The organism is Psychrobacter urativorans (assembly GCF_001298525.1).
Lineage (GTDB): Bacteria > Pseudomonadota > Gammaproteobacteria > Pseudomonadales > Moraxellaceae > Psychrobacter > Psychrobacter urativorans_A.
The window spans coordinates 288,357-749,729 of record NZ_CP012678.1 but is presented as its reverse complement, the minus strand read 5'-3'; the positions used below and the strand labels follow the sequence as shown (position 1 = coordinate 749,729).

Sequence of the window (461,373 nt, the reverse complement as noted above, 5' to 3'; positions counted from 1 at the left end):
GAGTTTTTAAAGCTATCAGAAGACACAGGTATTAATAGAGAAATATATCTGACCATGCTCAAAAACTATGAGCAGTTAAAAATTGTCAAAGCAGGGCAAATTGGTTATGCACGTATCATTGATTCGCCTATCAGTACCTATAGAGCTATTGCACCGAATAAAAAGCTAATTATACTGTTAGCTACTATACTAGGGACATTCCTAGGAGCAACTTTGGTTTTGCTTAAAAACTTGCTTAAAAGTACGGTCAAAGACTCTGAACGCTTGGAAACAAAAACTGGTGTACCAGTTATTGCAACGATTCCAAGCTCACCATTACTATCAAGGTTATCAAAGAATAAAAAAGCACCAAATCGCTTATTAGCTTATGTTGATAGTAACAGCTTAAGCTACGAAGCCATAAAAAGCCTAAGAACACATCTGATGTTCGGTATGCCAAAAGAAGGTAAAGCAGGCCAACGTGCTAAAGTAATACTAATTTCAGGTGAGAGTCCAGGCGTTGGTAAGTCGTTTATATCGGCAAATCTTGCTGAGGTATTTGGTCAGCTTAACACTAAGGTTTTAGTTATAGATGCAGATATGCGTTTGGGTGAGCTACATAAGATATTTAATATGGATCAAGATAATGGTCTAGCAGATTACTTATCTCAGAAAAATGATGAACTCCAAGTAGATGATAATCTAGCTGATTTTATCCATTCTACATCTATGGATCATATTGATTTTATGCCTCGAGGCAAACATCCGCATAACCCTGTATCGTTACTTGCTGGCGATAGCTTTAGAGGTTTGATGACACAATTAAACGCTTATTACGATTATATTGTCATTGATTCGCCGCCGATATTAGCAGCGTCCGATGCTATAATATTGTCACAATATGCGGATAAAGTACTGATGGTGACTCGATACGAAAAATCGATAGAGGGTCAGCTAGTTTATGCGATAAAACAGCTTAATAAAGCTAACGTACGAGTAGATGGTATTATCCTCAATGATGTGAAACAAGGTCTGATGAGCAAATACAGCTATAATTACAGTTATGCATATGGTAGTAACAAATAGATATTACACAAACAGTTGAGCGCTATGTTTATGAGTTCAGAGCTTAATCATACTTATAAGACATCCGTTAGTAATGCTAGCGATACTAATAATTGGCTATACCGTAGTGCTCAGTATTTATTAGCACTACCACGTAGTGTCAAACAGACTATTTTGATTACTGCTGATTTTTTTATGGCAGGCGTGTGTCTGTATTTTGCATTAGCACTTAGGTTTGGTTATATAGACAATCATATTAGTCCTGTTGCTTTAGGTCTTTATGCAGTCATGCCTATTATCGGATTGTATCTAATAGGTTTCTATAAAAACGTCGCTAGAGTATTTTTTGACACGGTAATGCGAAGTGTGTTGCAGTTGTTTGCTGTACTGATTATTATTTATGAGGCTATTCTTTATTTAGACTGGATGCCTATCATACCGCGTTCTATTCCTATTTTTTATCTGTTCTTATTCTTTATTTGGTTATGGAATAGTCGCCTAACGATTAAAGAGCTATTAACACGCTGGCAAGGTAAACGAACACCGCGTAGTAAAGACATTAGTGATTATGATAATGTGGTTATTTATGGTGCTGGTCTTGCGGGTAGAGAATTATTTGATGGGCTTAGAGATTCCCATAAGTATAATGTAGTTGCTTTTGTTGATGATAATCCGCAGCTAACAGGTGCTTATATCTTGGGGAAAAGGATTTACGCTGCTAGTGATCTTGTTGATATGGTGGATACGCTAGATATTGCCCAAGTATTTTTAGCTGTGCCTTCTATAAGCCGCACGCATAAAAGGTATATTATCGATAAACTGGCAAATATTTCTATCAAAATTAAAGAATTACCTAGTCTGCAAGAGATTGCTGATGAAAAAGTCACTGTCAGCAATATGCGTAATATAGATATATTAGATGTTTTAGATAGGCAGACAGTTGAGCCTGATGAAAAATTATTACAAAAAAACATCACCAATAAATATGTGCTAGTTACTGGTGCAGGTGGCTCTATCGGTAGTGAGTTATGTCGGCAGATTATCAAAAATAAACCAAAATGCCTAGTGCTCTATGAGTTGTCTGAATATGCTTTATATAGTATTCATCAAGAGCTTGTTGGCAAGCAAGCTAATAATCCTCAGTATCAAGATATTGATATAGTTGCTATTATTGGTAATGTCACTAATGAGGATAATCTCGTTAGAATATTTAAGACTTATCATATACAGACCGTATATCATGCGGCTGCATACAAGCATGTACCTCTTGTCGAACATAATCCTTTTGAGGGTGCTATTAACAATACTAAAGGTACTTATCACTGTGCTCGTGCTGCTATTCAAGCAAAAGTGGCTACATTTGTACTTATTTCGACTGATAAGGCAGTGCGCCCAACCAACGTGATGGGCGCAACTAAGCGTTTAGCAGAGCTGGTATGTCAAGGACTAAGCCAAACTAGTAGTCAAACTTGCATTAGTATGGTGCGGTTTGGAAATGTTCTCGGTTCATCTGGCTCTGTGGTTCCAGTATTTACTAAACAAATCGAGCAAGGGCGCCCTATAACAGTCACACATCCAGATGTTACACGCTATTTTATGACTATTCCAGAGGCAGCAAATCTAGTGATTCAGGCTGGAGCTATGGCATCTGGTGGTGAAGTATTTGTTCTGAATATGGGTGAACCAGTCAAAATTGTTGATTTGGCCCGTCGCATGATTCACTTAAGTGGCTGCGAGACTAAAGACGAGAATCATCCTGATGGTGATATAGAAATTGTCTTTACTGGCCTTCGGGCTGGTGAAAAACTCTATGAAGAGTTAATTATTGGTGAAGATAATGTTGAGGATACCACTCATCCACTAATAATGCAGGCGATGGAGCATGGTTTCCCATTAAGCGATATAGAGCAGACACTATCTGAGTTGACTGATAAAGCTCGCCAGCATGATGTTATATGGCTAAAACAGCAGTTTAAACATTTCGTTGCTGGTTATAAAGAAGGGTCTACGCCTACATAGCGATATGATTTTACTGCTCATACACATCATCAATCATTACTGGTAACATTATTCAAAGGGTTTTTATGATAGATATCGATAATATTAAAATAGCTGTGATAGGCCTAGGCTATGTAGGACTGCCGTTGGCAGTTGAATTTGGAAAGCAACATTCAGTGATCGGTTTTGATATTAATACTAACCGCATTAATGAATTAAAATTAGGTATAGATCATACTTTAGAAGTGGATAATGAAGAACTTTCTCAAGCACTGCACTTGAGCTATAGTTCAGATATTCAGGCGCTGAAAGACTGTAACTTTTTTATCGTAACAGTGCCGACACCTATCGATGAATATAAGCAACCAGACCTGACTCCTCTAGTAAAAGCTTCCGCTGCTATCGGTAGTCTGCTTAAAAAAGATGATATTGTAGTCTACGAGTCTACAGTATATCCAGGTGCGACTGAAGAAGTCTGTATTCCGGTACTGGAAAATTTTTCTGGATTAGTTTTTAATCAAGATTTTTATGCAGGATATAGTCCTGAGCGTATCAATCCAGGAGATAAGGAACATCGTGTTACTAATATTTTAAAGGTAACTGCAGGCTCTACTCCTGAAATCGCCGACTTTGTTGATAAGGTATACAACCTAATCATTACTGCAGGTACACACAAAGCACCTTCTATTAAGGTAGCAGAAGCGGCAAAAGTTATAGAAAATACACAAAGAGATGTCAATATCGCTCTAATCAACGAGTTGGCTGTTATCTTTAATAAAATGAATATAGATACCGAAGCTGTTTTAAAAGCGGCTGGAACGAAGTGGAACTTCTTACCATTTCGACCAGGTCTAGTAGGTGGGCACTGTATCGGTGTTGATCCGTATTACCTGACTCACAAAGCACAAGCTATTGGTTATAATCCAGAAATTATTCTTGCTGGCAGACGTCTTAATGATGGTATGGGTGCATACGTAACTACCCAACTTATTAAAACAATGATAAAAAAACGTATTCAAGTTGAAGGGGCGAGGGTATTAATACTGGGACTTAGCTTTAAAGAAAATTGTCCTGATGTGCGCAATACCAAAATTATCGATATTGCGCATGAGCTACAAGAGTATAATATTGAGGTCGATATTTATGATCCTTGGGTAAATAAAGCTGAAGCACAGCGTGAATATAATGTCACTCCTATTAGCGAGCCATTAACTAATCAATATGACAGTATTATCTTAGCAGTCGCGCATCAAGAATTTAGCAAAATGGGAGTAGATAATATTAGAGCTCTAGGTAAAGATAATCATGTCCTCTACGATCTAAAGTATCTCTTTGCAAGAAATGATACTGATATTCGCCTTTAATAGCCTTTTTAGAGAATAAGAAAAATGACTATAATGTCGCTCCAAACACAAAATACCTATGAGAGAATAAGGCTAACGCTGGAAAATGAACCAAAAACATGGCTAATTACTGGTGTAGCTGGTTTTATAGGTTCTAACTTACTCGAAACTTTATTATTACTTAATCAAAAAGTAGTTGGTTTAGATAATTTTGCTACTGGCTTTCAGCATAATTTAGATGAAGTGCGAAGTCTGGTGACTCCTAAACAATGGTCAGGTTTTAGCTTTATTAAAGGCGATATTCGCAATCTCGAAGACTGCAAGGCAGCTTGTCAAGAGGTGGATTATGTGCTGCATCAAGCTGCATTAGGATCGGTACCACGTTCTATTGCAGATCCTATTAACACTAATGAAACGAATATCAGTGGCTATTTAAATATGTTAGTTGCAGCCCGTGATGCTAAAGTTTCAAGTTTTACCTATGCAGCGAGTAGTTCAACTTACGGTGATCATCCGGCACTACCTAAAGTCGAAGATACCATAGGTAATCCGCTATCGCCATATGCAGTAACTAAGTACGTCAATGAGTTATATGCCAATGTATTTGCTCGCACTTACGGCTTTAATAGTATTGGTTTACGCTACTTTAATATTTTTGGTAAACGACAGACGCCTGATGGTGCTTATGCTGCAGTTATCCCTAAGTGGACTGCAGCAATGATTAATGGCGATGATGTATTTATCAATGGTGATGGTGAAACTAGCCGTGATTTTAATTTTATTGATAATGCAGTACAGGCTAACATTTTGGCTGCAACAGCAAAAGATGATGCTAAAAATCAGGTATACAACGTAGCAGTGGGTGGTCGCACGACGCTGAATCAGTTATATGAGGATATTCAGTTATCACTGCAGAAAAATGGTATTAAACATCATAAAGCACCAATATATCGTGATTTTAGAGTAGGAGATGTTCGTCATTCACAAGCAGACGTGACAAAGGCGAAAACCTTACTTGGCTATAATCCTGAATTTGTAATTAAAGAAGGTATTGCAATAGCAATGCCTTGGTATATAAATTTTTTAAAGTAAAATGACTGGTGCTTATGACTGAAAATATTACAATTAGGTAATTGAGTAACTGATAAATAGATATACAAAAAACATGGTTCTTTTCTTTGGTTAATATCTCTATCACTATATTCCTAATAACAAATGCTGATTGTAACCTGAATTGGTTCTTCAGCTACTATTGATTTAAGTGTAGAAATTTTGTCGGTAGAGTTAAAAAAATATAATCAAAGTTAATACGATAGTTTTTCTATTTAATACCTAACTCCCAACTTAGAATACATAATAATGATTTCAAAAATTAAATCCACTTTAGGTGGTTCTGGAAATCGCGCTCAATTACTCCGAGGAGGAATAGGTGCTTTAGTTTTAAAAATTTTAAATATTGGCTTATCGTTAGGTACGTCCATTGTTCTAACTAGAGCTTTAGGGGCGGAGTCATTTGGTATATATGTCTATGTATTTGCTCTTGTAGCACTATTTTCGGTTCCCGCTCAATTTGGAATGACAACACTTATTGTCCGTGAAACTGTCAGAGCTGAGACGGAAGGTAATTGGAGTTTATTAAGAGGTATTTGGCGATGGGCTAATATTACGGCTAGTATTATTAGCGTCGCTTTAATCATATGTTGTATTATATACTTCACTTTTTTTGCAGGTAGTAATCATAAAGTATCAGATGATAATGCTTTTATATATGCCATAGCAGCGATTCCATTTTTAGCGTTAAGTGGTTTAAGAAGTGCCTCTCTACAAGGGTTGCGAAAAATAGTTCAAAGTCAAATTCCAGAAGGGATTATTCGTCCATTAATATTAATTGCATTAATTTTATTTTATTGGTTCTTCATTTCTAATGATATGACCAGTGAAACTGCTGTCATGCTAAGTGTTTTATCAATCATAATATCTTTTATATTTGGAGCATGGCTGTTACATCGCGAAACTCCGATTGAAGTATTAAAAAAGCCAAAGCCACAATATAAAACAAAGCTATGGTTGAAGAGTGTTATTCCATTTACTTTACTTGAGGGTGTAGGCGTAATAAACACTCAGACTGATATAGTTATGCTAGGTATATTTGGGTCTGCAACAGATGTGGGTTTGTATCGGATTGCTTCGCAAGGTGCATCGATAACTACAGTTGGTCTTACAGTTGTAGCAATGGCTGCAATGCCCTACTTTGCTCGCTTTTATGCTCAGAGCGATATATTAAAGCTTAGCAAAGTCGCAGTGATGACTGCTAGAGCGAGTATGCTTTTAGCTATCCCTTTTTCGCTATTATTTATGTTTTATGGTGATAGTATTTTAACTATAGCGTTCGGTAATGAATTTGCTAATGGTTATTCGGTTTTAATGGTCCTTACTATTATACAGCTACTTAATGCAATGTTTGGGACATCGGGTCGGATTTTGAATATGACGGGTCATGAGCAGGATACACTTAAAGGAATGTTGGTTGCCACGTTTTGTAATATAGTATTAAATTTTATTTTTATTCCGTCTTATGGTGCTGTAGGCGCAGCTTGGGCAACTGGTATCTCTATCCTTATAAGAAATATAATGTTATGGGTTATGGTCTATCATCGACTTGGTATAGACACATCAGTATTTGGAGTCTTTCATAACGAAAATAAAATGAATAATCTTCAAAAAATTAATGCGTAATAATATCAATGAAGGAGAAATTAAGATGAATGTAGAAGATTACTATAAAGGTTTGGTTAACTACACTTATTCTGAATCGAAAAAATATTTCACACATGATTTAGATGATGATTATCAGCTATTTATTATTTGGCAAAATGGTCGCTCATGTGAAGATGAGATAATACAAGCTATTAAACTAAATTTTAATATTGTATCAAGTATAAGTATGCAATGGTCTAAAAAAAATGCTGTTCAAAATTTCAATCGATTTTATAAAGCTATTGATAATCCCCAGATTAGCGATAAAGCAGAGACAATGGGCGAAGGGGAGTTTTTATGTTTAGTTGTCAAAGATAATGCTCCTGAATATCATTATCGAAAAACCGTTTCTGGAGCTATAGAATTAGTTAATAGCAAAACAGTAAAGATAAAACGTGAAGTCAGAGAAATCTGTGGCGGATATTATGTTCATTCTACTGCATCTCCAGAAGAATTTTACGAGCAGGCAATTTTATTGTTTGGAGAGGAGTTGTTAAAAGAGATATTAGACTGTCGACATGACGTTTTAGTCTTCCATCAAGATTTGAAGGGTGCGGATGGTTGGAGCGGATTCCCAGAGTTATTTACTACTTTAAAATACGCTTCCAAATATCTTGTTTTAAGGAATTTTGAATTTTTGCCGTTTGATTTCTTTAATAATGATAAAGATGTTGATGTTTTGTGTGAAAATGTGATGGATTTTATATCTGCCTCTAATTCAAAGGTGTTATCTTTGACGAATGGGGGTGCCAAATTAATTGTTAAAATAGAAAATAAAGAAGTTCCATTTGATATAAGATTTATTGGAGATGATTATTATCACTCGAGCTGGGAAAGAGATATGCTTGAGCAACGTATTAAAACTATTAACAATGTATATAAGCCAAGGTTAGATGACTATTTTTTCTCTTTGCTTTACCACGCAGTATTACAGAAACCAGAAATAAAGCCTATTTATGTGCAGCGCTTTGCAAGTATATCAAACGAGTTACAGCTTGATTTTTTTGATGTCAGTAAATTGAACGACAAGCGTTATATTGCTTCTATTATTGAAGGTTTTTTTGTTTTTAAGAATTACTTATATACTAATCCTAAAGACCCAGAGGTCTATGTCAATTATTCAGCTCTGAAGTACCTACCAAAAGAACTTGGAGGTAAAAAATCTAAAAAATTAAAAAGTTTAATACGGTTGGCAGTTCCACGAGTATTTATTGATATTATTCCTAGTAATATAAAAATTAAAGCTCATAGATTAATTAGTTAGCAAACATTTTCTCTGTCTTGTAAGTATTTAAAATTTTTAATTGAGTAATAATATGAAGAAAGTTATTTTTAAAATTAAAAGAGAAATACTTTTGGCAACAAATAAGTTTGGTTTTGATCTTATTAGATTATCAGAGAACTATATTAATGAAGAATGGCATTCGCCAATAGAGCTGTTATACAAAACTAACAAGCCAATGGTGTTGGTAAAGGTGCCGATAGCAGATATTCGCTTTATGGCTGCTCACGGATTTAAGGCTGGTAAAGAGAGTAATGCACCCTTTATTACCACAATTAGAAAGTATGCTAATGATGGGATTAAAGACTACAGTGAGTCAACTTTATCTCACTTTTACTCCAGTTTTCAGCCTAAATCAGTTTCAGAATACTTATTTTTAGAAAAAACAGAAAATAATATACTTAATAGTTTGCCTGCATCTGGTATGGCTTATCCTTGGTCTAATCTGGAACCTCTAGATAGAATTAGACAAAGAACTCTAGAGATTGAAATTGATAATATAGAGCATAAATCGAAAATAAGAATAGATGGAGGAGACTCTTTTTATGGTCCAGTTAGCTTAGAAAAAGGAGAGCTAGAATATAATAGGTTAATCAATGTCTATAATTCTATTAAAGACAATGGCTTTAATGTGGATATAAAAGGTAAGAATAATATTGCAGCAATAGTTTTAGAAAGTAATGGTACCTATAGTTATTTTATAAATTATGGTCAACATAGAGTTGCGGCATTATCTAATTTAGATCATGAACATATTATTCTACAAATCCAGAAAGGTCTAATTGTACGACGTTCTGAAGTTACATTTTGGCCTGGAGTGATAAAAGGGTATTTTACTAAATCAGAAGCATTGAAAGTTTTTGACAGAATATTCACGGGTAGAGAGTAATATATGAATATGCAGCGGGACTTAAATAAAAACAAGACAATAACTAATTATTTATTTTAATCTATGATCCATTGAGTAGGTTTTCATAAATAATTGCTGTCTATTTTTGATAACGAAATGACTATAAATTAATTTACTGTTTTTTATCGGCTCAGAATCATATTAAGCTGGAAACAAGTAATAAAACGTAAGACAAACAGAAATAAAATATTGATTAAGAAAATTGATGATTTTTTGCTTAAAATATATTGAAAAGCATCCTAATCATTAAAAATAAAATTTCTTTATTATTTATATGCTTATTTTTAATTTATAAAAATTTGTAAACTTAGCCTTGAATATTTTCGTAATGTTTAAAATAATTGAACAAGACGTTCTAATTTCATTAATCATATTATACCTAGTATTTAAATTCTGGAACTTTTATATGAATATTATGCATATAATATCTGCACCCGCATCAGGTGGTGCTGAAGTTTATGTTAAAGACATGGCAAAAATTTTGGCTGCAGAAGGTCATAATGTACATATAGTATTTCTAAGTACAGCAGCTGACGCTGGTAGAGATGTGAAGTATGCAGAAAAATTTATAAGTGACTTGAAGTCGTCTGGTATCATGACCTACATAATCGGTAATGAGACTAGAAAAAAACCTTGGCTAGGTGTAGCAAGACTAAGAAAATATATTATAAAAAACAATATAGACATTTGCCATAGCCATCTTGCTTATGGCATAGTGTTTTCCGCTTTATCAAGAGTTCCTGTAGTCTATACACATCATACTATTAAACCTCGTTGGGATAAGTTAACTTATACTATTTTTAATAGTCTAGTAGATGAATATGTAGGTATATCAAAAAACTGTGCGGAAGCTTTAAGTTTATACACTGGTCGAAAAGTTAATACGATACTAAATGCAGTTTCTGAGGAAAAGTTTGTAGGATATGTTCGAACGAGAAAGTTAGAGGATACTGTTAAAATAGCTATGGTTGGACAGTTAACTATTCCGAAAGATTATATAACGATGTTGCAGGCCTTAACGTTATTAGATATAGATGTTCAGGAAAAAATAAAAGTATTAATTGCTGGTGAAGGTGATGCTAAGTATAAAGGTGAGTTATTAGATTATATTAAGGAAAATAATCTAAATCATATAGTTGATTTCGTTGGATTGAAAACAAATATTCCAAAATTTCTTTATGAAGCTGATATGTTTCTTCTCAGCTCCTCATCGGAAGGTCTGCCCATTGCACTTCTTGAAGCATCTATATCTGGATTACCTTGTATAGTTACTGATGTTGGTGGTTGCGCCGAAATAATTGAGAGTAGTAAAAATGGCGTTACTGTGCCTCACCATAATCCCCAAGAGATTGCAAATGAAATTGCTAAATTTGTTTTAGATAATACTCTGATAGAGAGGTTTTCAACTAATGCTATTAACAACGCCCACAAATATTCAATAAACAAAGCCGCACAGTTACATATCGAATTATATAATTCGATTCTTAAATAGACAGTTAGATACACTTCAAGAGTGTAGAAGATAATGTATTTCATAATACTATATTTGATTTTTAAGATGTTAGTATTTAGTATATAGTTTCGTATACTTCAAAAATAACCATAAGTTTTAAACTAAATATAGTTTTATATTAATGAGGTAGATATTACAATGCTATTAAAAGAAATATTTATACATTATAGTCCGAACTTTTTGACGAATTGTGCTATCACGGTTTTCAATTCGTATCAATATAAAATCCGGCATGCTGGAGATTATCAGAAATATAAAGATTATTATACTAAGTTTTCAATTGCTTCTAAACATGATGTAGAGGTTGAGCAAAAAGAACGTTTAGCCAATTTTTTAAATTTTAGTGTGAATAAATCTAATTGGTATAGTCATTATAGAAAATACGAGTCTCTAAATGATTTTGGTATACTTAATAAAGAAGATATTATTAATAACATGAAGGATATAGCTACATTAAGCGAAAAAAATGCGATCGTGAGTCTAACAGGTGGTACTACGGGTGCATCAATGAAAGTTTTGTATACTAAAGAAAATATGCAAGAGCGTCATGCATTTTTAGATAGTTTCAGAGCTCAGTATGGGTATACGCTTGGTAAGAAATGTGTATGGTTCAGTGGTAAAAATATAGTTAGTGAAAAAAATATTAAGAAGGGGATTTGTTATAGAGATGACTATGTTAATAAGATTCGTTTTTTTTCTACATTTCATATAACTGACAGTAATTTTCATATTTACTGGCTCGCTTTTCGTAATTTTGCTCCAGCATATATTGTTGGTTTCCCATCTAGTGTATATGAGTTATGCTCTATGGCTGCAGTTCGTGGATTAAAGCTGGAGAATACAGTTGAAGCTTTTTTCCCTACTGCTGAAACATTACTACCCATTCATCGTGAAGTTATTAGTTCTGTTTTAGGCTGTAAAATTGCTGACCAGTATGCTTCGTCAGAAGGTGCGCCCTTTATTCTTGAATGTGAGCAAGGAGGAATGCATATTCATCCATTAACAGGTATATTTGAAGTGGTTGATGAAGATATGAAACCAGCACAAGAAGGCGAAATTCTTGTGACTTCATTTACTACAAAAGGTACTCCTCTCATACGTTATAGGATTGGTGATCGTATAAAGCTTGCGCCAGAAGACAAACAGTGTGTTTGTGGGTCTCATTTTCCATTAGTTGAAAGAATTGAAGGTAGAGCGACCGATTATATTCTTTCCCCAACACATGGAAAAGTTAACTTAGGTAACATCAGTAACAGCACTAAGAATGTTGCAGGAGTTATCCAGTTCCAAGCAATTCAACACAAGTCTGATTGCGTAGAAGTGCTAGTTGTTGCAAGTAACGACTTCACCGATAAAGAACAGAAAAATTTTAAATTAGCACTAGCAGAACGTTTTGGCCCAGAGTTAAAGATTAATTTAAAAATTGTAGATGAAATACCGAAAGAGAAAAGCGGCAAGTTTAGACTTGTCAAAAATATGATAGGTAAATAATAATGTATGATTCTTATCAAAACATGCTAACTTTTATTATATTAATATTTACTTATTTTTTAGTTTTTAGTTTTTGCTGTAGACAAAAAAGAGATATAAAAGTAATAACTTTGCTTTTTTTATGGCATAGTTTTTTTTCCTTTGTGTATTATAGTTTTACTCTAAGTAATCCGGCAGATGCTATAGGTTATTATAGACGGTCATTTTACTCAGATTTTGTTTTTTATCCTGGTACACCTTTTATTGTTAATATATCTTCTATGTTTACAAAAACAATAGAGGCATCCTATTTAAATGTAACATTAATTTTTAATATATTTGGACTTTTAGGATTGGCAATTTTTTACTTAACTATTAAAGGTTATTTAAAGGAAATGAGTAGATATTGGGTAATGATTTTCTTTATTCCGTCTATGAGTTTTTGGAGTGCGGGTTTGGGAAAAGATGCCATTTCATTTTTCTCTACATGTTTATTCTTGTATGCTATAGCTATTAAAAAAAGAAACTTTTTATTAATTTCTATTTCCTTTTTCTTTATGTTTATGGTACGACCTCATATCGCATTTATGATGCTGATATCTTATATAGTATATTTTATTATTAAAGCAAAAATAAATTTAGTGTTTAAGCTCCTAACTTTACCTGTTATTGCTATAGGATTAGTTGTATCACTAAGCTTTGTACAGCAATATGTTGGTTTGGAAGATGCTTCTTTAGGTGATGTTGGTGATTATGTTGACGGGCGTCAAAATGTAAATCAGGGCGGGGGTTCTTCTGTAGATATAGCATCAATGAGCTATCCTATGCAGATGTTTACTTATGTATTCCGTCCCCTACCTTTTGAAGCTCACAGTGCAGTAGCCTTATTTTCTAGTATAGAAAATACAATAATTCTGTTCTTATTTATTTATATCGTTTATAAATCCAAATTTAATTTTAGATCTTTTATATACAACGAGAATTTATGGCTATTTACATATGTATTTCTAACCTGTACGATACTTGCGCTAACTACGGCAAACTTAGGTATCGCAACACGTCAGAAGTGGATGTTTATGCCTGTTTTAATCTATCTATTAATTTATGCATTCTACAAATATAAGATAAATAATACTAGGATATATAAATGAAATTTCTACTTATTGCTAGTTATCCAACCTCTATCTTAAAGTTTCGTGGTGCATTAATTGAAGCATTGCAACAGGCTGGCTTTCAAATTCATATCGCTGCTCCTGATTTAAAAAAAAATCCTGTAGAGCTTAAAGCTTTAGAGGATTTAGGTTGTTTTTTGCATGATATTCCTATGCAGCGTACAGGAACTAATCCTATAAAAGATGGCAAAACTTTAATTACGTTATACCGTTTAATGGAAAGGATTAAGCCACACTATGTGATGGGCTATACTATTAAGCCAGTAATTTATGGTTCATTAGCAGCTAAGCTTGCTCGTGTACCCCACCGGTTTGCCTTGATTACAGGGCTGGGATACGCTTTTCAAGGGGTTGATGCAGAAGATTATAAAAAGTCTAATCTACAGATATTAATGCATCAGCTTTATTCAATAGCTTTATCATCAGTCGAAAAAGTGTTTTTTCAGAATCCAGATGATGAAGCGCTGTTTAGAAATATAGGTATTCTAAAGTCTGTTATTCCAAGCAAAGTAGTTAATGGTTCTGGTGTAGATGTATCCGAATATATAGTAGTACCATTTCCTGAAATAGACAATATACTAAGTACTCGATTTTTATTAATAGCACGCTTACTAGGTGACAAAGGCATTCGCGAGTATGCTCAGTCGGCTAAAATTATTAAAGCAAAATATCCGCAAGTTCAATTTGACTTAGTTGGTTGGATTGATGACAATCCTAACACCATACAGCAACATGAGCTGGACGATTGGATTAACGAAGGGCTATTTAGCTTTTGGGGTAAACTTAGTGATGTAAAGCCTGCTATTGCAGCTTGCTCTGTATATGTTTTGCCATCATATCGCGAAGGTACACCGCGTACAGTATTAGAAGCGATGGCAATGGGTCGGCCTATCATCACTACTGACGCGCCGGGATGCCGTGAAACTGTTATTGATGGCTATAATGGTTATCTTGTGCCTGTTAAGGCCATAGATGAGCTTGCCTTAGCAATGGAAAAGTTCATACTTAATCCGGAGCTAACTATTAGTATGGGCAAAGCATCTCGTGCATTAGTAGAAAAAAAATTCGATGTGAATACAGTTAATCAGACCATGTTAAAATCAATGGGAATTTCATGATAAAACGACTCTTTGATATTACCGCTGCAACGACGGCTCTTGTGGTTTTATCGCCGGTATATATATTTACGGCTTATAAAGTCAAAAAAAATCTTGGCTCTCCGGTATTGTTTCGGCAGACGCGTCCTGGTCAGAAAGGCTTACCATTTGAGATGATTAAGTTTCGCTCTATGAAAGATGCTATCGATATGGATGGTAATCCTTTGCCTGATAGTGAGCGTCTTACAGCATTTGGTCAGACCTTACGTAACACTAGCCTTGATGAGCTGCCTGAACTATGGAATGTGATAAAAGGCGATATGAGCCTTGTAGGGCCGCGTCCCTTGTTGATGGAATATCTGCCATTATACAATGATGAGCAAAATCGTCGCCATCTGCTTCGTCCTGGTATTACGGGTTATGCTCAAATAAATGGACGTAACTCTATCAGTTGGGAAGAAAAATTTAAGCTTGATACTTGGTATGTGGATAATCAGTCAATTTGGTTAGATATCAAGATATTGTTCAAAACAGTGCAGAAAGTTCTTATTAAAGATGGTATCAGCGCTGATGGCGAAGCGACTATGAGTAAATTTAGAGGGTCACAGAGTATCGAAAATAGTAGTAAATTAGAGAATATTTATGAATGAAGTGTTTGCAATTTATGGTGCTTCAGGCTGTGGTCGTAGTTTAATGCCAGTAGCACGAGAGCAGTTAGCAATTCTAAATAATAAGAGCCGAGTTGTATTTATTGATGATGCATTACAGGATAACACGCTTGTAAACGGCTGTGTGGCTATGAATTATGAGGCTTTTAAAGCGCTAAACTATGCTTATAAATCAGTTTTAATAGCCATTGCTAATAGTACCATTCGCGAACAGATTGCTAATAAGTTAGAGAAAGATAGTATTTCGTTATGGCAAGTTCAAGCTACTTCTACGTTTATTATGGATGAGGTCACCATCTCTAAAGGCGCAGCACTGAGTCCGTTTGTCACTATTGGTGCAAATGTGACTATTGGTAGATGTTTTCAGGCTAACTTGTATAGCTACGTGGAGCATGATTGTGTCATTGGTGATTATGTTACCTTTGCACCAAGAGTCAGTTGCAATGGCAATATTCATATTCATGACCATGCGTATATTGGTGCAGGGGCGGTTATTAAGCAAGGTACACCTGATAAACCCTTAATTATTGGCAAGGGTGCAATTGTTGGAATGGGTGCGATTGTCACTAGAGATGTGCCCGCTGGAGCAGTAGTGGTAGGTAATCCGGCACGTTTACTAATTAAATCATGAGTGACGCTACTCGTTTCATTTCTAATAAATCCAAGTTTTTCAATGCTGTATTTTTTTCTCTTTTAAATTAATAAGCATTAGCAATAACTATTGAGGCATCTATGTTAAATACCAAGTTTTCTCCATGGCCAAGTTTTACACAAGAAGAGGCGGATGCCGTCAGCCAAGTATTATTATCTAATAAAGTAAATTATTGGACTGGGCAAGAATGCCGACAATTTGAGAAAGAGTTTGCTGAGTGGGCGGATAGTAAATATGCTATAGCGCTAGGTAATGGTACGTTAGCACTCGATGTGGCGCTACAAGCACTTGATATTGGCGTTGGTGACGAGGTTATTGTGACACCACGTACCTTTATTGCTAGTATTTCTTGTGTGGTCAATGCTGGTGCTACGCCTATCTTTGCAGATATTGATGAAGCGACTGGTAATATTACTGTTGACACGATTAAAGCAGTATTAACTGACAAGACGAAAGCGATTATCTGTGTGCATTTAGCCGGTTGGCCGTGTGATATGGATGCGATGATGACGCTGGCAGATGAGCATGATTTATACGTGATTGAAGACTGTGCCCAAGCACATGGTGCTAAGTATAAAGGACGTAGTGTTGGCAGTATCGGACATGTCGGTGCTTGGAGCTTTTGCCAAGATAAGATAATGACTACTGGTGGTGAGGGCGGTATGGTCACCACCAATGATGAACAATTATGGCGTAAAATGTGGGCATTTAAAGATCACGGCAAAAGCTACGCTGCGGTTTATGAAAAACAACATCCACCGGGTTATCGCTGGTTACATGAGAGTTTTGGAACTAATTGGCGAATGCTGGAGATGCAAGGTGTTATCGGTCGGATACAGCTAAAGCGAATGAGTGATTGGAACGCACAGCGAACTGCTAACGCATATGCAATCTTAGATGCTTGTACGCAATGGGCGAATAAAGGCTATTTATCTGTACCACAACTAGAAAAATCGGCACAATTTTCCGATTGTCAGCATGCTTATTACAAACTATATGTCTATGTGAAGCCGGAAAATCTGCCTGCGGATTGGTCACGTGATCGTATTATTGATGAAATTAACCAACTAGATGTCCCTTGTTTTTCTGGTTCTGCTTCTGAAGTATATCTAGAAAAAGCTTTTGATAATACTGGTCTGCGCCCAGAACCTAGATTACCGATAGCAAAGCAGCTTGGAGAGACCAGTTTGATGTTCTTGGTCCATCCAACGCTTACTGAAACAGAAATCAAGGAAACGATCAAAGCGATAGATATAGTATTTACTAAGATAGATAGTTGCATTAAAGGTTAGATTATATTCAGTCCTCATTACTATTTGGTACTAAAACACAATAGATCTGTTAATAGTCCAATACGATGTCATCACCCTACATATTTATAGAAGTCGCCAATTATGTATAAAAAATTGAGTGTTTTATTAGGTTTTGGTATTTTGTCACTGGCTGCGTCAGCCCAGAATCTATATATGAATGATATGAAACTTAAGTCAGACCTCGATTGGCTGAATACACAAGGTGTCACTCAGATTAGCACCAGCACGTGGCCACTGACTGCTAATGAAATTAGTCGAGCGCTAGCGTCTGCTAAGGCATCTAGTGCAGCCCAACAGAAAGTATTACAGTCTGTGCAAAATTTACTTAATCAAAGTTCTGACTCTCTTGTCAAAGCTACTACCGCAGTTTATGTTCAGACCGATCGAAAACAACTCCCGCAAACCTTTGCTGATAATCAGCTGGCTGGACAGCAAGCTAGTATCGCATTTGGACTGAGCGAAGCAGATTGGGAGTTTAATTTACAAGCTAATTTAAAAAATGATGACCTCATTGAAGATGGTAGCAATGTTACTTTTGAAGGCTCATACATTGCAGCCACTACTGCTAATCAGTGGTTAGTAGCTGGACAGATACCAGCATGGTGGGGACCTGGGCATGACGGCAGTCTCATTCGAGGCGATGCCAGCCGTCCTGTGCTAGGTGTCACTATGCAACGTGATGAGCAAACAGCGCCTACATCGAAGTACCTCTCATGGGTAGGACCATGGCAATATCAATTGTTTGGTGGTCAGCTAGATGATTATACTGCGGTGCCAAAAGCTAAGCTATTTGGGGCGCGTTTTACCGCAAGTCCATTGCCATGGTTAGAGTTAGGCGCGTCGCGTACTTTTATGTGGGGCGGTGAGGGCAGACCACAGAGCTTTAGTTCGTTCTTTGATGCATTAACTGGTATCAGAGATAATGGCGATACTGGTAAAGAAGATCCTGCTAATCAGCTTGGTGGCTTTGATGCACGCATGAACCTTACCTCTTTAATCAATGTACCCGCTGGAGTCTATGCGCAATATGTGGGTGAAGACGAAGCCGGCGGTTTGCCATCTAAAAATATGTATTTGCTTGGTGCGGATTATGCTTCTAACATCTACGATAAGCCTTATCAGCTATATGCTGAATATGTAGATACACGTACTAGTGGTAAGGTAAGAGGGGTGTCTTATAATCATTCTACTTATAAAGATGGTTACTATCAACAAGGCTATCCTCTGGGTTATTCTTTGGGTGGTGATGCCGAAAGTGTAGCAGTTGGTAGCAAGTTATGGCTGAATAACAACAACTTTGTTAGCACTAAATTGCAGTATGCCAAAGTTAATCAATCAGACCGAAAAACGAACCAAGCTTTTCCTAATACCGATACTCTAAAAGCTATTGATGTCGCGTGGGAACATCAGCTGAAACCACAAGCGCTTATTACTACTAGACTTTGGGCAGTAGATTCTAAAATTGAGTCAACGGATATAGGCGCGGGGATAGGTATTAATCTTAAAACTTACTAGGGCGTGTTAAACATTGAGCATAAATTGATAGCAAAAAATAGCAAATGAATAATCTTTAAGTTCTCACACCAAAAGACATCATTTGCTATGTCTCACACTATACTCAAAGATGAACACTGGACAAGACTAGAGTGTGTCATCAATTAGCAGAGATATTTCAAAATACGCTATACTTAGATCTTATTTAGGAATTTGAGCTCAACGACTATGACAAGACGACATGCCCTACGTGATGACGAATGGGAGAGAATTAAAGATATCCTGCCAGGTCAAACACGTGACGTTGGTGTTACTGCAAAGGATAACCGCTTGTTCGTAGAAGCTGTCCTGTACCGCTATAAGACAGGCATACCTTGGCGTAACCTACCAGAACACTATTCATACTCGAACAGATGCCTTAGGCAACCCTACTGGCTTTTATCTAACAGGTGGCGCAGCTTATGACCTGTGTGGCTCAGATGAATTGCTCAATGTCAGTATTTTAGTCAAACTTGGCTTGCTGATAAGGCTTACGATGCTGATACCCGCGTCATTGAATCGATTAAAGCAGTGCAAGGCAACGCAGTTATACCGTCCAAGTGTCATCGACTACAGCCAAGAGACTCCGATAAAGAACTTTATAAAGCACAGCATCTAATAGAGAACTTCTTTGCCAAGATTAAGCAGTATCGTGCGATTGCCACTCGTTATGATAAGTTAGTCAGTCATTTCCTTAGTGCGATTCATCTGGTTTCTTCTGTTGTTTGGCCTAATTGATGACGCGCCCTAATACTTATATTACTAGGACTTAATATTTATGACAAAGAGAATCTAAGACGAATGGTTGAAGGTGTCCTTTACCGTATGCGGGTCGGCTGTCCTTGGCGTGATCTGCCGTCTTACTTGGGCAAGCCTAATACCGTCTACAAGGCTTCCCAGCGCTGGTTTCGTAGCAATAAGCTGATTGCCTTGTTCACTTTATTAATCAAAGACTCAGACCTTGAGTGGATATTTGTTGATGGTACCCATATTAAAGTCCATCAACATAGCAGTGGCGGTAATGAGCGCTTGCAAGGTATCAGTAAAAGTGTGGCAGGTCTGTCTGCTACTAAGATTTATCTCGCCGCCCATGCTCACGGTAATCCACTCGCTTTTATCTTATCGGATGGCACGGCACCACTCATGATGCGCGTGTGGCACCAGACTTAATAGATCAGATAGATTTAAGTACAACAGAGCTTGTATGTGCTGACAAAGGTTATGATGCTGAGACGTTTAGAGAAAATATTAAGCAAGCAGGGACGCGTGACAATATCCCTAGGAAACGAAACACCAAGTCCTCTAACCACTATATGGACTGGCATTTGTATAAGGTACGCCACTTAGTAGAGAATGCTTTTGCTAAGCTCAAAAACTATAAGGCGGTTGCAACACGATTTGATAAGCTTAAACAAAGTTATGAAAATACAGTGGCTTTAGCTTGCGCTTATCTTTGGTTGAAACTTTAAATGTTCAACAGAACCTAATTGGTCTAAATATTATTTCCGGATTTATACTAGATAAAGGCTGTGCGATGCTATGGTTAATAACAGGTTTATTCAAATATAAATAATTATTTTTATGTGAAATTTTGGCAAAAATTGCTATGAAATTACCAAAATTTTTACTAGACCTCTTGCAAAAGTGCCAGTTCATTGACTTCCACTGATGGAGTTACAAGGGTTAGTGATGACTTATGTAAGAGGTCTACACTGTACGATTTTAATCATTAATTTATTTAATTCATTGTTGATATGTATGTCTTAAAAATAAGATTAAGTATCAGTTTTCTTTATATTTTTATGAATTCTGAAACTCCATTAGTTTAGATTATAGTTCCAATTTATAATGCTGAGATTTATTTATATGACTGTTTGTCTAGTATAGCTTCTCAGATTTATAAAAATATTGAAGCCATTTTGATTAATGATGGATCTGACGATAATAGTTATAATATTGCTAAATTATTTTGTGAAAAAGATAATAGGTTTCAATTGATTACTCATGCTAATGCTAGAGTAGCAGCGGCACGGGATAAAGGTTTAAAATTAGCTCATGGTGAATATGTAATACATATTGACGCTGATGATTTAATAGCGGAAAAGGCTATGGAATATTTGTATCAGTCGATGGTCGATAATAATTCAGATATTGCTGTCGGTGCATATACGAAACAGAGTGATAAAGGAGATGAGTTTATAAAGCACTACGCAGATGATAAGTATACTTTTACTCGTAACATCCTTACTGGTCAATATCATTCTAGTTTATGCAATAAGCTTACTAAAATGGATCATTGTAAAAACATTATCTTTGATGAAGGTATAAATTATATGGAACATAAGCTGTTTTTAGCAAAAATACTAAGAAAAGACAATATAAGAATTTTCATTAATTAATTAAAATGTATACTTTTAATTAATTAATGAAAATTCTTATACAAATAAAATAAGTGATAAGTCTGTTTTATCATCAATAAAAGTAACTGACGAAGTTTGTGTTATTTTTCAAGATATATATAATGATAAATTTATAGACCACATTAAAAATAATAATAAAATAACGGTATTATTAAATTCTAAAATTTCTCAAAGAAGTAGATATCCTGAGTTGATAAGATATCTTTTAAATGGTAAGTATATTCCTTTAAAGCATAAGCTAGTTATTGCCTTTGATTTATTACATATGAGCTACGCTATTAAGCTATATAAATTTTTGAGTTTAAAATTCACTAAAAAAACTAATTAATATTTTAATAATAAGGAAAATGGTTTGAGACTTTTAATTCTAGGCGGTAATTTTAATAACACAGGCGGCACAGAGCGGGTAGGGTCTATGCTTGCTAATAGTCTATCTGAAGCAGGATATGAGATAATGCTAGCTAGTATCTCATATGGTGACAAGCCTTTTTTTCCTATAAATGAAAATATTAAAATAATTTCATTATTTAATTCTCCAGGTCGTACCTTATATCGGACCCCTAATATTATTTATAAGATAAGAAGTCTATTAAAAGAAGAGCGTATTGACACGCTAATCGTAGTAGAAACAATGTCTGTTTTATTTACTTTACCTGCCACTCTAGGCTTACCAGTAAAGCATATATGCTGGGAGCATTTTAACTTCAATAATGATTTAGGAAATTCTGGTAGACGTATAGCTCGACAATTGGCAGCACGTTACTGCGATTCAGTCGTCACTTTGACTGAAAGAGATAAAGAGTGTTGGTTACAAGGGACAAATCATAAATCACAAATAATAGCGATAAACAATCCTTCTCCTTTTCCAGTTCAAGAATATGTAAAACAAGAAAACACAAAAATAGTTCTAGCTGTTGGTCGACTAACACCTATTAAAGGGTTCGATTTACTACTTCAGTCTTGGCTAGAAGTAAATAAGGCTATGCCAGATTGGACGTTAAAAATAGTTGGGGAAGGTGAGGATAGATCTAAGTTAACAAATTTTCTAATAGAAAATAATTTAACCGATAGTGTGGAATTGGTTGGCAATACCGATAACGTAGAAGAATATTATAAACAAGCTGAAATATTTTGTTTAAGCTCTCGTTTTGAGGGTTTTGGTATGGTATTAGTTGAGGCTTTAGCCTTTGGTTTACCTATTGTTAGCTTTGATTGTGAAGCAGGTCCAGCAGAAATTTTGGAAAATACTGGCTCTATTTTAGTCGCTCAGAATGATATTAAGCATCTTGCTTCCTCGTTAATTAAATTGATGAAAGATGATGAACAGCGCAAGAGTATTAGTTTGAGAAGTAAAGAGAAAGCCAAAATATATCAGCCTGAGAACATAATAAGTCAGTGGATAGATTTACTTGAAAGTTTTTGATAATGTAAGATGCTACCTCTATCTGATATTGGGATAAGCCGTGATAAATATGATTCTGACTCAATCTTATTAGCAATTCAAACTGATTTTATAGACTCATTAAAATTAACATATGTGTGCTTCGTAATATCTAATGTAATAGAAACTCTTCATTTATACTTTAATTGTATTATTGTTTTTATGTCATGACTTATTATAGTGTTTCTGACCTGAATTTTGTTTCGGCATATATATTTTTAGGATAGAGTTTTTCTATTTAAAGATTAGTGAGACTAGTAATTAAAGAAGAACATATACTGTCATATTTAGAAAGCTAGTTGTAGAAAGAATTCTGTTCAATATTGTTGTCGAAATTAGGGATAAGTATACATAGTCCTACTTAATTCAAAATGTTGACGACTTAGGTGTCGTTAAAAGTAAAGCGTTATTTTTTTAGTATAATCTATGGCTAGTAGCTGCGACTACTATCTGTATTTAAAGATCTTTGGTTTTAGGGAGAGATTATGCTGGCTAATAAAATCAGTCTAGTACTCCTGTTGTGCTGTCGCAGCACGTCGACTCAAATTAACTGGGATTTTATTACTATCAGACTTTGAGCAATAGACATATATAAAATCGACCGACTTATGAGTGGTAATATGTCTAGATGTTGATACTTATCGAATTTAGTTTTTTAGTACTTATGAAAAAGGATTTGCTGAATTTTTAGCAAATCCTTTTTTTGTCTAAATTTAGGTACAAGAATTTGTTACATAGTAGTGGGATTGTAGTGTAAAGCATTCATAATAATTTTAAAGATAATTGGATAGCTTATGGCACAAAAGGTTCATTTTATAAAATGACTTTGATGTCGAGTTACAAGTTTTTAAACCTAATGAACATAGCTATGATATTTTGTAATAACTTAAATTAATATAAAGAATACAAAAATAAATTTTCTTTTTTAGGAATGAATTGATGGATAAAATTTGAGCACAAAATATAAAAGAGAAATGATATAACTGAGGAACTATAAAATATAGAAAAACATTAGTCTGGTAATATAATGCTATTAGCAGTTATAGGAATAAATAACATAAATTATATTAATATATTTTTTTCCGAAAAATCTTTTATTTAAAACGTTTATCGGTAGCAGAAAACTGAAAATCCTATACCTGAGCCCATTTTTCTCGATAGGGTTTAAATCAGGACTATAAGGTGGTAAGAATAATAGCCGATGTCCGTGTCGATTGAGCAGCCTATTCACACGTTTATGAAAGCTTGCGTTATCCATCATAATCACGCACTTACGTTTAAGGCTTTGAATTAAGGTATATTTACACCAGTGATAGAAGATATCTCCATTAATGTTTGTCTTGATACAATCCAGTGCAAACAGCGTCTTTTCATATAAAGCACCAATAACGTTAGTTCGTTTTTTACCTTGCTAGTTATAGTTGTCGATACAGGGTTTACCTATCGGTGCATAGCCATAAGGACGAACGGTTTCAGCCTCAAAGCCGTTTTCATCCATTTATACAACAGCAAAGCCTTGAGCGATCAAGGTGTTGAGTTTACTTAGATAGTCAGCTCTCTTTAGAGGGCAAGCTTTTGGATGTTCTAAGGTCTTTTTTTGCTAATACCTAAGCGCTTTAAGGCGTGATAAATGCCTGCTTTGCTACAGTTTAATCGACGAGATCGCTCATACTGGTAATCGTCAGGATGCCTTTTGACATCATTAAGCAGGATGTCATCGCTTATCTTATAAGGCTTAGTTTCCCTTGTTGTTTTGCTATTGACACGTCGCTTCCAGTTTTGTATGGTTGGTTGGACTAAGACCATAGAAATCAACCGCTTGAGCAAAGGTCATACCTTCGTCTAAGCTTTTGAGGACCTGTTTGCGAAAATCTAGTGAATAAGTCATTAGTATTTATAATAATAGGTTAGTTGGTTTGTTTTATAACTTTTTTAAAAGAGATTGACTATATACTACTAGAACTTAATATCTATGACAAAAGAAATCTTAGAAATACGGTTGAAGGCGTGCTGTATCGGATGCGCGATGGTTGCCCTTGGCACGACTTACCAGAGTATGTTGGTAAGTCCAATATCGTCTATAAAGCTTACCAGCGCTGGTTTTGCAGTAATAAGCTGGTAACGCTGTTTGCCTTGTTAATCAAAGATGCCGACTGTGAATGGGTATTTATTAATGGCGCTCATATTAAAGCGCATCATCACAGTAGTGGTGGCAATGAAGTTGCCCAAGCAATAGCAATTAGTAAGAGTGTTGCAGGTCATGCTATTAAAATCCATCTAACGGTTGATGATCATGGTAATCCTATTACTTTTATCTCGTCAGATGGCACTACTCATGATGTAAAGGTGACACCCAATTTAATAAATAAAATAGATTTAAGCAATACAGACATTCTATGTGCTGATAAAGGCTATGATTTTGAGGCGTTACGAGCGCATGTCAAACAAGCAGGTTGCCTCAATAACATCCCTCGTAAACAAAATACGAAGTCCACGAATAACCATATGGACTGGCAGTTATACAAGGTAAGTCACTTAGTAGAAAATGCTTTCGCTAAGTTAAAAAACTATAGGGCTGTTGCAACCAGATTTGATAAGCTTAGGCAGAGTTATGAAAATACGGTGGCTTTAGCGTGTGCTTATTTCTGGCTGCAGTTATGAATGTTCAACACGCCCTAATTTTAAAAGGGTTTAAACTTGAGTTCGCATAGATAAGTTTGGTCATTATCTTTAGACTGAGTAATTAAAAATTCCTGAGTCTATATCTACGTGATTAACAGCAGAAGTCACTGTTTATTATTCAAGAAATACTGTGTGTTACAGAATAATAAACTTAATATGTAATCTTAATTGCTGTTAGATCTGGCATCGATGGCAATTGATCTAGGTGCGTAAGTCCAAACGCATCCAAAAACTGCGCCGTGGTATGTAAAAGTGCTGGACGCCCTAACGTTTCTTTATAGCCTTTTTCTACAATCCAACCTTTATCAAATAATTGTCGCAAAATATTGCTTGATAGGGTTACCCCACGGATATATTCAATATCACTACGGGTCACTGGCTGTTTATAAGCAATCACACTTAGTGTTTCTAATAGTGCTTGGTTTAATCGCTCTTGACGCTGCGGAAAAATGCGCTGAATAAAAGGACTGTAATGATCTGCGATTTGTAGTCGATAGCCACTTGCCGTTTCACACAGGCTCAGCACACCATCTGCTAGACGTTGCTTAAGTGCCGCCAAAGCACGTGCCAACTCTTGATTGGATAAGGACAGTTGCTTTCTTAGCATGCTTGCTGTTAGTGGTGATTCAGATGCATGCAGTAGTACTTCGATGTGTTTACTTATCTCTTCAATAGATAGTCGGGATTGTTCAGTATTACCTAAGTTTGCCATTACAGTTTGCTCTTATATAATTACGATGCTTTTATCCTAAATAGACTACAGCTCTAACACGGATTAGGCTAACCATTCTAAGGTCAACTGTTCAAGCGCATCATGCGGTGTATCAGTATTGACCACAGCTATTAATTGCCGCTTAAGCAACTCAAGCACTGCAACAAAACTAACCACCACGCCAACTTTCCCTTGTGATTTATCAAGGAGCTGATAAAACGAACGTGCCCCTCTATCACTTAGCTGACGACTGATACTGGCAAGACGCTCTGACAAAGGCACAATATCTATCTTAATCGTATGCATATGATAATCTGTCTGCAACTGCATATTTACTAAGCTATTAATCAACAATTCTATTGAATAACTAGGAAGCTCTGCAGCCATCACATCCATACTGGGCAAACTTACCATCGCTAAAAATACATCGCGCTCGAGCCGCATCAAATTATCCAAGCGCAGGCTTGCTTCTTTAATTTGGGCGTAGGCTTCTAGGCGTTCAATCAGCTCTGCCTTTGGATCACGTTCATCAGCTGGCGTTTGCGGCTTTGGTAATAGCAGTTCAGTCTTAATCGAAATTAAGGTTGAAGCCATCAGCAGATAGTCACCTGCCAATTCAAAATGTTCTGCGTCTAACTCACCAATATAAGACAAATATTGCTCAGTGATGGGCAGTATTTGCATTTGGGTCAGATCGACATTATTTTTTTTAACCAAATAGAGTAAGAAATCTAAGGGTCCGGCAAACTGCTCAAGCCAGATAGCAAACGCTTGCGGCGGTACATATAAATCTTCAGGTAGCCGCTGCACTGGCGTTTGATAAATTCGTAGAGGCATCTCATTAGCATGCGCATCAGCAACTATAGATCCGATAATTGCCTCATTTCTCATGGTTAGTATCTGTTTTATTTGCCATGCTTAATCGGTTACTTAAGTTTAGCAAGTGGGCGGATGCCAATCGCACGACGTGCTTTATCTAATTGTTTACGACTATGACGACGCGCTTTTTCTGCACCCATTTGTAAAATTTCCTCTAGCTCTTTTGGATTCGCCATCAGCTCTTCATAGCGTGCACGGAATGGGGCAATTTCATTATTGATTTTTTCAAATAGGGCTTGCTTGGCATCACCCCAACCGATACCTGCGGCAAACTGTGCACGCATATCCGCAATTTCTTCAGGTGTTGCAAAAGCTTTATAAATTTCAAAAATCGCTGAATCATCGGGATCTTTCGGCTCAGCAGGCAGTTGCGAATTGGTGACGATTTTCATAATTGCTTTATGCATTTGCTTTTCAGCACTGAGTTGCGGATTCACCTCACCAAACAATGGAATAGTATTACCATAGCTCTTACTCATTTTTCGCCCATCAAGACCCGTCAACAATGGCGTATCATCATCGACCACTGCATTTGGCATCATAAATAGTGGTTTATATTTATGATTAAAAGTACCTGCAATATCACGTGCCATTTCAATATGTTGAATTTGGTCACGACCAACCGGGACATGCGTGGCGTTAAACATTAGGATATCCGCTGCCATTAACACGGGATAGCCAAATAGCCCCATGGTGACACCTTGATCGGCATCAACGTCATTTTCTACATTGATATCAACTGACGCTTTATAAGCATGAGCCCGATTCATCAGACCTTTAGCGCATGAACAGTTCAAAATCCAAGCCAGCTCTGGGATTTCTGGTACATCCGACTGACGGTAAAAGGTTACGCGCTCAGGATCAAGACCGCACGCAATCCAAGTGGCTGCAATCGCTTTAGTGGATTCATGAATGAGTGCAGGATCATGACATTTGATAATGCCATGATAATCCGCTAAAAAAAAGAACGCTTCATGGTTACTGTTTTGAATGGACTCAATAGCGGGGCGAATGGCACCGACATAGTTGCCTAAGTGTGGAATGCCTGAAGTGGTAATGCCAGTAAGAATGCGCTTTACTGCCGTTTTAGAAGAATTTTCCAAAGAGGTTTCAATGTTATTATTGCTCATTAAAGTTCCGTTATTATCTTTATTGAATTATCGTAAGAGTATAAAAGCCAATATTTTCTCAGTTGCTATTGAGCTTTTTAGCCAATATAAATTTCTTATCACGCTAAAAAAGCTATAAAAAACCATTATGACTGTTAGCAGTCTAGTGGTTTTTATTATTTTCATAATCAAATAGAAAAACTATTAATCACACTGGTTTATTTGAAAAGAGTATAGCAAATTTTGGGAACAGCTTATATCAATTATAGATATCAGTACGACCATCAGGACCATTTTTAAAGCGGCGATGAAACCACATCCATTGCGTAGGATCAATGCGTATCAACCCTTCTAACAGCTCATTAACGCGCGTGGCATCTGCGACTTCATCATGACTGGGGTAATTATCCAATGCTGGCGTAATGGTCAGATGGTAGTGGGGACGCTTACTTTTTGGGAGACTATCTGGCGTTTGCCGATAAGTATGTAGCGCCATAACTACTGGCGGACGATCTTTATCACCCAATTTCGCCAGTCGTCTTGATGCCGTAATCGTTGCTGCTGGCACACCAAAAAATGGTGCCATGACGCCTTGTTTTAGACCGTAGTCTTGATCGGGTGAGTACCAAATCACGTGACCGGCTTTAATAGCGCTCAGTAAGCTACGCATATCGCGGCTAGAGATTTGCTTGCCAAAGATATGCGTACGTCCATTATAAATAAACCAATCTAATAGCGCATTATTTTGCGTTCGATACATACAATCTAACGGAAAAAACTGGGCGCAAAACATCCCGCCTAAATCAAGCATCGTGTAGTGTGCACCTAGCAAAATCACAGGACGGTTTTCATTTTGAGCATGAATAAGATGCTGTAATCCAGAAATAGACACGGTACGGGTAAAGACGTTAGGACGGAACCACGCACATAAGGTTTCAAATACCCCAATACCCTGATTAACGAAAACTTGCTTTGCCATGAGCTCTCGCTCAGCTTCTGGCTTTTCTGGGAATGCCAATTTCAAGTTAATCAACGTATCACGGCGGCGCGAGCCTACCACTTTATAAATTAAAATACCAAGCTTGCGACCGAGCCAAAACTGCCAACGTAATGGCAGATATATCATGGGTAACACCAGCGCTAGTAATAGCCAAATACCCCAATATTTAGGCAGCAGAAATTGCCATGCAAATGGTTTTTTATCGGCTTGTGCTGTCTGTTTATGGGTTTCTGTAATCGTTGGTGTGCCGACAGGAATGGCAGGTGATTTGACAGGTTTGCCATGCGGTGCAGCATTTGGTGGCGGCATGCTGGTTTGAGAAGATGGTTTACTCGGATCAAACTGTTCAGGCGCTTTCATGAGGTCCTTATGCGCTATAAATGCTAATAGTGAAAAGTTATTATCATGATGGGGCAGTATTCGCCTATTTGCAAGTTGGTTTTGCCAAAACAGATTTGTTTATAAGACAGGAGTCGTTTAACCATGAAACCAATATCCATAAAAAAACCTTATAAGCGATAATTCGCTTATAAGGTTTCGCAAATCTACTGTTATATCTGATTTTGCAACTGAAATTATAAAATATAACCCATAGCCACAAACAGATAAACAGTAGCTTTGATTAACGTTTCGAGAACTGAGGACGTTTACGTGCTTTACGTAGACCCAATTTCTTACGTTCAACTTGACGTGAGTCACGAGTAACAAAACCAGCTGCTTTTAGAGCAGGTTTGTTGGTGTCATCAAGCTCAATTAGAGCACGTGTGATACCGTGGCGAATAGCGCCAGCTTGACCACTAATACCACCACCTTTTACAGTGATGTAAAGGTCATAAGCGGTAGGTGAGTCAAGTAACTCTAAAGGCTGACGAACAACCATACGTGAGGTTTCACGGCTGAAGTATTCATCAAGTGGCTTGCCGTTAACGACGATGCTACCAGTACCTTTCGCTAAAAAGACACGAGCGGTAGAAGTCTTACGACGACCAGTTCCGTAATTGCGTTCCATAAGTGTATCCTTAGATGTCTAGTTCTTTAGGTTGCTGAGCTTCATGTGGATGATCGGTACCCGCATAAAGTTTTAGCTTCTTGATCATCGCGTAGCCAAGAGGACCTTTTGGAAGCATACCCTTAACCGCTTTATGTAGAACATCTTCAGGCTTATGTGCAATCAGCTTTGTGAAGTTGGTTTCTTTAATACCGCCTGGGTAGCCACTGTGACGATAGTATTTTTTATCTTGTGCTTTTTTACCCGTTACCGCGATTTTTTCAGCATTGATGACGACAATGAAGTCACCAGTGTCAACGTGCGGGGTATAGTTGGTCTTATGCTTGCCACGTAAGCGACTAGCAATTTGAGTGGCTAAGCGACCAAGGGTTTTGCCGTCAGCATCGACGACGAACCAGTCATGGGTCACTTCAGCTGGTTTTGCACTAAGTGTTTTCATGATAAAACCTTAAATTTAAAATTCGTTGAGAGTTTGTCTGGGAACGGGGCTCTCAAAAAACAGACTGCACATTATAAGCAGTAGCGCCTACGCTTGCAAGCTGCATCGGGGTTTATTTTCGCCTACTGACTACTAAATAATAACGTTTAGCCTGTTTTTTAGCGATTTTTTCTTTTTCTATCTTTTTCTAGACGAGATGTGTTTAGCATTATTAAAACGCGAACGCTTCAATTATGACGATGTCAGCTTATAAAGTCCAGCAATGACTTGTCCTACTTTGGTTTGTTTGACGCATTCAAATCCAGTGTAACCTTGAGCGATAAAAATAGAGTCAAGAGATAACGCCAATGCATCTAATTGGGTGCTTAAATTTTTATCGGCTTCTAAGTAAATCAGCGTGTCTGTATTGATGAGTGATTGAGTAATCAAGGCAGTTAAAATCGGTTGCCATAAATCTGCAGCATAAGGCGGGTCAATAAAGACGATATTAAAAGGCGCATTCACACTAAAAGGCGCTTTAATCGCATGGTGTTGGCTTAAAACCTGCTCAGCGGCACCATGAATAATGCGGTAATTATCACTATCAATACGTAGTTGCTCAGCACTTTGAGAAAGCATTCGGCTTTGGGCAAGATTAAATTCTATAAAAGTACAGTGCGTAGCTCCACGAGATAAGGCTTCAAATCCGAGTACGCCGCTACCTGCACAACTATCAAGAACGTGGGCGCCATGTATATCAGCAAGCAGCCAATTAAATAAGGTCTCGCGTAGCCTATCTGGGGTTGGACGTAAACCATCGGCATCAATAAAACTTACGGTGCGACGTTTATATTGTCCACCAATAATACGTATCTGACTCACTGCATTACTTTTACCTTTATTCGTTGTTTTAGATGGTGAGTGATTTGAACGATAAGGTGCTTTTAATTTTTTCATAGGATAGCGATATCTTTATGCTGTCGGATTCGGGATGGCTGATGTTGCTTCTTTTTTTGCTTTAAGCGCGTCTTCTATATCGCGTTTAGCATCATGTTCGGCTTTATCTTGTGCTTTTTGACGTTTAATAGCTTTAAGCTCATCGTCACTTGGTGGCAGAATGGGAGCGGTTTTACGTTGCATGATCCAGTAATCAAATAACGCGCGACCGATAGGCGCGGCAACAACGCTACCACCACCACCATTTTCAACTAAGACTGATAGGGCAATTTGAGGGTTGTCGACAGGCGCAAAGCCGTTAAACCAAGCGTGATCCCAGTGGCGTTTATCAAGTGCGGCTTTATTATAGCTTTTACCTTGACCAATAGATTTGACCTGCGCCGTACCTGTCTTACCCGCCATACGATAATCTGAGGTATAGATACGTCGTCCTGTACCTTGTTTGATGACATTTTCCATCGTCTCTTGCATCTTTTCCCAGTCAGAGTCTTGTCCATTATAATCAATTTTACTGCCTGGTTTTTTGATGATATCAATCTCTGCCGCGCCTCTACTGTTCTTTAATAAATGCGGAGTAATATTATAGCCTTTATTAGCAGTTATAGCGGTAGCTTTGGCAATCTGTAATGGCGTGGCTAAAAAATAGCCTTGACCAATACTGACGGAAATGGTTTCACCCGGCAGCCAGTCTTTATCATAGGTGTCTTTCTTCCATTGTGGTGAGGGCATAACACCGGCTTTTTCATTAGGCAGGTCAATACCAGTTGCCGAACCAAAACCAAAGCGCACCATCCAATCATGTAATCGCTGAATACCCATTTCATGAGCCAGTTTATAATAATAAGTATCAACCGACATGACGATAGATTTTGTAAGATTAACTGTGCCATGCCCGCCTTTTTTCCAGTCGCGAAAACGATGCGAGTTACCCGGTAGGCTAAAATAGCCCGGGTCAAAAATAGTACTATTCCACGTACGCAGACCATAATGTAGACCACCCATCCCTTCAAAGGGCTTAATGGTCGAGCCGGGCGGATACATACCTTGTAGGGCACGGTTATATAACGGCTGGTCAAGATCGTCACGTAGCTCGCCATAGTCTTTAAACGAGATACCAGAGATAAAAGGATTGGGGTCATAGCTTGGATTACTGACAAACGCCAGTACGTCACCAGTTTGAGGATCAATCGCTACAATCGCGCCACGACGCCCCGCAAGCTGCTGCTGCGCGACCATTTGTAAACCGTAGTCCAAACTTAAAGTAATATCATTACCCGCAATGGGTGCTTTGGTATCTAATTGGCGTAAAATATTACCATGAGCATCAGTTTCTACGGCTTTATGCCCCGGTTGTCCCAGTAAAATATCTTCATAAAAATCCTCAATACCGATTTTACCAATCAGATCCGTGCCGCCATAGCGTTCTTTATCAATCTCTTTACTTTCTTTATCATTGATACGCCCGACATAGCCGATAACGTGCGCGAACAATTCATCATAAGGGTAGGTGCGGGTCAGCTTACTTTCAATAGTAACACCGCGAAAAAACGGCTGACGTTCACTAAACTGTGCCAACTGCGCATCCGTAATATTAATTTTAATGGTGACCGGATCATTTTTTTTACTTTGCTTTAATCTTGCCAAGATATTAACGATGTCTTCATCAGTTAAGTCAAAAATAGGTGCAAGCAACGTTAAGGTGCGCTCTGGATTGTCCACTTCATCCGGATTAAGCATGGCGGTAAATACGGGCTGATTGTCCGCGAGTAATATGCCATTACGATCATAGATATATCCCCGACTTGGCGGTACAGAGATCCGTTTGATGCGGTTATTGTCTGCTTGTGTTTTATATTTATCATGGGCGATGACTTGTAAGTAACCATAACGCAATAACAGAACACTCAGACCGGCAATAATCAGTAGCCCGAAAATAATAATTCGGTGCATAAAAATACGATCGGCATCTGGGGCTAGCGGTTTATTCATGTAAAATTAGTACCAAGGCGCGTGCTGGGTTTAAAGCAACCATTTAAAGTAACAAAAGATAAAAAATTCATTAAATAACGGGCAACTACGAACGATGATGTTAGTTAATATCGTCCAAAATTTCTTATCACGTTACAATATTAAAGGGATATATTATACAGGTTAGAGTGTTGATTTTTGTGGTTATTCTTTACGTTTGTCAAAGTGAAGTTGCTTCAATACAGAAATACAGCGTTTTATAGCGACTATTTATTCTGGTATTTAGGATGAAATAGACTTTATGAGGTAAACGTTTTTCAACTAAAAGTTCAATCTTCAGTGGGCTATAGTAGCTATTAAGAAAAGTAACGATTGAAAAGTGCAGTGGTGGATATCATTTAAATACTATTAAATATTGTCTTTAAGCATGACATTTAAAATCGCTATTTTCCGTTATTTATAACAAAGGGTAATATGTGCTAATAAATAGCAAGTATGCTAAAATTAGATGTTTTTATTTATCGCATTTATCATCATTGACAGTACGGTTTTATTAAAACCCACTATTAACCAGTAGCTATGTATGATAGCTGCTAGTCAGCAATAATCTTCATAACAGTAATGACAGCAGAACGACGATAATCGTTAAGTCAGGGGCAGAAAGAGGCATGGTCGTAACTTCAATATGGCAAACGCTCGTTGAGCATCCAGAGTTTTTGGCCATGCTGACTATTCCGCCAGTGACCGCATTTGTTACGTGGGTGCATGTGTGGATGGCATTAAAAATGCTTTTCTATCCTATTAAGTTTCGGGGTATTCGCATCTCCGGCTTTCCATTTTTTGGGCTACCCGGTCTTGGTTGGCAAGGTATTGTCCCTCGTAAAGCGGGTAAAATCTCAGGCGTCATTGTCGATCAAACACTGTCAAAGCTGGGTTCGCTTGATGAGTTTTTTCAAGCGATGGAACCGGAGCAGATGGCAGTATTCATCACGGATGCGGTTGATGAGAATCTTGACGCGCTGATTGATGAAATTATGCTGGAACGTTCAGAGACGTTATGGGGCAATATCCCGTACGCGCTCAAGCGGCGCATCTATACGCAAGCGCACGAAGCGTTACCAGAGATTATGCAGTCGCTGGTGACTGATTTGACTTACCATGTTGAAGATTTGGTAGATATGCGCCAAATGATTGTGAATAAGATGGAAAGCGATCGGCGCTTGATGGTCAATATGTTCTTAAAAGTAGGGCAAAAAGAGATTAATTTTATCTGGCATATTAGTGCTTTGATTGGTCTGGTTTTTGGCGTTATCCAGATGTTTATTTTTTTGATTGTTCCTCAGCATTGGACCGTACCATTTTTTGCCGCTATTTGGGGTTTTTTGACCAATTGGATAGCCATTTGGATGGTGTTTAATCCGGTTGAGCCGCGTTTTATCCGCTATATTCAGTTTTTCACCCGTGTGTCTGGTTTCCCTTTTATAAAATTACAATTGCCACATATCACTCGATTTCGCTGGCAAGGTGGCTTTATGAAGCGTCAGGAAGAAGTGTCTGAGGTTTTTGCTGAGATAGTGGTGACGGATTTGGTGACTCTTGAGAACATCATGAATGAGATGATGTATGGCGAAAAAGCAGCACAAACGCGTGAATTGATGAAGACACATTTGTATCAACTGTTAGAGTCACCTGTCGTTAAGACCACCTTACGTATGAGTCTGGGTCGCCGTGAGTTTGGGCAGCTAAAAAATACGATTATTGATAAATCAATCACAGCAACGATGGTGCCATTACGTGATCCTGAGCTGAATGAAAGCCGTGCTAGTAAGATATTTGGGCTGTTTCGGGATCGTATTCGCGCCTTATCGCCTGATGAGTTTCAAAACCTATTACGTCCTGCGTTTCGTGAAGACGAGATGACATTGATTGTGCTGGGTGGTTTAACAGGGTTTTTAGCAGGTTGGTTGCACCTGATATTGGTGTTTTTTCCAGCCATGCAGTAAGGGATGACACCAATTTTTTTAGATAAAACTGATATGCAAAGTACATACAGCTTAGATACATCACTGCAATAAAATGTCGGTAATGTACGTCAATGTAAAATATAGTATCACTTATTAATAACCACTATTAATAACAACAATAGCCACACAAAAGTAACCACACAAATACTGGGCGCAAATAAGCTGCCCTCTCCGTAACTGTCACCGTATTAAGGTAAACAAGGTTAGACCGTATGTTAATCACAGAATTGGGTTATTTTGCCTTGCTCGCCGCCTTTGTGTTGGCGATTTTGCAAGTTGTATTACCGACCTTTGGTGTTATGCGTGACCAAGTCGCATTGCAGCGTTTAGCCCCAAGTTTGGCGTGGGCGCAGTTTGTAGCAATGATTACGTCATTTGCTGCGCTGATGGCAGGCTTTTATTATAATGACTTTAGTTTAGTTTATGTCACCCAGCATTCTAATACCTTGTTGCCTTGGTATTATAAGTTATCAGCAACGTGGGGCGGACATGAAGGGTCGCTGTTGCTATGGATGACCATCATGGCGACGTGGTGTGCGCTGGTATCGTACTTCAGTCGTGGTCTGCCGCTGTCTATGCGTGCGCGGGTATTGATTATTCTAGCGGGTGTGCAGTTAATGATGCTGGCGATGTTAATTTTTACCTCGTCGCCTTTTGATCGTACGTTACCCAATTTAGCGGTTGATGGTGCTGATTTAAACCCTGTTTTGCAGGATTTTGGTCTTATTATTCACCCACCGATGCTGTATATGGGCTACGTGGGTATGGTCGTACCGTTTGCTTTTTGTATGGCAGCATTGTGGGCAGGGCGCTTAGATGCGGCTTGGACACGCTGGTCACGTCCTTGGACGCTTGCCGCTTGGGGATTCTTGACTATTGGTATCGCGCTCGGTTCATGGTGGGCATATTATGAGCTTGGTTGGGGTGGTTGGTGGTTCTGGGATCCGGTAGAAAATGCATCCTTGCTGCCTTGGCTTGCCGGTACTGCGTTATTACATTCTTTAGCGGTTACAGAAAAGCGCGGTGTGTTTAAAGCGTGGACCATTATGCTAGCGATTTTTGCCTTTGCTTTAAGCTTGCTTGGAACATTCTTGGTACGTTCTGGGGTAATTACGTCGGTGCATTCGTTCGCCGCTGACCCAACGCGTGGTTTAGTCATTCTAGTCATTTTAGGCATTATTGTTGGTGGCGGCTTATTGATGTTTGCCTTACGCGGTTGGCGTTTGACGGTTGAAAGTCAGTATCAACTGATTTCACGTGAGTCATTTTTGGTGATTAATAACGCCATTATTTTGATTGCGACGTTAGTGGTGCTACTCGGTACGCTTTATCCTATTATTGCCGACGCTTTCAGCTTAGGTCAGGTATCCGTAGGTCCTCCTTACTTTAATGCGCTATTTGTTCCTTTAACGTGGTTATTATTAATAGCCATGGGTATGGGTTCTAATATTCGCTGGAAGCAAGACAAGCGCCCATTATTAGGCGTAGGCATGGTTATTGCGGTCAGTAGCCTTGTGTTAGCAGGCATTATTACCTACTTTGTGCATCCGTCTTCAATGCTGAATATTGGCGTGACTTTAGCCGTTAGTTTTTGGGTATTGTTATGGATGATTGTCGATTTTAAAGACAAAACTAAAAATGCACCTAATGTCTTTAGTGGCTTGCGTCAATTACGTTTGAGCTATTGGGGTCAGCAGACCGCGCATATTGGCGTGATAATAGCTGTTATCGGTGTGGCATTTACCAGTAGTTTAAGTATCGAGCGCGATGTGGCGCTTGGGATTGGCGATACGGTTAATGTCCAAGGTTATGATTTCGAAGTTAAAGATTTCCATGAAGTCAAAGGCAGTAACTTTGATGGTATGCAAGCGCAAGTAGCAGTGATGAAGGATGGTCAAGCTGTGACCACTCTATATCCTGAAAAGCGTACTTATATTGTGAGTGGAATGCCAATCACTGAGGCAGCGATTGACGCCAGTCTCATGCGTGATGTGTATGTGGCACTCGGTGAGCCAATCTCTGAAAGTAGTAATCAGTGGGCAGTGCGTATCTATGTTAAGCCATTGATTCGCTGGATTTGGCTTGGTGCTATCATCATGGCGTTGGGTAGCGTATTAAGCATGTTTGATAAGCGTTATCGCATCAAACATACCAAAGCCCCGCATCAGGTGACGAGTAATAATGATTTATTAGCCACACTGATAGGGGAGCCGTGATATGACATCACCTGCTAACTCCCCAAAGCGTAGTAACAAGACTACGAATAAAAAACAGCTCAAAGTCTGGTTTTTGATTCCGCTTATCGTCTTTGCTGGACTGATGATTATGCTATATATGCGTCTTGGTAAACCGGTAGAAGTGGTGACCAATACGGCACTTGAGCGTCCAGTTCCTACTTTTGAGCTGCCTTTGTTGTCAGATACGACTCGTACCATGACCAATGATAATTTACCCAAGCAGCCTTTTTTAATCAATATTTGGGGTTCTTGGTGCCCGACTTGCATTATTGAACATCCTTTTTTAATGAAACTTAAAGAACGTGGTGTGAATATCGTTGGGGTGAATTATAAAGATGAGATTGGCAGTGCCTTCAGTTATTTAAACCAGCGTGGCGACCCATATTCGATGTCGATTCAAGATTTACCAGGTCAGTTTGCGCTAGACTTAGGTTTAACGGGAGCGCCTGAAACTTTCGTCGTTGGTGGTGATGGTATTATTCGTCAGCACATTATCGGTGAGGTGAATGAAGACAATTGGCAAAGTCGTATAGCGCCATGTCTGATGGTGCTTAATGATGCCAATAAAGAAACTGGCAGTCCAGATTCGAAGCAGATTGCGGAGGCGTGTCAATGAAAGCGACACAGATAAAAAAGAATATTGTGTTAAGGCTGGCGGGTTTAATGCTGGCGTGTCTGTTTAGTTTCACAGCCTATGCTGCCATTGATGTTTATGATTTTGATTCACCGCAACAAGAAGCGCAGTATCGTGCGCTGATTGAAGAGCTGCGTTGCCCAAAATGCCAAAACCAAAATCTTGCCGCCTCTGATGCACCCATTGCTCAAGATTTAAAGCAAAAAGTCTATGATTTGGTAAAAGACAGACGTAGTGATGCTGAAATACGCGACTATATGCAAGAGCGCTATGGGGATTTCATTAGTTATAAGCCACCTGTGCGCCCATCGACATGGATACTTTGGTTCTTTCCACCTTTGTTATTAATAGTGTTGATTGCGGGCTGGTTTTGGCAGAGTAAGCGTCGTCAAGTCGTTGCTCGTGGTCAAAGTGGCATCACGGTAGATACGGCTGCCGAACCCTTAACTCCTGCGGAACAAGCTGAACTTGATCGTCTGTTATCGAGTGTCGATAACGCTAATCATGACATCACAAGTACAGAGGACAAAAAATGACCATTTTCTCTACTGCTGGCTTATTTATTGCCCTCAGCTTACTATTCGCTTCTATACTTGCTGTCATCGTGATTATACCGTGGCTGCGAGCACCACGTGCGCAGGCAAATCCGGTAGACAATCAATTACTAGATATTAACGTCGCTGTATTTCGTGAGCGCCTAGCAGAGCTTAAAACCGATAGAGATAATGGTACGATTGACGATAGCCATTATCAAAACCAAAAGCTTGAGCTTGAGCGTCAGTTATTAGACGCACAGCGCCAAGTAGCGCCAATGGTAGTACCTAGCAATAAGAGCCGTATCATTGTGGCAGTGTGGGTACCTGTATTAGCAGCTATGGCTTATTTATTGATAGGCAATCGCGCACCAGTGTTTGAATTGTGGCAAGCTGAAGATAAAGTTGGGCAAGTTGCTGATGACTTACTGACTGGCAAAATCGACCAGCCACCCGCATGGGCGATTGAAGACAGTCGTCAGCTGATTACCGCCATGCAGACCAATGTCCATCGTCATGCTGATGACCCGAACCGCTGGATGCGCTTGTCAGAGCTGTTTTTATCACTTGAAGCTAACGATTCGGCATTAGAGGCGTTATCGCGCGCCTATCGTTTATCCCCTGATAATGAAGAAATTGCGACCACTTATGCGCAAATCAGCTTTTTTGCCAATAAGGGACAATTAGATGCCAATAGTCGTCGTGTATTACAAGACGTATTAGCCAAGAACCCGCAGCATGAAGGGGCGCAAATGCTGATGGCAATGGGTGAAGCGCGCGGCAGTAATTTTGATCAAGCTCAAGGTTGGATTCAACGTTTGCGTGATAGTATTTCTGCCAAACCTGGTGATCATGCGAAAGCGTTGGCAAGCTTAGATGAGCTCAGCGCCAATATCAGTAAGCAGAAACAACAAGCTTCTGAAGGTATTGAAGTAACCGTCTCTATCAGCGCCAATTTATTACCTTTAGTAAAAGGTGATGACGTATTATTTGTCGCCATTCGTGATGTTAAAGGCGGTCCACCATTTGCCGCCAAGCGTTTACCTATTAGCGTGATTAAGCAAGGTAAAGCCAATATTAGCCTAAGTGATTTAGATGCGATGATGCCTGAACGTACTATTGCTTCTGCACGCAACGATAAAACACAACTTGCTGTCGTGGCGCGTATTAGCCATAGCGGTAATGCCGTAGCCGAATCAGGAGATTTATCTGGTAATCCGGTGGTCATTAGCGCAGAACAAAATCAAGTGGATGTTGAAATTAATCAACAAGTACCTTAATCAGTCAGTCTTATTATAATCGATAAATATCAGCGTTAGAGCGCAAACCACAGCGCTGATGTTTGATTATGAACCGCTAATCGCCTTAACTTGCCACATCAAGACTAAAAATACTTGAGATTTTTAAAGCCACAAGGTAAGGTAAGTGCAGCAATCAGCCCATTTCTATGTTTTATTTGTTCCAATATTTCATTTATTAAGGAGAGTCGTACAATGATGCGTATTATTTTGCTAGGTCCACCAGGTGCCGGAAAAGGTACTCAAGCCCAGTTTATTTCACAAGAATATGATATTCCGCAAATCTCAACCGGTGATATGCTGCGTGCTGCGATAAAAGAAGGCACTGAGCTTGGCATGCAAGCCCAAGGTATCATGAATGCTGGCGGTCTGGTTTCTGATGATTTAATCATCAACCTAGTAAAAGAACGTATCGCCAAACCTGATTGCGTTAATGGCTGCATTTTTGATGGTTTTCCACGTACCATTCCGCAAGCACAAGCGCTTGCAGACGCTGATGTAACGATTAATCATGTGGTTGAAATCAGTGTGCCTGATGATGAAATCGTCAAGCGTTTATCAGGTCGTCGCCAACATGCAGGCTCAGGTCGTGTCTATCATATCGATCATAACCCACCTAAAGTGGAAGGTATCGACGATGTCACAGGTGAAGCCTTAATCCAACGTGAAGATGACCAAGAAGCCACCATTCGCGAGCGCCTAGCCACTTATCATCAGCAAACTGAAGCCTTAGTGGGTTTTTATCAAGATAAAGCCACTGAGGGCGAGAATGCGCCTGCTTATAACAAATTTGATGGTACGCAAGGTATCGACGATGTGAAGCAACAAGTATTAACCGCGTTAAAAGGTTAATATTTGCTAAAAGTTGAGCATAAAAAAGCCGCTTTCTATTGATAGGAAGCGGCTTTTTACATCACTATTTTCTACTTAATCATTAAATAATTAATAATTAAGCATTACCTTCAGCGTCTATTTGTGCTTGCTGTTGGCTTTGCGCATACGCTTGGTCAAAGTTAACAGGTGCTAACAATAACTGCGGGAAGCTGCCACGAGTGACGATATCGCTAATCACCTCACGGGCATAAGGGAACAACACGTTAGGGCAATATGCGCCTAAGATTTGACCGATTTGGTCTTCTGGGATATCTTTTAATAAGAAGATACCTGCTTGATGTACTTCTGCGATAAATGCCGCTTCTCCAGCATTTTTAGCGTTGACGCTCACGGTCAAAACCACTTGGAAATGGTCATCATCTAGTTTGTCAGCATTGCTTGATAAGTTGATATCTAGCTCAGGGTTCCACTCTTTGGTGAATACTTCTGCACCCGGAACTTCAAGTGACATATCTTTAACATAAATGCGTTCTAGTGCTAATTGTGGTTGTGCTTGTTCGTCAGCCATGATAAATCCTCAAAGTTTAAAAAATATGATTATAATCTTAATCTAAACGCAGTGGTAATAGATTCTTACCAAACGCTACATCTATAAACACCAGCAGCAAGTTAAAGTCTTAGCCTGCCAACAGTTCGTCAAGCTTACCTTGTTGGTTTAGCTGATTGAGCTCATCAAAGCCACCGACAAAGGTATCACCCACGAAGATTTGCGGTACGGTACGATAATTATTGGTTTTTTGCATTAACGCACGACGGTCATCGCTACTCATATCATGCATACCAATTTCTTCATACGCAACCCCTTTAGATTTTAAGAGCTGTTTGGCGTTTGAGCAGTAAGGGCAAATAGGGGTGGTGTAAACTTTCACAGAGACGGTCATGATAAATCCTTAATTGATAAATTTGTAAAGCAATTGTTATGTTATAAAAAGAATGTGATAGGAATAGTTTTATAAAAAATAATCTTATAAAAAACAGTATTATAAAAGTTGCTCATATTGACGGCAATCAAGTTAAGCGCAAGCCTATATTTAATTATGCTCATTATAAAGTGGGGCTAGGCAGGATAAATTCAAGTTAGCGCTGTTAAAGCTTGCAAAAAGTAACACAAGCAGCTTACATAGCCGCATAAAAAAAGACACTACATTATCGAGTGTCTTTTTTAGGCTATATAAGTTGCTTAATATAAGTAATATATTGCTTTATCACATACAGTTTTACTTCAGCAAGGTTGGTTTTGCTTTGCCTTTATTTTTAGCTTGAACGTCTTTGATACCAACCAACGGCATACCGCCTGCTTGCCAGCCACCAATGCCACCATCTAGGCGATAGACGTTATCTTTACCGATCATCTGTACCGCTGCACCTGCTTGTATACCCATATCACAAATGATAATCACAGGGGCTTCAATAGCACGAATTTCTGCTAAGCGGTCTTTAAGGTCCGTAAAAGGAATGTTGCGACTGCCTTGGATATAGCCAGTGGTGAACTTCTTTTTAGCGCGAATATCGATAAGCTGCGCGTTTTGAGAGTTGACCATCATGCCAAGCGTATTGGGTGATATTTTCTTACCACTACGTTTATTTTCAATGGCAAAAAACATGACCGCAAGTACAGCTAAAATGCCAAATAAAAACGGGTGGTGACCCACAAATTCAAGCGCACGATCCAAAACATACCTCCAAAAAATAAGTGTTCTATTAAACTGCGGATACAGCTTAAGTCATTGAACAAGGCGCTATTATACCGATTTGCTCATTCATAGTAAACGCAGGATAACGCCACTACTTTTTAACTGATGACCAGTGAGAGATTCTTAATACTTCCCATTGGTTTAATAAGGTTTGGTATCAGCTTCTTCACGTAGGGTAACAAGGTTTTCAACGCGGCGTTGCAGCACTTGTCCGTCAGCCACTGCTCGCCATAGCGCGCAGCCTTTACTGTTATGAGTATGGCGACAATCGCGGAACTGACAGTCACCCGATAAGGGCGCAAGTTCAATAAAGCCCGAGATAATATCGTCAGGCGTCAAGTGCCAAATGCCGTATTCACGGATACCGGGCGTATCAACGATACCGCCTTGAGTTAAATCATCCGGATTAAACGGTAATAAGCGACTGGTCGTGGTGGTATGTTGCCCAAGTTTTGAATTATCAGAGATAATATTGACGCTTTGCGCGGATTCGGGCAGTAAGGCATTGATTAAGCTGCTTTTTCCGACGCCAGATTGTCCGGCAAAAATTACCAATTTATTATCAATAAACTGTTTTAAATCACCCAGTCCCTGTTGGTCATTACTGCCAGCGATATTTTCAGGGCAATCAACAGACGTTAACACGCTTTCATAGCCCAGCGCGGCATATTGCGCCAACAGCTCATTGGTATCGACACCGTTTTCTTCGGCTAATAAATCCGCTTTATTTAGTACCAGTAGCGGCTTGACACCGGCATGATGGCAAACGACTAAATAGCGGTCAATCAACGTAGGCGCGGCGGCGGGCAATGGTGCAAATACAATGGCGAGAATATCGACATTAGCGGCAACCGGTTTGAGCTTATGATAACGATCCGGACGCGAAACCATTGAGGTGCGCGGTTTTACCGACTCAATGCGCCCAAATCCGGTATTGGAGTCTGCGTTCCAACGTACTTGGTCGCCTGCGGCTAACATCGGCAAGTTAGTGCGAACATGACAGCGCCAAATATCGCCAAGCGCTAACTCCTGCCAAAACGGCTCTGGATCATCGGGTGCAATCTCAGGCTGTTCAGGAATAAAATCGGGCAGGCTGGTCACTTGGACTTCTAATTGCTTACCATAATGCGCCATGACCACGCCATCCATCAAGCTATCATCAATGCTGGTTTGACTCTCCAGCTGTTGTTTATCGATGCGACGAATCTGCTGTTTGGTCAGTTTGCGTTGCCGAATTAATGCCATGGGTAAAACCTATTATAAAAATATTGCTCAGTGTAGCGTGAAAATTTGCTAACATACAGCCTAAAGTAAACGTGACAGACGGTGATTTTGTAACGTTTTGGGCATACATGCCTTTAAGACGTGACGACTGTTCAGGTACATAGCACGCTACTTTTTAGACTATTGATTATATTGAAGCACAATTTATGTCATGTGGCTTTAACAATGATTAACTAACCGATTGATTATAGGACACTTTATGAGTACCAGCGACCATCCCAATAAAATCAAAATTAAAAACCAAGGTAAAAAAGGGCTGGTATGGATTGACTTAGAAATGACCGGACTTGATACGTTAAATGATGAGATTATCGAAATTGCAACCGTCGTGACCGACGAAGATTTGAACGTGCTTGCCGAAGGTCCTGTTTTTGCGATTAAAGTATCGGATCAAAAATTAAACGGCATGGACGACTGGAATACCAAGCAACATGGTCAATCAGGGCTGATTGATCGTGTGCGCCGTAGTACAGTAACCTTGGCAGAGGCTGAAGCTGAGACTATTAAGTTTCTCGATAAATGGGTCGACAGTGGCAAATCGCCAATGTGCGGTAACTCTATCTGCCAAGATCGCCGTTTTATGGCGCGACAAATGCCAGAATTAGAAAAATTCTTCCATTATCGTAATCTCGATGTTTCCTCTATAAAAGAGCTGTGCTTTCGCTGGCGTCCGGATATCCTTAAAAACTTTGAAAAGAATGGCAGTCATTTAGCATTAGACGATATCCGCGACTCTATTCGTGAGCTAAAACACTATCGTCAACACTTCTTTAATTTGCTACCTTAAGTAGTTATTGCTAATTAGGGTAAGAAAAAAGGGTCTGTTAACTATTTAACAGACCCTTTTTTTTAAACTATTTTACTGATGTAAGATTATACTATGTCCAAAAAAATCATCTTTGTAAAAAATTAAATTCAAACAAATCAAACTCGGCATTGTCGTCATTATTGCTATTGCTACTACCATTACTATTATTTGAATTGATATCTACTGTAACGACGCCAATAACTGCACTAACTTTAGGCTGGCGCGTGTCTGAATCAAGCAGTCGCCAATCACCAAGCACGTAGCGGGTCTTGCCGTCAGAGCTGTAATGAATCTCAGGACGATGGGTATGTCCATGTAGCAGCGCATCAAAACTATAGATGGCTCGATTAACCGCAGTGTCATTGATATCCATGATATAAGCGGCTTTTTTGGTGTTATTTTGCTGGCTTTTTTGACGCATGTTATCTGCGATTTCTAAGCGTTTTTCTAATGATTTATTGAGCAAATACCACTGAGTTAAACGATGGCGCATTATTTTACGAAAAAACTGATATTTTTTATCATCGGTACATAGGGCGTCGCCATGTTCAAGTCGATATTTTTCTTGACCAACCTGTAGAGTATACGGCTCAAAAATCAACTTGCCGCCAAACAAGTCACAAAAATCCTGTGCCAACAAAAAATCGCGATTGCCATGCATTACTAAAATATCGCAGCCAGTAGACTGAAGTTGTTGTAATTTGGCGATAATAGGGCTTAACCAATGCGTTTGGCGCGCGTTTGCGCTCAATGTGAGATAAGCATCATCACCTAGCCACACTTCAAACCAGTCGCCTAAAATAAATAAGCATTTGAGCGCAGGCAGAGCAAGGCAATCATCAAGCAATGCCAAAAAAGCCTGCACTAAGGCAGGCTCTTCAGGGGATAAATGCAAGTCACTTATCAATATTTGCCGTACGTCATGAGGACGGGTGGTAATAAGATGATTAAATGTCTGCATTTATCATAATCCTAATAATTTTTAAAATTATCTTTTAAAAAGTCAGCGTCTTAAAAAAACGTCAATTACTGAGTGTCAATTATTTAGTAATGATGGTCGCTGAGTTAATAACAACTGGCTCTTTTGGTACATCAGCGTGCATGCCGAAACGACCAGTAGGTACGCCTTTCATTTTTTCAATCACGTCCATACCGCTTGTGACTTTACCAAACACAGTGTAACCCCAACCTTGCATATTTTTGCCAGAATGGTTTAGGAAGTCATTGTCTTTTACGTTAACAAAAAACTGGCTGGTCGCTGAATGCGGATCTTGGGTACGCGCCATAGCGATAGTGCCCGCGTCATTTTTTAGACCGTTATCTGCTTCGTTTTCAACTGGCTTATTTGTGCCTTTTTCTTTCATCTCAGCGTCCATACCGCCGCCTTGAATCATAAAACCGTCGATGATGCGATGAAAAATAGTACCGTCATAATGACCAGATTTTACGTAGTTTAAAAAGTTTTCTACGGTTTTTGGGGCTTTTTCTTCGTTAAGTTCGATAACGATTGCACCCATATTGGTGTCAAGTTGTACTACTGGCATATCAACCATATTATATTCCTTTTTGATAACCATACCTAAAATGGTACGGTGGTGTGTGAATGTTGTCGCTAGTCTAACGGCTTTTTTGTCGCCTGTCATGTATCAGGCTGTTAATGCGTTTGTGAAACCTGATAGAATAACGCAACTTTAACTTTTACCAGTATATTTTTTCATAATTTTATTAACTTTTAAATTTTTCTATTAAACGTGATATCACGCCCTATAACCTGATAACTTGCGTTAGGAGCAATGCCCCATGAGTGAGCACTCAAACAACATTGAACAAAAAGTGGAACAAAAAAACGACTTTATTCGTAATATCATTCGTGATGATGTGAAGGCGCAAAAATATAAGCAAATCGTCACCCGTTTTCCACCTGAGCCGAATGGCTATTTGCATTTGGGACACGTGAAGTCGATTTGTCTAAATTTTGGTATCGCTCAAGAGTTTGACGGTATTTGTAACTTGCGTTATGACGACACCAATCCAACGGCAGAAAAGCAAGATTATATCGATAATATCAAAAAAGATGTGCGTTGGTTGGGCTTTGAGTGGGCAGGCGAGGCGTTATATGCCTCAAGTTACTTTGACCAGCTTTATGCGTGGGCAGTACAGCTCATTGAACAAGGTGATGCTTACGTGGATTTGCAAACGCTTGAGCAAATTAGGGACAATCGTGGCTCGTTTACCGAAGTGGGTAAACCTTCACCGCAGCGTGATGCCAGTGTCGCGGATAATTTGAAACTGTTCGATGATATGAAAAATGGCAAATTTGCCGATGGTAAAGCGGTATTGCGCGCCAAGATTGATATGGGCGATGCCAATATGAATATGCGTGACCCGATTATTTATCGCGTCATGCATCAAGCGCATCATCAAACGGGTGATAAATGGTGCATCTATCCGATGTATGATTTTGCCCATCCCTTATCGGATGCGCACGAAGGCATTACGCATTCTATCTGTACGTTAGAATTTGAAGACCATCGTCCGTTTTATGATTGGATTGTGAATAAAATTGGCTTTGAGCAACCGCCGCATCAGTATGAATTTTCGCGCCTAAACGTTGACCATACCTTGACCAGTAAGCGTAAACTTAAGCAATTGGTTGATGAAAATATCGTCAGCGGTTGGGATGACCCACGTATGCCAACGATTGCTGGCATGCGTCGTCGTGGTTATACGCCTGAAGGGTTGCGTGACTTCTGTGACCGCGTGGGCGTGACCAAAGCTGATGGCGTCATTGATATGCGTCTTCTAGAGTTTAGTATCCGTCAATCACTTGATGACACCACCGCGCGCGGTATGGCAGTGTTAAAGCCGTTGAAAGTGACTATTACCAACTTTGACGAGGCGGTAAAAGACTGGGAGTCTTTAAAAGCAGAAGGCGTTAATGCACGCTGGGATGAAGAACTACAAACCTTGTGGCTCACACAGCCAAATCATCCGAATGTCGATATGGGTGAGCGTGAAATTCCGTTTACTAAAGATTTGTATATTGACCAAGGCGACTACGAAATTGAGCCGCCAGCTGGTTATAAGCGTTTATCGCCAGAGAAAAATGAGATTCGCTTGCGTAATACTTATGTCTTAGCCGTCACTGAGCATGTGCTCGATGACGCTGGCAAGGTGATTGAGCTAAAAGCCACCATTGATCCAACCACTTTAGGTCAAAATCCTGAAGGTCGCAAGGTGAAAGGCGTGATTCACTGGGTATCGGCAAGCCAAGGTATTCCAGCGACTGTACGTTTATATGAGCAGTTATTCAGCGTTGAAGACCCAAGCAGTGTGAGCGACGTTCATGAAGCGCTTAATCCAAATTCACTGACGGAACTTGCGGCTGTCGTTGAGCCATCATTAGTCAATGCACCTGCTGGCACGCGTTTTCAGTTCGAGCGTGAAGGTTACTTTATCTCTGATGAGCAACAACACAGCACAAAGCAGCCAGTATTTAATCAAATTGTGAGTCTACGTGACAGCTATAAACCTGCATAATTGATGACATCGGCTTAACTCGCCAAACTTAACACTCGTCAAAATTGGCAATAGTAGTTTGCAAAAAAGCCCATTTCTAGTACGCTAGGTATGGGTTTTTTTATAAGAAATAATAAATTTTTGGCAGTAGTCATCACTAAGAATAGTAAAGGTTGAGGATATTTCAATGGCAAAATTTTTAAACAGCAGTGGCACGACTTATCATTTAGAAGAATTGATTAAAAATGCATCGGATAGGCTGATTATTATTAGCCCTTATCTTAAGCTAAACGACCGTATCAAAGAGCTATTAGAAGATAGAAATCGTCTGAAAATTGATATTCGCATTGTCTATGGCAAAAACGATTTGCAACCCGAAGAAATCAATTGGCTTAAAAACCTCACCTTTATTCGCACCAGTTTTTGCAAAAATTTGCATGCAAAATGCTATCTAAATGAAAATGAATGCATTATTACCAGTCTAAATCTTTATGAGTTTAGCCAAGTTAATAATAATGAGATGGGCGTACTTATTAATCGTAATGACGATGCAAAACTATACGCTGACACTTATGATGAAGCGCAGCGTATTATTCGTATCAGTGATGAAGTACGGATGTCACTAGAAAAAATAACCACAGCAGATAATGCCAATAATGCTGCTCATAAAACGGAAAATGCGGTCGCACCTTCTGAATCTAAAGTAGTAGCAGGAGATAAGCCAAATTACTCAAAATTAACCACGTCCAAATTAGCACAAGAACTTGGTGTTAAAACCCAAGAATTAAAAGATAAATTGGTCGCAGCAGGCTATCTTGAAGAAAAAGAGGGAGAGCTGGTACTAACCGATGCGGGCAGTGCCGCAGGTGGCGTGAGTAAACGCGGTAAATTTGGTGATTTTTGCTTGTGGGATTCAGGAATGGTGGTTTAATCGTTGGGTTAAGTAACAGAATGATATAAATGGATAGTAAATCATCATTAGGATAATAAGCATGTTAAATCTAATTAGCGGTCAAAAAGCCAAGTTTACCGATATTGGTATTGCGCAGCAGTTCACCTTGATTGTAGAGTTAACGACCAATAATACGGTTGTCGATGTGGCATGCTTCGGATTAAACGAACAGCAAAAACTGGTAAGTGATGATTACATGACCTTTTATAATCAGCCAAACACGCCCTGTGGCTCCGTCAGCTGGCAGATAGACAATCAGCAACAGCGCTTTGATATTGATCTCAGTAGATTACCGAATACCGTAGATTATTTAGTATTGACCGCGACGATTGACGGTCAGTCAACCATGCGAGAACTTGGCGCTAGTCAGGTCATGTTGGAGCAAGCAGGGCAGACATTAGCAACGTATCCATTTGATGGCAGTGCGTTTGAGAATGAGCGCGCTATTATGTTGCTACAAGTCTATCGTAAAAACGATATTTGGCGTATTAATGCCATTGGACAAGGTTTTAACGGAGGCTTAAGTGCTTTAGTCACGCATTTTGGTGGTGAAGTGGCTGACGATGAGAGCGTAGACCAACCTGTAGCAGATAACACTATCAGTCCAGCACAGAATAAAATTGTCAATACTGCAAATAACTCACCAAAATCTCAGCTTCTTAATCTCAAAAAAGTAACCTTAGACAAACCGGGTAGTGAACATCGAATTAATCTTACTAAAGGTGGCAATGACCATTTATTAGTAGAAGCCATCTGGATAGATAATGGCGATACCAGTGCCAATAATGATGATTTGGATTTGCGTGTTGGCATACTAGCGCAGCATGGTAAAGACATGAGCTATATTAATGCGCCAGAGCAGATTGGCAGTCTGACAACCATGCCTTATATTCAGCATCAGGGCGATATAAAAGTGGCGAGTATCAATGAGCCGGGCAAAGAGACGGTATTGGTCAATCCTGATATTGCGAAGCATTATGGCGGCAAAGTCGCACTGGTATTTTCAGTCTATTCTGCGGTATCAAATGGCGCGGTTTCCATTGCCTCATTGCAGCCTAAGATGCGCATGCAATATCAAGATCAGATTATAGAATGTGTTTTTAATATTAATGCCTCGCCCAAAGCCAAAAGTAACTTGGTGTATACCTACGTTATCGGCATCGCGATTATTGATGAGCACGGCATTACTTTGCAGCATTCAGGAGAGACTAGTAAACGTATGAGCGAGGCAACCCCAAGACTGATGTGGAAAGCGGACAAAGTTGAGCTAAAAATTGATGGTGCAGCGATGTTTAAGCCTAAATGATAGCCAGCAAAAATGGCTGTTAGGGACTTATTGTACGATTCATAAGTTGTCTGCTTAACTCAAAATCGAATAACAGCATTACAATCCGTCACAAGACATTCATAACCAGTTTGTTAAGATGAAATGGCTTTTTAATAATGTGGTACTGAAAACGTTCAAGGTACGAATAGCGTTTCAGACTAAAGCATCAACTATAATAATACCGTGCGCTGACTCAATCTTTGATACTGGCGCTTAAATTTTGCAAAATAAGGACGAAAGAATGGCACATTTACGTTTAGGCGATAGCGCACCGAATTTTGATGCAAGCACTACCGATGGCGATATCAATTTTTATGATTGGGCAGGCGATAACTGGGTGGTTTTTTTCTCACATCCAGCCGACTTTACTCCAGTATGTACCACTGAGCTTGGTCGCGCAGCTGCACTGAATGGCGAGTTCCAAAAGCGCAATGTGAAGCCAATTTGTATCTCAGTAGATAGCTTAGACGATCACCATGCGTGGGCAAAAGATATCGGTGAGACGCAAGGGACTGATTTGAATTTCCCAATCATCGCTGACCCTAATAAAGAGGTGGCGAATCTTTATGACATGTTGCATCCGAATGCCAGTACCACGGCGACCGTTAGAAGTGTCTATATCATTGATCCTAAAAAGAAAGTTCGCTTAATTCTCACGTACCCTGCTAGCTGTGGTCGTAACTTTGATGAAATCATCCGCGTGATTGATGCCCTACAATTATCAGATGAGTATAATATTGCGACCCCTGTTGATTGGAAAGATGGCGATGACGTTATTATTCCAACCAGTGTAAAAACTGAAGATATCGCTGCTAAATATCCTAAAGGTCATACCGAAATTAAACCGTATTTACGTACTACGCCTGCCCCAAATAAATAATTAATCTATAAAATCTAGTCGTATATTTAAAATGCAAAAGCCTCATAACGTAAAGTTTTGGGGCTTTTGTATTTTTATAACAGGTTTTTGACAAGTGTTGACAAGCTTTTGCTATGATGACAAAAGTAGCTCATTATCCTATGCTTAAAATATAGGCTTAAAATATAAAAATTAGGTATTGATCACTACTATTAATTCGATATTTAATGGGTCTTACAATAAAAACTAACGGCGCATTGTCGCTACTTGATATTTCTTACAAGGATTTTGCCATGAAAAAATTATACTTATCCCGTACCGCGCCAAACCCTCGCAAAGCACTCATTCTACTTGCATCAAAAGGTATCGACATCGATGATATGGATGACCTTGATGTGGTAGATATTGATATCCCCAGTAATGAGCATATGACGGACGCTTTTACCAAGCTCAATCCTATGCAGACTGTGCCGGTAATGCAGCTCGATGATGGTACTGTACTTAATGATTCACAGGCTATCTGCGAATATCTTGATCGCGTTTATGGTGAGCGTTCAGTGATGGGTAATGATGTCGTGCAGCGTGCGCAAGTATGCGCCATGCGCCGTATTGCTGAGTTTGAAGTACTGTATAACTTTATGTTGGCATTTCAACACAGCCATCCATCAAAAGCGCAGCGTGTTGATCAAGTACCAGAGTTCGCGGCTAAATCGATTGAGCGTGCTATTAAAGCATTGCCTTATTTTGAAGCAGCCTTAGAAGGTCATCAATATTTAGTTGGCGACCATCTAAGTTTTGCTGATATCGTACTGTATTTAGGACTTGATTTTGGCAAAGTATTAAAAGTAAACCCTGCTGATCATGGCGAGAATATTGCACGTTTTTATAAGCATATGAATGAGCGTTTTAGTATTCAAACCATGGCGAAAGCTAAGTCAACAGCTGATGATGCGTAATCATTTTAAAGTATAAATGACGCTTAATCTCGTTATAGCTATATAGCTATGAAATGGACTTCCAATTTGGCAGTCCATTTTTTGTTAATGGAGATAATATGAATACAAACAAAATTTTAGACCATTAAATCAAACATTTTGTTACAAAAGCGAGTGATATCAAGGTTATAGTGAGTAAATAATTCTGAGTTGCTTGTTCTGAACCGCTAAGTTTGACATAAGCATGCTAGAAGCAGATGTGCAGGCAATCAGGATATGATTTATTTGTAATGCTATAGGTATAATAATCATGAAATCATCTTTGCAAATTACTTTATTGCCAACGTTACTGGTAGTAAGCTTAGCACTATCGGCATGTCAAAAGGCTTCGTCACCTAACGATATTGAGGCACAGAATGATGGAGATAATAATAGTATCGCTGATTCAATGAGCGCAGCAACGGCGGCAGTGGCTATAAGCCCTGAACAGCAAATAATTGATAGTCTGTCAAAATATCGCTGGACACTAGATACGGCATATAATAGTAACAAGCAGCCGTTGACCTCTTTGATGACGATTAAAGACCAAGTCACTTTAAGTTTTAATGACTATCAAGGGCAGAATACCATCAACTATAGTGTCGGTTGTAATACCATGAGCGCCGCTTATCAATTACAGGGCGATACCTTTACCACCGAAAACAGTATGAGTACGAAGATGTCGTGTGCCGATCTTAATAGCACAGAAAACCGTCTGAATGAGCTGATGGAAGGCGACAGTGTGCTCAGTTTAGCAGATGGTGACACACCACTACTGACACAGGTAACAAGCGATGCGGTGACCTTAGTTTGGACGGGCAGAATGACGTCACAAGCCAAGTATCATAGTAAAGGTGAGACGTTATTTTGGTCAATCAGTGCGCAAACTAAGCATTGCATAGGCGATAGTAGCCAACAGTGCCTGCAAATCAAACCAGTGACGTATGATGAGCAGGGCGTAAAGGTTAGTGAAGGTAAAGAGGTGGAATTCGCGGGTACTATTGAGGGTTATCAACATGATAAAAATCATGATGAAGTACTGCGTTTACAGCGTTATAGGCTAGAGGGTAATGAGAACTTAGCAAAGGTATCCGATGCCAAGTATGCCTATGTTCTTGATACGGTTATTGAAAGTACGGTTATTGAAAGTACAGTAGTGGAATAGTTAAGTGAGATTAATAATAAGAAAATAACCAATCATTTAGAATAAAAAAACACGCCTACCTAGTGCGTGTTTTTTTTATTAAAACTCTAAGCCATGAAGTTTTTTTAAGTAGTTTATTAACGGCGATTGTTTAAGTCTTCTTCTGTTAAACGCCAACGTCCTTTTTTCTTCGTCGCACCGCGTCCACTCATGCCGCTATTTAGTAAAAGTTTGCTCATAGAATGGCTAGAATGTGCATGGCAAATGGCGCAGGCAAGCCCATCAGCGGCATCTTGCTGCGGTACGACATCAAGCTTCAGGATACGGCAGACCATCTCTTGTACTTGCTCTTTGGCGGCAGCACCATAACCACAAACCGCCTGTTTAATCTGACGCGCGGTATATTCTGAGACTTCTAAATCTAACGCCACCATCGCAGCTATTGCCGCCCCACGCGCTTGCCCAAGCTTTAATGCAGAATCCGGATTCTCTGCCATAAATACTTGCTCAATCGCGGTATAAATAGGCTCGTCGCTATATTTCAGATGATGCTGGGTGATTCGCGTTAAGCCGTTAAAAATGCGCTTAAGGCGTTCTGGCATTTCTTTGGTATCCGTACGAATCGTACCGGCGTCGATATAGGTCAGCTTATCGCCTGTTTGTTGAATAATGCCATAACCAGTCATGCGTGAGCCGGGATCAATCCCGATAATAATTGCCATAGGGTTCCATATCACTTAAAAAACGCTTACAAGTTTGATAGTATAGCAAGCCATCCCCATATACATCATAAGTTAACCATTTTAATTTATGCAAAGCTTTTACTTTATTATTTTACAGGACGACACTTTATGGGTCAGATAGTCGGTATTGCCATCGTTTGGTTTATTATTGAAATGCTACTGTGGTATTTAATGGCACAGTTTATCAGTGGCTGGCTAGTCTTTGGTTGGTTTATTATTGCTGCGGTGATTGGCATTTCGCTTATTCGTAAAGGCATGGTGGCGCTAAATCCGATGGCACAGCAAATGAAAGCGGGCGGTATGATGAACCCTGCCATGCGCCCACAAGAATCTACCATGCTAAAAAGTGTCGCTATGGCGGTCGCGGGTCTATTATTATTGATTCCTGGTGTTATCAGTGATTTGCTCGCATTGTTGGTGGTATTGCCGCCTGTCCAAAAGAGACTAAAAGACATGGCGAATAAATATGTCATGAATAATCAGCAAAAAATGATGGAAATGATGGCGAAGCAGATGGGTGGTCAAATGGGAGGTGGACAGAATCCCTTTGGTGGTATGGGAGGAATGGGCGGACAAAATCCATTCGGTGGCGCAGGTGGTATGGGTGGACAAAACCCGTTTGGTCAGCAGCAACAAAATCCATTTGGCGATGTGTTCAAGCAGCATACCACTGTTGATGGCACCGCTAAAGATATTCCAATAGATGTTAAGAAAATCACTAAACCGGCTAATGATGAGTAAGTTATTCTCTTAGAATGTCACGACTGCTGTGAATATATATCAGTAGTCGTTCTCTTATTCCATGAACAATTGTTCGATGGGGTTTAGCAGTCAAATCAGCATAAAAAAAGGTCCTTTTGACTATTTACCAAAAGGACCTTTTAATCTTTATTCATTTGAATTTTTATTGATATAAATAAGTTTTCATCGTGCTTGCTCGTATCATTCTTATTGCGCTTTTAGTTACTAATAAATAGCTCAATAACAAATGACAATCACTAAAAGTAACAACCGGAGTGCCGCCGTAAGATGGTGACCCATGAACCGTGAAGTTCAGGGCGGATGCGTCATTACCTCTGTAGGTTTCCTGAAACACCGCAAGCGGTGCAGGCATACACAATGAGGCAATAGGTAGCGCATCCAGGTATAACATTATCGGCTCAGGGAATAAACATCTACTAGCCAACACTCCAGAATAAAACCATATTAACCAATGAAAAAGCTGATTGCAAGTCTGTTTTACAGATTGCTACGTCGTATTAATAATTGAGCTATTTTTTATACTGTTGAAAATTTTATTTAAAATTTACGTTAAGGCAATCTGCTTAAACAGCCCTAAATAATGTCGGGTTTTCGGCTATTTTGAGATTTGTGTTAGTATAGAGCGCTTGATAAGTATCAATCCTAATTCATTTTAATAATGCACGATAGGCGTTCATTCACTTGAGGAGCGGTAATCTATGACCAGTACGCAGCAACAATCAGAGTCTATTGACGATAATCAGATCCAAGCAAATAATAAGCAGAATAAAAAAATCCCGCATGTACTAATGATATTAGACGGTTTTGGGCATCGCGAAGATGTGAAGGATAATGCCATTGCTGCTGCCAATATGCCCAATCTGGATAAAATTTATCAGCAGTATCCGCACGGACTCATATCTGCTTCAGGAGAAGATGTGGGCTTGCCGGATGGTCAGTTTGGTAATTCAGAAGTTGGACATATGAATTTAGGCGCTGGACGTGTGCTTTACCAAGACTCAACGCGTATCTCAAATGAGCTAGCAAACCGTGATTTTTATAAAAATGAGGCGTTAGTTGGGGCGGTACAGGCGGCGAATGAGCTGGGCGGTAATGTACATATCATGGGTTTATTGTCGGATGGTGGTGTGCATTCACATCAAGATCATATCGAAGGGATGTGTCATTCGGCTTTGGTGCATGGGGCGAAGAATGTCTTTGTACATTGCTTTTTAGATGGTCGTGATACACCGCCAAAATCTGCGGATAAATATATCAATCGCCTGCGTGATTATATTGAAAAACTGAATGCGCATTATGAAGGTCGCGTACGGATAGCCAGTATCATCGGGCGCTACTATGCGCTGGATCGTGACAATCGTTGGGATCGGGTACAAAAAGCCTATGAGCTACTGACTGAAGGTAAAGCAGACCGCCTAGCCACTCGTGCTGATGGGGCGATACAGGCAGCTTATAAAGCGCGCGAGACGGATGAATTTATCAATCCAACCGTGGTGATTGGGCGTGATGAAGTGCCGTTTACCGTTGATGACAATGATGCGCTTATTTTCATGAACTTCCGCTCTGACCGTGCGCGTGAGTTGGCGCAGGCATTTGTGCTGCCAGACCATGAGTTTTCAGGTTTTGCCCGTCATAAGCGTCCTAAGCTTGCTGCTTTTGTGATGTTAACGAAGTATTCAGATATTTTGGCGGACAGTCCTAAAACCAGTATTGCGTATTATCCAACCTCATTGAGCAATACCTTAGGCGAATATTTACAAGATAAAGGCAAAACCCAGCTACGTATCGCTGAAACTGAAAAGTACGCGCATGTCACATTTTTCTTTAGTGGTGGACGTGAGGCAGAATACGAAGGTGAAACCCGTATTTTAGTGCCGTCTCCAAATGTAGCCACTTACGATTTACAACCGGAGATGAGTGCGCCTGAAGTGACGGATAAATTGGTTGCTGCCATTGAGTCAGGTGAATATGACGTCCTAATTGTGAACTATGCCAATGGTGACATGGTCGGGCATACCGGCGTGTTCGATGCGACTGTCAAAGCTGTGGAAGCGCTTGATGTCTGCGTAGGTCGCGTTGAGGCAGCAGTACGTGCTGCTGGTGGCGATATCCTGATTACCGCTGATCATGGCAACTGTGAGCAGATGCAGGACTATGAGAGTGGGCAAGTGCATACTCAGCATACGACTGAGCATGTACCATTGATTTATATTGGTGACCAAAAAGTACGGGTTCGCAGCGGCGGTAAGCTGAGTGACGTTGCGCCGACGATTTTAGCCTTGATGGATATTGAGCCACCTACTGAGATGACCGGTGAGAGTTTACTCATTCCAGCATTGTCGTAAATATATGTCGTAAAGACAAATCGTAAAGACAAGTCGTCAATCACTGTCATAAGTGCATCGTTTAGATAAGCAGACGAATGATTAATAAAGGGAAGAATACCTGTGATTCTTCCCTTTTGTATGCGTTATATTTTTACTGATTTCGTCCATAATACCATTTGAATATTCACCATACACTTACTGCTATGCTGTTTTTATTAGCATATAATTGGCTTGTCACTCTCTACCTATAATAATAACACGCTATATTTTCCTTATTTTATACGAGTCTTTTTATGCGTTTATCTACTCACACTTTATCTCAACCATTAAAATTATCGACGTCTATCAAATTAGCGTTACGTAAACCTGTCTTAAAAATAAGTATGTTTGGGCTGTTAGGCATACTAAGCCTGTGCTCTCAGTCTGCAGTTGCCGCTAGTAGTACGACTAATAGTAAGACCAACACTACTACCAATCATAAGACCAATAGTAAGACCAATAATAAGACCAATTCAAAAACGCCCAAGACCACCGTTATCAATAAGCAGACGGTGAATCAAAATAAATCAACGCCAAAAAAACCAGCCAATAATACGACCGTTAATACTAAAACCGTCAAAGAAAATATAAAAAAGGCGCCTACCACAGATTTGAAACTGATTAATCTAAAAAGAGATGAAGTTAGTGCTGAGGATGGCGCTGATGACCTATCAGATATCCCTGCCGTAGTCGATGAAACCGACGATTGGATGAATGATATGAGCAGTACCAGTGCGACCAATACCACGATAAAAAAGGCGCGCCCCAATGCCGTATTGTCACCAGACACTAAGCTACCAAATACTAATTCACCGAATGCTAATTCTCAGGTTGATGTCTCAGGCGTTATCAACACTGACATTCCCGCTGAAGTGGCGCAAGTATCGTTAAATGCGATTTCACCTGAAACTTTAAAGACGTTTGTCGCGGTCGTAGATTTAATACGGCGTGAATATGTTGAACCCGTCAATGACGAAGAGTTGTTTAATAACGCCATGAGTGGAATGCTAACCAAGCTTGATAGTCATGCGGAATTTTTAGATGCTGAGGCGTATGAAAATCTACGCGCCTTTACCCAAGGTGATGTGGGTGATATCGGTATCAAAGCCGCCTATGATGCGTCGCTTGGTTATTGGGTCATTACAGACGTGAGCAATAAATCCTCAGCAGATAAAAAAGGAATTGCGGTTGGTGATTATTTGCATCAAATCGATGGATTTAAGCTCGATGAAGAGAAGCAAAGCAATGATATTCAGCAGTTGTTAACAGGCATTGCCGGTACGCAAGTCGATGTTATCACCTCTAAAGCGGGTCGTCGTAAACACACCACGACTTTGCAACGTAATAATATGCACGCTCAGACCATTGAGACACGACTGGTCGATGGTATGGCTATTATTAAACTACCAGCATTTCAAAATAACAGTCGGGAAGAAATATTAAAAAGCTTGACCAGTTTAAATGCACCCGTCTCAGGTATCTTACTTGATTTACGTGACAATCCCGGTGGTGTATTGACATCGGCGGTGCAAGTTGCCAGCTTATTTATGGATAATACCAAGGTAGTACAAGTTAAAAGCCGTCAAAGTGAGTTAACGACTTTATCAACTCTAGGTACAGCAGTACTTAAACCGTTACCGGTTGTAATTTTACAAAACCGTTATTCGGCTTCAGCAGCTGAAGTGCTAGCCAGTAGCTTACAGACACAAAAAAGAGCCACTATCGTCGGTGAGGTCAGCTATGGCAAAGGCTCAGTACAGTCCGTCATACCGCTCAATAACGAGCAGGCTGTCAAGTTAACGGTCGCCTATTATCTGACAGCCACGGGCAAGAACATAGAAAAAATTGGCGTGCAGCCAGATGTCACGTTATCGGGTAATGAAAGCAGTTGGGAGCGCCAAGCATTAGAGATATTACGTAAGCAAGTCACCTCTTTGGGTATCCGCTTTGTGCAAAAAGATACTATTAATTAATAGCAAATAGCAAATAATGACTTAAAAAGTAACAAGCGTCTTATAAGAGTGATGTCTAGACATCACTCTTATAATTATCTATCAGGTTTTAAAATTATTAATTAATCACTATGTTGGTCTTCATCTATTTCTAGCTTTTTCATACGATAGCGTAGTGAACGAAAGGTAGTTCCTAATAATTCAGCCGCTTGGGTTTTGTTTCCGTTGGTCTGTTTTAATGCCGCGATAATCAGTCGTTCTTCTTGTTCTTGTAAGTAGGCTTCTAAACCTTTTGATGGTAATCCAGTAATAGATGCTAGCGTTGACGAAGGTTTATTAACATCCTCTCCAAGCTTACTGGACGGTTCATTACTTATCGTCTCATTCTGAGCACTACGTTTCCTAACATTGGTAGGCATTGATGCTTGAATAGCTGAAGGATAGAGCTGGTTAGTGGTACGATAGGGATGAAGATTAATAGCATTAAGCCCATTTTTTGTAGATGCCGTTGACGGCATGTTATGAGCTTGGTCAGGTTTTATGGCAGGCAAGTCTGTCGTATTTGCAGTAGCAATATGATTACTGGCAGCATGACTCATGACATTATCCGTATTTCGCGTTTCATGATTTAGAGCTTTTTGATTCAGAGGTTCATGATTTAGAGCTTCATTATTATCACTAAGCTCAGGCAGTCCTAAATGATTAACGTCAATCATTATGCTTTCAGATAACGTAATCGCCCGCTCAAGGATATTACGCAGCTCCCGAACATTACCGGAAAAATCATGCTGCTGTAGGCGCTTATAGGCACTATCGGTTAATTGTGAGGGCGCATCTAGTTGCCACTCCTCAGCAATCAATGCTAAAAAGTGCTGAGCCAATGCTGGGATATCCTCATAGCGAGCGTTAAGAGCAGGTAATTTAAGCTCAATCACGTTGATGCGATAATATAAATCTTGACGAAAAGTACCCAGTTGCACCAGTTGATTCAAATCTTTATGGGTAGCAGAAAGAATACGAATATCAACGGGAACTTCTCGCGTATCGCCAATGGGACGAACGTTTTTTTCTTGAATGGCGCGTAAAAGTTTTACCTGCATGGCTAGTGGTAAATCTGCCACTTCATCCAAAAATAGAGTACCACCACTGGCTTGTTGAAACAGCCCTTGCTTGTCTGCCACCGCGCCCGTAAAGCTGCCTTTTTTGTGACCAAAAAATTCGGACTCCATCAGCTCTGAGGGTATAGCGCCGCAGTTGACCGGCACAAAACTACCATCACGGCGTGGGCTTAAATCATGAATGAGCCTAGCAACCACTTCTTTACCCGTACCCGATGCACCTGATAAAAATACCGGTGCTTGCGAGCGTGCTAATTTTAAAATGGTATTTTTGAGCGTATGCATCACAGCAGAGTTACCGATAAGGCGACTGTCTAATAGCTGCTGCTCAGGCGTGCGAGCGTTTGGCGATTTGGTATCTTTATCTTGACGAATAACTTTTAGAGCATTTTCAACCAATTGGCGTAAACGCGGTAATTCAAGTGGCTTATTCACAAAGTCAAATGCACCCAGCTTAAGAGCTTCTATCGCCAAGTCCATACTACCATGAGCGGTAATAACCGCAACAGGCGTGCTTGAGCTGCTGCTGATTTGTTTCACCAAGTCTAATCCTGAGCCATCAGGAAGGTTTAAATCAGTTAAGCAAAAGTCATATTCATTTACTTGCCAATAAGATTGGGCTTGCAATAGGGTATAAGCGACATCACTTTTGATACCCATTTTTGTCAATGTGATTTGCATCAAACGACATAAATCCACCTCATCATCGACGACCAGCGCAGTTGCTGTCATATATCACCTCATATCTATTCAATTGGTACAAGTTGTAAAAATGCTATTTAGCTTTCGCTGTTTTAATATTGTTTTTTATATGACGTTTTCACGCGCATGGTTTAGGCGTAGTGATAAATTTATGAGCAGTTACGGAACTTTTGTTGCTGGTTTTTGCTGGCAAGTATAATAATAAACACACTTTGTCTTGGCATCTGATGGACAAGAGATCGCAGGAATAATGAGGCGAAAACATGTCTTTTTATGGGTAGGGACATAGAGTAAGCGAGCATGATTGGCTTCACTAAATGCTTGTGATAAATATAATCCAAGTCCTGTTCCCGCTTTATCAGTGGTAAAAAATGGATTGAATAACTGGTCTAAGTCAGATGTAGCAACGCCTTTACCATCATCTAAAATATCGATTATAACATCGTTCTCAGTACAATAAATATTAACCTCAACATACGGAGAAGCTCGCACATGGCTACTATAGCGCAAGCCGTTATTAATGAGATTGATTAAAATTTGTTCTAATTGATGCGTATCAAACTGTACGATAGGCTGAGAATAGATATGTAATAAAACATCATGCGCCAGAAAATAATTATCCAAAAATTGCCGCATCCACGTTGCCAATACTACCGGCTGCTGATTGGGCAATTGTTGCCGTGATAAATTTAACACGTCTTCAATAATGCGATTCACACGTTTGGTTTGGGCAAATATCATTTTATATAGTTCATGATTACCTGCCATATCGCTACTGCTTAATGGACTGTTACGCGTCTCATGAATCGAGGCGCCGTTATCATTATTCTCAATGATATCCTCCATTAACAGTTGACTCGCCTGTGAAATAGCAGCCAACGGATTACGAATTTCGTGCGCGATACTGGCAGTTAGCTGCCCTAAAGATGCCAGTTTTAACTGTTGCGCACTGGCTTGCTCACGGCGTAAATCTTCCAATAATACCAATTGACTGGCATCTTTTAAGGGAATGATTTGAATACGTAACTTGTCTCTTACCGAGGCATTTTCCATGATAGGTAATTCATAAATAAAGCTGCGTGAGCGTCCCGCACTGACAGCAAGACATCTATCCAGTAAAGATTCGTGCCTATCTTTCATTTGCTGTTGAAAGGCAGCTAGCGAGCCATTTATCTGGTGGCTAGCGGATGTTGGTTGTCGTTTAAAAATAGAAGTCAGCCAGTTAGTATTATGTTTATAATCTTGATTTTGAACTGGTTTGTGCGGTGTCTTTAGCTGGTCTGAGATTTCTAATAACTTATAAGTTGCCGCATTGGCTAAGACGATATGTCCCTGATCAATGACCATCACGCCATTTAACATTTGGCTAATGACTTCTTGATTGATATTGTTGAGTCTTTCAACTTCTTGCTCATGTTGTTCTGCCATTTTTTCGACATGTACCAAGCGTTGAGAGACGAACCAGCTTAAAAAACCCACCGCTAGAAAGCTGACAGATGTGAGTAGAGCATCGACTAAATCAGTCACGCTCATACTATTGGTAATCGCATAAAAAAACTGCTGATAGATGACAAAAATAACGGCGAGTAAAGTGATGATTAACGCTTGCGAACCATGCAAAAGCATAAAACTCGCCGCTACTACTACCATATAAAGCATGGTTATTTGCAAGTCTGCAGCGCCATTAGTATACAGCAGCAAACTTAATATGATGACGTCAAGGGTGAGTCCGAAAGCCAGTTGTCGCTGTGGATATTTTGTCACCACATAGAATAGCCCAAACAAGACGATGCTCAATAATACATAAAAGCCAAGAACCGTTTGCGGTAATAAACTCGGCAGCAATAAACTGCCTGCAGACTTAGCGGTCACATAACTCATGACTATAAAAAAAATACTGATAACCAGTCGATAGCTACTATAAATTAATCCAAGACGGCGTAATTGGGAGGACGGCAGCGTATTGCCTCGATAAAAAAAGTCAGTCATAGTCGTGATGGCAGCAGGGTGGGTTTTCATAGAATGACCAAATTATCTTAGCACTAAATTTTAGCGCTGAATTTTATGGCTGAATCAAGCCATGACGAATGGCCATATGTGTCAATTTTACATCACTATCAACACCCACTTTTTCATAAATACGATAGCGATAAGTATTGATAGTTTTGACACTGACGAATAACTGGTCAGCAATTTGCTGTGGGCTTTGGCAATTAACGACCATCATCGCCACTTGCTTTTCGCGATCACTCAGTAAGTCAAAGGGGGAAGCTGCATTATCTGATAATAAAACCTCTGCCAACTGTTCCGCAACGTCATGACTGAAATAGCGACCTCCTTGATAGAGTTTTTTAATGGCGCGAATCATCTCGTCTAGTGGCGTGCCTTTAGTGATATAGCCATTAACGCCTGCTTTAAGTAACATGGAGGGATAAGGCTGAGCAACCATACTACTGACCGCTAAAATTTTAATGCCCATATCTAACTGTACTAAACGTTTGGTTGCCTCAAGTCCGCCAATATTTGGCATATTAACATCCAGTAATACCACATCAGGGCTGAGCTGTTTAGCCAATTTAATGGCCATATCACCGCTGTCCGCTTCGCCTACCACTTCAATATCAGTGCTATCAGACAACATACGACTGATGCCCATTCGCACTAAGTCGTGATCATCTACTACCAATACTCGAATCATAGTTATACTCTTATAGATTGCTTAATCTTGGTAAAATCAGATTGATTTCACCTTATAATACTGTGTTATTTTATAAAATATCAGAAAAAAATTAACGTCATAATATTACTGATTTATATCAGTAATTAAGTTTGTATTAAATTGCACATTTCGAGATGATGGTCATCATATATTGTTATTATGTTAACAAATATTACTCGAACCCAAAGCAAGTGTAGCAAATATTGACCATATACAAGAAAAGTATATGTTATCAGTTTAGTAGATTAAATTTGAATGCAAACCATGATACACTAAAAGTACAAAGACCCTATACGAGTGCCTACAAACGCATCCATAATCGCTACGTAAGTTACCAACGTCAACTATCTTGCTTTGACGTGTTAGTAGCAATAGCCGGAGGAAGAATGAAACATATACCATTAACCAAACAGCAATTAATTGCTGCCATGATTTCGTTGAGTTTAGGCAGTGCTGCCCAAGCGGCATTAACGATTAATGGTACTGAATCCAGTGCACGCGTGAGCTGGGGCGGCGCTGACAGCTTATCTGAAGCCCGTAATATCATGTCTAAGTCCACTGGTACGGCTATCAAAAAAGTTGATAACGGCTACGGTACGACTAAACTTACGAATGCTCCCAGTGTAAGTAGCAGCAATAACAATAGTTATAATACGACCTATAGCGGCAGCTTTGGTAGTAGTAGCATGATTCCTATCAGTGCAAATTCGCGCAGTGTCGCAGTCATTGATGCCGAAACAGGCGAATCTATCTATGAGAAAAATGCAGATACCGCAAGACCAATGGCTAGTATTACGAAAGTAATGACCGCTATGGTGGTGCTTGATGCCAATCTAGATATGCGTGAAGAAATTACCTTTGATGCAGAGGATTTTATTGGTCCTAAACGCGCCAGTACGCGTTTAAAAGCAGGCGATCGAATGAATCGCGCTGAGATATTGCTCATGGCACTGATGAAATCAGAGAATCCAGCGGCGAAAACATTAGCCCGTAACTATCCAGGTGGTTATAGTGCCTTTATGCGCGCAATGAATAATAAAGCCAAGTCTTTAGGCATGAGTACTGCATTTTTTGGTGACCCAACTGGTCTTGATTCACGCAATGTAGCGTCATCTAATGATTTAGTTAAAATGGTACGTGCTGCGGGCAATTATGATGTGATTCGTCGTTTTTCTACCACCAAAAGTTATGACTTTTTAGTCGCTAACTATTCAAGTGGCAATCGCAGATATCAAGCCAGTAATACTAGTAGCTTAGTGCGTTCAGGTGATTATCCGATTGGCATCTCAAAAACAGGTTTTATTAACGAGGCAGGAAACTGTGTAGTTATGGAAACCAGAGTTAATAATAGACCCGCCATTATTGTCATCTTAGGGGCAGATAGCTCAGCAACACGTTGGGGTGATGCTAAGAATATTTTAAGTAGTCTTTCTAGCCGCCGTACGGTTTAAGTTTAAAATTGATATTTAAAGTTTTTATCTAATATAGAAATGAATAGAGCTGTTATTGAATATAACGGCTCTTTTTTTAATTATATTATCTCTAACTATCTTATCTCTAATTATATTGCGTCCAAGGATTCGTATGTCCCAGTATTTAGCACCTAAACTCTATTTACTGACCAATGATGATGGGTTTGAGCTCTTGTATTCTAAGTTAAAAATAGCTTTAGGTACAGGCATGATTGGCTTGTTACAAATTCGCCGTAAAAAGATATTGGCGCAAGAAGATGGGCAAGCAAAGCTATATGAGGAAGCGGTGAAAATCGTGGCGTTAGCAAAGCAATATAATGTGGCGGTGGTCATTAATGATGATATTAAGCTTGCTGCTAGGCTAGGCGTAGGCGTTCATCTTGGGCAGCAGGATGGCAATATTGCTGAGGCTAAGCAGCAGCTGTTACCCAATCAAATCATTGGTCGTACTTGTCATGGTGAGGTTGAGCTGGTCAAAGACGCCAAAAATGATGGTGCAGATTATGCAGCGATGGGTGCAGTATTTACATCGACTACAAAACCCAATGCGGCTACTATCACCCGTCAGCAGCTTATCGAAGGCTGCCAGCAAGAGATTGATATTTGTGTGATTGGCGGGTTAACTGCGGAGAATATCAATCAGTTGTCAGGTTTGCCACTGACGTATATCGCCGTTGTTGGTGATATTATGGATTTACCCGGGGATAAGATTGCCATGCGTTGCCAACAATGGCAGCAGGCGCTAACCTTATGGAATACGCCTGCTTAAAACTTAGTAATCTAAATTTGAGTTTTTTGATGCTAAATTCATTTAGCATGTTCCATACATAAGGTGGCATAAGGCAGAGCTTCCAAACGCTGTTCTGCGATTTCTTTACCGCAGATTTCACACTCGCTATACGTACCATTTTCGATACGGCTTAGCGCATTTCTGACATAAACCAAGCTTTGCTTCGCTTCTACTAGCAAATTTTTGCGCATGTCATTTTGACTATAGGAAATGGCTTGGTCGTCCCAATGCTCATTTAGGTCATCTTGTGGATGTTGGATATGGTCTTCAATTTTATCAATACGCGTCTCATATTCTTCTTTTAAGGCGAGTAAATTTGTTTTGGCAGTATCCAAATTAATGCTCATTATATTCTCCAAATAGAGTGTTGTTATTGTTTACTCATCTATCATAAGAGCTGTGACCATACTGTACCACCACAAAATGTTACTGAGCTTGTAGCCTAGTTCAAGCGCTTGCTGATTGTCGGCTAAATTTTATCAGATTGACTGTTTAGAAAAGTGAAGCTTATGCTACACTCACGTCCTAAAATAGCCGAACCATTTTATTTAAATAACAAAGATACCGTTAATAAATAGCATCTTTACTATCTAGTAGTGTCCTTAAATTGACCTATTTATAAATTATAGTGCCCAGAAATCATCGTATTTAGAAGTCGTATTGTCCATCAATAATAGATTAATATCAAAATTAGGAGTAGGTAATGAATTTTTTGCGTATGAGTGAGCTGGATTTAGCTAAAAAAGTAGTATTGATTCGTGAAGACCTAAATGTACCGATTACAGATGGTCAGATTACCAGTGATGCGCGCTTGCAGGCAAGTTTGCCAACGATAAAGCTGGCGTTAGAAAAGGGTGCAGCAGTCATCGTTTGCTCGCATTTGGGGCGTCCGACAGAAGGTAAGCCTGAAGAAATCTATTCGCTAGCGCCTGTTGCTGAGTACTTAACGGATAAGTTAGGGGCGCAAATTAAGCTGCCTGTGACCCTGAATCGTGATTATCTGACCGATGGCGTGACCATTCAAGCCGGTGAAGTCGTGCTGCTAGAAAATGTACGTTTTAATGAAGGTGAAAAGAAAAACAACAGCACGTTAGCAAAAGCTTATGCTGACTTATGTGATGTATTTGTGATGGATGCATTTGGTACAGCGCACCGTGCACAGGCATCAACTGAAGGCGTTACTCAAGCTATGCGTGCCGCGGATAAAACCGTTTGTGCCGGACCGTTATTGTCCGCTGAATTGGATGCGTTGACGCAGGCATTAGACACGCCCGCCCAGCCAATGTTAGCCATTGTTGGTGGCTCAAAAGTATCTACCAAGCTCGAAGTTTTACATAGCTTGGCAGAATTATGCACCCAAATCATCGTTGGTGGTGGGATTGCCAATACTTTCTTAGCCGCGCAAGGTCATAATGTTGGCGCTTCGCTATATGAAGCTGACTTGCTGGAGACGGCACGCGATATCATGACAAAAACCGATATTTTACTGCCTGAATATGTAGTGGTTGCGGATAAAAATGAAATTGATTTTTCTGACTTTATTGGCTCATTACAAAATGCTAAAGCAACAATCAAAGCAGTAAATGCGATTGCTGCCGATGATATGATATTAGACATCGCGCCACAAAGTGCCGAAAAATTAGCCGAAGCCATTATGAATGCCAAGACTATTTTATGGAATGGCCCAGTGGGCGTGTTTGAAGTAGATGCTTTTGGTGCGGGTACTGAAATTTTAGCCAAAGCCGTAAAAGACAGCGCAGGCTTCTCCATTGCGGGCGGCGGTGATACGCTCGCAGCCATTGACAAATATCAAGTAGCGGATGGTGTCAGCTATATGTCAACCGGTGGCGGGGCTTTCTTAGAATTTGTCGAAGGCAAAGTATTGCCAGCAGTAGCTGCCTTACAAATACAAGCACAGTAACACTATACGTACAATATTTGGCGAGTGACTGAGGTAGTCTATTCCAACATTGTCAGATCTAAAGTTTTTTATATTTAATAATTTAGATAAACATAAGTTAATTAAATGATAAACGAAGCGATCTGATAATTAACGACTATTATTAAGCCGTTATTATTTGTTAATATACTAAAAATTGTTATTGCATGTCCTATTTGCTGCCTATAAAATGGCGCTACCATGTATTTTGACATGCATTATTTACTAGAGGTTTATTATGTTAAAACGTCATTTGTTACTTGCTAGCGTTCTTGCTGGTACTTTTGCAGTCACTGCATGTAGCCAAAAAACTGAAGAACAAGCGGATGCGGGTAACGTTGAAGCAGCAGCAGAATCTGCAGGCGATGATATCGTTGCTAATACTGAACAAGCAACTTCTGAAGCTGAAATGGCTGCAAAAAATGCTGGCACAGATATCGCTGATGGTGCTAAAACGGCGGGCGCTGTTGCTGCTGGTGCAGTTGTAAACACTGGCGAAGCTATCGCTGATGGTACTAACAAAGCTGTTGAAGGTACTGCTGATGCCGTGGCTAAAGGCGCAGATAAAGTTGCCTCAGGTGCATCTGATGTTGCGGCTAATGCGGCGGCTAAGCCAGCTACTGATCTACAAGCTGATCCAGCTGTAAAAGAAGCCGTTGCTGAAGATCAAAAATACTAATCTCTACTGTACTCGTCTCTACATTACTCGTAACTAAAGTATTGAGCTTTGATAATAGTTTTTTATATTATTAAAGACATAGAGCACCAAAAGTAAAAAAGCCTTGGTATTGACCGAGGCTTTTTTTATATTTATTCGACTGTGGTTGTATGATTTATCTGAGTAAATCACAAGAAAATGTACGAGATAGATAAATACTGACGTAACCACTGCGAGAGGTCAGTAAACTTTGCTATAATCTGCAGCTGATGATGATTATTGGCATAGTGTGCGTAATAAAAATGATGGTACGATGGTTATTATTGTTCCATTTGGTTTGTTAACGGCATAATTTTTTAACACACAGCACTATCTATTAACGTTATTCAATATTCTATCCCTGTTTAAAACTCAATTAGAGAGCGTCTTATGGCCTTAATCTCCTTACGTCAACTGTTAGATCACGCCGCTGAGCACAGCTACGGTGTGCCTGCATATAATGTCAATAATTTAGAGCAGATGCGCGCGATTATGATTGCCGCTGACGCTTGTAATTCGCCTGTGATTGTACAAGCCAGTGCGGGCGCGCGTGGCTATGCAGGAGCGGCATTTTTACGACATTTAATTATTGCCGCCATCGAAGAGTGGCCACATATTCCTGTCGTCATGCATCAAGATCATGGTACGTCTCCTGCGGTTTGTCAGCGTTCAATTCAGCTTGGTTTCTCATCAGTAATGATGGACGGCTCGCTTGGTGAAGATGGTAAAACACCGATGGATTATGACTATAACGCCAGCGTAACGCGTGAAGTGGTTAAATTGTCACACGCTTGCGGTGTTTCTGTCGAAGGTGAAATTGGTTGTTTAGGCAGTTTAGAGACCGGCATGGCGGGTGAAGAAGACGGACATGGCGCTGAAGGCGTATTGGATCATGCGCAATTATTGACCAGTGCTGACGAAGCAGAACAGTTCGTAAAAGACACGAATGTTGATGCATTAGCAATCGCGATTGGCACCAGTCATGGCGCTTATAAATTCACCCGTCCACCGACTGGCGATATCTTATCAATTGAACGTGTTAAAGAGATTCATGCGCGTATTCCGAACACCCATTTGGTCATGCATGGCTCATCTTCTGTACCGCAAGAATGGCTAAAAATTATTAATGAAAATGGCGGTAACATCGGTGAGACTTATGGTGTACCAGTTGAGCAAATCGTTGAAGCGATTAAGCATGGCGTGCGTAAAGTAAATATCGATACTGATTTGCGCTTGGCATCAACGGGCGCTATCCGCAAATTCCTTGCAGAAAACCCGAGTGAATTTGATCCACGTAAATACTTCAAAGCCTCAATGGTTGCTATGTCAGCTATTTGTGTGAATCGTTTTGAAGCCTTCGGTTCTGCGGGTCAAGCGGATAAGATTCGTCCGATTAGCCTTGAAGGTATGGTTGATTTTTATCAGTAAAATGATGAAAATAAGCCGTATTATTTAAGAGCAGCTCAAATTATTCCACGATTTATAACAGATAATTGCTGTTCATAGGGGAAGGTTATGATAGGACTGATTACTGGGCAGGTGCAGTATTTAATGGCGCCAACGGCCTGTATCATGACCACCTCTGGCGTGGGCTATGATATTGAGCTGCCATTACCGTCATTTTGTCAGTTACAACTAAATCAACAAGCGAGCATTTGGACTCATTTCCACGTGCGTGAAGATGCGCAGCTGCTTTTTGGGTTTATCGACCGTAAAGAACGTGATGTGTTTCGGCAACTGATTAAAATTAATGGGGTTGGTGCTAAAATGGCACTGGCGATGCTGTCTGCTATGTCAGCGGCTGAGCTAAAAATGCATGTTGAGCAAGATTCAGAAACCGCACTCATGCGTATTCCGGGCATTGGTAAAAAAACAGCGCAACGCTTATTAATTGAGCTGAAAGATAAGCTCAAAAATATAGAAGTGGATAGCAGCCATTTAGAGTTTAATCCTCAGTCTGTGACGGTTTCTCACGAAGGTAGTATTATCGCTGAAGTGGAAGGCGCGCTGATTAGCTTAGGTTATAAAGAAAAAGAAGCCCAACAAGCAATTAAGGCAGCTAAAAGTAAGGGCGATATCTTTGAAGATACGCAAGGCTTATTAAAAGCGACTTTACAGCAGTTGTCAGGCTTTTAAGTGCGCTTAGTTTTGACTTAGATTGTTTGATGTTAAAAGGCTTATTATATATTTAAACAAGCGACACTAGTTGTCGCTTGTTTTTATTCTATTCGTTAATTTATGATGCTTTCGCATGATTTATCCGTTACGCTTGGTTATGCTAAGTGTTCTTTCTATATTATTTTTCCCTTTATACAATGATAAAACTTATGAGCCAAGATCGTTTGATTAATCCGCTAGAAGGGCTGGGTGATGCTCCTGATGCTAATATTCGCCCTGCGTTACTGGCTGAATATATCGGACAGCCCGTGGTACGTGAGCAAATGGAAGTCTTTATTGGGGCGGCACGCGCACGTGATGAGGCGCTTGACCATACTCTTATTTTTGGACCACCGGGTCTAGGTAAGACCACGCTTGCCAATATTATCGCTCGTGAAATGGGCGGCAATTTGCGCTCAACCTCAGGACCCGTGCTTGAGCGCGCAGGCGATTTGGCAGCCATGCTGACCAATCTTGAAGCGGGCGATGTGCTATTCATTGATGAGATTCATCGTCTCAGTCCAGTTATTGAAGAGATTCTGTATCCGGCTATGGAAGATTTCCAGCTCGATATTATGATTGGTGAAGGTCCTGCGGCACGCTCAATTAAGCTAGATTTACCACCGTTTACCTTAGTTGCGGCAACTACGCGTGCGGGATTATTGACCTCGCCATTGCGGGATCGCTTCGGTATTGTGCAGCGTTTAGAGTTTTATAATATTGCAGATTTGACCACGATTGTCAGTCGTGCGGCAAGGTTAATGCGCGTGCCGATGAGCGAAGATGGCGCGGTTGAGATTGCCCGCCGTGCACGTGGTACACCGCGGATTGCCAACCGTTTATTGCGCCGTGTACGTGACTATGCGGAGGTCAGAGGCGACGGTAGTATCAACGGTGATATTGCTGCGAGTGCCCTCGATATGTTAGCAGTCGATCGACGCGGATTGGATCATTTAGACCGACGCTATATTGAAATTTTGCATGAGCGTTTTGATGGTGGTCCTGCGGGCGTTGAAGCGGTAGCGGCGGCAATGGCTGAAGATCGCGGGACGTTAGAGGATGTGATTGAACCGTATTTAATTCAACAAGGTTATGTACTGCGCACCGCACGTGGACGCATGCTGACGCAAATGGCGATTGATCAAATGTAATGCTTTATTTTCTCAATAAAAAATGCCCATACTTTAAATGATTAAAGTATGGGCATTTTTTTATCTAAGTGAGATACACTTTTTAATATTAACCTAAAATACGCCAAATCACTGCCAGTATAGCTAAAACGTAAAAGATAGGTGATAACCAACCAACCACTTGAGTAGCAATAGCAATAAATAGTCCAAAACCTGCTAACGCTATCCAGTCACGACGACGGTCATTGAGCATATCCGCGCGGATTTGTTGAATTTCACGCAGCTGACTGTCTTGACGTGCACCTTGTGCCGCTAAGCTTTGCAAGCCTTGGTCAAGCAATTTAGGAATATCCATACTTGATAACAAAAGTTCTGGAAGACGCTGCCGTAGCTGTTGTAAGTTGCGCATTGGGTCGAGCTGTTCTTTTACCCAGCTACTTAAAATAGGTTTGGCAAGTGACCAAATATCAAGGTCAGGGTAGAGGTCGCGACCTAAGCCTTCAACGTGTACCAAGGTTTTAAGGAGTAGCATGAGCTGCGGCGGAATGGTCATGTGATGACGACGGGCGATATCAAGTATTTGCATCAATACGCCCGCAAAATCGATGTCATTAATCGATTTTTGCAACATGGGGGCTACAGTACGACTCATATCACGCATCAAGGCATGCTTATCGGTATGGGGTGGTATCCAACCTGCACGGCTAACGATATCTACTAATGCCGTGAAGTTGTTATTCATAACGGCAAGCAGCATCCGTGCCACGATTAGCTGATCATTTTTGGATAAGGTACCCATGATGGCGCAATCAAGCCCAATATATCGCGGCTCGTGCCCCAAATCTACTGGTGGCATATTAGCCGTCAGCGTCTTGATAGGTGGCGTCTCAACGAACACATTACCCGGATGCATATCCGCATGAAAAAAGTTATCACGAAAGACTTGGGTAAAAAAGATGGTTAAGCCTTTTTCTGCGAGGGCGGCACGGTCATAACCAAGCTGATCAAAGAGCTGCGTTTGTGAAATAGGGACCCCTTGAATACGCTCCATGACCATCACATTCTTAGCAGCGTCATAGACTTCTGGCACATACATCAGCGCTGAGCCTAAGAAATTATTGCGCATCTTAGTCGTGTTTTCAGCTTCAAGGGTTAAATCTAACTCATTAAGCATCACTTGCCGATAGTCTTCGACAATATCAATAATATGTACGGCACGCGCTGCTTCTACACGCGCTGATAGCCAATTGGCAAGCTCGCGTAGCAGCTCAAAGTCCGCAATAATGGTGGTGCGAATGTCAGGGCGCACGACTTTGATCACCACTTCGCGACCATCATAGAGTGCGGCGGTATGTACCTGCGCAATGGAAGCAGCCGCTAACGGCTTAGTATCAAAACGCGCGAATAAAGTATCAACAGACTGCCCTAAACCATATTTTTTATCTTCAATTTGAGCAATGGCTATATCTGGCGCGAAAGGTTTGACTTGGTCTTGTAGTTGAATTAACTGGTTAATAATCTCAGGCGGCACTAAATCACGACGGGTGGAAAGCAATTGTCCAAGCTTTAAAAATAGCGTGCCCATATCTTCGAGCGCGTATTTAATGCCATTAGGCTGATGCTTTTTGCCCCAAGCGGCAGGGTGTAGACGAATTAAACGTGCCAGAGGTTGTAGCTGCGGCGTATCTTCGATAGAAAAATGAGTGTCAATACGATAGCTTGCTGCAATGCGCCAAAGTTCAAGGAGACGGGCGCGATGAGATAGTAGCATGGGCGATAGATACTCTAAATAAACAGTGACGCTAAATAAAAGGTCTCGTTGAAAAATACGAATAGCTATTCGTTATCAGTCAAGCATACCTATTTAGGATGGATAGCACCTAATTGTGCTGCTTCAATAGGATTTGGCACGATGACCAAAGCTACGTTTAAGTTGTGAGATAACTAGCTGTAATTGACTTGCTAAAGGTTTGCCAATGAGTGGCTCAAGCTGTCCTGCAATATCAGGGTCAAAGCCAGCTACCAACTGCTGAAGCTGCATCTGTACTTTGTCATCACCAGTCATTGGCAAATCACCGTCAGCACCGCGCATTAAATGCAGTAATTGCGCAATATTTTCAACGTTAAGAGTACAGTCAGGACGACTATAACTCATACACGCCATATCTACATTGGCTTGTTGGCGCTCATCATTGCTGCTATCCACGGCAATTCTATCAATAGCATGGTTATCAACGACATGAGCGCGCGATTCAAACCCCTCATCGGTGGTGACAGGTTCAAAACGCAGGTGCTCATGATTGAATAAAACATCAACTTGTATCTTAGGCGTTGCGATATTAAGACGTAATACTTTCCCAGCAAGCGATGCAAGCCCTGCTTGGGTAATCTCATCACTGCCAATAGCGATATTAATCAGCTTTTCGGCAGCTGCCAACAGCAATACAGTCAACATAATACTCTCACGTGTTTTATAAAGTCGGCGTTTATTAGGCTAGGCTTTAAAGCCGCGATGCACTGCCACGATACCGAACGTTAAATTATTATAATCGCACTTCTCAAAGCCTGCTTGCTCCATCATCTGCTTTAATGACTGCTGATCTGGATGCATCCGAATTGACTCGGCTAGATAGCGATAGCTTTCAGAATCGTTCGCCACAATCTTGCCCATCAGTGGCAGTGCGGTAAATGAGTATAAATCGTACGCTTTAGATAACGGCTCAAAGATAGGTTTTGAGAACTCTAAAATCAATAAACGACCGCCTGGCTTAAGGACGCGATACATGGCACGTAGTGCGGCGTCTTTATCGGTTACGTTACGTAGACCGAAACTAATCGTCAATAAGTCAAAACTATTATCTTCAAATGGCGCAAGCGTTTCCGCATTCGCTAATACAAAGTCAACGTTATTACAACCGGCATTAATCAAACGCTCACGACCCACTTCTAGCATTGCCGCATTGATATCGGATAATACTACGTGACCATTCTTACCCACTTCACGGCTAAATACTTTTGCCAAGTCACCTGTGCCGCCTGCGATATCAAGCACATGCTGACCTGCACGCACACCAGATAAGCTGATGGCATAACGTTTCCATAAACGATGGATACCAAATGACATTAAGTCATTCATAATGTCATATTTTTTGGCAACAGACGTAAAGACATCGGCAACGCGCGCTTGTTTTTCAGCTTTATTCACAGTTTCATAGCCGAAATGAGTTTCTTCTGCGCCATCAGTATCTGACGTATGCGGATTATTAATATCATCACGCTGATTAAAAGTAGCTTGTTTTGGCGCTTGCGTATTAGAGTGGGCTGGCGTGTTGCTATTTAGCATCGTTGTTTGTTGTCCTTGCGGTGTACCCGTTGGTAAGTCTTGTACTTGGGTAAAGTCACTGGCTTGGTTGTGTTCTATGGTAGCACGATTTTCGATGACTTGATTCAGCGCATGGCTATTACGTGCTTGTGCTTTGGCGCTGATATCTTGACTATGAGCAATACTGTCTTTGACCAGTTTATCTTGAATATGGCTGTGTCCAGTTTGCTGATTAGCAGAATTCGCGCTATCACTATCTAAGTGGTCACTATCTAAATGAACGTTTGAGTTATCAGTCATAAGAGTATCCGGTTATTTGTTGTTATGTTTATCAATGGAACGCCATGAAGCTATGATACAGCAAATGCAGAAACGTTGCCTTTATTGGCAGGCGCATGAATTTGGTCAATAATCAGCAGCTCACGCTTGCAGAAGGGTTCAATAAAACCACCAACGCTATCAAGTGGTTTCATTGCTTTGAAGCCGGCATCGATAAAGTCATACATTGGCTGAAAGTTATGGCTATAGGCAGTGTTTTTAGCCAGTGCAAATACCTTTTTTAACATAAACGAGTTGAGATACTTATCTGTACGATAACAAACATCTTTAAGATTATTGATTTGCGTACGGCGTTCGCCTGCTTCATCAACCGCTTGATAAGCAGCAAGCATATTTTCTTCATTAACTGGCAACTCTTGCGCCAATAACCATTCCGCCAAGTGCATATCTAATTCAATCGCTAAAATTGCTGCCTGAATCGCTAAACTACCCGTCTCAAGTACCGTCTCTTTTGCTAAGCGCTCAAGCTTTTTAGCTTTAGGTAAAATACGTTCTAATTGTTTGGCTAATAGTTTAAATTCGCCACCACCATACAATTGGGTAAGAAAATAATCTGCCATCGGTCTGTTTTTTGGCTGCTCAAATAATTCGTTATGTGTACGCTGAATACGCGCCCGTTGCCATGCTTGAACTTCGACAAGCTTAGATTCAAGAGCAGCGTCTTGGTGGTAAGGCAGCGCCCAATAACGGGTTAAATGGTTTTGTAGCTCAGATAATGCAGACATGGCAGACAATCCTCTATAAATAAAAATAATTGGTAAAAAAATAGTGTTAAGTCTAAAAGCTTTCAGGGCATTGCTTATAAAAAAATAGGTATAAACCGCACCGTTATAAATTGAAGGCTTATAAAACGGCTTATTATAAAAGCGTTAATAAGCGTTAGTATAAAGCATTCTCCTATTATAGTCCGTCACCTTAAAATAAAGTAAGACAGAATACAAATGCCAAATGGTTACACAGCAATGCGATTTACAGTTTCTACGAGTGCTATTATTCATAGATGACCGATATGTATTTATAAATGACTGATATGCAATCATCACCATTAATCATATGATAATGAGAATAAAAATGCCAAAAAATAAATCAAAGCATCAGCAAGAAAATCACTTGTCTGAAAATCCGCAACTTCCACAAGCTGTGAGTGCCCAATTTAGTGAAGACGTAATCAATCAGCTTCTCATCCCTAATCCGTTAAGTCAGTTTTCGATGGATAAAGACGCGCTTAGATTGGCATTAGTTACTGCCCAATTTGCCCTACGCGCCACGCGTCAGCAAACACCGCCAACGACCAATAAACCGACGGGGCTGCTAGTATTGGTTAATGGAATGGAGCAGGCAGGTAAGGGCACGGCGGTCACACAACTGCGGGAATGGGTCGATCCGCGCTTATTAAAAGTTGAGGCGACGATTGGTTATCCCTCATTAAACCATCAACCGATTTGGCAGGCGCATATCAAAGCCATGCCGCGTCACGGTGATGTGATGGTTTATTTTGGTAACTGGTATGCCGACTTGCTATATAACATCATGCGCATGGTGAGCACTGATTTCCCAAGTGATGAAAAGTCTACTAAGAATAAGAAAAGTAATAAAAAATCCGCTAAAAATAAAACTGCTAAAAATAAGCAGCCAGATTTAAAGCAAGCGCTTCCTATTGCAAAGTGGCAAGATTATTTACAGCAGCAACTCATTGAACTACAGGCTTTTGAGCGTGACCTTGCGGTTAACCACACCAAATTACTAAAGTGTTGGTTTCATGTCGATGCTGAAACACTACAAGCGCGGTTAAATGATGAGGAAGTGGATCCCAAGTTTTTATACCAAATGGATTGGAGTAATGCTGAGGTCTTAGCACAATTTAACGAGGTTGCAGCCATGCTGTTGAGCCAACAAGGCGACTGGGTCATCATTGATGGCGGAGATAAATCACAGGCAGCGACCCGTTTTTGTCATGAAGTGCTACAAGCAATGCAAGGTGCACTAGCCAGTAGTCATGTGTCTGTTGACGATAACCTTAGCAGTAATGATAGCAATACTAGTCAGATTGATAAAAACGGTAATGATAAATCTACTAAAGCGGCTGATAACATAAATTTGGCTAATGAAAATTCAGCCAATACAAATTTGCGTCAAGATTTATTGATATTTACGCCAGTCGAAATACCCAAATTACTGACAGATATTGGTAATCCTGACATTGATAAAGCTGTTTATCATGAGCAGATTGCTGCAAAACAAGCCAAGCTTGCTGAGCTTTTACGCGCGCGTGGCGGTCGTCATGTAGTATTTGCCTTTGAAGGTATGGATGCAGCGGGCAAGGGCGGGGCGATTAAAAGGCTAGTTGCACCTCTTGATCCGCGCGAATATCAAATTTATAATATTGGCGCACCGATGCTCTATGAATTACAGCATCCGTATTTGTGGCGGTTTTGGACGCGACTTCCTAATGAGCAAACTGACCGTATTAGTCGTATCGCCATCTTCGATCGCACCTGGTATGGCAGGGTTTTGGTTGAGCGTATTGAGAGTTTGGCAACTGCTGATGAATGGCAACGCGCCTATGCCGAGATTAATCGCTTTGAGGGAGATTTAGTGGCAGCCGACACCATTGTGCTGAAATACTGGCTGGCCATTGATAAAAAAGAGCAGTTAGCCCGCTTTGAAAGTCGTGATGACACCCCGCACAAGCAATTTAAACTCACCGATGAAGATTGGCGTAACCGCGAGAAGTGGGAAGACTATGTACAAGCAGCGGCAGATATGCTGGCACGTACTGATACCGTTGCTGCGCCGTGGTGTGTAGTGGCGACCAATGACAAGCGCTATGCGCGTTTGCAGGTACTTGAACACGCCATTACGCAGCTTGAAAACAGTTTATAACCTCTTTTAATATCGTTGTCCTAAAAAATTTATCATCTTCAACATGCATTATGTATGTATTTTGAATATAATAGGCACGCGATAACAGACGCAAATCAATAGTATCGCCATTTACGTGCCTATTTATCATTTTATTTTCGTCTGTCATCACTGCCTGCACATACAGTGGAATAGTTAAGTTATAAAACGATAAGCAACAAAAGTGACGTCATATAAAGTCGCTTTAATTGCTAATTGTTTGGCTGTCTACTGTTATGTCACCTGCCGTATCGCTTTCATTTTACGTTTTTTAATACACGTTTATTATAATTAGTTTCACTCTAATGGCAGCTGATTATTCAAAGTAATCTGCGCCTACCGTTTTATATTAGTTTTAAATTAAGAGGAGATGGCATTGTCTAATGTATGTACTCTATAACTTACGTCAGACCTCATTTTTATAAACTAAGTCTACGTCACTTATAGAGTTGTGCTGTTTGTTTATTGATACAGCGCACACATACAAGCAATGCTATCAATTGCATTATCTTCACCCAGTTTACGCAAGGCATACCAATCTATGGGTATTAGCAACCAGTCTATAAAGCCGGCTAGCACCGGCACTATGAAAGTTAATATATTTTTCGCCCTTCTTCTAGTCGGGATGACCAGCTACTTTTTGTGGTGGGGTTTCGATTACACCTTGCACCAGCAGACGCCGCTATTTATTGTTGCCACGGCTTTTGGTGTCTTTATGGCATTTAATATTGGCGGTAATGACGTTGCCAATTCATTTGGTACCTCAGTTGGGGCAGGGACGTTAACGATTCCGCAGGCGCTCGGTATCGCTGCGATATTTGAGGTGTCAGGAGCAGTGCTGGCAGGCGGTGAGGTGACCAATACCATTCGTAGCGGCATTGTCGATTTAGATGGTTTATCAGTCACACCCAATCAGTTCATTTATGTCATGCTATCAGCGCTCATCGCTGCTGCATTTTGGCTACTGTTTGCCACCAAAAAAGGTCTACCCGTTTCGACCACGCACGCTATTATCGGCGGTATAGTGGGCAGCTCCATTGTATTGGGTGTCACTTTAGGTGGTACTGAAATGGCGTTATCTGCCGTAAATTGGGGTCAGATTGGCACGATCGCTATTTCTTGGGTAATATCACCGCTACTAGGCGGCGTGCTTTCTTATATTTTATATGGTCAGATTAAGAAAAATATCATTGAGTACAATGATAGAACAGAGGCGCATCTTGTCACTCTAAAAGACAATAAAAAAGTGCTAAAGCAAACGCACAAACAATATTTAGACAGCTTGACAGAGTCAGAACAGTTGGCTTATACCTCAGCGATGTTACGTGATCAAGAAATCTATAGAGATGATGATTGCGTTGTCGAAGATTTAGAAACAGATTATTACAAAGAACTTTATGAGCTTGAAAACGAGCGTAGCAACCTTGATACCCTAAAAGCACTGAAAAAATGGGTACCTATTATCGCTGCTGCAGGCGCGGCAGTCATGACGGCGATGGTGGTGTTTAAAGGTCTAAAAAACGTCAATGGTGATATGACTAATCTAAATGGCTTATTGATCATGGGCATGATCGCAGCACTAGTGTGGCTTGCTACCTTTATCTATACCAAAAGTATACGCGGTAAGCATAAAGAAGACTTGACCAAAGCCACCTTTATCATGTTTAGCTGGATGCAGGTCTTTACGGCGTCTGCTTTTGCCTTTAGTCATGGCTCAAACGATATTGCCAACGCTGTTGGTCCTTTTGCTGCGATTATGGACGTTATCCGTACTAATACCATCGCTACAGAAGCAGCAGTACCACCTGCTGTCATGCTAACCTTTGGTGTCGCACTGATTGTAGGTTTATGGTTTATTGGTAAAGAAGTGATTCAGACGGTTGGTACAAATTTGGCAAAAATGCATCCGGCTTCTGGCTTTTCAGCCGAGCTTGCTGCTGCTGCTGTCGTTATGGGCGCATCAACGATGGGTCTACCTGTATCAAGTACGCATACCTTAGTTGGTGCGGTTTTGGGCATTGGTATCGTCAATAGAGACACCAATTGGGCGCTGATGAAGCCTATTGGATTGGCGTGGATTATTACCCTTCCTGCCGCAGCTTTAATGTCGGCAATCAGTTATATGATATTAACCAGCATCTTTTAGTTTTTAAGCCATAGAGTCGGTAAATAAGGCTTTATGTCTTCCTTTAAATGTAAAAAAACGCTTATCGGCATCAAGCCCATAAGCGTTTTTTTACATTTAAAATCAGACAGTACGAACTTATCTTATGAATGATCCGTTCGTACTGTCTATCACAGCTTAGTTTGTACCATATTGCAGACGTTTTTTAGCAAAGAAGCGATCCAAGCGATCCATCGCATCTTCTAAATCTTGCATATTAGGCAAGAACACGAGACGGAAATGGTCAGGCGCATCCCAGTTAAAGCCAGTACCTTGTACCATCAACACGTTTTCTTCAAGCAATAAGTCCATCATAAAATCCATGTCGTTTTTAACAGGATATACGGCAGGATCTATTTTAGGGAAGCAATAGAAAGCACCCTGTGGCATGGTGCATGAAATACCCGGAATGGCATTAAGGCGTGAAATGGCAAGCTCACGTTGTTTGTGTAAGCGACCTTTTTCTGAGGTCAGCTCTTTCATGCTTTGATAGCCGCCCATTGCGGTTTGAATGGCATATTGTCCTGGCACGTTTGAGCACAGACGCATTGACGCAAGCATAGTCAGACCTTCAATAAAGTCAGATGCATGCTGTTTTTTACCTGATAACATCATCCAGCCCGCACGGAAACCTGCAATACGGTGTGATTTTGATAGACCATTATAAGATAGCACCAATACATCATCAGTCAGGGTACACATTGGTGTATGTACGGTATTGTCATAAAGAACGCGATCGTATATTTCATCAGCCATAATAATCAAATCATGCTGTATAGCCACTTCGATGATTTGCTTTAAGATGTCATCTGAATATAAGGCACCAGTAGGGTTGTTGGGGTTAATAACCACAATACCTTTAGTCTTGCTGGTGATTTTCGATTTAATATCTTCGATATCAGGTTGCCAATTATCGTCTTCATTACAACGATAATGTACCGCAGTACCACCAGCGAGGTTAGTCGCCGCTGTCCACAATGGATAATCTGGCATTGGAATCAACACCTCATCACCATCATTCAGCAATGCTTGCATAGTCATGACGATTAATTCAGATACGCCATTACCCAAATACACATCGCCCACATTAACAGCAGAATGTAAGCCCTTTGATTGGTAATAATGCAAAACCGCTTTGCGGGCCGCAAAGATACCTTGTGAATCCGAGTAACCAATCGCTTCAGGCAAATTCAGTGCCACATCACGTAGGATTTCATGTGGCGCATGTAGACCAAAAGGAGCTGGATTACCAATGTTTAACTTTAAAATACGTTGACCTTCCGCTTCCATCTTATTGGCTGTTTGCAATAATGGACCACGAATGTCATAGCAAACGTTTTGTAACTTATCAGATTTTTTTAATAAGGTCATAGAACTGCCATCCATAGTTGTGCTATCGGGTGAGGGTTGTTTGTTTGGGTGAGCCATAGCTTCTAAATGCTCGTTTTGAGTCATCAAGGGTGAATCAGGGGTATCTTGCGTACTGCTAGCAGTATCTAAGGTAGCTTCTTGCTCGCTCGTATGATTTGCGTTGGTAGTCATAAATCCCTTCTTATTATTGTCCATTGTGGTTTGGTTGTTGTCCGCTTGGTTACTGTCTGCTTGATTATTATGCGCTTTGTTATCTTGATTCTTATTAATGGTAGCATTGTCATCATTAATAGCAACGTTCAGATCGCCTCTTAATAAATAGCCCTCGCTACAGCCTAAGATACGCGCCAGTACCGGAAGCTTTGAGGAAACAATTCCATTAGTACCACGCTCCCAATTAGAAATAGCGCCGCGACTGACTTTTGTGCCAGCTTGGGTCATTGCCTGTGCTAATTGTTCAGCGGTCATGCCTTTGTCACGGCGCAACCTTGCTAAACGCTCAGCTTGAGCCTGTTTATCCTTGTCACTATTCATAATCGTTCAAGCCTTTTATATAAATTTCACAAAATTTACTTTGGTAATCTTTAATGCGTATCCATTAAAACCATTATTTTTTAATATTTTTATATGCCTAAGTTATTCTAATAATATTAGGTCGTATTCGTTGTGAATCATAAAGCAAGATTATCTTGCTTTATCCAACTGTTAATGCAAGATTTTATGGTATTAATATACTAAGAGCAAGCCATTTTTTGTAATAATTGCAAGCATAACTTGCAATTATCTCTCTGCTGGTACTGCTAGATTACTGATTATGCGAGCTAAGCATAACGCATTTGCGAAGCTGATTTTCTATTAGCATCTATTTTATAAAAAATCTTAATAATGTATTAAGTGATTGAATAAACTGTAAATAATAGCGTGACTATTTAGTAAAGATTAAGTAAAAATGATACAGAGCCATTGCGTGAACAGTAGGAAATATTATATCTTGGCAGACAGTATTGCTATTCATAGGATACACCTGAACCCTAAATAAGGAATAACCATGCAAGACCATCAACTGACTCAAGAAGAGATTGCACAGTTAACAGAAGCAGATTGGAAACAACGCCTCAGCGCTGACGAATATCATGTCATGCGCGAAAAAGGCACTGAGCGTCCCTTTACTGGCGTTTATAACGACACTAACGATAAAGGTATCTATCGCTGTAAAGGCTGCGGTGCTAAATTATTCGACTCTGAAAGCAAATTTGAAGCCAGTTGTGGCTGGCCAAGTTTCGACCAAGGCATCGATAATAAGGCTATTACAGAGCACGTGGACAACTCACTAGGCATGACCCGCACAGAAGTTACTTGTAGTAACTGTAATGCACATTTAGGGCACGTATTCCCTGACGGTCCACGTGAGACCACTGGTATGCGCTATTGCATCAATTCAGTCTCTATCGATTTAGATAAAGAAGATAAGTAGCTCATTAGAAAATTGTGCCGATTGCTAGTAGGATAAGTGTGTCAATTAAACACACTTATCCTACTAACTGGCTATTCTTACTAATGAACCATCAGTTGAAGTCGTTTAAATAAATTGTTTTTAAATCAATCATAAAAATAATCGATTAAAATAAGGACATATTATGAGCACTATTTATGAGTTTAGCGCCGAGCATATGGATGGTACACCGCAAGAATTTGCGGACTATAAAGGGAAAGTGTTACTTATCGTCAATACCGCCAGTAAATGTGGCTTTACCCCGCAGTTTGAAGGTTTAGAGGCATTGTATCAACAATATAAAGCTCAAGGATTGATGGTTATCGGCTTTCCTTGTAATCAATTTGGTAACCAAGACCCTGGTAGTAATTATGAGATAGGCGCATTTTGTCAAAAGAATTACGGCGTAACTTTTCCAATGATGGCAAAGATAGATGTCAACGGCAGCAATGCCCATCCAATCTTTGACTGGCTAAAAGAGCAGAAGGGTGGGGTGTTAACCGATGGTATCAAATGGAACTTTACTAAGTTCTTAGTGGGTAGTGATGGGCAAGTCATTGATCGCTATGCACCTACCATCAAGCCTGAAGCTATAAAAGCAGATATTGAACAAGCATTAGCCAATCGTCAGTAATCACTTAGCAAAATTATTTAGCGTATATAAAAATATAAAGACAGTAAAAACAATAACTTGTCAGAATTAAGCGTAAATAGTCATAAAATAAGCTACAAAAAGGTAAATAATATTTGACACGCCACTATAAATCTATATAATGAGCACCCACAGCAACGGGCTTTAATGAGTTCCAACGCTGTTAGATTTATCATTAAGATATTTCAAATGTTAACTAAAGAATGACTCCTCTAGTTAATAAAGCAATTCAGGGTGATTAGCTCAGTTGGTAGAGCGTCTGCCTTACACGCAGAATGTCGGCGGTTCGAGCCCGTCATCACCCACCACTCTTTTAGCGAAGTGGGCTCCTTAATAAGAGCAAGACGCTAAAAACGACCTAAGCAGCGGTAGTTCAGTTGGTTAGAATACCGGCCTGTCACGCCGGGGGTCGCGGGTTCGAGTCCCGTCCGCTGCGCCATATTTAAAACTTAGTTAACTTTTTAAGTTTAAGCAAAGTTTCAACCTCAAGTATTCGTTTACTTGAGGTTTTTTTGTGTTCGTTTATTTAAACGGCTTGTGTGTCAGGCGGGTTATTGTTCACGCCAGTGCAACCACAAGCGCGTATCTAGCTCAAACTGATGGTAATTAGGCTCAATATGGCAGCATAATTGATAAAAAGCTTTGTTATGCTCTTTTTCTCTAAAGTGGGCGAGTTCATGCACGACTATCATGCGCAAAAACTCCGGTGGCGCTTCTTTGAATAAGCTCGCTACCGTGATGCTATTATGTGCTCTGAGCTTATTACCTTGCACCCGAGATTGGTAAATATGCACGCCCAGCGCATCTTTAAGTACCTTAAGTTTACTATTATAACTGACTTGAGATAGTGAGCTGTTTTTGCGCATATACTGATTTTTTATCTCGTTTACATAGTCATATAGCGCCTTATCGCTTTGTATTTGATGCTTGCTGGGATAGTTTTTTTCAATATAGTCTCCTAAACGACCACTGCTAATCAGTGTGGCTGCTTGGGATTGAATATGTTCGGGGTAATGAGCAATATACTTTAAGGTAGTCACCGATTTTATCCTTTACGCTACGCTTTAGTGCGTGATTAGTATCATCAACGAATGCTTGCAGCACTGCAAAATATTAGGACAACCATATAAGAAGACATACATGGTTTGGATGTGCTTTAAATTGTATTTTTAATGCTGCTCTGTTGATTGTATCACTATTTTAAGTAGCGATATAATTATCAGCGTCTGCCATTCTATAGCGAAGAGATAGGGTGTTTAGCGGTGAAATACAGACTGTCATTGAGGGGTGAAAACCGTCACTTGCTTACCGTTATTGCTACAATTTGCGCTATTTTTATTACTGGCAGTTGTCATCCTATCATTTTCAACCATGAAACTATTTTCGCTAGAAAAAACATGGTCAACGGTTAGTGTTTTTTCGTTAGTAGCAATAATAGCAGCAGATTCTGGTTGAAAAATTTCTGCTGCCATTGGTAGGATGGCAAACGAAGAGGTAACGGGTACTATTGCGAGTGCAAGTGTTGTTAAGCTCAGTAGTACTTGGGGTTTTATACGAGCAAAATGATTCATCGTTAGATTATTCCTTTGTACATATATCGTTGCTCACCATATGGGTGATGAGCTAGAACCTAAACTGAATACTTAAACTCAGTTAAAAAGCGCTATTAAACCTATATTAATGAGAGGTTTAATAGCGCTATCAAATCTACCTTGCATGATTAACGACGATTGTTTTGATTGTATATATTATTTTGATTATGCTTGTTCTGGTTGTATTTGCCTTGATTATGACCATTTTGATGACCACGTTGCGCTCTATTTTGAGCTCTCATTTTTTCTAACTGATTGCGCTGTGATACGGTCAGCACTTTTGAAATTGCGGCATAGTTATTTTTATAGCCATTTTTACCATTGTTATGATTCGATTTTTGAATGGCTTGAATTTGGCTTTTTTGTCTACTGGTTAAGTTCAATTTAGATAATGAACCGCTATTTACATTCATTCCGTGGTGCGTAGGGTTATACGGTGCTGCGTTGGCTTGACCAACCATGGCTACACAGGTAGAGATTGCTAATACTGAGCCTACGGCTATTTTCTTTAACATAGTAATTTTCATCGTTATTTCCTTTGTAGTTTATATTTGATATTCGATATTCGATATTAGTTTTGGAGAAACTTTGTTTGAAACTCAGTCGTTTGAGAATACATTGCTCAAATAGGCTGGTAATATTTTGTTCTATCGACAAAGGAAATGATAAACGATTCTGGTGTTGCGTAGATTTATGAAACTTAAAGAAAAGTAACGACTGTGGCTGAATGGCGTGTACTTATTACCTGTCTGCTAGTGCCTTGTTAAATGCAGGTAATGGCGAGATTATGATTTAGTTTTGTTGTGATAAATGAGGTGGCGCTGCTAGTGAAAACTGGTGGTCAAAGCTTGTAATATAACTGCGCAACAGTCATAAAAAAGTGAATTAAACACTGGGTAAAATAGGTATCCAAAACACCAAAGCCAATAGCGTGACCAGTAAGACGGGCGGTGTAATGAGTAGTCCAACTTTCATATATTGACCCCAGCTGATTCGATAGTCCTTTTCTGCCAGTACGTGTAACCATAACAAGGTTGCTAGGCTACCAATGGGGGTGAATTTGGGTCCTAAGTCGTTACCAATAACATTGGCATAAATCATCAGCTCTCGCGTTGCTGCGGGAACTTGGGCGCTGTCAATTGCCAACGCACCCACTAACGTTGATGGCATATTGTTCATGACCGAAGCCACAACCGCGGATAAAAACCCCGTGCCTAATGTGGCAACAATATTACCTTGTTGACCGAGCCAATTGAGTATCTGCGCCCCATATTGAGTAAGTCCCGCATTGCCTAAACCATAAACGACTAAATACATACCGATTGAAAATAAGACGATTTGCCAAGGTGCTTTACGGAGAATGTTGCGCACAGAAATCGTTGCGCCGCAACCACTTCGCCAAAACCGCGAGGCAATTGCCATTAATATAATGGCGGCGGCACCAGTGACCAAGGATATTGGTAACCCCAAAGATTCAGTAGCAAAATAAGCCACCAGTAATAACGTTAGAAGCGGAAAAGCAGTGCGAAAAACTAAAGGGTCGATAATAGCAGACTGTGGTGAAATGAGATGGGCGGTTGAATAAGTCGTTGGAATGTGGCGCGCATATACGACCCATAACACCACTAGCGTTGCTAACACAGAAACGATATTGACCGGAACCATGACAAGAGCATAACGACCAAAACCAATATCAAAATAATTAGCACTGACTATATTAACCAGATTAGAAGTAACTAACGGTAAACTTGCCGTATCGGCAATAAAGCCAGTGGCAATAATAAAAGCCAATGCTGATTTGGGTGAAAAATCAAGTCGTAGTAGGATAGCGATAACAATCGGTGTCAACAGTAACGCTGCGCCATCGTTAGCAAAAAATGCGGATATCAATGCGCCTAACATCACAATCATCGGAAACAAAAGTCGTCCTTGACCATTGCCCAATCGCGCCACATGTAAGGCTGCCCAACCAAAAAATCCTGCCTCATCTAAAATGAGTGAGATGATAATCAGCGCAACAAAGGTAAAAGTCGCGTCCCACACAATTTCCCATATGATAGCGATATCGGCTAAATGCACCACACCAAAAGCCAGTGCCACTAATGCACCGCCCAAGGCACTCCATCCAATGCCTAATTCTTTAGGTTGCCAAATTACTAAGATTAAGGTCACGATAAAAATCGCTAGTGCTAACATGAAGTCGCCTTAATAAACCAACGATGTGAAAGGTAATTTACGTTATAGCGATTTTTGATTGACACGCTGTGAGACTTGTTCTGCGCTTTCCACTCGTTCGGAATAGCGATCCGTCAGATAGGCGGCACGTCCGCGCGTGAGCCATGTGAATTTCACCAATTCCTCGCAGACATCGACGACACGCTGATATAAAGGTGAGTTCAGCATACGATTGTTATCATCGAATTCTAAAAAAGCTTTCGGGATAGAGGATTGATTGGGTATGGTAATCATGCGCATCCAACGACCCAAAATACGCAATTGATTGACGGTATTAAAGCTCTGACTGCCGCCACTGACTTGCATGACGGCTAAGGTTTTGCCTTGTGTCGGACGCACGCCACCAAGCGATAGTGGTATCCAATCAATTTGTGCTTTCATAATGCTGGTCATACTGCCATGGCGTTCGGGACTGACCCAAAGCATGCCTTCTGACCACTGCGCAAGCTCACGTAGCTCTTGAACTTTTTGATGATTCACATCGGCATCATCGGGCAGCGGTAGCCCTGATGGGTTAAAGGTGCGCACCTCGCAACCATACCAGCGCAACAGGCGACTGGCTTCTTCTGCGACCATCTTAGAAAACGAGCGTTCACGAAGTGAGCCGTATAATACGAGTATTTTGGGTGGGTGCTGCGGGTCACTTGTCCCAATTAATGAGGCAATATCGATAGGCTGTAGTTCATTCACATCAATGTTAGGCAAGTCAGTAAGGCTAATAGGATTACTTATCGAATCAAGCGTCAGGTTAGCGTTAGGATTTTTGATAACGTTGCCATCTTCTTTTGTATAATTACTCACTGGATTATCTAATAATTCAAACACCCGTTCTGAAGGACGACACAACGCTGCCCCTTTATCTGTGACCACAATAGGACGATTTATTAAAATAGGGTGCGCTATCATGGCGTCAATAAGTTGCTTATCGGATAATTTTGCATCATCTATCCCCAAAGCAACCGTTTCTTTTTGCCGTAATAATTCACGCGGCGAGATATTCATTAAAGCGAGTAGCTCAATTAAGTAGTTATAAGTCGGCGGGGTTTTAAGATATTCGATTATATTTGGGTGCTCACCTGAAGCTTGCATGATCGCTAAAGTATTACGAGACGTACCACAGTTAGAGTTATGAAAAATTATCGGTGTCATAGTGTTCTTATATTTTTGTGTATTGTTGAATGGATACGTATTAATTTTTAACCTAATTACTTGGTTGTACAGCCGTTTATGTTATCTACAAGTAAGTTATCTAAAAGGGCGCTACATAATTCAGGATGACCGGCACAGCAGTCTTGTAATAGAAATTGAATGACGGCTTCCATATGTGATAATGACGCGCGATAGATAATCTGACGACTTTGCCGTTGCGAAACTACCCATCCAGCACGCGCCAGCACAGATAAATGTGCTGACATGGTGTTGTGAGGTACGGCTAGCTGGCGAGCAATTTCACCGGCAGGTAATCCGTCGGGCTCATGATTGACCAGCAATCTAAAAGCTTTTAATCGAGTGTCTTGAGAGAGTGCCGCAAAGCTGGCTGTTGCATTAGTTATTTCCATATGTCCGATAATATAGACATGTGGAAATAAATCAAGAGAATAATAGGGGAGGTCACTATTACTCTCTTGTAATGAAAGTAAGCGAACGGTCTAGGTAATTACATTGCAGCAAGCTGCTTTAAAATGCTGCTGTAATTTTCGACGCCTTGAGCACCACTGATTAAATGCTGACCATTAAAGATAACTGCCGGTACACTTTGGATACCTTGTGAGCGTGACTGTTGTTCGGACTCGCGCACTACTTTAGCAAAACGCTGATCGTCAAGAATGGCTAACGCTTCGGCATGATTCAAGCCTATTTCTGCAGCGACGTCCGCTAAGACAGTTTTGTTTGAGAGGTCACGATTATTGGTGAAGTGAGCGCTGAATAGAGCTTGTTTTAAATCGTTTGCGCGTCCATATTGATGCGCCCAATGGAGCAGCTGATGCACGTTGAAGGTATTATGTACCCGCGTGTCAGCATTAAAGTTGAACTCAAATCCGGCATCTGCACCGGCTGCCGTTATTCTATCGCGGCTTTCCTGCACTTCTTCTGCACTGCGTCCGTATTTTTGGGCTGAATGTTCACGCAGATTTTGTCCATCCAGTGACATATCAGGATTTAGCTCAAACGGATGCCAGTGAATTTCATACGCGGTATTGGTCTGTTTTAAGGCTTCGACAAGCTGACGATAGCCGATGACGCACCAAGGACATACAATATCCGATACGATATCTATTTGTAATGGCTTATCTGAATGTTGCATAGTCGTTCTCGTTAATAGGGGTTGGTAGGTGTTAATAATATATGGTTGACGATAAGTGAGATTACAACCTACAAAATTTAGTGTGTTACGATTGGGTTAGAGGCTTATATTACATTTTTCTTTACAGCCAGTTTTTCTAGCAGTATTTATAAAGGAGCTTATTGATGAAACGCACCAAACAATTACAACCCTTATCCCGCCAACACCATCTTGGTCTTAATCTCTCTCACCATGCGAAAGAATGCGGTGATAATCCTGAAGAAATAACCAAACATTGGCAAATATTAACGTCTTATCTGGCGGATATGCACGAGCATTTCCGAATTGAAGATAACTTAATCGTTAATGCGTTATTGCCTTATCAGTCAGCCAATCCTGAGGTTGCATCTGTACTGGCTACTCTTGAGAAACAGCATAGACTGCTGTATGAACTGACAACAAATAGCGACGATAAAATCACGGTTATTCAAGTCAGAAAACTGGCGACTTCGTTATACGATCATATTCGCTTTGAGGAACGTGAGTTGTATCCGATAGTGGGAAAATATCTCACAGAAGAGGAGCTTGATGCCATTTATAAGGCGAGCCCAGATGATATTAAACACATAGACGAGCAGCGATAATTAGCACTACTACTATAAAAAAAGATAAAAAAAAAGAGTATTCCTTAAAAATGCTTATTAAGGAATACTCTTTTTTTATTTTAAGCGCTTACGTTTTAATAATAGCGTTAGCCTATTTGTAGGCTCATTTTAGGACCAAAGGGTTCGTAATGAACGCTATCAACGCCATGCTCTAACGACGTTAAACCATCAATGATACATTCCATAAACGGCATTGAACCACACACATAAATATCCGCAGGCTTCGGTAAGGTGTCTAACCATGCGTTATCTAAGATTTGTCCTTCCTCAAAATAGAAGATATGTTTTTGAACATTCTCCGCTGACTCTAAAAGCGTATTAACCGTCTCATTAAAGGCATGATGGTCTTTATTTTGACACGCATATACCCAAATAATCGGTCGTTTAGGATTGGCGGTCACTTGCGCTTCTAACATTGACAGAACTGGTGTCACACCGACACCTGCACTGATAAACACTAATGGAATTTCATTTTGAGTGATAAGTGCAGCATCTAAAGCAAAGTCACCTGCTGGTGCAGACAATAGCACCGTATTACCGACTTGTAGCTCATCGTGTAGATAGTTGGAAACCAAGCCATTATGTTCGTTACGATTGTCGCGTCTAACGGCGAATTGGATACCCGTATCGGTATTGGCTGAATATAAAGAGTAGTGACGTAGGGCTAAATGGTCGCTATTTTTAGGATCCGTTTTTACCGTGATGTATTGACCGGCAGTTAAGTTGAGTTTACTCAAATCAATATTTTGCGTGTTGTCTACGCCATCATTGACAGGTACGACAGTAAACGCAGCAATATCAGTGGCGGCGACTATTTTTTCAACGACTTTAAATGGCGCAAAGCCTTCCCACATTTCTGCTTCATACATACCGTGTTCGATTTGAATAAAAACACTGGCAATCTCATCATAAGCTTCTGCCCACGCGTTGATAATCTCGTCCGTCGCGGCATCACCAAGGACTTGTTTAATAGCGCCAAGTAAGTGCTTACCGACAATGGGGTAATGCTCTGGCAAAATTTGTAGGGCGCGATGCTTGTGACTTATTTGTGTCACTTGTGGCAGTAAGGTCGCTAAGTTTTCCAAATGCTTGGCGGCGGCTAAAACGGTCGATGCTAATGCGGTCTGCTGACGACCTAATTTTTGATTGGTTTCATTAAAAATATCTAGCAGCTCAGGATGTTCAACGAACATATTTTGATAGAATACTTTGGTGATAGCGGTGCCATGTTCTTCGAGTACAGGAACCGTTGCTTTGACAATATTAATGGTTTGAGTGGAAGCCATGAGATGGTCCTTTTGAGTGTTGCATGATAAATGTTTCAGCATAAATAAATAGTGCTGTGTTCAGCATTAAGCTTTGCCTAAGCCTGCTTTTGCCCAACATCCCGATAGCGCCATTATCTTAAAATTCCAGATTTTAAAGCTCCAGCTAAACCCATAAAAAAACCTCAAGGCTATAAGTATAGGCGCTTGAGGTTTTCTATTGGCTGATGACCTTAATAAGGCGAGAAGTAAAGGTCAGGATATCAATAACTGGTTAGCGCATATCTCTATCTAATTATACTCTTTTTCTTAACAATGTTAAAACCCTGAATAATAAGTCACGCGATTATCACGTAAAAAGCCAGCCAATCCTAATCCGTAGCGCTGAGCAACACGCACCGCCGTACTGGTAGGCGCGGACATACCAACCAGCCACGGTATTTGGATACGAATAGATTTTTGTACCAGCTCAATCGACAATCGTGAAGTCATGACCACGCACTCAATATCCGCTTTATGCCGCAGCTTCCAACCAATCAGCTTATCAAGGGCATTATGCCGACCGACATCTTCAAACAGCTGCAATTGCTCGTGATGCAGCGTGGCGGCAGCGTGAACTGCGCCTGTTAATTGGTGCGTATATTGTGCTGCGTCAATTTTTGCGCGTATATTTAACAAATAATCGAGCGTTGGCATATAGGTTGTAATTTGAGAGTTATCTTGCTGATTGTGTTGTGGCTTATTTTTCGCATAGCTGCTTAAATCGGGCAACGCTTGCGTCAGTCCAGTAATACCGCACATACCACAACCTGTACGCCCTGAAAGTTGGCGTTTTTGGTCTTGGATACGTTGATGACAGCGCTGATTTAACTCCAGTTCCACCACATAAATATCGTAATCTTGCAGCTGTTCAACGAGCTTTGATGCGTTAATATCATCGTTTGAATGGTCGCTAAACTTATAAAAATTGGCGTTATCCGTCAGTTGCGTCACTTCCCAATCAAGCAGCTCATGACTATGCTGAATTAAACCTTCACTAAATAAAAAACCAATAGCTAAATATTCTAACTGGCTTGGACTCGCCATTAGTACCGCATAATGGATACCATTAATAACGATTGCCACTGCCGCTTCTACTACCAAATTATCTTGAGCATTATGAATATCAAGCTGGAGCGTATCATCATTAACATCATTATTAATAACCTTGCTACTGATATTATTAATACCATGGCGCTTATTCTTAATTCCAGAATAAGAGTGTTGCTGCGTTGCATGCTCGCGCGCCAGTGGCGTTTCTGGCACGTCTGTTACGCCCATATCTAGTAATTCAGTATCTAACAATAAAGACTTATAATTAGACGTCATAAGTGCTCATTCTTAATATCACGCATAATTTATTAATAGCTGTCATCCTTTAATCCTATCCATTCTCAATACTTTTTAAGCTAAATCAGTTAATTTATCAGTTACCTTAACTCTTTTTAAAACCACCGTGACTGACTTATAAGAGGGAATATGGGAGTCGGGAGCATGAGTGTCTAAATCGAGCAAATCATTACATTCAGGATAGTAGGTCGCGACGGCATTGGCGGCAATATCCATTTCAGTTAGGATAAGTGGTCCTAGCGTTCGTGCCTGATTATGACTGTCTTGGCGTGACACCATGACGGTATCGCCTTTTTGCCAGCCTAAGCGCTTCATCTCGTCAGGGTGCATAAATAATACATCGCGGCGATTGGTTTGGCGATAGCGATCTTGATAACCAAAAATCATGGTATTAAATTGGTCATGACTGCGAACACTGGTGAGTTGCCACACTGCTTGTTCATGAGATTGGGCATTATTAAGTTGATTGGTAATAATTTGCGTATTTAATGAACGTTTAAGATTTGCTGTATCATTTGCCATTTGATCAGCAACATAAGTAATGGAGTATTTCGGTACTTCAAATTGTGCCTTACCACTGTCTGTATGCCACTCGCGATGGCGTGCCGGATGATATAAATTAAAGCCGCGCTCAGCGGTACGGATACGCTGATTGAAATCTTCAAAACCATCAATGGCTTGCGCAATATAGTCACGCGTGACATCAAAATCTTCACTCATGGCTTGCCAAGGAATTGTGGACTCAGCGCCAAATAGTTGGGTAGCAATATCGGCGACAATTTGTGCTTCAGACTTTAGCGTTTTACTGATAGGTTTTAGATGACCTTGAGTCGCTACAATTCGGCACATAGAATCTTCAATGGTGGCAAACTGTTCGCCATGAGCGGTGATTAAGCGTTCGGTACGACCGATGCAAGGTAAAATCAGATTGTGCTTAGCCGGATAGAGCATGGTTTCATTGAGTTTGGTTGCCACAAAAACATTCAGCTGATTTTGGGTTAATGCCTGTTGAATGGTACTGGTATCAGGCGCGGCAACGGAGAAATTACCGCCCATGCTCATAAAGACTTTAATATTACCCGCTATCATTGCTTTTGCACCAGCAACGACATCAAGACCATTCTCTTGCGGCATAGGATGATTAAACACGTGCTCTATACTGTCAAGTAAGCTCTGTTTAGGGCGCTCATGAATGCCCATTGTCCGATCGCCTTGCACATTGGAGTGCCCGCGAACCGGTGACGCGCCCGCACCGTCAATACCAATCATGCCCATTAATAACAATAAATTGGTAATCATGGCGACATTATCATCGCCTTGTACGTGCTGGGTTATGCCCATACCCCACGTGCAAATCGTTGCTGGACTGTCAGCAATAAGACCCGCAAGATTAATAATATCTGGCTGCGCAATACCACAACCACGCTCAATATCTGCCCATGATTGTTGCTGAATCCATTGCTTTAACGTCTCAAAACCTGAAGTATGGGTTTGGATAAAGTCGTTATTCATTTTATCATTTGCAATCAGCCATTTTGCGATACCGGTTAGCAGCGCCGCATCACCGCCGATTTGGATCTGAATCACATCATCTACCATGATGTCACTTTGTCCTGCCACCATATGGGTTGGTTTTTGCGGATTTCTAAATTTACGTAAGCCTTGTTCGCGCATGGGATTAACAGAGATAATTCGGCAGCCTTGCTTGTGCGCATGAGCTAGCATCTCTAGCATGCGTGGATGATTGGTGGCTGGATTTTGCCCAAACATAATAATCAGCTTAGCTTGCTCAAAGTCTTCTAACACTACCGTGGCTTTGCCAATACCCAACTGCTTACCTAACATCACCGACGTTGGCTCATGACACATATTGGAGCAGTCAGGCAAATTATTCGTCCCAAAGCAACGGACAAACAGCTGATACATAAAAGCTGGCTCGTTAGTGACGCGACCTGAAGTATAAAATAACGCCTCATCTGGTGAATCCAGTTGTTGTAATTGCTGAGCGATTCGTGCGTAAGCGTCCTGCCAAGAGATAGGTACATAATGGTCTTGAGCTGCATCATAATATAGCGGCTCTGATAAGCGACCAATATGCTCAAGCTCATAACCCGACCACCTTTGCAGCTCGGTCACTGTATGCTTGGCAAAAAATGCCGCATCAGCACGTGTTGACATCGCTTCACTGGCAATCACTTTGATACCGGTTTCACAAACATCCAGTGTTTTATAGCTTTTATGATCAGGCCATGCGCAGCCCGGACAGTCAAAGCCGCCTTTGGGTTGGTTGCTGCCTAACACACTGATACTACCGCGCAAAAACGCCTTGTAATCCATCAGTTTACGAGCAGAAGCAATCAGCGCAGGCCAACCGGCTGCAGGATGCGTATAAACAGGAATCTTGCGCATGACAAATCCTTGATAAAGGCTAATGATTTAATAATAGTAAATGATATGCGTAGAATAGCCAGTAGAGAATTGCAGTGTTATGGTGAATATAAAAGGTTATTTGTCAAGAAATAGACCATAAAAAACCTCAAGCCAATGTTTAATTTAGCTTGAGGTTTTTTAAAATTGAATATTACTTATAAAGCAGAGCTTAAAATAGAAATAATTAACTTAAAATCAAACTGTCATCTTCGACCTTTTCACCGCGCGTTTGCTCAAACATATCAAGTAAATCATGCACGGTCATACCTTGACGTTTATCACCAGAGACATCGAGCACTACTTGCCCTTGATGTAGCATGACGGTTCTGCTGCCATGTGCTAAGGCTTGCTGCATAGAGTGAGTGACCATCATCGTGGTCAGCTTATTATCCGTGACGATTTTATCTGTCAATTCTAAGACAAACGCTGCTGTTTTAGGGTCAAGTGCTGCCGTATGCTCGTCCAATAATAGAATTTTGGACGGTTGTAGTGATGCCATTAGTAGGCTTACTGCTTGACGTTGACCGCCTGATAATAATCCCATACGATCCGTTAAGCGATTCTCTAATCCCAACTTAAGAACAGATAACTTGTCGCGAAATAAGTCACGGTTCTTTTGGTTGAGTGCAAAGCTTAAGCCGCGTTTACCGCCACGTTTATAGGCGAGCGCCATATTTTCTTCAATGGTCAGCGCCTCACAGGTTCCCGCCATCGGGTCTTGAAACACACGAGCCACCCAATGTGCGCGTTGATGCGCGGTTTTTTTGGTAACATCAATGCCGTTTAGTAAAATCGAGCCGCTATCGACGCGCGTCGTACCACTGACTGCATTTAAAAAAGTCGATTTACCTGCGCCATTAGTACCGATAACCGTGACAAATTCGCCATCTGCAATATTCAGATTGATACCGCGCAGTGCTGGATTTTCAATTGGTGTGCCAGGATTAAAGGTCAACCGTAAATCTGTGGCTTGCATCATAATCGTTATTCCTTATGTTTGCTCTATGCTAAATGATAAAGGCTAATCAGCGTTTATCAGTTGACATTACGCCCGAACTTTACGGGTTAAAAATTTAGATTTTGCCTTTGGCAATACCAACGCGAGCACGACCAGCAACGCTGTAATCAAGTTTAAATCCTGTGGACCAAAACCAATACTACGCAGCGCATCACTCGACAATGCTACTTGAATAAATAGCTTGTAAAGGATGGCACCAATAATTACGGCTAAGGTAATCAGCCAAATCCGTTTAGCTGGAATGATGGTTTCACCAATAATCACCGCTGCCAAACCAATAACGATCGTACCGATACCAATAGAGATATCCGCGCCGCCTTGCGTTTGCACAAATAGCGCACCAGCTAAAGCAATCAGACCGTTAGAGATTGCCATACCAATGATGGTCATCCATGACGTATTGATGCCTTGCGCTTGCGCCATTCGCAGATTGGAGCCAGTTGCGCGCATAGACAGACCGGTTTCAGTATTATAAAACCAGTCCAATAACAGCTTGGCAATGATCACCACCGCGCCAATAATCACACAGCGCATCCAATAACCATTGCTATCCGTGACTAATGAGCTAAAAACGGTCGACTCGCCCAATAATGGTAAATTTGGCGCGCCCATAATGCGTAGGTTAACCGAATATAACGCCACCATCACCAAAATACTGGCAAGCAGTTGTAAAATACCGAGCTTAACGTGCAGCCATGCGGTCACGATACCGGCAACTGAACCTGCAAGCATGCCAAAGGCACAAGCAAGCCACGGATTGACACCGGCAACAATAGAAATACCCGCGACAGCGCCCCCTAAAGGAAAGCTCCCATCAGCGGTTAAGTCAGGAAAATCAAGCGTTCGAAATGAAATAAGAACGCCAAGTGCTACGAGGCCGTAAATAAGACCACTTTCAAGCGCACCAAAAAAAGCAATTAGAGACATAAGAAATCAGTAAGTCATAACCAAGCGTTTGGCAGCTTTATCAGAGAAATTATCCCGTGATAACAGACTGCAAACGGCTGAGCGGTGAATTTAACAGATTAAGCAATCTGCAGTTAGGGTGAACCAAAACAGCTTACCATGAGGAATAAACATAAACTCCCTTGATTTAAAGCTTGGGTAATACTAAACCTGAACTATTAAAGCGCTAGAAAAAGGTACTAAGCGCTTTAAAAATAAGCCCAGCTAATTGAGAAATCGCTGGGTATTGTCATTAAAAAAACAGTATTAAAAAAAGCAGTAGCGCCCTAAAGACAAGACGAATAACTGATGTAATAAACAGTTATTCGTCGGTCTTGTACTAGCGGCTAATAAGTAGGCGCTATTCTACCACTTCTTTTGCTTTATCGATAATCGCTTGTGGCAAAGTGATGCCTTCAGCCAACGCATTTTTTGGACTGACGAATAAATCAAGCTTTTGCGGAGTATATACTGGAATTGCGCCTGCTTTTTCGCCATTTAAAATACGTACGACGATTTTACCGGTTTCGCGACCAAGGGCGTAGTAGTCAACGCCAAGGGCAGCAACAGCACCGCGCGCTACTGAGCTGGTATCAGAAGCAATTAGCGGAATTTTACTCTCTTTTGCCACTTGAAATAAGGATTCATACGCAGACACCACATTATTATCGGTTGAAGTGTAAATCATATCGACTTTACCTTCTAAGCTACGCGCCGCCATGGCAATATCAGTACTACGCTGGGCAGGAGCTTCATGTACCTTGATACCTAGTGGGGTCAATTTCTCTTTTAGATTTTTTAGGATAATGGTTGAATTGACTTCACCAGGGCTATATACGTAGCCAACATTTTTTAGATTTGGAATGATTTGACGCATTAACTCAATTTGTGGCTCATAAGGAAGGGCATCAGAACCACCTGTAACGTTGGTGCCTGAACCATCAAGTTTGGATACCAATTTGGCTTCAACTGGGTCAGTCACTGCTGAAAATACCAATGGAATCGTGCTGGTCGCTGCTGCAACTGATTGCGCAGAAGGCGTACCAATAGCAACGATAACGTCTGAATTGTCCGCAACAAATTGCTTGGCAATCTGCCCAGAAGTTGCAGTATTACCTTGCGCACTTTGAAAATTGACTTTTAAATTGTCGCCTTCTTTAAAACCTGCTTCAGCCAACTCATCAATCACCCCTTTACGTACAGCATCTAGGGCTGGATGCTCAACGATAGCAGTAATGGCAACAGTTTTTACCGCTGTTGCATCTGTAACATTGGCATTATCCGTTGCCGCCCCGTCATTAGCAGGTTGGCTACAGCCCGTTAAAATAGCGGTACAAACACCGCCCCACAATAAGGCTTTGGCAAAACGATTTTGATACAACATGGTGTAACTCCTAAAAATAATAATGTGTCCATACGACAAATAAGCTATAAATTGGATACGATATGAATAAGGGTGTTTTACAAGTGTCTACTGACAAGCGCTGCTTTATAAGTGATTAAGCAGTTACTTAGTAGTAGCTTGGGCTTTAGTATCAACATTCACCCCATTTTTGAGCATATCAGCAGATAAAGTTGCACCCTGCGCCTTAGCATGTTTTGGGCTAATATATAAAGTCAGCTCGTTCATCACCTCAGGCTTAACGGTATTTACTGCTTCGCCATTTAAAATGCGATACACCATTTTTCCCGTCACGCGCCCAAAGTCATAATCATTGACCCCAAGCGCAGCGGTTGCCCCGCGCTGTACGCTAAATTCATCAGATGCCACGATTGGTAAGCGTATCTCATTTGCCGCTTGAGTCATTGCCTCAAACGCCGATGCCACATTATTGTCAAATGAGGTGTAAATAATGTCCGCGCGTCCCTGCAAGCTGCGCGTTGCCATGCCGATATCGGTTGGACGGTTGGCTGGAATGTCTAACAAGGCTAAGTTGCGGGCGGGTAATGCTTTTTTAAGCTCATCACGTAGCGATACGGAATTTGCCTCACCCGGACTGTATACATAGCCAATCGTTTTAAGATTAGGTTTAATCTTTTGTAATAAATCCAGCTGCGGTTCTAATGGCAACTGACTTGATAAACCAGTTAAATTATCTTGAAACGGCTTGCCATCGGCGGTGAGTAATTTTGCGCCTACTGGGTCTGATACTGCCGTATACACAATAGGAATACTGCGCGTAGCGGATACAATAGACTGTGCAGATGGGGTAGATATCGCTACAATCGCATCAGGATTATCACCGACGAATTGCTTAGCAATCTGACCTGCCGTTGCCGTATTACCTTGCGCACTTTGGAAATTGACGGTTAGATTTTTACCTTCAACATAACCATAGTCCGCCAGCTCATCGAGAATACCGCGGCGCATATCATCTAAAGAGGGATGCTCGACAATTTGGGTAATTGCCAAGGTTTTGGCAGGTTTTTCAGCTGTCGTGTCACTCTCAGTCGTCGCGGCATTATCAGTCGAGGGTTTCGAGCAGCCAAGTAGCCCAAGGGCACTAATAGCAGCTGCGCACAGGCTGAGGCGTAGGGTTGCGGCAATAGTCATTATTAGTTTAACTCGTCGATTAGAAGGTGCAAGCTAGACCCGTCAAGATAAGCTGAGCGGACTAACATAAAAGGGGTTAGGCATATTCTTAAGATGACTATATTATGACAGTAATAACACTTATCGCAATCAAAAATTCAGCCACACTCGTTTTGATAATAGTACTTTTGGTAGCTTATAAAAAAAGATGCCATAAAGACATCTTTTTTGTATTTATTACTTGTAGGTATTAAAGCGGATATTTTACTCACATTATGCCAGTGTATCACCAATAACCGCAGCGTCCGGTAGGGTAATCACGACAAGTGTGGTTTTTGGATCGCCTGCGGACAATATCATCCCTTCTGAGATACCAAACTTCATCTTACGCGGGGCAAGATTGGTCACGCAAATAACCTTTTTATCAAGCAATTGCTCTGGCTCATAAAACTTACGAATCCCGCTAAAGACATTACGTGTTTGTGCTTCACCCACATCTAAGGTGAACTGTAGCAGTTTATCCGCGCCTTCAACGTGATTGCACGCCAAGACATGAGCAACCTTCATCTCAACTTTGGCAAAGTCATCAATGCCTATATAGTCGGTTTGCTCAGTATTATCTACACTTGCCTTGGTAGCTTTATCAGTGGCGGCAGGTTTAGCAGCGTCAACAGCGGCGTCTGAGGTAACGCCTAATGAGGCTTTAGAATCCTCAACCATCGCGGCAACGTCTTTTTCCTCAATACGCTGCATTAACGGTTTAAATTTATTAATTTGATGACCAAGTAGCCACTCATTGCGGCTAGCAAAACTTAAATCATCAATATTTAAAAACTCTTTGGCATTGGCGGTCAGCTCAGGTAATACAGGCGCCAGATATACCATCAATTGACGGAAGATATTGATTGCCACCGAGCAGACATCTTGTACTTCTTGCTCTGCGCCTTCAACCTTGGCAAGCGCCCACGGTTTTTTCTCATCGATATATTCATTGGCTTTATCCGCGCATTGCATAATCAGACGCATAGCACGCGAGAATTCTCGGTTTTCATAAGCCGCGGCAATTTCATCGCCCGTTTTGGTAATATCGGCTAATAAATTTGGTTCAGCGCAGATATCTGTCAGCATACCGTCATATTTTTTGACCAAAAACCCAGCGCTGCGACTGGCGATATTGACGACTTTACCGACTAAGTCAGAGTTGACTTTTTGCATAAAGTCTTCTAAATCAAGGTTGATATCTTCGACTTTATCAGACAGTTTACTGGCGAAATAATAGCGCAGATATTCAGGATGTAAATGCTCAGCGTAAGTATCGGCTTTAATAAAGGTGCCACGTGACTTACTCATTTTTTCGCCATTGACCATCAAGAAGCCATGAGCAAAGACACCGGTTGGGGTGCGGAACTCACTACCAGCAAGCATGGCTGGCCAAAATAATGCATGGAAGTAAACAATGTCTTTACCAATGAAGTGATAAACCTCAGTTTTGTGCTCGTTTTCTTGCATCCAGTAATGGTCAAAATCAAGCGCTTCATCGCTACCAGCACGTTTTTCACACAAGTTTTTAAAGCTTGCCATATAGCCGACAGGCGCATCTAACCAGACATAAAAGTATTTTTCTGGCTCATCACTTGGCGTATCCGGAATTTGAAAACCAAAGTAGGGCGCATCGCGTGAGATATCCCAACTGGTCAAACCAGCATCAAACCATTCTTGTAGTTTATTAGCGACCGATACTTGCAGACGATTGTCACTACGCGTCCAATCTTTTAAGAATTGCTCAAACTCTGGCAAGTCAAAGAAATAATGCTTAGAGGTTTTAAGCACAGGCGTCGCGTTAGATAAGGTAGATTGCGGATTTTTTAATTCAGTTGCGTCATAGGTTGTACCGCATACTTCACAGTTGTCGCCATATTGATCGGGCGCGGCGCACTCAGGGCATGTACCTTTGACAAAACGGTCTGCTAAAAACAGCTGCTTTTCAGGGTCAAATAACTGCTCAACATCACGCGTAGAGATATGCCCTGCATCTCTTAAACGACGATAAATCAGCTCAGAACATTCCTTATTTTCGGCAGAATGAGTGGAGTGATAATTATCAAAGTTAATTAGGAATTTAGCAAAATCTGCTTCATGTGCCGCTTGCACATTAGCAATTTGTTGTTCTGGCGTGATGCCATTGTCTTCGGCTTTGAGCATGATGGCAGTGCCATGCGCATCATCCGCGCAGACATAAGTAACCTTATGACCTTGTGCCTTCATCGCCCGCACCCAAATATCGGTTTGGATATACTCTACAAGATGCCCCAAATGAATGTCGCCATTGGCGTAGGGCAGGGCACTGGTTACTAAAATCTCACGCACTTTCATCACCTATATCAAAGTATGAACCGATTAATTATCAAGCGTCTCAATCCGCTATGCCATCTATGTATGGCTAGCTATTGGTAGACGCGCTGTTGTTATCTGTATAGCGTTATGCTATAAAAGTTAAAAATTGTGCCTATAATACCGTAATTCTGCCAAATATGTGACGTTGGTTAGTAATTAACTCTATACTGAGTATACTTATACATCATATTTATTAATAAATACCGTCAACAAATAACCATAACTTTTTATTGTATGGTCTATAACTTTGTTCATTGAATAATAAGCAAAAATTAACCTGCAATCGTTTGATAAATGGTTTATATTAAGTGAACGCCAAATCCAACGGATGGATGTCAGCCTGCGCTATACATTATTTTTAGTCCTCCTGTTAAATCAGAGGCTAATCATAACGTCTATTAAGTTATTGCTAGTCTAAGACGATTCAATCTCAGTCAATTGTAACTGTCTTGATTGTAACCGTTTTATCGATACCAACGCCTGACCCCTCGCACCTATTACAATCGCACGATTTATTTATCATCTATTGATGACCTATAAGAAACATTATATCTAAAAAATTATACTCAAAATACACTCTAAGCACATTCAAATATTTATCACATATTCTAAAGAATAGCGGCACTTAACCGCCTGCTTTTTATTCAAAGCCGCGCAATAAGAAGGATGTCTTTTGCGTGTTAACCCTTGGTATAGCGTCAAAACCCAACAATGATGGCACAAGTCAACTGCCTGCCATAACCTTTGCGTATGACTACTATCACCACACTTACCCATAATAAGGACAATATATGGCGACCCAAATACAACAAGATTTAACAGGCAAGGTAGCCTTAATTACTGGCGCAGCAGCAGGTATCGGACGTGATATCGCAGAAACGTATGCTAAAGCTGGCGCCGCTATTGGTGTTGCAGATATCAATGTTGCAGGCGCGCAAGAAACCGTTGATATCATCACCAAAGCAGGCGGTAAAGCCATTGTGATTGATATGGATGTTCGTTTAGAAGATGCCGTTAATAATGGCGTTAAACAGCTTGTCGATACATTTGGTGGCATTGATATTTTGGTCTCTAACGCTGGTATTCAGCTCATTGACCCGATTACTAAAATGACCTTTGAGAACTGGAAAAATCTATTAGCAACGCATTTAGATGGTGGCTTTTTGACCACTAAAGCGGCTGTAGAATATATGTATAAAGACAATAAGGGCGGCACAATTATTTATATCGGCTCCATCCATGCTCATGATGCGTCACTATTTAAAGCTCCATATATTACAGCAAAGCATGGTTTACTTGGCTTATGTCGTGCAGTGGCTAAAGAAGGTGCGCCATATAACGTACGCTCGCATATGATTTCTCCAGGCTTTGTGAAAACAGCCATGGTTAATGACCAAATTCCGCTACAAGCGAAAGAAAAAGGCATTAGTGAAGAAGCGGTCGTCAATGATATCTTGCTTGCTAATACGCTAAATAAAGAGTTTACGACCATTGAAGATGTGTCACAAACCGCATTATTTTTAGCAGCATTCCCAACCAACGTCTTTACCGGTCAGTCTATTAACGCCAGCCATGGTTGGTGCATGAGATAGTTGCCATTTTTAAAATAAGTGGTTTTAAGTGCCATTTTTTATAAAACAACCATCATAAAAAATAAAAATAAGTGTGAAATCACCACAAGGTCGGTATTACTGGCGTTGTGGTTTTTTTATAGGTTTAATTCGGCTACACTGTATCGATGGCTAGACAGAAAGATTCTATTCCATCTGTTTAATCATAAATATCATCATCGTCGTTTATGGCAGCTACCATTAATGAGCATATTATTAATACCATAATAATAAAAATTTTTAAATCAACCGTTTAACGTTATAAAAAGAGAAAGTTAAACTTCAATCCATTCTAATTTGAGCCAATGATATTGGCTCTTTTTTTATGGTTCGCGGCACGGTTTTAGTATAGTACGGAGTAAAAAAGAATGAGTAATAAAGCCCTCGCGTTGAGGTTAAGCAACGCCATAGAGCAGCAGCAGTTTGATGAAGCATTCATTCAGGTTAAAACCCTACGCCCTATTGATATTGCTGACGTGTTAGCGTTAATTAAGCCTGCGCTTGCTTGGCAGTTGCTAGAGCGTTTGCCTAATCGTTCAACGGTTTTTTCTTATGTAAACACCGATATTCAGGTGGCATTAGCACAGGAGTTTCCAAGGGATAGTATGGCAAGATTAGTGGGCGAGATGCCTGCTGATGAACGCGCTGACTTATATAAATGTTTAAACCAAGACCAACGTGATACTTTACTGCCAGCACTTGCTCAAGCAAAGCGTGAAGATATTCGTAGGCTGGCAGCTTATGAAGAAGGTACGGCTGGCGCGTTGATGACATCAGACTATGCGACTTTAGGTATCCAAATGGATGTCACTGAAGCTTTGGCGGCTTTAAGACTGGAAGCGCCTGATGCGGAAACCATTTATCATGCCTATGTGATTGATGAACAGCGCAAGTTGCTTGGGGTTGTATCGCTAAGGACATTAATTTTAGCAGCGCCAGAGCAATTAATTCGCGATATTATGGTCAGCGCTATAGTCTCATCTAATGTGAATGAAGACCAAGAAGACGTGGCTAAAATGGTGGCGCGTTATGATTTGATTGCATTACCAGTTATTGATGATGGTGGCGCATTAGTGGGTATTGTCACTCACGATGATGCGATGGATGTCGCTAGTGATGAAGCCACCGATGACTTCCACAAGTCGGGCGGGGTGTCCACTATGGTGGGTAGACTTAAAGACGTCAGTATTGGGGTTTTATATCGTAAGCGCGTGTTCTGGCTGGTTTTTTTGGTATTCGGTAATCTGTTTTCTGGGTTGGGTATTGCGCACTTTGAAGATGTCATTGCTGCTAATTTAGTATTGGTATTTTTCTTACCACTCTTAGTGGATAGTGGTGGTAATGCCGGTTCACAGTCCGCTACCTTGATGGTGCGCGCTTTAGCAACGGGTGATGTGGTGATGCGTGACTGGTTTTCACTACTGAGCCGAGAAGCGATGGTGGCGCTGTTATTGGGTGGCACGATGGCAGTCGCCATCTCCATTATTGGTTATATTCGTGGTGATGAAGTGGTGTCTTTGGTGTTGGCACTCAGTATGATGTGCGTGGTGATGATTGGTTGTGTGATTGGCATGAGCCTGCCGTTTGTGCTTAATAAAATGGGTTTTGATCCTGCAACTGCTAGTGCGCCTTTAATAACGTCAGTATGTGATGCCTCAGGCGTGGTTATTTATCTGTTTATTGCTTCCAAGTTTTTAGTGGTATAAATGCATTATTAGAAAATGAGACCTACTGGCGTTGTGGTTTTTTTATAGGTTTAATTCGGCTACACTGGTATGATTACTTATGTGATTAATAGTATCGTTTATTGATTAATAATATCCGTTCTCCTCATTTGACCTATTTATAGTCATAGCCAATATACTCATATCGACAGCGAAGGTAACTATGTTTAACTTCATCAAAAAAATATCATCCTCAAAATCTGAAACCCCGCAACAGCAAGCCGCGCTTGATAGCGCCATTGATAAAGTGCTATCGAGCTATCAAGTGGATAAGATGAGCATTGCCACCATGGTAACTGGGCTTAAGCGTGATGGCGATGAGCTGACGCTTGATTTGCGTTTACCGGTCGGCTGCGACCCTGAAATTATCCAGCAAGAGCTTGGGTCACTGCTACATATGCATGGTATCAAAGCCATTCACATGAATGTACGACTGCCAGCACCGGCTAAAGGCGCAGAATCAACCTTGCCTAAACAGATGCCAAAAACCACCGATGCAATGAGTCATAAGCCAACAGTAGCCACAAAGCCGAAAACAGAAGCAGAACCACCGATTACTAAAGCGGCTCCTACACAAGCATCATTGTCTCCACATCCGCATATTCGCCATATTATTGTGGTGGCATCGGGTAAAGGTGGCGTTGGCAAATCAACCACGACCGTTAATATTGCCTTGGCGTTACAAAAGCTTGGTAACCGGGTTGGTGTACTTGATGCGGATATTTATGGACCCAGTATGCCCGCAATGCTAGGTGTTGCTAATGTGAAACCCGAGCTAGAAAACGAGCAATTCGTTCCCATCGATGCGCATGGTTTAGCAATGCTGTCTATTGGCAGCTTACTTGAGGGCGATAGTGTTCCTGTTGCATGGCGCGGACCAAAAGCCACGGGTGCGTTGATGCAGTTGTATAACCAAACCAACTGGCCGCAGCTTGACTATTTAGTCATTGATATGCCACCAGGTACCGGTGATATTCAGTTGACACTGGCGCAGCGTATTCCGGTGACTGGTGCTGTTATTGTTACCACGCCGCAGCATATTGCTTTACTCGATGCCCAAAAAGGTATCGAGATGTTTAATAAAACCCATATTCCAGTTTTGGGTGTGGTAGAAAATATGGCGCTACACACTTGTAGTAACTGTCAGCATACCGAAGCCATTTTTGGTGAAGGTGGTGGTGAACGTATTGCTGAGCAGTACCGTGTGCCATTATTAGGACAGCTGCCGCTCGCCAGCGGTATTCGCGCTCAGGTAGATAAAGGTGAGCCAAGTGTGTTGGTTAATGATGAATTTGCGCCGTACTATATAAGCATTGCCAAAAACATCGAAGTCAATATTGAGAAATTCGCTAAGCCTGTCGATGATAAGCGGATTTTTTAAGCCATAAAAAATCATCCTTGTGATTTGTTCGCTTTAAACCGTCGCGACGCTATAAATTTTAGCGACAATTCCGTATAATCATCGCTATTTACCCTTTGCTAAGGAAGAACAATGTCTATCAAATCTGACCGCTGGATACGTCAGCAAGCCGAAGAACATGGCATGATTGAGCCATTTGAAGCCGGTCAAGTACGCTTTAATGATAAAGGTGAGCGTCTGGTCAGCTATGGTACGTCAAGCTATGGTTACGATGTGCGCTGCGCCCCTGAGTTCAAAGTCTTTACCAATGTCCATTCCGTGGTGGTTGACCCTAAAAACTTCGATGAAAGAAGTTTTATTGATATCGTTGGTGATGAATGTATTATCCCGCCGAATTCCTTCGCTCTAGCACGCACGGTTGAGTATTTCCGCATTCCACGTGATGTATTGACTATCTGTTTAGGTAAATCAACATATGCGCGCTGCGGTATTATCGTCAACGTCACCCCGCTTGAGCCTGAGTGGGAAGGGCATGTGACCTTGGAATTTAGTAATACCACTAACTTACCAGCACGTATTTACGCCGGTGAAGGCGTGGCACAAATGCTGTTTTTCCAAAGTGATGCTGACGATGTCTGTGAGACCAGCTACAAAGATCGTGGCGGTAAGTACCAAGGTCAAACCGGTGTGACCCTGCCAAAAACTTAATAACAACTAAGTTTTAAATGCAAAAAAGCTGAGTGTATCAAATACACTCAGCTTTTTTTATGCTTATAGCAGTGCTTATTATTTTAGAACTTTTAGCCCAGCTTTATTGTCACGCTTAGGCTTAGGAGCATCTGGCGTATTATTTTCTATAGATGATATAGTCGAATCCTTTTCAGGCTGATAATTATCGTACTCATCAGGATCAAAGAACATTCCTTGCTGATTCTCTTTGGCATAAATACCCAGCACTGCAATAAGTGGTACCCAAATTTCTTGCGATACACCACCAAAACGCGCACTAAAATGAATATAGTCGTTTTCCATACTCATATTACCCGTAGCACGGCTGGCAATATTAAGCACAATACGTCCGTCTTGTACGTGTTCAGTTGGTATTTGCACATTTTTAGCAGTGGCATCGACCATTAGATAAGGCGTGAGCGCGTTATCCTCTATCCATTGATAAAGCGCGCGCACCATATATGGGCGGGTCGGTGAGATAGAAGTGAGGGTATCGCTCATGGTCTGGTTTCCTATATTGATGTGATGGCATGTTTGTTGAATTATTTATCGCTTAGATTATGGATATCAATAACAAATTAAAATAATGATAAAGGATACTAATGATAAATAGGAGCCTAATTTTATTTTTCATGACCTAACTAAAGTCTGAGAAAATAGAATCTGAGAATCTTAATTAACGAATACTGGCTTGAAAGCTTTTACGTTCAAATATTCGAGTTTGGTAGTCGAGCAGTGGACGGCTGATAGCAGGTGGTAAGACAATACCCATCTCATCTAAGCGCCATAATAGCGGTGCGAGCAGCACATCACACCAGCCAAAATCATCCGCCATAAAATACGATTTATGCGCAAATAGAGGCGATAAGGTAACCAAAGAATCAGCCAGCTGTTTCCTAGCAACTGCTGCCTGCGCCTTATTAAAACTGTCTGGATGCATCAATAATCGTTTACCAAGTACCAACCAGTCGTGCTGAATTCGCCATGCTAATTGCCGAAACTGTGCACGCTCTTGTGGCGTATCAGGCAGCAGTTTACTAGTGTGATAGCGTTCTTCAAGGTATTCAAAGATAACATTAATTTCATACAGTGCAATTTCACGTTGTTGTAAAACGGGTAAAGTATGATAGGGGTTGAGCTCGGTTAAATCTTCAGGACGCTCTGAATGCAAGCGTGACAAATAATAAGCCAGCTTCTTTTCTTCAAGTAATAGGCGCACTACATGACTATCGTAGCCGTCATCAGCGTATAAAATCAGCTGACTACTTGGAATGTCATTCGCATCAATCATGAAAGCCTATTATTATTAGTTAAGGGTGTTATCGTAAACAAAGCACGACCGTTTATCAAGATACTAAGCGTAAAGTCCGTCTAGTATCGACTGAATATGAGCAAATAAAAAGCACTACCGAAGTAGTGCTCAATATAACATCTAAATTATTAGTCTTTTATTATCAATTTACTTAACGTCTTTCCAAAACTCTTTGTTAAGTAAATAAACAGGTATGAGTAATACTAATAAGAATAAAATCACAAAGAAACCGATCACTTGGCGATCATGACGAACAGGCTCTGCCATCCACGCCATATAGTTGACCAAATCACCTACTTTGCCTTCAAATTCTTCTTTACTCACGTTTTCTTGCAGATTGTGCAGCACATGAGGCATCGCTGCATTGGCAAGCACTAAGTTATTAGCCCCCCAAGGACGGCTTGGATCCTCATAAAACGATAATAAATAGGTATATACCCAATCATCACCGCGCAATCTGGTTTCAAGCGATAAGTCTGGAGGCGCTGCGCCAAACCATGCCGCTTGAATTTCAGGGTCAATTTCAGCATTGATTTGATCACCGATTTGATCGGTGGTGACCATCAAGTACTTTTCGACCAACTCAGGTGGTATTTCTAAGTCTTTAGCAATGCGTGAATGACGAACGTACTTTGCTGAATGACAACCCGCGCAGTAGTTCATAAACATCTTCGCACCGTTCTGTAGCGAACCCTTATTGGTAAAATCAATAGGCGCTGTGCTACAAGCTAAATGCTCTACAACACCGTCAGCGTTGGTGAACGTCCCGCAACCGCCTTCCGCCATAGCGGTACCAGCAGTCAAAGTTAATGCCGCGCCTAAGCCTAAACCAGTTAGGTATTTTGTTAGCGTGTTCATTAGTGACCTCCAGTAACGCGTTCAGGTGGCTGTTTACACTTCTCAATAGCCGTATAAATCGGCATCAATAAGAAAAACAAGAAATACAGGACGGTAAATATACGCGCCGCTATAGTTGCTGCTGGCGTCGTTGGCGTCGCGCCTAAGTAACCCAAGGCGACAAAGCTAATAGCAAATACAGTCAAAGCAATTTTCGATAATATACCTTTGTAGCGCATAGAGCGTACAGGCGATCTATCCAGCCATGGTATTAAGAACAATACCGCAATTGCAGCACCCATCGCGATCACACCACCAAGCTTATCAGGAACTGCTCGCAGAATGGCGTAGAACGGTGTGTAGTACCACACTGGTGCAATATGAGCAGGCGTTTTCAGTGAGTTTGCTGCTTCAAAGTTTGGTGGCTCAAGGAAGAAGCCGCCGCCTTCAGGGAAGAAAAATATCACTGCAAAGAAGCAAATAAAGAACACCACGATACCAACCATGTCATGCACAGTGTAGTAAGGATGGAACTCGATACCATCTAATGGCACACCGTTTTTATCTTTCAGCTTTTTAATGTCAATACCATCAGGATTGTTTGAACCCACATGATGCAATGCCACTAAATGCATAAAGACTAAGCCGACAAGTACTAAAGGAATCGCCACAACGTGTAGAGCAAAGAAGCGGTTTAGCGTGATACCTGAGATGATATAATCACCACGAACCCATTCAGCAAGACCATCACCAATCACTGGCAAAGCCGCAGGCAAGTTCAAGATAACCTGAGCGCCCCAGAATGACATGTTGCCCCACGGTAATAGATAACCGAAGAAACCTTCTGCCATTAGTGCCAAGTAGATACCCATACCGATAAGCCAAATCAGCTCACGCGGTTTTTGGTACGAACCGTAGAGCAAGGCTCTGAACATATGCAAATATACCACTACGAAGAACGCTGATGCGCCTGTCGAGTGCATATAGCGGATGAGCCAGCCACCTTTGACGTCACGCATGATGTATTCAACAGACGCAAATGCCCCTTCGGCACTTGGGTTGTACATCATTGTCAGCCAAATTCCGGTTACTAATTGGTTAACCAATACCACCATTGATAACACGCCAAAGAAGTACCAAAAGTTAAAGTTCTTTGGTGCATAGTATTTGGACATGTGATATTCATAGGTTTCAGTCGCCGGAAAACGCGCGTCCACCCAATGCATCAATTTTTTACCCATACTCATATTAAGCCTCCCCAACCGTCAAGATAGTACCATCCATACTATAGTCTGGAATGGGTAAGTTAAGCGGTGCAGGAACGCCACTAAAAACGCGACCTGCTAAGTCATACTTAGACCCGTGGCATGGGCAGAAAAAGCCACCATACCAGTTATTACCACCTAAATCGGCGGCGCCAACATCAGGACGATAATTTGGTGCACAGCCTAAATGCGTACACACGCCTTCAACCACTAAAATACTTGGTTCTAAAGAGCGAGTAGGATTGGTACAGTATTCAGGTTGCAGCGATTCGGCAGAATCAGGATCAGACAGCAGTGGTTTCACTGACTCTAAACTCTTCAGCATATCTTCTGTGCGTTTTACCACATAGATAGGTTTACCGCGATATTTGACGACAATCATTTGTCCATCTTCAATAGAACCGATATCTTGCGTAACTGCCGCACCAGCAGCTTCTGCTTTGGCACTTGGATACCAAGAGCGCACAAAAGGTGTCGCCACAGCGGCCACTCCAACTGCTCCAATCGCGGCAGTTGAGGCAATCAGAACTCTACGACGTTGTACATTAACGCCTTCGGCATGGCTCATTAATACTTCCTCCAGGTGAATGAAATGGGATTATCCCACACTGGGTTTGTGGCTTAGAAATTTACAATATCAATTACCAGCCACGTTAGCTGTGCCTAATTTTGCTAATTGTTGCTATTCTAAGCTATTTTGGTCATAAAATAAATTATAGTGTTAAAAATAAAACAATCCTGACAAGGCATTTTATGCCATTGAATAGGCAAAAATACCCGCAGTCGCCTTCTGATGTAGGTTTCACAGCAAGGTCTATACTATCAAGAATAGTGTAACAATTACCTTAGAATTGATAAGGTATTAAACAATAGGGAATGATACTTGAAATGAAGACAATGTTCACTAACTTTCAGTACATTTCCCCTACACAAGCAAGCAAAAGCCACTAATTACCATTATGAATTACACAATGATGATTGTGGCTATGTCTTTATTCTATAAATAAAAATTATTTTAAGTTAGAACGGTTAAACAAGAGATTCTAATTGAGGCAGTTAGCCTTCAAGCGTATCCCAACGTTCAAGCTTATGCATCATCTCGTCTTCTATAGTCAATAGACGCTCGCTTGCTACCGTTGCCGCATCAAAGTCTTTAATGAACCATGAACCATCAGCGAGCTTCTCTTGTAGCTCAGCTTGCTCAGCTTCTAAAGCCGCAATCTCTTTTGGTAAATTATCAAGTTCGCGCTGGTCATTGAAGTTCAGCTTTTTGGATGCGGTTGATACTTTTTGGGCAGTAGAGGCAGGTTTGCTGGTTTTATTATTAGCCGCGCCATTATTAGATTTAACCGCGTTAGCCGCTTCCGCACGGTTTTTTTGTACTAAATACTCTTGGTAGCCGCCAACATATTCGCTAACAGTGCCTTTACCTTCTTCATCAGTATCAAATACCCAAGTCGAGGTAACGACGTTATCCATAAATGAGCGGTCATGGCTAATCAATAGAATCGTACCGCCAAAGCTTGCAACCGACTCTTCTAGTAGCTCAAGGGTTGCCATATCCAAGTCATTGGTTGGCTCATCGAGCACTAAAATATTGGCAGGTTTTAACAACTGTTTTGCCAACAATACGCGGTTACGCTCGCCACCTGATAGGGCTTTGACTGGCGTACGTGCACGCTCTGGGGCAAATAAGAAGTCTTGCAAATAGCTCATAATGTGCGTCTTACGACCACCAACTTCAACAAAGTCTGAACCTTCTGAGACGTTTTGTGCCACACTAGCTTCAAGATCTAACTGGTCGCGTAACTGGTCAAAAAATGCAATTTTTAAATTAGTGCCGAGCTCAACGCTGCCAGTTTTGATTACGTCATCGTCAGACATATCAAGTAGCGCTTTAATGAGCGTTGTTTTACCCGCACCATTAGGACCAACGATACCAATTTTGTCGCCACGCATGATGGTGGTGCTAAAATTATCGACCAATACATGGTCGTCATACTGTAGGTGTAGGTTTTTAACTTTACAAACCAGTTTGCCGCTTTTCTCGCCTTGACCCATAGTAATATTGACATTACCGACTTGTTCACGGCGGTCGCTACGCTCTTCACGCAAGGCTTTTAATTCACGAACACGACCTTCATTACGGGTACGACGCGCTTTAATACCTTGGCGAATCCAAACTTCTTCTTGTGCTAACTTTTTATCAAAGTTGGCATTGTTCTTTTCTTCAGCCAATAACTGTAGCTCTTTTAACTCTTGATAGCGGGCATAGCCACCTTCACCTTGCGTCACGTCATAGCTGGTCAATTGACCACGGTCAAGCTCAATGATACGAGTCGATAATTTATTAACGAATGCTCTATCATGGGTGACAAACAATAAAGTCAGACCTTGCCAATCTAATAAGAAGCGCTCAAGCCACTCAATGCTATCAACGTCCAAATGGTTGGTTGGTTCGTCAAGCAGTAGTACATCAGGTTTGGTAACCAAAGAGCGCGCTAATAAAACACGACGTTTACGACCACCTGATAATGATGATAAATCGTCTTCTGGATCTAGACCCATCGTCGTGATAAGGCGGGTCGCTTCGCGTTCTAAATCCCAACCATGTACCGCATCGATATCATGCTGCAAGTCTGCCATACGCTCGCAGGCGTCCATATCACCATTCGCGCATAAGTCAGTTTGCGCATTATAGTTAATCAACAGCTCGGCAGTGCGTTTGCTGCCACCCATAACGATATCTAAAATTCTACCGCTAGTCTCGGGCACATCCTGCTCAAGCATCGCCACGCGTACGCTATTATTAATGATAACTTCGCCGCTATCAGGCAGTAAAGTGCCATTAATCAGTTTAAATAAAGTAGATTTGCCTTCGCCATTACGACCAATCAAACACACGCGCTCGCCAGCTTCAATGCTGAAATCAATGCCATCAAGAACAGGAGCCACGCCGAAAGCGAGATGAATATCTTTTAAATGTATCAGTGCCATAGGTTATCTTAAGCTTATATATAGAGGTAAAAGTGGTGATAAGATTATTATCATATAAATGGTGTCGCTAGATTGTTAGCAGTATAACATGCTGCTACCTGACTTTAGCGTGAGCACAAATTTTTTATCACTATGATTTTATTGAAAGGATATTCATAATGTCTGGGTAGGGCACTAGTGACAATGACCTTCATTTAAAGAAGTCACCTCAACGCCTGAATGATAAGACTAATGATACTGGAATATAAATGAAAGAATTGCAAGATAGCAGCGTACCTCAAAAAGAGAGCTTATTGGTTCAAGATGAGCTACAAGCGCAAATGATTGAGCTACAAATGAATATGGCTCATTTAGAGCTCACCGTTGAGCGCCTTGATACGGTCATCACTCAACAAGATAAGCATATTCGCAATCTCCAGCGACAGCTACAGCTGGTTTATAAACAAGTAGAAAGCCAAAGTACAGACGATGGCATTGCGCCTTTTGATGTGATAGCAGATAGACCACCACATTATTAGTTCAATATTAACAACTCAATACTAAATATACTTCTTAACTGTCAGGCTGTTTCAAGTTGCAATAACTATAAATTCCTTACCGTTACGAAAAGTTTATAAAAAATGTCATTTAGATATTAATAATAAAAAGTGATCCATAGAGGGTCACTTTTTTTATCTAAAGAACATTCATATTTTTTTCCAAGACTTTTATAGAAACAGTTTGTAAATACTATTTGTACTGAACAGTCATATTCAAGAAATATAGCACTTTCATTGTTGTTTTATTGTGAGATAGTCATTACTATCTAGATTAGGACGCCGTTTAGCTGGTTTATATGAATAATTTTGTAGCCACCTATTAATGGTATAGCGGTACATAATAAGGATGTTTGGAGAAACATAATGCGCCCAACTTTTCAATTAAAACCTCTCGTACTAGCCGCTGCTGCGTTGTCTGTCGTCAGTGTGACTCATGCTGCAGGGCTTGATCGTTCAGGTCAAGATATCACTGCATTTTTGCAAGATGGCGTATATGCTGAGGCAGTCTATACCTATATTGATGCTGACGTTAGTGGGTATGATAGCGCTAACAATGTGCCTACTAGCAATGGCTATGTTAAAGGCAACAAAATCGGAGATATCGCTGAATCTTATGATTTTTTCCGTTATGGTGTAAAAGCTGATATCGACGATACCTTTAGTGTGGGTATCTTGTATGATGAGCCTTTTGGTGCAGCAGCTGACTATAGTGGTAATAACAATTTTGTCGCCAATGGAAATATTGACAACTCTATCAGTGGTATCACTAATGGCGCATTCAATAGCCAATTAGCGATTGGTAGTGAGATTAATAGATTAAAAGGTGTTGCAGGTGATGCCACTAAAACGCCACAAGAAAGAGCTACTGCCGGCGCTCAAGCAACAGCGCTTGGTACTAATTTAGCAATTGCAAGAGCAGAAGCAACCAAAAAAGGCGAAGGTACCAACGTTGAAGTGCGTACTGAAAATATCACCGCTATTCTTGGTGCAAAACTTGGACAGAATAAAAACTTCCAAGTCTATGGTGGTCCAGTCGCTCAGCGCGTACAAGCAGATGTGAAGCTACGTGGTTTGGCTTATGGTCCTGCGACTGGTTATACCGCGCATATTAGTCCTGACCAAGACTATGGCTGGCTCGCTGGCGTCTCTTATAGTAAGCCAGAAATTGCTTTAAAAGCGGCATTGACCTATCGCTCTGAGATTGAACACAATGCGAAAATTTCTGAAAACTATCCGATAGTGGGTATTGGCGCTGTTGGACGTCTTCCATCAGGGGCTTCCCAAGAACAAATAGCTGCCGCCGCCGCTACTGCAAATAGAAGTAGTATGTTTGAGTTATCTACCCCAAAATCTGTCAACTTTGATTTTCAAACAGGTATTAATCCTACTACACTGGCAACCGCAAAAGTACGTTGGGTACCATGGAGTGATTTTGAGATCGTACCGCCACTATATAATGAGGTTAGCAAAGGCTCGTATGGTCCAGATGGTTTAGCACTGGTTGGCTATAGTGATGACCAGTGGCAGGTAGAGCTTGGTATGGCGAAGCGTCTATCACCAGCACTGGCATTAAGTGGCACGGTCGGTTGGGATAGCGGTGCAGGTGACCCAGTAACGTCCTTAGGTCCAATTGAGGGTTATTACAGCGTTGGTCTTGGCGCAAAGTATAATGTCACTGAAAACTGGGCAGTATCAGCCGGTGGTAAATACCTATGGTTCGGTGATGCTAAAGGTCAATTACCAACTAAGAAAATCGTTGGTGACTTCCAAGACAACGATGGTTATATACTTGGTGTGAAGCTTTCTTACCAATCCAAACAGAACTTTAACTAGAATGTAATAGTGATAACCTAATATAAAAAAGCGATCCGTAATGGGTCGCTTTTTTATATTAGGATTTGAATCTTTAAATATTGAATATTTAAGTCTTTATATTTAAGATAATAACAGCCAAAAAAAGCCCCGCTACTATAAAAGTAACGAGGCTTTTTGATGATTTACGTAAGCTTAACTGTAGTTATTTACCTAAATGCGATTCCATTTCTGCAAACTTCGCTGTTACAGAAGCTTCTGGTCCGCCAGTCATCATACTTACCGCAAAGATGGCAATAGTACTTAGGACAAAGCCAGGGACAATCGCGTATAACCAGTCATTAAGTGGCATACCATTGTGCTCAAAGCCGCCATATACCCATAAGATTACGGTCAACGCACCCACCACCATACCAGCCACCGCGCCGTTACGGTTCATACGACGCCACGTCAAGCTAAATACCACTAACGGTGCAAACGCAGCACCAAAACCTGCCCAAGCATGTGATACCAGACTTAATACTGAACTCTCTGGGTTAGATGCTAGCATAATCGATACCACAGCAACCAATACGACCGAAATACGACCAACCATTACTTGGCGAGATTCTGATGCTTCTCTATCAAAAAATAGCTTATAGACATCTTTGGTCAAGGAGCTTGATACCACCAAGAGTTGTGATGAAATTGTACTCATAATAGCTGCTAAAATGGCTGCTAATAAGAAGCCTGAAACTAATGGCGTGAATAAAAACTGCGTAAAGACTAAAAAGATAGTTTCTGGATCTTCTAGCGTCATTGCAGTTTTTTGTACATAAGCGCGACCCGCAAAACCAGTGGCTAAAGCGCCTATTAAACTGACAATCATCCAACTCATACCGATATTACGCGCGGTTGGAATGTCTTTGACCGACCGAATCGCCATAAAACGTACGATAATATGTGGCTGACCAAAGTAGCCTAAGCCCCATGCTAGCAACGAAATAATACCAATAATGGTCATGCCACTGGTAATATTTAATAAATTTGGGTCAATATTTCTCACCGCTTCAGTGGTTGCTGATACACCGCCAAGGTCGGTAAATGCCACCACAGGTACAATGACCATCGCAAATAACATGATGACACCTTGTACAAAATCGGTCATCGATACCGCTAAGAAGCCGCCAAATAGGGTATAGGCAACCACGACTCCGGCGGTAACCCACAGACCAGTGCTGTAAGATAAATTGAGTGAGCTTTCAAAAAGTTTACCACCACCGACTAAGCTGGCTGCGGTATAAACTGTAAAGAATAAAATAATCACTAAGGCTGAGATAACGCGTAGCATATGCGATTTATCTTCAAAGCGGTTGGCAAAATAATCGGGAAGAGTAATCGCATTATCCGCAATTTCGGTATAAACCCGCAATCTTGGTGCGACAATTATGTAATTTAAAAAAGCGCCAGTCGTTAAACCAAGCGCAATCCAGATACTTACCACGCCGTCCGCGTACATGTAGCCCGGTAAACCAAGTAATAACCAACCAGACATATCCGACGCCCCAGCAGATAATGCTGTGACGGCAGGACCTAGGTTACGACCACCGAGCATATAACCTTCTGAATCATTGGCTTGCTTGAAATAAGCATAAATCCCAATCCCAATCATGACTAAAAAATACGCGCCAAGGGATATCAGTACGCCACTAGAAACTCCGTTCATATTAACTGTCCTTAACCAAACTTGTTGGTGGTAATAATATTTAATGGTAAGACCGTAAGCTTAAAAGAGGCTATCTAAATACAATATCTAAAGACAAAAAAAGCCATTAAGTAGGACATAATGGCTTCTTGTTGACAGTAAGTATTTGCTTTTAGGTTTTTACCTATAATGCTATTAATCAGTCTTTTTCAGTCGGTATCTTCAAAGCTATTCACAGCCTTTTTACCATCATACCTTACTCGAAACATTCAAAAAGTAACCTTCCGTGTGCTTGAAGTAACTAAAAGTAACTTATTATGCACTATATGTTATGACAGCAAATCAGTACACATTATAAAGCATGGCAAGTTTAATTGCGAATGGCTGCTATATGCTCTTACAGCTAACGCCTTATCTACTAAAGCCCCATAAATAAAGCGCTAACTTTTATTTACAATACCACCTCGTGGTTTAAGTCAATGGGCGTAAGGAGATTCAGCAACGCTGTCACACTATTAGAAGGCGTTAGCTTTGGGTTAATAACCACACCCAGATAGCGTTGCAGCTCGATATTATCTGCCATATCGATACGTTCTAAATCTTGACTAATCATGGTTTGCGGTAACACTGACCAGCCCAAACCGACAGATACCAACATACGAATAGACTCTAGTGGATTGGTGCTCATGGTGGCATAAGGTTTTAGATTATGTTTGGCAAATTCCGCTAAGGTAATTTGACTGGTAAAGGTATTAGCAGACGGCAAAATAGCAGGATAACGCGCCAATTGTTCTAATGTCACATTGGTCTTTTGTGCCAATGGTGACAAAGTACCCGTCATAAAATAGAGCGGATCTGACCATAAGGTATGATAAGTCAAACGCTTGTCATAAACGGGTGGCAGCGTCAAAAAGGCTAACGATAAATCACCATCTAGTACCGCTTTATGCGCCTCTTCTGAATCCACAAAATGTACTTCTAGCTGTACCGCAGGATAACTTTGAATAAAATGCTTTAATACCGGTGCTAAATGATGCAGCCCAATATGATGACTGGTACCAATCACCAGTTTGCCGGATATCGTTTTCTTAGAATGTTGCAAGTTAATTTTAAAATTTTCGTAATCATCTAGCCAGCGTTTTGCGTGCGGCAGCATTTCATTTGCTGCTTGAGTGGGAACAATACCACGCCCTACCGTATCAAATAAGGTGATTTTGAATTCATCTTCCAAATTTTTAATACGCTTACTCACCGCAGGCTGAGTAATAAAGAGCTTCTCTGCCGCTCCTGAGATACTGCCTATTTGCATAACGGTCACAAACGTTGTCAAATTAGTGGTATTCAATCCGGTGTCCTTAGCTATCAATTGAGCTATAAATAAAAGTTGGCTGACCTATTAATAAAGTCTTAGAAATAAAAGTTTGTGAATAGATAAAAATCATCAATTATTATTATAGGATTAGCCTGCTATAATCACAAGATAAAGAAGACTGTTTTTGACATTTTTATTGTGACCACTTTGTGATACTTTAATGTCCATTCAGAAAATGTCACATAATCTTCTGTCAGCCTACACAAGTTAAGATGATGCAAGTAACGGTAAGGCGCCACCGCTTAAAATTTTTGCTTATAAATAGATGAGCAAATAGAACTTTTAAGCCACTAGCAACCAATAAAGGATAGCAATATGAACGGTCAAACTTTATACGACAAACTTTGGAATGCTCACGAAGTCACCAAACGCGATGATGGTTCAAGCCTGATTTATATTGACCGTCATTTATTACATGAGGTGACTAGCCCGCAAGCGTTTGAAGGTCTAGAGCTGGCTAATAGAGCACCGTGGCGCCTGTCTGCTAATATTGCGAGTCCCGATCACAACGTACCCACCGTCACTAAAGAGCGGTTAGAGGGCGTGGCTGGTATTAAGGATAAAGTATCGCGTTTACAGGTGGTCACGTTAGATGACAACTGTGCGAAGTTTAATATTGCTGAATTTACCATTAATGATGCGCGTCAAGGTATTTTGCACGTTGTTGGTCCTGAACAGGGTTTGGTATTACCGGGTATGACGGTGGTGTGTGGCGATTCACATACGGCAACGCATGGTGCGCTTGGTTGCTTAGCTCATGGTATCGGTACGTCTGAAGTTGAGCACGTGCTTGCTACCCAGTGCTTGATTGCTAAAAAAATGAAAAATATGCAAATCCGTGTCAACGGTAAGCTTGGCACTGGTGTGACCTCAAAAGACGTTGTACTGGCTATCATTGCACAAATTGGCACGGCAGGTGGCACGGGTTATGCGATTGAGTTTGCAGGACAAGTGTTTGAAGACATGACCATGGAAGGGCGCATGACCGTCTGTAATATGGCGATTGAAGCGGGCGCACGCGTAGGCATGGTAGCGGTTGATGACACCACGATTGATTATGTAAAAGGTCGCCCATATGCCCCAACTGCTGAGCAATGGCAGCAAGCAGAAACATATTGGCGTACGTTGTATTCAGATGCTGATGCCGTATTTGACAGCATTATTGAAATTGACGGTAGTCAAATTGCCCCACAAGTGTCTTGGGGTACCTCTCCTGAGATGGTGGTAGATATCACTCAGTCTGTACCAACGCCTGACCAAGCCGCAGATGAGTCGCAGCAAGAAGGTTGGTTGCGCGCTTATACTTATATGGGTTTAGAAGCAGGGCAGAAAATTACTGATATTCAACTTGATCGCATCTTTATCGGTTCTTGTACCAACTCGCGTATCGAAGATTTACGTGATGCGGCAGCCGTGATTAAAGGTCGTAAAGTTGCCGATAATATTAAAGAAGCCATTGTGGTTGCAGGCTCAGGACAAGTAAAATTGCAAGCAGAAGCGGAAGGTTTGGATGTCTTATTTACTGATGCAGGCTTTGAATGGCGTGAGCCGGGTTGCTCAATGTGTTTGGCGATGAATGCGGATAAGCTTGAACCGCAGGAACACTGCGCCTCAACGTCTAACCGTAACTTTGAAGGTCGTCAGGGTAATGGCGGACGCACGCATTTGGTAAGTCCTGCGATGGCAGCCGCTGCCGCGTTGGCTGGACACTTTGTCGATGTGCGTACGTTTTAATCGTCGTACGCACGACATGATGTGCATAAATAACCCATTAACTGATTAACTAATTATTAACTGCATATCATGGTCTTCAATCGCTATTTATCTCTCAATAAGAAACATAATTTATAGGAAGTATTTATGCAAGCCTATCATGTCCAAACCGGCATCGTCTGCCCACTTGATCGCTCAAACATTGACACGGATCAAATCATCGCTAAACAGTTTTTAAAATCCATTAAACGTACGGGCTTTGGGGTCAATTTGTTTGATGATTGGCGTTATCTTGATGAAGGCTACCCTGGTCAAGACAACAGCACCCGCGTGATTAATCCAGACTTTATTTTAAATCAGCCTCGTTATCAAGGTGCGAATATTTTACTGGCACGCAAAAACTTTGGTTGTGGTTCTAGTCGTGAGCATGCGCCATGGGCTTTGTCAGAGTATGGCTTTCGTACCGTTATTGCGCCAAGCTTTGCTGATATCTTTTATAACAACTGTTTTAAAAATGGTATGTTGCCGATTGTGTTGGATGAAACCATCGTCGATAAGCTGATGCAGGCAACTTTTGCTACTGAAGGTTATGAGCTAACCGCTGATCTTGAACGCCAAGTCGTCATTACCCCAACGGGTGAAGAATATCCATTTGAAGTAGACACCTTTCGCAAGCATTGCTTATTAAATGGTCTCGATGATATCGGTTTAACCTTGCAGCATGGCGATGCTATAAAGGCTTATGAAGCACAGATGCTACAAAAGACACCTTGGATATTTAATGAGGTGCATGCTTAATTGTTATTGTAAAAACTACTACTGTAAGCATAGTTATTGTCAGCGCAGTGATGGGTATCGCGACCCATCTAGCCATTACGATAGTTATCAACATAAGTGTGAATAAAAGGCGACAGTCAGGCTTCTAGCGTTGAGTTATGACGACGAACTGGCTAAAATGAGTGGCAATATATAAGCAACATAAGCCACAATTAAGTTTATATGCTTTCTCACCTTTATAAGAATAGTAGCCGTCATTATGAATCAAAAACGTTATGCTATATTCACAAGCACCGTTGCCGCTGTCGGCTTATGCTCATTATTAGCGTTGTCTGGCTGTCAATCACTGAACGGCTATCAGCAGATAGAAAAAGTGGAAAGTGCTGACACGTGGGCAGGCAAAATAAATCCTGTAGCAGGTGAGGTGAATATCGCTTGCATAGGCACTTATCATTGCGAAATTACGCAAATTGATCAGACGCTCGTGATTGCTCCCGACTCACACAAACCTGTGAACGCAGCAATGCTGACGCAGATAGCGGGTACGAATGCAATAAATAATACCAAGCTCAATAAGGGAAAACAGTCGCAAACACAACCAGCACCATTATTAGCAGATATGACGCCATTACTAAATCAAAAATCGGTAAAAGTCGTGCCGTTATCAGCGTCTGGTATGAAGGGTTTGACCAATTACTATGCACGAGTAAAACCAGCCAAGCGCGAAGTGCATATTAATTTTTATCCCGAAAATAACGTCGACTATGTCGAGCGTTTTGCGCTGATTCATGAATTCACGCAGCCCGGTATTTATCATCTGCGTGCTTATCGGCAGAAATCACCCCAAGCAACAGGCAGTCTATTAGATACCGCCTCACCTGAGCCGTTATGCATTGACTTGCTACAAAACAGTAGCTTGGTAAGACGCTTCTGTAAGCAGTTAGATGCTAAACATCAGGGCGAGTTTGTAGAAACGCGTGTAACTAATAAGGTACCGGCTAAATTAGCTGGCAATAGTTCAACTAAGAGCTAACCAACTAAAGGCTAGTCAGTAATACGAGAGTTTTTGCATTTTTTATTATTTAATATCCAGTTATGATGGCGTTCTATCATTATATAGCACGTCTTATACCTCATTTATTTACAAGGATTAGTATGGCAACGATTTTAACATTAGCAGGCGACGGTATTGGTCCTGAGATTATGACCCAAGCAATTGACGTGCTACAGGCCGTCAATAAGAAGTTTGCGTTAGACTTAACACTTGAGTCTGGACTGATTGGTGGGGTTGCTTTTGATGCTACTGGTGAGCCATTGCCAGAAGAAACCTTGCAGCGCGCACGTGCAGCCGATGCAGTATTATTAGGTGCAGTGGGCGGTCCTAAATGGGATGCTATTGAACGCAGTAAACGTCCTGAACGTGGCTTATTAAAGATTCGTAGCGAGCTTGGCTTATTTGCTAATTTACGCGTTGCCAAGCTATATCCACAATTGGCGAATGCCTCAAGTATTAAACCTGAGATTATCAAAGGTTTAGACTTGCTTATCGTACGTGAGCTGACTGGCGGTATTTATTTTGGTGAGCCACGTGGTATTCGTACTTTAGAAAATGGTGAGCAGCAAGGCTACAATACGATGGTGTATAGCACCAGCGAAATTCAGCGTATTGGTAAAGTAGCCTTTGAGCTGGCACAAACCCGCGCAAAAGCATCAGGTAACCCTGCTAAAGTCTGTTCAGTAGATAAAGCCAACGTGTTAGAAGTGACCGAGCTTTGGAAACAGACCATGATTGCCATGCAAGAACAGGATTATAGCGATGTGAGCCTATCACATATGTATGCTGATAATGCCTGTATGCAGCTGATTCGTGATCCTAAGCAGTTTGATGTCATGGTCACTGGCAATTTATTTGGCGATATCTTATCGGATGAAGCCGCCATGCTGACTGGCTCTATTGGCATGTTGCCATCTGCAAGTCTTGATGAACAAGGTAAAGGTATGTATGAGCCTTGCCATGGTTCAGCGCCTGACATCGCAGGTCAAGACAAAGCCAATCCATTAGCAACGATTTTATCGGTCGCGATGATGCTGCGTTATACCTTTAAGCATGAAGAATCTGCACAAGCCATTGAACAAGCGGTAAGCGACGTACTTGATGATGGTTTGCGTACCCTTGATATTTTAGATAAGAGTGAAGCAGGTCTGATTCAAGTGGGTTGTAAGCAAATGGGCGAAGCTGTATTGGCTAAGTTGCAGTAAGCTTTTTTACATCAACCAAATTTTTTACCGTTAATCTTATTATATTAAAACCCATAAATTGCTCAGCAGTTTATGGGTTTTTTATGCTTATTCATCAACTTAGCTTATATTAATGACGTTCTTATAAAGATAAGGGTTATAAAGATAAAGATTTTAAAGATAAAGGTTATTAAAAAAGCTGCCGTCAATGCGTAAAGTAACGCAGTGACCGCATGAGTCAGTGCTTATTAACATAAAGCCATTACAGGCTTGGCGGTCTATATGGCATTATCCCTAAAATACTACGTGAAAAAACAACCTTAAAAAATAATAAAAATCATTTTAGGAGTTATCTGTGCCTCAATTAAGTAAAATAAGTACCGCTATCGGTATGGTAGGGCTGTCAACAGCGCTATTTATGAGCCCAAGTATAGCGGAGACGCCTGTTGATATGCTGGCTAGTGATATCGTAGCGATAGATGCTCAGCCAGTAACCACATCAGCAGAAACCCCAGCGGAGATGCTTAAAAATACAGAGACATTTTCAAATGCGGCATCGTTAAGTGCTGATACTGATAAAGTCGGTACTGATAAAGATAGTCAAGTTGCCGTCAGTATGGCAGATGCTGCAAGTCCAGTGACGAATGCAGAAGCCGATGAAAATATCAGCCTAGCGTCTAGAGTAGCGCCTAGTCCTGAGCAGCAACTGATGAACAGTCGCAAATCAGCGCGGTTGCTCAATAAATTTTTACCCGTCATTCCGTATCATACTACAAATTTGTCAGCAGTCGCGCAGCAAGTTAATACTGCCAGTTGGAAAAAGGACGAAAAAATAGATCGTGCTATCGGTACAAAACTGCAGGCTCTATTAAATTGGCAGCAGCATGGCATTGGCGCAGTTGATGGCTATTGGGGCAAGAATACGCTTAAAGCCATGCAAGCATTCCAAAAAGCGCAAGGGTTGAAGGTAACATCCTCTCTAGATGAGGCGACATGGCAAGCGTTAAATAAAAATACCATGCTCAGCTCCCAGCCAGTATTGGTCAATTACACCTTAACCGACAATGATGTCCATATCAAAACTGCCACGATACCCAGTACCGCGGTAGAAAAATCTAAGCTTGAAGGCATGTATTATGAGTCTGTCATTGAAGGGCTAGCAGAGAAGTTCCGGATGGATGAAAGTTATCTACGTTTTTTAAATCCTAAGGCGACTTTTGTAAGCGGCGAGTCCATTACCGTCTATAACCCGAGCCGAGCCAATGCAACTCCGGTCAGCCGCGTGGTAGCCGATAAAACCAGCCAAACATTATACGCCTACGATGACAATAATAAGTTGATTGCCAGCTATCCGACTACCGTAGGCAGTACGGCAACGCCATCACCGACTGGTAAACATACCATAAAAGTGAAAGTTCACGAGCCCAACTACACCTATACCAGTCCAGAAGGCAGCAAATACATTTTGCCACCCGGTCCTAATAACCCCGTTGGCTCAGTATGGATTGGGCTCAGTGAACCCTCTTATGGTATTCATGGCTCGCCGGATCCATCACGTATCAGTCGCCAAGCTTCTGCTGGCTGCGTCCGCTTAACCAATTGGGATGCCCTGACGTTATTAAGTACCATTAATGATGAAGCAAAGGTTGAGTTTATCTAAGTGCTCAACAAGTTAGGCAAAAATTGATCGCCAAATTTAAGTCAACGTACCTTTAATATAAGCTTTAGTTAACATTACCAAAGTTTGAAAACAAAAATACCGCTAATTATAAGCGGTATTTTTTATGTATCACAATTTTATATAGGGTAATAGAGTGGCAGAATCAGAGACGTATATGATTAATATTCATAATAATCTGACCGCTTTGACTCATTACTTTTATGCTAAATCGTTATCAAAAACGCGGAATATCGTCAGGCTCACTCTATAATATACAAAGTAGATGATATATAAAGTAAATTAGGTTTTACCGCGATAAGTAATACGACCTTTAGATAAGTCATAAGGGGTCATTTCAACCTTAACCTTATCACCGGTTAAAATACGGATATAATGTTTACGCATTTTACCTGAAATATGCGCAATGATTTCGTGTCCGTTTTCTAAACGAACTTTAAACAAAGTATTTGGAAGGGTATCAATGACTTCGCCTTCAAATTCAATAATGTCGTCTTTTTTGGCCATAATGTATATATCAATCAGTGAAAAATAAGACCATATTATACGTAAGTTAGCGCGCTAAAGCAACAAAATATATGATTTTTGCTTGACAGCGTGTAATCGTTATGTATGCCAGCCTATATGAAGCTAGTCGGGAAGATTTAGCCAAATAGGAGTCAATGGCGCGTTGGGTAATAGCTGCTGGTAAGCCTCAGGGTAGTAGGCGTTAATAAAATATAAACCATCTCCAGACGCAGTTGGCGGCGCAATAGTACGGTTTTTCTTAGATAAAATCTTTAGAAAGTCGTCTGGTTGTAAGTCATGTCTGCCAATCGCATATAGTGTGCCCATCAAATTGCGTACCATATGATGTAAAAACCCATCGGCTTGTATATCAAAGACAATAAATTGCCCATGCTGGAATAATTTAGCATGACTAACATTGCGTACGGGCTGATTAGACTGGCAAGCAGCAGCGCGATAACTACTAAAGTCGTGTGTGCCTACGATATCGGCAGCGGCTTGTTGCATGGCGGCTAAATCTAACGGCTCATGAATATGAGTCACTTGATGATTTAAAATCGCTGGGCGCTGAATTTGATTTAAAGTGATATAGCGATAACGGCGGGCAATGGCACCAAAACGCGCATGAAAATCGCTAGGCATTGGCTGAATCCAACGCAAAGAGATATCATCAGGGAGTAGGCTGTTAACCCCGCGCAACCAATTATGCGTGGGGCGATAGGCGTGAGTGACAAAATGCGCAATCATATTACTGGCATGAACGCTTGCATCCGTGCGCCCAGCAGCAATCACTTCTATCGGTTCATTAGCGACTTTACTGATCGCCTTTTCTAACGCTTCTTGAACGCCCAATACTTCTCGTTGTCGTTGCCAACCATGATAATGAGTTCCCAAAAATTCAATCGCAATGGCTAAAGTATAAGTGGGTAACTCTGGATTTAGTTTAGAGTCAGATAAGGTAGAGTGGGGCATAATATTTCGCAATGATAACGGATGATAGTGATTGGAAAAGTTGGCGCAGACTTAGCGATTTTTGCTTATTGCAATATCTGTTTGGTTGACCGTATACGTCCAACGCTGTCTTCGACGTGCAGGCGTATCATAGCTGAGTAATAACCATAATAATCGTGCATAAATAGCTGGAATAGTTAATCGACCACCGGAAATTACCTGATAATCATATTGCCAGCTACCTGCCGCATAGCTATCGCTAACCCCACCAAAGGGGCATTGGCTTGCACATACCACCATGTGCCCACAGTCATAAGCATTTTGTAATGCCGCTGCTAATTCAGGTGCATAGGGGACATTGCCTGCGCCAAAGCCCAATAATATAATGCCGCATGGCGGTTGTGACAATAAGGCTTGTAATTGTAGACACAACACTTCAGCATCATTTGGTAGACAATATAGAGCATGAATACGGGTATGCTCAGAACGGCTTTGGATATTATCTAAAATGGCTCGCTGATCATCCAACCAATGTTGTTTGCGCATACCAGGTAGCGTTTTGACGTAACTGTTTGCCGGATATGCTGCTCTCGAATGCCCTGTAAATGCCATAAAGTCATGACTATGAATTTTCTGTACCGTTTGCGCAGACCATGCCTCGCCGCCAAAGCTTATTTTAACCCCAGATTCTCCAGCAGCAGCGAGACGTAGAGCGTCATTAAGATTACTCCATGCATCGCTATTCGTATCAACGCTATAGGACTTGAGCACTTCACTGTCTAATAACGGTCGCATACTACCAGTGACTATCAAGCACAAATCAGTACTTGCAAAAGCTTCCGCTAAAAAGGCACCCAAATAACTTAACGTATCCGTGCCAGTAATCAAAACAAACTGACGGTGTCCTGCGCCATAAGCGTCTAATAATAGCATATAAAAATGGACAAAGTCTTGTGCGTTTAGCTGACTGCTGTCCTTGATTAGCGTATTATTGAGCCATGAGATAGTCGGTTGGCTTTCTGTATTATCGCTCTCTTCCAGTAACCTTTGCAATGCGGGTAAAAATTCTGCGGCTGCTAGCGGCGCTAAAGGTTTTCTATAACTACCAAATGTGCCACCAGCATAAATCAGCTGTATAGCATTAGCATCAGAGTGTAATGAAGATGAGCGTGAGCGCATGAGAGTACCGTGGTTAAAAACAATTAAAGGAATGAAGAATATAAATCATAATGACAAAAATAGAAACAAGCACTCTGTTACAACAGAATGCTTGTTAGGGATAATTCTTATTTAAACAATAAGAGTTAAAATTAGATGTTCTGCATCACCTAAGCGGCGCGAGCAAGCAGCTCTTGAGCTTGCTGCTGTTGCTCCGGATTACCTTGAGCAACCACTTCATTAAGTAAACGCTTAGCACTATCGTATTCACCCAATTGTAGATATTGATTTGCTAAATCTAAAGTAACTTGATGGTTATCTAAAGTATTCACAAAATCAAAATCAGCGGCAAACTGTGCAGCAACATCAGCTGATGGTAAGGTATCTTTAATTGCACTGTCACTATCAATACGGCTATTTTCAGAGGTTACAGGTGACGTCGTGGTTATCGATGTCGTATCCGTATTAAAGTCAAATTCATCAATACCCGTGTCATCATCAAAAGTCAGCGTCTGGTCATCTAGTGCGGGTGTTATTGCATTAGAAGTTGCTGCCTTATTAGTATCTAAATCGACATCAGCGTCAATAAAATCTAATGCAATAAGGTCATCACTATTTGTTAGCTCGTCAGTTACATGTAAAACCTCAGCCTGCGTTAGCGTATCGTGGAGGCTGCTTTCTAGCGAATCACTGTCTAGGTTTAAGTCTTGGCTGCTGTCATGAATGCTTGCTGTTGTGCTAGTAGTCTCGGTGTTAGTAGCACTAGGATCGTATGCTGTAGCGTCTAGGAATAGCGTAAAGTCATCATCAAAAGCCTGTTGATTCGTCACTGTAGCGACTGGCTGCTGCGCACTCTCAACTTCTATTTCTTTGAATTTTACTTCTTCAACTAAATCATCAAAATCTAAAACGAAGTCATCGTCGATAGGTGTGGGCTCATTTGTTTTATCATCTTCTATAAGCGTGGTTGATGTACTATCTGCACCCAAATCAAAATCAAGCGTAAAGTCATAGTTATTATTAGTAGAGTTAGTGTCAACAGAGCTGGTATCAACAAAAATAGTATCAATATTATTAGTGTCGTTAAGCTTATTGATACTATCAAGGTTTATTATTGCCACTTTTTGCTCTGATTCAGCAGAAATATTTTCTAACGTGTCTTTAGTGTTATTATTTTTTAAGACACCTTCCTCTAAAACATATGTTTCTAAGTCATCTAGAGTAAGGTCAAATGTATGGTCGCTATTAGTGCTAGCAGTGGGTGTGATTATTTCTTCATGCTTAATAACTGGTGTTGAGATGTCAAAGTCTAAAGACATATCATCGTTTTTGCTATCTGTCGTTGGGTTTGATACTTTGATAGTAGATAGGGTCATCTCATCATTTAAAATCATACTACTTTCAGTAATAGATGACGTATCAAATGATGCTGGAGAATTGCCTACTTGCTCAGCATCTAGCAAGTCTTTGAGCTGCTGTGCTTGTGCAATCGTTGCGACATCGCAATGCGCTTTAATAGTGGCATAAGTGCTATTAAATTCTTCGGTTTGCTTGGTTAGCGCATAGACGTTAAGAAGTTTAAGAGACAACTCGCCATCATGGGGTTTTTCGGTTAACCCACGCTCTAAGGTTTCAATCGCTTTATCATAGCGCTGTTGGTCGATGAAGCGCTGAGCAATCGTTACGTTATCAAATTTAGTGGCGCTGCTTGCGACGCTATTAGCGGCTCGTTGCGTGGCTGGGTTGTTCTCTGTTACCAAAGCTGTCGCGTTAGCACTATCTCGACTTCCAGCTCGGGCGCGTGGTGAAATAGACGGCTGTTGCGCTTTCTTTTTGCGCAGTATCCAGACGCCTACCATCGAAATGATAACCAATCCGGCAATGATATATAGTATGTTATTCATAGAAATTCCTGCGCCTATAAATACTGTCTACAGCATCTTGTGCTGAGCAGTTAGTTTTTTATTTTATTGATTATGTATTTGTGTCAGACGCGCTGTAAGCTCATAGGGCTGGCTTGTCTCTGTCGTCGCCTCTACTAGTATTCCCAACTGATTGATATTGTCACTTGTCACGCTTTTATTGGCAGCTTGAATACGTCGCGTCACTTGTATCTTGAGCACATCAAGATGATTATCTGTTGTGAGGGCTGACGATAAGCTGGCTTGCATTTGCTTATTTTGTGCTGTGAGTAGCTCAGTATTTACGGTATTCAGAGCATTGATAACATTAGTATCTTTGTCTGTCGGCACAGTCGGTACTGTATGCGGCATTGTATGAACTGCCATCGCTGGTAGACTGGATTCGTTTTTTAATATTTTGACTTGCAACGGCACTTGCGTATCCGCTGCCGTAAATAATGGCGGTGGCGTTCCGCGTGTGACCGTTAAAGGCTGAGTATTGAGCGCATTCAGGATAGGCGTATGAGAGTCTTGCGCGATATCAACGCTATTGTTTGATAAACTATCTGCTGAATTGTCTATTAAATTGTCTGCTGACTGCATGAAAACATTATTGCTTAATGGCAACAGCAACGTCTTCGGCACAAGGTTGCTTTGCACTTTATTATTGACAGTTAATACCATATCAGCGAATGGCAGGGTAACGGGCTGCGTGGTGCTAATAAGGATTTGCCCCGCGTTGGCTGAGCTAGCCACAAAACGCACCGTCATTGAAGGCGTTGGCTTCAGTCCCATTTTCTGATACACAGACTCGCTGGCTAAACCAACAGAAAAATCAGCGGCGTTAATATCTGCAACCTTGATACTGGCAACAAGCGGCTTATCCTGTAGAGAGACAATGGTGGTTTTACCAAAATTTACAGCTTGTGCAATAGAGGGTAGCACCGCTGAGCTAACCGAATACAGGAGTGTAATTGACACAGCATGGTATATGGGAGTCAAACGACGAGGTAAATGCCAAGACATGCACAGCCCTTTTATAATGACTTATGAAATGCTCATAATAGCAACGACAATGTTTAGTAAATATTAAAATGCAGACGCACAAAAGTAGAATATAAATAAGTAATAAGACAGCAGCGCTCAATAGTCGTTGCTGAGCCTATCTTATACTATTTACATTCTATCGACATACCTAAACTGACGATAACCTCAGTTATTTGAGTAAAACTTATAATATTTATGCTGTTATAACAAATTACGATTTAGTTTGCTACTTTATTCTAGCGTCACAAGATAATAGCGGGTCTAAAAGTCGACTTTATCCAGAAGCATCGCATCGCCATAACTGAAAAAGCGATATTCACTATTGATGGCGTGCTGATAGGCTTGCTCAATGGCGCTCTTACCTGAAAATGCGGATACCAGCATTAATAAGGTGGATTTAGGTAAGTGAAAATTCGTCAACAAACGATCAATCACACCGAATTTAAACCCTGGATAAATAAAAATGTCGGTATCGCCTGACCATGTCGAGAGCGGTTGTCCGTTTAGTGCTGTTTTTTGATAGGCAGTTTCAAGCACGCGCGTCACGGTTGTACCAATCGCAATGACTTTGCCACCATTGGCATGGGTTTGATTAATCATATCGGCAGTCGTTTGCGGCAAGTGCGCGTATTCACTATGCATGGTGTGATTGAGTAGGTTTTCTGTCTTAACCGGCGCAAACGTCCCTGCACCAACGTGTAAAGTCACAAAAGCGGTATTAATACCTTTAGCTGCTAAACGTTCTAGAATACCGTCATCAAAATGCAGACTAGCAGTGGGAGCAGCGACGCTAGCAAGTTTCGCAGGATCATGAAAAACGGTCTGATAGCGAATATTGTCGGTGGCATCGGCATGACGCTCAAAATAAGGCGGTATCGGTAGTTCACCATAAGCTTCTAAATGGGGCAAAATAGGCGCATCAAAGTCTAAGATAAACAAATTATCTTGGCGTCCAATCATCACGCAACCCATGTTTCCATCCGCTAGAATCAGGCGCTGTCCTAGCTTTGGCGCTTTACTGGCTTTTACATGACAAAGCGCGACATTTTTTTGGGTAGTTTCTGATTCATTATTAGTACCGTCATTGTTATCTATTAAACGTTCAATCAATACCTCGACGCGTCCACCGGTATCTTTTTTACCAAATAATCGTGCTTTCATGACTTTAGTATCATTAAAGACAATCAAATCACCCGCATTAAGGAGATCGGGTAGTGCCGTAAAGATATGGTCTTCTGGCTGAGCACTGGCTGGCACGTAGAGTAATTTAGACGCTGAGCGTTCGGCTAATGGGTAGCGCGCAATGAGGGAGTCGGGCAGCTCATAATCATAATCAGCAACGCTTAAATAATCTAAGCCATCGTTGTTTATATCGGTATTATTGTTAGCAATTGAGTGTTGAGAGTGCGTCATAATAGATCAGTAAATGAAGGGTTATGTTAGTGTAATTGTAGCAGAAACAGAGTTATGGCGTGATAAATTCCCAGTCGTTTTACCGCTATTTATTCATAAATTACTGAAAGGTATTTTTAAAATAGCCTAAGCATAAATTTTGAATGTCATTCAAATAAATTCAACTGTGATAGTTTTTGGTTCGCAGGAGTTAAAGAAGAGTAGGTGACACCGACCAATCTAATAGGTAAGGTGCGCGGAATATCGGCAAATAATTTATCAAGCCAGTAGTGTGCCGATGTATTATCGATAAATGCCGTTGAGACGCTATGCGAGCGCGTAAGTTGAGTAAAATCAGCATATTTAATCTTCAGCGTAATGGTATAAGCGCTCAGTTTTTTATGCTGCAGTTGGTGAAAAGCATCCGCATTTTGTGCAAAAATCTGAGCTAATAGTTCAGTGTCATTGTTTAAATTCTCGCGAAAAGTGGTTTCAGAACCCACCGATTTATGCTGGCGTTCCGATTTTACTGGACGCTCGTCATGACCATGGGCAATATCATGGTAAAACTGTCCACGCTTGCCAAATTCGTTGACCAGTAAGGCGGCTGATACTTGGCGCAAGTCAGCACCATTTTGAATACCCATCGCATGCATCCGCGCGGCAGTGGCTTTGCCGATACCGTGAAAACGCTCAATCGGTAGCGTACTAATAAACGCCTTGGCATCATCTGGAGTAATAATGGCTGTGCCATTCGGTTTATTGATATCGGACGCAATCTTAGCCAGCATCTTATTAAAAGATACGCCAGCCGATGCCGTCAGTCCTGTTTGCTCTAAAATCTGTGCACGTAACCAGTTTGCCATTAAAGTTGCTGAGCCACGATGCACTTGTAACCCTGTCACGTCAAGATAGGCTTCATCTAATGACAATAGCTCGACGTGTGACGTTAAGCTGAGCATAATGGCACGGATATCAGCACTAACCGCGCGGTAAACATCAAAGCGTGGCAATACAAATATAACTTCTGGACAACGTTTACGCGCCTCATAACAAGACATCGCGGAGCGCACCCCAAACCGCCGCACCTCATAACTGGCGGCGGCTACTACACCGCGCCCGCTTGGATCACCACCAACGACTAAAGGCTTGCCACGAAGTTCAGGAAAATCGCGCTGTTCAACGCTGGCGTAAAAGGCATCCATGTCAATATGAATAATTTTACGCGGAATAGGGTTAATAGAGATTGTCATAGACTCTATTTTACCTGAAAATCAGCCAGATTCAGGATTATCAACATATCTAAAAGTAACTGAATAAGAGATAATACACAGCATAAATTTCGATGGACTGAAACACTTAAAATAAAAGTGTATTCAAAAAATTCGACCGTTTTTCAATTACTTTTTCACTCATTGAACGCTTATACATTCAACCTAAAAAAGGCAGTCCGTCATGACTAATAACAACCCTTTTAATTTTATACCGCTACAGCCTACTGGTAGAAATGAGACCAAGACCGCCAATACCTATTATCCTGATGATATGATTAAGATATACGAGCAACAGTTTTTGACGGTTGTACCTGAAGAACAGTTGACCGAGTTTTTACCCGCGCTTAAAGCTTTTTATGATATTGATGACCATACTTTAGACATCAGCGCCGTTATTTTTGACGCCATTGCTGATTTTTGCATCATTTATAATCATAAGGTCAAAGTAGGCAATTATGAAATATTAGGCGATTTGGTCAAAGAAGACATTGAGCCAGAAAGTATTGAGCCACAAGAAGTTAGTGAGGCGGAAGAGGTACAAGCGTATACACTAGATTGTAAGCGTACTTTTTTTATTAATGAGGTGGAGCTGCCTTATCATTTTAACTTATTTATTCATAGTGACAGTTATTCTACGTTACCAAAAAGGGATACTCTGTTAGAGAAAATCTATTGGTTGGTTAGTGACAGCTATGAAGAAGAGGTTGCGGATAACACTGAAAATCTTGCTGCAATCAATGAGCAACTGGCAGGTTTGGGTATTCGCGCCATGGATATGACCACCATACATGAGTTGGTAAACTATATGGAAGACAGCATTATGGATGATGAGATGGTAGAAGCACTCAATAAGCTATTAGATGCTACTGAGAAATAGCGTCAAGATTCTGCTGCATTCATTTTGAGTTTATGCCAATTGATTTCATAAAAACATCGATTAATGAGCGTTAGTAAATAAAGCCTAGTCTGCACGGTTAGGCTTTTTATTTATCCAAATTTTTTGAAATGATAAATGCTGGACACAAAAAAGCCTCCGAATAAGGAGGCTACATTGTTATATATGGTACCGGTGGTCGGACTCGAACCGACACGCTTTTAAAGGCAACGGATTTTGAATCCGTCATGTCTACCAATTCCATCACACCGGCGTGTTAGGTCATAAAGTTGATGTTACTAAACTTTATTAAATTGGGCTACAGTAGTTACTGTATAGGCTGCGTATTATAGCAGCCTATTTTTAGGCGTCAAGAATTATTTATGATAAATGCGCAATTAATTGCTTAAATAGCCTTTTATTAACCAACTACCTATCCAAATGTCTAACCAACAAAGGCACGTTCAACGGCATAATCCGCTTGTACGCCCATACGTGGTGACACAGTTAAACCAAAATCATCTAGAATAGCGGAGACTTCAGCATTAAACGGCATACTACCGCATAACATGACGCGGTCATCGTCTTTATTCATTGGGGGTAAACCGATGTCTTCAAAGAATTTGCCTGATTTCATCAAATCGGTAATGCGACCTTGATTTCTGAATTCTTCGCGGGTAACGGTAGGGTAATAGATAAATTTTTCACGATACCATTCGCCAAAGATTTCATCATTAGGCAATTCGTTCTCGAACATATCGCGATATGCTAAATCAGAAATACTGCGCACACCATGTACTAAAATGATTTTGTCAAAGCGTTCATATACTTCAGGGTCACGCGCTAATGCCAAAAATGGCGCAAGTCCGGTGCCGGTTGAGAGCATATATAGATGTTTACCGGGTAATAAATCGTCTAATACGAGCGTGCCTGTTGGCTTTTTGCTGACTAATAGTTCATCGCCCACTTTGATATGTTGTAGGCGTGAGGTCAATGGACCGTCTTGAACTTTAATAGAAAAGAACTCTAAATGTTCTTCATAATTGGGGCTGGCAATGGAGTAAGCGCGTAACAGCGGTCTGCCATCGACGACAAGTCCAATCATCGCAAACTCGCCATTACGAAAGCGTAAGCCGTCGTCGCGCGTGGTTTTGATGCTAAAGAGCGCGTCATTCCAGTGATGAACCTCTGTTACCGTTTCGGTGCGAAGTTTTGACATAAAGTCCCCGTTAATTACTTGTTATTGGTTTAAATGAAATACATTTAACATTAGAGTGCGTAGCGATTATAGTGGCAAAGCATAATGTTGCCTTTGTCAAAGCATCAAAAAAAAGCATGTTTAACCATGAAGCTGTTCTTGACTTGTCCGTTATGAAACCGCATTTTGCAACCTATCATCATGGAATAAATATCCATGACCTACTTGCCTGAGCGGACATATAGGTGCGCAATAATGCACATGCAGTGCCGATATCCAATGGATGCAAGCCATTCTCAATAAATATGGTCGCTTATCATAGCAAACTTTAAAATAAAAATCCGCCAAGCCGCGCATTCGTAGCATGATAAAATGGAATATCGTTAGCGAAAAACTCTGTATGCTTCATTATATGGGTTTTGCATCGCGAATTTATCCTTTATAAATGCATTATGGAGTTGGCTTATGTCTTGTGCTGTTGCAACTGGTGCTGTTGAAACTTGTGATATGGAAAAGAGTGATATTGAAACGGCTCATTTCGGAAAAAGCCACGTTGCGCCTATTATTGGTTACCACCGCGCACCCTTGTCACAAAAATTTGGCGCGCCCAGACAACCAAACTTAGTGGCGCTCACAAGTGTTATTGAAATGCTCGCGCCGTATGATACGCCAGCGGCATTTGTCGGCTTAGAGGCTTTTAGCCATATTTGGATCAGTTGGCAGTTTCATCACAATTTTATTAACAAGGCGAGTCAAGCCGCCGAAGCGGATGCTCATAAGTTTCGAGCGCAAGTACGACCGCCACGTTTGGGCGGTAATCAAAAGATAGGCGTGTTTGCCAGTCGCAGTATGTATCGCCCGTCAGGTTTAGGCTTGTCGGTGGTTAAGCTTGAACGTGTTGAGGTGGTAGCAGGTCGCGTACTATTAATTATTAGTGGTGCAGATATGATTGACGGCACGCCAATTGTCGATATTAAGCCATATATCGCTTATAGTGATGCGCTTGTCAGTGCTGACAGTGGCTTTGCGTCGACTGCGCCTGCGCCGTTAATGGTAACGATCACGGAACAGGCACGAGAGCAATTTCAGCAAATAATCGCTATGGAACAGGGTAGTGATACTAACAATAGTAATCATAAAGGCAACGAAAACAAAGCCAGCGTAGCAGAAGTTATTTATCAATACCAACAGCAATTGATGGCAGCGGATATTGACAATATCACGGCATTAATTGCCCAAGATCCGCGCCCTGCCTATCGTCAACAAGAACTCCATACACTATTTACAATGCGCTATAAGGCCGTTGATGTGAGCTTTCAGCGGATAAAAAGTGGACAACTTCAGATAGTGACTGTGACCAAGATAGATTAGTTTTAATTTAATCACTCTTAAAGCTGCTTATTAATTGCAAAAATTCAACATTCGACATTTACCACTTAATTATAAAAGAAGAATAACTATGTCTGTGCCTAAATTTTCCTTAGTCGTTGATTTGCGTTGGTGTTTAGATGAATTATTGGCAGATAGAGTCATTGATCAGCGCGGTTATAATTTAGTCATCACCAGTCGTCGTGATAAGGCGCAGCATCCGCTCATCACGATTGCTGATTTTGGCTTGCCGAATGGTCATCATCTTGGGAATAATAGTCTTGGCAGCAGCAATCTTGGAAATAACAGTCAGAATACAAGTAGTGAGCAGACGAGCAATGAGCATAAATTAACCTTAACATGGCTCAATCAATGGTTAGCGGCAAAAGCAAGTATGCCAATCGTCCGTATTGACCCTTTGAAAATTGATGTGCCCGCAGTGACGCAAATTATGTCTTTTGACTATGCGCGCACGCAGCATATTTTGCCGATTGAAGTCAGCGATACTGATGTGGTCATTGGTACAGATCAGCCGTTTTATAGCGATTGGTATTCTAATATTGATAAAATAATTAAATCTAAAACCTATCGTACGGTCTATATTAATCCTGAACAAATTAAGCGCTATCGACAGGAGTTTTATCAAGTAACGCACGCGATTGCTGGCGCGAATAATGCTCATAAACGGGCAGCAGCGGATGTGAGTAATGTTGAGGCGTTATTGCAATTGGGTGACAATGCCAACCCCGATGCTAATGATCAGCATATTGTTAAGGTGGTCGATTGGCTACTGCAATATGCCTTTGAGCAGCGGGCAAGTGACATTCATTTAGAGCCGCGCCGTGAAACGGGCAAGGTACGCTTTCGCATTGATGGCGTCTTGCATAGCGTTTATGAGATGCCGATCGCCATTATGGTGGCGGTGACCGCTCGTATTAAAATCTTAGCACGGCTCAATGTCGCAGAAAAACGTAAGCCGCAAGATGGTCGTCTAAAAACGCGCACCCATAATGGCATAGAAACAGAATTGCGGCTGTCAACCTTGCCGACCGCGTTTGGGGAAAAGCTGGTGATGCGTGTCTTTGACCCTGAAGTGTTGGTGCGCTCTTTTGCGCAGTTGGGATTATCGGGTAAGCAGCTTGCGATGTGGCAGGAGCTGACCGCGCATCCTAATGGTATTATTTTGGTGACGGGTCCGACGGGTTCTGGTAAGACCACGACCCTTTATAGTACGCTGAAGCAATTGGCGACTGAGCAGGTGAATGTCTGTACGATCGAAGACCCGATTGAGATGATTGAGCCTGCTTTTAATCAAATGCAAATTAATACTGGCATTGATTTGCACTTTGCTGATGGGATTCGCTCCTTAATGCGTCAAGACCCTGACATTATTATGGTTGGTGAAATTCGGGATAGTGAGACGGCTAATATGGCGGTACAAGCGTCATTAACAGGGCATTTGGTACTGTCGACTTTGCATACCAATGATGCGCCCAGCTCCTTGACACGCTTACATGATTTGGGCGTGCAACCATTTTTGACCTCAGCGACTATCCTTGGCGTGATGGCGCAGCGCCTGTTACGAACGCTTTGTCCTCATTGTAAGCAAGCTCATACCGTCACTGCGGATAGTGAGATTGCCATTCAATGGCAAGAGCTGGTACAACCGTGGCGTGCATCATTACCTGCGCAAGTATATAGCGCTCAAGGCTGCGAGCATTGTCGTCATACCGGCTATCAAGGACGCATTGGGCTATATGAGATTATGCCGTTATCGAATGAGCTTAAAAAACTGGTCGCTGCCGATGCTAACCTTGATGTTATCAAGCAACAAGCCTATCGTGAAGGCTTACAGCCGCTGCGATTATCTGGTGCAAAACGTATTTCTGAGGGCGTGACAACAATGGAAGAGGTGATGCGCGTGGTGCCGATGCAGTGATTATTAGCGAAAGATTAGCAATCAGAATAATAAGAAATAATTATAAAAATTGATATACAATTGCTTGTTAATAAAATACTAACAAATCATTGGAATAATTATGATCAAGAAATTTGTTTCCGGAATGGCTGTATTGTCAGCAATGCAGTTTACCCATGCGGCAACAGATTGGACCCCTCAACTCACTAGTTTGCAGGATAGTTGCGGTAATGCATTCCATGTTATGGGTGAATTACCGAAGAAATATCAGGCATCTATTATTAGAAAAGGCGAGAAGCAGGTTAAAGATAAATCTGGTGGTAATAATATCACTACCACTTACTATCTAAAAGATTCGACCTTTTTTGGGTTGCCATTAGCGGCGCTAAAAGAAGATACACATGATACTGACCTTGAGTACAAAAAATTCTCGATGGTATTTACAGATACTGCTTTTATGAAGTTAAGACCCAGCTTTTATTATGTAGCGCGAAGTGAAACAGGAGCATATACCATCACAGCTGATAATCCTAAAAATGGTACCTATCGAGATGAAGGTATAGAGGTAACCTATAAAAATACAGCGATAGGCTACGAGGTCGAAATTGATAGTAACGAAGGGATGAGCTGCAACACTTATTTAAATTTTGATAAAGCAAATAAAACTCTGTCATGTGATATGGCATGTGGCTGATTCTCTTATCTTTAGGTTGTTAAATTAATAACTCGATTATCAATAAACCTATCACTGAGAAGCTCATCTAAGTTACGGTCACATAGGTTTAGATTTGATATAATTAAAGAAATTTTTAATAAAGAATAATTTACTTATGTTTACCGATACCCATTGTCATTTAAACCGTTTAGATTTAACGCGCCATGATGGTCAATTAGCGGGCGCAATTGCTGCGATGAGAGAAGCGAATGTCACCCGAGCGATGGCAATTATGTGTGACTTTGCTGAATATGATGAGATTGCAGAAATTGTACGAACTTATAGCGATGAGACGTTAAATTTGGGTATGAGCGTGGGCATTCATCCGTGCGAAGATATAGATGTGCTTAAGTCAGCAACCGTGGAGCGTTTGATTGTAATGGCAAGCCACGACCATATATGGGCAATCGGCGAGACGGGATTGGATTATTATTGGTCAACAGATAATAAAATCGAACAGCAAGCGAGCCTTGCGCGTCATATCCATGCCAGCCAACAACTTAAAAAACCGTTGGTCGTGCATATGCGTGATGCCAAAGACGATACTATTGATATTTTAAAAGCAGAAGGTGCGGAACATGGCATCATTCATTGCTTTACCGAAGATTGGGAAACGGCAAAAAAAGCCCTTGATTTAGGCTTTTATATCTCGTTCTCAGGCATTGTCAGTTTTAAAACCGCATTAATCATCAAAGATGCCGCGCAAAAAATGCCAAAAGATCGCTTGTTGATTGAAACCGATAGCCCTTATCTCGCGCCAGTACCTAAACGTGGTCGCCCTAATGAGCCGGCTTATGTGCCTTATGTGGCAAGTTGTTTGGCGGATATGTACGGTATAGACGTTGAAGAAGTTGGGGCGTTGACGGCAAAAAACTTTGAGAATTTACTAGCACAGTATCTCTAAAATCGTTATGCTATGACCAGTCAGTCATTTACCGAATATAGTCGTTAAACTGCCAGTTGTGGTCAAGTCCTAACGGATTTTAGGAGAGGTTATGAGTCGTCAACACCAGTTCAAAGTACGAGAAGAAAATATCTTAGCGATGGCTGAGCAACTGTTGCTAGAATCGGGCAATGGTGACATTACTTTGGACAGTCTTGCCGACCAGCTTGATTTGGCAAAAGGTACGTTATATAAGCATTTTTCTAGTAAAGATGAGCTATATTTGCGTATTATTATTCGTTATGAAGAACAGTTATTTGCGATTAATCGTATTGATGATGGTGCGTCTGCAGGTGTAGCACGGATGATTTTTCAGCAACTGCTGAATCCACAAAAAGCGATGCTGCTTAATCAGATTGAAGAGCGACTTGCCGCATCCGTGACCGGTCTTAATCGCTTGTTTGGTGAGCTGTATGACATACGCCGTCAGCGTATGAAGCGCTTGATTGATATTGTCAGTGCGCATTTAAAAGATGAGCGTAGCAGTATGAGCACCCGTGATTATTTGTCCTCAATTTGGGCAATGGGTCAAGGCGGAGCAGGTCTGCTTAATTCTAGCTTTTATCAGCGTTATTTGGGTCGCCGTGATACCTTGCGTTACGCGTTAGTCATACAAATGCTTGATTTACCCAGCCATTATCCTATTTGTGATGTGAACGAGCCGCTACTGGATGAAGACATGCAAGAGCTGGTTGAACAAATTGAGACTGAATCTGAGGCGCATCGTAACACCACTTATTAACTGCTGAGCACTCTTGAATTACCCACAAGCCGAGAATAATTGCGGCTCGTCTCTCGTCTCTTATCTTTATCTCTACACAGATGGATGGCTGCATACATGGAAAATAGGTGCATTATGCCGCTCAATGTCCAAAGTCAGTCTAGCTTTGCACCTAACTTGTCTCCATCTTCTTTAGCTTTAACCCCACATTTTTCTCAGCCAACAGTTCACTTTCCGATGCTATCTCGTTCGCAGACTGGCTTTACATTGGTTGAAATCGTTGTCGTCGTGGTGATTTTATCTATCTTTGCTGGCATGATGAGTTTGTCAGTCGGCAGTAGTGAGTCGCGAAAAAATCGGGCATTTTATGAGCATCTCACGGATTCGCTGAGCTATGTGCGCTTACTATCCGCTGAGCGTATGCAACCGATGGGGTTAAGTTTGCAAGCTAATAAGCAAGGGCAAGTGACGCCCATTATTGTTACCCTGTCTAATCCTTATTCGAGTTACCAAACGCCTGTTGTACCCTCAAATGCGATAGACAGTACGCCTAAAAATTCAATGGAGCTGTCAGCAGACTTATCAGGATTATCTAATAATACAGAAAAGCCGCCAATACCAAGCTGGGAGGTCGATTCGGAAGTGACCTTGCCTGAGCTACCCGTTGGGGTTAGTTTAAATATTCAAAGCTTAGAAGGCACGCAAGTTGTTGGCAATAATGGTGCGGAGAAAATGCCAGTATTGCAGCCTTGGTTTAGTGGACAAACAGTGCCGCAAGTCTTATGGTTTGGTACAGGACAAGCGACACCCGTGACGATTGAAGTGCGTCATAATTCGCGCTTGGTTGGGGAAGTCATTACGATTATGCCTGACGGTAGTATGACGTTAGGGCAAGGGTTATAACGTATGTGCAAAAACGCTAAAGGGCTTCATAAACCTATAAACCAAATATCCAGACTACCAAGGCGCGAGAGTGGATTTACGCTGATTGAAGTCATGGTGGCATTAGCCATTTTAGCAGTCGTGGCGGTTGCTGCGAGCCGTGCCAGTAGTGCCTATTTACATTCAGTCGATGTCTTACGAACACGAACGCTTGCTCATTTTGTGGCGCAAAATGCCGCAGCTGATTTGCGTATGAATGAGACATGGCTGACGGAAAATCGTACGCAAACCGTCAATGCTCAAGGTCGCGATTGGCAAGTAACCATGACACTCTCTGATACCTTAACGCCCGCTTTAAAAGAGGTGAATATTACGGTCGCCCCTATGATTGATGGTCAAGCCCGTCCGGTAGTCACTGATATTAATATGATGCTAACGAATCCTGAACAAGAAATCGGCAGTTTAGACTTGGGTCGTATGAATCGCTCTGGAGGTAAGTTGTGAGGCAGCGCGGCTTTACGTTGCTTGAGCTGATGGTCGCGATGGCGATATTTGCCGTGCTTGCCGTTGCAGGTTGGCAAGTATTCGATAGTGTCAATCGAGCGCGTGAGCGTGCGCAATATCATGCCGATCAGCTCGCCGTACTACAATATGCTTATTTGCAATTACAACAGGATATGGGGCAAATTATTGCTTATCAAGCTCCCGTGTCCCAAAACGCTACTGACAGTAATGACAATTCGAATAATAAAACGGCATCCGTCGCTGAGCCGTTTATGAGTTTAGATAGCGAGCGCGTGAGTTTTATCCGTTTCGCTGACCCTGACCCTCGTTATCAAAGTAGCACAAGTTTACAGCGTGTTGAATATATCTTTAGCGATCAGCGTTTGATTCGTCGCCAATATAATAGCCTGCAAAGTAGTGATAGTATCAGCCTTGATAGCGTGCTGCTTGAAGGAGTCACTGAGGGTCGCTGGCAGGCTTATTTATCTGAAATGAGTGCGAAATTTCCTAATAAAGATACTCAAAATAGCAATAATAATATTGCTAGTAAAGAGGATGTTGTTTTACTGCCTAAAGGCGTTGGCGTCAGTTTTACTTATCAGGATAATCCCATTACGTGGCAATGGGCAATGGCGCCGCAAGCCATTCCTAACAAACGTAACGTCAATAAAACAGATAATAACCCTACTAATAATAACAACCCTGATAACAATAATAGTAATAAAGGCAATAACGAGGGCAGCAATAGTGAAAACAATGCAGACCTCAATAACAATCCTGAAAATACACCCAATGGTCAATAATAGTATAGATTAAATAATAAAAGTGGCTTATAGCAATGACAGCAAACTCTCAGCGCGGCGTAGCATTATTAACTATTTTACTGTTGGTCGTCAGTATAACCATCGTCGCAGGCGCTATGCTTGCCAGTCAAAAAATTGCTATCCGTCGTAGCGGTGTGTTATTTAATCAAAATCAGCTCCTACAAGATATCAATGTTGGTCAGCAGTTAGCGATCACGATGCTGCGTGCCGATACGAAGCTTAATGACACGGACAGTACGCAGGATATTTGGGCGCAGCCGTTACCGCCCTATAGTTTAGGTACGCATACCATTGCTGTGGAAATGCGTGATGAAGCCAGTCGTTTTAATATTAATAATCTCTATCATGATGGCGCAACTGATACCGCAGCGTTGGCAGCGTTTCAGCGTTTATTAAAGGCATTAAATGTAGACTCTGATATCGCGATTGCTGTGCTTGATTGGCAAGATACGGATAAGGAAACGTACAAAGATGGCGGTGATGAAAGTGTAGTTTATGCTCAGCAATCAGGTAATGGCTCTGATAAAGCGCTACCCAATCAGCCGTTTATCAGTGTTGAGCAATTACAAGAAGTACGCGGAGTAAGTGCCGAGGTATTGGTGACCTTACGTCCTTATATTACGGCTGTACCTTATTATCTGCCGATTAATATTAATACCGCAAATCCTGTGGTGCTGGCAGCGTTGGTAGAAGGTGGCACGGTTGCACAGATGCAAGCACTGACTGAATTGCGAGATAAGCAGCCACTGACGTCTGTTGATGATTTATGGCAATTACCCTTTTTGAGTGTGCTTGATACGGAGCAGCGCAACGCGTTAGTACCATTATTAGCAGTGGATAGCCAAGCTTTTATGGCACTGATTACGGCAATGGATAACCGTAATGAGGGCGCAGCGCGGCAACGATTTGCAACCGTATTAATTAGTAAAATTGATGCTGCGCCCGCTACTGAGAATAATAATGCTAATGGCACCGATAATACTAATAATAATGAGCAAAACACTAAAGTAATTAAAGTTATATCACAGCGCTTATGGGCATTTCGCCCCAGTTTTTAGTGGTTAGTATCTTTTTATAGCGAATGTGCTTTAGCGGTATTACATTAATCATTGAGACGTGTTTCTTCACTTGATTTCCAATTATATGCGCCATAAAAAAGCATTTGCGCTTGACGGGTACAATTATGCAGCATCAATTGTTTTTTATCTTCAATCTCTGCTAAGTCAACTTCATCATCATGATCCTCAGAATACGTCAAATCTAGCCAATCAATAATCCAAGAAAAGAACATATTAACCCCTGCTTCAGAAAGCAAACGGCGGTCATAAGCGTTGATGTGCGCAAAGGCTGGCTGTAATGCCAAATCTTCACTTAACATCTGCGCGTGCATTTTCATTAATTTATTGATGGCTTTGCGTACTGCTTCTGAACCGCCAAAGCGTTCACTGACTAAAAATTGCCAATAGCGCGGTTGGGTGCTGACGGTTTGTAAAAACAGTTGAATACTTTTCGCAATTTGCCGCTCAAAGCTACGTTTACGCCCAATTTGTAAGCTGTTGCTTAATATCGCTAGCGTGCTGCCTAATTCCTCAACCACCAGAGCTTGCCCGAGAGATTCCATATCATCAAAATGACGATAAAATGCAGTTGGCACCACGCCAACCTCACGGGTGACTTGGCGTAAGCTAATAGAGCTAAATGATTGACCGGTCATACAAAGATCAAGCACCGCATTAAAAAAGGCGTGCCGAGTTTGAAGTTTTTTTTGTTCGCGACTGCTCATAATATTCACAATTATCTGATAGGTGTTTATGATACTTATTTCAACGTAAAAATACGAATGAAATCCAAAGTTATCGTAGACGAATTAAAGATTTATACCATCGTACCCCAATGACCTTGTAATTCTTGTGCTAATCGATAGGCTTCATGGTCATTCATACCCGTAATAAAATCTAAAATATTGAGTATATTATGATAAATGTTATTAGTTAATACGCGTTGATTTTCGTCAAGATGAGGCTGCAGTAAGCTTAATAAGCGTTGCTGCTCAAATGACGTAGGGGCGTTTTGTAGTTCCGCGATTCCCATCCACGCCAGTGGCATAAAGGCATCCAGCAGCCGGTGCAGACATTGGTTTGCCATCAGCTCCATTCTGACTTTACTCGGATGATTAAAGATTTTCTCACGCGCTAACTGCTTAGCGTCATTGATACCATTTTGCAATGCTGCCTCACAGTGGGTAAATAAGCTACCCGTTAGCGTCCCTGCAAGCATCGCATCGGCATGATTAACAAAGGCATCGGTGACCGCATTGACCAAGCGCATCATGGCGCGCGCGCGCAATGACGCGAGACTTTGTCTGACAGACATATGTGACGGTAAGGTAATGGTAGCAGGACTCTCACCAATAAGCTGATAAAGAATACTCGCGACTTCATTATAAGTGAGCATACCCAGATGAACGCCATCTTCTAAATCTATTAGCGCATAACAGATATCATCTGCCGCTTCTAATAAGTAGGCTAGCGGATGACGGGCGTAGCCATCATGCTGCGTGGAGCGTGGCAAATGTAAGCATTTGGCTAACTGCTGCAATTGTGCCGCTTCACTATAAAAACAGCCAAATTTTTGCGCATTTACTATTTGCTTATATTGACTATCAAGACGAACCTCATTGCTATGAGTTGCCAACCACGGATATTTCATAAAAGCGCCAAGAGTCGCACAGGTTAAGCGCATACCGCCCGCATCAGGATGGTGTTCGTTATTGACCAATAACCGAAACCCTTGCGCATTGCCTTCATAAGTGATGATGTCCAAGCGTTCTTCAGCATTTAAATGTTGGAGCACTGCTTCGCGCTGAGGATGTAAAAACCAATCTCGAATCGCGTATTCACCCGCATGACCAAACGGCGGATTGCCAATATCATGAGCAAGGCAAGCCGCTTGCACAATCACCCCAACATCGGCAGGCGTTACCCCTGCGGGTAAGCCATTATCCAGTTTTGCATCAAGCTTTTCTGCTGCCATCATCCCAAGCGAGCGCCCGATACAAGACACTTCTAAGGAATGGGTTAAGCGCGTATGAATGCCCAATTGATTGGTTAGAGGATGAACTTGGGTTTTTTGATTCAGTTGCCGGAAAGAGTGGGAAAATACCAAACGGTCATAGTCTTTATGGAAAGCACTGCGGGCGCTGTTCTGTGTCGGGGGTAATTTATTACTGCCCAAACGCTGGGCGCTAAATAAGCGTGCCCAATGTTCACGGGCGCTAAGTGACGTATTCAGCGAATGACTCATACTGTCAATTTCCTTATTATTATTTTAAATTCAGCTTATCTTGATAAGAGTGTTTTGATAAGACTATCTTGATAAAATCATGAACTCAGTATAATAAAAAAGCCAGCACAAAGGCTGACTTTTGGTTACGCTATGCTAAGACCTTGTAAAGAAAGATATCAAACATATCAAAAGGCGTTTACACGTTAAAGCGGAAATGCATCACATCGCCATCTTGAACGATATACGTTTTGCCTTCCAAACGTGATTTACCAGCTGCTGCTGCGCCTTTTTCACCATTATTTTCAATAAAGTCATCATACGCAATCACTTCAGCACGAATAAAACCGCGCTCGAAATCCGTATGAATCACGCCTGCTGCTTGTGGAGCGGTTGCGCCCACAGCAACCGTCCAAGCACGGACTTCTTTTACACCAGCGGTAAAGTAAGTTTGCATATCCAGTAAGTCATAACCACCGCGAATAACTTGATCTAGACCTGCTTCTTCCATGCCCATTTCAGCCAAGAAGTCTTTTTTATCGTCTTCATCCAACTGCGCGATTTCAGATTCGATTTGGTTACATAAAGCGATAACGATAGCATCGTCGCCAGTTGCATAATTGCGTACCGCATCAAGATAAGGATTGTTTTCAAAACCATCTTCGCTGACGTTGGCGATATACATGGTCGGTTTAAGGGTAATTAAACCATAGCTTCTAATCAGTTTTTTCTCATCAGCATCCAAGTTAGCTGCGCGTGCCGCCTGACCGTCTGCTAATAATGGCTCAATTTTTTTGAACACATCAAGCATGGCTTGCGCGTCTTTATCGCCGCCTTTGGCTTTTTTGGTCAAGTTGTGGATGGCACGTTCAACCGCTTCAAGGTCGGCTAATGCCAATTCAGTATTGATGGTTTCGATATCATCAATCGGGCTGACGCGACCGTCAACGTGTACCACATTATCATCATCAAAGCAGCGTACCACGTGAGCAATCGCATCCGTTTCGCGGATATTGGCTAAAAATTGATTGCCCATGCCTTCGCCTTTTGACGCGCCAGCGACCAAGCCTGCAATGTCAACAAATTCCATCGTAGTCGGTAAGACGCGCTCAGGATTGACGATATCAGACAGCTTTTTTAAGCGTGGGTCAGGTACAGGAACGATACCAGTATTGGGATCTTTGGTACAAAAGGGGAAGTTCTCAGCAGCGATTCCCGCTTTGGTCAAGGCATTGAATAAAGTGGATTTACCCACGTTTGGTAGACCGACGATGCCGCAGTTAAAACCCATAATAATCTCGCTTTATTAGTTTGATAATCCTGTTGTTTAACAGTGATTTGATGACAGTAATATGATAATAGTAATGTAATAACAATGATTTGATAATAGAGATGAATAACAATATATTTATTCAAATAATAAGAGCTAATGATAAACGTTAAGTATAAAAAATGACTGCAAAAAATTGGCGTTATTGTAGCAAACTAAACGCTTCCTTGCGCAAGTTTGTGTTTGTATTTACTTTTTCGTCTCAATCAGACCAATCATGACGCCCATATCTTTTTTATCATGTTTATCGATAGTTGGCGCATATAATGCTGATGCAATACCGCCATCTAAAAATAATGCATTTGGACACTGTAAGGTATCTTTAAATAGTGCCGCCAATTGATAAAAAGTGACAGGTTCAGTACTGTTTACAAACTGGATGCTGCCATCACTACAAACGCCTGTGCCATTCCGAAACTTTGCGGAGGTGCTATTAGCATTGAACTTAGGATGAATTTTATCATTGATGACGAGCATGGGACCGGATTGAGTAGCAAACCATGGTTTTACGCTGCCATTTTTGAGCTGCTCATTTAATGTCTGACTTTCAGTAATTTGTACCTGACCTGCCTTATCCCACCACATGACTCCATTGGGCAATAAATGAAAATTGCCACCGCCTTCTTTGAGATTTAATGCTCGAACCTCTTTGCCGTTAATGACGGTATAACCAATTGGCGCATAGTGCTCGTTATACATCCCAGCGTTCATGGCAAATGCTAAACTCTGTGACGCGGGTAAGGTAGCCAATAATTTGTCAAAGGTCAGCAGCGGGGATTTATTATCCGCTTCTTGCCAAAATAATTGCAATGAATACCCACCATTTATATTCTTGCCTCTTGTTAAAACGTCTGCATTCACGCGGCAAACGCTATAAGCAAAGGGTGACGATGCTTCTTTACATGACCAAGGCTCAGCGTTAGTTTCAGCGTCATTAGACGCTGACGGCTGACAAGCACTGACGCTTACCGTAATAGTAAGCGCGAGTAAGCTCATGATAGGTAAAGTAAAAATAGAACGTGACATGGTGCATTTATCTTCTATAACGTGGTGATGGTTGATAGCGTGTCAATTTTTATGATGATCTATTTTATAATGAACTAGCTTGTCGTATCGGGTAAATCACGAAAGGTATGATTAATATTGCCAGTCAATCTACCACCATCGCTGTGGCTAACTTTACTAAATACCGTTTCTATCGTCGGTGCTTTGGTTTCTTTACCTTTGTCACGCGAGTCTTTATTGTAAGCAATCAGCGCATCATTATCAGCTAAGAAACTAGCCGGATTTGCCATAACCCACATTTGATTAAATACATCAGCGCGAGCACTGTGGTCAAGCAGTGCCCCCTCATCAGTAAAATAAAAGAACTTTGATAATAGTTTAATTTGTCCATCATCTAAGCGACGCGCGATATGATAGGGTTGCAATTGGCTTGGATGTTGTAACCCAACAGCGCCCACAATACCAGCCAGTGATTTGAGCGTATTTTTATGAAAGCTTGCCACGCGCTCAGCTTTACTTGGCACATCTAATGCCTTTTGGCGATACGGGTCTTGGGTAGCAACGCCTGTTGGGCAGGTATTAGTATGACATGAGCGTGATTGAATACAACCAACGGCAAACATAAAGCCACGTGCTGAGTTACACCAATCTGCGCCCAAGGCAATCATGCGCGCAATATCAAAGCCCGAGACGATTTTACCGCTAACGCCAAGTTTAATTTTGTCACGGATACCAGAGCCAACTAAAGTGTTGTGCACCAATAAGAATCCATCAACCATTGGCATGCCCACATTGTCCATAAATTCTACTGGCGCTGCACCGGTTCCACCTTCAGCACCATCAATCACGATAAAATCAGGATAATTATCCGCTTCAATCATGGCTTTAACAATGGCCATAAACTGCCATGGCTGACCAATACACAGCTTAAAGCCAACCGGTTTACCGCCTGATAATTCACGCAGCTGTTGCCAAAATGCAACCAACTCGCGCGGGTTGCTAAATGCCGTATGTGAGGAGGGCGACACGCAATCTTGCCCCATTGGCACTTGACGCGTATCCGCAATCTCTTGGGTGATTTTCTCACTCGGCAACACGCCACCTTTACCCGGTTTAGCCCCTTGTGACAGTTTAATTTCAATCATTTTAACTTGCGGGTCAACGGCTTTTTCGGCAAAAGACTGCGGGTCAAAATGACCAGTAGCATCACGACAGCCAAAGTAGCCTGTTCCTAGCTCCCAAATTAAATCCCCACCAAATTTACGATGATAAGGGCTAATAGCGCCTTCGCCTGTGTCGTGAGTAAAGCCACCCATTTTTGCGCCTTGGTTCAGCGCCATGATGGCATTAGCGGATAAGCTGCCAAAGCTCATCGCTGAGATATTAAACACCGACATATCATGCGGCTGTAAACAATGTTCACCACCGACAATAATACGGAAGTTCTGATTTTGAATAGGCTCGCTGATGGCGGATTGTAAAAACCACTCTTTGCCATGCGCATATAAATTATCAAGCGAACCAAAAGCATTGGTATCACTGACGTTTTTGGCACGTTGATATACCAGTGCACGCTGCTGGCGCGAAAACGGCACTTGCTCTTTGTCATTCTCGAGCAAATATTGACGAATCTCAGGACGAAAGTCCTCTAACACGTAGCGAATATGACCAGCGACCGGATAGTTTTTTAAGATGGCATGCTTTGATTGCAGCACATCATAAATGCCCAAAGCGACCCCAAAGCCACCAATGGCAATCAGCCACCATTTTAATAATAATAATCCCGCTAACAGCAGTAATATTGCTGCGCCAAAGGTACTATAGCGCAGTAACATCCCTATTAAATAGGGCGCATTATGTTCAGACGTAGGGTTTAGAGTGGTACGAGATTCGGGCATAGCAACGCTCAACTGTAAAACATGAAAAATAAAAAACGCAGCTCTCATTATTATAAATAATGAATATAATAGAAGACAGACTGCCGATAGCGGGTCAGTCGCTCAACCATTAAAGAGCTGCGTATATCTGTGCCTATGATATCACGGGACGGGTACAAAGTGCGTAACGGCTTGCTAACGTTACGGTCAGTCGTATTTTTTTTGGGTAATAAATTCGCAAAATAACAAATGCGGTAAAAACAACAAAGTTGGTAAATATAATAAAGTCAGGAAATATAACAAAATACATAAACATAATGGCGTACATAGCGACTAGAGTAGTGGGCGTATGAATAAATCGTCTGCTTAATAAGCCGATGATTGTAGACTTACTTCAAATCCCTCATAAAATAATAAGGAATATAAAAATGTTAAAACTTTCAAACCCTGATTTACTCAAACAACAGTGCCTAATTAAAGATGGTTGGCATGATTCCAGTAATGCTGCCAGTATTGACGTGACCAATCCATTTAACGGTAAGATTATTGGTACTATTCCCAGTTTAACCGAACAAGATATCAAGGATACGGTGGCTTACTCTCATGCTGTACAACAGGAGTGGGCGGCAAAAACGGCACAAGAACGCGCTGATTTATTGCAAAAATGGGCGGATTTGATTGATGCAAATAAAGAAGACTTGGCTATTTTAATGACCGCTGAGCAAGGCAAACCTATCAGCGAGTCACGCGGTGAGATGGGTTATGCCAATAGCTTTATCCGCTGGTTTGCGGAAGAAGGTAAACGCATTTATGGCGATGTTATCCCAGCGACTAAAGCGCAGCTGCGTCATGTGATTTTAAAGCAGCCCGTTGGCGTTTGCGCAGCGATTACGCCTTGGAATTTTCCAGCAGCAATGATTACCCGCAAAGCTGCACCGGCTTTGGCAGCAGGATGTACGATTATTATTAAGCCCGCTACGGAAACACCATTTTCTGCATTGGCACTGGGTGTGTTGGCAGAGCAAGCAGGGATTCCAGCAGGGGTTATTCAAGTCGTTACTGGTAAATCGTCCGTTATCGGTGACATTTTAACCGGTGATGCCCGCATTCAAAAATTGTCCTTTACTGGTTCGACTGAAGTTGGACGCACCTTAATGGCACAGTGCGCACCGACGGTTAAAAAGCTCTCTCTGGAGCTGGGTGGCAACGCGCCTTTTATCGTATTTGATGATGCCAATTTAGAAAAAGCGGCTGAGGGTCTGATTGCTTCCAAGTTTCGTAATGCAGGGCAAACGTGCGTTTGTGCCAATCGAATTTATGTACAAGCGAGTATCAAGGAGCAATTTTTAGATATCTTTGTCAAAAAAGTGCAAGCATTAAAAGTAGGCAATGGTGCCAATGAAGGGGTCGATATCGGACCTTTAATCAATCAAGATGCGTTAGAAAAAGTCCAAGCCTTACTACAGGATGCCGTTGATAAAGGCGCAAAATTAGTCACTGGCGGTGATAAAAATAAGGCGTCCGAGCTAAGCTTTAACCCAACAGTGATTACCGATATCAGTCTTGATATGGATATTGCGAGCGAAGAGATATTCGGACCCGTGGCGACTATTTTCGTTTTCGAGACCGAAGAAGAGGCGATTCGTGCTGCTAATGATACTATTTATGGCTTGGCATCTTACTTTTATAGTCGCGACTTTGCGCGTGCTTGGCGTGTCACCGAGGGGCTTGAATATGGCATTATTGGGCACAATACGGGTCTGATTTCGACCGAAGTGGCACCATTTGGTGGCGTAAAGCAGTCAGGGTTTGGACGCGAAGGTTCTAAATACGGCATCGAAGAGTATGTGGTGACCAAATATTGGTGTTCTGATATTAGCTGAGATTATTGTTTGTCTTAATAAACATTAATGAGCGCGTGATGTTATTGACACTGTTATTTAGCAAATGCCAGTAATATCACGCGCTACATTTTTTCTATTTGTTTTATCCATTGACTCTATAAGCTCTTTTTATAAAGACTATTTCTGCGGTGGTTTTACGATAGGCGCTTGCGGAGTATCGGCATCAGTTGCTGATTTTGGTTTGACAAGTGAGATAGCCACTGCTGTCGTCTTTTGTATATTGACTTTAGTAGGCGCTTGCTCCGCCGTTTCGATAGTGTTACTAAACACTGACTTCATGTTTTTCGTCAGTTTGTGTGATGCTTGACTGGTCTTTATGAGTTGCTGTTCTTCTAACGTCTGCTCGTATAAATCATAGTAGACCGCAAGGGTCTCTTTAATCATCTCGCGCATGGTAAATTGGTCAGTCATTTCAGGACGAGTCACGCCTTCGAGCTGGTTTTTAACCGCTTTACATAAGGCATGGGCATTGTATTTTTTGACCAAGCCTTGCGGATAAAGCGGCTTTAAAATCTCACTAAATGCCGCTTGATCCCAACCAATCACGGGCGTTCCTAAATGAATGGCTTGCAGGGCATTGATACCGATAGATTCTGGTTGGTTAGCCAGTGCCATCACGATGTTTGCTGCGGATAGCCATTCGCGCATATCATTACGCTTGCTGCCGACATAAGTAATGTTTTCACCAAGATTCAGGGTATTGCTGCGCTGGCGAAAATCCTCGTGTGCCACATCTCCCTCTCTATAATCTTCATCCATAATGATGGCGTGAATATTAGGAAATTGTTCTTTGAGGTTGCCTAATATATCGATGAGCCATTCTTGTCCATATTCATTGCCGATAACCGTTGGAAAGACCAGCCATTTTTTATTTTCAAGCTCAGGATATTCTGCAAAGATGTGCCGAAGCCAATATACCGAGGGATTGTGGCGATAAGGATAACGGCGTATATCAATACCGCGGTAGATACGTTTGATGACTTTGGGACTAATATGCTCATGACGCAACCCTTTTTTTAGATAATTGGTCACACTATCAGACACGGTAATAACCGTATCGACATCGAGCAGCGCTTGCGAATATTTATTAATGGGATAAAAACCATACATCGTGGAGACGATTTTTGGTCTGGTTTTAACACGGGCGCGGCGCAGCGCTAAATGCAATATCCACGCTGGCGTGCGCGAGTGAACGTGAATGACGTCAGGATTATATTGCTCAATTAGATGTCGCAATGGTGCAACTTGTAACAGCGCCATCCATGATTTTTTATACATATGTAGTTGATGATAGAGGTTACCATCACGCTCTAGACGTTTTACCAAATCGTTATCGTCATCAGCGCTGGAGACGATAATCGATGTATGACCATTTTTAACCAATGCACGCCCAAGATAAAAGATACCCCGTTCGGATTCATCATGTTTTAAAGACGATAATAAGCGCATCACTATCATAATGGCGGTAAATATCCGTTGATAATATTAAGCTGCTATTGTCAATCAAAAATAGCCAAAACTCAACCATCAAGCCATCTTATATAAATCATGGCTGGTAGAATGAGTCTATCACCTTATAATTTTTTATGATTATTCGCCATCATACCGCTGTTATTTCATCGCGTTTTTAGCGCAGCCCTTTTAATAGCTATTTAGCAGATAACAGTATCCAAAAACAGTACCTAAAAATAATACCACTCAAAAATAATAGCCACAAAAAAGGTCTTTTAAAAAGACCTTTTAATATTAAGACGATGTCATGTGATAAGCAGATGTTATTTATTGCACAGTGGCGCGAATCACGACCGTCTGAGCGGCATTGGCATCAAGATTGACTAGATTCCATTGTAAGCCTGTATACGGTTCTTGAATTAAGGTAGATGTGCTTACTTGTCCGATGGTTTGGTAGGTATTACCATTGATGGTGGCGAGCGTTGGCAGCGGACTATTTAAAGACACCAGTTTGACGTTATTGGGTAGAGAAACGGTGGCATTGATATTATTGACCGGTGTTGCGGTCGTATTGGTATAAACGGTGTGATATTCGATAATGTCACCAGCGGCAATATGATTGGCAGGGACGGCGAACTCAACACCTTCTCTATTTTTGAGAATTTTCATAACTTTCGTATTGGCAGAGACCACGTTTGGAGTGCTAAATACAGGTTTTAATTGCAAGGTATCCAGTGAAGTTGTCGTAACCGCTATCGTATTGTTGGTCGTTATGGGTAGTGCTTGCGCTACGGTATTAACAGGCGTGGTAATAACACCGACTGGGGTCATTTGCTTGGTGACTGGAATTGTATTTAAAGGCAAGGTAGTAACGGTTGTGCCTGTGCTTATCACATTATTTTGACTGACCAAGATTGGGTTGTTAACACTTTGCAAAGCGCCATTTTGACGTACCGTATAGCGTGGGATGTTGGTCACTTGGGTGACTGCATAAGGCATACCATTTTGCATACTGATACTATTGGGAGTAGCGGTAATGATTGCCACTTCACCGTTAGCGCTTTGCTCAACAATGGTGGTGCTGTTCGTTGCACCTGGGGCGATAATAAGGTCAGGCGCAGCATGAGCGCTGATAATGAACAAGCTGCTTGCCATTAGGGTCAGGGTAGCCGTTGCCTTTATTTTTTGAGTAGTTTTAGTTTTAAGAGTTATCATAGGATTGATACTTTCCTTTTTTATAATTATAAGAGAAGAGTGGTTTGTTTGATAAACAAAACCCTCGCAACGAACCGCTTATCGGCGTTCGTTACGAGGGCAGTATTTATCATGATTGCTTTTATGTCACCACAAAAAAAGCTCGCGTTATTTGTTTAGTTTAAATCTAAACGATTATCTGCTATAACCTGATTGTAAAAACAGCAGCATTTTGTAATTTATGAGTATGCCATGCAATCTGCTAGCATGGCTAATGCGATCAACATTGCTACCGTTAGGATTAACCGTAAACCACTTCCATGATTTCGTATTCAACCACACCTCTTGGGGTTTCAATACGTGCTTCATCACCTTTAGATTTACCAATCAGACCACGCGCAATCGGTGAGTTGACAGATATTTTGCCTGATTTAAAATCCGCTTCATCATCACCAACGATTTTGTATTGTTTTTCTTCTTCGGTATCCATATTTTCAATAACGACGGTCACACCAAAGACGACGCGCCCTTCTTGCGGCAGCGTTGCCGGATCGATGACCTGTGCGCCACCAAGTTTGGCTTCGATGTCACGGATACGCGCTTCACAAAATCCTTGTTGTTCACGAGCAGCATGATATTCAGCATTTTCTTTTAAGTCGCCATGTTCGCGCGCTTCTGCGATAGAGGCAGTGATACGTGGGCGGTCAATACTTTTTAATTGTTTTAATTCGGCCTCTAAAGCGGCATGTCCTTGCGGAGTCATTGGGTAACGTTGCATATTTTTTCCTTAAACCAACACCATCACACCACCTCATGATGAGATGGTGTGATGTGTGACGGTATTATTGCTATGGGTATGAGAGAAGCGTGGCGGCACATTGTTGTACCATGCCCGCACACTATAAACGTACGTAATAAAAAGCATAGTAGCTGTTCAGCCACTATGCTTTTTAGGTATTCATAAGACATTAATAATAAGTTAATTCGTGACGTCTAATTTACTGAATTTATTCGGCGACGTCAAGACCCTTTGCTTGTGCATGTAAATCTTGCAATTTATAGACTTCAAACGGCAAGTCAATCGCATAAGATTTACAAACGGCATCTGCTGCGCCCAATGTCGTGACGTAGAACACTTTACCTTGCAGGGCACTACGGCGGATAGAGAACGAATCCTCTTGCGCTTGCTTGCCTTCGGTGGTGTTAATAATCAGGTCGATTTTGCCATTTTTTAGCGCATCAACGATATGTGGACGCCCTTCGGTGACTTTATTGATTTGCTTACAGTCAATACCGTTGGCAGCCAATACTTTTTGCGTACCCGTAGTCGCGACAATGTTAAAGCCGTAGTCGATAAGCTGACGCGCAATAGGGGTAATTTGTTCTTTGTCGCTATCGCGTACAGAGATAAAGACGGTTTTGGTTTCGCCTTCAGTCGGCAAACCTGGCAAACGCTCATTACTACCGATAATGGCTTTGTAGAACGCTTCGCCAAAGGTTTTGCCCACGCCCATCACTTCACCTGTTGATTTCATCTCAGGGCTCAAGATTGGATCGACACCAGGGAATTTAGCAAACGGGAAGACTGCTTCTTTGACGGCAAAGAAAGAAGGCACGATTTCTTTGGTAAAACCTTGGTCTTTTAGTGACGTGCCTGCCATACAACGTGCGGCAACTTTAGCCAATGACGTACCAATACATTTAGAAACAAACGGCACGGTACGCGCGGCACGTGGATTCACTTCTAAGATATAAACGGTTTCGCCTTTGACCGCGAACTGCACGTTCATCAAACCAACCACACCAAGCTCTTTTGCCATGGCAACGGTTTGTGCGCGCATCACATTACATAATTCTTCTGATAATGAATACGGTGGCAATGAACATGCTGAATCACCTGAGTGCACGCCTGCTTGTTCGATATGCTGCATGATACCGCCAATGACCACATCCGTACCGTCACAGATACAATCGACGTCAACCTCGATGGCATCGTCTAAGAAACGGTCAAGCAATACAGGCGCTTCATTAGAAGCTTGAACAGCAGTACGCAGGTAATGTTTTAGCTCGTCTTCGTTATAAACGATTTCCATAGCACGACCGCCAAGGACGTATGATGGGCGTACAACCAGTGGATAACCCACATCTTTTGCTTTAACCAAGCCATCTTCTAAGCTAGTAGCAAGCGCATTAGTTGGTTGAGTTAGATTTAACTGCTGAATCATATGTTGGAAGCGTTCACGGTCTTCAGCACGGTCAATGGCATCAGGGCTAGTACCGATGATTTTAACACCAGCGGCTTCAAGGGCACGTGCCAATTTCAATGGGGTTTGCCCACCAAATTGCACGATAACGCCATCAGGCTGCTCAATACGGACAATTTCTAACACGTCTTCTAACGTAATTGGCTCAAAATACAAGCGGTCTGAGATGTCATAATCAGTTGAAACCGTTTCAGGGTTACAGTTGACCATGATGGTCTCGTAGCCGTCTTCACGCATCGCAAGTGCCGCGTGCACACAGCAATAGTCAAACTCGATACCTTGACCGATACGGTTTGGACCACTACCGATGACCATGATTTTTTTCTTGTCAGTCGGTTTGGCTTCACATTCGCTATCATAAGTTGAGTACATATAAGCGGTGCTGGTTTCAAATTCAGCTGCACAAGTATCAACGCGCTTATAAACCGGATGTACGCCTAAATCCCAACGCTTAGCACGCAATTGCTTTTGTGAGACGCCAAGTAATTTCGCCAAACGTAAGTCAGATAAGCCTTTACGTTTAAATCGACGTAAATTATTCTCAGTTAAACCGCCAAAGCCTAATGTTTTAACCGTCGCTTCTGTCTTGACGATATCTTCAATTTGTACTAAGAACCATGGGTCAATTTTGGTTAAATTAAAGACGTCATCAACGCTCATACCAATACGGAAAGCGTCAGCAACATAGTAGATGCGCTCTGGCGTTGGGATAGTTAGACGGTTGGTAATTTCGTTGCGGGCTTTATCAGCAGGGACTTGGGTTAAGTCAATTTGCTCATCAAAACCGTCCGAGCCAGTTTCCATGCCACGTAAGGCTTTTTGCATGGATTCTTGGAAGTTACGACCAATTGCCATCACTTCACCAACGGACTTCATTTGCGTTGATAAGACATTATCCGCTTGTGGGAATTTTTCAAAGTTAAAGCGTGGAATCTTGGTAACGACATAGTCAAGTGCAGGCTCAAAGCTGGCAGGGGTTTTGCCACCAGTGATGTCATTTTGCAATTCATCTAAGGTATAACCAATCGCTAGTTTGGCGGCGATTTTAGCAATCGGGAAGCCAGTCGCTTTTGATGCCAATGCGGATGAACGCGATACGCGTGGATTCATCTCAATGACGACCATACGACCCGTTTCAGGGTCGATACCAAACTGCACGTTTGATCCACCTGTTTCAACACCAATCTCGCGCAATACGGCGATTGAGGCGTTACGCATGATTTGATATTCTTTGTCTGTCAACGTTTGCGCGGGCGCAATCGTGATAGAGTCGCCTGTATGCACGCCCATCGGGTCAAAGTTTTCAATCGCACAGATGATGATGCAGTTGTCATTTTTGTCACGAACCACTTCCATCTCGTATTCTTTCCAACCAATCAATGACTCATCAATAAGTAACTGATGGTTTGGCGATAAGTCAAAACCGCGCTCGCAAATCTCGATAAATTCATCGCGATTATAAGCGATACCGCCACCTGAACCGCCCATGGTAAATGACGGACGAATGATACACGGATAGCCCATTTTTTCTTGGGTAATAAACGCTTCTTCCATAGTTTCAGCGGTTTCAGCACGTGGACATTCAAGCCCAATACGCTTCATGGCTTTATCAAACAAGTTGCGGTCTTCTGCCATCTCGATTGACTCTTTGGTCGCGCCAATCAATTCGCAATTGTATTTGGTCAATACGCCATGCTTGTCTAATTCTAAAGCACAATTTAACGCTGTTTGTCCGCCCATCGTTGGCAAGATAGCGTCAGGGCGTTCTTTGGCGATGATTTGCTCAACCGTCTGCCACGTAATCGGCTCAATATAAGTGGCATCTGCCATCGCTGGGTCAGTCATGATGGTGGCAGGATTTGAGTTGACCAAGATGACGCGGTAGCCTTCTTCTTTTAGAGCTTTACATGCTTGTGCGCCTGAATAGTCAAACTCGCACGCTTGACCGATGACGATAGGACCTGCGCCAATGATAAGAATACTTTTTATGTCGGTACGTTTTGGCATAGTTAGGGCTACCTTCGTTTGAGTGATATTTTAATTAAGATGTACTTTGAATTTTGTTTGCTGTGACTGTTTATATGTTGCGACTGTAGGCGCTATGATTGCTCTTAGCGCCTAGTTTATTTTTAATGGCTGATTTTTTGATAGGGCTAACTTATTTTTGATACGGATAGTTTAAGCTTGCTCAGTCTTAGCGTTTTCCATCATAGTGATGAATTTATCAAAAAGTGGCGCACAATCATGCGGACCGGGGCTGGCTTCTGGGTGACCTTGGAAGCTAAAGACAGGCTTATTGGTCAGTTCGATACCTTGGTTAGTACCATCAAATAATGAGCGATGCGTGGCTTTTACATTAGCAGGTAAAGTGTCTTCGTCAACCGCAAAACCATGATTTTGACTGGTAATCATAACGGTACCAGACGCTAAATCTTGTACTGGATGATTGGCACCATGATGACCTGTTTTCATTTTAATGGTATTTGCGCCACTGGCAAGACCAATCAGCTGATGACCTAAACAGATACCAAAAGTTGGAATATCCGTTTCTTCAATAATATGACGCACCGCATCAATCGCATAGCCACAAGCAGCTGGATCACCAGGACCATTTGATAAGAAAATACCATCTGGATTCATGGCGAGCACATCTGCGATAGGCGTTTGTGCAGGCACAACGGTCACATGACAGCCACGGTCAACGAGCATACGTAGGATATTGGTTTTGCTACCAAAATCATAAGCCACGACATTATATTTTGACTCAATATGCGTGCCCAAATGCTTAAAGAAGCCGCCCGTACCGCTGTCATGACTACCCGCTATATCGCGATTGAGCAGCGTATCTGACAACTCCCACGTACCCGCTGTCCATTCAAAGCCTTCAGGATGGCAGCACTCTTTTGCCAAGTCCATACCTGAAATTCCAGCAAATTCTTGCGCCAATTTAATCGCTTGTTGCTCATCAGTAGTGCTGATGGTTTCACCGTTTGAGGCAGTCATAATACAGCCGTGCTGTGCGCCTTTGTCACGCAATAAACGCGTCAACTGACGGGTATCAATTTCAGCGATAGCAACGGTATTATTACGTTTTAAATAGTCGGTGAGTGATTCAGAATGACGGAAGCTTGAGGTCACCATTGTTGAGTCACGAATGATGAGACCTTCTGCCCATACTTGATGATTGTTACCCGATTCAGCGTCTTCGCTATTGGTGCCGGTATTACCGATATGTGGATAGGTTAGCGTTACCAACTGGCGTGCATAGCTTGGGTCAGTGAGGATTTCTTGATAGCCTGTCATGGCTGTATTAAATACCACCTCACCGACACGATGACCTGCACTACCGATACTCACACCGCGAAAAATCGTACCGTCTGCTAGTGCCAAAATTGCTTGTATTTCTGTCGATGAATTCAAGGTTTGCCTCCGCTGTTGTTTATGAGTGCCATCATGTTCTGCTGGTTAAAATATTGTCTTATAACCACCTTTTATGAGGCTATAACTGCTGTTAAACGTCAATAAAAAAAGGGTCAGACACAAATTTTTTCCACAAAAAAGCGAGGAGACATTATCAATGAGAACTACAAAATTCACAGGGTAGTGAATGGGTAAGTCGCATCATGTCCGCTCGCTTAGGCACAGATTTTGCGCATTATATACAATAATGCTGTAGATAGCCAGCCGATTCTGTCAGGTGGTGGCAAATTGTTAAGCGCTTAAAATTGATAATGCACCGATAATCCATAATAATCTGGAGATAATGAGGGTGCGATATATAATTGGTCATTATAGCTTTTGGTGAGATACATACTACTGGCAATACCCAATGCCGCGCCCGCTAAAACGTCGGACACATCATGTTTATCTGCTTTTACTCGACTATATCCAACAAAACCTGCGCCAATATATGCCGGAATACTATATTCTAGTCCATAACGTTTATGAATAAAGCTCGCGCCTTGAAAGGCAACTGAGGTATGGCTCGATGGAAATGAATTATTACCACTAGCATCTGGTCGCTCTTTATCAATAATTGATTTTAGAGCGTAAGTCGTGCCAAGGTTGGCAGCAAATGAGTGATAAAATTGCTGACGTCCCTCTTTATCGTTCATATAATGCGTGCTACCGTAGGCAATTGCAGGTATCGCTATGGCAATAATATCGCCTGCTCTTTCAGTATTGGAGGCATTTCCTGCATAAGTAGGAGCGGCTACCATCAAGCTACTCGATAGCAAGATGACAGAGGCATATCTTTTGCCGTTCATTATTTTATTCCTTAGTAGGATTATATTTAGGGTGATTGTACTATAAAGCCTATACCATTCTTGATATCGAATACGCTTTTATTAACATGACTCAGAATGTCTGAATTTCCGATAATAAATGACTGTTTACTTATTCATAAATGCCAAATTAATAACTAATAAATTAATAACTGCTAAGTATTATAAATACCAAGTTAACAAACGCCAAGGACAGACCATGATATTAAAATATATAGACAAAATGCCTGAGTTTGCAGTGCCTTTTAATGGTTGGGTTGCGGATTCAGCGCAGGTCATTGGCGATGTGTATTTAGGGCATCAAGCCAGTGTTTGGTTCGGTGCGGTGATTCGCGGTGACGTTGAACGCATTAATATCGGTGATTATACTAATGTTCAAGAAAACAGCGTCATTCATACCGATGCAGGCATTAGCGTACAGATTGGTAATTACGTTACTATTGGGCATTTAGCGATGTTACATGGCTGTGAAGTGGGCGATAATAGTCTGATTGGCATTGGCGCTGTGGTACTGAATAATGCCAAAATCGGTAAAAATTGTATCATTGGCGCTAATGCTTTAGTAACAGAAGGTAAAATTATTCCAGATAATTCCTTGGTGATGGGCGCGCCTGCAAAAGTGGTCAAAACTTTAACCGATGAGCAAGTCGCTATGATTAAAGCGTCTGCTGTACATTATGCCGCCCATAGCCAAACCTTTAAAAACGCTCTGCAAGAAATGACAGCGCCAGAATAACTGTGCCTTAACCATCATGAGCGTTAGCAATAATAACTAACATTATTTTTTCTGAATGAATACCCATGCATTATCAATGAGACTTTTACTATGAGTACGCTTGCACAAAACCTTAATATCGACACGCTATCTGCCACTACAGAAAATATGCCACGCACGTTAGCGTTATTTGATTTAGACCATACGTTACTTGATGTCGATAGCGATTATTTATGGGGCGAGTATATCGTCACCCACGGTCTGGTCGATGAAGCGCAGTATCGTACCGCCAACCAAGCTTTTTATGAGCAATATATTGAAGGAACACTTGATGCGACTGAATATAATGAGTTTGTCGCGCAGTTTTTAACGACTTTGCCGCTAGATCGTTTGCATGCCTTGCGCGAAGATTATATTAAGTATGAAATCGAGCCGCACATGCGCCCAAAAGCACTAACCGTGTTGCGTGAGCATTTAGAATTGGGTCATGATGTGGTGATTATCTCTGCGACTAATGACTTTGTGGTGTCCGCCATCGCTGAGCGTTTTGGGGTGGAAGATGCCAATGTACTTGCCACGCCACTAGAAATTAAAGACGAGCGCTACACGGGTAAATTAACCGATAAGCCGAACTTTAAAGAAGGTAAGATTTATCATTTAGATAAATGGTTAAATAAGCAGCAATTGGCAGGCTTACACTATGCTAAAACCTATGCCTATTCTGATTCCAAAAATGATATTCCTTTGCTTGAATGGGCGGATGTGGCTATTTGTGTCTCGCCTGACGATGCGCTGCATGCTCATGCCTTGGCACACCGCTGGGCAGTCGAAGATTGGTCGATTTAGTTTATTTAATAGCAAACGTCTGCTTTAATTTGGTTTAAAATATCGCCGTATAACCCCCGTTTTTTTAATTCTCATTTATAGGAATGTTCATGGAAATCAACCCGTATCAAGAACGCATTAAAGACTTATCTGAGCGTGGTCAGGACTTGCGGAGGTATCTTTGACTTCGATGGCAAGCAAGAACGTTTGGAAGAGGTTAATTTAGAATTAGAAAATCCTGAATTGTGGAATGACCCCGAACGCGCCACTAAGATTAATAAAGAAAAAAGCCTGTTAGATGGGGTAATTGATGTGGTGGTGTCATTAGAGACCATACTAGAAGACGCGTCCGCGATGCTAGAGTTGGCGGTAGAAGAGGATGATGAGTCGCTACTTGCTGATGTTCAAGCAGAGTTGGATGATGCAGAAGCTCGCGTTGCCGATTTAGAATTTCGTCGGATGTTCAGTGGCGAGATGGATCCGAATAATTGCTACTTGGATATTCAGTCAGGCAGTGGCGGCACTGAAGCGCAAGATTGGGCAGAGATGCTATTGCGTATGTACACGCGCTGGGCGGAGGCGCACGGCTTTAAAGTGGAGATGATTGAAGTATCTTCCGGTAGTGTTGCGGGCATTAAATCAGCGACTATTGAGATTAAAGGCGATTATGCTTTTGGTTGGCTACGGACAGAAATCGGCGTGCATCGCCTAGTACGTAAATCGCCCTTTGATAGTAATAATGGTCGCCATACCTCATTTGCTGCCGTTTTTGTGTCACCCGAAATTGATGATAATATTGAAATTGATATCAACCCAGCGGATTTGCGTATTGATACCTATCGCTCATCAGGCGCAGGCGGTCAGCACGTTAATACGACGGATTCAGCGGTACGTATTACTCATGAGCCGTCAGGTGTCGTGGTGACTTGTCAGAATGAGCGTAGTCAGCATGGCAATAAAGCGACCGCGATGAAAATGCTGCGTGCCAAACTGTATGAGTTAGAGATGCAAAAGCGCATGGAGAGCCAACAAGCGGTGGAAGATGGTAAATCTGATGTCGGTTGGGGCAGTCAAATTCGCTCCTATGTGCTGGATGATTCGCGTATCAAAGATTTGCGTACGGGCGTTGAAACCTTTAATACCGGTGCCGTTCTTGATGGTGATTTGGATCAGTTTATTGAAGCCAGTCTAAAAGCGGGGCTATAAGTCAGTAAGTAGCTTCTAATAACAGTATTTTTAGTATAAATGACAATAATTTAAGGAAAAATGATGCCAAGCGTGAATAATTATTTTGATAATAAAGTGACTTCTATCGCCTTTCAAACGGCAACCAAGCCTGCAACGGTTGGGGTTATGGAAATCGGTGAATACGAATTTGGCACCAGTGAATTTGAAACCATGACCGTTGTAAGCGGTGCTTTAACGGTCAAATTACCAGAGAGTGATGACTGGCAAACCTTTGATGCGGGTCAATCATTTACCATTGAAGCCAACCAAAATTTTGGGGTTAAAGTTGATGTAGAAACGGCTTATTTATGCACTTATGGCAAATAACCATTGATAAGCGAGACTAATAGTAAAAAAAACGCTAAGTATTTAACACTTAGCGTTTTTTTTTGACATTAATTTTGATAAATAATGCATTTAAATTATAAGTCTTTGCGGTATTTCATCATATCGGTTTTGGTGGCAAGCGTATCATAAAGATAGCGTGCCGCTGTATTGCTTTCTTGAGTAGTCCAATAGACGCGATTACAGCCTTTTTCAGTAGCAAAGGCATATACGTGCTCAATCAGCATTCGTCCGACACCTTGTCCACGTACAGATTCATTCACGTACAAGTCCTCTAAATAACAACAGTCAGTAATATTCCACGTATTGGGATGCAATACCACATGAGTCATGCCGACGAGTGTGCCGTCTTTCCACGCGCCAAAGCCATGAATAGGCACGTGGTTATCTAAGAGTTTTTGCCATGTTGCGTTCGTCGTTTCTAATGGCAAACTGGTCTCATAAAATGTCAGATAGTTTTGCCACAGGCTTAACCAAGCATCGTAATCAGTGTTCGATAATGGCGCAATTGTTATTGAATTTTTAGTGGTCATATTTTGCCTAGTGTTAATGGTTAATAAAGATTAAATTATGCATTAAAATATCTGGTTTATAACCCTTCTACAACTCTTCTATGAGCTGTATTTTACTCAGCCTGACACCTTGTCTGCGCCAAATATCCGTAACTATCGTGACATTCATCTGGGCTAAATCCTACTGATAAATGAATAAATAATAAGTTGAAAAATTACCCATCTTGCCATATATAAATGCTAGATTATGGTAAGCACTACTTCATAAATATTTAATAAAAGAGCTGCCGTAGATACCTATTCATTAATGCTAATTATAAAAGGATATTATCATGAGGTTCGAAAAATTTACTCAAAAACTCCAAGCTGCCATTCAAGAAGCGCAAAGTCTGGCATTAGGACGCGACCATACTGGTATTGATCCGGTGCATTTGCTTGGTGCACTGCTACAAGATGAGTCGAATTTGTCTATTTGTCAGCAAGCGGGCGCTTCTATTCCTGCACTTAAAAATGGTGTGGCAAAGGCTTTAGATAATCAAGCAGTCATTAGCGAGCCAACGGGTGACGTTAATTTAAATCCAAATTCAGTAAAGATTCTCAATCTTGCTGACCGTCAAGCCCAAAAAGCGGGTGATGACTTTATTGCCACTGAGTGGGTGATGTTGGCGTTAGCTGAACAAGGCGATACCAAAAAAATATTTGAAAAGGCAGGCGTAACTGCTGCCAAGCTGAAAGCGGTCATAGAACAGCTGCGTGGTGATCAAACCGTTAATAACCAAAATGCTGAAGATCAGCGTGATGCGCTCAATAAATACACCGTTAATCTGACGGAACAAGCAGAACTTGGTAAGCTTGACCCTGTGATTGGACGTGATGAAGAAATTCGCCGAACCATTCAAGTGCTGTCACGCCGTACTAAAAATAATCCCGTACTTATTGGCGAACCGGGTGTTGGTAAAACCGCCATTGTCGAAGGCTTAGCACAAAAAATTATCAATGGTGATGTACCAGAAGGTCTGCGTCGTAAAGAAGTACTGTCTTTAGATTTAGGCTCTTTAATCGCGGGTGCAAAATTCCGTGGTGAATTTGAAGAGCGCCTCAAAGCCGTACTCAGTGACTTATCCAAACAAGAAGGCAATGTCATTTTATTTATTGACGAACTTCATACTTTGGTTGGGGCGGGTAAAGCGGACGGTGCGATGGATGCCGGTAATATGCTAAAACCCGCGCTGGCTCGTGGTGAGCTGCATTGTGTGGGCGCGACCACGTTAGATGAGTATCGCCAGTATATCGAAAAAGATGCCGCGCTTGAACGTCGTTTTCAAAAGGTATTGGTTGATGAGCCAACGGTGGAAGATACCATTGCGATTTTGCGTGGACTTAAAGGTCGCTATGAGCTGCATCACGGGGTCGTTATCCAAGACAGTGCCATCATTGCTGCGGCGCGTATGAGTCATCGCTATATCACTGACCGCAAATTGCCCGATAAAGCCATTGATTTAATCGATGAAGCCGCCAGCCGTTTACGCATGGAGATGGACAGCAAGCCTGAATCCTTAGGTAAATTAGATAGCCGTCTGATGCAGCTCAAAATGCAGCGCGAAGTGCTCAAAAATGAAGAAGATGCTGGTGCCCAAGCTGAAAAAAAATTGCTTGATGCGCAAATATTAGAGATAGAAAGAGAGCACGCAGATTTAACTGAAATATGGCTGGCTGAAAAAGCGTTAGTAGAAGGCAGCAACCAGTATAAAGAAGACTTGGACAAAGCCCGTATTCTGTTAGAAAAAAAGACGCGTGAAGGTGATGTCGCTGAAATGTCACGATTAAAGTATGGTGTCATACCTGAGCTTGAGAAACAAATTGCTAAGCTTGATATAGCTGAACAAACAGAGCAAACGGACGCACCAAATATCAAGCTATTACGTAATAAAGTCACGGATAACGAGATTGCCGAAGTGGTCAGCGCGGCAACCGGCATTCCAGTTAATAAAATGATGCAAGGCGAACGTGATAAATTAATATCCATGGAAGAAAAGCTCCATGAGCGTGTTATCGGGCAAGATGAAGCGGTCGAAGCGGTTGCCAATGCAGTACGCCGTAGTCGTGCGGGCTTATCTGACCCCAATCGTCCTTCTGGCTCATTCTTATTCTTAGGACCTACAGGCGTTGGGAAAACGGAGTTGACCAAATCTTTGGCGAATTTCTTGTTCGACTCAGAGGATGCACTGGTGCGTATTGACATGAGTGAGTTCATGGAAAAACACAGCGTCAGCCGATTGGTAGGTGCGCCTCCTGGTTATGTTGGTTATGAAGAAGGTGGTGCGTTAACCGAAGCGGTGCGCCGTAAGCCTTACAGCGTCGTGCTATTTGATGAGGTGGAAAAAGCGCATCCTGATGTGTTCAATATCTTGTTGCAAGTACTGGATGATGGGCGCTTGACCGACTCACAAGGTCGCGTCGTGGACTTTAAGAACACCGTGATTATTATGACCAGTAACTTAGGTTCGCATAAAATTCAAGAAATGGTGGGTGAAAGCTATGAAGATATCAAAGCGGAGGTAATGGAATCAGTTGGCGAGCATTTCCGTCCTGAGTTCGTCAATCGTATTGATGAAATTGTCGTTTTCCATGCACTTGGACAAGCGCAGATGGCAGGTATTGCCGATATTCAGATGGAGCGTTTGCGTCGCCGTCTCCAAGATCGTGAGCTTGATATTACCTTATCTGATGCCGCGATGAATCAGTTGGTTGAAGTGGGCTATGACCCTGTATATGGTGCGCGTCCACTCAAACGTGCCATTCAGCAAGAGATTGAAAATCCACTGTCACTGAAATTACTGGCAGGGGACTTCATTGCAGGTGACATCATCAAAGTTGATGTTGGCGCTGATAATAAGCTGACTTTTGATAAACTCAGAATGAGCTAAGTGTTTTAAAAGTATATATATCGTGGCGTTATTTGTCCTTTTTTATAAGTATGATTAACGCTGAATATAAATTGCTTTTAACCACTAAGATAACCAAGCCCTAAGATAGAAAGCTGTCTTAGGGCTTTTTACATTTTTAAAGTCCTAACGTGTATGATCAGCGTTTATAGTTGTGATAGCCTTATAGCTTTTATTAAGATGATTATGGACATTGCCCTTTGACATAGCTGATTGCCGAAGTAGTGCCACACGCTGAGCAGGCGTTGCCCGCCGTGCGATAGCTGACTACTGAGCCAGTCTTTATTTTGACGCAGACAGGATCATATTGGGCAGTGCACATGGTTTGTTCGGGATTAAAAGGTGGGCATTTAGTAGCAGTAATATTGCTAGATGCTGGATGATTAATGGCGGGAGTATGAATAGGCGAGGTATCTGGCGCGGCAATATTCGGCATGTTATTACAGCCGGCTAACGCCATCGTCACTGATAATCCCGCTAATGAAAGGCATGATTGCCACGATATCGAAAAATGATTGATAAACATAATAACTCCTTGTTTATTAAAATGATAACGTCCTGTTAGTCATAAATATTCTCTTTAATCATACCTCATTTCTAACGTTATCAAAGTCCATAAAAGTAAGCTATCTATCCATCACTATCCATCCATCACTATAAACTCTATTTCTAAACCACAAAAAAATAGCCCGTCTATTAGTCATTGCTAATAGACGGACTATTCATACTTAAATTAATGCTACTTAAACATAGCGTTAAAAAGCAAAAAAGCAACCAGGTTAATGAGGCTTTATGATTGCTTATTAATATTAATATACTGATCAAAGTTTTGTGCATAATCAGTTAAGTTGTCACTGAGCATTTGACGGTATTGTTTGACGTAAAACTCGACGATATCGTCTTTTTCTTTAGCAAAGTCATCGCCTTTTACAAAACCAATGGAGGCAACTGAAGCGCTATAACGAGCAGCAGCATAGAGTAATGAAGCGCCTACTTGTCCTGAATGCGCGTCTTCACCAAGCTGGCTATTTGCTAAACCAATAATGGCGTCGGCACGTTGATAAAACCCTTGCATTTCAGGAGTAATTTCAACAGCGGCATCCGCATGGTTGTTAAGGTTCAGATTGTTGTCTTGGGTGGTATCTTGAGACATAAGCTACTCCTATTAATGGTCTGTGAATGTATAAAATAGTGTATTAAAACAAAGCATTTAAAACGCGCGAGCAAAAAGTGAAAGCCGGACTTCTATTCAGGCAATATGCTGCTACGAAGTCCGGCTTTTATAATTTTCTACTTGTTCATTAATATTAAGAGCGGTTAGTCAACTACTTACAAACCAGCATCTGCTTTTAAAATGTCAGCTTTATCGGTTTTTTCCCACGTAAATGCCGTCTCTGAACCATCGCGTCCAAAATGCCCAAAGGTAGCGGTTTGTTGATACATCGGCTGAAGTAAATTCAGCATGCGCGTAATGCCATAAGGGCGTAGGTCGAAATGTTTGCGGATTAAGCGAATAATTTCATCGTTACCAATTTTGTTGGTACCGAAAGTATTAATCGAAATAGACGTTGGTTCAGCAACGCCAATTGCATAGCTAATTTGTACTTCACAACGATCAGCAATACCTGCTGCAACGATGTTTTTAGCCACATAACGCACTGCGTAAGCAGCACTACGGTCCACTTTAGAAGGATCTTTACCACTGAATGCACCGCCGCCATGACGTGCCATGCCACCATAAGTATCTACGATAATTTTACGACCCGTTAATCCTGCGTCGCCTACAGGACCGCCAATTACGAATTTACCCGTTGGGTTGATATGATAGCGCGTACCAGCGTGTAATAGGTCAGCGGGTAAAACGTGCTTGATGATAGATTCCATCACTGCTTCCTGCAGATCCTTTTGCGAGATGCTGGGATCATGCTGAGTCGATAAGACGACGGCATCAATCGCTACCGGTTGGTTGCCATCATATTTAAGCGTCACTTGCGCTTTTGCATCAGGACGTAACCACGGTAGTTCACCGGCACGGCGCAATTCAGACTGACGCTGCATTAAACGATGGGCGTATTCAATGGGCGCAGGCATGAGCACTTCAGTCTCATTACTGGCATAGCCAAACATCAAACCTTGGTCGCCCGCGCCTTGCTCTTCAGGGTTACTGCGATCAACGCCTTGGGCAATCTCAGGAGACTGTTTACCAAGCATGTTAATAACGGCACAAGTCTCGCCATCAAAACCAAGGTCTGAATGATGATAACCAATACCATTAACCGTATCACGAACAATACGTTCAAAGTCGATATTTGCGGTAGTGGTGATTTCACCTGCCAAGATAACTGCACCCGTTTTAACCAGTGTCTCACACGCCACGCGTGCATGCAGGTCTTCACGTAATATGGCATCAAGGATGGCATCTGAAATTTGGTCAGCCATTTTATCAGGATGACCTTCGCTCACGGATTCTGAGGTAAATAAGTTGTATTCACGCATAGTGGGATCGCTTAATTGAATCAATAAAAATAGGAAAAAGCATAACGTCTGAGCGCCGCTTTAATTAATGTTTGCCGTGCAATTATTGACGCGGCAGGTAATGGGTAATGCTTAATTTGTTTGATTTTCTAAATCACGGGACGTTAATAATAGGCTAATAAAAGGTAGGTTACGCAGTCGCTGTATTTTAGCGCAGGGTAATCAAGATAAGACTAACGAGCAGCTACCGTTATGTATACGGTTATTACCTTAGCAATATCGTGGTTATTGCTAAGACATCTCAGCCTAAAAATAGGCTTATTCTACCCTGAAACGTCATAAAACTCTAGTGAGCTGTGCCCAGACTGTTATGAGCATTACTCAACAAGATATTTATTAAGGTAAAACGCTCACGCAGGTCTGCCTGATTACTGGCTTAACTACAGCTCGACAAAGGCGGCTTTATCTTTAAACATACATTCAGCGTAAACAGGACAAGCGCCACATTTAGGCGTGCGTGCCTGACACGTATAACGCCCATGCAAAATGAGATAATGATGCGCGTCCAGTATAAAGTCATCTGGAATACGTTCAATGAGTTTTTGTTCAACGATAAGGACGTTTTTGCCTGTCGCTAGTCCTGTACGATTGCCAACGCGGAAGATATGGGTATCGACAGCCATGGTCGGTTGCCCAAAAGCGGTGTTCAATACCACATTGGCGGTTTTACGTCCGACGCCTGCTAGCGACTCTAAATCTTGACGATTATCAGGCACCGTGCTGCCAAATTTCTCAATCAAATCACGACACGTTTTAATCACATTTTTAGCTTTGGCGTTATATAAGCCGATGTTTTTAATATACGCTTTTAGTCCGTCTTCACCTAATGCCAAAATGGACTCAGGCGTGTTAGCCACTGGATATAGCTGCTTAGTAGCAATATTAACGCTAATATCCGTCGCTTGCGCTGATAAAATCACCGCGATAAGCAGCTCAAAGTTACTTTTATACTCCAGCTCAGTAACCGGCTCATCAATCGTCGCTGCCAATTTTTCAAAAAATGGGCGGACATCACGATTGGGCATCCGTCTTGATGGTGGGGTATCCGCAGTTTTATGTTTGACCGTTTTACTCATGGTTTTTGTTTATCATTTTAGCAGTTGTGGTTAGTGATTAAATTTGTGCAAGTTGCGTTTGTAGCGTGATAAGTTCAGCTTGTTTAACCGCATTATCACGAACACTGAGTTGTTTCTCTAACTTTTTAATTTTAGTACGCAATTTAGCGGCGGCAATAGTATCTTTTGCTTGTTGTTCACTGATATCAAGCGTTTGGCTTGCCGCATTATTGAGCTTTGCTTCTACCATACTAACGACAGGCTTGGCATTACTACTGTCTGCAAGTTGCTCAGTAACGCGGTGCAGATGGGTATGATAACGCTGGCGTAGCTCGTCTTGTTCTTGTGCACGCTCGGGTATAGATAGCTCACGCTCAATCGTCACTAAATCGATGCAATCCACCGGACAAGGGTCTATACACAGCTCACAGCCGGTGCACAAATCGGTAAAAATAGTATGCATGTGCTTGCCAGTACCGACAATCGCATCGACGGGGCAGGCAGGAATACATTTAGTACAGCCGATACAATCATCTTCACGAATGACGGCACGAACTTCATGAGGACGCTGCGATAGAGAATCTAGTGACCATTTTGAAGGCGTCGCAGTGAGCAGTGGCTTATCAGCAGTGGCGATGTTATTTCGAGTGATAATGTCAGCAATGCTATCGGTGACAGGCTGACCACCAGGCACACATTTATTGTAAGGCTCACCATCCATAACAATAGCAGCAGCATACGGCAGGCAACCATCTGGGTGTGCGCATAATCCACATTGTGTTTGCGGCAGACAGGCATCAATCTGCGCAATTTGCTCCTGCACATCATTGGGAAGGGCATCGAGTGCTAACGTATCAAATAAGATAGGTAAGCTGACTAAACGGGCGTTTGTAGTACTGGGCATTTAATGATTGACCTTAACAGCCGTCAGCAGTGATAGAGGGCTGGCATGAGAAAATATAGTGACCAAAGATAGCACAAAATACAAACAAGGACTAAAGTGTCATGCCTTGCTCATGAACAATTTGCTCAATTAAATGATAAGCAATGCTACCTTTAAAAGGTATCTTCGGTAAATCTGAAATATCAAAAAAGTCCGCATGTGACAGCTCATCTTCTTGTATTACAATCTCACCGCTGACATAAGAGGCGCGGAAACCGAGCATTAAATTAGAAGGAAACGGCCACGGCTGGCTGCTTACGTACTGGATATCAGTCAACTGAATACCCACTTCTTCGCTAACTTCACGTGCCACCGCATGCTCTAAGCTTTCACCCACTTCGATGAAGCCTGCAATCAGCCCATATTGTAGGGGCGGACTTTGTCTGCCATAACGATGGTGATGCGCGAGTAAAATTTGCATTTCGCCCGTTAGCGGATTGGGTCGGGTAATCGCCGTAATCACGCACGGCTGCACACGTGGATATTGGCGTAATTCGCAAACCGCGCAAACCATCGCGCGCTCACCAAATTGAGCGGCAGTAACGGGCGCACTACAGCGACTACAAAATTGCGTATCGGCTTGCCAGCGTAACAGCTGTATGGCTTGGCTCAGTTGCGCGGCTAAGGGAACTGGCAATTGGGTGATTAATTGACGATAGGCTATAAAAGCAATGCTGTCTTGACTAACGCTACTATCAGTTGTGGGTACAGGCGTTATTGTAGGTAAAGCAATGTTATTACTTTGAGCATAACGATAAGTAATGGCACTTGTTGCTGGCGCGTTATGTGCTTGCGTCGGCTCTAAATGATTATCGCCCGCTGAGCATAGCGCTAAACTTTCAAATAGCGCAACGTGACCGACTTGATAAGCGTCGTGGCTATTATTCGGATTAAATTGTGGTAAATCAACCTGTATAGGCGACCAGCCATCAAGGGTTTGCTGGCATAAAACAGTTTCTTCATCAAATACAAAGGCGGTAGTCATAGAGCGCTATCCAAAGCAAATATCAGCGGGCTTAATATTACGAATGTAACAAGATTAGATTGCATAATAATGAAATAACTCATTATTATAAGTAAAATTTAAGCCGCTAATAATTGGCTTAAACTGTGCTGCGCCACATCCAGTGAGTGCTTACTCACAGGGCGATTATGCTCAAAGCCCTCCAAGCGATAGTCCACTGACATCATCACATCAGCCATATGTGCCAGCGTTTTACCATCAAAAGGATGATTCACGGCAAGGCGCTCGTCCATATAATTGGCTAATTGGCTCAACATACTGGCTGAGATTGGTAGATGTATGAAACGTACCGCACCAGACACTTGGCGCAGCATCTCAGGGATATTTTGGATGTTGAGCACATCACGACTGGCATCGGCTAAATAATCATTGAGTGCCTGTTCAGCACTGGCAATGGTGGTACGACTTTCTTTAATCAACGTATCATAAGCCGTATCAAGCTGATGTAAGGAGATTTTGTTGTTATTTAAGGGTAACTTTACCACGCCCGGAATGTGCATTTTCGCCATCGTAATGGTTGCATTTTCTGCACTCATGAGGGCGAGCAATAGATGGTCAAAGTCACTTGGCGTAGGGGTTTGCCATTTTGCAACAGCTGCACCTGCTTTCTGTAGCGCTGTTGCTGCGGTATTTAAGCCTAATAATTGTAGGGTTGAGCTCAGCTCGATGAGCTCATCGGCTATCTGCTCAGCCTGTAGGGCAACAGCAGTGAGCGAATTACCACGCGCATAACTATCGACTTTTTCTTTTATCGTATTAATTTGAGCTTGAATTAAAGTGTTTAAAATATCGGTGACTTGACGATTAGGACCGAATAAAAAGCGTTGCATTTGTTTAAGCTGTGGCAGCTCTAATTGATTACTGGCATATTGTCCACGTAGCGTTGCCGCCAGTTCGCTATCACGCTGACAGGCAAAACTCACTAAATCGGCAAATCGTGTATCCATGACTGGTAGATAGCTATGAAATTGCTGCTCTAAATAAATGAGTGTGTGCTTTTGGCCAATACTTAACGGCAAAATGGTTTCAATATCAGTCACTGCTGCCGTAGCTGCTTGCCAGAATAAACACTGGCTATGCGCTGCGATTAATGCACAAGCGGCGCTCATAGCGGACAGTTTTTGCTTATTATCAACCGTGATATTACCGTCTTTATTGGTTAGGGCGACAGCAAAACCACTACGATAAGCATTAGTAAGGAGTTCACTATCCAAATTCAACTCACTTAACGGCAAAAAGTTTTGTTCAGGATTGGCAATAATGATGCTGCTACTGCCAAAACCCATAAAATGATCCGCAGGAATAGCGTCTTGGCCGCTATGAGCATGGAGCTTATTAATGATCGGTAATAGTAACGTTGGCTCGACCGTTTGTGTCAATAATACAAATTCAACATAGCGATCAAGGGTCATGATGGCTTCTGACAGATCCATAATAAGGGCGCTATTGGTATTGTCACTGTTGTCATAAAGTTTTTGCAAACCCTGTGCGATAGCGCCAGTCAGTATTTGACCGCCTGAAAGCGCAATCAGCTCAAAGATACAAGACAGCTGGGTTAAGACGCCAATAGAATCTAATAATAACGGTGCTTGCTCATGATCATCGTTAAATTCGCTTAAATGAGTCTCAGTATCTTTTAACGTGACCATAATCTCATCGTGCAATAAATGTAGTGACGGCAAGTCAAAATTAGTAATACTCAGGGTAGGGACGGTCAAGGTTAGCTGCTCTGACTGGCGCATAATTATTTTTCCATAAAATATTGATGATTAACTATTATTGTTATACCGTGGTTTTTTATAATATTTAAAATAGTTTGAATTCAGGGTTTATTTGCGACTATTCGTAACTGTGAGTTAAATAGTTACCATTGTGCCATTTTAGTTTTAATTTCTGGATATTGATCTGCCAAACTTGCAAACCAGTTTTGATTTTCGCTACTGTCAGTACTAGACTCTACTAATAAAGCGGCAAGCGTGGCGAACTGAGTATGAGCGGTTTGTCCGCCATCAGATTGACCTTCTTCTTCAATGGCTAAGGATACTTGACCCCCCGTCATCGCTAAATAGACTTCAGCTAAAATCTCTGAGTCCAATAATGCGCCGTGAAAGGTACGGTCTTGCTTACCAACGTTTAAACGACGTACAAGCGCATCAAGCGTGTTTTTTTGTCCCGGATATTGCTGTTTTGCCATAACCAATGAGTCGGTTACCTGCACGCGCTGAGCAAAATCTGTAATACCCACTTTGCTAAATTCCATGGACAAGAAGCTCATATCAAATGAGGCGTTATGAGCGATGATTTCTGCGCCATCCATAAACTCGTACAAAGGTTGCGCGACTTGATCAAAAGTTGGTTTGTCAGCTAAAAATGCCTCAGAGATACCATGAATACGAATGACCACTTCATCCATGCCACGCTGTGGATTGATATAGACATGCAGCTTTTCACCGGTAAACTTACGACCAATCATCTCCACAATACCGACTTCAATGACGCGATCCCCTTTGAGTGGATCTAATCCTGTGGTTTCCGTATCCATAATCAGCTGTCGATTGGCTTCATGACGATGAATAGGCTTGGGCAATAAGGGACGAAAGTGTGGGTTGGCACGACTGGTATCACCATCGAATTTTGGCAAGTCTACTGACACGTCTGATTCACGGTGGTCTATTATTAAGCTGTCTGCGGTCATGATATGAGCACTCATCGGCGGTGTCGCGTTATTCGGTTGGTGATTGGATTCAATTAAAGACAGCTCAGTTAAAATAGTGTCGTGGGGTTCGGCGGAGAATTCCTCATCTGAGTCATCATCCAACATGTCAAAGCCTAAAATATCGTTTGTGAGCCAATCATCATCGGATAGTATTTCAGTTTTATCAGACATTAACGACACTTTTTTTTTACGGATACTGTCATTAATATTTTCACTCACATTATCATTAGTGGCGACTGGCGATTGTTCATTATTTACAATTGCATGACCACTGTTAGAGGTAACGCCAAGGTTGGCTAGCTCGTCTGCTTTTTCATTACCGGCATGTCCAGCATGACCTTTTACCCAGTACCAATCTACATCGCGTGCTTGGCAAAGCTCATCTAATTGCTGCCATAAGTCTTGATTGGCGACTGGTTTTTTACTGGCTGTTTTCCAGCCTCTTTTTTTCCAACCTTCAATCCACTCCGTTATCCCTTTTTTGACATAACTGGAGTCTGTCCAAATTTCTAGCTTTAACTCACGTGGACTGTGATTGAGCGCTTGAATTGCCCCCATCAGCTCCATGCGATTATTGGTGGTTTCGGAATCGCCACCGTACAAATCTTGCGTTTGCCCATTACTAAATATCAGATGCGCACCCCAACCTCCTGCACCAGGGTTGCCTTTACATGCACCATCGGCATAAGCCACCGTTGCGTCAGTTTTGGCTGCTAGCGGGTCAGTGGCGTTATGGTTGGTGACGTATGGTGCTGCTATAAAGTGGTCTGACATAAAAACTCGTTGGCTTAATAAAGGGCTTGATAAAGGATAAGTATGCACCCATTTTAAAAGGGTGCTGAAACGTTATGATAGCGTTTAAATAACATTGGTTTGGTTGAAGCTGATTATAACAAATCCGTTGCACACATGCGCAGTCTCAATATATAAAACTGCAAAACCTAATAACGAAATAGTAGTGCCCTCATTTTCTGTTAAAATAACACTGATAGCCACACTCTTTAACGCATTCATGCAGGATGATTTTATGACAACCCTACGCGCAGAGATTATTTATAAAAAATTATCTATTTTGGCTGCCAGCATCACAGCTTGTAGTGCGCTATTGTTAGTCGGCTGTGACAGTACAGACAACAATAGTCCAACTACGACAGCAGATAGTACTATTGCCGCCAAGCCTGATTTATCTATCTTTGCAGGCTGTTATACCGTCAGTCATGACGAGCCTGCACAAATTAAAGTCAGTGAACAAAATGGCGCGTGGTTCATGCAGATGAAAGAGCCTGCCAGTGCCAATCGCGTTTGGGATACCCCTGAACCGTTAGAAGTGTTAAATAATAGCGATGTTCCTAAATATTTCTCTATCGACCCTAATAATATCGATGCAGTCATTGGGCGCCCAGACAGAGTCCTAGTCATGGCGCATGTCAAAACTGCCTATGCCAATATTGATCCGCTGCTTGATAGCGAGTATTTGTCTTATATCTATAAAGGCGCCAATACCATTTATCGGGTAGAGTGCGACGAGGTCAATACTGATATTCTAGCTAATCCGCACGCCAATATTAAACTAGATAAGACAAGCGCCACGACAGAGCTGTAACGCAAAAATTTGAGTCATCAAGGTGACACCGTAGCAGCGCCAGTCGGCAGTTTATTAACAGCATGGTCAAAAAGAGCATGGTCAAAACGGTCAAATAATATGAATTTTTTTAGTTATGTGGTGTTGGGTAGCTTTTCTTATGCCGCAGGTTGGGCGATACGCAGCTATATATTGGATAAACAACCGCCGCCAGAGCAGCCGTACAATTTAAAACATCCCGCGATTTTAGGTTATATGGGCGGATTTTTTATTATTATGCTCATTGTTTCTTGGTTACTTGGACGTTATGTGCTCGGACACGTCGCCATTGATTTACCGTTTATTATTATCAATAGCTTGGTGGCTACCTTTGTTTATTCCTTTGGGTTAAATCCTGAAAAAGTTCGTTATGACGTTCCAGATTAAAAATACCAGTCATTGGACAAGTATGATTTTTTGATAAAATAAACTATTTAATCACTATCTCACTATCATAGTCTCATAATTATAAAAGCAACGCCCAATAATTAAATCATCGAGCGTTGCTTTTTTTGATCGTATCATTAATACACAGCTATCTATAGTGTTATCTATAACAACGTATTCGCGCTTTAAGTGTTTAAGCAGTGGTTGATGTCTCGGTCTTGTCTTGACTCTCTCGCCACACCTGATAAGTTTGCAGGTCTTTTTCTACCATTTTTAAGCAAAAAGCGAAGATAATAGCGTCGTCAATATAGCCAATTACTGGGATAAAGTCTGGAATAATATCAATAGGATTCAAGATATAGACTAATCCTGCCACCACCGCTGCAATGGACTTGTAAGGTACTTTGCGATAATTGCCTTGCGAGTAATCCTTGACTAAGCTGATAAATAAGGCGACATCGGTTGTAAAGCGTTTAAGATGGCTGCTACTTTTTAGTTTTTCATTTAATTTTTCTTCTTCTTTAATGATGTATTCAAGATCGGCATCGAGCAGCTTTTCATTGGTTTCGCTATGGGCTATTTCTGCCATTTTATCATTCAACTTATCGTTGTATAGCGCATTCTTACTAAGATTATTTTCTTTCTTTTGGTCGTCTGTCATTATGATTATTCCTTGTGTGGTTAATTTGTTATGCCTGATAAAACCAAGGTTGATGGTTATTGACCATCATCAGTTTTGCACGCCAATACTATAGCAAGCACAGCGGCAAGTACCAAACCGCTTAATGATTGATTTGTTGTATATGGGTAGCGCCCTATTTTATATTGTCATGATAGTCATGGGCTTTGATAGTATCAGAAATGCAAATTGGGCAAAGGTTCTGCAACTATGATGCTGATTAAATACGCTAAAATATGAGCTTTCACAGCAGATAGCGCGCCACCATAAAAATTAGCAGCAGCTAGATGCAGATAAAATTTTAAAGGTAAAAATAAGCTATGGTGTCAAAGACACTACAGCACCCATTGAAAACTAGGCAAAATAATAAGTAAACGAATATGAAAAGAGATACTAAAACAGCCATTGGGCTTAATCGGCGACAGTTTTTACACCGAGTAGGGATGAGTGCAGGTTTACTGGTAACACAAAATATCACTCAGACGTTAGCGGCGACTACTAGTAACCAAAGTAAAAACGCGCAACTTACCAAAGATGATTTACCAATGTCGTTGATGAATGAAAATTCGTCATCACAGCCGCTATCTCAGTCATCGCATGTGCAAGCAAATTGTATCGTGCCCAGTATTGAGACACGTTTATTTGCCAGTTCCAATGCCGGCAGTAATAACGCCCGTAACGAGCTGGCATTAGCACGGCTGGAATGCGCTGGGTTCAAGGTGGCTAATCCTACTATCGTCAGTCGGCAATATCTGCGCTTTGCCGGTACTGATGGTCAGCGTGCCAGTGACTTACAGAATATTGCGACCGGTGCTATCGCTGCGCCAAAGCTGTTACTGGGCGTACGTGGTGGCTATGGGGCAATGCGTCTGCTACCGATGATTGATTGGCAGACGCTTGGGCGCGTGATGAAAGAGCGCGGTACGATACTGGCAGGATTCAGTGATGTTACCGCTATTCAATGCGCGTTGTTGGCGAAAGGAGGGATGAGTTCGCTCGCAGCACCAATGCTCTATAGCGAGTTTGGCAAAACCAAACCAGATGAGCTGAGCTGCAAACAGTTTGTAGAAGCGTTGAGTAATCCTAATTTAAGTATTGAGGTTAAAAGTGCCGAATTAACCAGTAAGCAGCTCCCCATTATTTTAGCAACAGGTGACACCAAAACTATAATCGGAAAGATTTGGGGCGGTAATTTAAGTGTGGTATCGGCACTGGCAGGCAGCGACTATCTACCTCGTATTGAGGGCGGTATTGTGTTCCTAGAGGACGTGGGCGAGCAGCCGTATCGTATTGAGCGCATGCTGTATGATTTATATTTAGCCGGAGTCTTTAAAGGTCAGCAAGCCGTCGTATTTGGGGCGCTATCGGGCACAGGTGAGGACAGTTATGATGCGCGTTATGATGTCGCAACTGTTGTACGCCAATTACATAAGCTGACTGGATTGCCTATTTATAACGGGATGGGTTTTGGTCATATTGAACGTAAACAAAGTTTTCCGTTGGGTGCGCGTTGTCAGATCAGCGTCAATACGCAAGGTAGTTATACCTTAAAATTTGCAGATTATCCGACTATTAAGGGAGATAGTATTAATGTTCAGGGGTTGTTGCAAGCGTAGGTTTTTATTACAGCCAAATTTGCATTATGGCGGGTAACAGTCATTAATAGCTTAGAGCATACTTATGAATTTAGCATTATTTGATTTTGATGGCACCATCACCCATTGCGATACCTTTACACCTTTCATAAAAAAAGTAGTGCCGTCCTCAAGAATATATTGGGGAGGTTTACTGCTTTTGCCCTCAATTATAGGCTACCGTATCGGTATACTGTCTGGCTCTACATTGCGGCAGCAAATCATTTATGTCGGTTTAAAAGGCTTTTCTAACACGCAACTCAAAGCACTTGGTAAAACTTATGCCAGAGAATTTTTGACAACAGTTATTAGAGCAAATGCACTAGAGAGAATTAAGTGGCATCTTGAAGCGGGAGATAGGGTAATTGTCGTGTCAGCCTCGCTAGAGGTGTACCTTAAGCCTTGGTGCGATGCGCTAGGCGTAGAGCTGATTTGTAGTCAACTTCAAGTGAATAGAGGATCGCTTACTGGTAAATATAATAATGCCGATTGCTCAGGTAAGGAAAAGGCGAGGCGAGTGAGAGCACTGGTCAATATTGATGCGTATCAAAAAATATATGCTTATGGCGATACTAAAGAGGATGAAGCATTACTTAACATAGCTGATGAGCAATATTTTCAATGGCAAAGAAGAGTTTGACGCGTGGCTATCCGCTCAGATTACTTATCAAGCGTTTTTCTTGGTTGATAGAATAAATTAAATACCGATAATTGGTTTAATATCACTAAAATAAAGACAAAAAAACACCGTTAATAATAAATTATTAATGGTGTTTTTTTGTACTGCTATAATGGTACCCGGAGCCGGACTTGAACCGGCACGCTATTACTAGCGAGGGATTTTAAATCCCTTGTGTCTACCATTTCACCACCCGGGCAAAACTTGTGTTATCTGTTCAGTAAATGCTATTTTATAAGCAATTTACTTGCTAGATAGTGGTCGCTATTATAAAGGTTTTTATTTATTATGCAAGATAAAATTAATAAAAACTTTAAAATAATTTAAACCGAAATAATTGGAGGCTGGGGTCGGAATCGAACCGGCGTTAACGGAGTTGCAGTCCGCTGCATGACCACTCTGCCACCCAGCCAATCAAGGACGCCTATATTAGCAAAAATATTTTAAATTACAAGCTATTTTTTCACTAAATCTACTTTATTTATTATTATTAGCGTTCTTAGGTCATGATTACTACCAAAGAGGATGATTTATTAGGGTGCTAGTCTTAAATTTGTGCGTGAGAAGGCTATTTATTATCATTTTCCAGCTATGAGCAGAAAAGCGCGTAGGATTTTGGATTTAGGAGGTGTTAACAACTAGGTTTTTACGGGCGAGGTAGGTACAATACCATGCTTAATTTAGTACTTGTTTTATGGCGTGATGTTAGGTTTATAAATACTTACTTTTATGAACGCTAATCAACTATAAATGCGAGTACAAGGCAGGCGTGTAGAGAGTATGCTCGCGTTGTCTTTACCTTTTATCGCTTAATCGATGGAGTTACTATGTCAAATGCTACGCCAAATGCCATGTCAACTGAGACCAAGACGACTGAGGTTAGCGCGTCGTCTGCTCAAGTGTCTGCCACATTGCTCGATGGCAAAGCACTTGCTGGAGAAATAGAGACCGCACTGCGCCTTCGTGTTGATGCTATTAAAGCCAAAACTGGACGCACGCCAATTTTAGCGACGATACTGGTCGGTGAAGATCCTGCCTCTGCCACCTATGTGCGTATGAAAGGCAACGCTTGTAAACGAGTCGGTATGGATTCTATTCGCGTGGAAATGCCGAGTAATACCACAACTGAAGAGTTGATGGCTAAGATAGATGAGCTGAATAATAGCCAAGATGTGCACGGTATTTTGTTACAGCATCCTGTGCCTGCCCAAATCGATGAGCGCGCTTGTTTTGAACAGATTAAACTTGAAAAAGACGTCGATGGCGTGACTTGCTTAGGTTTTGGTCGTATGAGTATGCAAGAGTCTGCATTCGGTTCGTGTACGCCGCAGGGTATCATGCATCTATTACACCATAATAATATTGAATTGGCGGGTAAAGAAGCCGTAGTGGTAGGACGTAGCGCTATTTTGGGCAAGCCTATGGCACAAATGCTGTTGAATGCCAATTGTACCGTCACTATTTGTCATTCAAAAACGCAAAATTTAGCGGCTCATGTACAACGCGCGGAGATTATTGTTGGGGCGGTGGGTGTGCCTGAGTTGATTAAATCTGAGTGGATAAAACAAGGGGCAGTAGTGATTGATGCTGGCTTCCATCCAACCGATACTGGTGGCGTTGGTGATATCGAAATGCGCGGTGTGGAAAACATCGCTAGCGCTTATACGCCAGTACCAGGTGGCGTTGGACCCATGACTATTAATACGCTTATTCGTCAAACTGTCGATGCTGCCGAAAAATCAGCAGGTTTATAAGTTAGGGTATCCGTCAATAAGCTGTTATTTTTGACTCAAAATAACGTGTGTAGCATCATATAAAATAAAGAAAATTTAGTATAAAAAAGGGCTTCAATTGGAAGCCCTTTTTTTTGTGCACTAAAAATGCTTATTTAATTTTTTAGGTGTTATAACCAACCTAATCTTTTAAAGTTATAGTATAAATAACTACAGAGCGAACCGATGAATAACATAATAATTAAATAGGAATACTTCCAATGTAACTCTGGCATAAAGTCAAAGTTCATCCCATAAATACCCGCGATTGCGGTTGGCACGGCTAAAATACCTGCCCATGCCGCAAGCTTGCGTACCACCTCGTTCTGTCCCATATTAACCATCGCTAGATAGGTATTCATTACCACACTGAGCATCTCATTCAGCCCATTGATGGCATCTAAAGAGTGTAGCAAATGGTCATTGACGTCACGAAAATATGGCTTTGCCGCTTGCGAAAAAGAAGAGACTAAATCACTCTTTTTATGATTAATAAAAAAGCTACAGATGTCTTGTACCGGCAAAATAACGGCACGCATATGTACCAATTGTGATTTTAATTCATATAAGTTCTTTAGCGTTTCTTTATTAAATTCATAAGTAAAAATATTGCGTTCTTGTTCACGTAAATAGCTGCCTAAACGGTCGGTAACCGGCATATAATTATCGACAATAAAGTCAAGAATGGCGTGCAAAACGAAAATTGGTCCCATACGCAGCTTTTCAGGGCGACGGTTGCAATGGTCGCGTACAGGCGTATAAGGGTTAGAGGGTCCATTACGAATGGTAATCAGATAATTTTTACCCATAAATATTGCTGTCGTGCCATAACGAATCACATTATCTTCAAGCTTGGCGGTACGTATCACCACAAATATCGTATCGTTGTCATAGTTCTCAACCTTAGCGCGCTGATGGTCAGCAAAGGCATCTTCAATCGCCAGCTCGTGCAAATCAAAGGCATTTTGCACTTTTGCAATGGTTTTTAAACTGGGTTCATACAGACCCAGCCAAATAAACTGTCCGCTATTCGTTAAGGCTTTACTAACATCACTCAGTGGCAATTGTTCCAGTTGCTCACCTGTTTTACGTGAGTAGGCATAGCAATTGACTATTTCATCAGCGTTTGTTACATCGATATCTTCATAGCGTTCGGAGTCAGGATCATAAACAGTCATGGTCTCGAGCGTATCTTCAAGCGTCGCATCGGCATCGCCGTAGATATAGCTATCATAATCGAGATATGAGCGGTCCTCTTCCACATCAGAATAAGCATGTTCAAGATTAGATTCAGGTGTGATACGAGTCGTTATTTTCGTTGACGGCATTTCATCGCGGCTCATTCACGCCTCCTTAATATAAATAAAAATACAGATATAAAAAATATAGTAATTAGCCAATCGTTGTTGAAAAAATTGCCTATTGATGAATCATTAAGCGTGCTAAACCTATAGTTAATCATTTGCTTGCAAAGAACAGGTATCTTTCAAAATACAGTTATCTTGCAAAGCATAGGCAGTCAGAAAACGCTATGCCTTACAATGCAAAGCGTTTTAAAGTTTCCATATCCACCAGCGTTAATAGACTTTCGTGGCAGGCGGTCAGCTTAATAGGTGGCGCAACATCGAAGTCTAACGCTTCAACCCAGCGTAGCGCACAAATACACCAATAATCACCGGGTTTTAGACCGGGGAAGTTGTATTCAGGCAGTGGGGTGATTAAATCGTTGCCACGACTGGATGAAAAGTTTAAAAATTCGCTGGTCATTTTGACGCAAACGGTATGTTGTCCAACGTCATGGTTGCCAGTATGACAAAAGCCATTACGATAATAGCCGGTAATAGGGTCAAAGCAGCAGCTGGCAAGCTCAGTACCGAGTACGTTGGTTCCATTGATGGCAGGATTGGGATGATAATCAGATGACATAAGGTCTCCGAGACGAATAATGAAAATAAAGAGTATACAGAGGATGATTTACTATCAATCAATGACTCAGGAAATTAATGGCTTAGCAAATTAATTGCTCAAGAAAATAGTAGCTGAAAAATTAGGAGCTTAAGTGGTTAACTAATCAAAAACTGGGCTAGTGTAACATGAGTCTGGCGTAAACATGCCATGCAAATAACGCTACTAATCACCGCTAAAAGATATTCCCAGTAGGCTCGCAACCGTTTATTGACTGCTTTATAAACCTCACTAATGGTGTTGGTAATATCAAAATATTAATACAGATATAGATTAGTGGTAGTGAAAATTAATAACGATTCAGTTAAGGATTAGAACCAATTGTGACTAGGCGAAACTTAGCAGTTATGCTAAACTTAGACGTAAAGCGCCTTAAATATTTATCACATGAATATCATCGTTTTATCATCTTAACGGGTACTTATTACTTGCTAATTTGATGTTACCTAGTTTTTTTAGAAAAATTGGGCTAATGATGTTGTGCGCTAAAAATACAAAATGTGTGTTATTGATTTGATGATAAACATGCCCTTATAATATCGCGTTTTTTGGTAAGCGCTATACCAAACAAGGATTTATTGTGTCTGCCAGTTCTGATTCTGCTGTACCTGCTCTGCTAAGCTCGACAAATTCTGATAGCGCTGCTGTTAGCAATCGCCTACCTTATCTCAGTAACGTTGCCAGCGACGTTGCCAATAGCTGGCTGCTGCCTGATGGGGTCGCTGATGTTTTGTTTGAAGACGCGCAAAAGCAAGAAGTGCTCCGTTATCAGCTCACCCAGCAACTGATTACACATGGTTATCAGTTGGTATGCCCACCGATGATTGAGTTTACGGAGTCTTTACTGAGTGAAGCTTCAGAGGACTTAAAACGCCAGACTTTTAAAATTATTGACCAAATCACAGGTCGTTTAATGGGTCTGCGTGCGGATATTACCCCACAGATTTTGCGCATTGATGCGCATCATGGTGGCGAGGGTATTGCACGTTATTGCTATGCGGGTCATGTGATTCATACGTTACCTTCAGGCTTATTTGGGTCACGTATTCCGCTACAATTAGGCGCGGAGATTTTTGGTTGTGAATCGTTAAGTGCAGATATTGAGTTAATAGATATCCTGTTTAGTATGATAAATAGCTTAAACATGAGCGCCGCATTACATATTGACTTGGGTCACGTGGCAATATTCAAACGCTTAGCCGTATTAGCGCAGTTATCTGATAATGATACGGAACAGCTGATGCATCTGTATGCGAATAAGAATTTGCCTGAGCTAAAACGTGTCTGCCAATCATTATCAATGGGCGATGATTTTTATGCATTGGCTCGTTTTGGGCATGATATGGCGACGTTATTGACCAAGCTATCAATCGAGGCTCAGCAAGACAGCAAAATTGCAGAAGCGGTCGATGAATTGCAACGTTTAAAGACGCATCTACAAGACCATTGGCAATGTCAAGTGAGTATCGATGTGACCGAGTTATCAGGTTATCACTATCATACGGGCATTGTGTTTAATGGTTATATGAATAGTGAAACCCAACCATTGGTTCGCGGCGGGCGTTTTGACGGTTTACAAAATGCCAATTATAGCAATAAGCAACAACCACGTGCGGCAACTGGTTTTAGTATGGATGTCAGCCGTTTGCTGGCGCATACACAACTGGATACGCCGATGGTAGTTATCGTTGATTACACTGCTATGAGTAATGCTGATGATGCGCAACAACAAGCATTAGCGCAACAAGTCGATGGTTTGCGTGAGCAAGGTTATCGCGTCACGATGCCGTTAGATGCGCATGATTGTCCAACAGACATCACGCATCGTTTCAATTTACAGAATAATGAATGGCAGTTAATCGCTGTTTAATCAGCGTATAGCTTGAGTATTATATTTTTGAAGCTCGCATTTTTGAGCACTGTATTTTTAAGTATTACATTCTTGAGTATTACATTTAAGTTTTGATGCTCAATAAGTTTTAATCGTAAATCATTAACGAACACACTTCCACACATCATTGTAAGGATTGATCATGGGTAAGAATGTCGTAGTTTTAGGTAGCCAATGGGGCGATGAAGGTAAAGGTAAAATCGTCGATTTGCTCACCGAAAAAGCATCAGCAGTTGCACGCTTTCAAGGCGGACATAATGCTGGACATACTTTAGTTGTTGATGGCAAGACCACGGTCTTACATTTAATCCCATCTGGTATTCTACGTGAAGGCGTTACCTGTTTTATCGGCAATGGGGTGGTATTAGCGCCTGATGCTTTACTTAAAGAGATGAAAGGTTTAGAAGATAACGGTGTGCCCGTTCGCGAGCGCCTACGTATTTCTCCAAACTGTCCGCTTATCATGCCGTATCACGTGGCACTTGATCAAGCGCGTGAAGCCAAGCGCGGCAGTGGTAAAATCGGTACGACCGGTCGCGGCATTGGTCCTGCATATGAGGATAAAGTTGCACGCCGTGCCATTAAGCTTGCCGACTTGTTTCGTGAAGATTTAGAAGAAAAATTACGCAACCTTATTGAATATCATAACTTCCAATTGACGCAGTATTATAAAGTCGAAGCCATCGATTTTGATGAGACTTATAAGCTTTGCCAAGAGTGGAAAGAAGAAATTAGAGGTATGGTTACAGACGTAACTGAAGAGCTTGATCAATTACGCCGTGCTGGTAAAAACCTCATGTTTGAAGGGGCACAAGGTACGCTACTTGATATCGACCATGGTACGTATCCCTTTGTAACCAGCTCAAGTACTACGGCGGGCGGGGTTTCAACTGGTACGGGTATTGGTCCGTTATACTTAGATTACGTATTGGGCATCACCAAAGCTTATACTACGCGCGTAGGCAGCGGTCCATTCCCAACTGAATTGTTCGATGATGTAGGTGCGCATTTAGCCAAAGTTGGTCATGAATTTGGCGCAACGACTGGTCGTGCCCGTCGCTGTGGTTGGTTTGATGCTGCCGGTTTACGCCGTGCTGTGGTATTAAACTCGCTAACCGGTATTTGTTTGACCAAACTTGACGTCTTAGATGGTTTAGAAGAGCTACTTATTGGTGTGGGTTATGAGTTGCCAGAAACCGAATGTGCTGGCGCGCATGATGCTGAATTCTACGAGTCAGTAACGCCAATCTACGAGACGCTACAAGGCTGGAGCGAATCAACCGTTGGTATCACCAACTATGATGAATTGCCTGAGAATGCCAAGATTTATATCAAACGTATCGAAGCCTTAATCGATTGTCCTATCGATATCATCTCAACTGGTCCTGACCGTGATGAGACGATTGTGCTACGTGACCCGTATGATGCATAATTTACTAGCTAAATAATATAGCTTGTGATGTTTAAATAAAAAAATCCCAGTGCCGAGCATTGGGATTTTTTTATTCCTGATGTTTTCATAAAAACAACCAATGATTGTTTAGTTTTTAATTACATAACTTTAAGATAATTTGAGATAAATCGGGCTAAAATAGGGTTGAGTAGTATGATTTTTTCTTAAGAAAATATAACGTTGTAAAAATAATGTCACCAATAAGACGTTAAGAGGAAAACACTATGACAACCCCTATTATTAAGCGTTCTCTGCGCAACTCATCTTTGGCACTGCTGACTTCCGCGGCTTTTATGTTGCCGATGCTCTCTTGGGGTGCTCAAAACTGCAATAAACCTGTTAATGATTTTGACGGACTGTATTGTTTAACCAAAGTATATTTAGAAGCTGATAAAGAGCTTAATAATTCTTATACTAAGCTAAATAAAGTCCTAAATAGTACGCAAAAATCTAAACTCAAACGTGGGCAATTGGCTTGGATACGTGACCGCGATGAGCGTTGTAGCTATCATAATGGTGAAGGTTTCTTTGTAAATATGAACTGTGCGACGCGTACTACCACGCAGCGCGTGAACTTCCTAAATGAGCGCGTGCGTGAATGTACTGCTGGCAGCTGTCGCGACAGTCGTTTGGAAGAGTAAATGAAAGCAGACAGAGAGTACTGATGTTTTGACGGTTGTCTGTTTAATTAAAATAACAGGTGACAACAAAGGTTTTCCGCCTTGTTTCCCGTTTTTATGCTGTCTTAAATTATGATTTTCTTAGCAGTTGCGATAATTGCCCCTATCATTTACAGCCTTAATCATTATAATAGACAACAATCACGCGCTTGGTAAATCAACTAGAAACCTGCTAAGTGTTGTGGTCATAGATAATATAGACTTCCTTTTTTACCTTTACCTTATTAGGAGCTTTTCATGGCTATCGAACGCACGCTATCTATCATCAAACCTGACGCTGTTGCTGGCAATCACATCGGCGCTATCTATGACCGTTTTGAACAAGCGGGTCTAAAAATCGTTGCAGCTAAAATGCAACAACTTGATGATAAAAAAGCCGGTGGTTTCTATGCTGAGCATGCTGAGCGTCCATTTTACAATGACTTAGTATCATTTATGACTTCAGGTCCAGTATTGGTATCAGTATTAGAAGGCGAAAATGCTATCGCTAAGCATCGCGATATTATGGGTGCAACCAACCCCAAAGACGCGGCTGAAGGCACTATCCGTGCAGATTTTGCGAGCAGCATCGATGAAAATGCAGTTCATGGTTCAGATTCAGCCGAATCAGCGGCACGTGAAATCAGCTATTTCTTCAATGATGACGAAGTTTGTGCTCGTATTCGTTAATTACTAGCGTTAATGATGATTAGTATTTACCATTATCATTATTAAAAAATTTTGCTAATTGTGATGATGGTTTATACTTACTCTAGTAAAAATAGTGTTAAAAAACGGCTTATACTCAATAGGGTATAAGCCGTTTCACCTATTATTATTTGCATAGAAAGCACTATTTTTTATTGAAATTTACCATCATGCCCTTCATGATAAGTAAACGTTATATAATTTTAATTATTTAATCAGCGTTATCAATCCCTTATTAGCATTTCGTTATTAGTATTGTATTTTATGAAATATTTAACCCTATTTAATAAAGTCATAAGTAACAAGCGCTGCGCTCATAATGGATTGCTCATGCGCCATTTTATTGCATATTTTAGTATATGCTAACCAGTTATATGCCAACAGGTCATCGATTATGTCAACCGTCACTACGCCAAACCCGTCAACGCAATCATCAGCTAATCGCATTAATAGTATCGAGATTAATGCTATCAAGCTATTAGATGAGGCACAGGCAAAAACCAATTTATTAGGGATGACGCCGACGCAACTTGCGGATTACTTTAAAAGCATTGGCGAAAAGCCCTTTCGTGCTACCCAAGTGATTAAGTGGATTTATCAACAAGGCGTTACTGATTTTGAGAAAATGACTAATTTGAGTAAATCGTTACGCGATAAATTGTCTATTCATGCTTGCGTAACGCCACCAAAAGTTATTCATCGCCAATATAGTGATGATGGCACGCGTAAATGGGTCTTTGAAGTAACAGGTGGTTCATTAGTCGAAACGGTTTTAATACCTGCAGAGGATGGCAAGGTCAATGGTCGCAAAACGTTATGTATCTCATCGCAAGTGGGCTGCGCTTTGGACTGTAGCTTTTGTAGTACGGGTAAGCAAGGATTTGAGCGAGATTTGACCGCTGCTGAGATTTTAGGTCAGTTGTGGGTTGCTAATGCTTCGTATATGACTGATGCTCAGGACAGTTTAGAGTATGTCGATCATAGCTTATGGGAAAATAACGTGACCAATGTGGTCATGATGGGGATGGGCGAGCCGTTATTAAACTATCGTCCTGTTGTCAGCTCGATGGAATTGATGCTCAGTGATCACGCTTATGGTTTATCTAAGCGTCGCGTGACGTTATCGACGTCTGGTGTCGTGCCTAAAATGTATGAGTTGGCGCAAGAGCTTGATGTGGCATTGGCAATCTCATTGCATGCTCCAAATGATGAATTACGTAATGAATTGGTTCCTATTAATAAAAAATATCCACTAGAGCAGTTGATGGCGGCAGCGAGAAATTACGTTTTTGAAGTCAATCCGCGCCATAAAAAACACGTGACTATTGAATACGTGATGTTAGATGGGGTGAATGACAGTGATGTTCATGCTGAGCAATTGGTGGCACTATTAGGCGACCTGCCTAGTAAAATTAATCTAATCCCGTTCAATCCATTTCCGCACGCCAATTATGATAAATCTAGTAACAACCGTATTCATGCCTTTAGTAACATTCTAAGTCAAGCAGGATTTGTCTGTACCATTCGTCAAACGCGCGGTGATGATATTGATGCCGCTTGTGGTCAATTGGTTGGGCAAGTGGCTGACCGTACCAGACGTTCTGCGGCATGGCAACAAAGTATCAAAGACCGTGAAAATACTTAAAAATGAGCTATTTATAGCATTTTAGTTGTCATATATCGGTCTTAATAGTAAGAGATATGTAGTTAAGGCAACTAAATTTTACTTATGCTCGCTAAATCCATTAAACTGTTGGCTCGTTGACCACAGTGCTAACTCCCTGTACTGAACCACAGTTTTATGATGGCGGCTATAATGAGCTCTAAATATTCTTGTCAGAACCAATCTCACAAACACGTTTGCTTACTCGCAACTGCGCTATTGACCTTGCTATTGGTAGGGTGTCAAAGCTTCCCAACTGATGATTTATTGAGTGTCAATAATTATCAAGCATCAACGCAATCCAATAAGAGCCGTAGCTCGAATAAAGATGAGGTCGCGCGCGTTCGCACCTCACTGGCGGCGCAATACATTCGTAAAAATGATCTTGATTCTGCTCAGCAGCAGCTGGAAAAAGCTTTTGCGGCTGATAGCCGATATGCGCCCGCCTATGATATGATGGGCGTGCTGTTACAGCAAGAAGGCAGTCGCCTTAATCTTGAAAAAGCCGATCAGTATTTTACAAAAGCGATTGCTCTAGATAAGGATTTTGTGCAGGCGCGTAATAATTATGGGGTATATTTATCACAGATGAAGCGCTATCAAGAGGCGTCTGTGCAGTTTGAGATTGCGGGTTCCTCGCTTGGCTATGATGGTCGGATTGGGGCGCTTGAAAATCTCGGACGTACTTATTTACAATTAAACGATCATCCGGCAGCGGCAAAAGCATTTTTGCGGGCGCTGGAGGGGAATCGTAACAGTATTATTGCGCATATTGAACTGGTAGATTTGTTGATAGAACAGCAGCGTATTCCGCAAGCACAGCGACTGTATGAAGAGACATTATTGCTGCTACAAGGTCAAGGTACGAGCCCACGTCTATTATTACAAGGTATTAAACTTGCGGCTGCTCAAAAAAATGCCGTCACGCGCCAGCAATTAGCCCAGCAACTTTTATCTGCTTATCCATTGAGTGACGAAGCAAAGCAACTTAAAACTTGGCTTAATAAACCAGAGGCCGCTTGGAAATGACCGATTCATCGTTAACCGATCAACCTGATGTCCAAGTTTCATTTGGCGCGGCTTTACAGCAGGCTCGCCACATCAAGCAACTGAGCTTGGATGAGGTATCAAGCGAGCTATTCATCTTAAAGCGTCATTTACAAGCGCTAGAAGAAGAAAGTTTTGATGACTTGCCGCAAGTCGCATTTTCCCGTGGTTTTGTCATTAATTATGCTAAGTTTTTAGGCTTAGATCCTGTAGAAATAGCCCATAGTTTCGATGCCGCTTACCCTGAAGCGCTCAAATCGCGTTCAGTGACAGATAGTGGATCGCCATTGCAGCCTATGGGTACTCTGCAGCGTGACAGTCATAGCCGCACGGGTTTTAATCCCTTGTTAATGATTGCCTTTGTCGCGTTGATTGTTCTGATTGTCTTTTTATTTCGTATGATGAGTACTGCCAATAAAGAGCCGCAAGCGTCAAGCCCCGTTACTGCAGCATTGACCGTATCAGATCAAGCTCAAGGCGCGGCAATTAATAATCAAGCCAATGAGAGTGGTGCGGCACTTAATCTGGACGGTAGTGGCAGCATAAATAATACCGCTTTAGAGTTAATACTGACTGATATTGCCACTATTAATATTACGGATGCTACAGGTCGCAGCCTTATGAATGGCGCTCAGACTCGCGGTGATTATAAGCTATCAGGTATGCCACCATTTAAGATTGATATTAATAATATTGATAATGTCAGCGTCTTACTGAATCAAAAACCAGTGGCGCTAGATCAATATGCCAATACCAGTGCTAACGCTAACGCTAGCGCTAATGCTAAACAAGCCAGTTTTGAATTAGCACTTTAATTAATTTAATAGTTAATTGATTTAATCATTTTTTTTATTTAAACCGTTGCTCTCATTTTTATTTGTTTTGCTCTGATCGAAGGATTTGTCTATGTCAACGTCAGCCCCTATTAACCGTCGTCTTACTAAAAAAATCTACGTCGGGGATGTCGCGATTGGTGGCGATGCGCCAATTAGCGTGCAAAGCATGACCAATACCGATACCTGCGATGTGGCGGCGACGGTCGCGCAAATCGAGCGCTGCGTTGAGGCAGGTGCGGACTTTATGCGTGTATCAACGCCAACCATGGATACGGTAAAAGCTTTTGGTGAAATCCGAAAATTAGTAAGTGTGCCGTTGGTTGCCGATGTCCATTTTGACCATAAAATTGCACTTGCGGTAGCAGCGGCAGGCGCTGATTGTTTGCGTATTAACCCTGGTAATATTGGTAGTGATGCTAAAGTTCGTGAAGTTGTCGCGTGTGCGAAGCATTATAATATTCCTATTCGCATTGGGGTAAATGCGGGGTCGTTAGAGAAAGAAATACAGCGCAAATATAGTGAGCCGACAGGCGAGGCGATGCTAGAGTCAGCGATGCGCCACATTGATATTCTTGAGCGTTTAAACTTTGACCAATATAAAATCTCAGTTAAAGCCAGCAATGTATTTTTGACCTTAGACGCTTATCGTTTAATCTCTGCGCAAATTGATAACCCACTACATTTAGGTGTCACTGAAGCTGGCGTCTATCGCACGGGTGCGGTCAAGTCTGCTATCGCACTTGGTGGTTTATTGCTTGACGGTATTGGTGATACCATCCGTATTTCATTAGCAGCGGAACCGGAAGAAGAAATCAAAATTGGTTTTGATATTCTAAAATCCCTGAACATTCGCTCTAATGGGGTAAATTTTATCGCTTGCCCAAGCTGCTCACGGCAAGAATTTGATGTGATTAGAGTCATGACGGCTCTAGAGTCGCGCTTAGAAGACATTCGTGAACCGATGAATTTATCAGTGATTGGCTGTAAAGTGAACGGACCGGGTGAAGCTAAAGAAGCCGATATTGGCATTGTTGGGGCGGCACGCAAATCGTTGGTATATCGGATGGGTGAAAAAAGCCATCTTATTGACACCAATAACTTGGTTGACGAGATAGAAAGCATGGTACGCGCTCATGCCGATGACTTGGCAAAGCGCCGTGAAAATGAGATTATTCGAGTCCGATAATCTTTGATAATGACATTGCTAATTAAGATGCTGATCTTAAAAGTAAAGACAACAATAATAGCGTTAACCGTTAAAATTTTTGAGGATATAACTGTACCATGATTAAAGCAATTAAAGGGTTTAACGATATTTTGCCAGACCAGTCCGCAAAGTGGCTGCATTTAGAGTCAATATTGGCGGATGTATTGGGTAGATACGGATATGAGCATATCCGCTTGCCGATTGTTGAGCAGACTGATTTGTTTGCGCGTGCGATTGGTGGTGCGACTGATATTGTCGAAAAAGAAATGTATAGCTTTGCTGATAAGTCAGAGCCACCAACGCCGCTAACGCTACGTCCTGAAGGTACGGCAGGTGCGGTTCGAGCGGTCATTGAACATAATTTATTACGTGGTGATACGCCAAAATTATGGTATATCGGTCCGATGTTTCGCTATGAGCGTCCGCAAAAAGGTCGTTATCGCCAATTTCACCAGTTGGGTGTCGAGAGTTTTGGTAGTGCACTACCAGATGCCGATGCCGAATTGATTGCGATGACGCATTTGATGTGGCAACAGTTGGGCTTAAAAGATGAGATGCGTTTGCAGCTTAATAGCTTGGGTGAAAGTGATGAACGCCACGCCTATCGCGACGCACTAGTGGCTTATTTGACCGATAAGCAAGAACAATTAGACGAAGACAGCAAACGCCGCTTAACCACCAATCCACTGCGAATTTTAGACAGTAAAGAGGCGAGCACCCAAGCATTGTTAGTGGATGCACCGAAGCTTGCTGACTTTTTGGGTGAAGACAGTGTGCAGCACTTTGCTCAAGTTCAGGCTTATCTAGATGCATTGGGTATTACCTACGAGATTAATCCGCATTTGGTACGTGGTCTTGATTATTATAATAAAACGGTTTTTGAATGGGTGACGGATAAGCTTGGTAGCCAAGCTACAGTTTGTGCAGGTGGTCGTTACGATGGTCTGCTTGGTCAGCTTAAATCGATGGACACGCGTGATGGCGTAGCAGATAAAAAACCAGTGCAATCTGAGCCTGCTGTTGGTTTTGCCATGGGTCTTGAGCGTTTATTATTATTGATTGAGGCCGTCGCACCATTTGCTGAGACGTCAGCTTGTGATGTTTTTGTGGCCACTCATCCTGACGTGTATAGTGCAGGTATTGGTTATGCGCAAAACTTGCGTTATACGCGCCCAGATTTACGCATTAAAATGGCAAGTGCAACGAGCTTAAAAGCCCAAATGAAAAAGGCAGATAAGTCAGGTGCGGTATTGACGGTCATTTTGGCACAGCAAGAGCTTGATGATAATACCATCAGTATTAAAAATATGCATACTGGTGAGCAAACGACAGTGGCGCACGATTGGTTATCTAAAATAGAGAACTTCTCAGGTGTGCAGGGTCATACTCAAGCGTAGATTTAAAGTATATGTTTTTATATATAAATGATGGTCTATATAGTTTCACTTTCAGCAACTGGACTTTCAGTATTTACACTGTTAGTCACTCGTTTTTATCAGGTAAACAAACATGGCTCTGACCCCTAATTCGCCAAATGCAGACAACTCAATGCAAGCACTAAAGCAATATGGCAGCTATATTATTACTGCTATTTTAGTGGCATTGGCTGGATATTTTGGTTGGACATATTGGCAAAATAACCATGCTCGTGTGGATACCGTTGCCGCTGATCATTATGCGGATATTCAAAGATTGAATGAAGAAGTCAGCTTAGCGGCGCAAAATCCAGACCTAGAGGCGGATGCAAAAAAAGCGCTTGCAGACAGTCGCGCGCAGCTCAATAAAGATATTGATGCGCTGGTCAGTACGCATGGTGGTTCTGTTTATGCGTGGCAAGCGCTGATGATTAAAGCACGCGGGCAAGCCGATAGTGACGATTTTAAAGGTGCTACTGACAGCTTAAAAAAAGCCTTAGCCATTGATTTGGGTGATGCAGGATTAAATGCGATTACCCGTTTACGCTATGCTAAAACGCTGCTTGCCGCAGGTAATATTGATGAGGCATTAGCTGAAGCCAGTAAAGAGATGCCAAGCTCGTTTGCACCCAGTCAGCAAGAGCTATTGGGCGACATTCAAGTAGCAAAAAATAATAAAGATGCGGCTATTAAAGCTTATAATAATGCGTGGGAGTTGCTACGTACTCGTAATGAGACGCGTGCCGTGTTAGCACTAAAAATGGAAAGTCTGGGTATCGTTCCTGAGCCGATTAGTGAGCAAGCTAGTTTGATTCAAGCCTCTTCTGCCCCTGAACAGCCGTTAGTTATTAATAATGCTGAAACCAACAGCGCTAATATTCCTAACGTACCAGAACAAGTAGCACAGTAAGTTCAGCTGAATCATACTGATATAGGCATACCAGTTATATCTATGCTTTACTGATTTATGTGGTTTTAACTTTATATCGTTCCAACTTTATAATGCTACTTGCTTTTATTGATTATTAATTTATTCGTAGTGAGAACCTATCATGACCCCATCTGTACGCTCTAGTAAAACTATAAAAGCGACTGTCATGCACGTGGCAGTGTTGGCACTGATGACCACTGCTGTCGTCGGTTGTAACCGTGGCATCAAGCCGGTCGTCAATGATCCAGTAAAATTAGTACAAATTGCGCAACCCATTAGTGTGCTGCAGCCAGTGTTTAGTGTTGATGTGGATAATAAAAAATCCAGCAAAAAAGATCCGCTTGATTTACAAGTGGGTTATGACAATAGCCAAATTGTCGTTGCGTCACGCGGCGGCGATTTAACAGGTTTTGATAATACTGGCAAACGCCTATGGTCGCTTAATGTTGGTGATCAAATAACGGGCGGTGTTGCATTAGATGCCTTTAGCCAAACAGCTATCGTCAGTACACGCAAGGGACAAGTATTAGCCTTTGATAGTACTACGGGTGCTAAGCGTTGGCAGCAGCAGTTATCAGGTTCGGTGTTGACACCAGCACTCATTACCAACAACCGCGTTATTTTATCAGCGAATGATGGTCTCTTGCATGGCTTGTCACTACAAACGGGTCAGTCGGTTTGGCAGTTTACCACTCAAGTACCGGCAATCAGTATACGTGGCGCTGCTGCACCAACTTTATTAGATAATAAAACAGTACTGCTGGCTACTGCTGATGGGCGCTTGCATGCTATTACTACTGATAATGGGCTGCCACAGTGGTCACGCCGCGTCGGTGTCGGCTCAGGTGGTAGCGAAGTTGAGCGCATGAGTGATGTTGATGCCATGCCTATCGTGAATAACAATCAGTTATTTGTCATCAGCTACAGTGGTCAATTATTAGGAATTGATTTGGCATCGCGTCAGGTGATGTTCCTTAATGAGCTTGCTAGCTTACGAGCGCTTGCCGTAAATAATAAGCAAGTAATTGCAACTAGTTTAGATGGTAAAGTCGTTGCTTACGATCGCACCAATGGTCAAACGTTGTGGGAAAGCGATGCACTGGCGTATCGAAAATTGACCAATCCTGTGATGATTGGCAATTATATTGCTATCGGTGATTTGGATGGTGTTGTGCATTTATTTGACCCAGCAACGGGTAATATTGTGAGCCGTGTACAGACTAAAGGCGCACTTACTAACTTACAGGTACAAGGCAACCGCTTGATAACCCAAAGCACATCTGGGCAAGTGGCTATTTGGCAAGTAGCTCGCTAATTATCTGCATACTCATTATTGAGTAGTTAGCTATTTGTCATGCTTATTTTATTGAACGCTGCTCAGGCAGCGTTTAGTGCCTTGTGTAAATTGCTTGTTTAGACTGCGCGTTTCGCGTAATCTATGCGCCTTGATGGTTATCGTTTATGACATCAGTGGCAATAAGCAAATGTTAGACCGTCCCATGATTCATTATTTTATTAATCATCACTATTTTTTATTATCATTCATTTAAGTTTGCGGTCAAGTGCAGTCTATTCGCTGTCATTATTGCCCGTCACTGAGAGTAACGCATGAGTATCAAGCCAGTGGTCGCCTTAATTGGTCGCCCAAATGTCGGTAAATCTACCTTATTTAATCAGTTCACCAAAAGTCGCCTAGCATTGGTTGCCGACCTGTCAGGTCTAACCCGTGATCGCCAATATGGTGATGCCGAATATGAAGGCAAGTCATTTATTGTGGTAGATACTGGTGGTATCGGTGAAGCGGACGATGGCAAAGGCGCGATTGATGATTATATGTCTGAGCAGTCGTATACGGCCATTCATGAAGCTGACATCATTGTTTTTGTAGTAGATGCACGGGCTGGCATGGTTGGTGCTGATGCTGAGATTGGCAAATTCTTACACACGCTTGGCAAGCCAGTATATGTCGTTGCTAATAAAGTCGATGGTGTTCATGATTCAGCCCCTGCTGAGTTTTATGCTTTAGGTTTGGGCGAGCCGTATCCAATGGCAGCAAGCCACGGTCGCGGTGTCGGTAATCTGTTAGAAATTCTGACTGCCGATATGCCTGATCAAGAAAACATAGTAGAGCCAAGAGGCTTAAAGCTGGCTATTATTGGTCGTCCGAACGTAGGTAAATCCACGCTAGTCAATCGCTTATTGGGTGAAGACCGCGTTGTCGTATTTGATATGCCGGGTACTACACGCGACAGTATTTATATCCCGTATAAGCGGGACGGTAAAGACTACGTCTTAATTGATACGGCTGGAGTACGTCGCCGTGGCAAGATTGATGATAAAGTTGAAAAATTCTCGGTTATTAAAACCTTGCAAGCGATTGAAGACTCAAACGTCACGGTCATTGTTATTGATGCGCAAGAAGGTATCGTTGATCAAGACTTGCACATGATTGGTTATGCGCTCGATGCAGGTCGCGCCTTAGTTGTGGCAATTAATAAGTGGGATGGTCTTACAGCTGACCAAAAAAACTATATTAAAATAGAAATGGATCGCCGTTTTAACTTTATTCCTTATGTAAAAGTGCATCAAATATCGGCGCTGCACGGTACGAATGTGGGTAATTTATATCCATCTATCCTACGTGCTTATCAATCTTCAATGTTTGAAGTGTCAACCAACCGTTTGACCCAAATTTTGCAAGATGCCGTGGCTGCAAGTCCGCCACCAACTGTTGGTGGTCGTCGGATTAAGCTGCGTTATGCGCATATTGGTGGTCACAATCCACCAGTAATTGTTATTCATGGCAATCAAACGGGCTCGTTGCCTAAAAGCTATCAACGCTATCTTGAAAACCAATTCCGCCAAGTGTTTAAGTTAGAAGGTACACCGTTAAACGTGGTCTTTAAACTCAACGAAAACCCTTATACGACTAAAACCGATACCCCAACCAAAGCTAAAGCCCAGCAGCTGCGTCAGCGTGAGCGTAATCGCGCGCAAAAATTTACCACGCGTGATAAGAAAGTAGATAAAAAGATAGATAAAAAACGTTAGAACAGATAGGTTAGATGGATGGTTACTATTTGATTGTTTTATAATAGTATATTATCTATTGTTATAAATTTTTACCTATCATTTATAATGGTGGTCACTTCTGCCACCATTATAAATTTTCACTAAATTAATATAATAACGGTTCTTATCCTGTAAGATACATCTCAGCTATCCTAACGTTATTGAGTTCCATGCGTACACCTTCTGTTAGAAGCATTCCTGCTCTTATTCGACGCTCTGTTATCCAAGCAATCGCCGTTGCTGTTATTGCTGGTTTTCTATTGTCTTTTATTTATGGTTTTGTCTATCATTATCAACAACAGCGTTTATATATCCACCAATTAGCCGACTTACTGGCAGAAAGTGCTTCTAGTGTCAATGGTGCCAATTTGGTTGCCCGTCAAGTTGGCATTTTATTAGAAGATGATTCCAGTATTCAAAGCATTGTGTTTTATTCTACGGATCATCCAACTGTCAGCCTTGATCAAGCTGCCATCGAGCAAGCCAGTAATGATTGGTATAATGCGTTTTTCACCAATACGATTAGTTTGAACCGTGCCGTCACCAGCGCTTATATGCGTGGTATCACGGTTCAAGATGCTAATAGCAGTCAACAGCAATCAAGAAATTTGACAGGTAATGCGCTCGAGAATAGCTTAATCAAAGCTAAACTACCAGATACTACGACCTTAATCGGTTATATTAATATTACCTTAGATATCAATAAGTTACGTTTAGACTGGTTTCTTAAAAATATTTGGTTATGGCTTGCAACCGTCATTTTTAGTATCAGCTGCGTCGTTTTTATCATACGTAAGCTGCAATGGCCGTCTAAAGACATTGCTGAACTCACCAAAGTTTGCGACATGGTTAGGAATAATCCAGAGATTAAGCAACTGCCCGTTATCCATCAATATTTCGATTTTCAAGAGTTAAACGGCATTAGGCTGGCATTTATTTCCTTGTTCAATCGCTTACAAATAGCAGAGGAAAAGGTTATTGCGCTAGCCGCTTTTGAGCAGCAGTTGCATAATAAAGACTTGTCTCTTGATGTGCAGCGCTATAACTTTCAAAGTATGATCACTCATGAGTTAAAGACATCGTTAAATGCAATTTCTGGGGGTTTGCAATTATTAAATCCCCAAAGCTTAAATGAAGAACAAAAAGACATATTAGCGATTATTCGTAAGGGTAGTCAGCACTTAGATAATACGCTAGAGCAAATCATTCAGCTGAATAAGATAGAAAAAGGTCAAATTGGTATCAGTCTCAGCGAGTTTAATCCGTTACAGTTATTGGCAGATTTAATAGCTGAATTTGAGTCGATTGCTAAGCAGAAAAATATAGAGTTAATCAGTCGAATTCAGCATATTGACTATACCCTTGAAGGCGATGTGAATAAAATCAAACAGATTATTGCCACTTTGATAGAAAATGCGCTTAAATTCACTCTAGCAGGGCAAGTTATCGTTGAGTCACAGCTGACACATTTCAACGAAAATATTCGTTGGCAAATTAAGGTGATTGATACCGGTATCGGTATCGATGCTAAGTATATGCAGGATATTTTTACCCCATTTTTTCAAGTTGATCCGAGCCATACGCGTGAGTATGAAGGGGTCGGTGTGGGCTTACCAGTCGTTAAGCAAGTGATACAGTTGATTGGCGGTGCTTTGGAAGTTGATAGTGAGCTGGGTGTGGGCAGTGAATTTACGGCTATCATGCCGTTACGCAATATTTATAGAAATCAGCAGCAACACTCTCTTGCAGGTCTTAAGGTCATTTATTATCATCACGAAGATACTGGATTTATCGTTGAAGAATTACAGCATCTCGGTGCATTGGTAAGCTGTCAGCAGTATAGCGTATCAGTCATAGAGGAGTTGACGACCACTCACGTAGATATCATTATGATTGCAGAAGATATTTTGCCAGAGAAGGCGGCGCAGTTAGCGCGCTATATTCGTGAGCAGGAAAATAGCAGTCGGGTGTTATTAATCTATTGGTATCCGTCGCATAAGCCGTCTACTTGGAATAGTTTTGAATATGGCTTAAAGGCGGTGGGCGTAGATTTTTGTCATAGTGCGCCGCGAGATAGTAAAATATTGCGTAATCTGCTGAAAAAATGGCTAGCTTGGTCGTAGTTTATAGCTAGAGTTTAACAGTAGTAAAAAAGGCACTCATCATTAATGGTGAGTGCCTTTTTTATTGTCAAATCTAACAGGTGAATATCCTTAGCAGCCACGACAAATAGTGAATGCTTCTGAGCTCTTTGGAATATCGCCTACGGTAGTGATTTTATACTTTTCTGTCTTATTGATTAGCACTCATGAGCGAACAATTTTATCACTTCTATTTTTTCCCTTCCGAAAAGCAAAATACGGGCTTATTGACTCACGAATTGTCCAGCTGGAGCTTTGGTAACGGCAGGGAATTGGCTGTAGCCCCAATTCAGTAGCTCACGTGACTGTTCAGCACGCGCTTGCTCGCTCTTTGTACCCAAAATTACTGAGATAAGCCGTTTGTCATTACGATTACTAGAGGCAACTAAGCAGTAACCAGCCGCTTTGGTGTGCCCTGTTTTTAGTCCATCAACGGTAGGGTCGGTAGCCAGTAGGGCGTTACGATTACCTTGCGTAATCCCATTATAGGTAAATTTTTGTTCTGCGTAGATGCCATAATACGGTCCACTATTTTTGATAATGGCACGAGCAAGATTTGCCAAATCAATGGCGGAAGATCTATGACCATTCTGAGTAAGTCCGGTAGCATTTACGAAGTGCGTATTTTTCATGCCCAGCTTTTTGGCTTGCTCATTCATTACTAGGGCAAATGAAGCTTCGCTGCTAGCAATATGTTCTGCCATCGCTTTAGAGGCATCATTACCAGAGTCAATGATAATACCGCGCAGCATATCGATAACGCTGGCGGTTGTATTCACTGGGACATACATGCAAGACTCGCCGTTACCCATACGACACCAAGCATTTTTGCTCATCAGCACTTGTTCGTCTTCTTGTAAGTCACCTGAGGCTAAACGCTGTTCAATGATGTAACTGGTCATCATTTTAGTCAGTGATGCTGGCGGTAAAGCTTTATTGGCATTTTTTTGCGCCAATATTTCGCCTGTATTATAATCCATCAATACATAGGCTGAGTTATCCATTTCAGGTGCTTGAATGGCGGCATTTGCTAGCACGGCACTGATAGAAATACTGAAACCTACTATTAACTGTACGAACTGCTTTTTTATACGTTTTACTGTCATAAATTATTACATCACACCATCAAGTTAAATATGTCTAGCGCTAGATTTGCCACACGCTAATAAGAGTAATTATTATGAACGATAAACTGAGCGTTACCATCTCTCTTAGCAAATTTTTTATTATAATAGATGGCGTAAATCAGAAAAAGAGATTTACTAATTTACAGGCATAAAAAAACTTGCTGCTCTGCTTAATCATTAAACAGGGTGCAACAAGTTTGATTGGTTAATTTTATCATTAGACATGGTTACTACATACTAAATTGTATATCACTTAGTAAAGCGTAGTGGTCGTAAGTTATCGCTAATAGTAGGCTATTATTATTGTTTTATTGCCTATTAATATATGTAATACATAAGCGCAAACTAGGTTCTAAAATTCAGCATTCGCCATATCTTCACACAATTCTTGATTATCTTGCTTAGCGAAGCTCATTGTCCAGCTACGCATACCTTGTAAAATCTGACGATAATCTTGCTGCGTAGATAAATACTGAATGGCGGCTTTTGGATCTTCTAAAGACGGCATTAGTTCACGCAATTGCATATTATAGGATTTATAAAAGCGTTGCTTTTGGTTACCCTTTAACATCGGTGGGCAGATTTCAGACAGTACTTGCATGACCGCAATTTCGTGTTTGGTAATATTCATACCAGACATATCAAGTGGAATGGTGGTCGCCGTGTTCGGTGCAGCATTAGTCGTTTGAGACATTATGGCAACCGAAGCTATTAACCCAGCAATACCAACTTTAGAGGCTGTTTTTGAGGCCATAGAAACTACAGATAATATCGGTTGATTAGTCATTCGGTATCATACTCACTTTATATTATTTGATAATGATGTTATGTTATTTGATGATGTTATGGTAATGCGAAAAAAAACAAATGTCACATAAAATATTGGCTGAAGTGTAGATGTATTGTCACCTGAGCAGGATTTACAGCAACATATCCGTAGTATTTATTGGCAAGTTACACCATCATTAATAGTTAGATGGATATTGTTGTGACTTGTAACATTGGCGGTACAATAGCAGTTATGACAATAGTGGTTTTATCGACTTATACAAGGTTATTACTAGGGTGGTTTTTAATGATTTGGATGAAGGTGATGGTTTCACATTTCATGTATGATAGTGGTCTATTTAGGTATAATTATTCCTGAAATTATTACCCGCTAGTGCGCTAATGATGCTTTATTTATAGAAACGTTTTTAGGAAATTTGTTAACGTAAACGTTTTATTTTTCACCTTTCTTATCTAGATCTGATGTCTTATCTGGTAAACAATAGGCTACTCTTGCTAATTTTATGGCAGTTGTATTACAGTCATAGAGTAGATTTATTATTTTTTCACAAAGCCAATACAGAAAAATCTGTATATTCGTCTTTATTGAATTTTTAGTCGTCAAATACGCTGATAAAAAAAAGGCTGAATAGCCTCATTCGTATTATAACATAAAGAACAAAAGTTTAATAATATAAGCGATATCAGAGTATTGGCTCATTATAGCAATTTTAGAATAACAAAGCAGATAAGCATACAGACGGTCAAATGGGATTATACTGAGCTGATATGAAATTTCTAATTAGTAATGATGATGGCATCCATGCCCCCGGATTGTTGGCGCTGTATCACGCGCTGTCTACAGTTGGAGAGGTGATGGTTGTCGCGCCTGATACCGAACAAAGCGGCTGCGCCAGTGCCCTTAATATCTCTCAACCATTATATACTCATGAGTTAGCCTCTGGGTTTATAGCGGTGAATGGCTCGCCCGCTGATTGTGTTTATTTAGCCTTACATCAGTTATATTGTGATGTTAGTTTTGATTGTGTGATTACAGGTATCAACTCGGGCGCAAATTTAGGGCAAGATGTATTGTTTTCAGGTACTTTTGGCGCAGCATTAACTGCACAATTATTTGGAATACCAGCGATTGCGACCTCATTAGTCGGCAGCGCTATTAAAGGTAATGGGCAGGATAAAACCAGCCATTATCAAATGGCAGCGGCGGAAATTGTTAAACTATTAACCGAAACGCCCTTATTAGAAGAAATTAAGCATTTGCCCTATCATGTGTTAAACGTTAATATCCCTCATGTAAATAGTGCCGCAGATATTAAAGGGCGCAAGATTACACGTTTGGGTCACAGTCAGCTGGCGCGACCCGTCCATCATGTGGTTGATCCGCGTGGACGCGATGCCTATTGGTTAAGCTTGCGGAAATGCGAGAATGCTTCGGTATCAAACCCTAATACTGCCATTGCTCAGCCAACAGTTGCTGCTCAGGTGATAAATGATAACCAATGCTTGTCTAATGATACGGATATTCAGGCGGTAGCGGCAGGTTATATTAGTCTATCACCCGTTAGATTACATCATACCCCGACCACCACGCTTAATCGGTTATCCGCGTTGGTATTATAAGTGGGAACTTATATCATAACTGGCACACTGCGTCTTTGACTTAGGTGGTGTATCAAGCTCATAGCATGCTCATGAATAACATAAAGTATAGGAAATATTGTATGAAAAAGCTCACTTTTAAGTCGCAGTTTGCGACCGTAGCATTAGTTGGTGCGATGGCGCTGACCGGCTGTGCCACTAAGCCCTCTTATCAGCCACCGTCGTCAAATCCTAAAATTATTACTAATGCTCAAGGTGTGCCGAATTACCATGTAGTAACGCGCGGTGATACTGTCAGCCAAATCGCTTCACGTTATCGCTTAGATTATCGCCAAATTGGTGCGCTTAATGGGCTTGATGGTCAATACACCATTTATAGTGGTCAAATGCTCAAGTTATGGGACGGTGGCAAAAATCAGCCGACTAACAATAATAACAACATTAGCGTATCTAATAGTGGAACGAATAATACCCCATCGACTCCTATCTATAATAATGCACCCTCAAACCCTGCTTATGAAGTGACCGCTAATGCAATGGCAGGCTACGAGTTCCCAAGTCGCAATCAAATCGTCCGTAACTTTGATGAAGCGGCGGGAAATATGGGTATGTGGTTTGCAGGTAAAGAAGGCGATCCGGTACTTGCCAGTCAAGCTGGAACGGTGCTTTATTCTGGTAGTGGGCTAGAAGAATATGGCAATCTTATTATGATTCGCCATAGTGATAATTACATCACGGCTTATGCGCATAATAGTCAGCTGATGGTTAATGAAGGCGATTCCGTGCAACGAGGTCAGCGTATTGCTAGCATGGGTAGTAGTGGACAGACCAGTCAAGTGGGACTTGAGTTTCAAGTACGCCTGAATGGCAATCCTATTGACCCGCGTGCAGTGTTAGGGCGTTAATTGGCGGCTTAATGTATTAGCTGCAACTAAAAAAACCTACTGTTAATTTTTTATATCAAGCCAAAGATATATGGCAATATAAATATTAACGGTAGGTTTTTTACGTCGTGACTATTATTTATTGCACATTACAATGGTCAAGATTGGTAGTTAAACGGTTAGCTAGGCTTAATTAGGTAGTTGTTTAGAAGGCTTGTTTGTCGTCATTTGTAGCAATCTTGGGGCACTTAAGCCGTGCATAAATATCGATACTAAAATGACAATTGAGCATACCACCCATAATTTGACTTGATCTTCTTTAGCAAAAAAGCCCTGATTAAGCGCATAGGATAAATAATATAACGTCCCAAGTCCGCGAATACCTAGTGTAGAGATAGCATATTTTTCAGTACGATGCATCTTGAGTCCCGATAGTGCAATCATGCCGCCAATCGGACGTATCAGTAATAAGAACGTGAAGCTGACAATATAAACACGCCATGTCAGCTCGACCCCTGATTGTAAACCTTGACCGATAAACATACCAAAAGCCAATAATACGATTGACATCAGTAGCCCTTCTGACTGCTCAGCGAAGTCATGTAATTTATGATGATAACTGTGCTCACACTCGGAACGCCGAAACGCAACTGCCGCAACAAAAACGGCAATAAAGCCATAACTATGCACGTATTCCGCGATACCATAAGCCAGTAACGTTAAGGCAATAACAACGTAGCCTTGAGAAATCGCAGTGCCTTGCGTATGTCTTGAAAATATCAGCTTGGCTAACACTTTACCGACTAGGATACCCACGACTAAGCCCGCACTGATTTTCCATAGCACATCATGCGTAAACCATGACCAAAGCATTTCTCCATTAAAGCGTTGTCCCTCGCTATACGCCTCAGCTATTTTTATTGCCAAATAAACAAAGGGAAATGCTAAGCCATCATTCAGTCCGGCTTCTGAAGTTAAGGTAAAGCGGGTGGCATCTTCGCTGCCCGTATTCGGTGGTCCAACTTGAATACTCGCTGCCAGCACAGGATCAGTAGGCGCAAGCACCGCACCGAGTAAAATAGCTGCGCCCATACTTAATCCAAATGCGTAATAACCTAGAAATGCCATGGTAAAAATCCCAATTGGCATCGTGATTAATAGCAAGCGCACGGTAGGACGCCATAATTGCCAAGTCAGTGGCGTGTCAATCTTAATCCCCGCGCCAACGAGAGACACCAACACCACAATTTCTGTCAGCTTTTCAATAATAAAACCGTTATTGAGAGGGTCTAAAAATGATAACGTCGTCCAATAATAGCCCATTATCATCCCAAAGCTCACTTGTAGCATGGGCAAGGAGATAGGCAAGCGTTTAAACATAATCGGAAACAGCGCCCCAAATAAGAACGCGAAACCGCAAATCAGTAAGAATAGGTTATAGTTTTCAAACATGGCGTTTGCACACACTGGTAGGTTGGTTTTAATAGAAAATAAGCATTAAGAATCATCGATGACCATTTTTAATGGCTTACTAAGCTGTTTATCATGACGGTAAAAGTAGGTAATTTCCGCAAATAAACGTTATCAGCGCGGTGACTACGTTGTTTTTTGGTGAAAAAAAAGCCTGCATAGGCAGGCTTGTTCTTTTATTTAAGGTTTATAGTTATTAAAAACTGTCGTTATCAATGATCACAAGATTAACGTTCTACTTGGCTCACATCACGTACTGCGCCAGTATCGGCACTGGTGGTCATTGCGGCATAAGCACGTAGGGCAGGTGAGACATGACGCTCACGACTGACTGGTTTCCATGCTTTGCTACCACGACTTTCCATATCTTCTCGGCGCGCTGCTAATTCAGCATCGCCCACAATCAGGTTAATGGTACGATTTGGGATATCGATATGAATGGTATCGCCCTCTTGTACTAAAGCAATGGCACCACCTTCAGCAGCTTCTGGGCTGGCATGACCAATCGATAGGCCAGACGTGCCGCCAGAAAAACGACCATCAGTGAGTAGCGCACATTCTTTACCCAAACCTTTTGATTTTAAGTAAGTTGTTGGATAAAGCATTTCTTGCATACCCGGTCCACCTTTTGGACCTTCATAGCGAATGATAACCACGTCACCAGCGACGATATTATCATCAAGCACAGCCGCAACGGCATCGTCTTGTGATTCAAAAATACGCGCGCGTCCAGTGAATACTAAAATGCTATCATCAACGCCCGCTGTCTTGACTACGCAGCCACGCTCCGCGATATTACCATACAGTACCGCGAGACCACCATCGGTTGAATACGCATGCTGCGCACTACGGATACAGCCGGACTCACGGTTCACATCAAGATTTGACCATTCTTTTGATTGTGAGAAAGCTTCAGTGGTACGAATACCGCCTGGTGCTGCGATATAGCGTGCCCGCGCCTCAAGATTGTCAGGATTCATAATATCCCATTTATCAATCGCTTCTTTCATCGTCGCACTATGAATGGTTGGCAAATCGGTGTGCAGTAAACCAGCGCGGTCAAGTTCGGCTAATAGCGCAAAGACACCGCCAGCACGATGCACATCTTCCATATGATATTTTTGCGAAGCAGGGGCAACTTTAGCAAGGCAAGGCACACCGCGACTTAGACGGTCAATATCGTGCATCTTAAAGTCGACTTCGGCTTCATTAGCAGCAGCAAGCAAATGCAAAATAGTATTGGTCGAGCCGCCCATCGCGATATCTAAAGTCATGGCATTTTCAAACGCCGCTTTAGTGGCGATAGAGCGTGGTAGTACTGAATCATCATCTTGCTCATAGCGACGTTTAGCGAGGGATACAATCGTACGACCCGCTTCTAAGAACAGCTCGCGACGTAGCGAATGCGTTGCCAATAGCGAGCCATTACCCGGTAATGCCAATCCTAAAGCTTCGGTCAAGCAGTTCATCGAGTTGGCAGTGAACATACCAGAGCACGAACCACAAGTCGGGCACGCTGAGGCTTCAATCGCGGCAATATCTTCATCACTAATGCTATCATCAGCCGCGTCCATCATCGCATCGACTAAATCAAGCTTGCGAATAGGATTACCTTTACTATCAATACCTTGTGCATCACTGCCACCGTCATTATTATGACTGTGTGCCACGGTACTGGCGATAATTTTGCCCGCTTCCATTGGACCACCTGAAATAAAGACCACTGGAATATTAAGGCGCATGGCTGCCATCAACATACCCGGAGTGATTTTATCGCAGTTAGAAATACATACTAGAGCGTCAGCGCAGTGAGCATTAACCATGTATTCCACAGAGTCGGCAATCAAATCACGGCTCGGTAAAGAATACAGCATACCGCTGTGACCCATAGCAATACCATCGTCGACCGCAATAGTATTGAACTCTTTTGCCACGCCACCCGCTTTTTCAATCTCACGTGCGACCAATTGTCCCAAGTCTTTTAAATGCACATGACCCGGTACAAACTGGGTAAATGAGTTGGCAATAGCAATAATAGGCTTGCCAAAATCGCCATCAGTCATGCCAGTCGCGCGCCATAATGCACGCGCACCAGCCATATTACGACCGCCGGTAGAGGTTTTTGAATTATAATCCATGTGATATTCCTTACAATGAAGCGAGATATATGAACGGGTTCACTATCTCAATATGGTTTTAATAATGAGCAGCGATAATAAGCCGCAATAATGTGTTTTTATGAGTAATAGTGTGCTTTTTATGCTGGCTAACTACCAGTGAATAATACTAAGTAGCTACCATACCATTAGATATGAATCACTCACCATAATGCGCTGAAAATGATAACAATATGATAGTTAGAAAACTACTCAAGGCGTTCTAAGATGGCAGTATCAAACCATGGCAATTGAGCTTTATCCGCCTCTAATGTTGCAATAACAATCAACGCATGAGTGGCTGGCAGCTGTTGATAATCAACGCTAGGGTCAATCGTCAGTATCGGCTCATCGCTTTCTGCGAGCTCATCAATACTAATGAGCGTCTGCGTATTATTTTTAAATAGCACATCAATACGCCCAAAAAACTGCCACTCTTTGCAGGCAGCTGTTACCGCGTCTTCTGCGCTTTTAGTATAAATCTGCTGCGTGCGTTTGCCAGTATTTGTCCAATGCAGGCGTACCGCTAATTGTAGCGCTTCGCTAAAGACGACTAATGAGCCGATAATTTTTACATGCCAAGGTGATAGTAATAAGTCACTGGTGATACCGATAATTTTTGCGGCATCGGTAGAAGTCATCGGCGTGTTAAATTGTGCCAGTAGGTCTGGTGTGAGCGGATGTGCCTGTTTAACACTGTCATCTAAACTATCATAATGATATAAAAACGGCAACGCCATGTCTTGCGTCACAATCTTTTCACTGATTTTACAATTATGGATACGCCAACTGATAGTGGTATCTGTCAACGCTTGTGCCAAAATAATCGCATTTGAAGCGATAGGTTGATGATGGCTATTATCGAGAGTAGATTCTTGCGCCTCTTGACTTAATGAAGGAGCAGATAGCGAATGGTCGGGGTTGTTGTTATCAGATATTTGAGTAAGCAAGGCGGTCAAATCCATAAACGTAAGCTAAAAAAGCAGGGCTTTAATATACCATTTAATCGACCCTATTCGCCAATAAATTACCGTATTTGGTTGATTAATCTTACTGCATGATACGTAAATGACTAGAGTAACCGTCGCTTGTGCTATAGCGCTATTTCATTCACTATATTGTAGAGATAAAAATCAATATCACTCACCCGTAATATAAAAGGAAAAATTATGACGCAAGCAACTGGTATTCAGCACACCATCTATGATGATAATAACATCTTTGCCAAAATGCTAAACGGTGATATTCCGTATCACAAAGTTTATGAAGATGATAAAACCCTCGCTTTTATGGATATTATGCCGCAAGCAGAAGGTCATGTACTCATTATCCCTAAGCAAAAAGCGGTCGATTTAGCTGATTTAGAGCCAGAATATGCCGCAGCGGTACTGATGACGGCTAAAAAAGTGATGCAAGCGCAGCGCCAAGTATTTGCGCGTGAAGGTATTATTCAGATGCAATTTAATGGGGCGCAGTCAGGTCAAACTGTATTTCACTACCATTTACATCTGATTCCTGCCAGTGTTCATGAGCTTGGTCGTCATGCAGCGACTGAGGTGGATCATGAAAAGTTAGCAGAGACGGCTAAACAACTGGCTACTGTTATTAACGCCTAACAGCTATTATTAATGCCTAACGTACTGGTGGTGTCATTCTAAGTCAATGAACGGATTTTTAATGATTCTTTAGAGAGTTTTTAGGAAGTTTTTACAGACTTTAGCAAAACAGTCTAATTTTTTCATCTTTATAAAAGGCAGCTGACAAGTTGCCTTTTTTGTTGTTTGGTAATAGTCATGTAATAAAATTTAAAATAATGTTACGAGATAGTCGTGTTTCTGGGGTTTCTGGCGTCGTTGTGATAAAAACAACCTTTATTTAGACAAACAGCGTTCGTTGTTTGTTTTGTTCTTTGGTTTCCGCTATTACGGGGATTAATTGCTTTGGCTGTCAAAAGACATGCCAACTTTTTTGAGGAGGTCTCTTATCAGGGATCGCTTTAAGGACAACCGCCTTTTTGAGACTGTTAAGAGACCGTATTTATGAAAAATAAGTTACCTAATTCTACTATTTTGTTGCCAGTATTTATACCGGCTGCCGTGATTATGTTGTTATTAGTGATTGGCACGGCGATGAATCCGGCAGCGGCTGGCGAGCTGTTCAGTACGGTGCTAAATTTTACGACCAATACGTTTGGCTGGTTTTATATGCTGGCAGTGGCGCTGTTTTTAATGTTTATTATCGTTTTGGCATTTTCGCCTTATGGCAATATTAAGCTCGGTCCGGATCATGGCGAGGCGGAATATAAATTCATCGAATGGTTTGCGATGCTATTTTCTGCTGGTTATGGTATTGCCTTATTATTTTATGGGGTAGCCGAACCGGTGATGCATTTTGCCAGTCCGCCACTCTCTAGTCCGCAGACGATTGAAGCCGCCAAAGAGGCGATGCAAATTGCTTATTTCCATTGGGGTTTTCATATTTGGGCGATTTATGCGGTCGTTGGTATTTCACTCGCTTATTTCTCATTTCGGCATGGGTTGCCATTGTCGATGCGCTCGACGTTATATCCTTTAATTGGCGATAAAATTTATGGTCCTATCGGGCACACGGTCGATGTGTTTGCGATTGTGGGGACGATGTTTGGTATCGCGACCAGTTTAGGATTGTCAGTCACGCAAATCAACGCAGGTTTAAATTATCTATTACCCGATTTAATACCGATTAGTACAACGGTTCAGGTGATTGCTATTGTCGTTGTAACGGCAGCGGCACTGGTATCCGTGCTCGCAGGTATGGACAAAGGCGTAAAGCGCTTGTCTATCTTAAATATGGGCTTAGCAACAGCGCTGATGCTGTTTGTATTTATTGTTGGTCCGACGATATTTATTTTGAATGCCTTTATGGAAAATACAGGCAATTACTTGGGTAATATTGTTGAGCGTACCTTTAGCTTACAGGCATATGAAAACAGCGATTGGATTGGCAGTTGGACATTATTCATCTTTGCATGGACGATTGCATGGGCGCCTTTTGTCGGCTTATTTATTGCTAAAATTAGCCGTGGACGTACCATTCGTGAGTTTGTGTTGGGTGTGATGTTAGTACCGACCTTCTTCACGTTTTTTTGGTTTGCGGTGTTTGGCGATACTGCGCTACATATGATTATGGTGGATGGTTATACCTCGTTAATCGGCGATGTGCAAAATAATCAAGCGATTGCGTTGTTTAAATTATTAGAAAAACTACCCTTTACTGAGTTCGTATCGTCATTAACGGTGTTACTGATTATCACATTTTTTGTGACCTCGTCAGATTCTGGGTCGTTGGTGATTGATTCGCTAGCGGCTGGCGGTCGCAGTGATACGCCGTGGTGGCAGCGCACATTTTGGGTGGTAACAGAAGGCGCAGTGGCAGCGGTATTATTGCTTGCGGGTGGACTGACGGCACTACAAACAGCGGCAATTATCAGTGCGCTACCGTTTGCAATTATTATGTTGATTTCGATGTTTGGCATGTGGCGGGCGCTACGTATTGAAGGGCATCGTAACCAGAGTTTAAATAATGATAATCATCTACCGCCGCATCTACTCAAACCATCGGCATGGCGCGACCGTATCGACTATATAACCAATCAGCCGACGCGTGACAAAGTGTTAAGTTACATCAAAGAAGTGGTGATGCCATCAATGGTAGAAGTATCCGCCAAGTTTTCGCAGACCGGCTGGACGACTGATGTGAATTACGATGATATTAATAATCGTGTGGTGCTTGAGTTGCAACGCGGTGATGATATTGAATTTTGGTATGAAGTGCGCTTGTCTGAATATGATGCGCCAGATTACTATACTGAAAACTCTACTAAAGATTTTACTGATGCCTGTACTGGCGATTCTACTGAAAAAGGAGCTGATAAATTACCGCAACAGCATGATCATCGTGCCGAAGTGTATCTGCGTCGTGGTGGTCAAACGTACGACTTGTATGGCTATCATTCAGAAGCCATTATTAATGATATTATCGACCAATTTGAAAAGTATCTGCATTTTGTTAATGTCTCGCCAAATACTTTGCCATGGCGTATGCAGCAGCATGATGATGACATTACCCTTGAGCAGGGCAGTGTATTTGATAAATAATCATCATTGATGGTTTTGTTGATACTTGCGTTATTGCTCTGTTAATCATTTCGATATTTTTTTAATCAAAGTTAATCACTTGCAATAACTGTATGAACGCTTAGAATAACGGCTTGTTTTTATGATAAATCAAGCCGTTTTTTATGTCTATTAATTCTTCTCAGCATGCTGATATTGTGCCAGCATCTTTGTCGGAAAGTACTCATCCGTTATTACAGCCATTAATGATAGGCGGTTTGAGTATTGAAAACCGTCTTATCGTTGCACCAATGGCAGGGGTCACTGACAATCCATTTCGTAGGTTATGCAAATCCTTTGGCGCCGGTCACGCGGTCAGTGAGATGATCATTGCGGATACCGCTTTGTATGCGCGCAAAAAATCTTTATATCGCGCCAATTTTGATAATGAAATCGCGCCTATTTCTGCACAAATAGCAGGCGCTGAGCCAGATAAACTCGCCGAAGCCGCCCGTTTTCAGATTGATAATGGCGCGCAAATTATTGATATTAATATGGGCTGTCCAGTAAAAAAAGTCTGCCGTAAACTGGCAGGTTCAGCCTTGCTCCAAGATGAAGATTTGGTAGCGCGTCTGCTTGATACTGCCGTCAATGCGGTCGATGTGCCAGTAACTTTAAAGACACGCTTAGGTTATGAGAACGGTCGTGAGAATATTTTGCGTATTGCGCGTCGGGCTGAGCAAGCAGGTATTGCCGCGATTGCCATTCACGGGCGTACCCGCGAAGATATGTATACGGGCGATGCTCGATACGACTTAATTCGAGAAGTCAAAGAAAGCGTTAACATTCCTGTGATTGCCAATGGCGATATTGATAGCGCACAAAAAGCTCAACGCGTCTATGAGTTGACTGGCTGTGATGCGGTAATGATAGGGCGTGCGGCACAAGGGCAACCGTGGTTATTTCGAGATATTAGACATTTTTTGCAGACTGGTGAGACATTGCCTGCGCCAACGGTTAGTGAAATCAAAGAAATTGTTTTAGCCCATCTGCAAGAGTTATATGCATTTTATGGTGAATATTCTGGCTGTCGTATCGCCCGTAAGCATATCGCGTGGTATACCACAGGCATTCCCAACTCTAACGCCTTTCGCCAAGCCATGTATGGTGAAGAAAGCACCGCTGGTCAATTTCGCGTCGTTGATACTTTCTTGACCGCTCATGAATAACACCTGAATTTTCTAGTTATCGTCATAAAATCTAGCTTTACTGTTTATTTACTCCTTATTTACCTAAGTACAGAGCATAGATTTTTGCTATATTAAAATTGAATAGCAATATCCAACAATTGTACTAAAAATTAATAACAGTATTAGAAATAATGATGATAAACAATGATAAATAACAAGGGCGTTTTATGGCTAATCCTACAAAAGCAGCAATTACTAAAGCAGTTAACGGCAAAAATATCCTGATTACAGGGGCATCAAGCGGCATCGGCGAGCGTACGGCATATTTACTCAGTGAATGTGGCGCGCATGTCATTTTGTTGGCACGCACTGAAGAAAAATTAAAAGTCGTCAAAGAAGCCATTGAGGCGAAAGGCTGCAAGGCAAGCTACTATCCTTGTGACTTAACGGATATGGATAACATTGAAAAAACAACCACACAAATTATTGCCGATTTCGATCATATTGACGTACTGATAAATAATGCCGGTCGTTCGATTCGGCGCTCAGTTCATGAATCTGTCAACCGCTTTCACGACTTTGAGCGCACGATGGATATTAATTATTTTGGCGCGGTCAAAACTATTTTGGGATTTTTGCCCACCATGATTGCTAGAAAATCAGGACAAATCATCAATATTTCATCCATTGGTGTCTTAGCAAATAGTCCTCGTTTTGCCGCCTATGTGGCATCAAAATCGGCATTGGATGCGTTTAGTCGCTGCTTGGCGGCTGAAGTGAAGGGTAATAATATTAAAGTGACCAATATTTTTATGCCATTGGTACGCACGCCTATGATTGCCCCAACCAAGCTATATCGTTATATGCCCGCGCTCATGCCAGACGAAGCCGCATTAATGGTGGCAAAAGCAATCGTGGAAAAACCAAATAGTATTGCCAGTAATATGGGTAAATTTGCCTCAGCAAGCTATTCGTTAGTACCAGCATTCAACGTCAGTGTGCAATCTATTGGCTATCGTATTTTCCCAAGTTCAACGGCAGCGCAAACTACTGACTCTAAACCAAACTTAGCTCAGCGCGCCTTTGCAAGAATTATTCCTGGTGAACTACATTAAAAGCGTCTGAAGTCAGCTGATTAAGAAGGATTGATAGGGGTCGTGGGTGGCTTTTGTTCTGGTGTAATAAGCTTTTTTTGCCACGGAAAGCGACCTTCTAATTCAACTTGTAATGATAGGCTTAAAAAAGTACGAATAAGAACAATAAAGCCCAGTACCAATACGCTATTTAATGTAGGTTTTGTTACTACGGTTGCCATAATGTCAGCAGCAATGAGTACCTCAAGCCCTAATAATATAGAGCGTCCAACTGCCTGTCTGATTTCTACGTAAACGCCATGGGTGAAATTTCGTATTGATAAAATAGCTTTGTATAAGGCAAATAGCAGCCCTAAAAACATAATCAGTACGCCGGTAAATTCGACAACTCTAGCGATTAGATTAATATAATTAACTAAAGAGGCTATCAAAATAGGCTTCCTAATAATAAAGTTAAGTCATTATGCTGATACGATAAACCGCTAGCCAAATACACGCCACAGAATCCAAAATAATCCTGCCATAATGATAATAATCACAAAAATCCGCTTCAGCCAATAAGGAACGAGCGGTTTGTTATAGGCTAATTCATTAAGCTTACTATCAAGTCCACGCTGTAAGGTTTTAAAGCTCTGTTGATCCGGGGTAGATTTTACATGGTCTTTGATTAACACTGGTATATCTTCGCGAGCTTGTTCTCCATCAAACGTTAGCGCTTCTGTCGGAATGCCTTGCTTATTGGCGATAGCATTGAGTTTTTGTTGCTGCTTAGCCTTAAATTCAGCCTCATAAGCGTCGATACGTTCTTTGGCGACATCCATACTGATATTTTCGTCTGCCGCTAGGGTTTTGATTGCCAGCACGATATTGCCTTTTTCAATCATCATAATGACCGTTTTTGGCAGTTTGACCTTAACAAATTTTGAGTTGGGATCAGAGTTAAACATGGCTATCCTTATCGGAGACGTATTTATGAGATAAGTCATTATAGCAACTTTATATATCCCTTATTGACGCAAAAAAATACCGCAACCATGTTAATGGTTGCAGTAAATCAAATCATGTTTTTTCTTAAAACGTAAAGTCTTATAAAAGAAATGGCTTATTTATCTTTCCAACGTTGGATAGATTCATGAATGACTGCTTTAGCTTCTGTAACATCGCCCCATGATTCAACCACAGTCGTGCCTGCTTTTTTCAAGTCTTTATAGTGGCTAAAGTGGAACTGTAACTGATTGATAAGCTGTTTTGGCAAGTCTTCTAGGCTGTTGTAAGCATTGCCCGTATCACGGTCGTCAGCTGGTACGACAACGATTTTATCATCGATTTCGCCATCATCAACGAATTTCATGACGCCGATCACTTTGGCTTTTAAAAAGATACCCGTTGGCAAAGGCTGTTCTGTGATGATTAGCGCGTCTAATTCGTCGCCATCTTCGTCAAGAGTTTGTGGAATAAAACCATAGTTGCAAGGCTTAGCAAAAATCTGTGGGTCAATACGGTCAAGCTCAAATACGGCTAAGTCGCGATTCCATTCGATTTTATGGCTGCTACCGGTTGGGATTTCAACAACCACGTTAATGATGCCGCCATCAACATCGCCTGCGTCTAAAATTTTATTAAAATCTGCCATAAAGTGCTCCAATGTACTTTTGTTATGAATACTTCAACGATAAAAGGGATATGCTGGCGCGCTACGATAATTGTGGCGCCTAATTTGTACCGAGTGCGAGTATAGCAAGTTTAAATGTTTTTTTCTCGCAATGCTTAAGTCTAAGCGCGCACGATATTATGCGCAAATAGACAAACGATTGTACGTGACAATTTAAATTTCAGTCAGATTCTAGACATATTTTATTATAAATTGCGGTTACGATTTTGGCGCAATCGCGCGTAGCTCAATCAAGCCTCCATGGCGCTGAGCAATATTATCAATCAGCTTTTGCGTAACTTGCTCATAATTTAAAGCATCAGCAAGTTGGGCACTCATTGCGGTAAAGTCGGATAACCGCAGCATTTGCATACCGGCATAGCCACACGGGTTGATGGCATTAAAGGCAGCTAAATCACAATCGATATTAAGCGCGATGCCATGATAGCTAAAGCCGTGCTTAATTTTAAAACCTAATGAGGCAATTTTACCAATCATGATGGCGTCATCATTTGGCTCGTTAGCATTTTTATCAATGTCGTTATTGGCAATATCGTTATTGTCAATAATGTCAGCATAATTGGCATATAAATAGACACCGGGCGCATCACGGCGCGCATGGGCGCTGATATTGGTCGTCGTAGCTAACGGATGGTTTTTTAAGCAATCATTAACCACATCTTCAATGGCTTGCTCAGCATGAGAAACCAAATGACGCACACTCCAGCCCAAGCTATGCAAATCAAACAGCCAATAAATAACCAATTGCCCATGACCGTGCCAAGTGACTTGTCCACCGCGATCGGTCTTAATAATCGGCGTTGTGGTCTGCCGTAAGATATGCTCTTCTTTACCTGCTTGCCCAAGGGTATATACATCATTATGATCGACAATCCATAGCTCGTCAGGCGTCCGCAGTCCTTGCTCTTTTTTAAGGGCAATACGCTCAAGGGTGCGCTGTAGCATGGCATCATGAGTTGGGTTGTAGTCGGCAGCGATTAGCGCTTTACTGATGAGGGTTTTACTTATCACAGTGTCACTGATGTGTTGAGTCATGAGTGTGGTAACTTCTTATTTTATAGAGGTGTGGGATAAATGGTTCTTAATGATAAACGAGGTTAGTATCTAGTGATGGTGACTATTAGTTATGATCAAGTGTAGCTAGTTATGATTAAGTGTAGCAGTTTTTAAGTTGAGTACCCAAGCGTTAATAAGGCTAAAAACCTGAGTTAAAATGTTGTTTGAAATAGCAGTCTCGTTACCTTTTTAACGTTTTACAAACCTACCAGTACGTTAAACCTGCTTTTCATTCATCAATCAATACGCTACATTGACTGGCAAAGAATCGATATCACTCTAATTTATGTTAATAAAAATTGACGTCTAACGCCTGATGCTAAAAATAATATGTTAATGAAATAACAGCATTTTGGTTTTAGAGGTACGATAAGGATGAGCTATGACTGACCATAATTTAAACGACAATCTACACGACAGTAATCAAACTTCGAGCATTCATGACATTGCGATAACGATTATTACCACCACTGAGCAGCTACAAGCGCAATTTTTACGTTTGCAAAAGCTTAGCCGTACCAAGCCAATATTGGATTGGGCGACCCGTGAGACGCAATTAGACAGTTTAGAAGCGATGTTAAGTGACAATCAAAATAGTCTTGCGAAAGCCATTAGTACGGACTTTGGGCACCGTAGTGTGTCAGAGACGCAGTTTGCCGAATTGTTCCCAAGTTTTACGGGGATTACGCATGCCAAAAAGCATGGTAAGTCATGGATGAAAACCCGCCGCGCTTCTATATCCGCGCTTTATCGACCAGCGCATAATGAAATTCAGCCGCAGCCTTTAGGCGTGGTGGGTATTATGGTGCCATGGAACTATCCGTTATATTTGGCGATAGGACCGATGATTGATGCGTTAACGGCAGGCAATCGGGTGATGATTAAAATGAGCGAGGCAGCACCGCAATTTGCACAAGCTTTTGCTACAGCCATCGCTCATTATTTTTCAGCAGATATGGTGTGCGTGGTGCTCGGCGAGGTCGATATAGCGGAAGCCTTTAGCAAACTACCTTTTGACCACTTACTTTATACGGGCTCAACCGCAGTTGGTAAAAAAGTCATGGCGGCAGCGGCACCGAATTTAACGCCTGTTACGCTTGAGCTGGGCGGCAAGTCACCGGTGATTGTGCTCGACGACGCCAATTTAGAAAGTGCAGTCAATCGAATTATGATGGGCAAAACTCTGAACGCGGGTCAGACTTGTATCGCGCCTGATTATGTCCTTATTCCACGCCAATATCATTTGCGCTTTATTAGCTTGGCGACCGCGTGGATGAAAGAGCATTATCCTAATATTGCTCATAATCCAGATTATAGTCATATTATTAATGATGGACAATTTAAGCGCGTGCAACGCTATCTACAAGCATTACCAGAAAATAGTGTACATGCGCTGACTGATAGGGAGGCAAATGCTGAAACGCGCTTGATGTTGCCCATTGTTGTTACTGAGCCTGCGCCTGACAGCGATTTAATGCAAAATGAGATTTTTGCGCCTATTTTACCCTTGATACATTATGACACGCTTGATGATGCCATTCATTTCATCAATGCCCGACCGCGACCACTGGCTTTATATGTGTTTGGCAATAATGACTATGATATCGAACAGGTACGTACGCGCACGGTATCAGGTGGTGTGTGTGTCAATGACGTCATCATTCATGTGGCACAGCATGACTTGCCCTTTGGTGGGGTTGGACATTCAGGCATGGGTGCGTATCATGGTAAAGCGGGCTTTGAGCGTTTTAGTCATCTTAAACCCGTTTTTGTACAATCTAAGCTCAATGGTCTGAATTTATTATTACCGCCTTATGGCGACTTGTTTAAAAAGGCTATGGCGTTGTTTTTAAAATAATTGAACTATTAAACCCTCAAGCTATTAAATTAAAAGCTTAGCTAGTTATCACTTTTCATCTAAAAAGCTTATTCAAACCACTTATTTAAATAGCGCTTATGATAATAGGCGCTATTTTTTATGAGTAAACTTTTGTTATTAAAACTATAAATCACTGTATTTCTCAGCAAAGTTAAACGATAGTTAGAATGAATATGTGTTTGCTGTTTTATTTTGCATTATTATTATTTTTATAAAAATAACGATAAATAGGATATGCCATGCGCCAATGGGTTGCGTTAAGTTTACTGCTATTGAGTTCGTGGTTGCTGCCGGTATCTGCATCAGCGGCGTGTGATAATCCGATTAAATTTGGCGCATTGACTTGGGAGAGCGGTCAATTCACCACTGGCGTGCTCAAGTACATTGCTGAAAAAGGCTACGGTTGTCAGATTGAAGAGGTGCCAGGCGCAGGTCCAGCGCTTGAAACGGCATTATCACAAAACGATATTCAAGTTATTGGTGAGCAGTGGGTTGGGCGCTCGCCTATCATGGAGCAAGCCATCAAAGATAAAAAAGTGATGGTAATTGGCGACACGCTTAAAGGCGGTGCGACCCAAGGCTGGTATGTACCCAAATATGTGATAGAAGACAATCCCGGGTTACGTCGCTATCAAGATTTACCAAAATATGCGCATCTATTTAAAGACCCTGAAGACCCAAAAAAATCACGGTTTATGAATTGTCCATCGGGTTGGGCGTGTGAGGTATTTAATACGCGCTTACTTAAAAATACGGGTCTTGGTACTACCTTTAATAATGTCCGTCCCGGTACAGGCGCAGCTTTAGATGCTGAGATTGCATCGGCATTTGAGCAGCGAAAGCCGTTATTGTTTTATTACTGGCAGCCAACAGGGTTAATCGCTAAATACGACTTTGCCCCGCTAGAATTTCCTGCTTATGATGATGCGTGCTGGCAAGACTTATTAAAGGCGGACGGCAGTGCCAACTGTGTTTCTGGCTTTCCTGTCTCACCATTAGGTATTGCCGTGTCAACGCCATTTATAAGCAACAATCCTGAAGTCTCTGCTGCCTTTAAAAAAGTACAATTTACGCCTGATGCGCTGAATGGGGCTATCTTGGCAATGAGTGAAAATAAGCGCAGTGGCGATGAGCAAGCATTGGAATTTTTACGTGATAATCCCAATGTTTGGCAAGCGTGGATATCTGATACGGCAGCCGATAAGCTCGCTGCTGCTTTAGGTATTCGTTTAGGATCAGATAGCACCAGTAATAGCAGTGTTAGTTCTCCGCTTAATACCACCGCATCAAAGTCACCAACTGACACTATATTAGGATGGTCATCAAGTTTTCCTTCGTGGTCGCTTGAAACCCCACTGAATAAGTCTCTCGCAAGTCTTGTCAAAAATTATGGTGATGTTTTTCGTAGTATCAGCCATGTGGCTTTAACCTATTTATTATTGCCTCTTGAGCGTTTATTAACGATTATTCCACCGTGGTTAATCATTGCGCTGGTTACTATCTTGGCATGGTTTGGCGTGCGTAAAATATGGTTTGCATTGGCTTGTGGCGTTGGGTTATTTTTGATTGGTTCATTCGGGCTTTGGAGCGCGCTGATTGATACGTTGGCGCTGTTAATTGTGTCAGTATTGGTTACGGTAGTTATCGGTATTCCGATTGGTATCGCCATGTCAGGCAGTAAGGTGCTGCGCAAAATTATCACACCCATACTGGATGTGATGCAGACGATGCCCAGTTTTGTCTACTTGATACCCGTGCTGATGCTGTTTGGCATTGGTAAAGTACCCGCGTTATTTGCTACCGTCATTTATGCCTTGCCACCACTGATTCGCTTAACCACGTTAGGGATTACCCAAGTTAATCACGAAATGGTGGAAGCAGGACGCTCATTCGGTAGCACGCATTGGCAATTACTCATTTGGATTAAACTGCCGCAAGCCTTGCCTAGTATTATGGCGGGTATCAATCAGGCAGTGATGATGTCGTTGGCGATGGTGGTTCTAGCGTCTATGATTGGTGCGCCGGGGCTTGGCGAGGACGTATTGCAATCTATTCAAACCCTGAATATTGGTCAAGGTCTACAGGCGGGCACAGCGATTGTCATTGTGGCAATTATCATTGACCGGATTACCCAAGCCTTTGGTCAAGGTAAACGCGCCCGACAACAGACCATTAAAGCGGGTAGTCGACATATTGGTTAATAAGTGATTCGATGACATAATAAAATAATGACTGTGAAAATTAATAAAAAAACGAGAATAATCATGAATCATATTCGGCTAGAAAATATTAGTAAAATTTATAATGCGACCAATGCGCAAGCACAGTCTGCGCTGACACTACTGGCTGAAGGTATGAACAGTATTGATGTAAAAGAGCAAACCGGCTATTCCGTAGGACTTTATGATATTAATTTGACTATTAAAGCCGGTGAGTTGCATTGCATTATGGGGCTGTCAGGTTCGGGAAAATCAACGTTAATACGTCATATTAATCGGCTCATTGATCCAACCAGTGGTAAAATTTGGGTGGATACTGCCATTAATGCACAAACTAATATTGCAGAAGATAACTCTATATCAGCCCGCGCTTCTCAGTCTGCACCTTCAAGCGTTATTAATATTTTAGAGCTTGACGATAAAGGGCTACAGCAGTATCGGCAACAGAATGTCAGTATGGTATTTCAGCATTTTGGCTTAACGCCGCATATGACCGTCTTACAAAATGCCGCTTATGGTCTGCGGGTGCGCAAGATGAACGTCAGCGAGCGCCATGAGATTGCACGGCACTGGCTAAATGAAGTGGGTTTGCCAAATTTAGAAAACAGCTATCCTGATGAATTGTCCGGTGGGATGCAGCAGCGTGTCGGACTGGCGCGGGCGTTAGCGACCGATACCCCGATTTTGCTGATGGATGAAGCCTTTTCTGCTCTTGACCCTTTGATTCGTGCGCAATTACAAGACCAATTACTGGAGCTACAAGCACGGCTCAATAAAACGATTGTATTTATTACCCATGATATTGATGAAGCGGTCAAAGTCGGTCAATGTATTAGTATTTTAAATGGCGGACGTTTGGTACAGACAGGCACGCCAACCGAATTGCGCAATAATCCTGTTGATAATTATGTCGCTCAATTTATGCAAGCGAGAAAGTAAATATCAAACCATTATCACCTAAAAACTAGATTAAAATATAGCCTAAGTAAGACCTTAAGAATCCTTGAACATCTTACAAGCTACTTGCCATTTTTATACTCTCGTTTCTAAAAAATCTGTTGTCGCTAGATAATTCCCAAGCCAAATTTCAATGAGATTATCGGTTAAAATCTATAAATCACTATTTCTTATCTACAGTCTTACGCTGCTGTAAAATAAATGTAGCAATACGTATTTTACTGTTAAAGTAAACTAAATTATAAATCGACACTATTAATATTATCTAATTGTATTTACGGTCTTATCATCGTAATATCTACATACAAGCGAACAACTTTCTGAATTTCCAGTCCTGTGTTTATTGTTTTTATCTTTATAAAATCACGCTCGATATTATTAAATCCTCTTTATTTCTTATAAACTGTTTAAGAAACATATCAGATTCTACCTCATAGATAGTCGCAATGCTTTTAAACAGTCGTCAGGCTTCGTAACAAGGACATACCATGTCATATAAAAATTCTCAAAATGACTCTCGAAATGACAACGACTTAACGCCAGAATCACAGCGTCCACCATCACGTTGGTTAAAAAACGTCAGCGCGTTTGGCGTCACTAGTGTATTAAGTGCAGGACTATTATTAGCCTGTGGGCAAATGAGTAGCGCAGAAAATAACGCCAAATCGGGCAGTCAGAAAGCCAACCAAAATAGTGGTGTGACAAGCTCACGCGATATGCTGCCATCTGATATGCTCAAGCAAATGCAAGCTTTGCCACAGCTGACTAAAGATCTTGGTAAAAATGGCGCTGCAGTCATCGACCCTAATAAACCAACGCTAGTGAAATTTTGGGCAAGCTGGTGTCCGCTGTGTTTGGGTACGTTAGAGGAGACTGAAAGCTGGCGCACCGATCCTAAATTTACAGGCTTAAATGTGGTAACCGTGGCAAGCCCTGGTCATCTGAATGAAAAAGCCGCCAGTGAATTTAATACTTGGTATGCAGGCGTACAAGCTGATTATCCTAAGCTACCCGTTTTGGTCGATGCGTCAGGCAGTCTGATTAATAAGTTAGGCATACAAGTTTATCCAAGCTGGGCAATATTGGATAAAAAAGGCAATTTGGTGCATCTGGTCAAAGGTAACATGACGGAACAGCAAGCGTATGCCTTGGCTGAAAATGCGGGTAACGATTTTGCTGAGCTAAAAGCGGGAAGTGCCAAACCTGACGCAACATCAGCAGAAAATAATAGCAAAATTGAATCCATCAACAAAAAGGGCGAGGTATATTACAACGCCCAAGGTAAGCCAATCAACACTCGCACGATTTACCTAGCGGGTGGCTGTTTCTGGGGTATTGAAGCCTACATGGAGCGCGTCGACGGTGTCGTCGATGCGGTATCCGGCTATGCCAATGGTGCGGCTAACAGAGCAAATCCAAGTTACGAGCAGGTTATTGGTGGCTCTGGGCATGCTGAAACTGTAAAAGTAACCTATGATGCTGATAAAACCGATCTTGAAACCATATTAAAATACTACTTCCGCGTGATTGACCCAACCAGTCTCAATAAACAAGGCAACGATCGCGGCGTCCAGTATCGTTCTGGAATTTATTATACCGATAGCAAAGACAAAGCTGTTATTGATGCTGCCGTTAAAGAAGTCCAAAGCAAATACAAACAAAAAGTGGTGGTTGAAAATAAGTCATTAGATAATTTTTATTTGGCTGAGATGTATCATCAAGATTATTTAGCTAAAAATCCAAATGGTTATTGTCATGTTGATTTAAGTTTGGCTGATGATAAACCAGAAGGCGTAGCGCGTACTAAGCTTGCACCGGTCACCACCATTGCTGAAACTTTGTCTGCTAAGCGTTATGCTGGCTTTGATAAAAATGCACTCAAAAATACTTTGACCAAAGAGCAGTATAATATTACTCAAGATGCGGGTACAGAGCGTGCCTTTAGTCACGAATATGATGAGTTATTTGCGCCTGGTCTTTATGTCGATGTGGTAAGTGGTGAACCGTTATTTTTATCAACGGATAAATATGCATCAGGCTGTGGCTGGCCTAGCTTTACCAAACCGATTGATATGCAGGTAATTACTCAGCATAAAGATATGGCATTTAACATGGTACGTACCGAGATTCGTTCAAGGGTTGCAGACTCGCATTTGGGTCATGTATTCCCCGATGGTCCTAAAGACCGTGGCGGTCTGCGCTACTGTATTAATGGCGGCGCTTTACAGTTTATCCCTGTCAGTGCGATGCCACAGTCGGGCTATGCGCCATTGGTTAAACTGGTTAAATAAGCCACTGTTATACTGTTATACTGTTATTTAATGATAAAAAAGGCGCTAAGATTAATTTTTTAGCGTTTTTTTTCGTGGTGCAATTCTTGAAATCAAGCGATAACTTGATGTTAAAATGTTGCTTAGAACGTAGTAGTTTTGCTGTTAATATCGGTCAATTCTGCAAAAAATAGTAAACTTCGTTATACTCAGACCTTTATTTATCTACTACTATCACTACTCCGTTATAAATTTGCGTCATTAAATTTTGATTATTTACAGCGCGATTTTACGGATTAATTGATGTTGACTTCTTGTTTTCGTGTTTAAGGCTGTAACATGACCGTTACCGATACTCCTACTAGCGTTGCCCCCATTATCACATCATTACTTGATAACGATTTGTATAAATTCACCATGTTACAAGCGATGCTGCATCAGTTTCCGCAGACACATGGCGTTTATCGGTTTCGCTGCCGTAATAATCAAGACGCTGCGTATCCGTTGGCGGATATCAAGGTAGAACTTGAGGCGCAATTAGACAGTTTATGTGAATTGCGCTTCTTGCAAGATGAACTGGACTACTTGCGTGGTCTGCGTTTTATGCGCTCAGATTTTGTTGATTATCTTGAGCTATTTAAGCTAAAACGTCGCTTTATTACCGTGAGTACGGACGAGAAAGGTCGGTTGTTTATCGACATCGAAGGACCGATGATTCAGGCCATGTTCTTTGAAGTATTTGTCTTAGCTATCGTTAATGAGTTGTATTTTAATGCCTTATCAAACGCCACGGTCATTGCAGAAGGGCAGCGTAGGCTTGATGACAAGGTAGCGTTATTACATAGCTATGCTGAGCAACAAGCTGCACAGAAAAAGACAGTCGATAAGCCACCATTCATTGTTGCTGATTTTGGCACGCGCAGACGTTTTAGTAAAGTTTGGCAGGCGCATGTAGTAGAAACCTTGCATAAAGCTGAACCAAAAATCGTGAGTGGTACGTCTAACGTTTATTTAGCCAAAAAGCTTAATATGACGCCCATTGGCACTATGGCACATGAGTTTATGCAAGCGTTTCAGGCATTAGATGTGCGCTTGCGCGATTCGCAAAAAGCGGCATTAGAATCGTGGGTACATGAATATCGCGGGGATTTGGGGATTGCCTTGACCGATGTGGTGGGCATGGATGCATTTTTACGCGATTTTGATTTGTATTTTGCCAAGCTTTTCGATGGGCTGCGTCATGATAGTGGCGACCCTTATATTTGGGGTGATAAAGCCATTGCCCATTATCAAAAATTAAAGATAGATCCGAAAACTAAGGTTCTGACCTTTAGTGATGGTTTAGACTTGCCTAAGGCATGGGAGCTACATCAGTATTTTAATGACCGTATTAAGACCAGTTTCGGGATTGGCACCAATCTCACCAACGATATGGGCTTAACGCCACTCAATATTGTACTAAAATTAATTGAATGTAATGGTCAACCGGTGGCTAAATTGTCTGATAGCCCCGGCAAAACCATGATTAATAATGACACTTATTTGGCTTATTTACGTCAAGTATTTGAAGTGGATGAGCCTGAATAAGGCTCAAATTTACATCAGCGGTCGTTATTGTCAGGTGATTCTTCTGCAAAAGCTGCATCTAATGCTTGTTGAATGGCATTAATACGCGTCTCACACACACGATAAGCAGCAATGGACTCTTCAACCGTGGTCATTAGATTGTCAATATCTGGCTCATCTTGCTGCTGAAGTTCCGCAGCATTGGTTTTTAGAATATCGTAAGCCGCTTTAAAGGTCTTTGGGGCGGCTTTTTTGCGTTTGCGAGCAGGCGCGGCGGTGGTAGTGTTAGAAATAGTCATAAAATATCCTAATGTTTAAAATTTTAGAAAAGTAATAATCAGATAGTAATATTTGCTTGATTTGATACATTATCAGTCGAGATGGTTTCAATAGCAGCATTTTCTACATGGCTAATGCGTGCAGTTGCCTTACCATCTTTTAATATAATGTTAACGGATTGATCAACAGAAAGTTGAGTACTGCTAGTTAATACCTGTTTGCCCGTTTCATTAGTGAGCATGGCATAGCCCTGTTGGAGTACGCGTGTAGGTTGCTGTAGCAATATCATATCGCGTAAATGCTGACTATCACGCTGCGCTTGCAGGACTTGTTGCTGCGCATTTTGTATGACAGTTTTTTGATAGTCAGTACTGTTATCACGTGTTCTAGCCACTTGTTGATAAGCAGCTGATTGTGTTTGTTCAAAAGACTCTTTTGCTACTCGTGCGGCTTGAGTTATTTGTCGTTGGGCACTTTGCTCGATACTACGCCATGCAAAGTGGCTATCTTTTTGTAGGGCAGTCAACCGTCCAATGGTCTGCGACTGTACTCGGTTGAGTTGTCGCGTGGTTTGTTGTTCAGCGGTTTTCAGTTGTCGTTGCGCAGCTTGTTTAATTTGGGCTTGATAATTTAACACTTGTGCTACTACTTGTGCTAAATGTGCAGTGATAGCTGCAATTACTTTTGATGGGGTATCAAAACTGGTATGCGCCACTTCATCTAAAATTACTTTATCACGCTCATGACCGATGCCGACCCACACTGGTACGGACTGTTCGGCAACCAAAGCCGCCAGTTCGTAATCATTAAGATATGCCAAGTCACCAACCGCGCCACCGCCACGAATAATAACCAGTAAATCCGGTAAACGCTGATACGTCGCATAAAAGTCTTGCTGCGCGCTCACAATCGCTTGACGTATCTCCATTGGCGCATGATTGCCTTGAAAAGTCGCATGATGATAATGAAAATGACACGCGCCAGTTCGGGCAAGTCTATCAGCATCCGCTTGAAAATCGCCTAATCCCGCTGCTTTTTCGGGCGCAATGACAACGACGTGTTCGATATCAAATGGGCTAGGCAATTGCTGATTCAGATGTAATAGTCCTTCACCAGTTAGACGATCCACCATTTCAGCATATTGCCGCGCTAAGTCGCCCAATGTATAACTGGGGTCAATATCTTCGATAGTCAGCGAGAAACCATATTGCGCATGAAAGCCTGCGGATACTTTGAGCAATACCGTTAAATCGCGGTCGAGTACGATGCCCGTTGCGCGCTCAAATTTTGCCAATACACGTGCGGCTTTAAAGCGCCACAGGTTGCCACGGCAGCTTGCGACCACCTTCCCATCGTCGTCTTTTTCCGCCAACTCAAAGTAATAATGCCCGCCTTTACTTGAGAGATTACGAATTTCAGCCTTGACCCATACTCTATGATCAAAGGTTTGTTTGATTACCATATCAACAGCGGCTAAATAATCACTGAGACGCAGCACCGTATCTTCAAGGTTTTCTGCCAGACTATCCTCAATTTCAGCCAGCTCAGCTTCAAGGGTCGCCAAATCTTTGGCAGGTACCAGTACCTTTGCATTTTTAGCGTTTGCATGTGCCAAACTGGCAAGATTGGGTTTGCGCATAATAGTAGACCAAGAGGAATCTAACGTGGAGAAAAGAAGGGTAGCTTAGCGTAAAATCATTCTGATAAACAACTTGTTCCTATTATTTACAACAAAAATTATTTAAAAAAAGTATTCACAACAAAAAAGCCAACAAATATACGATAAGAAAATATCTATATCGCATTTTTATTGGCTAGAAGTTGCTTTTATTTATTAAAAGCAAACTTTTAATTGATTAAAATTTTAGACTGCTGCCTAAACCGATTACTGACAACGGAAATTAATCATATATTCATAGTCGTCATTGCGTGCAGTATCTGTTTGATTTTTACCAAATATACCGCCGATTTGGTCAATTACTCGACCCGTACGTTCGCCTAAAATACCGTTATATTTGGTGGTGTCATTTACCACAATCACTTGACGAGAGCCACACGTTTTTTTGGCACTGTCTAAAGCATTTTGCTGCGCTTTGATCTTAGTAGAACTCACGCCAGTGGTTTCATAAGTAGAGTTGGCGCGCTGAATAACAGGTGAGGTGGTAGAGGTCGATTGACAAGCACTCAAAGCCAGTGCTGCGGCTAGGGTGGCAGTCAAAGTGGCAGTTTTGTTAAAAGTAATCATAATTATTCCTATAAAAAATCATAAAGTCATTCAAAGATTGGGCAATTTACATTGGGAAACTAGCATTGTAAATTTAACCTATTTGTTTCCTTAACGTCTAGACAGTTATTGTGTGTGGTGTTGCCGCCATGTTACCTGTACTCATTTATAAAAATTAAGCCTCATTACTGGGCATTTTTTAGCGATTCTAAGCTGTTTTTAATCGTTATAGATAATAAACCAAGCAGATACACAGCAAATGACTTGAAATATAACTCATATCTAGGATAATTACCCCATCCATTCACAATTAATAATGAAACCTATGCAATTAATTCCCGCTCCTGCCGGCGTGCTCGAAGTCGATACGCTGTGGCAACAAGACAATCCTAATGACCCGAATACTGATACCGTTGCATTGTTGTGTCATCCTAATCCGCTATTTGACGGTACGATGAATAATAAAGTCGTGACTACGATGTACCGATTTGCGCGTGATAGTGGCATGCATGTCGTGCGGTTTAATTTTCGCGGCGTTGGACAATCGACTGGCGAGCATGATTATGCGGTCGGTGAAGTGCTTGATGCGATGACCGTGCTACAATGGCTGGCAGGTCAAACCAGTGCCCGTAAGCTATGGCTTGGTGGCTTTTCCTTTGGCGGTTATGTGACGGCACGCGTCGCTGAACAAGTACTCACGTCAGCGCATATTTGGGGTCTAAGTGACTTTGAGATATCGAAAGTTGCTCTGATTTCACCGTCAATAGAGAAGAATGACAGCAATGACTTAACGCTCCCTATTGAAAAAACTTTCGAAATTTATGGTGACGCTGATGAAGTCATTGCGCCCGCTAATATGCAAGCTTTCGCTGAGAAGTTGGGGATTGAGGTCAGTGTTATTGAAGGGGCTGGTCACTTTTTTCATGGTCGCTTGTCTGAATTGAAGAAATTATTACAGCAGCATAGTTTTAATGACAATATATAATTTTAATGGCGATATATAGTATCCTCTGATAAATACTGTAGAGATTGCAAACAGATTTAACTGAAATTAAAGTGATTGGTTTTACTATATTTCGATAAATTTAATTGATTATTGTTATACCTTAAGCCGTGCTAACCTAAAGACTGGCGTTGGTAAGCCACTCTGACATCTCGGTTGCTACTGTCTCAGTGTAAAAGACATAAGTTGGTAGTAATCGACGGTTTCAACACATTATTTCATTATTTATTTTGTCGAATGACGAGTCGCCTTATGAGATTATCTCCATTGCAGCGCTACGAGCAAGCCATCAATACTGATGACTTTACCAGAGATGACCAGCAGTATCAGGCTATGAGTTACCTTGATGAGCTCTATCATCAGCTTAATGCCAGTGCGGAACGAAAAAAAGGGTTTTTCAGCTTTTTAAAAGCCAAACCTGTCGCGCCAAAAGGTCTGTATATGTGGGGAGGAGTTGGGCGTGGTAAGACGTGGATGATGGATATGTTCTACGACTCGCTGACGATTGAACGTAAGATGCGTCAGCATTTTCATCATTTTATGCAACGCGTTCATCATGAGCTGAATCTCATACAAGGTGAGTGTGATCCGCTCGAGAAGGTTGCCGACATTATTTATAAAGAAGCCGTGGTTATCTGCTTCGATGAGTTTTTTGTCTCTAACGTCTCTGATGCGATGATTTTAGGCGACTTGTTTACCATGTTATTTGATCGCGGCATTACCTTAGTTGCGACCTCAAACATTGAACCATCAGGACTGTATAAAGATGGTCTACACCGTGACCGCTTTATGCCTGCCATTGCCGAGGTCGAAAAACATTGTACCGTGATGAATATTGACTCCGGTATTGATTATCGCCTGCGCGTATTGCAGCAAGCCGAGTTGTATAAATCACCAATGACCAAAGGCAATCACCATTGGCTTGCAAACCGTTTTGCCAGTCTTTCTAACAATATAAAAATCAGTAATGAACCGATTGTGATTAACGGTCGCGAAATTAAAATAAATGCGCGTACAGAAACCATTTTATTTTGTGATTTTCGTCATTTATGCATGGAACCGCGTTCAGCTGCTGATTTTATCGAAATTGCCAACCGTTATAGTACGGTATTGGTCAATGCCGTGCCCGCCTTAAACGATGATTTGCGTGACCCAACGCGCCGTTTTATTTATATGGTAGATGAGTTTTATGACCGCCGTGTGAAATTACTTATTCGTGCTGAACAATCCATTCTTGACTTATATCAAGGTGAAAAATTAGCGTTTGAGATTGAACGAACACGCTCAAGATTGCTTGAAATGCAGTCAGAAGACTATCTAAAAATGAAGCATCGCCTTGATGATGCCGCATAATGCTATGATTACAACGGCTTGCTACGATAGCCAAAAATGTTTAACTAAAAACCTTTCACTAAAAACGTAGGCATAAAAATATTTTAATAATGATAATAACAAATAAGGACGAACCATGAGTGATGCTAAGAATAATAAAGATATCTCGATAGAAGAGGCAAAGGGTGCGGCAAATGCCGCATTAGCCGATGCGACGGTAACCGACGAACAGCTGATTGGCTGGATCAATTCAAGACGTAGTATTGGCAATTTAAACGAGCCTGCACCTACTCATGAACAGATTATGACTGCAATTGGCTGCGCGACAACGGCCCCTGACCACAAGAAACTGCAGCCTTGGCGCTTTATTGTGACCGAAGGCGAGGCGCGTCACGCTTTTGGTCAAGCATTGGTTGCCGCGGCTGAAGCCCAAGCGATGGCTGCTGGTGAAACGTTATCTGATAAAGAGAGTCAAAAAATAACAACGTTACCGTTGCGCGCCCCCGTTATTATTACTGTCGTCACTAAGATGGAAGCACATAAAAAAGTACCGCCATTTGAGCAAATGCTTAGTGCAGGCGCGGCGGTACAAAATCTTATTCTTGCATTAAAAGCACAAGGATTTAGCACGGTTTGGCGCACCGGATTATTGTGTAATGAGCCTGCCGTAAAAGCTTATTTTGGCGTGAGTGCAGAGGATTATGTCACCGCTTTTGTCTATACTGGAACCAGTCTTCGTCATACACCGACCCGCAAATCGATAGATATTGAACCGCTGATACGCTTTGAGTCGTGAGCTTGCCTTTAGTCATGAGCTTACAACATCATACCCTTGAGTATGGAAACACAATATAGTGCTATACCTTCTTATGCCAAGTGTATAAGCTGCATTTATAATATAAGCCGGCAACACGGATAATAAGATATGACAAACCCTATTGCGAAAAAAAAACCAAATAAAGCGAATGCTGTTAAAACAGCCACTAGCAAAGATATAAATACTGATGAAAATATAGACAACAGCAACAATGAAAAACCAAGTGGGCTACTAGCCGGTATTATTGAACGTGCCACTAAATCGGGACTTGGGCGTAAAAAGATTAATCCTAGCGCCGTTGAAGGTGATGTTGCTAAAAATATGGAAAAAATCCAGAAAAACCCTACCAAATTGCGTTTGGCATTCTTAGGCGGTGGTAGCTTTGGCACGGCAATGGCGAATTTAGCAGCGCGTAATGGTTGTGATACCACGCTGTGGGTGCGTGATAAACGTACTGTGAAGTCTATGGCAAAGCTGCACATGAATAAAAAGTATTTACCCGGTTACAAGCTTGATGAGCGCCTTAAATATAGTCATGATTTAGAAGGTGCGATTAAAGATAAAGACATTATTTTTCTCGCTGTTCCAAGCCTAGCATTTCGGGAAACGCTTAAAAATATCGCACCTTTTTTAACAGGGCAGTCGCTGGTTTCTTTAACCAAGGGCATGGAAAAAGATACTTTTGCACTCATGAGCGACATCATTAAAGATGTATTGCCTGAAGTAAATTTCGGAGTCATGTCAGGACCCAATCTTGCCATAGAAATCATGAAAAATATGCCGTCAGCCACCGTGATTGCCAGTGATTCAGAGCCACTACGCCATGCGGTGCAAGCAGCCTTGCACAGTGCATTTTTCCGCGTATTTGCTAGTGATGATATACGAGGCGTCGAGCTTGGCGGTGCGCTCAAAAATATCTACGCCATCGCCATGGGCATGGCAGCGGCTTATGAAGTGGGCGAAAATACTAAGGCAATGCTATTAACCCGTGCGTTAGCGGAAATGAGCCGTTTTGGGGTTGAAGCTGGCGCTAATCCATTGACATTCTTAGGATTGTCTGGCGTTGGTGATTTATACGCCACTTGTAGCTCAGAGCTGAGTCGTAACTATCGTATCGGTAATATGTTGGGTCGCGGCATGAGTATTGATGCTGCTGTCAAAAAATTGGGGCAAACAGCTGAAGGGGTCAATACCATTCAGCAAGTCCATGAAAAAGCGACTAAAGAAGGCATCTATATGCCGATTACTCATGCGCTCTATGCGGTTATTTATGAAGATAAAGCGGCACTTGGTGTGGCTTTAAACTTAATGGAAGCCGGATTCCGCAGCGATGTTGAGTTTGTAATGGCGCACGACCACAGTAATGCTTCACTTAGCGCACAAATGCAAGCCGCAAGCAATGATTCAACTGATGATAATGCTGACGTTGCTGCTGACGTTGATGCTGACGTGCACGTTGATAACTCTAAAAATGACGCTTTAAAAAATAGCGCTACTCATAAAAATAAAGACTAAGCTTTATCATAACAATATCAATAGAAGCTTAAATAAAGGAACGTTATGAAAATTATACTCATGAGACATGGACAAGCGGAAGATGAGACGCGCCCAGACAGCGCACGGCAATTGACCGACTTTGGGCAACAGCAAGCCGCGCAAACCGCCGATTATATCACTGCGCATTATCAGCCAGATTATTTTGTAGTCAGTCCTTATATTCGGGCGCAGCAAACGTTGGCTCAATTACAAACACGTGCGCCACATGTGCCTTATATTGTTCAAGACAATATCACACCATCAGATGACGCCCGTACCGCGCTAGCAACACTTGCGAATATTGAAGCAGAATGTTTAGTCGTGGTCTGTCATATGTCTATCGTTGCCTATCTTGCCAGCTTACTAACTGGTGACAGTCCTGAGTCGTTTTCTCTGGCAGAAGCACGCGTATTTGAGATGGAATTTATTATGGCAGGGATGGCACATGAGGTTGCTCGATTTGTTCCTGTGCAGCCCCATTAATATTGACCGCTTGTACAGTATCTTTGATAAAAAATTGCATTCAGCAGTTAATAAGCGATATAACTAGTAAGGACAGGCTTAGTGTTACACGTTTGGTTAAGAGCGCAGCACAGTTCATTAGCGGTATGGCACACGGATACAAAACAGTGGCATACCGTCGATAGTTGGCAGCAACTACATGATACCTATGGTATTCATAGTCATCAATCACTGTGTTTATATTTTCCGTCCAATCATTTACTGCAAGTAGATACTGAACTGAGTGGCGCGCAGCTGAAGCAATTAGGGCTCACGGGTAAACAATATTTATTTGAAGAAAGCTCTCTTGCTCCCGTTGAACAATTAGCGATACGTCAGCTTGGCTATGCTAATCATCATTATTTATATGCGCTGGCAGAAAGCGATATTGAAATGTGGCAACAAAGCGCCTTATTAGCTGGCTTGACTATCCAAGCATTACTGCCTGATTTTCTATTATTGCCTATTCCCGAGGAGGGTGCAGGTCAGCAAGTGGTGTTATACCAAGATACGTATACCACCTTATTGCGACAGTCAGTACATCAAGGTCTTGCCGTCAGTTATTTACCTTTAATTTTTGAGCGTTTGCCACAGTTAAGCGAAGTGTGTGTGCTACCGAGCCTTGATTTCTCTGTCAATGCTTTAGTTGAGGGCTTTACGGATAGTTATACTGACGGTATAGACGATGACCTCGGCTTACAAAATAGAGCATCAGGGTCAGCCGCTCCAAATAATATAGCCCCAGAAATAGTCACGCTAATCGCTGAACGTCAGTTATTATTAACTGTCATGTCAGCGGTGCCTACTCCTATTGAAAATCCTGAGCGTCATGGGCTTAACTTCTTTATTAAAGCGTCAAACTCGCAGTTATCGCTTTATTTACGCGTTGCCATGATGGTGGCGTTATCGGCTTTATTATTACAAATAGCTACCGATGGTGTGCAGTGGTATCGTTATAACGAAGCGGCGACTGTCACGCAATCGGCTGTCGCTGCCCAATATCAGGCATGGTTTCCGAATGAAGCCTTGAGCACGCGCACAAAATTACAAGCGCAAATGCAACCAAAATTGCGCAACGATGGTCAGGTGTCTGCTTCTCATATTGGTATTTTGGCGCGCATTGCACCTCTTATCAAGCAGTCCTCGCTGCAAGCGCAAGCCTTAGTGATGGAGCCGTCCGCACTGAGCTTTACGTTGGTTGCACCAGATCGTAGTAGTCTTGATGAATTTACTAGCCTGCTTAATGCGCAAGGTCTAACTGCCAATTTAGAACGAGTCAATAGTAATGAGCAAGGGCAATTTAGTGGTCAAATAACCGTGAATGTCATAGCGGATAGCACAGGACAATCTACAGGGCAATCTACAAGACAGTCTCCGGCTACAGATTCTTAAATACCGGCTCTTAAATACTGATTTTTAAATATTTGTTCTTAAATACGAACTCTTAAAATAGTATTGATAGGCTAAGGGTTTAGGTTCGATATGTATTGAGCCACAATCATCAATCGCACTATTAAGACATATTAGTAATTTCTGATTAACCGTCAGCGAGTAACATGAGCACCCAAGGTCAAGTGATGAAAATATTACAGCGTCGTGTTAAAAACGGTATTCCGACAGGCAATACCTTATCAACAGGTATCAAAAATCAACAAAACGTACTATGGTCGCGCTGGCAGCTATTGTCTCCTCGTGACCAAATGGCATTAAGTATATTGGTGGTATTTTTATTACTGTTTGTTGGCGGTTATGGTGGTTATAGCGTGCATCAAGCTGCTAAAAATAGTAAAGAAAGCTATCAAGAACAGGTTGCCGATTATTTTTGGTTACGGGCGCAAGCGGGTAATATAGATAGCAATTTAAATCCCGCGACTACTCAAGATGGTACGGCAATGCCACCGGCTAGCAGTGTGAATGCGGCACTCAACGCATCTGGTATCGACAACGCGCAAGTCGTTGCTGCTGGCGATGCGGTGCAATTAAGCTTTAATCATGCGAGCCAAGCCGTCGTGAGTGCAGCGCTGGTGGGGTTGGAACAGCAAGGTTGGCAATTCACGCAATTATCCATGCAACAAGATGCCATAACGAAAGCTATCCAAGTACAAGCAATGGTGACCTCTTAGTTGAAGCAAGATACGATGACTCTATTTATCTTTATGGCTCATAATCTTGAAAATAAGCTTCACCGTCACAATGATACTAACTATGCTTACAGTCATGATTCAAAATCATAAACCAAAACTGCGCCTATGAGCATATAGGTATTAAACTAACTACAATTGTTAAGGCATTATGATGACTGATGATAAACAACGCGAGTTAATTACTTATAATAATGTGACTTATTTGTTATATGTGGTGAGCTATTTTACCGCTGGGCTGTTGTGGATTGTGCCTATTGTCATGAATTATGCCAAACGCAATGATGCAAATGGCACTTGGTTAGCAACCCATTTTGATTGGCAAATTAAAACCTTTTGGTACAGCATTGTGTTTTTTGTGATTGGCGGTATGCTGCTTCTATTTGCACTCGGTGGTCTAGGCGTAAGTGTGATGGTAGACAGTGGTAACGCTGCCATCGTGTCAATTCTATTGACCGGACTTGGTCTGATGATTATATTCTTTACTGTTATTTGGCATCTGTACCGTATCATACGTGGCTGGATTGCCCTGACGGGTAATCGTCCCGTACCATAATTTAACTGACGTTTATACATTTTTTCGCTAAATATCTATCTATTTGCTCTTAGTTTATTGCTTTACTTATTACTGTGTTTATTCAATCGCAGCACATGAAACTTTGGTCTTATTTCCATTAAGCTGATATAATCGCAGCGCTTAATTTGACTGGTTTTTCTCCATTCACTATTTTTATTTAATCAGGGTTAATCGTTACTATGTCCTATGCCTTACTTCGACCGTTTTTATTTAAGATGGACCCTGAGCACGCTCACGACATGACCCTGTCATTATTGGCTAAAGCACATAAAGCGCGCGCATTGGGATTAGTGTATGGTCAGCATATGCAGCCGATAGATTGTATGGGATTACAGTTTTCTAATCCGGTTGGACTGGCTGCAGGCTTGGATAAAAATGGCGATTATATTGATGCGCTTGCTGAGTTGGGCTTTGGATTTATCGAAGTCGGTACGGTCACGCCAAAACCACAAGTGGGTAATGATAAGCCGCGTTTATTTAGAATTAGACAAGCCGATGCGATTATTAATCGAATGGGTTTTAATAATCAGGGCGTTGATTATTTAATTGAAAATGTCAAACGCTGTAAGTATCAAGGCAATATTGGCATTAATATTGGCAAAAATGCTACGACGCCCGTTGAGAATGCGGCGGATGATTATGTCTATTGTCTTGAACGCGTATATCCGCACGCGTCTTATATTACGATTAATATCTCATCACCGAATACGGCAAACTTGCGCGAGCTACAAAGCGGCGAAGCATTAACTTATTTATTAGACACCATTAAAAATCGTCATGATCAGCTGGCAACAGAGTATGGTTTTTATGTGCCGTTGGTATTAAAGGTTGCGCCTGATTTAGAACCTGTGCAAGTGGATTATATTTCACAGCAGCTATTAGACTTTGAAATTGATGGTCTGATTGCCACCAATACGACGTTGAGTCGAGTCGGTGTTGAAGACTTAGTGGATGGTGATCAAGCAGGCGGCTTATCCGGTCGTCCGGTCAGTCACATTAGCACTCAAATCTTACAACAATTCTCCGATCAGTTGGGTGATAAAGTGACGTTAATTGGCGTTGGCGGTATTGATAGCGGCGAAAAAGCGGTGAAGAAAATTAAAGCTGGTGCTGATTTAGTACAATTATATACAGGTCTTATTTATCAAGGTCCTGGATTAGTACAATCGTGTATCCAAGCCATTGGTGGCTATTATGATGCGATGGAAAGCTAATTCGCTTAGGTAACTAGAGTGATATTTGATAGTTAAAGCCAAGAAAGTTAATGAAACAACAAGGTGGTGAGCATGAGTGGTCTGGATATAGTGATTGCCGTTGTTGTCTTAATTGGCTTATGGCGCGGTTTCCAAGTGGGCTTGATTAAAACAGCCGTGGGTTTGGTTGGTTGGTTTATTGCTTTGATTGCAGCAACGCGGCTGGCAAGTGTTATTGCGCCACAGTTATCGGGATTCGTAGAAAATCCTGTACTACAGATGGCGATGGCATTTTTATTAGTGGTTATCGTTATCTTAGCTATTATGCATCTGGTGGCATTTGTATTCTCAGGCGTACTCAAAACGTTACGGCTGGGTGTGCTAGATAAGATGGCTGGCGGTGTGCTGGGTGCAGCTAAAAATGTCCTGATGGTTTTAGTGATGCTGAGCGTGAGTGCGCCGTTATTGGTACAGCTGCCGCAATGGCAATCATCAATACTGGCTCCTGAATTGCTACCTTATGCGCCTATGGCAAAGACCTTAGCCTCTGATATGTTAGGGGTTGCTTGGGATCAAATCAATCAGTCGTAAGCTTTAATAGATAGGGCTTAAATCAACTGAGCTTGAGTAAATTAAGCGGGTATCAATGATATCTTGATATATCCTACATTGCTGTGTAAATTCATTTTATTTTCAATATTTTAGCATTCCTAAAGTGCCTTTCTTTTTCATCAAACACTTATCTTTTTTACTTATTAAAAACATTCAAGCAGAATCATCAGTACTTATTATCTGACAGAGTTATTGTTAATAATTGTGCCGTCATTGCGTTACTAATGTGTGATCTAAAATAGGATACAACTATGTGTGGAGTCGTTGGGGTTGCAGCTCATGAGCCAGTCAATCAAATTCTTTATGATGCCTTAACCATGTTACAACATCGCGGGCAAGACGCAGCGGGTATTGTGACGTTGCAAGATGGGCGCTTATATTTACGTAAAGAAAACGGCATGGTACGTGATGTCTTTATGAACCGCCATATGCTCAAACTGGTTGGTAAATTTGGTATCGGTCACGTGCGTTATCCTACTGCGGGCACGTCTAGCAGTGCAGAGGCGCAGCCATTTTATGTCAACTCGCCTTATGGCATTACATTGGCGCACAATGGCAATTTGACCAATGCAGAAAGCTTGGCAAAAGAGCTTTATGAAGAAGACCGTCGCCATTTAAATACCGACTCAGACTCTGAAGTATTGCTTAATGTGCTTGCTCATGAAATGCAAAATTTGGATAAAACGCATCCTACCCCTAATGATATTTTTGAAGCAGTAACAGCGGTCTATAGTCGCATTGAAGGCGCTTATGGGGTAGTTGCTTTAATTACTGGTAATGGTTTGCTGGCATTTCGTGACCCGAACGGTATTCGCCCGCTGATTTTTGGTCAGCGTTTAGCGGATAATGGCGGTACAGAATATATGGTCGCCTCAGAGTCAGTCGCGCTTACTGGTTCAGGTTTTACAATTATTCGTGATGTGAAACCAGGTGAAGCCATATTTATTGATTTAAAACATCAATTGCATACCAAGCAGTGCGTTGAGCCAAAAGAGTATACGCCTTGTATTTTCGAATACGTTTATTTTGCGCGTCCAGACTCTATTATGGATAATATTTCCGTCTATAAAGCTCGCTTGCGTATGGGTGAAAAGCTGGCACAAAAAATACTTAATGAGTGGGGCGATGATCATGATATTGATGTGGTCATACCGATTCCTGATACCTCGCGCACCTCAGCGATGGAGCTTGCGATGAAGATGAATATCAAATATCGCGAAGGTTTTATGAAGAATCGCTATATCGGACGTACTTTTATTATGCCCGGTCAGCAGCAGCGTAAAAAATCAGTACGCCAAAAGCTCAGTGCTGTCCCCTTAGAGTTTAAAGGCAAAAATGTATTATTGGTCGATGACTCTATTGTGCGCGGTACGACGTGTCATGAAATCATTCAAATGGCGCGTGATGCGGGTGCTAGAAAAGTGTTTTTTGCTAGTGCTGCGCCACCCGTAAAATATCCCAATGTCTATGGCATTGATATGCCAGTTCGCAGTGAGCTGATTGCATCGGGTCACAGTGTAGAAGAAGTGCGTAAGATTATCGGTGCCGATCGCCTGATTTTCCAAGATCTTGATGACCTAATTGACGCGGTAAAAGATACTAAGCACAGTAAAGTTGAAGGCTTTGATTGCGCGGTATTCAATGGCTGCTACATCACGGGTCAAATCAATGAAGCATATCTTGAGCATTTACAAGAACAGCGCAGTGAGTCTGCTAAAAAGGGCGTGGACGTGATTGCTGATACCCCAGTCGATATGATGGGCGTAGAAGAGTTCTAATTATCTATATCATTAAAAGATAACGACTCAATTGCAATAAAAAAAGGCTAAATTCTATTAAGGATTTAGCCTTTTTGATTATCATTTATTTGACATCATTCCATTATAAAAAGTGGCTGAATAGCCACAGCAGCCCATTAATAGCGGCAATACCAACGACCATGCTCACCAGTAGTTGCCTACTCATATGGTAAACGAATAGCACCAGCAATAAAGCGCCAATTTGAGCCAGTAATAAATGCAGTGCCGCGTCAGTCAAGCCGGTAGTGAATGATAACTCTTGATAGGCGAGGCTGGTGAGTATTAACAATACCAACACCGATAATGGCAAACTCTCATTCAATCGATGCAGCCACGGTTTATCAAGTAATTTTTGCGGTATTAATGCCGGAATAGCACGGGTGATAAAAGTCACCGCAGCCATCGCTAAGGTTGCGACAATCAGATAACTACTGGTCATCAGAGCCTCCCATTAGCGTCCGCTGTGCCCAAAATGCCCGCACTAAAATTAATAACATACAGATAGCAATCGCCACCAGTAACAGCCATTGACTGGTAAATAACGAGGCAATCACTAGAGCAATGACGGCAATCCCAATCGGGAAGTAGCGTTTGATATTTTGGAATTGCTCATAAGCTAAGATGGCAAATAAACATACCAGCGCAAAATCCAAGTGTGGCACTAAATCATCAAGGGCACTGCCTATCATGACCCCAATCGCCGTTGCCAGTACCCACCAACTTTGGTTAAATAAACTGATGGGTAGTATGAGCGCTTGCCTTGACTCGGTTGGCAAGCTGGTCATCACTGAAAAAGTCTCATCAGTGAGCGCAAACAAACAGTACGTTTTAGCCAATTTATGAGTAGGTAAGTAGTGCAATAACGGTACACCGTAGAATACATGGCGCAAATTAATAGCGGCAATATTAGTCGCGATACTACCAATGGGCAAGCCTGCACTGAGCATGGGTAAGCAGGCATATTGCGCCGCCCCAGCATATAACACCACACTGAGCATAATCGTCGCCCATATCGGTATCCCTGCCACTTGTGCCAGCACACCAAAAGCAATACCTGCCGGTAAATAACCCATGGCGACTGGAATACTTTTTTTAAAACCTTCAGCCCACTGATAGGTTGATTGGGTTTGCTGCTCAGAATAAGAAGTCACGTGTTATCCTAAATTTTTATAAAGGTATAAATAAAGGGGTAATGATATCAATAATTCTTAGGTTATGAGCTTGGATATAGTATTTCATAGCCACCATTTCTGCGGGCATAATATAAAAATCCACTCAGCACCAGCATACGTAACAATAAGATACTCCAAACACTGAGCCAAATACCGCTCATACCCCATTGTTGATAGAGCATCCAGCTGAGTGGGAAAAAGATAATTGCCCATGTTACCGCGGCATTACGAATCACACGTCCTGCGGTCAAACCAAAAAATATCCCATCGAGCCAATAGGCGCCTACACCAATTAAAGGTAGAAGTATCGCATAGCCTTGATAAGCAGAGGCAAGCTCAAAAACAGGCTGAATGTTGGTCATCATCAGTAAATAATGCGGCATCGCAAGCCACCACATGACGCTAAGTAGTAAGGCTAGAAAGTAACTGACCACGCCTGTACGCTTCACGATAATGCCAAAGCGATGCCAATCGCGTCTTCCAGCAGCTTGCCCACTTAACGTCTCCGCTGATACCGCTACACCATCGAGTGCAAAGGCTGAAATGCTTAATACTTGCAATAAAATAGCATTGGCCGCCAGTACTAAATCGCCACTTTGCGCAGACAATCGCGTCACCCATGCAAAGCTCAAGGTTAGGATAAGCGTACGAATAAAGATATCTTTATTTAGGGAAAATAGCCTAAGCATTTTAAGCTTGGTAAAGTGCTTGGCATCATTGCTAAATAGTGCTGTCCAAGATAACTTTAAATGCCGACGGCTGAGCCATAAAGCCAAAACCACGCCTGACCAAAAGGCAATAGTCGTTCCCAATGCGACGCCTGCAATCCCCATTTGCATACTATAAACAAAAAATAGCGTCAAAATAATATTAAGTACTGCAATAAAACCTTGCTGATAAAGCATATATCGGGTTTTACCTTGACCTGCAAACCAGCCAATAAACGCAAAGTTCATCAGTTCTGCAATCACGCCCCAAAAACGCATATCTAAGTATGTTTTTGCCGCTAGACCACTTTCAGGATTAGCAGATAATGCCTGTAGACCAAAATTAATGAGCCACGGTTTGGCAAGAAGTAGTACCAATCCGATGATAAACGCCAATAATAAGGCGCGCTGTAAAATTGATAGTAGGGAAGAAGATAAATCCTGCGTGTCTGATGTTTTATTATCAGCAAGTTGCCCTAACGCTTGTGCGGATAAGCCAGAGGACGCATATTGCAAAAAATTGAAGCTGACTAACAATAAAGACAGTAGCTGTATCGCAATCCCCATACCTGCAAGCTTAGCCGCATCGTTCATATTCCCTACAATCGCGGTATCAATTAAGCTTTGTAGCGGCATTGCCAAATTGGCGAGGATGACTGGCACGGCAATTGCCATAATACGTGTATAGCGGGTATCGATAGGCGGCATGGTCGTTTGCGGAGTAGTCGAGGACATAAGAATCACTTATACAAAAACACGTAGAAATTACGTCCTACTAGTTGTACGAGGTAAGCGTAAAAGAATTAAATAAAGGCTGTAAAATCCAATACAAATTGTAAAGTACAATGCAAATAAAGATAAAAGCACCTATTAGGTTAGGTGCTTTTATCGAGTATTCCTATCATTTTTATTTAAATGATAGTTTAAAACAACACTTAATAATTAGTCTTGTTCAAACATTTTCGGATCATTAAAGGTGACGATTTCTTCTTCAAACTCGGGTTTTACTTTTACCACGAAGTCATCGCGAGATAGCCCCATTGCCAATGGAATTGAGCTGGCAATATAAGTTGAAGAATACGTACCCGCAAGCAAACCGATAAATAGCGCTACTGAGAACCAATACAAGCCATCACCGCCAAGCAACATCATGGCTAACACCACAAGTAAAACGGTAGAGATGGTCATAATCGTACGACGTAACGTTTCCGTCAATGACAAATCAATAATTTGCGTCGGACTAATGCCCCGTACTCGGCGGAAGTTCTCACGAATACGGTCATATACCACAATCGTATCGTTCAATGAGTAACCAATCAGTGCCAAAATCGCGGCTAAAACGGTTAAGTCAAACGGGAAGCCGAATAATGCAAATACACCAATGGTGACAATAGCATCATGGAACAAAGAGACCACTGCGCCAAGTGCCAGTTTAAACTGGAAGCGTAGCGCCACATAACCGAGCATCGATAGCAAAGCTAAACCTAACGCCATTACGGAGTTTAAATACACCTCGTTACCTACTTGGCTACCAATAATATTAACATTGCTAATTTCAGCTTTATTATTAGGCAAATCTAGCGCTTGTCCAAGCGAGGCATTTAAACCATCGACACTGTCCGATTGCGGTGGTAGACGAATCAGTAACTCTTGACGTGTACCTAAATACTGTACAACCGCGTCATTAAAACCTTTATCAGCAAGGGCTTTTACCACTTCGACTTGTTCAGCAGGCTGCGCATAACGGACATCTGCTGACACGCCGCCAGTAAAATCAAGACCAAAGTTAAGACCATTGACGGCAATCGCAATAATACTACCGATTACTAAGAAAATAGATAACAGCGCCATCGGCTTTTCTATCTTCATAAACGGGATAATGCGCTGAGTGCCAATAGATTTAATACCGCCTTCAGCATGTGCTGCTGCGGCGTCCGCTGCATTATCCATCGTATCGTGGTAATTGATATCAGCATTCATATCTTGCGTTACTAATGCTTGATTGTCTTTACCAGTACGGCGTTTTTCTGATTTCCCCGTGCTTAGTGTTGCTGGGCTATTGCCTTTATTATTGCTACCCTTACCATCACGGCGCGGCTTATTACGGCGACGACGTGACTTATCGTTTGGATTATTCGGATTGCCGTCTGAGCCGCCACCTGAGCTGCTAGGCGTCGGCGTATTCTGATTTTCTGGGGGAATATTCTGTTCAATCGCCATGTTTTTCTCCTAGCCGATGCTCAAACGTTTAATAGATTTACGCTTACCATAAGCAATTTGTATTAAAGCTCGCGTGACCAACAAGGCGGTAAATAGTGAGCTGATAATACCAATCGCTAAGGTAATCGCAAAGCCTTTGATTGGACCGGTGCCGATAGCAAACAAAATAAATGCAACCAGTAAAGTGGTGATATTGGCATCAAATACACTGCTAAAGGCGCGATCAAAGCCTGCACCAATAGCGGATTTGGGTCGTACTCCGTTTGCTAGTTCCTCGCGTATCCGCTCAAATATCAACACGTTAGCATCGACCGCCATACCAATGGTCAATACGATACCAGCGATACCAGGCAGCGTCAGTGAAGAGCCTAAAATAGACATGATTGCCATAATAATCACCACGTTAATGGCAAGGGCAATATTTGCCATCAAACCAAATAGGCGATAGAAGATAATCATAAAGGCAAAGACTAATAAGTAGCCTACTTGGGTAGAAAACAAGCCTTTATCAATGTTTTCTTGACCAAGTGATGGACCAATGGTGCGCTCTTCAACAAAATACATCGGTGCAGCTAGCGCCCCTGATCGTAATAATAACGCCAGCTCAGCCGCTTCAGCATTGCTATCAAGACCGGTAATACGGAATGATGAGCCAAGCACCGCTTGAATATTGGCGCGGTTAATCACTTTGGTTTCAGCATAAGGCGTACGAACTTCAATATTTTTACCTGTTGCTGGGTCTACTTCATAAGTGATTTTTTGTTTATTTTCAATAAACAATACTGCCATTTGCTCGCCAACAGCAGTGCGCGTGGCATTCTGCATGAGCTTACCGCCGGCACTGTCAAGGGTAATACTAACTTCAGGACGTCCGTTTTCATCAAGGCTAGTTTGAGCATTGGTGACTTTATCACCGGTCACAATGGCTTGACGCTCTAGTAATACGGGTTGACCATCAAGCGTCTTAAATGGGAAGGCTTCGGTACCAGCAGGTGGAATGCCGCCCATATAGTTTTCGCTGTCTTTTGCTACCATACGAAATTCAAGATTAGCCGTACGACCTAGCACGCGCTTGGCTTCAGCCGTATCTTGTACACCTGGTAGCTCAACAACAATGCGATTGGCACCTTGTGACTGTACCAACGCTTCGGAAACGCCAAGTTCACTGATACGGTTACGTAGAGTGGTTAAATTTTGGCTGACCGCATAACTGTTGATTTCTTCTAACGTCTTATCGTTATACGCCATAATCAGCGCCGCCCCTTGCTCATCAATTGATGATTGCAAGTTAAAGGTGGTGCCCATCGAGTTTTGTAAAATATTTTGCGCGCGATTACGAATATCAGTACTGGCAAAATGCAGCACAATACCTTGCGCTTCTGTCTTGATACCTTTAATAGCGATACGCTCAGCACGCAAGTCACGACGTACGTCACGACTGGCACTGGTAAGCCGCTGCTCAAGCGCCTTATTCATATCTACTTCAAGTACAAAGCGTACCCCACCACGTAAATCAAGCCCTAGCTTCATCGGCTTAGCACCGATATCGCGCAACCATTGCGGCGTTGTCTGCGCAAGGTTCAATGCCACCACGTAGTCATCACCTAAATTTTGGCGTAACACTTCTTGGGCTTTAAGCTGTGCTTCAGGATTATCAAGACGGACAAGGGCGCTGTTGCCCTCAAATGTACCATCGTGATAGCTTAAGCCAGCTTCTTTAAGCAGAGTTTGCGACTCGGTTAATATGCCCTCAGACAGCTGCGTGCCTGCAGCCGCACTAGTAATCTGTACCGCTGGTTCATCAGGATATAGATTGGGTGCAGCGTACAGACCAGCTATGATAAGCACGATGATAATGACGAAGTATTTCCAAGCAGGATATTGCATAATCACTTCTTTAGGTTGATAAGATACTGGCAACGCAGGCTAAGATTCAGCAGACAAACGGCATTTTACCGTCGATTTTCATTACAGCTACCATCTATCAATGCGCGCATCCGTGACGTTGAACAGATTTTACACTTTTGATAACGATATGCCGTCAATAGTACCTGCAGGTAATACTGAGATAACTGAAGCGCGCTGTACCTTGATATCGGTATTATTATTTAAGCTAACGACCGCATAGTCGCCTTCAAGTTTTTTAATACGACCCATCAAACCACCTGCAAAAATCACTTCGCTGCCCACTGTCAAGGCATTAACCATAGAACGGTGTTCTTTAGTACGCTTAGACTGTGGACGAATCACCAAAAAGTAAAAAATAGCAAAAAAGGCTACTGGCAGTAAAATCTGACCAAAAATAGAAGCACCGCCTGCTGCCGTCTCAGCGGCATGGGCTGACTGAATAAAAAAGCTCATAATTTCTCTCGATAACAGGTGAACAAAAATAAAATTAGACGCATAGTAACAAAAATTCCCAGACTTGGTAACTGTTAATCCTAGCTCATGGTTATTTTTACACTTTAATGATTCTTATTATGGCATGGCTGTCGTTAACTATAGTACTTAACTACGGTACTTAACGACAGCACATGACTACAGAAGTTGCTTAAGGCTTAACAGAGTATTGTCATGCAATAACAACGTTACCGATTATCGTGACTTATTGTTAAATGTCCTTATCAATGCTACTATCAAATGGCTATAATTATAGCCATAAGGAGTCAATGTTTGCCTCCTTTTATTCTTTTCTTTGTTTAGGTTACCTACCTTGTCCACCACTTTTATGTCTGTTCCTCGTTTATGTCGTCCGCGTGCCTGTCGTCAAGCGGCATCTGCTAAACCTCCCCCGACATCGACAGGTCATTACTGGCAGCGTGCCTCTGTAACGGCGCTACCTTTATTAATGCTTGGATTGTTGCCTTATCCGGCGTTCGCTGCTGACGCTATAGCAGATCCAACGGCTGCCAACGTGTTATTACTCGCCATGTTTGTGGTGATTGCTATTGGTATCTCGTTTATCTGTTCGCTGGCAGAGGCGGCATTATTGACCATGACTCCCTCATATATCGCTGATATTGAAGAGAGTAATCCAAAAAAAGCCGAAATGTTGCGCCGTCTGAAGATTGATAATATTGATCAGTCGCTAGCGGCTATTTTAACCTTGAATACTACTGCGCATACTTTAGGTTCTATCGGTGCCGGTGCACAGGCGACCATTGTCTTTGGTAGTGCATGGTTTGGCGTGTTTTCTGCCGTTATGACCTTTGCTATTTTGATACTGTCAGAGATTATCCCTAAAACGTTGGGAACCGTATATTGGCGACAATTGGGCGGATTAGTCACGTATTTTGTACGGGCTATTATTATCCTCTTATATCCTATTATTTGGTTGTCTGAGCGTCTGACCAAAATGCTGGTTCGTGGCAAGGAAGCGGACGTATTCAGTCGCCGTGAGTTTTCAGCACTGGCTAGTATTGGCGAAGCAGCAGGACATATCGATCCATTAGAGGCGCGTATTATCCGTAACTTATTGGCTTTTGGTGCCATTAAAGTTGAGGATATTATGACGCCCCGCTCGGTTATGTTAGCCTTTGATGAAAATAAAACCATCGCTGAAGTACTGGCTGATCGTCCGAAACTCACTTTTTCGCGTTTGCCTATTTATGATGGCGACCTTGATAATATTACCGGTTTTGTTCTCAAAACAGACATGCTACTGGCAAAAGTCAATCACGCCATGCAGAAGCCATTGACTCAATTTCAGCGCGAGATTACCTTTGTTTTTTCTAAAATGAAGCTGTTTGACCTGTTAGAATTGATGTTAAAAAATCGCATTCATATTGCCATTACCGTTGGTGAATATGGTGAAGTAAAAGGATTGGTCACGTTAGAGGATGTCTTTGAAACCTTGCTTGGGCTCGAAATTGTCGATGAAATTGACCGCGTGGAAGACATGCAAGCGTTGGCGCGGCAGATGATGGACAGACGTGTTGAGCGTTTGGGTATGAAACTGGATGATGATGAGCAGTATGGTGAAGGAATAGGGAGCGATTCTAAATCTTAATATAAAAAAACATACAGCCACTTATGCTATCAATAATTGCACATGACGTTACATGGGTGTGAGAATTTAGTGATAGGCTTAAGTGGCTACTATAAAAAATAAAATTTTAGCTAACAAAAGTTAGTTATAGATATTAATAATACTGTCAAGATAAGAAAAATACTGCTATTTTTGCTAAGGATTATGATGAAACGTATGTGGGAAAAAGGGCTGTTGGCACTATTGATAAAAACTGTCAGTATAAGCGGCTTAGCTGCGGTTGTCAGTACTGCTGCCGTCAGTGCACAGGCGGCAGATATGACCGAAGGTTTGGTGCAAAACTATGCAGCTGCTATGAAATCAGCTGCCAATAATAAAGATATCAATCAAGTGGCTAAACTGGTCTCTGATGATGCGCTGATTTCAATGTCAAGAAAAGGCAAATCGACCAGCTTGGATAAGAATGCGTATTTAAAATTGCTACAGAATAGCTGGAATCAAACCTCTAATTACCGCTATGACATTAGCATTGATAATATTGTCACCACTGGCACGCAGGCTAAAGCCAATGTCAGCACTACAGAAAGCTGGGTCAAAGATGGTAAAACCATCTCATTTGTTACCACCTCACGAGTGACACTAACGGTATCTACTGGCAATGCGGTGTTATTACGCGCCGTATCGCAAGTGACCATTGATTAATAAAACATAGGCTTAATAAAATATGGGTGTGATAGCTCAAAAATTTATCATAAAAATCTATTATCATAACTATTTGATAAGGTTGTGAATTTATAGATAGCTGAATCCTATAAACCCTATCCATTATTTTTTATATGAGCATGAAATTTGGTTTATAGTGCCATATAAATACATATACTACTTTCAATTCATTCGTTAGGAAAATTCTATTATCATGTCTACTGTGTCATCAATGTCTCGCTCGTTTATTGCTTTACCACTGACGCTGGCGGTGTCAACTTTACTCATCAGTGCGTGTAGTAGTACTCCGACTGCGAGCAATACGGGTGCGACTACTACTACGCCTGTGGTGACCAAACGTCCAGTTAATCAGACTGCCGCGACTGCTAGACCAACGACTAGTAAAGATTATTCCACTATCTATCTAGATGCGGAAAGCCTAGATGAATTGGCGGATTTGTTAGAAGCCACAGATATGACTATGGTTGAGAGTAATCAGCTGGCGATTCAACAATACGGTGACTTATGGAATAGGTTGCGTGCGGGTTATAAGATGAATGGTGGGAAAGTGAAATATGACCCACGTATTGAAGCGCAAAAAAGTTGGTTCACCAGTCGCCAAGATTATCTAAATCGCTTAACTGCACGTTCAAGTCGTTACTTGTATCATACAGTGCGGGAAGCAGAGCGTCGTAATATCCCAACTGAGCTTGCATTGTTACCAGTAATTGAGAGCTCTTATGATCCGACTGGAACGAGTAGTGCTGCTGCCGCAGGTTTGTGGCAGTTTATTCCTAGTACGGGTCGTATTTATGGTCTAAATCAAAGTAGCAGCTATGATGGTCGTCGTGATGTTATCGAATCTACACGTGCCGCCTATGATTTTCTAACTGCTCTACACAATCAGTTTGGAAGCTGGGAGTTGGCTTTAGCAGCATATAATGCGGGTCCTGGACGTGTGCAAAAAGCGATTGATGCCAATGCCGCTCAAGGGCTACCAACGGATTATTGGTCACTTAGACTGCCTACAGAAACGATGAACTATGTGCCACGCTTTTTAGCCGTAGCGGATATTGTCTCTAAGCCTGAACAGTATAATGTGTATTTGCCAGCGATTGCTAACCGTCAGCATTTTCGTAGTGTGCCGGTTAACTATGGTGTGAGCTTAGCTGAAGTGTCGCAACTCACGGGTGTAAGTAATGATGAGTTACTCAAGCTGAATCCTGCGCTAACGTCAGCACGCATTGATGCTTCAGGTCCACAGCGAGTCGTGATTCCTCATGATGTGAATCTCAATATCGATGCCAAGCTTAGCTCATTAAGAGGTAATGGCACCAGTAATGTGATAGCCTCTAGCGCGGCTAGTAGTGGCAGCCCAAGCTACACACCAAGTCCGACGTACACCCCGAGCCCTAGCTATACACCGAGTCCAAGTCCAAGCAGTACAACGCCAAGCTATAATAGCCAACCTTATTCGAGCTCATCATTACCCTCAACAGGTGGTGGCTTGGCTGAATATGCTGCCAGTGCTCGTGTACCACAGCAGACGACCAGTTATATTCCACCGTCTTCTAAGCCAACCAGTACCTCTGTTTATAGTAGTAGTGCGTCTATTAGCAAAGAGCCACCTGTTACCAGTACAGAAATTGGTAAAATTAACACTGAGCTACAAAATAGTAACAGCTTACCGACCACTTCAGCCCAAATTACCCAAAATAATACGATTATCCAAGAACCAGCATTGACTAGAGAAGAGCGCGACTTCATTGCCGCGCAAATCATGCGGCAAACGCCTGAAGTTAAAGATGTAGTGAATGCTGATGGTAATATTAATCTATCAGCGATACAGACGCAGCAATCTATCCTAGAGGCGAGCGGTAAAGATAAGAAACTTAGCTTTGCGAATACGCCAACTAGTGCGCCAAAACCGAAAGGTATTCGTACCGTCTATACCGTAAAAAATGGTGATACTTTATCTAATATCGCCTCGCGCGCCGGAGTCAGCTGGCGTGATATCGCTGAATGGAACCAAATAGACGCGAGTACTAAATTATTCTCTGGTAGTACATTATATTTATATGATGCCAAAACCATTGCGCCGTTGAGCGCTGCCAATACCAGTACCGCTACCAGTCAACCTGAAAGCTATATCGTGCAAGCGGGCGATACCTTAACGGGTACAGCAAATCGTTTTGGTCTGTCAGTTAGCCAACTTTCCAGTTATAACAACTTAAGCACCCGTACTGATTTATTAAAAGGTCAAAAGCTGTGGTTGATTGCCGGAAAAGTGACCCAACCTGTAAAAAATAGTGCCAGTAGTTCTAGTGCTACCAGCTCTAACAGCACAAGTAGCTCTAACAGTACAAGCTCTACTGTTAATAGCAATAGCAACAATACTAATAATAGTACTGCAAGTAGCTCAACAACGCCTACCAGTAACTATACGGTAAAGTCGGGTGAAACGTTAAGTGGCATTGCTAACAGTATTGGTATGACTGCGGCTCAAGTGGCTGCCGTCAATAGTAACTTTGATGCTCAAGCACGTCTGCAAGCTGGGCAGGTCATTAAAGTACCAGTAGCTAAAGTACCAGTAGCTAAAGTAGAGGTACCTAAAGTAGAGGTTGAGCGCCAACTAAATGATAAACCGGTCAGCTACAAAGTTGAAGCGGGTGATAGCTTAACGGGGCTTGCTAAGCGTTATAACATTTCGATAAGTGACTTAGCATCTGCCAATGATCTGACCAGTACATCGAACTTAATATTAGGACGCACCATTACTATTCCTGCAAAAGGAAGTAGCAGTGTCAGTAATGCACCGAAAGCTAATCCAACTGCAACTGCAAGTACAGCGCCAAGCCCGAGTCGTAACGTCCCAAGTGCGAATACAGCTAGTAATACGAGTAGTGGTAAAAATCTCAGTAATACCGAGAACTATAAAGTCCAAGCTGGTGATGGTTTGATTGCCTTGGCGCGGCGTTTTGGTGTGTCAGTCGACGACTTAGCAACAACTAATAATATGGCGACCAATGCACAGTTACAACTTGGGCAAACCATCAAAGTACCCAAAGCTACCATCAGTTATACAGTAGGATCAGGCGATAGTCTGATTGGGCTCGCACGTAAATATGGTGTCTCAACACAGGAACTTGCTGATATGAACAAGATTGCCGTTGATGCCATGTTACAGCTTGGGCAGCGTATGGTTGTGCCCAATCGTATGTAGCATTAGCATTGTCCTAATTAAATAGCATTGTTCTAGCTAAATCTTTGCTTAGTATTTATCGCAATAAAAAAGCTGTCCTTTTACAAGAGCAGCTTTTTTATTGCAAGTTTTTTAATATCGTGTTTGATTAGACCGTTTGCATCTTAATGGTCTCAAGATAACTTCTGATATTAGTCACATACTGCATGGCTTGACCATAACGGCTATTGGAGGCTTTATTTGCTGAGAGATAGGCATAGATATTTGCCCAATTTTTATCGTTAACACCCTCTGCAATAAGCGTTTTTTGAATATTTTTAATCGCATTTGGACCCATATTATAAGCGGCAAGCGCAAACCAGATACGATCTGTGTTTGGCACATCTGCAAAGTCTGCTTTCATCTCTTCTAGATAGCGCGCCCCGCCACCGATACTTTGCATGGGATCAACGCGATTAGAGACGCCCATCGCTTTAGCGGTACTATTGGTCAACATCATCAGACCACGCACGCCTGTTGGTGACACGGCATCGGCATTGAGATGCGACTCTTGATAACCCATTGCTACCAGTAGTTGCCAATCATGATTATAATTTTTCGCCTGTTTGACAAATGAGTATTGATAAACGGGTAATTTCTCAGTCAGGGTTTGTTGAAAGTGCTGCTGACTATAAGTATCTTTGAGTAAGTTTTGATTATAAAATGCGGCTAAATTTTGGGTGCTGTCTAATTTGATACTATCACATAGGAAATGGCTGGCTTTTTGGGATAATGGGTCGTGAGGTTGTCTAAATGCCCAGCTGACTTTAGGATTTAGCCCGTTGTTGGTCAAGCTGCTATCATAGCCACAGCTGACATTGATAGAGGGCAGTGCCAGTTCATTTCGAAGTTGCGTGCTTGCGGTTGTCAACGCTATATCGGCAGCGCCAAATTGTACCGCGCGCAACGCTGCCTCATCACTGGCATACGCTTTGAGAGTAATTGTCACCCCAAGCTCATCGGCATAGCCACGCACTAAGTCGTAGCCAAAACCATGTTGGAAGCCATCAGTAGCAAAATAGGTCGTATCACCCGGTACGGCAGCAACGGTTAACGTTTTTTGTAGCATGACCTTATTATAAGCGGGTATTTGCGTATTTATATTCATGGTGGTTAGGCTTTGCGCGGGTAGCGATAGCAAGGCAATACTTGATATTTGCACCAGTTGCTTGGTTTTACGAAAGCGTTTGACAGGTAGGACAGTAGGCGCAGCAAGGGTGCAACTAGCATCAACTGAATTAGCATCAATAGTACTAGCGTCAACAGCATTAGCATCAATAGAATCGTTGACAAGGTTAATTGTGGGGCTGTTTGAGTGCAGTAAATGAGAGATACGGCGTTTAGCAGCGCGCACCGATAGTTTGGCGCGATAAGTCATACGCGGCATAGATGTCTCCTGATAATAGCCATCCTGCTTACCTTAAAAAAATAGCTCATACTGATATTTGAAAAGTAAATAGCAGTCAAACTAAAATTTTAAAAAATGCGCTGCTTATTATTAATAGGTTATTAATATTAGCACTGCATTTTATAGCTCATATAAGGGCGAGTGATATCGAGCACAATATATTTAAGCTAAGGTAAGGTCATGAATAAATGATTACAACAGAAGCGCAGACCCTAACATGACCCGCAAGCGCTTATTTAGGATAAGCGCTTGCCTCGTCTGTTTGCCGATAAGCTGCTGTTTTGCGGTATTATCTTGCTGTACTATAAAAAGAAAATAGGACAATGCTCGTCTAAATACCGAATACCATAATTGAAGGCTGTAGTAGATGGGAAGTTTCATGATAAAACGTTCTGTTACATATATTTTAGTACAGTTTCTATTATGTGCGGTATATAGGTTTATTATTCAAGTGAGATTAATTGTTAAGTAATAATACTTAACAATAAGCCTATCAGCGGGCAATGTTCGTATTGTTTCGACTTGTTTTGATAATTGGTAAGAAGCTTTATTAAGCAGCATAAATTGGTCAAGCAGGATTATCGATATCGATAAACGTCACTGGGATGTCAAAATGCTGTGCAACCAGCTCGCCTAATGCTTGAATACCACCGCGCTCTGTGGCGTGATGACCGCACGCAAAGTAGTCAATCCCAAGCTCGCGCGCGCTATGGGTGGTACGCTCTGATATTTCACCAGATATATAGGCATCACAGCCCATAGCCGCTGCTTGCTCAATCATATCTTGTGCACCACCGCTGCATAAACCCACACGTTCGATGAGCTTGGATTGAGCTGTATGAGTATGAGACTGATTGGCATGAGGAGCAATATAATCAGCCGCTATATGCAATGGCGCACGTCCTAAGGCGTGGTTAATAGTAGCGATCAGGCTGTCCGCACTTTGCGGCGCACAAGTGGCGATATTACCCACTGGATGCGTTTCATTAGGATACAGTGCGCCAGTGATGGTGAGCCCTAGCATCTCGGCAAGTTTGGCATTATTACCAATAACGGAATGCGCATCGAGCGGTAGATGGTAGGCGATAAGAGAAATACCATGCTGTAATAACTTACGGATACGTTGACCTTTTATGCCTACTATAGGCTCAGGTTCACCTTTCCAAAAGTAGCCATGATGTACCATAATAGCATTCGCATTAATAGCGATCGCCGCATCAATCAAAGCCTCGCAAGCGGTGACTCCAGTGACAATACGCTGAATCGGCTGCCCGCCATCGACTTGTAATCCATTAGGCGCATAGTCTTTGAACGCAGCAGCAGATAAGTAATTATCACAAAATTGTGTGAGTGTTTGGGCGGTTATCAGTGTGCCTATCGCAGTCGTTGATAAGGGTGCAGCGTTATTTTGAATGGTCATATTATTTCCTGATGATTATCTATTCTAAATGAGTATTTATTTTAATGTTAATAAAAAGTGTCGCGTATTTACCATTTATTAATCGTTATTATATTATCATAGCGTGGTAAACAGACAGGTAAGGGTAATAACTGAAATGGTACACGATGCGTTACTATTTTATCGTGATGCCAGTTATACTTTGCATACGTGCAAGCACCTATAACATAAAGCTTGCCAGCATTTATTAAAGTTTCTTACTATCAAAATTGTCACTACCTATTGGTCATCTTATCTGTATAGAGGTCTTTGTATGTCGTCATCCCCGAACACCAATAATAAGGCAGCGGTTGTAAAATGGCTGCCTTGGGTTTTATTGCTGATAGTCATTGCAGCGTTTGTCTGGTGGTTTACGAGTATGAGGACACCATCAGAGGCAAAATGGGAAAAACCTGTCGCGCCCGCTGCTGAGCAACAAATCACTGCGCCAACGAGTGAGGGTGCAGAACCGATATCCTCTTATCATGATGCTGTAGCGCGGGCGTCGCAGTCTGTAGTTAATATTTATACCACTCAAAAAATGGCAGAACATCCGTATATGGATGATCCCGTCCTGCGGCGCTTTTATGAATTTCATGGTGGTGACCAAGAAAACCAAGGAGATACCAATTTAGGCTCTGGTGTTATTGTGTCACAAGACGGTTATATCGTCACCAATGCTCACGTTATTGAAAAAGCCGATGAGATTACAGTGGCACTGAGCGATGGTCGTAAGACTCGCGCCAGAATTATTGGTACTGATCCTGATAGCGACTTGGCGGTAATTAAAGTGGATATGACTGGATTAACACCACTGGCTTTCCGTGAAGCACCCAGTCGTGTTGGTGATGTCGCATTAGCCATTGGAAACCCATTTGGTGTCGGGCAAACGGTCACTCAAGGCATTATTTCGGCAACTGGTCGTACTGGGCTTGGGGTCAATAAGTTTGAAGACTTTATCCAAACCGATGCGGCAATTAACCCCGGTAATTCAGGTGGTGCTTTAGTTGATGCTAAGGGCGAGCTGGTTGGTATTAATACGGTCATTTTTTCGCGTTCAGGCGGCTCGATGGGTATTGGTTTTGCCATTCCAACTGCACTGGTTGAACAAGTGATGAATGCCTTAATTAAAGACGGTCGCGTCAGTCGTGGTTGGTTAGGGATTGAGATACAATCACAGATGCGTGATCCCACGCGCTTAGAGAGTTCAACGGGCGTGGAAGTATTGAATGTTATTCCTCAAGGTTCAGCAGCTAAAAGCGGTCTAAAAGTAGGTGATATCATCCTATCTATTGATGGCGTTGAGATGACCGATGACAATACCTTGGTACAGTATGTGGCACGTAAACCGCCTAACACTGAGCTCAATGCACAAATACTACGTGGCGGTAAAAATAGACAGGTGAAAATCATACTGATGGAGCGTCCACCTCAAGAAGAAGTCGAGCAACCTACCATTATTTATGATGGAAGCGCTGCAGGGCAACCAAGCTATCAGCACGACTATGAAGGTCAGGATCAGAGTCAAGATGCACCACCGATGTCTGAAGAAGAGCGTCTACGTATGCGTGAAGAGCTGCTAAAATTGTTTGAACAAGACGCAGCTAAACGATAAATAGGCTTAATTCTTATCACAAATAGCTGGTAAGTATTTGATAAAATGAATAAAAAAAGCGCGCTATCTTACCCAAGATAGCGCGCTTTTTCGTGGCTGATGACTAATTAATGTGTAATCAATAATGATAAAGCGTAAAAATCTAACCAATTATTCTGATATCAGTTCATGGTCGATATGAATCACGCCTTGCACTCGACAGCAACACGGCAGTATCTCATCTTCTTCCAGCATTGCTAATGGTACAAACGGATAAGCGATTGGATGTGAGCTGGACACGTTGCGCACACGGCAGCTACCACAATAACCTTCGCGGCACTGATAATTGACATCGTGACCTGTACGCAACAAGCCATCAAGCAGACTCTCATCATCGTGTAAATAGAATTGCATCTTACTGGTCATTACCCAAGTCATCATTCATCCTACAAGGCGTTATCGCGCAAAAAATCAGCAAAAATTTATTAAACTCGTTAGCTATTTTTACCATTAAAAAGTTATCACTCAAATCCTATAGCTTAAACTTTATAATTCAAATCCTATAACTCAAAGCTTATAATTCAAAGTCATCAAAATCAGTGTTTGATAAATCGGAATCAATTTGCCCAACCAAATACGAGCTGATTTCGGTCTCTTGCGGCGCAACTTGCACATTATCCGACGACAACCACGTATTAATCCACGGAATTGGGTTTGATTTCGAATTCGGGAACGCGGACGGCAAGCCAACCGCTTCCATACGTAAATTGGTGATATATTCAATATATTGGCATAAAATGTCTTTATTCAGCCCAATCATTGAGCCGTCTTTAAATAAATAGCCAGCCCATGCTTTTTCTTGTTCAGCTGCTTTTTTGAATATCTCAATACTCTGCTCGTAACATTCATTGGCAATCTGCGCCATTTCTGGGTCGTCTTTACCATTACGCATCAGGTTAATCATATGCTGCGTGCCGGTTAAATGCAGTGCTTCATCACGGGCAATCAGCTTGATAATTTTGGCATTACCTTCCATTAGCTTGCGTTCAGCAAAGGCAAACGAGCAGGCAAACGACACATAAAAACGAATCGCTTCTAATACGTTAACCGCCACAATGCACAAATACAGCTGTTTTTTCAGCGATTTTAAATTAACGGTCACTTCTTTACCATTAATCGTATGCGTGCCCGCACCGTATGAGCTATACAGCTGCGAGCTATGATACAGCTCATCGTAATATTGCGCGATATCGGAGGCACGCTCCAAAATATGCTCATTGGTCATAATGTCATCGAATATCAGACTTGGGTCATTGACGATATTACGGATAATATGGGTATAACTGCGTGAGTGAATGGTCTCAGAAAATGACCATGTCTCAATCCATGTCTCCAGCTCAGGAATCGATACCAGTGGCAGCAAAACCACGTTTGGGCTACGACCTTGAATCGAGTCGAGTAGGGTCTGATACTTAAGATTACTTAAAAAAATATGCTGTTCATGCGAGGATAAATTGCCAAAGTCGATACGGTCTTTTGATACATCGACTTCTTCTGGACGCCAAAAAAATGACAGCTGCTTTTCAATCAATTGCTCAAAAATCGGGTGCTTTTGCTGGTCATAGCGGGCAATATTGACTGGCTGACCAAAAAACATCGGTTCAGTGAGCGCGTTATTTGGCGTTTGAGAGAAAATCGAGTAAGTCATGGGACTGCCTTTATAAGTTGTGCGATTATGAATATAAATTTAAAAATAATGCTGTAGAAATAAGGTCAACAGTGCGTTATCAGCGCTTTATGAGCCGTTCTATTTATAAATCCTCTAACGATATCTGGGTCTGTCCATCGTTCATATAGGCTTTAAAGATTTCGCTAAGCTCACTATCGTCTAATGCGGATAGTTCATCGATAGCGCCCTTGCGCTGTGTTCCCAAATCAAGGTCTTGTGATACTTTTGGTAATTCTTTTTTTGGCTGCTTCTTGACTGGTTTTTTTGCCTCTTTTGCTGCTGTTTCTCTTGGCGCTGTCGTCTTTGGGGTTTCTTGTTTTGGTTCTGTGCTTGTACTTAATTGCTGACGAACGGCTGCGATATCGACGGTGACTTGTACAATGTGCGCGCCCCCATCGTTGCCATTATTTAGGTCGGCAAATACGTTAGGGATAAACAAACCACCGTCTTTGATGATCGCGGTATATTGCACTATGACCTCCGTCGGTTTTATGCTTTGTATGTGTTTTAATTATAGCAATTCAGGCACTTAGTTTAAGTGTAGGTTGGTGTCGAAGGATGAGACCCAACAAGTTATTAAGTTAAAACCGTTGGGTGTCGCAAGCTCCACCCAACCTACGCTTGCTTTAAAGCTAATACATTGTATTAAGCCACTTTAGAGCCTTTAGATCGGTTACAGCGCCAACATAAAACCTGTAAATTATCCTCAGTCGTCATTCCGCCTTTGGATATTGGAATAATATGATCAATCTCAAGTAAAAGGTTTCTCTCGCTTGATGTTGAGATATAACACATCTTACAAGTATAATTATCTCTTTGTTTTATTTGCTCTCTGAGTCTAGCAGTCATTAATGAACGTTGTCCTGCAGCACTTTTTTTAAATTTCACAATCTCAGATAAATAGCCAACGAAACGCTCTAGCTGATCCAAATTAAGCTTGAAAATAAATGATGATGAGCTGTTTCCACCTGCTGAAATATATTGGAAGGTATATTCAGGAAAGTGTAGCTGATTTAGATTGACGGGAGTAAATCCAAGCTCTTGCTTTACTCTCTCTTTATCATACCGCCATACTGCCCAAGGTATAGAATCAATAACTGTGGTCACAACCGTATCTCTCTCATTAATCAATAAGACACGACCCTGCTCAACAGCCAAAAAATTATTTAAGACCATCTCTAATTGCTCAAGAGTCGCCTCATTAGTTTTTATATTGAAATACTTGCATAAATATTTAAAAGGTTGATTATTAGCATTTTTGACAACTGATGCCGAACATTGATGCGTGCGTCTATTATTGGCTTGATTAGCCCATTGCCTTCTTTGCATGTTATAGCGGCTGTTATCAACCAGCTGCCCTTCACCATAATCAAAAGACTCCATGCCGCTATAAGATAGTTTTAAATCTTCTATATGATCATTGAGCGCGTTACATTTTTCCGCATTCAGTGCCAAATTGTTTTTCATAGAAATAAAACTATCGCTTTTGAAATAAAAATTCAAAGCTAATGGGATAACAATTTTTAATACAAAAAACCATGCTAGTATCCCAAACACTATTATCTTGATAATCTCAGCCATAATCTCAACACCCTCTACTTTAATATCTGTCCCAATCTCTACTTAAAATAAGTATCTATAACATCTAAAATTGAGGCGTAGGGTGCGTTCCACGCACCATTTAATAAAAAATATGAGTTTTTATGCGTTTTAGGTGCGTAAAACGCACCCTACGCTTAAACATCAAGAATTTTAAATCTTACAAGCCCCGCCAGCACAATCATCTTCCATATCCGCTTGGGCATCATTCGCGCCATCACGAGTATTGTGGTAATACAAGGTTTTTACGCCAAGTTTATACGCCGTCAATAAGTCTTTGAGCAGCACTTTCATCGGTACGCGCTGACCTTCAAAGCGAGTCGGGTCATAGTTGGTATTTGCCGAGATACTTTGGTCGACGAACTTTTGCATGATAGCGACCAGCTTTAGGTAACCGTCATTGTTCGGCATTTGCCACAATAGCTCGTACTGATATTTGAGCTTGTCAATGTCAGGCACGACTTGCTTAAGGATGCCATCTTTTGACGCTTTAATAGAAACTAAGCCGCGTGGTGGCTCGATACCATTGGTGGCATTGGCAATCTGGCTCGAAGTCTCAGACGGCATCAAGGCGGTTAGGGTAGAGTTACGCAGACCGTGGGTAGTGATTTCAGTGCGCAGCGTTTCCCAATCAAGATGTAGCGGCTCTTGGCAGATTTTATCCAAGTCTTTCTTATAGGTATCAATCGGCAATATACCTTGCGAATAGGTGGTCTCGTTAAATGCCGGACACGCACCTTGCTCTTTTGCCAATTTATTTGACGCTTTCAAGAGATAAAATTGCAACGCTTCAAAGGTTTGATGGGTCAGACTAAGGGCTGAGTCGTCAGAATAGCGCACACCATTTTTAGCCAAATAATAAGCATAGTTAATCACGCCAACGCCTAAGGTACGGCGACGCATACTGCCATTTTCAGCGGCTTTTACCGGATAGTCTTGATAATCTAGCAGGGCATCTAGCGCACGAACAATCAGCTCAGCAGGTTCTTCGATGTCGCTCACGTGCTCAACTTTACCTAAGTTCACCGCCGATAGCGTGCATAGTGCAATCTCACCTGCTTCGTCATTGATATTATCAAGTGGTTTGGTTGGTAGCGCGATTTCCATACAGAGATTGGATTGGCGAATTGGCGCAACGCTGGCATCAAATGGGCTATGAGTATTACAGTGATCGACGTTTTGAATATAAATACGACCGGTGCTGGCACGTTCTTGCATCATGAGACTAAACAATTCTGTCGCTGGAATTTGACGCTGACGAATGGTTTTGTCTTGCTCGTACTTGGTATATAACTCTTCAAATTTGTCTTGGTCTTCAAAGAACGCATCGTATAAGCCTGGCACGTCAGAGGGCGAAAACAAGGTGATATCTTGATTTTTAATCAAACGGGTATAGAGCGTTTTATTGAGCTGAACGCCATAATCCATATGACGGACACGGTTATCTTCTACGCCGCGATTATTTTTAAGCACTAATAGCGACTCAACTTCTAAATGCCATAATGGATAGAATAACGTCGCTGCACCGCCACGAACGCCACCTTGTGAGCAACATTTCACTGCCGTTTGGAACAGTTTATAAAAAGGTACACAGCCAGTATGTTGCGCTTCACCGCCACGGATAGGGCTACCAAGGGCGCGGATACGTCCGGCATTGATGCCAATACCTGCACGCTGCGATACGTAGCGTACGATGGCGCTAGTGGTCGCGTTAATAGAATCTAAGTTATCACCACATTCAATCAGCACACATGAGCTAAACTGACGCGACGGCGTACGCACGCCTGACATAATCGGGGTCGGTAAGGAGATTTTAAATTGTGAAGTGGCGTCATAAAAACGCTTCACATAGTTCAGACGCTCGCCCTTTTCATAATTGGCAAACAGACACATACCAACCAGCATATATAAGAATTGTGGGCTCTCATATACCGTCTTGGATACACGGTCTTGCACGAGATATTTCCCCGCCATTTGCTCAACCGCCGCATATGCCAAATTCATATCGCGCCAGTGGTCAACATACTCATTGAGTTCTTCAAATTCTTCACGGCTATAATCCGCTAGGATATGCGCATCATATTTACCCGCGTCCGTCAGCTTTTGCACATGGTCAAACAAATGCGGCGGCGTAAATTTATTATAAGCAATTTTGCGCAAGTGAAAAATCGCCAAACGTGCTGCTAAATACTGATAATCAGGTGTATCTTCAGAAATCAAATCCGCAGCCGACTTAATGATGGTTTCGTGAATATCACGAGTTTTAATGCCTTCGTAAAACTGAATATGCGACTTCAGCTCCACTTGTGATACCGACACATTGTTTAACTTGTGAGCTGCCCACTCGATAACCTTATGAATCTTATCTAAATTAATAAGCTCAAGACTGCCATCGCGTTTGGTCACTTTAATTTTATCAATATGTGTCATGCTGCCCTCGGTGGTTTATTACTGATATTGGTTTACTACTGATATTCATCGCGCACGGATAACATCCGGCACGTTCTTATTATCGTGCTATCGCTTATTTACATGATATTCACGCTTTTTTAAAGACAAAAGCATACCGTTAGTTACTATGAATGAAATCATAGTAAACACTAGATATAGCGTATTTGGCGTTAAGTAGGCACAATATAGCGGGAAAATTTTAAAAATGCTATATTGATTTTAGAGAGAAACTATGTTGCCCACAGGCTATGAGGGGTCTAATTTTTAGCAAAGGGCGATGGGACAAGGGATAGGCGAATTCGTAAAAAAAATAAAATAAAATGCTTGTATTTTGCTGTGGCAGTAACTTTGAAACAGTTGGTCATATAAGCGCGCGACTTTATAATGACGGGCGCTGATTGTACCTGAGACCACAAAAAATCGCCACCCAAAAGCGTGACGATTGTGATTATTGACAGTCATTTATTATAAAAGTAAGCATTTGTTTAACATGCCTAGACTACATCACGATACGTACCGTTGTCGCGGCATCAAGTGAGGCGTATAGGGTATTGACTTGTTCAGCCGTTGTTAAGTATAAATTAACCCGCGCAGAGTGAAAACGCCCTGTTTTAGATGGCTTTACTTCGATAGACGCTAAGTCAAAATCGGGAAACTGACTGCCCAAAATCAGCTTAACTTCATTCAATAACGTCTCATTCTCACCTTCATGACCGATGATGCTCATGGGATAATTCATCGGAAAATCCCATAATTCAGGATTTTGAATGTCGGTTTTTTTGCCTTTGATTTCATCATTGGCAAGCGATATTTGAGAGACGTTGACTTCTTTTTTAGGGTTTTGTTGATCATTACTCATGGGAGAGTCCTTAAGATAGTTTTACGAGGTAAATAAGGGTTAGAGATAAAGTGTTTAGTTACTATTTATAATGATGCTTATCTATATATTCAAGGGCTATAAGATATATAGTAATGCTGATATAAAATCGATAATACAATCGTCAATATTATTGATTTGTATCAGTCCACTAAGCGGTTATTAAGATGTTGCTAACTTTAGACGACAGTAGTTGTCGCAAACTTTATTTTAGTCTCTTTCTTTTTATCAATTTTTATACTATAGTTATTTAGTCAGTAAGATATTTAGTCAGTAAGATATTTAGTCAGAAAAAAATGATATCTTAGTACGGAGTTAACCCTCGAAGCGCAATGCTTCACCTCATAACTCTGCTGTTTGTGTTAAATGCACTATTTGCGTTAAATCTAAAATTTCTTGACGTGTATTCTTAACATGTATTAACGACTACCATTCTTATTATCAATCAATCAATCAACAAATAAAAGTAATCAAATATCGCCTGCATACCAATGCTGGTGACACAGCTTTTATTGTCAACAAACTAACCTTAAACAAATTAACTGACTTATTTTACCTTTATAACGTTGCTAAAAAAGCTGCGAACCGATACGGCTGACTTAAAATTCGTAGTACCAATAAAAGCAAATATTAAAATAACGCTCTACTAAACTAAATTTAGAATAATAAGGAAAATCTTATGACCAATAAAAAATATACTTTTGAACAAAAACGTATAGATAATGTGCAGTGGTCAGGCGTATCCAGACTCTCAAGTTTACCGTCACTGCCGGATTATAGTAAATCTCCCCCACTGAAAACCCCATTGTTTTATCTTAGAAGCGTGTCTATTGACAGTTATGAAGATGATATTTATTTTGTGAATAATACCGATCAGACGCTAAGCTTTGTAGCGCCGTTTAGGTTGTATAGAAACCTAACAGATGCTAAAGCCAAGCTCGGTGATGTAAGCGATAGAAATCTCGATAAAGTGAAATTTTATTCAGACGATATGGATCGTTTATATACTAAAGTGTTACCCAATCAAGGCGTGCGTATCGGGAGCTATCATATTATGTATGATAGTGATGAAATGATGCAGTGGTTTATTGATGTGCCTTATAAAGGGGTTGATAGCCATAATAGCGATTATGCCGTTTGGCATTTTAATGTGGTGAAGAAAGGCGGAATCGGTGAGACGTACACACTACTGTGGGATGATTTTAGCAAACCTTCACATATGGTCAGTGCTAACTGTATATCTGAGCGTGCGGATATGCCGATTGAACCTTCCGTATATGAAGAACGCTGTTGGGTATTGGATAATTTAATTGATGCTGTTGGTGTGGCTAATGCCATATTTGTACTGGCTATTAACGATGTGCTGTATCGGTATGCTGTGGGCTGGAGTGCTCCCTATAACGAGTCTGACATACAAGCAAAAGACATTGCCCATAATTTACAAGAGCGAAAGCCTAACGACGTCGAGGCGATAAAAGAGATTGTCCAAGCGGTTTATGATTTTTGGTTTAACGAGGGTTTTGCGAAGGATATTCCAGTGGCGGCTTGCGCGGAGATTCTTGGCTTGTATCAAACATATAGTGCTAATAAAAACACTCTCTAAGCTAAGCTATATCAATACGTTAAACCATTGACTATTAATAAAAATAATCCTTAAAAAGGAGAGAGTTATGATGTTTCCCATTGAGAATAACGACACATTTTTACTATTTTTCCACGGTTTAGATTCGAGCAATGAGACCAGTAAATACACTTGTATTAAACGTGAGCCTAAATATTGCCAGACCGTTAATTATCGAGATAACTTTGAGGAGGTCTTTGAGATTTATGACGCATTGATTCAAGAGAAAATGAAGCAATATCCTCGAGTAGTATTAGCGGGGCATTCGCTTGGCGGTTGGTTTGCCAATCATTTTGCCCATAAATACAATTTGCGTGCGCTCTTGATTGCGCCCTGTATCTATCCCAGTGAAATGTTAGCCGATCGTATTCCAGAGGTGGCTGATATGAAACTGTCTTTTCCTACCTCTAACACTGAGCTGATGCGAGTGATGATAGAGGTCGATGATGAGTCTTTGGATGTGGCAGTCGCCAGACGTACGTTTGTAAACTTACCTGAGAGCTGGGAAGTGGAATATTTCGAGCGTGGTCATCACCGTATCGCGCGTAGCGAAGATATTTGGTATCACCTAGTCCATCTGTGCGAAGACCCTATAGTTTGGATGGATGAGGCAACGTTTTATGGTGAAGATTAACCGCAATTTGGCTTACCTCATATTCTTGTTGTCGAAGTTCAGGAGTCAGCTATGTCTAATATGAACCGCCAAAATCTTAATTATTCTAAATATACCAGTCGTTATAGTCCTCGTCATCCTTTGGCAAAACACGCTGTCAGTCAAATAGGCAAGCTTGAATTGCGCCCACAAGATATCGTCAAAGCAATGGGCTATCCTCAACAACACACCATAGTAACTTGTGACCGTCTGCGTCATGTATTGTCTAGCGATATATTAGGACTAAATGGGAGCGATGTTGATACGTACTTCTCTGCACATGAATTCTTAAAAGCCTTGCTGATAGTGCTGGATATACCATACGAGACGTTTGCAGACAATATTACTCAAATAGAATTTGATTTAGCGAATTATCCTTATCCACTATCTCAGTATCGTTTACGAGCGGTTATTAATTTTAAGTTTACTGCGGGCGCAAATTGGATGTCTCGTGGCGTTGCCGCTAGTAAGGCGAACGTATACCTGCCTGATGACATTGCCAAACTTCATCATGTAGAACGTGAATCAATAGTGCAGCAGTGTATTCATGCGCATTATAAAAAGTATAAAGGTAATTTGCCATATAACGGCGAGATTAACGGCTATCGATTGATTGTTAAACAGCGTCATGCAGTTGTTGATAGGATTGAGTATGGGCTGCCGGAGTGTGAGTAAAGTTTAATGCGTAATTATTAACATGGTATTGATGAAAAATATTTATATTACTTTGTAAATAGGGCGAGTATTCAATTAAGCCAAATGATACCAAAAACAGAGTATCTAACAGGCACAAAAAAGCTGAGACACGCTCAGCTTTTTCTATGGTATTTTTTCTATGGCAGTTTAATTTTTAGTTATTGAACTGTGTCTTTAGCAGACCACTAGTCATTTTCAAGGAACGAGCGCAAATGTTCAGAACGTGATGGATGACGTAATTTACGTAAAGCTTTTGCTTCAATCTGACGAATACGCTCACGCGTGACATCGAACTGCTTACCGACTTCCTCTAGCGTATGATCGGTTGGCATATCGATACCAAAACGCATTTTCAGCACGCGTGCTTCACGTTCCGTTAAGTTACCAAGTACATCACGCGTCGCTTCACGTAGACCAGCAGCCGTCGCATCGTCAACAGGGCTTGAAATCGTACCATCTTCAATGAAATCGCCTAGGTGTGAATCTTCATCATCACCGATAGGGGTTTCCATAGAGATCGGTTCTTTAGCGATTTTAAGCACTTTACGGACTTTAGCTTCATCCATCTCTAAGCGTTCGCCTAATTCCTCAGGCGTCGGCTCGCGTCCCATTTCTTGTAATAATTGACGAGAGACACGATTAATTTTATTAATGGTCTCAATCATATGCACTGGAATACGAATGGTGCGTGCTTGGTCAGCGATAGAGCGGGTGATTGCCTGACGAATCCACCATGTCGCATAGGTTGAGAATTTATAACCACGGCGATATTCAAATTTATCTACCGCTTTCATCAAGCCAATATTACCTTCCTGAATTAAATCCAAGAACTGAAGACCACGGTTGGTATACTTTTTAGCAATTGAAATGACCAGACGTAGGTTGGCTTCAACCATTTCTTTCTTAGCACGGCGGGCTTTAGCTTCACCAACTGCCATACGGCGAGCGACGTCTTTCATGTCGTGGATTTCCATGTCGAGCTTATGCTCGTAATCACGAATAGCACGTTGCAGTAAAATTACATCATCGGTGACTTTTTCTAACGTCGCGGCAAAGCCAGGCTTACCTTTTAGACGTTCAGTGAGCCAATCAACGTTGGTTTCATTACTTGGAAAGGTCTTACGGAATTCTTCACGCGGCATACGACCACGGCGAATCACCAAACGCATGATTTGACGTTCTTGCTTACGTACGTCGTCATACACATCATGCATAATTGCCATGACTTGGTCTGATAGGCGATTATTAAGTTTGAGCATCATGAAGCGGCAGGCGAGCTGTTCATAAGCTTCGCTTGCTTGTACGCTACCACGACCATAATCGAGCAACGCTTGTTTAGCAGTAATAAATAAGCCTTCGATTTCTTCTAAACGCAGGCGCACTTCTTCTGGATCGATACCACCAGTTTCTTCTTCGGCATCGTCGTCTTCAGCCACTTCTACTTCTTCTTCCTCGTCATCGTCTAAGTCGATTTTGGCTTTAGATTTTGCTTTAATGACAGGAAATTTCTCTTCTTTCGCGGCGGCGGCTTCTTCTTTTGCTGCCTCTTTCGCAGCTAACGTTGCCGCTTTGTCTTCCTCAGTCTCAGGATCTAAAAAGCCAGTAATAACGTCAGAAAGTTTCTTTTCGCCATCTTGTACTTTTTGATATTCATCTAGTACAAATTGCACCGTTCCCGGCCAATAAGACATGGCGTGCTGAACGTCACGAATACCTTCTTCGATACGCTTGGCAATGGCAATTTCGCCTTCACGGGTCAGCAAGTCAACCGTACCCATCTCGCGCATATACATACGCACAGGGTCAGTGGTACGACCCGGATCGGTTTCAACCGCTGCCAATACGGCGGCGGCTTCGTCTGCTGCCGATTCATCATCATTAGAATCATCGTTCATCAAGATGTCATCAGCATCAGGCGCGGATTCAAAGATTTTGATACCAACGTCGGTTAACATCTGCACGATATCTTCGATTTGATCACTTTCTGTGATCGAGTCAGGCAACTGATCATTCACCTCAGCATAGGTCAGATACCCTTGCTCTTTACCCATTTGGATTAAGGTGGCCAGTTGAGATGTGGACTTAGAAACTGACTTATCGTTCATAAATACTCACTTTGTTTGCGTCGGGAATCTTCATTACATGACCTGCTGAAACGTGATGCGGGGCGGGCGTTGGTCGACTCTATATGGTGACCAAAAAACGTCAGGCGTATCATTAATAATAAAAATAGATGGATATTAGTAAAATTCAAAAATATAAAAGCTTAAATCATAAAATAATTCAAAAATGTACTTAAATCATAAAAATAGTCTTTAAAAAATATGAGTGCTAGGGTAAATGTTCATTATGAAAACCCTAAAAAATTAAAATGCTAAAAAAAGTCGTCATTAACAGGCAGTACCAACAGATACTAACCATGACAGCGGCATATTTTAACACAGTCTCTATTATCCAGACTATGGCTATCCGTCAGAGCGCTTATGAACCGTTATAATCTGCTATCTATTTTAAGTTTTTAATCAATGCTAATTGGGCATAATGATAAATAATGGGGTCAAGGCGTATAGTTTTAAAGGGCTACGCCATTATAAGTAATAATCTGAACAACTATTTATGCAAAATAAATCCAAAGTTAGGAAAAACAGCCAAAACACTTTTTACACGATTATCATTTGCGCTGATTGTTCTGCTTGCTGCGCCCTTAACCAATCACTTAATAACTGCGTCTGCTTATTCACAATAAACTGCTTGATAGTATCTGGATTTTTTATCAGCGCTTTCATCTTTTTTTGCATACCATTATTCATCAGTTGCAGCACTAAATTTTCAATTTGCTCATCTAAGCTCATAATATTTCTGGCAGTTAGAGTTTTATAAAATGCACCCCAACTTCGGCTAAGAGGCTCTTGAGTACTGGGGTTAAGATTGGATAAGATAAAATGTGCCGCGCCATTCACATCGGGCGGTAAGTAAGACGAACAGCGTTGAATAGTGCTGACCACATCAAATAGGGCGGCATCTTGCAGGTCTTCCCATGCCATCGGGCGATTGGCGTCAGCAGGAGCTCTTTGTTTAATATGGGCTGGCAACGCTAAGCGATCAATACCCGCCTGCCGCCAAATTGCCTCGATAGGGTCATCACGTAGCGCCCGTGGTTGAAACAAAAAACACAGCTGTAATTGCTGACTGATGGTCATATCACCATCAAAATTTAATAAGGCATCTTTTGCTTCACTGTTTTGGCTGCGTTTGCCACCAAGCTTTTGATAAATATCATTGTTGAGCAAGTAGCGAAAACTGCTGCCTTTAGGTAGTGCCGCCGTCAATGCACGCACTTGTGACATGAGCTTGGCTTTGCCTTCCACCAAGGATAAGTCGTGACGCTCACTTAAATAAGCAAAGATATATTGCGAGAGTGGCATGGCATTGGAGATTTGCTCACGCATGGCATCTGCGCCATTACTCTTAATAAAGGTATCAGGGTCATGATTGTTGGGTAAGGTTAAAAAGCGCAATTCTTTATCGTCGCTAAGCACGGGCAAGGCGATCTCTAAAGTTCGCCAAGCCGCTTTTTGTCCGGCACTATCACCATCAAAGCTTAAGGTTAACGTTGGATTCAGCGTGAGTAAGCGTGAGATTTGGCTCTCGTTAATCGCCGTGCCCATCGACGCTACTGCGCCATAAATACCCGCTTGATGTAAGGCAATGACATCCATATAGCCTTCGACTACTAGCCAGTCATTGGCGCGTTGCTGGCGCGATTCATAGTAGCCATATAATACGTGCTGTTTATGGAAAACGGGCGAGTCAGACGAGTTGATATATTTGGGCTTTACTTCATCATCTAAAGCGCGACCGCCAAAGCCAATCGTGCGACCCTGATTATCTCTAATCGGAAAGATAATCCTATCCCGCAGCAAGTCATAATCGCGCCCAGACTCTGATTGACGCACCAAACCAAGGGCTTTAAGACCTTCGATATCTTGTGGAAAGGCGTGCTCAAGATGCTGCCAACCAAAGGGCGCATAGCCAAGACCAAAAATCTCTAAGCTTTGTTCAGTAATACCGCGTGATTTAAAGTAATGCAGGGCGTGCGGATGCGTCGTTAAACTCTGCTGATAAAATTGCTGAATTTGGGTCAGTAATTCGTATAAATTACCGTCTTTATCATGAACTATATTATCTACGCTACCGCTATCAAAGCCTGTATACATAGCATCATCTGGCGGATAACTATGCTCACCTTGATGTTCATTCTGATAGTTGTTTTGATGTTCTGAACTATAATCAGTGTCGTGGTTATCAGTATAAGTGTCAGCATAGCTATCGCCATAACCATCACCCATATAAGGCATCGAATTATAATTATCTGAATCATAACTGTCTAATGCTGAATAATCTGCATAGTCATTACTATCATAATTTGGCTGCTGTTGTGACTGATGCTGATGGTCTAAAGTTGAGCCGATAGAAGGCACATCAATAGTTTGAACCGGATTTTTAATGCTAAGTGATGGGTTAGATACTGCCGGTGATGCAACAGGTTTCGGAGTGGGTTTAGCTTTCGTGCGTTGATAGCGCACGTTTTGGTGTTCTTCTTTGGGTACTTCGATGCCCGTTTGTTTTGACAGCTCGTTGACCGCTTCAACAAAGGTTAAATTTTCATAATCGCGCAAAAAGCTGATGGCGTTACCGCCAACACTACAGCCAAAGCAGTGGTAAATATTTTTTTGTGGATTCACATAAAATGAAGGCGACTTTTCGCCATGAAACGGACAGCATCCCTTATATTCACTACCTGCACGTTTAAGCGTGGTATGACGACCAATGATACTGACAAGGTCAGCTTGGCTGTTTAATTGTTCAAGAATATGGTTGGGAATACTCATGCAAAAAATAATTTACCATAAGACAATGATAGTGGAACAAAAACAGTAGAACAAAGACAGAAAAATAAGGTCAACTACATAGTTGACCTTATTAAGTATCCTGATTTATCGACTGTACTATAATGATGACTGTTGGTTAATGGGTATTAATTACTGTCATTCACATCGGCGCTATCTTTACTAATCTCACCTAAGCGCAGACCGCCGCGACTGGTTGGTGCGGCAAGTGGCGCTTCAGCATTAGGTGCACCAGCAGTATTGGCACTTGGTAATCTTAGTTGAGTGGCGTTATAAATCATTTGCGTTTTGGTCGCGCCACTATATTGACCATCCGCCACCGATGCATCTTTCATGCTGGCACGACCAAGCTGTCCAAAGGTTAATTTATTCAGCCAAGTGCGGTCGGCTTTCGTATTCAGCTTGACGCGTCCATCACTCGTTAGCCAGTTTGGATAGTTGATTTGTAGCAGCTTTTTATAGTCTTGTGATAAGTCAGTTAGTCCCAACTGTTGATTGCTATAAGCCAAAATAGCAATGGCTTCAGGCACTGATTCACTGAGCGGATAATATTGGAATACCCATTTAGCACGGTTAACGGCGGCAACATACGCTTCACGTTTAATATACCAGTTAGCAGCGGTCAGCTCGCTTTCGGCAAATTGATTATAAATAAAAGTCATCCGTTGTGCGGCATCTGGTGCATAGGGACTATTTGGATATTTATTAATCAGCTCTTGGAGGTTGGCAAACGCTAACCGATAATAGGAAGTATCGCGTTTGGCTTGATTGGTTTTAAACAGCTTAATGCCTTCAGCTGAACCCTGCATATTAGCGACACCACGTACATAATACGCGTAGCTGACTTGCGGGTTAGAAGGATAGAGGCGAATAAACTGCTCAGCGCTAGCGGCTGCGGTCTCGTAAGTACCACTTGCATATTGCGCATACATGATATCAAGCAATGCTTGTTCCGCATACTGTCCAGTAGGATAAAAGGTACGCAGATTGTTCAAGTCTTCAATCGCTTGCGTATAGCGTTCTTTATCGATTTGAGCAATGGCGTCACTATAGTAGCCTTGCTCTGACTTCTCGGCAGTTTCTATCGTATCGACGTTTTTATTGGTCAGGTTTTTGAAAGTCTGACAGCCAACCAAGTTGACACTTAATGCCAATAGAGTGACTGATGATAGTTTGATAAACGTGTTGCCAACAGGGCGCATACTTCTCTCCGCACAAGACGCATAATAGCAATGGCGCTATCATGCTATAGAACAGTTAATGGTCAAAAATAAAAGGCTTATCAAGGTAGCAATGAATCCATTAACTACACCTGATTGCGGATGTCTGTCACAGCACAACACACAAAATATTGCCTACTTTATAGAATAAAGCATGGCTCGTCTATTTTTTCGTCAGCTAATTTGTAGTTATTAGGCAAGCGTTTATGACAGCACAATAATTTTCTACAGTTTAGCACGCTCAGCGGTCATGGAGGATGAGCAATGTGTTTAAACTGATAAATAACTATCAATACCTACCGAAGTTATAGGATTAAGCGCGCCGTCCTATTCGCTCAGGTCAATCATTTGGTTAGTAATTAAAAAAATGTGTTCGTAATTAATAACTAGAAGAGGACAGATACCCGTGCACCACTATAGGGCTTGAGCGCGTAGCGTGCTACACTATAGAGACATTAGACCTATTTTTTGTTTTGGTTATTAATATTTTTAATCGCAAAAAATGGTCTATCTATCTTTTTATAAAGTCCACAATTGTGACTTTGCCACATATGAATTTGCCATGAATAATGATGCTATGACCACAAAATTATCACCAAATCAGTCGTTAGATACCGGTTTATCAACGCAAAAACTATCCACTCAAGATGAGTATTATTTAGGAACTGAAGACGAGTTACTAAATGATGACGACTTATATGACGACCATGACGACTTAAATAATGAGTCACTTGATACCGAAAATCTATCATTTGATGACGATGGCTTCGATGATGCGCAAGACGATGACATACCTGAATTAAGCATAGCCCTTCCAGACGTGATTGATATGACGCATACGGTGGTTGATAATGAAAGTGGCTTACGTATTGATAAAGTCGCGTCATTGGTCTTCACTGATTTTTCGCGTGCTCAATTGCAAGGTTGGATTGCTGATGGCAGCTTACTGTGCAACGGCAGCGCGCAAAAGTCAAAATACCGCGTCAAACCTGCTGATGTTCTGCATTTATCCACGACGTTGCAACAGCATAGCCAAGATTTACCAGAAAATATCGACATTGATGTGGTGTATGAAGATGATGCGGTATTGGTCATTAATAAACCAGTCGGTATGGTGGTGCATCCAGGTGCTGGCAACCAGACAGGTACGTTGGTTAATGCCTTGTTATATCACTATCCGCAGCAGCATCACTTACCAAGAGCGGGTCTGGTACATCGTATTGATAAAGACACTTCAGGGTTATTGCTTATTGGTAAAACCAAGCCCGCACAAATGGCGTTGATGGAGCAGTTAAAAGATAAGGCGGTTTATCGTCATTATCAGTGTGTGGTCGCAGGAGATCAGGCAAGCTTAATGCGTCATCGTCGTATCGATGCGCCCATTGGTCGTCACCGTAATCAACGTACCAAAATGACGGTGATGACGGCTGGACGCGAGGCAGTTACCCATTTATTAACCGTTACGCCGTTAAATGACAATTATTGTCTATTAGATATTGCGCTTGAGACCGGACGTACGCATCAAATTCGTGTGCATCTCAGTCATATCACTTATCCAATCGTCGGTGACCGTGTGTATGGCGGTCGTCGTCAGTTGCGTGCTGGCTTGACAGAACAGCAGCGCCAAGCTATTGGTCAGTTCTCGCGTCAGGCGTTACATGCTTATGCGTTGGGTTTTGTTCATCCGACCACTGGCGAAGATATCGAAGTTACGACGCCAATACCAGAAGACATGCAAAAACTGATAGCGGTGTTAAGTGACGGCTATGACGTAGAATAAGTAATGGTAATAACCTACTTATGGCTTAAATAGTTGCAAGTAGACGATATATTGAATGAATGAGACGAGATAAATGACGGTAATAAAGCCATGACCAATACCTTTCCTATGACCATGCTTGCGCAGCTTGGTGAGGTGACTGTTTTTCAAACATCAGCGGTTGCACATACGGTAACTGAACGCAGCGATGTTGCTATGGCGACTACAGAAGCGACCACAGAAATCCAGAAAATGTGTCAAACAGGTCAAGCAAGTTATGGCGAGCTTAACTTAGGTTTGCATGTCAATGATAACCCCTCAAAAGTTTTAGACAACCGTATGCGTTTACTAGCCACGATTAATGAGCAACTGGCAATACAGCATCATTTATCTATTAACAGCTTACATTGGGTCAATCAAGTTCACGGTAAACAGATTCATGATATTGATGCGGATAAGCTAACTATGCGTCCTATGGATGCCGATGCGATAGTCAGCCAGCAAGATAAAGTGGGCTTAGCCATTATGACTGCTGACTGTGTACCGATTGTGTTATATCAACCAACAAGCGGACAAGTAGCGGCAATTCATGCGGGCTGGCAAGGCTTAGCATGTGGGGTTATTAAAGCTACCGCTGAGCGTTTTACCGAAACGGGTCAAATCGTGGCATGGATTGGGGTTTGTATTAGCCAAGCGCAATATGAAGTGGGTAGTCAGGTTTGTGACAAGCTACTAGCAGGTTGCATAGAGAATAAATTGTTACCAGCAGCCCATATTCAGAATTTTGCAGCGTTATTTTCTATATCTGCTGATAAAAATATGAAGGCTGAATCTTTAGATAAGAGCATCGATAAACCGGTCAGTGAAAATATTGACAATATTAAAACGATAGTCGGTGAGCATAAAATAAAGCTAAATTTACCAAAGCTTGCTCATGAGCAATTACTAGCGGCAGGCATCACCGTATGCAATGATGCCGCCATTGATTGTAGTTATGCTGACCCTCATTATTATTCTTATCGGCGTCAGACACATTTGCAGCAGCCAGCCACAGGACGTATGGCGCTGGTTATTGTGCGTAGTGCGCCCATGCCTGAACTGAATCACTGAACTGAATCGCACTGAACACGTTTTAACTTATTAAATTTTATGTTTGACTTAAATTTTTATTATCTATTATTAGAGTTTGTATGAAATCATCTGTCACACTGCCTGTACCACCTTCTACAAGTAGCGCTGCCACGCCTAACGTATCGATAGCGGTTATTTATCATAGTAGCTATGGTCATACTAAACGGGTGGCTGAAGCGGTAGTCACAGGCGCGCGCCAGCAGTTACCAGAGTCTCAGGCGAAAGCAATAGATATTCATAACGTCGATTGGGATTTTGTGGATGGCGCAGATTTATTAGTTTTTGGTAGTGCGGTATATATGGGTAGCGCACCCGCAGCGTTTAAAACGTTTATGGACGAGACCTCAAAACGTTGGTATCACCGTGAATGGGAAGGCAAGTGGGCAGCAGGATTTGCTAACTCAGGTGGTCTGAGTGGTGATAAACTCGCTGTATTGCAACAGATTTGTATCTTCGCCATGCAACATGGCATGAATTGGATTGGCATGCCGCTTATGCCAACAGGACATGGCGAAGAGGACTTAAACCGTCTCTCAAGCTTTTTAGGGTTAATGACCCAATCGATGAATGCGCCTCCTGAAGAAACGCCACCTAAGGGCGACATCGACACGGCTATTTGGTTTGGTGATCATTTGGCTAAAACGATTATTAAGCACCAGCCAAATTAAAACCCAGTCAAATCGCTAGAGAGAGTGCTAAAAAATTTTTTAGCCCCGTCATTTCATAACGCCTTTATAGCAATAAAAAAGCAGATACTAATATTAGTATCTGCTTTTTTATTGCCATTTAGAGTGCCTAACAAACAAGTTAATACGACTGGTTGGCTGATATGGTTTGAGCTGTATATTTATTAACTTACTTAATAGTCGTATGAGCAAGCTGGCTTGTGACGGGTATAGGGCTGTCGACAAATTGAAAGGATTGACAACCTGTGAGTAGTATTAGCGCTGTTAGCACATAGCCACAATTAAACATCTTCATCATTATTCTCAGCCTAGCGTTATTAGCGTTATTAGCGGTAATAGATAAAGGAGGTACATTATCAATCAAATGCGATTTTAAGCAACGTTACCGCTTGTAGATAGTATAGCGATTCAATGGACTAAGTTATACCGTCTCGTACATTACTATCCAGTACGTTGCAATGTAAATCACGTATAAAATACAACGTGTGATTCATGACAGCTGACCCGTCCTTTATTATTCTAACCGCAGTAATTTCTTGCCATTACGACAATCGTTATTCTCTACAATGTATCTGCTATGTAAATATAAAATACTAGATAGTTAAGTGTAAAAGATAATTTATGAATATTATTAATAATTTCTAATTAATTATAAATGAAATTTTATTATTTTTAATGGTGTTAAGTATTGTTTTTAAAGGAATTATTGTGTTTAAGTGTATTATTATACTAATGTATATAACATTAATATGAGACTGTAATGAGGTTTAGGAGTTACTTTTATTTTTGTAAAAAAATAGAGTATATAAGTTAATATTCAAGCAATAGTAGCGAAATAGTTTTACTTTAGTAGCATTAAGCAGATATCTTTTAGCAATGACCTGCTAAACAGTGACTGTAATAAATAAAAATTTAAATAAAGAAAAATGTCAGGGAAAATTGAAATAAGCAAGCTACTTTAGATGGTATCTGTATGAGTCGATCTGAATAGCCAGCCACATGAGGATATTATGAAGCCATTTTCTATGATGCTATCGTTGCTTGCTGTGGGTATTATGTCCAGTACCGCAATGGCTGAAAGTACAAGCCTAAATCGAATCAGCTTGCCCAATGTTAGCCCTGCTAATAGTGACCTAGTCAACCGCGGTGCATACATTGCGCGTGCTGCTGACTGTATGGCATGCCATGGTGAGGACTATACGGGCGATTCACCGATTGCCACGCCGATGGGTGATATTTATTCAACCAATATTACGCCGTCAAAGCGCTATGGTATCGGCGATTATACCAAAGACGATCTCAAGAATGTTCTCCGCAAAGGGCGTGCCCCCGACGGTATGCTTTATCCTGCAATGCCATATCCCTCGTTTAGTGGCATGACTGATGACGATATTGATGCATTATTTGCCTATTTGCAGACGGTTCCAGCAGTCGATGAGCCGGCAAAATATGAAACGCAACTACCTTTTCCCTTTAATTTTCGCATTCTGATGAAAGGTTGGAATGCGATTAATATTCCGTCGTCAGAAAAACGTGAAGGTCTGACCAAAGCGCAGCAACGTGGTGAATACCTCGTTAATAATCTAGAACATTGTGGCACGTGTCATACACCGCGTAACAGTACCATGGGTGTTGATAAGAAAAGCTATTTATCCGGTGCGCCTTTAGGTAATTGGCATGCGCCAAATATCACCCCTGATAAATCCAGCGGTATCGGTAGCTGGAGTGAGCAGGATATTGTGACTTACTTACGCAGCGGTGAGCTTGATCAGCGTGCCTATGCGGGTGGACCTATGGGTGAGGCGGTTGCACACAGTACACGCTATCTAAAAGATGAAGATTTAGGAGCGATAGCATCTTATTTAAAAGCTGTTCCTGCTATCGAAACGGACGATAAAATCACAGCGGTTGATGTGTCACGTTTACCAAAACCTATTAACGAATCCATCACCCATGATTTGATTGCTCAAAAAGATAGTTTGGCGCGAGCAAAAGCCAGTGTCGCGGGCGGTAGTAACGCACCTGAAGCGCTTTATCTTGCTGCTTGTGGTAGCTGTCATGGTATTAATGGTTATGGTCAGCCTGATGCTCGTTATGCGCCTATCATTGGTTTAAGTAGCCTGCGTCGTGATAAGCCTGATGCATTAGTAAATGTCATTGTTCATGGTATTGATGGCGCAACCAACACCAGTCCTAAAATGCCAGGATTTGCAGAAGATCTGAACGCGGAACAGATAGCAGGTATTGCCAATTATGTTCGCGTTAACTTTGGTGGTCTTAAAGATAGTAAGGTGAGTGCTGCGGATGTCGATCGCATTATGACCACAAAGCCTGATCAGCCTTTCTTGATTAAATATGCAGCTATATTGGCATGGCTTGGCATTATTGTGGTAGTGCTGTTGCTTGGTCTATTGGTACGCTGGTTATTCCGTCGGAAAAGTCAGGCTCGTTAAGAGTATTTTTACTGACCGACTACCAGTTGATAATAATTAAGACAGTGTAGCTATGATTTGAGATCTGATAGCCATATCTAAAAGGATAGTACGATGACAGACATTCTTAAGTCCCCGACACGCCGGCAACTACTCAGTATGATTGGTAAGACCGCAGGGGCGACCGCCATGTATCAGGCAATGACCACGTTAGGGTTTGCCTCAGAGTCTAGCTTTAAAGCAGGAATGGAATTAAAAGGTGCCCCACCGGGCGCCAGCATTATCATTTTAGGCGCAGGTCTTGCTGGATTAACGGCTGCCTACGAGCTACGTAAAGCGGGTTATAGCGTCAAAGTATTAGAGTATCAAAACCGTGGTGGTGGACGCAGCTGGACGGTTAATGCAGGCGATAGCTACACTGAGCTTGGCGGTGAAGTGGTTACTTGTGATTTTGAAAAAGGTAACTATCTCAATGGTGGACCTTGGCGACTGCCCAGCCATCATTATGGCGTCATGCATTATTGTAAGAAGTTTGGCGTGGCAATGGAGCCATTTATTCAAGAAAACTCGCGCGCTTATTTGCACCGTGTCAATCATTTTAATGGTGTGCCGCAGCGCTTAGGCGATGTACAGGCAGACGTTAAAGGTTATGTCTCAGAGCTGTTATCAAAGGCTGTGAATGTCGGCGGTCTAGACCGTTCTGTTAATACTGAAGATAAAGAAATGCTGCTTGAAGGGTTAAAAGGCTGGGGTGTATTGAATAAGGACTACCGCTATGAGCGTAGTCACGATACAGGCACCTATCGAGGTTTTGATATCTATCCTGGTGGTGGCTTGATGCCGGACGCTAGACCTTCAAAACCTATTCCGCTAAATGCCTTATTGCAATCAGGAATGTGGTCTGATTTATCCAATTTTACGGTTCATAACCATAACCCGACAATGTTTCAGCCTGTTGGCGGTATGGGTAAAATTGGTGATGCCTTTACTCGTGAATGCCAAGAAATGATTACCCTAAATGCTAAAGTCACCCGTATCAATCAAGATGATAATGGCGTTAGCGTGCATTATGTTGATACCAATGGCGGAGGTAATGTGGCAAAAATAGCCCGTGCTGACTGGTGTATCTGCACTATTCCACTAACGGTATTAACCCAGCTTGATATTAACGTCTCAAAACCGATGAAACAGGCGATGGCAGCCGTACCTTATGATACCTCTTTTAAAGTTGCTCTCGAGTTCAAGCGCCGTTTTTGGGAACAGGATGAGTGGATTTATGGTGGCGTCACTTATACAGATATGCCGATTACGCAAATCTCTTATCCATCAGACAATATGTTTAGTGATGGTCCGGCCGCACTATTAGGTGGTTATGGCTTTGGCCCAACCTCTTATAAGTTCACTGCACTAACGCCTAAGCAACGTATCGCTGCGGCACTGGCTTATGGTAAACATATTCATCCACAATATCCGAAAGAATTTAAGGCGGGTACGTCGGTTGTTTGGCATCGTATTCCGTGGACGTTAGGCTGTTATGGTATTTGGAGTGAGTCCAGTCGCGCGCAATATTATGATACGCTTTGTAGCATTGATAATCGTATCGTGTTGGCGGGTGAGCACTGCTCGCATATTCCTGCTTGGCAAGAAGGCGCAATTTTATCTGGATTGGATACTGCCAATCGGCTACACAAAAGAGCGAAATCAGCGGTATAGCCATCTGTCATAGATTAAGAAATAAAGAGGCGACTATGAATTATTCTAAATACCCAATCTTGACCATCATAGCCAGTATGAGCCTTGGTATGGCGGTACTGTCTGGCTGCTCATCAACAGATAAAAACGCGCCTACCATTGCCGAACCTGCGGACACGGCAGCGAACACGAAAAACGCTGATATTGTCGATGGTTATAATGTGCAATCCAGTCGTAATGATGGAGCGTGGGGCGGGGTTTATATGAGCCGTGAAGAGCTGGCTGAGCCACGCGGCAATCTTCTCAATGTCAGTGCTTTACCAACGATAGCTAACGATCCTGAACTAAAAGAGTGGCATACCATGTTTGGTGATGAGGATTCTTTTAACACCAATGATGGTAAAAGGCTGTACCATGAGTCTTGTGCTGCCTGCCACATGCATAAAGGCGAAGGCGCGATAGGCGCGGGTTATTATCCGCCTCTTGCTAACAATAGCAAGATGGAATCCAAGTACTATATTATTGATATTTTAATTAACGGCTTTCGTGGTATGCCGTCGTTCCATATGATGATGGATGATGAGCAAATGGCGGCAGTTACTCAGTATATTCGTACCGATTTAAATGGTTATAAAGATGCGGTAACGGCTGCTGATGTAGCGCAACTTCGTCATGCTATGCCACCGGGTGGTGACCCTTCTGACGATTAATATTATTATTACTGACAGTATTTAATTACTAAAGATTAAGTCGTCAATCAGCCTTGGCGGTTATAGCTATAATGCAATAACAAGCGTCTATTATTAGGCGCTTTTTTATTGGGTATTCGTTAGTCAAAATAAGTGATGATGGTGCCCTCTTAACTTTTGTAAAGAAATGCGCCTAATGAATAATTTCGCGAGCAATCGTCGGGAAATTGTACTATTTTAAGAGATGTCTTTAATAGAGATAATTTCGTGCTATTTATAAGCTATCCGTTTCGCAGCCCTGTGAGGATATTATGAAGCCAATACCTATAATATTATCAGCATTTGCCCTGAGCATGGCTTCCAGCGCGGTGATGGCTGATGTCACAAGCCCGCCTCATGCGACGATTTTGCTGAATGTCAGTCCTGCTAACAGTGATTTAACCAATCGCGGTGCGTATATTGCGCGTGCTGCTGACTGTATGGCGTGTCATCGTGAGGACTATAGCGGCGGCGTCGCCATTGAAACGCCCATTGGTAATATTTATTCAACCAATATCACGCCCTCTACGCGTTATGGTATCGGCAATTATACGGAATCTGATTTTAAAAAAGCGTTGAAAAAAGGTCGTGCGCCCACTCATCAGCTTTATCCTGCTATGCCGTATCCGTCTTATCATGACATAAATGATGGCGATATCAGTGCCTTATTTGCTTATTTTCAAACCGTACCGCCAGTAGAGATGGCTCCTGATAAAACCACTCATTTACCGTTTCCATTAAATATTCGCACGCTGATGTTGGCGTGGAATGTGATTAATGTGCCCTCCACCGAAAATCGCTCAGGTCTCGCCCAAATGCAGCAACGCGGTGAGTATCTGGTTAATAATTTAGAGCATTGCGGCACTTGTCATACGCCGCGTAATCTGACTCAGGGTTTAGATAAAGACAAGTATCTATCCGGTGCGCCACTGGGTAAATGGTATGCACCAAACATTACCCCAGATAATGACAGTGGCATTGGACGATGGAGTGAGCAAGATATTGTCACTTATCTGCGTACCGGAATGCTACATCAGCGCGCTTATGCCGGTGGACCAATGGCTGAAGCTGTCGCCCACAGTACCCGCTATCTAAGCGATGAAGACTTAAGCGCAATGGCTTCTTATCTAAAAGTAGTTCCTATCATAAAAACTGACGATAACGTGAGTCCGATAGATACGGCTCGGCTGCCCCGTCCGGTGAGCAGCTCTATTACTTATAATTTAATCGAACAAAAAGACCATCTTGCCCAAGCAAAAACCAGTATTAATGGCGAAACTAATAATAATGCTAGCAACTCACCGAAAGCGCTTTATTTAGCTAATTGTGGCAGCTGTCACGGTGTGGATGGCTATGCGCAGCCAGATGCGCGCTATGCGTCTATTGTAGGGCTGAGTAGCATTCGCCGTGAGAAACCTGATGCGCTCATCAACGTCATTGCTTATGGTGCGAAAGGAGCGTTAAATACCGCGCCCAAAATGCCAGGTTTTGAGAAAGAATTAACTCATGCACAGATTGCCAGTATCAGTAATTATGTGCGAGTAACTTTTGGTGGTCTACCAAGTAGTGACGTTAGTGCTGCTGATGTTAAACGCATACTTAAGTAAGTTTGAAAAATTACCTTAGCTATAAAAAAGCCACTATCGGCTGTCATGGACGAATGCTTTATCACAAGGATTATAAAATGAACGATATGCGCGATATGCAGAATATGAAAGATAGGTTTCAATCGCCTACTCGGCGGCAGCTGCTCTCCATGATTGGTAAGACCGCAGGGGCGACAGCAATGTATCAGGCGATGACCACATTAGGATTTGCCTCAGAGTCTAGTTTTAAAAAGGACATGAATCTAACGGGAGCACCTGCTGGCGCTAGTATTGTTATTCTTGGCGCGGGATTGGGCGGGCTTACTGCTGCTTATGAGCTGCGGAAAGCAGGATATAAAGTCACCGTTCTTGAATATCAAAATCGCGGTGGCGGACGCAGTTGGACGCTAAATAGTGGCGATAAATATACCGAGCTTGGTGGCGGGCAAGTGACCTGCGACTTTAAAAAGGGCAATTATTTTAACGGTGGACCATGGCGCTTGCCGGTTCATCATTATGCGGTATTTCATTATTGTAAAAAATTTGGGGTGGAACTACAGCCCTTTATTCAAACCAATGACCGCGCTTATTTGCATCGTACCACGCATTTTAATGGCGCACCGCAGCGTTTGGGTGAAGTGCAAAGCGATATCCGTGGCTATGTGTCAGAATTATTATCCAAAGCGGTCAATACTGGCAGCCTTGATAAGACGGTCAATAAAGAAGACAAAGAAAAGCTGTTAGAAGGTTTAAAGGGTTGGGGTGTCCTTGATAATAATTATCGCTATGTTAAGAGCCATGATACCAGTAAGCATCGCGGCTATAGTGTTTATCCGGGCGGCGGGCTAATGCCTGACTCTAAACCTTCGACCCCAATACCGATGCATAAATTGTTAGATTCAGGTATGTGGTCAGACATTTATAGCAACTATACAATCTATGACCATCAACCTGCGATGTTCCAACCGGTTGGCGGTATGGGTAAAATCGGTGACGCATTCACTCGCGAGTGCCGCGATATGATTCAGTTTAATGCCAAAGTGACTAAGATTAATCAAGATGAGAAAGGCGTAACTGTCGACTATGTCAATAGTAATAACCTTGATGGCGCAACTAAAACTGTGCGCGCGGATTGGTGTATCTGCAATATCCCATTGTCCGTATTGACCCAAATTGACATTAATGTATCAGCGCCAATGAAACAAGCAATGGCAGCAGTGCACTATGATAGTTCTTATAAAGTAGGCTTGGAGTTCAATCGCCGTTTTTGGGAAGAAGATGAGTGGATTTATGGCGGTATCAGTTACACCGATATGCCCATTACGCAAATTTCCTATCCCTCACACGATATGTTTACCACTGGCTCTGGAGTGCTACTTGGCGCCTATGGATTTGGCGAAGCGTCCTATAAATTTAATACGTTAAGTCCAAAAGAGCGTATTAATGCCGCCTTAGAATATGGCAAATATATTCATCCGCAATATACCAAAGAATTTCGCTCCGGCACCTCGGTTGCATGGCATCGTATTCCATGGTCGCTCGGTTGCTATGGTTTGTGGAGTGAATCAAGCCGCACTCAATATTACGATACGCTGTGTAGTATTGACCACCGTATCGTACTGGCAGGTGAGCATTGCTCGCACATTCCCGCTTGGCAAGAAGGGGCGATTTTATCCGGTATGGATGCAGCAAGTCGCCTACATCAAAAAGCAAAAAAGCTAGGCTAGTAGGCAAAGTTATTAAGGTGGGTTAATTATAATAAATTCAGAGGTAATCATGGACATGATAAAACCAAACCTGCTTGTTATGGCTATGATATTGACTATCGGAGCTACCGTTACGCTATCTGGCTGTAGCCGCTATAACAAAGACCAAACCGCGCATACCGCCACCCTTGCCAATTTGCAAGCTGCACAAAACGTATTTGACAATCAAGCCAGCCGCAATAATGGTGCGTGGGGCGCAGTCTACATGACGAAAGAAGAGCTGAGAGCGCCGAAAGCCAATATCGTTAATGTCAGCTTGATACCAAAGATGGCAGAGGACGTTAAGCTGCAAAAGTGGCTTACAAAATTTGAAGGTAGTAACGAAGGTAAAAAGGGTTTTATTACTACCAATGGAAAAAAACTGTATGATGATTCCTGTGCAGGATGTCATATGTCAAAAGGCGAGGGTGCAGTAGGTGCAGGCTATTATCCGCCGCTCAAAGACAACAGTAAGATGGAATCTAAGTATTATATTATTAGCGTTTTAATCAATGGTCTTCGTGGCATGCCCTCCTTTCACAGTATGATGGATGATGAGCAAATAGCCGCAGTCACTCAATATGTGTATAGTGATTTGAATCATTTTACCGATACCGTCACGGCGGCAAATGTCGCACAGCTACGCCATGATTTTCCACCCGGTTCTGACCCGAGTGAATAGGTAATAATGAAATAAATGTAAAGTTAATGTATAACTTAAATAGAAAATCTGGTTATAAAAAACGCCTAATATTAGGCGTTTTTTTTGGTTTTAAATGGTGCTTTAAACTAAAATTTTATTTAGGATTTGAAGACCAGACTGGCGAGCGGATGATACCTTGACCTGATTTACCAAAGGATTGTCCACCGTTTAAAGATTTGATGGTTAATACGCCTTTGCCACCTTGCGTTGACGCATAGACCACACGTTTGCCATTAGGTGAAAAACTTGGCGCTTCATCAATGCCAGTATTGCCAAGATTTGCGGTTACCGCGCCATTGCTATTCATAATCGCGGCTGAGCGTCCACTTAAAAAAGCAATTTGTTTACCATCGCTACTAAACTGCGGACTGGTGGCATAGCCACTACCAGATACTTTGGTGATACGATTTGAACCAAATTCATAACGATAAATTTGTGGCTTATTAAATCCAGCTCTGTCTGATACGAATACAAAGGATTTACCATCTGGGGCGTAGCTTGGCTGCACTTCACTGCTTGGCCAATTGGTTAAGCGTCTTGGCGTGCCACCGCTAGCACTGGTTTCATAAATATGAGAGCTGCCTTCAAAGCTACTAGAGAATAGTATTTTGCTACCATCAGGAGAAAAAGACGGGCTTAAGTTACTGCCTTTAAATGGTGTAATCACATTCGCCGCGCCACCGCTGACATTTTGCACATAAATGAGCGGATAAGACTTATCACGCTGCAATGCATAGGCGATGCGTGACGCATCTGGTGACCATGAAGGCGAGAAGATTGAGCCTTTTACTTCAGTAATGGTTCTGGCATTTTCACCATCGGCATCCATCACTTTTAAGTACGATACTTTATCTTTGCCGCGTCCGCTTTCCTCAATATAAGCAATACGCCCTGAAAAATCACCTGCGGTACCAGTGATAAGCTCATACACTTTATCCGCGATGACGTGACCAGCATAACGCATACTTGAGGTGTCTTTATCGGAGGATAAGCTTTGCTTGCCTTCAATCACGCGACCAGTTTTCACATCGATTACTTCATAATCAGTGACAATTTTGCTGCGTTCAGTGCGCGTGCTACCGACCACTAAATAAGGAATGCCAAGCTGTTGCCAAACGGGTAATGTTCCTGCCAGCTCGCTACTACTACGTGGCTGTTGTGGCAGGTTTTTATTGGTGACAGTCAGCTCAGTTCTACTCAAGTCGTTTAGAATAATGGGCGACAGCACAGAATCACCAGCAAAGGGCACAAAAGCTACTTGGGTTTGCTGGACTGGGATTTCATAATCCAATTCTAATACTACTGGCGCTGCAAAGACACTAGGGGCAATCAGCACCGTGGTTGTGCTGGCAAGTAAAGCAATCAATAGTTTCTTGTGAGTACGTGTGACCAAGTCAGGCTCCTAAAATCGAGTAATAATTATTTTTTATACACTATAACTTAGGTCTTACGGTAAGTTAAAATGGCAAAAGGCGCAAGCAACTTAAGGTAAAGTCGGCATTTACTGAGCGGATTAATGATAAGCGTAGGGTATAACCAACCTGATTAGTAATTTGATTGGTAGTTTGATGAATAATGTGCAATAGCCAATTGATATCTAATTAAAAAATATTAATTACTTCCGTTAAATTGAATAGTAAAGGTAGGATATTTTGGGTCATCGGTATCAATAGGTAGGTTACGCGCGCTCATGACTGCCTGTTTTGCCGCCTCATTCACTGCACTGTCAGCGCCTGATGCCGAGACGTTCACCACATCGCCATTGCTATTCACCGTAATAGTTAACGTTGCCCGTTGGGTGGAGCCTTTCGCGGCGGTTGGGGGATTATAGTTACGTTTGATTAAATTAATAATCTCACTATTACTGGCACCGCGCTTACCACTGGATGCAGAACGACTGCTACCTTTTGAGGTGCTAGCAGTCGATGACTCTCCCGATAGCGTGGATTGACCGTCGGATAAGCTATAATTTTTGCCACCACCACCAGAACTGCCGGCGCTGATTTCTATATTACGCTGCGAGCTATTAGGTTTTTCAATCTTTGGCGGGTTATTCTTTTTATCACGAAATGCTTCTAGGCGCTCACTTTCTTCATTCAGATCGCTTTTTTTATTTTGCTCAATACGTTCAAGCCGCTCAAGTGTCAACTCATCTTGTTGTGCTGCCCATTCGGCAAAGTCACTTTCATAGGCTTGTGATTGCTCAGTAAGGCGCTGTTGTTGTTCTTGACTCATCAGTATCGGTGCATCGCTAGAACCGTCAGCAGCATTGTCTGATTTTACGAATGTGGGAACTCTTTGGGAGGATGATTGTGAACTATTAGCACCAGCGTTATTTGAGTTGTTCGAATTAAAAGGTTCGCTACTGATAGCACCGCTGACATTGCTATCCATTTGTGAACCATCAGAGGCAGCAGCGCGATTAGCGAGTATTTGCCCTTGCATCTCCGCCAGCTGTTCAGGAGATACCATGGTGGTCTCTAAGCTGCCCGTCGTGTCTATTTCCATATGCTGATAGGTATAAATTAATATCCCAATCACGATACCATGCGCGAGTAAGCTGAGTAGCGTAGGCAGTGTGAGACCGTTGCCTTCAGGCTCGGTAGGAACATAGACGACAGGCGCATTATTCATTGCGTTTATACTCGTGGGCGTGATGCATCAAAGGGTATTCTTAATGATAATGATTAACCAAAATAGGCATTGTTAAAATAAGTTTTAACTAGATAAGTTATTTACAGCAAATCTATTATAACTTAGGCGTGGGTAATGGCGCACCCGTTAATAAGCCTACCTTTTGAATGCCTGCTTGTTGTAAGTTCGCCATTAGACCCATAATCGCGCCATATTGATTGTTTTGGTCAGCATTAATCATCACTTGTAGCGGCTGTAGCCCATCGGCGCTACCTTTGGCTTGTAAGCTTGATAAAATTTTGATGAGCTCTGGCTCACTGGTGGGTACATCAACATTATTCTCATAACTAATAAATATCTCGCCCTTACCCGTTAAAGACACAATGACCGGTAACTGGTTTTGGCTCAAAGTTTTGGTCTGCTCTTTGGGCAAATCGACATCGACACCAGTCGTCATCATAGGCGTAGTCACCATAAAAATAACCAATAGCACTAACATAACGTCGATATAAGGCACGACATTCATATCGGAGTTGAGCGCTATTTTTTTACGGGCATAAGGACTTGGTTTCATAGACCGGTTACCTGACTGGCGCGAGAAACTTGATTGGTTGGTGTCACCACGGTAGGATTATCGGTACTGGTTTCGCGTTGTAGCATACCGGTCATTTCATCACAAAACAGCGCGCGCGAGTCATATAGCCGACCTGATTTAGAAGTGAAATGATTGTAAGCCAGTACGGCAGGAATGGCGGCAAATAATCCCATTGCCGTTGCAATTAACGCTTCAGCAATACCGGGTGCAACAGAGGCAATAGTGGCTTGCTCGGATTGTGATAGACCTAAAAAGGCATTCATAATTCCCCACACCGTACCGAATAGACCGACATAAGGCGCGACTGAGCCGATGCTAGCCAACGTCGCAATGCCAGATTCTAGCTGCTGCTGTTGGCGTCCGAGTCCAACTCTTAACTTTCGCTCTACACCATCAATGATATCGTCTTTTGGCTGACGCTTTTTATGCATTCTCAAATATTCAGAAAATCCCACATAAAAAATTTGCTCAAGCCCTTGGCGATCGGGTGAGCCTTGGATACCTTGATAAAGCTTGGCTAAATCTTCACCTGACCAAAACCACGTTTCAAACTGCTCATCGAAACTTTTTGCCGTACCTAAGCGCGAGCTGAGACGAAAAATAATCACCCAACTGACGAGCGATGCCAATAATAATAGCGCCATCACAATCTGTACCAGCAAACTGGCGTGGGTGACAAGGTCGAGAATATTTAATGATTCAGGCATGTAACGGGCTCACTGACGATGAATAACAACCTGCTTAAACTTATCTATTTAAGCCAGATAAAACCTCAAAAAATGGTAATGACGGTTTATTCTTTGAAGAAAATTAGGAGTAACGATATTAAATATTTATTTAAAATAGGACGTGATAATTACTGCATACTTATATTAACCCGCTAGTGTACTGCTAAATGGTGAAAAGGTCATTTAATAATGTGTTAAATGGCGAGAAAGACTATTTTTTGCGTCCGTTTATTTAACCAAACTATTATCTAGCAGTTGGTTTAAATTGTAGTTTTATGGCAGAAGATACGCGTAACCATTGAATTTGTAAGCTAATTTCTCTAAAATGTTAAACTTTGTTAACGCTGTCTTTGGTGATGACGTCGCAACTTGTTTGCTGATGTCTTTTTTATTTTTAGGCAATGAAAAATTCCTAATAAATAGTCACTAATAAAGAGACACTGACAACCCTGTTTATTTCACTAGCAAGTTAGGCGCGATACTTATGAACGCAATTGAACGCTATTTTGGCATTAACGGTGACAACACCACGGTCAAAACAGAAATTCTCGCCGGTATAACCACGTTTTTGACGATGGCTTATATTATTTTTGTCAACCCTAACGTATTGGCAGAAGCGGGCATGGACAAAGGCGCGGTCTTTGTTGCGACTTGTTTAGCATCTGCGCTCGGCTGTTTTATCATGGGTATTTACGCCCGCCTACCAGTTGCTTTAGCACCCGGTATGGGACTCAACGCTTTCTTTACTTATAGCGTGGTTCTGGGTATGGGCTATGCGTGGCAAACGGCGCTTGGTGCGGTGTTTTTGTCCGGTTGTATTTTTATACTTTTAAGCTTATTTAAGATTCGTGAATGGATTATTAATGCCATTCCACTGTGTCTAAAACAAGGCGTGGTTGCTGGTATCGGCGCGTTTTTAGCATTTATTGCGTTGCAAAGCTCAGGGGTTATCGTTGCACGAGAGGCAACCTTAGTCGCTCTTGGAGATATGCATACGTTTCCACCCATCATGGCGGCTTTAGGTTTTATTGTCATTATCGGTCTGTCTTATAAGAAAATTCCTGGTGCGGTAACCATTGGTATTTTGCTTATTGCCTTGATTAGTTTGTTAACGGGTCATACGCAGTTTGCTGGCATTATGTCTGCGCCGCCGTCTATCATGCCTACGTTTATGCAGCTTGATATTGCTGGCGCGTTTGATGTGGCCATGATTAGTGTCATCTTTGCCTTTCTATTTGTCGATTTATTTGATACCGCAGGTACGTTAGTTGCAACGACGAGTCAGGCGAATCTGATTGACAAAAACGGTAATATTCCCAATATGGGTAAGGCATTACTGGCAGATTCTACCGCGACGGTGACTGGTGCGTTATTAGGGACGTCGTCAACGACCAGTTTTATTGAAAGTGTCGCAGGGGTTGCCGCGGGCGGTCGTACCGGACTGATGGCAGTGACGGTTGGGGTGCTGTTTTTATTAAGTGTGTTCTTTGCGCCATTAGCCGCGATGATTCCCTCTTATGCGACAGCAGGCGCTATTTTCTATGTGGCAGTATTGATGTTAGCCACGTTAAAAGACATCAATTGGCAGGATTTGACCGATGCCGCCCCCGTTGCAGTCGTGTTATTATTCACGCCACTGACATACTCTGTGGCTGACGGTATTGCCCTTGGTTTTATCACCTTTACATCGGTAAAATTAATCGCGGGTAAATACTCTGAAGTGACTGTTCCAGTGTGGGTATTAACCTTTGTTTTATTAGCTAAAATTGTGTTTCTTTAATTATTAAAGGTATCGCTTAATAAGTTTCGTAGTTTAATGTTTTTTTAAATCCTCCTTATCATTGATTGGTAAGGAGGATTTTTTATTAACAAATAACCTCTTTATTCATCATAAATGATAATGGTTGGCTAAATGCAAACAAAAATTTATGAATAAGGCGATAAGCAAGATAAACTTTGTTATGACTTTGTTTTTAAATACTATGTTTATGAGTGTAAACGGACAACTGCGTTAGTTTGAAGGGTTTTTCCGTGCTACCATAATCGAGTTAAGCGCATCACCTCAATCAACGCCGTAGAGGTTTTTCTTGCCATGAATAAGCGGTAAATCAGCGCACAGTTTTTTGCTAAACATGCTTTATTGCTTCTTTAAGAAGGCATCAATAAAGAGTAAACAAGCAAACGTCTCCTGAGCTGATTTTATTCACGACTAACAAGAAGAAGGCGCTAATGCTGCTTAGCTGATCGTTGTTGCCTTTGCATAATTGAATAGCACATTTAACTTTCAGAAGTGTAAATACTATTTTGCTTATGTTAATCCTCTATATGACCATTACGGAGTTGGTATGAACCCCTTAGATCAGTTTACCCCGCAAGAACCGATTTTATTTAATCCAACTGATTTGCTTGCGCCAGATTATATCAAGCAGTCAGCGGCAGAGCTGTATGCGCGTATATCGCCTTTATATAGTGCCGACGAAGACCGCTGGCTGACAGCATTATTGCCACTGGCAAAACCGACTGACGCTGAGCGTGAAGCGGCGGCTGAGCAAACGCGCAAGCTCGTCGAGCACGTGCGTAACGATGGCAAAGCGGTAAAAATGGTCGATTCGTTATTGCTAGAATATAGCTTGGATACCCAAGAGGGTATTTTGCTAATGAGTTTGGCGGAAGCCTTGATTCGTGTGCCAGATAACTATACGGCAGATGCGCTGATTCGCGACAAAATGAGTGTGGCGGATTGGAAAAAGCATTTAAAAGATGATAATGGTCTCATTGTGAATGCCTCGACATGGGGGCTGATGATGACCGGTCGCGTGGTCAGTATTGATAGCAGTACCACTGCGTCAGGATTTTTGGATCGGATGACCAAAAAGATGGGTGAACCAATGATTCGTGCGGCAATGCAAAAAGCCATGCGCATTATGGGGCATCAGTTTGTATTGGGTGAAACCATCGAAGACGCCAATAAAAACAGTAAAAGTTACCGTGATAAAGGTTATACCTATTCATTCGATATGCTTGGTGAAGCGGCAATTACCAATCGCGATGCGGAAAAGTATTTTAATGACTATCTGCATGCGATTAAGGCAACTGCAAGTATCAAAGTGAAAGAAGGTATGCCGAAGCCATCAGTTTCTATCAAGCTGTCTGCGCTGCATCCACGTTACGAAGCTACGCAAGAAGCGCAAGTGATGGGTTTACTGCGTCAACGTTGTCTGCTGTTGATTGAAGCGGCTCGTGAAGTGAATGTGGATTTGAGTATCGATGCTGAAGAAGCGGATCGCCTTGAGATTTCACTAAAATTATTTGAGTCGCTATATCGTGATCCGTTAACCGCCGGTTGGGATGGTTTGGGCTTGGTGGTGCAAGGTTATTCAAAACGTGCAATTGCGATTTTTGCATGGCTGGCGCGTTTGTCTACGGAAGTTGGCGACCGCATTCCATTGCGCTTGGTAAAAGGCGCGTATTGGGATACTGAAATTAAACTGGCGCAACAAAAAGGCTTATCTGGCTATCCAGTATGGACGCGCAAAGAAGGTACAGATACTGCGTATTTAGCGTGTGCACGCTTCTTATTATCGGAGCATTTGCGCGGTCTAATTTGGCCACAGTTTGCCACCCATAACGCGCATACACTAGCAACTGTCATGACCATGAGTACGCATCGAGATTTTGAATTTCAGCGCCTGCATGGTATGGGTGATGCGTTATATGACCATATCTTGCAAGCCTATAATATTCCGGTACGCATTTATGCGCCCGTTGGTGCGCATAAAGATTTGCTGCCGTATTTGGTGCGTCGTTTGCTTGAAAATGGCGCGAACAGCTCCTTTGTCCATCAGCTATTAGACAAGTCTTATCCGATTGATAAGCTGGTCGTGCATCCATATGACAAGCTGCTAGCGAATGATAATTTGCACAATCCGGATATTCCTTTGCCACTGGATATTTACGGCTCGCGTCGCGCAAGCTTTGGCCCTAATATTTTTGTTGAATCACAATGGCACCCGTTTAAAGCGGCGATTGATACGCAGTTAACAAAAACGTGGTCAGCAACGCCCATTATCAATGGACAAGTAGTCAGTGAGTTCACAGTAGAGGGCGTATCTAATACCCTTGATAATCATAAAATACGCGCACCGTGGAACCATGACGTTATCGCAGGTGACGTACGTTATGCCAATGCTAATATTGCAAAGCAAGCGATTGATGCAGCAGTTGCTGGTCAAAAAATATGGCAATTAGTGTCTGCATCGCAACGTGCGACTATTTTGCGCAAGATAGCGGATTTGTATGAAAAAAATTACGCTGAATTAATGGCGTTATGTCAGGTGGAAGCAGGCAAGACGATTCAAGACAGTATTGATGAGATTAAAGAAGCAGTTGATTTCTGCCGCTTTTATGCCGATGAAGCCGAACGTCTTAATGAGGTCGTGCACGAAATTACTGATTTATCAGGCAAGCCATTACGTCAAGTTTATAAGGCGCGCGGCACGTTTGTGTGTATCAGCCCATGGAACTTTCCATTAGCGATTTATACCGGACAAATCGTAGCTGCATTAGCGGCAGGTAATACTGTGGTTGCAAAACCTGCTGAGCAAACCAGCTTGATTGCTCATTTTGGTGCACAGCTTATGTATCAGGCAGGCGTGCCTAGCGAGGCGCTACAGTTTGTGACCGGCGCAGGCGACGTTGGTGGCGCATTAACTACAGCAAATAACATTGCTGGCGTTATTTTTACCGGTTCTACCCAGACCGCGCAGCGTATTAATCAAAGTCTTAATAGTCATGTGCAACTCAGCGGCGAGCTGCCGGTATTTATTGCTGAAACGGGCGGTCAAAATGCCATGATTGTCGATTCAACGGCTTTACCGGAGCAAGTGGTACGCGATGCGGTACTATCCGCTTTTGGTTCAGCAGGTCAGCGTTGTTCAGCATGTCGTGTCCTATGTGTGCAAGAAGAAGTGGCGGATGGCTTAATTGAACTACTGCAAGGCACAATGGCTGAATTGATTGTGGGCAATCCTGCTCAGGTCACTACAGATGTTGGACCAGTTATTGATAAAGATGCTAAAAAAGGTCTAGAAGCTCATATTGAACGCATGATAGCAGAGCCAACTGCAAATATTTTAGCCCAAGCAACGATGAGTGCCAGCTCGTTAGTCAGTCAAGAGCAGTCTACCTTTGTGTTGCCAACCGCCATTGAAGTAAAAAGTATCGATGTCATCGGCGGTGAGCATTTTGGTCCTATATTGCACGTATTACGCTATCAAGCACGCGATTTGGATAAGCTGATTGATGCGATTAATGCAACAGGTTTTGGCTTAACCTTAGGTATTCATAGCCGTATTGAAAATATCGTTGAACATATCGAGCGCCGCGCGCTGGTAGGGAATACTTACATCAATCGTAACCAAATCGGGGCGATAGTCAACGTTCAGCCCTTTGGTGGCTGCGGCTTATCAGGTACCGGTCCAAAAGCTGGCGGTCCCCATTATGTCGCTCGTTTAATGCAGCTCACCACTGAACCATTAGTAAGCGCAGACAGCGTTTCATTCTCTATTCAAGCCGATATCGCATAAGGAGTAGCAACATGGCGACTGAGTTTAAAGAAAATCATGCCCAAATTTGTGAAGCTTGGCGATTATTGACTGCCACTGAACGCGCAAGTTACCTTGAAATCGCGTTGCCTAAATTGGCACTGCTGACAGGTAATGCCAATAAAGCACGGCGGTTATTTGAGCATTTATTAAGCAAAGCACCGATGCTTGATGAAGTGCAGCGTATGATTGGGGCAACGGGTGAGTCTAATGACTTATATGTGACCGCTCGCGGTAAAACCATGGTAATCGGTGGCAACAGTGCCAAAACCATGGCAATACTGGGACAATTGGTTGCTGCATTATTGACCGGCAATGAGGTCATTTTGCATTGCCCAAGCCAAAATGAGATGTGTATGGCTGCGGTAAAGGCGCTCTATGAGGCAGGTATTCATGAAGATTTGATTAGTATTGCCAATGACTCGCAAACCATCACCTTGCTGCATATTGATCGCCTTGCTCAAGTTGCGGTTGCTGGTAGCCGCTCTGAAGTACAAGCCATTAGCCAAACGCTGGCAGGTACGGACGGAATCCTGACGCAGGTGATTGCGGTCACAGATATGGTCGGCTTAGTAGAAATGTTAGCGCCTGATTATCTGTATCGTTTTGTCACCGAACGGGTCAGAACGATTAACACCACGGCTATTGGCGGTAATGCCAGTTTGCTTGAGCTGGGAACTTAGTAAAATTGATAGACTATCAATAGTTGGTATTATTTAAAATAAGGTCAGTGTTCATTTATAAAGGTTTTATTATCTTTAATAGTTGAGCACTGACCATTTTTTTACATAATTTTTTGATTATATTTTTATTCTGTTTTTATCAGCACCAGTAAAAAAGCAGATATTTCAACAATAATCTGGTGTAAGCTGTCTAAATATAATTGATAACTACATAATTGAAGAGCCAAAGATGTTTGGTTTTCTTTTTTCAGATTGATTGAGTATTACTATGATTAAATTTTATCTCAACGGCAAGCGCCATGAGCTTACCCATCTTAATCCTAATACTACCGTGCTTGAGTATTTGCGTCTGCATGTGCGCCAGACAGATACCAAAGAAGGCTGCGGCAGTGGCGATTGTGGTGCTTGTACGGTCATGGCGCAGCGCTTGCCAATGGATGGCGCAACTGTTGCCAATCCAGAGCCGTTTTATACGTTAAATTCTTGTATCACGCTATTGTCGCTGATGGATGGTCACCATGTGATGACGGCGTCTTATTTAGCGGACAATCCAGAAAATCATCCTGAGCGTGCGCGTCTGCATCCCGCCCAGCAAGCTATGGTCGACTGTCATGGCTCACAGTGTGGATTCTGCACCCCCGGTTTCGTGATGTCGTTGGCAAGTGTTTACGAGAATAAGCGTCTGCAAAAAGGTCAAAATGCTGCCAGTGATAAACAAAGTGATAATAATTTGAGTTATGACGATATTGTTGCCTCAATATCAGGAAATCTGTGCCGCTGTACAGGTTATCGCCCGATTATTGAAGCCGGCTTACTGATGGAAGAAATCGGTCAGCAGCAAGATAATGAGCAGGTAGCAAAAGACTTAACCTTCAATTTTGCTATTGATGTGATGTCGAACAGTCAAAGTAAAAATGAGCAGATTGATAATGAGCAATCGCTATCGACAGTGAAAGCCGTTGAACCCGCACTTGTCGACGGGTCGCGTCAGCTGTTTATGCCGCAGTCTATCGACGAGTTAAATCAAGCATTGATTACACATCCAGAGGCAACCATTTGGGCAGGCGGTACGGATTTAGGCTTGAGCATCACGCAGCACTTAGTTGACCATGAGAGTATTGTTCAGCTGTCCGCCGTTGAGGAATTAAAATCTTGGTCATTGGCTGATATCGAAGAAACTGCTAAATCTCAATTCTCCTCTCAAGAGCTAGTTCTCGGCGCTGGCATGAGTTATCACAACATGCTGCCTATCCTTGAGCAGTATTTCCCCGAGTTTGGGGCGTTATTTGAGCGCATTGCTTCCCCGCAAATCCGTAATATGGGTACGATTGGCGGCAATGTGGCGAATGCGTCGCCAATCGGAGATTTGCCGCCGATTTTATTGGCGTTAGAAGCGCGAATTCATATGCGTCATTGTCAGACTACTAGTAATGAACAGTCATTTATTGATGAAATCATACCGTTAGCAGAATTCTTTTTAGATTATAAAAAGACTAAGCTGCGCGCAGGCAGCTATATTGTTGCCCTTCATATTCCATTGATGCAAGACAATCAGCATTTATTTATTCACAAGATTAGTAAGCGTTACGAAGATGATATTTCTGCTTGTCTACTTGCTGCAAAAATTGCCCTTTCAGCAGATGGCACGATTATTAATAATGCAAAATTAGGCTTAGGCGGAATGGCAGCCGTGCCGTTATTAGCATCGAATTGTCAGCAAGCGCTTGTCAACCAATCTATCGACGTTGCAAGTTTTGAACAGGCAGCGCAAGCCTTGCCGCAAGATGTGTCACCGATGACTGATGTGCGCGCCAGCCGTGAATACCGTATGCATGTGATGCAGCGCTTATTGGTTAAATGTGGCAAAAAATTGGTTGAAAAGGTGCAAACGGAGAGTGCCTAACGCTGTGATTTACCTACTATAAAACAGCTATAGCATCGACTGAGTTAAAAAGAATCTCATTGCACCATTGACTAAAAAAATAATTAAAAAAAGTAACTAAAAGAGACACACTATGAGCCATCATTCTAGCCTATTCGATAGTTACCCTAATCGCCGCGTGCGCCCAGCGAAAAATAAAATCGGCACTTCAGCCAAGCACGACAGTGCGATTAGTCACGTCATGGGCACGGCGACTTATGTGGATGATATTTTAAAGCCGCAAGGTACGTTGCATTTAGCCGTTGGTAAAAGTAGCCATGCGCATGCTCGCGTTTTAAGCATGGATTTATTAGCGGTGAAAGCGGCTGATGGCGTGATTGACGTTATTACTTTTAAAGATTTAACCGCAAAAACCGATATCGGTCCAGTATTCGATGGCGATCCGTTGATGGTCGATAAAATTACAGAATACGTTGGGCAAACGCTGTTCTTAGTGGTGGCAACCAGTCACCGCGCGGCAAAAAAAGCCACGCTCAATGCGGTGGTTGAGTATGAGACATTGCCCGCAATTTTAAATATTGAGGATGCGCTTGAGCAAGAGCATTTTGTGCGTCCAAGTCACTTTATGCAGCGTGGTGATGCTGAGGAGGCATTAAAAAATGCACCGACACGTATTGCTGGGCACATTCATATGCTTGGGCAAGAGCATTTTTATCTTGAAGGTCAGGTAGCGTATGTGACCCCTTGTGATGATGGCGGGCTTGAGGTTTATACCTCATCGCAACATCCGAGCGAAGTACAGCAGCTCGTTGCTGAAGTAACGGACTTGCCGTTTCATGCGGTCAATGCCATCGTGCGCAGAATGGGCGGCGGCTTTGGTGGTAAAGAGACGCAAGCGGCAGCATGGGCGTGCTTTTGTGCCATCGTTGCTAAGCGCCATAATATACCTGTAAGTATGCGCCTTGATCGGCAAGATGATATGGTAGTCACGGGCAAACGCCACGAGTTTGCTAATCGCTATGATGTTGGCGTTGATGAATCTGGAAAAATTGTCGGTGTTGATATGCAGCTGGCAGGATTGTGCGGTTATTCGCCTGATTTGTCCGATGCGATTGTCGATCGCGCCATGTTCCATTGTGATAATGCCTATTATTATCCAGCGGCTAATGTTGCCGGTCACCGCTGCAAAACGCATACGGTATCGAATACCGCCTATCGTGGTTTTGGTGGTCCGCAAGGGGTAATGACTGCTGAATATATGATGGATCATATCGCCTATACTTTAGGACAAGACCCACTACAAGTGCGCTTAAACAACTTGTACCAAAACGGTCAAAGTACCCATTATGGACAGCCAATCGAGCATTTTGATTTAGCGACTTTGATGGCAAATTTAGCAGATGATTGTGATTATCATCAGCGCCGTAAGAAAATTACAGAGAAGAATAAACAGGCACAGAGTGAAGGTAGTGACATCCGCTTTGGATTGGCATTAACTCCGGTAAAATTTGGTATCTCATTTACCGTGCAGACCTTAAATCAAGGTGGTGCGTTGGTTCACATTTATACTGATGGTAGTATTCATATTAATCACGGTGGTACAGAGATGGGGCAAGGGTTATATATTAAAATCGCCCAAATCGTTGCCAATGAATTCGATGTTGATTTGGATACCGTAAAAGTATCGGCAACCCGAACCGATAAAGTGCCCAATACCTCACCGACTGCCGCCTCATCCGGAACGGATATTAATGGTAAAGCGGCACAAAATGCTTGTTTAACCATTAAAGGTCGACTCGTTGAGTTTGCTGCTGAACATTTTGCAGTGGCGCCAGAAGCCATACGTTTTGAGAACAATCATGTTTATATTGGTGACAAGGAAACTTTTACCTTTGCCGAAATGATTCTTCTAGCCTATCAGCACCGTATCAGCCTATCGTCTACCGGATATTATAAAACGCCGAAGATATTTTATGACCGCTCAAAAGCATGGGGTCGTCCGTTCTTTTATTATGCATTAGGCGCGTCGTGCACTGAGGTTGAGATTGATACTTTGACTGGCGAATATAAAGTGTTGCGCTGCGATATTTTGCACGATGTCGGACAGTCGATTAATCCAGCGATTGATATCGGTCAGATTGAGGGCGGCTTCATCCAAGGCATGGGCTGGCTGACCACAGAAGAGCTGATATGGGATAAAAAAGGTAAGTTAGTATCTAATGCTGCGGCTAACTATAAAATACCTACCGCGCACGATTTACCGAAACAGTGGAGCGTTAAACTCTTTGATCGTAAAAATGAAGAGCAGACTATTTATAATTCTAAAGCCGTTGGCGAGCCGCCCTTTATGTTAGCAGCGAGCGTGTGGTGCGCGATTAATAATGCAGTAGCAAGTTTAGGTAATTATCAGAAAAATCCAGAGCTGACCATGCCAGCTACGCCAGAAGCGGTGCTAAAAGCAGTCATGCGAATGGAAGGTACTGCATGGGATATTGATGCTAAAGTAGATATTGATTCTATTGATAGCTTAACTCAAGATGATGCTTGCGGTATTGATGATGATAAAGTCAAACCGCAGCAAGTACGTCATGCCAAAGATATCAAGCCACCTGAAGTTGAAGGTCAGTTAGTTGACGATCAGCCTGAAGCAATAGAGCAGCCGAATGTCGCAACCGCGAGAGGACCGGCGCACAGTGAGTAAGTCATTGTTGCCGTCCACTGGTTTTAACTTCAGTGCGCCTACACGCTGGTATGATGGTTTAGCGCAGTGTCAGCAGCAAGGGGTATCGCACGTATTGGCGACTATCGTTGCTGTAAACGGCTCAGCACCGCGCGCTTTACAAGCAAAAATGATCATCACAAAAGATGGTTACTGCGATACGCTGGGTGGCGGTGGACTTGAGCATGATGTGATGAGTACCGCGCGGCAATTGTTAAATGGTGCGATAGAAGCATCCGTCTCAACACAAGCGCCAGATAAAAAGACAGTTCGCCGCAATGCTATTTATACCAAGCATTATCCACTGGGAGCTAAGCTAGCACAGTGCTGCGGCGGTAGTGTCACTGTTATGTTTGAATGCTTTAATGTGACGCCACCGCTGTCGATATTAGTATTTGGCGCTGGGCATGTTGCAGCAGCACTAATGACCATACTTGCCGAATTGCCTTGCCAAGTGGATTGGGTAGACAGTCGTCCTGAGATGTTCGAACCTTATTTACTCAATAAATCGCATGGAAAAGAAAGTTTACAGCAAGGTTTAAATGGTTTAGATACACCCGCTCTTTATCAACTTCCTGCGCATATTCGTCCGCACATCACCGATGAGCCTGTTGATTTTGTACGACCTTTTATTGAACCGTTTAACGGACAAGGTGGTCAGCGTTTTATTCTGATTATGACTCATGATCATAGCCTTGATTTTGATTTAGTACGTGCGACTATAGATAGTGGTTTAGCAAATGATAACGAAAGAAATTCAATGCCGTATATTGGTTGTATTAGCTCGGCAACCAAAGCCAAACGCTTTAAAGATCGGTTACTTCAGCGTGGCTATAATGAACACATGGTTGATAAGTTAACCATGCCAATTGGTCTGCCAATCGGTGGCAAAGAACCTATGGCAGTTGCTGTTTCCATCGCTGCTCAGATTTTACAACAGTACAATCGTCAGCTATAGCATAGTGGTTGCACAATTAATTTAATTTATATTCTCATAACTCAACATTTAAAAGCTGGGTACTACTAAAGCGCTAAGAGGTATATCCATGACCCTACATATCTACCAAGCCCAATTGCTACATTATCTTACCGAAGATGATGTGGCTAAGCGCTTACCAAAAATGCCAATAGTTGATAAAGGTGTCACGCTTATGCCTGTGGTTGCTGGCGTGAATGTGTATCCTGAATATATCGCTAATGGTGCACTTGTTGTCGATGATGTGACGGGTTTAATTGTTGATTATGGTAGTAGTGAGACTATATTAACTGAATATGCTCATGCTAAAGAGGGTCATAATCCCGTTCAGATTCATGACTATAAAAATAAGCTTATTATGCCCGGCTTTATTGACACCCATGTGCACTATCCGCAGATAGATATGATGGCTGCTTTCGGTGAACAGTTGCTTGACTGGCTCAATAATTATACTTTTGTGACTGAAGCAAATTTTTCTGATCCACAGATTGCGCAGGACACAGCCAAGTTCTTTTTAAATCAGCTGCTTGCTAATGGAACAACGAGCGCTTTAGTATTTTCTACCAGCCATCCTCAATCTGTGGAAGCCTTTTTTACCGAAAGTCAGCGACTTAATACCCGTATGATTACGGGTAATGTATTGATGGATCAAAACGCGCCTGCCAATTTGTGTGCGCCAACTGAGCAAGGCATTCGTGATACGCAAGATGTTATCGATAAATGGCATGAGCGCGGGCGTCAGCATGTGGCGATTACCCCGCGCTTTGCCATCACTTCAACGCCCAAACAATTGCAAATGGCGGGCGAGTTATACGCCAGTTATGACAACGTCTATCTGCAAACCCATCTGGCGGAAAATCACGATGAAATCGCCTTTGTACGCAGTCTATATCCCAATCATAAAGGCTATTTAGACGTTTATGACGACATGGGTTTGCTGGGTCGCCGTACGACGTTGGCGCATGGTATTCATCTCAAGACTGCCGAGTATGAAAGGCTGCGCGAGACAGGCACACAAATCGCCCATTGCCCGACCTCAAATTTATTTTTAGGTAGTGGATTGTTTGATTTACCTAAAACGTTAAGCTACACGGGCGTGAGTATCGCTACTGATGTTGGTGCTGGCACGAGCTTATCGATGCTCACTACCTTGTCAGAAGCGTACAAGGTACAGCAATTACAAAGTAATCCCTTATCCGCGCATCAAGGCTTATATCAAATTACGCTTGGCAATGCCCAATCGCTGGTATTAGACGATAAAATTGGTAACTTTATGCCTAATAAAGAAGCGGATTTTGTGGTCATTGATATGGCAGCAACGCCACTACTAGAACGCCGAATGGCACAAACCAAAACGCTTGATGAGAAGCTGTTTGTGTTAATGATGCTTGGTGACGATAGGGTGATTGAGCAGACGATTGTTGCAGGCGTGAATCGTTATAATCGGTTGAGTGCTGCTTAACCTACTAATGGCATAAGTGTTTTTTGTATAATTATCGCCAAATCCTAAGCGTCGCTTGCATTTATTAAGCGGTGGCTTGGGATTTTTTATTTTGACTTTATGAATGCTTTATTTTAATCACAAGGGTTAAATCAAAGTATTTAAAAAATAGTAACTGAAATAACAGTAACTTGAATCATAGCCCAATAAACCCCATAATCTAACTACTTTTAAACAATAAATAGCCTAAGCAAATACTGCTATTTCTATCCATTATGGAACAAAGTATTTAAAATCGATTATAGATTGGAATCATTTTTTCAAATTTCTGCGTACGGCCTTCCCCTATAACTTTATTAGATTGAGTATCAATAATTTGAACTTGACAACTGGTATCTTCGGCTTCTATTTTTTCACCCATAAAATTAGTTTTACTTCTAAATTTTTCAGTTGTTGTATTGCCCTTTAATACGTAATTTCCATTTGGTATTAGGGTTGCATTTACAGCAACAACGCATAACAATGGCCAGTCTCCTAGTCCTTTTACTACTTTATGTTCATAAGTAAACGCTAAAGGTTTATTAGCCTCAATTATATTAATCGGTCTGAAACTACCTAGGTCTTTAAGTTCCATGTTTATAGTATCTGGCGTACCCACACGACTGTGTTTGAGTTGGATATCTATACGCTCAATAAAGCCTCGATCTATGAAGCGATTAGGGCTATAAAAACTTGAAGTGTCAATATCGTAACTCATTTTTGCAGTCTGAGCATTAGCGGAGGGTTGATAGGATTGACTACTTAGGCAACCCGTCAGCGAAATTGCTAATATTGGTAAAATAGTGATTTTTGTACATGACCAAATTGACATAGATTTTCCTTAATCTAAAGTTGTATTGTAAATTGAGCCTCTTAGGTTGTAGGTGATTCTAACGATTTTTATCGAAATTACTAGAATTAAATTTATAGTATGCATTTAGGTAAAAATATTAATTATCGCCAATGTAATTCTTATCAACATATTCCTAGCTTGAATCATGCGTCAATTAACCCCATAATCTACCTAACCTTAAATAATAAATAGCCTAAGTAAATATGCCTGATACTTCAAAAAGCAAGCAAGAAAACAGCCAACATACACAAGCTGAAAATCTGCATCTGAATACGAATAACAAGCCAGAAGGAAACACAGAAACTCAAGATATGGTTTCTGCTGATTTACCGGTACTTGCAAAAGATGAGTATTATCTCAGCCGTCTTGAACGCGAACTTAAACGTGCCGGTTCTGCTAAACAAGCTGATGAAAATGTAGCTAAAAAACGTGCTAATTTTGAAAAGTTAAAAACACGTTCGCAGCAAGCGGTACAAGCGCGTATCGATAGTATTCCGGCGAATTTGCCAGCAAAGTTAAATCTTGACTTGCCAGTTAGCCAACGTGCCGATGATTTGATTCAAGCGATTATCGATAATCAAGTGATTATCGTTGCAGGTGAGACGGGTTCAGGTAAAACCACGCAGTTACCTAAATTAGCCATGCTGGCAGGTCGCGGGATACGTGGGCAGATAGGGCATACGCAGCCACGACGATTGGCGGCACGCAGCGTGGCAAACCGAATTGCAGAAGAATTGGGTGAGCAGTTAGGCAATACTGTCAGCTTTAAAATTCGCTTTAATGAGCAAGGGACTGCGCAATCTGTAGTCAAGCTGATGACTGATGGTATCTTATTGGCTGAGCTTGGTCATGATCGATTTTTGAGTAAATACGATACGATTATTATTGATGAAGCGCATGAGCGTAGCCTTAATATTGACTTTATTATGGGTTATCTTAAGAAGCTACTGCCCAAGCGTCCTGATTTAAAAGTCATTATTACTTCAGCAACACTGGATACTAAACGCTTTAGTGAATACTTTAGTCATTACGATGCCAAACTTAAACGGAAAATACCAGCGCCCATTTTTAATGTTGAAGGTCGCAGCTTTCCGGTTGAAGTACGTTACCGTCCACTGACTGATGAGCCAGTAACCAGCTCAGATGATGATAGCTATGATGACTTTGAGGAAAATCTACCGCGTGCAGTGGTCGCTGCTGTAGAGGAATGCTTTAGCGATGCGCAAAACAAAGGTCATGCTGATCAAGCCGATATCTTGATATTTGCCGCCACCGAAGCTGAGATTCGTGAGCTACAAGAAGTCCTTGAGCGGCACGGACCCAAGCATACTGAAGTGCTACCATTATTTGCGCGGCAAACTTACGAAGAGCAGCAGCGCATTTTTCAGCCGTCTGGTCGCGGTCGCCGTATTGTTATCGCGACTAACGTTGCTGAGACTGCATTGACCGTACCTGGCATTCGTTATGTCATTGATTTAGGATTTGCGCGTATTTCACGCTATTCCTATCGCTCACGCGTCCAGCGTTTACCGATTGAAGCCATTGCTCAAGCTGCCGCCAACCAGCGTAAAGGTCGCTGTGGTCGGGTTGCACCCGGCGTTTGTATTCGTCTGTATAGTGAAGAGGACTTTATTGGTCGTCCAGAGTTTACCGAACCTGAGATTCTGCGTACTAACTTGGCGTCCGTTATTTTGCAAATGGCGAATCTGCGCTTAGGTAGTGTCGATGATTTTGAATTTATCGAGCCACCTGACAGTCGCTTGGTTGCGGATGGGCATAAGCTGCTCAATGAGCTGGGTGCGATTACCGAAAAATATGACAAAGACGTCAGTAGCAACGGTACTACAAACAGCAAGTCAAAACGCCAAGGTTTAGATCATTTAAAACTGACCCGTATCGGGCAGCAAATGGCACGTATGCCCATCGATCCAAGGCTGGCACGTATGCTGGTTGCAGGTAGTGATTTTGACTGTATTCGTGAAATGCTGATTGTCGTTGCCGCGCTTGCCGTGCAAGATCCACGTGAACGTCCGGCAAATAAGCGCACGCAAGCGGATCAAAAACATGCCGAATTTCGTCAAGACGATTCCGATTTCTTATTTTATTTAAGTTTATGGAAAGCGCTGTTTGAGAAAGACGATGACGGCAATAAGCTGTCGGGAAATCAGCGCAAACAGTTTACCAAAAAGAATTACCTGAGCTTTCCGCGTGTGCGTGAATGGCATCAAACCCATAAGCAATTGGTGCAAATGGTCACTGAGCTTAAGCTGACTAATGAGATAACTAATGGTAAGTCTGATGCTAAAAACAGTGCTAAAAATGATGATTTAGCCAATAGTGATCCAACGGGCGTTAATGATGAAGCGCTAAAAGCGGTTAAATATGCCAATTTGCACCGCGCATTGTTAACTGGACTGTTATCTATTATTGCGCATAAAACCGAAAATCGCGGTGAATATTTAGCAGCGCGTCAGCAAAAAACTAAAATCTTCCCAGCAAGTACGGTATTTAAGCAAATACCACCGTGGGTCATGGCGTTTGAGATGGTGGAGACCTCCCAAGTCTTTATGCGTACCGTTGCCAAAATTGAGCCGGAATGGATTATCTCAGCTGCTGGTAACTTATTAAAATATCATTACTTTGAGCCGCACTGGTCGAAAAAAACCGGTCGCGTCAAAGCCTACGCACAGATTAGCTTATTTGGGCTGATTATTATTGGCAAGCAGCTGACCAACTATGAACAAGTGAATTTGGTCGAATCGCGGGAAATATTTATTCGTGATGGTTTGGTTACAGGTAACTTGGGTCGCGCGGCACCATTTTTACAGCATAATCTGGATAAAATTGCCGATATTGAGCGTATTGAAGACAAATTGCGCCGTCGTGATTTGTTGGTCGATGAAGAGTCGCTATATCAGTTTTACGATAAAAAAATCCCTGAGCATATTGCCAGTCGCAAAGCCTTTGAAGATTGGCGTGCCGAGGTAGAAAAAACAGACACTAGGCATTTATTCTTCACTGATGACGATGTTTTAAATAGCCAAGCGCCAACCACAGGCGACTTCCCCGAAGTTTGGAAGTTAGGCGATTTGAAATTGCCGCTACGTTATATCTTCGATCCGGCCAGTGATGATGATGGCGTGACTATTCGGGTGCCATTGGTGGCATTACCGCAGTTGGATGCGATTGAGTTACTATGGGGAGTGCCCGGCTGGCGCTTTGAGCTGGTATTGCAGCTGCTCAAATCGTTACCAAAAGAGATTCGCCGCCAAATCGTACCGATTCCTGATACTGCTGACAGCTTATTTGATGAGCTACAACCAGCGCAATCGCAAGGATTGCTTAAACAATTATGCCAAGCGCTACATCGTCGAGGGATTATGTCGGTGACGCCCGATAGCTTTAATCCTTCTACCATTGATCGTTATCTACAACCGCAAATCTGCGTGGTTGATGATAAAAACCGCATTATTGAAAAAGGTCGCGACCTGCAAACCTTGCAAATTCGCCATGCCAGTGAAACTCGCCAAGCAGTGAATGAGCAGCAGGGCGCGCATACTAATTTTCCTGAACATTTTAAATTTAGTAAAAATCATCATAGCGCCGGTGTGGTGATGAAGCAGTTTGCCGCTTTGGTGACGGACAAATCTGGTGAAGCAGTATCCATTCATCAATATACGGATGTCAATGCAGCGCTGCAAGCACACCGAATTGGTGTGTTAACGCTGATTAAAAAGCAGCTAGGTGCTAAGAAGAAACATCTCACCAGTCAAGTTGACGCTGTCTTTAAGCTAGCATTTGCGCCACTTGGCGATATGGAAAAACTCAAAACCATCATTATTGATGCCGCACTCGATGCCACACTTGAAGAGCATTATGTGCTGTTTGATCACAGTGCGGACTTGCCGGAAAATGCCGATAATATCGCAGTGGGATTGGCTGAAGAGCTACCATTTACGGCAGAAGAGTATCAAAAGACGGCTGAAATGGTGCTGCAACAGTTCTTATTAACTGGACAAGCGGTCATTAAGACCCTTAAAACTGTCTATACGCGCTGGCAACGTATTCGCCAAGGGCTGTTAATGATGGATCGTGAAATCTTTGGTGAATCCATTGACGATATCGAAGACCAGCTGGAAGACTTGCATCTTGCCGACTTTGTTTATCGGATGGATTATAGCCATTGGCAGCAATATCCGCGTTATTTAGAAGCGCTTGAGATTCGCCTTGAGCGCCTTGAGCACAATATTGAGGCGGATTTGGATGGCGTCTATGCGCTTGATTTACATATGGAGCGCTTGTCAGGTCGTGCGGATAGCGAGTCTATCAGCGAATACCGCTGGTTGGTAGAAGAATACCGCATTCAGCTGTTCGCCCAACCAATGAAAACGCGAATGGCAGTGTCGCCGAAACGTCTGAGTAAAATGTGGGATAAGGTGAGTTAGGATTAAGGTGTAAAACTGTTTCATTAAGGTGTAATCACGGTCTTTTAACTTACCGACCCTAAAAAATGAAGCATAGGAATAAAATGCAGATGCTGATACCTAGATAGCATCTGCATTTTATTAAAAAGTAGTCTATGTAAGAAATATTTAGAGTACAGAATGCTTTCAAAGTGTAGGATGTCTATCCTCATTTTTTAGCAACTGCATCGCTTCATCATAACAGCTCATATCAAACCCTTCTTTAATTGATAGCTGTGTCGTTGATGGGTTTGCACTAGAAAAATGATTCTTTCTATGTTCAAAATTATGTTCGATATGATTGAAGTGTCGGCCACATCGAACACATTTATAGACACATCCTTTTTTCGCAGTGGGAATTGCCAATCCTCCACAACGACATCTACTTGAGCAGTGTCGTAGAATTTTAAACGTGGTTAAAACGGATGTTGTAGGTTTATACTCAGATTCCTTGCTTTTTCCACTGAGTTTCGAATGAATAACTGTTATAAAACTCATAAAACCTCCTGTCGCAGAAAATTTATTTTGAGTACACTATATTCATAATATTAAATATATTATAAGGTATAATATAAAGTACTAAAGCTTTTAACAATAGCTAACTAGTAATATCAGATAATTGGTATTTATAAACGATAATTGGTAGTCTCTGTATTCAACATAGTAATTCGTAGATAACGTAAAAGGTTATATCACTGGTAATAGAGGTTAACTGTAATAAAGAAGAGTTGAATGAGTTTGGCGGCGCTAAAGTTAATAGTCATTGCCGCGATATATAAGATAGTCATAATGTTATAGCGATGGTGGTGTACTTCTTTAAAAAACGTGACTAGACCTTTAGGTTAATTTGATTTTTATTTAATAAAAATACCAATACTGCACCCAAAATTACTGCACTTGCCACCATGAATCGCACCGTTAACGGCTCAGATAAAAAAATCATCCCAGCAAGCGCTGCAAGAATAGGCACGCATAACTGCACCACTGCTGCATTGGTACTTTTTAACTGCAGCATTGCCATATACCAAATACTATAGCCCATAGCAGAGGCTATCGCGCCCGAAGCGCAAGCCAATAATACCCCATCGACGCTGATATTCTTGAGTTCGCTAAACCCTAATAATAGCAATATCGGCACTGCGGCTAGGCTTCTGAGAAAGTTAAAACCTGTAGCGTGCAGCGGCGATAAACAGGCTTTACCACGTATACTATATATTCCCCATGCCACACCGCTGATGAACATAAGCATTGCACCCCATGAGGAAGGCATAGTTGCTGACGGTAACGTTAAATAAATAAAGCCAATGCCTGCGACGATAAAAGCCAACCATTGTAAGTTACTTAATCGCTCCTTGTTATAAATACCCCAGACAATCATCGTGAGCTGTACCGCTGAAAATAAAATAAGCGCGCCCGTACCAGTATCTAGTTCGACATACGCTAACGAAAAACAAAGCGCATAAATAAATAGACAGAGACTGCTTAGCCAACTGCCTTTATCTTGTAAATGGCGGCTATCCATAGTTTGATGACAAGTGGTGTTACGATGTTTTAGAAAATAACGTCGAATAATCATAATAATGGCAAGACAAAACGCAGCGCTTGAAAGACGGATTATTGTAAAATTCCAAGGATCGATATACTTTTCTGTCAAAGCGATCCTGCAAAAAAGCGAGTTTGCAGCAAAGGTAATTAACGCAATCATCGTATACAAGATAGCTTTCAAACAGTAATCCTTAATAAAATCATGACGGCTGCGTCCAGATTACAGCGATTTTTATAATGCTTTAATAATATGAATCATATAAATGACATGACGGTGCTATGAGGCATCAGGTATTTTGATTTATTTCGTATCATCAGGGTTTTATCATCATTTTGTCACAATTACACCATATTCTTAAGCCCAATATTAACGATTGCTAACGTAGCGTATGGGTTTAGGGTATTTTTTTATGAGTATAGCCAAGCAGTTTGGCAGTATTACCACGCGCATGCTGATTATTTTAGCGTTGGCTTTTTTACTCATTATTATGATGGTGTCTTGGGTCATTGAAACCCAAGGTAAGCCGCGTATTTCAGCGATGACGTCAGAGATAGTGGTTGAAACGGGTAATGAGATGATTAATAGCATCACCGCGAGTATCAACCATGTGGATGGATTGGCGAAAGCCACCAGTGCCATTAGTGGTGGGCTGCCAAAAGATAATGCCCTATACGAGCAAACGATTGGCAACCTAATGCGCCAAACTGATGCCAGAATCGTCGGCGGTGGCGTATGGCTTGATCCTAATAGATATGCCGAGGGACAGGAACGTCAGTCCTTTGTCTGGTCGCGCGACCAATCTGGGGTCATGCAGCGGGTAGAGCGTTATGACAATGAATCCCAAACTCCTAATCCCTACTACCGCGACTGGTGGTATATTCCAGCGATGTACGCCCGCCATGATCACTGTGTTTGGAGCCGTGCTTATGTCGATCCTGTCAGTAACTATCCGATGATGACCTGTGTCAAGGCGCTCTATGACAGTCGTAATCAAGCGTTCGATGGCGTGGTGTCATTCAATCTATTGTTAGATAACCTCGACGAGGCGATTAACAAATGGCAGGAGCGCGTAGGGGGTTATATATTCTTAGTGGATTTAGACAATCGGTTTTTGACTTTTCCGGATAAATCTATCGTCACACAGGTGACCGCTGATAACCCTCAAGGTGAGATGATGACAGCCAGTCAGCTTGCTACCACCAATCCTGCCTTTGTTCCTATTGCTGCTAGCTTAGATGCCGTCAACCGTGAGCTGATTAATGAAGCCATTGCTAAAGATGAAGGTCGTTATACGCTCGCGGCGCGTAGTGTTTTAAGCACAACCAATATGAATAAAATCAGTGAGCAAGAGTCCCAATTACTCTCAGCCCTGCTCCTACTCAATGTTGACCAAGGCTTTAATCTGGTAGACAGCCACTTGGTAGATACCGTTACTGTACCTAATGATTTTGTACTTCAGCAGCCCGCCACCGCCTTTATCTTTCGTATGCCGTTCACCTATTGGAAAATGGTCATTGTCAAGCCTAATAGCGATATGATGAGCGTAGCAAATGCACTCTCTAGTCAGCTGATTCGCACCATGCTACTAGGATTTCTGCCTATTCTGCTGCTGACCGCATGGGTCTTTCGCCGTTACTTTACGCGACCGTTGAAACATATGGCAGATGCGGTAGCGGTCATGGGGACATTAATTGAGCAAAAGCAATATCAAAAACTCAGTGCTCATAAATTACCAATCTCGAATGTCACTGAAATTCAAGTAATTAGCGATAAAACCAACCAGCTCATTGACCGCGTGGTCGAAAACGAAGGTGCGCTTGCCGAAATTAACGTCCATCTCGAAAAACAAGTCGCTGCTCGTACGCAAGATTTGCAGCAAGCCATGGATGAATTAAAAGCCTCACAAGTACAACTGGTACGCTCAGAAAAAATGGCAACGTTAGGACAGATGGTCGCAGGCGTTGCGCACGAGGTCAATACACCATTGGGTTATGTGCGTAGTAACCTTGAACTGGTAGGCGATAATCTCATGCGCTTTGACGAGCTGATACATCATACTGAGCAGTTATTGTGTGCCTTAAATGATCCGCAATCCGACAAACAACAAGTCGATAACTGCATTGCCATGACCTTGCAATGCTGTGATGACATTAGAGAAGATGAAGTCAGTGATGACCTTGCGCATTTGGTCAAAGATGGGCTGTATGGTGTCGACCAGATCGCCGAATTGGTGGTCAGCTTACGTGATTTTTCGCGTATTGATGAGGCTAAAATTAAAGACATTGATATTAATGCCTGTATCAATAACTCGCTGGTCATGGCGCGTAATAACTTAAAAACGCTCACAGTCGTGACGAATTTGGCAGAGCTGCCTTTGGTTCAGTGTAATCCCTCCCAAATCAATCAAGTGCTGCTCAATTTATTTAATAATGCCGCCCAAGCCATTCCTGCTGATAAAAAAGGCGAGCTGCGTATCGTCTCATACCTAATGGACAACACCGTAGTCGTGAGTGTCGCTGATAATGGCAACGGTATTAAAGAAGATAGCTTAAACCGTATCTTTGAGCCATTTTTCACCACTAAAAAAGCGGGCGAAGGCACAGGCTTAGGACTGGCAATTGCTACCCAAATTATCGAACAGCATGGCGGCAGTATCAAGGTGACCTCGAACATCGGGCAGGGTACAACCTTTACCCTCCGTTTACCAATTCAGCAAGCTGCTCATCATGACCAGCAAGCACCAAAAATCTTATTTGCAAGCTAAGATGCCCTTGATGACTTATGTAAAGCTTGATGACTTATCCTTGATGACTTATCTAAAGAGAGTGCCATGCAAAAACCAAGAATAGCTTTTATTGACGATGAACCGCGCATTTTACGCAGTCTCAAAATGCACTTTCGGCAGTCGCATGAGGTGTTCACCACCACTGATGCCACCGAGCTGATGACGTATATCAACACTCACGAGGTACAAGTAGTCATCAGCGACCAACGTATGCCTGATAAGCAAGGAACAGAAGTGCTGCGTGAGGTCAGAGATGCCTCACCGAACACCATTCGCATATTATTAACAGGCTATGCTGATTTAAATGCCGTGATTGATTCAGTCAATGAGGGCGAAATATACCGCTACATTACCAAGCCTTGGCAAAATGATGAGCTTAAAAAAATCGTCAATAAAGCCACTGAAATTGCCCAGCAAACCCACGGTATCGACCCACACCAAACACTTGAATTTAGCAGCAATAATCATAGTAAACATAACAGTAATAAGCGTCATATCTTAGTGCTTGATGACGATAAAAATGTCTATTTACAGATAAAAAATAATTTTAGTCCAGCATATACGGTGAGTTGGGCGAATAGCCTTGAGCAAGCAGCTGAGCTACTACAACGCAACAAGTTCGGTGTGACGATTGCGGACGTGACCCTGAATCAAGAGAACATTACACCGATCATCTATGCATTAAAAAATATCCAGCCTGATCTTATAGTCTTAATGCTCACAGAGTTTAAAGATGCACATATGGTGATTGATTTGATTAATAAAGGTCAGATATTTCGCTGTCTACCGCGCCCAACCAATTTGGCAATGATGGGTATCAGCCTTAATCGCGCCTATGATTATCATGAAAAAATGGTGCAGCAACCCGTTCTTGCTATCCGCCACCATGTGGAAGAAGTGCCGCTTCTCGAATCCTTTAGCTTTTCTGATAAGCTTAAAGGCTTTTTCTTGAACTTTAAGAGTTGGCGTAAAGATAAATAGCCAAATTAACTAAACAAGTAAATAAGACAAATTAGAAGCATCTTTATAAGGTGTCTTTACAATACAGCTTACAGCGCTAGCTATGAAACGCCTCAAGCCACTGCACGACCTGCTGAACGCGCTCCTCTCTATCACCGCCAATCCGCAGAAACGATTTGTGATGTCGAGTCAGTTCGGCGGCAAAACGTGCGCTTATGTCTTCACGTTCGTGCGGACTGTCGCGCAAATCGTCAGCGACCCATGGAATATCGACTTCGGTTAGCAATACCAAATCATAATGATGAGCGAGCGCTGCATTAGTTAAAGCATCGGGGCAGTTGCCATAATACCAATCGGCATAAACCATCAATTCAAACAAACTGGTATCACAAATTAAATAACCACTTGTCTGCTGTGCTTGTAAGGCTAGCTTATTTTCTAGCGCTGTTTGACCTTCTGCTATCGGTAGCAAATCCTCCCAAGTACAGGTTTTTTGCTCATTATCCCATTTTTCTTGTAAATAAGTACGCATATATTCTGGCACCCAAGGGCACCCAAAATGCGCGGCTAAATCGCGACATAAGGTAGTTTTGCCCGTGCTTTCTGCGCCCAAGATTGCCACAGTCATGACAGATTTAGGCGTATGCTGCGTTAAATTGAACGCGGTAACGTCGTTGCCATTCATAGTATGCCCAGATTGCAATGAAGGTAAACACCACGTACTGTAGTGCAGTGAAAGTTAAACCTTTATGAAAATACAGCGGTACTGAGATGGCATCAGCCACGATCCATAAGAGCCAATGTTCGATTTTACGGCTTGCCATTAGCCACATTGCCATTAAAAATAGCGCGGTAGTCAGCATATCGGTGTAATCGACCCACGTGAATAAATGCAAACCGAGCACCGCGCCATCAAAGCTAAAGTTGTTATTAATAACCGGACGGAAATAATAAATCAGTGCCACAAAGGCAGTCGTCACGGTGGCTAATACAGACAGAATGGGTATATCTCTTGATTGAATATGCTCAATAGACAAGTTGTCTGACGGCTGTCTGTCTGGATTTTCATTAACCTCATCAGTACTCACTTTATTCTTTGACCAATTGACCCAACCATATAGACTCATGGCAGTATAATAGGCATTGATGAACATATCGCCAAACAGTTGCCATTCCCATAGCAAATAAACAAAAATAGCAGTACTAATAATGCCAATAGGAAAGACTAAAATATTGGTTTTGCTAGCAAGTAACACGCTTGCCACCCCAAATATCACAGCGACTAATTCAAGACCAATAAATAGTGTAGGATAGTCAGCATACTGGCTAAATAGCCAGTTCAAAATCTCTCCCATTATGGTTCCTAGTTATTATTGTGTGGTTGAATGTCGTAATTTTAATAAACGCTTAAGCTAATAAACGCTCATGCTATATAACGTTAATTATATAGTAGGCACGCATGTCTTTAGCGGTAATCTATCTGTAATTGATTATTTGTAACAAACTATTAGAAAAATAATAATATTCAGGCATAATAAAGGCATTGATTTTAAGTTTACAGTTATTCACCGAATGTTTATTCATTGAAATTAGCCCTGCGCTATTTCCTTTCCCTTTTTAGCTTATTAGTAAGCCATATAGTAGTAGACAAGGAAGCTTATCATGACGACTTGTATCACCGGCACCGGTCTGTACATTCCCCCTTATAGCATTAGTAATGAAGAACTGGTCACGTCATTTAATCAGTATGTTGATAATTATAATGTAGAGCACGCTGATGAGATAGCAGCAGAAACGTTGCCTGCGCTTCAGCACTCATCCGCTGAATTTATCGAAAAGGTATCGGGCATTAAATCACGCTATGTGATGGAAAAAGAAGGGATTTTAAACCCTGAAATCATGGCGCCTGTTATTGCGCATCGTGATATGGATACAGAATTGTCCGTGATGGCAGAGATGGGCACGGCGGCATTGTTAGCGGCGCTAAAAGATGCCGGCTTAGAGCCTAATGATTTAGATGGTATTATTCTTGCGTGTTCGAACTTTCCGCGCACGTATCCTGCGTTATCTATTGAGATTCAGAATGCCATTGGTATGGTTGGCGGTTTTGCGTTTGATATGAACGTGGCGTGTAGCGCGGCAACCTTTGGTCTAGCACAGGCGCAAGGTACTATAGCAACGGGCTTGGCAAAACGTGTGGCGATGGTGAACGTTGAGATTACCTCAGCGCATTTGAACTGGCGCAATCGTGACAGCCATTTTATTTTCGGCGATGTTGCAACGGCTTGTATTATTGAAGATGTAGATACGCCTAAAGGCTATGAGATTTTGAATGCCAAACTGTTCACGCAGTTTTCAACCAATATTAAAAACGAATACGGTTTTATGGATCGCTCAGAGTACTTAGCTGCGGGTACGGATATGTATCCTGATCTTAAATCACCGGTTACCAGTAAGCTATTTAACCAAAATGGTCGTAAAGTCTTCCGTGAAGTGTGCCCAAAAGTTTCTGAAATCATTCTTGAACACTTGAATGATAATAATATACCACCGAGTGACGTTAAGATGATGTGGCTACATCAAGCCAACGCCAATATGATAGATCTTATCTTGCGTACGGTAATGGGTAAAGAAGCGGATAAAGCCATTGCCCCAAGCGTGATTGCAGAATTTGCCAATACCAGCTCATCAAGTCCAATGGTTGTTTTCCATCGTTACAAAGATGCGTTAAAGTCAGGCGATTTAGGCGTGATGTGCTCATTCGGTGCAGGTTATTCTATTGGTTCCGTATTGGTACGTAAAGTTTAACAAAGGCTTTATTTAATAGTCTAAGTTTATAATCAATTAAATAGCTAAGAGCACTCTTGGCTATTTTTTTGTTTTAAAATTCTGTTATTGCTCGTGGTCGAATATCGTTTTTGAAAAGAGTTATCACGTTAATTTATTAATAATTAGTAATATAAGTACTAAGATTGTCCAGTGGTTTTAATTTCACTGTAAAAATTTGCTATAATCTCGGTCTTATTTCCCTTATTTAGATAAAGTTACGTTATGAAAGAATCCTTGCGCTTACGCTTAGACCAGATGGTAGACCGCTATGAAGAGGTGACCGCTTTATTGTCCGATCCTAGTGTCATCAGCGATAATAATAAATTCCGTGAGCTGTCGGTTGAGCACAGCGACTTGATGGATATCACCACGCTATGGTTAAATTATGGACGCGCCGAACGCGACCAAGCGGATGCTGAAGCCATGCTAGCAGAGTCTGATGACCCTGACATGAAAGAGATGATGCAAGACGAGATTGATGATGCGCGCAATGCCATTATTGAGATGGAAGAAGAACTTAACGTGATGATGCTGCCAAAAGATCCTAACGATAAAGTACCTGCTTTCTTAGAGATTCGTGCAGGAACGGGCGGTGATGAAGCGGCGATATTCTCTGGTGATTTATTCCGTATGTATCAAAAATATGCGCAAACTCAAGGTTGGACGGTAGAAGTATTGTCAGCCAATGAGGGCGAGCATGGCGGTTATAAAGAAATTATTACCCGCGTATCTGGCAACAGTGTGTATGGTCGACTCAAGTTTGAATCTGGCGCGCACCGTGTGCAACGTGTACCGGAAACAGAAAGCCAAGGTCGCGTACATACCTCCGCCTGTACTGTTGCCGTAATGCCAGAAGTTGAGATTGATGATACAGTTGATATTAATCCTGCGGATTTAAAAATGGATACCTTTCGCTCCAGTGGCGCGGGCGGTCAGCACGTGAATACCACCGATTCAGCGGTACGTATCACCCACATCCCAACTGGCACTGTGGTAGAGTGTCAACAAGAGCGTAGCCAACATAAAAACCGCGCCCATGCCATGAAAATGCTGGTTTCCAAAATTCAGCAAGCCAAAGTGCAAGCGCAAGTCGATGTTGCTGATTCTATTCGCCGTGATTTGGTGGGTAGTGGTGACCGTAGTGAGCGTATTCGTACTTATAATTTCCCGCAAGGTCGCATGACTGATCACCGTATTAATCTGACGCTTTATAAGCTGGATGCGATTATGGAAGGCGATATGGACGAGTTGCTTGATGCGCTATTACGTGAGCACCAAGCGGACCTAATGGCAAGTATCGGTGGTAATGACTAATAGCATTAATGATTAAGAGTGTTGATGACCATTAATATAAAAGGTATAAGGATTTCTTATGACAATAAATAATTCCTCTTTAAAATTAATGTTCAATAATATCGCCGTCTTTATTGTTGCGATATTTACCGTATTTTGGTTATCGGCATGTAGTGTCTCACCGTCATCAACTGGGCAGACTCAAACACCGGTAAAAGAAGTCAATGGTTCTGAACAGAGGAACACACCTATTGATCCGTTGGCTTATCAAGGCTGTGTTTATCCACCTAGCGAAATGGTACAAGCTTGTGCAGCACAAAATGGCGCGTTTTCACAGCAAGGAAGGCGTGGTTGTTATCAATGTGTACTGTCTTATGCCGATGCCGGAAAAGTTTGTCAAGATGCTTCCGACTGTCAGGGAACTTGTGAGCATAAGGGTGAATTTGTTGCTGCTGGATTGTCCAAGCAAGTCGGGCAGTGCGCCACTGATAGCAGCCCCTTTGGCTGTCGTCAAGTTATTAAGAAAGGCGTTGCGCAACCTGCTATTTGTGTCGATTAGTAATAAAAATTATTTTCCAAGTATTAGACTTATTTATTCGTTTTATTATTCCTCTAATTATTCAACAATTTTGAGAGTGTTATGTCAAAACAAAGCCACCTAGATTCTGATCAAAATTCAGCCCCAGAAGATGCCAATGAACTTATCGCTCAGCTACAAGCTAAGCTAGATGAGATAACAGCGTCAGGTAAACAGCCGTATCCGAATCAATTTAAACGCACCGATTATGCGCAAGACTTGCAAACGGCGTTTGACGGCATCTCAAAGCAAGAAATTGCTGATAATGATGCGAAAGGTGAGAAAACTCAGGTTAATGTCGCTGGTCGCGTAATGTTAAACCGTGGCGCATTTATCGTTATCCAAGATATGACCGGTCGTATCCAGTTATATGTGGCACGCAAAGAGTTGAGCGAAGAGACACTTGCGAGCATTAAGTCACTAGATTTAGGTGATATTATCGGAGTTTCAGGTTATGTCGGTCGCTCAGGAAAAGGCGATTTATATGTGCATATTGAAGAGTTTAACCTACTCACTAAGGCACTGCGCCCGATGCCAAATAAGTTTCATGGTTTAGCAGATATCGAAGCGCGTTATCGTAACCGTCATTTAGACTTGATGACCAATGAGACGACTCGTGATGCCTTTGTGATTCGTAGCCAAGTGATTAGTGGTATCCGTCAGTTTATGTTGAACGAGCGTTTCATGGAAGTTGAAACGCCAATGATGCATCCGATTCCAGGTGGCGCAGTCGCACGTCCGTTTGAAACACATCATAATGCGCTCGATATGCCGCTATATTTGCGCATTGCGCCTGAGTTATATTTAAAGCGTTTGGTGATTGGCGGGTTTGAAAAAGTATTTGAGATTAATCGCAGCTTCCGTAATGAGGGCGTATCAACGCGTCATAATCCTGAATTTACCATGATTGAGTTCTATCAAGCCTATGCTGATTATCATGACTTGATGGACTTGACTGAGCGTATGTTTGCAGAGTTAGCCGATAATATTTTGGGTAGTACTGAGCTGACGTATCAAGAAGAAACGATTAGCTTAAAAGCACCGTTTGCACGTTTATCAATGTCTGATGCGATTGCGCAATATGCTGAAGGCTTTGATATGGCGCATATTGATGACCGTGAGTATCTAGCGGACTATGTTGCCAATACCTTGAAGCAGCAAGTCAAAGATGTGTTTGGCGTTGGTAAATTAAAAACTATTGTCTTTGAAGAAACCGCTGAACATCAATTGCGTCAGCCAACCTTTATCACTGAATATCCAGCAGAGACTTCTCCATTAGCACGCCGCAGTGATGACAATCCTGAGATTACCGATCGCTTTGAGCTGTTCGTTGGTGGTCGTGAATTGGCGAATGGCTTTAGTGAGTTGAATGACCCTGCTGACCAAGCAGAGCGTTTCCGTGGTCAAGTTGCCGAAAAAGATGCTGGTGACGACGAAGCGATGCATTTTGATGCCGATTACATTGAAGCATTGGCTTATGGTTTACCACCAACGGCAGGTGAGGGTATTGGTATCGACCGTTTAGTGATGCTATTTACCGATTCGGCAAGTATTCGCGATGTGATTTTATTCCCACATATGCGCCGCAAATTAGATTAATCACTGCGTATTAACGAGTCGTTAATCCTGCATAGATAGCTGTTAAATTTGTGAGAAGCCAGACGTTCGCGCTGGCTTTTTGCTATAATAATACCCAAAAATAGTCGCCCCGTAGCACTCTGATTATTAAGATAATTAATACTCCGACGACTACAAACCACTTGGCAAAATGGATAGATATGACGCAGCAATATCAAGTCTTAGCGCGTAAATACCGCCCCAAAAATTTCCATGAATTAATCGGGCAAACGCACGTCTCGCAAGCGCTGATTAATGCGATTGACTATAACCGTTTGCATCATGCTTATTTATTTACCGGTACGCGCGGTGTTGGTAAGACCACCATTGCGCGTATTTTAGCCAAGTGTTTGAACTGTGATAGGGGTGTGACGAGCACCCCGTGTGGCGTGTGTGATAACTGCGTGGCGATTGACCAAGGGCGTTTTATTGACCTGATTGAGATTGATGCCGCCTCGCGTACTAAAGTTGAGGACACGCGCGAGCTGCTCGATAATGTGCCGTATGCGCCAAGCCAAGGGCGCTATAAGGTGTACCTGATTGATGAAGTGCATATGCTCTCAACGCATAGCTTTAATGCGCTACTCAAAACATTAGAAGAACCGCCTGAGCATGTGAAGTTTTTGCTCGCGACCACTGATCCACAAAAACTGCCAATTACTATTATTTCACGCTGTTTGCAGTTTGTGCTGCGTCCGCTACCGCAAACTTTACTCAGTAAACATTTGGCTAATATCTTAACCCAAGAGCATATCAATTATACTCAGCCTGCGTTATGGCAGCTCGCAAGTGCAGCAAAAGGCTCAGTACGGGATGCGCTATCACTAACGGATCAAGCGATTGCTTTTGGGCAAGGGGCACTGGATGATGTAACCGTTAATGAAATGCTCGGTCTGATTGATGCGGCAGATTTGGTGCGTTTAATCACTGATATTTATAATCACGATAAGTCGGCAGTTGCGGCACATATTGAGCAAATGCGCGCACAAATGGTTGATGCCAGCAGTATGTTTGATGGGCTTGCCGAGCTGCTCCATCAATTAGCATTAACCCAGCTATTACCTGAAGTAGCACTCAATGTGAATGAAGCGCAAGCGCAAACGATTAATACTTTGGCTCAACATATCAGTCCTGATGTGTTGCAGCTGTACTATGAAATCGTGGTGCAGGCGCGTGAAGGTATTAAGCTGGCGAGTACACCGATGCAAGCACTGGAAATGTGCATTTTGCGTCTGTTAGCGTTTCGTCCATTGCCAGTTGATGAGATGCTGATGACGTCAGCTGCTCCATCTATTAATAATTCAAATATTAATAATAATAATAATTCAAATTCTTCAGCTGCCAATGAAACTATTGTTGCTGCTACGCATGAATTGCAACCTTACGATATTGACCAGAGTAATGGTATTAATAGTGAAAATTCAATAGTAAATACACAACAGGTAAATGAAGTAGAACCGTATTTATCAAAAGATACCATAGATAGCTCTGAAGATTTAAACCTTGATACGCATAACTTAGCAAACAATTACTACGCTGTAGAACGCGAACCAATTGCCGAACCAATTGCCGAACCAATTGCCGAACCAATTGCCGAACCAATTGCCGAACCAATTGCCGAACCAATTGCCGAACCAATTGCCGAACCAATTGCCGAACCAATTGCCGAACCTGAACGAAATGATTCTCAGTTAATCAATCCGCTTGACGATCCGCGTACTTTGCTACGTTGTCTGCCGCAAGAACTTATCGGTGAGTGGACGCCAGAAAAGTGGGATTATTGGCTACAATCGGTTCGTGAAACCGATAGTTTAGCCGAAGATGAACGTGCGCTCGCCCGTCAAGGCATCATGTCAGGAGCGTGTAATGGCCAAGCAGTTTTTATTACTGGCGTTGATAGCAAGCATCTACAAGCGACTTTTCAGCAGCTCGCAGCGAAGTTACAACAGCAGTTTCCGCAAACAGAGATTCGTTTACAGGTAGATAGCAGTATCACGCAGTCTAAGGATAAGACTCCTGAGCGCCGTCAACAGCAACGCTTATTACAAGCAGAGGCAGCCGCAGAAGAAAAGTTAAAACGTTCACCTGTGATGCGTTATTTGAGCGAGCGTGGTGAAGGGAAAATGGGTAAGGTAGAACTAAGGTAACATAAAATTAAGCTGAAAAAAATGTGCGATAATATTAAGCTGAAGCAGGATTTTTAAGCTGTATTTTGGGTATAGAGCGTTAATTTATATTAAACAGTTGCTGCTATTTTTCAGTCATTATTTTTCAAATTAAAGTAAAATGAACGCTAGAGTCTAATAATGAAATCTTAACTATAAATATTAAATTATTGATATATAAGGTTTTATTGTTAATACAACCTACTAAACCAACCTATAGAACGATATAAAAAAATATTAAAATAAGCTATAATGGTTAAGTTAAATTAAAAACTATAAATGTAGCTTAGGTGGGAATATGTTAGACAATTTACGTGGTATGGCCGTGTTTGCCAGTGTGGTCGGACACGGTTCTTTTAGTGGCTCAGCCCGCGAGCTTGGTATTACAACCAGTGCAGTAAGCCAACAGATTCGTTCATTAGAGAACGAGTTGGGCGTGGTATTATTGCATCGCTCAACTCGTAAGCTGAGCTTAACAGAGGCAGGCGAGAGCTTTTATGGCGCGGCAAAAGATGTGGTCAGTGCTGCTGAGCAAGGTAGAATCAAGGTTAATCAGCTGCGTGATGAACTCGCTGGCAGTCTGCGTATTGCGACCACGCCCGAGCTTGGCGTCAATCATATTTTACCTGCGTTATCCTCATGGATGGCGGCACATGACGACCTAAGTATTAATTATTTTGCAGACAATCATTATATTGATATGATTGATGAGCGTATTGATATCGCCATTCGTATGAGCCCTAGTATTAATGACTCTACTTTAAGCAGTCATCCGCTCACCGATGTACGTCAATTATTGGTTGCCTCACCGCAGTATTTACGACAACATAGTAAAATTGACAGCCCTAAAGCATTGGTTGATCATCAGCTTATTTGCATTGATATCATGAAAGATCCTAACCAAATAGAGCTGACCCAAACAGAAACAGGTAAAAAAACACGGTCAAAAATGATTTCCCGTATTCATACCAATAATGTTTTTATGGCAACGACATTAGCCAAAGAAGGGCATGGCTTGGTGAGAATGATGGAAATGGACATTAAGAAAGAACTAGAAAGTGGCGAGTTGGTTGAAGTATTAACGGGCTATCAGCTGCCCAGTTTTGTGCTTTATGCGGTCACTTTAAATCGTGAACAACAACCTGCAAAAATAACACGCTGCCTAGAAGTGTTAAAAAAGTACTTTCATGCTGGTTAAAATAGATAAATTATTTTTCTGTTTTATAACAAAAAGCCCTTAGATTACTGTTAATCTAAGGGCTTTTTAGAACTATATTTCAACAACAATAGTATGTTGAGACAGACTTTTAAAAATATCGTTTAAAATAAAGGTTGTAATAAAGTGAGTAAGCGTTCAACCACTTGTTCGCTTTCATCACGACTGATATTCAGCGGTGGTAAAAGACGAATAACATGACCGCCAGTGACATTAATAATCAGCTTTTGCTCATCACGGGCATGGTCAACCAATTGGCTACAATCCATCGTTGCAGGTAGCGCAATACCAATCATCATACCGGCGCCGCGACTGCTAACGCCATGTTGCCCGAGCGCGTTGGTCATACTTTCACGGATAAATTGCCCTTCAGTGACCGCATTATCCATAATATCGCTATTGGCTAATACGTCATAAACGCTATGTACCACACGGCTTGCCAGCGGTGTACCACCATAAGTAGAGCCATGACTGCCCGCGCCAAATAAACCATTAGCACGTCCTCGCACCATGCACGCACCGACCGGAAAACCATTGCCTAGACCTTTTGCTGTGGTCAAGACATCAGGACGGGCATTGCTATGCTGATACGCAAAATATTTGCCCGTACGACCGTTACCCGTCTGTACTTCATCAATCATAAATAACCAATCGTGCGCATCACATTCTGCTTGTAACTGTTCTAAATAAGCAAAACCATTCGCTGCCGTATTTAAACCACCTTCACCTTGAATCGGTTCGACAAATAACGCGCAAATATCATCGTGCTCGAGAGCGGCTTTTTTAACTGCTTCGATATCGCCAAAAGGTACGCGAATAAAGTCATCATCTAAGGTAAAAAAGCCTTCGCGTGCTTTCGGATTTGCCGTTGCTGATAGTGATAATAAGGTACGACCATGAAAAGACTGTTCCATGACAATCACTTTTGGACGTTTAAATCCTTGTTGATAAGCATATAATCGCGCCAATTTTAGTGCTGCTTCATTAGCTTCCGCACCGCTGTTGGCAAAGAATACACTGTCCATTTGCGCGGCAGTACAAAGCGCAGCGCCCGCCCGTTCTTGCCAATCGATTCTGTATAAGTTACTGGTATGTACTAACGTCGCCGCTTGCTGTTGAATGGCGTCGGTCACTTGTGGGTGACAATGACCGAGACCACATACGGCAATACCAGTCAATGCATCGAGGTATGGCGTATCATCTTGGGTATATAGCCAACTGCCTGAGCCACGTGTAAAGCTGATGGGCTGACGATTATAAGTGGGCATCAGATAATGAGCTGACATACGAATATCCTTAGAATAATAAGATGATAAATAGTTGTTGTTATGGTAAGAAAATTAAAATTTATGAGTGTTACAGTATTTACTGGTATGACTTTACTATGGATTATAACTCATCAGAAAATGGTGAGATCTCAGCAGGTAAAGTATATTCTTCACTCGCCCACGCGCCTAAATCAATCAGCTTGCAGCGTTCACTACAAAATGGCTTTGATTTATTGTCTTGCCATGCGGTATGAGTGCCGCATTGAGGGCAGGGATAGGTTTTTGGCAGCGGATTTGGGTTTGATTGCGTCATAATAAATGAGGTGAGCCTCGTGATATATCAAAAAATTAGAATAAAAAGACGTAAAATTAGTATAGGAATAGAAACAGCGTAGGAACTAATCGCTCAAGCCATTATAATAGCACGCGCAACTTAAAAGACAAATATGAGTCTTGTTTAAGTGAAATTCATAAGTTCTAGCTAACATTAGCAGGTATATCAAAAAATAGCCTAAGTATTAAATACTACCAAATAAATATATTACGCTATCACTAATGTATTACAAAAAATCTAAATACAAGGCAAAAATTTCATGACTAATTATACTGTAAACTCTAAAACCATGAACGAAAAACCGCTCTCGCATCAGAAAAAAAGAACTTTTCAGCCAGAAAAACTATCGCCACCACGCGATTTTAGTAAACCAAGTATTCTTTTAAATAATAATGCTGAGAGTGCGCCAATTATTATCGAGATTGGGACAGGGAAGGGTAAACATGCCTTGAGCTTTGCGGCGACGAATCCTGATCGGCATCTAATCGCCATCGAACGTACACGCAATAAGTTTGAGGCATTTGCTAAACAAGCCAGTCAGCAGGATTTGGATAATTTAACCCCTGTTCATGCCGACGCCATAGCATGGATTGTACATGCTATGGCGTCTAATAGTGTGGCTCAGATCTATATCTTATATCCCAATCCTGAACAGCATAATCCTAATCAACAATGGTTAAATATGCCATTTTTTGAATTTTTATTGTCGCGTTTGCAAGAAGGTGGGGAAATTATCCTAGCGACTAATATTGAGACATATATGGATAATGCTGAGCAACAGGCTGATAGAGTTTGGCGTTTACCAGCCGTTCGTCAGCAAGTGCCAGCCGATAGCCAGCGCACGCATTTTGAAGTTAAATATCTAGCACGTAACGAGAGTTGTTGGCAGCTAACTATGCATAAGCCAACAGGGTATCAAACAAGATTTGATGAATGGACAGCTTCTGAATAATAGCGAGAGAATATCAAACTAGCATTTAAACCAGTTAAATAAAATAGCCTAAGTAAAGATTTATTAACAAACATAAAACTGCTCCAAAAGAGCAGTTCGAAAGTCACATATTAGAAACTATTTATAGAAAAGGCTTTACCAAATTATTAGAATTAGTATGTGCATCAACGACTGTCAAAAATGTATAAGCACCAATAAACTTACGACTAATAAACATAAATTCTTTTGGCGGTAAGTTAAATTCAAATGACTGCATCGCACGTCTAGCAGTAGCCGAGATACGCGAATGTAGCTTACTCTTTGCCCAAATATAACGCTGCTGTTCATCTAAGCAATCCTTAGGGATATCAGGATTAATGGCAGTATCACTAAAGGGTTCAGTTGCTAACAAAAATAGTGAAGCGACATTTGATTTTACTTTATCGCTCATGCTATCAAAAAAATCATAACCAGTCATGGCTGCCATCATTGCCGTATGGTCATGACGATAGCCTGCACGCAATAGCGCCCGCGCAATAGTTAATAAAGCATTGTCAAACTGGCGAATAGCACCGAAATCTAACAATACCAGCTTATCTGTTTCATGATCACTATCACTGATACGGACTAAGTAATTACCAAAATTGGGGTCAGTTTGCATTTCGCCCCAAACAAAAATTTCTTGCATCATAATTTCAATGGCAGCTTGACCAATTGCATTGCGACGCTCAGGTGATAAGCTTTTTAATGCATCAGAGGTGACGGAAACGCCAGGCTCATAAGTCATACACAGCAAACGTTTACTAGAATAATTCCGGTTAATTTTGGGAACGGCATAACGCGGATCATCTTGCAAGCGTGCATAAAAGCGTTCTGTAGTGGCAGCTTCGATATCATAATCAACTTCGATATGCAGGAGATCGCGTATTTCCTCAAACCAAGCATCTAGTGAGCGCGTTTGTGGTACAACGTTACTTACTTTTAATAAACGTTTAAATAATGCTAAATCAGAGTTAATGGCTTCTGCAACACCGGGATATTGAATTTTTAGTACGATTTGTTCACCAGTTGCCAATACGGTTGCACGGTGTACTTGGGCGAGAGATGCTGTGCCAATGGGCGTTCGGTCAATCTCCAGCTCATGTAATTTATCACCCAATATACGTTGTAGCGTTTGCTCTATTCTTGGCCATGTCAGCGTTGCAGTATCGTCATTTAGGGTCTGAAGGGCGCGCGTAATCTCGGGTGGTAGGACGTGTTCGCCATATAGCGCAAGCATCTGCCCAATTTTCACAACAGAACCTTTTAATTTTCCCAGCTCGTCTGCGACATACTGTGCTTGCGCTTCCATAAACGCTTGGTTGCGTGCTGTCCGTGCTTTTTTATCTAAAAATATACCAGAAACACTATTACCCGCCCAGCGACGACCAACATTCAAAGACGTTTTAGCAATCGACAATCGACGTTCGAGCCCAGAAGTTTTCAGGTTGTCGATTGAGTGCTTATTATTAGATTTAGACGTATCGTGTTCCATAAATATAATCATTCATCAGGTTAATAATGATTTGCGGGCTGAAGACCTGCAATACAAGGGAAAGATGACGCTGACATACAAAATTGTATAATACAAAGTACGATGGCTTCGTAAGCTATAAATAGCTTATTTCAGTGACTTGGTAATGCTACTTCTTGTAAATGATAATAAGATGAATCGTAAAATATCAAAGATTTTGACCTAGTGTAGCACTAGGTCAAATATTAAAGTATAAAAAGCTCATAAACGTTTTAATCATCATTTATTAATTATTGAGCTATTAATTACTGAGCTCTTAATTATTTAGCAAGCTCACGTGCAATCGCATGATGCCCAATATCACGGCGATAATGTGCGCCATCAAAGCTAATGGCAGCAGTAACCGAAAGTGCGGCTTGTTGCGCCTCTAAAATACTATCGGCTAAGGCAGTGACACATAATACGCGCCCGCCATCAGTAACTACCGATTGCTCATCATTAGGATTAATCGCTGTACCCGCATGAAATACTTTTACTGATTTATGAGGGTCAGTGCTAAGCGCTGGTAATCCAGTAATAGAATCGCCTTTAGAAGAAGACTCAGGATATCCTTTAGACGCCACAACAATACCAAGAGCAGGGCGCGCATCCCATTTTGCTTGCTTAGGTAATTGTCCTGCTAATCCTTGACTCACCAAATCTACCATTGAAGACTGTAGACGCATTAAAATAGGCTGTGTTTCTGGGTCACCGAAACGGCAATTAAATTCAATTACAAAAGGATTGCCTGATTCATCAATCATCAGACCCGCATATAAAAACCCAGTATAAGGATGACCGGCAGCTTTCATGGCATCAACGACAGGCTGAATCACTTGTGCCATGACCTTATCATGAATCTCTTGAGTAACCACTGGGGCAGGAGAATAGGCACCCATACCACCAGTATTCGGTCCAGTATCGCCTTCGAAGGCACGTTTATGATCTTGGCTGGTCGCCATTGGCAAGATATTCTCGCCATCAATCATACAAATAAAGCTGGCTTCTTCCCCTTGTAAAAACTGCTCAATCACCACACGACTGCCCGCATCGCCAAACTTATTGTCGGCGAGCATATCCTCAATCGCAGCATAAGCTTGCTCAATGGTTTCAGCAACGATAACGCCTTTACCAGCGGCAAGACCATCGGCTTTAATCACAATCGGGGCGCCTTGCTCATCAATATAGGCTTTGGCGCTGACGACATCGGTAAAGCCTTGATAAGCGGCAGTGGGAATATTGTTAGCTGCCATAAATTCTTTGGCAAAAGTTTTTGAGCCTTCTAGTTGGGCACAATACGCAGTCGGACCCCAAGCTCGTATACCCGCATCACGGCACGCATCGATAATACCTGTCACTAATGGCGCTTCAGGACCAACGATAACCATGTCAATCGCATTATTTTTGCAAAAATTGATGACTGGACTGTGATCAGAAGCACTGGCAGCAGCATCTAAAATAACATTTTTACATTTATGCTCAAAAGCTGTGCCCGCATTACCCGGAGCGACGTAGACTTGTTGCACATTAGCATCTTTAGCACACTGCCATGCCAATGCGTGTTCGCGACCACCTGCGCCAATCACTAAAATATTCATCATACATCTTGCCCTTAGCGTTAAGAGTTAATAGCTATTTAATAGCGACTGCGTTAATAACGACGTTGTATTTTATCGTTAGCTCATCATTAAATATCTTGCCGTATTCTAACAAAAAATTGACCTTGATTGCCATTTGTATCCACTTGTCGGCACGCAATGATAACAAGGTTTTGGCAGCTAACATAAACTCAGCTATTAAAAGTAAAAATTTGTTTGATAATTAGATAAGAAACGTCATGGGAGCTAAGCGGTAGAGTAAACTATGAATGATTAGTAGAATAAAATTTATACGTCCTATTAATAAATGTTATTAGAGAAGTTATGACTCATGAAATGATGTTGTAAGCATCAGCTATGACAGCAGGTGCGTTACAATCTAATGGGTAAATAAAGCATAAACTAAATCTAAAACATAGCGTAAATACTAACTGAAATAATATTCATTACTTTTCATAAAAAAGGATCGGTGTTATGCCAAAATCTTCGCATATGACCCAAACATCTGCTACTGAGAATGACCTGAAAAATAAAACGCAAACTGTGTCATCGTTGCTTGAGCGTTTTTTACATTATGTCCCGAATGCGTATCAAATGCGTTTTGATGATAAAACGGCACATGAAGATATTGAGCGTTTATTAAGCTTAACCGATACCCAACCTATGATTTGGCATTTATATCAGTCAACAACCGATGCTGAAAATCAGCTACATTTAAAGCTCTATGGCAATCAGCAGCCGGTAACTTTGTCTGATGTCTTGCCTGTTCTTGAGAACTTCGGGGTGGCAGTTATCACCGCGCATACTTATACCTTTGATTTAGAAGGGCAGCCGATTTGGATGCAAGAGTATGAGCTTACCTTAGCGCATGTTGATAATGTCGATATGCAAGTGGTGCGCAGCCAGTTTGAAAACAGCTTACAAGAGATTTGGGCTGGGCGTGTCGATGATGATGGCTTTAATGAGCTAGTGTTAACCACCAAGTTAGATACTTATGATGTGGTGGTACTGCGAGCCTTGTCGCGTTATATGCACCAAGCGCGTGCTGGGTTTTCGATACGTTATATCCGACAGACAATGATTAAATACAGTGCCATTAGTGTGCTGTTGGCAGAATTGTTCGATGCAAAAATGAATCCGCAGTATAGCGCTAGCGAGCGTGCTGAGAAAATGGCACAGTTTCAAGAACAAATCATCACCGCGCTGGCAGAAGTGGATAGTTTAGATGAAGATCGTATTCTGCATTGGTATCTAGATTTAATTAACGCTATGCTGCGTACCAATTTTTATCAAGTCGATAGCAATGGCGAGCGTAAAGACCGCTTGTCGTTTAAATTCTTAGCATCGGCAATTCCTAATTTACCAAAACCAAAGCTAATGTTTGAAATATTCGTTTATTCACCGCGCGTGGAAGCGGTACATATGCGTGGCGGCAAGGCAGCACGAGGCGGATTACGCTGGTCAGATCGAGCAGAAGATTTCCGTACGGAAGTGTTGGGCTTAGTCAAAGCGCAAATGGTCAAAAACGCGGTGATTGTGCCCGTTGGTTCTAAAGGCGGCTTTATCGTCAAAACCAAAAGCATGGCAGATGGACGCGAAGCATTTCAAGCGGAAGGCATTGCCTGTTATCAAGCATTCCTACGTGGCATGCTCGATGTCACCGATAATATCGTTGATGGAAAAATTGTCCCGCCAGCCAATACCGTGCGTCATGATGACGATGACCCTTATTTGGTGGTTGCTGCTGATAAAGGCACGGCTACATTTTCGGATATTGCCAATGCGCTATCTGCAGAATATAACTTTTGGCTAGGCGATGCATTTGCCTCTGGTGGTTCGGTCGGTTACGACCATAAAGCCATGGGAATTACAGCGCGTGGCGGTTGGGAGTCAGTAAAACGTCACTTCCGAATGCGCGGCATGGATATTCAAAATCAAGATGATTTTACCGTGATAGGTATTGGTGATATGAGCGGTGATGTCTTTGGTAATGGTATGTTGCGCTCAACGCACACTAAGCTAGTGGCGGCATTTAACCATTTACATATTTTTATCGACCCCAATCCAGATACGGCAACGTCTTATGCAGAACGCGAGCGTTTGTTTAAACTGCCACGCTCAACATGGGAAGATTATAACAAATCATTGATTAGCCAAGGCGGCGGTGTGTTTGCCCGTACTGACAAAACCATTGCTATTACTCCTGAGATGAAAGCACTTTTTGCGATTAATGAGGACAGCCTTGCGCCCAATGATTTTATCAGCGCCTTGCTACGTGCGCCGGTTGATTTGATTTGGAATGGTGGCATCGGCACTTATGTCAAAAGTGCGGCTGAAACCAATGCCGATGTGGGTGACCGTGCGAATGATGCGGTACGCGTAAATGGTGGCGAGCTACGCTGTGCGATTGTTGGTGAAGGCGGTAACTTAGGCTTTACCCAACGCGGTCGTATCGAATATGCGCAAACGGGTGGTCGTATTTATACCGATGCCATTGATAATTCAGGCGGCGTCAACTGCTCGGATCATGAAGTAAATATTAAAATCTTGCTTGGCAAAGTCGTTGAAGAAGGAAAAATGACCCTTGAGCAGCGTAACGAGCTGTTAGAGAGTATGACCGATACCGTTGCAGAATTGGTATTGCGCCAAAACTATCTGCAACCGCAAGCGATTGAGCTGAGTCATCTGCGCGCCGCGGCTAATTTAAGCGATCATCAGCGCTTTATTCAACTGTTAGAGGCGGAGCAGCGTCTTGACCGAGCGATTGAATACTTGCCAGCAGATGATGAAATCGCTCGTCGCCAAAAAGCGGGTAAAGGCTTGACCAATCCTGAACTGGCAGTGGTATTGGCGTATGGTAAAATGTGGGTCTATGATAATTTGTTATTATCCGATGTGCCTGATGCGCCTTATTTCGTCAATGAGTTACGCAAATATTTCCCCGCTGAGCTGTCCGATCGTTTCTTCAATGAAATGGTCGAACACCGTTTGCACCGCGAAATCATCAGCACGTATCTGACCAATAGCGTGGTCAATCGCCTCGGTATCGAAGCGTTATTCCGCTTAACGGAAGAAACAGGTCAGCCACTAGCGACTATCATCCGAGCTTATACGATAACGCGTGAAGTTTTTGAAGTGCCCGTTGTTTGGCAGTTGCTTGAAGCATTGGATAATAGAGTAGATGCCACGCGCTTGTTACAGCTAGAGCTGCGGTTACGTGATGCTATCGAGAGTGGCGTGATATGGTTTATCAATGCCTTTGGTCCAGACTTGAACGTCAATGATTTGATTGGACGCTTTGTCGGTAGCGTTGCGCAATTGACCCAAAAAGGTGGCTTTATCGAGCAAGAGTTTGCTCAGCATTTGCAACAAGAAACCACAAGCTTAATGCAAGATGGTTTGTCTGACAGTGATGCCACGCTATTTGCCATGTTGCCATATCATGTTGATGCCCTTGATACGGCGCGCCTTGCAGAGCGTTACGAGCGACCGGTCGCTGAGATTGCGGCATTATATTTTGAAGCGTATCAAGTGTTGCAACTTGATTGGATGATTAACAATATCGCCAACTTACCACAGCACGACTATTGGGATCGCCGTGCCCGTCATGCGCTCGCAAATGAAGTCACACGCGGTATACGCTTATTGATGGACACGCTACTGTCACAGCCAAATCCCGCACAAGCATTTATTGACTGGAAAGCTCGCCACAATAACTCACTTGTCGCTGTACAAGCAGAAATGCAAAAGCTGAATGAGCTGGCAAGTCGTGATGGTAATGTCGTTGGTTTATCGACCTTATCAGTATTGATGAGTGAAATCAGTGGTTTAGTGGTGAAATAATATCCGTAACTAAAACAACTGTTTATTGTCATGTTAATAAGACTATTAAGTTTCTTATTTAATAAGTGGCTCTAAACGTACCATTTTGCCATTTTTTTCTACCCATACTTTATCCCCGTCATCGCGATAGCGGGTGAATTGCGGTGCAAAGATAACTTTTGCTTGATTGTTTATAACGCCATATTTACCTGCCTGCTGATACATATACAGCTGGTGATAAAGCAATTTGGTAATGGGCGCACTTGATGCTAAGCGTAATTTACCAGTGTCATCAACAATTTGCGCGCTAACAATCTCGTCTTTGATATCTTCACTAAATCCTGTTGCGGTACTGCCTGCAACCAAAGTGCTGCGTAAAAATAGTAGCGGTGTCACATTACTATTAAAAGCTTCCAAATGCTGATTGGGCGCAAACGGAATAATAATTTTATGCTGCTGATTAATAAGTGCGGTTTTTTGTTGCAAGCGGACTTGCAGATATAAGGGTTTATCGGTACAAGGATTTAAGGGTTGTAGTGCATCATAAACCTGAGGAACCACCCACGTGCCTTTATCATCTAACAAGCCTACTTTGATGGGTGCTTTTTTCATGCCAGCCGAGGCAATCACAAAATAGTCGCGATCTTTATTACTATTATAATGGGCGTGGCTGATAGCAGCAGGTAGTAGGGCGCGTGGTGCTCTTGCTGCACGCAGCCGTGGAGTAGGGACTTGAGTTTTTTGTTGAAGTTGTTTAGATTGCTTAGCACTGGTTTTTACTGGTAGTCGCAGTGACTATCCCTTGTTTGCCCTGCCGCTGCGCCCAGACGTATTTGTTCATCAGTACGTAGGCATTGCTTAATTTATCTAAAACAACGCTACCAGTTTGGTCTTGCAGCTGCTGAGTGCCATTTGCTAAAGTGCCTAGCTTGCCGGCAAATTTTTGCTTATCATCAATGCGTTTAAAATAACTACTCGGCAAGGTATCAGCACAGTTTATCGATGCTGATGCTGGGGTCGTCACCGTCAAAGCCAAAATCGACAAACTAATAGGTAGGACAATTGCTTTAGCGCGATTAAGGTTGGTTTTCATCATCATCACAATCATAGCCATAGTCTGAAGCGTTGTCATACACCCCCCTTACCTCAATGCTTTAACTGGCGACTCTAGAGCAACCTTGACCACTAATTTCACTATAGCCACCTGAGAGTTTCTTGACATGGATTTGGGTAAAAATACGTGCCTTCAATGCTTGCACATGAGAAATAATACCGATTATCTTGCCCTCTTGTTGTAAGTTGGTCAAAGTATCAAGGGCAATATCCAGTGATTCTTCATCAAGCGTACCAAAGCCTTCATCCAAAAATAGGGAATCGACGCGCGTATTTTGGCTTGCCATTTGCGATAAACCAAGCGCTAGAGCAAGGCTGATAATAAAACCTTCACCGCCAGATAAGTTTTTGGTACTACGAATATCACCCCCTTGATAATTATCAATCACATTGAGCTCAAGTGGATTATTATTATCAGGTGTCAATAAATAACGGTCGCTCATTTTCTTTAATTGCATATTGGCATGATTAATCATGACTTGAAAGGTCAAGCCTTGCGCAAAATTGCGGTATTTTTTACCATCTGCTGAACCGATAAGCTCATACAACTGTTGCCATACTTGTAGCGCTTCTTTTTGAGCATGAATAGCCGTATTTTGCGTGGTCTGTACCATTTTCTGTTGCTCATTGGCTCTTAATTGCTGCTCAAACGCGCCAATTGTACCCAAGCGCTGCTCAATATCTGTTTTAAGCTCATTATGCTTGCTGGCAAGGCTGTCTCGATTCTCATCGGTCAGTTCGGTTAATGCCATCGATAACTTGGCATCAAGCGCTTGCTGGGTCTGCTTGCATTGCCGATTGGCGTGATTTAATGCCTGTTCAATAGCGGTGTGTTGTTGTTGCAGTGTATCGCGCGTTGCTTTGGGCAGTCGCGCATTGATGAAATCCGTTTCAGTAGCAAACTGTGATTGTATTAACAAGCGGCTAAATTCACGTTCTTGCGTGTGTAGCGTGCCAGCTATGGCGTCAAGCTCAGTGGCTAATTGCTGCGCGCGGCTTTGTAATTGCGATAGTGCCTGCTGACTTTTATCTAGCTGACTTTGTGCTTCTGTCTTTTTAGACTGGGCGTTATTAAAGGTAGTATGCAAACGACTACTTTCGTCATCAGGGTCTTTATCAGCGAATTTTTGGGTTCTCTCGTCTTGCAACTGTGTAAGCGCCGTCATTTGTGCTTCGATACGAGTATTAAGCTTGCTAAGCTCAAGGCACTCATTATTTAGCTGTACTTGCTTGGTTTCTATGAGCGTTATTAATCGACCACTTTCTATTTGTAGGGTTTGGACGCTGTCTTTTTGAGTATAAAAATGCTGTTTTAGCTGGGTTAAAGCCATACTGAACTGGCGCAAGTGCTCAATAGCTAGATTGCTATCCTGCTGATTAAGAACTATGTTGTCCTGAATACTGTTATTTAATACTGATAGCGTATCAGTTATGGCACGGGTGAGGGCATTGGCATCTGTTACTGAGCCGTTTAGATGACTGTGATAGTTATCAGCTGCATAGGTTTCAATCACAGTGGCTACCGCCGCTATTATGGTGGTCAGCTCCGCAAAATTTGCCTGTAGCACGTTATCTATGTCGTCTATTCTTTGGGTATTCAGCCTGATATCGGTAGTGATTTTATGATTGTCATTTTGAGAATGCTGTTGCTGCTGTTGCGCATGGTCAAGTGCTTTGGTCATCTCAGTCAATGTTTGAGACAAGCGGTCATATTGGTTAAGCGTCGTTTTGATATGTTCTTTTTTTTGATTTAGTGCGACTTTGGGGTCGTTGATTATAGCTAATAAGTCCCTGAATAATTGCGAATCTATGCTTGGGCTTATGCTTAAGTTATCGTCAGTATCGCCATCGAACTGCTGCGAAACGGTCAATATCTGATGACTGATGTCTTTTATCGACTGCAGGATAGGTTCAATAACCGTGTCACCCGCTTCGGTTGTCCTAAACGTTGTACCAAATATTGTGTTCAACATTGCGGTGCTTAGTGCATTGATATCGGTACACAACGTTTGCGCTTGCGTGCGTAATAGGGCAAGTTGATTGTTTTCATGTCGTAGCTGATTTTGCTTGCCTGCATATTGGCTTTGAGCATCTGATAACGTGTGCGTTAAGGTGTCTATCAGTACCTCAATATCCATCATTTTTTGCCGTGTTTGCTCCGTTAATGAGGTCTCATGCTGACTGTGATGACTGTCCAATAGAGGATGCTGATTTTCATAAGGATGTTCGCGCGCGCCGCATAGTGGACAAGGTTCGCCATCCTGTAATTCGATAATATAACTCTCAAGCTTCGCCACTTTTTGTAGGGCTTCAAGGTAGGCTTGCGTGTCTTGACGTTGGGATTTTGCGGTTTGGATATCTACTTCATGATGAATGATGGCAGCCTGAAGCGCGCTCAAGGCGTGCTGCATATCAGGTATATCAGCGCTGCCGCGAGTAATTTTTTCTGAGACATCCGTCAGCTGTTGTAGCCCAAAGCGCAGTTGATCGCTGTGCTGAGTGAGGGCGTTGATATCATCAATATGCGCGCGCAGCTCATTTGGCGACTTATCTTGGAGTAAGGCTGCTTGCTGTTGTTGTAATGCGTCGAGTGCTTGTTTTTTTTGTTCAATGAATTGGTTGGCGGCTGCTTGCTGCTCTATGAGCGTCGCGCGTTGTTGTTGCAACTGGTGGTTTGCATTTTGATATGCCTGTTTACTATCATTTGATTGAAGATTGCTTGGAAGCAGCGATTTTATGCGCGCACAGTGATTATTAAAGGTAATAATATCGCTATCAATACCATTGAGTGCACTACGCTCATGTAAATAGCTTTCGATGCGGGACAGCTCACTTTGATTTTTTTGCGCTGCTATTTGATGGGTCGACATCTCTTGTGATAAGTACTGGATACTCGATGACAAGACAGTCTGACGCTGAGTGTCAGTGGCTACTGTGTGCGTGTGCTGCTGTATCTGGGCATCGAGTTGGCGCACGCTAGCAATAATGGGTAGGGTATCGCGTAGCTCATTTGCCTGTTGTATTTCCGACGCACTGGCAGCGTTAAAACTGGTAATAGCGTGTTCTAGTAATGTCGTTTGCGTAGGGATTTTATCGAGTAAAATGTGATGTTCATGGTTAAGATTTTTGCTGATATCGCGACTATGCGTCAGTGCTTGAAAAACACTTTCAATCTCAAGCGCTTTATTTGCGGCATTTAGGCGCAAAGCATTGGGAATAAAGTCTTGCTCATCTTTAGTGGCGCTCGTTACTGCGGTTAAATTTTGTGCTAAGTGTTGTTTTAATTGCGCGATATCCGACAGCCAGTCCAGATGCTGAGTGACGTCGTTAAGCGCTTGTCGCTGCGTTTTTTGTAAACGTTGCTGCGCTTGTAAATCAGCGGTCAGCTGCGTTTCTTCTTCCGCACTTAATAAGGGCAAACTGTCCACGCCCGCTTGTAATTTAGCAAGTTCATGCTCTTTATCGCGTTTCTTCTCAAAGACGTTTTTGGAGATTTGCGCATAAGTAGCCGTGCCAGTAATTTTTTCTAATATCGCGGCTCTATCGGCAATATCTGAATTTAAAAAAGCGGCAAAGCCACCTTGTGCGAGCATAATGGAGCGGGTAAATTGGCTAAAATCCATGCCAATCAATTCTTTAATAAAGGGTGCTGTTTTAGACTTAGCATCCTCTAAGATGTCCCCTGTTGCCACGTCACTGATTTCATGAATAATAGCAGCAAGTTTGCCTTTAGGTTTTTTATGCGCGCGATGCTGATACCAAAAACAGCGGTAATGCCTGCCGCCAATTTCTATAACCACCTCAGCGCAACACTCGCCAGTGCCTTGGGTCATCATCTCGTTAGAGGATGCCGTAATATCACCCAGTCTCGGCGTTTGGCTATAGAGTGCTAAGCAAATCGCATCCAAAATAGTGGTCTTACCAGCCCCAGTCTGTCCGGTAATGGCAAAAATCCCTTCATTAACAAACGCAGGGTGGGTGAAGTCAATATGCCACTCACCTTTGAGGGAGTTTAGGTTTTTTAAGCGTAGTTCAATCAAGCGCATGGGCAGGTCTTATAGGTTGGGTAAACGCTAAATGCTGTAAAAAAGAATGCTATAAAAATATGGTATCGTGCTGAATTTTATTCTGCGTGATGGTCTTTATCATAAATTTCATGAATAATTTGCTCGTAAGCATGGCGTAAGGTCAGTTTTTGCGCGTCAGTGACTTCGTTGACCAATAAACAGCGTTCGAATACTTCCAATTCATTTAAATCTTGCAAGGTTTCAGAAGCTGACTCTTGATTGAGCACTTTATTATAAGTAGACAGGTTTTTAATCTTCAGTATCTCACAGGACAAGCCGTCCACCATGGCAGCTATCTGTTCGCGCAGATTGGCAACAATATCATCACCCGTATAAACCACCTCAAGCCAAATCGGCTCTGACGCTGAGCGTGACTGGGTGAGAGTACAAATAGTCGCCTTGATGGTTTGCATATCACCGGACACTTGCGCTAAAGGCTGAAAACAAGGGATGGGAAGGGCGGACACGCGCATTTGTGATTTATCGTCATTTAGTAAATTAACTTCTGCTACTGTGCTTCCTATGTTTTGTACAACCTCTATATTGTCTACGTCATCAAAACCAAATAAATCGTCTATAAAATTATGACTGGCCGCGGTGTGGTTGGCTGTTTTTTGTGCTGCCGTCTTTTTATTATTAGGCGGCAGATTTAGTGTAGAAGGGTTAGATGTAGAAGAGTTAAATAGTGCCGCGACATCGTCTGCTGCTGCGCCAAATTGTACCAATAACACCTGCTTTTGTTGGCGCGCTTCACCAAAACCCATGGCAATGGGTGAGCCAGAATAGCGGATATGCTCACGTCCGCCAACGCGCTGCGGCACATGCAAATGCCCAAGCGCCACATAATCAAAATAGGGACTGAACATTTCCGCAGATATTTTCCCTAAATTGCCAACATACAAATCCCGTACGCCATCGTCAGTCGTGGTGCTGCCGCCAGCGGCAAATAAATGTCCCGTAGCAATAATAGGAATATGGCGAGCGTGTGTCTTTGCAAGCACTTGTTGATGGTTTTTAGCAATAGCAGCGACTGCATCATAATGCGCGCGGATACCGCTGATGACATTAGCATCCTTGCTGTCCATCGACTCGCCAGCGCCACTGCTACGCACATCGCGGTCGCGCAAATAAGGTACTGCGGCAATAATGCAATAAGGCAAATCGCTGCTATCGTGCAAAATCAGCACTTCGTCGCGTACGTCTTCACAAGCGGTACCGATGACATGAACGTTTAAAAATTTCAATATTTGACTGGGTGCATCTAGAAAGGTTGGAGAGTCATGGTTGCCCGCCACAATAACCACATGTTGGCAACATGATTTTGATACCGTGCCCAAAAACTCATAATATAACGCTTGAGCGCGATTACTGGGTGTCATGGTATCGAAAATATCACCTGCGACAATGAGTACATCTACTTGTTGGGTCGCAATCGTGTCAGCAAGCCAGTTTAAAAATGTCACGAACTCATCGTAACGCATACGTCCATAAAGCCGACGTCCCAAATGCCAGTCGGAGGTGTGCAGGATAGTTAAGGGAACGGCAGTAGAGACAGACATAGTTGGACTTAATTGAGAAGGGAAGACAGCGATTATTCTAGCAAGAATTGGCGGGGTTTGCTGCAGGATAAGTTATGAATAACAACTGACAAATTCTCTAAAAATCCAGCCAATGTGGGGTCAGTGACTTTACAGGTCTGCGCTTGTGCAGGAAGTATGAACAATAAGGATAGACATGATGCGGAAAATAAAATTTTAAATGTTGTCATATGACACCTCTCAAATACTCATGAAATAATAAGATATTATGGCCACATAAAAAATAATTTACAATTGTCTATTAATTTAATTGTAATAATTTTTTTATATTTTGAAAACAGTATCGATGTTTTTTAAAATAAAGACTTGACATCGTTATATCACTTCTAATGTCTTTACTCAACTTTAGCATACAATAAGTTTTTGTTCGAAAAAATCCCCCACCAGTGCAATGACGAGTGAGGGTTATTATTTAAAAATAAGCTTTTAACTTAACCAATTATTAACTGCTCCAAGCTATCGTCCGCTTTTTGCTCGGCTACATTTGAAACCATCGATAAGGCATGGGCTTGCTGACCTATAAAATTGTCTTTTGGGGTGGCTGCCGTACCGCCGCGAAGCCAATTCTCATGTGTATCACTAACGTTTTGATTGTGCTGCTGGTGATTGACGTTATACCAAGCCAAGTCATGATGCAGTGCCACCACATCGCCCATAATCAGTAGCGCTGGCGTTGGCAATTGCGCTTGTTCTTGCAACGCGACAATGGTGCCAATGGTGCCGGTCAATACTTGCTGATTGGGCATACTGGCATTAGAGACTATCGCGATAGGTGTGTCGGCGGCACGCCCAGCGTCAATCAAGCCTTCGGTCAAACGTGCTAATGAGTGTAGCCCCATATAAAAGACCACCGTCTCATCGGTATTCAGGAAATTTTTAAAGTTGCCGTTTGGTGCGCCTGCCTTTAAAAATCCGGTGACAAAGCGTACCGATTGCGAATGGTCGCGGTGGGTCAGCGGAATTCCGGCATAGCTGGCTGCCGCATTTGCCGCCGTAATACCCGGTACAACTTGGTAAGGGATATGATGCGCGCGTAAGCTTTCAATTTCTTCACCACCGCGACCAAAGATAAAGGGGTCACCGCCTTTTAGTCGTACCACGCGGCGACCTTCTTTTGCTGCATTGACTAACAGCTCATTAATGCCCAATTGCGCCACGGCATGATTGCTGCGTTTTTTACCAACGTATACTTTATCAGCATCACGGCGGCACAAATCCAGAACTTGTGGTGAGACTAACGCATCATAAAAGACGATATCCGCTTGCTGCATTAACCGTAACGCTTTAAAGGTGAGTAGCTCAGGGTCGCCCGGTCCTGCACCCACGATATACACTTCACCAACGGGCTGTTTTTCTGACTGGATTGCCTCGTTTTTTTCTTGCAATGATAAGGTCTGGACGTTTGATAACTCCGCACTTTTACTGATTTGCATGGCGGTATGGTCTAAATCGGCTTGTAATTGCACGGCTGCTTGGGTTTCATTTCCAGCAAATATCAGCTCACTAACTTGACCTTCAAAGGCGCGTTCCCAAAACTGGCGACGTCCGGTTAATGTCGGTATTTTTGCTTTAACCTCATGCCGAAACTCGCCAGCAAGCTTTGCTAATTTGCCATAGCCTTGCGGAATTAAAGTCTCAAGGCGGGCACGTAATAACCGTGCGAGCACCGGTGCTTTGCCGTTCGATGAAATACCAATAACAATCGGGTTACGATCGACGATAGCCGGGAAAATAAAGTCGCATAAATGTGGCGTATCGACCACGTTCACTGGAATATTTAATTCGGTAGCATCAGCATGAATTTGATGATTCAGACTTTCATCATCGGTCGCGGCAATAATCACCCGCGACCCTGTCATATATGTTTTATGATAATTCTCGTAAATCAGCTCGTGCTTATTGTGATTGCTATCATTAGTGAGCAAAGCTTGCAGCTCGGCGCAAATACTGGGCGCAAGAATAGTAATACAGGCGCCAGCGCGGCGTAGCAAATCTGCTTTACGCAGCGCCACATCACCACCGCCAACGATGAGCACTTTGCGGTCTTCTAATTTAAAAAATAGCGGAAAGGTATTCATAATACAACCAGTCATTCAATTTTGTAGTTAACGCTATTATGAATTATGACACACCGCAGCTCACGTTGCGTATTGGCATTAGTATATTCCATTTTTTAATGTGAGCAGTGATTTATTCGAAGAAAGGGAATAGCTGTGAGGAACTTGGTATGTCGTATTTGATAGCCGTATTAGAAGGAATAGGCTTGGTGGAAATAAAAATAAAAAAATCCCCACTTACACTATATAAGCGGGGATTTATGCTGTTTTTAGAAGCGCTATTAACTTAGAACTAATATTAACAACGCCTTTTAGCAAACAGGCTTATAGCTGAGTATGCAAACCACATTCGCGATGCTCTTCTACTTTAGTAGGGTCAAAGTAGTCAAACTCGTTCGGTAGGCTATTTTCTTCTAAATACACATCTAAATCAGCATCCGTTTTTTCAAACAATGGCGCTACTTTTAACACGCCGTCTTTTGATAAGCTTAGCACATCAAGACCTTGACGGAATTCAGTTTGATCTTTACGAATGGCATTGAACCAAACGTCAGGCTTTAGTTCATTCAGCGCACGGCGGAATGGCTCAAGTTTCACTTGGTCAGTAAATTCGTCATGCAATGGGTTATCAATCCCTGGGATACCTTCCATGGTCACATCACGATGCGCCGCAGTTTGTTTTGGGATATAAGTGATGACGTTAAGGTTTAAGTCACGGATAACTTTATTCGCAAATTGATACGTGGCATCGGTGTTGTAACCAGAATCTACCCATAAAACCGTGATATCGGGGCGTTGTTTAGCTACCAAATGCAAAATTGCTGATTCATACGGACGGAAGTTGGTAGTGATGATTGGGTTTTTGGCTTGGGTCAATGCCCACTCAACGATTTGCTCAGGCGTTTTGCCTTGTAAATCTTGGTTGGCTTGGTCGATGTCTAGATTTGGGTGTAATTGGCTCATGATAAAATCCTAGGTTGATAATTGATTAAAAGTTGTTTGGTAACCACAAAAAATTTAAGAACAATAATTTAAAAGCAATAACGACTTATAATATATTTAAAATATTAATGCTACGCACCTGAAAACATCGGTAAAGCAGTAGCATCTTGACCATCATAAGCGCTGGCAAGGGCAGTGAATGCTTGGCTAATCCCGCCTTCAACACCCGATTGCACGTCATGTTCGCTTAGCACAAAGCTATCAGCGCCAACCCGTAGCAAATAGGCAATTTGATCGCGACCAAAGGCGCCTGCCATGCGAATCTCACCTTTATAACCTAACTGGCGTAGCGTTTGGGCAAAGCTAAAGCCGCGACCATCAGCGAAGGCGGGCACATGAATAACAATCAGCGCTTGCGTTAATAAAAAATCACGCAAGCCTACCAACACATCGGTATCCGTATTCGAGGTCATCCAAAGCCCTAAGCGACTGCTGTGCTCGGTTAAGAGCGCATAAACCTGTTGTAATAATCCGCTGGCAAGTTCGCCTGTTGGTTTTAATAAATCAGTGAGGGGAATCAGGATATCGGGCTTGTCTTGCTTGTGCAGCAGCTCGCTCAAGGATAGCTCGGTAAGCGCCACGCCATCTGGTAGCTCAGCGGTGGTCAGCGCCTGCCACGTATCTTGATTACTGATATCAACACCTTGGCTGTTTAGCACATGATGATTACCCATAGACCTTCTCCTTAAATGGGGCAATGCCCACGCGATCGACCAGATCACCAAAGCGTTCTACCTCGTTATCGCTATCGCCGCGCAGCTCAAGATAAGTATCTAAAATAACTTGTAGGGTGCTGGCAACATCGTCAGCGGCAACCGCACGACCCAATATTTTACCGAGCTTGGCGTCATTACTTGAGTTACCACCCAAGCTGATTTGATACCAATGCTCACCTTTTTTATCCACGCCTAAGATACCGATATCGCCGGTGTGGTGATGGGCACAGGCATTCATACAGCCGGACATATTTAAGCGGATATCGCCCAAGTCGTAGAGATAATCGAGGTCATTAAACTGCTTTTCGATTTGCTCAGCGATATTATGCGTGGTGGCATTCGCCAGCGAGCAGTAATCCCAACCGGGGCAAACAATCATATCGGTTAAGGTATTGATATTGGCACGGGCTAAATGTAGCGCTGCCAACTGCTGCCATAGCTCATATAAATGATTGGTTTGTACATCAGCAAAGACCAAGTTTTGCTGATACGTACCGCGCAACTCGCTAAAGCTATAACGGTCAGATAGGTCAGCTAAGGCGTCCATTTGATCAGCGTTGACGTCACCGGATGGGATGTATTTACCATCAACCAAGCCCGCTTTAAGAGAAATCACCACAGCGCGGTAGCCTGCCACCTTGTGCGCAACAGTATTTTGGGTGTACCAATTGGCAAAATCTTTATCCGCACTCAGTTGCTGTTGCAGTTCAGACTGCACCTGTAGCGCATCAAACGACTGATAATCAGGCGCGGTAAAGAAGCTGGCAGCGGTGGCAAAATTATCGTCATTTAAGGTCAGCGCGCCATCTTTAGTATGCGCTTCCCATTCGGCATCGACCAGCTTAGCAAAAGCTGCCGCACCCATGCTTTCTACCAAGATTTTGATACGGGCTTTATATTTATTATCACGGCGACCATGTAAGTTATACACGCGCAAAATGGCATCAAGGTAGCTGAGCAAATGCTGGCGCGGTAGGAACTCATTAATGGTTTTGCCAATCACTGGCGTACGACCCAAGCCGCCACCAACCAACACTTCAAAACCTATCTCACCGGCTTCATTTTTCTTCACATGCAAGCCAACATCGTGGACTTGGGTCGCGGCGCGGTCATTTTCCGTACCAATCACTGCAATTTTAAATTTGCGCGGTAAAAAAGCAAACTCAGGATGAAAAGTTGACCACTGACGGATAATTTCACAATACGGACGCGGATCGGCGATTTCTTCTTGATGAATACCCGCATACGGGTCAGTGGTGGTATTACGAATACAGTTGCCCGAGGTTTGAATCGCGTGCATTTGCACCGATGCCAAATGCGCCAAAATATCCGGCACATCTTCGAGTTTTGGCCAGTTCAGCTGAATATTGGTACGGGTGGTGAAGTGACCATAACCCTTATCATACAGGCGGGTAATCTCAGCTAACTTGCGCAATTGATAGCTGGCAAGTAAACCGTAGGGAATCGCAATACGCAACATGGGCGCGTAACGCTGAATATAAAGCCCATTTTGCAGGCGCAGCGGTAAAAACTGCTCTTCTGGTAGCGAGCCGTCCAAAAAGCGCTGAGTTTGGTCGCGAAATTGGGCGACTCGTTCCTCAACCAACGTTTGATCAGCGTAATTATATTGATACATGACGTAATCTCAATTTCAAATTTATAAAAGCGGATAGCAAAAAGATAGGGTAGCAAAAATGAAACAATAAACCATGCAATAAAACACGGTAATAGTAATAAAAAGTACCAATAAAAAAGCACTAATAAGAAGTATCAAAAAAAAATACAAATGATTTTTGTGTATTGCCGTCAGTTTCTGACAGGTTAAAACGGCTCAACAACCAAACAGCTTTACATCATATAAGCTTAATGTTTTAAAGATAAATTCCTTTAAGTCATATCCATAGTAAAACACAGCATAAATTTTCATAACGAAAGTTAGGTAGCCTATAGGCATCCGCTAGTTAGCGACTGCTTATGCGAAAATCAGCAAAAAACATTAAGCAAAAATGCATCAAATGAATGAATAGTAACTTTACCTCATCTTCCCTCTGTTTAGGATTCTCATGACCCAACTTGCCGATACTATCTCAAAAGACGCCATCTCAAAAAATACGTCAAAACTTGTACCACCTCATGGTAGCAGCGAACTAAAGCCGTTATTATTAACCGGTGACGCCCGTGCTCAAGCACTCAAACTTGCTGCAACCTTACCGCAAATCACCTTAAGCTCACGTGAGCGCGGTGATTTGATTATGCTCGGTATTGGCGGCTTTACGCCACTTGATGGCTTTATGAATCAAGCCGATTGGCAAGGTGTGGTGGATAATATGCGTCTGCAAACAGGCGCGAATGCAGGCTTATTTTGGCCAATCCCGATTACCTTATCTGCGCCGAAAGCGACTGCTGATAGCCTGAATAAAGGCGATAAAGTAGCACTAGTTGCCGAAAGTGGCGAGATTATGGGTGTCTTGACCGTTGAAGAAACGTACACCATTGATAAAGAACATGAGTGTCAGCAAGTCTTCACCACCACTGACTCTGAGCATCCGGGCGTTCAGCAAGTGCTCAGCCAAGATGAGGTGAATATTGCCGGTAGCGTTGAAGTGCTCAGCGAAGGCGAATTCCCAACCCTGTATCCTGAAACTTATAAAACCCCTGCACAAACTCGCCAAATACTGGCGGATAAAGGTTGGAAAACGGTTGCGGCATTCCAAACCCGTAACCCAATGCACCGCTCACATGAATATTTAGCCAAAATCGCAATTGAGATTTGTGATGGCGTCTTGGTGCATTCATTACTTGGCGCGCTAAAACCGGGTGATATCCCTGCCGAAGTCCGTCAAGAAGCCATTAAAACGTTAATCGATAATTACTTTAAACAAGATACGGTAATTCAAGCCGGTTATCCGCTAGACATGCGTTATGCGGGTCCGCGTGAAGCATTATTACACGCCTTATTCCGTCAGAACTATGGCTGTAGCCATCTGATTGTTGGACGTGACCATGCTGGTGTTGGCGATTATTATGGTGCGTTTGATGCGCAAACCATCTTTGAGAAGTTAGAAAAAGATGACTTGATTACTCAGCCATTAAATATTGATTGGACGTTCTGGTGTAATGCCTGTGGCGCGATGGCATCGAGTAAAACTTGCCCGCATGATGCGTCACAGCATGTGAAAGTATCGGGCACGAAATTGCGTAAAGCCTTATCAGAAGATGAGGAAGTGCCAGATAACTTTAGCCGTCCTGAAGTATTAGAGATTTTGCGCCGTTATTATGCCAATATCGCCAAGGAAGAGCGTGCTGAAGTGAAGTTAGTTGGTGCGTCTGCGGTATAAAAATTCCGTAGCTTCTATCATTAAAGAAATCATTAAAAAAGGTGCTAATTTTAAAGTTAGCACCTTTTTTTATATCTTTATTTTTATACTGTGATTCACATCATTAGCTGAATTTTAACTTAATACTAATTGGCTTGCCAGTTTTTGGTAATCACCCGCTAAAGTATCACCGCCTGAACAAAAATAGTTCAGCGCCGTTTTATCTTGGCTATCAATGGTGAGCTTACCATCCTTAAACTGCAAAAAGGTCACGCTATTATTGGCAACAGTCTGAAAAATCACGCCATGCGCTAGGTCTTGTCCCATCAACGTTGCCTTGCCCTCATAGCTGCAACTGGGATTTTTGATATCACCGCGCGCGCGTACTTTAATGTCAATCTCCGCCTCACCAAACGGACGTACCATCACTCCGACCCAGTCATAACCTTGCTGACGTTTATCATAGCTGTCAGTTGCGTAATCACCGATGACGGTTTGCACCGCTGGCGTGAGTTTGCTTTGTGTTGATAAGGCTGACGGTACGGGTGCGGTGTTTGCAACCACCGCTGATTGGCTGCTATTTAGGCTGCTGGCATTTAGATTATTAGTATGCGTCACGGTCTGACACCCTGTCAATATCATGAAGGCACTGGTGATAGCTGTAGAAAACAAAAATTTACGGTGCGGTAAGTGGGCTGATAAACAAAATCTGGTCATAAAAGTGCCTCGATAAGAATAAGGAAATCGGACTTGGGCATAACAATAACAGCAATTGCGATAAGGCAAACACGCGCAGCCGATATCTTAGCAAAAATTAGGGCACAGACTCTCCCTTAACCTTTGTCACATAAGGCTTATCGTCTTACTGCATAACCTTTTAGCCATATTGAATATTAAAGAATACCTAATAAAAGCACTTATGCCAAGTTAATAATTTGATAAGCGTTTTTGTCACTAAGCGATGACTGTGCAAACTGCTAGCATAGCTTTCATGGTTACTCTCATTATTAAGCTTCACTCTTTAATCATGAACCATGAACCATGAACATAGATACCGTATTAAACCTCAACTCTTAAAACTAAATTTTTAAAAAAAGAATACGCTAACCGCACTTTTATCGCATTTTTATTATAACGTTAACATTATAGAGAGCCACCGATGCCACATATTACTAAAGCTGCTATTCATAATAATACTTTATCTCAGCACACAACCCCTGTTTTACGGGCAGCGCAGACTCGCATGGCATCACGTGCAGTATGGATGGGTGGCGCGCTCACAACCGTATTATTGATGAGCGGTTGTAATCCCACCGAAGCCAATAAAGAGCAGTCGTCTGGAGATAATACCGCAGCAGCTGAGAGCAAAGATGTCAGCTTACTTAACGTGTCATACGATGTGTCGCGCGACTTTTATAAAGAATATAACCCGCTATTTACCAGTACCTATCAAGCCCAGCATCCCGATAGCAAGGTGGATATCAAGCAATCGCATGGCGGCGCTAGTAAGCAAGCCTTGTCAGTGGCTAATGGTTTACAAGCGGACGTCGTGACCTTAAATCAAGAAAGCGATATGAATATGCTGGTTGAAAAAGGGTTGGTTAAACCCGATTGGCGTCAAGCATTTCCGAATAATGCCGTCCCTTATCGTACCACCATGGTGTTACTGGTGCGTAACGGCAACCCGAAAAAAATCAAAGACTGGAATGATTTGGCGCGTCCCGATGTAGAAGTGGTCATGCCCAATCCAAAAACTAGTGGCACGGCGCGCTATGCCTTTTTGGGTGCCTATGGTGCAGGATTGCACCAGTTTAAAGAGTCAGTCGATTCGCCAACCCAGACCAATGACTTTATAAAAAAGATACTTTCAAACGTGGTGACTTATGACAATGGTGCGCGCGCAGCAACCACCAGCTTTACTCAGCGCGGCTTAGGTGATGTGCTCATTACTACAGAAAATGAAGCGCATTTGGTAGCAACGCAGCATGCCAAAGGTAAGGTTGAGATTGTTTATCCGAGCTACTCCGTTAACATTGATAACCCAGTGGCAATCGTCAGCGCAGTGACGGATAAAAAAGGCTCTACCGCCGCAGCAACCGCCTATCTTAAAGCGCTGTGGGACAAGCCTGCGCAAGAGCTGATGGCGAAAATGTATCTGCGTCCTAGCGATAAAGAGGTCTTAGCTGCCCATGCTAGCACGTTAAAAGACATTCAAACTTTTGAGCCAGTCGCTGTTTTTGGAGAGTGGGACAGCATTATGAATAAGTTTTTTGTGGATGGCGCACTATTTGATAAGTTGGCAGTAAAAACTGAAAAGTAAAACTGAAAAGTAAGACAGATATATGCTAACACCATGATTAGCACAATAAGCGCTTAAAAAACCCAATTGGCTGATCATCAGCCAATTGGGTTTTTTTAAAGCAGTATATATAAAATAATAGGGCACTCAAAAGCAACGATAACCTTCATTATTCCATTTTGGCAATAATATACGCATATTCATCATTAAAGATAATAAGATGGCGCTGTTAGCATACTTACATTCCACTAGACATTGACCACCTATCTATTTGAGGTAATTATGACATCATATCGCGCTGCTGACTTATCCACTCATACCGCCAAAAGCAAACGCCGTGCGGTGCTTGGTATAACTGGGGTTGCCTTAGCTATTGGCTTGACTGGCTGTAGTAATAATAATACAGCGGCAACCGCGCCTAATGCTGATGGCACGCCAGCTGCGACTGAAGGTCAAAAAATTGAGCTATTGAATGTCTCTTATGATGTGGCACGCGACTTTTATAAAGATTACAACCCACTATTTATTGAGCATTATAAAACCGAACATCCGAATGCCAACATCACTGTCAATCAGTCTCATGGCGGTTCTAGCAAGCAAGCTTTGTCAGTTGCTAATGGCTTACAAGCGGACGTGGTCACCATGAATCAAGGCTCAGACGTTGAGCTGCTTGAGAAAAAAGGTTTGGTTGCTAAGGATTGGCAAGAGGAGTTCCCAGATAAAGCCGTACCCTTTACCAGTACCATCGTATTTTTGGTACGTAAAGACAACCCTAAAGGTATCAAAGATTGGGCAGATTTAACCAAGCCAGGTGTTGAGATTGTCCTTGCCAATCCAAAATCGACAGGTAATGGGCGTTATGCCTTCTTAGGCGCGTATGGTTATGGTTTGCACGCGTTTAATAATGATGACGCCAAAACCCAAAGCTACGTAAAAGACGTGCTAAAAAACGTCAAAGTCTATGAAAATGGTGGACGTGCTGCCACGACGACCTTTGTTCAGCGCGGTATTGGCGATGTTCTTGTTACCTTTGAGAATGAAGCTAATCTTGCTGCCACTCAGTTTGGCGCGGGCAAAGTCGATATCGTTTATCCTAAATACTCGATTAAATCTGAAAGTCCAGTTGCCATTGTAAAAACAGTGACAGATAAAAAAGGCACGACAGCAGCGGCAAAAGACTATCTTGACTATTTATGGAGCGAGCCTGCGCAGCAATTGGCAGCTAACCTTTACTTGCGCCCAAGTGTGAAAAGCGTGCTAGATAAAAATGGTGATAAATTGCCACCTATCGAAACCTTCCGTCCGAATGATGCGTTTGGATCATGGGATGACATCATGAGTAAATTCTTTAGTGATGGCGGCGTGTTTGATAAATTAGCCGTAAATCCACCGCAGTAAACAGCCATCACAAAAGGATAAGGACAGGGTATATTGCCTGTCCTTATTGCCGTTACCCTGTTCGCTATTTTACGCTGGCAAGCTGCTGTCACGCTCTTTCTTGTTTTATCGTTTTTCTTAATCATAGAGCTGCTCTGGGTAATAATGCTTCGAATCAAAGAACATTGAACGCTACCACCCTAAAGCATACGATTCCTACAATAAATAATAATACCCATTACTAATCCCATGCTATGCCACATGACATGGATTTTTGATAGATGCCAGCAGATAGGCTATAGGACTTTACTATGAGTGTTACCCCTTCTCAAGCCAGCAATGCCACTCACAAAAAGGGCTGGTTAACCCGCTTGCGCCAGCGCAATGTGTTGCCAGGCTTTGGTCTGAGTATGGGCATTACGGTCTTTAGTTTGTCGTTATTGGTGGTGTTGCCGTTTGCGATGATGGCATATACCACAACGCAGATGGGTTGGAGCGGATTTTGGTCGACCATCAGTCAGCCGCAAGTTGCCGCGGCGATTAAATTGAGTATTTGGATGTCCTTCCTAGCGATGCTCACTAACATGGTATTTGGTACGTTGGTCGCGTGGGTATTGGTACGCTATGAGTTTTGGGGTAAGTCGCTAATTAATGCGTTGGTTGATTTACCCTTTGCCTTGCCAACAGCAGTGACGGGTATTTCTCTTGCGACTTTGTATGCACCGAATGGTTTAATCGGGCAGTGGTTTGACAAAATTGGTATACAAGTGGCGTTTACACCGATCGGTATTTGGTTGGCATTGGTCGTTGTGAGCTTTCCGTTTATTGTCCGTGCCGTACAACCCGTTTTAGCTGAATTATCGGTTGAATTTGAAGAAGCTGCGGCAGTATTGGGTGCGAATCGTTTAACGACTTTTAATAAGGTTATTCTACCGGAGCTGTTGCCAGCTTTACTCATGGGCGCTGGTATGATGTTTGCGCGCGCAACGGGTGAATATGGCTCGGTGATTTTTATTGCGGGTAATATTCCGATGGAGTCAGAGATTTTACCGCTGATTATTATCAGTAAGCTTGAGCAGTTTGATGTGCAAGGCGCATCCGCAGTCGCATTATTTATGCTGCTCATCTCATTTGTGATTTTATTAACCATCAACATTGTACAGTGGAAACTGTCACGCCGCGTAGGAGCACGCTAAGATGCAAATAGCCAATAGCTACGACTATCAAAGCAATCCTGCGACCAAAGATACGCCATGGATCCGACGCATTTTTATCACCATTGCGGTTCTTTTTATGGTCATCATGTTGGTATTTCCATTGTTAGCCGTGTTTTATGAAGCCTTTAAAGGAGGCTGGGAGCTTTATCTTGCCTCCTTGGTAGAGCCTGAAGCCTTGCAAGCGATTAAACTGACCCTTATTACGGCGGCGATTGTCTTGCCCATTAATATGGTGATGGGTGTGGCGATTGCATGGCTAGTGACCCGTTATCATTTTAAAGGCAAGCAGCTGGTCACGACCTTACTTGATTTACCGTTTTCAGTGTCGCCGGTGGTTGCAGGTTTGATGTTCGTGTTGTTATTCGGACTCAACTCTACGATTGGTGGCTGGCTTGAGGGTATGGGGATCCAAATCATTTATGCGGTGCCGGGGATTGTTTTGGCAACGTTATTTGTCACTTTCCCTTTTGTGGCGCGTGAATTAATCCCTTTGATGCAAACCCAAGGCGATTCTGAAGAACAAGCAGCATTGACGCTTGGTGCAACCGGTTGGCAGACGTTTTGGCATGTGACCTTACCGAATATTAAATGGGCACTATTATATGGTTTGATTTTGACCAATGCGCGGGCGATGGGTGAGTTTGGCGCGGTCAGTGTTGTCTCCGGTCACATTCGTGGCGAGACCAATACCATGCCGCTGCTCGTCGAGATTGCTTATAATGACTATAACTTCACCGCGGCATTTGCCTTATCAAGCTTACTTGCGGCTTTAGCCTTAGTCACGCTCTTAGTACAACAGGTGATGACCAAACTACAAGATCGTAAGTTTGCTAAATCTGAGCGGTTGGTCAGTGCGCCTGAACTGCCCGTTAGCGCCAATGCAACCATTCCTAACCGCGCTGAATAGTGGTGAAAATTGTAGTCAATCGCCATACAGTATGAGATAAAACCAGACAAAACGTTAGATACTATAAAAACGTTAGACATCATAAGAGATAATGCTATGAGCATCGAGATTCGGAATGTTAATAAGAAATTTGGTGATTTCACCGCTTTAAATGATATCAGTATCACTGTGCCGACTGGAAAGCTGACCACCTTATTGGGTCCATCAGGCTGCGGTAAGACAACCTTACTGCGCATTATTGCAGGGCTTGAATATTCAGACTCAGGGCAGATATTGTTTGATGAGTTGGATGTGACCAATACGCCGGTACAAAAGCGTCATATTGGCTTTATGTTTCAACACTATGCTTTATTCCGGCACAAAAACATCGCTGATAATGTGGCGTTTGGATTAACGTTATTGCCAAAAGCGGAGCGTCCTAGTAAAGCCGATATTAATAAGCGCGTTGCCGAGTTGTTAGAATTGGTACAATTGCCACAAGTCGCCAATGCTTATCCACATCAGTTATCAGGTGGGCAACGGCAACGTATTGCGCTGGCGCGTGCGCTCGCGGTCAAACCAAAGCTGTTATTACTGGATGAGCCTTTTGGGGCACTTGATGCTAAGGTACGAAAAGAGCTGCGCACGTGGCTAAAAAATATCCATCATGAACTGGGTATTACCAGCATTATGGTCACCCACGACCAAGAAGAAGCCCGCGCTGTATCTGATGAAATTGTGGTTATGAATCATGGTATTGTCGAGCAAGTAGGTACTTCCGAGGAGCTCATTCATCATCCCGCCAATGCTTTTGTGAGTGATTTCTTAGATTTGGTGTAGCGCATATCCCAGTTTTTTTGCAAAATTTTCATAATAAAAAAAGACCCAGTAATGTAATTTACTGGGTCTTTTTTTATTGTAGACAGCAATTATTTCTATTTCTGACCACTGATAACTAACACCTGATAATTATGAGCCAGCAAGTATTAGCCTGATTTTTTATTATTATAGGTTTGGTCTTGCAGGGTCTCATAAGTCGTGTCTAAGATATCCTGACACCATACGGGCAGATTACTCGCCATCTTATACCACATCCATGTACCATCACGCACACAATCTAAAATACCGAGTTTTTTTAAATGATTCAGATGTCGTGATACGGTTGGCTGTGGCTGATCGAGCATATCGACGAGCTCTTGCACACAGCGGGCTTGTTTTTGAAATAAAATTTGGAACAGCCTAAGACGAGTGGGGTCAGATAGGACTTTAAACAACTCAAGGGGCTGCATAGTAAACCGAGAATTAGACATAGAGTATTTCCCAAAAAATGCATAACGGCTGATGAGTGTAGACAAATATTAAACTTTATGAACACCGGTCTTTATTTCCAGCTTGTCGCTATTTTACCACCTTTCATCAAAAAAATTAGTAATGGTTACATTATTATAATAATACTCATAAAAAAAATTTTCTAAAAGTTATTGTAAATGGTAATAATTATCGTTATTATAATAACCGCTCAGTAAAATTATTTAAGAGTTTGATTGTTAAGCCAATAAAAACTGCGCTCATAACAGCTAGCCATAGTAGACATAACAGTAGGAGTCAGCACATGTACGTATGTATCTGTAATAACGTGAAAGATAAGCAAATCCAAGCGGCAATCGCTTCTGGTATTGATACCCTTGATGGTTTAAAAGATACGCTCGACGTGGCGACATGCTGTGGGTGTTGTGAGCCGATGGTGAATGATTATCTTTATGAACATCATGCCAATCTTGATGTGTTAGCCTTTGCAGTTTAACGATTATGCCCTAATTTTTTCATCTTATTAATAGCCTTACTTTTATATTATCTTGCTTTTTATATTGGATAAAGTAGGGCTTTCTGCTTTTTTATCACTCCTAATCTCATTACCGTCCATTCATCTCTTTATTCACTACTAATATAATTGAGACTACATCACACCACACTGGCGTTAGCTGGTTATTATTCTCAATTGGTATCTTATTCTTAGTTCCTAATGTTACAAGCCCTATGTTATCCATATGCTACACTGATTGTCTGACCATATCAGACATTTTGTCGTTTCTGATATTTAGTGTTTGGTAGTTGTTTTCTGGTAATTAATCATCGGTTTTTACTAATAAGTTTACCATCCATACTGTTGTTGCTATTTTTACGTTAAATCTGATGGACAAGGGTAAGCTGAATAATAAGGGAGTACACGTTATGATAGGCAGCCAAAAAGTCATTGATTATTTAAATTTTCTACTTGGTGGTGAGCTGGCGGCTCGTGACCAGTATTTCATTCATTCTGAGATGTATGCTGAATGGCATTTTGGTAAGCTGTATGATCGTATCAGCCATGAAATGCACGACGAAACCTTGCATGCCCAAGCTATTATTCGCCGTATTTTAATGCTGAGCGGCGCGCCAAAAATGACGGTTAATGAGATTCATATTGGCAGTACCGTTCCTGAGATGTTGCAGTTTGACCTTAATCTTGAATATGAAGTGCAACAACATCTGAAAGACGGCATTGTATTATGCGAAGAAGAACGCGATTATGTCACCCGCGAGATGTTGGTGATACAGCTCAAAGACACTGAAGAAGACCATGCCCATTGGCTTGAACAGCAGTTGCGACTCATTGATATGATAGGTCTACCCAATTATCTACAAAGCCAAATGGCTGAAGTATCGCCTAATCTTGCCTAATTGGCTAGGCTAGCTAAAAGCGGTAGCAAGTCAGCATTATGAGCTTAATGATAATAAACAGGGAGAGAGATCATGAAAGGTGATAAAGCAGTCATTCAGGCGTTAAATAAGGTACTCGGGCAGTCACTTATTGCGATTAACCAGTACTTTTTGCATGCACGCGTGGCGCGTCACTGGGGACTGGAAGCGTTAAACGATTCGTTTTACCATCAGTCTATTCAAGAGATGAAATGGTCAGATGATTTAATCGAGCGTATTTTGCTCTTAGAAGGTCTGCCGAATCTGCAAGATTTAGGAAAAATCCTAATAGGTGAAGACGTACCGGAAATTATTGAGTGCAACTTACGCTTAGAAAAACAAAAGCTAGCTATCATTACTGATGCCATTACCTTATGTGAACAGCACCGCGACTATGTATCGCGCCAACTGTTGGTAAAACTGAAAGATGGCAACGAAGAGTATGAGGATTGGCTGGATACTCAAGAAGACCTTATGAAAGAGGTTGGGCTGCAAAACTATATTCAATCACAGATGAGTGATGATAAAGCGCCTTAATATGATATAGATTAAAGCTAAATAAGCTCTTCAAACTTGCCAGCAGTCGTTTTATAAAGCGACTGCTGGCTTTTTTGTGTCTGATTTTCAATTATATTTTTGACTAATATATCTTCGACTCAAATGGTTGTCTTTAATACAAGCCGCGACCATCTTCTGGTTTTAAGCGTAAGAAATACATCCCTGAGAGAATGGTCATCCCGCCCAATATCCAGTAAGTGATATGAAAAGCAATAAGCGTATCTATATGTAGGCGTTCACGCAATAAGTTCAGCATTGCCGCGCCAAAGGCGATACCAAAGCTGATGGCTAACTGTTGGTTGACCGCCATCAAGCTGTTACCACTACTCGTTTGTGTGCCTTGTAAATCACCAATGGTAATAGTGTTCATGGCGCTGAATTGCATAGAGTTACAAGCGCCCATTAACGTTAATACAGGTATAAACCAAGGCCAATGGGCAGGATTATTGAACTGTGCCAACATAATGATTAAAACGCCTAATAAAAAGGTGTTATAGACCAAAACCGTCCGATAACTATAGCGCTGAATAAGCTTGCTCACAAAAGGTTTCACACTAATCGCGCCTACCGCAATAGGCGCCAGTAACCAACCTGCTTGTGAGGGTGAAAATTCAAACACCACCTGTAATAACAGGGGTAATAAAAACGGTACGGCACTGATACCTAAACGCGTAAATAAATTACCCGTAATCCCAATTCGAAAGGTACGGATACTAAACAAGCTCAAAGAAAATAATGGGAATTGTTGACGTTTCGCGTGCCAAACATACGCACCCAGCAGAACGGAGGATATCAAGACAAACAGGAGACTATAAAGACCACGACCCGTTTGTGATGCAAACTCAACAGCTAGTGTAAACCCACATGCCGCCGCCGCAAATAATATAAAGCCTGACCAATCAAGGCGCTTGGTATCTTCAAATAACGCTGGTACTAATTTTTTCCCTAGTATAAAACCGACGATGCCCATCGGAATATTTATCAAAAATATCCAGTGCCAACTGGCGTACTGCACCAAATAACCACCCAGTAATGGTCCAACTAATGGCGCAATAAGTGCTGGAATGACCGCAAAATTCATCACCGTTAACAGCTGATTGCGCGGATAAGACTTCACTAAAATTAAGCGCGCCACTGGTGTCATCATCGCACCACCAAGCGCTTGCAAAATTCTTGCACTAATTAAAAAGTTCAAAGTAGACGAGACTGCACAGAGTAGTGAGCCAATACAAAATATAATTATCGCGGATAAGAAAACACGACGTGTCCCATATTTATCGGCTAAAAATCCACTAATGGGAATAAAGATAGCTAACGTTAAGGCATAACTGATGACTGCCCACTGCATTTTTAGCGGTGACTCACCAAGCGCTTTCGCCATTTGCGGTAGCGCGGTGTTTAATATCGTGGCATCTAAAATCTGCATAAATAGCGCCACTGCCAGTACATAAGGCAGATATTTACTTTGTACTGCTGTTAATGTCACCATATAACCATCACCATCAATTTAAACCTTTTTAAACTTTTCATGACAGCGCATTGATAACACACCTATCACAATTTCTATTACTATTTTATCGGTCAGTTTTATCTCACCATAACCCACATTATAAGAATAAGCCTAGAGTAATAAAAGATGAGCAAGGTAACCGTCTCCATACTAAAAAGGCAAATATTCAGCTTAAAAAAGGCTACATTAGTTACATGAGAGGACTGTCACCAATAGGCATACTCTCGCTATAGTAAAATAATGCTGTATTTACCATCAGTACGATCTAAAAACCTAAATAGCAGTAATGGCACTACTCAATTATCAATTAATACCCAATCAACATTCATTTAGAACAAGGACTATCTCATGAGTAAGAATAGTAAAGAGACTGATATGACTTCTACGGCAGCAGATACTAGCTATAAACTGCCTAAAGTATGGACAAATGATAAAGAAAATGGTGGCAAATTCGCAAGTACCAATAGTCCAACGGCTGGCGCGCGCCATGAGCAGACGCTACCAGTAGGCGATGCGCCACTACAGCTGTACTCACTGAACACCCCAAACGGGGTGAAAGTAAATATTTTATTAGAAGAGTTGGCTGAACTGGGTATCAAAGAAGCAGCCTATGATGCTTACCAAATTGATATCTCAGCAGGAGATCAGTTTGGCTCAGATTTTGTCGCGATTAATCCTAACTCAAAGATTCCAGCGTTAGTTGATTATTCCGCTGTCGATGCGGCAAATAATAAAAATGAGCCTATCAAGCTTTTCGAGTCTGGTGCCATTTTATTATATTTAGCAGAAAAATTTGGCAAATTTGTGCCTCTGACCCAAGGGCACGCGCGCGCAGAGTGCTTGTCTTGGCTTATGTGGCAAGTAGGTAGTGCACCATTTTTAGGGGGCGGCTTTGGACATTTTTATGCCTATGCTCCCGAGCCGATGGAATATCCCATCAATCGTTATACGATGGAAACCAAACGTCAGCTTGATGTACTTAATCAGCATCTTAAAAATAACAAATATATGTGCGGCAATAATGACTCAGACTATAATATTGCCGACATCATTATTTGGGCGTGGTATGGGCAATTGGTGCTGGGTAAACTTTACGATGCAGCTGAATTCTTACAAGTGGATAGCTACCCACATGTACAGCGCTGGGCGCAAGACATTGCCAAACGCCCTGCGGTGAAGCGTGGTGTGGATTTATCTTTAAAACCCATTAACTAACGTATAATGTGTAGATAAGTGCTGTTATCTAAAATGAGTAAAAAATTTAACAAGACAGATAGGTTTTTAACTTATTTGTCTTATTTTTTTATTAATTTAAATAAACTTATGTTCTTCAATAAAATTAACTTACTTATTGATTTACACAATGGTACATTAGTACAACAGATAGAAACATCGCTAGGTTAAGATAACAGCGTGCTGCTGCAAGGAAATCATTTTTTACTTTCTCTGTTGACGAGTACCAACTATGAACAATACTCCAAACCAACTGACGCAAGCGTATTTGCTGGTTAGCGCCAATAACGATATCTCTAACTCCAATAATATAATTAAGACAAGAAAATTAATGATAAAAAATAAAATGCTACTATCCACATTAACCGCCGTTAGTGCCGCTTTATTTAGCCCCCTTACTATGGCTGCTGCACCTGTTGATTTTACTTACCAAGACTGGCAAGTGGTCTGTGATAACACACGGACTTGCAGGCTGGCAGGGTATCAAGCGGAGGAAAACAGCGATTTTCCGGTATCGGTACTATTGATTCGACATGCTGGTGCTAATGCAGGCGTAATTGGAAAAGTAAAACTCGGCGGTGCTAAAGACAGCTCTTCTAAAGCCTTGCTACAATTGGGTAACCGTCACCGTATTTCATTATTTATCAATGATAAAAATTTAGGTGAGACCAAAGCTTTTTCAGCAGCAGCAGGTGACGCAGATTTTACTTCAGCGCAAGTTACCGCGCTGCTTGACGCGCTCACCAAATCGAGCAAGATTGAGTTGGTACTGCGTAACTCGCGCTGGCAGTTGTCTGATAAAGGTGCAACGGCTGTGATGCTAAAAGCGGATGAGGCACAAGGACGCATAGGCACAACCAGCGCTTTTATCAGCGCTAATAAAGCCAGTAAACCGAATAATAGTGTACTGCCACCTAAACCTGCGCCACAACTGCGCTTAGTCACACCGAATCCTAAGGCTAACTCGACGAGTAATAAAAAATTCAGCATGAAGTCTTCACAGTTATCCGCTTTAATGCAAAGCACGATAAAAGACGTGGATAGTGACTGTCCGAACTTAGCGGATCAATCACCGTGGCAGGTCAGTCGCCTGAATGGTACGCAATTATTGGTGCAGCATGATTGTTGGATGGCGGCATATAATACGGGTGCTGGCATGTGGGTCATGAACGATAGCAAACCTTATAACCCAGTACTGGTCACCACCAGTGCAACAGATTACGACAGTGGTAAAATCAGTTCGGTACAAAAAGGGCGCGGTATCGGTGATTGTTTAAGTAAAACCTATTGGATTTGGACAGGAACGCGTTTTACCAAAAGCCATGAAAGCACAACAGGTCTATGCCGTATGATAGAGGCGGGCGGTGCATGGCAACTGCCCACTTATACGACGGAAGTAAAAACATTGCGTTAACAACATAAGGCTTATGAAAATAAATCAAAAATAAATGCCCATATAATATTTACTGTGCTATACTGCGTCCCCACGTTAGCTTAGACTGACGTGAATTATGAGATTGATAACATCGCCTGCGATTTTGGGTCTAGGATGACCAAGAGTAATTGTTGCCGATGATTTTGTGTACTTAAATAATCCTATTATTTTTGACTCATATCTTATCTACTAGTATGTACTAGATTGGTTGTGGTTTGCGTTTATCTGCTTTGGACAAAGCATAGATGGACTGTAAATAACAGACAAGGGTAAGACACTCGGCACTACCACCAAAATACGTCAGACAGCATTCCTACTTATTTATCATTATTTTGATAACAAGCTGGCATGATGAACGGTTATCAGTGGTGTGCATCAAGTTTGCTGAATTTACAGCAGCTTATACCACCAAGGATACACATGACTGACATCTTATCTGCAATCGCTGCTGAAAACGGCATCATCGAAAACACTGACACCGCAACTACTTCAGACAATAATAATACTCAAGCGCCTGCTAATGACGCTGCTGAAGACAACAAAACCACCTTTACTGACCTTAATATTGCCAAGCCAATTCTTATTGCGCTTGATCGCAGTGGTTATACTCATCCAACACCTATCCAAGCAGAAGCTATTCCTTTTGCTCTAGCTGGTCGTGACCTTTTATTATCTGCGCAAACGGGTAGTGGTAAAACCGCTGCATTCGTTATCCCAGTACTTGATCGTTTGAGCCGTGCAACCAGCTTCGATAAATTAACTAAAGCCCTTATCCTAACGCCAACCCGTGAACTTGCTCAGCAAGTACATGATAGCGTTCGCACCTATTCTAAAGACATGCGCGGTCTATTCTGCGTACCATTAGTGGGCGGCGCACCATACAACGGTCAGATTACAGCGTTGAAAAAAGGCGTTCAAGTCATTGTTGCAACCCCAGGTCGTTTACTTGACCATATCAATGCTGGTCGCGTAGATTTATCAACGCTTGAAGTATTGGTACTTGACGAAGCGGATCGCATGTTAGACATGGGTTTTGCTGATGATATCAATGATATCCTAAAAGCTGCACCGAGCAGCCGTCAAACCATCATGTGTTCAGCAACTTGGGATGGTCCTGTTGGCAAAATCGCAGCAAGCTTCACCAAAAACCCTGAGCGCGTTTCAATTAAAGTTGAATCTGCACACATTGAAGAAAAAGTATATTACTGTGATGATTTTGATCACAAAAACCGTTTGCTTGATAAAATCGTTTGTGCCAAAGATATGGAACAAATCATTATCTTTGCTGCAACCAAACGTAGCACTGAAAAATTAGCAAAATCGTTACAAGAACAAGGTCATAAAGCCAGCTTCTTACATGGTGATTTGCCACAAAGCAAGCGTAACCGCATTGTGCAAGACCTACGTAACGGTAAATGTAAAATCCTAGTAGCGACTGACGTTGCTGCCCGTGGTCTTGACGTGCCAGCGTTATCGCATGTTATCAACTACGATTTACCACGCCAAACTGAAGATTACGTGCATCGTATCGGTCGTTGTGGTCGTGCCGGTCGTACTGGTGTTGCTATCAGCTTATGCAGCATGGATGACCGTCCACAGCTTAACGCGATTAATCGTTATTTAGATCGTAAAATGGAAGTCTGTATCATTGAAGGTATGGAAGCTAAGAAAACGTACGTACCTAGCGATAATAAAGGCAGCCCACGTGGTCGCGGTCGTGGTCGTTCAAACGGCGGCGGTAATGGTCAAGGTCGTGGTCGCTCAAGCGGTGGCTATCAAGGTAATCCTGCTAATGCTCGTGGTCGCTCAAGTGACAGCGCAGCAACGGGTCAACGCGCCAGCAATGACAGCGGTTATGCCGGTAAGCCACGTGATACATCTGGCAAACCAAGTGAGCGTTCAGGTGGCAAGCCGTATCAAGGCAAGCGCACTGGTGCTCCTAGCCGTGGCGATAGCACTGGCGTTCCACGTGGTGAGCGTGCTGCAACGGGTCGTGGTCGTCCAAGCGGTAGCCAAGGTCGTCCAGCCAGCCGTACAGGTGGTAATGGTCGTCCAAACGGTGGCAACCGTGGTAACACCTCTTCATAAGCCTATTCATTTAGTTGCTTACTAGATACTCTATTAAAAAGCCAGATACTTGTTATCTGGCTTTTTTGTGTCTGTGTTTACGTCTAGACAATACTTAATGCTTAGGTCTGTCTGATTTAAATGCCTGCTTTTATGTCGTTTTAGCCTTATATATACTGACAATTTTTTCTGTAATTTGGAGCGATGCGATGCGTGCCATTTCTGACTTAGCCATAGAAAGCCTGCCTGTAGCGTTTGGTATTATCATGGCTATTATTGGCTTGGTCTTTTATACCCAAGGCTTACCGGGTAAATTCTGGCGACGTTTTTATGCCGTTCTTCCAGGTATTGTCTTATGCTGCTTTATACCGGCAACGTTAAACAGTCTTGGCGTTTTTGCGGATGGTATTGGCTCGCAAATTTATAATTTCACGGCTACTTATTTATTGCCTGCAAGCTTATTGTTGATGACCTTATCGATGGATGTACCCAAAATACTAGGGCTAGGCTGGAAAGCTATTGCCATGTTTTTGGCGGCAACCGTGGCAATTATCATTAGTGGTCCAATAAGCTTAGGGTTGGCAAAGTGGGTGTCGCCTGATATGTTTACCGATGACACGCTTTGGCGTGGATTTTCAGCCGTTGCGGGCAGTTGGATTGGCGGCGCGGCAAACCAAGCAGCCATGAAAGAGCTGTTTGGGGTTAGTGATAACTTGTTTGGGATGATGATTTTGGTTGATACCACCAATGCATCGTTATGGCTGCTGGCTATATTGGTCATGGCAAAGCACAGTGATAAGATTGACCGTTGGTTAAAGGCAGATACCAGTAGTATTGATAAAGTCATTACCGCTGTTGAGAACTATGAGCGCGATCATGCGCGTCCTGCAACTTTAAATGATTTGATGGTGATGTTTGGACTGTGTTTTGCCATGGTTGGCTTAGCACATTTTGCCGGAGAACAAATCGCAGCATTTTTTGCACCATATGCATGGGCAGTGCAATATAGCTTTGCTAGCGCGTTTTTTTGGATGGTGGTGATGATTACCTTAATCGGTGTCGTTTTTTCTTTTACTAAAATTAGACGACTCGATCACGTCGGTGCGTCGAAAATTGGTACAGTTTTCATTTTCGTATTAATTGCGGCTATTGGGATGCAAATAAATCTTGCCGGTATTGTCTCTCAATGGCGATTATTGCTCATCGGTTTTGTATGGATGGTTATCCACGTTATTATTGTTTTTGCAGTTGCTAGAATCACTCGTGCGCCGTTTTTCTTTTTGGCGGTTGGTTCCAATGCCAATACTGGCGGGGCGTCGTCAGCACCAATTGTTGCCACTGCTTTTCATCCGTCACTTGCGCCAGTTGGGGTATTTTTAGGGATTCTTGGCTATGCGATGGGCACGGTAGGGGGTTATATCAGCACGCAATTGATGCGCTTGGTGGTCAGTTAAGGGTAAATGAGTTTCTACGGTCAGTTAATTTCTAATATTGATAGATAATATAAAAAGGAGCAGCCGTTAAACTTTGACGCATTGCTCCTTTTTTATTTTTATAAATACTAACCCTTAGCTATGTTTGTCGAATAGTTAAGTCCAATAATCATCAGGGCAGGCGGGCAGCTCAATCAAGCTGCGCCGTATGGCTTCTGCCCACTCGTAACGCAGGATATTAAAATAAGCATCATGTTCATCAATACGTCGACCTTTTGGCAAGATTAAGCTGTCATTTTGATAAATCACCACATCAATGGGCATGCCAACGGACAAGTTTGAATGAATGGTAGAGTCAAAGGACAACATCAGCGCCCGCATCGCATGCTTAACATCGGTATCATAAGTGACGGCACGATCCAAAATGGGCTTGCCGTATTTACTTTCGCCGAGCTGAAAAAATGGGGTATCTTGGGTGGCTCGGATGCAATTGCCTTCAGGGTAAATCATATATAATTCAGGCAGTTGTCCTTTTATCTGACCACCCAGCATAAATGAGCTGGTAAATGTGCTGCTACTGGGGTCATTGGCAATCATTTTGGCATGATTCATGACGTTACGCATACATTCGCCAACCATTTGCGCGGCATCGAACAAGGTGGCGACTGTATGTAGATTGCTCTCTTGGCGCTGGTCTATATCATGCTGAATCTTGGTAAAGACCGCTTGCGACGTTGCTAAGCTACCAGCCGTTTGCAGCACAATAAAGCGTTCGCCCTCAACTCCGTATTGATACAGCTTTCTAAAGGTTGAGATATGATCCACGCCAGCATTGGTACGCGTGTCGCTGGCAAAAATCATGCCGTCTTTTAGGCGAATAGCGGCGCAATAGGTCATTAAACTTCCTTAATTATAAATAACAGTAATTATAGATAATAACTATAAACAACCATCAATCGTACCGTTGTGATATCAGTTAAGATAAACGTGTCACCAATACTTGACTGTAGAGATTTTCGTAACCACCGCCCATGCGCACCCCGCGTACTGGCGCGGCATCCAAATAATCACGTCCAATGGCTACGTACACATGCGAGCTTGGCGCAAACAGCTGATTGGAGACATCAAAAGTATACCAGTAACCATCTAGCCAAACCTCTGCCCACGCATGGCTTGCCATATGGTTTTCGGTATCATCATACAGATAGCCGGACACGTAACGCGCGGGGATATGCTGGTCACGACAGCAGCCGATAAACACATGGGTATGGTCTTGGCAGACACCTGCACCAATGGCAAAGGCTTCAGTAGCCGTGGTGCCAACATGAGTCATGTCCTTGATAAAGGGCATCTTGGTAATCAGGTCGGCAGCCATTGCTTTTAAATGGTCATGAGTGGGGTCTTTGAGATAAGGCGCAGCAAAAGCACGCATAGCGGCTGAGCACTCAGTTAACGGACTTTGGACGGTAAATAGCAAGTAGGGGACGTGTGCCATATCTTCTAAGCGTTCGGTATCGGTATTTATTTCGACGATACCTGATGCTTGCATCTGTAGATTATTATGTGCCTCATTGCGGCTGAGGGTCAGCCAGTCATTACCAAAGCCGTCTTTTTGGTTAGTGGCTACTTTAGGCAGCATGACACTCCATTGGTGAATAATTTGATGCGGCATCTGCATGGGAGTCATGCGAATATACTGCACGCTCCGATACGCCAGCTCGCCATAGTAATAGTTGGTTTGATGGCTGATTTGTAATTTCATAGCGTTATCCTATTTTAATTATTCTTTTATAGCGGTTATCTACTTTTATTAAAGGGAATGACGTACACCCTTAAACACCTTGGCGTAATATGAGGTTAAATTCTTGGCTAATACGCGTAAAATCACTGAATTTTTCTGATTTAATCATCTGATTCGTCAGGCGCATCAGTTCACGCCAGCGCGTATTCTCTGGCAATTCATTGATCCAATGTTTGAATTCAAGACTGGCGCTCATCGCTTCCTCGTTATTTAACAACACCGCGCGCTCAAGCCGCTCAAAGTGTCGTCCTAATTGCCAAAAGCAGGTGACAGTACTATGCTCTTGGTCCATGGCGGCATTACAAGCATGCAACTGTAACGTTGCCGCTCGATATGTGCCAGCGCTGGCAAGCCGCTTAATTAAGTTATATAACTCAGCGGTATCTTTACCGATAACGCCTTTTGCCTCTTGAATATTGGTTTCAATCGATTGAATCACGTTAGGAATACGTTGCTGTTCTAAGTCGTATATTAGTTGCGCTTTCATCGTTTTGAGTGACGCATTGCTATCGGCAATAAAGCCTAAATGACTAACCAAGTGCTGTACTTGGGACTTTTTCAAATCGCCTTTAATCAGCTGCTTCATGATGCTGTCATAGTAATAAAGCCGGTCACTATAGCGTCCCAACCAAACTAGATGGCTTGCTGTTGATAGGAGCAAAATCATTGGTGCGTCATCGCGACCTTCATAGCCGGCTTCTATAGGCTGCGCCCGATCATAATAGCTGGCGTGGTAGGTAGCGTTGCTGTCTAGTGTTAAAGGCGGTTTATTTGCAGCGCGTGTATGGCTACTTAAAGCCGTAGATAAATGGCTATCATCAATAATCCAGGTGTCTTTGATACCGCCACCTTGAGAAGAATTAACCACAAGAGAACCTTCAACCATTGCTACACGGGTTAAGCCGCCCGGTACAATATCCACGGTGCCATCGCCATGACTTAGGATAAAGGGACGCAAGTCAATATGGCGTGGGGCAATACCATCGCTAATGGCAGTAGGATTGGTCGATAGGGCAATGGTCGGCTGCGCAATAAAGCCGCTCGGATTGTCTAATAAGCGCTTACGATACGCTTCAATCTCTGGCTTACTTGAGGTAGGACCAATCAGCATCCCATAGCCGCCAGAGCCTTGCGTTTCTTTCACTACTAGCTTATCTAAATTATCGAGCACGTATTGTAGTTCGTCAGGCTTGCGGCATTGATAGGTTGTGATATTGGGTAAAATAGGCTTTTCACCCAAATAAAACTCAATCATATCCGGGACAAAAGGATATAAGCTCTTATCGTCTGCCACGCCTGTACCTGGCGCATTAACGATAACCACATTGCCTGCACGATAGGCGCTCATTAACCCTGATACGCCTAAAATAGAATCGGAGCGAAATGCCAAAGGGTCAATATACGGATCATCAATACGCCGATAAATGATATCGACTTGTAATTTGCCACGAATCCCTTGCATATAAACCTTGCTGTCCTCAACCACCAAATCATAGCCATGCACCAGTGGTACATTCATCTCATGCGCCAAAAAAGCATGCTCATAATATGCACTATTAAAGCGCCCAGGAGTTAAAATAACAATTTGTGGGTCATATTTACTGGTAGCGCTGGCAAGACAGGCTTTAAGACGTTGTGGATAATCACTGACGCCCAAAATAGGGGTGTGGGCAAACAAATCGGCGAGTAGCGTCTCTGAAATATTACGACTCTCCAGCATATATGAGACGCCTGAAGGAGTACGCAAATTATCCTCTAGCACGCAAAAACGCCCTGTCTCATCACGAATTAAATCAATACCGCTGATATGAGAGTAAATGGGTTTATCAAGGGTAATTCCCATCATCCACGGCTCGTAGCAGCCACTGGCATAGACATAGCTTGCTGGCACGATACCGGCTTTCATAATCGCTTGGTCGTGGTAAATATCATGCAAAAAGGCGTTCAGCGCGGTGATACGCTGCTTACAACCAGCCTCTATCTGTTGCCATTCACTAGCAGCAATGATACGAGGGATAATATCAAACGGTATCATGCGCTCGATATTTTTTGCATCGCTATAGACGGTAAAAGTGACACCTTTACGGTAGAAAATATCCGCTGCTTGCTCATTAAGGTGATTTAAGGTATTGATATTATTATTATCTAGCCAGCTGCCAACGGTTTTAGCAATAGGGCGATAATGTCCGCTACTATCTTGCAACTCATCAAAACTTGATTGAGTCTCCGTTTCTTTTACCTGTTCCTTTGGTTTCTCAGGCGTTTTATCGTGAATAGTAGACGCGGTTAGGAGCTCATCTTTGCTTTGAGACTGATTTTGCGCAGCAGCTTCAATAGCATTTTTATTATTGGTTAATGATTGATTTTGACTTTGGGACTGACTTGATTTTTTTTTCATAACAACCTCACGCATCCTTGACAATAGTTATCCTTTATAAAAGAAACTATAACGCGTACAAAGTGCAATACACAATAATTGTTAGGTAAGAAAGTTAACAGAAATGATAAAAGTTTGCATAATTTGCTTAATAAAGGGAATAGGAAGTTACAGAACGTTGTCATTCTGATTTTGACGGATGATATCATGTGGCATATTGACGCAAGGCATAGAGTCCAAAGGGTTAGTGAAATTGTATTTTAAGCAAGGATAAATACAGCATGTTCGACATCATAAAAGACTGGCGCAATCGGCATATTTTGAATAGTAGTGAGTTTACCCATGATGATTGGATGCAAGCCGCCAAGCGTATTGTGATACTGGATAGATTAAATGATGATGAACTGGTGCGTCTGTTTGAGCTGGCGACTTTGTTTTTGGCGGATAAATCCATCACGGGCGCACAAGGTTTTGAAATTACCAATGCGGTCAAGCAATCGATTGCCTTGCAAGCCTGTTTGCCAATCCTTAATCTAAGTCTTGAATGGTATGCTGGTTGGTCTTCTGTTATTATTTATCCTGGCTCATATAAAAGTGAAATCACTACTGTAGATGAGTTTGGTATTGTCCATGAGGGCAGTCAACATCGCAGTGGCGAAGCGTGGCTGCGTGGTCCTGTTATTCTGTCATGGAAGGATGCCAAAAATTCAGGCGAGCGAGATGGTCACAATGTCGTCATTCATGAGTTTGTGCATAAGCTCGATATGCTAAATGGTAGCGCCAATGGTTTTCCGCCATTGCAATCAGATATGAACCCTAAGCGCTGGACTGAGGTAATGACGCGTGATTTTGAGGACTTTCAGCGCCATCGTAAATCAGGGCTCGATCGTTATGGCGCAACCAATCCGGCTGAGTTTTTTGCGGTACTGAGTGAAGTGTTTTTTGAGACACCGCAGAAGTTAATAGACGCTTATCCTGAGATTTATGAGTTGATGGTAAAGTTCTTTTTGCAAACACCACTTCAGCCCAAACTATAAGATTTAGTTTTCTCAAAAATCGAATATAAAGCTATTTATAAAATAGAGATACAAGCAAATAAAAAGGGCAGGGCATCAATTAAATGACGCACTGCCCAATGTTATGTTTAGTTTTTTATACCAATTAAAGCATTATACCGTCCATCTATCATTGACAATACCGACCAGATAACGTTTGCCTTGATAGTTCTCAAACACCAAACGCATACCACGCCAGTCCATACCATCGTACTTATCGCTACCACTATAAACAAAATCAACTACATCCGCGCCAGGGTAGGCTTCAAGGACGTTATTAATCATATTACCGCGCGTTTCAAACTTATTTACGGTAACACGCGCATTATCGAACTTTTTAGCATCAATCCAGTTGTCTAAATACACCGGCAAAGGCTCAATATAAGTCTCACCAGCGCCATCAATTTCACCCCACGTAAAGCGAATTTTTGACTCTCTTAAATACTGCGCAAACTGTGCGCGACTAAACACTTTATCTTTATTAAGGTGCACATAGGCATACATCGAAAAGCGAACGCCTTTGGTGGGATGGATATCATTAATGATGCCGGCATAGTCATTATTCGCCAATGCGCGTTGGATATGCATAGCTTGTTGGGTAATAGTTTGCTGACTATCTGGTGTAGTTGGTTGGGTCGGAGGGTTGGAGATAACTGGAGGTATAGTTACTGATTGACAACCAACGACAGACAGTAATAAAGCCAAACCACCACTGATAGCAAGGGGATATATAGGCAGTTTCATAATCATATCCTTACCGTGCGGAATCACGGAATCATAATACATTTTGCTAAATTAAATCCTATTATAACAATGCCTTAGATAAAGCTAAACGGATACGCTGTAATGAGTTGTTGGTGCTATTGCGCTAGTCACATACTCAACCAGAACGATACGATTATATCGCCAAATAATAGGACAGATATGCTGTAATGGATTATGAACATAAATACAAAATAGACTTAAGTTGTTATTTGATTATTTGATTAGTTGTAGAGAATACCATGAAACCAATTCCCTTATTCATCGTACTATTGGTCTTAGGATTAACCACTAGAGTTGCTATAGCGGATAACGTCGCGACCAAACAAGCTGTGTCTGTAGCAGACAGCCAAACTCAAAAAATAGCAACCATTAAAAAGATGTACCAGCAAGATATAGACAATGAAGGGCAAGATTATCCTGTTGTACTACAACAGTACGCCAGTAAGGATTTGCAAGCAGCAATGCAGCGTGAGCAAGATTACTTTAAGAGAGAACAGACATCCTGTAATATTGGTTACGATGTGTTATGGGATTCGCAAGATCCAGATTACGAACAAGAAAAGCAGTTTTCAGTGACTGAGCAAGGCTTGGTACAGGTGAGCTTAGCACAAGGCAGCATAGTAAATTATGAGCTGGCATGTGACGATAAAGAATGCCTAGTGCATGATATGATTGTAGATAAGAATGGTACGTCATTAAAAAAGTATTTAAACGAGGCTTGTCAGTAACAAAGACTTATTCAAAGTGATTGCTAAACCACAAGTGTGTTTTCGCATAATGTATATTATGTTAAACTAGAGCTACCTGACATTAACTTCATAAACCCATAACTAAATAAACCCATAACTAAAAAGTAAGTCATTAATTAGTCTAGCTCCTGATTACTCAATCATAATATATTATCTATTTAAATAATCATTGAAGACTTAATGTCCAGAGTCTTAATTAGTCCTAGTGCGCTCGTAGTCTACGATTAACTTATTAAATCAATCTGTCAATGACCTTTTATAGACAGGTTGTAGGTACAGTAATTTTAATACTCATTTAAAGTTAGTCTGTTCAATGAACTTGTTCTACTCATCATTGCTAAGCTTACTACCTTCATAATGTAGATACCCCCCCTTTTGCATAATTTGTCATTCCTAATCGTCACCTAATAACCAAATCACTCATCAATCGATCGTTGGTAGCTTAGCCGACTTCCTCATTGATGCGAATGCGCTTGAACTATGTTAGGTACAGAAATATTCGCCACTAACTGACAATCAGCTTAAAGTAAAAGCAATAACCCTTTTGAGTGCCTATTACTCTATATCATTGATAAGAAAGTATACAAACTCTGACAATGCGCCTACTTGGCATCTCAGTAAGTCAAAGTCTAGATACACCTCATAGCTAACTACATTGTAATACGCTTTTATTTAGAGTCACCAAAAGGGTCTTCCTGATTAGTGAAGCATTCATTGGTCTTTTCTAACATCTCTCGTTCTTCCTGAGATATCTTAATCTAAAGCATTTAGTTGATACCTTCCAAATTTGCACAGAACAGCACTATCACCCTGATTAAGGTATTCTGTGCGAGTACAGGAGTACGATTTTTCGTGCAAATATGTCGAAGGACTCTATTTCCAATAGCAAACAGCACTCTTACTTTTAATCTATATGAAGTTTACTCCTTCAAACGCCATATGTATCAACAAAAAAAATAGCTTACTCCCTCTTTCTCCACTATACTATAATTATCCCCAACCTTCACTTGGGGATAATTTAATATCAGAAACCTTTAATTAAAGGGTTTTCTGAATTGTGTAATGAATAATAGTGTCCATGTTAGTGTCCAGTAGTTATCTATATTTTCAGAAGACACTTTTTAAGGTTTATAAAACACACGCAAAGGTTGTTCCAAGTTTAAGTATAGAGATAATAAATTAACACTCACAATTTACCCTGCTTATAAAGCTTACGGATGTACATCATGGCTGTCGACAATTTAAATGATATCAATAAACTTGAATGCCGAGATAAAGATTACTCGGTTAGTGTCTCAGGTATCGCGGGTTTAAGTATTCGTATTTATCCAAATGGTAAAAAAGAATATTACTTGAGGTACGCTCATCCGCATATCGATGGTAAGCGTCCTAGAATGATGCTAGGTAAGGTCGAAGATATAAGTCTATATAAAGCTAAGCATAAAGCAGAAACTATACTTAGCTTAGTCGCACAAGGCTCTGACCCTAAGGCCATTCACCAAAAAGAACAAGTCAATAAGTATGCTCATTTAAAAAATGCTACATTTTTTGATATTACACAAGCTTGGCGAGATCACAAAACATCAAGTCGTAATCGTAGCAAATCTAATAAGCGTATATTTAGTGAGTCAACGCTCAAATTTTGGGATTTATGTCTAGGGTATATGTGTCGTGAGATTGGTGACTTAAGAATGAACGATATCACCAGCGAGATGATATTAAGTGTATGTGAGGCAATTCAGAATAATGAAAATCAAGCAACCTTTGTTGGTGCAAGCACTCGGCTTTATACTGAAAAAGTCTTCTCATTCGCTGTCGCAAGAGGATTATGCGATAGAAACGTAGCTATTGATACGCGTGGCGAACTCGCACCTGCCAGCTCAGGTAACCATTTACCAGCCATCACCAAGCCTGATCAGTTTGCCACTCTCCTAAACGATATGTCTAATTTTGAAGGTGCAAGTAAGATTACATTGGAAGCAATGAACTTATTACCGTATGTCTTTGTGCGTAGTATCGATTTGCGGTCTATGCGATGGCAAGATATAGATTGGGATAACAAGCTATGGGAGTTTTCTCCTACTAAAGGCGAAGGTCGTGAGGATATGGTATCGCACTTAGTTGTACCTCTAGCCACTCAAGCTATTGGACGCTTACGAAGAATACAAGCAATTACAGGTCATAAAGAATATGTATTTGCATCGATGCGTGCCTCAAGCAATAGCTATATTAGTAAAGCGACTCTAGTACAGATATTCCATAGGCTTGGATACAAAGATGTTCAGTGTGCTCATGGATTTCGAGCATCGGCTAAAACATTACTTATGGAACAGTCTGAGCTACGCTACTCAGATATTGTGACTGAGCTGCAGTTGGGACATCGAATAAAGGATACGCATGGTGGCGCCTATAACAGACTTGATGAAATTGATACTAGAGTACAAATGATGCAAGACTGGGCTGACTATATAGATAAGCTCCGAAATTCAACATAACTATTACTTTATTTTAGGATTAGCGCTCAGCGATAATAGTCTTTTGACTGTAGTGTCTATCACAAGCTTTATTAGGGCGTGTTGAACATTCATAATTTCAACCAGAGATACGCACAAGCTAAAGCCACCGTATTCTCACAACTTTGCTTGAGCTTATCAAATCTGGTGGCAACGGCTCTATAGTTTTTTAGTTTAGCGAAAGCGTTTTCTACTAAGTGGCGGACTTTGTACAAGTCCCAATTCATATGGTCGTTAAAGGACTTCGTATTTCGTTTTCGAGGGATGTTATCACGTGTCCCTGCTTGTTTAATATGCGCCCGCAGTGCCTCAGAATCATCATCCTTATCGGCGCATACAGTCACTGTTGCGCTCAAATCTATGTTATCAATTAAGTCTGGTGCTACCTTCACATCATGAGTGGTGCCATCTGATAAGATAAAAGTGATTGGGTTACCATGAGCATCAACTGCTAAATGGATCTTAGTAGCACGTCCTGCCACACTTTTGCTAATAATACCTTGCAGGTTCTCATTACCACCACTGATATGCTTTAATATGAGTACCATCAATAAAAACCCAGAGAAACCAGCGTTGGTAAGCTTTGTAGATGGTATTAGGCTTACCAAAATTTTCGGGTAAGTCACGCCAAGGGCAACCAACCCGCATCCTATACAGAATACCTTCAACTGTTTATCTCAGATTTCTTTTATCATAAACATTCAGTTCTAGTAAGATAGGTCTTAGTCTAGTCCAGTGTTCATCTTTGAGCATGGTGCGAGGCATAGCGAACGCGATCTTTTGGTGTGAGAACTTAAAGATTAACCGTTCGCTATTTTTTGTCAGCAGTTTACTCCCAATATTCAACACGCCCTAATATGATCAATAAATAATTACTATTACCTATGAACTTGAGCAAATATCATTGCTTTATAGAGAGTATTAATATAATATTAAAATGTAAGAGACACCTATATAAAATTTCATATATTCGCAGGTTTTGATTCAAATGTTGAAAATAAAATCTATTACACTAAACAACTCAAATCAGCTTAGCTTATTGTTTGACAGTACTACTACACTTCCGTGTCTATATCCTATGCTCTATATCAATAGCTCATTAAGATTTAAAAGTGAATCAACACAACAAGCTTATTTACAAGGCATCAAGCAATGGTATGAATTTTGGCGAGAAAAGCATGATCAGTCATTCTGCGATTATTTTCGTGAATATAAATCAAATCCAGAATTGATGATTAAAGAAATAGACAGCTTTATACTATATTTAGAAAATATACAGGAAATTGATCAGAAGCTAATTCGATTGGGAAACAATCCTTCATTTAATTACAATACGCTTGCACATCGTTTGCGCGCTATTCTTAGCTATTTGAACTATTTATTAGATACCTTTAGTCAAGTACACGGTAAATCTATAAGCCCTGAAATAGCTAGATATAAATCTACACTTTCCCGAAAGGCTGATGTTGTCAAAAACTTATCCTCTAATCACCATAAAGCCCATAAAAACGGGACAAACTTTAAAAGTCTTACAGAGGAAATGAAAGAAGCTCTATATTCTATTATTTCGCCAAAAGCACTAGAAACCTTGTTTAAGAATAAAGATGCGCAGTTAAGAAATTTTCTCATTGTACATCTGCTTTTGAACTATGGCTTAAGGACTGGCGAGCTACTACTCTTAACTCTTAACTCAATTAAGACTGATTTAAAAACACATAACACCTATCTGCTAATAACTGATACACAAGATAGAACAGATACCCGTATATCAAAGCCGCAGATTAAAAACGCTCAATCCGTTCGAACCATATTATTAGAAAAACGTGATGCTCAATTTATTCACATGTATATCAATAATATCAGATCTCGAGATTCTAAAAGCCACATGCTATTTCTGTCCTTACAAGCACCCTACGCGCCTCTTAGTAAATCAGGTCTTAAAAAGCTCATAGCTACGATAAACGAGAAGATAAAAAGTAAGTATCCTCAGTTCTTTGACAAGAATTATGTAGATTCAATTGATAAAATTTCAGCTCATATTCTTCGGCATACATGGGCGTATATGATGCTTAAACATAGTTATCAATCATATTTGGGCAGTTACAACAAGGCGCAGGCAATGGAGAACTCTATTGAAAGTTTAAGAAAGATGGCGGGCTGGTCGCTCAATAGTACTATGCCATACTTATATGCCAGCCGATTTATCTCAGAAAATGCCAATTTAGCTAATATTCAAAGAATTACAAAAGTGGGTGCACACTATGACCAATAATAATTTAGCACTAGAGTTTCTTGATTATTCGAGTCATCGTTTATTTTCTGATGCTCAAATAAGTAAAATTGAAAGTCTACATATTCCTACTTTAATTCGATTTATGCTTGCTGATAGATATGATACTAAGTTCATCAATAGTACATATGATACTTGGGAATTTATTTACTCTGGACTTAAGAACACAATCAAATTTGACGGTTTAGATTGTCATGAAGTTAAACTGTTGAAATACTTCCTAGCCTACTATATCCAAGTTAATAGTCCGTCTAGCTTGTATATGTCTTTTAATAAACTAAAGAGCGTATTTAATGAGTTTGCAGAAAGAAACATGAGTTTTTCTTATGCATCTTTTGAAACTATTCTTCTGGAATTAGCAAAAAATACAAGTTCCTCACGTGAATATTATAGAGTCAAGTTCTTCGTAAAATTAATGTTTTCTGAGGCTTTTGAGTTATTTGAAGAGTCAAATGAAGATAAGTTAGAGATTTTAGAAAGACCCTCGAGTTTCAACTCGCAACTTTTTTACCAAGAAACTGAAGATGCTGTTGATAAACCTACGGTCACAATGATACAAAATGGCTTTGCAAAATTGAATTCAGAAATTTTGGAGGGACAATCAATAGCAGACAATGTCATTAAAAACGCCTCTATCCTTGGTCTTGTCTACGTAACTGGTATGAGGCCCGTCCAATTATCTAAGCTTTCTGTTGAAGATATAAAGATAGATACATATACGGAAGAAGGCGAACATATGCGTTACAGCATACTTGTACCTTATGCCAAACAAGGACGATTCAATCACGCTAAGATTTCTGTAAAATTACCTGAAGAAGTTGCTACCGTAATCCTGCAATATATTAAACAGTTTAAACTATCTATGAACCATCAGCTTTTTGATTTAGGTAGTTATGCAGCAACTTATTGTACTACTGCCATTAATGAGCAACTCTTTGATTTCTCACCGCAGGAATATAAAAGCCAAGTTTCAAATGGTGAACTGATCCGAATTAGATATACAAGCTCTCAATTCCGCCATCATGTAGCTTATTCAATGGCACTATCGGGATCAAGTGCTGAAGATATTGCGTATATTTTAGGCCATTCGTCATTAGTCACAGCTAGGCATTATATTTTTTCATCACCTAATCTTGCTCAAGTTCGAGCTATAGCACTTGGTAGGAACCCTGTTTACCAGCAAATGATAGCCATGCTAATGACTGGCGATATTATTACTCATGAGCAAGACCATGGAGATAATATAATAGGATTTATTAATAATAAGATTCACAGCAATATAGGAAAATGTGGCTACAAAGCTGACTGTTTCCTTGAACCCGTCCGTAGTTGTTATGGGTGCGTCTATTTTTACCCTTATGAACATGGTTATCACGAAGACGTTTTAGAGTGTGTTCAAGATGAACTAGAATCTATCGTACACATCTCTGATGCCGTTTATAACTCATCGAATCCAATTATTGCTATTCATGAAGCCACTAAATTTGAAATAGAATCGGTCATTAGGCGCTGTAAGCTAAACAGTGAGGTGAAAAATGCAGCTGAATAATTATAATAAGTTTATTGATGAGCAAAAAGAGTATTTTGAAAATAGCTTATATAAACCTAATGACGCTTTATGGACTGATAGCTTTTGGTTAAAGACTGGTGTGGGCTCAAGCTGGCTATTGTCGAGAGGAAAGTCAAGCATCAGCTTTGATGCGATAAACAGAGTAAAAGGGCTGCCAAATATAAATATATCTGCAGATTATCAACAATTTTGCAAAGCCATGCTTGTGTACAGCTATCGTCAAGCTAATGGTAAGGTTTCACCACAAAAACTTGTTGCTGAACTCTTAGTGTTAAAGCGTTGGTTCTATTATCTAGGAGATCTTACATCCGATACTCATCCTACCAGGCTATCGACAGAAATTCTTAATCACGCATACTCTTTGTTGAAAGATAATAGCAGTCCTATTAATCTGCCCGATCATGTAGGAACATTCAAAAGACTACAAGACATAGTAAACAAGAGTGGGTTCACTTCTAAGAAGCTAGAGTTCGAGGTTGATCTTAAATATATCAATAAACAGAATAGAACACAGAAAGCAAGGGTAACTAAAGAGCTTCTTGAAGGTCTGAATATTGACGAAAGCAAAATAGATGCAGAAAAATTAATTTCAATTCAGACTTTTATAAACATTGCTTCTCTTAAAAATCTTTGTCAGAGTGAAGGCGAAAAAATACTTTTAAACTCGCTATTTTTATCTATCGTAACAGGGTTCCGTTCGGCTGAAACAATAATATTGAAGAAAGATTGCCTAATTGAAAGACCTATATTAGACCCGCAGTCCAATGAGCCTATAAGTATTAACGGTAAGTTACAATACATGATCGGTATACGCTACTATGGCGCAAAAGGGGCTGGCGAGAGAATTCACTGGGTTGAGCCGTCTTCTATTACGCTTGTTAAAAGTATTATACAAAACACCTTGGAGCTTACCGAGGAGTATCGAGAGCACCTAATTTATTTGAGACAGAAAAATTTAAAAAACTTTCTTCCTAAAGGTATTGATGAAATGCCTGATGATTTAATCGAGCTAGATGATTTAATCGACCATCTGTTTATCTCAAAAAAACGGGCAAGAGGACGTGCTGGCCGAAGAGATTCAATACTAAAGACATTTAAAAGCGCCCAAGTAAGACCTGATAAAAAAAGTGAGCTAAAATTATATAGTAAAAAAACCTTAAACGAATTTATTAAATCAACAGCGAATTACGATGCTGAAGAACCTATAAATAAAAAGTTTGCGTTTGAAGGTAAAATAGTCAATGTTCCCTATGAGGATATCTTGTTTATTGTACAGAGTGGTAGTACTACTTTATCTCGCAATCTTATAAATAAGACAAATATCACTCCACTGGATATACACGTTATAAATAATTTTTTAGGTTCAGGAATGAATAAGTCAGTATTTGAAAAATATGGCCTTAAAGATAATGACAGTCAAATTTCTAAAATAAGTAGTCATATTCCTCGGCATAATATTAATACGTTCTTAGCTATTGCTGAAATTTCGGACCACTTACAAGCAATGTTGATGGGACGGGTCGATATTGAGCAAAATAAACATTATCAACATTTGAGTATTAAGCAAATTAGCCAAAATGCCAGTTTAACTAGTAATAGTAGTCAATTTCAGACCTCTAATGAGTTAATGTTAGCTTCAGAGCCTGTGCAGCCTGTAAAGGATCATATAAAAAGCCCAATCGATGACATCTTAGAATGTGGCTTGATGCTCTTCAGCAACGATCAAGACCTAGAAAATAATCTAAAAAATAATCTGCATACTTTTGATAATACTAATGAGATATCAAACTTTATCGAACAATCTATGGGAGATGATTACTTTGAAGATATTGCCAAAGCTTTCAATGAATTAGCTCCCACAGAGCCAGACAAGGCAAAAGAACTCATACATACCCATGCCTACTTACACCCCCTACTCTTCGGCTCATGTATGCGTAATATAGCGGCTCACGGTTGCCCTAAGCGACTAGCATGCCAGTCAGGTGCATCCTGTGTCAATTTTACGGTGACAGGACGTATGGGCGAGCTTGAAAACTTAAAGCTCACTAAAGATAGACTGATTGAACAATCTGAAAGCTTAGCTGATAATTCTGAATTTATGCTAAGGGTAAAAAGGCAAATTCAGAACCTTGAGGATTTTGAGCAAAGAATCATAGTCAGTTACAGTAATAAAACTCCATTGAATATATACACTGTGTCAGATACTGAGCTTTCCCAGCCAAAGACACTTGCTGAACTGTTTTCACTAGAATACGAAAATACAAAAGCTAATGATGAGGAGGAAGGCAAATGCTAAGAGGTAGCGAGCTTAATGAAGCTATCGAGAATGAGCTTAAAGAAATGGTGCAAGAAGGTATGGAGAAAGCCCCTATTTCAAACACTGCCTTGCATCAAAGACTCGTTGCTAAAGGGTATGTAAAGGGTAGCCTGAGTACGCTTAGCACTAAAGAGCGCAAAGCACTAATCCAAAAATACACCAAAGAGCAGCTGTTACCATTAAACCTAAATGAAAAAGAAGAGCAGCTATACGTCAACAAAAAGACACGTCAAGCTCTCCTTGATACCAATAAAGGATTAAAGGAGAAAATAACTGAGCTTGGAAATGAACTTAATCAAAATACCGCTATACTGATAGAAATTATCAATCAGGTCAAATTGAGAACCAATCTAGAGTTAGATGATTTACTATCACCTTATTTAATATCTGAGCTCAAAAATCAGTCTAAATTAAAAAAAATATAGTCAGTTATCATATTCAAACGAAGTATACGAATGTTCAAATCATCAATCTTAAGCATTCACAATCTGAATCTTTCCCAAGCTCCATGTAACTGCTTATCGTCTATTTAGACTACAATGATCGCAGTGTATAAAAAGTATGCTGAGATATTGAAAGAGGGTAATAATCGAAGCTAGATAACATATTTGAAATTATGAAGATGCAAATATACATTAGCTACCTGGGCTGACACAGTCCTAGTTTTCGATAAACGGCATCAGAAGCTATAACAAGTAGAACTATCAATACCAAGTGATGAGCGTCCTAAACAAACCGAGCATAGTATTAAAGCCACTCTGCCTTATCCTTATAGCCCATTCGCTATGGCTACTACCAGAAAACTCAAGACGTTGATATGGCATCTTGGATTGCGTCTGATGTCAAGCAGCGCCTAGCCCTTATTAAACAAGAAAGCACTCAGACTCAGCTGCAACCACAAACCATAGCCGTGTTCGCCCCCAAATGGTCACATTTTAATGCCATACAGCATTATTTTGAAGCATTGGGCATCAGTAGTCAGCGTTATAATGAAAGCGAGCAAGTAACGCCTATTAATAGCTTTATAGGACAAGCGTTATTTAACCATTTAAGTGCCAAACGTTTAGATTTTATTGAGGGCAATGTGGCTGAATTTTTGGAGCAGTAGCGTGCAGAACGAAAGCTAGACCCTTTAGATAAAGCATGGGATGCAATTATCAGTCGTACTCAAGAGAGGGTAAATGTGACTTATGAGCAAGTACTACAGGTGCTAGAGTCCACCTTATAAGATGATAATACACAAGTGATATTAATTACCTATCATAGTGCTAAAGGCATGCAGTTTGATCACGTCTATGTCATTGATGAGCAGTCGTCAACTGCCATTGATTATAGCGATCATAGACACGACAGACCGCTGTATGTGGCACTAACGTAACGCGGGCGAAGCAAACCCTGACATTACTACTGCATCATAAAGCGCATCATCCTACCCTTGCTAATATCCTACCTACTCATAGTGAGCAAATCGACTTGCCTGCGGTTAATCTGCCTGCCATGCTGACCTTTCATCGCTTTATGCGTTTGGACGAGCTCATGCTAACGCCGCGCGCTCTGGTTAATAATGCGGGACGGGAGTTTATAGAACAGACGTTTTGCCAAGATAGCTGGACGAAAAATCGCTATGATATTACCGGACTGTTTCTTGTCGCCTGCCGTCAGCAAGATAAAAAAAGCGATGGTTTTTACTCAACCAAGGGACAACGAATTGCCCAGTTTGCACCTCCTTTTGCTAAAGAGTATTCATCTCAAGGCCAAGGTAATCGGCACTTATCTATGATAGGGTTTACGACTACCCTATTCTATCAGCAAGATATCTCTTGGTACGAAAAAGCAGGTTATCATGGTAAGGAGAGTAGTCATTATCTTATTGTGCCTTATGTTAGGTTTAGTGTGCGGTGTGATTGACTATAATGACAAACATCTATTTATTTCCCATTAAAAAAGCTTGTTGAAGCTATTTAGCTAAAACAAATCTTATATTAAGGTGTTGCAATAGTGGCAGACTCTGGTTTTAGAATAGACTGACATGCAAACAATACCAATGCTCCAAGCAATAAAAACAATCCAAAAACATAAAATGCAATAGTAGCGCCATACTGATCAACAATTAACCCTGTAAAAATTACCGGAATACTAAATCCCATATACGCCATCAAAAAGTAACCAGCACTGGCGCGCGCTTGCTCATTGCCAGCAGACCGTGTCACCCCTGACAACCCACCTAAATAAACAAAGCCATAACAACTACTGCTCGCTAAAAAAGCCGCTAAAAGAATTGCTGGTAGATTAGCATGCAGCGCACCCCAAGCAAGCAAAGCATAAGCGGGGATTAAAATTAGAATACCCAGTTTACATGATACCTGCGGGTCAAGCTTTCGAGCGATAGGCTGAAACAATAATCCGCAACTGATGGCAAGCATAGAGGATATTCCAGCATACTTAGCCAGTCCATGCGTGGCCAATACTGATGGAATAATCGATAATACCAATCCGGTAGTCGCCCAACAAATCAGAATTCCGCCCCCATACCATATTACCTCACGATTAAAATAAGGCAGCTTGAGCATTGATTTAAATGTGTTAGAGCGCCCTTGCGCGGTCTCAGGTAATCCCCATACTAAAAATATCGATAACAGTGCGCTGGCTACCAACAGCAAAAAACTAGCAGGTTGCTCTGTCTCATAAAATAACAAAGAAACTGTCGTTAATGCAGGCCCAAGACCAAAGCCTATGGTTGTACTGGCAGTCACCCAAGTGGTAGCACGCGCCGTATCGGACGAGCCAATCAACTCAATCATATATGCGGTCGCTGTTGCTGCCATTAAGGCTGTGCCCACACCAAGCAACAATCGCGCTACTGCTAACGCTCGCGTATAAGGGTATAACATCATCAGAGCAGTTGCCACTATCGATAACCCTAAAGAGATTAAAATCGTCTTTTTTCGTCCAATCCTATCGGAGAGTCCACCAAAAGCTAATAATACCGGTATCACCCCCAACACATAAAAAGAGAATGCGACCGTGGTTGCTAAGACGCCGTATCCGTCATTTTTAGCATAAATGGCATAAAGTGGTCCTTGTATATTAACGCTTGTCGTTATCACACATAATGCAAATGCCAAATATTTATTATATTTTTGAGTGCTCATATATAGCTGCTTTTAAAAAAGTATCATTGGGTTGATTGATATTAATGGTTGTCACCACTCAGGCTTTATAGCCATATCACATCGTTTTAGGTTCAATGATTAAAACAAAAGCGCATTAGGTTATCTATATACAATCCAGTACAATTGGACAGAACTGTTTGGCATATAAAACCCATACAATTCTTCTATCGAATTTATATATTCATGGGTTCACTTGAAAAATATGAAGCATCAATTAACACGAATTGAAATCGTCATGGCTGACGTTAAAGAAAAGATAGCAACCGTCGTCTACATGCCCGGAACACGCCTGCCCTCCGTACGGGCAGCAGCAAACAGTTACGGGTTTTCACCCTCAACGGTAGTTGAAGCTTACGAGCGCTTGCAAACAGAAGGTATTATTTACTCACGTCCTGGCGCAGGGTTTTATGTGGCAGAATCAATAGCGCCGCTCTCATTAACAGAAACAGGGCATAATCTTGATCGCGCGATAGATCCACTCTGGGTGTCGCGGCAATCGCTTGAGCCATCCGATAATGTACTAAAACCCGGCTGTGGTTGGTTGCCACCAGATTGGTTGTTTGTGGAGGGTATGCGCCGCGGTTTACGACATGCAGCAAGAGGTGACGTTACCGTTATCAGCGAGTATGCAACGCCCCTAGGGCTATTAGCATTACGCCAATTACTGACACGGCGTATGGCAGGACTGGGAATCAATGCGCAGCCTTCACAAGTAATGCTGACAGAGTCTGGCACGCAAGCGATAGATTTAATCCTTCGCTTTTTATTGACCGCAGGCGATACGGTAGTCGTCGATGACCCTTGTTATTTTAATTTTCGAGCGCTATTGCGTGCTCATAGAGTCAAAGTCATTGGCGTGCCTTATACGCCGAGTGGTCCAGATATAGATGCCTTTGCAAAAATTTTGGAAGAACACAAACCGCGCCTATATATTACCAATGCCGCCATCCATAACCCTACCGGTGCAACCTTATCGCATGCTACGGCGTACCAAATACTGCAATTGGCACAGGCCGCTGGTTTATATATTATTGAAGACGATATTTTTGCTGATTTTGAAGTCAAACCTGCGCCACGGCTTGCGGCATTAGACGGCTTATCCCGCGTATTTTATATTGGCAGTTTTTCTAAAACGTTATCGGCATCTTTGCGCTGCGGTTATATAGCCGCGCCGAATGAATGGGTTGAGAGTTTGCTTGACTTGAAAATAGCGACTGGTTTTGGCGGCGGTCAGCTGGCAGCAGCAGTTGTGTTATCAGCGTTAACGGATAGCGGTTATCGCAAACATATGAGTACGATTCATACACGACTTGCAAGCGCACGTTCTCAAACGCTGCCACGCTTGGCAAAATTAGGAATTGTGCCGTGGCTACTACCGCAAGCAGGGATGTTTCTTTGGTGCCGCTTGCCTGACAATAATAGTGCAACCGAACTGGCCAATCGTTGTTTGTCACAAGGTGTAGTCTTAGCTCCAGGCAATGCTTTTAGTCAATCAAAAAATGCTGAGAACTTTATGCGTTTTAATGTGGCACAAATGAGTAGTTCAAAAATATTTGAGGTGTTGGCAGAGTCATTGGACTAACTGATGTAATAGTCGAATTAAATATTAACGCTTAGTCTCGTCCGATTGTGCTTGATGGCGGCAATAAAAATGTTGTTATACTGGGTGAACCTATAAAGATGGTATTAGTATTATGATAAAGCCTAATTTTGAACTCATGGCAGAATATAATGCCCTAATGAATCAGAGGATTTGTGACAGTATCTCAACTATCCCTAACGAAGTATTATGGCAAGACCAAAAAGCGTTTTTTGGTTCTATATTAGGAACACTAAACCATCTTATGGTGGGCGACTTGATTTGGCTTAATCGCTTTAACCAACATCCAAGTTATCCGAAAGGCTTTAAATCATTAATACCTTTAAGGAACTTACCCTTGCCTACCATGCTCAATCAAGTTTTATATGAAGACAAAGAAAGCTTTAGTAGTAATCGGCAAAATCTAGATCAAATGATAATTCAATTCATTAATGAGTCGAATGAAGACGACTACTCAAAACGTTTAAGGTATCAAAATACTAAAAATGACACTTTTAATAAGTCTTTTTTAATGTTACTGCAACACCTTTTTAATCATCAAACCCATCATCGCGGACAAGTATCAGCTTTGCTTACTCAAATGCATATAGATATAGGAGAGACAGACCTATTAATGTTGATCCCAGATTTAGATGATTGAACATGTATGTAAGAGATGGCCAGTAATCATAATGCTATGCTATAGCTTATTAACCTCAATGTACCACTTGGGTTGCAGGACATCAAAATCCACTCTGATATTTGATGGTAAATAGCTAGCTGAATCAAGCACGAAAGGCTTTCCCTCTATACGCTTAAATACTACCCAGTGCCAAAAATTAATTCCATCTTCTTCGTGATGCTTGATGGATAGTAATGCCAAATCAGGTAGTGCATACCAAGAATTAAATGCAACCTCATTTCCGGAGGTCTTAAACCCTGAATGAGCCAGCATCTTGCGAACGTACTGAGTATCCGACCACAGTGAATTGTCATTAGCATAGATACCCATATCATTAGCTATCCGTTTCATCTCTTGATAGGTTTTACCAACTATATTAGCTACAGACGCTATTCCGCATCCTGTTACCTCTTCCTGCACTACTGGTTTAATCATTGACACTCTCTCTATCCGCTTTAAATTATTGTAAAACATCTATTCCTATTCATGACTCAACTCTTTTAAAGCCACTAAAGCTTGTTCTGCTTGCTCTAATGATACAAATACATGATCATGATAATAAGCAGCAATGACATTAGCACTGATGCCTTTTGAAGCAAGTCTTGTCGACACTGCTGTCAAACCTACAGCTTGTAGGCTTGAATGAACCGTTAAAGTAATTTGCCGAAAAATACCTTCGTAATTTAAACTAGCCTCATCAGCTTTATCTTTTGTTAAAACCAAAGTTAGACCCTCTGGTTCCTTAAAAGTAACTATTGGTTCTAGGTAGAGATATTGCTCTAGCCTACCAGCTACTGAGCAAAAGACGAACGCTTCATCTACAAGCGCTGGCTGCATCGAATTGAGAAATTTATTCAAGTCTTTAATTCCTACCATTTTCTTAGTCCTGATTGTAATTAACGCTAGTATTTGAAATCAACACCTGATAAATCAATGATTTGAATGGGCCCATTATTTTCCATATTTACCTCAATCTGGAAATTTCAGACATTTGATAGAGTATCCAGTATTGTTGCTAACCATGCGTTATTATCCTCGATATATTTATTACCATGCTCTATTATCTCAGCAGATGATTGGACAGATTTAGGATAATTATTAAGTTCTTTTTGGATTTCATCACGCCCATGCTCTACCATTTTGACCATACTATCTTGAGTCACCTCAAAGTGACACTGCCAGCCGATTACAAAAGATTCAAGCTCTTTATGCAGTCGTGTTTGGTAAATAAACCCTTGATTAGCCCACGCACCTGATGTTGCAATAGCAGTTGCTCCCTTCGGACAGTCAAAACCATCACCATGCCAATGAAATACAGTGAACGCTTGCTTGGGTAGCTTTTGCAGTAAAGAATGATTCTTTCCTTCTTCTGTCAATTCAATAGGTAACCAGCCTATTTCTTTGACGCCGGAAGGCTTAACAATAGCACCTAAACAATGAGCAATCAGCTGCGCCCCTAAACAGATACCAATGACGTTCTTGCCATTATCAATACTTTGTTTAATAAAACGCTTTTCATCGGCTAACCAAGGGAACTTTTTTTCGTCATGAATACTCATAGGTCCACCCATGATTATGAGCCAATCAAAAGTGTCTTGCTGTGGTAATGAGTCCTCATTATAAAATCGAGTATAGGTTATAGTATGACCATGGTTATTTGCCCATTGTCCAATAAAACTAAGATCTTCAAAACCAACATGAAATAATGCATGAATACGTAGAGTCATAAAACACCTTTTATTGGTTATTTAATACGGTTTATTTAAATTGATGAAGACGAAAACTTTGATATTATACAGCGATTAAAGGCTGTGTATGACCTAGAAGAAATACAAAGATTATGGTTACTCCATTTAACCTATAAGCACAAACTATCATAAGGGTAAAATAATGAGCTTACGAGATAAGAAACCAGCTTTGCTAGTTATTGATGTTCAAAAAGGCTTCGAAGATGAAGCCTATTGGGGTGGTAATCGTAATAATAAAAATGCTGAAAAAATTTGCGGAGAGATACTACAGAAATGGCGAGAGCATAAATTGCCTGTTTTTCATGTACGTCATAGCTCACTTAATTCTAATTCTCGATTATATCCTACCCATTCAGGATTTGAGTTCAGCGAATATGCCTTGCCCAATAAAGATGAGACCGTGATTACCAAACAGGTGAATAGCGCCTTCATTGGTACCGACTTAAAACAACAATTAGATAATCAAGATATATCAACGGTAGTCATTATTGGATTGACGACCAACCACTGTATTTCTACTACTACCCGTATGTCAGGTAACTATGGCTATGAGACTTATTTGATAGCTGATGCTACTGCCACATTTGATAGAGTAGGTATCAACGGTGAAAAATATGAAGCAGAGCTTATGCATCAGACTACGCTGGCAAGCTTAAATGAGGAGTTTGCTAAGGTAATTACTACTGAAGCTTTATTTCATACTCTTTAAGCAAAAATCTTAAAAAATTCAGTATCTAACTCCAATGACTCCTGGCCCGTTTGTGCGGCAACAATAATACCTTCCCCAAATACGAACAGAGTGTCAGATTTCTGCCTAGCATTCTTGGCACCTACCTCTTCAAACTTATCAAATAGCCACTTCCTAACCTCAGTTTTATGCTTTTTGGCTATTTGATGCGGGGAGGATTGGGCATCTGAATACTCTGCGCAAGCATTAATAAACATACAACCGTAAAAACCTTCTGATGATGTCCAGTCTTTTAAGAAGGCTAAGTAATACCTAGCAACATCTGCTGTTTCCTTAATCTCAAAACCATCCAAGTAATCTATTAATTGCGTCATAAACATCTGATGCCGATATTTAAGCACTTCTTCGATTAAGCCCTCCTTATTACCAAAATGAGCATATAAAGTCCGCTTCGTAATCCCTGCTTGCTTTGCTAATAGCTCTACTCCACTATCGTGAAAGCCTTGCTTATAAAAGAGCTCATAACTTTTTTGTAGAATAGTGTCTCGTAATTGCATTGGCTGGGTTTCCTATTCTATTCTTTTCATTCCTATTATTTTATTCAAAAAAATTATTATTTATATATACCGTTCGGTATACTTGCATAATATACTGATAAGTATATCAGTAGTAGTTTTAAATTGTTTATTTACAATAGGAATCAGCATGCATTCATTTTTTAATTGGTATAAGTTACATAGCCAAGTAAGTCAATGTCCAAAAAGATTGCCGTTATCGATGATATTCGTGGCCTGGCTAGGCGGGACTATCGCAACAGCAACGCTTGCTATATTAGAAGGCTCAATAGAGATTATTATGATTTTAGGGTCATTTGGTGCCAGTTGTTTACTGATATTTGCGTATCCTGCCAGCCCTTTTGCGCAGCCGAGAAACGTGATAGGCGGTCACTTTATAGCAACGCTTACAGGATTGGTTTTTATGACACTTTTTGGTATTCACTGGTGGAGTATGGCAATGGCTGTTGGCACTGCCATTGCACTAATGCTGATATTTAGAATGCCTCATCCACCTGCTGGGTCAAACCCTTTAATAGTTATGCTAGGCGCAGTAAATTGGAGTTTTTTGATAACACCTACCCTACTCGGTTCAATCGTTTTGGTCATGGTAGCGCTGATTTATAACAATTTGGGTAGGGATAAGCAGTATCCAACGTATTGGTGGTGACTCTACAACTATATAAAGTTAACCCCAAACCATTTACTATAATCTCAAATATATTACCAATAATTTGATTACCAATAATTTGATTGCCAATAATTTGTCGGAAAATATGCTAGGTAAGAGAGCATAAAATACTATTTAACTTAGTTAAAATAATATAGCTATGTTTTCTTAGCTTCATAAGTCAGTAGCATCGCAGAAAAATACAACATGACAATACCCGCTAAACCATTTAACCACCTACCGATAGAAGCATTTTTAAAATAAGGCAAAAGTTTCATACTGACGGTTGCTACTAATATGAACCAACTGCCAACAATGCTGGCGTGAGTCAAGGTTAATAGCAAAGTGTCAGTCGTTGCTGTTGCAGAGGTGAAGTCAACAAAGTTTGGAATAACTGCTAAATAAAGAGCAGATACTTTAGGGTTTAGAATTTGAGTAATAAAACCGACTTGCCAGAAATATCTAGATGACTTTTGATCATCAGATCTTTGAACGTGAGCATTCATATCTATGCTGTTATTTTTAGATTTATTATAGTTAAAAAACTCCTTGAGAGATTTAATGCCTAGATAGCATAAATACAGTGCGCCCATTATCTTGATCGCTATAAAAGCTTGAGGAATATAAATAAGCAAAGCAGATAGCCCAAACAGAACGAATAATCCATGCATAAATGTGGCACAAAATAGACCTGATATAGTGGCTAATGTCGGCTTATAACCATACTGCCCTAGCGTTTTTAGCACTATGACACCATTTGGTCCTGGCGAGATAACTATTAAGGTTGCCATCAGGGTAAAAGCTAACCAAGTTGTGTAGTCCATCTTTTAATTTCCTTAGACAAGAATAATGGTTGGCAGTATATTATATACATACAGGTCTGTATATAAATATTATATGGCTTATAATTGTCCTCTAACTCATTTTTGAAACAGGTATTACGAACTTATGTCAAAGAAGCAGGAAGATATCTTAAATACTTCCATAAAATTATTTAACGAATATGGTTTTGTGAATGTTGGCGTAGATAGGATCATTCATGATTCTAACGTGGCCAAAATGACCTTTTACAAGTATTTTCCATCGAAAGATAATCTGATAAGAGAGTGTCTACTAGAACGAGATAAACTAATTAGAACCAGTATCATGCAAACATTAGATTCTTGTAACAACGGCATAGCTAAGCTGAAAGGTTTATTTGAATGGTATGAAAATTGGTTTAAACAAAAAGACTTTTTTGGCTGCATGTTTGTTAAAGCTAACGATGAGCTGATTCATGATGTACTTTTAGTCCCTATCATTATCGAGCACAAAACATGGTTGACGAATACTATCTCTATTGTATTAAAAGATATAAAAACTGAGTTATCGGCTTCGCAAATCAGAATTATTTTAGATGGCGCAACCGTTAATGAAAATGTATATGGAGATAATGTTGCGATTACAGAGTCGTGGGCATTAATTGAAACAATGTTGAATTATGCTAAATGAAACTTACATAACCCATAACTAAGGACATGAAATGCAACTCGAGATCAATGTGGTCGATGCTTTTACTAGTATCGTTTTTAAAGGAAATCCAGCTGCAGTTATTATCACAGACAATTGGCTACGCGAAGACTTAATGCAATCCATTGCAATGGAGAACAACTTACCCGAAACGGCTTTTTTAGTTCCCGATGAGTCAGATGAAAAAGGGACTTATCATATTCGTTGGTTCTCTCCAACGACTGAAATCGCTTTTTGTGGTCATGCTACTTTAACATCAGCTTTTGTAATATTTAATAAGAATCCTACTTTAAAAACGATTAAACTCTCGGCCAAAGCGGTTGGAGTACTAACAATCGTACAAACAGACGTAGGCAAAATACAAATGGACTTTCCAAATACTAAGCCTGAGAGAGTTAATGATATTCCTGATAGTTTGTTAACTGGTTTATCTATTGCTCCTGTTGAAGTCTATCGTAATACACAAGCCTATTTTGTAATTTATAGCTCTGAATCTGATGTTCTGTCTGTAGAGCGTAACAATGAGATACTTAAAAAAATTGCACCTTTAAAGCTAGTAATCACCTGCCTTTCTGAGTCTAAAGACTATGATTTTATCTCTAGATATTTTGTCCCAGCAAACGGTGGTAATGAAGATCCAGTAACTGGGTCCATTCATACGGGACTCGCACCTTTTTGGGCAGAACGTTTGGGTAAAAATGAATTAGTAGCCTACCAAGCGTCAAGTCGAGGTGGAATACTTGGATGTGTTGTGGCAGATGATAGAGTATTTGTTTCTGGTAATGCGACGCAGTATTTAACAGGGTTTATTACGGTTTAGTACTATAAACTTTGAATGATTTTAGACAGATGATAGTGATACTGTAATTACGATAGATGCGGGATATATATATATAACCCTTTAATGGTCATGCTAGGAGCAGCTAATATCGATATATGGTTTGGGTATTTTCTCTATCTAAATGAGCATAATAATCATACTATTGAGATAATTTTTTAAACTTATAAACTGACATACGACTCTGGACAGTACATATGGGAATATACGATCAATCAGAGGTCTGCTATCCTCACTCTGAAAATTCTGCTATAGCAGTAGTTCCGGCTTCGTTTACTCTTATATTAGAAAAGCTGTTTAATCCAGCAGGTTATACAGTAGAAAATGTTGAACATGAAATAGAAGGTGCAGAGTACACAGCGCTTAAATTTAAATCAAATGGACAGACTGTACTATATAGACAAGCCAAAACAACACCCAAGAAAACGGGTCATTTTGTAACGATATGGAAGCGCGAGACTCCTAGTAGTGAGATTTCACCTTTTGATCTGAACGATGGACTGGACTGGGTGATTATAGCTGTCAATAATGGTACTAATTTTGGAATCTTTGTTTTTAGCGCCAATCTTCTTGCTAAGAAAGATGTTTTTTCAAAAAATACAAAAGGTGGTAAACGAGGAATTAGAGTATACGCACCCTGGACAACTCCAACCGCTGCTCAGGCTAAACGAACAAAGAAATGGCAAACAGAGAACTTCTTAAATTTTAATAACTGCGAGGACATTTTAAATTCTTTCATTAGAATGTTTAGCTAATATATGTTGAATTGTGTCTATTACGCTTAAAGTACACCCTACTTTCAACGCTATTCATAATTTGAACCACTTAAATATCCTCCCAACCAATCCAAGAACTCATCACTCGTCGTTGATACATTCAAACGCAGATGCGTCGAGGCAATGGCATCTGGATTAAACAGATGCCCTGGCGCAACCAGCCAACCTTCTTTATAAGCTTGTAATGCTAACTCTCCGGTATCTTGCCCCGTGTCTACCCAGACAAACATGCCTGCCTGTGTATGCTCTGGATAAATAAGTCCAATCTTTGGTAGTGCCTCACGCAGTCTTTCATGAGCGGCATATAACTGCTGCTGAACCTTTTTAATTTGCCTACGATATTCGCCATGAGTCCACAAACGGTGAACAACGCGTTCACCAAATTCTGGTGTATTTGAATTACTTAAAATTTTGCTTCGTATGACGTCATCAATAAATTTTTCAGGACATACCAGCATTCCCACACGCCACCCTGATGCCATTGACTTTGAAAATCCTGCTGCATAAAACACCCGTTCAAACTGATCGAGACTGGCATAACGTAGTGCCTGGCCATTGGGTACAAAGGGAGCATATAAATCATCTTCGAAAATGTAAGCGTCGTATTTATGGATCAAATTAAGTACTTGATGCGCGCGAGCAGGATGCAAGTTATAAGAGGTGGGATTATGTAGCACACTATTAGTTAGATATAACTTAGGGCGGTATGTAGCAAACATCTTTTCCATTTGCTCAATGTTAGGCCCTTGATAGTCGCGCTTTACGGAGACAACGTTTAAGCCTTGTTGTTGTAAGCAACTGGTTAGCCAGTACCAGCCAGGTGCGTCGACTAATACAGTATCGCCAATTTGGGTCAGCAGCCGCCCGATCATGGTCACAGCTTGCGACACACCTGCTGTAGTGATGACATTCTCAGCATGAGTTTGCATCCCTAATGTATTCAAATGCTGCACAAATTGCTGACGTAATGGCAAATAACCTTGAATACTCCCATAGTTATAAATGAAGTCATCCGCTTGCTGAGTAACCTGCCGTATCGCCCATTCCATTTTATCATTGCGTACCCAGCTATTTGGCAAGGTTCCTGATCCTGGTGAGCGGTGATGCGGGGTGCTATTAAAGACTTGTAATAACCAACGTGTGTCTATAACCGGGGACTTAATGACCGCTCTTTTATCATCATTCGGCTGAGCTAATTTTGCTTGTGTATTGACATAATAGCCTGAGCTGGGCTTAGCGATTAATACGTTAGTAGCGACCAGTTGCTCATAAGCTTGCACTACGGTAAAGCTCGATATATCTAATAGTTTCGCTAATTTTCGCACTGAAGGCACGCGCTGATTAGGCAAGTAAATTTGCCAGTCAATACGCTGCTGTAGCCATTCAGCGACGGCGGCTGTCTTGGTGAGATTGGAGTTTAAGGTATAAGTTTCGACCATAATAAGATACGCCTGCTTTTATAGATTTTTGCTATAACGATAAATTGTTACGTTGAGTATGACTATACACTTTGTTCATCGTGAGTATAACTGTATCGGGTCTGTTATGGTTTTTTAAATTATAGTGAGTCTTCTTAAGAGTGAGTAAACCTATAAAAGTGGTGGGCAAAATGAGCTTCGAAGGCAGTATCACAGCACTGGCACTTTTTATGCTGATCAATTCTGTCACGCCAGGACCCAATAATTTAATGCTGTTACACGGTAGTATTAAACGCGGATTTTGGGCGTGTCGCTGGCATATGCTTGGTATTACTGTTGGCGTCACGGTTATGCTGTGGCTTAGCTATTGGGGCATGGCAGCCTTAATTATCAGCTTCCCCGCTGTCATGCTTAGCATAAGAATATTGGGCACACTCTATCTGTTGTGGCTCACATATCAGATGGCTAAAACCGACTTTATCGCGGTCGTTAATGACGCCCTAAAGCATGAGCAACAATATAAGCAAGCGAATGAAGTCCTTATTCAGGCAAAGAACGTTGAGGTCAAAAAACGCTTCGGTGAATTGCCGCTAAACTTTGGACAGGCGTTATTGTTTCAATGGCTTAACCCAAAAGCATGGACAATGACGGTGGTTGCACCAAGTCTAGCAATGTTCCATGCCGGCAAGCCTTGGTTGGATAACTATCTACTACTGGCAATGAGCGCGATTATTAATCTGCTATCCATCAGCTGCTGGGCGGCAGGTGGTCATTGGCTGCGAACGCTGGTGCATCTACCGCGAGTCATGCGCGTTATTCACGGCTTGATTGTACTTATGACGCTGTATTGCGCAGTGACACTGTGGTTATAAATTTTGGCTATAGATAAAATTTTTCCATAACTAAAGTACAAGTTTCAATAACAACTAACAACAACCAATAATAACAATTACCTAGGCCAATCTTATGACCCCTTTACACATCGCCTTAGCGATACTGGTTACCTTTATTTGGGGTGTGAACTTTACCTTTATTGCGTGGGCGCTCGAAAGTTTTCCACCGTTAATGCTCACGGCTTTACGTTTTTTCTTTACCGCTGTGCCACTGGTTTTTTTCCTCAAGCCACCCAAGTTTAACCGTACGCTATTTATCTATGCTATCGGTACGTTTGTGATGCAGTATGCTTTTGTATTTACTGCCATGCACTTAGGCGCATCAGCAGGGCTGACAGCGTTATTGCTACAAATTCAGATTTTTATCACGGTATTACTGGCGTATGTCCTATTAGGTGAGGCAGTAAGTCGCATGCAGATTATCGGTATGATAGTCGGTGTGCTGGGACTGGGCGTGATTGCGCTCAACCTTGGCGGCGATATGCCTTTGATTGGTTTTATTTGTATCTTGATTGCGGCAATCGGCTGGAGCTTTGGCAACATTGCCTCAAAGCAGGTATCAGCGCCCCCTAATAAACAGGCGTCGCTAAAAAATCCTAGCGTATCGACATCGACGGTTTCATCTGCCGGTAATAAAAATAAAGCATCGGCATTATCTGCTCTAGCCTTGGTGGTTTGGGGCGGACTGATTGCCTGCGCAATTTTAACGCTATCTTCTTTTATCTTTGAAACTGAGGCTTGGCAGTTGAAAACGTTTACGCAAGCCTCGCTTAAATCTTGGTTATCACTTGGCTTTATTGTCTATATCTCAACCTTGATAGGATTTGGACTTTGGGCGCATTTATTGGCTCAAAATACAGCGTCTAAGGTTGTGCCATTTGCTTTACTCGTGCCGATATTTGGAATGATCACCTCGGTGCTGCTGCTGGGGGAAAGCGTAACGTGGTGGAAGATGCTAGCGATGGTGTTCATTTTATCAGGTTTAGTATTGGCAAACGTGAAGCTAAGCCGCGCTAAAAAACTGGCTCACTCATAAAATCAGCTGGATAGTTTTAGGGTGCACTCAAATAAAATCTATCTATTCAGTTTACTAAGTAAGGAAACTTATATGAAAATGGTATGTCTTGACGTTGAAGGTGTTTTATTCCCCGAAGTATGGCAAGCGATTGCGGCAGAAACTGGAATTACTTCTTTAGAGCTTACTACTCGTGATGAGCCAGATTATAACAAACTTATGGCTGGCCGAATTACTGCTTTAAATATTGAAGGCATAAAATTTGACGATCTGATTGCTTGTGCCACCCATGTTGACCCCCTACCTGGTGCAGCAGAGTTCTTGTTACGATTACGACAACGCTATCAGGTCTCGCTAGTCTCTGATTCTTATTATGAGTTTCTTCAGCCACTAGGTTTAAAACTAACTATGCCTGCAATATATTGTCATAATCTAATTCGTGCAGAGGATGGAACAGTACAAGGTTGGAAGCCCAGACTAATTGACCAAAAACCGAAATGTGTACAAGCTTTCCAAAATCTGGGTTTTGAGATTTTTGCAGCAGGTGATAGTTTTAATGATATCGGTATGCTAGATGCTGCAAATTGCAGTGCCTTTATTCATGCACCAGAACACATTTCAGCGTTGCGACCCAATATTCCCGCCTGCAAAGACTATAAGGAACTGGAGTATTTCATTAATCAAGAGAACTGGTATCGTACTCACTAACCTAATAAGCTAAAGATGAATACAATTATCCTGATATCTCCAATTTCGCTTACTTCTGCACTGCTTTTAGTCTTTCGTTGTCCTACATAAGCAGCCATTACAATTAGATAATCTTAATCCGTTATATGTAATAGTCTAACTTAAACAAACTGCCTTCGGTATTTTAGGAGCGGTTCGCAACCTTAATAGAGTTTGGGCTTTGAACGTATTCATTGGCTCAAAATACAGCATCTAAAGTTGTACCATTTTCCTTGTTGGTGCCCGTATTCGGTATGGCGACCTCAGTGCTGCTTATGGGGGAAATTGTGACGTGATGGAAGATGCTGGCTATGCTGTTTATCCTATCAGGACTGGTATTAGCGAATGTGAAGATAGGGCTAGGTAGAAAGTCTGCTTTCAAATAGCAGCAAATGAATTAGTAGGTTTAGTTGTCATGTTACTAGGACTTATACTTTTAATCTTTAACTTCGCGGATAGAAAAAAGATACTCGATCATAAGGTTGTCCAATGAAAGTTATGAAACCACACAATAACTTAAGTAATTCACTGGGTGTTTCATTTGCCCTAGCAGCAGCCGCACTTAACGCCACGATAGGTATATTTAGTGTGCTACTAATGAATACCGGACTCAAAAGTAATGATATTGCATTTTTAAAAACTATTATTGCTTTTGTCTTGCTATCAGCGCTGTTAAGCAAAACGCCAAAGCGCATGCAGTATCAGCATCTTATCACTACTGAATTTGTCGGTTCTAGTAATAAGCGAGTTATGTGGACAGTTGCTATTTGCGCCTTTCTCGGCATTTTTACTTTGTTTGTATTTGAGACTAAGGCTTATGAGTATGGCAACCCTGCTAATGTCGTAGTGGTATTGATGGCAGCGGCAACTATATCAGCAACCCTATTTAGTGCACTACTACTTAAAGAAAAATTATTACTAAGTACTATTCTCGGAATATTATTGGCCGTTACTGGGATATTTGTTATTTCTTGGACTAGCAGTGTCAATTTGAACTTAATCTTCTTTGCATCGCTGGCGGGTAGTGGTTACGGACTGTTTTCAGTATTGATGCAACGTTTTGGTTTACAAGGTGGAATTTATTTAACCAAATACTTATTACTATTTGGCTCTGTGTTCTTATTCATCCCTTTTATTGTGACCTTTGAGCCTATCAACATAGGTTATCCATCCGTTTTAGGCTTACTGGGCTTGGCTACTTTCCCAACGATCTTGGGATTCTATTGCACGACCAGCGCTTTAAAGTATTTGCCTGCGTCTAAGGTACAAGTTCTTGAGTTATCAGAGCCTCTATTTGCTATGTTTTTTGTGTGGTTAATATTGCATGAAGCGGCGACTATGAGGTTTTGGGTAGGAGCATGTTTGGTTATTTTAGGTGTTATAACAATTACTAATTTATCCAAAAAACCTACGTTAGTTAATAGCAATAAGTAGACATCTAAACGCTATATTTTAACTGTCTTTTTTTACAATAAGTTTTAACGATGTCGGATACTGATACTGCTCTAACAATGATGCAGGACGTACAGGACGGTGGGTTAAATTACCATCACAATTAGGGCAATGCTGGTTTAAAGCACTAGTCGCACAAGAGGCGCAAAACGTACATTCGAAACTACAAATCATCGCATCAGTAGCATTAGGCGGTAGGTTTTTATCACAGCGCTCACAATTGGGTCGCAGCTCAAGCATATTATTTTCCATTTTCATTAGTAGTATTAAGTGATATCAAATAGAGAGACTTTATCTCACTTTTAGCTTTTTAACCTATATCAAACTCCATACGTCTTGCAGTTGTTTGCATAGTCTGACTATCTATTAACTTCTCCACACAGTACAGGCTAGCGTGAATACCTGCACTTATTCCTGCTGAGGTGACAATATTAGTCGTCTTATCGCTAGCATCGACAAAACGAGTGTTAGCGATAACTTCAATATTGGGATAGGATGCTAAATTATCCAAATCCATCCAATGGGTGGTTGCAGACTTGCCAGCCAGCAATCCAGCTTTAGCTAATAGCAAAGCGCCCGTACAAACTGAAAGCGTTAACTTGGTAAGCTTTGCTTGAGAGATAATCCAATCTATAACTACTGGATTGTTTATCTCAACCTTCTCAGCACCATAACCGCCAGGAATAACTAAAATGTCTATAGTGGGATGATTGTCGAAGCTATAATCAGGGATTACTTTTAGCCCATTTCTAGCAGATATCGATGCTTGATGTTCAGCAATGGTAATGACCTTGAAGTACTTATCACTGGTATTAGCAGCCTCAGCCAACGAAAAAACCTCAAAAGGCCCTGCAAAGTCTAATACTTCTACTTCGTTAAAAAGTAATATGCCAACGGTTCGCATAGTTGTCATAGGGTGTCCTTGGGTTAATATTATTAAATTAAATATCGCTCATTTATACCCTTATAATCAAGCTTAATCTTCATTTACCTTTTCAACTAACATTACCATCTTGTCAGCTTCAAACGTTCCAAGCCCTTTCAATCCTGCGATAACCCCTACTCTATTCTCAACCGTTTTATTTTGACTCAGCTTAAACTGCGCTTGAACATCGGTTATATCGACACGAATACCAACGATGGCGCGACACATCGCCTGAATGTACTCTACAGGCGCATCATAAAGTGACCAAGGATTAGGCTGGCTGGCTTCAAAATTAGCCGTTTGCTTTGATAAGATTTCAATAAGCGTTTCAGGCGCGGTTAATAAGCTGACATTGCCCATAATATGGACACTACGATAATTCCATGTCGGTACTTCTTTATGAGTTACTGCTTTACTAGGATACCAATTAGGACTTATATAATGTCCAGCATCTTGAAAGATGATCAGCCACGGCGCAGCAAGATTGGCACTGTTACTTAGCGCATTTACCTTAGCAATATGACCATATAGGCAACCAAACTCACTACCATCATCTTGCCAGTACATGGGAATATGACAAGCTTCCAGTCCGTTGCCCGTTTGTGCAATGACCGTCACTAACGGCTTTTCTTTAATAAACGCTTGTATGGTCTCAAAACTGTCTTCTTTAAAAGCTTTAGGGGTAAACATCATGGCTCCAAATCGTTGTATTGTATATATGGAGTAATAGTACGACTTCACCACTTAAGAATACCGATGCATTTTTTAAAATTACCAACAAAGTGTATAGTTAGATAGCCCTTGACAGTTATGGGCACACTTTCTGAATTCTAATAATAAGCCAACTACTTTATGAACGACACTCTCACTCTTAATCCTAATATCAGTAAAACAGCAGCTGTGATCGAATGGGTTCAGCAGCGAATGGATAGTCAAATCTACAAACCCTACCAGAGAGTGCCTTCCGTACGTAAACTAGCCATGATTTTGGATGTTTCGAGCTTTACCGTGACCCAAGCTTATGAGCAACTAGTCGCTACGAATGTGTTAATGGCTAAGCCAAATTCCGGCTATTATGTTTTACCTCAAGTGAATTATGATAGAAATCCAGAGCTTGTGGAAAAGGAGGCTATGGTTGATACCAGCTGGCTAGTACAGCAGATGTTGAACGATATTCCTAATCACCGAGCACCAGGATCAGGTGAGCTGCCTGTTGAGTGGATTAAGAATGATAGGATGCAATGGGCGGTTAGACAGGTTAATCAAGATATCGATAGCTTTATATATAACTACGGTGAAACTCAAGGTTATTTACCTTTACGTGAGCAATTAGTACAGTACTTAGACTTGCTAGGCATTCATACTAGTGCCGATAATATTATTACTACAACAGGAGTTTCGCAGGCTATTTTGACGGTTATTCAGCTCCTACTAAACGTAGACGATACGGTCTTAGTGGATAGTCCTGGCTGGTATTGGACGTCGAGTACCTTACAACAACAAGGCTATCAGGTGGTATCAGTTGAACGCGACCACCAAGGCCCAAACATTGAACGAATGAGACAGATTTTAGAAGAGTATCGTCCCAAGTTATACATTACTAACAGCGTACTTCATAATCCAACATCCTATAATTTACACCCTGCCCGCGCCCATCAAGTTTTAAACTTAATGCATGAATACGATGTTTGTATTTTTGAGGATGATTTATACGCCGCATTTTTACCTGATGAAAAGCCGCTTAGGTATGCCAATATAGACCAGTTTGAGCGAGTATTTTATGCCACTGGTTTTTCAAAGTCGATGGCGTCCGGCTGGCGCGTGGGCATGCTGGCCAGTCCTGATAGATTTATCAAGCAGATACTTAAGCTTAAAACCCTTAGCAATATGACCTCACCTGAGTTTGGCGAGCGCGTGGTTCATCGGCTGTGGACGCAAGGAGAATATCGTCGTCAGCTCAAGAAAGTACATCAGAAACTCTATATTGCCCATCAAGATATGCGAGATGCGCTATTTAAAATAGGTATCACTTACCCTGAACATACCAATCCGGGTATTTTTGTGTGGATAGATACTGGCGTGGATTCTGGAAAGCTAGCCTTAGAGGCTTATAAAGAGGGCTGGCTTGTTGCCCCTGGTCAGTTATTTAATCCAAGTGCTCAGCCTTCAACGTATTTAAGATTAAATGTGGCGACGACGAGTCATGAGTTTCTGAGATGGTTGGATGTGTACATAAGCTCACAGCATAAATAATTCTTAATAAACAATATTCATCAATATAAAGACAGTAGTTGAATACCTTATGATTAAAGAAAGTAGTTTTAAAAATCTGTTATATATCCGAAGCTATTTGAATACAGCGAGTGAGGGGCATTTCCATGATTTCAATCAACTGATTATTCCATTAACGACCTACCTCGATACAGGTGTGCGTGATAAGACCGTACGCATTCATTACGGAGAGGCGCTATTAGTCAGCAAAGGTATTTTTCATAAGTGTTTATCAGATAATAACTTCAAATTTCTGACTGTGAACTTGCATGAGAATATTGATAGCTTATGGACATCAGAGGCAAGTATGCATTTTTCGCTAGATGAAAAGACTTTGCTGTTTTTAACATTTATGGAAAAGCAATTACAGTCCGCTTGCGATCAGCAGGCAGAAGCGCAAATGTTTGCTCTGCTAAAAACATTGTTAGGATCGATGACACCTGTAGGTAAGACAAACCCGCGTTTACTATTAGTTATAGAGACTATGAAGAATGACTTAGCAGGTGCACATACTATTTCATCACTAGCGCAGATAGCGTGTTTGAGTGAAAGCCAGTTTAAAATGACGTTTAAGAAACAGTTTACATGTACGCCTTTAGCATATCTAACAGAGATTAGAATGCAGTCAGCTTTGGGCCTTATGCTAAACACCGATATACCTGTTGGAATAGTTGCTGAGCAATGTGGATACAATAATACCCTCTCTTTAGTGCGTAATTTTAAAAAACGATTTAATCAAACACCAAGTGAGTGCCGCAAACGTCATTTGGCACATTCGAGTTGATAGTAAAATATATCTTCAAAAAACATCCTATTTGTATGTAATGCCGTCTTTTTTGATGCTTGAAGTAAGCTTAATTACGCTATGATAATTTATAGCAATTGGGACAAACCATACCAAAACACCTTTGTTATTAATTCAGTTTATCAACCTATTTTTAGGTAGGGAATGGAACCTATTTTGGAAAGCGTAATGAATAAAAAATCTTCAATACCCCAGTCTGACCAGATTGTAATACAACCTCTTAACTCTGCCGATTATGATAATTGGCTTGTATTATGGGATGCATATTTAACGTTTTATAAAACGTCATTACCACTGGAAACTAGTCAGTATACTTGGCAGAAACTGTTAGACAATAGCGTGCCTATTTTTGGCTTTGGTGCCCATAAAAATGGCCTGCTTGTGGGCATTGTTCATACTGTATTGCATCCGAACACGTGGAACAATACGGACGTTTGTTATCTAGAGGATTTATACGTGGCGGAATCTATACGAAATTCTGGAATAGGACAAACTTTAATTAAGCAGGTGTATACTTTCGCTAAATCTAAAAACTGCAATCGGGTCTATTGGGTGACACAGGAAGAAAATACAACTGCACGCAAACTTTACGATAAACTCGCAACGCTTACTGACATGGTTCAATATCGACATAACTTATAACAACTCCTATCTATTTAGCATACATAGTAGAGTCGAGTAATTTCGGCTCTTTTTTATTGCTCGTAATTTAGGTTTAAAACTCAGTTTTTTAAAGAAAATTAATGAAGGTTTTTATGTTTGGAATTACTGATTTAGTTGCATATGTGATTGGCTCTATTATTGTAATCGTGTTGCCAGGGCCAAACAGCTTATATAGTTTGTCGGTTTCAGCCTCTTATGGTGTACGCCGAGGCTATTACGCTGTCGCTGGTATTTTTGTGGGTGATAGTATTTTGATATTGCTAACAGTACTAGGAGCAGGTACTTTATTAAAAATATATCCTGCATTGTTTATCGCTATGAAAATGATTGGCGGCTTATATTTAGTGTACCTCGGACTAAAACTGTTGATGAAAGCTTATGAGACGTATCAAAATCGAGCTTTAGCATCTTTATCTAAAGAGATGTCTAGAACAACCGTTTTAGCTGTGCCTGATAAATCAACTAATCGAAGCTTCTTAAGAAAAGGTATGTTATTAAGTTTAACCAATCCAAAGGGAGTTCTGTTTTTTTTATCTTTTTTTGTACAATTTGTCGACCCTACCTACTCTAAACCACTGGTCTCATTTTTAGTGCTGGCTATTATTTTGCAAGTATTAAGCCTGTGCTATCAGAGTCTGATGGTATTATCAGGTAAACGTTTAGCAATGCGCTTTCGTCAGTATCCATAGTTAGTGGTCTTGAGTATGGGATTGGTAGGCTTGCTATTTATTGGCTTTGCAGCGAGCTTGTGGTTAGCTCAATTGGGGTGAAATAGAATATTATTAATAAATTGAATCGAGAACTGCTTGATAAACAAACTCAGGTGGTTGAATACTTACCTCCTCTTATGCACAAAACACAATATTTTTATTTGAAATGAACTATATACGACAAAGGTTGATTTTATGACTTCTGAATTTTGGAAAAATGCATGGCAAAAGAGCCAAACTAATTTTACTCAGAAAAAACCAAACTCTATGTTAACGCATCATTTCAAAGCACTTAATACATTTAAAAATGGACGCGTTTTTGTACCTTTATGCGGTAAGAGCGTGGATATGCTATGGTTTACCAGTCAGGGTTTTGACGTTATTGGTGTTGAGCTGTCAGAGATAGCAGTTATACAGTTTTTTGCCGAAAACAATTTGCAAGCGACAGTATCGCTACATCCAACTACCCCTAGCCTCACTTATTATCAAGCTGAACACGAAGGACAAACTCTCAAAATTTGGGTGGCTGATATATTTGATTTAAGTCCCATTGATATTGGAATAATAGATGCTGTCTATGATCGTGGTGCATTAGTTGCTCTTCCAGATATGAACCCTGATAATCTACGTACACGCTATACACAGAAAATTATGGTGCTTAGTAATAAAGCAAGCCAACTTCTGTTATCTTTTGCTTATGATGGCGAAAAGCAGCGCAGTGATAATAATAAAAACTTGCCCCCTTTCTTAGTGACACAATCTCAACTTGAGCAATACTATGCTGAGTATTATGAGATAAAATTGATAGCAGAAGAGAAAGTAGACTATGTTTCTACCGCAGGTGATTCAGGATATCGCCTTGTATATACCTTAGTATATAAAAATTAATTCCTAATCTACATCTGGCTTGTCTAATCAAGAAGTGATCTAGAATGTTCGCTGTTTTAGTAAAGAGTTTTGATGGTAAAGTTGATATTAAGAATTAAAAATTCTGCTTTAAAGTTAATAAATCTTTTAGTCAAAGCGAAAAATAACTCGTTAAAGCCAACGTTAAAGGGGATCATATGTTAAATGTTAAGATTAAAATTTTGAGCGTGGATGAGTCTAACGATTTCAGAACTATCAGACTTTCAGCCTTGGAAAAATCTCCCGAAATGTTTGGATCCACCTATATAGCAGAAGTAGAGAAACCGTTGGTTTTTTTCAAAAGCTGTTTATCAAGTTCAACTGTATTTGGCGCCTATTATAAAAATAAAATTATAGGTTTAGCAACCTTAACACAAGAGAATGGAATAAAATTTTCTCATAAAGCCTCTTTATCAAGTGTATTTATTGAAACTGAGTTTCAAAAAAAAGGCGTGGCAAGCATCTTACTTAGTGCAATCATAGAATATAGTGAAAAACATGTAGAGCAAATTTTACTTACTGTTGCCGATGATAATAAGCCTGCGATTCATCTTTACAAAAAATTTGGTTTTGAAACTTATGGTATAGAAACACAGGCAATGAAAGTTAATGGGCAATATACTGATGAGATTTTAATGAAACGATTTATGTCTTAACAATTTTCACCATGACTAAAAATATATGTTCAGCAAGCTATAAGGGAGGAGATTAAGAGTTTTTTAACTCAATGCCTAACATCTATTACCAGTCTTGCTTGGGCAAGCTCATCAAGATATTGATCTATCATTTGGGTATTATCCTTATCCAAATGGGCATCCCATTCATCAAGCATGACAATCGTACTTTGGTCGTCCTCTCTAATTTCTTGAATTTGCTTGATGAGTTGTTGTCCTGTTGAACCTCTATGGGCTTTGTCAGTTTTGTAATTGAAATACAAATTGTGCTTGGCAGGTAAATAGTAAGCCTGTTCTTGGTAGTGGTCTTTGAGCTTAAGTAACATACAGGATTTACCAACGCCATTATTACCAACCAACGTTACTCTACCTTGCTTGGGTAATTGTGTTGAATTAAAAATTTCCCCTGTTTGCTTCACATGTATTTGGTTTGCCTGAATGTAGGTATCTAAATCCACAGTAGTAGGTTTTAAAACCTCTAAGATGCCATCTAGCATCGTTTTAATAACGCCAATACTGGTATGGTAGCCAATCAAGGCATAGCACATTTGCAATAGCTGAATTTGTCTTGGCAGAGTGGCGATTAGCACAGCCATCGTCGCAGCATCATGCCAATTTTTATTAAAAATAAAAGCAGTGACCACAAAGACAGGCAGCATCAATATGATCATGCCTAAGCTTGAATTGATGTGCTGGATCGAGGTAGATTTAACGCTATTATTCTTGGCTGTTGCAAAGCTTTTCTGAACAATATTGTTATAGAGCGTGTAATTATGCTTATTGAAAATAACGACGTTATCCCAACTGTCAAAAAGTTTAGCGGTTAAACTCAGCCGTGATTGCTGGTCTGTTTTAGCAGCCATTTTTAGGGTGTGTCGTCTGAAATGCACAAACATTGAGGCAAAAATAATACCTACTGCATAACCAAGCAGTAAGGTGCCATCTAAAAACCAAGCTATGACCAACACATTAAATAAGACATTGAGTACCAAAGCTGAAATATCAAAAATACTATCAATGACCGTCTCAAGGGTGTAATTACTTTCCTGAGCGAGTGTTGTCGTTGCTGTACTCTGCAATTCATCGCTGGATAATAAATGGGTCTTACCTAAAAAAACAGTATGAAAATTATCATTGTACAGCTTATGAGCATCGCATTTAGCGCGTTCTGTATTGGTGACACAAAAGTATGCAGGTATATAAACCGCTACTAAAGATACGGCAAATAGCACCATATATAAAATTGAAATAGTGTCCTCGGTCAGACTTTGTGCAAGGCGAGCAATAAAATACGTTGATGACGCCACAATAATTTGCTGTATTAGCAAAAATACTAATGCTATACGCAAATGCTTGTTTGAGATAATTTTATAGATCAAGACTTTTAATATCCCTTAAAACCGAAGCATATGAGTCTAGCAAATAATGGCTTCTTACTGACGTATAATCTGCTGATTAAATTTTCAGGTTCTTTTAGAGCATACCAAATGAGGCCATCTAAGAATATATATTTGAATATCACAATGCATATTAAAATAATAAATTATAGTGTTAACTTCATTAAATAATAGGATAAGCAGTTATGAGAAAGAGACTAGCAGCATTTTTGCTTACTTGCATCATGCTGACAGGGTGTAATAAAGCCATTGATACTCAGATGAATAGCATTCAAAACAATGTTCCAACCGTGAAATCGGATGTTGAGAAGGATTTTGAAGATCTCACAGTACAAGCTAATCTAGGAGACGCTTCAAGCCAAGGACAATTAGGGCTTATATATTACTATGGTAAAGGCGTTCCTCAAGATTATTCAAAAGCATTTTATTGGTTACAACAAGCAGCTAACCATGGAGACAAAGAAATGCAGGGAATGCTGGCATTGATGTATGAGAAGGGTCAAGGCGTGGGTCAAAACGATACTAAAGCATTTAAGTTATATAAAAACTTAGCCGATGACGGTATTGATTTATACCAATCAAAAATTGGAGATATGTATCTTAAGGGTAAAGGCACAACCCAAAGTGACGCTAAGGCTTTTGAGTGGTTTAATAAGGCAGCTAATCAGGGTGATGCTGCAGCTCAATATAGCCTTGGGGTGATATATGCCGAAGGCAAAGGCGTTCCTCAAGATGATACTAAAGCATTTGAATGGACTCAAAAATCAGCCAATCAAGGGCATGCTATAGCTCAACGCAATCTTGGGGTAATGTACGTCAAAGGAGAAGGAGTAAAACAGAATATCGTTTCTGCAAAAGAGTGGCTTGGTAAGTCTTGTGATAAAGGCTATCAAGATGGTTGCGATGATTATCAAAAACTTAATGAGTAAAGTTGTTAATTCACCCACTTTAGAAATCGATTGTTGGTATAGAGAATATTTATAATCAAGAAAGCCCTAAAAAACTGGACGCACAGCCATCTGTTTATTTCCTACACTATGAATCAAACAGGCTTCTAGATACTTAGTCTGATATATTTGAGTTTTTACAGCCCAATTGATATCCATTTTCACAAGCTTTGATAAAATACTTTTTCGCTATAACTGTATTTTGACGTACACCGTGGCTAAATAAGTACATCATACCAAGGTTATATTGAGATCTAGCATCACCTTGATTGGCGGCTTTTAGATACCACTTACCGGCTTTAGCATAATCCTGAGGCGCACCTTCGCCATAGCTATAAATTGTTCCAAGTTGGTATTGGGCAGGAACATATCCTTGGTCAGCGGCTTTTGTATACCACTCGATAGCTTTAGGGTAATCCTGACGTACCCCTTTACCCTCGTAGTAAGCGTTACCAATGTTGAATTGAGCCTCAGCATCGCCTTGGTTGGCTAATTTCTGCCACTGCTCAACGACTTTGGCATCATTTTGACGCACACGACCGCTCTTTCGATGTGGTACGCCATGGATGAATTTCATGGGACCAATCCCTTGGTTAATAGCTTTTGCACGCCACTCGAGATGTTTATCGTAATCCTCATCTGTACCTTTGCCATCGTAATTGTAGAAAGTTCTACTAAGTTCGAATTGGGCTTTAGCGTAGTTTTGGTTAGCGGATTTTGTGAACCATTCAATAGCTTTAGAGCGATCCTGATCTACCCCTTCGCCATCGTTGTACATTATTGCAAGGTTATATTGAGCAAGATCATATCCTTGGTTAGCAGATTTTGTATACCACTCAACGGCCTTAGCGTTATCCTCGCGTGTACCTTCGCCATCGTCGTACATGACTGCAAGGCTATATTGAGCCTCAGCATTGCCTTCATTGGCTTGTACTGTAAGGTCTTCAAATTCTTTTTCAACAGCTGATTTTACGGCTGAAACTACGTTTTGAGGCCTACTCATCTGAGTATCAATGACTTTATGACATCCTGTCAGCATCAAGCCAGTCAATAAAAATGTTGCTAGCCTTTTTTTCATAGCTGCTTGTCCTGTTCGTTAATCAAGATAACCCTATAATTTATCAGCCGATCTCATCAGGTGTACTACAGATAGACACATTCAATTTCGAATTATAAGTGTTGTTGTTTTTAAGGGAAGGATACAGCCATCTTCGGTAATTTCACAATCTGATAATCATAGATAATACAGCGTGACTCACAACTAGTATTACGATCAGCGGGTTGGAGCTGACTCAACGTCTGCCAATTCTTCCCGTCCTTTGATCGAAGTACTTGCTTATCTTTATTGGTAACAACAAAATCCTCTGATGAGGGCGATAGCTTACTGATGTAGTAATTAAATCTACTGTCATCCTTTGGTAGCTTATTAAATGTCCATTTTTTATCATGGTAAATATAAAGATAACCATCAGTTTGTAATAATAGGATATCTGAATTATTTTGTAGATTGCGTGGACCTGCACTTAATAGATTTTCAGTGGATAAATTGCGCCAATTAGTCAGATTATTAGAAGCATAAAGAGCCATAGCGTCGCCCGTTAGTAAATACTCACCAGCGAAATAGTCGGCGTCATAAAAAGCAGGCACATTTTTTATTTGCTGTTGTCTCCAGCGCTCACCGTCACGACTGCTAGCTACTAATCCGTATTGACCAGTAGCGATAAATCCCCCATTTAGATAACGAATGCTAGTAAAAGGATTGCGGCCTTGAGAATAAACTTCCTCCCAATTCACGCCATCTCTACTACGTACAATAACGCCAGTATTATTATGTGGTGGTACGCCCTCACCTGCATCATAAAACCATCCATTAGCAAAGATTAAGCTTCTTCCTGACACAGGTATCCTAGAAGGAGCAGGTGTCCAATCACGACCGTTAACAGAAATATAGGGCTGATAGCCAACTTCAGCAATCACTTTGGGAGAAGTTATAGGTGCTACTAGAGATACAAACACCCCATTACCCTGTGCTATGAGACTTCCAGGCGCTTCAGGCATAAGCTGCCATATGACTCCTGTTGGACTATTATCAATAATAATTGGCTTACCTGCATCGCTTAAAGTGTTTTTACTAATAGGGCTAACGTTACTGCTTCCAGGTTTTAACGGTGAAGTTGACGTACTCGCACAGCCAACGACTACCCCACCAAGGCTTATGATAAGAGGAAGTATCAGAGCGTTGATATTCATAAGAGCGCGTACTTTAAGCATAATCATACCCTGTATAAAACAGCCTGAAATCTAACTAAATAAAATGTGAGTGACTTTTGTATAATGCGATATACCCCTACTCACTATTACTCACTATTACTCACTATCCAATTCTATTATCCTGCCACTACCAATCAATCTTGCTACGGCTTATTCACCTGACCTAAAAATAATATTGCATCGGTTTTATTGTCTTTAATCACAAACATAAACGGGTGATCGGCTTTAAACTTTACCGGTGGATGCATAGAACCAGATATGTCTACTGAAACAGCACCTGTCGATGCCGCCGCCTCTGTTCCTATTTCATTAACGTCGATCACTGCTTGATGATAAATATCGTCAATAGCGATGGGCGAGCTATCTTTAAACACGTTAAAATTAGCTTGATTCCCAAACGCGCTTGGCATGCCCATATCCGTCAGTACTGCTTTCATCGGGTAGCCTTCGTCTATCTTAAACTTTGGTAGATTGAGTTTGATATCGTGCTGCTTTAGACGTTTGGTCCAATCATTAATTTGTGTCGTCGACAAATTCTTAACAAGCGTCTGCATGCCTGACGGCTCTTTTGACTTTGGTAAAACCACTAGCATCGATAGTTCATTGCCCTTATAAGATAGCTCCACGACTTGTACTTGCTCATCTTCGCTATACTTAAAGTCAGTATTCTGGAACATCATATCTACATCACTAGTTGTACCATCGAAATAATGAAAAGGCATATCACCACTGACCGTGAAACGACTGAACCAATCCGCTTTAAAGTAAACTACATTGGTCAATATCGCCGAGGTATTCGGCTGAACACTCTCTTTTGAGAGCAGTTCAGGAATCATCTGATTGGTATGTTTGGCTATCTTGTCATTAATCACTTGTCGAGCAGCTGCGGTGTTGTTTTTGAAATCAAGCGTGTTGATCTGTCCACCATAGTAGCGTTTTACTGTGTCGACATAGGCTTGGTTGGGAGTACGACCCTGTTGCAGCCATAAGTCATTAATGGTGTTCAATTTATAGTTCGGGCTGGGTTTGTTAAATTGATTATAGAGGGCGGCACTGTTTGGATTCAGAATGGGTAAAGACGGATAGTAGAAGGTTTTTTGAATTTGCGCTTTGGTATTGCCTTCTGCTGTGGCATACAGCATGGCTACGGCACTGGTTAGGCTATAAGGTGAGAAGAATACGTTAGCGTCCACTTGATTTGATTGACCATTTAGCTGTTGATACATAGCCACTGCGAATTGGTTGTTGGCATTGACAACGGCGTCTATACCTTCAGATGTTGAGGCAGAGTCATCCGCAGTATTAGGGACATCTTTGCTATCAGCTTTAGAGTCCACTTGCTCTTTAGTCTTGTCTGGCAAGGAAGGTATATTGGTCACTGTTTGGGCAGCTTTGGTGTTTACGAAGCTATTATTACAGCCAGTAATGGCCAACAATAAGCCGCTAAGGGCAAGACTACTGACGATATGCTTGTTCGTCATAGTTTTGATTGGGTTGTGGTTATTCATGGTATTTTATACTTTTGATATCAATAATATCTTGATTATATACAGGGAGATAAACTGTTTTAGTAAACATATGCTAACAAATTTTGAGATAATATATGAATCAGCAATAAGCGTATGAGGTATTTATGAAAAAAAATTTGTTGAAATGGCTGGTTATACTAGTGGTAATGGCTTCCGCAGTTTGGATATTTCTAGATATCGTAAGCGTGAAAGAGACCAAGTCATTTAGTAGCAGTGATGGTGATATTCTCAATAGCCCTGCGGCCGATAAAATTTCCAGCTTCCTCACGATCTTTAGCAATCAAGGGAATGAAAAGGAAATATTCTATGAAAAACTTGATAAGCTGGAAAACGTTAATCGTGAATTAGACGAAAGCGTAGAAGCAGTAGAAGATGAGACCTCTGAAGACAAGCATAGCTATGACTAATAGTATTTATTTTCGACGGTGCAAACGAACCTAATTAACTCACTCTATATTTTAATATGAACTCTGGTAACAGTAGAATGCTTAAATGGATTGTGCTTTATATTTTTCTTTGCTTACTCTTCAGATGGCTTATTTTCTCTGATATTACAGAGAGATTTGGCTCTTGGGGCTGGACTTCAGATCAAAACAAGCTTTACCTGTCGATTATGTGGGTGTTCTCAACCTTTGTATTTCTGTACGGCATATTCAACAGTAGTTTTCGCAATTCTTTTTTACTAGAGTATTTGTTTTAAACGCGCTCATCTTTTTATAGTTAGAAAACCAGCATTAACCCTTCAAATCAGAGCAGGTCATGAAACCTCTTAATTCATTAGCAATGTGGGAATCTATAAAAAAGACAGTCGGAACCGACAGCTGGGAGAGCTACTTTAATAAACATGGGGCAGACGGTACATTGCTAGATACTGATGACAATGTCAGCTTCATTAATCCAACTAATGATAAAGCCATCAAACTTACTTATGATCCAAGTAAGAAGAGCCTTATAGATTACTGGCTCAGTAGCTTTGGCGATGAAGAGTCAGGCAGTGTTGAGGTACTTAATATTTATTATAGGCATCAAGATGAATCTCTACCGCTTATTGAGCGTCTCATAAAAGATTGGCCTAATGAGGGTTAAAACACTTAAATAAATAGGGTGCAATAAGCTTTATTGTCTTTATCAAATTCTTTGCCCAGTAATTTAACAGGCCTCAACGTTTTTCCTCCGTCGCTTGAAACCATAACCATCAATTCTTGGTCTTCAAAAGTATTCAACTCCTCAATAATTTGAGCGATACTTTTTTCTTCAGTGCCCCATTCATTTTGGATAATCATAGTTATCATCTCTCTATAATCGTTTAAGGTAGGTACTTAACGAGGTATGCTGAGACTGTCTCAACAATCTTAATCATTTATTTAATTAGCCTACAGCTAAATTCCAATTCCCTACTTGGGAGGCGCACCCGTTTGAGCAGATCAGTAAGTAAGTAACATATAAAAAATGAGTTTTGATATCAGCAATGGTATTAGATTAACAGATCCCTTTAAGTCAGTTGCTTTGCTTTATCAGTCACGCGCATATTAAAACCACAATCAGAGCGTTTTTTCTTATCTGCCAAGGTTAAGTCAGATTGTGGCAGCGGCTTATTTGAAAAGTTTGGTTGTATGGCCTGGGTCAACTTATTGAAATCACTGTCGCTCATATCTGTTGCAGCAAGTGATTTGTCTAATGCGCTTGTGGCTTTCTTAAAATGATTGTCCGCTGCTGTGCTCTTAGTCGTACTCGTACTATACAGCGCATCACAAGACATCAAACTTAACCCAAGTATCATTAAGCCTGTCACTTTATATAAAGCATTAATTGCAACTCCTTATTTTATATTCCCGTAGTTTTTCATTAAATACAGGGGCGTTATATCCACTGCCCAAACCAAAACTTAACCTTTTCCCAAAATGATGTTTGAGGGTGGCTTTCTTGTTCCAATGTACTATGGGTATTAACTGAATCGGTACTATTACTTAATCCGCTTTTATCAGTGCTGCTAGGGTACGCAGCGTTCAGTTTATTACAAGTAGGGTATTTATCTTGTAGCTGCTGTAAATAATAAGCTTGATCTTCATCTATAAAGCCATCTAATATGCCAACTTTATAGCTACTGTCATGACCACATTTACCCTCTACTCGGTTCCAGGCTAAAAAAGACACCAATGGTTTACCAACTATTAACTTATCATTTTTACAGCTCAGTGTCGCGAGCGAAGCCACCGTATAGTTTGCTGGCTCATTACCACTGGCCGCATATGCTAGGCCAATAACTAAGTCGTTTGGCTGGATACCTTTCAACTCAAAATCACTTTGCCAGTGCTCAGGAGTAGAATAAAAAAACCACATTTTAAGGGTGCGAAAAACGAAGCGTGAATTACTAAATTGCAAGTCAAAACCTTTTTGCTGATTATCCATTAATGTGGGCTGCGATGATTGCAGACGAGCAATAAATACATCATTTGGTGAATGCGGCATACAAGCCCATATGGTTTGCATGGAGAAAAATAGTATGATCAAAATAGGTATGCGATATAAAAAACGCATTTAATGTTTTTCCTTATCCATAACATTCCACTTTTAGGTCACAAACCATACGTTATCTAATTGGCATTTAGGTTGAGGTTTAATACGTTCATCGTCAATGGTACTGGCGAGGCCGGGAAACCTATAGCCTTCACCTATTTTATATTCTATAAATGGGCTGCTTTGGTACAAAAGGACACCGTATGAACTATTTTGGCGCAAAACAGTATTGTCAGAAAAGCGAGTGGTGTTCTTTGGAAATACCAGTGCACTTTCTCGACTCCTTTCGCCGAAGAAATCTATATCATGTTGGACGACCAGACAGTTATCCTTAATCAGAAGCGTACCGTCCGTAATGTGAGTACCGCCATCTATTGAGTTTTCATAGAGTGGAGGATTGTATTCTAAGATCTCTATTTTCTCCTCAATAGCTTTAGTCAACATTTTTTCTTTTTCCTGAAGTGATTTATCTGCAGGCTCGTTTTTAGCGGCACAGCCTGAAAACAATAAAGTCATCACAACAGCCGAGCAACTTAAGGTATTCAAGTGAAAACGCTGCATCTTTAATCACTCCAAAATAAATATCACTAAGGCTTATTCACTTGCCCTAAAAACAATATCGCATCGGTTTTATTGTCTTTAATTACAAACATAAATGGATGATCGGCTTTAAATTCGACGGGATAAGACATACCAACGTACATACCTACAGCACCCGCTGCTGCCGCCGCTTCCGTGCCTTTTTCATCGACGGTGACTACTGCTTGATGATAAACCTCATCGAGCTTTATCGGTGGGCCATCAGCATATAAGTTAAATTCAGCCCCATTATTAAACGCTTTTGGCATACCCATATCAGCGAGCAATTTTTTCATCTGATAACGCGCATCTAACTTAAACTTTGGCAGTTGAAGGTTCACCTCTTGTCTTACTAAGCCTGAACGCCATTGCTTAATCTTAGTTGCACTTAAACTCTTAGCTAATTGCTGCATAGCAAGTTTATGATTGAGTTTGGGTAATACTACGAGCATAGATAGGTCATCGCCTTTATAAGGTAATTGCACGACCTGTATATGTTTGTCCTTATAATAGTCAAAATAAGACTGTTGCCGCATCATCTGGACGGTAGAGGCTCTACCGATAGCATTATAAAAAGGCTGGGCACTGGTTCTTTCAGCTGCAAAAGGCATGGTCCAATCCCCCTTAAAATAGACGGCGTTGGTTAGTACCACGGCAGTATCAGATTTAATGCTACCCTTAGGTAGTAGTTCAGGAATCATTTGCTTGGTTTTCTCAGCGATCTTTTTATTAATGGTCTGACGCGCAGGATCAGGACTGCCTTCAAAATCAAGAGCGGTCACTTGTCCGCTGTAATAACGTTGCACGGTGTCTATGTAAGATTTAGTGGGTGTTAACCCTTGTTGCATCCATAAATCATTGACCGTGGCAAGCTTGTAGTCGGGATTGGGTGTATTAAATTGGTTATAGAGTGCTGCACTATTAGGGTTTAGGATAGCTGGTGCTGGATAATGAAACGTCTTCTGAATTTGCGCTTTCGTTTCCCCTTCGGCTGCGGCATATAGCATGGCCATCGCAGTAGACAAGCTATACGGTGAGAAAAATACGTTCTCATCTACTTGCTCAGACTTGCCGTTTATCTGCTGATACATGTCAATGGCCAATTGATTGTTGGCAGTGACGACTTCAGCAATACCCTCTGGTGTTGGGGTCAAAGCCTTTACCTCAATCGGAAGCGCTTGATGGTTAATAGTTGGCTGATTATGAGGAATGGTATCTGTTACAGCACCAGTTCTATTATTTCTTATATTACTGTCACAGCCAGTGGTCATTAATACTAGGGTAGTAACAGCTAAGGCGCTGATAATACGATTATGGGCTGTGTATTTAAAATAGCGAAGTGGGTCATTTTGCATATCAGGCTCAACAATAAATTATAATTAAAAGAATGGCTCTATTTCGGCTGCTGTATAGGGAGCTACGCAGCTGTATATTTGGTAGTTTTAGAACAACTGATTTACTTTGTATTCATCATCCCAGTTGTTTTGTATTAACGTTTTTAGCTCCTCTTCACTTTGGAATGTGCTGAAATCTTCCCCGTACCACTCTATTAGAGCGTCCTTTGTTATCTTATATTCTTGATGATCAAAATTAAACGTTATCCACTCTGCATTTTGAATCAACGCAAATAAGTAAGTGGCATTATATATCACGGTCCTTTTATCATTTTTTTCTGACTCTGACCCATCATAATTTAAGATGATCCCATAGGGTGTCTCTTTTGTTTTAAGCTCGAGCCCCCTGAAGTTATCTGATTGCATAGAGCGATTTACAATATTGATGACTGCACTATTATCACCAACATAGGCATTCTTGTATTGAAACACATCTTCTTCAGTGGTCTTCGTATTACATCCACTGGCGACGGAAATCACTAACAGTGAACACGATAATAATTTAAGCATTTTTTTCATAATGTCTCATCAACAGTCGTTTAATTCTTATTGCCATAATTCGCTTTTTTAAGGCTTATTCACTTGCCCCAAAAACAATATCGCATCGGTTTTATTGTCTTTAATCATAAAGATAAACGGATGATCGGCTGTAAACTTAACTGGCTGATTTATAGGAGCAGAAGCTTCTACTGCTACAATGGCTGTCGCTGCTGCCGCTTCGGTCCCTTTTTCATCGACAATGACCACTGCTTGATGATAAATATCATCAATTTTTATCGCTAGAGGCTCATCAAATAGTTTGAATTTGGCTTTGTCTTTAAAAGCGCTTGGCATACCCATGTTTGATAGCAAACCTTTCATATCGTAGCGCTCTGCAAGCTTAAACTTTGGCAAGGAAATATTTACTTCTTGAGTGACTAAATCTTTATTCCATTCTTTAATCTTATCAGCGCTCAAATCATGCACTAGCTGCTGCATCGCGGCTTTGTCTTTTGATTTCGGTAATACCACCAGCATAGACAAGTGGTCGCCCTTATAAGGTAGTTGCACAACCTGCACTTGCTTGTCCTCGCTATAGCCGAAATCAGCCTGCATATTCATCATTTTGACATCAGAGGGTTCGCCTGTGAGGGGATAAAAAGGCTGCTCATAGGTGCTATTTGCCTCAAAAGGCATTTTCCAGTCGCCCTTAAAGTAAACCGCGTTGGTTAATACTGCAACAACACTAGATGGAATGCTTCCCTTTGGTAGTAACTCAGGAATCATCTGATTGGTATGCTGAGCAATTTTTTTATTAATGATGAGCCGCGAAGGATCAGGACTACCTTTAAAATTAAGGGTGGTCACTTGACCGCCATAATAACGTTGTACGGCATCGACATAGGACTTAGTAGGTGTTAGCCCTTGCTGCATCCATAAGTCATTGACTGTGGCGAGCTTATAATCGGGGTTTGGTTTATTAAATTGATTATAGAGCGCGGCGCTATTGGGATTGAGAATATCCATTGAGGGATAATAAAAGGTCTTCTGAATTTGCGCTTTTGTTTCCCCTTCCGCTGCGGCATACAGCATGGCCATCGCCGTAGACAGGCTATATGGCGAGAAAAATACGTTTTTATCTGCTTGGTCAGGTTGACCATTTATCTGCTGATACATAGCAATGGCAAACTGGTTGTTGGCATTAATGACTTCCATAACGCCATTTGAGGTTGACGCGGAATCATCAGCAGCTACAAAGCCATCTTTGCTAACAGCCTTATAATCAGAATTATTTTTAGTCTTATCTGGCAAGGATGACTGTTCTGAGATTGATGCGGTATTGGCTACACTGTCATTAGACTTAGAATCTTTCATAGTACTGTCACAGCCAGTAACCAATAATAATAGACTACTGATAGCCAATGCACTTATGATACGGTTACCATGTGCTTTTTTAAGATAACAATACTGATTATTCTTCATATCTGCTTCACTAATAATGTAGAGTTAAGATGATGCCATTCTAGTATCATCTCTATACAATCGTTTAGTGTATTTTGGTAAGCAAGCTGTACTGAACTTAAGAGTGCCTAAAAATAATTAGCGGATAACTATATTATTGATTTTGCATGATTTCTAATGAAGTAGCAGTGGTATTGGTCAATCGTAAAAGTGAGAGAAATATGGTTTTTAATAAGAATTTTCTAATAGGATTGATGAGTATACTTTTAATATCGTGCTCATATTTTGAGAAGGATAAAGGCAAAATTATCATAAATAACGAAAGCCCTTATCTCATATCTGACGTACGCGTCAAGTATACCAGCTCCAAAAGAGTGGACTTAATCGGAGATTTGCCGCCTAACTCCTCTTATCGCTACGCTATCCAATATACAAGCTATGAAGATTCAATATCTATTGACTATACTGATCAGGATAAGAAGACCTATTCTAGAGATGCAGTGCCCTATGCCGCTTCATACGATAAAGAACGATATACATTTACTATAAGATAAAAATGGTCTATACATCAGGATGAGATAGCTTCAACAAGACTGGTAATGGATGTTAGGCATTGAGTTAAAAAGCGCTTAATAGGATTGATAGATACACCGCTGTTATCTCAATAATCTAAAACCCATCACCTTTAAAAACTAAACCCCTTATTTGAATATTTTCTGAAGATAATCACAGCTTGCTTGGTAGTCGTTATCGCAAGATACCTCTAACCACTCTTTTGCCATAGATTTGTCTTTATTAACACCCAAACCCTTATAATACATCAGCGCTATAAGATACTGAGCGCGTTCACTACCTTTGCTCCATGACCCATCAACCGTATTACGGTATCTATTTCTGGCCGCTTGTTCATACCACCTAAAGGCTTGAGTATAATCCTGAGTGACGCCAATCCCATCATAATACATATCACCCAACTGATATTGTGTCAGTAAATTTCCTTTACTCATCTCTCCACGACCCAAGAAGTAACTATTACTCGCCGCTTTTTTGAACCAGCTTAAGGCTGCATCATAGTCTTGTACAACACCTATTCCCTCAAAGTACATTTTCCCTAGACGGTATTCGGCATGTGTCTTTCCAAGACCAGTATAACTCTCCCGACTAGCCGCTATCTCAAACCATTCTTTTGCTTTGATCTTATCCTGAGTAACCCCTAAGCCGCAATCGTACATGACTCCCAAGTTATACTCAGCATTAGTATCACCTTGAGCAGCAAGCTTTTCAAAGATATGAAAGGCCTTTTTATAATCTTGGGCAATACCTAAACCGCCATAATACATCAGCCCCAAGCTATATTCAGCATACATTTTTGTGTATTGAGCATCCGTTTTTTCATTAACAGCGGCCTTCTGATAATAGGTAAAAGCTTGACTGTAGCTTTGAGGCGTACCTGCACCATGATAGTACATCTCTGCAAGTTGATACTGAGCCTGCATGTCATCAGTATCGGCTAATTTTTTATATAATTTAAAAGCCTTGGCGTAATCCTGAGGTACGCCATACTTACCCGCATAATAGATATAGGCAAGGTTGGCTATTGCAGAGGTATGTCCGTTATCAGCAGCTATCTGATACCATTTAATTTTGTTTATAGAATCATAAGCTTGAAGACCAAGCATGAATTGAGCAGGACTATATCCTCGAATGGCAAACCATTCATACGGTTTCCTGCTATCTTCGGGCAAGTCTAAGTTCTCTAAATATAGCTTGGCAAGCTGTTGCTGATTATCGTTGTCTTCTAGCTGTTCAGTTGCTTCTTCTGCTATATAATCAGCTGCTATAGCGGATACAGCCAGTCCAAATGATAATACCGAGATTGTTATATTCTTGATTAAATACTGTTTGAATCTTTGCATATTAAATTACTCCAAAATACATATTGCTATAGCTTATTCACTTGTCCTAAGAACAATATGACATCGGTTTTATTGTCTTTAATCATAAACATAGAGGGGTGATCGGCTGTAAACTCAGCGTTATAAGAAGCTGAAATAGGCTTTATAACGATGCTAGTTGCAGCTGCTGCAACCGTTCCTTTTTCATTAACGTCGATCACTGCTTGATGATGAATATCGTCAATGGCGATGGGTGAGCTATCTGCAAACACATTAAACTTAGCTTGATTCCCAAACACGCTTGGCATGCCCATCTTTGTCAGTAGCGACTCCATCTGATAGCTTTCTTGTAATTTGAACTTAGGAATAATCAGAAAAACCTTTCTATTCTCCAACTGCTCAGTCCATTGATTAATCTGAGTAGTACTTAAATTAGCTACTAGTTTCTGTATAGCAACTGGCTCTTTTGATTTTGGTAAGACAATTAGCATTGATAGGTCGTCGCCTTTATAAGGCAGTTCTACCACTTGTACTTTTTCATCTTCCATATAATCAAAGTGATTTATGCCATACATCAAGTTCACATCAGTCGTCGTGCCATCAAGGTTATAAAAAGGCTGCTCCCAGTTTCTTAATGCAAGTGGCTGTGCCCATTCGCTTTTAAAATGAACGGCATTCGTTAATACAGCAGCTGTAGAAGGCTTGATACTGTCCTTTGCTAGCAGCTCAGGAATCATCTGCTTGGTGTGTTTGGCAATGGTCTTATTGATGGTCTGACGGGAAGGTTCAGGACTGTTTTTAAAATCAAGGTTGGTGACATTACCACCGTAATAACGTTGTACAGTACCCAAGTAGTTCTGGTTGGGGCGCAACCCTTGTTGTATCCATAAATCGTTGGCTGTAGCAAGTTGGTAGTTAGGATTTGGTTTGTTGAACTGCTCATGTAGTGCAGCACTGTTCGGATTCAGAACGCTCAGTGAGGGATAGTGAAAGGTCTTTTGGATTTGCGCTTTCGTTTTTCCTTCCGCTGCGGCATAGAGCATGGCCATCGCAGTAGATAAGCTATAGGGTGAGAAAAACACGTTGTCATGAGCTTGCTCAGTCTGCCCATTTATCTGCTGATACATATCAATGGCAAATTGATTGTTGGCATCGACGACTTGTTTGACACCTTCAGGCGTTGAAGCAGAGTCGTCAGCAGCCGTATAACTCTTATCAGCCTTTGTGGTTGAAGTGGTCTCAATCTTGCTGACTATGGGTTTGTCAGCTGTCGCTTTTATGAGTTGATTATTAACCAAGCTATTATTACAACCAGCGATTGCCAGTAAACTGCCTAAAGCAAGCGTACCCATGCTGAGCTTCATTATTGGCTTTTTATAAATGTATTGGTTATGATTTTTCACGGCGTTGCACCCTCTTATAATTCGAATGATGTCCTGATGATATACAAGGGTTTAGGCTGATTTAGTAAACATATGCTAATAAATTTAAGGATAAGATTTCAGATTAATACGGTATTATATAAGGAAAGCCATAAGCTTAAAAAATACTTAATCGTATTTTTAGGAATCTTAATATCAGGTTGTATGACACCTTCAAAAAACACGATGAATCAGACCGCTAGTGAGAATAAAGTCCTGAAGACTGAAATAGAGGATATCTCGAATACATCAACAGCTAAATATGCGGATATATTTACATACCCTTTTGATCCTGAGGAACCCCAGTTAGATATGGGGGTCGGTGGACGATTGGTTGTAATAGAGGGTTGTTTGTTAATAGAGTCAAGTGATGGCGTGTTTTCTACGCCTATATTGCCTGAAGGGGTGAGCTATTGGGATAAAAACAAAGGTATTGTCTATATTTATGACAGAGGATTTTTAATAGGCAATATTATTCGTTCAAATGGTGTTGCTTTAGACAGTCATTTCCAAAAAGTATAAGATATCTTCATATCAAAAGCGAAGCCCTCGTGCCTCAAACGTCATTCAATATTGTTCGGTACTAAATTTGACTAGCAGTCAAATCAGCTTAAGAGGTCAATTATAAAGAGAGAGTGCTGTACACAAGCTAGGCAGTTAAAGTGTTTTGCCATGTATAAAAACTCAAATACTCACTTCAAGTGTCTACTGGAGAATCAGAACTATAATCTATTGATATAAATGATGATTTATTCACTCTAACCAAGAAGCAATCAGCAAGAATTGTGCTAATATCGCTACTTTATCAGTATGACGGGTTTTCTCATTTTGTAATGAAAAAACTCCTTAAATCTAAGAGCGAGGAGAATGAATGAACGACCATCTTGATTTGACAGTGTATGAACGGAGTCTGATTGATAATGGTGTAAGGATTGCGATGAAAGAAAACGATAAGAGTAGCGTGGGATCCACGGATGAACTCATTAAAAAATATCATCAAGACAGTAATTTAGGACTCTTTGAATTACGTTCAAAAATCAAGACACATGATTTGGGTAAGTATGAGGATCTGTCACTAAATGATCTCAAGTTAATTACAAACTGTCTAACCCTATGGAATGATTTTACTTATCAAAAAAGCTTAGAGGAAACAGAGAAACATAAAGTAGAGTATTACAAGAACTGCGAACTGCAAATGAGCGCACTACGCGAAAAGCTAAGCGCTATTGAATTGCATACTATGTATAGCGGCCTGTTATAAATAGTAAACCCTCACCTATGCTGCTCATTTTTTATCAAGGTTATCTCTAACTCTTGCTGTTCGATATTTTTCAAACGCATCGAACTATTGGCTAACTCTTTACCAAGCCATCATCACCATCGGTTTTTAATGCAGCAACACGTTCTTGTATCGCACGATAGAACCCATCTTTGTCTTTTGGTGATATCACTATACTCCCCCCTTCATATCTTATCTCAATCCGATCTAAAGACAGGGCTGGAGCAGATAACATACTGTTGGTACGAATGATATGTGTAATGTCTTTCAATGGTATGCTCTGAGTAGAAAAACCGTTTTTCACAAACAGTTCGTCATCTGACAAACTGTACTTTATGTTGAAAAATATCAACAAGAGTAATATCGCACCTGGTATCGTCAAAAGACTAATAAACAGTATTCTTCTAATAGAGCTATCGTTGTAAATCCATTCCCATACAGGTACCAAAATGAGTAGTAAGCTAGAACCCAATATTAAAAACGCTAACCATAAATCAATCTTTGATGTAAATACAGCATTTATCATAATTTATTAGCAGAAAGCCCTTATTTAATATTTATATTCGAAAAGCCAGCTTCATGTACAAAGCGAGGTACACTGTCATTGTTTCAATGGTTCAAGTTAGTTCATTATTCTATATAGCTAATAGCCAAAGATTCAAGTCTTAAATAAGAAACCTAAATCACTGAATGAGGTAGTACTTGTTAAGGCGCCTTAGTTGGGATCACTTCCCTATACAGGTATCGAACTGCTAGTATTTTATGTAAAGTTAATGACTATGAGATAAACAGCATTGGTCATTATCATCGAGTTTTTTGACTAAACTCTCCCAAGTTAGCTTCTACAGGATTATCAGCATAGCTTAGTTTCATCGAAGTCTGTTTTATTAAAAGGGGTAGCTAAAAAACTTACTATCAAACTCACATCATAATCCTAAGTCTGTTTTTTTGAAGTCCTCCAACCATTTTTTCAATCCAATAATATCAAACGCTTGTGCCCCGTAACCAATATTGAGCAAATCATCAGGTAAGTACTCATCAAACTTTTCAGTCATCTTGAAAGGTACAGTTTCAGCAAGCTCAGTTGCTGTAGGTAATATCTGACTGGCAAGCTTTTGTAAAAATTGACAAACCTGAAACGAATCAATTTTACTAATACAAATAACACCTGCATAGGCTTCAACAGTGAAGTCATCTCGTATGAGCAACGCCGTTAAGGTATTTACAATTTTATCTCCACGCCACATAAATATATAACTATTTCCATCTTTGTCTACAACAGGCTGATTGCTTAAATCATACCTATTAAAAGTATCAATACTTTCTGAAAATAATTGTCTTGCCGTTTTGTCAGCAAAATCTAAATGTTGCTCACCAACTCGAATACGATAATCACCGTTGTTCAATATTTCATACATTTCTTGGCGTACTCGGTCATGTATGGACATACTACCGCCACCAAAAGTTGGAGGCTTGCCACCGCCTTTGACAGAGATGACATCAACTACTTTTTTATCCATATCAATATTTTTGACTTGCCAGCGTTTACCACCAAAAATAATATATTGCTCAGGTAACAACATAGTTTCAATTGGTAAGGTGCCAAGCGTTCTATTACCAGTCACGATACGGTATTCTTCTGGTGTCTTAAAGACTGCATAAAAAGTGTAATGACCAACAATACGCTCACCGACAATACCTAAAACCAATTGATTATTACCAAGTTGGGTAAGTAGTTGCAACTCTCCCATTTGGCTTAGTAAAGACTTAAAGTGCGCTGGTTGTATTTGTTGAAAGGGTCCTTGTTTACATAGCAGTATATAAAGCTGGTCAGCACGAATACCGCCCCATTGACCGATAGTCGCTAGTACCTGATGCAATAGCGTTGAGAAGTGATATAACTCAGTATCCGCCGGCTCAAACCACTTATCGATAATCAGTAATCTTATCATTGCGAATGACTGGATTAACTCAAGACGTAGCTTGTCAGTGAGACTGGTATCTTTATCAATCTCTTTTTCAATAATCAGCATTCTGAGCACCGCCGAACCACCACGCCTACCTGAGCGCCCAAGCCGTTGCCTAAGACTGGCTACAGAATGTGGAGCCGTCACTTGCACCACCGTATCAACCTTACCAATATCGATTCCAAGCTCTAAAGTCATAGTACATACGGCGGTGGTTGGCAACGCCTCTTTTTGCAGGCGTGTTTCTAAGCTTTCTCTAAGCTCTTTTGACAGTGAGCCGTGATGAGGGAAGAACTCATTAGGCACAATATTATGCTCACATAAATCACTCAGCTCTGTCGCTATCATCTCTGTGCGCTTACGGCTATTAGCAAATATTAGATGGCTACCGCCACGGCATAATCGGTACAAGTCCGAACAAACTTGCGCCTCGGCAGTATAAGGATGCTGAATACCAATATATTGAGAGTCAGAACTTTCAAAATTATTCTTTTTAGAATCTGATTCAAGCGCTAATTGACTAGGCTCTATGTAACCTTTTACTTGTACTTTAATACTAGCCTTCGCCTCATCATCTTCAATAATGACGCAAGGTAGTGACTGATTAGGCCTTAATGACTGCGGTACGCTTTTCAGATCTCCCAACGTTGCACTCAGCGCTACTCTCGGAATAGGTGAATTTAAACGTTCAGTGACATGCTCAAGCCGCGTCAAAAGAGATAATAAATGCTGACCACGCTCGCTACCCAAAAAAGCATGAAACTCATCAATCACAATATATTTTAGGCTACTAAAAGCTTGTTTTACCCAACCTGAATCCCGAATCAATAAAGATTCAAGCGACTCAGGCGTAATCAAAATAATTCCTGATGGCGACTTTTTTTGTTTATTCTTTTTACTTCGTGGGCTATCGCCATGCCATGGCGTCACTTGCATATCAAGCAACTCTGCTAGACTCTCAAGCCTCCGATATTGATCATTAATTAGCGCTTTCAGTGGGCTGATATACAAAATACCTACTCCGTTACCCTGCCCTTCTTTTTCATATAGTCCTATATTTTGGCCATTGTCTGACTTGACGAGAGCGCTACACGCCGGCAAAAAGAACGCTTCTGTTTTGCCGGCAGCAGTCGCCGCACTAATCAGTACGTCGGTTTTCCCAGATAAAATAGGTGCAATTGCTTTGGCTTGTACCTCGCGTAATCCATTCCAACCTTGGTTAAATATCCAACGCTGTATTTGATAATCAAGCTGAAGATGAGCGTCTCTCAAAGGTAGTTTCTCATATTTAGTGCCTTATAACCTAAAATCGGCAAGTTCGTCTTCTTCATTCATACCACTCATATCAATGTCCATATCAGAGGGCATTTCAGGGTCAATAGATACTGAGTTAATAAGTTGATCCCACGAAATAGCTGGATTTTGATCAATGACAGCCAACATATCCAAAAATGCTTTAATGGTATTGCGAGGTGTTCTAAAGTAAGCATCACCTATCGTTTGACTGCAATGCTGTAAAAAAGCTTGTAAGGATTCATCAGGTACTAGATATTCGGCTTCGTCACCACCTGCATAAACATGGCGCAGGTTTTTCAGTAAAATATATAGCTCTTCTGGTGTGAGACTTGCTAAATGCAATGCAGGCGACGAATAGTCAATCACGCCTGCCTGCTTAGCAAAACTATTATCTGCTAAGCGCGTTTGCAAGGCATCATAGCTATACAACCCTTTACGCGGATCAAGTAAGAACTCAGGCGTACCGCCTAACAAAAACCCTAGATGCTCAGCGGTACCTTGCAAACAGTCATTTAGAATACGCAGTATCTGCTCATAATTCGCTTGTCGTGCTTGTGTGCTATTGAGTTTATATAAGTTGACCATCTCATCGAGATTAACTAACAAACCTTGGTAGCCGGCCTGCCGTACGAATAGACTCATGATTTTGAGTGCATCATAAAAAGACGCGTCAGATATGATAGTACGCACACCTAAATCGCGCCTTGCATCAGTCTTAGCTGAGTACTCTGCACGCAGCCATCGAATCGCATTGACCTTTAACTCATCATTATCTTCTTCGTGACCTCGCCAATAAGCTTCAATAACTTTAGCAAAGTCGTAACCGCCAACCAATTCTGTCAATTCAGCTAACTTGTCTTGGATAACATCGCTAATTGCCTCACCTGTACTATCCGCTTGTTTGCGGGCTTCAGTAATAAAACGTTCGACTACACTGGCCAAACCATTACCATCCGGTTTATTACGAGTGGATAGATTACGCATAAGCTCGGAATATAAGTTTCTTGCTTGTCCTGACGATGCTTGAATACGCCTATCAGGTGATAAATCAGCATTAACAGTGACCAGCTTACGCTCAAGCGCAATCGCTCTTACCACACTCAAAAAAAAGGTCTTGCCTGAACCATACTCGCCAATAATAAGACGAAACGCCGAGCCACCATCAGCAATACGCTCAATATCACTTATTAGCGCTCTAAGCTCATTCATACGTCCCACTTGGATGTGCTGAATACCAACCTTTGGTGTGACTCCTGCCTTAAGCGACTGAATAATAGCATCGCGCTCTTTTGCTCTAATTTTTTTACCGGTCATTATTTATCCTTGATAACTCTATTATTGGTTCTTATTTTTAGTACAATGCCTTTAATTCTTCGACAATCTCAAAGTCAATTATTACTTCATCATTTTCTTCTAATACTGGTGCATCGACATTATCATACGCCCAATCATTGATGGTCTCGATAGCACCATTTATCATCAAATTTAGTGACCCACACAGAACCTCAGCTTCTTCTCGTTGCCATATCTCTTTACTAATCAGTTGCTGATAAAGCTGACTATGAATAGTATCTAAACCTTTAACAACAGACTCGTTAATCACATCCGTTTCACTACAGTTATCTACTTGTTCATTTGGCAGTGACTCACTATCGCTTTCCATATCGTCATCATCTGCCGAAAATATACTCGCCAGCATTGCTTTAGCGTCGCCTGTCTCGCTTTCATACAAGGCTAATAATTCAGCGTTAAAAATATACGTCTTACTATTATGATCGGAAATATCAGCGTTAGCACCTATACCTTGCTCATTACTATTCTTAAGCTGTGCCTCATTACTGAACGCTGGCGTTATCTTTTTAGCGCTAGTTAAGTGATGAATATCGCTAACTACTGAATTTTTATCAAGACCTAGAGCCTGATACAACTTTTCAATTTGTTTAATTTGACTGGGTTCAACATTACCTTTAGCTAAGGCAACTGAAATGATAAAACGACTGATAAAGTCAATGTGCTTGTCATCAAGTACCGCTAGCTTTGCCTTTAGGCCTGACATATTAGCAGGGCTATTCAAGCGCCATAACAAATAAGCCTTTAGTGACGCTTTTTCAATAGTAGTAAGCTGCGTGTCTTGCTCAATAATCGTCAGTAGCGTATCTACCTCTTTTTTATCAACATAGCCATTAATAGTTGCAACCATGGCACCCAATCTAAGTGCTAAACTGATTTGATGAAATGAGGTGCTCGGCTCAAAGTCTTGTCCATGACCGCTATCAAATAGAACCACATATCCATCTGGTTTAAAACTGGTCTGATGGTACCGCTGGTCTGGCACAATACCAAAGCCTGCTAACTCAGCTAAACTTGTAATAATTTCATTATGCTTTTTGGTAAATGTTTTAGGTACTGAGTGCGACAACTCCTCATCCAAATACCCAAATAATTCTTTAGCCGTCGTCAGACCTTCATCATTTTGAATAACAGATTTTGCCCATGCTTTAAATTTTTGTATTGCTGGGTATTTTTCTTGATAGGCTTGTTGCTGAATAAGCACTTTTGGTAGTAATAAAATAGCGCCTATATCTGTTTTATCATTACTATCACGACCTAAATAGCGACTATAGGCGTCTAAAGCATCATTACATTGTTCGGCAACAGTAATCAGCTTTTTGATGGGCGCTTTTAATATACTAGGATCTTGTAGATCATCAAGCGTAAGATCAACATAACCAATTGAGCGGCTGGCAGCGTTATAATTTAACGTTAGCTTGGTTTTATTGGGAGAAACGGTGAATCCATTGGGATAAGCTTCTTGATATAAAATATCGAACAGATCTTTGAATTCTGACTCACAGCGCCTTGCAGGCGTCCTAAAATTATATTCATTAGAAAAAATGAGCCACTCCCATGCTAAAGTGGCAGGAATGGGCAACTTTAAGGTTACCGTTTTTGCTAATTGCATTTTAAAGGTTAGGTTGCGACTACTGGCAGGCGGCGGGGAAACCTGGTGTGCTTGTAATCGTTCTTCAAACAGTGGCGAGCGCACAAGTGCCATAAATTCTAAAAAATGGACAGAATAGTTGTGAAATGATGACTGCTTGCCATAAATATTATGCAGACGAAAAGCTTCGTTATAAATAGCAATAAACTCATCATCAGACACATTGTCTAGACTAATACTTTCAATGACTCTGCGCTCAAGCCCATTAAAGTAGATAAAAACATAGCCGATGGGCGTATGGGGATTTGTACGATCAGACGCTAACCAGTCTAGATAAATACCACGACATAAAGCTGAAAGCTGTCCATAAGTTGGCCAGTAACCTAACGACTCATCACTATAAATAGCTGTCGTACTATGGATAGCTGATGGTGGACCTACTGATAAACGCTCATCTATTAATGAGGGCTCAGTACCATAACCCACTAAAGTCTCAAGCTGCCCGCCAAAATAAAAAAAGCCTCGTTCAATAGTGCGATTATGAATGGTTATAGACTCATACTTGGTTACCCAGCGACCCTTTGTGTGATTGGAGGAGGTACTGCATTCCTTTGATCTCTCCGATGAGAGAATAAAAGTAGCAAGACTATCTACATTATCCAAGTCATCGCTGTCAACATGATTGTCATCAAAACTATTTTTATCAATACCATTGTCATGGTGCCTATTTGTACGGTTTTGATTATTATGACTAACTTGCGCCCCTGCAGATGGCTTTATATTAGGTGGCAAATCTATAAGATGAGTTCTCACCTCATTACTTTTGGTATCATACTTCTCTTTGAATAGCGCCACGACATTTTCGATAAAATTTTTCATTACCTATAAAACCCATTCTAAGAAAGTTAGATAAAAGAGGCGGACAGAACGACTAGAGTTTAAGCATTTTAAGAAAATCACGCTCTGTAATAATATTGATGTCGATACCTTCTGCAATCAGCGTCTCTGATTTACGCTGTTTACTACTTTTATCATGTCCATTTAATAATGTTAAGTCTGGTGTACCTACAACTAAATAGTTGAGCTTTTTAGACACACCAGCCTTAACATGAAAACCTTGCTTTGCTGCGATATCGGTAATTTCTACGCGTTTTATAGATAGCTCTCCTGTAAAACAAATATTTAACCCAAAAAACCGCCCTTCCTCATTACCTTCTATAGAGCGGTTTTGAGTAAAGCGCTGCGTACGACTACTATTTTTTGGATGAGATGGCTGATCTTTTAACCATTCTATGATTGAAGCATTATTTTCTCTAAGAATAGTGGTTGTCACAAACCCACACGCTTTAGCATCTTCTAGTGCATCATGATGATCAAAAGCATACCGCCATTCTTTACATACATTAGCAAGATTATATCCTGATGTACTAAATCGCTGGCAAGTGTCACGTACCATGACAGAAGCATCAACCCACTGCCAAGACGGCAGTGGCAAATTATGATCCGATAAGCACTTTGTTATTGCTCTTTGATCAAAATTGGTATAACTAACCACAACATTGTTACCGATAAATTGAATGATATGACCATAAATATCAAATATAGAAGGAGCATCTTTCACTTGCTTAGTATCGATTCCATGAATATCTATATTTATTCGACTAAAGCTAGACTGTGGTCTGATAAGGATACATTAGGTATCTATCAATTTACCTTTAATATACTTTGCCATACCTACTTGGCAAATAGAGCCGACGTCTGAGTTAGCAGTTTCTACATCAATAGCCACAAAATTCATTGTCTATCCTTGTTCAAATAGCGTGTAATATATGAATAATGATAAACTAAAATTGATATTTTTACCTACTTGATTGATAAGTACTGAGGTAAGTTTAATCGCAATCAAACTCTCGTCTTGATAGTGAATGAAAAAAGTGTGAATTGAGATGAACATCTTCGACCAGACAGGAGCTAGCACATAAATAGATGCTCAGTATTTTTTCTCATGTACAAAAACCTTAAATATCAACTCTAAACAGTTGCCGAAAATTTACCAATTGTTTACAGTTGGGTAAATATTACGCTGGTGATTGTTCATGAGAAACTTATTGATTGTTGGTTTGCTCTTAGCTCTTGCTGGGTGTGGTGGTTACGATGATATTGACGCCATGAGAGACGCCACTATGGGCTCTACCGGCGTCGTCGGTGGTAACACTGGCTCTAACAGTGGTAATACAACAAAATGCTATGAACCTAATGTGCTGAATGCAAGCGGTGTCCGTGTTATTGATGGTGATACGATAGAGGTTACTCAAGCATCAGGACAAAGCGAACGTGTACGTTTACTAGGCATTGATGCACCAGAATCGGCACAAGAGTACGGAACAGAAAGCACTACTGCCTTATCTCAGTGTATAAATAATGCGATTGTTACTATCCAGTGGACTGAAAGAGATAGATATGATCGACTGCTTGGTAAGGTCATTGCCAATAATGTTGACTGCAATTTGAATCAACTGCAAAAGGGTGCTGCTTGGCATTACAAGGAATATCAAAGTAGTCAGACACCTTACGATCGCATTGAGTATGCCAACGCTGAGATTGTGGCGCGTTCAAATGGTAGGGGCTTGTGGGCAAATCGATATCCTATAAAGCCATCCGATTATCGAAGCGGTAAAAATAGCTCTGACCTTAACTTTAATAATGATCGTTTGCCATCAAAAGGTGCTAGTAAATGTTATAGCAAACCTAGCGTAGGTTCCTCTAATGGTTCTGGCACTATTATACCATTGCCACCTACCGGCTCTATCTGCAGTAATTTTATTAAGAAAACCTGTAGTCAGATAACAACATGCGTAGAAGCACAGCAGCAACTTGCCTGCGGCAATACGCAGATTGATGGCGATAAGGACGGAGTCCCATGCGAATCGATATGCCCAGGTGGCTAATTAGCATCGCTGTCTTATCGTTAGCTGCATGCACCCCTCAAGATGATAGCTACGCTAGCCAATTTGTTTCTGGCTATGTTGCGGTACATGAAATGTTCTGGTCCGCTGATCATGATACGCCCTACCCATTTACGACATCAGGTGAAATATCCTGTGTCTATTATCCAACGTTTGGTATTGAGGTGTATTTTGAACCTGCAGGCTATATTCACGAGTCCTCCATTGGCACTCCGCTTAATAAGGCTGCTGCAGAGTCTCTAAAGCAAGCTGGCATGGTTCCAAACGTGCCCTATAGTATTAAGAAAGGTGCTGACTTGAGTGATGCTAGAGAGATTGGGTTACAGCTATGTGATGAGCAGATGGATAAGATTAAGGGTGTGTGAAGCACTAGATTAGGACTAATACAAGTTAATTAGTTGTTTTGATAACTAATGCAAATATAAATTGGAGAGTTTCTTTGTCAAATAATTCGTATATAGATGATTATCCCTCTACCTTTAATAGTCATATTCCAATAACCTGCGTGAATATTGACGATGATGAAAGCAATGAGATTTGTTTAATACTACGAAATATATTTGAAGAAATTGGTAAAAGTCTTAATATTAAAAGTTTAAAAGGTATTTCTATTGCACTTGGTGATGAAGGCTATCGAAAAGCTATTGATCTAATTGATAGCACTAGACAAGTATCTAATGGCGAGGTGATTGGATGTGCTTTAACAATATCTAATATCATAGAAGGTGTTTTAGAGAGTTACATTGTTCTTAAAGATGTTTCAATAGTCCCTCTATTAGTTGAAAAGGCTGCTAAAGATGAAGAACAAGTAGCTTTTATGCTACAAGTTATTGCGCATGAGTGCGGTCATATACACGGCGATGATTTGTTTTATGAAATTATGGGAGATGTGCCTAAAATTGAAGACTATGAAAGCCATTATGCAGCATTTATTTATGATATATCTACGGTAGGTTGGTCAGAGTTTTCCGCATGCTTTTTTAGTGCTCATATAGGTTTATGTCCAGAAGAAGATTTCAGAGGTATAGTCGAGAGCAAGGTAGAGAATATTGTAAATGAGCTTGAAAGTTTGAAGCTCATGACACTTGAGCCTTTAGAATTGCTCATAAGTGTTTATAAAAATATAGGAAACTTGATCAAATATTCTAGCTATTATTTAGGCTGGATGTTTAATAGCAAACTCAAACCTGAAAAAACAAAACTATATGAGAGTCTTGAAGATAACTGGTTTTTAAGTTACTTTTTAGAATTAGATAAAATTTATGAGAATATTCTATCTAAACTATCAAATGAGCAACTAGAGTTTGATGAAATCCTAGAAATTGGTCATCTTTCAAAGAGAATTGCAAAGCATTTCGGTTTTACTACTACAGTAGACCAAAGTAATGGAACAGGTATATTTTTCATGGCTTAATTCAATACTTAGTCTGACGTTAATTAGCTGATAAATCATGGCTAACTTCAATGACTATCCACTATTCCTAATAAAAAACCCACTTTAATGTGGGTTTTTTATTATCGAATGCTTAATACAAATCCTTTCGAATCCAATTGGGTAGATAGTCAGACCGATAATCACTTATCCAAGTATCTATCCAGACGACGAGACCGGTAACAAACACACCCCATCCAAGCAATGTAATGCTGTTTGATACGTAGGCAGATATCATTGCAAATGAGCTAGTTCCAATACTTGGTTGAATAATACCACTAACCAAAAAAGCAAATAAACCCATAAATGGTACTGCATATATACCACCACGAATGCCGTGCAGTATGAACCAACATATTTTTTCCAACATGATATAAATATCCTCCTTAGCCAGTACAGACTTTCTTAGACTGGCTAATCTTGCCGTTATTACAAACAAACTTGCCATTTTTGCAATGTGATACACCACCCATGCTTTTAGAGCAAGGATAATTCTGAGCATTCGCCTGTACGACTGGCGCCATCATAAATATAGCAATAAGAAGTACTGACCAATTTTTCATAGGCTGCTACCTTAATAATCAAGTAAAGGAGGTTCGACCATAGCACTGCAAACCACCTCTATCAACGATAATTTAACTTATGTTTATAAATATAAGAAATGAATTGTATTTATATTACTCCTAGATCATATGGATTTTTCTACTCCAACTAAACTGCTGGCAGGAATATAGTTTGAGCCGTTTCTATTTTATCGGAGGCAGATTATTCATTCTGATATAGGAAGTCAGTACTGTAACAATGATTATCATCAGATCGTTAAGCAGCATAAGTTAAAAGGCTCAATGTCTAGGCGTAGTAATTGCTTTGAAAATACCCCAATATAAAACTTCTCGGGTAAGGAGCACTGCTCCGCAAGGAAGAATAAGCTGGTGTATCATCAAGACTATAAAACAAGATTCGAAACTGTCAGCGATAACACTAAATATATTGAACTAGATTACAACCAGACTAGAATTAGAAAGGGTTTAGGCTATAAAACGCCAAGACACATGTGGTTTGATTATTATCGTCAGGCTGCGTAACTAAAACCTCCTAAGTTTGTTTCTACAGATTTAATAGCAGGTGTCATGACGCCTATTCAACGAATTTTTTAATTTCATCCAAATACTTTGAAGGCTCAAATCTCATAAAACCATAATCCGCTATTTCATGCTTATAAAATGGGTCTAGTGCCATTATTTCTTTGACTTCTTGCAGATCGTTAGATAACACGATAATAACGCCACCAACACGGTTATCTCTACGGCCAGATGCTAAAAAAACATTCTTAGCGTAAAATTTCTCTAAGAACACAATATGCTCATTTAAATACTTTTGCACTTCGGATAGAGGCTTTTTATAAGTTAAAGTAGTCACAATCATTGTTAATGGTACCTTTTTGTTATTAAAATTTATCTGTTAAAGATATTCTAATTGCGCTGTCTCCTATTAAAGCTTATTTACCTTCGCTAAGAACAACATAGTATCGATTTTATTTTCTTTATTTATAAACAAATGATTAGCTCAAACTCAATGTTGTATTAGGTAGACGTCACTTATATAACCGCGCTCAATGCATTTTACATACTGTCAACTATAATTCCTCGTTATGCTCTTCTGGTACATACTTCAAAATATCACCTGGCGTCACATCTAACACTTCACATAGTTTACTTAAGGTATCGAACTCTATCCGAGTGGTTTGATCATTATAGATTCTATGTAATGTCGATTTACTAATGTCTGTTGTTCTAACTAAATCCGCTACTCGTAGTCTTCTCTCTGCTAAAAGAACAGGCAAGTTACACAAAATCACAATAAACTCCTTATTGGCAATAACTAAATTATTGCCAACGACTACTTTTGTGCTAATATAGTACTCGTTGGCAATAACAAAGTATTTATAGAAAACCATTTAATTCTGACTAGGAAGCTATTATGTCACAGACTTCTCTATCCACTCAAGAGTTGGCTTTAGTAATGTAGCGAGTAAAGAGTAAGCTAAAAAAATATTAATAATACTAAGGAGATTGACCGTGAAGTTTATCGATTATGATCAACTATGTAGTAAGTTTAAGCCTAAAGGGGCTATCAGTGTAGACGCTAATATAATAGCTAATATGCTAATTCGTGAACATTGTCTCCAACAGGGAAATAATCTAGCCCAGTTTTTGAAAATAGAGCCCTTCTTTGATAACTACATGGCATTAAGAGTATGGGTGCAAAGACGACTAAACGCTCAGGATGACTATATTATAGTCGAGATGCATAATAAGCTTCAAAGCGAGCTTTATACACTCTTACCGCAGCCATATAGCTACTAATCAGGAGAATTATAATGGGTATAAGGCTTGAGTTAGGTATGACGCAGAATGAAAGAGATAGAAAAATCTGCGAAGACTATTGGGCGTATGATAATAAAAGTGGGTTTATTGGACATATAAAATCACTTTGTAAACAATACAAGCTTAGTTCTTATATATTATTTGAGACTATAGCCGGATGTTATGCTTGTCTGGATGATGTTCTCTGTGAATACTGCGGAACTGCTTGTCCTGTTGAAGTGCCAGCAGATATACTTCATATGCGTTCGAAAATAAGTTGGTCTTGTACGGTTTGTGAGAATGCACTTTGGCGGGAACATAACATCAATAAGTAACTGTTATTAGACTGGTGCTTCTTTGCAAAATGTACTGGCTCTATTTCTGTACGTTTGGCATTCTACCGTTTAATTGCAGTTCTTAAATACGTTCGAACAAATAACAATAGATGAATCATGTTTCATAGTCAAAGCACACTATTAGTTCTTTAAAAAATACGAATAGGAGTGTAATTAATAGAAGAGAAATCTACCTCAAGCTCGTTTGTGAAAGGTTCTTTGTAGGCATTTGCATCAAAACCTATAAATTCAATACCTTGGTCGCTTAGTACTTTGAACACTTTACATACTGCCGAAATATAGATAGGAATCAAGTTCACGTAAATCTGTTTGGTTGGATACCTTCCTTCCTTTGCATAAGCAGTAATTAGATCGAAACCAAGCTCATTTTTTATTTGATTAAGTAGTTTAAGCTTATCCTTGTCCTTCATTCTGTCTATAGTCAATCTTAGATAAAACCGATACAATATTTATAACCAATTCATTTAGTGAAATAAACGATGACCTATTCAATCGACTTTCGCAAACAAGTACTGCGTAGCATTAAAGACGGCATGACCATTCGAGAAGCTGCTAACTTTTATCAGATTAGCACAAGCTCGATTCACAGCTGGCAGCAGAGCTTAGCGCCTAAGACAACCAGAAATAAAGCACCGACTAAAATATTAAATGAAGCACTATTAAAAGATGTTGAGCAGCATCCAGACGATTATATGTACGAGAGAGCACAGCGTTTAGGCTGTAGTAAATCAGGTATTGAAGCTGCATTAAAACGTCTTAGTATCAGTCAAAAAAAAGACCTTAGAGCATCCAAAAGCCTGTTTGATGAAAAGAGCTAAGTATCTCAATCATTTATATAATTATATGGCTCAAGGCTATCCCATCGTTTATATGGATGAGAGCGGCTTTGAGGCTGTGAACCGCCCCGGTATTGTCGGAGACTCAACATTCTGAGAGAATACGACAATGAAAAGACAAACCTACACTCCTGAGATTAAAGAACGCGCCGTTCGCATGCTGATTGAAGCGTCGAGCGACTATCCTTCTACATGGTCAGCCATTCAAGCCATAGCGTCAAAGATTGGCTGTACGCCTGAGACACTGCGATCTTGGCATAAAAAGCACATAGACCAAACCATTCCCGCCTTAGTGCAGGCTCAAAGTGACAAAGAGCGTATCAAAGAACTTGAACGAGAGAATAGAGAACTCAAGCAAGCCAATGAGATTATACGTAAGGCTGCTGCTTTTTTCGCCCAGGCGGAGCTCGACCGTCCACCCAGATAATGGTTCAGTTTATTGATGACTATAGAGGTAGTTATGGGATCGAGCTGATTTGTAGAGTACTACCGATTGCCCCGTCAACCTATCACCGTGCTAAAGACCTAGAGTGCTGCCCTGAAAAGCGTTCACTGCGCAGTCAGCATGACGACTACTATCTCAGCGAGATTAAACGTATTTGGCAGAATAGCAAGTGCCGCTACGGCGCTCGTAAAGTCTGGCAGCAGATGAAAGCTGACGGGTTAAAGGTTGCTCGGTGTACCGTAGAACGTTTAATGAGCCAGCACGGCTTACAAGGTGTCTGGCGCGGTAAGGATAAGATTACCACCAACAGCCGTGACGACCAAAAGCGTGCTGATGACTTAGTCAATCGTAACTTTACCGCCCATTGTCCTAACCAGCTATGGGTTGCGGACTTTACTTATATCAAGACATTGAGCGGCTGGGTTTATACCGCTTTTATCATCGATGTATTTGCCCGCTCTATTGTCGGCTGGAAGATATCAAAGCGCATGAACACCGATATGGTAATGGTAGCATTGAACCAAGCAATAGCAGACAGAAACAATCCCAAAGATGTGATTCATCATAGTGATCGAGGGGTGCAGTATTTATCTATTCACTACATCGATAAAATGGCTGAATCGAACGTTATTGCCTCTGTAGGTACGACGGGGGATTTATACGAAAGTGCCTTGGCTGAAACAGTCAATGGGCTTTATAAAACTGAAGTAATCCATTATTTAAAAGAGAACTGGCATGGTGTTAACGATGTTGAACTGGCAACCCTTGAATGGGTAGACTGGTTTAACAAAACACGACTGCATAGTACGATTGGTTATATGCCACCTTTTGAATTTGAAAAGCGGTATTATGATAATTTAACCCTGTCAGGCATCGCTGCCTGACTCAAGTAAATCACTCTCCGATAAAGTCGGGGCGGTTCAGTCCTAGGTAAGTAAGATAATCTAGGACAGCCCCTGAATTAATTATCTTTACTGGCGGTGGCCTCACCTATCCTCACCCTTGAAAATCATCTAAATTTTTTCACACAATAAAACCCCTGGAACTTATAACAATGGCATTTATAGACTCAATAGATAATGAATTCAAGATTAAAATTGAAGAAGAGTCACAGACTGATTTACTAGAAGTGTGGAAGTATTTAGATAATGACACAGTATTTAAACTGAAATTTTGGTATGCAAAAAACTCACTTAATGAAGAGTTGACCAAAGAGATTTGGTTAAATGAAACTCGGCAATTAAATAAGCTAAAGTCTGTTACTAATGCAGAAAAATATCTTGAAGTAATCCATGATAGCTTCATCGATAACAGTGGTAATTACTGCTTAATTTACCCAACTGATGAAGAGTCTAAAATACTGGATACCAAGCTAATAGAAGTAGAAGCCAAGCCCGCAAGGATAGGTTTGTTTCCTAAGAGGAAAAGTCATTGGTTGAGCAAAAACAAGATAATGTCTACCACCAGTAGAATGTTTTTATGGAAGAATATATTAAGACTGGTAGAGGGCATTGAGATATTGCATGGCCAAGACATCATTCACAGAAACATCAATACTAATAGCGTGATTTATAAAGAAAGTGAAGAAATTGACGACACAGAAAGATTTGTGCTGAGTGGTTTTGAAAAATCATTAGATTTTAACAAGATTAATAAACCTATATTTATGGGTGAGCACAAGGATGTTATTTGCACAACTCACCAAGACTGGAGCGACTTAGGCGTTTTAATATTAGAATTATTGGGAATTGATTCCGACAGTTTTCACGAAAAATTACTGCGCAACGAAGCATTGGCGTTAAGACTTCTACTAGAAGGCCATTCAACCGGTCATACTAAATTAGTGGATAAGACTCAACTAAAATTATTGGTAGAGCAAGCCGTTACAGACTTGTCAGAAGTTGATAATTCATTCTCGCCGGTATTCTATATAACAACAGCAAGCTTTGACTCTGATATATTTGGTGACATTAGAAACGTTATTAAAAATTACTTAATCGACAATGCAGTTCAAAATTATGATGCTCAAAACCTAACAAAGTCTGATGTTATCGACATTATCAAAGAAGATATTACGTTAGACCCCTTCCGTATATTTAATGATAGGTATCGCAATGAATTTATTTTAAAAGGGAAGAATTTTCTATATAGATTTAAAGAGTTCAAGCACGATAACTTTGGTGATTGGTATGTTTCTTACATAACGGCCATATATGATAGTGTCCCTGACTGGCTGAATTATGCAGAAACCATCGAAATTAAGGGGAACTTGGTTTTTACACCTAATGCATTTAGGCTTATGCAAAAGAACGAGTTTTCGGATGAAAACTCATGGAAGCTAAAGTTAATACAGTTCAAAAAAGAGCAAAAGTATACAGAATCTGAGCTACAATGCCTTCAGGGGTTGTTGTTATCTTTTGCGATTGACGTAGCGCGCTCGGAAACGGAAAAGTACCTAATTAGCCTAGATCGCATTGAAGATGATCAACTAAAAGAGGGAAAAGGGTTAATCCTAGATGATGGGCTCTTTTATTATACGTTAGAGTACAAAAAAGAAAATAATGATATTAACAACAAGCTATCAGACTCACTAAGCCTAAGACAGCCTTTTGATAGATTTAAACAACACTTTAGCGATCTATCTAAACTTACTGACAAATGGGTTATTGAGACTACCACCAAGTCTCGTAGAAGCACAGACAAAAAAGACAAGTTAGATGCGGAATATGTAGGGCAATCACCCAATCTAGACTATATATTCTCCACAAAACAACCGTTAGAGCGGAGCATAAGTAATTTATCAGAAGAATTGGTTAGAATTTACCCTAAGGACCATGATGGAACAATCGCTCAAATTGAAAGGCGGGAGAGAATATTTTATTTTTTACTCAATCAAAGCTCTTTAATATCAAGTATCGCAGACCCGTCCAAAAAATTCTTTGTTACCTCTCGCAAATTTGATCTTGAGGCTTCTCTTATTTCATTAGATGAATCCAAAAAAGAAGTGTTTTCTTCTTTGGTGAAAACCCAACCAAATTACTTCATTGAAGGCCCTCCAGGTGTGGGTAAAACACACCTTATAACCACCTATGTTGATTATCTTTTCCACGAAGAAAACAGCTCAAAGGTGCTTTTGTCTGCTCAGAGTCATGCCACTGTCAATATGCTTTATGATGAAATCACTGAGAAACTCAAAAAGCATGAGTCTTTTGATAGCCTAATTATCATCCCAAACTTTAAGGCTGAAAAAAATGACGATGGTAGTAATGCAGAAACCCTTATTCAAAACGCGACAAACCCTTATATTGATAAATTCAAAAAAAGCGAGATGTTTAGTAAATATTCCAAAGAACCGCTTATTAAGCAGAAGCTCGATAAATTTATTAGTAAATCAGACGCTAAGTTTTTCAATCAAGTTTTACGTGCCGCCAATCTAGTATTTACAACCTCTAACTCTAAATTAATGGAAGAGTTGATAGAGAATAATATCAATTTTGATGTGTCTGTTATGGAAGAGTGCGGCAAGACATCAGGTATCGAGTTGGTATTACCAATGATAGTATCCAGCAAAAGAGTTCTTATTGGTGATTACAAGCAACTTCCAGCATTTTCAGAACAGGATGTCCAAAAAATTATCAGAAACCCTGGTAATTTTGATATGAGCTTGGTTATAGAGCAGCTGTCAAATATAGGATTTAGAAAAGGCGTCATTTTTGATCTTGATTTTAACTATGCTGACATAAATAAAACCTCTAAAGCTGAGCATTTTAGCAACCTTTCTAAATATTTTTCTTTATTCAAAAGTCTGTGTCAAAGTGCAGAAAGTATTAGGAGTCGAGGAAAAGAAAGTTTTGGTAGTATGATCGATACACAGCATAGAATGCACCCTCAGATTTCTCGGATTGTTTCTAACGCTGTATATGATGGTAAATTAAAAGATTATCCTCAAACCGCAGATTTCTATAATAGCGCGTCCCCATTTATCTTTAAGGACTCTAAATTAGAAGGGTTGAATAAAGATAATGCAGTAATATGGGTCGATTTACCTGATAAAAATAGTGATGTTAGGATGCGTAGTCTTGAAAATAAGAACGTCAATAAACACGAAATCCGTATTATTAAAGAGTTATTATCCAAAATACATACTAATAGTGATGAAGATTATTCAATCAAGATACTGAGCCCTTATGTAAATCAAGTGAATATGATCAATAACCTGGTTGAAAAGAGTGAGATAAATAGCTGTTTTTCGAGCAAATATAATGATCAAGACATAGCAAAAACAGTAGACTCTTATCAGGGTGATCAGGCCGACGTTATTATTATTAGCCTAGTAAGGCATAATAGTTGTCAGCCTATTACTTCTGCTTTGGGTTTTTTATCAGATATGCGCAGAATGAATGTACTGCTGAGTAGGGCTAAACATAAAATGATTATTGTTGGCTGTTTCGGTTTATTCAGATATTGGCAGCTGCTTGAAAATAAAGCTTATGCTAACAATAGGGGTTATTTGGACGATATGGATAGGGACTTTTTGAATCTCTTTGTTGAAATGTTTGTTGATGATTTTGGATTAATGAATGATCATTCAATTGATACTGAAAACAAGGTGTTTAATAACATTAACTTTGTTCAATCAAAATCATTTTTGGGCCTCTAATGAATAAAGAAAACACTATAAAATATACTATTGCTATCCCATTCCTCACTAATGAATATACATTTAGTATTAGTAGAAAAACCAATTAGTCAATTATCGATTACCTTTTCTTAAAAGAGTTAAGTCAAAGAGAGATGACTGTTAAGAGTCTTAGTGACTTCTCCAATCTAGAAACTCAAGTTGTCATTCAAGTTTTACTACCCATGTGCAATGTCGGGTGGATTGATATTGTTACTTCTAGAGACAGTTTTATTTTTAGAATAACGGAAATGGGTGAGATAGCTTATTATTTAAGCGTTAAAGAACATGAGCTCATTTGTAAGGTCGATAAATATCAAAAAAGAAGAGAAGTTTTTGTAGATTATTTTGATAACTATTACAGCTTTTATAGTTTTGACTCCCCTTTGCTTACTCATGCAAGATATATTAGTGAGATGAATAAAAACAAGAATATAGTTACCTTGCCTATAGATGATAGCAATTCTTATCCCAAGTACACAAAAATGTATAGCGTTATGGCCAGGGAGCATGAAAAAATAGACAACGTACTTGACGAGGCTGTATATACATTAACTACTAAGAAATATTTACTGGTAGATATGTTGTATATAGAAGGTCGTGAGCAAGGAAGGATAATCGATGACAACAAAGTAAAGAAGCTGAATAGCAAGCTTATTAGACAAATCAAAAATACACTTCCAGCTATAGTCAAGGATGATAATTCTTTGCTTAAAGCACATTTTAGCAAAGATGAAAATAACTATGAAGTCAAGGTTATTGCCAAGAGAGGCGATGTAGATTTTGTTTACGGCGGTCAAAACACCAAAGCCAAGCTCATTGAGCTAATCCAGTCCTCTACTGACTTTCTAGTCATTCACTCTACTTTCATAGGTAAATGGTGCATTGTCAATGATGATGGCTATACTCATCTTTTTCTAGAAATTAAAGAGGCTTTGAAACGAGGTGTTCAAGTTTATATTTTATGGGGAAAGAGTAATGCTGAAGAAACAGATGAAAACTTTGAAAAATCAGATAGTGAAGATAAGGCTGTTGAAAGCAAATTAAGAGACTTTAATGAAAGCTGCCACCAGGAAGGCATGCTAAATGTTGTAAATTACAATGACTTCAGGCGTACCGACTCGCATGCAAAATTCGTTATAACCAATCATGGAGACAGAGGGTTGTGTACTATGGTCAGCTCATGCAACTTCTTATATGCAAAATTTGAAAGATTTGAGGCGTCAGTTGTTGTTTATAACGATCAATTTACTAAATATTTTTTAGAGATTGCTGCTAATATTTGCTGCGGAAAAAGCACTTTTGACAGCAAAGTGCGCAAGGAGTTTCGAGGGCTTTCAAGCAATATAGCTGATACACCAAATGACGTTGATATTCCTAACAATGAAAAGCTGGAGCTGCGATTAGTACTAAAGCACCAGCATCATAGTTATATTGACTTAGCCGCTCAAGCAAAAAACAAGATATATATTATAAGTGATTTTATAAACACCTCACCTATAAGGCCTATATTTGACGCTTTAAAAGAGTCAGAAGCTAAAAAACATTATTATTACTCTAAGAAATCAAGTTATATCGATCATTCAGAAATTGTTGAGATGCATGATGATCTGAAGTCTGCCGACTCTCTATCTCAATTGGGTGCGCATCATTCCAATAGCCATGCCAAGGTATTAGCTTGGGATAATAATGACTTGCTGATTACTAGCTTAAATTGGCTGTCTGCAAGTGCCCCTGATAACCTTGTAGAGATTTACCACGAAATAGGTGTTTATGTTCAAGGTTGGAATGTAGCTAAAGAATTTATTAAAGAGTTTAAAAGTCTTTAAATCCAAAGTAACGCTATGAATTACCAAAAAACTATTTTGAGATAGCCCAACGTGCCAGCCACAATTAATAGATAAGCCTGTTATTTCGCTCTATGGGCGTTGTTAGTCCGGTTCAGTTGTAAGGTATAACCCTAAACGCAAAACAGCCGCTTATAGCGGCTGTTTTGCGATACTGGCGGGTATAATCGTTATTCCTCCATGCGCTGCTTTCTGAGATAACCGATGTGTTCATCACAGAATTCATCGGCAGCTTTATTGGCAAAATTGGACGGGGCATCATCAATTTGTCGTTCAACATAGAAATTTGCACTATTGGCGAAAACCCGTGAATCCTCGTCTAATCGATGACAGCTGAAAATATTATCAGTTGTAAAATCGAGTGCTATCAAGCGGCTTTGATCCTCAATTCGAGCACTACCGCTCACCACGTTACCGCTTAGGTCTAAAACTGCATTCTCACTCATAATTAATTCAAGCTCATGACTGCCCTCCACGTTGATTTTAGCTAACGTGTCATCAGTCAAACAAAGTAAGTCCCGATCATTAAAGCTCTTTGGAGTAGATGTCATGCTAAGCTCAACGAAACATGAACCCCTGGTTACAATGCTTGATAGTTTTTTAAGGTTTATATGCACTGGAATATTTTCTGTTAACGGCTCTTTCTTTTTTATATAAATGCCGGTAACCACTCTTTTTTTGCCTGTACCACCCCAAAAAATTTGTATGTAATAGGTGTCACATACTTCATAAAGCTTGAGCTATGCTGAAGAAACCGTAGAGATAAACTTGGTAAACTAACGACTCGATGAGGAGTTTACCATGACCAAGAAAACCAGAACTTATAGCACAGAATTTAAAGCAGAAGCCGTTAAGAAGATAGCAGACAATAATGGCAACATTTCAGCTACCGCAAAGCAGCTTGGCATAGCGATGCAAACCTTATCAAACTGACAGAACAAAGCCAATCAAGGCAAGCTTTTAGGAACTGAGCAGTATGACCCTGAGCTTATGGCAGCTATTCAGGAGATAAAGCAACTCAAGCGGCAGCTTAAAGTGGCTGAAGAGGAACGAGAGATACTAAAAAAGGCCACGGCGTACTTCGCGAAGCACAGTTGATGAAGTACGTCTTTATCAAAGACAACCAGCACCTTTTTAGTATTACCTGCATGTGTCGTGTATTAAACGTAAAACCATCAAGCTACTACGACTGGATAAATCGTGAGATTAGTGAACAGCAGATACACCGTAACTACTGTGAGCTATTAGTTAAAGCGGCTCACAGTGAAACTAAAGAACGTTATGGTGTTGATCGACTACATGCCTACCTAAGTGCGCAAGGGTATGCTATCAGCCAATATATGATTAGAAGCGTTAAAGAAGAGCATGGCATCAAATGCCGTCGTCACAAACGTTTTAAAGTCACTACCAACTCCAATCATAACAAGCTTGTCTATCTAAACATGCTGGATCAGCAATTTGATGCTAAGCGCCCCAATGAGTCTTGGGTCAGTGACATCACTTATATCTGGGCTGCTGAGGGTTGGCTATACCTAGCAGGTGTTAAAGATCTCTACACCAAAGAGCTTGTTGGATATGCCATAAGTAAGCGCATGACCGCCGATTTAGTCTGTCGTGCACTCAATATGGCTATCAAAAATAAACGACCCAGCCAAGGACTGATTGTGCATTCTGACAGAGGCAGCCAGTATTGCAGTCATGCCTATCATAAAATCATCAAGCAGCATCATTTCAAAGGCTCAATGAGTGGTAAAGGTAATTGCTTTGATAATGCGCCAATAGAGAGTTTCTGGGGCATATTGAGGAATGAGCTTGTATACCATCAGGACTATAAAACAAGGTTTACAGCGACCAATGAGATCACACAATATATTGAGCTGTATTACAACCAAACTAGGATTCAAAAGGGTTTAGGCTATCGATCGCCAAGGCAGGTGTGGTTTGACTCTGACCGTCAGGCTGCGTAACTAAAATCTCCCAAGTTTAACTGTACGGATTTGACGGCAGGGGTCATTATATGTGCATGTTGCATTTCCTATTTTAAGTATATGGTGTAAATCAGAACCTTAGCGACAAACTAAGAGGTGTCGGGCGTATTGATTGATATTTATTCTTCTTCGGTGGCATAGCCATTTACTTCAACGTCGCCAGTGATATCGAGCTGTACTACAATCAAAAGAGGGTTCAAAAGAGTTTAGACTATAAGACACCAAGGTAGATGTGGTTTGACTTTTATTGTCAGGCTGCTTGGTTAAAATCTCTCAAGTTAATATCTACGGATATGAAATCATAGATAGCTCATCTGTGGGGTTAAATTCCTGCTCACAACTATTCAGAAGTGAGCGAGGATAATGGGACGATATTGCTTGATATGGTTAAGAACTACTTAATCAAATAAATAGTATAGTTAATTACTTAAGGCGCTCGTACACAACATCATCAACGTAAAATTTATCAATAGTACCATCACACAATAACTCTTTTCTAACAGCCATAATTTGGCGTTTTTTCTTAAGATCGTCAGGCATTATTGGTTGAGCGTATTCTGAAGTATCAGTAAGCGCTTCAATGTCTACACCAGAGTCCCCGTTAAGACCGTGTTCAGCTAAGACTCTAGGCTTTTCATCTTGAAGTATTGCATCGTTATTTATAACTTCTTGCACAGCGCTATCTCGGGAAGCTTCATGCATAACTACATGTATTGCTGCAAACTCTGCTACGCTTTCTCGGCTTAGCTTAGACATAGGTATACCTATAGATTGATAAATAAACTTACTGATGTGTGTACTAAGTTATTAAAGTTCAAGTTTAGCAGTGCTTAAGCTTGAGATTCAGTCACCTAAGAATACCAACACTCATACACAATCTGAATCAAACCATGAAACTTAAAACAATAGTTTAATGCCATTGTCTGACACGCCTTCAGTCGTCCCTAATTCGTTAGCCGCTCCCACTACCATGCTGGCTTTTGATATGGGGAAGTAAAGATGCCACTACGCTATCCTATAAGCGAAATTGGTTATTAAAAAAATTGGAATCGACAACCAAAGTGCAAGCAGCTCAAAACTAAAGCGCTGACTTTGCAGAAATTTTAGTAGTTAACTTATAGAGTTACCCCTGCCTAAGAAATTTATCATTACTGCATGCTAAATACGCTTGATAGTGATAGCGCCGACGATCCTGTTGATTTTGAAAAGGCAGTGACAAGCAATCATTAAACAGCCTTTTAAATCCAAGCATTACCAATGCAAATGCGAATATTTTTTAATGAATTTTCTGCCAAGCCGCGATCAGTGAACACTGCCTTTAATGCACTATCGGGTGCAGCTGTCGATAGTGACCGCTGAATAAATTAAACAAGCTAGAGGGAAGTTAAGAATAGCTGAAAAAGAGAAATTGGAATGAAATGAGGAGAGGTGATTGGTTTAAGTTAAATATTAAGGTTCATGAACCATCAATTTTTTTCCTAACTGTAGAGCATTGTTTTTATTAGTTAATCATTCCTATTTTATTGTGAACCTAGCTTTAGGTACGCATATGTTAAATAGACAGTACCTGATGATAAGTTCATAGAATTATGACTATGTAATAAATGATTAGTAGATTTAATTGATTTAGGTTTAGAGGCTGAGAAAAGCCTTTAGCGTGCCACTTCGTTGCATTCAGTTAGTTCTTTCGACTTGGCTGTCCATGCTTTACCCGCTGTGTTTTTGTAATAGCTGATTTTACCAATACGTGTCACCAAACTTTGGCAAGAATCCATAGATAAATCATTACCCCAAGGTCCGGTTAACTGGTAACTTTTTCCATTACATTGCCAACTAATAACAGGACCACCTTCAATGGGTACGGTCACTTTGCCTTTATGGCTGCTGCCTGCCGTCCATGTGGTGGCAAAACTTGTTGAGGCTAAAACTAAAAGTACACTGGCGAAGGCTGATTGTTTAAGTAAATTAAGCATAGCTACTCTCCTTATTTAGCTTGATTACTCTGAATAAGTTGAAACGTTTTAAGTATGTTTCGATACGGATTCATAGCTATTTGAGCATTAATTAATGCAAGGTAGATTAATAAGTCTTTACTTTATTGTTATACAGCGCATTATTAAGGGATAGAAATCAGAGAGTCAAATTATTTTAACTGACTACCCTATTATATTTAATAGACAAAAAGTAGTGGTGCATGCTTAAGTGATACAACCATTAAGACTGCTAACTGAGCCAACAGGCTATCTATAGTATTCATTACCCAGTCTTATCCAAACAATCTTACTTCATAAATAAGGATGTGTCATGAATAAGACTGATAAAGATACTAACCCTACTCCCAATGCGCAGGACGTCCCTGTGCCCCGAGATCCGCTTGAAGCAAAAATTACTCCCGGAAATAACCAGCTACTTCTAAGCGATTGGGAACCACCGCAATCTGGTATTGTGCCGTTGATCCGCTTTAAAAAGAACTGGTACAGTATCCTTTGGGCGCTACCAATCATATTCGTGCTGTTGGTTGCTGCAGTGGCAATAGCTCAGGGACTACGCGAAGTACCAAGTGTGCAGATGTTTATTGAACATTATCCAGGTACGCCCGCCTCCGCAGCGGTTGTGGAAACAGGTTTTCCGCTCTGGTTGCGTGTATCCCATTTCCTCAACCTGCTCTTCATGACCTTCATTATCAGGTCTGGTGTGCAGATATTAGCCGATCATCCGAGGCTCTACTGGCACCGCGACAGTACTCCTGGCACCGAATGGTTCCGCTTTCAGAAGCCAGTACCGGAAGGACGTGTTTGGACAGCTAAAGATGACTCAGTAACAATTCCAGGTTGGCTTGGTATTCCCGGTGTCCGTCATTCAATCGGTCTGGCGCGCTGGTGGCATTTTTCGGTCAATTCGCTTTGGCTGCTTAATGGTATTGTCATTTACATTCTGCTGTTCTCCACCAATCAGTGGCAGAGGATTGTCCCTGTAAGTTGGGAGGTCTTTCCAAACGCGGCATCGGTTGCTTTGCAGTATCTGTCGCTCAACTTTCCGCCCGACGAGAGCTGGACCAAGTATAACAGTTTGCAGCAACTCGCCTATTTCATCACAGTCTTCATCGCAGCTCCCACATCAGTGTTTACTGGCTTTATGCAAAGTCCTGCCTTGTCGAACCATCTTGGTTGGTTTGGACGTGTCTTTAATAGGCAGAGAGCACGCTCGATTCACTTTTTATCACTGTGGTGGTTTCTATTTTTCATTCTTGCGCACGTGACATTGGTATTTATTACTGGGGCACGCGTCAATCTGAATATGATGTGGGCCGGCGTCAATGATGATTCGTGGAGTGGCTTCATGGTATTCATTCCGCTCATCACTCTCGTTGGTATATTGTGGGCTATGGCATCGCCTTTTACCATTCGTCATGCGCGACTGGTACAGAGAGTTGGCGCGTTCGTAGTCGGTCCAATCAAAGGTTGGGCGGAGTGGTTCGATCCCAAAAGTGAGTTAACCGAAAAAGATATTTCTCCATTTTTATGGCCTAACGGCACGATGCCTGATTCTAAAGAGTTTGAAGATTTAGTAGCAAATGACTTCGCCGACTATCGGCTACGCATCGACGGATTGGTCGAACGGCCAGCCGAATACTCGCTGGCTGAGTTGCGGGAGATGCCGCAGCAGGAGCAGATTACCACGCACTTTTGCATCCAAGGTTGGAGTGGTGTCGCTAAATGGACTGGCGTGCCGATGCGCCATATTCTAGAGCTAGTACGCCCGACACCAGAGGCTCGCTACGCAGTCTTCTACTCTTTGGCAGACGGTGCTCATGGTGGTGTCTACTACGATTGCCATAATATGGAGAATATGCGACATAAGCTAACTATCCTAGCCCTCGACATGAATGACGAGCCACTCAGTGTCTTACATGGCGCACCGCTACGATTACGCTGTGAAAACGAGCTTGGATTCAAGATGGTTAAATGGGTTACGGCCATTGAATTTGTCCACGATTTCGCTGATCTCGGCTCAGGTCAAGGCGGCTACAACGAGGATCATGAATTTTATGGTTATAGGATGCCTATCTGATGGTTGAAGCGTCTGATCGGACAAGATTTTTCGCTCACAGTTTGTTTATTTATTTAGGAGACGTGTTGAAAAACCAGATAGTTATTAGCTTTAAGTTCTTTATAGATAGGGTTATTTTAAACTCAGAATACTTTAAACAAAAAAGCTCTAACCGATACTTGAGTACCGCTTAGAGCTATTATTAAGTAGAATTATAATTAGAATATTAAAAGTTAATGGATAGCATGCTTAGCGCTCATCATCAGAGATTTCTAGGCGACTACTAATCTAAGCGACTACTAATAATTGCCCCAGTCATGCTATCAACAACGACTTTGTGTATCTCATTGCCTTTAGCCACTTTAACTTTATAGACTGACTTGCCATTGTCAATATCAAACTTCACTTCAATGACTTTGCCGCTTACATTTTGAGAGGCTTTTTGCATGGCTTGAGTTAGGCTAACTTTAGCCTGCTTCATCGCTTTGTATTCTGCTATATCGTCTTTATCAAGCTTTTCTTGTTTAGTGCTTAAAACCTTACCGGTATCAGAATCGATTTTTACTTTATGTTCGGTATTAAGTTCGATGAACTTGACTTCGTATTTACCGCTTGCTGAGTGACTATGCTGGTCAAACTCTGCACTGACAAGATCCCCTTTAACCGTTTTCTTACCAATAGCAATGGCTTGATCGAGGCTGATTTTACTTTGCACTGCTGCTTCCGCTTCACTGATCTTCATGGTTGGTGTCGCAGCCTGGGTCGGAGTAGCTGCTTGGGCTACAGAAACAGTAGCGCTGCTAACCGCTACCATACCAAGTGCCATAACAATAGACTTACTAACCATTGATAGTTTTTTCATGACGTTCTCCTTGTCTTTGAGGTTTTTTTAATTGATTCTAGTTACAGTCCTTATAGGTTTTACAAGTTGCTGTATTGATAATTCAATCATACCGAATAGGACATAAAAAGCTTAGCATAGATGCATGATTAAGTTCGTTTCATATTTGAAAATTTCAATTATTTAGACTTATATTTTATGAGGATACCTATCAATACTAGCGACACATAATATAACTAAATTTACATTCATATTTAGTTAAGCTGAATGGTATTCATACATTTATTCAGTGGAGTCTGTTATGAAATTATATATTATGCCTGGCGCCTGTTCTTTTGTTCCACATACGGCACTTGAGTGGGCAAAAGCAGATTATGAGCTTGAAATCTTAAATCATAGCTCCGTCAAATCAGAGGAATATCTACGTATAAATCCGCAAGGTGCAGTACCTGCCATAGTAGATGGTGAAACGATAGTGACGCAGAATATTGCTGTACAAACCTATATTGATGCTAAATATCCTGACGCTCATATCTTCGGTAACAATAGCTCTCCTACCGAACGCGCAGAAATTACGCATTGGTTGGCATTTATCAATTCAGATGTGCATAATGCGTTTAAGCCTTTGTTTAATCTAAGTGGCTTAGTATCAGACAAAGCTGCACAAGAAGAATTAAAAGAAAATACGAAAAAAAGTGTTATTAACTTGCTGAAATATCCCAATGAACAACTGGGTAAGCAAGACTATCTCACAGGCACTAAGACTACAGCGGACGTATATCTATACGTGATGTTAATGTGGGCGAAGAATATGAAGCTGGATTTATCTGCCTATCACAACTTTAATGCGTTCATTAACCGTATTGAATCCGATGCTGGTGTGACTGAAGTGCTACGCCAAGAAGGTCTTAAAAAGATGGAATCGCTTTAGTGAACCGCCCCGCTACTGTCAGAGACTTAATATTCTGAGAGGATACAACAATACTGGGGCAGTTCCGTTATTAAAAAACGTTATTTCGAGTTAGTCTCGACTAAATTCATTTTGCACACTGCCTTGCACAAGTATATCGGCTCACTTATCAGGCTGATCTACCTTACCAATACGTGTAGTCATTGATGCCCTGAAGCTCAGAGAATAAGTCTATTCAGGCTCGTGATGGCTTGAGCTCGACATACTTAGATGGTGTTGATTGAGCGTCGATAGCTATTCTGCCTAGATTCTAACGACCATTTAGGTAAAACAATTGTGGTGAATTAAATGATAAGAGAACTTAAAACCTTCGTAGCGGTTTGCGAATTAGACAGTTTTGCCGCCGCTGCTAGGCAGATAAACCTGACCCAATCTGCGGTCAGTGCACAAATGAAAAACCTAGAGGACGCTTTAGGGTTGCCGTTATTTACCCGCTCTGCCAGAGCCATTACGCTCAATCCGCAGGGCACGCGCATTTTACCTATCGCCAAAGAAATTTTAGCCCTCTATGCGACGATGCAACTGCCTTCAGACACTGACATCGCTAGCTATTACGGGCAGCTCAAGATTGGTGCTATCAACTCCGTGCAAGTTGGTATTCTACCGGAAGCTTTACAAGCCATTAAAATATTAGCACCGCTGATGCAGACTGAAATTATTCCAGGACGCTCGACAGAGTTGTTCGAACAGCTAGAGGCAGGCAGTATAGATGCCGCCATAACTGTACAGCCTGCTTTCACTTTGCCTAAAGATATGGTTATTGAACCTATTATGATTGAGCCTTATGTGCTTATTAGCCCAAAGAAATGGCCTTTTTACAGTCTCAGGCAAACGCTTGAGCAACATCCTTTTATTTATTACACGCTCAAGTCCTCAGCCAGCGTAAAATTAAGTACATTCCTAAAACAACAAAATATCAAAGTAAATACAGTCTTGGAAATTAATGATCTTGATGCCATTGTTAGAATGGTTGAGTCTGGCTTAGGGGTTGCTTTGATTCCTTATGCGGGTCTATGGATTAGAAGTGCTGCACCGGTACAAATTCATCATTTAGGCGATAATACTTTGGTACGTGAGATTGTACTTGCCTATCGTTATGTGGATCGCCAACAGCCGAAAATCAATGTTTTAAAACAGGTGTTAGCGCTGTGATTTATACAGAAACCCTATAAACCTATATCTTCTAACTCTTTTCATGTGATTAACCTACTGTTTTTATCGCGCGCTAACTTATACCCAGTCAGCGCGATTTAGGCATCTTATGCTTTATAAATCAGTCTTTCCTAATACGTAAATTCCCCGCAAAAACTTCATTATAAACTTTCTTAGAATCCTCTACTTCTCTCATTTATATTTTGATAGGGCAAGCTTAACTTAAGCTTGTTTATTAAGCCTCAATTTTTTTTGGGCTGAGAACGGAATATTTACGTTTTTCTTGTGCCTTATTCTCGGTTACGATGACGCTACTTTATTTAATAGCACCAAGAGCATGTCATGAAATTATTATATTCTTATCTCGCCATTCCTATACCTGATCCCCCATCCCTGTCTATCCTATAGCAGTGGCATAAGTCTTTTAAAATAGAAAGTAAGCAAGCGATACTGTTTTTTAGCGCCTTACGATAGGTAGCTTTACTATTTTGTACTGACTCTGTGCTGTTCATTGCTAGCCTTACACCACTGCGGCACCACAACTTGGCTACAACCCATTGAATTTAACTTGTACTCAAAGACTTGCAGGAGTAAGTCTCGCTGCATTGTGCTTACCAAAAAATATAATTTTAAGGAATTAATAAGCAAATCACATCAAGGAAAGATGCGTTATAGGGTCTAGCAAGAAATGGTGATCCTATAGCAATTTACATATGGACTATGGCACGACTTAAAATTACGCACACCAAGGGTTACAAACACCAAGGACAGGATTTATGTGGAAAAATATGGGACTGACCGGCAAGATTATTGTTGCTATGGCGCTGGGTATTATAGTGGGTTTATTTATAAACTATTTTGGCTTGAATGCTGAAGGTAGCTTTGTTAACACCTATGTAACCAATGGTTTTTTTGCCATCATCGGTAAGTTATTTGTTAACTCGTTAAAAATGCTCGTGGTACCACTGGTGTTGATTTCGCTTATCTGCGGGGTTTGCGGCATCGGTGATATACGTTTGCTTGGTCGTATCGGTACTAAAACTTTCTTGATTTATATGTTAACGACAGCGCTAGCGATTGCCACCGCTATTGGACTTGGGGTGCTATTCGGTATCGGGAAAGGCATGAATATAGCAACCGAAGCGGCATTTGAGGCAGAGACAGCCCCGCCGTTGCTCGATGTATTCTCCAATATTATCCCCTCCAATCCGATTAGCGCGATGGCAAATGGCGATATGTTATCGATTATTTTCTTTGCGGTCTTAATCGGTATTAGTATCTTGATGGTTGGTAAGCCTGCCAAAGGTTTGGTACAAAGCTTAGAGCTGATTAACGAGGTCATCTTAAAGATGGTGACCATCATTATGAACCTTGCTCCTTACGGCGTCTTTGCACTGTTAGCCAAAGCCATGTCTGAGCTGGGGTTAGATCTGATTTGGTCACTGCTTGGCTATGTCGCGGTACTGGTTGGCTCACTGGCTTTCCATTTCTTTATTACCATGATGATTGTTTTAAAGGTCTCTTCAGGCTTATCAATCAAGACTTTTTTAACAAAGATGCGTGAAGTACAGATTTTTGCCTTTAGTACGTCAAGCTCAAATGCGACGATTCCGATTACCTTGCGTACCGTTACTAAGCGTATGGGAGTCGATAATTCTGTGGCATCGTTTACCGTACCATTTGGGGCAACCATCAATATGGATGGTACGGCTATTATGCAGGGTACTGCGACCATTTTTATTGCCAATATTTATGGTATTAATTTGGGTGTAACTGAATATTTAACGGTTATTTTAATGTCCGTACTTGCCTCTATTGGTACGGCAGGCGTTCCTGGTGTTGGTTTAATTATGCTATCGATGGTATTTGCGCAAGTGGGTTTGCCTATCGAAGGCATTGGACTGATATTAGGGGTGGATCGTATTCTTGATATGTTGCGTACCGCAGTCAACGTCGGCGGTGATGCTGCTGTGACCGCTATTGTAGCGAAATCTGAAGGTAAAATGGATTTGGCAATTTACAATGATCCCGACGCAGGAGCGAAAGAAATATTTGATGGGCATATCGATGAAAACAGTGAACGCGAATTCTCTGAAGTTTTCAGTGATGGCATCATGGGCAGTGAATATGATGATATTAAGCGAATTTCATAACTTATCTCATCAGCGATAAAAAATTACAAGCGATACGAATAAATCTATTATTAAGCAACCCCTATACATTCCTAAATAATTTTGGAGGTCTGTACTACTCGCTTAGATAATGGCTTAATATATGAAAATTAAACTTTTCCTCTTTTACTCAACTCAACATTAAGAAGACCCATGACTATGGAAACTACCATGCCACAAACCAATGATCAGCCTCTTATTCGCACTGAAAAAGACCTACTTGGCGCCCAAGCCGTTCCTGCAACTGCCCTTTACGGTATTCAAACGCAACGCGCGCACCAAAACTTCAATATCACTGGCGTTCCAATCAGTCACTTCCCTGATTTGATTAAAGCCCTAGCCATGGTCAAATATGCCGCTGCGCGCGCCAATCATCAACATGGACTGCTTAGCGATGAGAAAGTCAACGCCATTACCGAAGCATGCGAAGATCTGATTCGTGGCGAGCATCATGAACAGTTTATTGTTGACTTAATTCAAGGCGGTGCGGGCACTTCTACCAACATGAATGCCAATGAAGTGATTGCTAATATTGGTTTGGCAAAGATGGGTTTTGAATACGGACAATACAGCCATCTGCACCCTAACAATGATGTCAATCAATCGCAGTCCACCAATGATGTCTATCCTACTGCCGCCCGCTTAGCTATTATCTTTGCGGCACAGCCTCTCAAAGAAGCCGTTGCCAATCTAGAACACAGCTTAGCTGCTAAAGGTCAAGAATTTAGTAAAATCCTTAAAATGGGTCGCACCCAAATGCAAGATGCCGTACCGATGACATTGGGGCAAGAGTTTAACGCCTTTGCTAGTGATTTGGGTGGTGAAACTGCTCGTATTGATCACAGCTGCCGTCAGTTATGTGAAGTGAATTTAGGCGGTACTGCTATTGGTACGGGCATTAATGCGCCCAAAGGCTATGCGCACTTGGCTATTAGTGAACTGGCAGATATCAGTGGTTTGCGCGTGCGCCTTGCCCAAGACTTGTTGGCAGCTAGCTCTGATATGGGCGCCTTTCTGACCTTTTCAGGAACGCTTAAACGGTTAGCGATTAAACTGTCTAAACTCAGCAATGATTTACGTCTATTGTCGAGCGGTCCACGCACTGGCTTGGGTGAAATCAATCTACCCGCCATGCAACCCGGTTCATCCATTATGCCCGGTAAAGTAAACCCAGTCATTCCTGAAGCAATGAATCAAACGGCGTTTCAAATCATGGGTACTGATATGACGGTGACCATGGCGGCAGAGGCAGGACAATTACAGTTAAATGCTATGGAGCCATTAATTGTTTATAACCTATTAAACAACGCCCGCATGTTAGAAAAGTCCATTCGGATGCTGGATGAGCTGTGCATTCAGGGCATTACGGCGAATGAGGCACGTTGCGCGCAACACTTAGAAAACAGCATTGGCATTGTGACGGCTCTGGTACCTCATATTGGTTACGATAATGCCAGTCGCATCGCAGGTCACGCCTTGCTCAGCGGCTTAGGGGTTGCGGAACTGGTTAGGCAAGAGAAGCTGCTCAGTGATGAGGAGTTGGCGGCGATTTTATCTCCTGATACGATGATTAATAACGTTTAACTTATTAGCTTTCTTATTGAAAGCATCGTTATTCATTATTTATGATAGACAACTAAAATGACCGTGAGACTATTCTCACGGTCATTTTAGACTCCGACACTCTTAGCGCGGTTCAGTTCAATACACCCTAATAAGCATATAACTTTTCCAGCCTTATTGCTTTTATTCAGTTAAAATAATGGTTATTCAACCACGCAGTAGACATACGGTTACCCAACTAATATGCAACAGATTCTTGATGATATTGCCGCAGAGATGGCAAGTGAAACCGACCATGGAAAAGTAGCGGATTATATCCCACAACTGGCTCATGTAGATCCAAACCAATTTGGTATTGCAATAGCGACGCCGGATGGACAGGTATATGCAGCAGGTAATGCGAGCACCCTATTTTCGATCCAAAGTATCTCCAAAGTATTTACTTTAACCATCGGTCTTGGCAAGTTAGGTGATGGGATCTGGACACACGTTGGTCGTGAGCCATCTGGCGATCCCTTTAATTCGATCACAGTATTGGAGTACGAATCTGGTCGACCGCGTAATCCATTTATCAATGCCGGTGCGATTGCCGTGGTGGATGCCATTATGATGGGGCATGAGCCAAAAGCAACCTTGGGTGAAATTCTGCGATTTGTTCACTTTATTGCCGACGATGATTCGATCCGTTTTGATCATAAAGTGGCAGCGTCTGAAATGCAGCATAGAGATCGAAACGCCGCGTTAGCACACTTTATGAAGTCCTTTGGTCATATAAAGCACGATGTAGATAAAGTACTGGGTGTTTATTTTCATCAATGCTCGATTGCAATGAGTTGTGAGCAGCTAGCACGCGCAGGTCTGTTTTTGGTGTCTAATGGTGTTAATCAACACACAGGTGTAAGGGTAATTAATGCGCAGCAGTCTCGACGAATCAACTCGTTAATGATGATGTGCGGTCATTATGATGGTGCTGGTGAATTTGCCTACCGTGTCGGCCTACCGGGTAAGAGCGGTGTTGGTGGCGGTATTTTAACGATAGCACCAGGTAAAGGCTCCATCGCTGTATGGTCACCGGGACTGGATCACGTCGGAAATTCCAAGCTTGGGTTAAAAGCATTAGAGCTGCTAGTACAGAAAACCGGTTGGTCTGTTTTTTCGAATTAAAAGCGATAACTTGATGTTTTTAATTCGAAAAAACCTGTAAGTACTTGGCATGTCTACTTAATATCAAAACTTACCCTACAAAAGTAAAACCTATCAAACAGCGCTTACTTTAATAGCCTGTGTAAAAATTTAACACGCGATATCAATAAAAAGTCTAATAAAGCGATGATAACAATAGCAATGATTGCCGTTGGAAATAGGATAGCGACAATAAGTAATGGAATGGCAAGCGTCCACCCTATAGTTACACTTTGACTCCGAGCGGGCGGATTGAGTCCAATCATGTCGCTAGCTGAACGAGGACGGCGTTGCCACCACATCACATAACCGCTCACACAAATGGCAATAACAGATAGACAAAATAAAGCATTGGCTAACACACTCCACCACCCAAGCGTACCCATGTGAATAGCTGCACCCGCTGCCATAAATTTGCCAAACGCATTGTAATCATCGAAGCGTATATCAGCCAAAACCTTACCGGAATAGCGGTCAATATGCACGGTGCGGTCAGCCGTTGGGCTTTTCGTATCGTAGCTCATTGAGTCTTGGCTAATCGTCCATACGCCTGTATTCCCTTGCGGTAGATTCAACTGATACCGCCCTACAAAACCAAGCTCACGGGCAAATCGATCTACAGTATCAATCATAATGGGTATATTAGGCGCAATACCGTTTTTACCCATAGTTGTCCCTGATACTGGCATCGGTGTTAACTCTAATACCCAAGGTACGTCTTTGGTCTTACCTGCATTTAAGACGCTACCATGTGTGGGCGCTATGGCTGCTGGTGCGCCATGAACGTGCGGCGCGGCATCAGCGTTATCCATATTCATACCAGCATGATGCTGACTGTGGTCAATCGAGACTGGCATGGGCGCAACGCCCCACTTACCCGCAGGGAACTGACTCCACGACTGTACAATGCGCTCACCCCAAATTCCTGCCCAAGCCATACCTGAAATGCAGAAAAATAATAGCAAAACAGATATCCAACTGCCTAAGGTCGCGTGAATCGTTCGGAAAAAAGAACGCTTTTTCTTTAGAGTGGTATCATCAGGAATCAGCATCGCTTTGACAGATTTACGCTTATGCCACCACAAATACCAACCGGTTAGTATCATTAAAATGGTTAATGAGGTGGTCATTTCTTGAATATAGTCACCGACTTTACCCAAAAGCAAATCACCATGAATACTGTCAAAGGTATAATACAGATTACTATTACTGGGTATGCTGTTGACGATATCCGCAGTGTAAGGATTGACGGCTACCATATTGTCATGGTCTTCTGATGTCACTTGAAACAGAGCTACCTTATCCGTATCACGAGGGGCGATATATTTAACGAGGGTACTATCAGGTAGGGTATTGAGGGCGTTTTTAGCTTGCGTAGAAATGGGCGCTTGCATTGCTGATTCGGGGATAACAATGCTTAAACGGTCATTGTCTCGCCCTAGGGTGTTAGACATAACCAACATACCAAGCGCAGTAAAAGCTAAAATCATTAAAAAAGGGACAACAAATATCCCCGCATAAAAATGCCAGCGCCATACGGTAAAATAGCGTTGATTGCTTTTTTGTTTATTCATGAATGTATGTTCCAATAGTTTTGTATTTTCTATCTTGGCGAGCAAATGGATAGTTAGTAGTTTGCTCGCTCGCACGGACTCTGGACTGTTTACTGTTACCCATAAATATTAGGAACATGATGAGTTTTTCGATGATTTGCTAATAATTTCGATATGATAACCGATGCTTTTTGTACCAGTTATAGTCAATCCCTGATAAAAACATTACCCTCGTTTTAAACCAAAAGAAAATCCTGATAATAATTTATTCAGCAGATTTTCGAGCGTAAGTCATTGTCTTAGATGATTTTCGGACTGATAAAGCAGGTAGCGGAAATGACTTCATTGAAGATTTAATCAAGTTATTATTGATAGCGATGCTGTAATATTGCTGATAGCGTTGTTAGAATTAGATATCTAAAACCCCTAAGCCCCTGAATCCCTAAAAAAGTAGAGTTAAAACCTACAGCTCGATGCCTGTATCGCGCATCGCTCAAGAATCAAATACGGAAAATATCCATGACTTCCTCACTGCATTGTCTCTACTCTTTTCGCCGCTGTCCCTATGCCATGCGCGCCCGTCTCGGTCTCTTGTTTGCCGACTTTCCTGTCGAGTTGCGCGAGGTAACCCTAAAAAATAAACCGCCACAGATGCTAGACATTAGCCCGAAAGGTACTGTCCCTGTATTACAGCGTATTGACGGTACTGTCCTTGAAGAGAGCTTAGAGATAATGTTCTGGGCACTTGAGCAGCAAGATCCACAACAGTTGTTGGATGCACAATTTTTGCATCAAGCCAATGCTTTGATTGAACAGAATGACAATGAATTTAAGCATTGGCTCAATCGCTATAAATACGCTGACCGTCATCTTGAGATGACGCAAATAGAGTATCGGCAGAAGGGAGAAGTTTTTTTACAGGTTTTAGAGGATTTACTGACCAAACACG

The 461,373-nt window shown here is 41.4% G+C and carries 379 protein-coding genes, 5 tRNA genes, 1 other RNA gene, 9 pseudogenes and 1 other annotated feature (2 of these 395 running past the window's edge); of the genes and pseudogenes, 213 read left to right on the top strand and 181 right to left on the bottom strand.

All coding sequences use genetic code 11. The annotated features are described in order from the left end of the window. The 20 genes and pseudogenes from AOC03_RS03150 to AOC03_RS03065 form a co-directional block, all read left to right on the top strand. Nucleotides 1-1,065, top strand: the 3' end of a protein-coding gene (locus tag AOC03_RS03150; RefSeq protein ID WP_062533561.1) for a polysaccharide biosynthesis tyrosine autokinase. It extends 1,161 nt beyond the left edge of the window; the window shows 1,065 of its 2,226 coding nt (coding positions 1,162-2,226); the start codon falls outside the window, past its left edge; the stop codon is at nucleotides 1,063-1,065. Between the two features lie 153 nt (nucleotides 1,066-1,218). Then, nucleotides 1,219-3,063, top strand: coding sequence for a polysaccharide biosynthesis protein (locus AOC03_RS03145; RefSeq protein ID WP_227514279.1), 1,845 nt, complete (start codon nucleotides 1,219-1,221; stop codon nucleotides 3,061-3,063). Nucleotides 3,064-3,128: 65 nt separating this feature from the next. Continuing rightward, nucleotides 3,129-4,406: a Vi polysaccharide biosynthesis UDP-N-acetylglucosamine C-6 dehydrogenase TviB gene (gene tviB, locus AOC03_RS03140; protein ID WP_062533560.1), complete on the top strand. Its 1,278-nt coding sequence runs from the start codon at nucleotides 3,129-3,131 to the stop codon at nucleotides 4,404-4,406. Nucleotides 4,407-4,439: 33 nt separating this feature from the next. Then, entirely contained in the window at nucleotides 4,440-5,477 is a 1,038-nt protein-coding gene (locus tag AOC03_RS03135) for an NAD-dependent epimerase/dehydratase family protein (protein ID WP_062533559.1), read from the top strand. A 267-nt stretch (nucleotides 5,478-5,744) separates the two neighbouring features. Next, entirely contained in the window at nucleotides 5,745-7,121 is a 1,377-nt protein-coding gene (locus tag AOC03_RS03130) for a flippase (RefSeq protein ID WP_062533558.1), read from the top strand. A 25-nt stretch (nucleotides 7,122-7,146) separates the two neighbouring features. Continuing rightward, nucleotides 7,147-8,406 (top strand): hypothetical protein, encoded by a 1,260-nt coding sequence (locus tag AOC03_RS03125; RefSeq protein ID WP_062533557.1) that lies wholly within the window; start codon nucleotides 7,147-7,149, stop codon nucleotides 8,404-8,406. 52 nt (nucleotides 8,407-8,458) lie between these two features. Next, nucleotides 8,459-9,313: a hypothetical protein gene (locus AOC03_RS03120; protein ID WP_062533556.1), complete on the top strand. Its 855-nt coding sequence runs from the start codon at nucleotides 8,459-8,461 to the stop codon at nucleotides 9,311-9,313. A gap of 427 nt (nucleotides 9,314-9,740) precedes the next feature. Next, nucleotides 9,741-10,826, top strand: a complete 1,086-nt coding sequence (locus AOC03_RS03115) for a glycosyltransferase (protein ID WP_062533555.1) — start codon at nucleotides 9,741-9,743, stop codon at nucleotides 10,824-10,826. A 159-nt stretch (nucleotides 10,827-10,985) separates the two neighbouring features. Further along, complete coding sequence (locus tag AOC03_RS03110) at nucleotides 10,986-12,338, top strand: phenylacetate--CoA ligase family protein (RefSeq protein ID WP_062533554.1); 1,353 nt, start codon at nucleotides 10,986-10,988, stop codon at nucleotides 12,336-12,338. Between the two features lie 2 nt (nucleotides 12,339-12,340). Further along, nucleotides 12,341-13,468, top strand: a complete 1,128-nt coding sequence (locus AOC03_RS03105) for a hypothetical protein (RefSeq protein WP_227514278.1) — start codon at nucleotides 12,341-12,343, stop codon at nucleotides 13,466-13,468. Continuing rightward, nucleotides 13,465-14,607 carry a glycosyltransferase family 4 protein gene (locus tag AOC03_RS03100; protein WP_062533552.1) on the top strand — a complete coding sequence of 381 codons (1,143 nt, stop codon included), beginning with the start codon at nucleotides 13,465-13,467 and terminating at the stop codon, nucleotides 14,605-14,607. Before AOC03_RS03105 ends, AOC03_RS03100 begins: the two co-directional genes overlap by 4 nt. Then, nucleotides 14,604-15,236, top strand: coding sequence for a sugar transferase (locus tag AOC03_RS03095; protein WP_062533551.1), 633 nt, complete (start codon nucleotides 14,604-14,606; stop codon nucleotides 15,234-15,236). Before AOC03_RS03100 ends, AOC03_RS03095 begins: the two co-directional genes overlap by 4 nt. Continuing rightward, the gene (locus AOC03_RS03090; RefSeq protein WP_062533550.1) at nucleotides 15,229-15,885 is read left to right on the top strand and encodes a NeuD/PglB/VioB family sugar acetyltransferase; all 657 of its coding nucleotides are present in this window, start codon (nucleotides 15,229-15,231) and stop codon (nucleotides 15,883-15,885) included. The genes AOC03_RS03095 and AOC03_RS03090 overlap by 8 nt, the downstream gene beginning before the upstream one ends. A 101-nt stretch (nucleotides 15,886-15,986) precedes the next feature. Then, nucleotides 15,987-17,198, top strand: coding sequence for a DegT/DnrJ/EryC1/StrS family aminotransferase (locus AOC03_RS03085; protein WP_062533549.1), 1,212 nt, complete (start codon nucleotides 15,987-15,989; stop codon nucleotides 17,196-17,198). 102 nt (nucleotides 17,199-17,300) lie between these two features. Then, the gene (locus tag AOC03_RS03080; protein ID WP_062533548.1) at nucleotides 17,301-18,734 is read left to right on the top strand and encodes a capsule assembly Wzi family protein; all 1,434 of its coding nucleotides are present in this window, start codon (nucleotides 17,301-17,303) and stop codon (nucleotides 18,732-18,734) included. A 207-nt stretch (nucleotides 18,735-18,941) separates the two neighbouring features. After that, nucleotides 18,942-19,178 carry a transposase gene (locus AOC03_RS12995; protein WP_257719826.1) on the top strand — a complete coding sequence of 79 codons (237 nt, stop codon included), beginning with the start codon at nucleotides 18,942-18,944 and terminating at the stop codon, nucleotides 19,176-19,178. Nucleotides 19,179-19,196: 18 nt separating this feature from the next. After that, complete coding sequence (locus AOC03_RS12990) at nucleotides 19,197-19,490, top strand: transposase (RefSeq protein WP_257719825.1); 294 nt, start codon at nucleotides 19,197-19,199, stop codon at nucleotides 19,488-19,490. A 12-nt stretch (nucleotides 19,491-19,502) separates the two neighbouring features. Beyond that, nucleotides 19,503-20,221 (top strand): annotated as a pseudogene (locus tag AOC03_RS03075) (IS5 family transposase). 405 nt (nucleotides 20,222-20,626) lie between these two features. Continuing rightward, on the top strand, nucleotides 20,627-21,151 hold the full coding sequence (locus tag AOC03_RS03070) for a glycosyltransferase family 2 protein (protein ID WP_062533547.1): 525 nt from the start codon (nucleotides 20,627-20,629) through the stop codon (nucleotides 21,149-21,151). A gap of 373 nt (nucleotides 21,152-21,524) precedes the next feature. Beyond that, the gene (locus AOC03_RS03065) at nucleotides 21,525-22,595 is read left to right on the top strand and encodes a glycosyltransferase family 4 protein (protein ID WP_062533546.1); all 1,071 of its coding nucleotides are present in this window, start codon (nucleotides 21,525-21,527) and stop codon (nucleotides 22,593-22,595) included. A gap of 1,051 nt (nucleotides 22,596-23,646) precedes the next feature. Here the strand turns inward: AOC03_RS03065 and AOC03_RS13040 are convergent. Further along, complete coding sequence (locus tag AOC03_RS13040) at nucleotides 23,647-23,958, bottom strand: transposase (RefSeq protein ID WP_420480450.1); 312 nt, start codon at nucleotides 23,956-23,958, stop codon at nucleotides 23,647-23,649. 239 nt (nucleotides 23,959-24,197) lie between these two features. Continuing rightward, nucleotides 24,198-24,419 (bottom strand): IS630 transposase-related protein, encoded by a 222-nt coding sequence (locus AOC03_RS12515; RefSeq protein ID WP_227514315.1) that lies wholly within the window; start codon nucleotides 24,417-24,419, stop codon nucleotides 24,198-24,200. Nucleotides 24,420-24,524: 105 nt separating this feature from the next. Between AOC03_RS12515 and AOC03_RS03055 the strand changes: the two genes are divergently transcribed. After that, nucleotides 24,525-25,274, top strand: coding sequence for an IS5 family transposase (locus tag AOC03_RS03055; RefSeq protein ID WP_084785753.1), 750 nt, complete (start codon nucleotides 24,525-24,527; stop codon nucleotides 25,272-25,274). A gap of 172 nt (nucleotides 25,275-25,446) precedes the next feature. Here the strand turns inward: AOC03_RS03055 and scpB are convergent, their stop codons facing one another. The 8 genes from scpB to mrdA all read right to left on the bottom strand — a co-directional run bounded on the left by scpB (nucleotide 25,447) and on the right by mrdA (nucleotide 33,368). Then, the gene (gene scpB / locus AOC03_RS03050) at nucleotides 25,447-26,007 is read right to left on the bottom strand and encodes an SMC-Scp complex subunit ScpB (RefSeq protein WP_062533545.1); all 561 of its coding nucleotides are present in this window, start codon (nucleotides 26,005-26,007) and stop codon (nucleotides 25,447-25,449) included. Nucleotides 26,008-26,070: 63 nt separating this feature from the next. Next, entirely contained in the window at nucleotides 26,071-26,898 is an 828-nt protein-coding gene (locus tag AOC03_RS03045) for a segregation and condensation protein A (RefSeq protein WP_062533544.1), read from the bottom strand. A gap of 35 nt (nucleotides 26,899-26,933) precedes the next feature. Beyond that, nucleotides 26,934-28,016, bottom strand: coding sequence for a tryptophan--tRNA ligase (trpS, locus tag AOC03_RS03040; RefSeq protein WP_062533543.1), 1,083 nt, complete (start codon nucleotides 28,014-28,016; stop codon nucleotides 26,934-26,936). Nucleotides 28,017-28,254: 238 nt separating this feature from the next. After that, nucleotides 28,255-29,355 carry a lipid A biosynthesis acyltransferase gene (locus AOC03_RS03035; RefSeq protein WP_062533542.1) on the bottom strand — a complete coding sequence of 367 codons (1,101 nt, stop codon included), beginning with the start codon at nucleotides 29,353-29,355 and terminating at the stop codon, nucleotides 28,255-28,257. Nucleotides 29,356-29,617: 262 nt separating this feature from the next. Beyond that, nucleotides 29,618-30,004: a 30S ribosomal protein S9 gene (gene rpsI / locus AOC03_RS03030; RefSeq protein WP_062533541.1), complete on the bottom strand. Its 387-nt coding sequence runs from the start codon at nucleotides 30,002-30,004 to the stop codon at nucleotides 29,618-29,620. Nucleotides 30,005-30,014: 10 nt separating this feature from the next. After that, on the bottom strand, nucleotides 30,015-30,443 hold the full coding sequence (gene rplM, locus AOC03_RS03025) for a 50S ribosomal protein L13 (protein WP_062533540.1): 429 nt from the start codon (nucleotides 30,441-30,443) through the stop codon (nucleotides 30,015-30,017). A gap of 231 nt (nucleotides 30,444-30,674) precedes the next feature. Further along, on the bottom strand, nucleotides 30,675-31,379 hold the full coding sequence (gene rsmD / locus AOC03_RS03020; RefSeq protein ID WP_062533539.1) for a 16S rRNA (guanine(966)-N(2))-methyltransferase RsmD: 705 nt from the start codon (nucleotides 31,377-31,379) through the stop codon (nucleotides 30,675-30,677). Nucleotides 31,380-31,394: 15 nt separating this feature from the next. After that, a complete protein-coding gene (gene mrdA / locus AOC03_RS03015) occupies nucleotides 31,395-33,368 on the bottom strand; it encodes a penicillin-binding protein 2 (RefSeq protein ID WP_062533538.1) in 1,974 nt (657 codons plus the stop codon). A gap of 647 nt (nucleotides 33,369-34,015) precedes the next feature. On the opposite strand from mrdA, the gene AOC03_RS03010 reads away from it, so the two are divergent. From AOC03_RS03010 to adk, 6 genes are all read left to right on the top strand, one after another. Beyond that, nucleotides 34,016-35,350: a hypothetical protein gene (locus AOC03_RS03010; protein WP_062533537.1), complete on the top strand. Its 1,335-nt coding sequence runs from the start codon at nucleotides 34,016-34,018 to the stop codon at nucleotides 35,348-35,350. A 233-nt stretch (nucleotides 35,351-35,583) separates the two neighbouring features. Next, a complete protein-coding gene (locus AOC03_RS03005) occupies nucleotides 35,584-37,587 on the top strand; it encodes a heme lyase CcmF/NrfE family subunit (protein WP_062533536.1) in 2,004 nt (667 codons plus the stop codon). A 1-nt stretch (nucleotide 37,588) separates the two neighbouring features. Beyond that, complete coding sequence (locus tag AOC03_RS03000) at nucleotides 37,589-38,224, top strand: DsbE family thiol:disulfide interchange protein (RefSeq protein ID WP_062533535.1); 636 nt, start codon at nucleotides 37,589-37,591, stop codon at nucleotides 38,222-38,224. After that, nucleotides 38,221-38,778, top strand: coding sequence for a cytochrome c-type biogenesis protein (locus AOC03_RS02995; protein ID WP_062533534.1), 558 nt, complete (start codon nucleotides 38,221-38,223; stop codon nucleotides 38,776-38,778). Before AOC03_RS03000 ends, AOC03_RS02995 begins: the two co-directional genes overlap by 4 nt. Further along, on the top strand, nucleotides 38,775-40,055 hold the full coding sequence (gene ccmI, locus AOC03_RS02990) for a c-type cytochrome biogenesis protein CcmI (RefSeq protein WP_062533533.1): 1,281 nt from the start codon (nucleotides 38,775-38,777) through the stop codon (nucleotides 40,053-40,055). Before AOC03_RS02995 ends, ccmI begins: the two co-directional genes overlap by 4 nt. A gap of 216 nt (nucleotides 40,056-40,271) precedes the next feature. After that, a complete protein-coding gene (gene adk / locus AOC03_RS02985; RefSeq protein ID WP_204247936.1) occupies nucleotides 40,272-40,925 on the top strand; it encodes an adenylate kinase in 654 nt (217 codons plus the stop codon). A gap of 97 nt (nucleotides 40,926-41,022) precedes the next feature. Here adk and secB read toward each other — a convergent pair whose 3' ends face one another. The 4 genes from secB to rsgA all read right to left on the bottom strand — a co-directional run bounded on the left by secB (nucleotide 41,023) and on the right by rsgA (nucleotide 43,906). Further along, entirely contained in the window at nucleotides 41,023-41,475 is a 453-nt protein-coding gene (gene secB, locus AOC03_RS02980; protein ID WP_062533531.1) for a protein-export chaperone SecB, read from the bottom strand. 109 nt (nucleotides 41,476-41,584) lie between these two features. Next, nucleotides 41,585-41,848 (bottom strand): glutaredoxin 3, encoded by a 264-nt coding sequence (grxC, locus tag AOC03_RS02975; protein ID WP_062533530.1) that lies wholly within the window; start codon nucleotides 41,846-41,848, stop codon nucleotides 41,585-41,587. A gap of 336 nt (nucleotides 41,849-42,184) precedes the next feature. Continuing rightward, complete coding sequence (locus tag AOC03_RS02970) at nucleotides 42,185-42,640, bottom strand: rhodanese-like domain-containing protein (protein WP_062533529.1); 456 nt, start codon at nucleotides 42,638-42,640, stop codon at nucleotides 42,185-42,187. Nucleotides 42,641-42,802: 162 nt separating this feature from the next. Further along, nucleotides 42,803-43,906: a ribosome small subunit-dependent GTPase A gene (gene rsgA / locus AOC03_RS02965; RefSeq protein WP_062533528.1), complete on the bottom strand. Its 1,104-nt coding sequence runs from the start codon at nucleotides 43,904-43,906 to the stop codon at nucleotides 42,803-42,805. Between the two features lie 238 nt (nucleotides 43,907-44,144). Between rsgA and orn the strand changes: the two genes are divergently transcribed. Then, the gene (gene orn, locus AOC03_RS02960; RefSeq protein WP_062533527.1) at nucleotides 44,145-44,732 is read left to right on the top strand and encodes an oligoribonuclease; all 588 of its coding nucleotides are present in this window, start codon (nucleotides 44,145-44,147) and stop codon (nucleotides 44,730-44,732) included. 106 nt (nucleotides 44,733-44,838) lie between these two features. Here orn and AOC03_RS02955 read toward each other — a convergent pair whose 3' ends face one another. Continuing rightward, nucleotides 44,839-45,714, bottom strand: coding sequence for a UDP-2,3-diacylglucosamine diphosphatase (locus AOC03_RS02955; RefSeq protein ID WP_062533526.1), 876 nt, complete (start codon nucleotides 45,712-45,714; stop codon nucleotides 44,839-44,841). 79 nt (nucleotides 45,715-45,793) lie between these two features. Further along, nucleotides 45,794-46,306: a peptidylprolyl isomerase gene (locus tag AOC03_RS02950; RefSeq protein ID WP_062533525.1), complete on the bottom strand. Its 513-nt coding sequence runs from the start codon at nucleotides 46,304-46,306 to the stop codon at nucleotides 45,794-45,796. 247 nt (nucleotides 46,307-46,553) lie between these two features. Here AOC03_RS02950 and AOC03_RS02945 point away from each other — a divergent pair, with 247 nt between their 5' ends. The 6 genes from AOC03_RS02945 to AOC03_RS02920 all read left to right on the top strand — a co-directional run bounded on the left by AOC03_RS02945 (nucleotide 46,554) and on the right by AOC03_RS02920 (nucleotide 53,549). Beyond that, nucleotides 46,554-48,293, top strand: a complete 1,740-nt coding sequence (locus AOC03_RS02945) for a glutamine--tRNA ligase/YqeY domain fusion protein (RefSeq protein WP_062533524.1) — start codon at nucleotides 46,554-46,556, stop codon at nucleotides 48,291-48,293. Nucleotides 48,294-48,459: 166 nt separating this feature from the next. Further along, nucleotides 48,460-49,203: a phospholipase D family protein gene (locus AOC03_RS02940; protein ID WP_062533523.1), complete on the top strand. Its 744-nt coding sequence runs from the start codon at nucleotides 48,460-48,462 to the stop codon at nucleotides 49,201-49,203. Between the two features lie 61 nt (nucleotides 49,204-49,264). After that, nucleotides 49,265-50,530: a TerD family protein gene (locus AOC03_RS02935; protein WP_062533522.1), complete on the top strand. Its 1,266-nt coding sequence runs from the start codon at nucleotides 49,265-49,267 to the stop codon at nucleotides 50,528-50,530. A gap of 262 nt (nucleotides 50,531-50,792) precedes the next feature. Beyond that, a complete protein-coding gene (locus AOC03_RS02930) occupies nucleotides 50,793-51,431 on the top strand; it encodes a peroxiredoxin (RefSeq protein ID WP_062533521.1) in 639 nt (212 codons plus the stop codon). A gap of 272 nt (nucleotides 51,432-51,703) precedes the next feature. Next, nucleotides 51,704-52,366, top strand: coding sequence for a glutathione S-transferase family protein (locus tag AOC03_RS02925; RefSeq protein WP_062533520.1), 663 nt, complete (start codon nucleotides 51,704-51,706; stop codon nucleotides 52,364-52,366). Nucleotides 52,367-52,655: 289 nt separating this feature from the next. After that, nucleotides 52,656-53,549, top strand: coding sequence for an META domain-containing protein (locus AOC03_RS02920; protein WP_062533519.1), 894 nt, complete (start codon nucleotides 52,656-52,658; stop codon nucleotides 53,547-53,549). Nucleotides 53,550-53,665: 116 nt separating this feature from the next. Here AOC03_RS02920 and ruvC read toward each other — a convergent pair whose 3' ends face one another. Then, nucleotides 53,666-54,250, bottom strand: coding sequence for a crossover junction endodeoxyribonuclease RuvC (ruvC, locus tag AOC03_RS02915; protein WP_062533518.1), 585 nt, complete (start codon nucleotides 54,248-54,250; stop codon nucleotides 53,666-53,668). Between the two features lie 129 nt (nucleotides 54,251-54,379). On the opposite strand from ruvC, the gene AOC03_RS02910 reads away from it, so the two are divergent. Then, on the top strand, nucleotides 54,380-55,012 hold the full coding sequence (locus AOC03_RS02910; RefSeq protein ID WP_062533517.1) for an FxsA family protein: 633 nt from the start codon (nucleotides 54,380-54,382) through the stop codon (nucleotides 55,010-55,012). 263 nt (nucleotides 55,013-55,275) lie between these two features. Here the strand turns inward: AOC03_RS02910 and ssrS are convergent. Next, nucleotides 55,276-55,471, bottom strand: a non-coding RNA gene (ssrS, locus tag AOC03_RS02905) — 6S RNA. 260 nt (nucleotides 55,472-55,731) lie between these two features. Between ssrS and gpmI the strand changes: the two genes are divergently transcribed. Both gpmI and AOC03_RS02895 read left to right on the top strand, forming a co-directional pair. Beyond that, nucleotides 55,732-57,378 carry a 2,3-bisphosphoglycerate-independent phosphoglycerate mutase gene (gpmI, locus tag AOC03_RS02900; RefSeq protein WP_084785752.1) on the top strand — a complete coding sequence of 549 codons (1,647 nt, stop codon included), beginning with the start codon at nucleotides 55,732-55,734 and terminating at the stop codon, nucleotides 57,376-57,378. A gap of 275 nt (nucleotides 57,379-57,653) precedes the next feature. Then, a complete protein-coding gene (locus AOC03_RS02895) occupies nucleotides 57,654-59,372 on the top strand; it encodes a S41 family peptidase (RefSeq protein WP_227514276.1) in 1,719 nt (572 codons plus the stop codon). A 101-nt stretch (nucleotides 59,373-59,473) separates the two neighbouring features. Here the strand turns inward: AOC03_RS02895 and AOC03_RS02890 are convergent, their stop codons facing one another. The 3 genes from AOC03_RS02890 to AOC03_RS02880 form a co-directional block, all read right to left on the bottom strand. Beyond that, entirely contained in the window at nucleotides 59,474-61,201 is a 1,728-nt protein-coding gene (locus AOC03_RS02890; protein ID WP_062533516.1) for a sigma-54-dependent transcriptional regulator, read from the bottom strand. A gap of 129 nt (nucleotides 61,202-61,330) precedes the next feature. After that, nucleotides 61,331-63,190, bottom strand: a complete 1,860-nt coding sequence (locus AOC03_RS02885) for a sensor histidine kinase (RefSeq protein ID WP_084785751.1) — start codon at nucleotides 63,188-63,190, stop codon at nucleotides 61,331-61,333. A gap of 43 nt (nucleotides 63,191-63,233) precedes the next feature. Beyond that, nucleotides 63,234-63,869, bottom strand: coding sequence for a response regulator (locus tag AOC03_RS02880; RefSeq protein ID WP_062533515.1), 636 nt, complete (start codon nucleotides 63,867-63,869; stop codon nucleotides 63,234-63,236). Nucleotides 63,870-64,276: 407 nt separating this feature from the next. Between AOC03_RS02880 and AOC03_RS02875 the strand changes: the two genes are divergently transcribed. Together AOC03_RS02875 and AOC03_RS02870 are read left to right on the top strand one after the other, a co-directional pair. Continuing rightward, the gene (locus AOC03_RS02875) at nucleotides 64,277-65,341 is read left to right on the top strand and encodes a serine hydrolase (RefSeq protein WP_062533514.1); all 1,065 of its coding nucleotides are present in this window, start codon (nucleotides 64,277-64,279) and stop codon (nucleotides 65,339-65,341) included. 133 nt (nucleotides 65,342-65,474) lie between these two features. Next, a complete protein-coding gene (locus AOC03_RS02870) occupies nucleotides 65,475-66,131 on the top strand; it encodes a thiamine phosphate synthase (protein WP_157049278.1) in 657 nt (218 codons plus the stop codon). A gap of 38 nt (nucleotides 66,132-66,169) precedes the next feature. On the opposite strand, the gene AOC03_RS02865 is transcribed toward AOC03_RS02870, so the two are convergent. Beyond that, entirely contained in the window at nucleotides 66,170-66,499 is a 330-nt protein-coding gene (locus AOC03_RS02865; RefSeq protein ID WP_062533513.1) for a TraR/DksA family transcriptional regulator, read from the bottom strand. Nucleotides 66,500-66,855: 356 nt separating this feature from the next. Between AOC03_RS02865 and AOC03_RS02860 the strand changes: the two genes are divergently transcribed. The 5 genes from AOC03_RS02860 to ruvB all read left to right on the top strand — a co-directional run bounded on the left by AOC03_RS02860 (nucleotide 66,856) and on the right by ruvB (nucleotide 72,096). Beyond that, entirely contained in the window at nucleotides 66,856-68,073 is a 1,218-nt protein-coding gene (locus AOC03_RS02860) for a phosphoglycerate kinase (protein WP_062533512.1), read from the top strand. Between the two features lie 256 nt (nucleotides 68,074-68,329). After that, the gene (locus AOC03_RS02855) at nucleotides 68,330-68,770 is read left to right on the top strand and encodes a hypothetical protein (protein ID WP_062533511.1); all 441 of its coding nucleotides are present in this window, start codon (nucleotides 68,330-68,332) and stop codon (nucleotides 68,768-68,770) included. A gap of 408 nt (nucleotides 68,771-69,178) precedes the next feature. Beyond that, a complete protein-coding gene (gene fba, locus AOC03_RS02850) occupies nucleotides 69,179-70,216 on the top strand; it encodes a class II fructose-bisphosphate aldolase (RefSeq protein WP_062533510.1) in 1,038 nt (345 codons plus the stop codon). An 87-nt stretch (nucleotides 70,217-70,303) separates the two neighbouring features. After that, nucleotides 70,304-70,924 (top strand): Holliday junction branch migration protein RuvA, encoded by a 621-nt coding sequence (gene ruvA, locus AOC03_RS02845; RefSeq protein WP_062533509.1) that lies wholly within the window; start codon nucleotides 70,304-70,306, stop codon nucleotides 70,922-70,924. A gap of 191 nt (nucleotides 70,925-71,115) precedes the next feature. Next, nucleotides 71,116-72,096 (top strand): Holliday junction branch migration DNA helicase RuvB, encoded by a 981-nt coding sequence (ruvB, locus tag AOC03_RS02840; protein WP_062533508.1) that lies wholly within the window; start codon nucleotides 71,116-71,118, stop codon nucleotides 72,094-72,096. Between the two features lie 88 nt (nucleotides 72,097-72,184). Here ruvB and AOC03_RS02835 read toward each other — a convergent pair whose 3' ends face one another. The 4 genes from AOC03_RS02835 to AOC03_RS02820 form a co-directional block, all read right to left on the bottom strand. Beyond that, nucleotides 72,185-73,846 carry an ABC1 kinase family protein gene (locus AOC03_RS02835; RefSeq protein WP_062533507.1) on the bottom strand — a complete coding sequence of 554 codons (1,662 nt, stop codon included), beginning with the start codon at nucleotides 73,844-73,846 and terminating at the stop codon, nucleotides 72,185-72,187. Nucleotides 73,847-73,969: 123 nt separating this feature from the next. Beyond that, nucleotides 73,970-74,530 carry a hypothetical protein gene (locus AOC03_RS02830; RefSeq protein ID WP_062533506.1) on the bottom strand — a complete coding sequence of 187 codons (561 nt, stop codon included), beginning with the start codon at nucleotides 74,528-74,530 and terminating at the stop codon, nucleotides 73,970-73,972. Between the two features lie 39 nt (nucleotides 74,531-74,569). Further along, on the bottom strand, nucleotides 74,570-75,697 hold the full coding sequence (gene ubiE / locus AOC03_RS02825; RefSeq protein ID WP_062533505.1) for a bifunctional demethylmenaquinone methyltransferase/2-methoxy-6-polyprenyl-1,4-benzoquinol methylase UbiE: 1,128 nt from the start codon (nucleotides 75,695-75,697) through the stop codon (nucleotides 74,570-74,572). Nucleotides 75,698-75,747: 50 nt separating this feature from the next. Then, on the bottom strand, nucleotides 75,748-76,461 hold the full coding sequence (locus AOC03_RS02820) for an FFLEELY motif protein (RefSeq protein ID WP_062533504.1): 714 nt from the start codon (nucleotides 76,459-76,461) through the stop codon (nucleotides 75,748-75,750). Nucleotides 76,462-76,807: 346 nt separating this feature from the next. Between AOC03_RS02820 and AOC03_RS02815 the strand changes: the two genes are divergently transcribed. Both AOC03_RS02815 and AOC03_RS02810 read left to right on the top strand, forming a co-directional pair. Then, complete coding sequence (locus AOC03_RS02815) at nucleotides 76,808-78,619, top strand: ATPase (protein ID WP_084785750.1); 1,812 nt, start codon at nucleotides 76,808-76,810, stop codon at nucleotides 78,617-78,619. A gap of 559 nt (nucleotides 78,620-79,178) precedes the next feature. Then, nucleotides 79,179-80,783: an inorganic phosphate transporter gene (locus AOC03_RS02810; RefSeq protein WP_062533503.1), complete on the top strand. Its 1,605-nt coding sequence runs from the start codon at nucleotides 79,179-79,181 to the stop codon at nucleotides 80,781-80,783. A gap of 156 nt (nucleotides 80,784-80,939) precedes the next feature. Here AOC03_RS02810 and AOC03_RS02805 read toward each other — a convergent pair whose 3' ends face one another. Next, the gene (locus tag AOC03_RS02805; RefSeq protein WP_062533502.1) at nucleotides 80,940-82,706 is read right to left on the bottom strand and encodes an aminotransferase class I/II-fold pyridoxal phosphate-dependent enzyme; all 1,767 of its coding nucleotides are present in this window, start codon (nucleotides 82,704-82,706) and stop codon (nucleotides 80,940-80,942) included. Between the two features lie 514 nt (nucleotides 82,707-83,220). Between AOC03_RS02805 and msrB the strand changes: the two genes are divergently transcribed. The 4 genes from msrB to AOC03_RS02785 all read left to right on the top strand — a co-directional run bounded on the left by msrB (nucleotide 83,221) and on the right by AOC03_RS02785 (nucleotide 84,755). Continuing rightward, nucleotides 83,221-83,646, top strand: coding sequence for a peptide-methionine (R)-S-oxide reductase MsrB (gene msrB / locus AOC03_RS02800; RefSeq protein ID WP_062533501.1), 426 nt, complete (start codon nucleotides 83,221-83,223; stop codon nucleotides 83,644-83,646). Between the two features lie 163 nt (nucleotides 83,647-83,809). Continuing rightward, on the top strand, nucleotides 83,810-84,298 hold the full coding sequence (locus AOC03_RS02795; RefSeq protein WP_062533500.1) for a glutathione peroxidase: 489 nt from the start codon (nucleotides 83,810-83,812) through the stop codon (nucleotides 84,296-84,298). Nucleotides 84,299-84,548: 250 nt separating this feature from the next. After that, nucleotides 84,549-84,624 (top strand) — tRNA-Val (locus AOC03_RS02790). A gap of 54 nt (nucleotides 84,625-84,678) precedes the next feature. Next, nucleotides 84,679-84,755 (top strand) — tRNA-Asp (locus AOC03_RS02785). A gap of 112 nt (nucleotides 84,756-84,867) precedes the next feature. Here the strand turns inward: AOC03_RS02785 and AOC03_RS02780 are convergent. The 8 genes and pseudogenes from AOC03_RS02780 to AOC03_RS02750 all read right to left on the bottom strand — a co-directional run bounded on the left by AOC03_RS02780 (nucleotide 84,868) and on the right by AOC03_RS02750 (nucleotide 90,448). Continuing rightward, entirely contained in the window at nucleotides 84,868-85,356 is a 489-nt protein-coding gene (locus AOC03_RS02780) for a M48 family metallopeptidase (protein ID WP_062533499.1), read from the bottom strand. A gap of 237 nt (nucleotides 85,357-85,593) precedes the next feature. Next, nucleotides 85,594-85,887 (bottom strand): hypothetical protein, encoded by a 294-nt coding sequence (locus tag AOC03_RS02775; RefSeq protein WP_062533498.1) that lies wholly within the window; start codon nucleotides 85,885-85,887, stop codon nucleotides 85,594-85,596. 149 nt (nucleotides 85,888-86,036) lie between these two features. Further along, nucleotides 86,037-86,435, bottom strand: coding sequence for a hypothetical protein (locus tag AOC03_RS02770; RefSeq protein WP_062533497.1), 399 nt, complete (start codon nucleotides 86,433-86,435; stop codon nucleotides 86,037-86,039). 358 nt (nucleotides 86,436-86,793) lie between these two features. Next, nucleotides 86,794-88,104: an arsenic transporter gene (locus AOC03_RS02765; RefSeq protein WP_062533496.1), complete on the bottom strand. Its 1,311-nt coding sequence runs from the start codon at nucleotides 88,102-88,104 to the stop codon at nucleotides 86,794-86,796. 42 nt (nucleotides 88,105-88,146) lie between these two features. Beyond that, nucleotides 88,147-88,863, bottom strand: coding sequence for an arsenical resistance protein ArsH (gene arsH / locus AOC03_RS12835; protein ID WP_420480449.1), 717 nt, complete (start codon nucleotides 88,861-88,863; stop codon nucleotides 88,147-88,149). A 150-nt stretch (nucleotides 88,864-89,013) separates the two neighbouring features. Then, nucleotides 89,014-89,232: pseudogene (locus tag AOC03_RS12920) on the bottom strand (ArsC/Spx/MgsR family protein); the annotation flags it as partial. Between the two features lie 116 nt (nucleotides 89,233-89,348). Continuing rightward, on the bottom strand, nucleotides 89,349-89,702 hold the full coding sequence (locus AOC03_RS02755) for an ArsR/SmtB family transcription factor (RefSeq protein ID WP_062533495.1): 354 nt from the start codon (nucleotides 89,700-89,702) through the stop codon (nucleotides 89,349-89,351). 98 nt (nucleotides 89,703-89,800) lie between these two features. Then, a complete protein-coding gene (locus AOC03_RS02750) occupies nucleotides 89,801-90,448 on the bottom strand; it encodes a DsbA family oxidoreductase (protein WP_062533494.1) in 648 nt (215 codons plus the stop codon). Nucleotides 90,449-90,612: 164 nt separating this feature from the next. Between AOC03_RS02750 and AOC03_RS02745 the strand changes: the two genes are divergently transcribed. Next, nucleotides 90,613-91,071, top strand: coding sequence for a hemerythrin domain-containing protein (locus AOC03_RS02745; protein WP_062533493.1), 459 nt, complete (start codon nucleotides 90,613-90,615; stop codon nucleotides 91,069-91,071). A gap of 107 nt (nucleotides 91,072-91,178) precedes the next feature. On the opposite strand, the gene AOC03_RS02740 is transcribed toward AOC03_RS02745, so the two are convergent. The 8 genes from AOC03_RS02740 to metG all read right to left on the bottom strand — a co-directional run bounded on the left by AOC03_RS02740 (nucleotide 91,179) and on the right by metG (nucleotide 103,045). Then, nucleotides 91,179-92,378, bottom strand: a complete 1,200-nt coding sequence (locus AOC03_RS02740; protein ID WP_062533492.1) for a globin domain-containing protein — start codon at nucleotides 92,376-92,378, stop codon at nucleotides 91,179-91,181. 297 nt (nucleotides 92,379-92,675) lie between these two features. After that, nucleotides 92,676-93,725 carry a formate dehydrogenase accessory sulfurtransferase FdhD gene (locus AOC03_RS02735; protein ID WP_227514275.1) on the bottom strand — a complete coding sequence of 350 codons (1,050 nt, stop codon included), beginning with the start codon at nucleotides 93,723-93,725 and terminating at the stop codon, nucleotides 92,676-92,678. A gap of 75 nt (nucleotides 93,726-93,800) precedes the next feature. Continuing rightward, nucleotides 93,801-96,155: an FdhF/YdeP family oxidoreductase gene (locus AOC03_RS02730; RefSeq protein ID WP_062533491.1), complete on the bottom strand. Its 2,355-nt coding sequence runs from the start codon at nucleotides 96,153-96,155 to the stop codon at nucleotides 93,801-93,803. 205 nt (nucleotides 96,156-96,360) lie between these two features. Further along, a complete protein-coding gene (locus AOC03_RS02725; RefSeq protein WP_062533490.1) occupies nucleotides 96,361-97,155 on the bottom strand; it encodes an ABC transporter ATP-binding protein in 795 nt (264 codons plus the stop codon). Nucleotides 97,156-97,221: 66 nt separating this feature from the next. Continuing rightward, nucleotides 97,222-98,121: an ABC transporter permease gene (locus tag AOC03_RS02720; RefSeq protein ID WP_062533489.1), complete on the bottom strand. Its 900-nt coding sequence runs from the start codon at nucleotides 98,119-98,121 to the stop codon at nucleotides 97,222-97,224. Nucleotides 98,122-98,500: 379 nt separating this feature from the next. Beyond that, nucleotides 98,501-99,523 (bottom strand): ABC transporter substrate-binding protein, encoded by a 1,023-nt coding sequence (locus AOC03_RS02715; protein ID WP_062533488.1) that lies wholly within the window; start codon nucleotides 99,521-99,523, stop codon nucleotides 98,501-98,503. 123 nt (nucleotides 99,524-99,646) lie between these two features. After that, the gene (locus AOC03_RS02710) at nucleotides 99,647-100,693 is read right to left on the bottom strand and encodes an ABC transporter substrate-binding protein (protein ID WP_062533487.1); all 1,047 of its coding nucleotides are present in this window, start codon (nucleotides 100,691-100,693) and stop codon (nucleotides 99,647-99,649) included. A 252-nt stretch (nucleotides 100,694-100,945) separates the two neighbouring features. Then, entirely contained in the window at nucleotides 100,946-103,045 is a 2,100-nt protein-coding gene (gene metG / locus AOC03_RS02705; RefSeq protein WP_062533486.1) for a methionine--tRNA ligase, read from the bottom strand. An 812-nt stretch (nucleotides 103,046-103,857) separates the two neighbouring features. On the opposite strand from metG, the gene AOC03_RS02700 reads away from it, so the two are divergent. The 4 genes from AOC03_RS02700 to dcd all read left to right on the top strand — a co-directional run bounded on the left by AOC03_RS02700 (nucleotide 103,858) and on the right by dcd (nucleotide 108,468). Continuing rightward, nucleotides 103,858-104,658 carry a 3-hydroxybutyrate dehydrogenase gene (locus AOC03_RS02700; protein WP_062533485.1) on the top strand — a complete coding sequence of 267 codons (801 nt, stop codon included), beginning with the start codon at nucleotides 103,858-103,860 and terminating at the stop codon, nucleotides 104,656-104,658. Nucleotides 104,659-105,044: 386 nt separating this feature from the next. Beyond that, a complete protein-coding gene (gene mgtE, locus AOC03_RS02695) occupies nucleotides 105,045-106,382 on the top strand; it encodes a magnesium transporter (RefSeq protein ID WP_062533484.1) in 1,338 nt (445 codons plus the stop codon). A 181-nt stretch (nucleotides 106,383-106,563) separates the two neighbouring features. Further along, the gene (gene apbC, locus AOC03_RS02690; RefSeq protein WP_062533483.1) at nucleotides 106,564-107,781 is read left to right on the top strand and encodes an iron-sulfur cluster carrier protein ApbC; all 1,218 of its coding nucleotides are present in this window, start codon (nucleotides 106,564-106,566) and stop codon (nucleotides 107,779-107,781) included. 111 nt (nucleotides 107,782-107,892) lie between these two features. After that, nucleotides 107,893-108,468 carry a dCTP deaminase gene (dcd, locus tag AOC03_RS02685; RefSeq protein ID WP_062533482.1) on the top strand — a complete coding sequence of 192 codons (576 nt, stop codon included), beginning with the start codon at nucleotides 107,893-107,895 and terminating at the stop codon, nucleotides 108,466-108,468. Between the two features lie 78 nt (nucleotides 108,469-108,546). Here dcd and AOC03_RS02680 read toward each other — a convergent pair whose 3' ends face one another. The 6 genes from AOC03_RS02680 to AOC03_RS02655 form a co-directional block, all read right to left on the bottom strand. Beyond that, entirely contained in the window at nucleotides 108,547-108,990 is a 444-nt protein-coding gene (locus AOC03_RS02680) for a ClpXP protease specificity-enhancing factor (protein WP_062533481.1), read from the bottom strand. A 175-nt stretch (nucleotides 108,991-109,165) separates the two neighbouring features. Further along, nucleotides 109,166-109,780 (bottom strand): glutathione S-transferase N-terminal domain-containing protein, encoded by a 615-nt coding sequence (locus AOC03_RS02675; protein ID WP_062533480.1) that lies wholly within the window; start codon nucleotides 109,778-109,780, stop codon nucleotides 109,166-109,168. A gap of 168 nt (nucleotides 109,781-109,948) precedes the next feature. Beyond that, the gene (locus AOC03_RS02670) at nucleotides 109,949-110,659 is read right to left on the bottom strand and encodes a cytochrome c1 (RefSeq protein WP_062533479.1); all 711 of its coding nucleotides are present in this window, start codon (nucleotides 110,657-110,659) and stop codon (nucleotides 109,949-109,951) included. After that, complete coding sequence (locus AOC03_RS02665; protein WP_420480448.1) at nucleotides 110,659-111,879, bottom strand: cytochrome b; 1,221 nt, start codon at nucleotides 111,877-111,879, stop codon at nucleotides 110,659-110,661. Before AOC03_RS02665 ends, AOC03_RS02670 begins: the two co-directional genes overlap by 1 nt. A 7-nt stretch (nucleotides 111,880-111,886) precedes the next feature. Next, a complete protein-coding gene (gene petA / locus AOC03_RS02660) occupies nucleotides 111,887-112,471 on the bottom strand; it encodes a ubiquinol-cytochrome c reductase iron-sulfur subunit (protein WP_062533477.1) in 585 nt (194 codons plus the stop codon). 488 nt (nucleotides 112,472-112,959) lie between these two features. Further along, entirely contained in the window at nucleotides 112,960-114,900 is a 1,941-nt protein-coding gene (locus AOC03_RS02655) for an ATP-binding cassette domain-containing protein (protein ID WP_062533476.1), read from the bottom strand. Between the two features lie 248 nt (nucleotides 114,901-115,148). Between AOC03_RS02655 and AOC03_RS02650 the strand changes: the two genes are divergently transcribed. Both AOC03_RS02650 and AOC03_RS02645 read left to right on the top strand, forming a co-directional pair. Beyond that, nucleotides 115,149-115,418 (top strand): SlyX family protein, encoded by a 270-nt coding sequence (locus AOC03_RS02650; RefSeq protein ID WP_062533475.1) that lies wholly within the window; start codon nucleotides 115,149-115,151, stop codon nucleotides 115,416-115,418. A gap of 384 nt (nucleotides 115,419-115,802) precedes the next feature. Next, a complete protein-coding gene (locus AOC03_RS02645; RefSeq protein WP_062533474.1) occupies nucleotides 115,803-117,272 on the top strand; it encodes an outer membrane protein transport protein in 1,470 nt (489 codons plus the stop codon). Nucleotides 117,273-117,456: 184 nt separating this feature from the next. On the opposite strand, the gene putP is transcribed toward AOC03_RS02645, so the two are convergent. Both putP and AOC03_RS02635 read right to left on the bottom strand, forming a co-directional pair. Beyond that, nucleotides 117,457-118,956: a sodium/proline symporter PutP gene (putP, locus tag AOC03_RS02640; protein WP_062533473.1), complete on the bottom strand. Its 1,500-nt coding sequence runs from the start codon at nucleotides 118,954-118,956 to the stop codon at nucleotides 117,457-117,459. A 430-nt stretch (nucleotides 118,957-119,386) separates the two neighbouring features. After that, entirely contained in the window at nucleotides 119,387-120,280 is an 894-nt protein-coding gene (locus tag AOC03_RS02635; protein WP_062533472.1) for a LysR family transcriptional regulator, read from the bottom strand. A gap of 342 nt (nucleotides 120,281-120,622) precedes the next feature. On the opposite strand from AOC03_RS02635, the gene leuC reads away from it, so the two are divergent. The 5 genes from leuC (at nucleotide 120,623) to AOC03_RS02610 (ending at nucleotide 126,695) form a co-directional block, all read left to right on the top strand. Continuing rightward, a complete protein-coding gene (gene leuC, locus AOC03_RS02630; protein ID WP_062533471.1) occupies nucleotides 120,623-122,041 on the top strand; it encodes a 3-isopropylmalate dehydratase large subunit in 1,419 nt (472 codons plus the stop codon). 126 nt (nucleotides 122,042-122,167) lie between these two features. Next, complete coding sequence (gene leuD / locus AOC03_RS02625) at nucleotides 122,168-122,818, top strand: 3-isopropylmalate dehydratase small subunit (protein ID WP_062533470.1); 651 nt, start codon at nucleotides 122,168-122,170, stop codon at nucleotides 122,816-122,818. Nucleotides 122,819-123,056: 238 nt separating this feature from the next. Next, entirely contained in the window at nucleotides 123,057-123,830 is a 774-nt protein-coding gene (locus tag AOC03_RS02620; protein WP_062533469.1) for a hypothetical protein, read from the top strand. A 122-nt stretch (nucleotides 123,831-123,952) separates the two neighbouring features. Then, nucleotides 123,953-125,056 carry a 3-isopropylmalate dehydrogenase gene (leuB, locus tag AOC03_RS02615; RefSeq protein ID WP_062533468.1) on the top strand — a complete coding sequence of 368 codons (1,104 nt, stop codon included), beginning with the start codon at nucleotides 123,953-123,955 and terminating at the stop codon, nucleotides 125,054-125,056. A 334-nt stretch (nucleotides 125,057-125,390) separates the two neighbouring features. Next, the gene (locus AOC03_RS02610; RefSeq protein ID WP_062533467.1) at nucleotides 125,391-126,695 is read left to right on the top strand and encodes a L,D-transpeptidase family protein; all 1,305 of its coding nucleotides are present in this window, start codon (nucleotides 125,391-125,393) and stop codon (nucleotides 126,693-126,695) included. A gap of 300 nt (nucleotides 126,696-126,995) precedes the next feature. On the opposite strand, the gene infA is transcribed toward AOC03_RS02610, so the two are convergent. From infA to dinB, 7 genes are all read right to left on the bottom strand, one after another. Next, nucleotides 126,996-127,220, bottom strand: a complete 225-nt coding sequence (infA, locus tag AOC03_RS02605) for a translation initiation factor IF-1 (protein ID WP_007395612.1) — start codon at nucleotides 127,218-127,220, stop codon at nucleotides 126,996-126,998. Between the two features lie 123 nt (nucleotides 127,221-127,343). Further along, nucleotides 127,344-128,192 carry a tRNA pseudouridine(38-40) synthase TruA gene (gene truA, locus AOC03_RS02600; RefSeq protein ID WP_062533466.1) on the bottom strand — a complete coding sequence of 283 codons (849 nt, stop codon included), beginning with the start codon at nucleotides 128,190-128,192 and terminating at the stop codon, nucleotides 127,344-127,346. A gap of 51 nt (nucleotides 128,193-128,243) precedes the next feature. After that, nucleotides 128,244-129,350: an asparaginase gene (locus AOC03_RS02595; RefSeq protein ID WP_062533465.1), complete on the bottom strand. Its 1,107-nt coding sequence runs from the start codon at nucleotides 129,348-129,350 to the stop codon at nucleotides 128,244-128,246. Between the two features lie 149 nt (nucleotides 129,351-129,499). Continuing rightward, the gene (locus AOC03_RS02590) at nucleotides 129,500-131,233 is read right to left on the bottom strand and encodes a FimV/HubP family polar landmark protein (protein WP_062533464.1); all 1,734 of its coding nucleotides are present in this window, start codon (nucleotides 131,231-131,233) and stop codon (nucleotides 129,500-129,502) included. 63 nt (nucleotides 131,234-131,296) lie between these two features. After that, on the bottom strand, nucleotides 131,297-132,256 hold the full coding sequence (locus AOC03_RS02585) for a FimV family protein (protein ID WP_062533463.1): 960 nt from the start codon (nucleotides 132,254-132,256) through the stop codon (nucleotides 131,297-131,299). A gap of 282 nt (nucleotides 132,257-132,538) precedes the next feature. Beyond that, on the bottom strand, nucleotides 132,539-133,690 hold the full coding sequence (gene queA / locus AOC03_RS02580; RefSeq protein WP_062533462.1) for a tRNA preQ1(34) S-adenosylmethionine ribosyltransferase-isomerase QueA: 1,152 nt from the start codon (nucleotides 133,688-133,690) through the stop codon (nucleotides 132,539-132,541). Between the two features lie 146 nt (nucleotides 133,691-133,836). Further along, on the bottom strand, nucleotides 133,837-134,922 hold the full coding sequence (dinB, locus tag AOC03_RS02575) for a DNA polymerase IV (protein WP_062533461.1): 1,086 nt from the start codon (nucleotides 134,920-134,922) through the stop codon (nucleotides 133,837-133,839). Between the two features lie 202 nt (nucleotides 134,923-135,124). On the opposite strand from dinB, the gene AOC03_RS02570 reads away from it, so the two are divergent. Next, the gene (locus AOC03_RS02570; protein ID WP_062533460.1) at nucleotides 135,125-135,820 is read left to right on the top strand and encodes a hypothetical protein; all 696 of its coding nucleotides are present in this window, start codon (nucleotides 135,125-135,127) and stop codon (nucleotides 135,818-135,820) included. A gap of 184 nt (nucleotides 135,821-136,004) precedes the next feature. Here the strand turns inward: AOC03_RS02570 and AOC03_RS02565 are convergent. Then, nucleotides 136,005-136,091: transfer RNA gene (locus tag AOC03_RS02565), tRNA-Leu, on the bottom strand. Between the two features lie 171 nt (nucleotides 136,092-136,262). Further along, nucleotides 136,263-137,036: a ferredoxin--NADP reductase gene (locus AOC03_RS02560; protein WP_062533459.1), complete on the bottom strand. Its 774-nt coding sequence runs from the start codon at nucleotides 137,034-137,036 to the stop codon at nucleotides 136,263-136,265. A gap of 486 nt (nucleotides 137,037-137,522) precedes the next feature. On the opposite strand from AOC03_RS02560, the gene tsaA reads away from it, so the two are divergent. The 9 genes from tsaA (at nucleotide 137,523) to gspK (ending at nucleotide 145,948) form a co-directional block, all read left to right on the top strand. Beyond that, nucleotides 137,523-138,386 carry a tRNA (N6-threonylcarbamoyladenosine(37)-N6)-methyltransferase TrmO gene (gene tsaA, locus AOC03_RS02555; protein ID WP_062536408.1) on the top strand — a complete coding sequence of 288 codons (864 nt, stop codon included), beginning with the start codon at nucleotides 137,523-137,525 and terminating at the stop codon, nucleotides 138,384-138,386. An 88-nt stretch (nucleotides 138,387-138,474) separates the two neighbouring features. Next, the gene (locus AOC03_RS02550; protein WP_062533458.1) at nucleotides 138,475-140,322 is read left to right on the top strand and encodes a GspE/PulE family protein; all 1,848 of its coding nucleotides are present in this window, start codon (nucleotides 138,475-138,477) and stop codon (nucleotides 140,320-140,322) included. A gap of 100 nt (nucleotides 140,323-140,422) precedes the next feature. Then, complete coding sequence (locus AOC03_RS02545; RefSeq protein ID WP_062533457.1) at nucleotides 140,423-140,995, top strand: hypothetical protein; 573 nt, start codon at nucleotides 140,423-140,425, stop codon at nucleotides 140,993-140,995. A gap of 136 nt (nucleotides 140,996-141,131) precedes the next feature. After that, a complete protein-coding gene (locus AOC03_RS02540) occupies nucleotides 141,132-141,920 on the top strand; it encodes a TatD family hydrolase (RefSeq protein ID WP_062533456.1) in 789 nt (262 codons plus the stop codon). 91 nt (nucleotides 141,921-142,011) lie between these two features. Beyond that, a complete protein-coding gene (locus AOC03_RS02535; protein WP_062533455.1) occupies nucleotides 142,012-142,701 on the top strand; it encodes a TetR/AcrR family transcriptional regulator in 690 nt (229 codons plus the stop codon). 114 nt (nucleotides 142,702-142,815) lie between these two features. Next, nucleotides 142,816-143,583 carry a prepilin-type N-terminal cleavage/methylation domain-containing protein gene (locus tag AOC03_RS02530; protein WP_227514274.1) on the top strand — a complete coding sequence of 256 codons (768 nt, stop codon included), beginning with the start codon at nucleotides 142,816-142,818 and terminating at the stop codon, nucleotides 143,581-143,583. Between the two features lie 3 nt (nucleotides 143,584-143,586). Beyond that, entirely contained in the window at nucleotides 143,587-144,066 is a 480-nt protein-coding gene (gene gspI, locus AOC03_RS02525) for a type II secretion system minor pseudopilin GspI (RefSeq protein ID WP_062533454.1), read from the top strand. Then, nucleotides 144,063-144,869 carry a type II secretion system minor pseudopilin GspJ gene (gspJ, locus tag AOC03_RS02520; RefSeq protein WP_227514273.1) on the top strand — a complete coding sequence of 269 codons (807 nt, stop codon included), beginning with the start codon at nucleotides 144,063-144,065 and terminating at the stop codon, nucleotides 144,867-144,869. Before gspI ends, gspJ begins: the two co-directional genes overlap by 4 nt. A gap of 35 nt (nucleotides 144,870-144,904) precedes the next feature. Beyond that, entirely contained in the window at nucleotides 144,905-145,948 is a 1,044-nt protein-coding gene (gene gspK / locus AOC03_RS02515) for a type II secretion system minor pseudopilin GspK (RefSeq protein ID WP_062533453.1), read from the top strand. Nucleotides 145,949-145,992: 44 nt separating this feature from the next. On the opposite strand, the gene AOC03_RS02510 is transcribed toward gspK, so the two are convergent. The 5 genes from AOC03_RS02510 to AOC03_RS02490 all read right to left on the bottom strand — a co-directional run bounded on the left by AOC03_RS02510 (nucleotide 145,993) and on the right by AOC03_RS02490 (nucleotide 152,405). Beyond that, nucleotides 145,993-146,673 (bottom strand): TetR family transcriptional regulator, encoded by a 681-nt coding sequence (locus AOC03_RS02510; RefSeq protein WP_062533452.1) that lies wholly within the window; start codon nucleotides 146,671-146,673, stop codon nucleotides 145,993-145,995. A 92-nt stretch (nucleotides 146,674-146,765) separates the two neighbouring features. Next, nucleotides 146,766-148,193, bottom strand: coding sequence for a deoxyguanosinetriphosphate triphosphohydrolase (locus AOC03_RS02505; RefSeq protein ID WP_062533451.1), 1,428 nt, complete (start codon nucleotides 148,191-148,193; stop codon nucleotides 146,766-146,768). 178 nt (nucleotides 148,194-148,371) lie between these two features. Then, nucleotides 148,372-149,463, bottom strand: coding sequence for a redox-regulated ATPase YchF (gene ychF, locus AOC03_RS02500; RefSeq protein ID WP_062533450.1), 1,092 nt, complete (start codon nucleotides 149,461-149,463; stop codon nucleotides 148,372-148,374). 228 nt (nucleotides 149,464-149,691) lie between these two features. Further along, entirely contained in the window at nucleotides 149,692-150,528 is an 837-nt protein-coding gene (locus tag AOC03_RS02495) for a phosphodiester glycosidase family protein (RefSeq protein ID WP_062533449.1), read from the bottom strand. A 74-nt stretch (nucleotides 150,529-150,602) separates the two neighbouring features. Then, a complete protein-coding gene (locus AOC03_RS02490; protein WP_062536402.1) occupies nucleotides 150,603-152,405 on the bottom strand; it encodes an FMN-binding glutamate synthase family protein in 1,803 nt (600 codons plus the stop codon). A gap of 407 nt (nucleotides 152,406-152,812) precedes the next feature. Between AOC03_RS02490 and AOC03_RS02485 the strand changes: the two genes are divergently transcribed. Next, entirely contained in the window at nucleotides 152,813-154,267 is a 1,455-nt protein-coding gene (locus AOC03_RS02485) for an NAD-dependent succinate-semialdehyde dehydrogenase (RefSeq protein ID WP_062533448.1), read from the top strand. A gap of 138 nt (nucleotides 154,268-154,405) precedes the next feature. On the opposite strand, the gene AOC03_RS02480 is transcribed toward AOC03_RS02485, so the two are convergent. From AOC03_RS02480 to AOC03_RS02455, 6 genes are all read right to left on the bottom strand, one after another. After that, a complete protein-coding gene (locus AOC03_RS02480) occupies nucleotides 154,406-155,746 on the bottom strand; it encodes a glycosyltransferase family 4 protein (RefSeq protein WP_084785748.1) in 1,341 nt (446 codons plus the stop codon). A gap of 321 nt (nucleotides 155,747-156,067) precedes the next feature. Next, nucleotides 156,068-156,955: a hypothetical protein gene (locus tag AOC03_RS02475; RefSeq protein ID WP_062533447.1), complete on the bottom strand. Its 888-nt coding sequence runs from the start codon at nucleotides 156,953-156,955 to the stop codon at nucleotides 156,068-156,070. A 280-nt stretch (nucleotides 156,956-157,235) separates the two neighbouring features. Next, the gene (greA, locus tag AOC03_RS02470) at nucleotides 157,236-157,712 is read right to left on the bottom strand and encodes a transcription elongation factor GreA (protein ID WP_062533446.1); all 477 of its coding nucleotides are present in this window, start codon (nucleotides 157,710-157,712) and stop codon (nucleotides 157,236-157,238) included. A 229-nt stretch (nucleotides 157,713-157,941) separates the two neighbouring features. Next, nucleotides 157,942-161,205 carry a carbamoyl-phosphate synthase large subunit gene (gene carB, locus AOC03_RS02465; protein WP_062533445.1) on the bottom strand — a complete coding sequence of 1,088 codons (3,264 nt, stop codon included), beginning with the start codon at nucleotides 161,203-161,205 and terminating at the stop codon, nucleotides 157,942-157,944. Between the two features lie 171 nt (nucleotides 161,206-161,376). Beyond that, nucleotides 161,377-162,618 (bottom strand): glutamine-hydrolyzing carbamoyl-phosphate synthase small subunit, encoded by a 1,242-nt coding sequence (gene carA / locus AOC03_RS02460; RefSeq protein ID WP_062533444.1) that lies wholly within the window; start codon nucleotides 162,616-162,618, stop codon nucleotides 161,377-161,379. Nucleotides 162,619-162,917: 299 nt separating this feature from the next. Beyond that, a complete protein-coding gene (locus tag AOC03_RS02455; RefSeq protein WP_062533443.1) occupies nucleotides 162,918-163,466 on the bottom strand; it encodes a phosphatase PAP2 family protein in 549 nt (182 codons plus the stop codon). 217 nt (nucleotides 163,467-163,683) lie between these two features. Between AOC03_RS02455 and AOC03_RS02450 the strand changes: the two genes are divergently transcribed. The 4 genes from AOC03_RS02450 to AOC03_RS02435 all read left to right on the top strand — a co-directional run bounded on the left by AOC03_RS02450 (nucleotide 163,684) and on the right by AOC03_RS02435 (nucleotide 166,578). After that, nucleotides 163,684-164,220 (top strand): gamma carbonic anhydrase family protein, encoded by a 537-nt coding sequence (locus tag AOC03_RS02450; protein WP_062533442.1) that lies wholly within the window; start codon nucleotides 163,684-163,686, stop codon nucleotides 164,218-164,220. A 147-nt stretch (nucleotides 164,221-164,367) separates the two neighbouring features. Continuing rightward, complete coding sequence (locus AOC03_RS02445) at nucleotides 164,368-165,045, top strand: HAD family hydrolase (RefSeq protein ID WP_227514311.1); 678 nt, start codon at nucleotides 164,368-164,370, stop codon at nucleotides 165,043-165,045. A gap of 89 nt (nucleotides 165,046-165,134) precedes the next feature. Continuing rightward, nucleotides 165,135-166,230 (top strand): peptide chain release factor 2 gene (prfB, locus tag AOC03_RS02440; RefSeq protein WP_157049275.1). Its coding sequence is split into 2 segments (ribosomal slippage): nucleotides 165,135-165,206 and nucleotides 165,208-166,230, totalling 1,095 coding nucleotides; the frame shifts between segments, so codons are not numbered across the junction. Between the two features lie 63 nt (nucleotides 166,231-166,293). Then, nucleotides 166,294-166,578 (top strand): pyrimidine/purine nucleoside phosphorylase, encoded by a 285-nt coding sequence (locus tag AOC03_RS02435; protein ID WP_062533440.1) that lies wholly within the window; start codon nucleotides 166,294-166,296, stop codon nucleotides 166,576-166,578. Between the two features lie 95 nt (nucleotides 166,579-166,673). On the opposite strand, the gene AOC03_RS02430 is transcribed toward AOC03_RS02435, so the two are convergent. Then, a complete protein-coding gene (locus AOC03_RS02430; RefSeq protein WP_062533439.1) occupies nucleotides 166,674-167,129 on the bottom strand; it encodes a GNAT family N-acetyltransferase in 456 nt (151 codons plus the stop codon). Nucleotides 167,130-167,440: 311 nt separating this feature from the next. On the opposite strand from AOC03_RS02430, the gene clpB reads away from it, so the two are divergent. Next, on the top strand, nucleotides 167,441-170,035 hold the full coding sequence (clpB, locus tag AOC03_RS02425; RefSeq protein ID WP_062533438.1) for an ATP-dependent chaperone ClpB: 2,595 nt from the start codon (nucleotides 167,441-167,443) through the stop codon (nucleotides 170,033-170,035). Between the two features lie 202 nt (nucleotides 170,036-170,237). Here clpB and AOC03_RS02420 read toward each other — a convergent pair whose 3' ends face one another. The 8 genes from AOC03_RS02420 to dnaQ all read right to left on the bottom strand — a co-directional run bounded on the left by AOC03_RS02420 (nucleotide 170,238) and on the right by dnaQ (nucleotide 179,100). After that, entirely contained in the window at nucleotides 170,238-170,579 is a 342-nt protein-coding gene (locus tag AOC03_RS02420; protein ID WP_157049274.1) for a hypothetical protein, read from the bottom strand. 264 nt (nucleotides 170,580-170,843) lie between these two features. After that, complete coding sequence (locus AOC03_RS02415; RefSeq protein ID WP_062536395.1) at nucleotides 170,844-171,128, bottom strand: DUF3144 domain-containing protein; 285 nt, start codon at nucleotides 171,126-171,128, stop codon at nucleotides 170,844-170,846. 254 nt (nucleotides 171,129-171,382) lie between these two features. Continuing rightward, the gene (metK, locus tag AOC03_RS02410; RefSeq protein WP_062533437.1) at nucleotides 171,383-172,549 is read right to left on the bottom strand and encodes a methionine adenosyltransferase; all 1,167 of its coding nucleotides are present in this window, start codon (nucleotides 172,547-172,549) and stop codon (nucleotides 171,383-171,385) included. A gap of 419 nt (nucleotides 172,550-172,968) precedes the next feature. Further along, nucleotides 172,969-173,664, bottom strand: coding sequence for an endonuclease III (nth, locus tag AOC03_RS02405; RefSeq protein WP_062533436.1), 696 nt, complete (start codon nucleotides 173,662-173,664; stop codon nucleotides 172,969-172,971). Between the two features lie 37 nt (nucleotides 173,665-173,701). After that, on the bottom strand, nucleotides 173,702-174,547 hold the full coding sequence (locus AOC03_RS02400; protein WP_062533435.1) for an RnfABCDGE type electron transport complex subunit B: 846 nt from the start codon (nucleotides 174,545-174,547) through the stop codon (nucleotides 173,702-173,704). A gap of 91 nt (nucleotides 174,548-174,638) precedes the next feature. Further along, the gene (nudC, locus tag AOC03_RS02395) at nucleotides 174,639-175,571 is read right to left on the bottom strand and encodes an NAD(+) diphosphatase (RefSeq protein ID WP_062533434.1); all 933 of its coding nucleotides are present in this window, start codon (nucleotides 175,569-175,571) and stop codon (nucleotides 174,639-174,641) included. A gap of 98 nt (nucleotides 175,572-175,669) precedes the next feature. Then, nucleotides 175,670-177,352 carry a hypothetical protein gene (locus tag AOC03_RS02390; RefSeq protein WP_062533433.1) on the bottom strand — a complete coding sequence of 561 codons (1,683 nt, stop codon included), beginning with the start codon at nucleotides 177,350-177,352 and terminating at the stop codon, nucleotides 175,670-175,672. A gap of 122 nt (nucleotides 177,353-177,474) precedes the next feature. Beyond that, nucleotides 177,475-179,100 (bottom strand): DNA polymerase III subunit epsilon, encoded by a 1,626-nt coding sequence (dnaQ, locus tag AOC03_RS02385; RefSeq protein ID WP_062533432.1) that lies wholly within the window; start codon nucleotides 179,098-179,100, stop codon nucleotides 177,475-177,477. Nucleotides 179,101-179,353: 253 nt separating this feature from the next. Between dnaQ and AOC03_RS02380 the strand changes: the two genes are divergently transcribed. Both AOC03_RS02380 and AOC03_RS02375 read left to right on the top strand, forming a co-directional pair. After that, entirely contained in the window at nucleotides 179,354-179,929 is a 576-nt protein-coding gene (locus tag AOC03_RS02380; protein WP_062533431.1) for a hypothetical protein, read from the top strand. A gap of 9 nt (nucleotides 179,930-179,938) precedes the next feature. Then, a complete protein-coding gene (locus AOC03_RS02375) occupies nucleotides 179,939-180,334 on the top strand; it encodes a hypothetical protein (protein ID WP_227514272.1) in 396 nt (131 codons plus the stop codon). A gap of 289 nt (nucleotides 180,335-180,623) precedes the next feature. Here AOC03_RS02375 and AOC03_RS12825 read toward each other — a convergent pair. After that, nucleotides 180,624-180,728, bottom strand: a pseudogene (locus AOC03_RS12825) (YkvA family protein); the annotation flags it as partial. A 665-nt stretch (nucleotides 180,729-181,393) separates the two neighbouring features. On the opposite strand from AOC03_RS12825, the gene AOC03_RS02365 reads away from it, so the two are divergent. Further along, nucleotides 181,394-182,629, top strand: a complete 1,236-nt coding sequence (locus AOC03_RS02365; RefSeq protein ID WP_062533430.1) for an LD-carboxypeptidase — start codon at nucleotides 181,394-181,396, stop codon at nucleotides 182,627-182,629. Nucleotides 182,630-182,693: 64 nt separating this feature from the next. Next, the gene (locus AOC03_RS02360; protein ID WP_062533429.1) at nucleotides 182,694-183,287 is read left to right on the top strand and encodes an HAD family hydrolase; all 594 of its coding nucleotides are present in this window, start codon (nucleotides 182,694-182,696) and stop codon (nucleotides 183,285-183,287) included. A gap of 152 nt (nucleotides 183,288-183,439) precedes the next feature. On the opposite strand, the gene AOC03_RS02355 is transcribed toward AOC03_RS02360, so the two are convergent. Then, nucleotides 183,440-183,525, bottom strand: a tRNA-Leu gene (locus tag AOC03_RS02355). Nucleotides 183,526-183,664: 139 nt separating this feature from the next. Further along, a tRNA-Cys gene (locus tag AOC03_RS02350) sits at nucleotides 183,665-183,738 on the bottom strand. A gap of 439 nt (nucleotides 183,739-184,177) precedes the next feature. Between AOC03_RS02350 and folD the strand changes: the two genes are divergently transcribed. Then, the gene (gene folD / locus AOC03_RS02345) at nucleotides 184,178-185,080 is read left to right on the top strand and encodes a bifunctional methylenetetrahydrofolate dehydrogenase/methenyltetrahydrofolate cyclohydrolase FolD (RefSeq protein WP_062536388.1); all 903 of its coding nucleotides are present in this window, start codon (nucleotides 184,178-184,180) and stop codon (nucleotides 185,078-185,080) included. A 149-nt stretch (nucleotides 185,081-185,229) separates the two neighbouring features. Here folD and corA read toward each other — a convergent pair whose 3' ends face one another. Continuing rightward, nucleotides 185,230-186,441 (bottom strand): magnesium/cobalt transporter CorA, encoded by a 1,212-nt coding sequence (gene corA / locus AOC03_RS02340; protein ID WP_062533428.1) that lies wholly within the window; start codon nucleotides 186,439-186,441, stop codon nucleotides 185,230-185,232. Between the two features lie 193 nt (nucleotides 186,442-186,634). Then, nucleotides 186,635-187,024 (bottom strand): DUF2237 family protein, encoded by a 390-nt coding sequence (locus AOC03_RS02335; protein ID WP_062533427.1) that lies wholly within the window; start codon nucleotides 187,022-187,024, stop codon nucleotides 186,635-186,637. Between the two features lie 619 nt (nucleotides 187,025-187,643). On the opposite strand from AOC03_RS02335, the gene AOC03_RS02330 reads away from it, so the two are divergent. From AOC03_RS02330 to AOC03_RS02270, 13 genes are all read left to right on the top strand, one after another. Next, the gene (locus AOC03_RS02330; RefSeq protein WP_062533426.1) at nucleotides 187,644-188,933 is read left to right on the top strand and encodes an ATP phosphoribosyltransferase regulatory subunit; all 1,290 of its coding nucleotides are present in this window, start codon (nucleotides 187,644-187,646) and stop codon (nucleotides 188,931-188,933) included. Between the two features lie 163 nt (nucleotides 188,934-189,096). Next, nucleotides 189,097-190,386, top strand: a complete 1,290-nt coding sequence (locus AOC03_RS02325) for an adenylosuccinate synthase (protein WP_062533425.1) — start codon at nucleotides 189,097-189,099, stop codon at nucleotides 190,384-190,386. A 245-nt stretch (nucleotides 190,387-190,631) separates the two neighbouring features. Then, on the top strand, nucleotides 190,632-191,048 hold the full coding sequence (locus AOC03_RS02320; protein WP_062533424.1) for a lysozyme inhibitor LprI family protein: 417 nt from the start codon (nucleotides 190,632-190,634) through the stop codon (nucleotides 191,046-191,048). A 276-nt stretch (nucleotides 191,049-191,324) separates the two neighbouring features. Beyond that, nucleotides 191,325-191,756 carry a nucleoside-diphosphate kinase gene (ndk, locus tag AOC03_RS02315; protein WP_062533423.1) on the top strand — a complete coding sequence of 144 codons (432 nt, stop codon included), beginning with the start codon at nucleotides 191,325-191,327 and terminating at the stop codon, nucleotides 191,754-191,756. Between the two features lie 412 nt (nucleotides 191,757-192,168). Beyond that, the gene (rlmN, locus tag AOC03_RS02310; RefSeq protein ID WP_227514271.1) at nucleotides 192,169-193,419 is read left to right on the top strand and encodes a 23S rRNA (adenine(2503)-C(2))-methyltransferase RlmN; all 1,251 of its coding nucleotides are present in this window, start codon (nucleotides 192,169-192,171) and stop codon (nucleotides 193,417-193,419) included. Between the two features lie 171 nt (nucleotides 193,420-193,590). Then, the gene (pilW, locus tag AOC03_RS02305) at nucleotides 193,591-194,466 is read left to right on the top strand and encodes a type IV pilus biogenesis/stability protein PilW (protein WP_227514270.1); all 876 of its coding nucleotides are present in this window, start codon (nucleotides 193,591-193,593) and stop codon (nucleotides 194,464-194,466) included. Then, on the top strand, nucleotides 194,463-195,299 hold the full coding sequence (locus tag AOC03_RS02300; protein ID WP_062533421.1) for a helix-turn-helix domain-containing protein: 837 nt from the start codon (nucleotides 194,463-194,465) through the stop codon (nucleotides 195,297-195,299). Before pilW ends, AOC03_RS02300 begins: the two co-directional genes overlap by 4 nt. A gap of 91 nt (nucleotides 195,300-195,390) precedes the next feature. Continuing rightward, nucleotides 195,391-196,506 carry a flavodoxin-dependent (E)-4-hydroxy-3-methylbut-2-enyl-diphosphate synthase gene (ispG, locus tag AOC03_RS02295; protein WP_062533420.1) on the top strand — a complete coding sequence of 372 codons (1,116 nt, stop codon included), beginning with the start codon at nucleotides 195,391-195,393 and terminating at the stop codon, nucleotides 196,504-196,506. 98 nt (nucleotides 196,507-196,604) lie between these two features. After that, nucleotides 196,605-197,924, top strand: a complete 1,320-nt coding sequence (hisS, locus tag AOC03_RS02290) for a histidine--tRNA ligase (protein ID WP_062533419.1) — start codon at nucleotides 196,605-196,607, stop codon at nucleotides 197,922-197,924. Between the two features lie 112 nt (nucleotides 197,925-198,036). After that, the gene (locus AOC03_RS02285) at nucleotides 198,037-198,852 is read left to right on the top strand and encodes a YfgM family protein (RefSeq protein ID WP_062533418.1); all 816 of its coding nucleotides are present in this window, start codon (nucleotides 198,037-198,039) and stop codon (nucleotides 198,850-198,852) included. 142 nt (nucleotides 198,853-198,994) lie between these two features. Further along, the gene (gene bamB, locus AOC03_RS02280) at nucleotides 198,995-200,188 is read left to right on the top strand and encodes an outer membrane protein assembly factor BamB (protein ID WP_062533417.1); all 1,194 of its coding nucleotides are present in this window, start codon (nucleotides 198,995-198,997) and stop codon (nucleotides 200,186-200,188) included. Nucleotides 200,189-200,481: 293 nt separating this feature from the next. Continuing rightward, nucleotides 200,482-201,924 (top strand): ribosome biogenesis GTPase Der, encoded by a 1,443-nt coding sequence (der, locus tag AOC03_RS02275; protein ID WP_062533416.1) that lies wholly within the window; start codon nucleotides 200,482-200,484, stop codon nucleotides 201,922-201,924. A 191-nt stretch (nucleotides 201,925-202,115) separates the two neighbouring features. Continuing rightward, nucleotides 202,116-204,068 (top strand): sensor histidine kinase, encoded by a 1,953-nt coding sequence (locus AOC03_RS02270; RefSeq protein WP_062533415.1) that lies wholly within the window; start codon nucleotides 202,116-202,118, stop codon nucleotides 204,066-204,068. 245 nt (nucleotides 204,069-204,313) lie between these two features. On the opposite strand, the pseudogene AOC03_RS02265 reads toward AOC03_RS02270, so the two are convergent. Together AOC03_RS02265 and AOC03_RS02260 are read right to left on the bottom strand one after the other, a co-directional pair. Next, nucleotides 204,314-205,192: pseudogene (locus AOC03_RS02265) on the bottom strand (D-alanyl-D-alanine carboxypeptidase family protein); the annotation flags it as partial. Between the two features lie 373 nt (nucleotides 205,193-205,565). Then, nucleotides 205,566-205,907, bottom strand: coding sequence for an MCR_0457 family protein (locus AOC03_RS02260; RefSeq protein ID WP_227514269.1), 342 nt, complete (start codon nucleotides 205,905-205,907; stop codon nucleotides 205,566-205,568). Nucleotides 205,908-206,770: 863 nt separating this feature from the next. Between AOC03_RS02260 and surE the strand changes: the two genes are divergently transcribed. Both surE and AOC03_RS02250 read left to right on the top strand, forming a co-directional pair. Further along, complete coding sequence (gene surE / locus AOC03_RS02255; protein ID WP_062533413.1) at nucleotides 206,771-207,622, top strand: 5'/3'-nucleotidase SurE; 852 nt, start codon at nucleotides 206,771-206,773, stop codon at nucleotides 207,620-207,622. Nucleotides 207,623-207,723: 101 nt separating this feature from the next. After that, complete coding sequence (locus AOC03_RS02250; protein ID WP_062533412.1) at nucleotides 207,724-208,506, top strand: M23 family metallopeptidase; 783 nt, start codon at nucleotides 207,724-207,726, stop codon at nucleotides 208,504-208,506. Between the two features lie 168 nt (nucleotides 208,507-208,674). Here AOC03_RS02250 and AOC03_RS02245 read toward each other — a convergent pair whose 3' ends face one another. The 3 genes from AOC03_RS02245 to AOC03_RS02235 all read right to left on the bottom strand — a co-directional run bounded on the left by AOC03_RS02245 (nucleotide 208,675) and on the right by AOC03_RS02235 (nucleotide 213,076). Then, nucleotides 208,675-209,937 (bottom strand): cation:proton antiporter, encoded by a 1,263-nt coding sequence (locus AOC03_RS02245; RefSeq protein ID WP_062533411.1) that lies wholly within the window; start codon nucleotides 209,935-209,937, stop codon nucleotides 208,675-208,677. Nucleotides 209,938-210,182: 245 nt separating this feature from the next. Beyond that, nucleotides 210,183-212,093: a dihydroxy-acid dehydratase gene (gene ilvD, locus AOC03_RS02240; protein WP_062533410.1), complete on the bottom strand. Its 1,911-nt coding sequence runs from the start codon at nucleotides 212,091-212,093 to the stop codon at nucleotides 210,183-210,185. 227 nt (nucleotides 212,094-212,320) lie between these two features. Then, nucleotides 212,321-213,076, bottom strand: a complete 756-nt coding sequence (locus tag AOC03_RS02235) for a hypothetical protein (protein ID WP_062533409.1) — start codon at nucleotides 213,074-213,076, stop codon at nucleotides 212,321-212,323. 204 nt (nucleotides 213,077-213,280) lie between these two features. Between AOC03_RS02235 and AOC03_RS02230 the strand changes: the two genes are divergently transcribed. The 4 genes from AOC03_RS02230 (at nucleotide 213,281) to AOC03_RS02215 (ending at nucleotide 218,510) form a co-directional block, all read left to right on the top strand. After that, a complete protein-coding gene (locus tag AOC03_RS02230; protein ID WP_062533408.1) occupies nucleotides 213,281-213,727 on the top strand; it encodes an HIT family protein in 447 nt (148 codons plus the stop codon). A 423-nt stretch (nucleotides 213,728-214,150) separates the two neighbouring features. Then, nucleotides 214,151-216,247, top strand: coding sequence for a BCCT family transporter (locus AOC03_RS02225; protein ID WP_062533407.1), 2,097 nt, complete (start codon nucleotides 214,151-214,153; stop codon nucleotides 216,245-216,247). Nucleotides 216,248-216,390: 143 nt separating this feature from the next. Further along, nucleotides 216,391-217,434 (top strand): tRNA dihydrouridine synthase DusB, encoded by a 1,044-nt coding sequence (gene dusB, locus AOC03_RS02220; RefSeq protein ID WP_084785743.1) that lies wholly within the window; start codon nucleotides 216,391-216,393, stop codon nucleotides 217,432-217,434. A 188-nt stretch (nucleotides 217,435-217,622) separates the two neighbouring features. Further along, nucleotides 217,623-218,510: an SDR family NAD(P)-dependent oxidoreductase gene (locus AOC03_RS02215; protein ID WP_062533406.1), complete on the top strand. Its 888-nt coding sequence runs from the start codon at nucleotides 217,623-217,625 to the stop codon at nucleotides 218,508-218,510. A gap of 20 nt (nucleotides 218,511-218,530) precedes the next feature. Here AOC03_RS02215 and AOC03_RS02210 read toward each other — a convergent pair whose 3' ends face one another. The 4 genes from AOC03_RS02210 to AOC03_RS02195 all read right to left on the bottom strand — a co-directional run bounded on the left by AOC03_RS02210 (nucleotide 218,531) and on the right by AOC03_RS02195 (nucleotide 221,196). Beyond that, the gene (locus AOC03_RS02210) at nucleotides 218,531-218,920 is read right to left on the bottom strand and encodes a DUF1622 domain-containing protein (protein WP_062533405.1); all 390 of its coding nucleotides are present in this window, start codon (nucleotides 218,918-218,920) and stop codon (nucleotides 218,531-218,533) included. A gap of 51 nt (nucleotides 218,921-218,971) precedes the next feature. Beyond that, nucleotides 218,972-219,436: a hypothetical protein gene (locus tag AOC03_RS02205; protein WP_062533404.1), complete on the bottom strand. Its 465-nt coding sequence runs from the start codon at nucleotides 219,434-219,436 to the stop codon at nucleotides 218,972-218,974. 155 nt (nucleotides 219,437-219,591) lie between these two features. Continuing rightward, nucleotides 219,592-220,122, bottom strand: a complete 531-nt coding sequence (locus tag AOC03_RS02200; RefSeq protein WP_062533403.1) for an inorganic diphosphatase — start codon at nucleotides 220,120-220,122, stop codon at nucleotides 219,592-219,594. Nucleotides 220,123-220,359: 237 nt separating this feature from the next. Continuing rightward, entirely contained in the window at nucleotides 220,360-221,196 is an 837-nt protein-coding gene (locus AOC03_RS02195) for a lipoyl protein ligase domain-containing protein (RefSeq protein ID WP_062533402.1), read from the bottom strand. A 403-nt stretch (nucleotides 221,197-221,599) separates the two neighbouring features. Here AOC03_RS02195 and AOC03_RS02190 point away from each other — a divergent pair, with 403 nt between their 5' ends. The 5 genes from AOC03_RS02190 to pncB all read left to right on the top strand — a co-directional run bounded on the left by AOC03_RS02190 (nucleotide 221,600) and on the right by pncB (nucleotide 230,129). Continuing rightward, nucleotides 221,600-223,075 (top strand): coniferyl aldehyde dehydrogenase, encoded by a 1,476-nt coding sequence (locus tag AOC03_RS02190; protein WP_062533401.1) that lies wholly within the window; start codon nucleotides 221,600-221,602, stop codon nucleotides 223,073-223,075. Nucleotides 223,076-223,335: 260 nt separating this feature from the next. Then, nucleotides 223,336-225,297, top strand: coding sequence for a glycine betaine ABC transporter substrate-binding protein (locus AOC03_RS02185; protein WP_062533400.1), 1,962 nt, complete (start codon nucleotides 223,336-223,338; stop codon nucleotides 225,295-225,297). Nucleotides 225,298-225,360: 63 nt separating this feature from the next. After that, a complete protein-coding gene (locus AOC03_RS02180) occupies nucleotides 225,361-226,254 on the top strand; it encodes an ATP-binding cassette domain-containing protein (RefSeq protein ID WP_062533399.1) in 894 nt (297 codons plus the stop codon). A gap of 506 nt (nucleotides 226,255-226,760) precedes the next feature. Beyond that, the gene (msrAB, locus tag AOC03_RS02175) at nucleotides 226,761-228,563 is read left to right on the top strand and encodes a bifunctional peptide-methionine (S)-S-oxide reductase MsrA/peptide-methionine (R)-S-oxide reductase MsrB (RefSeq protein WP_062533398.1); all 1,803 of its coding nucleotides are present in this window, start codon (nucleotides 226,761-226,763) and stop codon (nucleotides 228,561-228,563) included. A 318-nt stretch (nucleotides 228,564-228,881) separates the two neighbouring features. After that, entirely contained in the window at nucleotides 228,882-230,129 is a 1,248-nt protein-coding gene (gene pncB, locus AOC03_RS02170) for a nicotinate phosphoribosyltransferase (protein WP_062533397.1), read from the top strand. Between the two features lie 14 nt (nucleotides 230,130-230,143). Here the strand turns inward: pncB and xseB are convergent, their stop codons facing one another. The 3 genes from xseB to AOC03_RS02155 all read right to left on the bottom strand — a co-directional run bounded on the left by xseB (nucleotide 230,144) and on the right by AOC03_RS02155 (nucleotide 232,632). After that, nucleotides 230,144-230,407 carry an exodeoxyribonuclease VII small subunit gene (gene xseB, locus AOC03_RS02165; RefSeq protein ID WP_062533396.1) on the bottom strand — a complete coding sequence of 88 codons (264 nt, stop codon included), beginning with the start codon at nucleotides 230,405-230,407 and terminating at the stop codon, nucleotides 230,144-230,146. Between the two features lie 38 nt (nucleotides 230,408-230,445). Then, on the bottom strand, nucleotides 230,446-232,026 hold the full coding sequence (xseA, locus tag AOC03_RS02160; RefSeq protein ID WP_062533395.1) for an exodeoxyribonuclease VII large subunit: 1,581 nt from the start codon (nucleotides 232,024-232,026) through the stop codon (nucleotides 230,446-230,448). Between the two features lie 246 nt (nucleotides 232,027-232,272). After that, nucleotides 232,273-232,632 carry a hypothetical protein gene (locus tag AOC03_RS02155; protein ID WP_062533394.1) on the bottom strand — a complete coding sequence of 120 codons (360 nt, stop codon included), beginning with the start codon at nucleotides 232,630-232,632 and terminating at the stop codon, nucleotides 232,273-232,275. Between the two features lie 304 nt (nucleotides 232,633-232,936). On the opposite strand from AOC03_RS02155, the gene AOC03_RS02150 reads away from it, so the two are divergent. The 11 genes from AOC03_RS02150 to purF all read left to right on the top strand — a co-directional run bounded on the left by AOC03_RS02150 (nucleotide 232,937) and on the right by purF (nucleotide 244,101). Continuing rightward, nucleotides 232,937-233,596, top strand: coding sequence for an alpha/beta hydrolase (locus AOC03_RS02150; protein WP_062536382.1), 660 nt, complete (start codon nucleotides 232,937-232,939; stop codon nucleotides 233,594-233,596). A 270-nt stretch (nucleotides 233,597-233,866) separates the two neighbouring features. Further along, complete coding sequence (gene zapE, locus AOC03_RS02145) at nucleotides 233,867-234,967, top strand: cell division protein ZapE (RefSeq protein WP_062533393.1); 1,101 nt, start codon at nucleotides 233,867-233,869, stop codon at nucleotides 234,965-234,967. 115 nt (nucleotides 234,968-235,082) lie between these two features. Next, the gene (locus AOC03_RS02140) at nucleotides 235,083-235,742 is read left to right on the top strand and encodes a nitroreductase family protein (protein WP_062533392.1); all 660 of its coding nucleotides are present in this window, start codon (nucleotides 235,083-235,085) and stop codon (nucleotides 235,740-235,742) included. Nucleotides 235,743-235,871: 129 nt separating this feature from the next. Then, complete coding sequence (locus AOC03_RS02135; RefSeq protein ID WP_084785742.1) at nucleotides 235,872-237,278, top strand: NAD(P)H-dependent glycerol-3-phosphate dehydrogenase; 1,407 nt, start codon at nucleotides 235,872-235,874, stop codon at nucleotides 237,276-237,278. Nucleotides 237,279-237,323: 45 nt separating this feature from the next. Next, nucleotides 237,324-237,782 carry a phosphohistidine phosphatase SixA gene (gene sixA / locus AOC03_RS02130; RefSeq protein WP_062533391.1) on the top strand — a complete coding sequence of 153 codons (459 nt, stop codon included), beginning with the start codon at nucleotides 237,324-237,326 and terminating at the stop codon, nucleotides 237,780-237,782. 81 nt (nucleotides 237,783-237,863) lie between these two features. Next, nucleotides 237,864-239,192 (top strand): type II secretion system protein GspL, encoded by a 1,329-nt coding sequence (gene gspL, locus AOC03_RS02125; protein ID WP_062533390.1) that lies wholly within the window; start codon nucleotides 237,864-237,866, stop codon nucleotides 239,190-239,192. A gap of 164 nt (nucleotides 239,193-239,356) precedes the next feature. Then, nucleotides 239,357-239,923, top strand: coding sequence for a type II secretion system protein GspM (gene gspM / locus AOC03_RS02120; protein WP_227514268.1), 567 nt, complete (start codon nucleotides 239,357-239,359; stop codon nucleotides 239,921-239,923). A gap of 172 nt (nucleotides 239,924-240,095) precedes the next feature. Further along, nucleotides 240,096-240,497 (top strand): DUF4870 family protein, encoded by a 402-nt coding sequence (locus AOC03_RS02115; protein ID WP_227514267.1) that lies wholly within the window; start codon nucleotides 240,096-240,098, stop codon nucleotides 240,495-240,497. A 200-nt stretch (nucleotides 240,498-240,697) separates the two neighbouring features. Beyond that, nucleotides 240,698-241,732 (top strand): quinone-dependent dihydroorotate dehydrogenase, encoded by a 1,035-nt coding sequence (locus AOC03_RS02110; protein ID WP_062533387.1) that lies wholly within the window; start codon nucleotides 240,698-240,700, stop codon nucleotides 241,730-241,732. Between the two features lie 72 nt (nucleotides 241,733-241,804). Further along, nucleotides 241,805-242,302 carry a CvpA family protein gene (locus AOC03_RS02105; protein ID WP_062533386.1) on the top strand — a complete coding sequence of 166 codons (498 nt, stop codon included), beginning with the start codon at nucleotides 241,805-241,807 and terminating at the stop codon, nucleotides 242,300-242,302. Nucleotides 242,303-242,574: 272 nt separating this feature from the next. Beyond that, on the top strand, nucleotides 242,575-244,101 hold the full coding sequence (gene purF / locus AOC03_RS02100) for an amidophosphoribosyltransferase (protein WP_062533385.1): 1,527 nt from the start codon (nucleotides 242,575-242,577) through the stop codon (nucleotides 244,099-244,101). 103 nt (nucleotides 244,102-244,204) lie between these two features. Here purF and AOC03_RS02095 read toward each other — a convergent pair whose 3' ends face one another. From AOC03_RS02095 to yajC, 6 genes are all read right to left on the bottom strand, one after another. Next, entirely contained in the window at nucleotides 244,205-244,561 is a 357-nt protein-coding gene (locus AOC03_RS02095) for an AzlD domain-containing protein (protein WP_062533384.1), read from the bottom strand. Further along, nucleotides 244,551-245,195, bottom strand: coding sequence for an AzlC family ABC transporter permease (locus tag AOC03_RS02090; RefSeq protein ID WP_084785874.1), 645 nt, complete (start codon nucleotides 245,193-245,195; stop codon nucleotides 244,551-244,553). The genes AOC03_RS02095 and AOC03_RS02090 overlap by 11 nt, the downstream gene beginning before the upstream one ends. A 140-nt stretch (nucleotides 245,196-245,335) precedes the next feature. Beyond that, complete coding sequence (locus tag AOC03_RS02085; protein WP_062533382.1) at nucleotides 245,336-246,736, bottom strand: MATE family efflux transporter; 1,401 nt, start codon at nucleotides 246,734-246,736, stop codon at nucleotides 245,336-245,338. A 207-nt stretch (nucleotides 246,737-246,943) separates the two neighbouring features. Continuing rightward, nucleotides 246,944-248,221, bottom strand: a complete 1,278-nt coding sequence (gene secF / locus AOC03_RS02080) for a protein translocase subunit SecF (protein ID WP_062533381.1) — start codon at nucleotides 248,219-248,221, stop codon at nucleotides 246,944-246,946. Between the two features lie 9 nt (nucleotides 248,222-248,230). Beyond that, nucleotides 248,231-250,108, bottom strand: a complete 1,878-nt coding sequence (gene secD, locus AOC03_RS02075; RefSeq protein ID WP_062533380.1) for a protein translocase subunit SecD — start codon at nucleotides 250,106-250,108, stop codon at nucleotides 248,231-248,233. 129 nt (nucleotides 250,109-250,237) lie between these two features. After that, nucleotides 250,238-250,582 carry a preprotein translocase subunit YajC gene (gene yajC / locus AOC03_RS02070; RefSeq protein WP_062533379.1) on the bottom strand — a complete coding sequence of 115 codons (345 nt, stop codon included), beginning with the start codon at nucleotides 250,580-250,582 and terminating at the stop codon, nucleotides 250,238-250,240. Between the two features lie 367 nt (nucleotides 250,583-250,949). Between yajC and AOC03_RS02065 the strand changes: the two genes are divergently transcribed. The 3 genes from AOC03_RS02065 (at nucleotide 250,950) to AOC03_RS02055 (ending at nucleotide 256,134) form a co-directional block, all read left to right on the top strand. Further along, a complete protein-coding gene (locus AOC03_RS02065; RefSeq protein ID WP_227514309.1) occupies nucleotides 250,950-252,230 on the top strand; it encodes a hemolysin family protein in 1,281 nt (426 codons plus the stop codon). Between the two features lie 183 nt (nucleotides 252,231-252,413). Then, complete coding sequence (locus AOC03_RS02060) at nucleotides 252,414-252,911, top strand: hypothetical protein (RefSeq protein ID WP_227514266.1); 498 nt, start codon at nucleotides 252,414-252,416, stop codon at nucleotides 252,909-252,911. A gap of 214 nt (nucleotides 252,912-253,125) precedes the next feature. After that, nucleotides 253,126-256,134 carry a LysM peptidoglycan-binding domain-containing protein gene (locus AOC03_RS02055; protein WP_062533377.1) on the top strand — a complete coding sequence of 1,003 codons (3,009 nt, stop codon included), beginning with the start codon at nucleotides 253,126-253,128 and terminating at the stop codon, nucleotides 256,132-256,134. A 127-nt stretch (nucleotides 256,135-256,261) separates the two neighbouring features. On the opposite strand, the gene AOC03_RS02050 is transcribed toward AOC03_RS02055, so the two are convergent. After that, on the bottom strand, nucleotides 256,262-257,539 hold the full coding sequence (locus AOC03_RS02050; protein WP_062533376.1) for a transglycosylase SLT domain-containing protein: 1,278 nt from the start codon (nucleotides 257,537-257,539) through the stop codon (nucleotides 256,262-256,264). 589 nt (nucleotides 257,540-258,128) lie between these two features. Further along, on the bottom strand, nucleotides 258,129-258,980 hold the full coding sequence (locus AOC03_RS02045) for a Nif3-like dinuclear metal center hexameric protein (protein ID WP_062533375.1): 852 nt from the start codon (nucleotides 258,978-258,980) through the stop codon (nucleotides 258,129-258,131). 292 nt (nucleotides 258,981-259,272) lie between these two features. On the opposite strand from AOC03_RS02045, the gene AOC03_RS02040 reads away from it, so the two are divergent. Next, entirely contained in the window at nucleotides 259,273-260,613 is a 1,341-nt protein-coding gene (locus AOC03_RS02040; RefSeq protein WP_062533374.1) for a S1C family serine protease, read from the top strand. Between the two features lie 150 nt (nucleotides 260,614-260,763). On the opposite strand, the gene yfaE is transcribed toward AOC03_RS02040, so the two are convergent. The 6 genes from yfaE to AOC03_RS02010 form a co-directional block, all read right to left on the bottom strand. Further along, nucleotides 260,764-261,030: a class I ribonucleotide reductase maintenance protein YfaE gene (yfaE, locus tag AOC03_RS02035; RefSeq protein ID WP_062533373.1), complete on the bottom strand. Its 267-nt coding sequence runs from the start codon at nucleotides 261,028-261,030 to the stop codon at nucleotides 260,764-260,766. Nucleotides 261,031-261,166: 136 nt separating this feature from the next. Further along, nucleotides 261,167-262,300: a class Ia ribonucleoside-diphosphate reductase subunit beta gene (gene nrdB / locus AOC03_RS02030; protein WP_062533372.1), complete on the bottom strand. Its 1,134-nt coding sequence runs from the start codon at nucleotides 262,298-262,300 to the stop codon at nucleotides 261,167-261,169. 103 nt (nucleotides 262,301-262,403) lie between these two features. Beyond that, nucleotides 262,404-262,793, bottom strand: coding sequence for a hypothetical protein (locus tag AOC03_RS02025; RefSeq protein WP_062533371.1), 390 nt, complete (start codon nucleotides 262,791-262,793; stop codon nucleotides 262,404-262,406). Nucleotides 262,794-262,966: 173 nt separating this feature from the next. After that, nucleotides 262,967-263,902, bottom strand: a complete 936-nt coding sequence (locus AOC03_RS02020; protein ID WP_062533370.1) for an HNH endonuclease — start codon at nucleotides 263,900-263,902, stop codon at nucleotides 262,967-262,969. Between the two features lie 171 nt (nucleotides 263,903-264,073). Further along, complete coding sequence (gene nrdA / locus AOC03_RS02015) at nucleotides 264,074-266,350, bottom strand: class 1a ribonucleoside-diphosphate reductase subunit alpha (RefSeq protein ID WP_062533369.1); 2,277 nt, start codon at nucleotides 266,348-266,350, stop codon at nucleotides 264,074-264,076. Nucleotides 266,351-266,870: 520 nt separating this feature from the next. Then, nucleotides 266,871-267,230: a YbeD family protein gene (locus AOC03_RS02010; protein WP_062533368.1), complete on the bottom strand. Its 360-nt coding sequence runs from the start codon at nucleotides 267,228-267,230 to the stop codon at nucleotides 266,871-266,873. 697 nt (nucleotides 267,231-267,927) lie between these two features. Between AOC03_RS02010 and AOC03_RS02005 the strand changes: the two genes are divergently transcribed. The 3 genes from AOC03_RS02005 (at nucleotide 267,928) to AOC03_RS01995 (ending at nucleotide 270,196) form a co-directional block, all read left to right on the top strand. Then, nucleotides 267,928-268,851 carry a hypothetical protein gene (locus AOC03_RS02005; RefSeq protein WP_062533367.1) on the top strand — a complete coding sequence of 308 codons (924 nt, stop codon included), beginning with the start codon at nucleotides 267,928-267,930 and terminating at the stop codon, nucleotides 268,849-268,851. 67 nt (nucleotides 268,852-268,918) lie between these two features. Continuing rightward, nucleotides 268,919-269,503 carry a YqiA/YcfP family alpha/beta fold hydrolase gene (locus AOC03_RS02000; protein WP_062533366.1) on the top strand — a complete coding sequence of 195 codons (585 nt, stop codon included), beginning with the start codon at nucleotides 268,919-268,921 and terminating at the stop codon, nucleotides 269,501-269,503. A gap of 51 nt (nucleotides 269,504-269,554) precedes the next feature. Further along, complete coding sequence (locus AOC03_RS01995; protein ID WP_227514265.1) at nucleotides 269,555-270,196, top strand: hypothetical protein; 642 nt, start codon at nucleotides 269,555-269,557, stop codon at nucleotides 270,194-270,196. Between the two features lie 206 nt (nucleotides 270,197-270,402). Here AOC03_RS01995 and rpoD read toward each other — a convergent pair whose 3' ends face one another. From rpoD to AOC03_RS01980, 3 genes are all read right to left on the bottom strand, one after another. Then, nucleotides 270,403-272,322 (bottom strand): RNA polymerase sigma factor RpoD, encoded by a 1,920-nt coding sequence (gene rpoD / locus AOC03_RS01990; RefSeq protein WP_062533365.1) that lies wholly within the window; start codon nucleotides 272,320-272,322, stop codon nucleotides 270,403-270,405. 555 nt (nucleotides 272,323-272,877) lie between these two features. Further along, nucleotides 272,878-275,109 carry a DNA primase gene (locus AOC03_RS01985; protein ID WP_062533364.1) on the bottom strand — a complete coding sequence of 744 codons (2,232 nt, stop codon included), beginning with the start codon at nucleotides 275,107-275,109 and terminating at the stop codon, nucleotides 272,878-272,880. Between the two features lie 146 nt (nucleotides 275,110-275,255). Continuing rightward, nucleotides 275,256-276,329 carry an outer membrane protein assembly factor BamD gene (locus AOC03_RS01980; RefSeq protein WP_062533363.1) on the bottom strand — a complete coding sequence of 358 codons (1,074 nt, stop codon included), beginning with the start codon at nucleotides 276,327-276,329 and terminating at the stop codon, nucleotides 275,256-275,258. Nucleotides 276,330-276,909: 580 nt separating this feature from the next. Here AOC03_RS01980 and AOC03_RS01975 point away from each other — a divergent pair. The 9 genes from AOC03_RS01975 (at nucleotide 276,910) to AOC03_RS01935 (ending at nucleotide 288,788) form a co-directional block, all read left to right on the top strand. Then, nucleotides 276,910-278,127, top strand: a complete 1,218-nt coding sequence (locus tag AOC03_RS01975; protein WP_227514264.1) for an RluA family pseudouridine synthase — start codon at nucleotides 276,910-276,912, stop codon at nucleotides 278,125-278,127. 90 nt (nucleotides 278,128-278,217) lie between these two features. Further along, nucleotides 278,218-279,216 carry a polyphenol oxidase family protein gene (locus AOC03_RS01970; RefSeq protein WP_062533362.1) on the top strand — a complete coding sequence of 333 codons (999 nt, stop codon included), beginning with the start codon at nucleotides 278,218-278,220 and terminating at the stop codon, nucleotides 279,214-279,216. A gap of 80 nt (nucleotides 279,217-279,296) precedes the next feature. After that, nucleotides 279,297-279,905, top strand: a complete 609-nt coding sequence (locus AOC03_RS01965; protein WP_062533361.1) for a flavodoxin family protein — start codon at nucleotides 279,297-279,299, stop codon at nucleotides 279,903-279,905. Nucleotides 279,906-280,933: 1,028 nt separating this feature from the next. Beyond that, complete coding sequence (locus AOC03_RS01960) at nucleotides 280,934-282,376, top strand: cytochrome c (protein WP_062533360.1); 1,443 nt, start codon at nucleotides 280,934-280,936, stop codon at nucleotides 282,374-282,376. A 93-nt stretch (nucleotides 282,377-282,469) separates the two neighbouring features. After that, nucleotides 282,470-284,068 carry a flavin monoamine oxidase family protein gene (locus tag AOC03_RS01955; protein ID WP_062533359.1) on the top strand — a complete coding sequence of 533 codons (1,599 nt, stop codon included), beginning with the start codon at nucleotides 282,470-282,472 and terminating at the stop codon, nucleotides 284,066-284,068. Between the two features lie 35 nt (nucleotides 284,069-284,103). After that, nucleotides 284,104-284,757: a c-type cytochrome gene (locus AOC03_RS01950; RefSeq protein WP_062533358.1), complete on the top strand. Its 654-nt coding sequence runs from the start codon at nucleotides 284,104-284,106 to the stop codon at nucleotides 284,755-284,757. A gap of 290 nt (nucleotides 284,758-285,047) precedes the next feature. Beyond that, on the top strand, nucleotides 285,048-286,382 hold the full coding sequence (locus AOC03_RS01945) for a cytochrome c (protein WP_062533357.1): 1,335 nt from the start codon (nucleotides 285,048-285,050) through the stop codon (nucleotides 286,380-286,382). A gap of 104 nt (nucleotides 286,383-286,486) precedes the next feature. Then, complete coding sequence (locus AOC03_RS01940; RefSeq protein ID WP_062536374.1) at nucleotides 286,487-288,088, top strand: flavin monoamine oxidase family protein; 1,602 nt, start codon at nucleotides 286,487-286,489, stop codon at nucleotides 288,086-288,088. A gap of 49 nt (nucleotides 288,089-288,137) precedes the next feature. Further along, nucleotides 288,138-288,788: a c-type cytochrome gene (locus AOC03_RS01935; protein ID WP_062533356.1), complete on the top strand. Its 651-nt coding sequence runs from the start codon at nucleotides 288,138-288,140 to the stop codon at nucleotides 288,786-288,788. 115 nt (nucleotides 288,789-288,903) lie between these two features. On the opposite strand, the gene AOC03_RS01930 is transcribed toward AOC03_RS01935, so the two are convergent. From AOC03_RS01930 to tolQ, 4 genes are all read right to left on the bottom strand, one after another. After that, nucleotides 288,904-290,202, bottom strand: a complete 1,299-nt coding sequence (locus AOC03_RS01930) for a PD40 domain-containing protein (protein ID WP_062533355.1) — start codon at nucleotides 290,200-290,202, stop codon at nucleotides 288,904-288,906. A gap of 218 nt (nucleotides 290,203-290,420) precedes the next feature. Beyond that, a complete protein-coding gene (locus AOC03_RS01925; protein WP_062533354.1) occupies nucleotides 290,421-291,443 on the bottom strand; it encodes a cell envelope integrity protein TolA in 1,023 nt (340 codons plus the stop codon). A 115-nt stretch (nucleotides 291,444-291,558) separates the two neighbouring features. Continuing rightward, complete coding sequence (gene tolR / locus AOC03_RS01920; protein ID WP_062533353.1) at nucleotides 291,559-292,017, bottom strand: protein TolR; 459 nt, start codon at nucleotides 292,015-292,017, stop codon at nucleotides 291,559-291,561. Beyond that, on the bottom strand, nucleotides 292,014-292,745 hold the full coding sequence (gene tolQ / locus AOC03_RS01915) for a protein TolQ (RefSeq protein WP_062533352.1): 732 nt from the start codon (nucleotides 292,743-292,745) through the stop codon (nucleotides 292,014-292,016). The genes tolR and tolQ overlap by 4 nt, the downstream gene beginning before the upstream one ends. A 505-nt stretch (nucleotides 292,746-293,250) precedes the next feature. Between tolQ and AOC03_RS01910 the strand changes: the two genes are divergently transcribed. From AOC03_RS01910 to guaD, 7 genes are all read left to right on the top strand, one after another. Continuing rightward, the gene (locus AOC03_RS01910) at nucleotides 293,251-294,546 is read left to right on the top strand and encodes an NCS2 family permease (RefSeq protein ID WP_062533351.1); all 1,296 of its coding nucleotides are present in this window, start codon (nucleotides 293,251-293,253) and stop codon (nucleotides 294,544-294,546) included. 565 nt (nucleotides 294,547-295,111) lie between these two features. Beyond that, nucleotides 295,112-298,351 carry a bifunctional proline dehydrogenase/L-glutamate gamma-semialdehyde dehydrogenase PutA gene (putA, locus tag AOC03_RS01905; protein WP_062533350.1) on the top strand — a complete coding sequence of 1,080 codons (3,240 nt, stop codon included), beginning with the start codon at nucleotides 295,112-295,114 and terminating at the stop codon, nucleotides 298,349-298,351. An 11-nt stretch (nucleotides 298,352-298,362) separates the two neighbouring features. After that, entirely contained in the window at nucleotides 298,363-299,052 is a 690-nt protein-coding gene (locus AOC03_RS01900) for an aldehyde dehydrogenase family protein (RefSeq protein WP_062533349.1), read from the top strand. Nucleotides 299,053-299,320: 268 nt separating this feature from the next. Further along, nucleotides 299,321-300,955, top strand: a complete 1,635-nt coding sequence (gene xdhA, locus AOC03_RS01895) for a xanthine dehydrogenase small subunit (protein ID WP_062533348.1) — start codon at nucleotides 299,321-299,323, stop codon at nucleotides 300,953-300,955. A 112-nt stretch (nucleotides 300,956-301,067) separates the two neighbouring features. Continuing rightward, a complete protein-coding gene (gene xdhB / locus AOC03_RS01890; RefSeq protein WP_062533347.1) occupies nucleotides 301,068-303,635 on the top strand; it encodes a xanthine dehydrogenase molybdopterin binding subunit in 2,568 nt (855 codons plus the stop codon). Beyond that, nucleotides 303,628-304,611 carry a xanthine dehydrogenase accessory protein XdhC gene (gene xdhC / locus AOC03_RS01885; protein ID WP_062533346.1) on the top strand — a complete coding sequence of 328 codons (984 nt, stop codon included), beginning with the start codon at nucleotides 303,628-303,630 and terminating at the stop codon, nucleotides 304,609-304,611. Before xdhB ends, xdhC begins: the two co-directional genes overlap by 8 nt. A gap of 88 nt (nucleotides 304,612-304,699) precedes the next feature. Continuing rightward, nucleotides 304,700-306,091 (top strand): guanine deaminase, encoded by a 1,392-nt coding sequence (gene guaD / locus AOC03_RS01880; RefSeq protein WP_084785740.1) that lies wholly within the window; start codon nucleotides 304,700-304,702, stop codon nucleotides 306,089-306,091. Nucleotides 306,092-306,359: 268 nt separating this feature from the next. On the opposite strand, the gene AOC03_RS01875 is transcribed toward guaD, so the two are convergent. After that, nucleotides 306,360-306,941: a hypothetical protein gene (locus AOC03_RS01875; RefSeq protein ID WP_062533345.1), complete on the bottom strand. Its 582-nt coding sequence runs from the start codon at nucleotides 306,939-306,941 to the stop codon at nucleotides 306,360-306,362. 332 nt (nucleotides 306,942-307,273) lie between these two features. Here AOC03_RS01875 and hrpA point away from each other — a divergent pair, with 332 nt between their 5' ends. After that, nucleotides 307,274-311,407 (top strand): ATP-dependent RNA helicase HrpA, encoded by a 4,134-nt coding sequence (hrpA, locus tag AOC03_RS01870; protein ID WP_062536370.1) that lies wholly within the window; start codon nucleotides 307,274-307,276, stop codon nucleotides 311,405-311,407. An 847-nt stretch (nucleotides 311,408-312,254) separates the two neighbouring features. Here the strand turns inward: hrpA and AOC03_RS01865 are convergent. After that, complete coding sequence (locus AOC03_RS01865) at nucleotides 312,255-313,001, bottom strand: DMT family transporter (protein WP_335337855.1); 747 nt, start codon at nucleotides 312,999-313,001, stop codon at nucleotides 312,255-312,257. Between the two features lie 379 nt (nucleotides 313,002-313,380). Between AOC03_RS01865 and AOC03_RS01860 the strand changes: the two genes are divergently transcribed. Together AOC03_RS01860 and AOC03_RS01855 are read left to right on the top strand one after the other, a co-directional pair. Beyond that, nucleotides 313,381-315,735: an ATP-binding protein gene (locus AOC03_RS01860; RefSeq protein ID WP_062533343.1), complete on the top strand. Its 2,355-nt coding sequence runs from the start codon at nucleotides 313,381-313,383 to the stop codon at nucleotides 315,733-315,735. 66 nt (nucleotides 315,736-315,801) lie between these two features. Next, nucleotides 315,802-316,737, top strand: coding sequence for a response regulator (locus AOC03_RS01855; RefSeq protein ID WP_062533342.1), 936 nt, complete (start codon nucleotides 315,802-315,804; stop codon nucleotides 316,735-316,737). A 76-nt stretch (nucleotides 316,738-316,813) separates the two neighbouring features. Here AOC03_RS01855 and AOC03_RS01850 read toward each other — a convergent pair whose 3' ends face one another. After that, on the bottom strand, nucleotides 316,814-317,344 hold the full coding sequence (locus AOC03_RS01850; protein ID WP_227514263.1) for an AAA family ATPase: 531 nt from the start codon (nucleotides 317,342-317,344) through the stop codon (nucleotides 316,814-316,816). Nucleotides 317,345-317,351: 7 nt separating this feature from the next. After that, entirely contained in the window at nucleotides 317,352-318,071 is a 720-nt protein-coding gene (gene pnuC / locus AOC03_RS01845) for a nicotinamide riboside transporter PnuC (protein ID WP_062533340.1), read from the bottom strand. Nucleotides 318,072-318,378: 307 nt separating this feature from the next. On the opposite strand from pnuC, the gene AOC03_RS01840 reads away from it, so the two are divergent. From AOC03_RS01840 to AOC03_RS01815, 6 genes are all read left to right on the top strand, one after another. Next, on the top strand, nucleotides 318,379-319,524 hold the full coding sequence (locus AOC03_RS01840) for a beta-ketoacyl-ACP synthase III (protein WP_062533339.1): 1,146 nt from the start codon (nucleotides 318,379-318,381) through the stop codon (nucleotides 319,522-319,524). 243 nt (nucleotides 319,525-319,767) lie between these two features. Then, nucleotides 319,768-320,859, top strand: coding sequence for a peptide chain release factor 1 (prfA, locus tag AOC03_RS01835; protein WP_062533338.1), 1,092 nt, complete (start codon nucleotides 319,768-319,770; stop codon nucleotides 320,857-320,859). Between the two features lie 58 nt (nucleotides 320,860-320,917). Beyond that, the gene (locus tag AOC03_RS01830; protein WP_062533337.1) at nucleotides 320,918-321,397 is read left to right on the top strand and encodes a hypothetical protein; all 480 of its coding nucleotides are present in this window, start codon (nucleotides 320,918-320,920) and stop codon (nucleotides 321,395-321,397) included. 81 nt (nucleotides 321,398-321,478) lie between these two features. After that, on the top strand, nucleotides 321,479-323,014 hold the full coding sequence (gene lysS, locus AOC03_RS01825; RefSeq protein ID WP_062533336.1) for a lysine--tRNA ligase: 1,536 nt from the start codon (nucleotides 321,479-321,481) through the stop codon (nucleotides 323,012-323,014). Between the two features lie 179 nt (nucleotides 323,015-323,193). After that, on the top strand, nucleotides 323,194-325,179 hold the full coding sequence (gene dnaX / locus AOC03_RS01820; RefSeq protein ID WP_062533335.1) for a DNA polymerase III subunit gamma/tau: 1,986 nt from the start codon (nucleotides 323,194-323,196) through the stop codon (nucleotides 325,177-325,179). A 316-nt stretch (nucleotides 325,180-325,495) separates the two neighbouring features. Further along, nucleotides 325,496-326,395 (top strand): LysR family transcriptional regulator, encoded by a 900-nt coding sequence (locus AOC03_RS01815; RefSeq protein ID WP_062533334.1) that lies wholly within the window; start codon nucleotides 325,496-325,498, stop codon nucleotides 326,393-326,395. A gap of 122 nt (nucleotides 326,396-326,517) precedes the next feature. On the opposite strand, the gene AOC03_RS01810 is transcribed toward AOC03_RS01815, so the two are convergent. Beyond that, nucleotides 326,518-327,699, bottom strand: coding sequence for an aspartate aminotransferase family protein (locus AOC03_RS01810; RefSeq protein ID WP_062533333.1), 1,182 nt, complete (start codon nucleotides 327,697-327,699; stop codon nucleotides 326,518-326,520). A gap of 103 nt (nucleotides 327,700-327,802) precedes the next feature. Continuing rightward, nucleotides 327,803-327,994: a DNA gyrase inhibitor YacG gene (locus tag AOC03_RS12510; protein WP_084785739.1), complete on the bottom strand. Its 192-nt coding sequence runs from the start codon at nucleotides 327,992-327,994 to the stop codon at nucleotides 327,803-327,805. A gap of 280 nt (nucleotides 327,995-328,274) precedes the next feature. Here AOC03_RS12510 and trmB point away from each other — a divergent pair, with 280 nt between their 5' ends. Continuing rightward, complete coding sequence (trmB, locus tag AOC03_RS01805; RefSeq protein WP_084785738.1) at nucleotides 328,275-328,967, top strand: tRNA (guanine(46)-N(7))-methyltransferase TrmB; 693 nt, start codon at nucleotides 328,275-328,277, stop codon at nucleotides 328,965-328,967. 121 nt (nucleotides 328,968-329,088) lie between these two features. Here the strand turns inward: trmB and AOC03_RS01800 are convergent, their stop codons facing one another. From AOC03_RS01800 to AOC03_RS12655, 3 genes are all read right to left on the bottom strand, one after another. Then, nucleotides 329,089-330,480, bottom strand: a complete 1,392-nt coding sequence (locus AOC03_RS01800) for an ABC1 kinase family protein (RefSeq protein WP_062533332.1) — start codon at nucleotides 330,478-330,480, stop codon at nucleotides 329,089-329,091. A 299-nt stretch (nucleotides 330,481-330,779) separates the two neighbouring features. Then, nucleotides 330,780-332,096, bottom strand: a complete 1,317-nt coding sequence (gene purD, locus AOC03_RS01795; protein WP_062536366.1) for a phosphoribosylamine--glycine ligase — start codon at nucleotides 332,094-332,096, stop codon at nucleotides 330,780-330,782. 34 nt (nucleotides 332,097-332,130) lie between these two features. Beyond that, on the bottom strand, nucleotides 332,131-332,283 hold the full coding sequence (locus AOC03_RS12655) for a hypothetical protein (RefSeq protein ID WP_157049272.1): 153 nt from the start codon (nucleotides 332,281-332,283) through the stop codon (nucleotides 332,131-332,133). 287 nt (nucleotides 332,284-332,570) lie between these two features. On the opposite strand from AOC03_RS12655, the gene AOC03_RS01790 reads away from it, so the two are divergent. Continuing rightward, nucleotides 332,571-335,939 carry an NAD-glutamate dehydrogenase gene (locus AOC03_RS01790; protein ID WP_227514262.1) on the top strand — a complete coding sequence of 1,123 codons (3,369 nt, stop codon included), beginning with the start codon at nucleotides 332,571-332,573 and terminating at the stop codon, nucleotides 335,937-335,939. Nucleotides 335,940-335,993: 54 nt separating this feature from the next. On the opposite strand, the gene AOC03_RS01785 is transcribed toward AOC03_RS01790, so the two are convergent. From AOC03_RS01785 to AOC03_RS01750, 8 genes are all read right to left on the bottom strand, one after another. Next, on the bottom strand, nucleotides 335,994-336,548 hold the full coding sequence (locus AOC03_RS01785; protein ID WP_062533331.1) for a WG repeat-containing protein: 555 nt from the start codon (nucleotides 336,546-336,548) through the stop codon (nucleotides 335,994-335,996). A 133-nt stretch (nucleotides 336,549-336,681) separates the two neighbouring features. Continuing rightward, on the bottom strand, nucleotides 336,682-337,050 hold the full coding sequence (locus AOC03_RS01780; protein ID WP_062533330.1) for a hypothetical protein: 369 nt from the start codon (nucleotides 337,048-337,050) through the stop codon (nucleotides 336,682-336,684). 22 nt (nucleotides 337,051-337,072) lie between these two features. Further along, nucleotides 337,073-341,077 (bottom strand): AAA family ATPase, encoded by a 4,005-nt coding sequence (locus tag AOC03_RS01775; RefSeq protein WP_062533329.1) that lies wholly within the window; start codon nucleotides 341,075-341,077, stop codon nucleotides 337,073-337,075. Between the two features lie 77 nt (nucleotides 341,078-341,154). Further along, a complete protein-coding gene (locus AOC03_RS01770) occupies nucleotides 341,155-342,657 on the bottom strand; it encodes an exonuclease SbcCD subunit D C-terminal domain-containing protein (RefSeq protein WP_062533328.1) in 1,503 nt (500 codons plus the stop codon). A gap of 470 nt (nucleotides 342,658-343,127) precedes the next feature. After that, nucleotides 343,128-344,774, bottom strand: a complete 1,647-nt coding sequence (cysG, locus tag AOC03_RS01765; protein ID WP_062533327.1) for a siroheme synthase CysG — start codon at nucleotides 344,772-344,774, stop codon at nucleotides 343,128-343,130. A 303-nt stretch (nucleotides 344,775-345,077) separates the two neighbouring features. Further along, on the bottom strand, nucleotides 345,078-345,716 hold the full coding sequence (locus tag AOC03_RS01760) for a phosphoadenosine phosphosulfate reductase family protein (RefSeq protein ID WP_062533326.1): 639 nt from the start codon (nucleotides 345,714-345,716) through the stop codon (nucleotides 345,078-345,080). Between the two features lie 110 nt (nucleotides 345,717-345,826). Further along, nucleotides 345,827-346,429, bottom strand: a complete 603-nt coding sequence (locus AOC03_RS01755) for a DUF934 domain-containing protein (protein ID WP_062533325.1) — start codon at nucleotides 346,427-346,429, stop codon at nucleotides 345,827-345,829. Next, nucleotides 346,422-348,107 (bottom strand): nitrite/sulfite reductase, encoded by a 1,686-nt coding sequence (locus AOC03_RS01750; RefSeq protein ID WP_062533324.1) that lies wholly within the window; start codon nucleotides 348,105-348,107, stop codon nucleotides 346,422-346,424. Before AOC03_RS01750 ends, AOC03_RS01755 begins: the two co-directional genes overlap by 8 nt. 427 nt (nucleotides 348,108-348,534) lie before the next feature. Between AOC03_RS01750 and sat the strand changes: the two genes are divergently transcribed. Continuing rightward, nucleotides 348,535-349,809 (top strand): sulfate adenylyltransferase, encoded by a 1,275-nt coding sequence (gene sat, locus AOC03_RS01745; RefSeq protein WP_062533323.1) that lies wholly within the window; start codon nucleotides 348,535-348,537, stop codon nucleotides 349,807-349,809. A gap of 114 nt (nucleotides 349,810-349,923) precedes the next feature. Here the strand turns inward: sat and AOC03_RS01740 are convergent, their stop codons facing one another. After that, on the bottom strand, nucleotides 349,924-350,505 hold the full coding sequence (locus AOC03_RS01740) for a hypothetical protein (RefSeq protein ID WP_062533322.1): 582 nt from the start codon (nucleotides 350,503-350,505) through the stop codon (nucleotides 349,924-349,926). A gap of 526 nt (nucleotides 350,506-351,031) precedes the next feature. Here AOC03_RS01740 and AOC03_RS01735 point away from each other — a divergent pair. From AOC03_RS01735 to AOC03_RS01715, 5 genes are all read left to right on the top strand, one after another. Beyond that, entirely contained in the window at nucleotides 351,032-352,108 is a 1,077-nt protein-coding gene (locus AOC03_RS01735) for a sulfate ABC transporter substrate-binding protein (protein ID WP_062536364.1), read from the top strand. 261 nt (nucleotides 352,109-352,369) lie between these two features. Next, nucleotides 352,370-353,485, top strand: a complete 1,116-nt coding sequence (locus AOC03_RS01730) for a sulfate ABC transporter substrate-binding protein (RefSeq protein WP_062533321.1) — start codon at nucleotides 352,370-352,372, stop codon at nucleotides 353,483-353,485. 290 nt (nucleotides 353,486-353,775) lie between these two features. Further along, nucleotides 353,776-354,660, top strand: coding sequence for a sulfate ABC transporter permease subunit CysT (cysT, locus tag AOC03_RS01725; RefSeq protein WP_062533320.1), 885 nt, complete (start codon nucleotides 353,776-353,778; stop codon nucleotides 354,658-354,660). 1 nt (nucleotide 354,661) lies between these two features. Continuing rightward, nucleotides 354,662-355,588, top strand: a complete 927-nt coding sequence (gene cysW / locus AOC03_RS01720) for a sulfate ABC transporter permease subunit CysW (RefSeq protein ID WP_062533319.1) — start codon at nucleotides 354,662-354,664, stop codon at nucleotides 355,586-355,588. Between the two features lie 96 nt (nucleotides 355,589-355,684). Continuing rightward, nucleotides 355,685-356,407, top strand: coding sequence for a sulfate/molybdate ABC transporter ATP-binding protein (locus AOC03_RS01715; protein ID WP_084785737.1), 723 nt, complete (start codon nucleotides 355,685-355,687; stop codon nucleotides 356,405-356,407). Between the two features lie 146 nt (nucleotides 356,408-356,553). Here AOC03_RS01715 and AOC03_RS01710 read toward each other — a convergent pair whose 3' ends face one another. After that, nucleotides 356,554-356,877, bottom strand: coding sequence for an ArsR/SmtB family transcription factor (locus AOC03_RS01710; RefSeq protein ID WP_062533318.1), 324 nt, complete (start codon nucleotides 356,875-356,877; stop codon nucleotides 356,554-356,556). 302 nt (nucleotides 356,878-357,179) lie between these two features. On the opposite strand from AOC03_RS01710, the gene AOC03_RS01705 reads away from it, so the two are divergent. The 3 genes from AOC03_RS01705 (at nucleotide 357,180) to bfr (AOC03_RS01695) (ending at nucleotide 358,843) form a co-directional block, all read left to right on the top strand. After that, nucleotides 357,180-357,371, top strand: coding sequence for a (2Fe-2S)-binding protein (locus tag AOC03_RS01705; protein ID WP_062533317.1), 192 nt, complete (start codon nucleotides 357,180-357,182; stop codon nucleotides 357,369-357,371). Nucleotides 357,372-357,799: 428 nt separating this feature from the next. After that, nucleotides 357,800-358,288, top strand: coding sequence for a bacterioferritin (gene bfr / locus AOC03_RS01700; protein WP_062533316.1), 489 nt, complete (start codon nucleotides 357,800-357,802; stop codon nucleotides 358,286-358,288). A 72-nt stretch (nucleotides 358,289-358,360) separates the two neighbouring features. Continuing rightward, nucleotides 358,361-358,843 carry a bacterioferritin gene (gene bfr / locus AOC03_RS01695; protein ID WP_062533315.1) on the top strand — a complete coding sequence of 161 codons (483 nt, stop codon included), beginning with the start codon at nucleotides 358,361-358,363 and terminating at the stop codon, nucleotides 358,841-358,843. 133 nt (nucleotides 358,844-358,976) lie between these two features. Here the strand turns inward: bfr (AOC03_RS01695) and AOC03_RS01690 are convergent, their stop codons facing one another. Beyond that, complete coding sequence (locus AOC03_RS01690) at nucleotides 358,977-360,353, bottom strand: DHA2 family efflux MFS transporter permease subunit (protein WP_062533314.1); 1,377 nt, start codon at nucleotides 360,351-360,353, stop codon at nucleotides 358,977-358,979. A 369-nt stretch (nucleotides 360,354-360,722) separates the two neighbouring features. On the opposite strand from AOC03_RS01690, the gene yghU reads away from it, so the two are divergent. The 4 genes from yghU (at nucleotide 360,723) to AOC03_RS01670 (ending at nucleotide 366,563) form a co-directional block, all read left to right on the top strand. Beyond that, a complete protein-coding gene (gene yghU, locus AOC03_RS01685; protein ID WP_062533313.1) occupies nucleotides 360,723-361,589 on the top strand; it encodes a glutathione-dependent disulfide-bond oxidoreductase in 867 nt (288 codons plus the stop codon). 250 nt (nucleotides 361,590-361,839) lie between these two features. Continuing rightward, on the top strand, nucleotides 361,840-363,021 hold the full coding sequence (locus AOC03_RS01680) for a DUF1176 domain-containing protein (protein ID WP_062533312.1): 1,182 nt from the start codon (nucleotides 361,840-361,842) through the stop codon (nucleotides 363,019-363,021). A 441-nt stretch (nucleotides 363,022-363,462) separates the two neighbouring features. Beyond that, nucleotides 363,463-365,130, top strand: a complete 1,668-nt coding sequence (locus tag AOC03_RS01675) for a DEAD/DEAH box helicase (protein ID WP_062533311.1) — start codon at nucleotides 363,463-363,465, stop codon at nucleotides 365,128-365,130. A gap of 188 nt (nucleotides 365,131-365,318) precedes the next feature. Then, nucleotides 365,319-366,563: a DUF819 domain-containing protein gene (locus AOC03_RS01670; RefSeq protein WP_062533310.1), complete on the top strand. Its 1,245-nt coding sequence runs from the start codon at nucleotides 365,319-365,321 to the stop codon at nucleotides 366,561-366,563. 135 nt (nucleotides 366,564-366,698) lie between these two features. Here the strand turns inward: AOC03_RS01670 and AOC03_RS01665 are convergent, their stop codons facing one another. The 4 genes and pseudogenes from AOC03_RS01665 to AOC03_RS01655 all read right to left on the bottom strand — a co-directional run. Beyond that, nucleotides 366,699-367,439, bottom strand: a complete 741-nt coding sequence (locus AOC03_RS01665; RefSeq protein ID WP_062533309.1) for a peptidase — start codon at nucleotides 367,437-367,439, stop codon at nucleotides 366,699-366,701. A 79-nt stretch (nucleotides 367,440-367,518) separates the two neighbouring features. Then, nucleotides 367,519-368,304, bottom strand: a complete 786-nt coding sequence (locus AOC03_RS01660; RefSeq protein WP_062533308.1) for a transglutaminase family protein — start codon at nucleotides 368,302-368,304, stop codon at nucleotides 367,519-367,521. Between the two features lie 70 nt (nucleotides 368,305-368,374). Beyond that, entirely contained in the window at nucleotides 368,375-369,010 is a 636-nt protein-coding gene (locus AOC03_RS13035; protein ID WP_420480447.1) for an alpha-E domain-containing protein, read from the bottom strand. Between the two features lie 147 nt (nucleotides 369,011-369,157). After that, nucleotides 369,158-370,741, bottom strand: a pseudogene (locus AOC03_RS01655) (circularly permuted type 2 ATP-grasp protein); the annotation flags it as partial. Between the two features lie 260 nt (nucleotides 370,742-371,001). Between AOC03_RS01655 and AOC03_RS01650 the strand changes: the two are divergent. Next, nucleotides 371,002-371,757 (top strand): zinc-dependent peptidase, encoded by a 756-nt coding sequence (locus AOC03_RS01650; RefSeq protein ID WP_062533307.1) that lies wholly within the window; start codon nucleotides 371,002-371,004, stop codon nucleotides 371,755-371,757. Between the two features lie 132 nt (nucleotides 371,758-371,889). On the opposite strand, the gene AOC03_RS01645 is transcribed toward AOC03_RS01650, so the two are convergent. Then, on the bottom strand, nucleotides 371,890-372,519 hold the full coding sequence (locus AOC03_RS01645) for a hypothetical protein (RefSeq protein WP_227514261.1): 630 nt from the start codon (nucleotides 372,517-372,519) through the stop codon (nucleotides 371,890-371,892). Between the two features lie 260 nt (nucleotides 372,520-372,779). On the opposite strand from AOC03_RS01645, the gene AOC03_RS01640 reads away from it, so the two are divergent. Both AOC03_RS01640 and AOC03_RS01635 read left to right on the top strand, forming a co-directional pair. After that, nucleotides 372,780-373,268 (top strand): hypothetical protein, encoded by a 489-nt coding sequence (locus AOC03_RS01640; RefSeq protein WP_062533306.1) that lies wholly within the window; start codon nucleotides 372,780-372,782, stop codon nucleotides 373,266-373,268. Between the two features lie 1,247 nt (nucleotides 373,269-374,515). Beyond that, nucleotides 374,516-375,784: a tyrosine-type recombinase/integrase gene (locus AOC03_RS01635; protein ID WP_062533305.1), complete on the top strand. Its 1,269-nt coding sequence runs from the start codon at nucleotides 374,516-374,518 to the stop codon at nucleotides 375,782-375,784. Nucleotides 375,785-375,873: 89 nt separating this feature from the next. On the opposite strand, the pseudogene AOC03_RS01630 reads toward AOC03_RS01635, so the two are convergent. Next, nucleotides 375,874-376,567 (bottom strand): annotated as a pseudogene (locus AOC03_RS01630) (IS5 family transposase). Nucleotides 376,568-376,790: 223 nt separating this feature from the next. Between AOC03_RS01630 and AOC03_RS01625 the strand changes: the two are divergent. The 7 genes from AOC03_RS01625 (at nucleotide 376,791) to AOC03_RS01600 (ending at nucleotide 383,887) form a co-directional block, all read left to right on the top strand. Then, nucleotides 376,791-378,074, top strand: coding sequence for a site-specific integrase (locus AOC03_RS01625; protein WP_062533304.1), 1,284 nt, complete (start codon nucleotides 376,791-376,793; stop codon nucleotides 378,072-378,074). Further along, the gene (locus tag AOC03_RS01620; protein ID WP_062533303.1) at nucleotides 378,064-379,641 is read left to right on the top strand and encodes a site-specific integrase; all 1,578 of its coding nucleotides are present in this window, start codon (nucleotides 378,064-378,066) and stop codon (nucleotides 379,639-379,641) included. Before AOC03_RS01625 ends, AOC03_RS01620 begins: the two co-directional genes overlap by 11 nt. Further along, on the top strand, nucleotides 379,628-381,958 hold the full coding sequence (locus AOC03_RS01615) for a hypothetical protein (protein WP_062533302.1): 2,331 nt from the start codon (nucleotides 379,628-379,630) through the stop codon (nucleotides 381,956-381,958). Before AOC03_RS01620 ends, AOC03_RS01615 begins: the two co-directional genes overlap by 14 nt. Next, on the top strand, nucleotides 381,952-382,404 hold the full coding sequence (locus AOC03_RS01610; RefSeq protein ID WP_062533301.1) for a hypothetical protein: 453 nt from the start codon (nucleotides 381,952-381,954) through the stop codon (nucleotides 382,402-382,404). The genes AOC03_RS01615 and AOC03_RS01610 overlap by 7 nt, the downstream gene beginning before the upstream one ends. A gap of 392 nt (nucleotides 382,405-382,796) precedes the next feature. Continuing rightward, complete coding sequence (locus AOC03_RS01605) at nucleotides 382,797-383,087, top strand: hypothetical protein (RefSeq protein ID WP_062533300.1); 291 nt, start codon at nucleotides 382,797-382,799, stop codon at nucleotides 383,085-383,087. A gap of 135 nt (nucleotides 383,088-383,222) precedes the next feature. Continuing rightward, a complete protein-coding gene (locus AOC03_RS12650) occupies nucleotides 383,223-383,357 on the top strand; it encodes an ATP-binding domain-containing protein (protein ID WP_157049271.1) in 135 nt (44 codons plus the stop codon). A gap of 95 nt (nucleotides 383,358-383,452) precedes the next feature. Continuing rightward, nucleotides 383,453-383,887 carry a hypothetical protein gene (locus tag AOC03_RS01600; RefSeq protein WP_062533299.1) on the top strand — a complete coding sequence of 145 codons (435 nt, stop codon included), beginning with the start codon at nucleotides 383,453-383,455 and terminating at the stop codon, nucleotides 383,885-383,887. Nucleotides 383,888-383,961: 74 nt separating this feature from the next. On the opposite strand, the gene AOC03_RS01595 is transcribed toward AOC03_RS01600, so the two are convergent. After that, nucleotides 383,962-385,131 carry an MFS transporter gene (locus AOC03_RS01595; protein ID WP_062533298.1) on the bottom strand — a complete coding sequence of 390 codons (1,170 nt, stop codon included), beginning with the start codon at nucleotides 385,129-385,131 and terminating at the stop codon, nucleotides 383,962-383,964. 223 nt (nucleotides 385,132-385,354) lie between these two features. On the opposite strand from AOC03_RS01595, the gene AOC03_RS01590 reads away from it, so the two are divergent. After that, on the top strand, nucleotides 385,355-386,734 hold the full coding sequence (locus AOC03_RS01590; protein ID WP_062533297.1) for a PLP-dependent aminotransferase family protein: 1,380 nt from the start codon (nucleotides 385,355-385,357) through the stop codon (nucleotides 386,732-386,734). A gap of 112 nt (nucleotides 386,735-386,846) precedes the next feature. Continuing rightward, a complete protein-coding gene (locus AOC03_RS01585; protein WP_204247921.1) occupies nucleotides 386,847-387,392 on the top strand; it encodes a DinB family protein in 546 nt (181 codons plus the stop codon). 39 nt (nucleotides 387,393-387,431) lie between these two features. Here AOC03_RS01585 and AOC03_RS01580 read toward each other — a convergent pair whose 3' ends face one another. From AOC03_RS01580 to AOC03_RS01570, 3 genes are all read right to left on the bottom strand, one after another. Further along, nucleotides 387,432-387,848, bottom strand: a complete 417-nt coding sequence (locus AOC03_RS01580; RefSeq protein ID WP_062536358.1) for a hypothetical protein — start codon at nucleotides 387,846-387,848, stop codon at nucleotides 387,432-387,434. A 45-nt stretch (nucleotides 387,849-387,893) separates the two neighbouring features. Next, complete coding sequence (locus AOC03_RS01575) at nucleotides 387,894-388,289, bottom strand: ACT domain-containing protein (RefSeq protein WP_062533295.1); 396 nt, start codon at nucleotides 388,287-388,289, stop codon at nucleotides 387,894-387,896. Between the two features lie 107 nt (nucleotides 388,290-388,396). Beyond that, nucleotides 388,397-389,140, bottom strand: a complete 744-nt coding sequence (locus AOC03_RS01570) for a type 1 glutamine amidotransferase (protein ID WP_062533294.1) — start codon at nucleotides 389,138-389,140, stop codon at nucleotides 388,397-388,399. Nucleotides 389,141-389,303: 163 nt separating this feature from the next. Between AOC03_RS01570 and AOC03_RS01565 the strand changes: the two genes are divergently transcribed. Continuing rightward, on the top strand, nucleotides 389,304-389,870 hold the full coding sequence (locus AOC03_RS01565) for a cysteine hydrolase family protein (RefSeq protein WP_062533293.1): 567 nt from the start codon (nucleotides 389,304-389,306) through the stop codon (nucleotides 389,868-389,870). On the opposite strand, the gene AOC03_RS01560 is transcribed toward AOC03_RS01565, so the two are convergent. Next, nucleotides 389,867-390,406: a TetR/AcrR family transcriptional regulator gene (locus AOC03_RS01560; RefSeq protein WP_062533292.1), complete on the bottom strand. Its 540-nt coding sequence runs from the start codon at nucleotides 390,404-390,406 to the stop codon at nucleotides 389,867-389,869. The genes AOC03_RS01565 and AOC03_RS01560 overlap by 4 nt on opposite strands. Before the next feature lie 148 nt (nucleotides 390,407-390,554). Here AOC03_RS01560 and AOC03_RS01555 point away from each other — a divergent pair, with 148 nt between their 5' ends. Beyond that, the gene (locus AOC03_RS01555) at nucleotides 390,555-391,073 is read left to right on the top strand and encodes an HPP family protein (RefSeq protein ID WP_062533291.1); all 519 of its coding nucleotides are present in this window, start codon (nucleotides 390,555-390,557) and stop codon (nucleotides 391,071-391,073) included. Between the two features lie 158 nt (nucleotides 391,074-391,231). Here AOC03_RS01555 and AOC03_RS01550 read toward each other — a convergent pair whose 3' ends face one another. Continuing rightward, on the bottom strand, nucleotides 391,232-391,897 hold the full coding sequence (locus AOC03_RS01550) for a LysE family translocator (RefSeq protein ID WP_062533290.1): 666 nt from the start codon (nucleotides 391,895-391,897) through the stop codon (nucleotides 391,232-391,234). A 124-nt stretch (nucleotides 391,898-392,021) separates the two neighbouring features. Between AOC03_RS01550 and AOC03_RS01545 the strand changes: the two genes are divergently transcribed. The 3 genes from AOC03_RS01545 to AOC03_RS01535 all read left to right on the top strand — a co-directional run bounded on the left by AOC03_RS01545 (nucleotide 392,022) and on the right by AOC03_RS01535 (nucleotide 394,175). Beyond that, nucleotides 392,022-392,564 carry a TetR/AcrR family transcriptional regulator gene (locus AOC03_RS01545; RefSeq protein ID WP_062533289.1) on the top strand — a complete coding sequence of 181 codons (543 nt, stop codon included), beginning with the start codon at nucleotides 392,022-392,024 and terminating at the stop codon, nucleotides 392,562-392,564. A 31-nt stretch (nucleotides 392,565-392,595) separates the two neighbouring features. Continuing rightward, nucleotides 392,596-393,402 (top strand): PhzF family phenazine biosynthesis protein, encoded by an 807-nt coding sequence (locus tag AOC03_RS01540; protein ID WP_062533288.1) that lies wholly within the window; start codon nucleotides 392,596-392,598, stop codon nucleotides 393,400-393,402. 215 nt (nucleotides 393,403-393,617) lie between these two features. Continuing rightward, nucleotides 393,618-394,175: a MepB family protein gene (locus tag AOC03_RS01535; protein ID WP_062533287.1), complete on the top strand. Its 558-nt coding sequence runs from the start codon at nucleotides 393,618-393,620 to the stop codon at nucleotides 394,173-394,175. A 50-nt stretch (nucleotides 394,176-394,225) separates the two neighbouring features. Here AOC03_RS01535 and AOC03_RS01530 read toward each other — a convergent pair whose 3' ends face one another. Then, nucleotides 394,226-395,635, bottom strand: a complete 1,410-nt coding sequence (locus AOC03_RS01530; protein WP_062533286.1) for a PLP-dependent aminotransferase family protein — start codon at nucleotides 395,633-395,635, stop codon at nucleotides 394,226-394,228. A gap of 140 nt (nucleotides 395,636-395,775) precedes the next feature. Between AOC03_RS01530 and AOC03_RS01525 the strand changes: the two genes are divergently transcribed. The 4 genes from AOC03_RS01525 to AOC03_RS01510 all read left to right on the top strand — a co-directional run bounded on the left by AOC03_RS01525 (nucleotide 395,776) and on the right by AOC03_RS01510 (nucleotide 399,682). After that, nucleotides 395,776-396,486 (top strand): LysE family translocator, encoded by a 711-nt coding sequence (locus tag AOC03_RS01525; RefSeq protein WP_157049270.1) that lies wholly within the window; start codon nucleotides 395,776-395,778, stop codon nucleotides 396,484-396,486. Nucleotides 396,487-396,580: 94 nt separating this feature from the next. Then, nucleotides 396,581-397,543 (top strand): EamA family transporter, encoded by a 963-nt coding sequence (locus tag AOC03_RS01520; RefSeq protein ID WP_062533284.1) that lies wholly within the window; start codon nucleotides 396,581-396,583, stop codon nucleotides 397,541-397,543. Nucleotides 397,544-397,615: 72 nt separating this feature from the next. Beyond that, nucleotides 397,616-398,230 (top strand): bifunctional phosphoserine phosphatase/homoserine phosphotransferase ThrH, encoded by a 615-nt coding sequence (gene thrH / locus AOC03_RS01515; protein WP_062533283.1) that lies wholly within the window; start codon nucleotides 397,616-397,618, stop codon nucleotides 398,228-398,230. Between the two features lie 507 nt (nucleotides 398,231-398,737). Continuing rightward, nucleotides 398,738-399,682, top strand: coding sequence for a DMT family transporter (locus tag AOC03_RS01510; RefSeq protein ID WP_227514260.1), 945 nt, complete (start codon nucleotides 398,738-398,740; stop codon nucleotides 399,680-399,682). Nucleotides 399,683-399,700: 18 nt separating this feature from the next. Here the strand turns inward: AOC03_RS01510 and AOC03_RS01505 are convergent, their stop codons facing one another. From AOC03_RS01505 to AOC03_RS01495, 3 genes are all read right to left on the bottom strand, one after another. After that, the gene (locus AOC03_RS01505) at nucleotides 399,701-399,940 is read right to left on the bottom strand and encodes a DUF1272 domain-containing protein (RefSeq protein WP_062533282.1); all 240 of its coding nucleotides are present in this window, start codon (nucleotides 399,938-399,940) and stop codon (nucleotides 399,701-399,703) included. Between the two features lie 70 nt (nucleotides 399,941-400,010). Further along, a complete protein-coding gene (locus tag AOC03_RS01500; RefSeq protein ID WP_062533281.1) occupies nucleotides 400,011-400,613 on the bottom strand; it encodes a DJ-1/PfpI family protein in 603 nt (200 codons plus the stop codon). 63 nt (nucleotides 400,614-400,676) lie between these two features. Then, nucleotides 400,677-401,318 carry an FMN-binding negative transcriptional regulator gene (locus AOC03_RS01495; protein WP_084785736.1) on the bottom strand — a complete coding sequence of 214 codons (642 nt, stop codon included), beginning with the start codon at nucleotides 401,316-401,318 and terminating at the stop codon, nucleotides 400,677-400,679. A gap of 159 nt (nucleotides 401,319-401,477) precedes the next feature. Between AOC03_RS01495 and AOC03_RS01490 the strand changes: the two genes are divergently transcribed. The 6 genes and pseudogenes from AOC03_RS01490 (at nucleotide 401,478) to AOC03_RS01465 (ending at nucleotide 406,636) form a co-directional block, all read left to right on the top strand. Then, complete coding sequence (locus tag AOC03_RS01490; protein WP_062533279.1) at nucleotides 401,478-402,878, top strand: PLP-dependent aminotransferase family protein; 1,401 nt, start codon at nucleotides 401,478-401,480, stop codon at nucleotides 402,876-402,878. 49 nt (nucleotides 402,879-402,927) lie between these two features. After that, nucleotides 402,928-403,680, top strand: coding sequence for an AraC family transcriptional regulator (locus AOC03_RS01485; RefSeq protein ID WP_062533278.1), 753 nt, complete (start codon nucleotides 402,928-402,930; stop codon nucleotides 403,678-403,680). A 189-nt stretch (nucleotides 403,681-403,869) separates the two neighbouring features. After that, complete coding sequence (locus AOC03_RS01480; protein ID WP_062536354.1) at nucleotides 403,870-404,343, top strand: GNAT family N-acetyltransferase; 474 nt, start codon at nucleotides 403,870-403,872, stop codon at nucleotides 404,341-404,343. A gap of 113 nt (nucleotides 404,344-404,456) precedes the next feature. Then, nucleotides 404,457-405,134 (top strand): annotated as a pseudogene (leuE, locus tag AOC03_RS01475) (leucine efflux protein LeuE). Between the two features lie 135 nt (nucleotides 405,135-405,269). After that, nucleotides 405,270-405,962 carry a thiopurine S-methyltransferase gene (locus AOC03_RS01470; RefSeq protein WP_062533277.1) on the top strand — a complete coding sequence of 231 codons (693 nt, stop codon included), beginning with the start codon at nucleotides 405,270-405,272 and terminating at the stop codon, nucleotides 405,960-405,962. A 176-nt stretch (nucleotides 405,963-406,138) separates the two neighbouring features. Next, nucleotides 406,139-406,636 carry a GNAT family N-acetyltransferase gene (locus AOC03_RS01465; RefSeq protein ID WP_062533276.1) on the top strand — a complete coding sequence of 166 codons (498 nt, stop codon included), beginning with the start codon at nucleotides 406,139-406,141 and terminating at the stop codon, nucleotides 406,634-406,636. A 68-nt stretch (nucleotides 406,637-406,704) separates the two neighbouring features. Here AOC03_RS01465 and AOC03_RS01460 read toward each other — a convergent pair whose 3' ends face one another. After that, complete coding sequence (locus AOC03_RS01460) at nucleotides 406,705-407,961, bottom strand: ATP-binding protein (protein ID WP_227514259.1); 1,257 nt, start codon at nucleotides 407,959-407,961, stop codon at nucleotides 406,705-406,707. A gap of 275 nt (nucleotides 407,962-408,236) precedes the next feature. Between AOC03_RS01460 and AOC03_RS01455 the strand changes: the two genes are divergently transcribed. Then, nucleotides 408,237-408,980, top strand: a complete 744-nt coding sequence (locus tag AOC03_RS01455) for a tetratricopeptide repeat protein (RefSeq protein WP_062533274.1) — start codon at nucleotides 408,237-408,239, stop codon at nucleotides 408,978-408,980. 133 nt (nucleotides 408,981-409,113) lie between these two features. On the opposite strand, the gene AOC03_RS01450 is transcribed toward AOC03_RS01455, so the two are convergent. The 3 genes from AOC03_RS01450 to AOC03_RS01440 all read right to left on the bottom strand — a co-directional run bounded on the left by AOC03_RS01450 (nucleotide 409,114) and on the right by AOC03_RS01440 (nucleotide 412,777). Next, nucleotides 409,114-410,076 (bottom strand): tetratricopeptide repeat protein, encoded by a 963-nt coding sequence (locus AOC03_RS01450; protein WP_062533273.1) that lies wholly within the window; start codon nucleotides 410,074-410,076, stop codon nucleotides 409,114-409,116. A 110-nt stretch (nucleotides 410,077-410,186) separates the two neighbouring features. Continuing rightward, nucleotides 410,187-411,248: a hypothetical protein gene (locus AOC03_RS01445; RefSeq protein WP_162199616.1), complete on the bottom strand. Its 1,062-nt coding sequence runs from the start codon at nucleotides 411,246-411,248 to the stop codon at nucleotides 410,187-410,189. Nucleotides 411,249-411,412: 164 nt separating this feature from the next. Further along, complete coding sequence (locus AOC03_RS01440) at nucleotides 411,413-412,777, bottom strand: serpin family protein (RefSeq protein ID WP_062533271.1); 1,365 nt, start codon at nucleotides 412,775-412,777, stop codon at nucleotides 411,413-411,415. Between the two features lie 125 nt (nucleotides 412,778-412,902). Between AOC03_RS01440 and AOC03_RS01435 the strand changes: the two genes are divergently transcribed. Together AOC03_RS01435 and AOC03_RS01430 are read left to right on the top strand one after the other, a co-directional pair. Next, nucleotides 412,903-413,205 (top strand): hypothetical protein, encoded by a 303-nt coding sequence (locus tag AOC03_RS01435; RefSeq protein ID WP_062533270.1) that lies wholly within the window; start codon nucleotides 412,903-412,905, stop codon nucleotides 413,203-413,205. A 352-nt stretch (nucleotides 413,206-413,557) separates the two neighbouring features. Then, the gene (locus tag AOC03_RS01430) at nucleotides 413,558-413,884 is read left to right on the top strand and encodes a hypothetical protein (RefSeq protein ID WP_062533269.1); all 327 of its coding nucleotides are present in this window, start codon (nucleotides 413,558-413,560) and stop codon (nucleotides 413,882-413,884) included. 5 nt (nucleotides 413,885-413,889) lie between these two features. On the opposite strand, the gene AOC03_RS01425 is transcribed toward AOC03_RS01430, so the two are convergent. The 9 genes from AOC03_RS01425 to AOC03_RS01380 form a co-directional block, all read right to left on the bottom strand. Further along, complete coding sequence (locus AOC03_RS01425) at nucleotides 413,890-414,081, bottom strand: hypothetical protein (protein ID WP_062536352.1); 192 nt, start codon at nucleotides 414,079-414,081, stop codon at nucleotides 413,890-413,892. 209 nt (nucleotides 414,082-414,290) lie between these two features. Further along, entirely contained in the window at nucleotides 414,291-414,557 is a 267-nt protein-coding gene (locus AOC03_RS01420) for a hypothetical protein (protein ID WP_157049269.1), read from the bottom strand. Between the two features lie 101 nt (nucleotides 414,558-414,658). After that, nucleotides 414,659-415,267: a hypothetical protein gene (locus AOC03_RS01415; RefSeq protein WP_157049268.1), complete on the bottom strand. Its 609-nt coding sequence runs from the start codon at nucleotides 415,265-415,267 to the stop codon at nucleotides 414,659-414,661. Between the two features lie 102 nt (nucleotides 415,268-415,369). After that, nucleotides 415,370-415,876 (bottom strand): hypothetical protein, encoded by a 507-nt coding sequence (locus tag AOC03_RS01410; RefSeq protein ID WP_062533266.1) that lies wholly within the window; start codon nucleotides 415,874-415,876, stop codon nucleotides 415,370-415,372. Between the two features lie 26 nt (nucleotides 415,877-415,902). After that, on the bottom strand, nucleotides 415,903-417,249 hold the full coding sequence (locus tag AOC03_RS01405; RefSeq protein WP_062533265.1) for a serpin family protein: 1,347 nt from the start codon (nucleotides 417,247-417,249) through the stop codon (nucleotides 415,903-415,905). Between the two features lie 87 nt (nucleotides 417,250-417,336). Beyond that, nucleotides 417,337-417,807, bottom strand: a complete 471-nt coding sequence (locus AOC03_RS01400) for a DUF4825 domain-containing protein (RefSeq protein ID WP_062533264.1) — start codon at nucleotides 417,805-417,807, stop codon at nucleotides 417,337-417,339. Between the two features lie 48 nt (nucleotides 417,808-417,855). Beyond that, nucleotides 417,856-419,250, bottom strand: a complete 1,395-nt coding sequence (locus AOC03_RS01395) for a serpin family protein (RefSeq protein WP_062533263.1) — start codon at nucleotides 419,248-419,250, stop codon at nucleotides 417,856-417,858. Between the two features lie 680 nt (nucleotides 419,251-419,930). Beyond that, a complete protein-coding gene (locus AOC03_RS01385; protein WP_062533262.1) occupies nucleotides 419,931-421,145 on the bottom strand; it encodes an SEL1-like repeat protein in 1,215 nt (404 codons plus the stop codon). 26 nt (nucleotides 421,146-421,171) lie between these two features. Next, complete coding sequence (locus AOC03_RS01380; RefSeq protein ID WP_062533261.1) at nucleotides 421,172-422,527, bottom strand: serpin family protein; 1,356 nt, start codon at nucleotides 422,525-422,527, stop codon at nucleotides 421,172-421,174. A gap of 183 nt (nucleotides 422,528-422,710) precedes the next feature. On the opposite strand from AOC03_RS01380, the gene AOC03_RS01375 reads away from it, so the two are divergent. Both AOC03_RS01375 and AOC03_RS01370 read left to right on the top strand, forming a co-directional pair. Beyond that, nucleotides 422,711-423,067 (top strand): hypothetical protein, encoded by a 357-nt coding sequence (locus AOC03_RS01375; protein WP_157049267.1) that lies wholly within the window; start codon nucleotides 422,711-422,713, stop codon nucleotides 423,065-423,067. Between the two features lie 349 nt (nucleotides 423,068-423,416). Then, nucleotides 423,417-423,806 (top strand): hypothetical protein, encoded by a 390-nt coding sequence (locus AOC03_RS01370; protein WP_062533259.1) that lies wholly within the window; start codon nucleotides 423,417-423,419, stop codon nucleotides 423,804-423,806. A 91-nt stretch (nucleotides 423,807-423,897) separates the two neighbouring features. Here AOC03_RS01370 and AOC03_RS01365 read toward each other — a convergent pair whose 3' ends face one another. The 5 genes from AOC03_RS01365 to AOC03_RS01345 form a co-directional block, all read right to left on the bottom strand. Then, complete coding sequence (locus AOC03_RS01365; RefSeq protein WP_062533258.1) at nucleotides 423,898-424,350, bottom strand: PH domain-containing protein; 453 nt, start codon at nucleotides 424,348-424,350, stop codon at nucleotides 423,898-423,900. A gap of 400 nt (nucleotides 424,351-424,750) precedes the next feature. Beyond that, nucleotides 424,751-427,063 carry a DEAD/DEAH box helicase gene (locus AOC03_RS01360; RefSeq protein WP_062533257.1) on the bottom strand — a complete coding sequence of 771 codons (2,313 nt, stop codon included), beginning with the start codon at nucleotides 427,061-427,063 and terminating at the stop codon, nucleotides 424,751-424,753. 24 nt (nucleotides 427,064-427,087) lie between these two features. After that, a complete protein-coding gene (locus AOC03_RS01355; RefSeq protein ID WP_062533256.1) occupies nucleotides 427,088-428,401 on the bottom strand; it encodes an ATP-binding protein in 1,314 nt (437 codons plus the stop codon). A 37-nt stretch (nucleotides 428,402-428,438) separates the two neighbouring features. After that, the gene (locus AOC03_RS01350; protein ID WP_062533255.1) at nucleotides 428,439-430,907 is read right to left on the bottom strand and encodes a TerB N-terminal domain-containing protein; all 2,469 of its coding nucleotides are present in this window, start codon (nucleotides 430,905-430,907) and stop codon (nucleotides 428,439-428,441) included. Nucleotides 430,908-430,959: 52 nt separating this feature from the next. After that, on the bottom strand, nucleotides 430,960-431,664 hold the full coding sequence (locus AOC03_RS01345) for a BRCT domain-containing protein (RefSeq protein WP_237182075.1): 705 nt from the start codon (nucleotides 431,662-431,664) through the stop codon (nucleotides 430,960-430,962). 460 nt (nucleotides 431,665-432,124) lie between these two features. Between AOC03_RS01345 and AOC03_RS01340 the strand changes: the two genes are divergently transcribed. The 3 genes from AOC03_RS01340 (at nucleotide 432,125) to AOC03_RS01330 (ending at nucleotide 434,408) form a co-directional block, all read left to right on the top strand. Beyond that, complete coding sequence (locus AOC03_RS01340) at nucleotides 432,125-432,976, top strand: thermonuclease family protein (RefSeq protein WP_062533253.1); 852 nt, start codon at nucleotides 432,125-432,127, stop codon at nucleotides 432,974-432,976. Next, nucleotides 432,949-433,359, top strand: coding sequence for a hypothetical protein (locus AOC03_RS01335; RefSeq protein ID WP_062533252.1), 411 nt, complete (start codon nucleotides 432,949-432,951; stop codon nucleotides 433,357-433,359). Before AOC03_RS01340 ends, AOC03_RS01335 begins: the two co-directional genes overlap by 28 nt. Nucleotides 433,360-433,433: 74 nt before the next feature. After that, nucleotides 433,434-434,408, top strand: coding sequence for a hypothetical protein (locus AOC03_RS01330; protein WP_062533251.1), 975 nt, complete (start codon nucleotides 433,434-433,436; stop codon nucleotides 434,406-434,408). Between the two features lie 404 nt (nucleotides 434,409-434,812). Here AOC03_RS01330 and AOC03_RS12780 read toward each other — a convergent pair whose 3' ends face one another. Next, a complete protein-coding gene (locus tag AOC03_RS12780) occupies nucleotides 434,813-434,989 on the bottom strand; it encodes a hypothetical protein (protein WP_201625866.1) in 177 nt (58 codons plus the stop codon). 204 nt (nucleotides 434,990-435,193) lie between these two features. On the opposite strand from AOC03_RS12780, the pseudogene AOC03_RS12820 reads away from it, so the two are divergent. Then, nucleotides 435,194-435,511, top strand: a pseudogene (locus AOC03_RS12820) (IS3 family transposase); the annotation flags it as partial. A 52-nt stretch (nucleotides 435,512-435,563) separates the two neighbouring features. Here AOC03_RS12820 and AOC03_RS01320 read toward each other — a convergent pair. The 3 genes from AOC03_RS01320 to AOC03_RS01300 form a co-directional block, all read right to left on the bottom strand. Beyond that, nucleotides 435,564-435,851 carry a YciI family protein gene (locus AOC03_RS01320; protein WP_062533249.1) on the bottom strand — a complete coding sequence of 96 codons (288 nt, stop codon included), beginning with the start codon at nucleotides 435,849-435,851 and terminating at the stop codon, nucleotides 435,564-435,566. A 211-nt stretch (nucleotides 435,852-436,062) separates the two neighbouring features. Next, a complete protein-coding gene (locus AOC03_RS01315) occupies nucleotides 436,063-436,284 on the bottom strand; it encodes a helix-turn-helix domain-containing protein (protein ID WP_062536348.1) in 222 nt (73 codons plus the stop codon). Between the two features lie 992 nt (nucleotides 436,285-437,276). Next, nucleotides 437,277-437,558, bottom strand: a complete 282-nt coding sequence (locus AOC03_RS01300; protein WP_062533246.1) for a hypothetical protein — start codon at nucleotides 437,556-437,558, stop codon at nucleotides 437,277-437,279. A 69-nt stretch (nucleotides 437,559-437,627) separates the two neighbouring features. On the opposite strand from AOC03_RS01300, the gene AOC03_RS01295 reads away from it, so the two are divergent. The 4 genes from AOC03_RS01295 (at nucleotide 437,628) to AOC03_RS01275 (ending at nucleotide 444,936) form a co-directional block, all read left to right on the top strand. Next, nucleotides 437,628-437,966, top strand: a complete 339-nt coding sequence (locus AOC03_RS01295) for an IS630 transposase-related protein (protein WP_062533245.1) — start codon at nucleotides 437,628-437,630, stop codon at nucleotides 437,964-437,966. A gap of 127 nt (nucleotides 437,967-438,093) precedes the next feature. Continuing rightward, nucleotides 438,094-439,313, top strand: a protein-coding gene (locus AOC03_RS01285; RefSeq protein WP_157049266.1) for an IS3 family transposase whose coding sequence is annotated in 2 segments (ribosomal slippage) — nucleotides 438,094-438,370 and nucleotides 438,370-439,313 — 1,221 coding nt in all. Because the reading frame shifts where the segments join, the coding sequence is not laid out codon by codon here. Continuing rightward, nucleotides 438,369-438,485 (top strand) — a sequence feature (AL1L pseudoknot). (Overlaps the previous gene by 117 nt.) Nucleotides 439,314-439,483: 170 nt before the next feature. Further along, the gene (locus AOC03_RS01280) at nucleotides 439,484-443,089 is read left to right on the top strand and encodes a DEAD/DEAH box helicase (RefSeq protein ID WP_062533242.1); all 3,606 of its coding nucleotides are present in this window, start codon (nucleotides 439,484-439,486) and stop codon (nucleotides 443,087-443,089) included. Nucleotides 443,090-443,223: 134 nt separating this feature from the next. Further along, complete coding sequence (locus AOC03_RS01275; RefSeq protein WP_062533241.1) at nucleotides 443,224-444,936, top strand: phospholipase D-like domain-containing protein; 1,713 nt, start codon at nucleotides 443,224-443,226, stop codon at nucleotides 444,934-444,936. Nucleotides 444,937-445,124: 188 nt separating this feature from the next. Here the strand turns inward: AOC03_RS01275 and AOC03_RS01270 are convergent, their stop codons facing one another. Continuing rightward, nucleotides 445,125-445,625, bottom strand: a complete 501-nt coding sequence (locus tag AOC03_RS01270; protein WP_062533240.1) for a hypothetical protein — start codon at nucleotides 445,623-445,625, stop codon at nucleotides 445,125-445,127. A gap of 130 nt (nucleotides 445,626-445,755) precedes the next feature. On the opposite strand from AOC03_RS01270, the pseudogene AOC03_RS01260 reads away from it, so the two are divergent. Then, nucleotides 445,756-446,921, top strand: a pseudogene (locus AOC03_RS01260) (IS3 family transposase). A gap of 444 nt (nucleotides 446,922-447,365) precedes the next feature. Here AOC03_RS01260 and AOC03_RS01255 read toward each other — a convergent pair. Together AOC03_RS01255 and AOC03_RS01250 are read right to left on the bottom strand one after the other, a co-directional pair. Further along, a complete protein-coding gene (locus AOC03_RS01255) occupies nucleotides 447,366-447,698 on the bottom strand; it encodes a hypothetical protein (RefSeq protein ID WP_062533239.1) in 333 nt (110 codons plus the stop codon). 896 nt (nucleotides 447,699-448,594) lie between these two features. Then, nucleotides 448,595-448,915, bottom strand: a complete 321-nt coding sequence (locus AOC03_RS01250; protein WP_062533238.1) for a hypothetical protein — start codon at nucleotides 448,913-448,915, stop codon at nucleotides 448,595-448,597. Between the two features lie 331 nt (nucleotides 448,916-449,246). Between AOC03_RS01250 and AOC03_RS01245 the strand changes: the two genes are divergently transcribed. Beyond that, nucleotides 449,247-451,013 (top strand): molybdopterin-dependent oxidoreductase, encoded by a 1,767-nt coding sequence (locus tag AOC03_RS01245; RefSeq protein ID WP_062533237.1) that lies wholly within the window; start codon nucleotides 449,247-449,249, stop codon nucleotides 451,011-451,013. Nucleotides 451,014-451,275: 262 nt separating this feature from the next. On the opposite strand, the gene AOC03_RS01240 is transcribed toward AOC03_RS01245, so the two are convergent. Further along, nucleotides 451,276-451,854 (bottom strand): PepSY domain-containing protein, encoded by a 579-nt coding sequence (locus AOC03_RS01240; RefSeq protein ID WP_062533236.1) that lies wholly within the window; start codon nucleotides 451,852-451,854, stop codon nucleotides 451,276-451,278. 280 nt (nucleotides 451,855-452,134) lie between these two features. Here AOC03_RS01240 and AOC03_RS01235 point away from each other — a divergent pair, with 280 nt between their 5' ends. The 5 genes from AOC03_RS01235 (at nucleotide 452,135) to AOC03_RS01215 (ending at nucleotide 458,853) form a co-directional block, all read left to right on the top strand. Continuing rightward, entirely contained in the window at nucleotides 452,135-452,764 is a 630-nt protein-coding gene (locus AOC03_RS01235) for a glutathione S-transferase family protein (protein WP_062533235.1), read from the top strand. A gap of 327 nt (nucleotides 452,765-453,091) precedes the next feature. Next, on the top strand, nucleotides 453,092-453,955 hold the full coding sequence (locus tag AOC03_RS01230; protein ID WP_062533234.1) for a LysR substrate-binding domain-containing protein: 864 nt from the start codon (nucleotides 453,092-453,094) through the stop codon (nucleotides 453,953-453,955). 776 nt (nucleotides 453,956-454,731) lie between these two features. Further along, on the top strand, nucleotides 454,732-456,108 hold the full coding sequence (locus AOC03_RS01225; protein WP_062533233.1) for a dicarboxylate/amino acid:cation symporter: 1,377 nt from the start codon (nucleotides 454,732-454,734) through the stop codon (nucleotides 456,106-456,108). 171 nt (nucleotides 456,109-456,279) lie between these two features. Then, complete coding sequence (locus tag AOC03_RS01220) at nucleotides 456,280-457,710, top strand: aspartate ammonia-lyase (RefSeq protein WP_084785732.1); 1,431 nt, start codon at nucleotides 456,280-456,282, stop codon at nucleotides 457,708-457,710. 222 nt (nucleotides 457,711-457,932) lie between these two features. After that, on the top strand, nucleotides 457,933-458,853 hold the full coding sequence (locus AOC03_RS01215) for a glutaminase (protein WP_062533232.1): 921 nt from the start codon (nucleotides 457,933-457,935) through the stop codon (nucleotides 458,851-458,853). A gap of 104 nt (nucleotides 458,854-458,957) precedes the next feature. On the opposite strand, the gene AOC03_RS01210 is transcribed toward AOC03_RS01215, so the two are convergent. Then, on the bottom strand, nucleotides 458,958-460,445 hold the full coding sequence (locus AOC03_RS01210) for a PepSY-associated TM helix domain-containing protein (RefSeq protein ID WP_062533231.1): 1,488 nt from the start codon (nucleotides 460,443-460,445) through the stop codon (nucleotides 458,958-458,960). Between the two features lie 498 nt (nucleotides 460,446-460,943). Between AOC03_RS01210 and AOC03_RS01205 the strand changes: the two genes are divergently transcribed. Further along, nucleotides 460,944-461,373 carry the 5' portion of a glutathione S-transferase gene (locus AOC03_RS01205; RefSeq protein ID WP_084785731.1) on the top strand. The gene runs 230 nt beyond the window's last position, so 430 of the gene's 660 nt are visible here — the first part of the coding sequence; its start codon is at nucleotides 460,944-460,946; the stop codon falls past the right edge of the window.

What these genes read in the sequence shown, in the direction of transcription:
- tviB (WP_062533560.1), top strand. Translation starts at nt 3,129, where the DNA reads ATGATAGATATCGATAATATTAAAATAGCTGTGATAGGCCTAGGCTAT.
- AOC03_RS03135 (WP_062533559.1), top strand. Translation starts at nt 4,440, where the DNA reads ATGTCGCTCCAAACACAAAATACCTATGAGAGAATAAGGCTAACGCTG.
- AOC03_RS03130 (WP_062533558.1), top strand. Translation starts at nt 5,745, where the DNA reads ATGATTTCAAAAATTAAATCCACTTTAGGTGGTTCTGGAAATCGCGCT.
- AOC03_RS03125 (WP_062533557.1), top strand. Translation starts at nt 7,147, where the DNA reads ATGAATGTAGAAGATTACTATAAAGGTTTGGTTAACTACACTTATTCT.
- AOC03_RS03120 (WP_062533556.1), top strand. Translation starts at nt 8,459, where the DNA reads ATGAAGAAAGTTATTTTTAAAATTAAAAGAGAAATACTTTTGGCAACA.
- AOC03_RS03115 (WP_062533555.1), top strand. Translation starts at nt 9,741, where the DNA reads ATGAATATTATGCATATAATATCTGCACCCGCATCAGGTGGTGCTGAA.
- AOC03_RS03110 (WP_062533554.1), top strand. Translation starts at nt 10,986, where the DNA reads ATGCTATTAAAAGAAATATTTATACATTATAGTCCGAACTTTTTGACG.
- AOC03_RS03105 (WP_227514278.1), top strand. Translation starts at nt 12,341, where the DNA reads ATGTATGATTCTTATCAAAACATGCTAACTTTTATTATATTAATATTT.
- AOC03_RS03100 (WP_062533552.1), top strand. Translation starts at nt 13,465, where the DNA reads ATGAAATTTCTACTTATTGCTAGTTATCCAACCTCTATCTTAAAGTTT.
- AOC03_RS03095 (WP_062533551.1), top strand. Translation starts at nt 14,604, where the DNA reads ATGATAAAACGACTCTTTGATATTACCGCTGCAACGACGGCTCTTGTG.
- AOC03_RS03090 (WP_062533550.1), top strand. Translation starts at nt 15,229, where the DNA reads ATGAATGAAGTGTTTGCAATTTATGGTGCTTCAGGCTGTGGTCGTAGT.
- AOC03_RS03085 (WP_062533549.1), top strand. Translation starts at nt 15,987, where the DNA reads ATGTTAAATACCAAGTTTTCTCCATGGCCAAGTTTTACACAAGAAGAG.
- AOC03_RS03080 (WP_062533548.1), top strand. Translation starts at nt 17,301, where the DNA reads ATGTATAAAAAATTGAGTGTTTTATTAGGTTTTGGTATTTTGTCACTG.
- AOC03_RS12995 (WP_257719826.1), top strand. Translation starts at nt 18,942, where the DNA reads ATGACAAGACGACATGCCCTACGTGATGACGAATGGGAGAGAATTAAA.
- AOC03_RS12515 (WP_227514315.1), bottom strand. Translation starts at nt 24,419, where the DNA reads ATGGTCTTAGTCCAACCAACCATACAAAACTGGAAGCGACGTGTCAAT.
- scpB (WP_062533545.1), bottom strand. Translation starts at nt 26,007, where the DNA reads ATGGCAAACTTAGGTAATACTGAACAATCCCGACTATCTATTGAAGAG.
- AOC03_RS03045 (WP_062533544.1), bottom strand. Translation starts at nt 26,898, where the DNA reads ATGAGAAATGAGGCAATTATCGGATCTATAGTTGCTGATGCGCATGCT.
- trpS (WP_062533543.1), bottom strand. Translation starts at nt 28,016, where the DNA reads ATGAGCAATAATAACATTGAAACCTCTTTGGAAAATTCTTCTAAAACG.
- AOC03_RS03035 (WP_062533542.1), bottom strand. Translation starts at nt 29,355, where the DNA reads ATGAAAGCGCCTGAACAGTTTGATCCGAGTAAACCATCTTCTCAAACC.
- rpsI (WP_062533541.1), bottom strand. Translation starts at nt 30,004, where the DNA reads ATGGAACGCAATTACGGAACTGGTCGTCGTAAGACTTCTACCGCTCGT.
- rplM (WP_062533540.1), bottom strand. Translation starts at nt 30,443, where the DNA reads ATGAAAACACTTAGTGCAAAACCAGCTGAAGTGACCCATGACTGGTTC.
- rsmD (WP_062533539.1), bottom strand. Translation starts at nt 31,379, where the DNA reads ATGAAAAAATTAAAAGCACCTTATCGTTCAAATCACTCACCATCTAAA.
- mrdA (WP_062533538.1), bottom strand. Translation starts at nt 33,368, where the DNA reads ATGAATAAACCGCTAGCCCCAGATGCCGATCGTATTTTTATGCACCGA.
- AOC03_RS03010 (WP_062533537.1), top strand. Translation starts at nt 34,016, where the DNA reads ATGGTCGTAACTTCAATATGGCAAACGCTCGTTGAGCATCCAGAGTTT.
- AOC03_RS03005 (WP_062533536.1), top strand. Translation starts at nt 35,584, where the DNA reads ATGTTAATCACAGAATTGGGTTATTTTGCCTTGCTCGCCGCCTTTGTG.
- AOC03_RS03000 (WP_062533535.1), top strand. Translation starts at nt 37,589, where the DNA reads ATGACATCACCTGCTAACTCCCCAAAGCGTAGTAACAAGACTACGAAT.
- AOC03_RS02995 (WP_062533534.1), top strand. Translation starts at nt 38,221, where the DNA reads ATGAAAGCGACACAGATAAAAAAGAATATTGTGTTAAGGCTGGCGGGT.
- ccmI (WP_062533533.1), top strand. Translation starts at nt 38,775, where the DNA reads ATGACCATTTTCTCTACTGCTGGCTTATTTATTGCCCTCAGCTTACTA.
- adk (WP_204247936.1), top strand. Translation starts at nt 40,272, where the DNA reads ATGCGTATTATTTTGCTAGGTCCACCAGGTGCCGGAAAAGGTACTCAA.
- secB (WP_062533531.1), bottom strand. Translation starts at nt 41,475, where the DNA reads ATGGCTGACGAACAAGCACAACCACAATTAGCACTAGAACGCATTTAT.
- grxC (WP_062533530.1), bottom strand. Translation starts at nt 41,848, where the DNA reads ATGACCGTCTCTGTGAAAGTTTACACCACCCCTATTTGCCCTTACTGC.
- rsgA (WP_062533528.1), bottom strand. Translation starts at nt 43,906, where the DNA reads ATGGCATTAATTCGGCAACGCAAACTGACCAAACAGCAGATTCGTCGC.
- orn (WP_062533527.1), top strand. Translation starts at nt 44,145, where the DNA reads ATGAGTACCAGCGACCATCCCAATAAAATCAAAATTAAAAACCAAGGT.
- AOC03_RS02955 (WP_062533526.1), bottom strand. Translation starts at nt 45,714, where the DNA reads ATGCAGACATTTAATCATCTTATTACCACCCGTCCTCATGACGTACGG.
- AOC03_RS02950 (WP_062533525.1), bottom strand. Translation starts at nt 46,306, where the DNA reads ATGGTTGATATGCCAGTAGTACAACTTGACACCAATATGGGTGCAATC.
- AOC03_RS02945 (WP_062533524.1), top strand. Translation starts at nt 46,554, where the DNA reads ATGAGTGAGCACTCAAACAACATTGAACAAAAAGTGGAACAAAAAAAC.
- AOC03_RS02940 (WP_062533523.1), top strand. Translation starts at nt 48,460, where the DNA reads ATGGCAAAATTTTTAAACAGCAGTGGCACGACTTATCATTTAGAAGAA.
- AOC03_RS02935 (WP_062533522.1), top strand. Translation starts at nt 49,265, where the DNA reads ATGTTAAATCTAATTAGCGGTCAAAAAGCCAAGTTTACCGATATTGGT.
- AOC03_RS02930 (WP_062533521.1), top strand. Translation starts at nt 50,793, where the DNA reads ATGGCACATTTACGTTTAGGCGATAGCGCACCGAATTTTGATGCAAGC.
- AOC03_RS02925 (WP_062533520.1), top strand. Translation starts at nt 51,704, where the DNA reads ATGAAAAAATTATACTTATCCCGTACCGCGCCAAACCCTCGCAAAGCA.
- AOC03_RS02920 (WP_062533519.1), top strand. Translation starts at nt 52,656, where the DNA reads ATGAAATCATCTTTGCAAATTACTTTATTGCCAACGTTACTGGTAGTA.
- ruvC (WP_062533518.1), bottom strand. Translation starts at nt 54,250, where the DNA reads ATGGCAATTATTATCGGGATTGATCCCGGCTCACGCATGACTGGTTAT.
- AOC03_RS02910 (WP_062533517.1), top strand. Translation starts at nt 54,380, where the DNA reads ATGGGTCAGATAGTCGGTATTGCCATCGTTTGGTTTATTATTGAAATG.
- gpmI (WP_084785752.1), top strand. Translation starts at nt 55,732, where the DNA reads ATGACCAGTACGCAGCAACAATCAGAGTCTATTGACGATAATCAGATC.
- AOC03_RS02895 (WP_227514276.1), top strand. Translation starts at nt 57,654, where the DNA reads ATGCGTTTATCTACTCACACTTTATCTCAACCATTAAAATTATCGACG.
- AOC03_RS02890 (WP_062533516.1), bottom strand. Translation starts at nt 61,201, where the DNA reads ATGACAGCAACTGCGCTGGTCGTCGATGATGAGGTGGATTTATGTCGT.
- AOC03_RS02885 (WP_084785751.1), bottom strand. Translation starts at nt 63,190, where the DNA reads ATGAAAACCCACCCTGCTGCCATCACGACTATGACTGACTTTTTTTAT.
- AOC03_RS02880 (WP_062533515.1), bottom strand. Translation starts at nt 63,869, where the DNA reads ATGATTCGAGTATTGGTAGTAGATGATCACGACTTAGTGCGAATGGGC.
- AOC03_RS02875 (WP_062533514.1), top strand. Translation starts at nt 64,277, where the DNA reads ATGAAACATATACCATTAACCAAACAGCAATTAATTGCTGCCATGATT.
- AOC03_RS02870 (WP_157049278.1), top strand. Translation starts at nt 65,475, where the DNA reads ATGTCCCAGTATTTAGCACCTAAACTCTATTTACTGACCAATGATGAT.
- AOC03_RS02865 (WP_062533513.1), bottom strand. Translation starts at nt 66,499, where the DNA reads ATGAGCATTAATTTGGATACTGCCAAAACAAATTTACTCGCCTTAAAA.
- AOC03_RS02860 (WP_062533512.1), top strand. Translation starts at nt 66,856, where the DNA reads ATGAATTTTTTGCGTATGAGTGAGCTGGATTTAGCTAAAAAAGTAGTA.
- AOC03_RS02855 (WP_062533511.1), top strand. Translation starts at nt 68,330, where the DNA reads ATGTTAAAACGTCATTTGTTACTTGCTAGCGTTCTTGCTGGTACTTTT.
- fba (WP_062533510.1), top strand. Translation starts at nt 69,179, where the DNA reads ATGGCCTTAATCTCCTTACGTCAACTGTTAGATCACGCCGCTGAGCAC.
- ruvA (WP_062533509.1), top strand. Translation starts at nt 70,304, where the DNA reads ATGATAGGACTGATTACTGGGCAGGTGCAGTATTTAATGGCGCCAACG.
- ruvB (WP_062533508.1), top strand. Translation starts at nt 71,116, where the DNA reads ATGAGCCAAGATCGTTTGATTAATCCGCTAGAAGGGCTGGGTGATGCT.
- AOC03_RS02835 (WP_062533507.1), bottom strand. Translation starts at nt 73,846, where the DNA reads ATGCTACTATCTCATCGCGCCCGTCTCCTTGAACTTTGGCGCATTGCA.
- AOC03_RS02830 (WP_062533506.1), bottom strand. Translation starts at nt 74,530, where the DNA reads ATGTTGACTGTATTGCTGTTGGCAGCTGCCGAAAAGCTGATTAATATC.
- ubiE (WP_062533505.1), bottom strand. Translation starts at nt 75,697, where the DNA reads ATGACTGATAACTCAAACGTTCATTTAGATAGTGACCACTTAGATAGT.
- AOC03_RS02820 (WP_062533504.1), bottom strand. Translation starts at nt 76,461, where the DNA reads ATGTCTGCATTATCTGAGCTACAAAACCATTTAACCCGTTATTGGGCG.
- AOC03_RS02815 (WP_084785750.1), top strand. Translation starts at nt 76,808, where the DNA reads ATGCCAAAAAATAAATCAAAGCATCAGCAAGAAAATCACTTGTCTGAA.
- AOC03_RS02810 (WP_062533503.1), top strand. Translation starts at nt 79,179, where the DNA reads ATGGGTATTAGCAACCAGTCTATAAAGCCGGCTAGCACCGGCACTATG.
- AOC03_RS02805 (WP_062533502.1), bottom strand. Translation starts at nt 82,706, where the DNA reads ATGAATAGTGACAAGGATAAACAGGCTCAAGCTGAGCGTTTAGCAAGG.
- msrB (WP_062533501.1), top strand. Translation starts at nt 83,221, where the DNA reads ATGCAAGACCATCAACTGACTCAAGAAGAGATTGCACAGTTAACAGAA.
- AOC03_RS02795 (WP_062533500.1), top strand. Translation starts at nt 83,810, where the DNA reads ATGAGCACTATTTATGAGTTTAGCGCCGAGCATATGGATGGTACACCG.
- AOC03_RS02775 (WP_062533498.1), bottom strand. Translation starts at nt 85,887, where the DNA reads ATGAATCATTTTGCTCGTATAAAACCCCAAGTACTACTGAGCTTAACA.
- AOC03_RS02770 (WP_062533497.1), bottom strand. Translation starts at nt 86,435, where the DNA reads ATGAAAATTACTATGTTAAAGAAAATAGCCGTAGGCTCAGTATTAGCA.
- AOC03_RS02765 (WP_062533496.1), bottom strand. Translation starts at nt 88,104, where the DNA reads ATGTTAGCACTAGCGATTTTTATCGTGACCTTAATCTTAGTAATTTGG.
- AOC03_RS02755 (WP_062533495.1), bottom strand. Translation starts at nt 89,702, where the DNA reads ATGGAAATAACTAATGCAACAGCCAGCTTTGCGGCACTCTCTCAAGAC.
- AOC03_RS02750 (WP_062533494.1), bottom strand. Translation starts at nt 90,448, where the DNA reads ATGCAACATTCAGATAAGCCATTACAAATAGATATCGTATCGGATATT.
- AOC03_RS02745 (WP_062533493.1), top strand. Translation starts at nt 90,613, where the DNA reads ATGAAACGCACCAAACAATTACAACCCTTATCCCGCCAACACCATCTT.
- AOC03_RS02740 (WP_062533492.1), bottom strand. Translation starts at nt 92,378, where the DNA reads ATGGCTTCCACTCAAACCATTAATATTGTCAAAGCAACGGTTCCTGTA.
- AOC03_RS02735 (WP_227514275.1), bottom strand. Translation starts at nt 93,725, where the DNA reads ATGACGTCTAATTATAAGTCTTTATTGTTAGATACTGAATTACTAGAT.
- AOC03_RS02730 (WP_062533491.1), bottom strand. Translation starts at nt 96,155, where the DNA reads ATGCGCAAGATTCCTGTTTATACGCATCCTGCAGCCGGTTGGCCTGCG.
- AOC03_RS02725 (WP_062533490.1), bottom strand. Translation starts at nt 97,155, where the DNA reads ATGATGCAAGCCACAGATTTACGGTTGACCTTTAATCCTGGCACACCA.
- AOC03_RS02720 (WP_062533489.1), bottom strand. Translation starts at nt 98,121, where the DNA reads ATGTCTCTAATTGCTTTTTTTGGTGCGCTTGAAAGTGGTCTTATTTAC.
- AOC03_RS02715 (WP_062533488.1), bottom strand. Translation starts at nt 99,523, where the DNA reads ATGTTGTATCAAAATCGTTTTGCCAAAGCCTTATTGTGGGGCGGTGTT.
- AOC03_RS02710 (WP_062533487.1), bottom strand. Translation starts at nt 100,693, where the DNA reads ATGACTATTGCCGCAACCCTACGCCTCAGCCTGTGCGCAGCTGCTATT.
- metG (WP_062533486.1), bottom strand. Translation starts at nt 103,045, where the DNA reads ATGAAAGTGCGTGAGATTTTAGTAACCAGTGCCCTGCCCTACGCCAAT.
- AOC03_RS02700 (WP_062533485.1), top strand. Translation starts at nt 103,858, where the DNA reads ATGGCGACCCAAATACAACAAGATTTAACAGGCAAGGTAGCCTTAATT.
- mgtE (WP_062533484.1), top strand. Translation starts at nt 105,045, where the DNA reads ATGAGTAATAAAGCCCTCGCGTTGAGGTTAAGCAACGCCATAGAGCAG.
- apbC (WP_062533483.1), top strand. Translation starts at nt 106,564, where the DNA reads ATGTTTAACTTCATCAAAAAAATATCATCCTCAAAATCTGAAACCCCG.
- dcd (WP_062533482.1), top strand. Translation starts at nt 107,893, where the DNA reads ATGTCTATCAAATCTGACCGCTGGATACGTCAGCAAGCCGAAGAACAT.
- AOC03_RS02680 (WP_062533481.1), bottom strand. Translation starts at nt 108,990, where the DNA reads ATGAGCGATACCCTCACTTCTATCTCACCGACCCGCCCATATATGGTG.
- AOC03_RS02675 (WP_062533480.1), bottom strand. Translation starts at nt 109,780, where the DNA reads ATGATTGATGCGAATGACATTCCAAGTAGTCAGCTGATTTTATACGCT.
- AOC03_RS02670 (WP_062533479.1), bottom strand. Translation starts at nt 110,659, where the DNA reads ATGAACACGCTAACAAAATACCTAACTGGTTTAGGCTTAGGCGCGGCA.
- AOC03_RS02665 (WP_420480448.1), bottom strand. Translation starts at nt 111,879, where the DNA reads ATGGGTAAAAAATTGATGCATTGGGTGGACGCGCGTTTTCCGGCGACT.
- petA (WP_062533477.1), bottom strand. Translation starts at nt 112,471, where the DNA reads ATGAGCCATGCCGAAGGCGTTAATGTACAACGTCGTAGAGTTCTGATT.
- AOC03_RS02655 (WP_062533476.1), bottom strand. Translation starts at nt 114,900, where the DNA reads ATGGCACTGATACATTTAAAAGATATTCATCTCGCTTTCGGCGTGGCT.
- AOC03_RS02650 (WP_062533475.1), top strand. Translation starts at nt 115,149, where the DNA reads ATGAAAGAATTGCAAGATAGCAGCGTACCTCAAAAAGAGAGCTTATTG.
- AOC03_RS02645 (WP_062533474.1), top strand. Translation starts at nt 115,803, where the DNA reads ATGCGCCCAACTTTTCAATTAAAACCTCTCGTACTAGCCGCTGCTGCG.
- putP (WP_062533473.1), bottom strand. Translation starts at nt 118,956, where the DNA reads ATGAACGGAGTTTCTAGTGGCGTACTGATATCCCTTGGCGCGTATTTT.
- leuC (WP_062533471.1), top strand. Translation starts at nt 120,623, where the DNA reads ATGAACGGTCAAACTTTATACGACAAACTTTGGAATGCTCACGAAGTC.
- leuD (WP_062533470.1), top strand. Translation starts at nt 122,168, where the DNA reads ATGCAAGCCTATCATGTCCAAACCGGCATCGTCTGCCCACTTGATCGC.
- AOC03_RS02620 (WP_062533469.1), top strand. Translation starts at nt 123,057, where the DNA reads ATGAATCAAAAACGTTATGCTATATTCACAAGCACCGTTGCCGCTGTC.
- leuB (WP_062533468.1), top strand. Translation starts at nt 123,953, where the DNA reads ATGGCAACGATTTTAACATTAGCAGGCGACGGTATTGGTCCTGAGATT.
- infA (WP_007395612.1), bottom strand. Translation starts at nt 127,220, where the DNA reads ATGGCCAAAAAAGACGACATTATTGAATTTGAAGGCGAAGTCATTGAT.
- truA (WP_062533466.1), bottom strand. Translation starts at nt 128,192, where the DNA reads ATGCCCCACTCTACCTTATCTGACTCTAAACTAAATCCAGAGTTACCC.
- AOC03_RS02595 (WP_062533465.1), bottom strand. Translation starts at nt 129,350, where the DNA reads ATGCGCTCACGCTCATCTTCATTACACTCTGATGCTAATGCTATACAG.
- AOC03_RS02590 (WP_062533464.1), bottom strand. Translation starts at nt 131,233, where the DNA reads ATGAATAACATACTATATATCATTGCCGGATTGGTTATCATTTCGATG.
- AOC03_RS02585 (WP_062533463.1), bottom strand. Translation starts at nt 132,256, where the DNA reads ATGTCTTGGCATTTACCTCGTCGTTTGACTCCCATATACCATGCTGTG.
- queA (WP_062533462.1), bottom strand. Translation starts at nt 133,690, where the DNA reads ATGACGCACTCTCAACACTCAATTGCTAACAATAATACCGATATAAAC.
- dinB (WP_062533461.1), bottom strand. Translation starts at nt 134,922, where the DNA reads ATGACAATCTCTATTAACCCTATTCCGCGTAAAATTATTCATATTGAC.
- AOC03_RS02570 (WP_062533460.1), top strand. Translation starts at nt 135,125, where the DNA reads ATGACTAATAACAACCCTTTTAATTTTATACCGCTACAGCCTACTGGT.
- AOC03_RS02560 (WP_062533459.1), bottom strand. Translation starts at nt 137,036, where the DNA reads ATGTCAAAACTTCGCACCGAAACGGTAACAGAGGTTCATCACTGGAAT.
- tsaA (WP_062536408.1), top strand. Translation starts at nt 137,523, where the DNA reads ATGGAAAAGAGTGATATTGAAACGGCTCATTTCGGAAAAAGCCACGTT.
- AOC03_RS02550 (WP_062533458.1), top strand. Translation starts at nt 138,475, where the DNA reads ATGTCTGTGCCTAAATTTTCCTTAGTCGTTGATTTGCGTTGGTGTTTA.
- AOC03_RS02545 (WP_062533457.1), top strand. Translation starts at nt 140,423, where the DNA reads ATGATCAAGAAATTTGTTTCCGGAATGGCTGTATTGTCAGCAATGCAG.
- AOC03_RS02540 (WP_062533456.1), top strand. Translation starts at nt 141,132, where the DNA reads ATGTTTACCGATACCCATTGTCATTTAAACCGTTTAGATTTAACGCGC.
- AOC03_RS02535 (WP_062533455.1), top strand. Translation starts at nt 142,012, where the DNA reads ATGAGTCGTCAACACCAGTTCAAAGTACGAGAAGAAAATATCTTAGCG.
- AOC03_RS02530 (WP_227514274.1), top strand. Translation starts at nt 142,816, where the DNA reads ATGCCGCTCAATGTCCAAAGTCAGTCTAGCTTTGCACCTAACTTGTCT.
- gspI (WP_062533454.1), top strand. Translation starts at nt 143,587, where the DNA reads ATGTGCAAAAACGCTAAAGGGCTTCATAAACCTATAAACCAAATATCC.
- gspK (WP_062533453.1), top strand. Translation starts at nt 144,905, where the DNA reads ATGACAGCAAACTCTCAGCGCGGCGTAGCATTATTAACTATTTTACTG.
- AOC03_RS02510 (WP_062533452.1), bottom strand. Translation starts at nt 146,673, where the DNA reads ATGAGCAGTCGCGAACAAAAAAAACTTCAAACTCGGCACGCCTTTTTT.
- AOC03_RS02505 (WP_062533451.1), bottom strand. Translation starts at nt 148,193, where the DNA reads ATGAGTCATTCGCTGAATACGTCACTTAGCGCCCGTGAACATTGGGCA.
- ychF (WP_062533450.1), bottom strand. Translation starts at nt 149,463, where the DNA reads ATGGGTTTTAACTGCGGCATCGTCGGTCTACCAAACGTGGGTAAATCC.
- AOC03_RS02495 (WP_062533449.1), bottom strand. Translation starts at nt 150,528, where the DNA reads ATGTCACGTTCTATTTTTACTTTACCTATCATGAGCTTACTCGCGCTT.
- AOC03_RS02490 (WP_062536402.1), bottom strand. Translation starts at nt 152,405, where the DNA reads ATGCCCGAATCTCGTACCACTCTAAACCCTACGTCTGAACATAATGCG.
- AOC03_RS02485 (WP_062533448.1), top strand. Translation starts at nt 152,813, where the DNA reads ATGTTAAAACTTTCAAACCCTGATTTACTCAAACAACAGTGCCTAATT.
- AOC03_RS02480 (WP_084785748.1), bottom strand. Translation starts at nt 155,746, where the DNA reads ATGATAGTGATGCGCTTATTATCGTCTTTAAAACATGATGAATCCGAA.
- AOC03_RS02475 (WP_062533447.1), bottom strand. Translation starts at nt 156,955, where the DNA reads ATGATAACTCTTAAAACTAAAACTACTCAAAAAATAAAGGCAACGGCT.
- greA (WP_062533446.1), bottom strand. Translation starts at nt 157,712, where the DNA reads ATGCAACGTTACCCAATGACTCCGCAAGGACATGCCGCTTTAGAGGCC.
- carB (WP_062533445.1), bottom strand. Translation starts at nt 161,205, where the DNA reads ATGCCAAAACGTACCGACATAAAAAGTATTCTTATCATTGGCGCAGGT.
- AOC03_RS02455 (WP_062533443.1), bottom strand. Translation starts at nt 163,466, where the DNA reads ATGAACGGCAAAAGATATGCCTCTGTCATCTTGCTATCGAGTAGCTTG.
- AOC03_RS02450 (WP_062533442.1), top strand. Translation starts at nt 163,684, where the DNA reads ATGATATTAAAATATATAGACAAAATGCCTGAGTTTGCAGTGCCTTTT.
- AOC03_RS02445 (WP_227514311.1), top strand. Translation starts at nt 164,368, where the DNA reads ATGCCACGCACGTTAGCGTTATTTGATTTAGACCATACGTTACTTGAT.
- AOC03_RS02435 (WP_062533440.1), top strand. Translation starts at nt 166,294, where the DNA reads ATGCCAAGCGTGAATAATTATTTTGATAATAAAGTGACTTCTATCGCC.
- AOC03_RS02430 (WP_062533439.1), bottom strand. Translation starts at nt 167,129, where the DNA reads ATGACCACTAAAAATTCAATAACAATTGCGCCATTATCGAACACTGAT.
- clpB (WP_062533438.1), top strand. Translation starts at nt 167,441, where the DNA reads ATGAGGTTCGAAAAATTTACTCAAAAACTCCAAGCTGCCATTCAAGAA.
- AOC03_RS02420 (WP_157049274.1), bottom strand. Translation starts at nt 170,579, where the DNA reads ATGTTTATCAATCATTTTTCGATATCGTGGCAATCATGCCTTTCATTA.
- AOC03_RS02415 (WP_062536395.1), bottom strand. Translation starts at nt 171,128, where the DNA reads ATGCAAGGGTTTTATCAACGTGCCGACGCCATTATTGGTTTAGCAAAT.
- metK (WP_062533437.1), bottom strand. Translation starts at nt 172,549, where the DNA reads ATGCGTGAATACAACTTATTTACCTCAGAATCCGTGAGCGAAGGTCAT.
- nth (WP_062533436.1), bottom strand. Translation starts at nt 173,664, where the DNA reads ATGAGTAAAACGGTCAAACATAAAACTGCGGATACCCCACCATCAAGA.
- AOC03_RS02400 (WP_062533435.1), bottom strand. Translation starts at nt 174,547, where the DNA reads ATGCCCAGTACTACAAACGCCCGTTTAGTCAGCTTACCTATCTTATTT.
- nudC (WP_062533434.1), bottom strand. Translation starts at nt 175,571, where the DNA reads ATGACTACCGCCTTTGTATTTGATGAAGAAACTGTTTTATGCCAGCAA.
- AOC03_RS02390 (WP_062533433.1), bottom strand. Translation starts at nt 177,352, where the DNA reads ATGCGCCAGTCAGAGCAGCTAACCTTGACCGTCCCTACCCTGAGTATT.
- dnaQ (WP_062533432.1), bottom strand. Translation starts at nt 179,100, where the DNA reads ATGTCAGACCACTTTATAGCAGCACCATACGTCACCAACCATAACGCC.
- AOC03_RS02380 (WP_062533431.1), top strand. Translation starts at nt 179,354, where the DNA reads ATGACAACCCTACGCGCAGAGATTATTTATAAAAAATTATCTATTTTG.
- AOC03_RS02365 (WP_062533430.1), top strand. Translation starts at nt 181,394, where the DNA reads ATGAAAAGAGATACTAAAACAGCCATTGGGCTTAATCGGCGACAGTTT.
- AOC03_RS02360 (WP_062533429.1), top strand. Translation starts at nt 182,694, where the DNA reads ATGAATTTAGCATTATTTGATTTTGATGGCACCATCACCCATTGCGAT.
- folD (WP_062536388.1), top strand. Translation starts at nt 184,178, where the DNA reads ATGTCAACTGAGACCAAGACGACTGAGGTTAGCGCGTCGTCTGCTCAA.
- corA (WP_062533428.1), bottom strand. Translation starts at nt 186,441, where the DNA reads ATGAGCCGCGATGAAATGCCGTCAACGAAAATAACGACTCGTATCACA.
- AOC03_RS02335 (WP_062533427.1), bottom strand. Translation starts at nt 187,024, where the DNA reads ATGTCATCTGATTATCATCCCAATCCTGCCATCAATGGAACCAACGTA.
- AOC03_RS02325 (WP_062533425.1), top strand. Translation starts at nt 189,097, where the DNA reads ATGGGTAAGAATGTCGTAGTTTTAGGTAGCCAATGGGGCGATGAAGGT.
- AOC03_RS02320 (WP_062533424.1), top strand. Translation starts at nt 190,632, where the DNA reads ATGACAACCCCTATTATTAAGCGTTCTCTGCGCAACTCATCTTTGGCA.
- ndk (WP_062533423.1), top strand. Translation starts at nt 191,325, where the DNA reads ATGGCTATCGAACGCACGCTATCTATCATCAAACCTGACGCTGTTGCT.
- rlmN (WP_227514271.1), top strand. Translation starts at nt 192,169, where the DNA reads ATGTCAACCGTCACTACGCCAAACCCGTCAACGCAATCATCAGCTAAT.
- pilW (WP_227514270.1), top strand. Translation starts at nt 193,591, where the DNA reads ATGAGCTCTAAATATTCTTGTCAGAACCAATCTCACAAACACGTTTGC.
- AOC03_RS02300 (WP_062533421.1), top strand. Translation starts at nt 194,463, where the DNA reads ATGACCGATTCATCGTTAACCGATCAACCTGATGTCCAAGTTTCATTT.
- ispG (WP_062533420.1), top strand. Translation starts at nt 195,391, where the DNA reads ATGTCAACGTCAGCCCCTATTAACCGTCGTCTTACTAAAAAAATCTAC.
- hisS (WP_062533419.1), top strand. Translation starts at nt 196,605, where the DNA reads ATGATTAAAGCAATTAAAGGGTTTAACGATATTTTGCCAGACCAGTCC.
- AOC03_RS02285 (WP_062533418.1), top strand. Translation starts at nt 198,037, where the DNA reads ATGGCTCTGACCCCTAATTCGCCAAATGCAGACAACTCAATGCAAGCA.
- bamB (WP_062533417.1), top strand. Translation starts at nt 198,995, where the DNA reads ATGACCCCATCTGTACGCTCTAGTAAAACTATAAAAGCGACTGTCATG.
- der (WP_062533416.1), top strand. Translation starts at nt 200,482, where the DNA reads ATGAGTATCAAGCCAGTGGTCGCCTTAATTGGTCGCCCAAATGTCGGT.
- AOC03_RS02270 (WP_062533415.1), top strand. Translation starts at nt 202,116, where the DNA reads ATGCGTACACCTTCTGTTAGAAGCATTCCTGCTCTTATTCGACGCTCT.
- AOC03_RS02260 (WP_227514269.1), bottom strand. Translation starts at nt 205,907, where the DNA reads ATGTCTCAAACGACTAATGCTGCACCGAACACGGCGACCACCATTCCA.
- surE (WP_062533413.1), top strand. Translation starts at nt 206,771, where the DNA reads ATGAAATTTCTAATTAGTAATGATGATGGCATCCATGCCCCCGGATTG.
- AOC03_RS02250 (WP_062533412.1), top strand. Translation starts at nt 207,724, where the DNA reads ATGAAAAAGCTCACTTTTAAGTCGCAGTTTGCGACCGTAGCATTAGTT.
- AOC03_RS02245 (WP_062533411.1), bottom strand. Translation starts at nt 209,937, where the DNA reads ATGTTTGAAAACTATAACCTATTCTTACTGATTTGCGGTTTCGCGTTC.
- ilvD (WP_062533410.1), bottom strand. Translation starts at nt 212,093, where the DNA reads ATGGATTATAATTCAAAAACCTCTACCGGCGGTCGTAATATGGCTGGT.
- AOC03_RS02235 (WP_062533409.1), bottom strand. Translation starts at nt 213,076, where the DNA reads ATGGATTTGACCGCCTTGCTTACTCAAATATCTGATAACAACAACCCC.
- AOC03_RS02230 (WP_062533408.1), top strand. Translation starts at nt 213,281, where the DNA reads ATGACGCAAGCAACTGGTATTCAGCACACCATCTATGATGATAATAAC.
- AOC03_RS02225 (WP_062533407.1), top strand. Translation starts at nt 214,151, where the DNA reads ATGAAAAATAAGTTACCTAATTCTACTATTTTGTTGCCAGTATTTATA.
- dusB (WP_084785743.1), top strand. Translation starts at nt 216,391, where the DNA reads ATGTCTATTAATTCTTCTCAGCATGCTGATATTGTGCCAGCATCTTTG.
- AOC03_RS02215 (WP_062533406.1), top strand. Translation starts at nt 217,623, where the DNA reads ATGGCTAATCCTACAAAAGCAGCAATTACTAAAGCAGTTAACGGCAAA.
- AOC03_RS02205 (WP_062533404.1), bottom strand. Translation starts at nt 219,436, where the DNA reads ATGTTTAACTCTGATCCCAACTCAAAATTTGTTAAGGTCAAACTGCCA.
- AOC03_RS02200 (WP_062533403.1), bottom strand. Translation starts at nt 220,122, where the DNA reads ATGGCAGATTTTAATAAAATTTTAGACGCAGGCGATGTTGATGGCGGC.
- AOC03_RS02195 (WP_062533402.1), bottom strand. Translation starts at nt 221,196, where the DNA reads ATGACTCAACACATCAGTGACACTGTGATAAGTAAAACCCTCATCAGT.
- AOC03_RS02190 (WP_062533401.1), top strand. Translation starts at nt 221,600, where the DNA reads ATGACTGACCATAATTTAAACGACAATCTACACGACAGTAATCAAACT.
- AOC03_RS02185 (WP_062533400.1), top strand. Translation starts at nt 223,336, where the DNA reads ATGCGCCAATGGGTTGCGTTAAGTTTACTGCTATTGAGTTCGTGGTTG.
- AOC03_RS02180 (WP_062533399.1), top strand. Translation starts at nt 225,361, where the DNA reads ATGAATCATATTCGGCTAGAAAATATTAGTAAAATTTATAATGCGACC.
- msrAB (WP_062533398.1), top strand. Translation starts at nt 226,761, where the DNA reads ATGTCATATAAAAATTCTCAAAATGACTCTCGAAATGACAACGACTTA.
- pncB (WP_062533397.1), top strand. Translation starts at nt 228,882, where the DNA reads ATGACCGTTACCGATACTCCTACTAGCGTTGCCCCCATTATCACATCA.
- xseB (WP_062533396.1), bottom strand. Translation starts at nt 230,407, where the DNA reads ATGACTATTTCTAACACTACCACCGCCGCGCCTGCTCGCAAACGCAAA.
- xseA (WP_062533395.1), bottom strand. Translation starts at nt 232,026, where the DNA reads ATGCGCAAACCCAATCTTGCCAGTTTGGCACATGCAAACGCTAAAAAT.
- AOC03_RS02155 (WP_062533394.1), bottom strand. Translation starts at nt 232,632, where the DNA reads ATGATTACTTTTAACAAAACTGCCACTTTGACTGCCACCCTAGCCGCA.
- AOC03_RS02150 (WP_062536382.1), top strand. Translation starts at nt 232,937, where the DNA reads ATGCAATTAATTCCCGCTCCTGCCGGCGTGCTCGAAGTCGATACGCTG.
- zapE (WP_062533393.1), top strand. Translation starts at nt 233,867, where the DNA reads ATGAGATTATCTCCATTGCAGCGCTACGAGCAAGCCATCAATACTGAT.
- AOC03_RS02140 (WP_062533392.1), top strand. Translation starts at nt 235,083, where the DNA reads ATGAGTGATGCTAAGAATAATAAAGATATCTCGATAGAAGAGGCAAAG.
- AOC03_RS02135 (WP_084785742.1), top strand. Translation starts at nt 235,872, where the DNA reads ATGACAAACCCTATTGCGAAAAAAAAACCAAATAAAGCGAATGCTGTT.
- sixA (WP_062533391.1), top strand. Translation starts at nt 237,324, where the DNA reads ATGAAAATTATACTCATGAGACATGGACAAGCGGAAGATGAGACGCGC.
- gspM (WP_227514268.1), top strand. Translation starts at nt 239,357, where the DNA reads ATGAGCACCCAAGGTCAAGTGATGAAAATATTACAGCGTCGTGTTAAA.
- AOC03_RS02115 (WP_227514267.1), top strand. Translation starts at nt 240,096, where the DNA reads ATGACTGATGATAAACAACGCGAGTTAATTACTTATAATAATGTGACT.
- AOC03_RS02110 (WP_062533387.1), top strand. Translation starts at nt 240,698, where the DNA reads ATGTCCTATGCCTTACTTCGACCGTTTTTATTTAAGATGGACCCTGAG.
- AOC03_RS02105 (WP_062533386.1), top strand. Translation starts at nt 241,805, where the DNA reads ATGAGTGGTCTGGATATAGTGATTGCCGTTGTTGTCTTAATTGGCTTA.
- purF (WP_062533385.1), top strand. Translation starts at nt 242,575, where the DNA reads ATGTGTGGAGTCGTTGGGGTTGCAGCTCATGAGCCAGTCAATCAAATT.
- AOC03_RS02095 (WP_062533384.1), bottom strand. Translation starts at nt 244,561, where the DNA reads ATGACCAGTAGTTATCTGATTGTCGCAACCTTAGCGATGGCTGCGGTG.
- AOC03_RS02090 (WP_084785874.1), bottom strand. Translation starts at nt 245,195, where the DNA reads ATGGGTTATTTACCGGCAGGTATTGCTTTTGGTGTGCTGGCACAAGTG.
- AOC03_RS02085 (WP_062533382.1), bottom strand. Translation starts at nt 246,736, where the DNA reads ATGTCCTCGACTACTCCGCAAACGACCATGCCGCCTATCGATACCCGC.
- secF (WP_062533381.1), bottom strand. Translation starts at nt 248,221, where the DNA reads ATGGCGATTGAACAGAATATTCCCCCAGAAAATCAGAATACGCCGACG.
- secD (WP_062533380.1), bottom strand. Translation starts at nt 250,108, where the DNA reads ATGCAATATCCTGCTTGGAAATACTTCGTCATTATCATCGTGCTTATC.
- yajC (WP_062533379.1), bottom strand. Translation starts at nt 250,582, where the DNA reads ATGAGCTTTTTTATTCAGTCAGCCCATGCCGCTGAGACGGCAGCAGGC.
- AOC03_RS02065 (WP_227514309.1), top strand. Translation starts at nt 250,950, where the DNA reads ATGTCTGTTCCTCGTTTATGTCGTCCGCGTGCCTGTCGTCAAGCGGCA.
- AOC03_RS02060 (WP_227514266.1), top strand. Translation starts at nt 252,414, where the DNA reads ATGATGAAACGTATGTGGGAAAAAGGGCTGTTGGCACTATTGATAAAA.
- AOC03_RS02055 (WP_062533377.1), top strand. Translation starts at nt 253,126, where the DNA reads ATGTCTACTGTGTCATCAATGTCTCGCTCGTTTATTGCTTTACCACTG.
- AOC03_RS02050 (WP_062533376.1), bottom strand. Translation starts at nt 257,539, where the DNA reads ATGCCGCGTATGACTTATCGCGCCAAACTATCGGTGCGCGCTGCTAAA.
- AOC03_RS02045 (WP_062533375.1), bottom strand. Translation starts at nt 258,980, where the DNA reads ATGACCATTCAAAATAACGCTGCACCCTTATCAACGACTGCGATAGGC.
- AOC03_RS02040 (WP_062533374.1), top strand. Translation starts at nt 259,273, where the DNA reads ATGTCGTCATCCCCGAACACCAATAATAAGGCAGCGGTTGTAAAATGG.
- yfaE (WP_062533373.1), bottom strand. Translation starts at nt 261,030, where the DNA reads ATGACTTGGGTAATGACCAGTAAGATGCAATTCTATTTACACGATGAT.
- nrdB (WP_062533372.1), bottom strand. Translation starts at nt 262,300, where the DNA reads ATGACTTACTCGATTTTCTCTCAAACGCCAAATAACGCGCTCACTGAA.
- AOC03_RS02020 (WP_062533370.1), bottom strand. Translation starts at nt 263,902, where the DNA reads ATGGCTGAGATTATCAAGATAATAGTGTTTGGGATACTAGCATGGTTT.
- nrdA (WP_062533369.1), bottom strand. Translation starts at nt 266,350, where the DNA reads ATGACACATATTGATAAAATTAAAGTGACCAAACGCGATGGCAGTCTT.
- AOC03_RS02010 (WP_062533368.1), bottom strand. Translation starts at nt 267,230, where the DNA reads ATGAGTAATGATCAACAAAACCCTAAAAAAGAAGTCAACGTCTCTCAA.
- AOC03_RS02005 (WP_062533367.1), top strand. Translation starts at nt 267,928, where the DNA reads ATGACCAATAAAAAATATACTTTTGAACAAAAACGTATAGATAATGTG.
- AOC03_RS02000 (WP_062533366.1), top strand. Translation starts at nt 268,919, where the DNA reads ATGATGTTTCCCATTGAGAATAACGACACATTTTTACTATTTTTCCAC.
- AOC03_RS01995 (WP_227514265.1), top strand. Translation starts at nt 269,555, where the DNA reads ATGTCTAATATGAACCGCCAAAATCTTAATTATTCTAAATATACCAGT.
- rpoD (WP_062533365.1), bottom strand. Translation starts at nt 272,322, where the DNA reads ATGAACGATAAGTCAGTTTCTAAGTCCACATCTCAACTGGCCACCTTA.
- AOC03_RS01985 (WP_062533364.1), bottom strand. Translation starts at nt 275,109, where the DNA reads ATGAGTATTCCCAACCATATTCTTGAACAATTAAACAGCCAAGCTGAC.
- AOC03_RS01980 (WP_062533363.1), bottom strand. Translation starts at nt 276,329, where the DNA reads ATGCGCCCTGTTGGCAACACGTTTATCAAACTATCATCAGTCACTCTA.
- AOC03_RS01975 (WP_227514264.1), top strand. Translation starts at nt 276,910, where the DNA reads ATGAATAATGATGCTATGACCACAAAATTATCACCAAATCAGTCGTTA.
- AOC03_RS01970 (WP_062533362.1), top strand. Translation starts at nt 278,218, where the DNA reads ATGACCAATACCTTTCCTATGACCATGCTTGCGCAGCTTGGTGAGGTG.
- AOC03_RS01965 (WP_062533361.1), top strand. Translation starts at nt 279,297, where the DNA reads ATGAAATCATCTGTCACACTGCCTGTACCACCTTCTACAAGTAGCGCT.
- AOC03_RS01960 (WP_062533360.1), top strand. Translation starts at nt 280,934, where the DNA reads ATGAAGCCATTTTCTATGATGCTATCGTTGCTTGCTGTGGGTATTATG.
- AOC03_RS01955 (WP_062533359.1), top strand. Translation starts at nt 282,470, where the DNA reads ATGACAGACATTCTTAAGTCCCCGACACGCCGGCAACTACTCAGTATG.
- AOC03_RS01950 (WP_062533358.1), top strand. Translation starts at nt 284,104, where the DNA reads ATGAATTATTCTAAATACCCAATCTTGACCATCATAGCCAGTATGAGC.
- AOC03_RS01945 (WP_062533357.1), top strand. Translation starts at nt 285,048, where the DNA reads ATGAAGCCAATACCTATAATATTATCAGCATTTGCCCTGAGCATGGCT.
- AOC03_RS01940 (WP_062536374.1), top strand. Translation starts at nt 286,487, where the DNA reads ATGAAAGATAGGTTTCAATCGCCTACTCGGCGGCAGCTGCTCTCCATG.
- AOC03_RS01935 (WP_062533356.1), top strand. Translation starts at nt 288,138, where the DNA reads ATGGACATGATAAAACCAAACCTGCTTGTTATGGCTATGATATTGACT.
- AOC03_RS01925 (WP_062533354.1), bottom strand. Translation starts at nt 291,443, where the DNA reads ATGAATAATGCGCCTGTCGTCTATGTTCCTACCGAGCCTGAAGGCAAC.
- tolR (WP_062533353.1), bottom strand. Translation starts at nt 292,017, where the DNA reads ATGAAACCAAGTCCTTATGCCCGTAAAAAAATAGCGCTCAACTCCGAT.
- tolQ (WP_062533352.1), bottom strand. Translation starts at nt 292,745, where the DNA reads ATGCCTGAATCATTAAATATTCTCGACCTTGTCACCCACGCCAGTTTG.
- AOC03_RS01910 (WP_062533351.1), top strand. Translation starts at nt 293,251, where the DNA reads ATGAACGCAATTGAACGCTATTTTGGCATTAACGGTGACAACACCACG.
- putA (WP_062533350.1), top strand. Translation starts at nt 295,112, where the DNA reads ATGAACCCCTTAGATCAGTTTACCCCGCAAGAACCGATTTTATTTAAT.
- AOC03_RS01900 (WP_062533349.1), top strand. Translation starts at nt 298,363, where the DNA reads ATGGCGACTGAGTTTAAAGAAAATCATGCCCAAATTTGTGAAGCTTGG.
- xdhA (WP_062533348.1), top strand. Translation starts at nt 299,321, where the DNA reads ATGATTAAATTTTATCTCAACGGCAAGCGCCATGAGCTTACCCATCTT.
- xdhB (WP_062533347.1), top strand. Translation starts at nt 301,068, where the DNA reads ATGAGCCATCATTCTAGCCTATTCGATAGTTACCCTAATCGCCGCGTG.
- guaD (WP_084785740.1), top strand. Translation starts at nt 304,700, where the DNA reads ATGACCCTACATATCTACCAAGCCCAATTGCTACATTATCTTACCGAA.
- AOC03_RS01875 (WP_062533345.1), bottom strand. Translation starts at nt 306,941, where the DNA reads ATGTCAATTTGGTCATGTACAAAAATCACTATTTTACCAATATTAGCA.
- hrpA (WP_062536370.1), top strand. Translation starts at nt 307,274, where the DNA reads ATGGTTTCTGCTGATTTACCGGTACTTGCAAAAGATGAGTATTATCTC.
- AOC03_RS01865 (WP_335337855.1), bottom strand. Translation starts at nt 313,001, where the DNA reads ATGATTATTCGACGTTATTTTCTAAAACATCGTAACACCACTTGTCAT.
- AOC03_RS01860 (WP_062533343.1), top strand. Translation starts at nt 313,381, where the DNA reads ATGAGTATAGCCAAGCAGTTTGGCAGTATTACCACGCGCATGCTGATT.
- AOC03_RS01855 (WP_062533342.1), top strand. Translation starts at nt 315,802, where the DNA reads ATGCAAAAACCAAGAATAGCTTTTATTGACGATGAACCGCGCATTTTA.
- AOC03_RS01850 (WP_227514263.1), bottom strand. Translation starts at nt 317,344, where the DNA reads ATGACTGTGGCAATCTTGGGCGCAGAAAGCACGGGCAAAACTACCTTA.
- pnuC (WP_062533340.1), bottom strand. Translation starts at nt 318,071, where the DNA reads ATGGGAGAGATTTTGAACTGGCTATTTAGCCAGTATGCTGACTATCCT.
- AOC03_RS01840 (WP_062533339.1), top strand. Translation starts at nt 318,379, where the DNA reads ATGACGACTTGTATCACCGGCACCGGTCTGTACATTCCCCCTTATAGC.
- prfA (WP_062533338.1), top strand. Translation starts at nt 319,768, where the DNA reads ATGAAAGAATCCTTGCGCTTACGCTTAGACCAGATGGTAGACCGCTAT.
- AOC03_RS01830 (WP_062533337.1), top strand. Translation starts at nt 320,918, where the DNA reads ATGACAATAAATAATTCCTCTTTAAAATTAATGTTCAATAATATCGCC.
- lysS (WP_062533336.1), top strand. Translation starts at nt 321,479, where the DNA reads ATGTCAAAACAAAGCCACCTAGATTCTGATCAAAATTCAGCCCCAGAA.
- dnaX (WP_062533335.1), top strand. Translation starts at nt 323,194, where the DNA reads ATGACGCAGCAATATCAAGTCTTAGCGCGTAAATACCGCCCCAAAAAT.
- AOC03_RS01815 (WP_062533334.1), top strand. Translation starts at nt 325,496, where the DNA reads ATGTTAGACAATTTACGTGGTATGGCCGTGTTTGCCAGTGTGGTCGGA.
- AOC03_RS01810 (WP_062533333.1), bottom strand. Translation starts at nt 327,699, where the DNA reads ATGTCAGCTCATTATCTGATGCCCACTTATAATCGTCAGCCCATCAGC.
- AOC03_RS12510 (WP_084785739.1), bottom strand. Translation starts at nt 327,994, where the DNA reads ATGACGCAATCAAACCCAAATCCGCTGCCAAAAACCTATCCCTGCCCT.
- trmB (WP_084785738.1), top strand. Translation starts at nt 328,275, where the DNA reads ATGACTAATTATACTGTAAACTCTAAAACCATGAACGAAAAACCGCTC.
- AOC03_RS01800 (WP_062533332.1), bottom strand. Translation starts at nt 330,480, where the DNA reads ATGGAACACGATACGTCTAAATCTAATAATAAGCACTCAATCGACAAC.
- purD (WP_062536366.1), bottom strand. Translation starts at nt 332,096, where the DNA reads ATGAATATTTTAGTGATTGGCGCAGGTGGTCGCGAACACGCATTGGCA.
- AOC03_RS12655 (WP_157049272.1), bottom strand. Translation starts at nt 332,283, where the DNA reads ATGTTAGCTGCCAAAACCTTGTTATCATTGCGTGCCGACAAGTGGATA.
- AOC03_RS01790 (WP_227514262.1), top strand. Translation starts at nt 332,571, where the DNA reads ATGCCAAAATCTTCGCATATGACCCAAACATCTGCTACTGAGAATGAC.
- AOC03_RS01780 (WP_062533330.1), bottom strand. Translation starts at nt 337,050, where the DNA reads ATGACAACGCTTCAGACTATGGCTATGATTGTGATGATGATGAAAACC.
- AOC03_RS01775 (WP_062533329.1), bottom strand. Translation starts at nt 341,077, where the DNA reads ATGCGCTTGATTGAACTACGCTTAAAAAACCTAAACTCCCTCAAAGGT.
- AOC03_RS01770 (WP_062533328.1), bottom strand. Translation starts at nt 342,657, where the DNA reads ATGTCTGTCTCTACTGCCGTTCCCTTAACTATCCTGCACACCTCCGAC.
- cysG (WP_062533327.1), bottom strand. Translation starts at nt 344,774, where the DNA reads ATGAATACCTTTCCGCTATTTTTTAAATTAGAAGACCGCAAAGTGCTC.
- AOC03_RS01760 (WP_062533326.1), bottom strand. Translation starts at nt 345,716, where the DNA reads ATGAGCCAATTACACCCAAATCTAGACATCGACCAAGCCAACCAAGAT.
- AOC03_RS01755 (WP_062533325.1), bottom strand. Translation starts at nt 346,429, where the DNA reads ATGGGTAATCATCATGTGCTAAACAGCCAAGGTGTTGATATCAGTAAT.
- AOC03_RS01750 (WP_062533324.1), bottom strand. Translation starts at nt 348,107, where the DNA reads ATGTATCAATATAATTACGCTGATCAAACGTTGGTTGAGGAACGAGTC.
- sat (WP_062533323.1), top strand. Translation starts at nt 348,535, where the DNA reads ATGACCCAACTTGCCGATACTATCTCAAAAGACGCCATCTCAAAAAAT.
- AOC03_RS01740 (WP_062533322.1), bottom strand. Translation starts at nt 350,505, where the DNA reads ATGACCAGATTTTGTTTATCAGCCCACTTACCGCACCGTAAATTTTTG.
- AOC03_RS01735 (WP_062536364.1), top strand. Translation starts at nt 351,032, where the DNA reads ATGGCATCACGTGCAGTATGGATGGGTGGCGCGCTCACAACCGTATTA.
- AOC03_RS01730 (WP_062533321.1), top strand. Translation starts at nt 352,370, where the DNA reads ATGACATCATATCGCGCTGCTGACTTATCCACTCATACCGCCAAAAGC.
- cysT (WP_062533320.1), top strand. Translation starts at nt 353,776, where the DNA reads ATGAGTGTTACCCCTTCTCAAGCCAGCAATGCCACTCACAAAAAGGGC.
- cysW (WP_062533319.1), top strand. Translation starts at nt 354,662, where the DNA reads ATGCAAATAGCCAATAGCTACGACTATCAAAGCAATCCTGCGACCAAA.
- AOC03_RS01715 (WP_084785737.1), top strand. Translation starts at nt 355,685, where the DNA reads ATGAGCATCGAGATTCGGAATGTTAATAAGAAATTTGGTGATTTCACC.
- AOC03_RS01710 (WP_062533318.1), bottom strand. Translation starts at nt 356,877, where the DNA reads ATGTCTAATTCTCGGTTTACTATGCAGCCCCTTGAGTTGTTTAAAGTC.
- AOC03_RS01705 (WP_062533317.1), top strand. Translation starts at nt 357,180, where the DNA reads ATGTACGTATGTATCTGTAATAACGTGAAAGATAAGCAAATCCAAGCG.
- bfr (WP_062533316.1), top strand. Translation starts at nt 357,800, where the DNA reads ATGATAGGCAGCCAAAAAGTCATTGATTATTTAAATTTTCTACTTGGT.
- bfr (WP_062533315.1), top strand. Translation starts at nt 358,361, where the DNA reads ATGAAAGGTGATAAAGCAGTCATTCAGGCGTTAAATAAGGTACTCGGG.
- AOC03_RS01690 (WP_062533314.1), bottom strand. Translation starts at nt 360,353, where the DNA reads ATGGTGACATTAACAGCAGTACAAAGTAAATATCTGCCTTATGTACTG.
- yghU (WP_062533313.1), top strand. Translation starts at nt 360,723, where the DNA reads ATGAGTAAGAATAGTAAAGAGACTGATATGACTTCTACGGCAGCAGAT.
- AOC03_RS01680 (WP_062533312.1), top strand. Translation starts at nt 361,840, where the DNA reads ATGAACAATACTCCAAACCAACTGACGCAAGCGTATTTGCTGGTTAGC.
- AOC03_RS01675 (WP_062533311.1), top strand. Translation starts at nt 363,463, where the DNA reads ATGACTGACATCTTATCTGCAATCGCTGCTGAAAACGGCATCATCGAA.
- AOC03_RS01670 (WP_062533310.1), top strand. Translation starts at nt 365,319, where the DNA reads ATGCGTGCCATTTCTGACTTAGCCATAGAAAGCCTGCCTGTAGCGTTT.
- AOC03_RS01665 (WP_062533309.1), bottom strand. Translation starts at nt 367,439, where the DNA reads ATGACCTATTGCGCCGCTATTCGCCTAAAAGACGGCATGATTTTTGCC.
- AOC03_RS01660 (WP_062533308.1), bottom strand. Translation starts at nt 368,304, where the DNA reads ATGAAATTACAAATCAGCCATCAAACCAACTATTACTATGGCGAGCTG.
- AOC03_RS13035 (WP_420480447.1), bottom strand. Translation starts at nt 369,010, where the DNA reads ATGATTTTGCTCCTATCAACAGCAAGCCATCTAGTTTGGTTGGGACGC.
- AOC03_RS01650 (WP_062533307.1), top strand. Translation starts at nt 371,002, where the DNA reads ATGTTCGACATCATAAAAGACTGGCGCAATCGGCATATTTTGAATAGT.
- AOC03_RS01645 (WP_227514261.1), bottom strand. Translation starts at nt 372,519, where the DNA reads ATGAAACTGCCTATATATCCCCTTGCTATCAGTGGTGGTTTGGCTTTA.
- AOC03_RS01640 (WP_062533306.1), top strand. Translation starts at nt 372,780, where the DNA reads ATGAAACCAATTCCCTTATTCATCGTACTATTGGTCTTAGGATTAACC.
- AOC03_RS01635 (WP_062533305.1), top strand. Translation starts at nt 374,516, where the DNA reads ATGGCTGTCGACAATTTAAATGATATCAATAAACTTGAATGCCGAGAT.
- AOC03_RS01625 (WP_062533304.1), top strand. Translation starts at nt 376,791, where the DNA reads ATGTTGAAAATAAAATCTATTACACTAAACAACTCAAATCAGCTTAGC.
- AOC03_RS01620 (WP_062533303.1), top strand. Translation starts at nt 378,064, where the DNA reads ATGACCAATAATAATTTAGCACTAGAGTTTCTTGATTATTCGAGTCAT.
- AOC03_RS01615 (WP_062533302.1), top strand. Translation starts at nt 379,628, where the DNA reads ATGCAGCTGAATAATTATAATAAGTTTATTGATGAGCAAAAAGAGTAT.
- AOC03_RS01610 (WP_062533301.1), top strand. Translation starts at nt 381,952, where the DNA reads ATGCTAAGAGGTAGCGAGCTTAATGAAGCTATCGAGAATGAGCTTAAA.
- AOC03_RS01605 (WP_062533300.1), top strand. Translation starts at nt 382,797, where the DNA reads ATGGCATCTTGGATTGCGTCTGATGTCAAGCAGCGCCTAGCCCTTATT.
- AOC03_RS01595 (WP_062533298.1), bottom strand. Translation starts at nt 385,131, where the DNA reads ATGAGCACTCAAAAATATAATAAATATTTGGCATTTGCATTATGTGTG.
- AOC03_RS01590 (WP_062533297.1), top strand. Translation starts at nt 385,355, where the DNA reads ATGAAGCATCAATTAACACGAATTGAAATCGTCATGGCTGACGTTAAA.
- AOC03_RS01585 (WP_204247921.1), top strand. Translation starts at nt 386,847, where the DNA reads ATGATAAAGCCTAATTTTGAACTCATGGCAGAATATAATGCCCTAATG.
- AOC03_RS01580 (WP_062536358.1), bottom strand. Translation starts at nt 387,848, where the DNA reads ATGATTAAACCAGTAGTGCAGGAAGAGGTAACAGGATGCGGAATAGCG.
- AOC03_RS01575 (WP_062533295.1), bottom strand. Translation starts at nt 388,289, where the DNA reads ATGGTAGGAATTAAAGACTTGAATAAATTTCTCAATTCGATGCAGCCA.
- AOC03_RS01570 (WP_062533294.1), bottom strand. Translation starts at nt 389,140, where the DNA reads ATGACTCTACGTATTCATGCATTATTTCATGTTGGTTTTGAAGATCTT.
- AOC03_RS01565 (WP_062533293.1), top strand. Translation starts at nt 389,304, where the DNA reads ATGAGCTTACGAGATAAGAAACCAGCTTTGCTAGTTATTGATGTTCAA.
- AOC03_RS01560 (WP_062533292.1), bottom strand. Translation starts at nt 390,406, where the DNA reads ATGCAATTACGAGACACTATTCTACAAAAAAGTTATGAGCTCTTTTAT.
- AOC03_RS01555 (WP_062533291.1), top strand. Translation starts at nt 390,555, where the DNA reads ATGCATTCATTTTTTAATTGGTATAAGTTACATAGCCAAGTAAGTCAA.
- AOC03_RS01550 (WP_062533290.1), bottom strand. Translation starts at nt 391,897, where the DNA reads ATGGACTACACAACTTGGTTAGCTTTTACCCTGATGGCAACCTTAATA.
- AOC03_RS01545 (WP_062533289.1), top strand. Translation starts at nt 392,022, where the DNA reads ATGTCAAAGAAGCAGGAAGATATCTTAAATACTTCCATAAAATTATTT.
- AOC03_RS01540 (WP_062533288.1), top strand. Translation starts at nt 392,596, where the DNA reads ATGCAACTCGAGATCAATGTGGTCGATGCTTTTACTAGTATCGTTTTT.
- AOC03_RS01535 (WP_062533287.1), top strand. Translation starts at nt 393,618, where the DNA reads ATGGGAATATACGATCAATCAGAGGTCTGCTATCCTCACTCTGAAAAT.
- AOC03_RS01530 (WP_062533286.1), bottom strand. Translation starts at nt 395,635, where the DNA reads ATGGTCGAAACTTATACCTTAAACTCCAATCTCACCAAGACAGCCGCC.
- AOC03_RS01520 (WP_062533284.1), top strand. Translation starts at nt 396,581, where the DNA reads ATGACCCCTTTACACATCGCCTTAGCGATACTGGTTACCTTTATTTGG.
- thrH (WP_062533283.1), top strand. Translation starts at nt 397,616, where the DNA reads ATGAAAATGGTATGTCTTGACGTTGAAGGTGTTTTATTCCCCGAAGTA.
- AOC03_RS01510 (WP_227514260.1), top strand. Translation starts at nt 398,738, where the DNA reads ATGAAAGTTATGAAACCACACAATAACTTAAGTAATTCACTGGGTGTT.
- AOC03_RS01505 (WP_062533282.1), bottom strand. Translation starts at nt 399,940, where the DNA reads ATGCTTGAGCTGCGACCCAATTGTGAGCGCTGTGATAAAAACCTACCG.
- AOC03_RS01500 (WP_062533281.1), bottom strand. Translation starts at nt 400,613, where the DNA reads ATGACAACTATGCGAACCGTTGGCATATTACTTTTTAACGAAGTAGAA.
- AOC03_RS01495 (WP_084785736.1), bottom strand. Translation starts at nt 401,318, where the DNA reads ATGATGTTTACCCCTAAAGCTTTTAAAGAAGACAGTTTTGAGACCATA.
- AOC03_RS01490 (WP_062533279.1), top strand. Translation starts at nt 401,478, where the DNA reads ATGAACGACACTCTCACTCTTAATCCTAATATCAGTAAAACAGCAGCT.
- AOC03_RS01485 (WP_062533278.1), top strand. Translation starts at nt 402,928, where the DNA reads ATGATTAAAGAAAGTAGTTTTAAAAATCTGTTATATATCCGAAGCTAT.
- AOC03_RS01480 (WP_062536354.1), top strand. Translation starts at nt 403,870, where the DNA reads ATGAATAAAAAATCTTCAATACCCCAGTCTGACCAGATTGTAATACAA.
- AOC03_RS01470 (WP_062533277.1), top strand. Translation starts at nt 405,270, where the DNA reads ATGACTTCTGAATTTTGGAAAAATGCATGGCAAAAGAGCCAAACTAAT.
- AOC03_RS01465 (WP_062533276.1), top strand. Translation starts at nt 406,139, where the DNA reads ATGTTAAATGTTAAGATTAAAATTTTGAGCGTGGATGAGTCTAACGAT.
- AOC03_RS01455 (WP_062533274.1), top strand. Translation starts at nt 408,237, where the DNA reads ATGAGAAAGAGACTAGCAGCATTTTTGCTTACTTGCATCATGCTGACA.
- AOC03_RS01450 (WP_062533273.1), bottom strand. Translation starts at nt 410,076, where the DNA reads ATGAAAAAAAGGCTAGCAACATTTTTATTGACTGGCTTGATGCTGACA.
- AOC03_RS01445 (WP_162199616.1), bottom strand. Translation starts at nt 411,248, where the DNA reads ATGAATATCAACGCTCTGATACTTCCTCTTATCATAAGCCTTGGTGGG.
- AOC03_RS01440 (WP_062533271.1), bottom strand. Translation starts at nt 412,777, where the DNA reads ATGAATAACCACAACCCAATCAAAACTATGACGAACAAGCATATCGTC.
- AOC03_RS01435 (WP_062533270.1), top strand. Translation starts at nt 412,903, where the DNA reads ATGAAAAAAAATTTGTTGAAATGGCTGGTTATACTAGTGGTAATGGCT.
- AOC03_RS01430 (WP_062533269.1), top strand. Translation starts at nt 413,558, where the DNA reads ATGAAACCTCTTAATTCATTAGCAATGTGGGAATCTATAAAAAAGACA.
- AOC03_RS01425 (WP_062536352.1), bottom strand. Translation starts at nt 414,081, where the DNA reads ATGATTATCCAAAATGAATGGGGCACTGAAGAAAAAAGTATCGCTCAA.
- AOC03_RS01420 (WP_157049269.1), bottom strand. Translation starts at nt 414,557, where the DNA reads ATGTCTTGTGATGCGCTGTATAGTACGAGTACGACTAAGAGCACAGCA.
- AOC03_RS01415 (WP_157049268.1), bottom strand. Translation starts at nt 415,267, where the DNA reads ATGCCGCATTCACCAAATGATGTATTTATTGCTCGTCTGCAATCATCG.
- AOC03_RS01410 (WP_062533266.1), bottom strand. Translation starts at nt 415,876, where the DNA reads ATGCAGCGTTTTCACTTGAATACCTTAAGTTGCTCGGCTGTTGTGATG.
- AOC03_RS01405 (WP_062533265.1), bottom strand. Translation starts at nt 417,249, where the DNA reads ATGCAAAATGACCCACTTCGCTATTTTAAATACACAGCCCATAATCGT.
- AOC03_RS01400 (WP_062533264.1), bottom strand. Translation starts at nt 417,807, where the DNA reads ATGAAAAAAATGCTTAAATTATTATCGTGTTCACTGTTAGTGATTTCC.
- AOC03_RS01395 (WP_062533263.1), bottom strand. Translation starts at nt 419,250, where the DNA reads ATGAAGAATAATCAGTATTGTTATCTTAAAAAAGCACATGGTAACCGT.
- AOC03_RS01385 (WP_062533262.1), bottom strand. Translation starts at nt 421,145, where the DNA reads ATGCAAAGATTCAAACAGTATTTAATCAAGAATATAACAATCTCGGTA.
- AOC03_RS01375 (WP_157049267.1), top strand. Translation starts at nt 422,711, where the DNA reads ATGACACCTTCAAAAAACACGATGAATCAGACCGCTAGTGAGAATAAA.
- AOC03_RS01370 (WP_062533259.1), top strand. Translation starts at nt 423,417, where the DNA reads ATGAACGACCATCTTGATTTGACAGTGTATGAACGGAGTCTGATTGAT.
- AOC03_RS01365 (WP_062533258.1), bottom strand. Translation starts at nt 424,350, where the DNA reads ATGATAAATGCTGTATTTACATCAAAGATTGATTTATGGTTAGCGTTT.
- AOC03_RS01355 (WP_062533256.1), bottom strand. Translation starts at nt 428,401, where the DNA reads ATGACCGGTAAAAAAATTAGAGCAAAAGAGCGCGATGCTATTATTCAG.
- AOC03_RS01350 (WP_062533255.1), bottom strand. Translation starts at nt 430,907, where the DNA reads ATGAAAAATTTTATCGAAAATGTCGTGGCGCTATTCAAAGAGAAGTAT.
- AOC03_RS01340 (WP_062533253.1), top strand. Translation starts at nt 432,125, where the DNA reads ATGAGAAACTTATTGATTGTTGGTTTGCTCTTAGCTCTTGCTGGGTGT.
- AOC03_RS01335 (WP_062533252.1), top strand. Translation starts at nt 432,949, where the DNA reads ATGCGAATCGATATGCCCAGGTGGCTAATTAGCATCGCTGTCTTATCG.
- AOC03_RS12780 (WP_201625866.1), bottom strand. Translation starts at nt 434,989, where the DNA reads ATGAAAAATTGGTCAGTACTTCTTATTGCTATATTTATGATGGCGCCA.
- AOC03_RS01320 (WP_062533249.1), bottom strand. Translation starts at nt 435,851, where the DNA reads ATGATTGTGACTACTTTAACTTATAAAAAGCCTCTATCCGAAGTGCAA.
- AOC03_RS01300 (WP_062533246.1), bottom strand. Translation starts at nt 437,558, where the DNA reads ATGAAGGACAAGGATAAGCTTAAACTACTTAATCAAATAAAAAATGAG.
- AOC03_RS01295 (WP_062533245.1), top strand. Translation starts at nt 437,628, where the DNA reads ATGACCTATTCAATCGACTTTCGCAAACAAGTACTGCGTAGCATTAAA.
- AOC03_RS01280 (WP_062533242.1), top strand. Translation starts at nt 439,484, where the DNA reads ATGGCATTTATAGACTCAATAGATAATGAATTCAAGATTAAAATTGAA.
- AOC03_RS01275 (WP_062533241.1), top strand. Translation starts at nt 443,224, where the DNA reads ATGACTGTTAAGAGTCTTAGTGACTTCTCCAATCTAGAAACTCAAGTT.
- AOC03_RS01255 (WP_062533239.1), bottom strand. Translation starts at nt 447,698, where the DNA reads ATGTCTAAGCTAAGCCGAGAAAGCGTAGCAGAGTTTGCAGCAATACAT.
- AOC03_RS01250 (WP_062533238.1), bottom strand. Translation starts at nt 448,915, where the DNA reads ATGCTTAATTTACTTAAACAATCAGCCTTCGCCAGTGTACTTTTAGTT.
- AOC03_RS01245 (WP_062533237.1), top strand. Translation starts at nt 449,247, where the DNA reads ATGAATAAGACTGATAAAGATACTAACCCTACTCCCAATGCGCAGGAC.
- AOC03_RS01240 (WP_062533236.1), bottom strand. Translation starts at nt 451,854, where the DNA reads ATGAAAAAACTATCAATGGTTAGTAAGTCTATTGTTATGGCACTTGGT.
- AOC03_RS01235 (WP_062533235.1), top strand. Translation starts at nt 452,135, where the DNA reads ATGAAATTATATATTATGCCTGGCGCCTGTTCTTTTGTTCCACATACG.
- AOC03_RS01230 (WP_062533234.1), top strand. Translation starts at nt 453,092, where the DNA reads ATGATAAGAGAACTTAAAACCTTCGTAGCGGTTTGCGAATTAGACAGT.
- AOC03_RS01225 (WP_062533233.1), top strand. Translation starts at nt 454,732, where the DNA reads ATGTGGAAAAATATGGGACTGACCGGCAAGATTATTGTTGCTATGGCG.
- AOC03_RS01220 (WP_084785732.1), top strand. Translation starts at nt 456,280, where the DNA reads ATGACTATGGAAACTACCATGCCACAAACCAATGATCAGCCTCTTATT.
- AOC03_RS01215 (WP_062533232.1), top strand. Translation starts at nt 457,933, where the DNA reads ATGCAACAGATTCTTGATGATATTGCCGCAGAGATGGCAAGTGAAACC.
- AOC03_RS01210 (WP_062533231.1), bottom strand. Translation starts at nt 460,445, where the DNA reads ATGAATAAACAAAAAAGCAATCAACGCTATTTTACCGTATGGCGCTGG.